This window comes from Pseudomonas sp. S49 (assembly GCF_009866785.1).
Classification (GTDB): Bacteria; Pseudomonadota; Gammaproteobacteria; order Pseudomonadales; family Pseudomonadaceae; genus Aquipseudomonas.
Window position 1 is genome coordinate 6,005,001 of the sequence record NZ_CP019432.1, and the last position, 459,288, is coordinate 6,464,288.

Annotated in this window: 424 protein-coding genes, 1 tRNA gene, 1 other RNA gene, 3 pseudogenes and 1 riboswitch (1 of these 430 cut by a window edge); of the genes and pseudogenes, 205 read left to right on the plus strand and 224 right to left on the minus strand. The window is 59.8% G+C overall.

What is annotated here, in order from left to right; genetic code table 11:
* Positions 1-116 precede the first annotated feature (116 nt).
* Together PspS49_RS26650 and PspS49_RS26655 are read left to right on the plus strand one after the other, a co-directional pair.
* Positions 117-1,535 (plus strand): peptidoglycan DD-metalloendopeptidase family protein, encoded by a 1,419-nt coding sequence (locus PspS49_RS26650; protein ID WP_127929977.1) that lies wholly within the window; start codon positions 117-119, stop codon positions 1,533-1,535.
* Positions 1,536-1,538: 3 nt separating this feature from the next.
* Positions 1,539-2,630 (plus strand): anhydro-N-acetylmuramic acid kinase, encoded by a 1,092-nt coding sequence (locus tag PspS49_RS26655; RefSeq protein WP_127929978.1) that lies wholly within the window; start codon positions 1,539-1,541, stop codon positions 2,628-2,630.
* A gap of 73 nt (positions 2,631-2,703) precedes the next feature.
* Here the strand turns inward: PspS49_RS26655 and erpA are convergent, their stop codons facing one another.
* Both erpA and argC read right to left on the minus strand, forming a co-directional pair.
* Entirely contained in the window at positions 2,704-3,054 is a 351-nt protein-coding gene (gene erpA / locus PspS49_RS26660; protein ID WP_008077999.1) for an iron-sulfur cluster insertion protein ErpA, read from the minus strand.
* Positions 3,055-3,222: 168 nt separating this feature from the next.
* A complete protein-coding gene (gene argC, locus PspS49_RS26665) occupies positions 3,223-4,257 on the minus strand; it encodes an N-acetyl-gamma-glutamyl-phosphate reductase (protein ID WP_034155112.1) in 1,035 nt (344 codons plus the stop codon).
* A 134-nt stretch (positions 4,258-4,391) separates the two neighbouring features.
* Here argC and hemJ point away from each other — a divergent pair, with 134 nt between their 5' ends.
* From hemJ to coq7, 6 genes are all read left to right on the plus strand, one after another.
* On the plus strand, positions 4,392-4,820 hold the full coding sequence (gene hemJ / locus PspS49_RS26670; protein WP_127929979.1) for a protoporphyrinogen oxidase HemJ: 429 nt from the start codon (positions 4,392-4,394) through the stop codon (positions 4,818-4,820).
* A gap of 33 nt (positions 4,821-4,853) precedes the next feature.
* Entirely contained in the window at positions 4,854-5,822 is a 969-nt protein-coding gene (locus PspS49_RS26675) for a nitronate monooxygenase family protein (RefSeq protein ID WP_127929980.1), read from the plus strand.
* 78 nt (positions 5,823-5,900) lie between these two features.
* On the plus strand, positions 5,901-6,851 hold the full coding sequence (locus PspS49_RS26680; RefSeq protein WP_127929981.1) for a DUF805 domain-containing protein: 951 nt from the start codon (positions 5,901-5,903) through the stop codon (positions 6,849-6,851).
* A gap of 61 nt (positions 6,852-6,912) precedes the next feature.
* Positions 6,913-7,701 (plus strand): SDR family oxidoreductase, encoded by a 789-nt coding sequence (locus tag PspS49_RS26685; protein WP_034155108.1) that lies wholly within the window; start codon positions 6,913-6,915, stop codon positions 7,699-7,701.
* A gap of 80 nt (positions 7,702-7,781) precedes the next feature.
* Complete coding sequence (locus PspS49_RS26690; protein WP_003228789.1) at positions 7,782-8,120, plus strand: histidine triad nucleotide-binding protein; 339 nt, start codon at positions 7,782-7,784, stop codon at positions 8,118-8,120.
* Between the two features lie 199 nt (positions 8,121-8,319).
* Positions 8,320-8,967 (plus strand): 2-polyprenyl-3-methyl-6-methoxy-1,4-benzoquinone monooxygenase, encoded by a 648-nt coding sequence (gene coq7, locus PspS49_RS26695; RefSeq protein WP_008077993.1) that lies wholly within the window; start codon positions 8,320-8,322, stop codon positions 8,965-8,967.
* Between the two features lie 113 nt (positions 8,968-9,080).
* Here the strand turns inward: coq7 and speD are convergent, their stop codons facing one another.
* A complete protein-coding gene (gene speD / locus PspS49_RS26700) occupies positions 9,081-9,875 on the minus strand; it encodes an adenosylmethionine decarboxylase (RefSeq protein ID WP_016983471.1) in 795 nt (264 codons plus the stop codon).
* Positions 9,876-10,112: 237 nt separating this feature from the next.
* Positions 10,113-10,535: an OsmC family protein gene (locus tag PspS49_RS26705; protein ID WP_003228794.1), complete on the minus strand. Its 423-nt coding sequence runs from the start codon at positions 10,533-10,535 to the stop codon at positions 10,113-10,115.
* A 237-nt stretch (positions 10,536-10,772) separates the two neighbouring features.
* Here PspS49_RS26705 and crp point away from each other — a divergent pair, with 237 nt between their 5' ends.
* Positions 10,773-11,417: a cAMP-activated global transcriptional regulator CRP gene (gene crp, locus PspS49_RS26710; RefSeq protein WP_008088598.1), complete on the plus strand. Its 645-nt coding sequence runs from the start codon at positions 10,773-10,775 to the stop codon at positions 11,415-11,417.
* A 9-nt stretch (positions 11,418-11,426) separates the two neighbouring features.
* Here the strand turns inward: crp and PspS49_RS26715 are convergent, their stop codons facing one another.
* The 4 genes from PspS49_RS26715 to PspS49_RS26730 all read right to left on the minus strand — a co-directional run bounded on the left by PspS49_RS26715 (position 11,427) and on the right by PspS49_RS26730 (position 14,749).
* Positions 11,427-12,128 (minus strand): lipoate--protein ligase family protein, encoded by a 702-nt coding sequence (locus tag PspS49_RS26715; protein WP_127929982.1) that lies wholly within the window; start codon positions 12,126-12,128, stop codon positions 11,427-11,429.
* 135 nt (positions 12,129-12,263) lie between these two features.
* Entirely contained in the window at positions 12,264-13,100 is an 837-nt protein-coding gene (gene trpC, locus PspS49_RS26720) for an indole-3-glycerol phosphate synthase TrpC (protein WP_160042058.1), read from the minus strand.
* The gene (trpD, locus tag PspS49_RS26725; RefSeq protein WP_127929984.1) at positions 13,097-14,146 is read right to left on the minus strand and encodes an anthranilate phosphoribosyltransferase; all 1,050 of its coding nucleotides are present in this window, start codon (positions 14,144-14,146) and stop codon (positions 13,097-13,099) included. The genes trpC and trpD overlap by 4 nt, the downstream gene beginning before the upstream one ends.
* 9 nt (positions 14,147-14,155) lie before the next feature.
* Positions 14,156-14,749 carry an aminodeoxychorismate/anthranilate synthase component II gene (locus tag PspS49_RS26730; protein ID WP_007918806.1) on the minus strand — a complete coding sequence of 198 codons (594 nt, stop codon included), beginning with the start codon at positions 14,747-14,749 and terminating at the stop codon, positions 14,156-14,158.
* 408 nt (positions 14,750-15,157) lie between these two features.
* Between PspS49_RS26730 and estP the strand changes: the two genes are divergently transcribed.
* A complete protein-coding gene (gene estP, locus PspS49_RS26735; RefSeq protein ID WP_150749659.1) occupies positions 15,158-17,065 on the plus strand; it encodes an esterase EstP in 1,908 nt (635 codons plus the stop codon).
* A 216-nt stretch (positions 17,066-17,281) separates the two neighbouring features.
* On the opposite strand, the gene trpE is transcribed toward estP, so the two are convergent.
* The 10 genes from trpE to PspS49_RS26785 form a co-directional block, all read right to left on the minus strand.
* A complete protein-coding gene (gene trpE, locus PspS49_RS26740; protein WP_127929986.1) occupies positions 17,282-18,760 on the minus strand; it encodes an anthranilate synthase component I in 1,479 nt (492 codons plus the stop codon).
* 71 nt (positions 18,761-18,831) lie between these two features.
* Entirely contained in the window at positions 18,832-19,650 is an 819-nt protein-coding gene (locus PspS49_RS26745; protein ID WP_127929987.1) for a phosphoglycolate phosphatase, read from the minus strand.
* On the minus strand, positions 19,647-20,321 hold the full coding sequence (gene rpe / locus PspS49_RS26750; protein ID WP_007918813.1) for a ribulose-phosphate 3-epimerase: 675 nt from the start codon (positions 20,319-20,321) through the stop codon (positions 19,647-19,649). Before rpe ends, PspS49_RS26745 begins: the two co-directional genes overlap by 4 nt.
* Positions 20,322-20,435: 114 nt before the next feature.
* On the minus strand, positions 20,436-21,584 hold the full coding sequence (locus tag PspS49_RS26755) for an iron-containing alcohol dehydrogenase (protein WP_160042060.1): 1,149 nt from the start codon (positions 21,582-21,584) through the stop codon (positions 20,436-20,438).
* A 391-nt stretch (positions 21,585-21,975) separates the two neighbouring features.
* On the minus strand, positions 21,976-22,800 hold the full coding sequence (locus PspS49_RS26760; RefSeq protein ID WP_008084123.1) for an ABC transporter permease: 825 nt from the start codon (positions 22,798-22,800) through the stop codon (positions 21,976-21,978).
* A gap of 12 nt (positions 22,801-22,812) precedes the next feature.
* Positions 22,813-24,060, minus strand: a complete 1,248-nt coding sequence (locus tag PspS49_RS26765) for an ABC transporter permease (RefSeq protein WP_008084125.1) — start codon at positions 24,058-24,060, stop codon at positions 22,813-22,815.
* Between the two features lie 194 nt (positions 24,061-24,254).
* The gene (locus PspS49_RS26770) at positions 24,255-25,298 is read right to left on the minus strand and encodes an ABC transporter substrate-binding protein (RefSeq protein WP_038363355.1); all 1,044 of its coding nucleotides are present in this window, start codon (positions 25,296-25,298) and stop codon (positions 24,255-24,257) included.
* Between the two features lie 48 nt (positions 25,299-25,346).
* Positions 25,347-26,471 carry an ABC transporter ATP-binding protein gene (locus PspS49_RS26775; RefSeq protein WP_038363353.1) on the minus strand — a complete coding sequence of 375 codons (1,125 nt, stop codon included), beginning with the start codon at positions 26,469-26,471 and terminating at the stop codon, positions 25,347-25,349.
* 348 nt (positions 26,472-26,819) lie between these two features.
* Positions 26,820-27,461, minus strand: a complete 642-nt coding sequence (locus tag PspS49_RS26780; protein WP_174245090.1) for a response regulator transcription factor — start codon at positions 27,459-27,461, stop codon at positions 26,820-26,822.
* A gap of 115 nt (positions 27,462-27,576) precedes the next feature.
* Positions 27,577-29,973 carry a sensor histidine kinase gene (locus PspS49_RS26785; RefSeq protein WP_160042062.1) on the minus strand — a complete coding sequence of 799 codons (2,397 nt, stop codon included), beginning with the start codon at positions 29,971-29,973 and terminating at the stop codon, positions 27,577-27,579.
* A 73-nt stretch (positions 29,974-30,046) separates the two neighbouring features.
* On the opposite strand from PspS49_RS26785, the gene PspS49_RS26790 reads away from it, so the two are divergent.
* The gene (locus PspS49_RS26790) at positions 30,047-31,036 is read left to right on the plus strand and encodes an alpha/beta hydrolase family protein (RefSeq protein WP_160042064.1); all 990 of its coding nucleotides are present in this window, start codon (positions 30,047-30,049) and stop codon (positions 31,034-31,036) included.
* A gap of 123 nt (positions 31,037-31,159) precedes the next feature.
* Here the strand turns inward: PspS49_RS26790 and PspS49_RS26795 are convergent, their stop codons facing one another.
* Genes PspS49_RS26795 through PspS49_RS26805 form a run of 3 tightly spaced genes read right to left on the minus strand, consistent with a single transcriptional unit; the run spans position 31,160 to position 33,616 of the window.
* Positions 31,160-31,927 (minus strand): TerB family tellurite resistance protein, encoded by a 768-nt coding sequence (locus tag PspS49_RS26795; RefSeq protein WP_127929992.1) that lies wholly within the window; start codon positions 31,925-31,927, stop codon positions 31,160-31,162.
* Between the two features lies 1 nt (position 31,928).
* Positions 31,929-32,600 (minus strand): N-acetylmuramate alpha-1-phosphate uridylyltransferase MurU, encoded by a 672-nt coding sequence (murU, locus tag PspS49_RS26800; RefSeq protein ID WP_127929993.1) that lies wholly within the window; start codon positions 32,598-32,600, stop codon positions 31,929-31,931.
* A complete protein-coding gene (locus tag PspS49_RS26805; protein ID WP_160042066.1) occupies positions 32,597-33,616 on the minus strand; it encodes a phosphotransferase in 1,020 nt (339 codons plus the stop codon). Before PspS49_RS26805 ends, murU begins: the two co-directional genes overlap by 4 nt.
* Positions 33,617-33,746: 130 nt before the next feature.
* On the opposite strand from PspS49_RS26805, the gene PspS49_RS26810 reads away from it, so the two are divergent.
* From PspS49_RS26810 to PspS49_RS26860, 11 genes are all read left to right on the plus strand, one after another.
* Positions 33,747-36,548: an LPS-assembly protein LptD gene (locus tag PspS49_RS26810; RefSeq protein WP_127929995.1), complete on the plus strand. Its 2,802-nt coding sequence runs from the start codon at positions 33,747-33,749 to the stop codon at positions 36,546-36,548.
* A complete protein-coding gene (gene surA / locus PspS49_RS26815; protein WP_150749667.1) occupies positions 36,529-37,845 on the plus strand; it encodes a peptidylprolyl isomerase SurA in 1,317 nt (438 codons plus the stop codon). Before PspS49_RS26810 ends, surA begins: the two co-directional genes overlap by 20 nt.
* Entirely contained in the window at positions 37,842-38,831 is a 990-nt protein-coding gene (gene pdxA / locus PspS49_RS26820; protein ID WP_160042068.1) for a 4-hydroxythreonine-4-phosphate dehydrogenase PdxA, read from the plus strand. Before surA ends, pdxA begins: the two co-directional genes overlap by 4 nt.
* Positions 38,828-39,646 (plus strand): 16S rRNA (adenine(1518)-N(6)/adenine(1519)-N(6))-dimethyltransferase RsmA, encoded by an 819-nt coding sequence (gene rsmA, locus PspS49_RS26825; protein ID WP_038363334.1) that lies wholly within the window; start codon positions 38,828-38,830, stop codon positions 39,644-39,646. The genes pdxA and rsmA overlap by 4 nt, the downstream gene beginning before the upstream one ends.
* A gap of 113 nt (positions 39,647-39,759) precedes the next feature.
* Positions 39,760-40,140 carry a Co2+/Mg2+ efflux protein ApaG gene (apaG, locus tag PspS49_RS26830; protein ID WP_160042070.1) on the plus strand — a complete coding sequence of 127 codons (381 nt, stop codon included), beginning with the start codon at positions 39,760-39,762 and terminating at the stop codon, positions 40,138-40,140.
* Entirely contained in the window at positions 40,140-41,021 is an 882-nt protein-coding gene (locus tag PspS49_RS26835) for a symmetrical bis(5'-nucleosyl)-tetraphosphatase (RefSeq protein WP_160042072.1), read from the plus strand. Before apaG ends, PspS49_RS26835 begins: the two co-directional genes overlap by 1 nt.
* A gap of 33 nt (positions 41,022-41,054) precedes the next feature.
* A complete protein-coding gene (gene glpE, locus PspS49_RS26840) occupies positions 41,055-41,384 on the plus strand; it encodes a thiosulfate sulfurtransferase GlpE (protein WP_150749669.1) in 330 nt (109 codons plus the stop codon).
* 297 nt (positions 41,385-41,681) lie between these two features.
* Entirely contained in the window at positions 41,682-43,604 is a 1,923-nt protein-coding gene (locus tag PspS49_RS26845) for a PrkA family serine protein kinase (RefSeq protein ID WP_007910115.1), read from the plus strand.
* A 121-nt stretch (positions 43,605-43,725) separates the two neighbouring features.
* A complete protein-coding gene (locus PspS49_RS26850) occupies positions 43,726-44,997 on the plus strand; it encodes a YeaH/YhbH family protein (RefSeq protein ID WP_007910114.1) in 1,272 nt (423 codons plus the stop codon).
* Positions 44,994-46,556 (plus strand): SpoVR family protein, encoded by a 1,563-nt coding sequence (locus PspS49_RS26855; RefSeq protein ID WP_127930000.1) that lies wholly within the window; start codon positions 44,994-44,996, stop codon positions 46,554-46,556. Before PspS49_RS26850 ends, PspS49_RS26855 begins: the two co-directional genes overlap by 4 nt.
* Positions 46,557-46,619: 63 nt before the next feature.
* Entirely contained in the window at positions 46,620-47,843 is a 1,224-nt protein-coding gene (locus PspS49_RS26860; RefSeq protein WP_160042074.1) for a multifunctional CCA addition/repair protein, read from the plus strand.
* A gap of 90 nt (positions 47,844-47,933) precedes the next feature.
* Here PspS49_RS26860 and folK read toward each other — a convergent pair whose 3' ends face one another.
* Both folK and folB read right to left on the minus strand, forming a co-directional pair.
* Positions 47,934-48,449 carry a 2-amino-4-hydroxy-6-hydroxymethyldihydropteridine diphosphokinase gene (gene folK / locus PspS49_RS26865; RefSeq protein ID WP_160042076.1) on the minus strand — a complete coding sequence of 172 codons (516 nt, stop codon included), beginning with the start codon at positions 48,447-48,449 and terminating at the stop codon, positions 47,934-47,936.
* Entirely contained in the window at positions 48,440-48,796 is a 357-nt protein-coding gene (folB, locus tag PspS49_RS26870; protein ID WP_160042078.1) for a dihydroneopterin aldolase, read from the minus strand. Before folB ends, folK begins: the two co-directional genes overlap by 10 nt.
* Positions 48,797-48,870: 74 nt before the next feature.
* Here folB and plsY point away from each other — a divergent pair, with 74 nt between their 5' ends.
* Positions 48,871-49,440, plus strand: a complete 570-nt coding sequence (gene plsY / locus PspS49_RS26875) for a glycerol-3-phosphate 1-O-acyltransferase PlsY (RefSeq protein ID WP_064390790.1) — start codon at positions 48,871-48,873, stop codon at positions 49,438-49,440.
* Between the two features lie 23 nt (positions 49,441-49,463).
* Here the strand turns inward: plsY and tsaD are convergent, their stop codons facing one another.
* Positions 49,464-50,489, minus strand: a complete 1,026-nt coding sequence (tsaD, locus tag PspS49_RS26880) for a tRNA (adenosine(37)-N6)-threonylcarbamoyltransferase complex transferase subunit TsaD (protein WP_034155077.1) — start codon at positions 50,487-50,489, stop codon at positions 49,464-49,466.
* A 199-nt stretch (positions 50,490-50,688) separates the two neighbouring features.
* Here tsaD and rpsU point away from each other — a divergent pair, with 199 nt between their 5' ends.
* From rpsU to PspS49_RS26960, 16 genes and pseudogenes are all read left to right on the plus strand, one after another.
* Positions 50,689-50,904 (plus strand): 30S ribosomal protein S21, encoded by a 216-nt coding sequence (rpsU, locus tag PspS49_RS26885; protein WP_002551877.1) that lies wholly within the window; start codon positions 50,689-50,691, stop codon positions 50,902-50,904.
* Between the two features lie 486 nt (positions 50,905-51,390).
* Positions 51,391-53,355, plus strand: coding sequence for a DNA primase (gene dnaG / locus PspS49_RS26890; RefSeq protein ID WP_127930004.1), 1,965 nt, complete (start codon positions 51,391-51,393; stop codon positions 53,353-53,355).
* Positions 53,356-53,422: 67 nt separating this feature from the next.
* Positions 53,423-55,267: an RNA polymerase sigma factor RpoD gene (rpoD, locus tag PspS49_RS26895; protein ID WP_127930005.1), complete on the plus strand. Its 1,845-nt coding sequence runs from the start codon at positions 53,423-53,425 to the stop codon at positions 55,265-55,267.
* Between the two features lie 126 nt (positions 55,268-55,393).
* Positions 55,394-59,140 carry an EAL domain-containing protein gene (locus tag PspS49_RS26900; protein ID WP_160042080.1) on the plus strand — a complete coding sequence of 1,249 codons (3,747 nt, stop codon included), beginning with the start codon at positions 55,394-55,396 and terminating at the stop codon, positions 59,138-59,140.
* A gap of 15 nt (positions 59,141-59,155) precedes the next feature.
* Positions 59,156-59,232: transfer RNA gene (locus PspS49_RS26905), tRNA-Ile, on the plus strand.
* Between the two features lie 217 nt (positions 59,233-59,449).
* Positions 59,450-59,947: pseudogene (locus PspS49_RS26910) on the plus strand (PBECR2 nuclease fold domain-containing protein); the annotation flags it as partial.
* Between the two features lie 366 nt (positions 59,948-60,313).
* Positions 60,314-60,775, plus strand: coding sequence for an Lrp/AsnC family transcriptional regulator (locus tag PspS49_RS26915; protein WP_160042596.1), 462 nt, complete (start codon positions 60,314-60,316; stop codon positions 60,773-60,775).
* 222 nt (positions 60,776-60,997) lie between these two features.
* The gene (locus PspS49_RS26920; protein ID WP_127930008.1) at positions 60,998-62,680 is read left to right on the plus strand and encodes an NAD(P)/FAD-dependent oxidoreductase; all 1,683 of its coding nucleotides are present in this window, start codon (positions 60,998-61,000) and stop codon (positions 62,678-62,680) included.
* A gap of 12 nt (positions 62,681-62,692) precedes the next feature.
* Positions 62,693-63,487 (plus strand): carbon-nitrogen hydrolase family protein, encoded by a 795-nt coding sequence (locus tag PspS49_RS26925; protein WP_127930009.1) that lies wholly within the window; start codon positions 62,693-62,695, stop codon positions 63,485-63,487.
* 38 nt (positions 63,488-63,525) lie between these two features.
* Positions 63,526-65,940, plus strand: a complete 2,415-nt coding sequence (gene pqqF / locus PspS49_RS26930; protein ID WP_160042082.1) for a pyrroloquinoline quinone biosynthesis protein PqqF — start codon at positions 63,526-63,528, stop codon at positions 65,938-65,940.
* Between the two features lie 156 nt (positions 65,941-66,096).
* Entirely contained in the window at positions 66,097-66,171 is a 75-nt protein-coding gene (gene pqqA / locus PspS49_RS26935; protein WP_003422658.1) for a pyrroloquinoline quinone precursor peptide PqqA, read from the plus strand.
* An 81-nt stretch (positions 66,172-66,252) separates the two neighbouring features.
* Positions 66,253-67,164: a pyrroloquinoline quinone biosynthesis protein PqqB gene (pqqB, locus tag PspS49_RS26940; RefSeq protein ID WP_093429954.1), complete on the plus strand. Its 912-nt coding sequence runs from the start codon at positions 66,253-66,255 to the stop codon at positions 67,162-67,164.
* 140 nt (positions 67,165-67,304) lie between these two features.
* The gene (gene pqqC, locus PspS49_RS26945) at positions 67,305-68,057 is read left to right on the plus strand and encodes a pyrroloquinoline-quinone synthase PqqC (protein ID WP_150749678.1); all 753 of its coding nucleotides are present in this window, start codon (positions 67,305-67,307) and stop codon (positions 68,055-68,057) included.
* Positions 68,054-68,329: a pyrroloquinoline quinone biosynthesis peptide chaperone PqqD gene (pqqD, locus tag PspS49_RS26950; RefSeq protein WP_160042084.1), complete on the plus strand. Its 276-nt coding sequence runs from the start codon at positions 68,054-68,056 to the stop codon at positions 68,327-68,329. Before pqqC ends, pqqD begins: the two co-directional genes overlap by 4 nt.
* Positions 68,322-69,461 carry a pyrroloquinoline quinone biosynthesis protein PqqE gene (pqqE, locus tag PspS49_RS26955; RefSeq protein ID WP_174245091.1) on the plus strand — a complete coding sequence of 380 codons (1,140 nt, stop codon included), beginning with the start codon at positions 68,322-68,324 and terminating at the stop codon, positions 69,459-69,461. Before pqqD ends, pqqE begins: the two co-directional genes overlap by 8 nt.
* Entirely contained in the window at positions 69,427-71,238 is a 1,812-nt protein-coding gene (locus tag PspS49_RS26960; protein ID WP_160042088.1) for a S9 family peptidase, read from the plus strand. Before pqqE ends, PspS49_RS26960 begins: the two co-directional genes overlap by 35 nt.
* A gap of 133 nt (positions 71,239-71,371) precedes the next feature.
* Here PspS49_RS26960 and PspS49_RS26965 read toward each other — a convergent pair whose 3' ends face one another.
* The 4 genes from PspS49_RS26965 to PspS49_RS26980 all read right to left on the minus strand — a co-directional run bounded on the left by PspS49_RS26965 (position 71,372) and on the right by PspS49_RS26980 (position 73,834).
* Positions 71,372-71,530, minus strand: coding sequence for a YqaE/Pmp3 family membrane protein (locus tag PspS49_RS26965; protein WP_003228885.1), 159 nt, complete (start codon positions 71,528-71,530; stop codon positions 71,372-71,374).
* A 96-nt stretch (positions 71,531-71,626) separates the two neighbouring features.
* Complete coding sequence (locus PspS49_RS26970) at positions 71,627-71,947, minus strand: DNA-binding transcriptional regulator (protein ID WP_127930012.1); 321 nt, start codon at positions 71,945-71,947, stop codon at positions 71,627-71,629.
* Positions 71,940-72,296, minus strand: a complete 357-nt coding sequence (locus PspS49_RS26975) for a type II toxin-antitoxin system RelE/ParE family toxin (RefSeq protein ID WP_127930463.1) — start codon at positions 72,294-72,296, stop codon at positions 71,940-71,942. The genes PspS49_RS26970 and PspS49_RS26975 overlap by 8 nt, the downstream gene beginning before the upstream one ends.
* 254 nt (positions 72,297-72,550) lie before the next feature.
* The gene (locus PspS49_RS26980; RefSeq protein ID WP_160042090.1) at positions 72,551-73,834 is read right to left on the minus strand and encodes an aminotransferase class III-fold pyridoxal phosphate-dependent enzyme; all 1,284 of its coding nucleotides are present in this window, start codon (positions 73,832-73,834) and stop codon (positions 72,551-72,553) included.
* A gap of 169 nt (positions 73,835-74,003) precedes the next feature.
* On the opposite strand from PspS49_RS26980, the gene PspS49_RS26985 reads away from it, so the two are divergent.
* A complete protein-coding gene (locus tag PspS49_RS26985) occupies positions 74,004-74,918 on the plus strand; it encodes a LysR family transcriptional regulator (protein ID WP_127930014.1) in 915 nt (304 codons plus the stop codon).
* A gap of 227 nt (positions 74,919-75,145) precedes the next feature.
* Here PspS49_RS26985 and PspS49_RS26990 read toward each other — a convergent pair whose 3' ends face one another.
* The 10 genes from PspS49_RS26990 to bioB all read right to left on the minus strand — a co-directional run bounded on the left by PspS49_RS26990 (position 75,146) and on the right by bioB (position 87,601).
* Positions 75,146-76,924: an acyl-CoA dehydrogenase C-terminal domain-containing protein gene (locus PspS49_RS26990; protein WP_127930015.1), complete on the minus strand. Its 1,779-nt coding sequence runs from the start codon at positions 76,922-76,924 to the stop codon at positions 75,146-75,148.
* A gap of 226 nt (positions 76,925-77,150) precedes the next feature.
* Complete coding sequence (locus PspS49_RS26995; RefSeq protein ID WP_160042092.1) at positions 77,151-78,947, minus strand: acyl-CoA dehydrogenase C-terminal domain-containing protein; 1,797 nt, start codon at positions 78,945-78,947, stop codon at positions 77,151-77,153.
* Between the two features lie 90 nt (positions 78,948-79,037).
* Positions 79,038-80,327 (minus strand): GGDEF domain-containing protein, encoded by a 1,290-nt coding sequence (locus PspS49_RS27000; protein WP_127930017.1) that lies wholly within the window; start codon positions 80,325-80,327, stop codon positions 79,038-79,040.
* A gap of 192 nt (positions 80,328-80,519) precedes the next feature.
* Complete coding sequence (locus tag PspS49_RS27005) at positions 80,520-82,325, minus strand: phenylacyl-CoA dehydrogenase (protein ID WP_127930018.1); 1,806 nt, start codon at positions 82,323-82,325, stop codon at positions 80,520-80,522.
* A gap of 274 nt (positions 82,326-82,599) precedes the next feature.
* Complete coding sequence (locus tag PspS49_RS27010; protein WP_160042094.1) at positions 82,600-82,896, minus strand: pyrroloquinoline quinone biosynthesis protein PqqE; 297 nt, start codon at positions 82,894-82,896, stop codon at positions 82,600-82,602.
* 108 nt (positions 82,897-83,004) lie between these two features.
* Entirely contained in the window at positions 83,005-83,685 is a 681-nt protein-coding gene (gene bioD / locus PspS49_RS27015) for a dethiobiotin synthase (RefSeq protein WP_150651663.1), read from the minus strand.
* Positions 83,682-84,491, minus strand: a complete 810-nt coding sequence (bioC, locus tag PspS49_RS27020; RefSeq protein ID WP_150749685.1) for a malonyl-ACP O-methyltransferase BioC — start codon at positions 84,489-84,491, stop codon at positions 83,682-83,684. The genes bioD and bioC overlap by 4 nt, the downstream gene beginning before the upstream one ends.
* Positions 84,484-85,215: an alpha/beta fold hydrolase gene (locus PspS49_RS27025; protein WP_127930022.1), complete on the minus strand. Its 732-nt coding sequence runs from the start codon at positions 85,213-85,215 to the stop codon at positions 84,484-84,486. Before PspS49_RS27025 ends, bioC begins: the two co-directional genes overlap by 8 nt.
* Positions 85,208-86,386, minus strand: a complete 1,179-nt coding sequence (bioF, locus tag PspS49_RS27030; RefSeq protein ID WP_127930023.1) for an 8-amino-7-oxononanoate synthase — start codon at positions 86,384-86,386, stop codon at positions 85,208-85,210. The genes PspS49_RS27025 and bioF overlap by 8 nt, the downstream gene beginning before the upstream one ends.
* Before the next feature lie 159 nt (positions 86,387-86,545).
* On the minus strand, positions 86,546-87,601 hold the full coding sequence (gene bioB / locus PspS49_RS27035) for a biotin synthase BioB (RefSeq protein WP_064388191.1): 1,056 nt from the start codon (positions 87,599-87,601) through the stop codon (positions 86,546-86,548).
* Positions 87,602-87,692: 91 nt separating this feature from the next.
* On the opposite strand from bioB, the gene PspS49_RS27040 reads away from it, so the two are divergent.
* From PspS49_RS27040 to rarD, 5 genes are all read left to right on the plus strand, one after another.
* Complete coding sequence (locus tag PspS49_RS27040) at positions 87,693-88,427, plus strand: ComF family protein (protein WP_160042096.1); 735 nt, start codon at positions 87,693-87,695, stop codon at positions 88,425-88,427.
* A gap of 186 nt (positions 88,428-88,613) precedes the next feature.
* Positions 88,614-89,378: a TOBE domain-containing protein gene (locus PspS49_RS27045; RefSeq protein WP_150749687.1), complete on the plus strand. Its 765-nt coding sequence runs from the start codon at positions 88,614-88,616 to the stop codon at positions 89,376-89,378.
* A gap of 70 nt (positions 89,379-89,448) precedes the next feature.
* The gene (locus PspS49_RS27050; RefSeq protein WP_160042098.1) at positions 89,449-91,350 is read left to right on the plus strand and encodes a PhoX family phosphatase; all 1,902 of its coding nucleotides are present in this window, start codon (positions 89,449-89,451) and stop codon (positions 91,348-91,350) included.
* Between the two features lie 170 nt (positions 91,351-91,520).
* A complete protein-coding gene (locus PspS49_RS27055) occupies positions 91,521-92,495 on the plus strand; it encodes a serine/threonine protein kinase (RefSeq protein ID WP_110720743.1) in 975 nt (324 codons plus the stop codon).
* A 206-nt stretch (positions 92,496-92,701) separates the two neighbouring features.
* A complete protein-coding gene (gene rarD / locus PspS49_RS27060; protein WP_093429936.1) occupies positions 92,702-93,589 on the plus strand; it encodes an EamA family transporter RarD in 888 nt (295 codons plus the stop codon).
* A 223-nt stretch (positions 93,590-93,812) separates the two neighbouring features.
* On the opposite strand, the gene PspS49_RS27065 is transcribed toward rarD, so the two are convergent.
* The gene (locus PspS49_RS27065) at positions 93,813-94,331 is read right to left on the minus strand and encodes a glycine cleavage system protein R (protein ID WP_127930028.1); all 519 of its coding nucleotides are present in this window, start codon (positions 94,329-94,331) and stop codon (positions 93,813-93,815) included.
* Positions 94,332-94,786: 455 nt separating this feature from the next.
* Between PspS49_RS27065 and PspS49_RS27070 the strand changes: the two genes are divergently transcribed.
* Complete coding sequence (locus PspS49_RS27070) at positions 94,787-96,964, plus strand: malate synthase G (RefSeq protein WP_127930029.1); 2,178 nt, start codon at positions 94,787-94,789, stop codon at positions 96,962-96,964.
* A gap of 245 nt (positions 96,965-97,209) precedes the next feature.
* Here the strand turns inward: PspS49_RS27070 and PspS49_RS27075 are convergent, their stop codons facing one another.
* Positions 97,210-97,656 (minus strand): response regulator, encoded by a 447-nt coding sequence (locus PspS49_RS27075; RefSeq protein WP_160042100.1) that lies wholly within the window; start codon positions 97,654-97,656, stop codon positions 97,210-97,212.
* A gap of 258 nt (positions 97,657-97,914) precedes the next feature.
* Between PspS49_RS27075 and PspS49_RS27080 the strand changes: the two genes are divergently transcribed.
* From PspS49_RS27080 to PspS49_RS27115, 8 genes are all read left to right on the plus strand, one after another.
* Positions 97,915-99,849 carry a putative nucleotidyltransferase substrate binding domain-containing protein gene (locus PspS49_RS27080; RefSeq protein WP_342799413.1) on the plus strand — a complete coding sequence of 645 codons (1,935 nt, stop codon included), beginning with the start codon at positions 97,915-97,917 and terminating at the stop codon, positions 99,847-99,849.
* Entirely contained in the window at positions 99,846-100,553 is a 708-nt protein-coding gene (locus tag PspS49_RS27085; protein WP_160042104.1) for a 3'-5' exonuclease, read from the plus strand. Before PspS49_RS27080 ends, PspS49_RS27085 begins: the two co-directional genes overlap by 4 nt.
* A 351-nt stretch (positions 100,554-100,904) precedes the next feature.
* Positions 100,905-101,381: an RNA polymerase sigma factor gene (locus PspS49_RS27090; RefSeq protein ID WP_238704364.1), complete on the plus strand. Its 477-nt coding sequence runs from the start codon at positions 100,905-100,907 to the stop codon at positions 101,379-101,381.
* Positions 101,378-102,352 (plus strand): FecR family protein, encoded by a 975-nt coding sequence (locus PspS49_RS27095; RefSeq protein WP_150749692.1) that lies wholly within the window; start codon positions 101,378-101,380, stop codon positions 102,350-102,352. The genes PspS49_RS27090 and PspS49_RS27095 overlap by 4 nt, the downstream gene beginning before the upstream one ends.
* A 235-nt stretch (positions 102,353-102,587) precedes the next feature.
* Positions 102,588-105,023: a TonB-dependent siderophore receptor gene (locus PspS49_RS27100; RefSeq protein ID WP_160042106.1), complete on the plus strand. Its 2,436-nt coding sequence runs from the start codon at positions 102,588-102,590 to the stop codon at positions 105,021-105,023.
* A 74-nt stretch (positions 105,024-105,097) separates the two neighbouring features.
* Entirely contained in the window at positions 105,098-106,228 is a 1,131-nt protein-coding gene (locus PspS49_RS27105) for a PepSY-associated TM helix domain-containing protein (RefSeq protein ID WP_160042108.1), read from the plus strand.
* Complete coding sequence (locus PspS49_RS27110; protein WP_160042110.1) at positions 106,225-106,404, plus strand: hypothetical protein; 180 nt, start codon at positions 106,225-106,227, stop codon at positions 106,402-106,404. The genes PspS49_RS27105 and PspS49_RS27110 overlap by 4 nt, the downstream gene beginning before the upstream one ends.
* Before the next feature lie 175 nt (positions 106,405-106,579).
* Entirely contained in the window at positions 106,580-107,209 is a 630-nt protein-coding gene (locus PspS49_RS27115) for a glutathione S-transferase (protein WP_160042112.1), read from the plus strand.
* A gap of 208 nt (positions 107,210-107,417) precedes the next feature.
* On the opposite strand, the gene creD is transcribed toward PspS49_RS27115, so the two are convergent.
* The 4 genes from creD to PspS49_RS27135 form a co-directional block, all read right to left on the minus strand.
* The gene (gene creD / locus PspS49_RS27120) at positions 107,418-108,788 is read right to left on the minus strand and encodes a cell envelope integrity protein CreD (protein ID WP_160042114.1); all 1,371 of its coding nucleotides are present in this window, start codon (positions 108,786-108,788) and stop codon (positions 107,418-107,420) included.
* Positions 108,789-108,963: 175 nt separating this feature from the next.
* Positions 108,964-110,382 carry a two-component system sensor histidine kinase CreC gene (gene creC / locus PspS49_RS27125; protein WP_160042116.1) on the minus strand — a complete coding sequence of 473 codons (1,419 nt, stop codon included), beginning with the start codon at positions 110,380-110,382 and terminating at the stop codon, positions 108,964-108,966.
* Entirely contained in the window at positions 110,382-111,062 is a 681-nt protein-coding gene (creB, locus tag PspS49_RS27130; RefSeq protein ID WP_150775894.1) for a two-component system response regulator CreB, read from the minus strand. The genes creC and creB overlap by 1 nt, the downstream gene beginning before the upstream one ends.
* A gap of 73 nt (positions 111,063-111,135) precedes the next feature.
* On the minus strand, positions 111,136-111,639 hold the full coding sequence (locus tag PspS49_RS27135; protein WP_095050277.1) for an ATP-dependent zinc protease: 504 nt from the start codon (positions 111,637-111,639) through the stop codon (positions 111,136-111,138).
* A gap of 257 nt (positions 111,640-111,896) precedes the next feature.
* Here PspS49_RS27135 and PspS49_RS27140 point away from each other — a divergent pair, with 257 nt between their 5' ends.
* Positions 111,897-112,784 carry an acyltransferase gene (locus PspS49_RS27140; protein ID WP_150749700.1) on the plus strand — a complete coding sequence of 296 codons (888 nt, stop codon included), beginning with the start codon at positions 111,897-111,899 and terminating at the stop codon, positions 112,782-112,784.
* A 1-nt stretch (position 112,785) separates the two neighbouring features.
* On the opposite strand, the gene PspS49_RS27145 is transcribed toward PspS49_RS27140, so the two are convergent.
* Positions 112,786-113,343 (minus strand): DUF2780 domain-containing protein, encoded by a 558-nt coding sequence (locus PspS49_RS27145; protein WP_095112740.1) that lies wholly within the window; start codon positions 113,341-113,343, stop codon positions 112,786-112,788.
* A gap of 150 nt (positions 113,344-113,493) precedes the next feature.
* Here PspS49_RS27145 and PspS49_RS27150 point away from each other — a divergent pair, with 150 nt between their 5' ends.
* Positions 113,494-114,129, plus strand: a complete 636-nt coding sequence (locus PspS49_RS27150) for a sigma-70 family RNA polymerase sigma factor (RefSeq protein WP_150749701.1) — start codon at positions 113,494-113,496, stop codon at positions 114,127-114,129.
* Entirely contained in the window at positions 114,126-114,800 is a 675-nt protein-coding gene (locus tag PspS49_RS27155) for an anti-sigma factor (RefSeq protein WP_160042118.1), read from the plus strand. The genes PspS49_RS27150 and PspS49_RS27155 overlap by 4 nt, the downstream gene beginning before the upstream one ends.
* 254 nt (positions 114,801-115,054) lie before the next feature.
* Here PspS49_RS27155 and fdhA read toward each other — a convergent pair whose 3' ends face one another.
* The 8 genes from fdhA to PspS49_RS27195 form a co-directional block, all read right to left on the minus strand.
* Positions 115,055-116,254 carry a formaldehyde dehydrogenase, glutathione-independent gene (fdhA, locus tag PspS49_RS27160; RefSeq protein WP_034155015.1) on the minus strand — a complete coding sequence of 400 codons (1,200 nt, stop codon included), beginning with the start codon at positions 116,252-116,254 and terminating at the stop codon, positions 115,055-115,057.
* 204 nt (positions 116,255-116,458) lie between these two features.
* The gene (gene purU, locus PspS49_RS27165) at positions 116,459-117,316 is read right to left on the minus strand and encodes a formyltetrahydrofolate deformylase (RefSeq protein WP_160042120.1); all 858 of its coding nucleotides are present in this window, start codon (positions 117,314-117,316) and stop codon (positions 116,459-116,461) included.
* A 211-nt stretch (positions 117,317-117,527) separates the two neighbouring features.
* Positions 117,528-118,160 (minus strand): sarcosine oxidase subunit gamma family protein, encoded by a 633-nt coding sequence (gene soxG, locus PspS49_RS27170; protein ID WP_160042122.1) that lies wholly within the window; start codon positions 118,158-118,160, stop codon positions 117,528-117,530.
* A gap of 132 nt (positions 118,161-118,292) precedes the next feature.
* A complete protein-coding gene (locus tag PspS49_RS27175) occupies positions 118,293-121,310 on the minus strand; it encodes a sarcosine oxidase subunit alpha (RefSeq protein ID WP_160042124.1) in 3,018 nt (1,005 codons plus the stop codon).
* A complete protein-coding gene (locus PspS49_RS27180) occupies positions 121,307-121,636 on the minus strand; it encodes a sarcosine oxidase subunit delta (protein WP_016986286.1) in 330 nt (109 codons plus the stop codon). Before PspS49_RS27180 ends, PspS49_RS27175 begins: the two co-directional genes overlap by 4 nt.
* A gap of 14 nt (positions 121,637-121,650) precedes the next feature.
* Positions 121,651-122,901 carry a sarcosine oxidase subunit beta gene (locus PspS49_RS27185; protein ID WP_034155011.1) on the minus strand — a complete coding sequence of 417 codons (1,251 nt, stop codon included), beginning with the start codon at positions 122,899-122,901 and terminating at the stop codon, positions 121,651-121,653.
* A 20-nt stretch (positions 122,902-122,921) separates the two neighbouring features.
* Positions 122,922-124,175 (minus strand): serine hydroxymethyltransferase, encoded by a 1,254-nt coding sequence (locus tag PspS49_RS27190; RefSeq protein ID WP_007913117.1) that lies wholly within the window; start codon positions 124,173-124,175, stop codon positions 122,922-122,924.
* Between the two features lie 273 nt (positions 124,176-124,448).
* A complete protein-coding gene (locus PspS49_RS27195) occupies positions 124,449-125,159 on the minus strand; it encodes a TraX family protein (protein ID WP_127930047.1) in 711 nt (236 codons plus the stop codon).
* Positions 125,160-125,285: 126 nt separating this feature from the next.
* Between PspS49_RS27195 and PspS49_RS27200 the strand changes: the two genes are divergently transcribed.
* The 3 genes from PspS49_RS27200 (at position 125,286) to PspS49_RS27210 (ending at position 128,171) form a co-directional block, all read left to right on the plus strand.
* Positions 125,286-126,326 carry a low specificity L-threonine aldolase gene (locus PspS49_RS27200; protein ID WP_038363178.1) on the plus strand — a complete coding sequence of 347 codons (1,041 nt, stop codon included), beginning with the start codon at positions 125,286-125,288 and terminating at the stop codon, positions 126,324-126,326.
* 305 nt (positions 126,327-126,631) lie between these two features.
* On the plus strand, positions 126,632-127,165 hold the full coding sequence (locus tag PspS49_RS27205) for a transposase (protein WP_150749703.1): 534 nt from the start codon (positions 126,632-126,634) through the stop codon (positions 127,163-127,165).
* A gap of 181 nt (positions 127,166-127,346) precedes the next feature.
* A complete protein-coding gene (locus PspS49_RS27210) occupies positions 127,347-128,171 on the plus strand; it encodes an NAD(P)-dependent oxidoreductase (protein ID WP_127930049.1) in 825 nt (274 codons plus the stop codon).
* A 328-nt stretch (positions 128,172-128,499) separates the two neighbouring features.
* Here PspS49_RS27210 and gbcB read toward each other — a convergent pair whose 3' ends face one another.
* On the minus strand, positions 128,500-129,600 hold the full coding sequence (gene gbcB / locus PspS49_RS27215; protein ID WP_007911227.1) for a glycine-betaine demethylase subunit GbcB: 1,101 nt from the start codon (positions 129,598-129,600) through the stop codon (positions 128,500-128,502).
* 297 nt (positions 129,601-129,897) lie between these two features.
* Here gbcB and gbcA point away from each other — a divergent pair, with 297 nt between their 5' ends.
* Both gbcA and PspS49_RS27225 read left to right on the plus strand, forming a co-directional pair.
* Positions 129,898-131,193: a glycine-betaine demethylase subunit GbcA gene (gene gbcA / locus PspS49_RS27220; RefSeq protein WP_127930050.1), complete on the plus strand. Its 1,296-nt coding sequence runs from the start codon at positions 129,898-129,900 to the stop codon at positions 131,191-131,193.
* A 259-nt stretch (positions 131,194-131,452) separates the two neighbouring features.
* The gene (locus tag PspS49_RS27225; RefSeq protein ID WP_127930051.1) at positions 131,453-131,659 is read left to right on the plus strand and encodes a hypothetical protein; all 207 of its coding nucleotides are present in this window, start codon (positions 131,453-131,455) and stop codon (positions 131,657-131,659) included.
* Between the two features lie 285 nt (positions 131,660-131,944).
* On the opposite strand, the gene PspS49_RS27230 is transcribed toward PspS49_RS27225, so the two are convergent.
* The 7 genes from PspS49_RS27230 to PspS49_RS27260 all read right to left on the minus strand — a co-directional run bounded on the left by PspS49_RS27230 (position 131,945) and on the right by PspS49_RS27260 (position 140,358).
* Positions 131,945-132,511: a GNAT family N-acetyltransferase gene (locus PspS49_RS27230; RefSeq protein ID WP_127930052.1), complete on the minus strand. Its 567-nt coding sequence runs from the start codon at positions 132,509-132,511 to the stop codon at positions 131,945-131,947.
* A 53-nt stretch (positions 132,512-132,564) separates the two neighbouring features.
* Positions 132,565-133,335 (minus strand): electron transfer flavoprotein subunit beta, encoded by a 771-nt coding sequence (locus PspS49_RS27235; protein ID WP_127930053.1) that lies wholly within the window; start codon positions 133,333-133,335, stop codon positions 132,565-132,567.
* 9 nt (positions 133,336-133,344) lie between these two features.
* Positions 133,345-134,565, minus strand: a complete 1,221-nt coding sequence (locus PspS49_RS27240; RefSeq protein ID WP_160042126.1) for an electron transfer flavoprotein subunit alpha/FixB family protein — start codon at positions 134,563-134,565, stop codon at positions 133,345-133,347.
* Positions 134,565-136,514: a dimethylglycine demethylation protein DgcB gene (gene dgcB, locus PspS49_RS27245; protein ID WP_160042128.1), complete on the minus strand. Its 1,950-nt coding sequence runs from the start codon at positions 136,512-136,514 to the stop codon at positions 134,565-134,567. The genes PspS49_RS27240 and dgcB overlap by 1 nt, the downstream gene beginning before the upstream one ends.
* 153 nt (positions 136,515-136,667) lie before the next feature.
* Entirely contained in the window at positions 136,668-138,728 is a 2,061-nt protein-coding gene (gene dgcA, locus PspS49_RS27250) for a dimethylglycine demethylation protein DgcA (RefSeq protein ID WP_160042130.1), read from the minus strand.
* Between the two features lie 15 nt (positions 138,729-138,743).
* The gene (locus PspS49_RS27255) at positions 138,744-139,274 is read right to left on the minus strand and encodes a DUF5943 domain-containing protein (RefSeq protein ID WP_005792152.1); all 531 of its coding nucleotides are present in this window, start codon (positions 139,272-139,274) and stop codon (positions 138,744-138,746) included.
* A 106-nt stretch (positions 139,275-139,380) separates the two neighbouring features.
* Positions 139,381-140,358, minus strand: a complete 978-nt coding sequence (locus PspS49_RS27260) for a dipeptidase (protein ID WP_095112751.1) — start codon at positions 140,356-140,358, stop codon at positions 139,381-139,383.
* A 234-nt stretch (positions 140,359-140,592) separates the two neighbouring features.
* On the opposite strand from PspS49_RS27260, the gene PspS49_RS27265 reads away from it, so the two are divergent.
* The 3 genes from PspS49_RS27265 (at position 140,593) to PspS49_RS27275 (ending at position 141,865) form a co-directional block, all read left to right on the plus strand.
* Positions 140,593-140,994, plus strand: a complete 402-nt coding sequence (locus PspS49_RS27265) for a lysozyme inhibitor LprI family protein (RefSeq protein ID WP_160042132.1) — start codon at positions 140,593-140,595, stop codon at positions 140,992-140,994.
* A gap of 101 nt (positions 140,995-141,095) precedes the next feature.
* The gene (locus tag PspS49_RS27270; protein WP_093429897.1) at positions 141,096-141,419 is read left to right on the plus strand and encodes a helix-turn-helix transcriptional regulator; all 324 of its coding nucleotides are present in this window, start codon (positions 141,096-141,098) and stop codon (positions 141,417-141,419) included.
* A 29-nt stretch (positions 141,420-141,448) separates the two neighbouring features.
* Positions 141,449-141,865 (plus strand): DUF3010 family protein, encoded by a 417-nt coding sequence (locus PspS49_RS27275; RefSeq protein ID WP_160042134.1) that lies wholly within the window; start codon positions 141,449-141,451, stop codon positions 141,863-141,865.
* Positions 141,866-141,986: 121 nt separating this feature from the next.
* Here PspS49_RS27275 and PspS49_RS27280 read toward each other — a convergent pair whose 3' ends face one another.
* Positions 141,987-142,931 carry a GlxA family transcriptional regulator gene (locus tag PspS49_RS27280; RefSeq protein ID WP_159814749.1) on the minus strand — a complete coding sequence of 315 codons (945 nt, stop codon included), beginning with the start codon at positions 142,929-142,931 and terminating at the stop codon, positions 141,987-141,989.
* Positions 142,932-143,137: 206 nt separating this feature from the next.
* On the opposite strand from PspS49_RS27280, the gene PspS49_RS27285 reads away from it, so the two are divergent.
* From PspS49_RS27285 to PspS49_RS27310, 6 genes are all read left to right on the plus strand, one after another.
* Positions 143,138-144,082 carry a choline ABC transporter substrate-binding protein gene (locus PspS49_RS27285; RefSeq protein WP_160042136.1) on the plus strand — a complete coding sequence of 315 codons (945 nt, stop codon included), beginning with the start codon at positions 143,138-143,140 and terminating at the stop codon, positions 144,080-144,082.
* A 109-nt stretch (positions 144,083-144,191) separates the two neighbouring features.
* Entirely contained in the window at positions 144,192-145,079 is an 888-nt protein-coding gene (locus PspS49_RS27290) for a 3-keto-5-aminohexanoate cleavage protein (protein WP_016983621.1), read from the plus strand.
* A 141-nt stretch (positions 145,080-145,220) separates the two neighbouring features.
* Positions 145,221-146,186 (plus strand): L-carnitine dehydrogenase, encoded by a 966-nt coding sequence (locus PspS49_RS27295; protein ID WP_160042138.1) that lies wholly within the window; start codon positions 145,221-145,223, stop codon positions 146,184-146,186.
* A 337-nt stretch (positions 146,187-146,523) separates the two neighbouring features.
* Positions 146,524-147,000 (plus strand): thioesterase family protein, encoded by a 477-nt coding sequence (locus tag PspS49_RS27300; protein ID WP_160042140.1) that lies wholly within the window; start codon positions 146,524-146,526, stop codon positions 146,998-147,000.
* Positions 147,001-147,024: 24 nt separating this feature from the next.
* Positions 147,025-148,188 (plus strand): gamma-butyrobetaine dioxygenase, encoded by a 1,164-nt coding sequence (locus PspS49_RS27305; protein ID WP_160042142.1) that lies wholly within the window; start codon positions 147,025-147,027, stop codon positions 148,186-148,188.
* A gap of 385 nt (positions 148,189-148,573) precedes the next feature.
* A complete protein-coding gene (locus PspS49_RS27310; protein WP_016983943.1) occupies positions 148,574-148,837 on the plus strand; it encodes a hypothetical protein in 264 nt (87 codons plus the stop codon).
* Between the two features lie 125 nt (positions 148,838-148,962).
* Here PspS49_RS27310 and PspS49_RS27315 read toward each other — a convergent pair whose 3' ends face one another.
* Both PspS49_RS27315 and PspS49_RS27320 read right to left on the minus strand, forming a co-directional pair.
* A complete protein-coding gene (locus PspS49_RS27315) occupies positions 148,963-150,066 on the minus strand; it encodes a GlxA family transcriptional regulator (protein ID WP_007949927.1) in 1,104 nt (367 codons plus the stop codon).
* 541 nt (positions 150,067-150,607) lie between these two features.
* Positions 150,608-151,984, minus strand: a complete 1,377-nt coding sequence (locus PspS49_RS27320) for an L-serine ammonia-lyase (RefSeq protein WP_160042144.1) — start codon at positions 151,982-151,984, stop codon at positions 150,608-150,610.
* Positions 151,985-152,421: 437 nt separating this feature from the next.
* Between PspS49_RS27320 and PspS49_RS27325 the strand changes: the two genes are divergently transcribed.
* The 3 genes from PspS49_RS27325 to choV all read left to right on the plus strand — a co-directional run bounded on the left by PspS49_RS27325 (position 152,422) and on the right by choV (position 155,456).
* A complete protein-coding gene (locus tag PspS49_RS27325) occupies positions 152,422-153,369 on the plus strand; it encodes a choline ABC transporter substrate-binding protein (RefSeq protein WP_095121425.1) in 948 nt (315 codons plus the stop codon).
* Between the two features lie 66 nt (positions 153,370-153,435).
* Complete coding sequence (choW, locus tag PspS49_RS27330) at positions 153,436-154,281, plus strand: choline ABC transporter permease subunit (RefSeq protein ID WP_095121426.1); 846 nt, start codon at positions 153,436-153,438, stop codon at positions 154,279-154,281.
* A complete protein-coding gene (choV, locus tag PspS49_RS27335) occupies positions 154,278-155,456 on the plus strand; it encodes a choline ABC transporter ATP-binding protein (RefSeq protein ID WP_160042146.1) in 1,179 nt (392 codons plus the stop codon). Before choW ends, choV begins: the two co-directional genes overlap by 4 nt.
* Before the next feature lie 247 nt (positions 155,457-155,703).
* On the opposite strand, the gene betT is transcribed toward choV, so the two are convergent.
* On the minus strand, positions 155,704-157,701 hold the full coding sequence (betT, locus tag PspS49_RS27340; RefSeq protein ID WP_095050249.1) for a choline BCCT transporter BetT: 1,998 nt from the start codon (positions 157,699-157,701) through the stop codon (positions 155,704-155,706).
* A 429-nt stretch (positions 157,702-158,130) separates the two neighbouring features.
* On the opposite strand from betT, the gene betI reads away from it, so the two are divergent.
* From betI to yccS, 10 genes and pseudogenes are all read left to right on the plus strand, one after another.
* Positions 158,131-158,724, plus strand: coding sequence for a transcriptional regulator BetI (gene betI / locus PspS49_RS27345; RefSeq protein WP_034153602.1), 594 nt, complete (start codon positions 158,131-158,133; stop codon positions 158,722-158,724).
* Positions 158,725-158,812: 88 nt separating this feature from the next.
* Positions 158,813-160,285, plus strand: a complete 1,473-nt coding sequence (gene betB / locus PspS49_RS27350; protein WP_077574839.1) for a betaine-aldehyde dehydrogenase — start codon at positions 158,813-158,815, stop codon at positions 160,283-160,285.
* A 153-nt stretch (positions 160,286-160,438) separates the two neighbouring features.
* Positions 160,439-162,142 carry a choline dehydrogenase gene (betA, locus tag PspS49_RS27355; protein WP_127930064.1) on the plus strand — a complete coding sequence of 568 codons (1,704 nt, stop codon included), beginning with the start codon at positions 160,439-160,441 and terminating at the stop codon, positions 162,140-162,142.
* Between the two features lie 256 nt (positions 162,143-162,398).
* The gene (locus PspS49_RS27360) at positions 162,399-163,841 is read left to right on the plus strand and encodes a TldD/PmbA family protein (protein WP_160042148.1); all 1,443 of its coding nucleotides are present in this window, start codon (positions 162,399-162,401) and stop codon (positions 163,839-163,841) included.
* Positions 163,841-165,178 carry a TldD/PmbA family protein gene (locus PspS49_RS27365; protein ID WP_160042150.1) on the plus strand — a complete coding sequence of 446 codons (1,338 nt, stop codon included), beginning with the start codon at positions 163,841-163,843 and terminating at the stop codon, positions 165,176-165,178. Before PspS49_RS27360 ends, PspS49_RS27365 begins: the two co-directional genes overlap by 1 nt.
* Positions 165,179-165,317: 139 nt before the next feature.
* On the plus strand, positions 165,318-166,745 hold the full coding sequence (mdtD, locus tag PspS49_RS27370) for a multidrug transporter subunit MdtD (RefSeq protein ID WP_160042152.1): 1,428 nt from the start codon (positions 165,318-165,320) through the stop codon (positions 166,743-166,745).
* A 128-nt stretch (positions 166,746-166,873) separates the two neighbouring features.
* Positions 166,874-168,211 carry an ATP-dependent RNA helicase DbpA gene (dbpA, locus tag PspS49_RS27375; protein ID WP_230669476.1) on the plus strand — a complete coding sequence of 446 codons (1,338 nt, stop codon included), beginning with the start codon at positions 166,874-166,876 and terminating at the stop codon, positions 168,209-168,211.
* 131 nt (positions 168,212-168,342) lie between these two features.
* A complete protein-coding gene (locus tag PspS49_RS27380) occupies positions 168,343-169,521 on the plus strand; it encodes an NAD(P)/FAD-dependent oxidoreductase (protein WP_127930068.1) in 1,179 nt (392 codons plus the stop codon).
* Positions 169,512-169,625 (plus strand): annotated as a pseudogene (locus PspS49_RS29950) (metal ABC transporter ATP-binding protein); the annotation flags it as partial. The gene PspS49_RS27380 and the pseudogene PspS49_RS29950, both read left to right, overlap by 10 nt.
* 126 nt (positions 169,626-169,751) lie before the next feature.
* Complete coding sequence (gene yccS / locus PspS49_RS27385) at positions 169,752-171,944, plus strand: YccS family putative transporter (protein WP_160042155.1); 2,193 nt, start codon at positions 169,752-169,754, stop codon at positions 171,942-171,944.
* 122 nt (positions 171,945-172,066) lie between these two features.
* Here the strand turns inward: yccS and PspS49_RS27390 are convergent, their stop codons facing one another.
* Entirely contained in the window at positions 172,067-172,804 is a 738-nt protein-coding gene (locus PspS49_RS27390; RefSeq protein WP_160042157.1) for a transporter substrate-binding domain-containing protein, read from the minus strand.
* 255 nt (positions 172,805-173,059) lie between these two features.
* Between PspS49_RS27390 and PspS49_RS27395 the strand changes: the two genes are divergently transcribed.
* A complete protein-coding gene (locus PspS49_RS27395; protein ID WP_127930071.1) occupies positions 173,060-173,512 on the plus strand; it encodes a GNAT family N-acetyltransferase in 453 nt (150 codons plus the stop codon).
* Positions 173,513-173,609: 97 nt separating this feature from the next.
* Here PspS49_RS27395 and PspS49_RS27400 read toward each other — a convergent pair whose 3' ends face one another.
* The 3 genes from PspS49_RS27400 to PspS49_RS27410 are packed head-to-tail and all read right to left on the minus strand — an operon-like array spanning position 173,610 to position 176,593.
* The gene (locus tag PspS49_RS27400; RefSeq protein WP_007913779.1) at positions 173,610-173,906 is read right to left on the minus strand and encodes a winged helix-turn-helix domain-containing protein; all 297 of its coding nucleotides are present in this window, start codon (positions 173,904-173,906) and stop codon (positions 173,610-173,612) included.
* A gap of 24 nt (positions 173,907-173,930) precedes the next feature.
* Positions 173,931-174,425 carry a M48 family metallopeptidase gene (locus tag PspS49_RS27405; protein WP_095121442.1) on the minus strand — a complete coding sequence of 165 codons (495 nt, stop codon included), beginning with the start codon at positions 174,423-174,425 and terminating at the stop codon, positions 173,931-173,933.
* Between the two features lie 44 nt (positions 174,426-174,469).
* Positions 174,470-176,593 carry an EAL domain-containing protein gene (locus PspS49_RS27410; protein ID WP_127930072.1) on the minus strand — a complete coding sequence of 708 codons (2,124 nt, stop codon included), beginning with the start codon at positions 176,591-176,593 and terminating at the stop codon, positions 174,470-174,472.
* A 321-nt stretch (positions 176,594-176,914) separates the two neighbouring features.
* On the opposite strand from PspS49_RS27410, the gene PspS49_RS27415 reads away from it, so the two are divergent.
* Positions 176,915-177,583, plus strand: a complete 669-nt coding sequence (locus tag PspS49_RS27415) for a polysaccharide lyase family 7 protein (RefSeq protein WP_007913770.1) — start codon at positions 176,915-176,917, stop codon at positions 177,581-177,583.
* Between the two features lie 98 nt (positions 177,584-177,681).
* Here PspS49_RS27415 and PspS49_RS27420 read toward each other — a convergent pair whose 3' ends face one another.
* Positions 177,682-178,083 (minus strand): hypothetical protein, encoded by a 402-nt coding sequence (locus PspS49_RS27420; protein WP_160042159.1) that lies wholly within the window; start codon positions 178,081-178,083, stop codon positions 177,682-177,684.
* Positions 178,084-178,432: 349 nt separating this feature from the next.
* Here PspS49_RS27420 and PspS49_RS27425 point away from each other — a divergent pair, with 349 nt between their 5' ends.
* Positions 178,433-178,747, plus strand: coding sequence for a hypothetical protein (locus PspS49_RS27425; RefSeq protein WP_160042161.1), 315 nt, complete (start codon positions 178,433-178,435; stop codon positions 178,745-178,747).
* Between the two features lie 375 nt (positions 178,748-179,122).
* On the plus strand, positions 179,123-179,485 hold the full coding sequence (locus PspS49_RS27430; protein WP_034153614.1) for a DUF6124 family protein: 363 nt from the start codon (positions 179,123-179,125) through the stop codon (positions 179,483-179,485).
* A gap of 61 nt (positions 179,486-179,546) precedes the next feature.
* Here the strand turns inward: PspS49_RS27430 and PspS49_RS27435 are convergent, their stop codons facing one another.
* The 8 genes from PspS49_RS27435 to tkt all read right to left on the minus strand — a co-directional run bounded on the left by PspS49_RS27435 (position 179,547) and on the right by tkt (position 187,562).
* Positions 179,547-180,821 (minus strand): type II toxin-antitoxin system HipA family toxin, encoded by a 1,275-nt coding sequence (locus PspS49_RS27435; RefSeq protein ID WP_160042163.1) that lies wholly within the window; start codon positions 180,819-180,821, stop codon positions 179,547-179,549.
* The gene (locus PspS49_RS27440) at positions 180,814-181,104 is read right to left on the minus strand and encodes a helix-turn-helix domain-containing protein (RefSeq protein WP_224789358.1); all 291 of its coding nucleotides are present in this window, start codon (positions 181,102-181,104) and stop codon (positions 180,814-180,816) included. Before PspS49_RS27440 ends, PspS49_RS27435 begins: the two co-directional genes overlap by 8 nt.
* A gap of 118 nt (positions 181,105-181,222) precedes the next feature.
* Positions 181,223-182,287 (minus strand): class II fructose-bisphosphate aldolase, encoded by a 1,065-nt coding sequence (gene fba, locus PspS49_RS27445; protein WP_160042165.1) that lies wholly within the window; start codon positions 182,285-182,287, stop codon positions 181,223-181,225.
* A 252-nt stretch (positions 182,288-182,539) separates the two neighbouring features.
* A complete protein-coding gene (locus PspS49_RS27450; RefSeq protein ID WP_016987235.1) occupies positions 182,540-182,872 on the minus strand; it encodes an MliC family protein in 333 nt (110 codons plus the stop codon).
* Between the two features lie 57 nt (positions 182,873-182,929).
* Positions 182,930-183,151 (minus strand): hypothetical protein, encoded by a 222-nt coding sequence (locus tag PspS49_RS27455; protein WP_007913756.1) that lies wholly within the window; start codon positions 183,149-183,151, stop codon positions 182,930-182,932.
* Positions 183,152-183,185: 34 nt separating this feature from the next.
* On the minus strand, positions 183,186-184,349 hold the full coding sequence (locus PspS49_RS27460; protein ID WP_007913753.1) for a phosphoglycerate kinase: 1,164 nt from the start codon (positions 184,347-184,349) through the stop codon (positions 183,186-183,188).
* Between the two features lie 12 nt (positions 184,350-184,361).
* Positions 184,362-185,414 carry an erythrose-4-phosphate dehydrogenase gene (epd, locus tag PspS49_RS27465; RefSeq protein ID WP_127930077.1) on the minus strand — a complete coding sequence of 351 codons (1,053 nt, stop codon included), beginning with the start codon at positions 185,412-185,414 and terminating at the stop codon, positions 184,362-184,364.
* Between the two features lie 150 nt (positions 185,415-185,564).
* Positions 185,565-187,562 (minus strand): transketolase, encoded by a 1,998-nt coding sequence (gene tkt, locus PspS49_RS27470; RefSeq protein ID WP_127930078.1) that lies wholly within the window; start codon positions 187,560-187,562, stop codon positions 185,565-185,567.
* A gap of 258 nt (positions 187,563-187,820) precedes the next feature.
* On the opposite strand from tkt, the gene PspS49_RS27475 reads away from it, so the two are divergent.
* The 4 genes from PspS49_RS27475 to PspS49_RS27490 all read left to right on the plus strand — a co-directional run bounded on the left by PspS49_RS27475 (position 187,821) and on the right by PspS49_RS27490 (position 192,411).
* The gene (locus PspS49_RS27475) at positions 187,821-188,816 is read left to right on the plus strand and encodes a metalloregulator ArsR/SmtB family transcription factor (RefSeq protein ID WP_160042167.1); all 996 of its coding nucleotides are present in this window, start codon (positions 187,821-187,823) and stop codon (positions 188,814-188,816) included.
* Positions 188,817-188,834: 18 nt separating this feature from the next.
* Positions 188,835-190,025 (plus strand): methionine adenosyltransferase, encoded by a 1,191-nt coding sequence (gene metK, locus PspS49_RS27480; protein WP_034153622.1) that lies wholly within the window; start codon positions 188,835-188,837, stop codon positions 190,023-190,025.
* Positions 190,026-190,241: 216 nt separating this feature from the next.
* Entirely contained in the window at positions 190,242-191,918 is a 1,677-nt protein-coding gene (gene ligB, locus PspS49_RS27485) for an NAD-dependent DNA ligase LigB (protein ID WP_160042169.1), read from the plus strand.
* Positions 191,919-192,015: 97 nt separating this feature from the next.
* Positions 192,016-192,411 (plus strand): DUF1090 domain-containing protein, encoded by a 396-nt coding sequence (locus PspS49_RS27490; RefSeq protein ID WP_127930080.1) that lies wholly within the window; start codon positions 192,016-192,018, stop codon positions 192,409-192,411.
* A gap of 78 nt (positions 192,412-192,489) precedes the next feature.
* Here the strand turns inward: PspS49_RS27490 and PspS49_RS27495 are convergent, their stop codons facing one another.
* Positions 192,490-192,939, minus strand: coding sequence for a cytochrome c (locus PspS49_RS27495; protein WP_150648869.1), 450 nt, complete (start codon positions 192,937-192,939; stop codon positions 192,490-192,492).
* 128 nt (positions 192,940-193,067) lie between these two features.
* Between PspS49_RS27495 and PspS49_RS27500 the strand changes: the two genes are divergently transcribed.
* Positions 193,068-194,246, plus strand: coding sequence for an MltA domain-containing protein (locus PspS49_RS27500; RefSeq protein ID WP_127930082.1), 1,179 nt, complete (start codon positions 193,068-193,070; stop codon positions 194,244-194,246).
* 121 nt (positions 194,247-194,367) lie between these two features.
* On the opposite strand, the gene PspS49_RS27505 is transcribed toward PspS49_RS27500, so the two are convergent.
* Positions 194,368-194,751: an MAPEG family protein gene (locus tag PspS49_RS27505; RefSeq protein ID WP_077574861.1), complete on the minus strand. Its 384-nt coding sequence runs from the start codon at positions 194,749-194,751 to the stop codon at positions 194,368-194,370.
* A gap of 39 nt (positions 194,752-194,790) precedes the next feature.
* Entirely contained in the window at positions 194,791-195,624 is an 834-nt protein-coding gene (locus tag PspS49_RS27510) for an EamA family transporter (RefSeq protein ID WP_127930083.1), read from the minus strand.
* A 212-nt stretch (positions 195,625-195,836) separates the two neighbouring features.
* On the opposite strand from PspS49_RS27510, the gene PspS49_RS27515 reads away from it, so the two are divergent.
* Both PspS49_RS27515 and PspS49_RS27520 read left to right on the plus strand, forming a co-directional pair.
* Positions 195,837-197,006 carry an MFS transporter gene (locus PspS49_RS27515; protein ID WP_160042171.1) on the plus strand — a complete coding sequence of 390 codons (1,170 nt, stop codon included), beginning with the start codon at positions 195,837-195,839 and terminating at the stop codon, positions 197,004-197,006.
* A gap of 287 nt (positions 197,007-197,293) precedes the next feature.
* The gene (locus PspS49_RS27520; protein WP_034153629.1) at positions 197,294-198,559 is read left to right on the plus strand and encodes a sodium:proton antiporter; all 1,266 of its coding nucleotides are present in this window, start codon (positions 197,294-197,296) and stop codon (positions 198,557-198,559) included.
* On the opposite strand, the gene PspS49_RS27525 is transcribed toward PspS49_RS27520, so the two are convergent.
* Positions 198,560-199,447: a formate/nitrite transporter family protein gene (locus PspS49_RS27525; RefSeq protein WP_127930086.1), complete on the minus strand. Its 888-nt coding sequence runs from the start codon at positions 199,445-199,447 to the stop codon at positions 198,560-198,562.
* Between the two features lie 174 nt (positions 199,448-199,621).
* Positions 199,622-200,029, minus strand: coding sequence for a hotdog domain-containing protein (locus tag PspS49_RS27530; RefSeq protein ID WP_016984776.1), 408 nt, complete (start codon positions 200,027-200,029; stop codon positions 199,622-199,624).
* Positions 200,030-200,227: 198 nt separating this feature from the next.
* Positions 200,228-200,326: riboswitch (S-adenosyl-L-homocysteine riboswitch) on the plus strand.
* 23 nt (positions 200,327-200,349) lie between these two features.
* Between PspS49_RS27530 and ahcY the strand changes: the two genes are divergently transcribed.
* The 4 genes from ahcY to PspS49_RS27550 all read left to right on the plus strand — a co-directional run bounded on the left by ahcY (position 200,350) and on the right by PspS49_RS27550 (position 205,876).
* Entirely contained in the window at positions 200,350-201,759 is a 1,410-nt protein-coding gene (gene ahcY / locus PspS49_RS27535; protein ID WP_007913721.1) for an adenosylhomocysteinase, read from the plus strand.
* Positions 201,760-201,915: 156 nt separating this feature from the next.
* On the plus strand, positions 201,916-202,761 hold the full coding sequence (metF, locus tag PspS49_RS27540; protein ID WP_007913720.1) for a methylenetetrahydrofolate reductase [NAD(P)H]: 846 nt from the start codon (positions 201,916-201,918) through the stop codon (positions 202,759-202,761).
* Between the two features lie 193 nt (positions 202,762-202,954).
* Positions 202,955-203,767, plus strand: a complete 813-nt coding sequence (locus PspS49_RS27545; protein WP_127930087.1) for a transporter substrate-binding domain-containing protein — start codon at positions 202,955-202,957, stop codon at positions 203,765-203,767.
* Positions 203,768-203,989: 222 nt separating this feature from the next.
* Entirely contained in the window at positions 203,990-205,876 is a 1,887-nt protein-coding gene (locus tag PspS49_RS27550; RefSeq protein WP_150749733.1) for a DEAD/DEAH box helicase, read from the plus strand.
* 260 nt (positions 205,877-206,136) lie between these two features.
* On the opposite strand, the gene PspS49_RS27555 is transcribed toward PspS49_RS27550, so the two are convergent.
* Complete coding sequence (locus PspS49_RS27555; RefSeq protein WP_007913714.1) at positions 206,137-206,712, minus strand: YceI family protein; 576 nt, start codon at positions 206,710-206,712, stop codon at positions 206,137-206,139.
* Between the two features lie 31 nt (positions 206,713-206,743).
* Positions 206,744-207,295 carry a cytochrome b gene (locus PspS49_RS27560; protein ID WP_150775747.1) on the minus strand — a complete coding sequence of 184 codons (552 nt, stop codon included), beginning with the start codon at positions 207,293-207,295 and terminating at the stop codon, positions 206,744-206,746.
* Positions 207,296-207,585: 290 nt separating this feature from the next.
* Between PspS49_RS27560 and PspS49_RS27565 the strand changes: the two genes are divergently transcribed.
* Complete coding sequence (locus PspS49_RS27565; RefSeq protein ID WP_224790074.1) at positions 207,586-208,116, plus strand: hypothetical protein; 531 nt, start codon at positions 207,586-207,588, stop codon at positions 208,114-208,116.
* Positions 208,117-208,487: 371 nt separating this feature from the next.
* On the opposite strand, the gene PspS49_RS27570 is transcribed toward PspS49_RS27565, so the two are convergent.
* Complete coding sequence (locus tag PspS49_RS27570) at positions 208,488-210,257, minus strand: flavin monoamine oxidase family protein (RefSeq protein WP_160042173.1); 1,770 nt, start codon at positions 210,255-210,257, stop codon at positions 208,488-208,490.
* A gap of 223 nt (positions 210,258-210,480) precedes the next feature.
* On the opposite strand from PspS49_RS27570, the gene PspS49_RS27575 reads away from it, so the two are divergent.
* Positions 210,481-211,887: an adenosylmethionine--8-amino-7-oxononanoate transaminase gene (locus tag PspS49_RS27575; protein ID WP_160042175.1), complete on the plus strand. Its 1,407-nt coding sequence runs from the start codon at positions 210,481-210,483 to the stop codon at positions 211,885-211,887.
* 143 nt (positions 211,888-212,030) lie between these two features.
* On the plus strand, positions 212,031-212,750 hold the full coding sequence (locus PspS49_RS27580) for a 16S rRNA (uracil(1498)-N(3))-methyltransferase (protein WP_160042177.1): 720 nt from the start codon (positions 212,031-212,033) through the stop codon (positions 212,748-212,750).
* A gap of 136 nt (positions 212,751-212,886) precedes the next feature.
* Here the strand turns inward: PspS49_RS27580 and PspS49_RS27585 are convergent, their stop codons facing one another.
* Positions 212,887-213,504, minus strand: coding sequence for a hemolysin III family protein (locus PspS49_RS27585; protein ID WP_038358773.1), 618 nt, complete (start codon positions 213,502-213,504; stop codon positions 212,887-212,889).
* Between the two features lie 187 nt (positions 213,505-213,691).
* Between PspS49_RS27585 and PspS49_RS27590 the strand changes: the two genes are divergently transcribed.
* Positions 213,692-214,612: a LysR substrate-binding domain-containing protein gene (locus tag PspS49_RS27590; protein ID WP_160042179.1), complete on the plus strand. Its 921-nt coding sequence runs from the start codon at positions 213,692-213,694 to the stop codon at positions 214,610-214,612.
* A gap of 303 nt (positions 214,613-214,915) precedes the next feature.
* Here PspS49_RS27590 and madM read toward each other — a convergent pair whose 3' ends face one another.
* From madM to pilG, 17 genes are all read right to left on the minus strand, one after another.
* The gene (madM, locus tag PspS49_RS27595; protein ID WP_064388097.1) at positions 214,916-215,680 is read right to left on the minus strand and encodes a malonate transporter subunit MadM; all 765 of its coding nucleotides are present in this window, start codon (positions 215,678-215,680) and stop codon (positions 214,916-214,918) included.
* A gap of 1 nt (position 215,681) precedes the next feature.
* A complete protein-coding gene (madL, locus tag PspS49_RS27600) occupies positions 215,682-216,098 on the minus strand; it encodes a malonate transporter subunit MadL (protein WP_160042181.1) in 417 nt (138 codons plus the stop codon).
* Between the two features lie 66 nt (positions 216,099-216,164).
* Entirely contained in the window at positions 216,165-217,085 is a 921-nt protein-coding gene (gene mdcH / locus PspS49_RS27605) for a malonate decarboxylase subunit epsilon (RefSeq protein WP_160042183.1), read from the minus strand.
* Positions 217,082-217,702, minus strand: coding sequence for a malonate decarboxylase holo-ACP synthase (locus PspS49_RS27610; RefSeq protein WP_160042185.1), 621 nt, complete (start codon positions 217,700-217,702; stop codon positions 217,082-217,084). The genes mdcH and PspS49_RS27610 overlap by 4 nt, the downstream gene beginning before the upstream one ends.
* Complete coding sequence (gene mdcE / locus PspS49_RS27615; RefSeq protein WP_160042187.1) at positions 217,696-218,487, minus strand: biotin-independent malonate decarboxylase subunit gamma; 792 nt, start codon at positions 218,485-218,487, stop codon at positions 217,696-217,698. The genes PspS49_RS27610 and mdcE overlap by 7 nt, the downstream gene beginning before the upstream one ends.
* Entirely contained in the window at positions 218,484-219,335 is an 852-nt protein-coding gene (locus PspS49_RS27620) for a biotin-independent malonate decarboxylase subunit beta (protein ID WP_127930097.1), read from the minus strand. Before PspS49_RS27620 ends, mdcE begins: the two co-directional genes overlap by 4 nt.
* Positions 219,328-219,627, minus strand: a complete 300-nt coding sequence (locus tag PspS49_RS27625; RefSeq protein ID WP_160042189.1) for a malonate decarboxylase subunit delta — start codon at positions 219,625-219,627, stop codon at positions 219,328-219,330. The genes PspS49_RS27620 and PspS49_RS27625 overlap by 8 nt, the downstream gene beginning before the upstream one ends.
* Entirely contained in the window at positions 219,627-220,499 is an 873-nt protein-coding gene (locus PspS49_RS27630) for a triphosphoribosyl-dephospho-CoA synthase (protein ID WP_160042191.1), read from the minus strand. Before PspS49_RS27630 ends, PspS49_RS27625 begins: the two co-directional genes overlap by 1 nt.
* Positions 220,499-222,169, minus strand: coding sequence for a malonate decarboxylase subunit alpha (gene mdcA / locus PspS49_RS27635; RefSeq protein WP_160042193.1), 1,671 nt, complete (start codon positions 222,167-222,169; stop codon positions 220,499-220,501). Before mdcA ends, PspS49_RS27630 begins: the two co-directional genes overlap by 1 nt.
* Before the next feature lie 295 nt (positions 222,170-222,464).
* Positions 222,465-222,830 carry a DUF6124 family protein gene (locus tag PspS49_RS27640; protein ID WP_160042195.1) on the minus strand — a complete coding sequence of 122 codons (366 nt, stop codon included), beginning with the start codon at positions 222,828-222,830 and terminating at the stop codon, positions 222,465-222,467.
* 670 nt (positions 222,831-223,500) lie between these two features.
* Positions 223,501-223,866: a DUF6124 family protein gene (locus PspS49_RS27645; protein ID WP_127930101.1), complete on the minus strand. Its 366-nt coding sequence runs from the start codon at positions 223,864-223,866 to the stop codon at positions 223,501-223,503.
* Positions 223,867-224,371: 505 nt separating this feature from the next.
* On the minus strand, positions 224,372-224,842 hold the full coding sequence (locus PspS49_RS27650) for a chemotaxis protein CheW (protein ID WP_150749746.1): 471 nt from the start codon (positions 224,840-224,842) through the stop codon (positions 224,372-224,374).
* Complete coding sequence (locus PspS49_RS27655) at positions 224,835-230,732, minus strand: Hpt domain-containing protein (protein WP_160042197.1); 5,898 nt, start codon at positions 230,730-230,732, stop codon at positions 224,835-224,837. The genes PspS49_RS27650 and PspS49_RS27655 overlap by 8 nt, the downstream gene beginning before the upstream one ends.
* 11 nt (positions 230,733-230,743) lie before the next feature.
* A complete protein-coding gene (locus PspS49_RS27660; protein WP_016985966.1) occupies positions 230,744-232,789 on the minus strand; it encodes a methyl-accepting chemotaxis protein in 2,046 nt (681 codons plus the stop codon).
* 154 nt (positions 232,790-232,943) lie between these two features.
* The gene (locus PspS49_RS27665) at positions 232,944-233,483 is read right to left on the minus strand and encodes a chemotaxis protein CheW (RefSeq protein WP_122604417.1); all 540 of its coding nucleotides are present in this window, start codon (positions 233,481-233,483) and stop codon (positions 232,944-232,946) included.
* A gap of 10 nt (positions 233,484-233,493) precedes the next feature.
* Positions 233,494-233,859, minus strand: coding sequence for a twitching motility response regulator PilH (gene pilH / locus PspS49_RS27670; RefSeq protein WP_127930104.1), 366 nt, complete (start codon positions 233,857-233,859; stop codon positions 233,494-233,496).
* A gap of 60 nt (positions 233,860-233,919) precedes the next feature.
* On the minus strand, positions 233,920-234,324 hold the full coding sequence (pilG, locus tag PspS49_RS27675) for a twitching motility response regulator PilG (protein WP_007913673.1): 405 nt from the start codon (positions 234,322-234,324) through the stop codon (positions 233,920-233,922).
* Between the two features lie 225 nt (positions 234,325-234,549).
* Here pilG and gshB point away from each other — a divergent pair, with 225 nt between their 5' ends.
* The 7 genes from gshB (at position 234,550) to PspS49_RS27710 (ending at position 240,597) form a co-directional block, all read left to right on the plus strand.
* Entirely contained in the window at positions 234,550-235,521 is a 972-nt protein-coding gene (gshB, locus tag PspS49_RS27680; RefSeq protein ID WP_160042199.1) for a glutathione synthase, read from the plus strand.
* A gap of 107 nt (positions 235,522-235,628) precedes the next feature.
* Positions 235,629-236,528 (plus strand): energy transducer TonB, encoded by a 900-nt coding sequence (locus tag PspS49_RS27685; RefSeq protein ID WP_038358807.1) that lies wholly within the window; start codon positions 235,629-235,631, stop codon positions 236,526-236,528.
* 172 nt (positions 236,529-236,700) lie between these two features.
* Positions 236,701-237,273: a YqgE/AlgH family protein gene (locus PspS49_RS27690; RefSeq protein WP_016985971.1), complete on the plus strand. Its 573-nt coding sequence runs from the start codon at positions 236,701-236,703 to the stop codon at positions 237,271-237,273.
* A complete protein-coding gene (gene ruvX / locus PspS49_RS27695; protein WP_008077844.1) occupies positions 237,273-237,710 on the plus strand; it encodes a Holliday junction resolvase RuvX in 438 nt (145 codons plus the stop codon). Before PspS49_RS27690 ends, ruvX begins: the two co-directional genes overlap by 1 nt.
* A gap of 80 nt (positions 237,711-237,790) precedes the next feature.
* Positions 237,791-238,297, plus strand: coding sequence for a bifunctional pyr operon transcriptional regulator/uracil phosphoribosyltransferase PyrR (gene pyrR, locus PspS49_RS27700; RefSeq protein ID WP_034153653.1), 507 nt, complete (start codon positions 237,791-237,793; stop codon positions 238,295-238,297).
* 27 nt (positions 238,298-238,324) lie between these two features.
* On the plus strand, positions 238,325-239,329 hold the full coding sequence (locus tag PspS49_RS27705) for an aspartate carbamoyltransferase catalytic subunit (RefSeq protein ID WP_007913665.1): 1,005 nt from the start codon (positions 238,325-238,327) through the stop codon (positions 239,327-239,329).
* Positions 239,326-240,597, plus strand: a complete 1,272-nt coding sequence (locus PspS49_RS27710; RefSeq protein ID WP_110718025.1) for a dihydroorotase — start codon at positions 239,326-239,328, stop codon at positions 240,595-240,597. The genes PspS49_RS27705 and PspS49_RS27710 overlap by 4 nt, the downstream gene beginning before the upstream one ends.
* A gap of 93 nt (positions 240,598-240,690) precedes the next feature.
* On the opposite strand, the gene PspS49_RS27715 is transcribed toward PspS49_RS27710, so the two are convergent.
* Entirely contained in the window at positions 240,691-241,122 is a 432-nt protein-coding gene (locus PspS49_RS27715; protein ID WP_110718026.1) for a TM2 domain-containing protein, read from the minus strand.
* 248 nt (positions 241,123-241,370) lie between these two features.
* Between PspS49_RS27715 and PspS49_RS27720 the strand changes: the two genes are divergently transcribed.
* A complete protein-coding gene (locus PspS49_RS27720; protein WP_127930107.1) occupies positions 241,371-241,988 on the plus strand; it encodes a C40 family peptidase in 618 nt (205 codons plus the stop codon).
* 125 nt (positions 241,989-242,113) lie between these two features.
* Here PspS49_RS27720 and PspS49_RS27725 read toward each other — a convergent pair whose 3' ends face one another.
* Positions 242,114-243,148 carry a type IV pilus twitching motility protein PilT gene (locus PspS49_RS27725; RefSeq protein ID WP_095049465.1) on the minus strand — a complete coding sequence of 345 codons (1,035 nt, stop codon included), beginning with the start codon at positions 243,146-243,148 and terminating at the stop codon, positions 242,114-242,116.
* A 56-nt stretch (positions 243,149-243,204) separates the two neighbouring features.
* Between PspS49_RS27725 and PspS49_RS27730 the strand changes: the two genes are divergently transcribed.
* From PspS49_RS27730 to PspS49_RS27780, 11 genes are all read left to right on the plus strand, one after another.
* The gene (locus tag PspS49_RS27730) at positions 243,205-243,891 is read left to right on the plus strand and encodes a YggS family pyridoxal phosphate-dependent enzyme (protein ID WP_160042201.1); all 687 of its coding nucleotides are present in this window, start codon (positions 243,205-243,207) and stop codon (positions 243,889-243,891) included.
* Between the two features lie 23 nt (positions 243,892-243,914).
* Positions 243,915-244,733: a pyrroline-5-carboxylate reductase gene (proC, locus tag PspS49_RS27735; protein WP_150693739.1), complete on the plus strand. Its 819-nt coding sequence runs from the start codon at positions 243,915-243,917 to the stop codon at positions 244,731-244,733.
* Between the two features lie 10 nt (positions 244,734-244,743).
* On the plus strand, positions 244,744-245,334 hold the full coding sequence (locus PspS49_RS27740; protein WP_150776071.1) for a YggT family protein: 591 nt from the start codon (positions 244,744-244,746) through the stop codon (positions 245,332-245,334).
* Positions 245,331-245,618 carry a DUF167 domain-containing protein gene (locus PspS49_RS27745; RefSeq protein WP_127930111.1) on the plus strand — a complete coding sequence of 96 codons (288 nt, stop codon included), beginning with the start codon at positions 245,331-245,333 and terminating at the stop codon, positions 245,616-245,618. Before PspS49_RS27740 ends, PspS49_RS27745 begins: the two co-directional genes overlap by 4 nt.
* Positions 245,619-245,797: 179 nt before the next feature.
* Positions 245,798-246,937, plus strand: a complete 1,140-nt coding sequence (locus PspS49_RS27750) for a homoserine O-acetyltransferase (RefSeq protein WP_150749753.1) — start codon at positions 245,798-245,800, stop codon at positions 246,935-246,937.
* A gap of 7 nt (positions 246,938-246,944) precedes the next feature.
* Positions 246,945-247,565 (plus strand): methionine biosynthesis protein MetW, encoded by a 621-nt coding sequence (gene metW / locus PspS49_RS27755; protein WP_127930113.1) that lies wholly within the window; start codon positions 246,945-246,947, stop codon positions 247,563-247,565.
* Between the two features lie 26 nt (positions 247,566-247,591).
* Positions 247,592-248,026, plus strand: a complete 435-nt coding sequence (locus PspS49_RS27760; RefSeq protein ID WP_160042203.1) for a DUF4426 domain-containing protein — start codon at positions 247,592-247,594, stop codon at positions 248,024-248,026.
* The gene (gene rdgB, locus PspS49_RS27765; RefSeq protein ID WP_007913634.1) at positions 248,023-248,619 is read left to right on the plus strand and encodes an RdgB/HAM1 family non-canonical purine NTP pyrophosphatase; all 597 of its coding nucleotides are present in this window, start codon (positions 248,023-248,025) and stop codon (positions 248,617-248,619) included. The genes PspS49_RS27760 and rdgB overlap by 4 nt, the downstream gene beginning before the upstream one ends.
* Positions 248,616-249,821, plus strand: coding sequence for a radical SAM family heme chaperone HemW (hemW, locus tag PspS49_RS27770; RefSeq protein ID WP_160042205.1), 1,206 nt, complete (start codon positions 248,616-248,618; stop codon positions 249,819-249,821). Before rdgB ends, hemW begins: the two co-directional genes overlap by 4 nt.
* A gap of 35 nt (positions 249,822-249,856) precedes the next feature.
* Positions 249,857-250,180, plus strand: coding sequence for a DUF3392 domain-containing protein (locus tag PspS49_RS27775; RefSeq protein WP_034153666.1), 324 nt, complete (start codon positions 249,857-249,859; stop codon positions 250,178-250,180).
* Positions 250,181-250,318: 138 nt separating this feature from the next.
* Positions 250,319-250,867, plus strand: coding sequence for an RNA 2'-phosphotransferase (locus PspS49_RS27780; protein WP_160042207.1), 549 nt, complete (start codon positions 250,319-250,321; stop codon positions 250,865-250,867).
* A 131-nt stretch (positions 250,868-250,998) separates the two neighbouring features.
* On the opposite strand, the gene trmB is transcribed toward PspS49_RS27780, so the two are convergent.
* From trmB to PspS49_RS27800, 4 genes are all read right to left on the minus strand, one after another.
* The gene (trmB, locus tag PspS49_RS27785; RefSeq protein ID WP_122604431.1) at positions 250,999-251,724 is read right to left on the minus strand and encodes a tRNA (guanosine(46)-N7)-methyltransferase TrmB; all 726 of its coding nucleotides are present in this window, start codon (positions 251,722-251,724) and stop codon (positions 250,999-251,001) included.
* 9 nt (positions 251,725-251,733) lie between these two features.
* Complete coding sequence (locus PspS49_RS27790; protein ID WP_007913621.1) at positions 251,734-252,528, minus strand: thiazole synthase; 795 nt, start codon at positions 252,526-252,528, stop codon at positions 251,734-251,736.
* Between the two features lie 60 nt (positions 252,529-252,588).
* On the minus strand, positions 252,589-252,789 hold the full coding sequence (gene thiS / locus PspS49_RS27795) for a sulfur carrier protein ThiS (RefSeq protein WP_122604433.1): 201 nt from the start codon (positions 252,787-252,789) through the stop codon (positions 252,589-252,591).
* 71 nt (positions 252,790-252,860) lie between these two features.
* Entirely contained in the window at positions 252,861-253,241 is a 381-nt protein-coding gene (locus PspS49_RS27800) for a DUF423 domain-containing protein (protein WP_160042209.1), read from the minus strand.
* Positions 253,242-253,315: 74 nt separating this feature from the next.
* Here PspS49_RS27800 and mtgA point away from each other — a divergent pair, with 74 nt between their 5' ends.
* The gene (mtgA, locus tag PspS49_RS27805; RefSeq protein ID WP_007913618.1) at positions 253,316-254,038 is read left to right on the plus strand and encodes a monofunctional biosynthetic peptidoglycan transglycosylase; all 723 of its coding nucleotides are present in this window, start codon (positions 253,316-253,318) and stop codon (positions 254,036-254,038) included.
* Positions 254,039-254,221: 183 nt separating this feature from the next.
* Here the strand turns inward: mtgA and rpoH are convergent, their stop codons facing one another.
* The 4 genes from rpoH to ftsY form a co-directional block, all read right to left on the minus strand.
* Positions 254,222-255,076 carry an RNA polymerase sigma factor RpoH gene (gene rpoH, locus PspS49_RS27810; RefSeq protein WP_007913617.1) on the minus strand — a complete coding sequence of 285 codons (855 nt, stop codon included), beginning with the start codon at positions 255,074-255,076 and terminating at the stop codon, positions 254,222-254,224.
* A 115-nt stretch (positions 255,077-255,191) separates the two neighbouring features.
* Positions 255,192-256,217, minus strand: coding sequence for a permease-like cell division protein FtsX (gene ftsX / locus PspS49_RS27815; RefSeq protein ID WP_099757424.1), 1,026 nt, complete (start codon positions 256,215-256,217; stop codon positions 255,192-255,194).
* Positions 256,214-256,885 carry a cell division ATP-binding protein FtsE gene (ftsE, locus tag PspS49_RS27820; protein WP_008065082.1) on the minus strand — a complete coding sequence of 224 codons (672 nt, stop codon included), beginning with the start codon at positions 256,883-256,885 and terminating at the stop codon, positions 256,214-256,216. Before ftsE ends, ftsX begins: the two co-directional genes overlap by 4 nt.
* Positions 256,882-258,423, minus strand: coding sequence for a signal recognition particle-docking protein FtsY (ftsY, locus tag PspS49_RS27825; RefSeq protein WP_160042211.1), 1,542 nt, complete (start codon positions 258,421-258,423; stop codon positions 256,882-256,884). Before ftsY ends, ftsE begins: the two co-directional genes overlap by 4 nt.
* Positions 258,424-258,768: 345 nt before the next feature.
* Here ftsY and PspS49_RS27830 point away from each other — a divergent pair, with 345 nt between their 5' ends.
* From PspS49_RS27830 to PspS49_RS27850, 5 genes are all read left to right on the plus strand, one after another.
* Positions 258,769-260,124 carry a pitrilysin family protein gene (locus PspS49_RS27830; protein WP_127930122.1) on the plus strand — a complete coding sequence of 452 codons (1,356 nt, stop codon included), beginning with the start codon at positions 258,769-258,771 and terminating at the stop codon, positions 260,122-260,124.
* A complete protein-coding gene (locus PspS49_RS27835) occupies positions 260,117-261,604 on the plus strand; it encodes a pitrilysin family protein (protein WP_160042213.1) in 1,488 nt (495 codons plus the stop codon). Before PspS49_RS27830 ends, PspS49_RS27835 begins: the two co-directional genes overlap by 8 nt.
* Positions 261,604-262,218, plus strand: a complete 615-nt coding sequence (rsmD, locus tag PspS49_RS27840) for a 16S rRNA (guanine(966)-N(2))-methyltransferase RsmD (protein WP_127930124.1) — start codon at positions 261,604-261,606, stop codon at positions 262,216-262,218. Before PspS49_RS27835 ends, rsmD begins: the two co-directional genes overlap by 1 nt.
* Before the next feature lie 62 nt (positions 262,219-262,280).
* The gene (locus PspS49_RS27845) at positions 262,281-263,276 is read left to right on the plus strand and encodes a hydrolase (protein WP_127930125.1); all 996 of its coding nucleotides are present in this window, start codon (positions 262,281-262,283) and stop codon (positions 263,274-263,276) included.
* Positions 263,273-264,115, plus strand: coding sequence for an AraC family transcriptional regulator (locus PspS49_RS27850; protein WP_160042215.1), 843 nt, complete (start codon positions 263,273-263,275; stop codon positions 264,113-264,115). The genes PspS49_RS27845 and PspS49_RS27850 overlap by 4 nt, the downstream gene beginning before the upstream one ends.
* 102 nt (positions 264,116-264,217) lie before the next feature.
* Here the strand turns inward: PspS49_RS27850 and PspS49_RS27855 are convergent, their stop codons facing one another.
* Together PspS49_RS27855 and PspS49_RS27860 are read right to left on the minus strand one after the other, a co-directional pair.
* Positions 264,218-265,072 (minus strand): sulfurtransferase, encoded by an 855-nt coding sequence (locus PspS49_RS27855; protein ID WP_160042217.1) that lies wholly within the window; start codon positions 265,070-265,072, stop codon positions 264,218-264,220.
* A 32-nt stretch (positions 265,073-265,104) separates the two neighbouring features.
* Positions 265,105-265,776 (minus strand): TetR/AcrR family transcriptional regulator, encoded by a 672-nt coding sequence (locus PspS49_RS27860; protein WP_007913599.1) that lies wholly within the window; start codon positions 265,774-265,776, stop codon positions 265,105-265,107.
* A gap of 146 nt (positions 265,777-265,922) precedes the next feature.
* Between PspS49_RS27860 and PspS49_RS27865 the strand changes: the two genes are divergently transcribed.
* The 5 genes from PspS49_RS27865 to PspS49_RS27885 all read left to right on the plus strand — a co-directional run bounded on the left by PspS49_RS27865 (position 265,923) and on the right by PspS49_RS27885 (position 270,663).
* Positions 265,923-267,353: a coniferyl aldehyde dehydrogenase gene (locus PspS49_RS27865; RefSeq protein ID WP_150749762.1), complete on the plus strand. Its 1,431-nt coding sequence runs from the start codon at positions 265,923-265,925 to the stop codon at positions 267,351-267,353.
* A 29-nt stretch (positions 267,354-267,382) separates the two neighbouring features.
* Complete coding sequence (locus tag PspS49_RS27870) at positions 267,383-267,928, plus strand: twin-arginine translocation pathway signal protein (protein ID WP_160042219.1); 546 nt, start codon at positions 267,383-267,385, stop codon at positions 267,926-267,928.
* A 133-nt stretch (positions 267,929-268,061) separates the two neighbouring features.
* On the plus strand, positions 268,062-269,657 hold the full coding sequence (locus tag PspS49_RS27875; RefSeq protein WP_160042221.1) for a GMC family oxidoreductase: 1,596 nt from the start codon (positions 268,062-268,064) through the stop codon (positions 269,655-269,657).
* Positions 269,658-269,772: 115 nt separating this feature from the next.
* On the plus strand, positions 269,773-270,252 hold the full coding sequence (gene coaD / locus PspS49_RS27880; RefSeq protein WP_003229157.1) for a pantetheine-phosphate adenylyltransferase: 480 nt from the start codon (positions 269,773-269,775) through the stop codon (positions 270,250-270,252).
* Between the two features lie 159 nt (positions 270,253-270,411).
* Positions 270,412-270,663: a YfhL family 4Fe-4S dicluster ferredoxin gene (locus tag PspS49_RS27885; protein ID WP_003234652.1), complete on the plus strand. Its 252-nt coding sequence runs from the start codon at positions 270,412-270,414 to the stop codon at positions 270,661-270,663.
* A gap of 124 nt (positions 270,664-270,787) precedes the next feature.
* Here PspS49_RS27885 and PspS49_RS27890 read toward each other — a convergent pair whose 3' ends face one another.
* From PspS49_RS27890 to PspS49_RS27900, 3 genes are all read right to left on the minus strand, one after another.
* Entirely contained in the window at positions 270,788-271,111 is a 324-nt protein-coding gene (locus PspS49_RS27890; RefSeq protein ID WP_110718043.1) for a multidrug transporter, read from the minus strand.
* A gap of 69 nt (positions 271,112-271,180) precedes the next feature.
* The gene (mutM, locus tag PspS49_RS27895; protein WP_007913582.1) at positions 271,181-271,993 is read right to left on the minus strand and encodes a bifunctional DNA-formamidopyrimidine glycosylase/DNA-(apurinic or apyrimidinic site) lyase; all 813 of its coding nucleotides are present in this window, start codon (positions 271,991-271,993) and stop codon (positions 271,181-271,183) included.
* A gap of 12 nt (positions 271,994-272,005) precedes the next feature.
* Entirely contained in the window at positions 272,006-272,818 is an 813-nt protein-coding gene (locus tag PspS49_RS27900) for an HDOD domain-containing protein (protein WP_174245144.1), read from the minus strand.
* A 228-nt stretch (positions 272,819-273,046) separates the two neighbouring features.
* On the opposite strand from PspS49_RS27900, the gene PspS49_RS27905 reads away from it, so the two are divergent.
* From PspS49_RS27905 to ilvD, 6 genes are all read left to right on the plus strand, one after another.
* Positions 273,047-273,586 carry a type 1 glutamine amidotransferase domain-containing protein gene (locus PspS49_RS27905; protein ID WP_160042223.1) on the plus strand — a complete coding sequence of 180 codons (540 nt, stop codon included), beginning with the start codon at positions 273,047-273,049 and terminating at the stop codon, positions 273,584-273,586.
* A gap of 167 nt (positions 273,587-273,753) precedes the next feature.
* Positions 273,754-274,950 (plus strand): class I SAM-dependent rRNA methyltransferase, encoded by a 1,197-nt coding sequence (locus PspS49_RS27910; RefSeq protein ID WP_095121546.1) that lies wholly within the window; start codon positions 273,754-273,756, stop codon positions 274,948-274,950.
* Between the two features lie 436 nt (positions 274,951-275,386).
* The gene (locus tag PspS49_RS27915) at positions 275,387-276,460 is read left to right on the plus strand and encodes a SagB family peptide dehydrogenase (protein WP_160042225.1); all 1,074 of its coding nucleotides are present in this window, start codon (positions 275,387-275,389) and stop codon (positions 276,458-276,460) included.
* Entirely contained in the window at positions 276,457-277,434 is a 978-nt protein-coding gene (locus PspS49_RS27920; protein ID WP_127930135.1) for a diiron oxygenase, read from the plus strand. The genes PspS49_RS27915 and PspS49_RS27920 overlap by 4 nt, the downstream gene beginning before the upstream one ends.
* Entirely contained in the window at positions 277,427-278,659 is a 1,233-nt protein-coding gene (locus PspS49_RS27925) for a multidrug effflux MFS transporter (protein ID WP_127930136.1), read from the plus strand. The genes PspS49_RS27920 and PspS49_RS27925 overlap by 8 nt, the downstream gene beginning before the upstream one ends.
* A gap of 268 nt (positions 278,660-278,927) precedes the next feature.
* Positions 278,928-280,769, plus strand: a complete 1,842-nt coding sequence (gene ilvD / locus PspS49_RS27930) for a dihydroxy-acid dehydratase (RefSeq protein ID WP_077574927.1) — start codon at positions 278,928-278,930, stop codon at positions 280,767-280,769.
* Positions 280,770-280,961: 192 nt separating this feature from the next.
* Here ilvD and PspS49_RS27935 read toward each other — a convergent pair whose 3' ends face one another.
* On the minus strand, positions 280,962-282,023 hold the full coding sequence (locus tag PspS49_RS27935; protein ID WP_160042227.1) for a haloacid dehalogenase-like hydrolase: 1,062 nt from the start codon (positions 282,021-282,023) through the stop codon (positions 280,962-280,964).
* Between the two features lie 240 nt (positions 282,024-282,263).
* On the opposite strand from PspS49_RS27935, the gene PspS49_RS27940 reads away from it, so the two are divergent.
* Positions 282,264-283,655 (plus strand): L-cystine transporter, encoded by a 1,392-nt coding sequence (locus PspS49_RS27940; protein ID WP_150749771.1) that lies wholly within the window; start codon positions 282,264-282,266, stop codon positions 283,653-283,655.
* 91 nt (positions 283,656-283,746) lie between these two features.
* Here PspS49_RS27940 and PspS49_RS27945 read toward each other — a convergent pair whose 3' ends face one another.
* Positions 283,747-284,259: a dihydrofolate reductase gene (locus PspS49_RS27945; protein ID WP_150749772.1), complete on the minus strand. Its 513-nt coding sequence runs from the start codon at positions 284,257-284,259 to the stop codon at positions 283,747-283,749.
* A gap of 85 nt (positions 284,260-284,344) precedes the next feature.
* Between PspS49_RS27945 and PspS49_RS27950 the strand changes: the two genes are divergently transcribed.
* Together PspS49_RS27950 and PspS49_RS27955 are read left to right on the plus strand one after the other, a co-directional pair.
* Positions 284,345-285,724 (plus strand): DUF2868 domain-containing protein, encoded by a 1,380-nt coding sequence (locus PspS49_RS27950; protein WP_160042229.1) that lies wholly within the window; start codon positions 284,345-284,347, stop codon positions 285,722-285,724.
* Entirely contained in the window at positions 285,717-287,102 is a 1,386-nt protein-coding gene (locus PspS49_RS27955) for a GTPase/DUF3482 domain-containing protein (RefSeq protein ID WP_160042231.1), read from the plus strand. Before PspS49_RS27950 ends, PspS49_RS27955 begins: the two co-directional genes overlap by 8 nt.
* A gap of 172 nt (positions 287,103-287,274) precedes the next feature.
* On the opposite strand, the gene PspS49_RS27960 is transcribed toward PspS49_RS27955, so the two are convergent.
* From PspS49_RS27960 to PspS49_RS27990, 7 genes are all read right to left on the minus strand, one after another.
* A complete protein-coding gene (locus tag PspS49_RS27960) occupies positions 287,275-287,835 on the minus strand; it encodes a phosphonate degradation HD-domain oxygenase (RefSeq protein WP_160042233.1) in 561 nt (186 codons plus the stop codon).
* Positions 287,835-288,968: a TIGR03364 family FAD-dependent oxidoreductase gene (locus PspS49_RS27965; protein ID WP_160042235.1), complete on the minus strand. Its 1,134-nt coding sequence runs from the start codon at positions 288,966-288,968 to the stop codon at positions 287,835-287,837. The genes PspS49_RS27960 and PspS49_RS27965 overlap by 1 nt, the downstream gene beginning before the upstream one ends.
* 126 nt (positions 288,969-289,094) lie before the next feature.
* Complete coding sequence (locus tag PspS49_RS27970; RefSeq protein ID WP_007912988.1) at positions 289,095-290,120, minus strand: putative 2-aminoethylphosphonate ABC transporter substrate-binding protein; 1,026 nt, start codon at positions 290,118-290,120, stop codon at positions 289,095-289,097.
* Positions 290,121-290,146: 26 nt separating this feature from the next.
* Positions 290,147-291,871 (minus strand): putative 2-aminoethylphosphonate ABC transporter permease subunit, encoded by a 1,725-nt coding sequence (locus tag PspS49_RS27975; RefSeq protein WP_160042237.1) that lies wholly within the window; start codon positions 291,869-291,871, stop codon positions 290,147-290,149.
* On the minus strand, positions 291,871-292,947 hold the full coding sequence (locus PspS49_RS27980) for a putative 2-aminoethylphosphonate ABC transporter ATP-binding protein (RefSeq protein ID WP_160042239.1): 1,077 nt from the start codon (positions 292,945-292,947) through the stop codon (positions 291,871-291,873). Before PspS49_RS27980 ends, PspS49_RS27975 begins: the two co-directional genes overlap by 1 nt.
* Positions 292,948-293,091: 144 nt before the next feature.
* Entirely contained in the window at positions 293,092-293,955 is an 864-nt protein-coding gene (locus PspS49_RS27985) for a LysR family transcriptional regulator (protein ID WP_064116303.1), read from the minus strand.
* A 16-nt stretch (positions 293,956-293,971) separates the two neighbouring features.
* Complete coding sequence (locus PspS49_RS27990; protein ID WP_160042241.1) at positions 293,972-296,281, minus strand: heavy metal translocating P-type ATPase; 2,310 nt, start codon at positions 296,279-296,281, stop codon at positions 293,972-293,974.
* 84 nt (positions 296,282-296,365) lie between these two features.
* On the opposite strand from PspS49_RS27990, the gene cadR reads away from it, so the two are divergent.
* Positions 296,366-296,815: a Cd(II)/Pb(II)-responsive transcriptional regulator gene (cadR, locus tag PspS49_RS27995; RefSeq protein WP_016983204.1), complete on the plus strand. Its 450-nt coding sequence runs from the start codon at positions 296,366-296,368 to the stop codon at positions 296,813-296,815.
* Between the two features lie 125 nt (positions 296,816-296,940).
* On the opposite strand, the gene PspS49_RS28000 is transcribed toward cadR, so the two are convergent.
* The 3 genes from PspS49_RS28000 to PspS49_RS28010 all read right to left on the minus strand — a co-directional run bounded on the left by PspS49_RS28000 (position 296,941) and on the right by PspS49_RS28010 (position 299,640).
* Complete coding sequence (locus tag PspS49_RS28000; RefSeq protein ID WP_160042243.1) at positions 296,941-297,912, minus strand: thymidylate synthase; 972 nt, start codon at positions 297,910-297,912, stop codon at positions 296,941-296,943.
* 50 nt (positions 297,913-297,962) lie between these two features.
* Positions 297,963-298,778: a prolipoprotein diacylglyceryl transferase gene (lgt, locus tag PspS49_RS28005; RefSeq protein WP_007913003.1), complete on the minus strand. Its 816-nt coding sequence runs from the start codon at positions 298,776-298,778 to the stop codon at positions 297,963-297,965.
* A 79-nt stretch (positions 298,779-298,857) separates the two neighbouring features.
* The gene (locus PspS49_RS28010) at positions 298,858-299,640 is read right to left on the minus strand and encodes a sulfite exporter TauE/SafE family protein (RefSeq protein ID WP_160042245.1); all 783 of its coding nucleotides are present in this window, start codon (positions 299,638-299,640) and stop codon (positions 298,858-298,860) included.
* Positions 299,641-299,772: 132 nt separating this feature from the next.
* On the opposite strand from PspS49_RS28010, the gene PspS49_RS28015 reads away from it, so the two are divergent.
* Positions 299,773-300,519, plus strand: a complete 747-nt coding sequence (locus PspS49_RS28015) for an NRDE family protein (protein WP_160042247.1) — start codon at positions 299,773-299,775, stop codon at positions 300,517-300,519.
* A gap of 194 nt (positions 300,520-300,713) precedes the next feature.
* Here PspS49_RS28015 and ptsP read toward each other — a convergent pair whose 3' ends face one another.
* Together ptsP and PspS49_RS28025 are read right to left on the minus strand one after the other, a co-directional pair.
* Positions 300,714-302,993 (minus strand): phosphoenolpyruvate--protein phosphotransferase, encoded by a 2,280-nt coding sequence (ptsP, locus tag PspS49_RS28020; RefSeq protein WP_150775335.1) that lies wholly within the window; start codon positions 302,991-302,993, stop codon positions 300,714-300,716.
* Positions 302,994-303,015: 22 nt separating this feature from the next.
* On the minus strand, positions 303,016-303,495 hold the full coding sequence (locus tag PspS49_RS28025) for an RNA pyrophosphohydrolase (RefSeq protein ID WP_003229203.1): 480 nt from the start codon (positions 303,493-303,495) through the stop codon (positions 303,016-303,018).
* 143 nt (positions 303,496-303,638) lie between these two features.
* On the opposite strand from PspS49_RS28025, the gene PspS49_RS28030 reads away from it, so the two are divergent.
* Complete coding sequence (locus tag PspS49_RS28030) at positions 303,639-304,295, plus strand: HAD family hydrolase (protein ID WP_160042249.1); 657 nt, start codon at positions 303,639-303,641, stop codon at positions 304,293-304,295.
* A 105-nt stretch (positions 304,296-304,400) separates the two neighbouring features.
* Here PspS49_RS28030 and PspS49_RS28035 read toward each other — a convergent pair whose 3' ends face one another.
* Together PspS49_RS28035 and ilvA are read right to left on the minus strand one after the other, a co-directional pair.
* On the minus strand, positions 304,401-304,814 hold the full coding sequence (locus PspS49_RS28035) for a DUF2269 family protein (protein ID WP_160042251.1): 414 nt from the start codon (positions 304,812-304,814) through the stop codon (positions 304,401-304,403).
* Positions 304,815-304,854: 40 nt separating this feature from the next.
* Positions 304,855-306,369: a threonine ammonia-lyase, biosynthetic gene (gene ilvA / locus PspS49_RS28040; RefSeq protein WP_123593571.1), complete on the minus strand. Its 1,515-nt coding sequence runs from the start codon at positions 306,367-306,369 to the stop codon at positions 304,855-304,857.
* 147 nt (positions 306,370-306,516) lie between these two features.
* On the opposite strand from ilvA, the gene rpiA reads away from it, so the two are divergent.
* Entirely contained in the window at positions 306,517-307,191 is a 675-nt protein-coding gene (gene rpiA / locus PspS49_RS28045) for a ribose-5-phosphate isomerase RpiA (RefSeq protein WP_007913886.1), read from the plus strand.
* Positions 307,192-307,339: 148 nt separating this feature from the next.
* Here the strand turns inward: rpiA and PspS49_RS28050 are convergent, their stop codons facing one another.
* The 5 genes and pseudogenes from PspS49_RS28050 to PspS49_RS28065 form a co-directional block, all read right to left on the minus strand.
* Positions 307,340-308,257 carry an SdiA-regulated domain-containing protein gene (locus tag PspS49_RS28050; RefSeq protein ID WP_160042253.1) on the minus strand — a complete coding sequence of 306 codons (918 nt, stop codon included), beginning with the start codon at positions 308,255-308,257 and terminating at the stop codon, positions 307,340-307,342.
* 120 nt (positions 308,258-308,377) lie between these two features.
* Positions 308,378-309,298, minus strand: a complete 921-nt coding sequence (locus tag PspS49_RS28055) for an SdiA-regulated domain-containing protein (protein WP_160042255.1) — start codon at positions 309,296-309,298, stop codon at positions 308,378-308,380.
* Positions 309,299-309,458: 160 nt separating this feature from the next.
* Positions 309,459-309,545 (minus strand): annotated as a pseudogene (locus PspS49_RS29955) (metal ABC transporter ATP-binding protein); the annotation flags it as partial.
* Between the two features lie 21 nt (positions 309,546-309,566).
* On the minus strand, positions 309,567-310,232 hold the full coding sequence (locus tag PspS49_RS28060; RefSeq protein WP_008085293.1) for a fumarylacetoacetate hydrolase family protein: 666 nt from the start codon (positions 310,230-310,232) through the stop codon (positions 309,567-309,569).
* 41 nt (positions 310,233-310,273) lie between these two features.
* Positions 310,274-311,668 (minus strand): FAD-binding oxidoreductase, encoded by a 1,395-nt coding sequence (locus PspS49_RS28065; protein ID WP_134176039.1) that lies wholly within the window; start codon positions 311,666-311,668, stop codon positions 310,274-310,276.
* 204 nt (positions 311,669-311,872) lie between these two features.
* Between PspS49_RS28065 and serA the strand changes: the two genes are divergently transcribed.
* Positions 311,873-313,102 carry a phosphoglycerate dehydrogenase gene (gene serA, locus PspS49_RS28070; RefSeq protein ID WP_095121592.1) on the plus strand — a complete coding sequence of 410 codons (1,230 nt, stop codon included), beginning with the start codon at positions 311,873-311,875 and terminating at the stop codon, positions 313,100-313,102.
* 119 nt (positions 313,103-313,221) lie between these two features.
* On the opposite strand, the gene PspS49_RS28075 is transcribed toward serA, so the two are convergent.
* Positions 313,222-313,647 carry a DUF4399 domain-containing protein gene (locus PspS49_RS28075; RefSeq protein ID WP_160042257.1) on the minus strand — a complete coding sequence of 142 codons (426 nt, stop codon included), beginning with the start codon at positions 313,645-313,647 and terminating at the stop codon, positions 313,222-313,224.
* 135 nt (positions 313,648-313,782) lie between these two features.
* Here PspS49_RS28075 and PspS49_RS28080 point away from each other — a divergent pair, with 135 nt between their 5' ends.
* On the plus strand, positions 313,783-314,346 hold the full coding sequence (locus PspS49_RS28080) for a transporter substrate-binding domain-containing protein (RefSeq protein ID WP_160042259.1): 564 nt from the start codon (positions 313,783-313,785) through the stop codon (positions 314,344-314,346).
* 298 nt (positions 314,347-314,644) lie between these two features.
* On the opposite strand, the gene PspS49_RS28085 is transcribed toward PspS49_RS28080, so the two are convergent.
* Entirely contained in the window at positions 314,645-315,130 is a 486-nt protein-coding gene (locus PspS49_RS28085; protein WP_034151955.1) for a DUF523 domain-containing protein, read from the minus strand.
* A gap of 1 nt (position 315,131) precedes the next feature.
* A complete protein-coding gene (locus PspS49_RS28090; RefSeq protein WP_150793177.1) occupies positions 315,132-315,764 on the minus strand; it encodes a 2OG-Fe(II) oxygenase in 633 nt (210 codons plus the stop codon).
* A 108-nt stretch (positions 315,765-315,872) separates the two neighbouring features.
* Between PspS49_RS28090 and PspS49_RS28095 the strand changes: the two genes are divergently transcribed.
* Positions 315,873-316,604 carry a DUF2059 domain-containing protein gene (locus PspS49_RS28095; protein WP_122604472.1) on the plus strand — a complete coding sequence of 244 codons (732 nt, stop codon included), beginning with the start codon at positions 315,873-315,875 and terminating at the stop codon, positions 316,602-316,604.
* Positions 316,605-316,736: 132 nt separating this feature from the next.
* Here PspS49_RS28095 and PspS49_RS28100 read toward each other — a convergent pair whose 3' ends face one another.
* Positions 316,737-317,684, minus strand: a complete 948-nt coding sequence (locus PspS49_RS28100) for an alpha/beta hydrolase (RefSeq protein WP_150749789.1) — start codon at positions 317,682-317,684, stop codon at positions 316,737-316,739.
* 99 nt (positions 317,685-317,783) lie between these two features.
* On the opposite strand from PspS49_RS28100, the gene PspS49_RS28105 reads away from it, so the two are divergent.
* On the plus strand, positions 317,784-318,362 hold the full coding sequence (locus PspS49_RS28105) for a DUF6436 domain-containing protein (RefSeq protein ID WP_160042261.1): 579 nt from the start codon (positions 317,784-317,786) through the stop codon (positions 318,360-318,362).
* A 102-nt stretch (positions 318,363-318,464) separates the two neighbouring features.
* On the plus strand, positions 318,465-320,873 hold the full coding sequence (locus tag PspS49_RS28110; protein ID WP_160042263.1) for a penicillin acylase family protein: 2,409 nt from the start codon (positions 318,465-318,467) through the stop codon (positions 320,871-320,873).
* Positions 320,874-321,054: 181 nt separating this feature from the next.
* Here PspS49_RS28110 and PspS49_RS28115 read toward each other — a convergent pair whose 3' ends face one another.
* A complete protein-coding gene (locus PspS49_RS28115; RefSeq protein ID WP_160042265.1) occupies positions 321,055-322,020 on the minus strand; it encodes a DJ-1/PfpI family protein in 966 nt (321 codons plus the stop codon).
* 225 nt (positions 322,021-322,245) lie between these two features.
* Here PspS49_RS28115 and PspS49_RS28120 point away from each other — a divergent pair, with 225 nt between their 5' ends.
* Positions 322,246-322,887, plus strand: a complete 642-nt coding sequence (locus PspS49_RS28120) for an HD domain-containing protein (protein WP_160042267.1) — start codon at positions 322,246-322,248, stop codon at positions 322,885-322,887.
* Between the two features lie 140 nt (positions 322,888-323,027).
* Here the strand turns inward: PspS49_RS28120 and PspS49_RS28125 are convergent, their stop codons facing one another.
* The 8 genes from PspS49_RS28125 to PspS49_RS28160 form a co-directional block, all read right to left on the minus strand.
* Positions 323,028-323,918: an ABC transporter permease subunit gene (locus tag PspS49_RS28125; RefSeq protein WP_007913861.1), complete on the minus strand. Its 891-nt coding sequence runs from the start codon at positions 323,916-323,918 to the stop codon at positions 323,028-323,030.
* Positions 323,915-324,796 (minus strand): ABC transporter permease subunit, encoded by an 882-nt coding sequence (locus PspS49_RS28130; protein ID WP_174245145.1) that lies wholly within the window; start codon positions 324,794-324,796, stop codon positions 323,915-323,917. Before PspS49_RS28130 ends, PspS49_RS28125 begins: the two co-directional genes overlap by 4 nt.
* Positions 324,797-324,831: 35 nt before the next feature.
* Positions 324,832-325,974, minus strand: coding sequence for a polyamine ABC transporter ATP-binding protein (gene potA / locus PspS49_RS28135; RefSeq protein WP_007913856.1), 1,143 nt, complete (start codon positions 325,972-325,974; stop codon positions 324,832-324,834).
* Between the two features lie 66 nt (positions 325,975-326,040).
* Positions 326,041-327,138, minus strand: coding sequence for a polyamine ABC transporter substrate-binding protein (locus PspS49_RS28140; protein WP_160042269.1), 1,098 nt, complete (start codon positions 327,136-327,138; stop codon positions 326,041-326,043).
* A gap of 188 nt (positions 327,139-327,326) precedes the next feature.
* Positions 327,327-328,439, minus strand: coding sequence for a polyamine ABC transporter substrate-binding protein (locus PspS49_RS28145; protein ID WP_007913851.1), 1,113 nt, complete (start codon positions 328,437-328,439; stop codon positions 327,327-327,329).
* A 172-nt stretch (positions 328,440-328,611) separates the two neighbouring features.
* Complete coding sequence (locus PspS49_RS28150) at positions 328,612-329,976, minus strand: aspartate aminotransferase family protein (protein WP_160042271.1); 1,365 nt, start codon at positions 329,974-329,976, stop codon at positions 328,612-328,614.
* A gap of 56 nt (positions 329,977-330,032) precedes the next feature.
* A complete protein-coding gene (locus PspS49_RS28155; RefSeq protein WP_126367462.1) occupies positions 330,033-331,391 on the minus strand; it encodes a glutamine synthetase family protein in 1,359 nt (452 codons plus the stop codon).
* A gap of 95 nt (positions 331,392-331,486) precedes the next feature.
* Positions 331,487-331,843 carry a glutamine amidotransferase gene (locus PspS49_RS28160; protein WP_160042273.1) on the minus strand — a complete coding sequence of 119 codons (357 nt, stop codon included), beginning with the start codon at positions 331,841-331,843 and terminating at the stop codon, positions 331,487-331,489.
* 278 nt (positions 331,844-332,121) lie between these two features.
* On the opposite strand from PspS49_RS28160, the gene PspS49_RS28165 reads away from it, so the two are divergent.
* Complete coding sequence (locus PspS49_RS28165) at positions 332,122-333,498, plus strand: glutamine synthetase family protein (protein WP_007913842.1); 1,377 nt, start codon at positions 332,122-332,124, stop codon at positions 333,496-333,498.
* Positions 333,499-333,725: 227 nt separating this feature from the next.
* Entirely contained in the window at positions 333,726-334,364 is a 639-nt protein-coding gene (locus tag PspS49_RS28170; RefSeq protein WP_102901388.1) for a TetR/AcrR family transcriptional regulator, read from the plus strand.
* Positions 334,365-334,517: 153 nt separating this feature from the next.
* Here the strand turns inward: PspS49_RS28170 and PspS49_RS28175 are convergent, their stop codons facing one another.
* From PspS49_RS28175 to PspS49_RS28210, 8 genes are all read right to left on the minus strand, one after another.
* Positions 334,518-334,733: a TOBE domain-containing protein gene (locus PspS49_RS28175; RefSeq protein ID WP_003229256.1), complete on the minus strand. Its 216-nt coding sequence runs from the start codon at positions 334,731-334,733 to the stop codon at positions 334,518-334,520.
* A 106-nt stretch (positions 334,734-334,839) separates the two neighbouring features.
* Complete coding sequence (gene ssuB, locus PspS49_RS28180; RefSeq protein ID WP_007913838.1) at positions 334,840-335,646, minus strand: aliphatic sulfonates ABC transporter ATP-binding protein; 807 nt, start codon at positions 335,644-335,646, stop codon at positions 334,840-334,842.
* A complete protein-coding gene (gene ssuC, locus PspS49_RS28185; RefSeq protein WP_003229260.1) occupies positions 335,643-336,425 on the minus strand; it encodes an aliphatic sulfonate ABC transporter permease SsuC in 783 nt (260 codons plus the stop codon). Before ssuC ends, ssuB begins: the two co-directional genes overlap by 4 nt.
* An 8-nt stretch (positions 336,426-336,433) precedes the next feature.
* Positions 336,434-337,582: an FMNH2-dependent alkanesulfonate monooxygenase gene (gene ssuD, locus PspS49_RS28190; RefSeq protein WP_018928626.1), complete on the minus strand. Its 1,149-nt coding sequence runs from the start codon at positions 337,580-337,582 to the stop codon at positions 336,434-336,436.
* A gap of 25 nt (positions 337,583-337,607) precedes the next feature.
* The gene (locus tag PspS49_RS28195; RefSeq protein ID WP_007913834.1) at positions 337,608-338,573 is read right to left on the minus strand and encodes a sulfonate ABC transporter substrate-binding protein; all 966 of its coding nucleotides are present in this window, start codon (positions 338,571-338,573) and stop codon (positions 337,608-337,610) included.
* A 90-nt stretch (positions 338,574-338,663) separates the two neighbouring features.
* On the minus strand, positions 338,664-339,257 hold the full coding sequence (gene ssuE / locus PspS49_RS28200; protein WP_160042275.1) for an NADPH-dependent FMN reductase: 594 nt from the start codon (positions 339,255-339,257) through the stop codon (positions 338,664-338,666).
* A 314-nt stretch (positions 339,258-339,571) separates the two neighbouring features.
* Positions 339,572-340,210: a peroxiredoxin gene (locus tag PspS49_RS28205; RefSeq protein WP_034151974.1), complete on the minus strand. Its 639-nt coding sequence runs from the start codon at positions 340,208-340,210 to the stop codon at positions 339,572-339,574.
* A gap of 296 nt (positions 340,211-340,506) precedes the next feature.
* A complete protein-coding gene (locus tag PspS49_RS28210; RefSeq protein WP_127930165.1) occupies positions 340,507-341,862 on the minus strand; it encodes an OprD family porin in 1,356 nt (451 codons plus the stop codon).
* 367 nt (positions 341,863-342,229) lie between these two features.
* Here PspS49_RS28210 and tauA point away from each other — a divergent pair, with 367 nt between their 5' ends.
* Positions 342,230-343,216, plus strand: coding sequence for a taurine ABC transporter substrate-binding protein (tauA, locus tag PspS49_RS28215; RefSeq protein WP_174245146.1), 987 nt, complete (start codon positions 342,230-342,232; stop codon positions 343,214-343,216).
* A gap of 83 nt (positions 343,217-343,299) precedes the next feature.
* Here tauA and argA read toward each other — a convergent pair whose 3' ends face one another.
* Positions 343,300-344,598: an amino-acid N-acetyltransferase gene (gene argA, locus PspS49_RS28220; protein ID WP_064389470.1), complete on the minus strand. Its 1,299-nt coding sequence runs from the start codon at positions 344,596-344,598 to the stop codon at positions 343,300-343,302.
* A 239-nt stretch (positions 344,599-344,837) separates the two neighbouring features.
* On the minus strand, positions 344,838-345,983 hold the full coding sequence (argE, locus tag PspS49_RS28225; RefSeq protein WP_160042277.1) for an acetylornithine deacetylase: 1,146 nt from the start codon (positions 345,981-345,983) through the stop codon (positions 344,838-344,840).
* Positions 345,984-346,138: 155 nt separating this feature from the next.
* Between argE and PspS49_RS28230 the strand changes: the two genes are divergently transcribed.
* The gene (locus PspS49_RS28230; protein ID WP_102901393.1) at positions 346,139-347,509 is read left to right on the plus strand and encodes a CYTH domain-containing protein; all 1,371 of its coding nucleotides are present in this window, start codon (positions 346,139-346,141) and stop codon (positions 347,507-347,509) included.
* Between the two features lie 88 nt (positions 347,510-347,597).
* Here PspS49_RS28230 and PspS49_RS28235 read toward each other — a convergent pair whose 3' ends face one another.
* Positions 347,598-348,068, minus strand: a complete 471-nt coding sequence (locus PspS49_RS28235) for an Lrp/AsnC family transcriptional regulator (protein ID WP_007913818.1) — start codon at positions 348,066-348,068, stop codon at positions 347,598-347,600.
* Between the two features lie 126 nt (positions 348,069-348,194).
* Between PspS49_RS28235 and PspS49_RS28240 the strand changes: the two genes are divergently transcribed.
* From PspS49_RS28240 to PspS49_RS28250, 3 genes are all read left to right on the plus strand, one after another.
* Positions 348,195-348,533: a hypothetical protein gene (locus tag PspS49_RS28240; protein WP_150793162.1), complete on the plus strand. Its 339-nt coding sequence runs from the start codon at positions 348,195-348,197 to the stop codon at positions 348,531-348,533.
* Between the two features lie 92 nt (positions 348,534-348,625).
* A complete protein-coding gene (locus PspS49_RS28245; protein WP_127930170.1) occupies positions 348,626-350,410 on the plus strand; it encodes a GspE/PulE family protein in 1,785 nt (594 codons plus the stop codon).
* Positions 350,411-350,476: 66 nt separating this feature from the next.
* Positions 350,477-350,797, plus strand: a complete 321-nt coding sequence (locus PspS49_RS28250; protein ID WP_174245147.1) for a DUF2388 domain-containing protein — start codon at positions 350,477-350,479, stop codon at positions 350,795-350,797.
* A gap of 188 nt (positions 350,798-350,985) precedes the next feature.
* Here PspS49_RS28250 and gcvP read toward each other — a convergent pair whose 3' ends face one another.
* The 10 genes from gcvP to PspS49_RS28300 all read right to left on the minus strand — a co-directional run bounded on the left by gcvP (position 350,986) and on the right by PspS49_RS28300 (position 363,678).
* Positions 350,986-353,859 (minus strand): aminomethyl-transferring glycine dehydrogenase, encoded by a 2,874-nt coding sequence (gene gcvP, locus PspS49_RS28255; protein WP_160042279.1) that lies wholly within the window; start codon positions 353,857-353,859, stop codon positions 350,986-350,988.
* A gap of 250 nt (positions 353,860-354,109) precedes the next feature.
* Positions 354,110-354,493: a glycine cleavage system protein GcvH gene (gene gcvH / locus PspS49_RS28260; RefSeq protein WP_160042281.1), complete on the minus strand. Its 384-nt coding sequence runs from the start codon at positions 354,491-354,493 to the stop codon at positions 354,110-354,112.
* Between the two features lie 48 nt (positions 354,494-354,541).
* On the minus strand, positions 354,542-355,624 hold the full coding sequence (gene gcvT, locus PspS49_RS28265; RefSeq protein ID WP_038359018.1) for a glycine cleavage system aminomethyltransferase GcvT: 1,083 nt from the start codon (positions 355,622-355,624) through the stop codon (positions 354,542-354,544).
* A 156-nt stretch (positions 355,625-355,780) separates the two neighbouring features.
* Positions 355,781-357,397 carry an iron ABC transporter permease gene (locus tag PspS49_RS28270; RefSeq protein WP_160042283.1) on the minus strand — a complete coding sequence of 539 codons (1,617 nt, stop codon included), beginning with the start codon at positions 357,395-357,397 and terminating at the stop codon, positions 355,781-355,783.
* A gap of 243 nt (positions 357,398-357,640) precedes the next feature.
* Positions 357,641-358,645: an extracellular solute-binding protein gene (locus tag PspS49_RS28275; RefSeq protein WP_077574973.1), complete on the minus strand. Its 1,005-nt coding sequence runs from the start codon at positions 358,643-358,645 to the stop codon at positions 357,641-357,643.
* 221 nt (positions 358,646-358,866) lie between these two features.
* Entirely contained in the window at positions 358,867-360,084 is a 1,218-nt protein-coding gene (locus tag PspS49_RS28280) for a 2-octaprenyl-3-methyl-6-methoxy-1,4-benzoquinol hydroxylase (protein ID WP_174245148.1), read from the minus strand.
* Positions 360,085-360,093: 9 nt separating this feature from the next.
* On the minus strand, positions 360,094-360,579 hold the full coding sequence (locus tag PspS49_RS28285) for a DUF4442 domain-containing protein (protein WP_127930175.1): 486 nt from the start codon (positions 360,577-360,579) through the stop codon (positions 360,094-360,096).
* A complete protein-coding gene (ubiH, locus tag PspS49_RS28290; RefSeq protein WP_110718081.1) occupies positions 360,572-361,759 on the minus strand; it encodes a 2-octaprenyl-6-methoxyphenyl hydroxylase in 1,188 nt (395 codons plus the stop codon). The genes PspS49_RS28285 and ubiH overlap by 8 nt, the downstream gene beginning before the upstream one ends.
* The gene (pepP, locus tag PspS49_RS28295; RefSeq protein WP_160042285.1) at positions 361,756-363,090 is read right to left on the minus strand and encodes a Xaa-Pro aminopeptidase; all 1,335 of its coding nucleotides are present in this window, start codon (positions 363,088-363,090) and stop codon (positions 361,756-361,758) included. Before pepP ends, ubiH begins: the two co-directional genes overlap by 4 nt.
* Positions 363,091-363,117: 27 nt before the next feature.
* Positions 363,118-363,678 carry a YecA family protein gene (locus PspS49_RS28300; RefSeq protein ID WP_007911199.1) on the minus strand — a complete coding sequence of 187 codons (561 nt, stop codon included), beginning with the start codon at positions 363,676-363,678 and terminating at the stop codon, positions 363,118-363,120.
* A gap of 130 nt (positions 363,679-363,808) precedes the next feature.
* Here PspS49_RS28300 and PspS49_RS28305 point away from each other — a divergent pair, with 130 nt between their 5' ends.
* The 4 genes from PspS49_RS28305 to PspS49_RS28320 all read left to right on the plus strand — a co-directional run bounded on the left by PspS49_RS28305 (position 363,809) and on the right by PspS49_RS28320 (position 365,228).
* Positions 363,809-364,018, plus strand: a complete 210-nt coding sequence (locus PspS49_RS28305; protein ID WP_007911197.1) for a TIGR02449 family protein — start codon at positions 363,809-363,811, stop codon at positions 364,016-364,018.
* A complete protein-coding gene (locus tag PspS49_RS28310; RefSeq protein ID WP_034151990.1) occupies positions 364,015-364,332 on the plus strand; it encodes a cell division protein ZapA in 318 nt (105 codons plus the stop codon). Before PspS49_RS28305 ends, PspS49_RS28310 begins: the two co-directional genes overlap by 4 nt.
* 30 nt (positions 364,333-364,362) lie before the next feature.
* A non-coding RNA gene (ssrS, locus tag PspS49_RS28315) (6S RNA) lies at positions 364,363-364,541 on the plus strand.
* Between the two features lie 81 nt (positions 364,542-364,622).
* Positions 364,623-365,228 (plus strand): 5-formyltetrahydrofolate cyclo-ligase, encoded by a 606-nt coding sequence (locus PspS49_RS28320; protein WP_160042287.1) that lies wholly within the window; start codon positions 364,623-364,625, stop codon positions 365,226-365,228.
* A gap of 36 nt (positions 365,229-365,264) precedes the next feature.
* On the opposite strand, the gene PspS49_RS29735 is transcribed toward PspS49_RS28320, so the two are convergent.
* Positions 365,265-365,420 (minus strand): hypothetical protein, encoded by a 156-nt coding sequence (locus PspS49_RS29735; protein WP_016985917.1) that lies wholly within the window; start codon positions 365,418-365,420, stop codon positions 365,265-365,267.
* A gap of 198 nt (positions 365,421-365,618) precedes the next feature.
* Here PspS49_RS29735 and PspS49_RS28325 point away from each other — a divergent pair, with 198 nt between their 5' ends.
* Positions 365,619-366,071 (plus strand): EVE domain-containing protein, encoded by a 453-nt coding sequence (locus PspS49_RS28325; protein WP_160042289.1) that lies wholly within the window; start codon positions 365,619-365,621, stop codon positions 366,069-366,071.
* Between the two features lie 115 nt (positions 366,072-366,186).
* On the opposite strand, the gene PspS49_RS28330 is transcribed toward PspS49_RS28325, so the two are convergent.
* The gene (locus PspS49_RS28330) at positions 366,187-366,594 is read right to left on the minus strand and encodes a flagellar basal body-associated protein FliL (RefSeq protein ID WP_127930178.1); all 408 of its coding nucleotides are present in this window, start codon (positions 366,592-366,594) and stop codon (positions 366,187-366,189) included.
* 150 nt (positions 366,595-366,744) lie between these two features.
* Between PspS49_RS28330 and PspS49_RS28335 the strand changes: the two genes are divergently transcribed.
* On the plus strand, positions 366,745-367,722 hold the full coding sequence (locus tag PspS49_RS28335; protein WP_127930179.1) for an NADPH:quinone oxidoreductase family protein: 978 nt from the start codon (positions 366,745-366,747) through the stop codon (positions 367,720-367,722).
* 17 nt (positions 367,723-367,739) lie between these two features.
* Here PspS49_RS28335 and PspS49_RS28340 read toward each other — a convergent pair whose 3' ends face one another.
* On the minus strand, positions 367,740-368,369 hold the full coding sequence (locus tag PspS49_RS28340) for a flagellar basal body-associated protein FliL (protein WP_160042291.1): 630 nt from the start codon (positions 368,367-368,369) through the stop codon (positions 367,740-367,742).
* Positions 368,370-368,593: 224 nt separating this feature from the next.
* Here PspS49_RS28340 and glpT point away from each other — a divergent pair, with 224 nt between their 5' ends.
* Complete coding sequence (glpT, locus tag PspS49_RS28345; RefSeq protein WP_016985912.1) at positions 368,594-369,943, plus strand: glycerol-3-phosphate transporter; 1,350 nt, start codon at positions 368,594-368,596, stop codon at positions 369,941-369,943.
* Here glpT and PspS49_RS28350 read toward each other — a convergent pair.
* From PspS49_RS28350 to PspS49_RS28380, 7 genes are all read right to left on the minus strand, one after another.
* Entirely contained in the window at positions 369,919-370,587 is a 669-nt protein-coding gene (locus PspS49_RS28350; RefSeq protein ID WP_127930181.1) for a gamma-glutamylcyclotransferase, read from the minus strand. The two genes, glpT and PspS49_RS28350, sit on opposite strands and share 25 nt — an antisense overlap.
* A gap of 197 nt (positions 370,588-370,784) precedes the next feature.
* Positions 370,785-371,753: a CDP-6-deoxy-delta-3,4-glucoseen reductase gene (locus PspS49_RS28355; RefSeq protein WP_034151997.1), complete on the minus strand. Its 969-nt coding sequence runs from the start codon at positions 371,751-371,753 to the stop codon at positions 370,785-370,787.
* Positions 371,753-373,219: a 4-hydroxy-3-polyprenylbenzoate decarboxylase gene (gene ubiD / locus PspS49_RS28360; protein WP_008081413.1), complete on the minus strand. Its 1,467-nt coding sequence runs from the start codon at positions 373,217-373,219 to the stop codon at positions 371,753-371,755. Before ubiD ends, PspS49_RS28355 begins: the two co-directional genes overlap by 1 nt.
* Before the next feature lie 80 nt (positions 373,220-373,299).
* The gene (locus tag PspS49_RS28365) at positions 373,300-375,261 is read right to left on the minus strand and encodes an acyltransferase family protein (RefSeq protein WP_160042293.1); all 1,962 of its coding nucleotides are present in this window, start codon (positions 375,259-375,261) and stop codon (positions 373,300-373,302) included.
* Between the two features lie 126 nt (positions 375,262-375,387).
* Positions 375,388-376,647 (minus strand): transcription termination factor Rho, encoded by a 1,260-nt coding sequence (gene rho / locus PspS49_RS28370; RefSeq protein ID WP_003229334.1) that lies wholly within the window; start codon positions 376,645-376,647, stop codon positions 375,388-375,390.
* Positions 376,648-376,896: 249 nt separating this feature from the next.
* Entirely contained in the window at positions 376,897-377,226 is a 330-nt protein-coding gene (gene trxA, locus PspS49_RS28375) for a thioredoxin TrxA (protein WP_003206727.1), read from the minus strand.
* A gap of 120 nt (positions 377,227-377,346) precedes the next feature.
* Entirely contained in the window at positions 377,347-378,054 is a 708-nt protein-coding gene (locus tag PspS49_RS28380; RefSeq protein WP_102901411.1) for a FadR/GntR family transcriptional regulator, read from the minus strand.
* Positions 378,055-378,309: 255 nt separating this feature from the next.
* Here PspS49_RS28380 and PspS49_RS28385 point away from each other — a divergent pair, with 255 nt between their 5' ends.
* The 5 genes from PspS49_RS28385 to ppx all read left to right on the plus strand — a co-directional run bounded on the left by PspS49_RS28385 (position 378,310) and on the right by ppx (position 382,879).
* Positions 378,310-379,095, plus strand: a complete 786-nt coding sequence (locus PspS49_RS28385; RefSeq protein ID WP_007911166.1) for a transporter substrate-binding domain-containing protein — start codon at positions 378,310-378,312, stop codon at positions 379,093-379,095.
* 21 nt (positions 379,096-379,116) lie between these two features.
* Positions 379,117-379,785, plus strand: coding sequence for an amino acid ABC transporter permease (locus PspS49_RS28390; protein WP_007911165.1), 669 nt, complete (start codon positions 379,117-379,119; stop codon positions 379,783-379,785).
* Positions 379,782-380,432 (plus strand): amino acid ABC transporter permease, encoded by a 651-nt coding sequence (locus PspS49_RS28395; protein WP_110718085.1) that lies wholly within the window; start codon positions 379,782-379,784, stop codon positions 380,430-380,432. Before PspS49_RS28390 ends, PspS49_RS28395 begins: the two co-directional genes overlap by 4 nt.
* On the plus strand, positions 380,419-381,156 hold the full coding sequence (locus tag PspS49_RS28400; protein ID WP_007911148.1) for an amino acid ABC transporter ATP-binding protein: 738 nt from the start codon (positions 380,419-380,421) through the stop codon (positions 381,154-381,156). The genes PspS49_RS28395 and PspS49_RS28400 overlap by 14 nt, the downstream gene beginning before the upstream one ends.
* Positions 381,157-381,376: 220 nt before the next feature.
* Positions 381,377-382,879, plus strand: a complete 1,503-nt coding sequence (gene ppx / locus PspS49_RS28405; RefSeq protein WP_016985904.1) for an exopolyphosphatase — start codon at positions 381,377-381,379, stop codon at positions 382,877-382,879.
* Positions 382,880-383,126: 247 nt separating this feature from the next.
* On the opposite strand, the gene ppk1 is transcribed toward ppx, so the two are convergent.
* Both ppk1 and hemB read right to left on the minus strand, forming a co-directional pair.
* Positions 383,127-385,352 carry a polyphosphate kinase 1 gene (gene ppk1 / locus PspS49_RS28410; RefSeq protein WP_160042295.1) on the minus strand — a complete coding sequence of 742 codons (2,226 nt, stop codon included), beginning with the start codon at positions 385,350-385,352 and terminating at the stop codon, positions 383,127-383,129.
* An 18-nt stretch (positions 385,353-385,370) separates the two neighbouring features.
* Complete coding sequence (gene hemB, locus PspS49_RS28415) at positions 385,371-386,384, minus strand: porphobilinogen synthase (protein ID WP_127930185.1); 1,014 nt, start codon at positions 386,382-386,384, stop codon at positions 385,371-385,373.
* 207 nt (positions 386,385-386,591) lie between these two features.
* Here hemB and PspS49_RS28420 point away from each other — a divergent pair, with 207 nt between their 5' ends.
* Positions 386,592-387,242: a DedA family protein gene (locus tag PspS49_RS28420; protein WP_150749816.1), complete on the plus strand. Its 651-nt coding sequence runs from the start codon at positions 386,592-386,594 to the stop codon at positions 387,240-387,242.
* A gap of 290 nt (positions 387,243-387,532) precedes the next feature.
* Positions 387,533-388,201 carry an isoprenoid biosynthesis glyoxalase ElbB gene (elbB, locus tag PspS49_RS28425; protein WP_038359087.1) on the plus strand — a complete coding sequence of 223 codons (669 nt, stop codon included), beginning with the start codon at positions 387,533-387,535 and terminating at the stop codon, positions 388,199-388,201.
* Positions 388,202-388,355: 154 nt separating this feature from the next.
* Here elbB and PspS49_RS28430 read toward each other — a convergent pair whose 3' ends face one another.
* Positions 388,356-388,811 carry a YaiI/YqxD family protein gene (locus PspS49_RS28430; protein WP_007911138.1) on the minus strand — a complete coding sequence of 152 codons (456 nt, stop codon included), beginning with the start codon at positions 388,809-388,811 and terminating at the stop codon, positions 388,356-388,358.
* A 134-nt stretch (positions 388,812-388,945) separates the two neighbouring features.
* The gene (locus PspS49_RS28435) at positions 388,946-390,844 is read right to left on the minus strand and encodes an FTR1 family protein (RefSeq protein WP_160042297.1); all 1,899 of its coding nucleotides are present in this window, start codon (positions 390,842-390,844) and stop codon (positions 388,946-388,948) included.
* A gap of 208 nt (positions 390,845-391,052) precedes the next feature.
* Between PspS49_RS28435 and PspS49_RS28440 the strand changes: the two genes are divergently transcribed.
* The 5 genes from PspS49_RS28440 (at position 391,053) to PspS49_RS28460 (ending at position 395,817) form a co-directional block, all read left to right on the plus strand.
* Entirely contained in the window at positions 391,053-392,453 is a 1,401-nt protein-coding gene (locus PspS49_RS28440) for a hypothetical protein (protein ID WP_160042299.1), read from the plus strand.
* 208 nt (positions 392,454-392,661) lie between these two features.
* On the plus strand, positions 392,662-394,056 hold the full coding sequence (locus PspS49_RS28445; RefSeq protein WP_150749819.1) for a hypothetical protein: 1,395 nt from the start codon (positions 392,662-392,664) through the stop codon (positions 394,054-394,056).
* 15 nt (positions 394,057-394,071) lie between these two features.
* Positions 394,072-394,446 (plus strand): YcfL family protein, encoded by a 375-nt coding sequence (locus tag PspS49_RS28450; protein ID WP_127930191.1) that lies wholly within the window; start codon positions 394,072-394,074, stop codon positions 394,444-394,446.
* Positions 394,447-394,482: 36 nt separating this feature from the next.
* Positions 394,483-395,070 (plus strand): penicillin-binding protein activator LpoB, encoded by a 588-nt coding sequence (gene lpoB / locus PspS49_RS28455; protein ID WP_016772610.1) that lies wholly within the window; start codon positions 394,483-394,485, stop codon positions 395,068-395,070.
* A gap of 3 nt (positions 395,071-395,073) precedes the next feature.
* Positions 395,074-395,817 (plus strand): hypothetical protein, encoded by a 744-nt coding sequence (locus tag PspS49_RS28460; RefSeq protein ID WP_038359108.1) that lies wholly within the window; start codon positions 395,074-395,076, stop codon positions 395,815-395,817.
* Positions 395,818-395,931: 114 nt separating this feature from the next.
* On the opposite strand, the gene PspS49_RS28465 is transcribed toward PspS49_RS28460, so the two are convergent.
* From PspS49_RS28465 to PspS49_RS28475, 3 genes are all read right to left on the minus strand, one after another.
* On the minus strand, positions 395,932-396,564 hold the full coding sequence (locus PspS49_RS28465; protein WP_095049367.1) for a LysE family transporter: 633 nt from the start codon (positions 396,562-396,564) through the stop codon (positions 395,932-395,934).
* 123 nt (positions 396,565-396,687) lie between these two features.
* On the minus strand, positions 396,688-397,269 hold the full coding sequence (locus tag PspS49_RS28470) for a mechanosensitive ion channel family protein (protein WP_095119850.1): 582 nt from the start codon (positions 397,267-397,269) through the stop codon (positions 396,688-396,690).
* Positions 397,269-399,179 (minus strand): ATP-binding cassette domain-containing protein, encoded by a 1,911-nt coding sequence (locus PspS49_RS28475; RefSeq protein WP_127930193.1) that lies wholly within the window; start codon positions 399,177-399,179, stop codon positions 397,269-397,271. Before PspS49_RS28475 ends, PspS49_RS28470 begins: the two co-directional genes overlap by 1 nt.
* A 50-nt stretch (positions 399,180-399,229) precedes the next feature.
* Here PspS49_RS28475 and PspS49_RS28480 point away from each other — a divergent pair, with 50 nt between their 5' ends.
* The gene (locus PspS49_RS28480) at positions 399,230-399,691 is read left to right on the plus strand and encodes a TIGR02444 family protein (RefSeq protein ID WP_160042301.1); all 462 of its coding nucleotides are present in this window, start codon (positions 399,230-399,232) and stop codon (positions 399,689-399,691) included.
* On the opposite strand, the gene PspS49_RS28485 is transcribed toward PspS49_RS28480, so the two are convergent.
* A complete protein-coding gene (locus tag PspS49_RS28485) occupies positions 399,688-400,917 on the minus strand; it encodes an AlgP family protein (RefSeq protein WP_160042303.1) in 1,230 nt (409 codons plus the stop codon). The genes PspS49_RS28480 and PspS49_RS28485 overlap by 4 nt on opposite strands.
* Before the next feature lie 192 nt (positions 400,918-401,109).
* Here PspS49_RS28485 and PspS49_RS28490 point away from each other — a divergent pair, with 192 nt between their 5' ends.
* Positions 401,110-401,775 carry an FKBP-type peptidyl-prolyl cis-trans isomerase gene (locus PspS49_RS28490; RefSeq protein ID WP_127930196.1) on the plus strand — a complete coding sequence of 222 codons (666 nt, stop codon included), beginning with the start codon at positions 401,110-401,112 and terminating at the stop codon, positions 401,773-401,775.
* Positions 401,776-401,836: 61 nt separating this feature from the next.
* Here PspS49_RS28490 and rsd read toward each other — a convergent pair whose 3' ends face one another.
* From rsd to PspS49_RS28525, 7 genes are all read right to left on the minus strand, one after another.
* The gene (gene rsd / locus PspS49_RS28495) at positions 401,837-402,295 is read right to left on the minus strand and encodes a sigma D regulator (RefSeq protein WP_127930197.1); all 459 of its coding nucleotides are present in this window, start codon (positions 402,293-402,295) and stop codon (positions 401,837-401,839) included.
* A gap of 183 nt (positions 402,296-402,478) precedes the next feature.
* Complete coding sequence (locus PspS49_RS28500) at positions 402,479-403,030, minus strand: disulfide bond formation protein B (RefSeq protein ID WP_127930198.1); 552 nt, start codon at positions 403,028-403,030, stop codon at positions 402,479-402,481.
* Positions 403,031-403,248: 218 nt separating this feature from the next.
* Positions 403,249-404,487, minus strand: a complete 1,239-nt coding sequence (locus PspS49_RS28505; RefSeq protein WP_127930199.1) for a heme biosynthesis protein HemY — start codon at positions 404,485-404,487, stop codon at positions 403,249-403,251.
* Positions 404,484-405,626, minus strand: a complete 1,143-nt coding sequence (locus PspS49_RS28510; protein WP_127930200.1) for a uroporphyrinogen-III C-methyltransferase — start codon at positions 405,624-405,626, stop codon at positions 404,484-404,486. Before PspS49_RS28510 ends, PspS49_RS28505 begins: the two co-directional genes overlap by 4 nt.
* Positions 405,627-405,642: 16 nt before the next feature.
* A complete protein-coding gene (locus PspS49_RS28515) occupies positions 405,643-406,404 on the minus strand; it encodes a uroporphyrinogen-III synthase (protein ID WP_127930201.1) in 762 nt (253 codons plus the stop codon).
* A complete protein-coding gene (gene hemC, locus PspS49_RS28520; protein ID WP_127930202.1) occupies positions 406,401-407,342 on the minus strand; it encodes a hydroxymethylbilane synthase in 942 nt (313 codons plus the stop codon). The genes PspS49_RS28515 and hemC overlap by 4 nt, the downstream gene beginning before the upstream one ends.
* A gap of 137 nt (positions 407,343-407,479) precedes the next feature.
* Positions 407,480-408,226, minus strand: coding sequence for a LytTR family DNA-binding domain-containing protein (locus PspS49_RS28525; RefSeq protein WP_127930203.1), 747 nt, complete (start codon positions 408,224-408,226; stop codon positions 407,480-407,482).
* Between the two features lie 473 nt (positions 408,227-408,699).
* On the opposite strand from PspS49_RS28525, the gene argH reads away from it, so the two are divergent.
* Positions 408,700-410,094, plus strand: coding sequence for an argininosuccinate lyase (gene argH / locus PspS49_RS28530; protein ID WP_007911110.1), 1,395 nt, complete (start codon positions 408,700-408,702; stop codon positions 410,092-410,094).
* A gap of 128 nt (positions 410,095-410,222) precedes the next feature.
* Here argH and PspS49_RS28535 read toward each other — a convergent pair whose 3' ends face one another.
* Complete coding sequence (locus PspS49_RS28535; RefSeq protein WP_150749826.1) at positions 410,223-410,882, minus strand: glutathione S-transferase; 660 nt, start codon at positions 410,880-410,882, stop codon at positions 410,223-410,225.
* Positions 410,883-411,005: 123 nt separating this feature from the next.
* Here PspS49_RS28535 and PspS49_RS28540 point away from each other — a divergent pair, with 123 nt between their 5' ends.
* The 3 genes from PspS49_RS28540 to PspS49_RS28550 all read left to right on the plus strand — a co-directional run bounded on the left by PspS49_RS28540 (position 411,006) and on the right by PspS49_RS28550 (position 414,816).
* Entirely contained in the window at positions 411,006-411,290 is a 285-nt protein-coding gene (locus PspS49_RS28540; protein WP_122596690.1) for a hypothetical protein, read from the plus strand.
* A 253-nt stretch (positions 411,291-411,543) separates the two neighbouring features.
* Positions 411,544-411,789: a TIGR02647 family protein gene (locus PspS49_RS28545; protein WP_008084565.1), complete on the plus strand. Its 246-nt coding sequence runs from the start codon at positions 411,544-411,546 to the stop codon at positions 411,787-411,789.
* Between the two features lie 183 nt (positions 411,790-411,972).
* Positions 411,973-414,816: a class I adenylate cyclase gene (locus PspS49_RS28550; RefSeq protein ID WP_160042305.1), complete on the plus strand. Its 2,844-nt coding sequence runs from the start codon at positions 411,973-411,975 to the stop codon at positions 414,814-414,816.
* A 6-nt stretch (positions 414,817-414,822) separates the two neighbouring features.
* Here the strand turns inward: PspS49_RS28550 and rnk are convergent, their stop codons facing one another.
* The 3 genes from rnk to cyaY form a co-directional block, all read right to left on the minus strand.
* On the minus strand, positions 414,823-415,242 hold the full coding sequence (gene rnk / locus PspS49_RS28555; protein WP_016985881.1) for a nucleoside diphosphate kinase regulator: 420 nt from the start codon (positions 415,240-415,242) through the stop codon (positions 414,823-414,825).
* Positions 415,243-415,388: 146 nt separating this feature from the next.
* Positions 415,389-415,610: a DUF1289 domain-containing protein gene (locus tag PspS49_RS28560; protein ID WP_134175979.1), complete on the minus strand. Its 222-nt coding sequence runs from the start codon at positions 415,608-415,610 to the stop codon at positions 415,389-415,391.
* A 4-nt stretch (positions 415,611-415,614) separates the two neighbouring features.
* Positions 415,615-415,947 carry an iron donor protein CyaY gene (gene cyaY, locus PspS49_RS28565; RefSeq protein ID WP_077575013.1) on the minus strand — a complete coding sequence of 111 codons (333 nt, stop codon included), beginning with the start codon at positions 415,945-415,947 and terminating at the stop codon, positions 415,615-415,617.
* Positions 415,948-416,276: 329 nt separating this feature from the next.
* On the opposite strand from cyaY, the gene PspS49_RS28570 reads away from it, so the two are divergent.
* Genes PspS49_RS28570 through PspS49_RS28595 form a run of 6 tightly spaced genes read left to right on the plus strand, consistent with a single transcriptional unit; the run spans position 416,277 to position 420,886 of the window.
* Positions 416,277-416,450 carry a lipoprotein gene (locus PspS49_RS28570; RefSeq protein ID WP_007911098.1) on the plus strand — a complete coding sequence of 58 codons (174 nt, stop codon included), beginning with the start codon at positions 416,277-416,279 and terminating at the stop codon, positions 416,448-416,450.
* 9 nt (positions 416,451-416,459) lie between these two features.
* The gene (lysA, locus tag PspS49_RS28575) at positions 416,460-417,707 is read left to right on the plus strand and encodes a diaminopimelate decarboxylase (RefSeq protein ID WP_064389521.1); all 1,248 of its coding nucleotides are present in this window, start codon (positions 416,460-416,462) and stop codon (positions 417,705-417,707) included.
* A 3-nt stretch (positions 417,708-417,710) separates the two neighbouring features.
* Positions 417,711-418,541, plus strand: coding sequence for a diaminopimelate epimerase (gene dapF, locus PspS49_RS28580; RefSeq protein ID WP_008084573.1), 831 nt, complete (start codon positions 417,711-417,713; stop codon positions 418,539-418,541).
* A gap of 13 nt (positions 418,542-418,554) precedes the next feature.
* Positions 418,555-419,280 (plus strand): DUF484 family protein, encoded by a 726-nt coding sequence (locus PspS49_RS28585; RefSeq protein ID WP_127930209.1) that lies wholly within the window; start codon positions 418,555-418,557, stop codon positions 419,278-419,280.
* Positions 419,281-419,282: 2 nt separating this feature from the next.
* Positions 419,283-420,182, plus strand: a complete 900-nt coding sequence (gene xerC / locus PspS49_RS28590) for a tyrosine recombinase XerC (RefSeq protein WP_160042307.1) — start codon at positions 419,283-419,285, stop codon at positions 420,180-420,182.
* Entirely contained in the window at positions 420,179-420,886 is a 708-nt protein-coding gene (locus PspS49_RS28595) for an HAD-IA family hydrolase (protein WP_160042309.1), read from the plus strand. Before xerC ends, PspS49_RS28595 begins: the two co-directional genes overlap by 4 nt.
* 192 nt (positions 420,887-421,078) lie before the next feature.
* On the opposite strand, the gene sutA is transcribed toward PspS49_RS28595, so the two are convergent.
* The 4 genes from sutA to glnK form a co-directional block, all read right to left on the minus strand.
* The gene (gene sutA, locus PspS49_RS28600; protein WP_007920420.1) at positions 421,079-421,405 is read right to left on the minus strand and encodes a transcriptional regulator SutA; all 327 of its coding nucleotides are present in this window, start codon (positions 421,403-421,405) and stop codon (positions 421,079-421,081) included.
* 102 nt (positions 421,406-421,507) lie between these two features.
* Complete coding sequence (locus PspS49_RS28605; protein WP_160042311.1) at positions 421,508-421,933, minus strand: secondary thiamine-phosphate synthase enzyme YjbQ; 426 nt, start codon at positions 421,931-421,933, stop codon at positions 421,508-421,510.
* 215 nt (positions 421,934-422,148) lie between these two features.
* The gene (locus tag PspS49_RS28610) at positions 422,149-423,486 is read right to left on the minus strand and encodes an ammonium transporter (protein ID WP_007920417.1); all 1,338 of its coding nucleotides are present in this window, start codon (positions 423,484-423,486) and stop codon (positions 422,149-422,151) included.
* A 38-nt stretch (positions 423,487-423,524) separates the two neighbouring features.
* A complete protein-coding gene (gene glnK, locus PspS49_RS28615; protein ID WP_002555808.1) occupies positions 423,525-423,863 on the minus strand; it encodes a P-II family nitrogen regulator in 339 nt (112 codons plus the stop codon).
* A 414-nt stretch (positions 423,864-424,277) separates the two neighbouring features.
* Here glnK and PspS49_RS28620 point away from each other — a divergent pair, with 414 nt between their 5' ends.
* Positions 424,278-424,538, plus strand: a complete 261-nt coding sequence (locus PspS49_RS28620; RefSeq protein WP_007920416.1) for an accessory factor UbiK family protein — start codon at positions 424,278-424,280, stop codon at positions 424,536-424,538.
* Between the two features lie 364 nt (positions 424,539-424,902).
* The gene (locus tag PspS49_RS28625) at positions 424,903-425,424 is read left to right on the plus strand and encodes a Bro-N domain-containing protein (RefSeq protein WP_150749832.1); all 522 of its coding nucleotides are present in this window, start codon (positions 424,903-424,905) and stop codon (positions 425,422-425,424) included.
* Here the strand turns inward: PspS49_RS28625 and PspS49_RS28630 are convergent.
* A complete protein-coding gene (locus PspS49_RS28630) occupies positions 425,419-425,631 on the minus strand; it encodes a HigA family addiction module antitoxin (RefSeq protein ID WP_224790075.1) in 213 nt (70 codons plus the stop codon). The two genes, PspS49_RS28625 and PspS49_RS28630, sit on opposite strands and share 6 nt — an antisense overlap.
* A gap of 261 nt (positions 425,632-425,892) precedes the next feature.
* Between PspS49_RS28630 and PspS49_RS28635 the strand changes: the two genes are divergently transcribed.
* The 4 genes from PspS49_RS28635 (at position 425,893) to PspS49_RS28650 (ending at position 430,723) form a co-directional block, all read left to right on the plus strand.
* Entirely contained in the window at positions 425,893-426,090 is a 198-nt protein-coding gene (locus PspS49_RS28635) for a hypothetical protein (RefSeq protein ID WP_160042313.1), read from the plus strand.
* Between the two features lie 147 nt (positions 426,091-426,237).
* A complete protein-coding gene (locus PspS49_RS28640) occupies positions 426,238-427,734 on the plus strand; it encodes a YifB family Mg chelatase-like AAA ATPase (RefSeq protein WP_160042315.1) in 1,497 nt (498 codons plus the stop codon).
* Between the two features lie 170 nt (positions 427,735-427,904).
* Complete coding sequence (locus PspS49_RS28645; RefSeq protein ID WP_160042317.1) at positions 427,905-430,061, plus strand: ATP-binding domain-containing protein; 2,157 nt, start codon at positions 427,905-427,907, stop codon at positions 430,059-430,061.
* Positions 430,062-430,063: 2 nt separating this feature from the next.
* The gene (locus PspS49_RS28650) at positions 430,064-430,723 is read left to right on the plus strand and encodes a DUF2290 domain-containing protein (RefSeq protein WP_160042319.1); all 660 of its coding nucleotides are present in this window, start codon (positions 430,064-430,066) and stop codon (positions 430,721-430,723) included.
* A 56-nt stretch (positions 430,724-430,779) separates the two neighbouring features.
* On the opposite strand, the gene PspS49_RS28655 is transcribed toward PspS49_RS28650, so the two are convergent.
* On the minus strand, positions 430,780-432,756 hold the full coding sequence (locus tag PspS49_RS28655) for a methyl-accepting chemotaxis protein (protein ID WP_064389541.1): 1,977 nt from the start codon (positions 432,754-432,756) through the stop codon (positions 430,780-430,782).
* 182 nt (positions 432,757-432,938) lie between these two features.
* Entirely contained in the window at positions 432,939-433,859 is a 921-nt protein-coding gene (locus PspS49_RS28660; protein WP_034152038.1) for a LysR substrate-binding domain-containing protein, read from the minus strand.
* 159 nt (positions 433,860-434,018) lie between these two features.
* Here PspS49_RS28660 and PspS49_RS28665 point away from each other — a divergent pair, with 159 nt between their 5' ends.
* Complete coding sequence (locus PspS49_RS28665; RefSeq protein WP_160042321.1) at positions 434,019-435,416, plus strand: NorM family multidrug efflux MATE transporter; 1,398 nt, start codon at positions 434,019-434,021, stop codon at positions 435,414-435,416.
* 107 nt (positions 435,417-435,523) lie between these two features.
* Here PspS49_RS28665 and PspS49_RS28670 read toward each other — a convergent pair whose 3' ends face one another.
* A complete protein-coding gene (locus PspS49_RS28670) occupies positions 435,524-437,197 on the minus strand; it encodes a bifunctional diguanylate cyclase/phosphodiesterase (RefSeq protein WP_160042323.1) in 1,674 nt (557 codons plus the stop codon).
* Positions 437,198-437,459: 262 nt separating this feature from the next.
* Between PspS49_RS28670 and rep the strand changes: the two genes are divergently transcribed.
* On the plus strand, positions 437,460-439,469 hold the full coding sequence (gene rep / locus PspS49_RS28675; protein WP_127930218.1) for a DNA helicase Rep: 2,010 nt from the start codon (positions 437,460-437,462) through the stop codon (positions 439,467-439,469).
* Positions 439,470-439,526: 57 nt separating this feature from the next.
* Positions 439,527-440,099, plus strand: a complete 573-nt coding sequence (locus PspS49_RS28680; protein WP_007920398.1) for a xanthine phosphoribosyltransferase — start codon at positions 439,527-439,529, stop codon at positions 440,097-440,099.
* Positions 440,100-440,219: 120 nt separating this feature from the next.
* Here PspS49_RS28680 and PspS49_RS28685 read toward each other — a convergent pair whose 3' ends face one another.
* The 7 genes from PspS49_RS28685 to dadA form a co-directional block, all read right to left on the minus strand.
* A complete protein-coding gene (locus PspS49_RS28685) occupies positions 440,220-441,368 on the minus strand; it encodes a hypothetical protein (protein WP_160042325.1) in 1,149 nt (382 codons plus the stop codon).
* Between the two features lie 254 nt (positions 441,369-441,622).
* Positions 441,623-443,551 carry an acetyl-CoA hydrolase/transferase C-terminal domain-containing protein gene (locus PspS49_RS28690; protein WP_160042326.1) on the minus strand — a complete coding sequence of 643 codons (1,929 nt, stop codon included), beginning with the start codon at positions 443,549-443,551 and terminating at the stop codon, positions 441,623-441,625.
* Positions 443,552-443,940: 389 nt separating this feature from the next.
* Positions 443,941-444,354, minus strand: a complete 414-nt coding sequence (locus tag PspS49_RS28695; RefSeq protein WP_102901447.1) for a c-type cytochrome — start codon at positions 444,352-444,354, stop codon at positions 443,941-443,943.
* A 181-nt stretch (positions 444,355-444,535) separates the two neighbouring features.
* Complete coding sequence (locus tag PspS49_RS28700) at positions 444,536-445,084, minus strand: cupin domain-containing protein (protein WP_007920393.1); 549 nt, start codon at positions 445,082-445,084, stop codon at positions 444,536-444,538.
* An 88-nt stretch (positions 445,085-445,172) separates the two neighbouring features.
* Positions 445,173-446,246 (minus strand): alanine racemase, encoded by a 1,074-nt coding sequence (gene alr / locus PspS49_RS28705; RefSeq protein WP_160042328.1) that lies wholly within the window; start codon positions 446,244-446,246, stop codon positions 445,173-445,175.
* A 94-nt stretch (positions 446,247-446,340) separates the two neighbouring features.
* Positions 446,341-446,694 carry a RidA family protein gene (locus tag PspS49_RS28710; RefSeq protein WP_034152045.1) on the minus strand — a complete coding sequence of 118 codons (354 nt, stop codon included), beginning with the start codon at positions 446,692-446,694 and terminating at the stop codon, positions 446,341-446,343.
* Positions 446,666-447,970, minus strand: coding sequence for a D-amino acid dehydrogenase (gene dadA / locus PspS49_RS28715; RefSeq protein ID WP_034152046.1), 1,305 nt, complete (start codon positions 447,968-447,970; stop codon positions 446,666-446,668). The genes PspS49_RS28710 and dadA overlap by 29 nt, the downstream gene beginning before the upstream one ends.
* Before the next feature lie 156 nt (positions 447,971-448,126).
* On the opposite strand from dadA, the gene PspS49_RS28720 reads away from it, so the two are divergent.
* Positions 448,127-448,615, plus strand: a complete 489-nt coding sequence (locus PspS49_RS28720; RefSeq protein ID WP_003177284.1) for an Lrp/AsnC ligand binding domain-containing protein — start codon at positions 448,127-448,129, stop codon at positions 448,613-448,615.
* Between the two features lie 87 nt (positions 448,616-448,702).
* On the opposite strand, the gene PspS49_RS28725 is transcribed toward PspS49_RS28720, so the two are convergent.
* A complete protein-coding gene (locus PspS49_RS28725; protein WP_016985827.1) occupies positions 448,703-449,056 on the minus strand; it encodes a YkgJ family cysteine cluster protein in 354 nt (117 codons plus the stop codon).
* A 147-nt stretch (positions 449,057-449,203) separates the two neighbouring features.
* On the opposite strand from PspS49_RS28725, the gene PspS49_RS28730 reads away from it, so the two are divergent.
* Positions 449,204-450,514, plus strand: coding sequence for an FAD-binding oxidoreductase (locus PspS49_RS28730; RefSeq protein ID WP_160042330.1), 1,311 nt, complete (start codon positions 449,204-449,206; stop codon positions 450,512-450,514).
* Positions 450,515-450,658: 144 nt separating this feature from the next.
* Here PspS49_RS28730 and PspS49_RS28735 read toward each other — a convergent pair whose 3' ends face one another.
* Complete coding sequence (locus PspS49_RS28735) at positions 450,659-450,901, minus strand: DUF1127 domain-containing protein (protein ID WP_127930225.1); 243 nt, start codon at positions 450,899-450,901, stop codon at positions 450,659-450,661.
* 178 nt (positions 450,902-451,079) lie between these two features.
* On the opposite strand from PspS49_RS28735, the gene PspS49_RS28740 reads away from it, so the two are divergent.
* Together PspS49_RS28740 and PspS49_RS28745 are read left to right on the plus strand one after the other, a co-directional pair.
* Positions 451,080-452,501, plus strand: coding sequence for a PLP-dependent aminotransferase family protein (locus PspS49_RS28740; RefSeq protein ID WP_160042332.1), 1,422 nt, complete (start codon positions 451,080-451,082; stop codon positions 452,499-452,501).
* Positions 452,502-452,561: 60 nt separating this feature from the next.
* Positions 452,562-454,130, plus strand: a complete 1,569-nt coding sequence (locus tag PspS49_RS28745) for a phospholipase D family protein (RefSeq protein ID WP_160042334.1) — start codon at positions 452,562-452,564, stop codon at positions 454,128-454,130.
* A gap of 87 nt (positions 454,131-454,217) precedes the next feature.
* Here PspS49_RS28745 and PspS49_RS28750 read toward each other — a convergent pair whose 3' ends face one another.
* Together PspS49_RS28750 and PspS49_RS28755 are read right to left on the minus strand one after the other, a co-directional pair.
* On the minus strand, positions 454,218-455,360 hold the full coding sequence (locus PspS49_RS28750) for an MFS transporter (RefSeq protein WP_127930227.1): 1,143 nt from the start codon (positions 455,358-455,360) through the stop codon (positions 454,218-454,220).
* Positions 455,361-455,551: 191 nt separating this feature from the next.
* Positions 455,552-457,045, minus strand: a complete 1,494-nt coding sequence (locus PspS49_RS28755) for an aldehyde dehydrogenase (RefSeq protein ID WP_127930228.1) — start codon at positions 457,043-457,045, stop codon at positions 455,552-455,554.
* Between the two features lie 240 nt (positions 457,046-457,285).
* On the opposite strand from PspS49_RS28755, the gene PspS49_RS28760 reads away from it, so the two are divergent.
* Positions 457,286-457,648, plus strand: a complete 363-nt coding sequence (locus tag PspS49_RS28760; RefSeq protein WP_064589815.1) for a cupin domain-containing protein — start codon at positions 457,286-457,288, stop codon at positions 457,646-457,648.
* A 180-nt stretch (positions 457,649-457,828) separates the two neighbouring features.
* On the opposite strand, the gene rpmG is transcribed toward PspS49_RS28760, so the two are convergent.
* Both rpmG and rpmB read right to left on the minus strand, forming a co-directional pair.
* Positions 457,829-457,984 carry a 50S ribosomal protein L33 gene (gene rpmG / locus PspS49_RS28765; protein ID WP_003177274.1) on the minus strand — a complete coding sequence of 52 codons (156 nt, stop codon included), beginning with the start codon at positions 457,982-457,984 and terminating at the stop codon, positions 457,829-457,831.
* 11 nt (positions 457,985-457,995) lie between these two features.
* Positions 457,996-458,229, minus strand: a complete 234-nt coding sequence (rpmB, locus tag PspS49_RS28770; protein WP_007920377.1) for a 50S ribosomal protein L28 — start codon at positions 458,227-458,229, stop codon at positions 457,996-457,998.
* 448 nt (positions 458,230-458,677) lie between these two features.
* Here rpmB and PspS49_RS28775 point away from each other — a divergent pair, with 448 nt between their 5' ends.
* Positions 458,678-459,288, plus strand: the 5' portion of a protein-coding gene (locus tag PspS49_RS28775) for an ABC transporter substrate-binding protein (RefSeq protein ID WP_127930229.1). It continues 976 nt past the right edge of the window; only the first 611 of its 1,587 coding nucleotides appear in the window; its start codon is at positions 458,678-458,680; the stop codon falls past the right edge of the window.

The window sequence follows — 459,288 nt, forward strand, 5'->3', positions numbered from 1 at the left end:
CGCGCGGTCTGTAGACTTGCTTCAGAGATGATTTGGTTATATTTTATACAGTTATTTCATCTTCATCATGTCATTCATCTTTTCCAATTCATCATTTTTCAAAGTCAAAATTACCTATGACCACAGAACCGTCTAAAGCGCCGCCGCTTTACCCGAAGACCCACCTGCTCGCCGCAAGTGGAATCGCCGCCCTTCTTAGCCTGGCTCTCCTGGTATTCCCTTCCAGTGATGTTGAAGCCAAAAAGACGACCCTGAGTCTTGAACTGGAAAGTCCTGCTGAACAACTGACACAAGATCAAGACGCTGCTGACGCGGTTCAAGCCACAAATGAGCCAGTAGCTTCTCCGTTTGCTCAAATCGAAAACACTGACGAAAACACCGCACAAACCGCAGAAGCCGCACCTGCGCCAGTCGCCGAAAAACCGAAAGCCCCCGGGCATCGTGAAGTTGTTGTAGCCAAGGGCGATACGCTGTCGACCCTGTTCGAAAAAGTCGGCCTGCCGGCTGCGTCCGTCCATGAGGTCTTGGCCAGCGACAAACAGGCCAAGCAGTTCAGCCAGCTCAGGCACGGCCAGAAACTCGAATTCGAATTGAACCCTGAAGGCCAACTGACCAGCCTGCACAGCAAGGTCAGCGACGTCGAAACCATTACCCTGACCAAGAATGACAAGGGTTATGCCTTCAACCGGGTTACCGCAAAACCAACCGTTCGCACAGCTTACGTCCATGGCGTAATCAACAGTTCGCTTTCACAATCCGCAGCCCGTGCCGGGCTCTCCCATAGTCTGACCATGGATATGGCCAGCGTTTTCGGTTACGACGTCGACTTCGCTCAGGACATCCGTCAGGGTGACGAATTCGATGTGATCTACGAACAGAAAGTGGTCAACGGCAAGTCGGTCGGCAACGGCCCGATACTGTCCGCTCGCTTTACCAACCGCGGCAAGACGTATACCGCTGTGCGTTACACCAACAAGCAAGGCAACAGCAGCTACTACACCGCTGATGGCAACAGCATGCGCAAAGCGTTCATCCGTACTCCGGTGGACTTCGCCCGCATCAGCTCGAAGTTCTCGATGGGCCGCAAGCACCCGATCCTGAACAAGATCCGCGCTCACAAAGGCGTTGATTACGCTGCGCCACGCGGTACGCCAATCAAGGCTGCCGGGGACGGTAAAGTGCTGCTCGCCGGCCGCCGTGGCGGCTACGGCAACACCGTTATCATCCAGCATGGCAACACCTACCGTACGCTGTATGGCCACATGCAAGGCTTCGCCAAGGGTGTGAAGACTGGCGGTACCGTGAAACAGGGCCAAGTGATTGGCTACATCGGCACCACCGGCCTGTCCACCGGCCCGCACTTGCACTATGAGTTCCAGGTCAACGGCGTTCACGTAGATCCGCTGGGCCAGAAGCTGCCAATGGCTGACCCGATTGCCAAAGCCGAACGCGCTCGTTTCCTCGCACAGAGCCAACCGCTGATGGCGCGCATGGATCAAGAGAAGGCCACCATGCTGGCTTCGAGCAAGCGTTAAGCCATGGCCCTTTATATCGGTGTGATGTCCGGAACCAGCCTCGACGGTCTGGACATTGCCCTGATCGAACAGACCTCGGCGATCAAGCTGATCGCCACGCACTACATTCCCATGCCTGAATCACTGCGCGCAGAGCTGCTCGGCTTGTGCGCCAGCGGCCCTGACGAAATCGCCCGCTCGGCAATTGCCCAGCAGAACTGGGTAAAACTTGCTGCGCAGGGCATTAACACCCTCCTCGATCAGCAGAACCTTAAACCACAAGATATTCGAGCGATCGGCAGCCACGGCCAGACCATCCGCCATGAGCCTGCGCGCGGCTTCACCGTGCAGATCGGCAACCCTGCCCTGCTGACTGAATTGACCGGTATTACCGTAGTCAGCGACTTCCGAAGTCGCGATGTCGCCGCCGGTGGTCAAGGCGCCCCGCTGGTTCCTGCGTTCCATGAAGCTTTATTCGAAGAGCGTACCGGTAACCAGGCGGTCTTGAATGTCGGCGGTTTCAGCAATCTCAGTCTGATAGAGCCGACCAAGCCTGTAGCCGGTTTCGACTGCGGCCCTGGGAATGTTCTGATGGACGCCTGGATTCACCAGCAACGCGGCGATAACTACGATCGCAACGGCGACTGGGCGAAGTCAGGCTCTGTTGAGCCAACCCTGTTGAAGGCACTGCTCAGCGATCCGTTCTTCGTCACCAAAGGCCCGAAAAGTACCGGCCGAGAAGTGTTCAACCTGCCATGGCTGGAAAAACATCTCTCACATCTGCCAACCTTTGCTGCGGAGAATGTGCAGGCCACGCTGCTTGAATTGACTGCACAGAGCATCATCGAGTCGCTGCAAAGCGCTCAATCCGATACTCAGGAATTGTTGGTCTGTGGCGGCGGTGCGCATAACGCCACACTGATGAAGCGACTGGCCGACTTGCTGCCCAAGGCAACCGTCGCCAGCACTGCGACTCATGGTGTCGATCCGGACTGGGTGGAAGCGATGGCCTTCGCCTGGCTGGCCCATTGCTGCCTTGAAGGGATCGCCGCCAACCGCCCAAGCGTCACCGGCGCACGCGGTCTGCGGGTACTCGGCGCCATCTACCCGGCCTGATCAATTCGCACACAGCAAAACGCCGCAGAACCGTAAGGCTCTGCGGCGTTTTGTTATCTGAAACGAAAAGCGATCAGATCGAGAACGATGATCCGCAACCACAGGTCGTGGTGGCGTTCGGGTTCTTGATCACGAAGCGCGAACCTTCCAGACCTTCCTGGTAGTCCACTTCAGCACCCGCCAGGTACTGGAAGCTCATCGGATCGACCACCAGACTCACGCCTTCGCGCTCGACGATGGTGTCGTCCTCGGCCACATCCTCATCGAAGGTGAAGCCGTACTGAAACCCTGAACAACCGCCGCCCGTAACGAATACGCGCAGCTTCAAGCGATCATTCCCCTCTTCATCGACCAGGCTCTTCACCTTGTGCGCGGCACCGTGGGTGAATTGCAAAGCCGTGGGGGTGAAGGATTCGACGCTCATGCTGACTATCTCCCGGCGTTACGCCGCCATAATGCGTGATGACGCGCATTATCCGCTTGTCCGAGAAAATCGGTCAACTATTGTTACGGTATATCAATAAAGCCGACGAGCTGTTCACAATGCAAAAAGGCCCGTTAAACGGGCCTTTTGGCTATGCCGCTTAAAGTGTTACGGCAGCATACCGGCGTGGGACAGGCCGAAACGCTCGTCCAGACCGAACAGGATGTTCATGTTCTGCACTGCCTGACCCGACGCACCTTTGACCAGATTGTCGATCACCGACAGCACCACCACCAGATCGCCATCCTGCGGACGGTGAACGGCAATGCGGCAAACGTTGGCGCCGCGCACGCTACGGGTTTCAGGATGGCTACCGGCCGGCATTACGTCGACGAACGGTTCGTTGGCATAACGCTTTTCGAACAGTGCCTGCAGATCCACCGAACGATCTACCACGGTCGCGTAGAGTGTGGAGTGAATACCACGGATCATCGGGGTCAGGTGTGGAACGAAGGTCAGACCGACATCCTTGCCCGCTGCGCGACGCAGCCCCTGGCGGATTTCCGGCAGGTGACGGTGACCTTTCACCGCATAGGCCTTCATGCTTTCCGACGTCTCGGAGTACAGCGAGCCGACAGCCGCACCGCGACCGGCACCGCTGACGCCGGATTTGCAGTCGGCGATCAGACGCGAAGTATCGGCCAGACCCGCCTCCAGCAATGGCAGGAAACCCAGCTGGGTAGCGGTCGGATAGCAACCCGGCACGGCGATCAGGCGGGCCTTCTTGATCTGTTCGCGATTGACTTCCGGCAGACCATAAACCGCCTCGTCCAGCAATTCAGGCGCGCCGTGCGGCTGACCGTACCACTTGGCCCACTCTTCAGCGTCTTGCAGACGGAAGTCGGCGGACAGGTCGATCACTTTGGTGCCCGCTGCCAGCAATTCACCCGCCAGCGCGTGCGCAACACCATGCGGCGTGGCGAAGAACACTACATCGCAAGCACCGAGGGTCTTGATGTCCGGCACGCTGAAGGCGAGGCCATCGTAGTGGCCGCGCAGGTTCGGGTACATGTCAGCCACGGCCAGACCGGCCTCGGATCGGGAAGTGATCACAACCACTTCTGCCTGCGGATGCTGCGCCAACAGACGCAGCAGTTCGACACCGGTGTAACCCGTGCCGCCGACGATACCGACCTTGACCATAACCTGCCCTCAAAGAACCCACTGGAAAGCCGTCGATAATAGGGCGCGCGCGGCCCTGCGACAACCGTCAAGGTGACGTGCGGACGCTCAAGCCTCTACTATCTGGCCTACCGTGATTAAGGAAATAACTAAAAATGCTCTATCTATGGATCAAAGCTTTTCACATTGTCAGCATCGTTTGCTGGTTTGCCGGACTGTTCTACTTGCCGCGACTGTTTGTTTATCACGCGCAAAGCGAAGACACGATCAGCAAGGAACGCTTCAGCGTCATGGAGCGCAAGTTGTATCGCGGCATCATGGGCCCGGCGATGATCGCTACGCTGATCTTCGGTGGCTGGCTGATTTACCTCAATCCGACCATCTTCAGCATGGGCGGCTGGATTCACGCCAAACTGACACTCGTCGTCCTGCTGATCGGCTACCACCACATGTGCGGCGCGCAGGTAAAACGTTTTGCCCGTGGCGAAAACACCCGCAGCCATGTCTTTTATCGCTGGTTCAATGAAGTCCCGGTTCTGATATTGCTGGCTATCGTAATTCTGGTCGTGGTCAAGCCGTTCTAACTTCAACAAGTACAGATCTTTGGGGTGTTCATCATGTCGCTGCCCGCTCTGCTCGAACAACGTCTGCGTCTGCCTGTAGTGGCCGCGCCGATGTTTCTGATTTCCAATCCTGAGTTGGTGCTCGCCTGCTGCCGCAATGGCGTGGTCGGCAGTTTTCCGGCCCTGAACCAACGCGAAAGCAGCGGCTTCAAAGCGTGGCTGGAACAGATCGAAGCGGGCCTGGCGACACTGGAGAACCCGGCGCCGTATGCAGTGAATCTGATCGTGCACAACAGCAACCCGCGTTTACAGGCGGACTTGAACATCTGTGTCGAACACAAAGTGCCGATTGTCATCACCAGTCTCGGCGCGGTGAAGGAACTGGTCGACGCGGTGCATAGCTATGGCGGTCTGGTGTTCCATGACGTGACCACTCGCCGCCACGCCGAGAAAGCGGCTGAGGCCGGCGTCGATGGTTTGATCGCTGTCGCCGCCGGCGCCGGGGGCCATGCCGGTACCTGGAGTCCGTTTGCACTGATCGCCGAGATCCGAGAGTTTTTCGATAAAACCCTGCTGCTTGCAGGATGTCTTAACCACGGCCATGAGATCCTCGCCGCACAGCTGCTCGGTGCGGATTTGGCCTACTTCGGTACGCGATTTATCGGCACGACGGAAAGTCATGCGCCTGACGCGTACAAAGAGATGCTGCTGACAGCCAAGGCTGCGGACATCATTCATACTCCAGCGGTGTCGGGAGTGCCGGCGAGCTTCATGCGCCAGAGCCTGGAGGCCGCCGGTTTCGATATGGCCGCTCTGCAAGGCAAAGGCGAAGTGAATTTCGGCGACAAGCTCAAGCCGATCAGCGATGAAGCCAAAGCCTGGAAAACCGTGTGGTCCGCCGGTCAGGGTGTAGGGCAGATCGATGACTTGCCAAACGTGGATCAATTGATCTCGCGGCTGGACGCTGAATATCGTCAGGCACAGGAAAACGCGACACAGCTTACGAAACACTGGCCACGCTAAGAAAAACCAGGCCAGCCCCGACGGACTGGCCTTACACTGCTGACCTTTCAATCTATTCGCGACAAGGATGCCTCGGCCATGAGCGAACCCCGTTACAAGATCGTATTCGACGGAGCTCTACAGCCCGGTGTCGATATCACCACTGCCAAACTCAATCTGGCGGATCTGTTCAAAAGTGATGTGGCCGCGATCGAGCGCCTGTTCAACGGCCGCACCGTCGCACTCAAACGTGATTTGTCCCACAGCGATGCGCAGACCTATCTGCAAGCGCTGAGCAAAACCGGGATCGATGCGCGCATCGAAGCTGAAACGACGATCGAACTGAATCTCTCCGACGTACACGAGCATTCAGCTGCCATAGCGGAACCTGACTCCCCTTACGCACCACCGCGCGCCACCGTCGGCGAGAGTCTGCCGGCGTTCGCCACGCTCAAGCCGTTCAGCGTCGAAGGGCGAATCGGCCGCCTGCGATTTCTGGCATGGACAATGGTCCTGAGCCTGGTGACCCTGCCCATTGTCGGCGTGTTCGCCCTGCTGGCTCTGGGGCTGGTCAGCGGCGATTCCACCACTGGCCTGATCATCGGTGGCATCTTCGCCTTCTTCCTGTTTGTCGCCTTCCTGATCGTCAGCATTCTGTTCAGCGTTCAACGACTGCACGACATCGGCTGGTCGGGTTGGCTGTGGCTGCTGAACCTGGTGCCGTTCGTGGGCAGCTTCTTCCCGCTGGTCATCATGGTTGTGCCGGGCAACACCGGCGCCAACCGTTACGGGCCTCCGCCGCCGCCCAACAGCACCGCAGTGAAAGTCTTGTGCTCACTGTGGATCGTGTTTTTCGCGCTGGTCTTTGCCGGTGGAATGCTTGGCGGGATTTCGGCCATACAGCAGGAATACGAAAGCAACCTGGAAAGCAGCTACGAAAGTGGCTCAGTAACTACTGATGAAGTCGAAGTAGAGGTCGAATCACCCGTGGATTCCGCCGACGAAGCAGCCGAAGCGGCGCAGGCCCCTGTAGACTCTGCAAAAGAATGAACAGCGCTCCCCGCCGTGACACCCGCGTCGCTGGCGCGGAGCTGTTGCGATGGAGAATTGCATGACCCGTTACGCTCTGATCACTGGCGCCTCCAGCGGCATCGGCCTGGCCATGGCCGAAGCGCTGGCCCGGCGCGGCCGCAGCCTGATTCTGGTGGCCCGACAGCGTGATCAGCTGGAAAGTATTGCGATCGAGTTGACCCAACGCTTCGGTGTTGAAGTGCTGTTCCGCGCCTGCGATCTGGGCGAGCCGCTGCGCCTGTCCGGTTTTTTGCTGGAACTGGAAGAAGGCGACCGGCAGATCGACTTGCTGGTCAATTGCGCCGGCATCGGCACCTGCGGCCCGTTTCTCGCGCAGGACTGGATGACCGAGCAGGATCTGATCGAGGTGAATATCCTCGCCCTCACCCGCTTGTGCCACGCCATCGGTAACAGCATGGCGCTGCAAGGTGGCGGGCAGATTCTCAATGTCGCCTCGGTGGCAGCGTTCAATCCCGGCCCGTGGATGAGCACTTACTACGCCAGCAAGGCGTATGTTCTGCACTTCTCCGAAGCCTTGCGGGTTGAGCTCAAACAAAGCGCGGTCAAGGTTTCGGTGCTCTGCCCCGGCCCGACACGCACGGCATTTTTCCGCACGGCACAGCTCAACAGCGACAAACTCAAAGACAGTAAATTGCTGATGAGCCCCGAGGAGGTCGCGCTGTACACCGTGCGCGCCCTCGACAAGAACCGCGCGATCATCATTCCGGGGCGGCGCAACCGCTGGTTCGCGTTCCTGCCGCGACTGGGTTCGCGCTGGCTCAATCGCACCATTGTCGGCATGGTCAACAAGGCTTACTGCCCGCGCTGAAATGCCCTACAGGTAAAACACTGGGCGGGATAAGCCGCCCTGAGTACACTCAGACCAGCCAAACAACGGAGAAAACAGCAGTGGATACTCTGTTCACCAAGATCATCAACCGGGAAATCCCGGCGAAGATCATTTACGAGGACGACCAGGTTCTGGCGTTCCACGACATCGCCCCTCAGGCACCAGTGCATTTCCTGGTGATCCCGAAGAAACCGGTGCGAACCCTCAATGATCTGACCGAAGACGACAAGGCTTTGGCCGGGCATATCCTGTTCACTGCGCAGCGTCTGGCGCTGGAACTGGGCTGCGAGGAAGGTTTCCGCGTGGTGATGAACTGCAATGAAAAGGGTGGGCAGACCGTCTACCACATTCATATGCACGTACTCGGTCAGCGACAGATGAACTGGCCGCCGGGCTAAGGCACGCCCCTTCCCCCTGTGGGAGCGAGCCTGCTCGGGAAGACTTCGGCACATTCAATGTATCTGTGCCTGACACTCCGCCTTCGCGAGCAGGCTCGCTCCCACAAAAAAGCATGACCGCGCAGCAAATGACCCAGCGCAAACCTTCCCCCGGCCGATTCGGTTAAACTGGCCGCCGAGATTCTTCCCGGAGGTCAGCATGACTACCCAACGTCACTACTCGCCGATTGACCGTCTTCTGCTGCAAGCCGATGCCGCGATGCGTACCCTGTTGCCCTTCAGTGGCCAGCCGTACCGTCCGTCGCCAGCGATTTTGCAGCCGGACACGCAGATGAGCGACGAAGACACCCGCCACGTCGCCGGCCTGATGCGCATCAACCATACCGGTGAAGTCTGCGCCCAGGCGCTGTATCAGGGGCAGGCGTTGACTGCCAAGCTGCCGCAGGTACGCGAGGCCATGGAGCACGCTGCCGAAGAAGAAATTGATCATCTGGTCTGGTGCGAGCAACGCATTCACCAGCTGGGCAGCCATACCAGCGTTTTGAATCCGCTGTTTTACGGGATGTCGTTCGGGATTGGCGCGGTGGCCGGATTGATCAGCGACAAGGTCAGCCTCGGTTTTGTCGCGGCGACCGAGCATCAGGTGTGCAAGCACTTGAACGAACACCTGGAGCAGTTGCCAGCGGAGGACGAGAAATCCCGGGCGATTCTCGAGCAGATGCGCATTGATGAAGAACATCATGCCGAAAGTGCTTTGGAGGCTGGAGGTTTCCGTTTTCCGGCGCCGGTGAAGTTCGGGATGAGTATTCTGGCCAAGGTGATGACCAAGAGTACTTATCGGATCTGAGAATGATATTGCTGCAGAGGGCCCCTTCGCGAGCAGGCTCGCTCCCACAGGGGGGGGGGGTGGCAGAAATGAAAAAGGCGACCGAAAGGTCGCCTTTTTTGTGCCCGGGAATCTTAGGTCGGCATGTTGCGCGCATAGAAGATTTCGAGCATTTCGTGTTTCACCCGGTCTGTCACCTGAGCGCGCTGCTCAGGGGACAGGTTGCTGGTGGCGTCGCCGAACAGGTAGTTATCCAGTTCGAAGTTCTTCAGCAGCATTTTGGTGTGGAACAGGTTTTCCTGGTACACGTTCACGTCGGTCATCTGGTACGCGTCGCGAGTGTCTTCGGAAAGGTAGTTCTGGATCGAATTGATCTCGTGGTCGATGAAGTGCTTGTTGCCTTCAACGTCACGGGTGAAGCCGCGCACACGATAATCCACAGTCACGATGTCCGAATCGAACTGGTGAATGAGGAAATTGAGCGCTTTCAGCGGTGAGATGACACCACAAGTCGACACGTCGATGTCCACACGGAAGGTGGCAATACCGTCGTCCGGATGAATTTCCGGGTAGGTGTGCACCGTGATGTGGCTCTTGTCGAGGTGGGCCAGGATAATTTCGGGCAACGGGCCCGGCGATTCTTCGATCTGGCTTTCAGTCGGGGTTACCGGCTCTTCAGAAATCAGAATCGTGACGCTGGCGCCCTGAGGTTCATAGTCCTGACTGGCAATGTTCAGGATGTTGGCACCAATGATCTCGACAACTTCTGTGAGAATCTGCGTCAGGCGTTTCGCGTTGTACTCTTGATTGATGTACTCGACGTAAGCCTGCTGGTCTTGCGGGGTTTCCGCGTAGCAGATGTCATAGATGTTGAAGCTCAAGGTCTTTGTCAGGTTATTGAACCCGTGGAGCTTGAGTTTGCTTTTCACCGTTAAAAACTCTCTATGTATGCGGCCCGGCCGCGTGATCAAGCATGCCCGTCAAGTGCGAACAACGCACCTGCGTAGGACGGTTAACACCTCTTCGCGATGGCGATTTTGGTTATCTGTTCAGGCGGCTGATCCATCGGCTGACCGATCACTGCCCTGAAAAAAGTGGCGCATTATGCAGACGTCAGCGGGGGATCGCCAGAGTCTGCACTGCTTTTATGATAGTTGAATGTCGGTTCAACCGAGTTCGACGATTTCGTAATCGTGAGTAATCGCCACACCAGCCGCGCCGAGCATGATCGAAGCCGAGCAATACTTCTCGGCGGACAGCTCGATCGCGCGTTTGACCTGGGCTTCTTTCAAGCCACGGCCCTTGACCACGAAATGCATGTGAATCTTGGTGAACACCTTCGGATCTTCGGTCGCGCGCTCGGCTTCCAGGAAGGCTTCGCAGCTTTCCACGGCCTGGCGGGACTTCTTCAGAATGCTGACCACGTCGAAGTTGCTGCAACCGCCAACACCCAGCAGAAGCATTTCCATCGGGCGAACACCCAGGTTACGACCACCGGCGTCCGGCGGACCGTCCATCACTACGACATGACCACTTCCGGATTCGCCGAGGAACATGGCTTCGCCAGCCCATTGGATGCGTGCCTTCATCGCCAAGACTCCACTGTTGAAAAAAGGGTCGCCAGCTTAGCACAGCACTTTGCCCGGACAGCGGGCGGCGTTCCTAGGACGGACGCCTCTGCGGTGTAGGTAATTTCTCGAATTTTCGACGAAGTGTCTGTTAAGCTGGCGCCAATTCGCTGGCGCCCATGCCAGCTGTGCAGCGACCGCCTTCAGCGCCTCATAAAAAAATCAAACATCACCGTGCAGTCTTTTCGGGATACAACCATGGTTGCTATTACCCCCACACCCAAAATCAAGAACCTCGACAAGCTGCTGATGCATTGTCAGCGCCGTCGTCATGCAGCCAAAAGCAACATCATCTGTGCGGGCGATCGTTCGGACACGCTGTACTTCATCATCAAGGGCTCGGTAACGATCCTGATCGAGGACGACGACGGTCGTGAAATGATCATCGCCTACCTCAATGCCGGGGATTTCTTCGGTGAGCTGGGTCTGTTCGAACAAGCCGGCCAGGAACAGGAACGCAGTGCCTGGGTGCGGGCCAAGGTCGAATGCGAAACAGCGGAAATCAGTTACGCCAAGTTCCGCGAATTGTCGCAGCAGGATCCGGACATTCTTTACGTCCTCAGCGGACAAATCGCACAACGCCTGCGCAACACCACACGCAAGGTTGGTGATCTGGCGTTCTTCGACGTCACTGGCCGGGTAGCACGTTGTCTGCTGGAACTGTGCAAGCAGCCAGATGCGATGACCCACCCGGACGGCATGCAGATCAAGGTGACCCGTCAGGAAATCGGGCGGATTGTCGGTTGTTCGCGGGAGATGGTCGGTCGCGTGCTCAAGGATCTTGAGGAACGCAACCTGGTCGATGTGAAAGGCAAGACCATGGTGGTCTTCGGAACGCGCTAAGCCCGAATATCAGGCGCTGTACATCTGCGCCAGCATCAAACGAAACAGCTCATCGAGACGCGCCAAGGCCTGTGGCGCGTTGAATTTCTCATGCAGGGCGATGTGGCTTTCAGCCCGCACGCGTTGCTCCAGGCCGCACGCTTCGTTGAAGCGATTGACCGCGGCGACCATCGATTCGCGCTCGTTATCCATCAGCATCGCCCCGTGCACCAGACCGACCGGGCGCTGTCCACCCTGACTCTGGCGCCAGCGCTGGGCGGTGCCGACCATCTTGCGACCGTCGAGATTGACGTTGAAACGACCGTCACAGAAAGCGCCGTCGATCTCACCCAACGATGATGTGCCACCCAACTCATCCAGTAACTGACAGATCGGATCGCAGAGACGACGGTAGCCGGTTTCGATACGGTTCAGATCGCCTTCGCTGCGCGGTGGTGCGTAGACCAGAGCGATATTGATAGTGGCGGCAGATTGCGGCACGGGTTCGCCGCCGGTTTCGCGCAGCAGGACGGGCCAGCCAGCGGCGGCGGAGACTTCGCAAGCGTGGTCGAAACCGGGGAGACGATTGAGGCGGCGCGGCATGACCAGGGCGCGATCGCTGGGTTGCCAGAACAGCAGGCCGAATTCAGAGTCGCCGGCGCAGACCGAGGCCAGCAAATCCTGTTCGGCTTGCAGGCCGGCTTCGATGGTCAGAGGGGTTGGCAGCGACATGGAAGGCTCCGGCAGATCTGGAATCTTTGGGGATTTCTAGTACCTCATCGCGAGCAGGCTCACTCCTACAATTGGAACGCGTTCCCCTGTAGGAGTGAGCCTGCTCGCGATGGCGTCGACTCGGTCTGGAGCGAATCAGTCGAGGGTCGAACCGCTGATCGACACGCCTCGCTCCGGGAAGAAAAGACGCTGCAGTTCAGTGCCCGGATTTTCCGCACGCATGAACGCTTCACCGACGAGGAACGAGTACACGTCGCTGATTTCCATCAGTTCGACATCAGCACGATTGAGGATACCGCTCTCGGTAATCACCAGACGATCACGCGGAATGCGCGGCAGCAGGTCGAGGGTGGTTTCCAGACTGACATCGAACGTGTGCAGATTACGGTTGTTGACCCCGACCAGCGGCGTGTCGAGGGTTTTCAATGCACGTTCCAGCTCATCGCCGTCGTGCACTTCGACCAACACATCGAGACCGACGCCTTTGGCGACCGAGGCCAGTTCGGCCATTTTCACGTCATCCAGTGCGGAGACGATCAACAGCACACAGTCGGCGCCCAACGCACGGGCCTCGACGATCTGGTACGGATCGATCATGAAATCCTTGCGGATCACCGGCAGGCTGCACGCGGCACGAGCCTGTTGCAGGTACGCATCAGCGCCCTGGAAGTAATCGATGTCGGTCAGTACGGAAAGACAAGTCGCCCCACCCTTCTCATAGCTTTTGGCGATGTCGGCGGGAACGAAGTTCTCGCGGATCACGCCTTTGCTTGGCGAAGCCTTTTTGATTTCGGCAATCACCGCAGGCTGTTTCTTCTTGGCTTGCGCCAGCAATGCCTGGGCAAAACCACGGGGTGCATCGGCCGCCTTGGCCAGACTTTCCAGCTCGCTCAGGCTGACGCGAGCACTACGCTCGGCGACTTCCTGAACTTTGCGCGCCAGAATGTTTTCCAGAACCGTCGGTACACTCATCCCTCATTCTCCACTCTGAATACCGCGGTAAAGGCACCCAGCTCCTCGAGTTTTTCCCGAGCGAGACCGGTGTGCAGCGCGTCGTGCGCAAGCTCGACACCCTGTTTCAAACTGCTGGCCACGTCAGCGGCATACAGCGCTGCACCGGCATTGAGCACAATCATTTCGGCGGCTTTCTGGCCGTTCTCGGTTTTGCGCTTGCCGAGGGCATCGCGGATCAGCGCCAGCGAGGCTTCCGGGCCGTCGACCGACAGACCGTGCAGGCTCTGGCTCTTCATACCCAGATCTTCCGGCTCGACCCAATATTCGCTGATTTCGTTGTTTTTCAGCTCGGCGACAAAGGTCGGTGCGGCGAGACTGAATTCATCCAGACCGTCCTTCGAGTGCACCACCAGCACATGCTTGCTGCCCAGACGCTGCAAGACTTCGGCCAATGGCCGGCACAGCGCCTTGTTGAATACGCCCACTACCTGATGCTTCACACCGGCCGGATTCGTAAGCGGGCCGAGCATGTTGAACAGCGTACGCAGGCCGAGATCGCGGCGCGGGCCGGCGGCGTACTTCATGGCTTTGTGGTGGGTCTGGGCAAACATGAAACCGATGCCGACGTTGTCGATGCAACGGGCGACCTGAACCGGCGTCAGGTTCAGATAAATGCCGGCGGCTTCGAGCAAATCGGCGCTGCCGCTCTTGCCCGATACCGCACGGTTGCCGTGTTTGGCCACGGTGCAACCGGCTGCCGCGACAACAAAGGAAGAAGCCGTCGACACGTTGAAAATATTTGCGCCGTCACCGCCAGTGCCAACCACATCGACGACGCCGTCGAGGGTTTTCAGGTCAACCTGATCGGCCAGCTCACGCATCACCGACACGGCGCCGACGATCTCGTCGATGCTTTCGCTCTTCATGCGCATGGCCATCATGAACGCGCCGATCTGCGCGTCGGTGCATTGGCCGGTCATGATTTCGCGCATCACGTCGCGCATTTCATCGGTGCTGAGGTCGAGGTGTTCGACGATACGGCTCAGGGCTGTCTTGATATTCATGGGAAGTCCTTAGCGCGTGCCGCCGGTTTGTTTGAGGAAGTTGGCAAACAGTTCATGGCCTTGCTCGGTCAGGATCGACTCGGGGTGGAACTGTACGCCCTCAATGTTCAGGGTCTTGTGACGCAGGCCCATGATTTCGTCGACCGAACCGTCGTCGTGTTGCGTCCACGCGGTCAGCTCCAGGCAATCGGGCAAAGTATCGTGCTTGACGATCAGCGAGTGGTAACGGGTAACCGTCAGCGGATGATTCAGACCTGCGAAAACGCCCTTGTCCTCATGGAATACCGGGCTAGTCTTACCGTGCATCACTTGGCGGGCGCGGACTACATCGCCGCCAAACGCCTGGCCAATGGACTGGTGGCCAAGGCAGACACCGAGGATCGGCAGCTTGCCGGCGAAGTGTTTGATGGCTTCGATGGAGATGCCAGCTTCGGTCGGCGTGCAAGGGCCTGGCGATACGACGATGCGCTCAGGTTTCAGCGCTTCGATTTCGGCGACGGTCAATTCGTCGTTGCGCACGACTTTGACGTCGGCACCCAGCTCGCCGAGGTATTGCACAACGTTGTAAGTAAAGGAGTCGTAGTTGTCGATCATCAGCAACATGGCGTGTCGAACCTCTTGAATTCTGATTTGAAAACAGCCTTCAGATCACTTGCCCGCAGGGCGCTGCACGATGTCGGACGCAGGTAGATGCGTCGGCACAGCGGCATTTCAAACAGGCAAGGAAGGCAAAGCGATACAGATCCGGCAGGGCCGGCAGAAAAGATTCAGGCGCGCCAACGCCAGCGGGCGTGTGCCTTGATGACTTGATCCAGAGGTTTGCTGGTGATCAACACGGGGAAGGTCTCGTTCATACGTTCCGGCACAGTAACTTAGCTGGGCGGAGCGTGCAATATGGCCGGGGCTGCGGGAGATAAAAGCTGGGGAGGATTCGCGACCGATGGCAAAACGCCGGGAGTTTTTGGTACTGTCGTTTCGTTCACCTACAACAATAAATAAACGGACTTGCTCATGATCAAACAGACGCTGTTTGTCCCGCTGGCTGGCTGCCTGCTCGCACTGGCTTGTGCTCAGGCCAATGCTGCACCCAATCCCTATTCGAATTTCATAGTTTTCGGCGACAGTCTGAATGACGCCGGAACCTTCGCCGACACTGGCGGACCGGCCGGCTCCACCGAGCGTTACACCAACCGGACCGGGCCGGTGTATCAGAATGGCAGCGGTGAACTGTATTCGTTGAACTCCACGCAGTTGCTCGGCGGACGCCTTGGCTTTTCGCCAGACCAGACAGCCTCTTCCAGCTCCGCCGTGCGCGCCGAAAACGGCCAGCCGGACGGCAACAACTGGGCGGTCGGCGGCTATCGCACCGACCAGATCCTCGACTCGATCACCACGCAATCCGCTACCGGCGAACGCACCCGCGCCGGTTACCTGCCCTCCAACGGCTTCCGCGCCGACCCGAATGCGCTGTATTACATTTCCGGCGGCGGCAACGACTTCCTGCAAGGGCGCATTCTCAGCCTGCCGCAAGCCAACGCCGCGGCGGATCGTCTCGCCGACAGTGTGCAGACGCTGCAAACCGCCGGCGCCAAATACGTGATGGTCTGGCTGTTGCCTGACGTTGGCCTGACCCCAGCCATCAACGGTACGCCATTGCAAGCCTTCAGCAGTCAACTTGCCACCCAGTTCAACAGTCAATTGGTCACACGCCTGCAAGGCATCAATGCCGAAATCATTCCGTTGAACATTCCGGTCTTGCTCTCGGAAGTGTTTGCCGACCCGGGACGCTTTGGCCTGGCGACCGATCAGAACCTCACTGCGACCTGCTTCAGTGGCAGCAGCTGCCCGGAAAACGCCCGTTACGGCATCAACAGCGCGACCCCCGACCCGAGCAAACTGATCTACAACGACGGCGTGCACCCGACCGAAGCCGGGCAAAAACTGATCTCCGACTACGCCTATTCCCTCCTCGCCGCGCCGTGGGAGCTGACGCTGCTGCCGGAAATGGCCCACGCCACCGTGCGCGCGCACCAAGACGAACTGCGCAACCAATGGCAGGCGGATTGGGAGAACTGGCAAGCGGTTGGCCAATGGCGCGCGATTGTTTCGGCGGGCGGCCAGCATCTGGATGTCGACAGCCAAAGCAGCGGCGCCAGCGCCGATGGCAGCGGTTACAACCTCAACGTCGGCGGCAGCTATCGCTTGAATGAAGCCTGGCGCGTGGGTGTGGCAGGCGGCTTCTATCGACAGAATCTGGAGGCCGGCCATAACGACTCGGACTATAAACTCAACAGCTACATGGCCACGGCATTTGCCCAGTACCAGCAAAATCGCTGGTGGGCTGATGCAGCGTTGACCGGTGGCAAACTCGACTACGACAACCTCAAACGCAAGTTCGATCTTGGCGCCAGCGAAGGTGCGGAGAAAGGCGACACTGACGGCAGCCTCTGGGCCTTCAGCGCGCGTGTCGGTTACGACATTGCCCAGCCGGGCAGCGAGTGGCACCTGTCGCCATTCGTCAGCGCCGACTACGCCAGCGTTGATGTCGATGGTTATTCAGAGAAGAGCAATCGCGCCACGGCATTGACCTTCGATGATCAGACCCGTGACTCGAAGCGTCTGGGTCTGGGCTTGCAGGGCAAGTACAACATCACCCCGCAAACCCAGGTGTTTGGCGAATACGCTCACGAGCGTGAGTACGAAGATGATGTGCAGAAGGTCCGCATCGCGCTCAACACCTTGCCGGCGAATGACTTCAAGCTTGAGGGCTATACGCCGCAGAGTCATCTGAACCGCTTGAGTCTGGGCGTGAGCCACAAACTGACGGCTGATCTGGCGCTGCGCGGCGGGTATTCGTTGCGCAAGGATGATGATTTTACCCAGCAGGGTGTGAATGTCGGGGTTGTGTTGGATTTTTAAGCGGTAGATCAAAAGATCGCAGCCTGCGGCAGCTCCTACAGGGCTGTTGCAGGTCATAAAAAAGCGGCGCCCTCACAGGCGCCGCTTTTTTATTGCCAAACATATGCCCCCCTGTGGGAGCGAGCCTGCTCGCGAAAGCGCTAAGTCAGCCAACATCAATGGTGACTGACACGGCCTCTTCGCGAGCAGGCTCGCTCCCACAGGGAAGATCAGTGATCAGTCCGGGGTTTGCTCGGCCAGGGCCACAGCGCGGAACATCGCGCGGCGCTTGTTCAGGGTCTCTTCCCATTCCAGCGCCGGCACCGAGTCGGCGACGATACCGCCACCGGCCTGCACATGCAGTTCGCCGTTCTTGATCACCGCCGTGCGAATCGCAATCGCGGTGTCCATGTTGCCGTTCCAGGCGAAGTAACCGACCGCGCCGCCGTAAACACCACGCTTGACCGGCTCCAGTTCGTCGATGATTTCCATCGCGCGAATCTTCGGCGCACCCGACAAGGTGCCGGCCGGCAGAATCGCTCGCAACGCGTCCATCGCCGTCAGCCCTTCTTTCAACTGGCCGGTGACGTTGGAGACGATGTGCATCACGTTGGAATAACGCTCGATGACCATTTTCTCGGTGAGTTTCACCGAGCCGATTTCCGAAACGCGCCCGGTGTCGTTACGGCCCAGATCGATCAGCATCAAGTGCTCGGCGATCTCTTTATCGTCCGACAGCAGGTCTTCTTCCAGCGCCACATCGGCTTCTTCGGTGGCGCCACGTGGGCGAGTACCGGCGATCGGGCGCACGGTGATCAGGTTGTCTTCAACGCGCACCAGCACTTCCGGCGAACTGCCGACAACGTGGAAGTCGCCGAAGTTGAAGAAGTACATGTACGGCGTCGGGTTGAAGCAACGCAGGGCGCGGTACAGATCGATCGGTGCAGCCTTGAAGTCGATCGACATACGCTGCGACGGCACAACCTGCATGCAGTCGCCAGCAAGGATGTACTCCTTGATGGTGTCGACGGCTTTTTCGTAATCGTCCTGGGTGAAGCTGGAACGGAACACCGGATCAGCCGATTGCTGTTTGCTGAAGTCCAGGCCTCGGCGTGGGGTGATCGGCTGGCGCAGTTTTTCCAGAAGTGCCTGCAATTGCGCCTGACCTTGTTCGAAGGCATCCGCCTGCGCAGGGTCGGCCAGCACGATCGCGTGCATCTTGCCGGCGAGGTTGTCAAAAACGACGACCGCGTCGGAGACCATCAACAAAATGTCAGGCACGCCCAGTGGATCCGGGTTCGGGCACTTGCCCAGACGCTTCTCGACATAACGCACGCAGTCGTAACCGAAATAACCGACCAGGCCACCGTTGAAACGCGGCAGACCGGCAATGGTCGGCACGTTATAGCGAGCCTTGAAGGTTTCGACGAAGGCCAGCGGATCTTCCACGTCGTGGCTTTCGGTCTCGACGCCATCAACGGTGATGCTGACGTGATGATCGTGAACCCGCAGCACGGTGCGGCACGGCAGACCGATGATCGAATAGCGGCCCCACTTCTCGCCGCCCTGCACCGATTCGAGCAGGTAGGAGTTGGGCTGGTCGGCCAGTTTCAGGTAGATCGACAGCGGCGTGTCGAAGTCGGCCAGGGTTTCGCAGGCCAACGGAATGCGGTTGTAACCGTCAGCGGCCAAGCGCAGGAATTCTTCGCGGATCATAAGGTGCCTCGTGGTGTGAGGGGCAAATCAGTCAGGTATGCAAACGCGCCGGCAGGCCGGCCAGGAACAAGTCAGGCGCGCCAACGCCAGCGGGCCAGGGCCTTGATGACTTTCATCCAGAGTTTGCGAGTGACCACCACGATGGCGTTTCCAGAATGGGATTGAGAAGCGTCGGGCAACGTTATCTCAGCGGCCGTACCGAGGCAACCGGGAATTAGCTTGCGCAGATCGTCGATCACCAGCGCCGGGGATTCCTCGGCAATCGGTCGGCCATGGTTGTAGCCGTAACTCAGCGCCACGCATTTGACTCCCGCCGCTTTCGCCGCCAGCACGTCGCTGCGCGAGTCGCCGACGAACAACGATTGCGAGGCCGGGATGTTGGCCATTTTCATCACGAAGAACAGCGCCGCCGGATCAGGCTTTTTCTGCGGCAGGGTATCGCCACCGATGATCCACTTGAAGTAGCGGCCGATCTTCATCTGATCCAGCAACGGCGCGACGAAACGCTCCGGCTTGTTGGTGATCAGCGCCATGGCCACGCCTTGCTTGTGCAGCCACTTGAGGGTGTCGCGCACGCCGGGATAGACCACGGTCAGCTCATGGCTGGCGCCGTAGGCTTGCATGAACACTTCCAGCGCACGCTCGGCTTCGACGTCATCCACGGCTGAATGATCAATGCCACCGGCCAACGCGCGGCGCACCAGCACCGGCGCGCCGTTACCAACCCACTCGCGCACCGAATCGATGCCCGCCGGTTGACGGCCAAGGGTGAGCAGCATGTTGTCCACCGCCGCTGCCAGGTCCGGAACCGAGTCGATCAGCGTGCCATCCAGATCGAACATCACCAGCCGTGGCAGTTTCCCCGGGAACAGCTGCTCGAACCCGCTCATGGGCGCGCCAGCGCCAGTTCGGAGCGCATCTTGTCGATGACTTCCTGATAGTTCGGCGCGTTGAAGATCGCCGAGCCGGCAACAAAGGTGTCAGCGCCAGCGGCGGCGATTTCGCGGATGTTGTTGACGTTGACGCCGCCGTCGATTTCCAGACGAATGTCACGACCCGAAGCATCGATGATCGCCCGCGCTTCGCGCAGTTTGTCGAGGGTGCCGGGAATGAACTTCTGCCCGCCGAAGCCCGGGTTGACGCTCATCAGCAAGACCATGTCGACCTTGTCGATCACGTACTTGAGCACGTCCAGCGGGGTTGCCGGGTTGAACACCAGACCGGATTTGCAGCCGCCTTCACGGATCAGTTGCAGCGAGCGATCAACGTGCAGCGTGGCTTCCGGGTGGAAAGTGATGTAGGTAGCGCCGGCCTCGATGAAGTCGCCGACGATGCGGTCCACCGGGCTGACCATCAGGTGCGCGTCGATCGGCGCGGTGACGCCGTACTTGCGCAATGCCGCACAAACCATCGGACCGATGGTCAGGTTCGGCACGTAGTGGTTGTCCATGACGTCGAAGTGAACGAAGTCGGCACCCGCGGCCAGAACGTTGTCGACTTCCTCGCCGAGGCGGGCGAAGTCGGCGGAGAGAATCGACGGAGCAATTACGAAGGGCTGCATGACGCACCTTTTCTGAGCTAAATCACGATGGCGCGCATTGTATACCTCAAGTTTCCAAGCGCGCACCGTGACCGCGATGATTGGGTTGTGCCATGACGGAGGACGGGCGCTGACTCAATACGCCGTGCGGTAGATCTTCTCGATGTCCCCAGCGCTGAGTTTGCGCGGATTGTTGCGCATCAGGCGCTCGATCCCCGCCGCTTCCACGGCCATCGCCGGGATCGCTTCTTCCGGCACGCCGAAACTACGCAGTCCGGCCGGAATTTCCACGGCTGCGCACAGATCGCTCATTGCCTGCACGGCTTTGTCCGCTGCTTCGGCGGCGCTCAGATGAGCGGTCTTCACCCCCATGGCTTCGGCGATATCCTGCATGCGCTCAACGCAGGCCATCTTGTTCCAGGTCATGACGTACGGCAGCAGCAACGCATTGCTCACGCCATGGGCGATGTTGAAACGCCCGCCCAGCGGATACGCCAGCGCATGCACCGCGCCGACCCCGGCATTGCCGAACGCCATACCGGCCATCAGGCTGGCGGTGGCCATGTCTTCGCGCGCTTGCAGGTTGCCGCCGTTGGCATAGGCCTTGGGCAGGGCTTTGGCGATCAGCTTGATGGCACCGATGGCCAGGGAGTCAGTGATCGGCGAGGCATTCACCGACAGGTAGGATTCGATGGCGTGCACCAGTGCGTCGACGCCACTGGCGGCGGTGACGCTGCGTGGGCAGGTCAGGGTCATTTGCGGGCTGACCAGCGCCACGTCCGGCAAGAGATAGTCGCTGACGATGCCTTTCTTCAATTGCGCGACTTTGTCCGAGAGGATCGCGACGTTGGTCACTTCGGAACCGGTGCCGGCGGTGGTCGGGATGGCGATCAGCGGCGGGCCTTTGCGCGGCACCTGATCGACGCCGAACAGATCTTCAAGTGCGCCGTGGTAACCGGCGTAGGCCGCGACACTTTTGGCGATGTCGATGGCACTGCCGCCACCGAGACCGATCAAGCCGTCGTGCCCGCCTTCGCGGTAGACACGCATGCAGTCTTCGACGATGGCGATTTCCGGGTCTGGCAGTACGCGGTCGAAAATCTCGTAGTCGCGACCACCGAGTTGCACCAGTGCCAGCTCTACCGTGCCGGATTTGACCAGCGCGGCATCGGTGACGATCAATGGGTTGTCGATGTCGAGGCGTGTGAGTTCGGCGGCCAGTTGTTCGATGGCGGCGGCGCCGGTGATCAGTTTGTGAGCGATTTTGAACTGGGACAGACTCATCGTGCGCAGCCTCTTATAGATGTGGGAGCTGGGCACAAGATTAGCTGGGGATTTGGGGTTGTCTGCTATTCAGGTGGTGAATGACCTATCGAGGGCAAGAGCAAGAGCCCCTCACCCTAGCCCTCTCCCAAAGGGAGAGGGGACTGACCGAGTTGTACTCTCGAAGTACACCGACCTGAATTACCGAGTCGAACTCAGGTTTTGAAAAGCACAACGATCTGCTCCCTTCCCCCCGAAGGTAAAAAGACTGACCGAGGTGGATGGGAGAGGTGCACCGACTTGCGATATCGAGTCAAACTCAGGTTTTGAAAATCATGAAGATCTGCTCCCTTTCCCCCTCGCCCCCTTGGGGGAGAGGGCTGGGGTGAGGGGGTGGCTCTTGATCTGGCCCTTAAACCTGAGCCGTACGCAGTTTTTCGCTACGACCCCGTAGCCATTCCAGGGTCAGCAGCAGGATGACCGAGAAGGCGATCAGCAACGTAGCCGCAGCCGCAATCGTCGGGCTAAGGTTCTCGCGAATCCCGCTAAACATCTGCCGAGGCAACGTCGCCTGCTCAGGCCCGGCAAGAAACAACGTCACCACCACCTCATCAAACGAAGTCGCAAACGCGAACAGCGCCCCGGAAATCACCCCCGGCGCAATCAGCGGCAAGGTCACCCGACGAAACGCCGTCAGTGGCGAAGCACCAAGACTCGCAGCAGCCCGCACCAGATTGTGATTAAACCCCTGCAACGTCGCCGATACCGTGATGATCACAAACGGCACGCCCAACACCGCGTGCACCACGATCAACGAGAAGAAGCTGTTGCCCAATCCCAGCGGTGCGAAAAACAGATAGCTCGCTACACCAATGATCACCACCGGCACCACCATCGGCGAAATCACCAGCGCCATTACCAGCGCTTTACCGGGGAAGTCACCGCGAGTCAGGCCAATCGCCGCCAGCGTGCCAAAGATCATCGCCAGCACCGTCGCCGCCGGGGCAACGATGATGCTGTTCTTCAACGCTCGCATCCATTCCGCCGAGGCGAAGAAGTCGTGATACCACTGCAGCGAGAAACCCTGCAGCGGATACACCAGAAAACTGCCCGAGTTGAACGACAGCGGAATAATCACCAGCACCGGCAGAATCAGGAACAACAGAATCAGGCCGCAAAGGATCCGCAGGCTGTAGAACCACACCCGTTCAATGGGCGACATGTAAGGACTCAGCATCTCGAATTCCCCTTAGCTCAGGCGCAGGCGACTGGCGCCGACCAGCCAGCTGTAAATCAGATAAAGCACGACAGTCGCCAGCAACAACAGCCCGCCCAGTGCGGTGGCCATGCCCCAGTTGATGCTGGTGTTGGTGTAGAAGGCGACGAAGTAGCTGACCATTTGATCGTTCGGGCTGCCGAGCAGCGCCGGGGTGATGTAGTAGCCAATGGCGAGGATGAACACCAACAGGCAACCGGCGCCGACACCGGCATAGGTCTGCGGGAAGTACACCCGCCAGAAACTGGCAAACGGATGGCAGCCAAGGGAAATCGCGGCGCGCATGTAAGTCGGCGAGATGCCTTTCATCACGCTGTAGATCGGCAGGATCATGAACGGCAACAGGATGTGCACCATCGAGATGTACACGCCGGTGCGGTTGAACACCAGTTCCAGCGGTTTATCGATGATGCCCATGGCCATCAGGCCACTGTTGATCAGACCGCCCGATTGCAACAGCACGATCCATGCGGCGACACGCACCAGAATCGAGGTCCAGAACGGCAACAGCACCAGAATCATCAGCAGATTGCTTTGCCGCGATGGCAGGTTTGCCAGCAGGTAGGCCAGTGGATAGGCGAGCAGCAGGCAGATCACGGTGATCACCAGGCCCATCCAGAAGGTGCGGGCGAAGATGTCGAGGTAGATCGCCTGATCCGGGGTGGCCGGGGCGATTTCGCCGAGGTCGTCGATGCGGTGGTCGACGGACGCCAGCAGGTAATACGGGGTGATGCTGCTGGTGTTGCGTTTGACCGCCTGCCAGTAGGCGGGGTCGCCCCAACGTTCGTCGAGTGCTTCCAGGGCTTCTTTATAAGAGGCCGGTTCGCTGGCGAACGGCAGCGCCCGGGCGGTTTTGGTCAACAGGCTGCGATAGCCGGCCAACTCCATGTTCAAGCGCTTGGACAAATCGCCCAGCGTCTGGTTTTTGCGTGCTTCGGCGAGGTCTTCGCCGGCGGCTTTATAGACCGGTTCAGCGGGCAGGCCGCGGCCGTCCCAACTGGCGATGGCCGCCACGGTGCGCGGCATGCCGCCGACCACTTCGGGATTGCCGACGCTTTTGTAGAGCAGCGCCACGATCGGCACCAAAAACACCAGCAACAGAAACAGCACCAGCGGCGCAATCAGCGCTTGAGCCTTCCAGCGGTTGACCCGCTCGGCGCGCTTGAGCTTCTGCTTCAAGGTGGGGCTGTTGCCCTCGTTCAGGGGAACGGCGATGGCCATGACGTACTCCGCAAATCTTTGATCGTTACAGAGGTGGCGAACCACCGCTGTTGTGTTGAAACACAGCTACCTGTGGGAGCGAGCCTGCTCGCGAAGAGGCCAGCACATTCAACATCTATGCTGGCTGATCTACCGCTTTCGCGAGCAGGCTCGCTCCCACAGGGGTGGGCAAGCCCACCCTCACCAGGCTCGGCTTATTTCGCAGCCCAGGAGTTGAAGCGCTGCTCCAGTTGCTCGCCGTTGTCAGCCCAGAAGCTGACGTCGATCTGCACCTGGTTGGCGATGTTTTCCGGGGTGGTCGGCATGTCTTTCAGGACATCCTTGGCCAGCAGCGGCACAGCCTGGGTGTTGGCCGGGCCGTAGGCGATGTTTTCCGAGTAGGTCTTCTGTTGCTGCGGCTGTACCGAGAAGGCGATGAATTTCTTCGCCGCTTCCGCGCGCTTGGCGTCCAGACCTTTCGGGATGGCCCAGGCGTCGAAGTCGTAGATACCGCCGTTCCACACCACTTTCAGGTTGGATTCTTTCTGCACGGCAGCGATGCGACCGTTGTAGGCCGAGCTCATCACCACGTCACCGGAAGCGAGGTATTGCGGCGGTTGCGCGCCGGCTTCCCACCATTGGATGCTCGGCTTCAGCTCATCAAGTTTCTTGAAAGCGCGATCCTGGCCACCCTTGCTCGCCAACTCTTTGTAGACGTCTTTCGGCGCCACACCATCGGCCATCAAAGCGAATTCGAGGGTGTACTTGGCGCCTTTACGCAGGCCACGTTTGCCCGGGAATTTCTTGGTGTCCCAGAAATCCGCCCAACTGGTCGGTGCGGTTTTCAGCTTGTCGGCGTTGTAAGCCAGTACGGTCGACCAAACGAAGAAGCCAACACCGCAAGGCTGAATCGCGCCTTTTACGTAGTCTTCAGTCTTGCCGAACAGCGCCGGGTCGAGTTGTTCGAACATGTCCTCGTCGCAGCCACGGGACAGCTCTGGCGATTCGACTTCGACCAGATCCCACGACACGCTCTTGGTGTCGACCATGGCTTTGACCTTGGCCATTTCACCGTTGTATTCGCCGGCGACGATCTTGCCGTTGCCCGCCGCTTCCCACGGTGCATAGAAGGCTTTGACTTGCGCGGCCTTGTTCGCCCCGCCAAACGACACCACGGTCAAATCCGGGCCAGCGGCCATTGCGCTGGCCGCACCCATCAGGCCCAGGGTCAGGGCGGTGAACTTCAGGGATCTCAACATTTATTGTTCTCTCCACGTGCAGGGTTGGTGTTGGTATTGCCGGGGCGATCAGTTCGCCTCTAAAAGCGGGTCAAGCGCGCGAACGTGCTCGACCTGCCAGCCAAGCGGTACCACGTCACCGACTGCGAGCGCGGGATCGAGCTCGGCAATCGGCTGTTTCACGAAGAAGTCGGTCTTGCCGCAGACTTCCAGGCGCACCCGGACGTGGTCGCCCAGATAGATGAATTCCGCCACCCTCCCTGAGAAGCGGTTAACGCATTGATCGCTCGAACCGTTGAGGCTGACACGCTCCGGACGGATCGACAGGGTCACCGGTTCGCCGGTCTGGCCGACATTGACCGCCAGCGCCTCGACCTTTTCGCCACGACCCAACTCGACCACGCAACGCTCGCCGCTCTGGCTGAGCAAGCGGCCGTTGAGGCGGTTGTTTTCGCCGATGAAATTGGCGACGAAGGTATTTTTCGGTTCTTCGTAAAGGGTGCGCGGCGGGGCGATCTGCTGAATTTCACCCTGATGGAATACCGCAACACGATCGGACATGGTCAGCGCTTCACCCTGATCGTGGGTCACGTAGACCACGGTCACGCCGAGGCGCTGGTGCAGGTGTTTGATTTCCATCTGCATGTGTTCACGCAGTTGTTTGTCGAGGGCGCCGAGGGGTTCGTCCATCAGCACCAGTTGCGGTTCGAACACCAGCGCGCGGGCCAATGCCACACGTTGTTGCTGACCACCGGACAACTGCGCCGGATAGCGCGAGGCGAACGCGTCGAGCTGAACCATGCTGAGGACTTTTTTCACACGGTCGCTGACGTCGCTTTTGTTCAGGCCACGGACGGTCAGCGGGAACGCGAGGTTTTCCGCTACGGTCATGTGCGGGAACAACGCGTAGTTCTGGAACACCATGCCGATGTCGCGTTTGTGCGGCGGCACGTTGTTGATCGAGCGCCCGGCCAGCAGAATCTCGCCAGCGGTCGGTGTTTCGAAACCGGCGAGCATCATCAGGCTGGTGGTCTTGCCGGAACCGGACGGCCCGAGCAGGGTGAGAAATTCGCCTTTGCGAATGTCCAGGTTGAGGTCTTTGACGATCAGGTTCTCGCCGTCGTAGCTCTTCTGCACTCCACGAAAGCTGACCAGCACATCACTGGCCCCTGCGTTTGTATCGACCTGGCTCATACCCACACCTTTGTTGTTGATGACTGCTTGTGGGTTAAGCCTAGTGGCTGCTGACAGCCACGCAAATCGGGGCGCAGGAGAGAATCGCCTCAGCCGGGTGGAAGGTTGGGGGTAGGGATTGCCCTACAAGGATGGCGCTAATGGATAAGGCAGTGGCAAGGGGCAAGCTGCGAGCCACATGCAATGGCAAAAACGCGTGTCGCTTAGGGATATGCGCACAATCCGGATCCAAAGCAGATCCCTTGTGGGAGCGAGCCTGCTCGCGAATGCGGTGGGTCATTCAGCTTATTCGGTGACTGTTACACCGCTTTCGCGAGCAGGCTCGCTCCCACAGGGGAACAGTGCTGATCAGAGAAGTTTGTGTTCCATCGCGTATTTGACCAGTTCGGCCAGCGAGGTGATGTTGAGTTTCTGCATCAGCCGCGCTTTGTGGGTGCTGATGGTCTTGCTGCTCAGGGCCAGTTGCTGGGCGATGTCGTTGACGTTGGCGCCTTGGGCCAGGCGTTCGAACACCGAGAACTCGCGTTCGGACAACAACGAATGCAGCGGCCGCGCATCAGTCAGACCGACTTCAAACACCATGCGATCCGCCAGATCCGGATCAATGTATCGCCCGCCGGCCGCGACTTTACGAATGGCGGTGAGCAACAGCGCCGGATCACTGTCCTTGGTCGCATACCCGGCCGCGCCAACCTTCAGCGCCCGCGCGGCCATCTGCGCTTCGTCGTGCATCGACAGCACCAGAATTGCTGGCGGATTGTTCAACGCACGGATGCGCGGGATTGCTTCGAGGCCATTGACGCCGGGCATGGAGATGTCGAGCAAGACCACTTCGCATGGCACGCTACGCAAGGTTTCGAGCAGTTGCTCGCCATTGCTCGCCTCGCCCACCACTTGCAGATCCTTGGCCAGGCCGATCAATTGCTTGATGCCCTCGCGGACGATGGTGTGGTCTTCGGCTACCAGTACACGGATCACGGTTTTCTCCATTGTTCGAATTCAGCACCAGCATCATTCGCGAGCAAGCTCGCTCCCACATTGGAATGCATTTCTCTGTGGGAGCGAGCTTGCTCGCGAAGAGGCCTGCGCCGACACCACAAAACCCTCAGACCTCACTCACCGGCACCCGCACCATCAGACTGGTGCCCTCCCCCGGCTCACTCTCCAGCGTCAACCGCCCGCCCATGATCAGCACCCGCTCGCGCATGCCAACCAGTCCAAACGAAGTCGGCCGACCGGCAGCGGCGACGAATCCTACGCCATCATCACTGACCGTCAGACACAATTCGTCGCCTTCCAGCGCCAGCGTCAGTTCCACAGTATGCGCCTGAGCATGGCGCATCACATTGGTCAGCGCCTCCTGCAGGATCCGGAACAGGCCAATCGCCTTGGCATCACTGAGCGCCGGAAGATTGTCCGGCACCTGTACCAGACACGGAATCTGCGTCCGCGCTTCAAACCGCCGCGCCTGCCATTCGATCGCCGACGCAATCCCGGCATCGAGAATCGGTGGTCGCAGCGCCGTCGCCACATCGCGCACCAATTGGAACAACTGGGCGATCAAGCGTTTCATGCTGTTGAGGCGTTCGTTAAGACCGGGATCAAGTTGTGCGTAGGCCAGTTCGCACATCGATGTTTCCAGTTTCAGCACCGTGAGCATCTGCCCCAATTCATCGTGAACCTCGCGGGCAATTCGCGCCTTCTCTTCCTCTCGCACGCTTTCAAGGTGGGCCGACAGTTCGCGCAATTGCTCACGAGAGGCGGCCAGCTCCAGCTCGATACGCTTGCTCTCGGTGATGTCCCAAACGATGCCGTCCCACACGTAGGCGCCATCCTCCAGTTGCCGGGTGATCGCCTTGATCTCGGCCCAGCGCTGCTCGCCCTGACGCGTGAGGATTCGGCCCTGCCATGACCAGTCGCTGTCGGTGTCCAGCGCCTGATCCTGGGTGCGGTGGTAACTGGCCTTGTCATCCGGATGCACCAGACTGCGCAGACCCATGTCGCGATGAGCGATGACGGCCGGTGCGTAGCCGACCAGACTTTCGCTGCCTTCACTGATGTAGGCAAAGTCGATCTGCCCGGTCACCGGCGCGCGCTCCAGACGGAACACCAGTCCCGGTACGTTGGCGGCGATGCCCTGCAGACGCGCCTCGCTTTCCTGCAACGCCGCCACGGCGCGACGGCGTTCGGTGACGTCGGTGAGATAAACCACCAGATACTCACTGTCACGAAAACGCAAGAAACTCAGCGAGACATCCGCCGGCAAAACACTGCCATCGGCACGCACGCAACTGGTCTCGAAACTCAACGGCCCTTCTTCACTGGCGCGCGCGCGCTTCCACAGGTTGAGCCAGCGATCCATGTGCAGGCCCGGCTCGAAGTCGATCAGCGGTCGCTCGATCAACCCGCCCGAGGGGTAACCGAGCATGACTTCGGCTGCACGATTGGCGTAGCGCACATGGCTGTCCCAGTTGACCCAGAGGATGCCGACGGTGCTTTGATCGATAGAGAACTGCGTCAACCGCAGCGCTTCTTCGCTGGCCGCGCGCAAGGCGATGTCTTCCCGGGCGGCCAGCAGTCGCTGTTCGAGACTGTGCTGTTGGCGGCGCTGCCAGAACACGATCGCGACACAACTCAACAGCATTACCGCGAACAACAGGCTGAGGTTCTGCCAGAACCCCGGCGACTCCGACAGCCGCGGATATTTCGGTTGCAACCATTGGCTGTGCAACTGCTCCAGATCCTTGGCCGGAATCGCGCGCAAGGCACTTTGGACGATGCCCGCCAACTCTGGCCAATCGCGGCGCGAGCCGACGCGCAGCAGTTGCGGCAGGCCGATATCACCAACGACTACCAGTCCGGCGAACTCCGGCTCTACCGACAACCGTCCGAGTTGTGCCTCGTCGACCACGGCGTAGGCAGCCTGCTGACTCAACAGCAACTGCAAGGCCTGACGCTCCAGCGGCACACCTTGCAGGTTCAGATGCGGATAGTTGCCGCGCAGATAGTCGGCGGTGCTGCTGGGCATGCGCACGGCGACGCGGACCTGGCTGTCGAGTTTCTCCAGATCGATCACCGCACTGGCCTTCTGGTCACTGACCACCAGTTGCGGCACGCGCATGTAAGGGTCGGAAAACTGCCACAGACGCAACGCACTCGGGGTCTGGCTCAGGCCCGGAGCAATATCGACCTCGCCCTCGCGCACGGCGGTTTCCAGTTGCCCGAGGTCCTGAAAGTTGCGCCAGCTCAGCTCGACATTGAGCGTCTTGGCCAACAACTTCATCAGCTCGACGTTGGCCCCCGACAGCCGCTGCAAGCGCCGGTCGTATTGCGCATACGGGGCTTGCAACACCAGACCGACGCGCAATTCATTGTGTTGCGCCAGCCATTGCTGCTGGCTCGCCGACAACTGTGCAAGATGTGACGGCGGCGCAGGCGCCGCCCAGCCCATCAAGGGAAACCACAAACAGCCGATAACCCACAGGCAGCAAAATCGCTTCATTGAAGTCTCATACACTGACAAATTCTGACCAACCCATTAGGCTGCCGGGATACTTTCTGGCCTGGAATAACCGATGCCCTCTGTCTACCGCCTGGCAATGCCAGCATTGTGCCTGTCGCTGATTCTGCCTTGTGCGTTTTCCGTCGAAGCCGCCGATCCGGCACCTGCCGCCACCGCAGAAAAGCCGGCCGAAGAAAAACCCGCCGAACGCCAGCCACTGCTTGAGCGTAGTCAGGAAGAAGCCGCCGCACTGCAACGTAAGGTCCCGGCGCAAGAACAGCAACAATTACAGGCCGGCAGCGACACCTTTCTCGCCCTGTGGAAACCGGCCAACACCGCCGAGCCCAAAGGCGCGGTGATCATCATCCCTGGCGCTGGCGAAACCGCTGACTGGCCACAGGCGATCGGCCCATTGCGACAAAAACTGCCTAACGCCGACTGGAGCAGTCTGAGCATCACGCTGCCTGATCTGCAAAGCGATGCCATTGCCCCGCGCGTCGTCGAAGCAGCTGCCGCGCCGAAGGCACCGGAAAGCGGCAGCAAGGACGCCACCACCGCGCAGCCAATCGAACAGGCGGCGGGTGGTGAAGCCGAAGTCGCCGATCAGGTCGTTGCCGAGACCACCGAAGAACAAGCCAAGGCCGATGCCGAGCGTATCTTCGCGCGGATCGACGCGGCGATTGGCTACGCCGAACAGCAAAGTGCACGCAGCATTGTCGTACTCGGCCACGGCACCGGTGCCTATTGGGCCGCGCGCTATTTGACTGAAAAACAAACCGCGCAGATCGAAAAATTTGTCATGGTCGATGCGCAGGCACCGGCCAAAGCCAAACCGGCATTGGCGGAACTGACACCGACATTGAAATTGCCGACCGCGGATATTTTCTACATGGACAAGCCGCTTGATCGCAACGCAGCGCTGGAGCGCATGCAGGCGAGCAAGCGCTTGAAGACATCGGCGTTCAGCCAGGTCGCACTCAAGGCCTTGCCGGATAACAAGGCTGAACAGGAACAGCTGTTCCGCCGGGTGCGTGGCTGGTTGAATCCGCAGAACCCGGACTGATCGGTAAACCGCGTCGCCCCCTTCGCGAGCAGGCTCGCTCCCACATTGGATCTGCGTACACAATCCATTGTGGGAGCGAGCCTGCTCGCGAAGGGGCCATCACCGGCAACACAGCGCTAACGACTAGCGAAAATCCCGCCGCTCACGAATCAACGTGTAGGCATTGTGCAGCTCGCGGGTTTTATCGGTCGCCTCACGCACCTGCGCTGGCGTCGCCCCCGTACCGGCAATCTTGTCCGGGTGATGACGACTGAGCAGGCGCCGATAAGCGCGCTTGATCTGCGCCGGCTCACTGGACGCCGACACGCCGAGCAAGCGCATCGCCTCTTGATAGCTTACCGCCGCGCTGACGATCGGCCGCTTGCCCGGCTCGTAATCGTTGGCCAAGGCCTGCACCTGATGCGCCGTCCAGCCCAGCCACTTGCCCCACTGCGCCAGCAACTCACGTTCACTGACGCCCGCGCGACCATCGGCCCAGACCATTCGCCAGCAGGCGCGCAATACGCCTTCGGCAGCATGCGGTTGCGTACTCAGACGCCGCAGATAACCGCGCAGACTGTCACTGCCGGACTTGCCGCGATTGAACGCGGCAATCGCCCGACGAGTTGCCGGCTCACTCATTTCCAGCGCACGCATCTCGTTGCGCGCCTGCTGGATGTGCCCGTCGGTGACCCGACCGTCGCTCTTGGCCAGACGGCCGAGCAGCACAAACAGCAACTCATCGTTGCGCAGCATCGGCCGGCCGCCGAGTTTTTCCCGCAAATGCCCCCAGCTCTGCAAGTGCAGACGCCGATCCAGCGCTTGCCCCAACAATGCCCCAAGCATGGCCCCCGGAATGCTGGCAATCGCAAAACCCGCTCCGGCTCCAATCAGAGTCCCTGGCCACAACATGTCAGCGACTCGCTTCTATCAAGGTTTCAGCTTCTGCCAGACGCTCGTGCGTACCGACATCGACCCAGTGACCTTTCAGACGCTCGCCCGTGACTTCGCCAGCCGCCATGGCGTTGCGCAACAGCGGTGCCAGTTTGAAAGCACCGTCGGCGCAGCCGTCGAACAACTGAGGATGCAGCACCGCGATGCCGCTGTAGGTCAGGGTTGCAGCGTCCGGCTGACCGTCGTGCACCTTGCCATCGACCAAAGTGAAATCTCCACTCGGGTGATGCGCCGGGTTGTCCGCCAGCACCAGATGCGCCAGACCGGTGATCGGCTGGTGCAGGACGCTGAAGTCGTAATCGGTCCAGATATCACCGTTGACCACCAGAAACGCGTCATCGCCAAGCAACGGCAGCGCCCGGAAAATCCCGCCGCCGGTTTCCAGCGGTTCACCTTCCGGCGAATACTGAATGCTCACGCCAAACTGCGAACCGTCGCCCAGATAATCTTCGATCTGCTGACCGAGCCAGGCATGATTGATCACGATCTCGTTGAAGCCGGCCGCCGCGAGGGCACGCAGGTGGTATTCGATCAGAGGAACGCCGCCGGCACGCACCAGCGGTTTCGGCGTGGTCAGGGTCAGCGGGCGCATGCGCTCGCCTTTGCCTGCAGCCAGAATCATTGCCTTCATGCTGTTGCTCCACCCCGCAGGCTGGTGAGCAGCGTTTGCAGCTCCGCCAGTTCCGGACGACGCGCAATCACCGCTTCTATATAAGAGAAGAAACGCGGCACGTCGGCCAGATAACGCGGCTTGCCATCGCGATGGCAGATGCGCGCAAAGATGCCGATGACTTTCAGGTGGCGCTGCACGCCCATCAGGTCGCTGGCACGCAGGAAGTCTTCGAAGTCCGGCTGCACCGGAATATTCAGCGCCGAGGCTTGTTGCCAATAACTTTCCAGCCAGCCACGTACGCGTTCTTCAGGCCAGCTGAGGAAGGCGTCCTTGAACAGACAAGTCACGTCGTAGGTCACCGGGCCGTAAACCGCATCCTGGAAATCCAGCACGCCGGGATTCGGCTCGCTGAGCATCAGGTTGCGCGGCATGTAGTCGCGGTGAACCAGCACTTTCGGCTGGGCCAGGGCGCTGTCGATCAGCAGATTGCTGACTTGTTGCCATTGTTGTTGCTGAATTGAATCGAACTCGACGCCGAGTTCGCGCTTCACGTACCACTCGGGAAACAGTTCCAGCTCACGGCGCAGCAACGCAACGTCGTAACTCGGCAACGGTGCAACCATCGGCAACTGCTGAAAAGCCAGCAGCGCTTGCAGGGCATCGTTGAACAATTGATCGGCATTTTCGCCATCGATCACGTCGAGATAGGTCTTGCTGCCCAGGTCATTGAGCAAAAGAAATCCGCGATCGAGGTCTTCGGCATAAATTTTCGGCACATTTATTCCGGATTTCGCCAGCAAAAAGGCGATATCCACGAACGGTTTGCAGTTTTCCTGGGGCGGCGGTGCGTCCATTACGACAAAGCTGCGACCCTCCCCTTCCCAGCGGAAGTAACGGCGAAAGCTCGCGTCGCTGCTGGCCGCGGTCAACGTGGCCGGGGGCACGGTGCCCCAGCCCTGATCTGCAAACAGGATTGCCAACTGCTCATCGAGCCAAACTTTCAGGTGTTGCAAGCGTACATCTTGATCAGGCATTGCAAGGGTCTCCGACGGCGCTAGCCGTCAAGCGGGTCATGCTTTATTATCCAGCATCTTTTTCAGACCATCGAGAGGCGTGCGGCCCACACCGCGGGCAGATGGCACGCAGGAAGCCCGGACTAATAAGATGGCATTGAAATCCCCCGCGTTTCGTAAAAAATTTCCGTTGTTGGTAACCGGCAGTCTGCTGGCTATGCAACCTCTGGCCAGTCAATTCGTTGTTGCCGCCGAGCAGTATGACTGCTCCGTCTCGGCTTCGGGTGGTTGGGCCTGTGCGCCCAAATCAACCGCTGCTGCGTTGCCGCCGCGTCCGGTGCATGACGGCAGTGCCGTCAGCGCTACCGGCGAAGCCGCGACCGAGAACGGTTCGGTTGCCGACACAGCCCCTAAAACGGCACTCGTCACCGAAGCCAAAGGCCGCGGTCTGAAATCCCGTAGCGAAGACTTCAGTCACCTCGACTGGGTTCCGCGCGAGAAACTCACCGCCGCCCAACTGGCCGAGACCGGGCCTTACTGCTCTGGTGCCTATATCGAACCGATTCGTCCTGGCATGAATGACAAGACGAACAAAAGCGATGCACCGACCTTTATCGGCGCAAAAGCCTCGCGCTATAACACCGATGATCAAGTCGGTACGCTGGCCGGCGATGTCGTCCTGCGTCAGGGCAGCATGCAGGTCGAATCCGACGAGGCCAGCCTGTATCAGGCCGAGAGCCGCGCCGAACTCAATGGCGATGTGCGCATCCGCGACAACGGCGCGCTGATCGTTGGCGACCATGCCGATGTGCAGCTCGACACCGGTGAAGCCAAAGTCGACAACGCCGAATACGTGATGCACAAATCGCGTATCCGCGGCAACGCGCTGTACGCCAAGCGTGCGGAAAACGCGATCATCCGCTTGAAGGACGGCACGTACACCACGTGCGAACCGAACAGCAATGCCTGGCAGCTCAAGGGCAACAACATCACCTTGAACCCGGCCACCGGTTTCGGTACCGCGACCAACGTGACGTTGCGCGTAAAAGACATTCCGATTCTTTACACGCCGTACATCTATTTCCCGATCGACGACCGTCGCCAGTCGGGCTTCCTGCCGCCGACCATTGGCAGCGGCACCGATACCGGCTTCATGCTGGTTACACCGTACTACTTCAACCTGGCGCCGAACTATGACGCCACGTTGTACCCGCGCTACATGAGCAAGCGCGGCATGCTGGTGGAAGGCGAATTCCGTTACCTGACCAAGTCGAGTGAAGGTCAGTTCGGTGCCGCCTACCTCAATGATGAAGACGATGATCGCAAGCGACAGTCCGACTACAACGAGACTCGCTACATGTACAACTGGCAGCACAAGGGCGGTCTCGACTCCCGTGTGTTCACTCAGGTTGACTACACCAAGATCAGCGATCCGTACTACTTCCAGGACCTGCAAACCGATCAGATTGGCGTGAAGTCCAGCGACTTCGTCAACCAACAGGGTCTGGTTTCCTACCGTGGTGATTCGTACACCGCCACGTTGAATGCCCAGCAATACCAGCTCGCAACCGTTTCGAACCTGACGCCGTACGGCCGTCTGCCGCAGATCACCTTCAACGGTCAGCTGCCGTACCACCCGGAAGGTCTGAATTTCGATTACGAGACCGAGCTTGTCCGTTTCGACCGTGACCTGAGAAGTGGCACCTTTGTACAGGAAGACGGCGTCACTACCGAGTCGCGCCTGGACAACAACATCACGGGTCTGGCACGTGCCAATGGCGACCGCTTGAATCTCAAGCCGGGTGTCAGCCTGCCAATGAACTGGACCTATGGCTTCTTGAAGCCATCGCTGAAATACCAGTACACCCAATATCAGCTGGATCTGGACAACACCGGCAAATCGCAGATTGATGCGATGACAGCTGAACAGAAAAAGCTCAACGGCGAATTCGACAGCAACCAGAACCGTGGTGTACCGATCGCCAGCATCGACGGCGGGCTGTATTTCGACCGCAATACCCAGTACTTTGGCAAAAACTATCGTCAGACTCTGGAACCACGCCTGTTCTACCTTTATGTACCCGAGGTCGACCAGGAAGACATTCCAGTATTCGACACCAGCGAATACACCTTCAACTACGCTTCGCTGTTCCGCGACAACCGTTTCTCTGGCTCCGACCGCGTCGGCGACGAGAACAAACTGTCGCTGGGCGTTACCAGCCGCTGGATCGAAGACAACGGTTTCGAACGTCAACGCATCAGTGTTGGTCAGGCGTTGTACTTCAAGGATCGCAAGGTTCAATTGCCTGGCATCGCATTCAACGATCGTGACGACGCGAAATCCAACGTCTCGCCATACGCTCTGGAATACGAATACCGCTGGAACCGCGATTGGCGCACCACGGCCGATTACAACTGGGATCCGGACAGCCGCAGCCCGCGCTCCGGCAGCGCGATGTTCCACTACCAGCCTGAAGACAACCCGAACAAGGTTATCAACGTCGGTTATCGCTATCGCAACGACCAGATCCGTTACGACCAGAACACCGGTAAATGGACAGTGGGTGGTGGCGACTACGGCACTCCTGGTCAGCCTGGCTACGTGAAGGACTACTACAAGATCCAGCAGCATGACTTCTCGGTCATCTGGCCGATCGTTCCGCAGTGGAACGCCATCAGCCGCTGGCAGTACGACTACAACCGCAACCGTACCCTGGAAGCCTTCGGTGGTTTCGAGTACGACAACTGCTGCTGGAAACTGCGCCTGATCAACCGTTACTGGGTTTCCTATGACGAGTTCAGCCAGGAAGCCCCGCAAAACGAAAAAGGCGACCATGGCATCTTCCTCCAAATTGTTCTGAAGGGACTCGGCGGCCTCACTGGCGCCAAGGTAGAGAGCTTCCTCGACAAAGGCATTCAAGGTTATCGTGAACGTGAAGACCAAGCTTTCTGATTGTCTGCGCCCGCTGATGCTGGGCGCGCTGTTCCTGGGTACTGCGGCTAACGCCGCAGTACAGTCCATCGACAAAGTGGTAGCGATCGTCGACAACGACGTGGTCATGCAGAGTCAACTGGACCAGCGCGTCCACGAAGTGCAGCAGACCATCGCCAAGCGTGGCGGTGGCTTGCCGCCTCCTGGCGTACTGGATCAACAGGTGCTCGAACGCCTGATCGTCGAAAACCTGCAACTGCAGATTGGCGACCGCTCCGGCATCCGCATCACCGATGAAGAACTGAACCAGGCGGTCGGCACCATTGCCCAGCGCAACAACATGTCGATTGAGCAGTTCCGCGCTGCTCTGGCTCGCGACGGCCTGAACTATGACGACGCCCGTGATCAGATCAAGCGCGAGATGATCATCAGCCGTGTGCGTCAGCGCCGCGTGGCAGAACGCATTCAGGTCTCCGAGCAGGAAGTGAAGAACTTCCTCGCTTCTGACCTCGGCAAAATGCAACTGTCCGAAGAACTGCACCTGGCCAACATCCTGATCCCGACGCCGGAAAGCGCCAACTCTGACGCGATTCAGAGTGCTGCCCGTCAGGCCATGGAGGTTTACCAGCAGCTCAAGCAAGGCGCTGACTTCGGCCAAATGGCCGTTGCCAAATCCGGCAGCGACAACGCACTGGAAGGCGGCGATATGGGCTGGCGTAAAGCCGCGCAACTGCCACCTCCGTTCGACCGCGAGTTGAGCAGCATGGCCGTCGGCGACATCACTCAGCCTGCGCGCACACCGGGTGGTTTCATCATCCTCAAGCTGCTGGCCAAACGTGGTGGCGAAGCGCAGATGCGTGACGAAGTGCATGTCCGTCACATCCTGGTCAAGCCGAGCCCGATCCGCGACGAAGCCAAAACCAAAGCCTTGGTGCAATCGCTGTATGAGCGCATCCTGGCCGGTGAAGATTTCGCCACTCTGGCGAAAAGCTACTCCGAAGACCCGGGTTCCGCCCTCAACGGCGGCGACCTGAACTGGATCGACCCGAACGCATTGGTTCCGGAATTCCGCGAGGTGATGGCCAAGACCCCACAAGGTCAGCTGTCCAAGCCGTTCCAGACTCAATATGGCTGGCACGTTCTGGAAGTCCTTGGCCGTCGCGCCACCGACAGCACCGAACAAGCCCGCGAGCAGCAAGCCATGACCGTACTGCGTAACCGCAAATACGACGAAGAGCTGCAAACCTGGCTGCGTCAGATCCGTGACGAAGCGTACGTAGAGATCAAACTCCCTGGTGCAGACCAGGCAGCGCAGTGAAACCCCAGCGTTTCGCGCTGACACCCGGCGAACCAGCCGGCATCGGTCCCGACCTGTGCCTGCTGCTCGCCTCGCAAGCCCAGCCACATCCCCTGATTGCCATCACCAGCCGCGACCTGCTCCTTGAGCGGGCCGCGCAACTGGGGCTGGCTGTCACTTTGCTGGATGTTGCGCCTGGTAGTTGGCCGGATGCCCCGGCGCCCGCCAACAGCCTGTACGTCTGGGATACTCCGCTTAGCGCCCCCGTGGTGGCTGGGCGCCTGGACAAGGCCAATGCGGCTTTCGTCCTCGAAACCCTGACCCGCGCCGGCAACGGCTGCCTGAACGGCGACTTCGCCGGAATGATCACCGCCCCTGTGCACAAGGGCGTGATCAACGAGTCCGGCATCGCCTTTTCCGGGCACACGGAATTCCTCGCTGATCTGACCCACACCGCCCAAGTGGTTATGATGCTCGCCACCCGCGGTTTGCGCGTCGCACTGGTCACCACTCACCTGCCCCTGCGCGAGATTGCCGATGCGATCACGCCAGAACGGCTGGAGCGGGTCACGCGGATTCTGCACCACGACCTGCAAAACAAATTCGGCATCGCCCAGCCACGCATCCTGGTCTGCGGACTCAACCCGCACGCCGGTGAAGGCGGCCACCTGGGCCATGAAGAAATCGACATCATTGAACCGACATTAGAGCGCCTGCGCGGCGAGGGCATGGATCTTCGTGGCCCGCTGCCCGCCGACACTCTGTTTACCCCCAAATATCTGGAGCACTGCGACGCAGTGCTGGCGATGTACCACGACCAAGGCTTGCCTGTGCTCAAGTACAAAGGCTTCGGCGCTGCCGTCAACGTGACCCTTGGTCTGCCGATCATCCGCACGTCGGTCGATCACGGCACTGCCCTGGACCTGGCCGGCAGCGGCAAGATCGACACCGGCAGCCTGCAAGTCGCCCTGGAAACCGCCTACCAGATGGCCGAGACCCGTTTATGACCGAGCAATACCAACACAAGGCGCGCAAACGCTTTGGCCAGAATTTCCTGCACGATGCCGGCGTTATCGACCGCATCCTGCGCTCCATCAGCGCCAAGTCTGAAGACCGCCTGCTGGAAATCGGCCCGGGCCAGGGTGCACTGACCGCCGGCCTGCTGTCCTCCGGCGCACAACTGGACGTGGTGGAGCTGGACAAGGATCTGATCCCGATCCTCAACCAGCAGTTTGCCGGCAAGAGCAACTTCAACCTGCATCAGGGTGATGCACTAAAGTTCGACTTCAACACGCTCAATGCCGCGCCGAACAGCCTGCGTGTGGTCGGCAACCTGCCGTACAACATCTCCACGCCGCTGATTTTTCATCTGCTGAACAACGCCGGCATCATTCGCGACATGCATTTCATGCTGCAGAAAGAAGTGGTCGAGCGTCTGGCCGCTGGCCCGGGCGGCGGTGACTGGGGTCGTCTGTCGATCATGGTTCAGTACCATTGCCGCGTAGAGCACCTGTTCAACGTTGGCCCGGGCGCATTCAACCCGCCACCTAAAGTTGATTCGGCGATCGTTCGTCTGGTGCCGCACGCCGTGCTTCCACACCCGGCCAAGGATCACAAGCTGCTGGAGCGCGTTGTGCGCGAAGCCTTCAACCAGCGTCGCAAAACCTTGCGTAACACCCTCAAGCAATTGCTCAGCAACGCTGAAATCGAAGCCGCCGGCGTCGATGGCAGCCTGCGTCCGGAGCAACTGGATCTGGCCGCATTCGTACGTCTGGCCGACCAGCTCGCGGTACAAGTCCCGGCCTCCCCTGCCGCCGACTGATAAACGATGAACGCTATCGGGCAGGACGCCACTCTGGTTTACTGCCCGATACTTGCCTAGACTGACTCCCCATCAGCTACGCCCCGCGTTCCGCTTCGTTTAAGGCCTCTTGCATGTCCGATTCCCGTTACCAGGTCGATGTCAGCGTCGTTACCCACTATCTGGCAGACCAATCGCAACCCGAGCACGACCGCTTCGCCTTCGCCTACACCATCACCGTGCAGAACAATGGCGAGCAGCCCGCACGCCTGATGTCGCGGCACTGGGTGATCACCGACGGTGATGGCCATGTCGAAGAAGTGCGTGGTGCAGGCGTAGTAGGTCAGCAACCGTTGATCGATGCCGGCCAGAGCCACACCTACAGTAGCGGCACGGTAATGACCACCAAGGTAGGCACCATGCAAGGCACCTATGAAATGGTCGCCACTGACGGCAAACATTTTGACGCGATCATCAAACCCTTCCGCCTCGCCGTGCCCGGATCTTTGCACTGATGGCGACGTATGCCGTCGGCGACCTGCAAGGCTGCCTCGAACCGCTGAAATGCCTGCTCAAGCAAGTCGCGTTCGACCCGGCACTCGATCGGCTCTGGCTGGTCGGCGATCTGGTCAACCGTGGCCCGCAATCACTGGAAACCCTGCGTTTTCTGCATGGCATGCGTGAATCGCTGGTCTGCGTACTCGGCAACCACGACCTGCATCTGCTGGCCGCGGCCAGAAATATCGAGCGCTTGAAGAAGTCCGACACGCTGCGCGAGATTCTCGAAGCGCCGGACTGCGCTGAATTGCTTGAATGGGTGCGACAGCAAAAGCTCATGCACTACGACGAGCAGCGTAATGTCGCCATGGTCCACGCCGGCATTCCGCCGCAATGGTCGCTGAGCCGCGCGCTGAAGTGCGCCGGCGAAGTCGAAACCGCCCTGCGTGACGACAACCTGCTCCCCGCCTACCTCGACGGCATGTACGGTAACGACCCGGCGAAATGGGACAACGACCTCAAAGGCGTCACGCGCCTGCGCGTCATCACCAACTACTTCACGCGCATGCGCTTCTGCACCGCCGAAGGCAAGCTCGACCTCAAGAGCAAGGAAGGCCTCGACACCGCTCCACCCGGTTACAAACCTTGGTTCCAGCACAGAGAGCGCAAGACCAAAGGCCTGCGCATCATCTTCGGCCACTGGGCGGCACTCGAAGGCAATATCCATGAGCCAGGCATCTCGGCGCTGGACACCGGTTGTGTCTGGGGCGGCAGTCTGACCCTGATGAACGTCGACAGCGGCGAACGCCTGTCATGCAAATGCGATGAACACGGCGGCCTCGCCCCGACCGTCGCACCACTTATCCCCGAAACTTCGCCAGTCAGCGCGCCGCGTTAGACTGCGCTTTCAGCCGAGTAACAGGAACCCGCCATGAGCGAATTCAAACGAATCCCCCCGGAACAGGCCCAGGCCCTGCGTGAACAAGGTGCTGTCGTTGTAGACGTGCGCGACCCAGCGACTTTTGCCGCGCTGCACATCAGCGGCTCGAAGCATCTGGACAACCATTCGCTGCACGCCTTCATCCAGGGCGCCGACCTGGATGCGCCGACTGTGGTCGTCTGCTATCACGGTAATTCCAGCCAGGGCGCTGCGGCGTACCTGATCAGCCAAGGCTTTTCTGACGTCTACAGCATGGATGGCGGCTTTGAGCTGTGGCGTACGACTTATCCTGCAGAAACCGCGCAAGGCACCACCGAATAATTTTTTTGTCACGCGCAGGCCCCGGCTCCCGTGGGCCCGCGCGGGCAGACGAACGGTCTTGCCACAACTAATTACGTATCTCGCCTTTACCTCCCGAATTCCCAACTATCCTTAAGCCCAGGCCATCCAAAACAGGGGAGAGCCGGTACACCGGCGCACGGGTCATCGGGAGTGACTTTCACGATTGTCGATCGTGAAAGTGTTCTGGGGGGTAAACAAACAGCTGCCAAAACGGTTGTTTGCCAGCATCGACTGAGTGATCCGGCGTCGGCTCCACGTATCGAGCGAGGTGACGTCATGAGTATCTTTAGCCACTTCCAACAACGCTTCGAGTCCACACGCCAGGAAGAACTCTCGCTGCAAGAGTACCTGGAGCTGTGCAAAAAAGACCGTAGCGCCTACGTTTCCGCCGCCGAGCGTCTATTGCTGGCCATCGGTGAGCCGGAACTGCTCGACACCTCGACCAACTCGAGGCTGTCACGCATCTTCTCCAACAAGGTGATCCGTCGCTATCCGGCCTTTGAAGACTTCCACGGGATGGAAGAATGCATCGACCAGATCGTCTCGTATTTCCGCCACGCCGCCCAAGGCCTGGAAGAGAAGAAACAGATTCTCTATCTGCTCGGCCCCGTCGGCGGCGGTAAATCGTCGCTGGCCGAGAAGCTGAAACAGTTGATCGAAAAAGTGCCCTTCTACGCAATCAAGGGCTCGCCCGTATTCGAATCGCCGCTGGGTCTGTTCAACGCCACCGAAGATGGCGCGATCCTCGAAGAAGACTTCGGTATCCCACGGCGATATCTGAACACCATCATGTCGCCATGGGCGACCAAACGCCTGGCCGAATTTGGCGGCGACATCAGCCAGTTCCGCGTGGTCAAACTGTACCCGTCGATCCTTAATCAGATCGCCGTGGCCAAGACCGAACCGGGCGACGAGAACAACCAGGACATTTCCGCACTGGTTGGTAAGGTCGACATCCGCAAACTCGAGGAATACCCACAGAACGACGCCGACGCCTACAGCTACTCCGGTGCGCTGTGCCGGGCCAACCAGGGCCTGATGGAATTCGTCGAAATGTTCAAGGCACCGATCAAGGTGCTGCACCCATTGCTGACCGCGACTCAGGAAGGCAACTACAACAGTACCGAAGGCCTCGGCGCGATTCCGTTCACCGGGATCCTGCTCGCTCACTCCAACGAATCGGAATGGCACACCTTCCGCAACAACAAGAACAACGAAGCGTTCATCGACCGGATCTACATCGTCAAAGTGCCGTACTGCCTACGCGTCAGTGACGAGGTGAAGATCTACGACAAACTGCTGTTCAACAGCTCCCTGGCCAAAGCGCATTGCGCGCCAGACACCTTGAAGATGCTCGCCCAGTTCACCGTGCTTTCGCGCCTCAAGGAGCCGGAAAACTCCAACATCTATTCGAAGATGCGCGTCTACGACGGCGAAAACCTCAAGGACACCGATCCGAAGGCCAAGTCGATTCAGGAATACCGCGACTCGGCAGGTGTCGATGAAGGCATGAATGGTCTGTCGACCCGCTTCGCCTTCAAGATCCTGTCCAAGGTGTTCAACTTCGATCCGCACGAAATCGCCGCCAACCCGGTGCACTTGCTCTATGTGCTGGAACAGCAGATCGAACAGGAACAGTTCCAGGCCGAAACCCGCGAGCGCTATCTGCGCTATCTCAAGGAATACCTGGCACCGCGTTATATCGAATTCATCGGCAAGGAGATCCAGACCGCCTACCTCGAGTCTTACAGCGAGTACGGCCAGAACATCTTCGACCGCTACGTGCTGTACGCGGACTTCTGGATTCAGGATCAGGAATACCGCGATCCGGAAACCGGCGAGATCCTTAACCGTGTCGCGCTGAACGAAGAACTGGAGAAAATCGAGAAGCCGGCCGGCATCAGCAATCCGAAGGATTTCCGCAACGAGATCGTCAACTTCGTATTGCGCGCCCGCGCCAACAACAACGGCAAGAACCCGACCTGGCTCAGCTACGAAAAACTGCGGGTGGTCATCGAGAAGAAAATGTTCTCCAACACCGAAGACCTGCTGCCCGTCATCAGCTTCAACGCCAAGGCCAGCAAGGAGGATCAGCAAAAGCACAACGACTTCGTGACTCGAATGGTCGAACGCGGCTACACCGACAAACAGGTACGGCTTCTTTCCGAATGGTACCTACGGGTACGGAAGTCGCAGTGAAGCAGCTGCAAGCTTCTAGCTACAAGCTGCAAGAACAAAGCGCGTAACCCAGAGATGCCCGGGAACCTGCTTTTACTTGCAGCTTGAAGCTCACAACTTGAAGCTGCCCGGAGGGCTTCCTATGAGTTATGTGATCGACCGACGTCTCAATGGCAAGAACAAGAGCACGGTAAACCGCCAGCGTTTCCTGCGGCGCTACCGTGACCACATCAAGAAGGCTGTCGAAGAGGCGGTCAGCCGGCGCTCCATTACCGATATGGAGCACGGCGAACAGATCAGTATTCCCGGTCGCGACATCGACGAACCGGTGCTTCACCACGGCCGCGGCGGCAAGCAGACCGTGGTTCATCCCGGCAACAAGGAATTTACTGCCGGCGAACATATCGCACGGCCACCTGGAGGTGGCGGCGGACGCGGTCCGGGCAAGGCTGGCAACTCCGGCGAAGGCATGGACGAGTTCGTCTTCCAGATCACTCAGGAAGAGTTCCTCGAATTCATGTTCGAAGACCTCGAACTGCCGAACCTGGTCAAGCGTAACCTGAGCGGCACCGACACCTTCAAAACCGTACGCGCAGGGATCAGCAACGAAGGCAACCCGTCACGGATCAACATCATCCGCACCCTGCGCTCGGCGCACGCACGGCGTATCGCCCTGTCCGGCAGCAGCCGCGCGAAACTGCGCGAAGTCAAAGAGGAACTTGAGCGACTGAGACGCGAAGAGCCAGACAACTTCGGCGATATTCAGGAACTCGAAGCGGAAATCGAAAAACTCAGTGCGCGCATCCACCGCGTGCCGTTCCTCGATACGTTCGACCTGAAATACAACTTGCTGATCAAACAGCCGAACCCGAGCTCGAAAGCCGTCATGTTCTGCCTGATGGATGTTTCCGGCTCCATGACCCAGGCGACCAAGGACATCGCCAAACGCTTTTTCATCCTGTTGTACCTGTTCCTGAAACGGAACTACGACAAGATCGACGTGGTGTTCATCCGCCACCACACCAGTGCCCGGGAAGTCGACGAAGAAGAGTTTTTCTATTCGCGGGAAACCGGCGGCACCATTGTTTCCAGCGCCCTGAAACTGATGCAGGAGATCATGGCCGAGCGTTACCCGAGCAACGAGTGGAACATCTACGCGGCGCAGGCTTCCGACGGCGACAACTGGAACGATGACTCGCCGATCTGCCGTGACATTCTGATCAACCAGATCATGCCGTTTGTGCAGTACTACACTTACGTGGAGATCACCCCGCGCGAACATCAGGCCCTGTGGTACGAGTATGAACGCATCGCCGAAGCCTTCTCTGACACTTTTGCCCAGCAGCAACTGGTCTCGGCCGGGGATATCTATCCGGTCTTCCGTGAACTCTTCCAGCGCAGGTTAGTGACATGACCGCCAAAGAGCAGAAGCGCCAACCCATTTCCACCGGCTCCGAATGGACGTTCGAGCTGATCCAGACCTACGACCGCGAAATCGCCCGGATCGCGGCCCGCTATGCCCTGGATACCTATCCCAACCAGATCGAAGTGATAACCGCCGAGCAGATGATGGACGCCTATGCCTCGGTCGGCATGCCGCTGGGTTACCACCATTGGTCCTACGGCAAACACTTCCTCAGCACCGAAAAATCCTACAGCCGTGGGCAGATGGGCCTGGCCTACGAAATCGTGATCAACTCCGATCCGTGCATTGCTTACCTGATGGAAGAAAACACCATCTGCATGCAGGCGCTGGTGGTGGCGCACGCGTGCTACGGCCACAACAGCTTCTTCAAGGGCAACTACCTGTTCCGCACCTGGACCGATGCCAGCTCGATCATCGATTACCTGGTGTTTGCCAAGCAGTACATCATGCAGTGCGAGGAGCGCCACGGCATCGATGCCGTGGAAGACTTGCTCGACTCCTGCCATGCCCTGATGAACTACGGCGTCGACCGCTACAAGCGGCCGTATCCGATTTCCGCCGAAGAGGAAAGGCGGCGGCAGAAGGATCGCGAAGAGCACCTGCAGAAGCAGATCAACGATCTGTGGCGCACCATCCCCAAAGGCGCGGACAAGTACAGCGACAGGGACAACGCACGCTTCCCGGCCGAGCCGCAGGAAAACATCCTGTACTTCATCGAGAAACACGCGCCGTTGCTTGAGCCATGGCAGCGCGAGATCGTGCGGATCGTGCGCAAGATCGCCCAATATTTTTATCCACAGCGCCAGACCCAGGTGATGAACGAAGGCTGGGCGACGTTCTGGCACTACACGCTGATGAATGACCTGTACGACGAAGGTCTGGTCACCGACGGTTTCATGATGGAGTTCCTGACGTCGCACACCAGCGTGGTGTTCCAGCCGGGTTTCGACAGCCCTTACTACAGCGGCATCAACCCTTATGCACTAGGCTTCGCCATGTACCGCGACATTCGGCGCATGTGTGAAGAACCTACCGAAGAAGATCGTCACTGGTTCCCGGAAATTGCCGGGAGCGACTGGCTGTCGACCATCAAATTCGCCATGAGCAGCTTCAAGGATGAGAGTTTCATCCTGCAGTATCTGTCGCCGAAGGTGATCCGTGACCTGAAACTGTTCAGCATCATGGATGACGATCAGAAGGACGACTTGCTGGTGCCTGCGATTCATGACGAACCCGGCTACCGGATCATTCGCGAAACCCTGGCCGCGCAGTACAACCTCGGCAATCGTGAACCGAACGTGCAGATCTACAGCATTGATCGGCGCGGGGACCGTTCACTGACCTTGCGTCACCAACAGCACGATCGCAAACCGCTGGGAGACTCCACTGACGAGGTGCTTAAACATCTGCATCGCTTGTGGGGCTTCGATATCCATCTGGAAACCCTGCAAGGCGACCAGATCATGAAAACCCATCACGTTCCGCCACGCAGTGAACACAGCGAAGGGGATTACGGCCGGCTCGACCTCGCCGTCATTCATCTTTGAAACGGTTCTGGCCTCCGAAAGTCCGACACAAGAGTTATCCTGTCGGGCTAACGGAGGTTTTTTATGCAGATTTTCAAGGTTGGCGGTGCCGTACGTGATCGCTTGCTGGGCAAACCGGTTACGGACATCGATTGGGTGGTGGTCGGCGCCACAACAGAAGAAATGCTCGCCAAGGGTTATCGCCCGGTCGGCTCGGATTTCCCGGTATTTCTTCACCCAAAAAGCGGCGAGGAATACGCCCTCGCCCGCACCGAGCGTAAAAGCGGTCGCGGTTATGGCGGCTTCACCTTTCACGCCAGCCCCGAAGTCACGCTTGAAGAAGACCTGATTCGTCGCGACCTGACCATCAACGCCATGGCCGAGGACGATCAGCTGAACCTGACCGATCCGTACCATGGCCAGCGCGATCTTGAAGCTCGAATCCTGCGCCACGTTTCTCCGGCGTTCGCCGAAGATCCTCTCCGCGTTCTGCGTGTTGCCCGCTTTGCCGCGCGTTACGCCGGGCTCGGCTTCACGGTCGCGCCGGAAACCCTGGAACTGATGCGCCAGCTCAGCGAGTCCGGTGAACTGGAGGCGTTGACCGCCGAACGCAGCTGGAAAGAAATCTCCCGTGCACTGCTGGAAGATCGGCCGCAGGTATTTATTGAGGTGCTACGCGACTGCGGCGCGTTAAAGGTACTGATGCCGGAAGTCGACGCGCTTTTTGGTGTGCCACAACCGGAAGCGCATCACCCGGAAATCGATACCGGCCTGCACACACTCAGCGTGCTGGAGCAGTCGGCGCTGCACAAACAACCGCTGACCGTGCGCTGGGCTTGTCTGCTGCATGACCTCGGCAAAGGCCTGACGCCGGAAGAAGAGTGGCCACGGCACATCGCCCATGAGCACACCGGACTCAAGCTGATCAAAGCTGTCAACGAACGCTTCAAGGCGCCGAAGGATTGTCAGGAGTTAGCGCTACTGGTCGGCAAGTACCACACTCATGGACACCGGGCACTGGAGTTAAAGGCTTCGACATTGCTGGAGCTGCTGCAGAGTTTTGACGTGTATCGCCGACCGCAGCGCTTCGAAGAATTTATTGCTGCGTGCGAGATGGATGCGCGGGGACGCAAAGGGATGGAACAGAGAAGTTATCCACAGGCGGATTATTTGCGCGGCGCTGCCAAGGTTGCTCGGGAAGTCGCGGTGCAGCCGTTGCTGGAGAAGGGATTCAAGGGGCCGGAGCTGGGTGAGGCGCTGAAGCGTGAGCGACTGAAGGCGTTGAAGGCTTACAAAGAGAACGCCTGAAGCAAGATCAGAAGATCGCAGCCTGCGGCAGCTCCTACGCGGGAATATGCGTTTCTCTGCAGGAGCTGCCGCAGGCTGCGATCTTTTGCTTTAAAGATTCGGCGGGGTTAACTGCTTACCCCGCCACTCGAACGCCACCGGCGCCAGCACCTGATCAATCTGCGTCTCAGCCCACAACGTCGCGAAGCTTTTTCCCACACCCGGATGCACGCGATCCGGCGCAATCAGCGACAGCGGCCACAGCACAAAGGCATTTTTCAGAATCTCCGCGCGCGGCAGAACCAGTCCGTCGAAATTTCCCGCCAGTTCGCCATACAGCAGCACATCGATATCCAGCGGCAGCCCCTTGCGATCCGGTGCGTAGCGACCGTTGTCCGCCTCAATGAATTTCAAGCGACGATCCAGCTCCATCAGCGGCAGGTCGGTATACGCCGACACCACAAAGTTGAAGAAAGGCCCGCTTTTGATCCCGACCGGCTGGCTTTCGAACACCGCCGAACAGCGGATATCCACCAGAAACGTCGCCAAAGCGTCGAGACCAGCGCACAGATGAGTTTCGCGCTCGATATTGCTACCGAGCCCAAGGTAGATCTGAGTCAGCGACATCCGCGCTCGATCTCCACACCCACGCCGCCCTTGGCCGCGGGCACCGCACCTGGCTTGGTCAGCTTCAAGCGCACCCAAGTGATGTTGAATTCGCTCATCAACACTGCGACCAGACGCTCGGCAAAGGTCTCGACCAATTGAAACTGCGCCTGCTCGGCAAAGGCCTGGATTCGCGTGGATACGCTCGCATAGTCAAGCGCCAGGGTCAGGTCGTCACCGGCGGCGGCCGGGCGATTGTCCCAGGCGAAGCTCAGATCAAGTCGCAGGCACTGTCGGATGCCGCGCTCCCAGTCGTAGGCACCGATCACGGTGTCGACTTCCAGGCCCTCGATAAACACTCTGTCCAAGCACTTCTCTCCACTGCACGACAAGGGCGCAATGCGCCGTTAGAATCAGGGCGTCCTCGCCCGGAATAGTTAGCATGTTTTGGTTACTGGCGACTCTCGCCTACCTGCTCGGCTCGCTGTCCTTCGCCATTTTGCTCAGCCGCCTGACCGGAAACCCGGATCCGCGAATGAGTGGCTCGGGCAATGCCGGCGCCACCAACATGCTGCGCCTGGCCGGTCGCAAACTGGCGATCCTGACCCTGCTCGGTGATCTGTGCAAAGGCCTGGTGCCGGTGCTGATTGCCTCGGCAGTGGGCCTTTCGCTACAGGATCAGGCGTGGATCGGCGTGTGCGCCGTGATCGGTCACCTGTTCCCGCTGTACTTTCGCTTTCGTGGCGGCAAGGGTGTCGCCACCGCTGCCGGCATGCTGCTGGGCCTGTATCCGCCCGCCGCGCTGCTGGCAGTATGCGCCTGGTTGCTGACGTTTTACCTGACCCGCACCAGCTCGCTCGCAGCACTGATCGCCACCCCCTTGACCCTGCCGCTGCTGGCCTGGCAGGAACCGGAGGCGCTGTTGCCGATGAGCGCGCTGACACTGCTGATCGTTTGGCGCCACCGCGGCAATCTACGCGACCTGTTTGCCGGGCGCGAACGGCATTTCTGAATACCGTCCATGAGCGCCACTCATCACAGCGCCGACAACTGCTCCATCGGCCAGCGCGCCTGCACGCTGATTGCCAGACTTTCCTGCTGACCGGCCTGCAAGCGCTGGCAACCGGCAAACGCGATCATCGCGCCATTGTCGGTGCAGAACTCGGGACGGGCGTAGAACACATCACCTTTCATGTCGCCGAGCATCTTTTCCAACGAAACGCGCAAGGCTTTGTTGGCGCTGACGCCACCAGCGATCACCAGACGCTTCATGCCGGCCTGCTTCAGGGCCCGTTTGCACTTGATGGTCAAAGTCTCCACCACGGCCTGTTGGAACGCCAGCGCGATGTCGCAACGGGCTTGCTCGTTGTCGTCCCCGGCGCTGACGCACTGCTGCCAGGCGTTGAGAGCAGAGGTTTTCAGACCACTGAAGCTGAATTGCAGACCCGGGCGATCGCACATCGGACGCGGAAAGGTGAAACGTCCTGCGACGCCCTTCTCGGCCAGTTTGGCGATTTCCGGGCCACCCGGATAATTGAGGCCCATCATCTTCGCGGTTTTGTCGAACGCTTCACCGGCAGCATCGTCGAGGGTCTCGCCGAGCAGACTGTACTGGCCAATGCCATCGACCTGAACCAGCTGCGTATGACCGCCGGAAACCAACAAAGCGACGAACGGAAATTCCGGCGGTTTTGGCTCAAGCATCGGCGCCAGCAAGTGGCCTTCCATGTGGTGCACACCGAGCGCAGGAATACCCCAGGCAAAGGCCAGTGCCTGAGCACAGGAAGCACCGACCAGCAGCGCGCCAACCAGCCCAGGACCCGCGGTATAGGCGATTGCATCGATCTCGGTCGGCACGCAGTCCGCCTCGGCCAACACCTGACGGATCAAGGGCAGCATGCGTTTTACGTGGTCACGCGAGGCGAGCTCCGGCACCACACCGCCATAGGCACGGTGCAGGTCGATCTGGCTGAACAGTGCGTCGGCCAGCAGGCCACGTTCGCTGTCGTATAATGCGACGCCGGTTTCGTCGCAGGAGGTTTCTAATCCCAGTACTAGCATGGGTTTGCGCCTTGTTTAGGCTGAATTCGAAGGCGCGCATAATAGTCGCCGCGTGATGCCCCGACCAGCGGTTTTCGATCAGAGGCTTTGCATTCCGAGCGATGAGGGGTTAACATCCGCAACCCTTAAAAACCGACGTCTTCAAGTGCTCTTTTGCCGCGAGGATGTTGACCCCGGTAATGAATGAAGGTAGCTCTGGATGCCAGCCGTCAAAGTTAAAGAGAACGAACCCTTCGACGTAGCTCTGCGTCGTTTCAAGCGCTCCTGCGAAAAAGCCGGTGTACTGGCTGAAGTTCGTAGCCGCGAATTTTACGAGAAGCCAACTTCTGAGCGTAAGCGCAAAGCAGCAGCCGCTGTTAAGCGTCACGCCAAGAAAGTTCAGCGCGAACAGCGCCGCGCCGTTCGTCTGTACTAATACACAGACGTTCGTTGCAAGCTTCTTTGCCTAAGCCCGGCTCTCAGCCGGGCTAATGGCATTTGCGTAAAACGCTTGATGCTTCAACGTCGAAGCCGCACACGCGACCTAGACGAATCTGCTTCACACGTCAGACCTGGCTCTTTTGCCAGCGGTGCACGTCTTTTCTGACGAGCCTTTCAAGGCTACTGACGAGCACACCCACTGATTCCTCTCACGACGATCAGCCCAAGGCACCTGCATGCGTGCCCGCTTTATTGAGCTATCCGAGGCCCTCAACCAGCCGTCAGCGGATTCAGCGCAACACTTTCAAATAGTCGAAGACTGATGAGTACTAACGTCAGTGGATTTTCGGCAGATACACTTCCCGACAGCGATTACGCAGACGACACCGGTCGAGCCGCATATTTTGCGTGCCTACAGTAACGACCCGCGTCCGACCGCCCTTCGTATCGGACTATTTACAGCGCAGACGACGAGAACGCCATGGCCGGGCTGATTCCCCAGAGCTTCATTGACGACCTGCTGAACCGCACCGACATCGTCGACGTGGTCAGCTCGCGCGTGCAATTGAAGAAGGCCGGCAAGAACTACACCGCCTGTTGCCCGTTTCACAAAGAGAAAACCCCGTCGTTCAGCGTCAGCCCCGACAAGCAGTTCTATTACTGCTTCGGCTGCGGCGCCGGCGGCAATGCCCTCGGCTTTCTCATGGATCACGACAACCTGGATTTTCCTCAGGCTGTCGAAGACCTGGCCAAAGCCGCCGGCATGGAAATCCCTCGCGAAGAAAGCGGCCGCGAGCGCAAGCCACGGCAACCGACCGATTCGCCGCTATACCCGTTGCTCACCGCCGCCGCCGACTTTTACAAGCAGGCGCTCAAGAGCCATCCCGCCCGCAAGGCTGCCGTGGATTACCTCAAGGGCCGCGGCCTGACCGGCGAAATCGCCCGCGACTTCGGCCTCGGTTTCGCGCCGCCGGGCTGGGACAACCTGTTCAAACACTTGAGCAGTGACACACTCCAGCAGAAAGCCATGATCGACGCCGGCCTGCTGATCGAGAACGCCGAAACCGGCAAACGCTATGACCGCTTCCGCGATCGCGTGATGTTCCCGATCCGCGATACCCGTGGGCGGATCATCGCTTTCGGCGGTCGCGTGCTCGGCGACGACAAGCCGAAATACCTGAACTCACCGGAAACCCCGGTATTCCATAAAGGCCAAGAGCTCTACGGCCTTTATGAAGCGCGCAAGAACAACCGCAACCTCGACGAAATCATCGTCGTCGAAGGTTATATGGATGTCATCGCCCTCGCCCAGCAAGGCTTGAAGAATGCCGTCGCAACACTGGGCACTGCGACCAGCGAAGAACATCTGAAGCGCCTGTTCCGTGTCGTACCCAACGTACTGTTCTGCTTCGACGGCGACCAGGCCGGCCGCAACGCCGCGTGGCGCGCACTGGAAGCAACGCTGTCGAGCCTCCAGGATGGACGTCGCGCACGCTTTCTGTTTCTGCCCGAAGGCGAAGATCCGGACACCCTGGTGCGTGCCGAAGGCACTGACGCCTTCAAGGCCCGGATCAATCAGCACGCTCAGCCGCTGGCAGATTATTTCTTCCAGCAACTGACCGAAGAGGCCGATCCGCGCTCGCTCGAGGGCAAGGCCCACATGGCCACCCTCGCCGCACCGCTGATCGACAAAGTGCCTGGGGCGAACCTGCGCATCCTGATGCGTCAGCGCCTGACCGAAATTACCGGCCTGAGCAGCGAGACCGTCAGTCAGCTCGCACAAAGTGCGCCGCAGGAAGCACCGCCCGCCTACGATCCAGGCATCGATTACGACGCAATGCCGGATTACAGCGACTACCATCAGCCGCAGGCACAAGACATGTATGTGCCGCAGCAGGAGTGGACGCCGAAGAAACCCGGTGCTGGCGGTAAAAAATGGGACAAGAAGCCCTGGGACAAGAACGGCAAGCGTGGTGGTGATCGCGATCAGCAACGCCCGCGCACGCCGATTGGCGTCGAATCGCCAACCCTGACCGCCCTGCGTACGTTGCTCCATCACCCGCAACTGGCCGAGCGCGTCGAAGATGCCGGACACATTGCGGACGAGAATCAGACCAACGCCCAGTTACTTGTGGCGCTGCTCGAAGCCGTACAGAAGAATCCCAAGCTAAACTCATTTCAGTTGATCGCGCGATGGCACGGCACTGAACAGGGTCGCCTGCTCAAGGCACTGGCAGAAAAGGAATGGCTGATTGACGGAGATAACCTTGAACAACAGTTTTTCGACACCATTACTAGCTTGTCAGCCCGCCAACGCGAGCGAAATCTGGAACAGTTGCTCAGGAAAGCGCGTCAAAGCGAATTGAGCATCGAAGAGAAAAATCAACTGCGCGACCTACTAAGTCGCAATGTTTCCGCATCAAACCCGACCTCAACTGGCGCGTGAGGTCATAGCTCAGGTATAATCCTCGGCTTGTTTTTTGCCCGCCAAGACCTTCAGTGGATAGGGTGTTATGTCCGGAAAAGCGCAACAGCAGTCTCGTATTATTGAGTTGATCAAACTGGGTCGTGAGCAGAAGTATCTGACTTACGCCGAGGTCAACGACCACCTGCCCGAGGATATTTCAGATCCTGAGCAGGTGGAAGACATCATCCGCATGATTAACGACATGGGGATCCCCGTACACGAGAGTGCTCCGGATGCGGACGCCCTTATGTTGGCCGACGCCGATACCGACGAGGCCGCTGCGGAAGAAGCAGCCGCTGCGTTGGCAGCGGTGGAGACCGATATCGGTCGCACCACTGACCCAGTGCGCATGTACATGCGTGAAATGGGTACGGTCGAGCTTCTGACTCGTGAAGGCGAAATCGAAATCGCCAAACGTATCGAAGAGGGCATCCGTGAAGTGATGAGCGCAATCGCGCACTTCCCTGGCACGGTTGACCACATTCTCTCCGAGTACACCCGCGTCACCACCGAAGGTGGTCGCCTGTCCGACGTTCTGAGCGGTTATATCGACCCGGACGACGGCATTGCGCCGCCTGCCGAAGTGCCGCCGCCGATCGAAGCGAAAGCTGCCAAAGCTGACGACGACACCGACGACGATGAAGCCGAATCTTCCGATGACGAAGAAGAAGCCGAAAGCGGTCCGGATCCGGTTATCGCTGCCCAGCGCTTTGGCGCCGTGGCTGACCAGATGGAAATCACCCGCAAGGCCCTGAAAAAGCACGGTCGCAACAACAAGGCAGCGATTGCCGAGTTGCTCGCACTGGCCGAGCTGTTCATGCCGATCAAACTGGTACCGAAGCAATTCGAAGGCCTGGTCGAGCGTGTTCGCGGTGCCCTGGATCGTCTGCGTCAGCAAGAGCGCGCGATCATGCAACTGTGCGTACGTGATGCACGTATGCCACGCGCCGATTTCCTGCGTCAGTTCCCGAGCAACGAAGTCGACGAAAGCTGGTCCGACGCCCTGGCCAAAGGCAAGAGCAAGTACGCCGAAGCCATCGGTCGTGTGCAGCCGGATATCATTCGTTGCCAGCAGAAACTGATCGCGCTGGAAACCGAAACCGGTCTGACCATCGCAGAAATCAAGGACATCAACCGTCGCATGTCGATCGGTGAGGCCAAGGCCCGCCGCGCGAAGAAAGAAATGGTTGAAGCCAACTTGCGTCTGGTGATCTCGATCGCCAAGAAGTACACCAACCGCGGCCTGCAATTCCTCGATCTGATCCAGGAAGGCAACATCGGTCTGATGAAGGCGGTGGACAAGTTCGAATACCGTCGTGGTTACAAGTTCTCGACTTATGCCACCTGGTGGATCCGTCAGGCGATCACTCGCTCGATCGCCGACCAGGCCCGCACCATCCGTATTCCGGTGCACATGATCGAGACGATCAACAAGCTCAACCGTATTTCCCGGCAGATGCTGCAGGAAATGGGTCGCGAACCGACTCCGGAAGAGCTGGGCGAACGCATGGAAATGCCTGAGGACAAGATCCGCAAGGTATTGAAGATCGCTAAAGAGCCGATCTCCATGGAAACGCCGATCGGTGATGACGAAGACTCCCATCTGGGTGACTTCATCGAAGACTCGACCATGCAGTCGCCAATCGATGTCGCCACTGTTGAGAGCCTCAAAGAAGCGACTCGCGAAGTGCTGTCCGGCCTCACTGCCCGTGAAGCCAAGGTATTGCGCATGCGTTTCGGTATCGACATGAACACCGACCACACACTCGAAGAAGTGGGCAAACAGTTTGACGTAACGCGTGAGCGGATCCGTCAGATCGAAGCCAAGGCGCTGCGCAAGCTGCGCCACCCGACGCGAAGCGAGCATCTGCGCTCCTTCCTCGACGAGTGATACCAGAACCCCCGGCCCAGGCCGGGGGTTTTGTTTATATGGCAGATTAAATCCTTCGCAACGCCCCTCCCCCGCATACCCCGTCTACACTCGAAACAATCATCCCCGAGCCATAACGAGAGCGTTATGCCCAGATTGGCGTCCGTGCTTTTTTTGCTGTCACTGATGATCTGGACCGCAACGGCTGACGCGCTGACTCTGACCGATGAAGAACGTAGCTGGCTGGCGGCTCACCCGGACTTGCGCCTGGGTGTCGATGCGTCGTGGCCGCCCTTTGAATTTCGCGACGATCAGAACCGCTATCAGGGCCTGGCGGCCGACTATATCGACGTGATTCGCCAACGCCTGGCGATCAAATTGACCCCCATCGAACCGGTGAGCTGGACGGTGGTGCTGGAACAAGTGAAGTCGGGCAAGATCGACCTTCTACCCGGCATCATGTCCACCCCTGAACGCCAGACCTACCTGTCGTTCACCCGCCCTTATCTCGACTTCCCGATCGTCATCCTCGCCCACATCGGCGGCGCGCAACCACGCAAGCTCGACGACCTGTACGGCTTGAAGATCGCCGTGGTGGAAAACTATGCACCCCACGAACTGCTGCGCACCCATCACCCTGATCTGAATCTGGTGGCTATGCCGAATGTCAGTTCGGCATTGCAAGCGCTGGCGACCGACGAAGTGGACGCCGTTGTCGGCGACCTCGCTTCCAGTGTCTGGAGCCTGCGTCAGCTCAAGCTCGACGGTTTGTACGTCAGCGGCGAAACCCCTTATCGCTACCAACTGGCGATGGCCGTGCCCCGTGACAACAAGGTACTGGTGGGGATTCTCGACAAAGTGCTGGCCGACATGAGCCCGGATGAAATCAGCAGCATTCAGGAGCATTGGGTCGGCAACGTCCTTGATCACCGGACATTCTGGTCGGACCTGCTGATCTACGGTTTACCGGGGCTGTTGTTGTTGGTGACGATTCTCGCCGTGGTAATCCGCATCAACCGCCGCCTGAGTTCGGAAATCGCCCGACGCATCGACCTCGAACAGGAATTGCGCAGCAGCGAATACCACTATCGCGGCCTGGTCGAGAGTCTGTCGGCGATTGCTTGGGAAGCGCGGATGAGCGACTTCACCTACAGCTATGTGTCGCCCCACGCCGAAGACTTGCTCGGCTACCCGCAATCCCATTGGCTGATCCCCGGTTTCTGGCACAACATCATTCATCCGGCCGATCTGACTCGCACGCAAAGTTACTGCAAAGAAGCCCTGCGCGAGGGTCGCGATCACATCGTCGATTATCGTGTCATCACCGCTGACGGCCGTTGTTTGTGGGTGCGCGACATCGTCAGCCTGATCGAACACGGTCATGAGCCGGTGATGCGCGGCTTGATGATCGACATCAGCGAAATCAAGCGCACTGAAGAGGCGCTGCGGCTTTCGGAACAGAAATTCGCCTCGGTCTTCCAGCAATGCCCGGACATTCTGGTGATTGCACGGCTGTCCGATGGCTGCCTGCTGGAGGTCAACGAAGCGTTTGAAGAACAGATCGGGCTGAAAGCCGAGGAAGTGCTGGGGCAAACGGCGACCGACCTCAATATCTGGGGCATTCCCGGCGTCGGTCCGGGGCTGCTGCAGCGTTTGCAGGCGGGCAGTATTCGCAATCTGGAGATGCCCTTTCGCCGCAACAACGGCCAGTTGTTCACCGGCCTGATTTCCGCCGAGCCGTTTGATCTGGATACCACGCCAGCCTTGGTGGTCGTTGTACGTGACATCACCCAGCTCAAGGAAACCCAGCAGCAACTGCAAACCTCCGAGGAGAAGTTCGCCAAAGCCTTCCATGCCTCACCGGACGGTTTGTTGTTATCGCGCCAGAGCGATGGCTTGCTGCTGGAGGTCAACGAAGGTTTCAGTCGTATCACCGGTTTCAATAGCGCCATGTCGGTGGATCGCTCGGCGCTGGATCTGGGCATCTGGGTCAACCTCAACGAGCGTAAACAGATGCTCGATCTGTTGCATCGCGACGGCTTCGTCCGTGACTTCACCTGCCATATCCGCCGCAGTGACGGGCAGATTCGCCTCTGTGAAGTCTCCAGCCGTCCGCTGCCGATCGGTGAAGAAGACTGCATGCTGACCATCGCCCGGGACATCACCGAGCGCCATCTGATGCAGGAAAAACTGCAACAGGCCGCCACCGTGTTCGAAAGCACCGCTGAGGGCGTGTTGATCACTGACACTCAACAGCACATCAGTGCGGTCAATCGCGCCTTTACCGAGATTACCGGTTACAGCGAAAGCGAAGCGCTCGGCCATACGCCGCGCCTGCTCGCCTCCGGCCTGCACGACAGCGCCTTTTACGCGGCAATGTGGCACCAGTTGACCGACGAAGGTCACTGGCAAGGCGAGATCTCCAACCGGCGCAAGAACGGCGAGTTGTACCCGAGCTGGCTGACCATCAGTGCTGTGCGCAACCGCGACAAGTTCATTACTCACTTTGTCGCGGTATTTGCCGACATCTCCAGTCTCAAGCATGCGCAAGCCAAACTCGACTATCAGGCACACCACGACCCGCTCACCGGCCTGCCGAACCGCACACTGTTCGAAAACCGCCTGTTGATGGCACTGAACAGTCAGCAGGAAAACGGCGGTCAGGGCGCCGTGCTGTTTCTCGATCTCGACCGCTTCAAACACATCAATGACAGCCTCGGCCATCCGGTCGGCGACCTGCTGCTCAAGGGCATCGCCGTGCGCCTGAAAGAGCAACTGCGCGACATCGATACCGTGGCGCGTCTGGGCGGTGACGAATTCATCATTCTGCTGCCCGGCCTGCAACAGGCCAGTGATGCCGACAACATTGCCACCAAACTGCTCAACTGCTTTGGTGCGCCGTTCCAGGCTGGCGAGCATGAGTTCTTCATCAGCGCCAGCATCGGCACCAGCCTCTATCCACGGGACGGTTGCGACGTCGCCACACTGGTGAAAAACGCCGACGCAGCCATGTACCGCTCCAAGGCCAAGGGCCGCAACCGCGTCGAGAGCTACACCCGCGACCTCACGGCCCAGGCCAGCGAGCGCATCGCGCTGGAACACGAACTGCGCCGGGCTATCGAGCGCGATGAACTGTTTCTCTACTACCAGCCGAAAATCAGCCTCGACGATCATCGCCTGGTCGGTGCAGAGGCGCTGATTCGCTGGCGTCACCCGACTTTCGGCGACGTACCGCCAGAGCACTTCATTCCGTTGGCCGAAGAAAACGGCATGATCCTGCAGATCGGTGACTGGGTGCTGGAGACCGCGTGCCGGCAAATGTTCGAGTGGAATCAGATCTACGACAGCCTCGGCCCACTCTCGGTAAACCTCGCCGGCGCGCAACTGCGTCAACCGAATCTGCTTGGGCGCATCGAACAACTGCTCAACGACAACCACCTGCAGCCGGATTTACTGCAACTGGAAATTACCGAGAATTTCATCATGAGTCAGGCCGAAGAGGCGCTGGCCGTGTTGCACCAGCTCAAACACCTCGGCGTACAACTGGCGATCGATGATTTCGGTACCGGATATTCCTCGCTCAGTTACCTCAAGCGCCTGCCGCTGGATATCCTCAAAATCGACCAGTCGTTTGTCCGCGGATTGCCCGACGACCCCCACGACGCGGCCATTGTCCGAGCCATCATCGCGCTGGGACGGAGCATGCAATTCACGGTCATCGCCGAGGGCGTGGAAACCCAGGCGCAACAACAATTCCTCGCCGCTGAAGGTTGCGAGCAGATCCAGGGCTACATTGTCAGCCTGCCGTTACCACCAGAAGAATTCGCAGCAACGTTTCTTCGTGTAACCGTATCGGATTATTCGGATAGCACAGCCGAGAAACCGTCGCTATAATCCGCGACCTACTGAGGGCCTATAGCTCAGTTGGTTAGAGCAGAGGACTCATAATCCTTTGGTCCACGGTTCAAGTCCGTGTGGGCCCACCAAATTGAAAGCCGCGCTAAATGCGCGGCTTTTTCTTGGGCGATGGATTAGGGTTCGACGTCTTGGCGAGCGTAATGTACGGAAGGCCATTGTTAGGAATACAACCGCAAGATCTGTAGGAATGTTCCCAAACTAAGTTTTCTCCCCTCTCCGCGCGTTGTTGACCGTTTCTCCAGACGAGTAATCTCCGGACGCCTCCGCCAGTCCAGGATCGATTTCATGCTCGTGAATGCTGCGCCACTGATAAAGGAAGCAGCCGACCAGCAAACCTGGATCGACCTCGCCTTACCCGATCTCAGAACCTTATCAAGAGAACTTCGGTCGGCCGCGATAGAAGAGGTTAAAAGGGCTGAGAACGCAGAAGGCGCGCTCAAAATCCTCTCGGATCACTTTGGGTTTGTCGACGAGTCATTATTGGCCGTTACCATCCTCACACCCATCGGGAACGTCACGGTCCTGAGAGACAAACTGGCCCACATCGTCGAGAAACGTCCAGATTCCCGAGAACGTTATGTTCGACATGCCATAGATACGCTGACGGGACCTTTTGAAATATGGAAAGTTCTCTACGATAACGGCGGATACCGAATGGCATTCATTAACGCCTACGAGGCAAAAAACGACATGCTTGTCGTGGTCGATGTGCGAAACGGGCATGTCCTCTGGAACTTCATGCACGCTCCCGCCAGAGCGATGAACAAACACCGCCAAGGCGAACTTTTGTACAAGCGGTACATTCTTGAAGACAAAGAAAAGGGCAGCCATTTGGCTGCCCTTGATATTTTGAATCCTGATATTTGCATCCTCAGGAAATGGGATGAAGAGGTCTCACCTTACACCGATGTTGCAGCATCGCTGAGGTACCTACGTCCACTAATGCCCTGCAAGGCAGCGGATTTCGCGCTCTTGCTGGCATTTTTGATAAATAGGCCAACCAAGTCAAATCAAATATCCGATGTATTGTTTCAGCGCAACGATGCCATCGATTCTTGGGTGAACAATTCAAACATCGCCTGCAAGCGTGTTGCTGACAGTGTCTGTAACATGCGTACTCACCGCCCCCACACCCATGGAGCCGCACCCTTGCCAGACACCCGCCCGCCCGTGCTCGATGAAATCGACCGTCAGCTGATCGCCGCCCTGCAAATCAACGCCCGCGAAAGCGTTGCCATGCTCGCCCGGCAATTGGGCATTGCCCGCACCACCGTGACGTCGCGACTGGCGCGCCTGGAAAAAGCCAAAGTGATCACCGGCTATGGCGTGCGTCTGGGTCAACGCGTGGTCGATGGTGGCTTGCAAGCCTACGTCGGGATCAAGGTGCAGCCGCGTTCCGGCAAGGACGTGGTGCGCCGGTTGAGTGCGATGGCGCAGGTGCAGCAACTGTGTGCGGTGAGTGGCGAGTTTGATTATGTGGCGTGGTTGCGTACGGATTCGCCGGAGCAACTGGATCAGTTGCTCGATCAGATTGGCAGCGTGGACGGGGTGGAGAAAACCACGACGTCGATCATTTTGAGTAGCAAGATTGATCGGGGGCAGCCGGTTTAAGATTTTGATCGGGCTTCTCGGGTGAATTTCAGTGCGTCTTCGCGAACAGGCTCGCTCCCACTTTTGGTCGGTCTGCAGCCTCAAATCGTCATATTGATCGTTAATTTGTCAAAACGACGACACTTTGCGTCTTATTAACGTGTTCTACGCTCCCTAGAATGGCTGGCATCTTTTCCTATACTCAGACGCGCATCCTGCGTCGGGTCGCCAGCAAGGTCAGCCATGAACAAGAACAATCGCCATCCTGCAGACGGTAAGAAACCAGTCACCATTTTCGGTCCGGACTTTCCGTTCGCCTTTGACGACTGGATCGAACACCCGGCCGGTCTCGGTACTATTCCTGAGCACAACCACGGCGCCGAAGTGGCGATTGTCGGCGCCGGCATCGCCGGTCTGGTGGCCGCTTACGAGCTGATGAAGCTCGGACTGAAACCGGTGGTTTACGAGGCCTCGAAACTCGGTGGTCGTCTGCGCTCGCAGGCGTTCAACGGCACGGACGGCATCGTCGCGGAACTGGGCGGCATGCGTTTCCCGGTGTCCTCCACCGCGTTCTATCACTACGTCGACAAGCTCGGCCTTGAGACCAAACCGTTCCCGAACCCGCTGACGCCGGCCTCCGGCAGCACCGTGATCGATCTGGAAGGCAAAACCCATTACGCACAGAAACTGGCGGATCTTCCTGCACTGTTCCAGGAAGTGGCTGACGCCTGGGCGGATGCCCTGGAAGCCGGCTCGCAGTTCGCCGATATCCAGCAAGCCATTCGCGACCGCGATGTGCCGCGCCTGAAAGAGTTGTGGAATACCTTGGTGCCGCTGTGGGACGACCGCACGTTCTATGACTTCGTCGCCACCTCCGAGGCCTTCGCCAAGCTGTCGTTCCATCATCGCGAAGTGTTCGGTCAGGTTGGTTTCGGTACCGGCGGCTGGGACTCGGACTTCCCCAATTCGATGCTGGAAATCTTCCGTGTGGTGATGACCAACTGTGACGATCACCAGCACTTGGTGGTCGGCGGCGTCGAACAAGTCCCACAAGGCATCTGGCGCCATGTGCCGGAACGCTGCGTGCACTGGCCTGAAGGCACCAGCCTGAAATCCCTGCACCGTGGCGCACCGCGTTCCGGCGTGAAGAAAATCGCCCACGCGCCAGATGGCCGTTTCGCGGTCACCGACAACAACGGCGACACCCGCGAATACGCCGCCGTGCTGACCACGTGCCAGAGCTGGCTGCTGACCACGCAGATTGAATGCGACGAAACCCTGTTCTCGCAGAAGATGTGGATGGCCCTCGACCGCACGCGCTACATGCAGTCGTCGAAGACATTCGTGATGGTCGACCGGCCGTTCTGGAAGGACAAGGACCCGGAAACCGGCCGCGACCTGATGAGCATGACCCTCACCGATCGCCTGACCCGCGGCACCTATCTGTTCGACAACGGCGACGACAAGCCGGGCGTGATCTGCCTTTCCTATTCGTGGATGAGCGACGCTTTGAAGATGCTTCCGCATCCGGTGGAAAAGCGCGTTGAGCTGGCGTTGAATGCGTTGAAAAAGATCTACCCGAAAGTCGATATCGCTGCGCGGATCATCGGTGATCCGATCACCGTGTCGTGGGAAGCTGACCCGTACTTCCTCGGTGCATTCAAGGGCGCGCTGCCCGGCCACTACCGCTACAACCAGCGCATGTACGCGCACTTCATGCAGGACGACATGCCCGCCGAGCAGCGTGGGATCTTTATCGCCGGCGACGACGTTTCGTGGACGCCGGCATGGGTTGAAGGCGCGGTGCAGACTTCGCTCAACGCGGTTTGGGGGATCATGAAGCATTTTGGCGGCGCGACACATAAAACGAACCCGGGCCCGGGTGATGTGTTCAAAGACATCGGCCCTATCGCCCTGCCCGAGTAAGAGGAATCCCTGATGCGTGTAGCCCTTTACCAATGTCCACCGCTGCCCCTGGACCCCGCCGCCAACCTGCAACGCCTGCATCAACTGGCGATGGAGGCCAAGGGCGCCGACCTGCTGGTGTTGCCGGAGATGTTCATGACCGGCTACAACATTGGCGCCGAAGCGGTGAGTACACTGGCCGAGGTCTACAACGGCGAATGGGCGCAGCAGATCGGCCGGATCGCCAAGGCTGCCGGTTTGGCTATTGCGTATGGTTATCCCGAGCGCACCGCCGATGGGCAGATTTACAACGCCGTGCAGTTGATCGATTCGCACGGTGAGCGCCTGTGCAATTACCGCAAGACGCATCTGTTCGGTGATCTGGATCGCTCGATGTTCAGTCCGGGCGATGATGACTTCCCCATCGTCGAACTCAACGGCTGGAAACTCGGTTTCCTGATCTGCTACGACCTCGAGTTTCCGGAAAACACCCGACGTCTGGCACTCGCTGGCGCCGAACTGATTCTGGTGCCAACGGCGAACATGATTCCGTTCGATTTCGTCGCCGACGTCACCGTGCGTTCGCGCGCCTTCGAAAACCAGTGCTACGTGGCCTACGCCAACTATTGCGGCAGCGAAGGCGACATCCATTATTGCGGGCAAAGCAGCCTCGCCGCACCGGATGGCAGCCGTATCGCCCAGGCCGGACTCGACGAAGCGCTGATCATCGGCGAACTCGATCGGCAGTTGATGCTCGACTCACGCGCCGCCAATCGCTACCTCAGTGATCGCCGCCCGGAGCTTTACGGCGCGCTCAACCAGCGCTAATCCGCTAGCATTGGCACTTCACTGTTCTGGAAGTGCCCATGCCTGCGCCGACCCACCCCTGCCCCCACACTGAAACCCTGGCCAACGGCTTGCGCGTGACCCTGCGTCATGTGCCTGACCTGAAGCGCTGCGCGGCTGCTTTGCGCGTGGCCGCCGGTAGCCATGACGTGCCGCTGGCGTGGCCGGGGCTGGCGCATTTTCTTGAGCATTTGCTGTTTCTCGGCACCGAGCGTTTTCCCACGGGCGAAGGGCTGATGGCTTACGTGCAAGGTCACGGTGGGCAAGTAAATGCCAGCACGCGTGAACGCGCTACAGACTTTTTCTTTGAGTTGCCGAACCGAGTATTCAGCGGTGGCCTGGAGCGTCTGTCAGACATGCTCGCCAGGCCGCGTATGAATCTGGACGATCAGTTGCGCGAACGCGAAGTGTTGCAGGCGGAATTTGTCGCCTGGTCGCAGGATCCTGCGGCGCAGCGGCAGTTTGCGTTGTATGAAGGTTTACCAGCAGACCATCCACTGCGCGGGTTTCACGCGGGTAACCGGGACAGCCTGAAGGTTGAAGATCCGGCATTTCAGCAGGCGTTGAAAGATTTCCACCAACAGTTTTATCAGACCGGGCAGATGACCTTGAGTCTGGTCGGGCCACAGAGCCTTGAAGAATTGAAATTGCTGGCGGAGCAATTCGCGGCGGCGTTACCGGCTGGGGATAAAGTTATGCAGGCTGCGCCCCTGCCGCTGGCGGTGAAAAGTTATCAACAGGTCGATGAGCAGTGCGCCAATCTGATGTTTGCCTTCGATGCCCTGCCTGAATCGTCCACCGAAGCTTTGGCGTTTCTTTGCCATTGGTTGAACAGCGCCAAGCCCGGCGGATTGCTCGCGCATTTGCAGCAGCAAAAACTGGCGAATGGATTAAACGCGGCGCCGGTTTATCACTTTGTCGGACAAGCCTTGCTGCACCTGGAATTCACCGCTCCCACCGAATCGCTAGTAGCCATTCGCGAACAACTGCTCGATTGGTTGAGCTTCTTTGCTCAGCAGGATTGGACGTCACTGCACAAAGAATACGCAGCCCTGCTTCAACGTCGGCAGCAAGTGAGCGGCGCACTGCAACTGGCACGGCTCGACAGTGAGCAGCTGGAAAACGGCCTGTCCGATGCCGGCGTTGAAGCACTTACACAGATACTCCGCGAAATCGGCACTGTGGATAACTTCAGTGCTCACTGGCACCTGCCTGCCGCCAATCCATTCCTGCGCGCCAGTGAAGCTTTGGCCAATGCCGGGCTGATTCGCGGCCAGACCAGCGCCCACCGAGGCCTGCGTACATTTGCTCAGGATCGCTCGCGCGGACGCCGCGAACGCTCGCCGATGCAGTTCAGCCAGGCTTTGCCGGACAGCGGCGATGACGGCGCGATCTACCTGCGTTGGCAGGTGGAAGCGGCAGCCAGCGCTGATCTGCTCTCAAGGTTGCAACGCAGTCTTCGGCTCATTCTGCAAGATGCGCGTGAGGCCGGGGTCGATTTGTCTTTTAGCGCCACTGGCAATCAATGGCTGCTGAAGCTCACCGGTCTGCAAGAGCCGATGCCCAGCGTCCTCGAGCACGCGCTGAAATGTCTGACGCAAGTTGATGCGGATTCCCCGCGCAGCGAGCCGGAAACGCCGCTTGTCGCCATCCGCCAACTGCTTAAAGCACTGCCGGAACACGTTCTGCAACCAGCAAAAACCGGCGATGACGCCAAACACCTGTGGACAACTTCGCGCTGGGACGGCCTCGCACTGGGCCTCAACCAACCAACGCAATCCGCCATGGGCCTGGCCCTGAGCCGCATACCCGGGATCCCGGACAATCAGTTGCCCGGGCCAACAGTGATCTTCGCGCAAAAGCACTGGCGCCACATCGATTCCGCATCCAGCGAACATGCCTTGCTGCTGCATTGCCCAACCGCCAGCCGTGACATCACAGACGAGGCAGCGTGGCGAATGCTCGCGCAACTGTGCCAGACACCGTTCTATCAGCGTTTGCGCATCGAACTGCAATTGGGCTACGCCGTGTTCAGTGCGCTGCGGCAGATCCAGGGTCAAACCAGTCTGCTGTTCGGCGTGCAATCGCCAAGTGCCAAACCTGCGGAGTTGCTTGAACACATTCAACAGTTTCTCAACGGCATTCCCGCGCTGATCGAACAGCTTGATGAAGCCAGCCTCAGCCAACACCGGCAAAACCTCGTCGATCAATTCGACGACGCCACGCTGGCCGGCAAAGATGCAGCCGAATTGCTCTGGCAGGCCAGGCTCACGGGCCACTCGTCGGATTATCTTGAGCAACTGATTGCTGCCATCGGCCAACTGGATCGCCAGGCACTGCTCAGCGCTACACAGCGCCTGATCAACGCCGAAGGCGGCTGGCTCTGCCTCGCCAGCGATCCAGCGCCCGAAACCCCATGGCAAGCGGCAAATTGATCATTACCGAGGCTGAAAGGAGCTTTCTCAAAGATTCACGGGCAATCCCGGTGAAATTTTGAGTAACATAGCAGCCTAACTATTTGGAACATCTCTGCGCTGCCGTGGACTATAACTATGGACAGCGCTATCCCACCCACCCTGAGGAGACACACCATGTCCTGGACAAAACCTGCTTACACCGACCTGCGTATCGGCTTCGAAGTCACCATGTACTTCGCCAGCCGCTGAGTTCTGCTTACGTAGAATTGCAGTGCAACGCCTCGGCTCGCCGAGGCGTTTTATTTTCCGCGTTGAAATGATGGAGTGTTCATGTTCGTCCAGATTCTGGGTTCGGCCGCTGGCGGCGGTTTTCCGCAGTGGAACTGCAACTGCGTCAATTGCGCAGGCTTTCGCGACGGCAGCCTGAATGCCAAGGCCCGCACCCAATCGTCCATCGCGATTTCCGATGACGGCGTGAACTGGGTGTTGTGCAATGCCTCGCCGGACATCCGCGCGCAGCTGCAAAGCTTCGCCCCGATGCAACCGGGCCGCGCCCTGCGTGACACCGGCATCAGCGCGATCATCCTGATGGACAGCCAGATCGACCACACCACCGGCCTGCTCAGTCTGCGCGAAGGTTGCCCGCATCAGGTCTGGTGCACGGACATGGTTCACGAAGACCTCAGTACCGGTTTTCCGCTGTTCAAGATGCTCACCCACTGGAACGGCGGGCTGGACTGGAATCGCATCGAACTCGACCAGAGCTTCACCGTGGCAGCGTGCCCAAACCTGCGTTTCACCCCGCTGCCACTGCGCAGTGCTGCGCCGCCGTACTCGCCGCACCGCTTCGATCCGCACCCAGGCGACAACATCGGTTTGATCGTTGAAGACCTGAACACCGGCGGCAAATTGTTCTATGCGCCGGGTCTGGGCAAGGTCGATGCGCCGTTGCTGGAGATCATGGCGAGCAGCGATTGCCTGCTGGTCGACGGCACGATGTGGGATGACGATGAAATGCAGCGTCGTGGCGTCGGCACTCGCACCGGTCGCGAGATGGGCCATCTGGCACAGAACGGACCTGGCGGCATGCTGGAAGTGCTGGAGCAGTTGCCTGAGCAGCGCAAAGTGCTTATCCACATCAACAACACCAACCCGATTCTCGATGAGGATTCGCCGGAGCGTGCGGAACTGGCGCGGCGTAATGTTGAAGTGGCGTTCGATGGCATGAGTATTGTGCTGTAAGCATTTGAGACCGCTGGGCGGTCTATCGCGAGCAGGCTCACTCCTACATTGGAATGCGATCACCTGTAGGAGTGAGCCTGCTCGCGATAAGGCCGGCACAGACACCAGATATTTCTAGGGTTGTTCCCCGGAGAACCGCAATGACCGACACCCCGCTTTCCCCGGCCGAATTCGAAGCGGCCCTGCGCGCCAAAGGCGCCTTCTACCACATCCACCACCCTTACCACGTGGCGATGTACCAAGGCCGCGCCACTCGCGAGCAGATTCAGGGCTGGGTCGCCAACCGCTTCTACTATCAGGTGAACATCCCCCTGAAAGACGCGGCGATCCTCGCCAATTGCCCGGACCGGGAAATCCGCCGCGAGTGGATTCAGCGCCTGCTCGACCACGACGGCGCCCCCGGCGAAGACGGCGGCATCGAAGCCTGGCTGCGTCTCGGTCAAGCGGTCGGTCTCGACCCGGATCAACTGCGCTCGCAGGAACTGGTGCTGCCCGGCGTGCGTTTCGCCGTCGATGCCTACGTCAACTTCGCCCGTCGCGCCAGTTGGCAGGAAGCCGCCAGCAGCTCGTTGACCGAACTGTTCGCGCCGCAGATTCACCAGTCGCGCCTCGACAGCTGGCCGCAGCATTACCCGTGGATCGACCCGGCCGGTTACGAATACTTCCGCACCCGCCTCGGTCAGGCGCGGCGTGATGTCGAGCATGGTCTGGCGATCACGCTGGAGCACTACAAGACCCGCGAAGGCCAGGAGCGCATGCTGGAAATTCTCCAGTTCAAACTGGACATTCTTTGGAGCATGCTCGATGCCATGAGCATGGCCTACGAACTGAACCGCCCGCCGTATCACAGCGTCACCGAACAACGGGTCTGGCATAAAGGAATCACCTTATGAGTTTCGACCGCAGCAAAGTCCCGACCTGGCGTCCCGGCTACCGCTTCCAGTACGAACCGGCACAAAAAGGTCATGTGCTGCTTTATCCGGAAGGCATGATCAAGCTCAATGAATCTGCCGCGCTGATCGGCGGCTTGATTGACGGTCAAAGCAATGTCGCGGCAATCATTGCCAAACTCGATGAGCAGTTCCCCGGCGTGCCCGAGCTCGGTGACGACATCGAGCAATTCATGGAGGTTGCCCGTGTGCAGCACTGGATCGAACTTGCCTGATCTGCCGGCCAAGCCTGAAGTCGGCCTGCCGCTGTGGCTGCTCGCCGAGCTGACCTACCGCTGCCCGCTGCAATGCCCGTACTGCTCCAATCCACTGGATTTTGCCGAGCAGGGCAAAGAGCTGACCACAGAACAATGGATCAAGGTATTTCGCGAAGCGCGGGAGATGGGCGCGGCGCAATTGGGCTTTTCCGGTGGCGAACCGCTGGTGCGTCAGGATCTCGCCGAGCTGATTCATGAAGCGCGACAGTTGGGTTTCTACACCAACCTGATCACTTCGGGCATCGGCCTGACCGAACAGAAAATCAGCGACTTCAAGAAGGCCGGCCTCGATCACATCCAGATCAGTTTCCAGGCCAGCGACGAGCAAGTGAACAACCTGCTCGCAGGCTCGAAAAAAGCCTTCGCGCAGAAGCTGGAAATGGCCCGCGCGGTGAAGGCCCACGGCTATCCGATGGTGCTGAACTTCGTCACCCATCGGCACAACATCGACAAGATCGACCGCATCATCGAGCTGTGCATTGCCCTCGAAGCCGACTTCGTCGAGCTCGCCACCTGCCAGTTCTACGGTTGGGCGCAGCTCAATCGTGTCGGCCTGTTGCCGACCAAGGAACAACTGGTCCGTGCGGAACGCATCACCAACGAATACCGCGCAAAACTGGAAGCCGAAGGGCATCCGTGCAAGCTGATTTTCGTCACCCCGGATTACTACGAAGAACGCCCGAAAGCCTGCATGAACGGCTGGGGCAGCATCTTTCTGACAGTCACCCCGGACGGCACCGCCCTGCCCTGCCATGGCGCCCGACAGTTGCCGGTGCAATTTCCCAATGTGCGCGATCACAGCATGCAGCACATCTGGTATGACTCGTTCGGCTTCAACCGCTTTCGCGGTTACGACTGGATGCCCGAGCCGTGCCGCTCCTGCGACGAGAAAGAAAAAGACTTCGGCGGCTGCCGCTGCCAGGCGTTCATGCTCACCGGCGATGCGAGCAATGCCGACCCGGTGTGCAGCAAATCCGAACATCACGGCGTGATCCTCAAGGCCCGCGAAGAAGCCGAGACCGCCACTCAAACCATCGAACAACTGGCCTTTCGCAATGAACGAAACTCACGCCTCATCGCCAAGGGCTGAGCCTTTCAGCGCCTCGCAAGCCGTCGCTGCCGGCATGGACTTCGCCGAGTTGCAGCTCGGCGCCAACGGGTTGTTCTGGAATGAATATCGACCGGAAGATGCCGCGTGCCGGATCTGGCATTGGCGCGATGGCGTGGCGAAATGTCTGACGCCGGATGGCTTCAGTGTGCGCAGTCGCGTGTACGAATATGGCGGTGGCGCGTTTTGTCTGACGCCTGACGGGGTGGTTTTCGTTGCTGAGGCGGATCAGCAGTTATACCGCCAGAACCTCGGTAGCAGGCCGGAAGCACTGACCTCGGGTGAGTGTCGTTACGGCGATCTGCATTTTGCTTTCGGCCAAGTGCTGGCGGTCGAAGAACAGCACGATCAGCATCGGCTGGTAGCAATAGATCTGGCTGACGGGAAGCGGCACTTATTGGCTGAAGGCGCGGATTTTTATGCGGCGCCAACCCTCAGTGTGGATGGCCAGCGTTTGGCGTGGATCGAGTGGAGCCGGCCGCATCAGCCGTGGACGTCGACCCGGTTGATGGTGGCTGAGCGTTTGACTGACGGTGCATTTGGTACGCCGCAATGCATGGCTGGCGCCGAGATTGAAGAATCCATTCAACAACCGCGATTCGATGCCGAAAATCGCCTTTATTGCCTGACCGATCGTGGTGGATTCTGGCAGCCGTGGGCTGAGACTTCCGACGGTTTGGAGCCATTACCTGCTGCGCAAGCCGATCACGCGCCAGCACCGTGGCAACTGGGCGGCTGCACCTGGTTGCCTGTTGAAAATTTGGTTTTAGCCAGTTGGAGCGAAGGTGGTTTCGGGCGTCTGACGCTTGGCGATGACGATTTCACTGGCGACTACAGCCGCTTCCGTCATTTGGCTTTGGATGCGCAATTTATCTACTGCATCGCCGCCTCGCCGATCAGTCCTTCGGCGGTCATCGCCATTGATCGATCAACGCGCGAAGTGAACGTGCTGGCCGGCGGCGCGGCGCCCTTGCCCGCCGAACGCATCAGCCGTCCGCAAACCCTGCGCTACCCAAGCGGTTCGGGCGAGGCTCACGGATTCTTTTATCCAGCCATGAGCGGCGAGACAAAACCGCCGCTGGTGGTCTTCATTCACGGCGGCCCTACGTCAGCCTGCTACCCGATGCTTGATCCGCGCATTCAGTACTGGACGCAACGCGGCTTCGCCGTCGCCGATCTCAACTATCGCGGCAGCAGCGGTTATGGCCGCGAATATCGGCAGGCCTTGTACCTGAGCTGGGGTAAAGTGGATGTCGAGGATGCTTGTGCGGTGGTGAACTATCTCGCCGAGCAGGGTTTGATCGACGGTGAACGCGCATTCATTCGTGGCGGCAGCGCAGGCGGCTACACCACATTATGTGCGCTGGCGTTCAAACAGGTTTTCCGCGCCGGAGCGAGCTTGTACGGCGTCAGCGACCCGGTTGCATTGGCTCGGGCAACGCACAAATTTGAAGGTGATTATCTGGACTGGCTGATCGGTGACCCCGAGCAAGACGCCGAACGCTACGCCGCCCGCACGCCGCTATTGCACGCAAACAATATCCGCGTGCCGGTAATCTTTTTTCAGGGTGAACTGGACGCTGTCGTAGTCCCGCAACAAACCCGCGACATGGTCACGGCACTCGAGAACAACGGCATCCCGGTCGAAGCGCATTACTATCCCGACGAACGCCACGGCTTCCGCCGCGCGGCCAATCAGGCGCATGCGCTGGAGCAGGAGTGGAAGTTCTATCGGCGGGTGATGGGATTGGCGGACTGATCGCTGCGCCCCTGTCAAAACCGAGTTGCCGCACTCGCGAGCAGGCTCGCTCCCACATTGGATCTGTGTTGTTCACAAATCCCCTGTGGGAGCGAGCCTGCTCGCGAAAGCTATCTATCAGGCGCTACGTTATTCAGCGCTTGGCGATGATATACACCGCGTGCACGATCCCCGGAATATACCCGCACAACGTCAGCAGAATGTTCAACCAGAACGCCCCGCCAAACCCAACCTGCAGAAACACACCCAGTGGCGGCAACAGAATAGCGATGATGATGCGAATGAAATCCATGGGGCAACTCCTGAATGGGGGTTGGCTCACCTGAGCCATACAAGCTAATCGACCCGCGCCGTTCGTCAGGGTTCAGTGCAATAGCTGCCCACCGCCTTAAGCCAGAATTTTCAGCCCATGCTTCTGCACAATACTCAGCAGCTTGAGGGCCATCCCACTTGGATGTTTTTCTCCCGATTCCCACTGTTTAATCGTCGACGCACTGGTATTCAAATACCGTGCGAACACTGGCTGGCTGACATTATTGCGCTCGCGTAGCGCCTTGATCTGATCGGCCGGGATCGCTTCTGGAACCGTTGCCAGGCAAGACTCATCAAACTCCCGCATGGTTGCCTTGCTGATTGCTCCGACAGCCAGAAGAGCACTGGCTGACTCGTGTATCGATTCAAAAACTTCACTTTTGAATTTCTTACTCATGAAATATCTCCACAAACTCTTTCATCGCCAACAAATCCCGAATCTGCTCTTCAGTCAGTTGCGCGTACACCTTGGCTAACTTTCTTAAATCCTTCAGTTCTGTGTGAGTGATGTTGCTCTGATCTTTCTTTGCAAACAGCACTTGATAGATCCAATAGCGCCCTCCCTTCGCCAAAACAATTGAGCGATGACGGTTGGCGCTCAATCGTTTCTTCCAGACGCCACCACCAAGATCGTCAGCCTGACCTGCAAGCATCTGGCAAAACGCCTCCCGAAGCTCCTCGTCGCTGATCCATGCCTTGCCGGCTCGTATCGCAAAACCTTTGGTTTTGAACAGCCTGAATGACATCGGTATCCCTTCCCAAAAAACATACCACCCAGTGGTATAGATTACAAAGCCATCCGTCTCGAAAATATCGATCGGCCTTAACCCGCATTCCCTGCCGGCGCTTTCTAAAAAACCATTCGTACCACGAACACTCAAGGACTAATCGCCACCTGCAAAACCCGGCCACAAAAAAAACGCCCCACGCCAAAAGAATCAGGCGTGGGGCGTGCGTTATACCGCGAGACGGTTCTTGGAATCGGGTGGGAAACTTCAGTTCAGACGGCAATCCCCTTGCGGCATTGCAGTTGTGCGGTGCGCACTCGCGAGAAGGCGCGGCCCAGGCGCAGGAGCATTTCGTCGATGTTGGTTTTGCTCACGGTGAGCGCTGGGGTGAAGCGCAAGCAGTTGGCTTGCGGGGCGTTGAGCAGCAAGCCTTCGTGAAGGGCGGCGTGGACCACGGCCTCGGCGGAATCGTCTGACAGGGTCAATCCGTAGAACAGGCCTTGGCCACGCAGTTCGCCGTGGTCGTAGCGGTGCGCCAATCGGGCCAGGCCTTCGCGCAGATGTTGGCCGTTGTCGTTGATCTGTTCGAGAAAGCTGCGGTCTTGCACGCTGTCGAGCACCACCAGCCCGGCCGCTGTCATCAGTGCGTTGCCGTGATGGGTGCCGCCGAGTTCGCCTGCTTCGAAACAACACGCCTTGCCCCGCGCCAATAGCGCCGCCAACGGCACACCGCCGCCAAGCCCTTTGCCGAGCACGACGATATCGGCGCGTACGCCGTAGGACTGTTCGGCGAGCAACGTGCCGCAGCGGCCGATACCGGTTTGCACTTCGTCGAGGATCAAGAGAATGCCCAATTCGCGGCACAGTCGTTCGACACCTTTGAGGTAATGCTCGGTGGCTGGAACGACGCCGGCATCACTCTGGATTGGCTCCAGCATGATCGCTACAGTCTGCGCATCGACCGCCGCGTGCAACGCCGGCAAGTCGTTGAACGGCACCAGATCGAAACCCGGCAGCAACGGCGCAAACCGGTTGTGCAGGTTGCAGCTGTCCGAGGCGGAAATTGTCGCCAGACTGCGACCGTGACAACCCTGCTTCGCGACAATGATCCGCGAGGCGCCGCCGCGATGCAGCTGCCCCCATTTGCGCGCGAGTTTGATCGCCGCTTCACAGGCTTCGCTGCCGCTGTTGAGCAAGTAGGCCTGATCGCTGAAAGTGGCGGCGCACAGACGCTCGGCAAGGCTGAGCATACCGCGACTATGCAGATTGAAACCGGGATTGATCAGCGCCTGCGCCTGACTGCTGATGGCTTTGACCAATGCCGAAGGGCTGTGGCCAAGGCTGTTGGCACCGCCGGACTGGGAAAAGTCGAGGTAAGCGCGGTCGTTACTGTCCCACAACCACGAACCCTGCCCCCGGACGAACACCTGTTGCGGCCGTTCGACGCTGGGCATCAGCCTTTCAGCGCTAGGATTTTCGCTGCTTTCAGCCGGATCGGCCTCGAAGGCGAGGTCATCAAGACTCGGCATCTGACGCCGCAAACTGAACAGATTCATTGAAAAACACCTCGTTTCAGGTGTTTTGAACTGCCTATGCAAACACTGTCGAAGCGAACGCTATTCATCGCGCTTTCTGGCCCTGTAAGCCTTGTGAATGCGGTTAGACTAGGCGCACTGACGCCTGCGGGCCATTTCGATTTCCCAGCATTTTCGATAAGCATTACTTATGGATTTCAAACAACTGCGTTATTTCGTCGCGGTCTACGAAGAAGGTCATGTTGGCCGCGCCGCTGAACGCCTGTCGATCTCGCAACCGGCACTGTCGCAGCAGATCCGCCAACTCGAGCAAAACCTCGACGTCACTCTGTTCGAACGCAGCAGCAAACGCCTGCTGCCAACTCTCGCCGCGCACACGCTGTACAACCATGCCTTGCCATTGCTTGATGGCTTGCAACGGGCGCGCGAGGCATTGGGCAACTTCAAGGGCCAGGCCTTGCGCACGCTGGCGATTGGCGTGCTGCAAACGGTTCACACCAGTCTGGTGCCGCAAATGCTCGAACGGGTGCGCAAGGCGCAACCGCATCTGGTGGTGCAAATTTACGAATTGACCGGACTTGAGATCGAGCGGCGACTGCTCAACGGTTCATTGGACATCGGCATCAGTTATCTGCCGCCACGCCAACCTGGGCTGCACGGCGTAATGCTCTACGAAGATGAACTGACGCTGGTGATCCCGGCGGACCACCCATTGCGTGAATTCAAGAAAGTCTCGATGCGCCAAGCGGCAGAACTGCCCATGCTGCTGTTGGGCGAAGAATTCCAGATCCGCCAGATCTGGCAGGCGCAACTGACCGCGCTGGGACGTCGCCCGCAAGTACAGGCCGAACTGAACAATATGGTGGGGATTCTCGACAGTCTGCCGCACACCAGACTGGCGACGGTGCTGCCCGGGCGTTCGCAGAAGGAATACGACGATCAGGATCTGTTGTGGAAACCGCTGAGCGAACCGCGGGTACCGCTGAAAGTGGGCCTGGTCTGTCGCGATGTGCAGCGTCAGCAGGCGCCTTTGGCGCTGTTGCAGACATTGCTGGAGGAAGTGATGGCGCGTGAAGTGCGGCCAGAGAGAGATCCTTTGGTCTGAGCTCTTTTCTTCAGGCAAAAGAAAACCCCGCCGAAGCGGGGCTTTGCAGACTGTTTCCCTGACATCCATTTCACTCCGCCACCCTGGCAGAATCCTACGTGTCCGTGTTGTTGCTTTGCGCTTCCTGCGCGACGTCCATGAAATGTAGATTAGCCGTGGATCCAATCCGCGCCTATGGGAGAACAGCAGCACGTCATGTAAGAGAATGCTTACATGACGCGATCACATCAGAATTGCGCCGCATCCAGCAGGAACAGCGACTCGCTACCAGCCTTGACCGACGCGCTCAGCGAGTGAATACGCGGCAGCAAACGGGCGAAATAGAAGCGCGCAGTGCCGAGCTTGCTGGCATAGAAATCGTCCTGCGCTTCTTTACCCAGTGAGGCTTTGGCCATCAATGCCCACATGTAGGCGTAGGAAACGTATCCAAACGCTTGCAGATATTCGACCGAAGCCGCGCCGATTTCGTTCGGGTTGGTTTTCGCCCGATCCAGCAGCCACGAGGTCAGCTCGTCGAGGGTGCCGACGGCATCGTTCAGCGGTTTGGTGAATTCGCCCAGATCGGCACTGGCGGTAGCGGTGAAATGGCGGATCTCATCGGCGAACAGTTTGTAGAACGCACCGCCGCTGCCGACGATCTTGCGCCCGACCAGGTCCAGTGCCTGAATACCGTTGGTGCCTTCGTAGATCTGGGTGATGCGCACGTCACGCACCAGTTGCTCCTGGCCCCACTCGCGGATGTAGCCGTGGCCGCCGAAAATCTGCTGGCCGTGCACGGTGGTTTCCAGACCCAGATCGGTAAGGAACGCTTTGGCCACCGGCGTCAGCAACGCAACCAGATCTTCCGCACGTTTGCGGGTGGTGGCATCTTCGCTGAACTTGGCAGTGTCGAGTTGCATCGCCACGTAAGTGGAGAACGCGCGTCCACCTTCGTTCGAGGCTTTCATGGTCAGCAGCATGCGCCGCACGTCCGGGTGGACGATGATCGGGTCAGCGACTTTGTCTTTGTTCTGTGCACCGGTCGGCGAACGGCTTTGCAGGCGGTCGCGCGCATATTCAACGGCGTTCTGGTACGAGCGCTCGCCAGTCGCCAAGCCTTGGATGCCGACGCCCAGACGCTCGTAGTTCATCATGGTGAACATCGCGGCCAAACCTTTGTTCGGCTCGCCGACCAGATAACCCACGGCTTCGTCGAAGTTCATCACGCAGGTCGCGGACGCCTGGATGCCCATTTTATGCTCGATCGAACCGCAGTTCGCCGGGTTGCGTGCGCCCAGGCTGCCGTCGGCATTGACCATGAACTTCGGAACCAGGAACAGCGAAATGCCTTTCGGGCCCGCCGGGGCATCTGGCAGTTTGGCCAGCACCAGGTGAATGATGTTTTCGGTAAGGTCGTGTTCGCCACCGGTGATGAAGATCTTGGTGCCGCTGACTTTGTAGGAACCGTCGGCCTGAGGCTCTGCTTTTGTACGAATGATCCCCAGATCGGTACCGGCGTGTGGCTCGGTCAGGCACATCGAACCGGCCCAGACGCCGGCGTACATGTTCGGCAGGTAGGCGGCTTTCAGCTCTTCGCTGGCGTGGGCGTTGATCGACAGGCAGGCGCCGGCGGTCAGCATCGGGTACAGACCGAACGACAGGCTGGCGGAGTTGACCATTTCTTCGACTTGCGCCGACACGGCTTTGGGCATGCCCATGCCGCCGTATTGCGGATCACCGCCAACGCCGACCCAGCCGCCTTCGGCATAAGTCTGATAAGCCTGTGGGAAACCGGCCGGGGTGGTGACGGCACCGTCGGCCCAGTGGCAGCCTTCTTCGTCAGCGGCACGGCTCAGTGGCGCGATGCTTTTGCTGGTGACCTTGCCGGCCTCTTCGAGAATGGCTTCAACGGTTTCGGCGTCGACGGTCTCGGCCAGCGCCGGCAGTTCGGCCCAGAGTTTGGCGACTTCGAACACTTCATTGAGGACGAAGCGCATATCGCGCAGCGGCGCTTTGTAGTCAGCCATGGCAAACCTCGCAAGATCTAAACGGTGATTCGTGGAAGGGTGTTTTCGTTGAGCCGGAGTGTACCTCAACAACTTTTGCGACACATAGGGTCAACCGGTGACTGATTTGTTATTTTTAGTCACCACAAAAAGATCGCAGCCTGCGGCAGCTCCTACAGATAAAACTCGGTCCCATGTAGGAGCTGCCGAAGGCTCGGGCCGCGATCGGACGATCTTTTGATCTTGCTTAAAGCGCAAACATTTCCGCCGGCAACTTCATCAAACACTCACTCCCCGCCTCGATCGCCGCCCTATGCGCCGCCGTACGCGGCAACAAGCGCTTGAAGTAAAACTCGCTCGTCGCCAATTTGCCCCGCAGGTAATCCGCCTCACCCTCGCCCGCTTCCAATTGCGCCTGCGCCACCAACGCCATGCGCAACCACAGATAACCGAGAATGATGTAACCGCTGTACATCAGGTAATCCACCGACGCCGCGCCCACTTCATCCGGGTTCTTCATCGCCTCCATGCCGACCTTCATGGTCAGGTCGCCCCACTGCTGGTTCAACTCATTGAGTTGCGCAACGAAACTGCCCAGTTGCGGATGCTCGGCGTTGGCTGCGCAGAATTTGTGGACGATTTTGGTGAAGCCACGCAGCAACTTACCCTGACTGCCGAGCACCTTACGGCCCAGCAGATCCAGCGCCTGAATACCGTTGGTGCCTTCGTAGATCGGTGCAATCCGACAGTCGCGAACCAACTGCTCCATGCCCCACTCGCGAATAAAACCGTGGCCACCAAACACCTGCATGCCGTGGTTGGTCACTTCCAGCCCGGTGTCGGTCATGAACGCCTTGCAGATCGGCGTGAGGAACGCCAACAGATCTTCCGCCTCCTGCCGTGCCTCGGCGTCGCTGCTCAGGTGCGCGACATCGAGCAACTGCGCGGTGAAGTAGGTCAGCGCGCGGTTGCCTTCGTTGAAAGCTTTCATGGTCAGCAACATGCGCCGCACATCCGGGTGGACGATGATCGGATCCGCCACTTTGTCCGGGGCTTTGGCGCCAGTCAGCGAGCGCATCTGCAAGCGGTCGTTGGCGTATTTGATCGCGCCCTGAAAGCTCGCCTCGCCCAGACACAACCCCTGCATGCCGGTGCCGAGCCGCGCGTGGTTCATCATGGTGAACATGCAGTTCAGGCCCTTGTTCGGTTCGCCGATCAGGTAGCCTTTGGCGCCGTCGAAGTTGAGCACGCAAGTGGCCGACGCCTTGATGCCCATCTTGTGTTCGATCGAACCGCAGGAAACGCCATTGCGCTCGCCTGCTTCGCCCGCCGCATCCGGCAAGAACTTCGGCACGATAAACAGCGAAATCCCTTTGGTCCCTGCCGGTGCGTCCGGCAGTTTCGCCAACACCAGATGGATGATGTTGTCGCTCATGTCGTGCTCGCCAGCAGAGATGAAAATCTTGCTGCCGGTGACCGCATAACTGCCGTCAGCCTGAGGCACGGCGCGGGTCTTGATAATGCCCAGGTCGGTGCCGCAGTGGGCTTCGGTCAGGCACATGGTGCCGGTCCATTGCCCGGCGGTGAGTTTGCTCAGGTAAGTTTCTTTTTGTTCGGCAGTGCCGTGGGCATGGATTGCCGACATCGCGCCATGAGTCAGGCCCGGGTACATGCCCCAGGAGGTGTTGCTGGAGCCGACCATTTCGCTGATCACCAATCCCAGCGAACTCGGCAAGCCCTGGCCGCCGTAAACCGGATCTGCTGCCAGACCGTGCCAGCCGCCCTCGACGTATTGTGCGAAGGCTTGCTTGAAGCCTGTAGGCGTTGTCACCACACCATTGTCGAAATGGCAGCCCTCTTCGTCACCGCTGCGATTGAGCGGCGCCAGAACGTTCTCGCAGAACTTCGCGCCCTCTTCGAGAATCGCGTTGATCATGTCCGGGCTGGCGTCGTGCGCGCCGAGGGTGGCGTAATTGGCGTGGAAGTCGAAGACGTGGTCGATCAGAAAGCGCATGTCGCGCAGGGGAGCTTTGTACTCAGGCATGGTGGCTTCTCCGTCAGCAGATTTCCTCAACCTACTGCCGGCCACCACGCCCCACAATCATTGTGCAGACGCTGAATGCGCCGTCATCACTCAACCTGCGGCCGTGTCCATGCGCACCGCGCCGCGGCGGTTTTGTCCGTATGCCATCACGCAATTACGCCCCGCACCTTTTGCGGCATAGAGCGCCTCGTCGGCAGACTTCAGCACTTGTTCCGGGTTGCGCTGTTCCACTCGTTCGGCGACGCCGATGCTCACCGTCACCGATACGCTGGAGGCACCCGAGCCGGCCCGGCGCTGACGACCTTGCTGATCATCCTGCGGACGGTTTTCCTGATTGCGCAGTTGAATGCTGTAGGACGCAATCGACTCGCGGATCACCTCAAGATGCGGCATGCACTCTTCAAGGGTTTTGCCTGCGAACACCAGAGCAAATTCCTCACCACCGTAGCGATACGCCCTACCGCCACCGCTGATTTTCGACAGCTTGCTGGCGACCAGACGCAGTACCTGGTCACCGACATCGTGACCGTGGGTGTCGTTGAATTTCTTGAAGTGATCGACGTCGCTCATCGCCAGCACGTAGTTGCGGCCAAGGCGCTGCATGCGTTCGTTGAGTGCGCGGCGGCCCGGCAGACCGGTGAGTTCGTCACGGAAGGCCATTTGATAAGCCTCGTGCGCCACCGCAGCGGCAATCATCAACATCACCTGACTGCACATGATGTTGAGGGTAAACGGCAGGATGAAGGTTTTCGGCAGCATCCAGAACACGCCGAGCAAGCCGACCAGTTGCGCCGCATGCAGCGGGCGCGGATTGCGCCAGTATTGCCAGGCGAGCAACAGGAATGCCGAGATAAACACCGGATAGGACAGCTGGATCAGGCTCATCCATGCGCCATGCAGCGCCGGCCAGCGGATCTCCGACAGCCAGATCAGCAAAGCCTGGGGATAACTTTGCTCAAGGCCCAACGCCACACTGCCAAAGGCCAGCAACACGGCGAACCGCGCGACCATGTCCTGGAACAGATGTGTTCGTTCCTGCCAGGCGGCGAACAAGCCGAATAACAACGGCAGCAATAAACAGACGAGGTGGAAGACCACCGCAGCGTCTTCGCGGACCTTGCCGTTGTCGCGGTAATAGTCGGTCTGGGTATCGAGGAGAAAGTAGGCGATGTACACCGTGAGCATCAGAAACAGCTCGCGCTGACGGCGGTAAACCGCGCAATAAGCACCACCCAACAACAGCACCAACGTCGGCAACACATTGAACAGCGAAGTGAAGAACACGTTGAGGTCTTTGACGTACGCAGCCGCCAACCCCGCGAGTAACAACAGCAGTGAAGGTAGGAAATGGCTGAAACGTACAGCGGAAGAACGCGGCAAGGGTAAAGCTCCGACCCGTCATATCAAAGAGATGGCATTGTGCCTGCAAAGTGCAGCCAAGCCCACACAATGTGATCCAGATCACACACTGTCTCTTTAACGGCCGGAAGCCCGACTATCTGAGCGATTCGCCAACAAAAAAACCGCTGCCCCCCAACGGGAGCAGCGGTTTTCATGAAACAGCGCTAGAGCTTAGTAACCCAGCGCGAAGTCTTCTTCTTTCATGTCCATCAGGTTGTTGGCGCCCGACAGCATGGTGGCCACGTGCGTACGGGTACGCGGCAGGATGCGCTGGAAGTAGAAGCGCGCGGTTTGCAGCTTGGCGGTGTAGAACGCCGCGTCGCCGCTGCCTTCTGCCAGCTTTTCAGCGGCCAGACGCGCCATGTCGGCCCAGAAGTAAGCCAGGCAGGCATAACCGGAGTACATCAGGTAGTCCACGGAGGCCGCGCCGACTTCTTCGCGATCTTTCATGGCGGCCATACCGACCTTCATGGTCAGCTCGCCCCATTCCTTGTTGATTGCAGCCAGCGGTGCGACGAATTCTGCAACGGCTTCGTTGCCTTCGTTGTTCTGGCAGAACTTGTGGACGATCTTGGTGAAGCCTTTCAGAGCTTCGCCTTGAGTCATCAGCACTTTACGGCCCAACAGGTCGAGTGCCTGGATGCCAGTGGTGCCTTCGTACAGCATCGAAATGCGGCTGTCACGAACGTTCTGCTCCATGCCCCACTCGGCGATGAAGCCGTGGCCGCCGTAGATCTGTACGCCGTGGTTAGCGGACTCGAAACCGACTTCGGTCATGAACGCCTTGGCGATCGGGGTCATGAAGGCCAGCAGTGCGTCGGCTTTCTTCTTCTCTTCTTCATCGACACCGTATTTGACGATGTCGACCTGTTTGGCGGTGAAGTACACCATCGCGCGATTGCCTTCGGCGAAAGCCTTCATGGTCAACAGCATGCGGCGTACGTCAGGGTGCACGATGATCGGGTCAGCGGCTTTGTCCGGCGCTTTCGGGCCAGTCAGCGAGCGCATTTGCAGACGATCGCGAGCGTATTTCAAGCCGCCCTGGAAACCGATTTCGGCGTGGGCCAGACCTTGCAGTGCGGTACCCAGACGTGCGGTGTTCATAAAGGTGAACATGCAGTTCAGGCCTTTGTTCGCCGGGCCGATCAGGAAACCAGTGGCGCCGTCGAAGTTCATCACGCAAGTGGCGTTGCCGTGGATGCCCATCTTGTGTTCCAGCGAACCGCAGCTCACTGCGTTGCGCTCACCGACAGTGCCATCGGCATTCGGCATGAACTTTGGAACGATGAACAGCGAGATGCCTTTGGTGCCAGCCGGTGCGTCCGGCAGGCGGGCCAGTACGATGTGGACGATGTTGTCGGCCATGTCGTGTTCGCCGGCCGAGATGAAGATCTTGGTGCCGGAGACTTTGTAAGAACCATCAGCCTGAGGTTCGGCCTTGGTGCGCAGCATGCCCAGGTCGGTGCCGCAGTGCGGCTCGGTCAGGCACATGGTGCCGGTCCATTCGCCGGAAACCAGTTTGGTCAGATAGGCTTCTTGCTGCTCTGGGGTGCCGTGCTCGGAGATGGTGTTCATCGCGCCGTGCGACAGGCCTGGGTACATGCCCCACGACCAGTTGGCTTCGCCAACCATTTCACTCACTGCCAGACCCAGCGACTCCGGCAGGCCTTGGCCGCCGTGCTCAACGTCGTGGGCGAGGCTTGGCCAGCCGCCTTCGACGAATTGCTTGTAAGCCTCTTTGAAGCCAGTCGGGGTTTTCACGCCGGACTCGCTCCAGGTGCAACCTTCGAGGTCGCCCACGCGGTTCAGCGGTGCCAGTACCTGCTCACAAAACTTGGCGCCTTCTTCGAGAATGGCGTCAACCATGTCCGGAGTTGCGTCTGCGCAAGCCGGAAGGCTCTGATAGTGCGCTTCGTAGCCGAGCAGTTCGTCACGAACGAAGCGAATATCACGCAAGGGGGCCTTGTAGTCAGGCATAGCGATAAACCTCTGCTGATGTAACCGGGAATGAACGACCGTGTTGATTTGTTGTGACGGTCAAACAGTTGTTTGAAACATACGTTTACGCCGAATTCTTGTCAAGCATCGATCTTTTGCCGTTCGTCATCGCACCTTTCAAACGCCGGGCACAGCAAACCGCCATGCGTTCGAATGAGCCACGGGCGCTGGAAAAAGATTAGTTGAGGGAGAAGGACTTACAACGAAAAACGCCGCGACAAGGCGCGGCGTTCAGGATGCAGATTGCGAAAAATCAGGCGAAGGTGTCGATGATCGTACCGAGCACTTCGTCGGAGGCTTTGGCGACTTTCACACCCAGCTCTGCCTGGATCTTGCCTTGGGACATCTCGACCATATTGCTGGCCAGATCCGATTGCTGGGCACGATCCACGCCGCGCAGACGATCAACCTGCACTTGCGAAGACTGGCTGGTCACCGAACGTTCAATCGTATTATTGGCAATCTGGCTGGCAGCCTGATCGACGCGGTTCTGCCCGCTCTGAATCGAGCTCAGGCCTGCATAAAAAGCTGTGTTACCGGAGATTTCCATAACGGTTCTCATCCTTGGGAAGGATCAATGGCTGCCATTGAAGCAGAGGCGCCAGAAAAACACCCGTCAAAAACACTAATGGCACAGTGCCTGCCCATAGAGAAAAGCTTAGTCGAGCAAATCCAGTTGCAGATGAGCCGCCACCGCTTCCGCACTCAACGCCTTGAGTTTCGGCACTCGACCCAAACAGGGCGCTGGGATCCGCTCAGCCAATGTCGCCAGATTCTCCTCCAGCCGCGACGTCTTCGGATCAATGATATTCGCCACCCACCCTGCCAATTGCAGCCCATCGCGAGCAATCGCCTCGGCCGTCAGCAAAGCATGACTGATGCAACCCAGCCGCACGCCCACCACCAGAATCACCGGCAACTTCAGCGCAATCGCCAGATCCGACAAATTATCCTGATCCGCCAACGGCACCCGCCAACCACCCGCGCCTTCGATCAGAGTGAAATCGGCATTCATCGCCAGAATCTCACGCATCGGCGCCAGCAGCGATTGCACGGTCAACGCGACACCCGCTTCACGCGCCGCCAGATGCGGAGCAATGGCCGGCTCGAACGCCACAGGATTGACCTGTTGATAACTCAGCGGCAACGAACACTCGGCCAACAGCGCCAGCGCGTCGGCATTGCGCAGTCCTTTCGGCGTCACTTCGCACCCGGACGCCACCGGTTTGCCCGCCGCGGTGCTCAACCCTGCAGAACGCGCCGCATGCAGCAACCCGGCGGCAACGGTGGTCTTGCCGACGTCTGTGTCGGTTCCGGTGATGAAATAGGCTGCGCTCATACGGGTTTCTCCAACACGGCGTAGACCACCTGATAAGTCGCCGGCAATCCCGACGCCTCACGGAATTGCTCGTAAGCTTCGACCAGCCCGAGAATCCGCGCGCGGCCGGTCAAACCGCCCGGGCGCCCAGGATTCAGATTGTGCGCACCCAACGCTTTCAGTTCGTGGGTCAGACTGCGCACATCCGGGTAGTGCAACACGTGAGGCTGATTCTCCAGACTCAACGTGCGCAAGCCACTGGCCGCAGACAATTGCTCATACCGGACGAACTCGCGGAAGCGATTGACGTGCACCAGCCCGTCGACCTGCCGCCAACTGTCGCGCAACTCAAACAACGTCCCTGCACAAAGACTAGCAAACGCAAAAATCCCACCCGGTTTCAGCACGCGAAAAGCTTCGCTGAGCACTGCATCGAAGTCCGCGCACCACTGCACGGCGAGGCTGGAGAAAATCAGGTCGCAGGTCGAATCCTGCAGCGGCAGCCGCTCCGCATCGCCGGCGATGAAATGCTCGGCACCGCCCAATGGCCGCGCGTGATTGAGCATGCCCTCGGCGATATCCAGCGCCAGACCGTGGCCCTCGGCAAACCGCGAAGCCAGCGCGCGAGTGAAATAACCCGTGCCACAGCCCAGATCCAGCCAACGCGCAGGCACAAATTCCTCGGGCAATCGCTGCAGCAACTGTGTACCGACATCACGTTGCAACTCGGCGACGCTGTCGTAACTGGCCGCCGCACGAGAGAAAGAGGCCGCGACCTGGCGTTTGTCAGGCAAGCCGCCAGGCAGCACAAGAGACAAATCAGTCATCACCGCACTCGTGTAGAAAAGCCTGGATCGCGCCCGCCAGTCCGTGGGGGTCTTCCAGAAGAAACGCATGACAGGCCTGTTCAATCAGACCTATTTCGATATCCGGCAACAGCGCGAATAACGCCCCCGCCGCTTCGGCAGGCACCAGCTCATCGTGCCCGGCAAAAAGATGAAACTGTGGGCCACGAAACGCTAGCAACGCTTCACGGGTGTCCAGTTGCGCGAGCAGTTCCAGTCCTGCCATCAACGCGCCGGGCGCCGTCTGCGGTGCGCCGCCGAGCATCAGCCGCGACAAGCCGCGCGGATCTTGCGCACCTTGAGCACACAGCAACGAGAAACGCTTGAGAGTCATCCGCGGATCGGCCTGGCAACCGGCAAGGAACGCATCGAAGGTCTCGCCGGGCATCGCATTCGGCCATTGTTCATGAGCAACAAAAGAAGGATTGCTCGCCAGCGTCAGCAAGCCGCAGCAATGTTCACCCCGACGTGCGGCCAATTCGGACGCAAGCATGCCGCCCAGCGACCAGCCACCGAGCCACACGTCGTGGGGAATACGTTCATCGAGTTCGTCGAGCCAGTCTTGCGGATCGCTGGAATCCAACTGCGGCAGCGGCTCGATTTCCACTTTCAGATGTTCGTCGAGCCCCTGCAACGCCGCAGCCAGAGGCTCCATCGGCGACACACCGAGGCCCCAGCCGGGCAGCAGAATCAGGCGATCACGCATGGCTTGGCTCCGACGACAGTTGGGCAAAGCAATCGGCCAGTCCCTGTAACAATAGCTGCACCTGCGCCTCGCTGTGCGCGGCGGTCAGGGTCACGCGCAAGCGAGCGCTGCCGGCGGGCACGGTTGGCGGGCGGATGGCGGTGACCATCAAACCGCGCTCGCGCAACATCTGCGACAACCGCACCGCGCGCCCGGCATCGCCAATCATGATCGGCTGGATCGGCGTGAAGCTGTCCATCAACTCCAGGCCAATCTGCTCGGCGCCATGGCGGAACTGACGGATCAGCGTTTGCAGATGTTCTCGACGCCAATGTTCAGTGCGCAGCAGCTCCAGGCTTTTCAGCGTCGCGCAGGCCAGCGCTGGTGGTTGGCTGGTGGTGTAAATGTACGGGCGGGCAAACTGGATCAGGCTTTCGATCAGCTCTTCACTGCCGGCGACGAAAGCGCCAGCGGTGCCGAAGGCTTTACCGAGGGTGCCGACCAGCACCGGCACATCCTCCTGACTCAAACCGAAGTGCTCGACGATGCCACCACCGTTGGCACCCAACGGCCCGAAACCGTGAGCGTCATCGACCATCAACCACGCGCCTTTGGCCTTGGCTTCGCGGGCGAGTGCCGGCAAGTCGGCAAGGTCGCCGTCCATGCTGAACACACCGTCGGTGACTACCAATGTGTTGCCGGTGGCTTTCTCCAGGCGTTTGGCCAGACTCACCGGGTCGTTGTGCAGATAGCGATTGAAACGCGCGCCGGACAACAGACCCGCATCCAGTAACGACGCGTGATTGAGCCGATCTTCCAGCACCGTATCGCCCTGCCCGACCAGCGCCGTGACGGCGCCGAGATTGGCCATGTAACCGGTGGTGAACAGCAGCGCACGCGGACGCCCGGTGAGGTCAGCCAATGCTTCTTCCAGTGCGTGATGCGGGCCGCTGTGGCCGATCACCAGATGCGAGGCACCGCCTCCAACGCCCCAGCGTTCAGCACCGGCGCGCCAGGCTTCGATCACTTGCGGGTGATTGGCCAGACCGAGGTAATCGTTGTTGCAGAACGCGAGCAGCGGTTTGCCGTCGACCACCACTTCCGGCCCCTGCGGGGACTCGAGCAGCGGTCGCTGGCGATAGAGGTTTTCGGCACGACGGGCAGCAAGGCGTGCGGCGAGATCGAAAGACATGCAGGCCTCGACTTTCAAGTGACACAGATCCCATGTGGGAGCGAGCCTGCTCGCGAATAGGCCTTCACATCCAACATCAATGTCGACTGAGGCACCGCTTTCGCGAGCAGGCTCGCTCCCACAGGGGTTTTGCATTCCTTCAGAGGAATCCGGCCGCTTTCAGACGGCGGCGTTGTAGAACTGCTCGCTGCTCTTCTGCTCCACCAGCGCCTGCTCGATCGCGGCCTGGTGAACCTCGTCGGCATGCTCCTCTCGGGCCTCTGGCTGGATGCCCAGACGCGCAAACAACTGCATATCCTTGTCCGCCTGCGGGTTGGCCGTGGTCAGCAACTTGTCGCCGTAGAAAATCGAGTTGGCGCCGGCAAAGAATGCGAGAGCCTGCATCTGCTCGTTCATCGCTTCGCGGCCAGCGGACAGGCGCACGTGGGACTGCGGCATGAGGATCCGCGCAACGGCGAGCATACGAATGAAGTCGAACGGGTCGATGTCTTCGGCGTTTTCCAGCGGCGTGCCGGCGACTTTCACCAGCATGTTGATCGGCACCGACTCCGGATGCTCCGGCAGGTTGGCCAACTGGATCAGCAGATTGGCGCGGTCGTCCAGCGACTCGCCCATGCCGAGAATGCCGCCGGAACAGATCTTCATCCCGGATTCACGCACGTAAGCCAGCGTTTGCAGGCGCTCGCTGTAAGTGCGGGTGGTGATGATGCTGCCGTAGAACTCTGGCGACGTATCAAGGTTGTGGTTGTAGTAATCGAGGCCGGCCTTGGCCAGCGCTTCGGTCTGATCCTGATCGAGACGCCCCAGGGTCATGCAGGTTTCCAGGCCCATCGCTTTCACGCCTTCGACCATTTTCAGCACGTACGGCATGTCTTTGGCCGACGGGTGCTTCCACGCCGCACCCATGCAGAAACGCGTCGAACCGATGGCCTTGGCGCGTGCCGCCTCTTCGAGGACCTTCTGCACTTCCATCAGCTTTTCTTTTTCAAGGCCGGTGTTGTAGTGACCGGACTGCGGGCAGTACTTGCAGTCTTCCGGGCAGGCGCCAGTCTTGATCGACAGCAGGGTCGAGACCTGCACGCGGTTAGCGTTGAAATGTGCGCGGTGCACCGTTTGCGCCTGGAACAGCAAGTCGTTGAATGGCTGTACGAAGAGTGCTTTGACTTCGGCCAGAGACCAGTCGTGACGCAGGGTGGCGGTAGTGCTCGCGCTCATGGGTAGTTCCTTGGTTATGCTTGGCTGGCGGCTGCGGGAACGGAATACCCACAGGCGCGACACGGATGTTCGGCATATTTAAGGAAGAGTCATGCGCTGTCAACCACGATACGAAGGACAGGTTTACATCTGTTTAAATAATGTACAGACCTGCTTGCTATGCGATGAGCCGGCAGAAGCAGAAATGCCAATCTGCGTGGCTTGCGAAACCGATCTGCCGTGGCTGGGAGATCACTGCATCACCTGTGCGCTGCCGCTGGCGACGGCGGACATGACCTGTGGTGAATGCCTGCTAGAGCCTCCGGCATTCGAACAGGTCGTTGTGCCGTGGACGTATGGCTTCCCGGTGGACAGCTTGATTACGCGCTTTAAACACAACGCGAAATGGCCGTTTGGCCACCTGCTCGCCGATGTTCTCGGGCAATGCCTGCAACATCGCTTCGATGAGGGTTTGCCCAGACCGGATGTGTTGTTGCCGGTGCCGCTGGCGGGTAAACGTCTGCGCCAACGGGGGTTCAACCAAGCGGCGATGCTGGCGCGCTGGTTGAGTCAGACGCTGGATCTGCCGTGCGAAGAACAGGTTCTGCGCCGAATCAAGGAGACCGGTGCCCAGCAGGATCTTGATGCCAAGGCGCGTAAACATAATCTGCGCAATGCCTTCGAGATCATGCCGGATGCGCAGGTACAAGGCCGGCATTTGGCGTTGGTTGATGATGTGCTGACCACTGGCGCGACCGCACAGGCTCTGGCCCGGCTGCTGATGAACGCGGGCGCGGCGCGGGTCGATGTCTACTGTCTGGCGCGCACGCCAAAACCCGGAAGCTGAAGCCAACACCATTCCCTGTGGGAGCGAGCTTGCTCGCGAAGGGGCCAGCACATTCAAAATCAATGTTGACTGAGACGCCGCTTTCGCGAGCAAGCTCGCTCCCACAGGGTTCTGTGTCAGGCTTGACTCTCGCGTCGCTAGCGGCCAACTTCCTCCCCCACCGCCACAGCAAAAAAGCACCTATCCATGTCCATGCCTTCCCTGTTGTCCCAGCACATCGTCCGCCGTCCGCAGCGCATCGCTCTGCTGCAACACATCGCCGAACAGGGCTCGATCACCCGCGCCGCAAAAAGCGCAGGCCTGAGTTACAAAGCGGCGTGGGATGCCATCGATGAGCTGAACAACCTCGCGCAGAAACCGCTGGTCGAGCGTGCCGTCGGCGGCAAGGGTGGCGGCGGCGCGAAACTCTCCAGCGAAGGCGAGCGCGTTTTGCGTCTGTACCAAAAATTGCAGGCCTTGCAGGCGCAGGTGCTGGAGGCAGCGGAAGATGCCAGCGACCTCGACCTGCTCGGTCGCTTGATGCTCAGAACCAGCGCGCGCAATCAGTTGCACGGCAAAGTCGTGGCAATCGCAGCGCAGGGCCGCAATGACCTGATCCGCCTCGAACTGGCCGAAGGGCTGTGCCTCGACGCGCAGATCACCCATGACAGCACCGTGCATCTGGAGCTGCAGGCCGGTACCGAAGTGGTGGCGCTGATCAAGGCCGGCTGGCTGGAATTGCTCGGCAGCGCGCAATCTGCAACGTCTGGTCACAATCTTCTGAAGGGCACCATCGAAGCGATTCTCGACGCCGAGGACGGCCCGAGCGAAGTACGGATTACCCTGCCCAACGGCCATACCCTCTGCGCTCTGGCTGAGCCGCTCGACTTGCGCACGCGCGGATTGAGTGTGGAACAACCGGTGCAGGTGCAGTTTTCGCCGTCCAACGTGCTGATCGGCACGCCGCTGTAATCCGGCGCTGCAACGAAAGCGTCATCGTTGCTCATTAAGGTGGCTGCCAAAACCAAGCAGGGAGCCTGATGTGAGCCTATTAGAAGAAAACCAATCCACTGACCTGGAAAAAATGGTCGGCCTCAGCCGTCGCGGTTTCATCGGCGCCGGCGCACTGTGCGGCGCGGCAATGTTCCTCGGCGGTAGTCTGTTGAGCCGCAGCGCGCTGGCCACCGGCGTCAGCGCCGGCAATAGCCGCTTGCTCGGTTTCGAGAGCATTCCCGCCGCGACCACCGACGTCATCACATTGCCCAAAGGCTACAAGTCTTCGGTGCTGATCAGTTGGGGGCAGCCCCTGCAAAAGAACGGCCCGGCGTTCGACCCGAGCGGCAACGGCACCGCCGCCGCACAGGAAGTGCAGTTCGGCGACAACAACGACGGCATGAGCCTGTTCGCCTTCCCCGACGACCGCAACCGCGCGTTGATGGCGATCAACAACGAATACACCAACTACCGCTACCTCTACCCGCACGGCGGCATGCCGCAATCGGCCGAAGACGTGCGCAAGGCACTGGCCTGCGAAGGCGTGTCGGTGATTGAAGTGCAGCGCAAAAACGGTCAGTGGCAGTTCGTTCAGGGTTCGCGCTACAACCGGCGCATTCACGGCAACTCGCCGCTGCGCATCAGCGGCCCGGCGGCCGGTCACGATCTGATGAAGACCGCTGCCGACAAGCACGGTAAAAAAGTCCTCGGCACGTTCCAGAACTGCGCCAACGGTAAAACGCCGTGGGGCACTTACCTGACCTGTGAAGAAAACTTCACCGACTGCTTCGGCAGCAGCAACGCCCAGCAGCAGTTCGACCCGGCGCAAAAGCGCTACGGCGTCTCGGTCGCCAGCCGCGAGATCAACTGGCACCCGTACGATCCGCGCTTCGACATGGCGAAAAACCCCAACGAACTCAACCGTCACGGCTGGGTGGTCGAGATCGATCCGTTCGACCCGCAATCGACTCCGGTCAAACGCACCGCGCTGGGCCGCTTCAAGCATGAAAACGCCGCACTGGCCGAGACCGATGATGGTCGCGCCGTGGTGTACATGGGCGACGACGAGCGTGGCGAATTCATCTACAAATTCGTCAGCCGCGACCGCATCAACCACCGCAACGCCAAGGCTAACCGCGACATCCTCGACCACGGCACCCTGTACGTGGCGAAATTCGACAACGGCGACAGCAACCCCGATCACCCGAAAGGCCAAGGCCAGTGGATCGAGCTGACTCACGGCAAAAACGGTATCGACACCAGCAGCGGTTTTGCCGATCAGGCCGAAGTGCTGATCCACGCACGCCTTGCCGCCAGTGTCGTAGGCGCGACGCGCATGGACCGCCCGGAATGGATCGTCGTCAGCCCCAAGGACGGCCAGGTCTATTGCACCCTGACCAACAACGCCAAGCGCGGCGAAGACGGCCAGCCGGTGGGCGGGCCGAACCCGCGTGAGAAGAACGTTTACGGGCAGATCCTGCGCTGGCGCACCGACCGTGACGATCACGCGTCGAAGACATTTGCCTGGGACCTGTTTGTGGTCGCTGGCAACCCGGGCGTGCACGCCGGGACGCCGAAGGGTGGCTCGAAGAACATCACCCCGCAGAACATGTTCAACAGCCCGGATGGCCTGGGTTTCGACAAGGCTGGGCGTTTGTGGATTCTCACTGATGGTGATTCGAGCAACGCCGGCGACTTTGCCGGGATGGGCAACAACCAGATGCTGTGTGCCGATCCCAAGACCGGTGAGATTCGCCGCTTCATGGTCGGGCCGATTGGCTGTGAAGTCACCGGGATCAGCTTCTCGCCGGATCAGAAAACCCTGTTTGTCGGGATTCAGCATCCGGGGGAGAACGGGGGTTCGACCTTCCCTGAGCATTTGCCGAATGGCAAACCGCGGTCTTCGGTGATGGCGATTACCCGTGAGGACGGTGGAATCGTCGGCGCCTGACAGACCCTCATCGCGAGCAGGCGAAGGCCTACATTTGGAATGCGTGCGTTCCCCTGTAGGCCTTCGCCTGCTCGCGATGGCTTCAGCGAAGACACCAACCAACTCCCCCGCTGCCATCTGCGCTACCATGCTGGGCCGGACGCGGCAGCCTGCTGCGCGCAGGAGTCAGCATGGCCCACCCGTTTGAAACCCTCACACCCGACCTCGTGCTCGATGCCGTTGAAAGCATTGGCTTTCTCAGTGATGCGCGCATTCTGGCGCTCAACAGCTACGAAAACCGCGTCTATCAGGTCGGCATCGAAGACTCCGAACCGCTGATCGCCAAGTTCTATCGTCCGCAACGCTGGACCAACGAAGCCATCCTCGAAGAGCACCAATTCACCTTCGAACTGGCCGACGTCGAAATCCCGGTGGTGGCACCGCTGATCCACAACGGCGAAACCCTGCACGAGCATGCCGGTTTCCGCTTCACGTTGTTTCCGCGTCGCGGCGGCCGGGCGCCGGAGCCGGGCAATCTTGACCAGCTGTATCGCCTCGGCCAGTTGCTCGGGCGGATTCACGCGGTCGGCGCGACCAAGCCGTTTGAACACCGCGAAGCTCTCGCTGTGCAGAACTTCGGCCACGCGTCGTTGAACACCTTGCTCGAAGGCAATTTCATTCCGAAAAGCCTGCTGCCGGCCTACGAGTCCGTCGCCCGCGACCTGCTCAAGCGCGTGGAAGATGCTTACGCCAACACACCGCACCAGAACATCCGCATGCACGGCGATTGCCACCCCGGCAACATGATGTGCCGCGACGAAATGTTCCACATCGTCGACCTCGACGACTGCCGCATGGGCCCGGCGGTGCAGGACATCTGGATGATGCTCGCCGGTGATCGTCAGGAATGCCTGGGGCAGTTGTCGGAATTGATGGATGGCTACAACGAGTTCCACGATTTCGACCCGCGTGAGCTGGCGCTGATCGAACCGCTGCGCGCCCTGCGCCTGATGCACTACAGCGCCTGGCTCGCGCGGCGCTGGGATGACCCGGCGTTCCCGCACAGCTTTCCGTGGTTCGGCACCGAGCGTTATTGGGGTGATCAGGTGTTGGCGTTGCGTGAGCAACTGTCCGCGCTTAACGAAGAACCACTGAAACTTTTCTGATCCGCCTCCATCCTCTGTAGGAGTGAGCCTGCTCGCGATAGCGTTTTATCAGTCAACGAAAATGTTGAATGTCAGAGTGCTATCGCGAGCAGGCTCACTCCTACATTTGTTCGGTGTTCACAATTTCCCGACCTATCCGCTAAGGCATTCGTAGACAAACCTCCTTACAATCCCTCCTTTGTTAGCTGCCTAAGCAAGGATTCTGCATGCAAGCCGCCAACCCGCGTCGCGGGTACATTCTGGGCCTGAGTGCCTACATTATCTGGGGCCTGTTCCCGATCTACTTCAAAGCCATTGCCGAAGTGCCGGCCGTCGAAATCATCATCCATCGGGTGCTGTGGTCGGCACTGTTCGGCGCGCTGTTGCTGATGGTGTGGAAACACCCGGGCTGGTTGCGCGAGTTGCTCGACAATCCCAAGCGACTGGCGATTCTGGCCTTGAGCGGAACGCTGATCGCGGCCAACTGGCTGACCTACGTGTGGTCGGTAAACAACGGGCGCATGCTCGAAGCGAGCCTCGGTTACTACATCAACCCCTTGGTAAACGTGCTGTTGGGCATGTTGATTCTCGGCGAACGCTTGCGCCGGATGCAGTGGCTCGCGGTCGGTCTGGCGGCGGTCGGTGTCGCGCAACAGGTGTGGCAGGTCGGCAGTCTGCCGTGGGTTTCGCTGGTGCTGGCGTTGACGTTTGGCTTCTACGGCTTGATCCGCAAACAGGCACCGGTCAAGGCGTTGCCGGGGTTGGTGGTGGAAACCTGGATGCTGGTACCGATCGCGATTGCCTGGCTGCTTTTCAACCAGACCGCGACCAGTGCGCAACCTGAGTTCTGGACTACGTCCCAAGCCTGGTGGCTGGTGGCGGCGGGTCCGGTCACATTGGTGCCGCTGGTGTGCTTCAACGCCGCCACCCGCCATTTGCCGTACACCACGATCGGCTTCCTGCAATACCTCGCCCCGACCCTGGTACTGTTGCAAGCGGTGCTGCTGTTCGGTGAGCACTTGTCGTCGAGCACGCTGGTCGCGTTTATCTTCATCTGGGCCGGTCTGGCCGTTTACAGCGTCGATGCCGTGATCAGTTTGCGCCGGCGCAGCTGATCAAAAAACGCACAAACCCTCACAGGCCACGGTTCTCGTGGCCTGCATCGTTCCTTCCCAAGGTTATCCACAGCGTGATCCCCGCCGTTTGTGCGCAAGTCACTGAATGTTGGCGGTTTTTTGATCAACTCCAGCAAAGCCACAGCGGGCGTGGCGTTGACGACAGTCTCTACAGGTTATCCACAGGCAGGTGCACGTTTAAACTGGATAACCCGGTCGGCGCTTAAACGTCTGTGCGTAACACCAGTTCCACCATCAGATCGTCAGCCAGGGTTTCCAGACGCGACTGCAAGACGTCGAGCGACAAGGTCAGCGGCACCGCGAGAATCGCCTCGGCGTGAAACAGCGGCTCACTGCTCATCGGCGCTGGACGCACTTCCGTGACCAGCCTTTCCAGGTTTACACCCTGCTCGCTCAACAACCGGGTGATGTCCCGCACAATCCCCGGCCGATCATTGCCCACCAACTCCATGGCGATCGGTTTCCAGGTACAGGATTGTTCGATACCACTTTCGGCAATCAGCACGCGGATGCCATGCACCGTCAGTGCTTGTAGGGAATCGACTAATTCGTCGTAAGCCTCTGCCGGCACGCCCACCCGAAGAATCCCGGCGAACTGCCCGGCCATCCTCGACATGCGGCTTTCCAGCCAGTTACCGCCATGCTCGGCGATGCATTGGGCGATGCGCTCGACCTGTCCGGGCTTGTCCGGGGCGAAAACAGTGAGTACGAGATGGTCCATGGCGCAGCCCTCTTGTCATGACTTTTGTTATGGAAGAGCAAGTATAGGCAAGGGATGGTCAGCCGCCTCAGACGCGCGAAACAACAAATCGTGTACAACTTTTTATATTTAACTGGAACAATCCAGCTGTTTTTTGAGAACATCCCGTTCCGCGACGTGACTGCAATGCGTCATGAGGTCGCAGAACGACGTTATTAGTCTGATTTTCACAAGCGCAACTCATCATGTAGTATGCCGCAGCGCGCACTACATAACGCTGGATCGATGTCTGCCCAAGGCACGTTCGCAACCCTGAAAGCCCTGTCAGCAAGGCCCCCAAGCCGTTGATTGGTCCCAGCCCAGCCGCCAGCAATGGCATGTACTGGTCGGCAGGTTTGTGGTTTAAATGGCCAGAGGCTTCATTGTCAAAATTGAAGAGCTGAAAAGCGAAATAGCTGAGCAGAGTGAGGCAAGCAATGACTGAACACGTTCAAGTCGGTGGCCTGCAGGTCGCCAAAGTCCTGTTCGACTTCGTGAACAACGAAGCCATTCCCGGTACCGGCCTCACCGCCGAAAAATTCTGGGAAGGTGCCGATAAGGTCATTCATGACCTGGCGCCGAAGAACAAAGCCCTACTCGCCAAACGCGATGACTTCCAGGCCCGCATTGATGCCTGGCACCAGGAACGCAACGGTCAGGCGCACGACGCCGTGGCCTATAAAGCCTTCCTGCAAGAAATCGGTTATCTGCTGCCAGAAGCGGCTGATTTCCAGGCAACGACACAAAACGTCGATGATGAAATCGCCCGTACCGCCGGCCCGCAACTTGTTGTGCCGGTGATGAACGCCCGCTTCGCTCTCAATGCCTCGAACGCCCGCTGGGGTTCGCTGTATGACGCCCTTTACGGCACCGACGCGATCAGCGAAGAAGGTGGCGCGGAAAAAGGCAAAGGCTACAACAAGGTGCGTGGCGACAAAGTCATCGCCTTCGCCCGTGCGTTCCTCGATGAAGCTGCGCCATTGGCGGCTGGCTCTCACGTCGATTCGACCGCCTACAAAATCGCTGACGGCAAACTGCTGGTCACCCTCAAGGGCGGCAGCAACACTGGCCTGCGCGATGACGCACAACTGATCGGTTTCCAGGGCGACGCCAACGCGCCAATCGCCATTCTGCTGAAACACAACGGTCTGCACTTCGAAATCCAGGTTGACGCCACCACTCCGGTTGGCCAGACCGACGCCGCCGGCGTCAAAGACATTCTGATGGAAGCGGCGCTGACCACCATCATGGACTGCGAAGACTCCGTGGCTGCCGTCGATGCCGACGACAAAGTGGTGATCTACCGCAACTGGCTCGGGCTGATGAAGGGCGACCTGGCGGAATCCGTGTCCAAGGGCGGCCAGACCTTCACCCGCACCATGAACCCGGATCGCACCTACACCGCGCCGAACGGCGGTGAAGTGACCCTGCACGGCCGTTCGCTGTTGTTCGTGCGCAACGTGGGTCACCTGATGACCATCGACGCGATCCTCGACAAAGACGGTAACGAAGTGCCGGAAGGCATCCTCGACGGTCTGGTCACTTGCCTCGCGGCGATGCACAACCTCAATGGCAACACTTCGCGCCGCAACACTCGCACCGGTTCCGTGTACATCGTTAAACCGAAGATGCACGGCCCGGAAGAAGCGGCGTTCACCAACGAGCTGTTCGGCCGCATCGAAGACGTGCTGGGCCTTTCGCGCAACACCCTGAAAGTCGGGATCATGGACGAGGAGCGCCGCACCACGGTCAACCTCAAGGCCTGCATCAAGGCTGCCAGTGAGCGCGTGGTGTTCATCAACACCGGTTTCCTCGACCGCACCGGCGACGAAATCCACACCTCCATGGAAGCCGGCCCGGTTGTGCGCAAGGCTGACATGAAGGCTGAGAAGTGGATCGGCGCGTACGAAAACTGGAACGTCGATATCGGTCTGAGCACCGGCCTGCAAGGTCGTGCGCAAATCGGTAAAGGCATGTGGGCGATGCCGGATCTGATGGCGGCGATGCTTGAGCAGAAAATCGCCCACCCATTGGCCGGCGCCAACACCGCTTGGGTACCGTCGCCGACCGCCGCTGCACTGCACGCGCTGCATTATCACAAGGTTGATGTGTTCGCCCGTCAGGCCGAACTGGCCAAACGTGCTCGCGCTTCGGTAGACGACATCCTGACCATCCCGTTGGCGGTCAATCCGAACTGGACGCCAGAGCAGATCAAGAACGAACTGGACAACAATGCCCAGGGCATTCTCGGTTACGTGGTGCGTTGGATCGACCAGGGCGTGGGTTGCTCGAAAGTACCGGACATCAATGACGTCGGCCTGATGGAAGACCGTGCCACGCTGCGCATCTCCAGCCAGCACATCGCCAACTGGCTGCGCCACGGCGTGGTCACTGAGGCGCAAGTGATGGAAAGCCTCAAGCGCATGGCGCCGGTGGTGGATCGTCAGAACGCCAACGACCCGCTGTACCGTCCGCTGGCACCGAACTTCGACAGCAACATCGCCTTCCAGGCAGCAGTCGAACTGGTGATCGAGGGCACCAAACAGCCGAACGGCTACACCGAGCCGGTGCTGCACCGTCGTCGTCGCGAGTTCAAGAAGGCCAACGGCCTGTAACTTGCGCTGAATGCCGGACATGAAAAAGCCCTGATCGAGTGATCAGGGCTTTTTTGTTAGTGTCGTGGATTGGATTTTTGTGGTGGGCTTGAGATCCATCCCCCTCACCCCAGCCCTCTCCCCCAAGGGGGCGAGGGGGAAGGGAGCAGATTGGGGAAGCTTCAAGTTCTGAGTTCGACTCGGTAATTTCAATTCACCGCGGTCAGTCCCCTCTCCCTCTGGGAGAGGGTTAGGGTGAGGGGCTTTTAGGGTTCTATCCCCAATTCATGCTTCACCAACGCCAACAACTTGCCCGTATCAATCGGCTTGAGCAGAAAATCCACCACACTCAAATGCATCGCCGCGATCGCGTCTTTGACATCAGCATCACCCGAAACAATGATGATCGGCATCGCCGCCCGCACCGACTCACGCACTTGCCGAATCAGCTCAAGCCCACCGACATGCCCCATGCGCAGATCGGTGATCACCAGCCCGATCGAAGGTTTCTCCTCCAGCATCTTCAGCGCAGTCTCGCCACTGGCTGCGGTCAGGCAACGAATGCCGTCCAACGCGAGAATCTCCGACAACAGCTCCCGGGCGTCCTTGTCGTCATCAACGATCAATACACGCTGAGGTGGAAGATCAGGTTCGAGCATGACTGCACTGAGCGCTTCTCGCTCGGCATCGCTCAAAATATCGTGGTCGGACATGGCGTTCTCTAAGTATTCAAAACAGTCCCTTGGCAAGTGGTCAGACATCGCGGGGCAGAGCTTCAATGTGCACTTCGTCGGATTTTTTTCCAAGGGGGCAAGCAAGGGAATTTCCGACTGTTTGCGTAGGGCATCTCCGAAACTGCGCCAATGGTGGCAAAACCTAGACTTACGTCCAATGGGCACCCTGTCCGCTGGGGTCGACCATGGCCGTAACGATCCGACAACAACAATTCGAAAAAGACTGCGGTAATGGTTATGAGTAAAGCGGACGCCTTCACCCAGGCAGGGAAAACCGCGGTATTGCAGAATATTCAGGGCACCCTGCAATTCCTCCAGCGCTTCCCGCCCTTCAATCAGATGGAACACGCCCACCTCGCTTATCTGGTGGAGCAATGTCAGCTGCGTTTCTACGGCCAGGGCGAGAGCATCATCAAACCTGCCGACGGCCCGGTCGAACACTTCTATATCGTCAAGCAAGGTCGGGTGGTCGGCGAACGTCAGCACATCACCAAGCCCGGCACCGAGACCACGTTTGAAATCACCACCGGCGAATGCTTTCCGCTGGCCGCGCTGCTCGGTGAACGCGCAACCCGCACCGAGCACTTGGCTGGCGAAGATACGTTCTGCCTGCAACTGAACAAACTGGCGTTCATCAAACTGTTCGCCCTCTCCAACGCCTTTCGCGATTTCGCCTTGCGCGGGGTCAGCAGCCTGCTCGATCAGGTCAACCAGCAAGTGCAGCAGAAAGCCGTGGAAACCCTCGGCACGCAGTACTCGCTGAACACCCGACTTGGCGAATTGGCCATGCGCCACCCGGTCACCTGTAGCCCCGACACACCACTGCGTGAAGCGGTGAAACTGATGCACGAGCAACAGGTCGGCAGCATCGTTGCAGTGGACGAACACAAGGCGCCGCTGGGGATTTTCACCCTGCGCGATTTGCGCCATGTGGTGGCTGAAGGCATCGGCGATTTCAGTGAGGCCATCGAGCGCCACATGACGCCTTCGCCCTTTTATCTTTCGCCGGATCACAGTGCCTTCGATGCAGCGATTGCCATGACCGAACGGCACATCGCCCACGTCTGTCTGGTCAAGGATCAGCGTTTGTGCGGCGTGGTCTCCGAGCGCGATCTGTTTTCCCTGCAACGGGTCGATCTGGTGCATCTGGCGCGGACCATTCGCAGCGCGCAACGCGTCGAACAACTGGTGAGCCTGCGCGGCGAGATCGGCCAACTGGTCGAACGCATGCTCGCCCACGGTGCTTCTTCGACGCAGATCACCCACATCATCACCTTGCTCAACGACCACACCGTGTGCCGGGTGATCGAACTGACTCTCGCGGAAAAAGGTGACCCCGGCGTGCCGTTCAGTTGGTTGTGCTTTGGCAGCGAAGGCCGCCGCGAGCAGACGCTGCACACCGATCAGGACAACGGCATTTTGTTCGACGCGCGAGACGCGGCGCATGCAGCAGAGATTCGCGGCAAGCTGCTGCCGATTGCCCAGCAGATCAACCAGAGTCTGGCGCTGTGCGGCTTCACCCTGTGCAAAGGCAACATCATGGCCGGCAACCCCGAGCTGTGTTTGTCGCGAGCGGAATGGGCACGGCGTTTTGCAACTTTTATTCGTGAGGCGACGCCGGAGAATCTGCTCGGGTCGAGCATTTATTTCGACTTGCGCGTGGTCTGGGGAGATGAACAAGGCTGTGAACAACTGCGCCGAGGCATCCTCGATCAGGTCGGCGACAACCGCTTGTTCCAGCGCATGATGGCCGAGAACGCCCTGCGCAACCGTCCACCGGTGGGGCGTTTCCGCGAGTTTGTGCTGGCGCGCAAGAACGGCGAGAAAGCCACGCTGGATCTCAAGGTGCAGGGGCTGACGCCGTTCGTGGATGGCGCGCGACTGCTCGCGCTGGCCAACGGCATCGACGCCAACAACACCCTTGAGCGCTTCCGGCAGCTGGTCGAGAAAGAAGTCATCGAGCGACTGGATGGCGCGGCGTATGAAGAGGCCTATCACTTCATTCAGCAGACGCGCATGCAACAGCATCAACTGCAGACGCGGGAGAACCTGCCCTACTCCAACCGTGTCGACCCGGACAGCCTCAATCACCTCGACCGGCGCATCCTGCGTGAATCCCTGCGCCAGGCCCAGCGCCTGCAAAGCAGCCTGACCTTGCGGTATCAGCTATGAGCCTGTTCTCGTGGCTGCGCCCGCCGAGTGCGGTGGTGCCGGTGGATTTCCAGCAGCGTCTGGCGCAGCTGCCGGCTATTACCGAACTGCGCGAATGCACGTTGCGCGAACAACGCTGGGTGGTGCTGGATCTGGAAACCACCGGACTGAACCTGAACAAGGATCGTGTGTTGTCGATTGGCGCGGTGGTGATCGAGGATGGCGCAATCGATTTCAGCCAGCAGTTCGAGCGCACGCTGCAATGCCGCGAGCTGAAGCTCAGCCCCAGTGTGTTGATTCACGGCTTGGGGCCGAACGCGATTGCAGCCGGCAGTGAACCGGCCGAGGCGTTGCTGGAGTTATTGGAGTTTATCGGTGAAAGCCCGGTATTGGCGTTTCATGCGCCGTTCGATCAGCACATGCTCGGGCGCGCGTTGAAGGAGCATTTGGGGCACAAGTTGCAGCAGGTCTTTCTGGATGTCGCCGACATTGCACCGCTGGTGTGTCCGCAGGCGAATATTCGTGAGGCCGGGCTGGATGAGTGGATCGACTGGTTCAAGCTTGAGGTGTTCGAGCGGCATAACGCGAGCGCCGATGCGCTGGCGACGGCGGAACTGGCGTTGATTCTGTTCAGCCGGGCGCGGGGACAGCAGATTCATAGTCCGTTGAATTTGCAGCAGCGGTTGAGTCAGTGGAAGCGGCGGCAGCAGGCGCCTTCGTTCTAAATCAGAAGCCCCTCACCCCAGCCCTCTCCCCGAGGGAGAGGGAGCCGACCGAAGTGTCTGACGCTTTATATCGACCTGAAAGATCGAGTCGATTGAGGATTCGCTAAAAATCGTTCAGGTCGGTGTACCTCCAGAATATCCCCCGATCGATCCCCTCTCCCTCTGGGCGGTCCGACGTTTCGGGAGGGCTAGGGTGAGGGTCTGCCTTTAACCGCCCACCTGACCAGTGGCCAATTGCTAACCATTCCCACCTCTGCCACAATCGCGAACAATTCGCGTTAGTTAACATTTCCCAATCGGTGATGTCCGGTGTCGTCAGTCCCAAGCCCTAACAGTGAGCTCGTCGGTGCGATGTATCGTGACCATCGCGGCTGGCTGCTGGCATGGTTGCGGCGCAATGTGGCGTGCCCGCAACGCGCCGAAGACCTGAGCCAGGACACCTTCGTCCGTCTGCTCGGTCGCGATGCCATGCTGACACCCCGCGAGCCGCGCGCCTTTCTGGTGGCGATCGCCAAAGGCTTGTTGTTCGACTACTTCCGCCGCGCTGCGCTGGAACAGGCCTACCTCACCGAACTGATGCTGATCCCCGAAGGCGAACAACCTTCGGTGGAAGAACAGCAAATGATCCTCGAAGACCTCAAAGCCATCGACCGCTTGCTCGGCAAACTGTCGACCAAGGCCCGTGCCGCCTTCCTTTATAACCGCCTCGACGGCCTCAGCCATGCCGAGATCGCCGACAAGCTCGGCGTCTCGGTGCCGCGCGTTCGGCAGTATCTGGCGCAAGGCATTCGGCAGTGCTACATCGCCCTGTACGGTGAGCCGACGTGAGCCCGGCCAGTTCCAGACCGGTGCCGGCGCATGTGCTGGACGCGGCGATTGCCTGGCAACTGACCCTCGACTCGAGCAGTCCGCTGGAGCGTGAGGAGTTCGCAAAATGGCACGCAGCCAATGAAGAACACGCCCGCGCCTGGCAGCAACTGGGCATGCTCGATCAGCGTTTCAACGTGGCCAAGGGCCCGGCCCGCAGTGCCTTGCTGCAATCGCGCGAAGGCATTCGCCGACGGGTACGCAAGCTCGGCAGTGGGCTGGCCAGCGTTGTGGTGCTGGTCGGTGTGGGGCTGTTTGCCAGTGAACGCTTTCTGCCGCTGGATTACTGGCTCGCCGATCAGCGCACCGCGACCGGTGAGCAGCGCACCGTGCGCCTGGCTGACGGCACTGTGCTGAATCTCAACACCCACAGTGCGGTGGACGTGCGTTTCGATGAGAAGCGCCGGCTGATCGTGTTGCAGGAAGGCGAAATTCTCGTCGAGACCGGTCACGGCGATCCGCGCCCCTTTATCGTCGAAACCCGCGAAGGCAGCATGCGTGCCTTGGGTACGCGGTTTCTGGTCAAGCGTGAAGACGAAGGCACGCGCCTGAGCGTGTTGCAGTCGGCCGTGGCCGCACACGGGCAAGCAAATCCAGAAGAGCAGATCCTCCATGAAGGCCAGCAAGTGCTGCTGCGCAGCGACGGGCTGGATTCGATTGTCGCGCTCAACCCAGGCGCCGATGCCTGGACGCGCGGCATGTTGGTGGTGGACAACGCGCGACTCGGCGATCTGGTGCATGAGCTGGGGCGTTATCGTCGCGGGCATCTGGGCGTGGCGCCGGAAGTGGCGGATCTACGGATTACCGGCAGCTTTCCGCTGCATGACACCGATAAGGCCTTGAGCGCATTGCTGCCGACCCTGCCGGTGCAGATCGAGCGGCATACGCCGTATTGGGTCACAGTCGCGAAGGCCGAGCCCTCCTCCCCTTGACCTGATCGTTCCCACGCTCTGCGTGGGAATGCAGCCCGGGACGCTCTGCGTCCCTGCCGAAGCGGACGCAGAGCGTCCATTGAGGCATTCCCACGCGGAGCGTGGGAACGATCAAGCCCGCAGAAATGTGGCTGTTTTCCAGTTAATCGAAATTATTTTCATCCAGCCCTATCACTTTTTGCTTTTCATCCGGCACACAGGCAATTGAGAAATATTTCCATTCAGGAGCCGCCGTATGTCCCGTTCGCTAGACACCTTGTTGCGCCCCAGTCTGCTGGCTGTCGCCATCGCGCTCAGCGCGCCGCTGATCAGCAGTCCGTTGCTTGCCGCTGAACAAGCGTCCAGCGTACGCGCCTACAACTTGCCAGCGGCGCCACTGTCGACGACCCTCAACCAGATCGCCAGCCAGGGCGGGATTGCGCTGTCGCTGAATCCGTCGCTGGCGGCAGGCAAGACCTCGGCGCCGGTCAACGGCCAATACGATGCGGCTGGCGCTCTGCGCGCGGCACTGCGTGGCACCGGTCTGCAACTGGAACAAAGCAGCACCGGCACTTACACCCTGGTTGCCGTGCCTGAAGGCGTGATGGCCCTGCCGGAAACTTCGGTCATCGGTGTAGAAAACTTCGAAAGTGCCTGGGGCCCGGTCGAAGGCTACACCGCCACTCGCACCGCCGCTGGCACCAAGACCGACACCGCACTGGTCGAAGCACCGCGCTCGATCTCGGTGGCGACCCGCCAGCAAATGGACGACCGCAGCGTGCACAGCCTCGACGATGCCGTGCGCTACATGCCGGGCATCACCGCCAGCAGCTACGGCAGCGACACCCGCGCCGACTGGCTGCGTGTGCGCGGTTTCGAACCGACCCAGTTCCTCGACGGTCTGCCGCTGCCAAAAGGCGTGTACGCCAACCCGAAACAGGAAACCTGGAACCTCGACCGCCTCGCCCTGCTGCGCGGCCCAGCCTCCTCGGTTTACGGCCAGACCCCACCGGGCGGCCTGCTGGACATGGTCAGCCGTCGCCCAAGCGCCGAAGCCAGCAACGAAATCCAGTTGCAGTACGGCAGCGACAACCATCGCCAGATCAACTTCGCCAGCACCGGCAAGATCGACGACGCCGGCCAGTTTCTCTATGGCCTCAGCGGTGTGGTGCGCGACAGCGGCACCCAGGTCGATCACGTCGACAACAAGCGCTACAACATCGCGCCGAGCCTGACCTGGAACATCGACGATGACACCAAGCTCACCCTGCTGAGCCAGTTCACCCGCGACGATACCGGCATCACCAGCCAGTTCCTGCCGGTGCAGGGCACCAAGATCAAATCGCCGCTCGGTGATATTTCCCACCACAAGAATCTGGGTGATCCGGACTGGGAATATTACGATCGCACCTACTACGCGCTGGGCTATGCCTTCGAACATCGTCTGAACGATGTCTGGCAGTTCAAGCAGAACCTGCGCTACACCAAGTCGGATCTGTCGTTCCAGTCGCTGACACCGGGGTCGTACCCATTCACCGAAGTGGATGATCAAGGCAATGTCGGACGCACCAGCACCAGCGTCGAAGAAGACATCAGCCAGTTCGCCGTGGACAACAACTTCCAGGCCGACTTCGCTACCGGCGACATCCGCCACACCCTGCTGCTGGGCCTTGATCACCAGCGCAGCAACACCAACTACACCTCGATCTTCGGCTTTTCGGATACCACTCCGGGCACCAACGTGATCACCCCGATCTACGGCCAGCCGATCATTCGTCCAGCGCGTTCCACCGCGTTTTACGATTACGACCAGAAGACCTACCAGACCGGCCTGTACGTGCAGGACCAAATGGCCCTCGACCAGTGGCGCCTGACTCTCGGCGGCCGTGAAGACTGGGTACACACCAGCACCAGATTCATCAACAAGGGTGATGCCACCAACACCCAGCGCGACAAGGCCTTCAGCGGCAACGCCGCGCTCAGCTACGTCTTCGACAACGGTTTCGTGCCGTACCTGTCGTACGCCGAATCCTTCCAGCCGACCACGGGCGCTGATGCCACCTCGACCGGCTCGCTCAAGCCGACCGAAGGCAAGCAGTGGGAACTGGGCATCAAGTACCAGCCGCCGGGCAGCAAAACCCTGCTGACCGCCGCCGTGTATGACCTCACCCAGAAGAACGTCTCGGTCAACACCTTCGTCAACAACGTGTCGATCACCAGCCAGACTGGCGAAGTGAAAGTCAAAGGCCTGGAGCTGGAAGCGGTTTCCGACGTCACCGACAACCTGAAAGTCATTGCCGCCTACACCTTGGCCAAATCCGAAGTGCAGAATGGCGTCGACAAGGGCAATCGCCTGCAACTGATGCCGAACCAGCAAGCGTCGCTGTGGACCGATTACACCTGGCACGCCGGCGTACTCGACGGCTTCGGCATTGGCGGTGGCGTGCGTTACACCGGCAACACCTACGGCGACAAGGCCAACACCTGGCTGGGCAAGGCTGACGCCTACACCGTGTTCGACGCGAGCGTGCATTACGACCTCGGCCGTCTGGACAACAGCCTCAAAGGCGCGTCGCTGGCACTCAACGCGACCAACCTGTTCGACAAGGAATACATTTCCACCTGCGACAGCTTCTACTGCTACTACGGCGACACGCGCAGTGTCGTCGCCAGCGCCACTTACAAGTGGTAAGCGATTGAGCTGAAACAGACCCTGTGACCAGGCCGTCCCTCGTGGACGGCTTTGGTGTTTTTGAAGGTCATGAAATGAAAAGTAAAACAATCCGCCGCTGGTCGTTCGTGCATACCTGGACCAGCCTGGTCTGCACCGTGTTTTTGCTGATGCTGGCACTGACCGGTCTGCCACTGATTTTCCATCACGAGATCGAGCACCTGCTCGGCGATGCGCCCGAAGTGCGCGAGATGCCCGCCGACACGCCACGTCTGAATCTGGCGCAACTGGTCGAGGCCGCCGAGAAACATCGTCCCGATGAAGTCGTGCAGTATTTCGGTTTCGATGACGATGAGCCGAATGCCGTACTGACGATCATGGCGAAAACCGCCGGCACTGAACCGAACTCGTCGCACACCTTCATGCTCGATGCACGTACCGGTGAAGCGCTGGAAACGCCGTCGGCCAACGGCGGTTTGATGCTGTTTATCCTGCGCCTGCACGTCGACATGTTCGCCGGGCTGCCGGGCAAGTTGCTGCTGGCGTTCATGGGGCTGCTGTTTGTCGTGGCGATTGTCTCGGGGACGGTGCTGTACCTGCCGTTCATGCGCCGCTTGAAATTCGGCACCGTGCGTCAGGACAAGTCCACCCGTTTGCGCTGGCTCGACCTGCATAATCTGATCGGCGTGGTCACCCTGACCTGGGCCTTGGTGGTCGGCGTGACAGGCGTGATCAGCGCTTGCGCCGACCTGTTGATCGCGGCGTGGCGCAACGATGCACTGACCGCCCTGATCGAACCTTACCGCGAAGCGCCACCGCTGACTCACCTGGCACCGGCCACGCGGTTGCTCGACATCGCGGCTGAAGTCGCGCCGGGCATGAAACCGGATTTCATCGCTTTCCCCGGCACACGGTTTTCCAGCGAGCACCATTATTCGGTGTTCATGAAGGGCGGCACGCATTTGACCTCACACCTGCTGACACCGGTGCTGATCGATGCCACCACGCTGCAGGTCACCGCCGTGGCCGAACGACCGTGGTACATGGACGCCATGGGCATGTCGCAGCCGCTGCACTTCGGTGATTACGGCGGCATGCCGATGAAAATTCTCTGGGCCACTCTCGATGTGCTGACGATCATCGTGCTCGGCAGCGGCGTGTACCTGTGGGTGGTGCGGCGCAAAGCGGTGAAGCCTGTGCCGGAAACGGCGGAGGTGTCTGCATGAAGCCGCGGCAATCGAATTTCTGGAAAGTGTTCAGCACGCCGATCGTGATTGCATTGCTCAGTGCGGCGGGGTTGTTTGCGGCGTTGTTGGGGGATGGGATTTGGGATGCGTTGAGCTGGGTCGGGCTGGGTGTCCCGGCCTTTCTGGCCATAAGAGGATTGCTGCTGCGAAGCTGAAGAAACCTGTGGGAGCGAGCCTGCTCGCGAAAGCGCTCTGACATTCAACATCAACATTGTCTGTACGGACGCCTTCGCGAGCAGGCTCGCTCCCACATTTGGTTTTGCATCGGGCTTGAGCAGGTCGCGTTACGCGCTATGCTGCTCCCTCATCGTTCTGATCGAGACCCTGCCAATGTCCGCCCCCAGCATGACCCTGTACCACAACACGCTCTCCCCGTTCGTGCGCAAAGTGATGGTGTTGCTGCACGAAACCGGCCAGCAGGATCGCGTCGCGCTGCAAGACTGCGTGCTCAGCCCGGTCAGCCCGAGTGCCGAGCTCAATCTCGACAACCCGCTGGGCAAGATTCCCGCCCTGCGTCTGGCTGACGGCAACGTTATCCATGACAGCCGCGTCATTCTCGAATACCTCGACCAGCAACACGTCGGCAACCCGCTGATCCCGCGCGAAGGCGCGGCCCGCTGGCGGCGTCTGACCCTGGCCTCGATGGCCGACGGGATCATGGATGCGTCGGTGATGGTGCGTTATGAAATGGTCCTGCGTGCTCCGGAAAAACATTGGGACGAATGGCTCGAGGCCCAGCGCGACAAGATCCGCCGCGCTCTCGCTGTGTTGGAAAACGACGCGATTGCCGAGCTGACCAGCCATTTCGACGTGGCCGCCATCAGCGTCGCGTGTGCGCTGGGTTACCTCGACCTGCGCTTCCCGGATCTGGGCTGGCGTGAGGCCAACCCGCAACTGGCCAACTGGTTTTTTGAAGTGAGTCAGCGACCGTCCATGATCGCGACCATGCCCAAGCCTTAAATCGGCGGAGCCTGTTCCGCCCTCTTCGCGAGCAGGCTCGCTCCCACATTGTTTTTGGGTATGGCAGACATCTCTGTTCCAACACCCATCCTGTGGGAGCGAGCCTGCTCGCGAATGCACCACCTCGGTTCCACAGGCAAATATCCTATAATCCGCGTCACCAACTCATCCTTCCAGCACTGATCCTCACGCAATCCCAGCGACCGGCTCATTGCATCGTCCCCACATCAAACTCCAACGGCTTCGCCGGTTTCTGCCCGATCCCGTACCAATCCAGTTTGCGCGTCAGCACCATGAACACACCGAGCAGACCGAACAGCAACAACGAGCCCATCAACAACGCGTAATCCTCGGCGCTCAGCAAGCCATAGAGCAGGCCATACAACGCCGCCAGCCCCGCCGAAAAACTCAAGCCGTGACGCACACTGCGTAGCACGTGACAGACATAAAACCCGATCAACAACACACAACCGCTGGCCGACAACAGATACGCCGGGGCAAAACCAATGTGCTCCGACAGCGAGAGCAACAACAGATAAAAGAACGCCAGCGCCACACCGACCAGCGCGTATTGCACCGGGTGCACGGCCAGACTTTTGAGCACTTCGAACAGGAAGAAACCGGCGAACGTCAGGACGATGAACAGCAACGCGTATTTGATCGCCCGGTCACTCTTCAAATATTGATCTACCGGATCGATGAAGCTCACGCCAAAGCTGCGGCCGTTGAATGCCTCGCAATCATTGCTGCTGACGCAACGGCTCATGGCGTCTTGCAGGTTGGTGGAGAAGAACGTGGTCTGCCAATCGGCGCTGAAACCCTGATCGTTGATCTCACGCTTGGCCGGCAGGAAATTACCGATGAAACTTGGATGCGGCCAATTCGCAGTGAGGCTGACGCTGCTGCTCTTGCCCACTGGCAACACCTGCAATGAACCGGTGCCTTGCAGACGCAGGTCAAAACCGAAGCTCAGTTCCGTGGTTTTGCTGGTGTCGAGCAGCGGCAGCGTCACTCGCACACCCTCGCCGAGCCAGCCGACCTGGGTGCCCGGCACGAAGTCCAGACGCTGGCCGTCGAGTTCCAGTTTCAGCGCATTTTCGATGCCGCGAATGTCGCTGATGCCGACCGCAAGAAACGGTGCATCGAACTGGTAATCGCTGAAGTCTTCTCTAATGCCCAATTGTGCTGGCAACGAGAAATGGCCATTGATGCGGTTATCGGCGTGGAACAGCCGCGCCTCATAAATGCCGCGCGCACGCAGCTCGGTTTGCACCTGGCCGTCGAGTTCGAAACGCTCCGGCAGGAAGTACAAACGCCCGCGCTCTTCGCTCGGTTCGTCGTAGCGTTGGTTGGTTTTGTCGTTGGTTTTCCAGTTGTGAATCACTTTGCGATACGGCACCACCATCACCGGCCCGCTCAGTTGCTGGCTGTAGCTGGAACTGCGGGCGATGTCTTCGAGCACGCCGTCGCGCAACTGTTGGCGGTCGTCGATGACGCCATCGATCATCAATAAAGGTATCAGCAACAGCAGGATCAACACGGCGATGGCGCCGAGCTTGATGGTCAGATTCTTGTTCATGGGACTCTCCCTGTTTGGATGGGGGGAGTCTGGTGATCGGGTGTGGGGGTTTTGTGGGGGGATTGTGGAGATTGTGTGGAGACTTCACCGGCCCTATCGCGAGCAGGCTCACTCCTACATTTGGAATGCGTTCCCCTGTAGGAGTGAGCCTGCTCGCGATGGCCGCAACTCGGTATCAAGACAAACGCAATGTCACCTCAACACCACTTTCGACATTACGAATCTGCATCGACCCACCATGCAACTTGACCACCTCTTCAACGAAATTAAGCCCCAACCCCGTGCTTTTCCGCCCACTGTCCGGTCGCGGTAATGAGTAGAAGCGCTCGGTCAAACGCGGCAAGGCGTAATCGGGAATAGGAGCGGTTTCATTGAACAGACGCAGTTCAATCTGCTCATCCCGACGCTCGGCACTGAAGCGCAGAAGCCCCTCAACCGGGGTGAAATCCAGCGCATTTTCCAGCAGATTACCCAACGCCTGACGCAGCAGAAACGGCTCGCCGATCAACAGAAGATCAGCCGCAATCGCCTGTTCGATGCGCAACTGCTTTCCTTCAATCCGCGCCGCCTGCCCCTGCAGCAATTGATCAACCAGCGCCGCCAACGGCACAGCGACCCGCTCTTCAAGGCCCTGACGTTGTTCCACTTGCGCCAGATTCAACAACCGTTCGATCAACTGCTGCATCCGCGCACTTTCGCTGTCGATGTTGCCGACAAAGCGCAGACGTTGAACCGGCGGCATTTCACCTTGCAGCAACTCCGCCGCGCCACGAATCGCCGCCAGCGGACTTTTCAGTTCATGGGTCAACGTATGCACGTAGCGCTCAACGTACGCCTTACCCTCCAGCTGTGTGCGCATCTGCTCAACCGCTGTGGCCAGTTGCTCCAGCTCACCGCCGCGATAGTGCGGCACTTCCACCCGCCGCCCTTCGCTCACCGCTTGTGCATAACCGGTCAAACGGTGCAGTGCGCGGCTCAGCCACCACGACAGCAAGGCACCAAAGAGCAGACCGAGGCCGATCAAACCCGCGCCGTAAAACAGCAGGCGCCGTTCGGTACGATCCACATAAGGCTGCAATGAGCTGTTGGGTTTGGCCACGGTGACCACGCCGATGATCTGCCCGTTGTCGCGGATCGGCGCGCCGACGTGCATGACTGAAGATGCTGGGTCATCCGGATCGCTGCGACTGGATCGCGCACCGTACTCGCCACGCAAGGTCAGGTAGACATCGTTCCAGCGCGAGTAGTCCTGCCCCACGGCTACGCCACTGGAATCGAGCACAACGATGCCTTTGGCGTCGGTGACGTAAATGCGGTGGTTGACCTGATTTTTCGGTAAGCCCCAAATGCTCGCTTGCGGCTGACGCTCGCCATAGGCGCGCAGCAACTCGGGCCAGCGGTTCTCGCTGAGGGTGCCGGCCTTGAAATCGTCCCGCAGGATTTCCGCCATCAGGTTGGCGGTGTCGACCAGGGTTTCTTCGGTGGACTGGCGCACGCCGGGACGGATTTCTTCCATCACCGTGTTGAGCACGAAATAACCGGTCAGGCCGACAAACAGCACATACACCAGAAAGATCCGCAGCCCCAGTGACATCAGCTGTGCCCCGGGCTGTAGCTGTAACCGAGGCCACGATGGGTCTGGATCGGCTCGGCGTCGGCGCGCACCAGACGCAGTTTGGCGCGCACGCTTTTGATGTGGCTGTCGATGCTGCGCTCGTAGCCGGCGTCGGCCGCAACACCCAGCGCGTCGAGCAATTGCTCGCGACTGAACACCCGCTCGGGTTGTTCGAGCAGGCATTGCAGCAGGCGGAATTCGTGGCGGGTCAGGGTCAACGTCTGGCCGCGATAAATGATTTGAATCCGCTCCGGATCGATTCTAAATAGCGCTGAAGTGGCTTCAATCGCAGGACGCGGCGCCATGCGTTTAAGGATTGCCTTCACTCGCGCCGCGACTTCACGCGGGCTGAACGGCTTGACCACATAATCGTCGGCACCAATTTCCAGACCCACCACGCGATCAATCTCGGCATCGCGGGCGCTGAGGAACAGCACCGGCACCTCGCTGAAGCGCCGCAGTTGCTTGCAGGTCTCGAAACCGCTGATATCCGGCAGGCCGATGTCGAGGATGATCAGATCGGCCGGGGTCTGCCGCTGATACTCCAGCGCCGCCGCGCCGAGGCTCAGCCACGTGGTGGTGAAGCCTTCGCCCTGCAAGGCAAAAATCAGCGTGTCGGCAATCGCCGCTTCGTCTTCGACAATCAGGATATGAGGCATGGCGTCCGAGCCCGTAGGTTAAGTGCGCGAACGGTGCCCCAAGCCCGACGTTACGTCAATGAGACCACTTGGCTCAGCAGTCCGGCTTGTCGGCCGTGAAGCGTCGCGCCGGGTTCACCGCTGCGCCGAATTCGCGCAAGGCTTTGGCACCGATCAGCAACGGGTAATTGAAGTTGCTGCGGTCGGTCAGGTTGACCTCAACGGTACGCTTGACGTTACCCAGGCACAGCTCCAGATCGACCACCGGGCGTTTGGCGACTTCGGTGCTTTCACCCTCGTCTTCTTCGTCCGAGCGGCTCTTGATCTTGCTGATCCGTGCGACCTTGTGTTCGTAGACCTTGTTGCTGGCGTCTTTGGTGGCGAGGCGGAAACGCACCCATTCGTCGCCATCGCGGGTGAAGGTTTCGATGTCCTTGGCCGACAGCGAGGCGGTCAGTGCGCCGGTGTCCATCTTGGCCTTGAGCACTTCACCGCCGATTTCCGGCAGCGCAATGTATTCGTAACGCCCATACAGGGTCGGCTCGGCGGCCATGACCGGCAGGGCGACGAGGGCAAACAGTGCAAGGAGGGATTTCACGTAAGGGGCTTCCTTGAGAGGTTGGGCAACGGGATTTTAGACCGTTGCGCGCTTGATCGTTCCCACGCTCTGCGTGGGTATGCATCCAGTGACGCTCTGCGTCACAGGGACGCGGAGCGTCCCGGGCGGCGTTACCACGCAGAGCGTGGGAACGATCAGGTTAACGCGACGAAAGTGAAACATTCGTCACCACCGATTTGGCCTGCCGCGCGAAGCTGCTTATCATGGCGCGCCCATCCGTTTGCAAAGAGTTGCTTATGCGCCGCCTGCTCACCGGCTGTTTCGTCACCCTGCTGCTGTTGCTCAACACCCTGATCCTGATCGGGCCGTTGCTGGTCTTTGCCCTGCTCAAACTGATCGCACCAGGCCGCTGGCGCGATTACGCGTCGGGGACGGTGATGTGGATCGCCGAGACCTGGGCCGAGATCGACAAACTGATTTTCCGCCTGTGTATCCCCACCCAATGGGACATTCGCGGTGGCGAAGACTTGCGCGGCGACACCTCGTATCTGGTGGTCAGCAACCACCAGTCGTGGGTGGATATTCCGGCGCTGATCCAGACCCTCAACCGGCGCACGCCGTTCTTCAAATTCTTCCTCAAGAAAGAGCTGATCTGGGTACCGTTTCTGGGGCTGGCGTGGTGGGCGCTGGATTACCCGTTCATGAAGCGCTACACCAAGGCCTTTCTGGCGAAGCACCCGGAGCTGGCGGGCAAGGATCTGGAGATCACCAAAGCGGCCTGCGAGCTGTTCAAGCGTCAGCCGGTGACCGTGGTCAATTATCTGGAAGGCACACGCTACACCGCCGCGAAAAGCGCGCAGCAGCAATCACCGTTCAGCCACTTGCTCAAGCCCAAGGCCGGCGGCGTGGCGTTTGTCTTGGCGGCGATGGGTGAACAACTGGATGCGATTCTCGACGTCACCGTGGTTTATCCACAGGCGAACATTCCGGGTTTCTGGGATCTGATCAGCGGCAACGTGCCGCGCGTGATCATCGACATCAAGACCCGCGAACTCGACCCGGCGCTGTGGCAGGGTGATTACGAGAATGATCCGGCGTTTCGCGAGAAGGTCCAGAGCTGGGTCAACCAGCTCTGGAACGAGAAGGATCAGCGCATCGCCGAACTGCGCGGCGAGCGCGGCTGAATCAGCTACCGGTGCCGGCGCCCCAGATGCTGCCCAGGCTGCTCAGCAGCGAACCGCCGACGCCCTGCTGACCGAGGTATTGCAACAGCACAGGGGCAAACTGGCCGATCATGCCGCTGTCCATGCCCAATGCGCTGAAGGCATTGTTCAGGTCATTGGTGTCCTTGACGTTGCCCAGCGCATTCTCAAGCCCGGCGGACTTGCCGGACGAACCGAGCAAAGCCCCCAACGCCGCCAGATTGCCGCTGCCACCGGACAATTTATCGATGCCCGGCACCTCCTTGGCCAACTGCGAATAATCGGTACTGCTCAACTGATTCTTGGCCAGCCCGAGCATCGCGCTAGTACCGCCAACGGCTTGCTCCGGCGTGACATCCAGCGCACTGAGGGCACTGAGCAAACCGGCGGTTTCCGAGGTCGGCGCCGCAGCGGCCGCCTTGTCACCGCCCTGCATCCCCGAAACCGCACCAGCGACATCGTTCAGACTGAAACCGGCAAACACCGGCCCGGCCGCCAGGGTCAGGAGCGATGCCAAGGCAAAACCGCGTGAAATCTTCATTCAGACATCCTCTTGCGCTGTGAAAACCACCCGCTGAACGGGCAGTGAAACTGCCGGTTTGACCGGGTATCCGCCGGCATGTTCCGGCGCGGCGCATCCATTTTCATCCGGCCTGCGTATATAAAACGTGAAATCCCGGACACCCTCGCGATGAATGGCACAACCGCTGTCGCTGAACTAGCCTGTGAACAGTCCGAGCCCAGCCCTCGTCGCCCGACCTTTGCCTGGAGAGTCGTCATTTCCATCGCCGACACCGATCAGCTGCGACAGTTGTTGGCCCAGTGTTCACTGGGTGATCGTCGCGCCTTCGAAACGCTCTATCGCAGCGTCGGCCCGCGCCTGCATGGCGTCGCGCTGCGCTTCATGGGCCGCGCCGATCTGGCCGAAGAAGTGCTGCAGGAAGCCTTCGTGCGCATCTGGAACAACGCCTCGCGCTACGAAGCGCACCTGTCGGCGCCGTTGACGTGGATGATCAACATCACGCGCAATCAGGCTATCGATCAATTGCGCAAACACCGCGACCGACCGCTGACGGATCTCGAACAAGATGCGCTGCTGGACGAAAGCCCTTCGGCACATGATCAGTTGAACAGCGCCCGCGAGGCTCAGATGTTGAACCGCTGCCTTGAAACCCTCGACGGCATGCAGCGCCAGTCGATTACGGTGGCCTACTTTCAGGGATTGTCGTGCACGGAACTCGCCGAACACCTGGCCACGCCGCTGGGAACGGTGAAATCCTGGATCCGTCGTGGCATGGAACGCCTGCGTCGGTGCCTTGAATCATGAACTACCAGACCCCTGCCCTGCGCCGCGCCCTCGCCGCCGATTATGCGATTGGCTTGATGTCATCGGCTACGCGTCGGCGGTTTGAGCAGTTGTTGCTGGATGACGCAGCATTAAGGGCTGAACTGGCGCAATGGCAGGAATCGCTGGTGAGGCTCACCGAATCTCTGCCGGAGCATCCGGTGCCCGATCGCGTCTGGCATGGCATTACCGCGCGGATCGAACCGCAAGTGCTGCATGTGCCCGAGAAGCGGCCGTTCTGGAACTGGCTACGGGTTAGCGCTGTGCTGTGTTCGATCGTGGTGCTGGTCTTCCTCGGCTCGCTGTACAACCGCGACGACGCCCGCTACCGCGCCACCCTGCTGACCGCCGATGCGCAACCGGCGCTGAAGGTCGAAGCGCATGCGGATTATCTGCAAGTCGAGCCGCTGACGCTGGCGGCGGTTGATGCGGATCGCAGCCTGGAACTGTGGGCGATTCCGGCTGACGGAAAACCGATTTCTCTCGGCGTTATTCCGGCGGGGGGCAAAGGCAAGGTTGAGTTGAACGAGGCGCAGAAAGTCTTGATCGGTAAGCCGATTGCGCTGGCGGTAAGTCTTGAGCCGAAAGGTGGTTCGCCGACCGGGCAGCCGACTGGGCCGGTGTTGTACCAAGGGGCGTTGGCGGGCCTGTAAAGCAAAGCCCCTCACCCTAACCCTCTCCCAGAGGGAGAGGGGACTGACCGAGGTGTCTGGCACCATACATCGACCTGCCACACCGAGTCGATTATGGATTCACAGCGGTATTTTCAGGTCGGCGTAAATTGTGAGCATCCCTCGGTCGGCCCCCTCTCCCTCCGGGAGAGGGCTGGGGTGAGGGTCGCTTTTGACCTGGGCTTGCAACAAAAAACGGCGACCCTCAGGTCGCCGTTTTGTATTGCGCTTGAACCTTACGCCGCACTAAACAACTTATGCGGATCAATCACAAACTTCTTCGGCACGCCCGCATCGAACTCGCCATAGCCTTCCGGTGCCTGATCGAGGCTGATCACTTGCACGCCCACCACTTCGGCGATGTTGATGCGATCCCACATGATCGCCTGCATCAGCTGGCGGTTGTACTTCATCACTGGCGTCTGGCCGGTGTGGAAGCTGTGGGACTTGGCCCAGCCCAGACCGAAGCGAATGCTCAGGCTGCCCATTTTCGCAGCGGCGTCGACGGCGCCCGGATCTTCGGTGACGTACAGGCCCGGGATACCGATCTTGCCGGCCACACGCACCACGCCCATCAGTGAGTTGAGCACGGTGGCCGGCGCTTCGGCTTTCACGCCGTCGTGGCCGTGGCCGCGTGCTTCGAAGCCGACGCAGTCCACTGCGCAATCCACTTCCGGCTCGCCGAGCAGTGCGGCGATCTGTTCGTGCAGCGGGGTGTCCTTGGACAGGTCGACGATTTCAAAACCCTGGGATTTGGCGTGAGCCAAGCGGATGGTGTTGACGTCGCCGACGATCACCACCGCCGCACCGAGCAAACGCGCAGAGGCAGCGGCGGCCAGACCGACCGGGCCGGCGCCCGCAATGTAAACGGTGCTGCCCGGACCAACGCCGGCAGTGACGGCGCCGTGGTAGCCGGTCGGGAGGATGTCGGAGAGGCAGGTCAGGTCGCGGATTTTCTCCATGGCCTTGTCGCGGTCCGGCAGTTTCAGCAGGTTGAAGTCGGCGTACGGCACCAGCACGTATTCCGCCTGGCCGCCGGTCCAGTCGCCCATGTCGACGTAGCCGTAAGCGCCACCGGCACGGGCCGGGTTGACGGTCAGGCAGACGCCGGTGTGTTGTTCTTTGCAGGAACGGCAGCGCCCGCAAGCCACGTTGAACGGTACGGAGACCAGGTCACCGATTTTCAGGTTTTCGACGTCGGAGCCTTTTTCGATCACCTCGCCGGTGATCTCGTGACCCAGCACCAGACCGGTCTGCGCCGTGGTACGGCCGCGCACCATGTGCTGGTCGGAGCCGCAGATGTTGGTGGAAACCACTTTGAGAATGACCCCGTGCTCGATCTTGCGACCGCGCGGGTCCTGCATTTTCGGATAGTCGATTTTCTGTACTTCGACCTTGCCCGCGCCGAGATACACCACACCACGATTGCCAGACATGCTTTCACCTCGCTGTTGTTTTTATGGAACCGCGTTGCCCAGGCAGGCAGCGCGTTGAATGCTCGGGTTATTGCTTGTTGGTTTTGCGTTGTTTGTTATGGCCCCTTCGCGAGCAGGCTCGCTCCCACAGTTGATCTTTGGTGTGACAGAGACCTGTGTTTCAACACAAATCCCTGTGGGAGCGAGCCTGCTCGCGAAAGCGATCTAAAGAACGACGGTTCTATTGGCGTTCAAAAACACCCTTCTTTCGATGTGATACCCAACCGCCCGCGCCAGCGTCAGGCCTTCGATATCACGCCCCTTGGCAATCAGATCCTCAGGGTAATGACTGTGATCCACCGCCTCGACGCCTTGGGCAATGATCGGCCCTTCGTCGAGGTCGTTATTGATGTAATGCGCCGTCGCGCCCACCAGTTTCACGCCTTTGTTGTAAGCCTGGTGATACGGCTTGGCCCCCTTGAAGCCCGGCAGCAACGAGTGATGAATGTTGATCGCCTTGCCATCGAGCTTGCGGCACAGCTCCGGCGACAGCACCTGCATGTAGCGGGCGAGGATCACCAGTTCGGCGCCGGACTCTTCGATCACCTGCCACACCTGACGCTCCTGCGACGGCTTGTCGTTGGGGTCGAGGGGGAAATGGTAGTAGGGAATCTGGTGCCAGTCGGCCAGCGGTTTCAGATCCGGGTGATTGGAGACCACCGCCGCGACGTCCATCGACAACTGGCCGATGCGCTGGCGATAGAGCAAGTCGTTAAGGCAGTGATCGGCCTTGGAGACCATGATCACCACTTTTGACCGGTAGTTCGGCGCGGTCAGCTCGAAGATCATGCCGAAGGCCTGGCCGCGTTCGGCTAAGCCGTCGCGGAAGGATTGCTCGTCGAAACCGTCGGGCTGGCGGAATTCCACGCGAATGAAGAAGCGCCCGGAGAGGCGGTCATCAAACGAATGGTGCTCGGTGACGTAGCAGCCCTGCTCGAACAGAAAACGCGTGACCGCGTCCACGGTGCCGAGGACGCTGGGGCAGTCGGCGGTCAGAATCCATGTGTCTGGGGCGCGGCTCATGGTGCGGTGACTCCTGTTCTTTGTGCGGGGTGTCAGGTTTTTCCCTCACCCTAGCCCTCTCCCAGAGGGAGAGGGGACTGACCGAGGTGTTCTCTCGAGCTACGCCGACCTGAAATTCCGAATGTGAATGCAGATCGCAAAAACACCCGAGATCGGCTCCCTTTCCCCCTCTCCCCCTTGGGGGAGAGGGCTGGGGTGAGGGGGTAAGCTTTTAGGCTTGTACGCTCAACCCGTACTCAGCCGAAGCATCCTGCAACCACAACCACCAGTAATCCGAAAAGCTGCGACGAATCAGCAGTTCCCAAGTGTCTTCAGCGGTATGGCGAATCATCAGCTGCGACTTGGCGAACACCGTGCCCACCGCTTTACCGACCGGGAAATTATTCGGATGCACGTCGTAGCTGGTGGATTTCATCAGCACCTGACGCACGTTCGGTCCGCTCAGCTCGAGCACTTGCTGGCCGCCGCTGACGTTGACGATCGCGATGTGCAGATCACCCAGCGCTTCGCGCAGTTTCTGTTCGGCGGCGAATTCTTCACCGCTTGGCACGATCAGCAGCCACTCATCCGGGCCCATCCATTGCAGGCTGGTCTCGCCTTTGACGATGACGGTCAGAGCGCCGGGCAATTCGATGCCCAGGGCTTTGTTCACACCGGCAGCGAACACGGCATCGTGGCCATCACCACGGATGGTCAGGTGGCCAAGGAGTTTTTTCTCACGCACGATCACGCCGGCGTTCTTGCGGCCCTTGCCGACCAGGCTGGCGAGGTCGGCATGGTGCAGCGACGACTCGGCCTTGGCGCCGGTGGTCGGGCGTTGTTGGTAAACATTGGCTGTGGTCATAAAGCACCTTCCTGAATTCTTGATCGTTCCCACGCTCTGCGTGGGAATGCCGCCATGGACGCTCTGCGTCCGCTCTTGGGACGCAGAGCGTCCCGGGATGCATTCCCACGCAGAGCGTGGGAACGATCAGTGTCAGATGTTCTGGCGATCCCCCTTCGGATCGAAGAACACCGAAGACACGATTTCCGCCTCGATCACGCTGCCGTCGGCCAGCGGTGCAAACACCCGCTCACCGAGGCGCTTCAGACCGCCCTTGACCACACCCATGGCGAACGAATAACCGAGGGAGTTGTGCGCGTAGCTGGAAGTCACGTGGCCAACCATGGTCATCGGGATCGCCTGCTTGGTGTTGAACACCAGTTGTGCGCCCTCCGGCAGCCAGACGTTCGGATCGATCGGCTTCAGACCGACCAGCTGTTTACGCTGATCCTTCACGCAGTCTTCACGGTTCATGCCGCGTTGGCCGATCCACGAGAACGGTTTGGTGCGACCCACACACCAGCCCATGTTCAAGTCGTCCGGGGTCATCGAGCCGTCAGTGTCCTGACCGACAATGATGAAACCCTTCTCCGCGCGCAGTACGTGCATGGTTTCGGTGCCGTACGGGGTCAGGTTGTACTGCTTGCCGGCCTCGACGATTTTCTCCAGCACGCCCATCGCGTAGTCGGCCTGCACGTTGACTTCGTACGACAGCTCACCGGTGAACGAGATGCGGAACACCCGCGCCGGCACGTCGCCGACCAGACCTTCTTTCCAGGTCATGAATGGGAACGCTTCGTTGCTCAGATCAATGTCGGTCACGGCGCTGAGCAGCTTGCGGCTGTTCGGCCCGGACAGGGTCATGGTCGCCCAGTGGTCAGTCACGGAAGTGAAGTAGACCTTCATGTCCGGCCATTCGGTCTGGTGGTACAGCTCCAGCCATTGCAGCACGCGAGCCGCGCCGCCGGTGGTGGTGGTCATGACGAAATGGTTGTCGGCCAGGCACGCCGTGACACCGTCGTCGAAGACCATGCCGTCTTCTTTGCACATCAGACCGTAGCGCGCCTTGCCCACGTCGAGTTTGGTCCAGGCGTTGGTGTACACGCGGTTGAGGAACTCGCGGGCATCCGGGCCTTGAATGTCGATCTTGCCGAGGGTCGAGGCGTCGAGCAGGCCGACACTGTCGCGCACGGCTTTGCATTCACGCTTCACGGCGGCGTGCAGGTCTTCACCGTTTTTCGGGAAGTACCATGGACGCTTCCACTGACCGACGTCTTCAAACTCGGCGCCATTCTTCACATGCCATGCATGCAGCGCGGTGTGGCGAACCGGCTCGAAGATGTGCCCACAGTGACGACCGGCCACGGCGCCGAAAGTCACCGGCGTGTAGTTCGGGCGGAACATCGTGGTGCCCATCTGCGGGATGGTCACGTTCAGCGAGCGCGCGGCGATGGCCAGACCGTTGACGTTGCCGAGCTTGCCCTGATCGGTGCCGAAGCCCAGCGCGGTGTAGCGTTTGACGTGCTCGACCGACTCGAAACCTTCGCGAGTTGCCAGTTCGATCGCCGCAGCGGTCACGTCGTTTTGCAGATCGACGAATTGCTTCGGCGCCCGTGCGGTGTTCTTTTCATGCGGCACCTGGAACAGCGCCAGCGTCGGTTCTTCGTGACGGCTCAGGGCTTTCGGCAGCACGCCTTCGACAGTCTGGAAACCGGCTTCAGCGGCAGCGCGCACGCCACCTTCAAAACCGTCAGCCAGCGAATCGCCGAGACCGTAGACGCCATTGATGCCGCCGACGCACACGCGTTTCTGCGGTGCTTCGCCCGGTACAAAACCGAGGATGTCTTCACGCCAGGTCGGTTTGCCACCGAGGTGCGAAGCCAGGTGAACGACCGGGCTGTACCCGCCGGAACTGGCAACCACATCGCAGTCGAGCCACTCGCCAGGACTGGTCACGGCGTGCGCTTTAACATCAATCGCCGCCACGCGGGCAGCAGTCACGCGCTTGCTGCCACGGGCTTCGATCACGGCGCTGCCAGTGAGGATGCGGATGCCTTTGGCGCGGGCTTCTTCTACCAACGCACCACGCGGATTGCTGCGCGCATCGGCGATGGCGACCACTTGCAGACTGGCATCGAGCCAATCCAGAGCGACGCGATAAGCATGATCGTTGTTGGTCGACAGCACCAGTTTCTTGCCCGGCGCGACGCCGTAGCGACGCACGTAAGTCGACACCGCACCGGCAAGCATGTTGCCCGGCACGTCGTTGTTGCCGTAAACCAGCGGACGCTCGCAAGCACCGGTCGCCAGCACGACACGCTTGGCGCGAACACGGTGAATGCGCTGGCGCACCTGGCCAATTGGCGCGCGGTCACCGAGGTGATCGGTGAGGCGTTCGTGAATGGTCAGGAAGTTGTGGTCGTGGTAACCGTTGACCGTGGCGCGCGGCAACAGCAGCACGTCCGGGGTGTTCTTCAGTTCAGTGATGACGCTGGCGACCCAGTCCATCGCCGGTTTGCCGTCGAGGCTTTCACGAGAATCGAGCAGGCTGCCGCCGAACTCTTCCTGCTCGTCCGCCAGAATCACTCGGGCACCGCTGCGCGCAGCGGCCAGGGCAGCGGCGAGACCGGCCGGGCCAGCGCCGACGATCAGCACGTCGCAGTGCTGGTTCATGTAGTCGTAAGTATCCGGATCGACTTCGGTCGGCGAACGACCCAGACCGGCAGCCTTGCGAATGTACTTCTCGTACGTCATCCAGAACGATTGCGGGTACATGAAGGTTTTGTAGTAGAAACCCGGCGGCATCAGCTTGCCGCCGACCTTGCCGAGAATGCCCATCATGTCGTTGTTGACGCTCGGCCAGCCATTGGTGCTGGTCGCGACCAGACCTTGATACAACGCCTGTTGCGTGGCGCGCACGTTGGGAATCTGTGTGGCTTCGGTGGCACCGATCTGCAATACCGCATTCGGCTCTTCGGCACCGGCGGCGAAGATCCCGCGAGGACGCGAATACTTGAAGCTGCGGCCGATGATGTCGACGCCGTTGGCGATCAGCGCGGCGGCCAGCGAGTCACCCTCGAAGCCTTTGTAGCTCTGACCGTTGAAGGTGAAGCTCAGCACTTTGTTGCGGTCGATCCGTCCACCGTTGGACAGGCGATTGGTCTGGCTCATACCTTCTCTCCCAGCGCCGTCGTGGCTGTTTTCGCCGTATCAGCCTTGTCGGTGAATTGCGGCTTGGTGCCGATCTTGTAGGTTTCGAGAATCTCGTAGGTCACGGTGTCGCGGGTGACGTTGAAGTACTGACGGCAACCGGCAACGTGATCCCACAGTTCATGGTGCAGACCGCGCGGGTTGTCGCGGAAGAACATGTAGTCACCCCACTCCTCGTCGGTGCAGGCGCCTGGATCCAGTGGACGCGGAATGTGCGCCTGGCCGGATGCGTGGAATTCCTCTTCGGAGCGCAGTTCGCCGCAGTGAGGACAGAAGATATGCAACATGGGGATTTCTCCTGTTAGTGGGCAACCGCAGCAGCGCCGTGTTCATCGATCAACGCACCGTTGTGGAAACGGTCGATGGAGAAAGGTGCGGCCAACGGGTGCATTTCACCCTTGGCCAGACTCGCGGCAAACACGTTGCCCGAGCCAGGCGTTGCCTTGAAGCCACCGGTGCCCCAACCGCAGTTGAAGAACATGTTCGGTACCGGGGTTTTCGAAATGATCGGGCAAGCGTCCGGGGTAGTGTCGACGATGCCGCCCCACTGACGGTTCATGCGTACGCGGGACAACACCGGGAACATCTCGACGATCGCTTGAATGGTGTGCTCGATCACCGGGTACGAACCGCGCTGGCCGTAGCCGTTGTAACCGTCGATACCGGCGCCGATCACCAGGTCGCCCTTGTCGGACTGGCTGATGTAACCGTGCACGGCGTTGGACATGATCACGCTGTCGATAATCGGCTTGATCGGCTCGGACACCAGCGCTTGCAGCGGGTGGGATTCGATCGGCAGACGGAAACCGGCGAGTTTGGCCATGTGCCCGGAGTTACCGGCCGTGACCACACCGACGCGCTTGGCGCCGATGAAACCCTTGTTGGTTTCAACACCGATGCACACGCCGTTTTCCTTGCGGAAACCGATCACTTCGGTCTGCTGGATCAAGTCCACGCCGAGGGCGTCGGCGGCACGGGCAAAGCCCCAGGCCACGGCATCGTGACGGGCGACGCCGCCGCGACGCTGGACGGTCGCGCCCAACACCGGGTAGCGAGTGTTTTTCGAGCAGTCGAGGTACGGAATCTCGTCAGCGACTTGCTTGGCGTTGAGCAGTTCGCCATCGACGCCATTGAGGCGGTTGGCGCTGACCCGACGCTCGGAATCACGGATGTCCTGCAGGGTGTGGCACAGGTTGTAGACGCCACGCTGGGAGAACATCACGTTGTAGTTGAGGTCCTGCGACAGGCCTTCCCACAGTTTCATTGCGTGTTCGTAGAGGTGCGCCGACTCGTCCCACAGGTAGTTGGAGCGCACGATGGTGGTGTTGCGCGCGGTGTTACCGCCGCCCAGCCATCCCTTCTCGACCACGGCGACGTTGGTGATGCCGTGTTCTTTGGCCAAGTAGTAAGCCGTCGCCAGACCGTGCCCGCCGCCGCCGACGATGACCACGTCGTAGACCTTCTTCGGCGTTGGCGTGCGCCACATGCGCTGCCAGTTTTCGTGGTGGCTGAGGGAGTGTTTGAAGAGGCCGAAGCCCGAATAGCGTTGCATAGTCAGTTACTCCAGAACACTCAGCGATAAACCGGGAAGTCTGCGCACAGGGCCGACACTTGCTGGGCAACATTGGCCTCGACATCGGCATCGCCAAGGTTGTCGAGGATGTCGCAGATCCAGCCGGCCAACACTTCGCACTGGGTCACTTTGAAGCCGCGAGTAGTGACCGCCGGGGTGCCGATGCGCAGGCCCGAGGTCACGAACGGCGATTGCGGGTCGTTCGGCACGGCGTTCTTGTTGACGGTGATGTGCGCACGGCCAAGGGCGGCGTCGGCGTCTTTGCCGGTCAGGCCCTGACGGATCAGGCTGACCAGGAACAAATGGTTGTCGGTGCCGCCGGACACTACATCGTAGCCACGTTTGATAAACACGCTGGCCATCGCCTGAGCGTTGTCGATCACTTGTTGCTGATAAGCCTTGAAGCCTGGCTCCAGCGCTTCCTTGAAGCACACGGCTTTACCGGCGATGACGTGCATCAACGGGCCGCCCTGAGCGCCGGGGAATACGGCAGCGTTGAGCTTTTTCTCGATCTCTTCGTTGGACTTGGCCAGGATCAGCCCACCACGTGGACCGCGCAGGGTTTTGTGGGTGGTGGTGGTGACCACGTCGGCGTACGGCAGCGGGTTCGGGTACAGACCGGCGGCGACCAGACCGGCGACGTGGGCCATGTCAACAAACAGCAGCGCGCCGACTTTGTCAGCGATCTGACGGAAGCGCGGGAAGTCCAGCGTCTTCGAGTAAGCGGAGAAACCGGCGACGATCATTTTCGGCTTGGATTCGACGGCGAGACGTTCGACTTCGTCGTAATCGATCAGCCCGGTGTCGGTGTTGATGCCGTACTGCACAGCGTTGTAGAGCTTGCCCGAGGACGACACTTTGGCGCCGTGGGTCAGGTGACCGCCGTGAGCCAGGCTCATGCCGAGGATGGTGTCGCCCGGCTGGATCAACGCCAGGTACACGGCGCTGTTGGCCGAAGAACCGGAGTGCGGCTGGACGTTGGCGTAATCGGCGCCGAACAGCTGCTTGGCGCGTTCGATGGCCAGCGCTTCGACTTTATCGACGTGCTCGCAGCCACCGTAGTAGCGCTTGCCCGGATAGCCTTCGGCGTACTTGTTGGTCAGGCCGCTGCCTTGCGCTTGCATCACGCGTTTGCTGGTGTAGTTCTCCGACGCGATCAGCTCGATGTGATCTTCCTGACGTTGCTCCTCGGCATTCATCGCCGCCAGCAGTGCATCGTCGTAACCCTGGATCTGGTCTTGCTTGCTGAACATCGCGTCTCTCCCAGCGGCATCTGTGCGCCATTCGTCTCGGTAAGGCACTGGCAATGAAGGCAGTGCCCTTTGATGCCGATGGTATGACCGGCGCAGACAGCTCAAATGCCTGCGCGCGCCACGCAAAGGTGCGTTTACGACATGGCCTGAAATGCCTTGTTGAATCTGCGCAGATCCCTTGTAGGAGTGAGCCTGCTCGCGATGGCGGTGGGTCAGATGAGCAAATGTTGGCTGATACGCCGCCATCGCGAGCAGGCTCACTCCTACAGGGGGTTATGCGGCGAGCTGGCGGATAAGTAGCAGCAGGAGGAAATGCGTGGGATAGAGGGCGTAGGCCCAGCGGCGCATCGCCGGTGGCTGGAGATGTCGCGCATGTCGCAACAGGAACATCCCCAGCATTGGCGCAAACAGACAGGTGGCAATACCAAGAATGGCGACGCTGCTACCGAACCTTGCCGAGTCGTAAAGCACTTGCCACTGATTCGCTGCGAGGCATATCAAACCCGGCAACAAGCTGAAATACCACGGGCGGCGAAACACCAGCAGCATCGCCAACGGCAGCAACACCCCGAAGAAACCAAACATCAGTCGTTCCGGAAACATGGCGGCCAGCATCAGCGCAGCAACGCCCAGCAATCGCGACATGATCGTTGGATCCTGCCACCCCCGCGCCACCAACAAGCCCAGCGCCAGCGTCGGCATCACGTTCAGCGTATCGGGGTCGGGAATGTACAGCCGATAGGGAATCTCGCTCACGGCACTGAACAATAACAACCAGCCCAAGTAGCGCCATTCCATCCTCCGCAATCCATCGCGCGCCAGATTCGCCGCCATCGCCAGACAAAACCACGGAAACGCCAACCGCCCCGGCACGTACAGCCAATCGGCGGAGAACCCGACATATCGCAGGTGATCGAACAACATGCTCAACAGCGCCAGCCACTTGAGCAGATCCAGCGCGCCGTCGCGTTTAGTCAGGTGCATAATCGGCCTGCGTCCATGTAATGTTCTGACAGCGACATCCCGTGTGCTCCCCGGAAGATCTTCGGTAAAGTGCGCACCATCATTGACCACGAGCCTTCACAAGAGTCTCGACCACGGAAGCCGGCCATGACCGACAAGAGCCAACAATTCGCCAGCGACAACTACTCCGGTATCTGCCCTGAAGCCTGGGCTGCAATGGAACAGGCCAACCACGGCCACCAACGCGCGTATGGCGACGATGAATGGACCGCACGCGCGTCCGACCATTTCCGCCAGTTGTTCGAAACCGACTGCGAAGTGTTCTTCGCCTTCAACGGCACCGCCGCCAACTCGCTGGCCCTGTCGTCGCTGTGCCAGAGTTACCACAGCGTGATCTGCTCGGAAACCGCCCACGTCGAAACCGACGAATGCGGCGCCCCGGAATTCTTCTCCAACGGCTCGAAACTGCTGATCGCCGGCACTGAAAACGGCAAGATCACCCCGCAATCGATCCGCGAAGTCGCGCTCAAGCGCCAGGACATTCACTACCCGAAACCGCGTGTGGTCACCCTGACCCAAGCCACTGAAGTCGGCAGCGTCTACACCCCGGAAGAAGTCCGCGCCATCAGCGCGACTTGCAAAGAGCTGGGCCTGCACCTGCACATGGACGGCGCGCGCTTCTCCAACGCCTGCGCCTTCCTCGGCTGCTCGCCAGCCGATCTGACCTGGAAGGCCGGTGTTGACGTACTGTGCTTCGGCGGCACGAAAAACGGCATGGCCGTCGGTGAAGCGATCCTGTTCTTCAACCACAAACTGGCCGAAGACTTCGACTACCGCTGCAAACAGGCCGGGCAACTGGCGTCGAAAATGCGTTTCCTCTCGGCACCGTGGGTCGGCATCCTCGAAAACGACGCCTGGCTCAAATACGCCCGTCACGCCAACCACTGCGCACAACTGCTCGCTGAACTGGTCAGCGACATTCCCGGCGTCGAACTGATGTTCCCGGTACAGGCCAACGGCGTGTTCCTGCAATTATCCGAACCGGCCATCGCCGCGTTGACTGCGAAGAACTGGCGCTTCTACACCTTCATCGGCAAGGGCGGCGCACGCTTCATGTGCTCGTGGGACACCGAAGAAGAACGCGTCCGCGAACTGGCCCGCGACATCCGCGAAGTCATGTCCGCCTGACCTGAGGCCAGTGCACTGATCGTTCCCACGCTCCGCGTGGGAATGCCTCCCGGGACGCTCCGCGTTCCATCCCCCAGACGCTAAACACCGCTATGACGCAGAGCGTCAATGGCTGCATTCCCACGCAGAGCGTGGGAACGATCTTCGGCCGAAGATGACTTTTCCCACCGTAATACCAGACTTCTCTTCTAGCGCGAACATCCCGTCCGCCTCACCCTGATCGTTCCCACGCTCCGCGTGGTAACGCATCCCGGGACGCTCCGCGTTCCATCTCCAATGCACCGCAAGATTCAAGGAAGAATCCCATGGGCCGCAGCCGCTACACCTTTACCGAAACCGACAAACCGCATTTCCTGACTTGCACGATCATGGAATGGTTACCGCTGTTCATCCGTCCCTACATCGTCGACCACCTGCTCAACTGCTGGCGTTATCAACAGACCCACCATGACTTGAAGCTGTACGGCTACGTGATTCTGGAAAACCATCTTCACTTCGTCGCTCAGGCGCCCGACCTGAGTAAATGCCTCAGCCAGTTCAAATCATTCACTGCTCGACAGATTATTGATGACTTGCAAAGCAAAGGCGCTGACAAAACCCTGCAACGGCTGCGCTTTAGCAAACGTGCGCACAAGCAGGATCGGGTTTACCAGTTATGGCAGGAAGGCTCTCACGCAGAAATGGTTTATAGCGAATCGGTGATGCGCCAGAAGCTTGAATACATTCACAACAACCCGGTGAAACGCGGATATGTGGATTTGCCGGAGCATTGGCGTTATTCGAGCGCCAGGGATTACGCGGGAATGCCGGGGCTGATCGAGGTTCAGTGCTGGTATTGAAATGGGACGCAGAGCGTCCCGGGCTGCATTCCCACGCAGAGCGTAGGAACGATCAGATCTGACTCCACCGCACTGATCGTTCCCACGCGGAGCGTGGGAACGATCAACTTCGCCCGCGAAGACTTGGTCTACATTGTCTGTCGAGCCCTCCGCTCAGATAACAATAAGCAGGAGCATCGGCATGTCGTTACAAGGCAAAACCCTGTTCATCACCGGCGCCAGCCGTGGCATTGGCCGTGAGATCGCGCTGCGTGCTGCGAGGGACGGCGCCAATATCGTCATTGCGGCGAAGAGCGCCGAACCCCACGCCAAATTGCCCGGGACCATCCACAGCGTCGCCGCCGAAGTCGAAGCGGCGGGCGGCAAGGCTCTGGCAATGCAGTTGGATGTGCGTGATGAAGACGCGGTGCGCCGGGCACTGGCCCAGGCCAACGAGCACTTCGGCGGCATCGATGCACTGGTGAACAACGCCGGGGCGATCAAGCTCACGGGCGTGCAACACATCGAACTCAAGCGTTTCGACCTGATGCACCAGATCAACACCCGCGCGGTGCTGCTGTGCAGCCAGGCCGCCCTGCCCTATCTGAAGAAATCCGCCGGGCACATTCTCAACCTGTCGCCGCCGCTGAATCTGGCGAACAAGTGGTTTGCGCAGTTCAGTCCGTACACCGTGACCAAGTACGGCATGAGCATGCTGACGCTGGGGATGAGCGAGGAATTTGCCAGTTATGGGATCAGCGTCAACTCGCTGTGGCCGCAGACGATGATTGCCACGGCGGCGATCGAGTTTCAGCTAGGGAATCGGGAGTCGTTCAAGCAGGCGCGAACGCCAGCGATCATGGCGGATGCGGCGCATGTGATTCTGGATAGTAGTGGACGGCAGATTACCGGGCGGTTGTTGATTGATGAGGAGATTTTGCGGGAGAGCGGCGTGACTGAGTTCGATCAATATCGCTTTGATCGAGAAAGCGACGCGGCGTTGATGCCGGATTTGTTTGTTGACTGAAAAGCCCCTCTCCCAGAGGGAGAGGGGACTGATTGGGGGATATTTGAGAATCACGCCGACCTGAAACTGCTTTGCCGAATCCATAGTCGACTCGATATATCAAGTCGGTGTACCTCGTGAAAACAACTCGGTCAGTCCCTCTCCAAAAGAGAGAAGGGACTGATTGGGGGATGCTCAAGGAGTACGCCGACCTGAAACTGCTTTGCCGAATCCATAATCGATAAGGTCGTTCAGGTCGATGTACAACCCTGGACAACTCGGTCGGCCCCCTCTCCCTCTGGGAGAGGGCTGGGGTGAGGGGCAAGCCGTACGCAAAAACCCGCCCCACTCAGAAATCGATTCGCACATCCCCCTTCGGCACGCTGCAGCACGACAAGATAAACCCTTCCGCCTCGTCATCCTCGGTAATCCCGCCGTTGTGTTCCATCTCCACCTCGCCGCCCAGCTTCAACACCTTGCACGTCCCGCAAATCCCCATCCCGCACGCCTTCGGAATCATCAAGCCCAGCTTGGCCGCCGCCGCATGCACCGTCTCACCCGGTGCCACACGAATGCTCTTGCCGGACGAAGTGAATTCGACCTGATGCAGATCCGCCGCATCGATTTCCGGCGCATCCGCAGCCTGCTCGGCCTGTTCCACCGCATCGGCACGGGCTTCCGGTGGCGTGGCGCCGAAAGATTCCTCGTGATAACGCGACATGTCGTAACCGGCCACTTCCAGCAAACGCTTGACCGCATTCATGTACGGCGTCGGGCCGCAGCAGAACACTTCGCGCTCAAGGAAGTCGGGCACCATCAATTCGAGCATCTTGTGGTTCAGGTAACCGCGATAACCGGCCCATGGTTCGCCCAAGCCATGCTTCTCACAAATCAGGTGCAGGCTGAAGTTGTCGATCCGCGACGCCATGTGTTCCAGCTCGCGGTGATAGATGATGTCTTTCGGCGAGCGCGCGCTGTGGATAAAGGTCATGTCGACGTTGGCGTTGGTGTCGTAGAACCAGCGCGCCATCGACATGCACGGCGTGATGCCGACGCCACCGCTCAGGTACAGCACTTTCGGGCTGGGGAAGTCGATGGCATTGAACAGCCCGACCGGCCCGTGCACCGCCAGCTCCTGCCCTTCATGCAAGGTATCGTGCAACCAGTTGGAAACCTTGCCACCCGGCACGCGTTTGATCGTCACCGAAAAGCTGTACGGCACCGATGGCGAGCTGGAGATCGTGTACGAGCGCATGATCGGCTGGCCTTCGATTTCCAGCTCCAGGGTCACGAATTGCCCGGGCTTGAAGAAGAACAGGATCGGCTGATCAGCCATAAAGCAGAAGGTGCGCACGTCCCAGGTTTCCTGGATGACTTTGACGCAACGGACGATGTGTCGGCCATTGGCCCAGGTCTGGGTGGTGACCGGATTCAGGAAGCTGTTGGACATGCTGTTCTCCACGGCCGACTGTCGGCCTCATGTCGGCGATTCTGCGTATAGCGCGAACCGCCCGTTTACCTATCCGCGACATCGGCATACTTATCGCGACCAGCCCCCAACCACCGGGGGTTGCGCGTCGGGAACAGATTGCACCATGTCGCCCATGGATAAGGTTGCGCCCTGCGCCGGGCCCACACTCGCCCCAACACCAAGACAGCTTCTTTACACCTTGCGTAGCAACCGTTAGCAGCACACCTGATCAGCCACTTTTCGCCGGCCACGCAGATGGCCATGAGGATCACATCGATGGACGTCACCGCAAAAATCAGCCTGGGCGATCCGCTGGAACCCGCACGCAAGGCCACCGCACAAATGCTGCAAGAGCGCGAGCGCACCTTTTCGCTGCCGCAACCGTTCTATAGCGATGAGCGGCTCTTCGATATCGACATGCAGGAGATCTTCCAGAAAGAGTGGTTGATCGCCGGCATGACCTGCGAGATCCCGGCCAAGGGCAACTACCTGACGCTGCAGATCGGCAAGAATCCGATCATCGTCATCCGTGGCGCCGAAGGCGTGGTGCATGCGTTCCACAACGTCTGCCGCCACCGTGGCTCGCGTCTGTGCACCAGTGAAAAAGGCAAGGTCGCCAAATTGGTCTGCCACTACCACCAGTGGACGTACGAGCTGGACGGGCGCCTGCTGTTCGCCGGCACCGAAATGGGCGCCGACTTCGACATGAAGCAGTACGGCCTCAAACCGGTGAACGTGAAGACTGCCGGCGGCTACATCTTCATCAGTCTGGCGGAGAACCCGCCGGCCATTGATGACTTCCTGTCGACACTGAACCATTACATGGAACCGTACGACATGGAGAACACCAAGGTGGCGATTCAAACCACCTTGTTCGAAAAGGCCAACTGGAAACTGGTGCTGGAAAACAACCGCGAGTGCTACCACTGCAACGCGTCGCACCCGGAACTGCTGAAAACCCTGCTGGAATGGGACGACGTCACCGACCCGCGCGCCGATCAAGCGTTCAAGGATCACGTTGCTGCGTCCGCCGCTGCCTGGGAAGCCGAGAAGATTCCTTACGCCCACGCCAGTTTCGGCCTGCGTAACCGCATCGTGCGCATGCCGCTGCTCAAAGGCACCGTGTCGATGACCCTCGACGGCAAACAGGGCTGCGCGAAACTGATGGGGCGGATCAAGAACCCGGACCTCGGCTCGATGCGCATCCTGCACCTGCCGCACTCGTGGAACCACTGCATGGGCGACCACATCATCGTCTTCACCGTGTGGCCGATCAGCGCCCAGGAAACCATGGTCACCACCAAGTGGATCGTGCACAAGGATGCGGTTGAGGGCGTCGATTACGATGTTGATCGCATGCGTCAGGTGTGGGATGCGACCAACGATCAGGATCGCCGACTGGCGGAAGAGAACCAGCGCGGGATCAACTCGACGGCGTATCAGCCTGGGCCTTACTCGAAGACCTACGAGTTCGGCGTGGTCAACTTCGTTGATTGGTACAGCGAGCGTCTGCTGAACAACCTTGGCGCCGAGCCTGCGCCTTACCTCAAAGGCGTCCCGGTTCAGGGCTAAAAGCAAAAGCTTCGCGAGCAGGCTCGCTCCCACAGGTGGAATGCATTCCAAATGTGGGAGCGAGCCTGCTCGCGAAGGCGTCATGAAAGTCATTACATCTCTGAAACGGATTGCACAATTTCTGATCAACCACCCCACACACCATACCCACCAAGCCCCCCAGCCTTCCGCAAACAAGTTATCCACATAGCCACCCACAGCAAATGGGGACAACTGTGGATGACTCAAAAAATATCTCACTGATTTGCAAAGAAAAACCGTGACTTATCCAGAAGCACGGTTTTCGAAAGGCAATGATCGTTTTTTGATCAACAGGCTGAAAGGTACACAGATCGTGGCCTTCAGCGGATGGCAAACACCTTATCCACAGAAGCGCCAACAGAGATCGGGGGTAACTTTGCATCTGCTGTGGAAAAGTGCTGAAGAATGCGAAAAATCGGGGGTTTCGGAAGATTCATCCGATTAAAAGTGCAAATTGATCAGTTATTGATCAAACCTTTGAAAGCCACGTTTTGCATGGCTGTCAGCGGACAGCGAACATCTTATCCACAGAAGCGCCAACAGAGATCGGGGGTAACTCAGGAAGTTATCCCGCGGGAAAATTCCGTAAAAACCGCAACTTAGGCTGGTTGTTTTTTGATCTGCGGCCTGCAAGCCACGGCTGACGTGACTTGCAGTGAAGGGCAAACACGTTATCCACAGATTGACCAACAGGGATTGTGTGTAACCCCTCGTCAGTGGATAACCGGCTTCATGCTCGGTGCATCAGATAGGCCTCACCCGTCACCCGAATCATCGGATGCGGTACCACCTGACAGGTTTTGACGATGCCAAAGCCATGTCGCTCATAAAACCGCCGAGCGCCAGTATTGGCGGCGTAGTCGATCAGGCTCAGGCCTTTGAGCGTGAGTTGATCGGCGCGCGCCTGGGCATGTTGGAGGAACTGCACGCCCAATCCTTGATTACGCCAGCCTTCGTGCAGCGCCAGGCTGGAGATGTACAGCGTATCCGCCACCTCCATATCGGCGTAAGGCGCCAGCACTGGATCGGTGGGCGGTGTCGGGTCTGGGTCTTCGCGCATGACGTAGCTGTGCATCATCCCGACCACACAGCCTTCGGCCTCAGCGATCAGGCAGTTCTGCCAGGAAAAATCCACATCGTCGCGGGCATAGCGCCGCTCACCGACATCAAGCAACGTCTCGCCCGGCTCCGCCAACTGGCTCCAGATGTAATCCGAGGCGCCCTCCGAGGAGATCTGAAACAAACGCGCAATGTCGCGCGCATCCGTGCGCCGGGCAGGTCGAAACTCAACTGTCATTCACATTATTCCTGTGGGTAAGCCGCTGACCTGAAGGAAAGGGATTTGGGATGTCAGCGGACGACACCTTCTTCGATCAGCAGTTTGAGGATGGCTTCGGCGCCAGCCTGCGGGGTGACGCCTTTGAGCACTTGTCCACCGCCACCACTGGCTTTGGCGGTAGCCGCTTTCATCCGGTCGGCACCGCTTTTGGCTTTGATCACTTTCAGGCGTTTGGGCCTTGGTTTGGCCGGCTGCAGGGTGGCGACAGCCAAGAGCTCGTCGTCTACGACCTCGACGTCGTCAGCCTCCAGCACCCCGCGTCGCGCCGGGCCATAGGCACTCTGCCGAGGCTTCGGCGCAGCGTTATCCACAGTCGCGAGAAACGGCAGCTTCACCTTCAACCGCCGCCGCTGCCCACGCGGCAAGGCTTGCAGCACCAGCGCCGAACCGTCATTGATCGACTCGACCTGCGCCAGCCCCACCACCAACGGCCAGCCCAGTCCTTCGGCGAGCAAAAACGGCAACATCCCCGAACCTTCGCCGGTTTCCGCCTGGCTGCCGGTCAGCACCACTTGCGCACCGGCATCGCGCAAATACGCGGTCAACGCCGGCAGCGCATCGGCGCCAGCTGGTTGCTCCAGCACGTGCATCAGCTCAAGACCCATACCCAGATAGGCGCGCAACGCCGGCTCCGCAACGTCGCCGGCATGCAGCACTTGCAGGTTATCCCCAGCCAGTTGCAGGCCGAGTTCCACGGCTCGCGCGTCCTGGTCGGCGCGACGTGGCCTGCCGGAAGTCGGGTGGGCGCCGATTGAAACCAGACTGATAACTTTCGTGTTCATAGCGTTTCCTTAAGCCGCATCGCGCTTGGCTTCGTTGCGGTAAGCCGCCACCGCCTCGATCAACGCTTGAAGAATCTCTGCGCTCTCGCCGATCACTGAGAGGTCGGCGCGCTTGATCATGTCGCAACCCGGGTCGAGGTTGATCGCCACCACCTTGTCGCAGGCGCCGATACCTTGCAGGTGCTGGATCGCGCCGGAGATACCCACAGCCACATAAACCCGTGCGGTGACCCAAGTGCCGGACGCGCCGACCTGGCGATCACGGGCCATGAAGCCATCATCCACTGCAACGCGGGAAGCGCCTTCGGTAGCGCCGAGTGCCGCCGCCGTTTCGTGGAACAGTGCCCAGTCCTTGACGCCGTTGCCGCCGGAGAAAATGAACTCCGCTTCGGCCATCGGAATCGCTGCCGGGTCGACCGCCACAGCGCCGAGATCTTCGATCCGCGACAGGCTGCGCGCGACACTTGTGGATAACTCCACCGGCAACGCTTCGTGACGGGTTTCACTGACCGGTTCAGCGCATTCGGCCGCCGCCAGAATCAACCGTGCGACGGGACGGGCAAGGTCTTGCAGCCCCGCGCCAGCGCGGCCGATGCATTCCTGATCCTTGACCTGCCAGACCCGTGTCGCCGGGCGCTCGCCCAATGCCGCCGCAAAGCGTCGACCGAGTTCACCGCCACCGCTGCGGCTGTCCGGCAGCAACCAATGGCGCGGGTTGAACTGGTTATCCACAGCGCGCAAACCTTGCACCCGTTGCTCCGGTGCATAACCGCTGAATTCCTCGCCTTCGAGTACCAGCAAGCGATCGACGCCAGCGGTCGCGAAAGCGTTTTCCTTATGCTCGCCAAAGACCACCGCCAACACTGCGCCGTCATTACCGGCGAGCTGATGGGCGAGGCCAAACAAATCACGGTCGTGACTGCTCAAGCGGCCACCGACCATGTCCGGTACCACGCTGATGTAGAACGCCGGCGCGGGCACCTGATGCAGCGGCAATTGCACTTCCACAGCAGCGGATCGTTTGACCACCCCGCCCTGTTGCGCGCCGCTGCGGTCGATACGCTTGATGCCGTTGGGGCCGATAAAACCGATGCCGTGCAGGTTCTTGCGGATGACGCCATTCGGCCCCATCCAGCTGTGTTGCGCCGGTTGCATGGCCGCGTGCAGCGGGTGCAGGCGGTTACGCGCAATCCATTCGGCGCGCGGGTCGCGGCGGATAATGTCGCTCATCAGTGGGCCTCCGCAGGTTCACGTTTGGCCGGAGTGGCAGGCTTGCTCGGCGCGGCGTCTTCGAGCAGCGCGTCGGCCACCAGTTCGGCGATGTCCTTGATCAGCGGCCGCGGTTCGACCACGCCTTCGAGCATCGCCGTGCACTGTGGACAACCCACCGCCACCAGTTCAGCGCCGGTCTCGCGGATGTCTTCCATGCGCATGTCGGGAATCCGCTGCTTGCCCGGAATGTCGGTAATTGGCGCGCCACCGCCACCGCCGCAGCAGCGCGAACGGAAGCCGGAACGCTGCATCTCTTTCACTTCGATACCGAGCGCACGCAGCACTTCGCGCGGCGCTTCGTACTCGCCGTTGTAGCGGCCGAGGTAGCACGGATCGTGATAGGTCACGCTGTTGCCTTTGTGCTGACCGAGATTGAGCGCGCCGGCCTGAATGATTTCCGCCATGTAGGTGCTGTGATGTTGCACCAGGTAATTGCCGTCGAACGCGCCGTACTCGTTTTTCAGCACGTGGAAGCTGTGCGGATCGCAGGTGACGATGCGGTTGAAGCTGTATTTGGCCAGGGTCTGGATGTTGCGTTTGGCGAGCAACTGGAAGGTTGCTTCATCGCCGAGACGGCGGGCCACGTCGCCACTGTCACGCTCTTCGAGACCGAGTACGGCAAAGTCGATTTTCGCCGCTTTCAGCACTTTGACGAACGCGCGCAGGGTGCGCTGGTTACGCATGTCAAAAGCACCGTCGCCAACCCAGAACAGCACGTCGGTGGATTTCTTTTCGCTGAGCAGATTGAGGTTCAAGTCCGCCGCCCAGTTCATCCGTCCGCCCGGGGCGAAACCACCGGGGTTGTCGGTGGCGATCAGATTTTCGAGGACTTCGGCGCCCTTGTTCGGCGTCGCGCCTTTTTCCAGGGTCAGGTGACGGCGCATGTCGACGATGGCGTCGACGTGCTCGATCATCATCGGACATTCCTCGACGCAGGCACGGCAGGTAGTGCACGACCACAGGGTTTCGGCGTCGACCAAGCCGTTGACGATCGGTTGATGTGGATTGCCTGAGTGTTCGCCGATGGGTTTGCCAGGATAAGGGCTGCCGGCGAACTTGGCATCGGTACCACCAGCGAGGCCGACGACCATGTCCTGAATCAGCTTTTTCGGGTTCAGCGGCTGGCCGGCGGCAAAGGCCGGGCACGCCGCTTCGCATTTGCCGCACTGCACGCAGGCGTCAAAACCGAGCAGTTGGTTCCAGGTGAAATCCTTGGGTTTCTCAACACCCAGCGGAGCACTCGGATCGTTCAGATCCAAAGGTTTCAAACCCGTGGAACGACCACCACCAAAACGTTCGGCGCGACGGTGCCAAGCCAAATGCAAGGCACCGGCAAAGGCGTGTTTCATCGGCCCGCCCCAGGTCATGCCGAAAAACAGTTCCGACACGCCCCACAGCACGCCAATCCCGAGAATGACTGCGAGCACCCAGCCGCCGAAGTTCTCCGGAAGGATTCCGGCCACCGGCAAGGTCAGCAGGAAGAACGACGCCGAGAACGCCAGCAGGCTTTTCGGCAGGCGCATCCACGGGCCTTTCGACAGCCGCGCCGGCGGGTTGCGCCGACGCAGGTAAACGAAGATCGCGCCGACGAACATCACCGCCGTCATCAGCAGCAACGCGTAGCCAAGAATGCGGTTATGCAGGCCGAAACCGTGCACCAGCAGCGCCAGCACAATCGACGCCACCGCACCGCCCGCTGTAGCGACGTGGGTGTTGGCGATGTATTTGTCTCGCGCCACGACATGGTGCAAGTCGACCATGTAGCGCTTGGGCATGGCTAGCAGGCCGCCGATCAGATCGACCTTCGAGGCCCGGCCCCGACGCCACATCGCTACCCGCCGCAACGCGCCAAGGACACCAAGGCCGATAGCTGCGAACAACAGGATTGGAAGAAGGGTGTTCAACATGGTGAAGCTCCCACCAGTACAACCTGGAGAAACACGATCCGCTTTACTGTGGGAGCGAGCCTGCTCGCGAAAGCGGTGAATCAGTCAGCTCATCTTTCACTGACAGATTGCATTCGCGAGCAGGCTCGCTCCCACAGGGTTTGGTGCAAGTCCTTAGAAATCCTTGCAGAGCCGCAGGGCGTCATAGATCGCGGCGTGGGTGTTGCGCTGCGCCACGCAGTCGCCGATGCGGAACAGCAAGTAGCCGTCGCCCGCCTCGCTCAGCGAAGGTTGCGGCTGGATCGCGAACAACGCTTCGACGTCGATCTGGCCCTTGTTGCGCGAACCCTCTTTGAGCGCGTAGTAGATTTCCTCATCCGGACGCACGCCGTTTTCCACCACCACCTGATCGACCACCCGCTCCTCTTTGGCGCCGGTGTATTCGTTCTCCAGCACCGCGACCAGTTTGTCGCCTTCGCGGTAGACCTTCTCGAGCATCATGTCGCCGGTCATGATCACTTCTTTCGGGTACATGCTGCGGTAGTAGGTCGGGAACGACGTTCCGCCGATGGCCACGCCCGGTTTGATGTCGTCGGTGACGATCTCGACCTGGCTGCCTTTGTCGGCGAGGAAGTCGGCAACCGACATCCCGGTGAACTCGCAAATGGTGTCGTAGACCAGCACGTTCTTGCCCGGCGCCACCTTGCCGTCGAGCACGTCCCAGCTGCTGACCACCAGCCCTTCGGCGGCACCCCAGTGTTCGTTCTGCTCCAGGTACGGATGCCCGCCGACCGCCAGCACCACCACGTCCGGACGCAAGTCCATGATGGTGTCGGCATCAGCTGCCGTGCCCAGGCGCAAATCGACTTTCAGCCGCGCCAGTTCCAGCTGGAACCAGCGAGTAATACCGGCGATCTGGTCACGCTGCGGCGCTTTCGAGGCAGTCGTGATCTGCCCGCCGATGAATTCCTTCTTCTCGAACAGGGTCACTTCGTGGCCACGCTCGGCCGCCACGCGGGCCGCTTCCATCCCGGCCGGGCCGGCACCGACGATGACCACTTTGCGTTTCGGCCCGGTGGATTTCTCGATGATGTGCGGCACGCCCATGTATTCACGGGACGTTGCAGCATTCTGGATGCACAACACGTCGAGGCCTTGATACTGGCGGTCGATGCAATAGTTGGCGCCGACGCACTGTTTGATCTGGTCGATCTGGCCCATCTTGATCTTGGCGATCAGGTGCGGGTCAGCGATGTGCGCGCGGGTCATGCCGACCATGTCGACGTAACCGCCTTCAAGGATGCGCGTGGCCTGGTTCGGGTCCTTGATGTTCTGTGCGTGCAGCACCGGCACCTTGACCACTTCCTTGATCCCGGCGGCCAGATGCAGGAACGGCTCCGGTGGATAACTCATGTTCGGAATCACGTTGGCCAAGGTGTTGTGGGTGTCACAACCCGAGCCGACGACGCCGATGAAGTCGAGCATGCCGGTGTCGTCGTAATACTTGGCGATCTGCTTCATGTCCTCGTGGGACAAACCGTCCGGGTGGAACTCGTCACCGCAGATACGCATGCCCACGCAGAAGTCGTCACCGACCTCGGCGCGCACGGCTTTCAGCACTTCCAGACCGAACTTCATCCGGCCTTCGAAGGTGCCGCCCCATTCGTCGGTACGCTTGTTGACGCGCGGGCTCCAGAACTGGTCGATCATGTGCTGGTGCACCGCCGACAGTTCAACGCCGTCAAGACCACCGGCCTTGGCCCGGCGCGCGGCCTGGGCGTAGTTGCCGATCACCCGCCAGATTTCTTCCGGCTCGATGGTTTTGCAGGTCGCGCGGTGCACCGGTTCACGTATGCCCGACGGCGACATCAGGGTCGGCCAGTGGAAACCGTCCCAACGCGAGCGCCGGCCCATGTGGGTAATCTGAATCATGATCTTGGCGCCGTGCTTGTGCATGGCGTCAGCCAGATTCTGGAAGTGCGGAATGATCCGGTCGGTCGACAGGTTGACCGAGCTCCACCACTGCTGCGGGCTGTCGATGGCGACCACGGAGGAGCCGCCACAGATCGCCAGGCCGATGCCGCCCTTGGCTTTCTCTTCGTAATACTTGACGTAGCGGTCGGTGGTCATGCCTCCGTCCGTCGCGTAGACCTCAGCGTGCGCGGTGCTGAGCACGCGGTTGCGGATGGTCAGTTTGCCGATCTGGATCGGCTGGAACATTGCTTCGAAAGCCATGGCGGGTTCCTCGACTTACAACGGCTTGACAGTGAACAGGCCGTCGTCGTGGCCTTCTTCGGAGCCACCGTAAACTTGCTCGGCAACCGTGCGGATCTTGCTGCCGCGCGCCTCAAGAATCTGATCCATGGCCCCGGCAAACCAACCGGTGAACATGTAATCGACCTTGCGCCCGACCTTGCCGTAGACGTAGACGAACGCCGAGTGTTCGAGCTTGACGCTGGCGGTACCTTTGTCGAGGTCGATGTCCTGGATCTTGAACAGGCCCCAGCCACGTTGCGACAGGCGTTTCATGTAGTGTTCGAACACCGCGACGCCTTCCAGGCCGTGGCATTCAGCTTCTTTTTCACACCAGTGCCAGGCGGACTTGTAGCCGGCCTTGTAGAGGATTTCGGCGTAGGCGTCAGCACCCAGAACTTCTTCGATGCCCATGTGGTTGTTGACGAAGAAATGGCGCGGTACGTAGAGCATTGGCAGGGCGTCGGAGGTCCAGACACCGGTCTCGCTGTCGACTTCGATTGGCAATTGCGGGGCGATCTTGGCCATGGAAACTTAACTCCAGAAAAATAGTGGATTCAGTGGTGACCGCTGCCCTCACCCCAGCCCTCTCCCACAGGAGAGGGGGCAGATCGGCGGCGGTCTTGAGTCAGCGTTACTCGCCCCAGACGTCCTTGAGGACGTTGACCCAATTCTCGCCCATGATCTTGCGCACCACGCGCTCGGAATGGCCGCGCTTGAGCAGGGTTTCGGTCAGGTTCGGGAACTCGCCGACGGTGCGGATGCCCAGCGGATTGATGATCTTGCCGAAGCTGGTCAGACGGCGGGCGTAGCCCTTGTCGTGGGTCAGGTATTCGAAGAAGTCCTGACCGTGACCCTGGGTGAAGTCGGTGCCAATGCCGATGGCGTCTTCGCCGACGATGTTCATCACGTATTCGATCGCTTCGGCGTAATCGTCGATGGTCGAATCGATGCCTTTGGCGAGGAACGGCGCGAACATGGTCACGCCGACAAAACCGCCGTGGTCGGCGATGAACTTCAGCTCTTCATCGGACTTGTTGCGCGGGTGCTCTTTGAGACCCGACGGCAGGCAGTGGGAATAGCAGACCGGTTTTTTCGACTCGAGGATGACTTCTTCGGACGTCTTGGAACCGACGTGGGACAGGTCGCACATCACGCCGACGCGGTTCATCTCAGCCACAATCTCGCGACCGAAGCCCGACAGGCCACCGTCACGCTCGTAGCAACCGGTGCCGACCAGGTTCTGGGTGTTGTAGCACATCTGCACGATGCCGACGCCGAGTTGCTTGAACACCTCGACATAGCCGATCTGGTCTTCAAACGCGTGGGCATTCTGGAAGCCGAAGAGGATGCCGGTCTTGCCCTGCTCTTTGGCGCGACGGATGTCGGCGGTGGTACGCACCGGCATCACCAGGTCGCTGTTGTCGCGGATCAGCTTCTGGCTCGCAGCAATATTGTTCACGGTCGCCTGAAAGCCTTCCCACACCGACACAGTGCAGTTGGCTGCCGTCAGACCGCCCTTGCGCATGTCTTCAAACAGCTCGCGGTTCCATTTGGCAATGATCAGACCGTCGATAACGATGCTGTCGGCGTGTAATTCGGCTGGGCTCATCAGGCGTCCCCTTATTGGCGATTCATGCGCCGAATCGTCTGCCGGCGCTTTGGGGCCAGCATATGCCTCGGTGCAGGGGCGACCGGGTGCAAAAACGACAGGGGAATTGCCGAAAGCGTCAATCCGCGACAAAGGGTCGCCAGCCGCGCCGATCAGCTACCTGTTCAAGCCCGCAAGCTTGAGCCAGAATCTCCCGCATCTTGGAAACACCACTGGATTAGAGCGGCGACAACAATGAAATCGATCTTCCTGGCTTTGGCACTGATGGCGACCGGCGTACACGCCGCTGAAGAGTCCGACAACAACCCCTGCGACGCGGTGGAAAACGACGTCCAGACCCTGGAATGCTCGACCTACAGCCGCACCACCGCCGAAGACCTGCTCAAGGACAACTACGCCAGCCTCAACGAACGCATGCAGACGGCGTATGGCAAGAACCCTACGCAATTGGCTGATATCACCGCCAAACTCAAAACCGCACAGCAACAGTGGCTGAAGACGCGGGATGCGGATTGCGCGGTGGAAGCGTTCCCGGCGACGGCGGGGAGCAAGGCGTTCACAATTGCGCAGAATGACTGCGTGGCGCGGATGAGTGATGAGCGGTCGGAGTTTTTGGAGTCGATTGGGCAGGAGTGATCCTGACCACTCGTAACATGCCGTCAATTCTTGTTGATTGGCCTTGGGAGAAATATAAGCAAAGATTCTGAAATCTTATAAAAGACTTATATTTTTCCAATATGAAGTTACCCACAGATATCCAAATCATCAACGACGCCGAGGGCAACCCCGCCTTCGTCGTCATTCCCTACGCGCAGTACGTTGCGCAAAAAATGCAGCCCGATCTGATTCCCCATGAGGTGGTCAGCCGGATGGTCGATGGGGCAACACCAATCCGTGCCTGGCGCGAACACCTCAACCTGACTCAGGAAGAAGTCGCCAAACGCATGGGTATTTCGCAACCGGCGTTTGCCCAGCAGGAAACAGTCGCCAAGCCTCGCAAGGTTACGCGTGAGAAAATTGCGTCGGCGTTCGGCATCACCGCCAATCAGCTAGAGCTGTAAGCTGCCCTCTTCACTTCAAGGAGTTCCCCATGAACATCTGCGGCATCGAAATCAAAGGCAGCGAAGCGATCATCGCCGTGGCCGCTCTCGACGGTTCGACCCTGAGCCACGTCCCCCTCGCCACCAAGAAAATCGCTCTCGAAGAGGATGACGAAGCGGCGAACGTGAAGTTGTTCGCGGCGCAGGTGGCGTCGTTTGTGCGTGAGAATTCGGTTGACCGGATTGCGATCAAGAAGCGCAGCAAGAAGGGTGAGTTCGCCGGCGGGCCGACGACGTTCAAGATTGAGGGGATTTTGCAGCTGCTGGATGGCTGTGAAGTGACGTTGTTGTCGCCGCAGACGATCAATGCGCAGGCGAAGAAGCATAATTTCGAACTGCCGGGGACGTTGAACAAGTATCAGCATGAGGCTTATAAGGCTGCGTGTTCGGCGTTGGTGAAGAAGTAACGCGATCAAACTGTAGGAGTGAGCCTGCTCGCGATGACGAAGTGTCAGTCGACATCAGTGTTGTCTGACTTACCGCTATCGCGAGCAGGCTCACTCCTACAGGGGTTTTGTGTGCATCCATTCAGGCCTGGGCGGTACGCCGGTCTTCGCGCGGGCAGCGGGCGAATTTTGCTCGATAGCTGCGGGTGAAGTAGGACGGTGATTCGAAGCCGCAGGCGATGCTGACTTCGAGCACGCTCATGTCGGTCTGACGCAGTAGCTGCCGGGCCTTTTCCAAGCGCAATCGCAGGTAAAAGTTACTCGGCGTATCGTTCAGATGCAGCCGAAACAACCGTTCCAGTTGCCGCCGCGTGACTTTGATCGATTCCGCCAATTGCAGCGTGGTCAGCGGCGGTTCGCTGTGCTGCTCCATCTCGCCAATCACCTGCACCAGTTTCTTGTTATTGATGCCATAACGCGTAGCGACTTCCATGCGCTGGTGGTCTTTGCGCGGGCGAATCCGCCCCAGCACAAACTGCTCACTGACCTCAATCGCCAGCTGCGGCCCATGGGCCTGGGCGATCAGATCGAGCATCAGATCGATGGACGCGGTGCCGCCCGCCGAGGTAATGCGCCGACGGTCGATCTCGAACAGCTCCTGAGTGACGCTGAGCTGTGGATAAGATTCCTTGAACGCATCGATCGCTTCCCAGTGCAGGGTCAGGCGATGGCCCTCAAGCAACCCGGCTTCGGCAAGGACAAAGCTGCCCGTGTCGATGGCGCCCAGCGTCACGCCATCGTTATCCAGCCGCCGTAACCAATGTTCAAGGTTTGGCGTGGCGAACTTCAGCGGCTCAAACCCGGCCACCACCAATAACGTCGCGCCTTTCTTCAGCGGTTCCAGCGCGGCATCGGCGTTAACCGACATGCCATTGCTCGCCAACACCGCCCCGCCATCGGCGCTAAGTACGTGCCAGCGGTACAGCTCGCCGCGAAAGCGGTTGGCCACGCGCAGCGGTTCGATGGCGGAAATAAAGCCGATGGCGGAGAAGCCCGGCATCAGCAAGAAATAGAAATCCTGAGACATGTGCGCACTCGATTCGCGGGTAACGAGAGGGAGGGGAGCGTGGATCGTTGATACGCCGATTGTCGTCAGCGTTCAAGGGTGCAGGTCGCTACAGTGCAAATGCCCGTCGCCGTAGTGCGCTTTCACGGGTGCATTGCTGCGTAACTTTGCATCACCGGCGCATCAGATGCCGGGAACCACAATAACGACCTGCCGAGGAACCCGACATGAAACGACTGATCAGCAGCTGTGTTCTTGCACTCAGCGGTACCGCTTTCTTCAGCGCCAGCGTCATGGCGGCCGACCCGGCATCGTGCCAGAACGTGCGCATGGGCGTGGTCAACTGGACCGACGTGATCGCCACCAGTGCCATGACCCAGGTCCTGCTCGACGGCCTCGGCTACAACACCAAACAAACCAGCGCCTCCCAGCAAATCATCTTCGCCGGGATCCGCGATCAGCGCCTGGACCTGTTCCTCGGTTACTGGAACCCGCTGATGACCCAGACCATCACCCCGTTCGTCGACGCCAACCAAGTCAAAGTCCTCGAAGCGCCAAGCCTGAAAGACGCCCGCGCGACCCTCGCCGTGCCGACTTATCTGGCGGACAAGGGCCTGAAAACCTTCGCTGACATCGCCAAGTTTGAAAAAGAACTGGGCGGCAAGATTTACGGCATCGAGCCAGGCTCGGGCGCCAACACGCAGATCAAGGCGATGATCGCCAAGAACCAGTTCGGCCTCGGCAAGTTCCAGTTGGTCGAATCCAGTGAGGCCGGCATGCTCGCCGCCGTCGACCGCGCCGTGCGCCGCAAAGAGGCTGTGGTGTTCTTCGGCTGGGCGCCGCATCCGATGAACGTCAACGTGCAGATGACGTATCTGACCGGCAGCGACGACGCCCTCGGCCCGAACGAAGGCATGGCCACCGTGTGGACCGTCACCGCGCCGAAATACGCCGAGCAGTGTCCGAACATCGGTCGCCTGCTGACCAACCTGACGTTCACCGCCGAGGACGAGAGCCGGATGATGCAGCCGCTGCTCGATCACAAGGACGCCTTTGAATCCGCCAGGCAATGGCTCAAGGATCACCCTGAAGACAAGCAGCGCTGGCTGGAAGGTGTGACCACGTTCGATGGCAAACCGGCCGCTGAAAACCTGCAGTTGACCAGCAAATAACCCTCTCTTGAAAAGCCCCTCTCCCAGATTGGGAGAGAGGACTGACCGACGCTTCGCAGCCCCGAAAAGGGCTGCGGACAGACCCATCACGCCTGAAGGAAACCGCACCATGAACCACGACGTCATCATCACCTGCGCACTCACCGGTGCTGGCGACACGACCGCCAAGAGCCCGCACGTGCCGGTCACCCCGAAACAGATCGCCGCTGCCGCCGTAGAAGCGGCCAAGGCTGGAGCCACCGTCGTGCACTGCCATGTGCGCGATCCGCAGACCGGCAAGTTCAGCCGTGACGTGGCGCTGTACCGCGAAGTGATGGAGCGCATCCGCGAGGCCGACGTCGACATCATCGTCAACCTCACCGCCGGTATGGGCGGCGACCTGGAGATCGGCGCCGGCGAGAACCCGATGGAGTTCGGTCCGAACACCGATCTGGTCGGCCCGCTGACCCGTCTGGCGCACGTTGAAGAACTGCTGCCGGAAATCTGCACTCTCGATTGCGGCACGCTGAACTTCGGTGATGGCGACACCATTTATGTGTCCACCCCGGCGCAACTGCGTGCCGGCGCCAAGCGCATCACCGAGCTGGGCGTGAAGGCCGAGCTGGAGATTTTCGACACCGGTCACCTGTGGTTCGCCAAGCAGATGATCAAGGAGGGTTTGCTGGATAACCCGTTGTTCCAGCTGTGCCTGGGCATCCCGTGGGGCGCACCGGCCGATACCACCACCATGAAAGCCATGGTCGATAACTTGCCCGCTGACGCGGTGTGGGCCGGGTTCGGCATTGGCCGGATGCAGATGCCGATGGCGGCGCAAGCGGTGTTGCTCGGCGGCAACGTGCGGGTCGGGCTGGAAGACAACCTGTGGCTGGACAAGGGTGTGCTGGCGACCAACGGCCAATTGGTCGAGCGCGCCACCGAGATCCTCAGCCGCCTCGGCGCCCGGGTGCTGACCCCGGCCGAGGGCCGCAAGAAAATGGGCCTGACCCAGCGCGGTTAAACCATCACTCATTTCCCCTGTGGGAGCGAGCCTGCTCGCGAAGAGGCCCGTACATCCGAAGCATCTTCATCAGCAGAGGCACCGCTTTCGCGAGCAGGCTCGCTCCCACAGTTGATCCCCGAACTATTCAGGAATGTCGCCATGAGCTTTATCACCGATATCAAAACCTTCGCTGCGCTGGGCAGCGGTGTCATTGGCAGCGGTTGGGTCGCTCGCGCCCTCGCCCATGGCCTCGATGTGGTGGCGTGGGACCCGGCCCCCGGTGCCGAAGCAGCGCTGCGCAAACGCGTGGCCAATGCCTGGGGCGCGCTGGAGAAAAATGGTCTGGCACCCGGCGCTTCGCAGGATCGTCTGCGCTTTGTTGCGACCATCGAAGAGTGCGTGCGCGATGCCGATTTCATTCAGGAAAGCGCCCCGGAACGTCTCGAACTGAAACTCGATCTGCACAGCAAAATCAGCGCCGCGGCCAAGCCCGATGCGTTGATCGGTTCGAGTACGTCGGGCCTGCTGCCGAGCGAGTTCTACGAGAGTTCGACGCACCCGGAGCGCTGCGTGGTAGGCCACCCGTTCAATCCGGTTTATCTGCTGCCGTTGGTCGAAGTCGTGGGCGGCAAAAACACCGCGCCGGAAGCCGTACAAGCGGCGATGAAAGTTTACGAATCCCTCGGCATGCGTCCGTTGCATGTGCGCAAGGAAGTACCCGGATTCATCGCTGACCGCTTGCTCGAAGCGCTGTGGCGTGAGGCGCTGCACCTGGTCAATGACGGTGTCGCGACCACTGGCGAGATCGATGATGCGATCCGTTTTGGCGCCGGGTTGCGCTGGTCGTTTATGGGTACGTTCCTGACTTACACCCTGGCCGGCGGTGATGCAGGCATGCGCCACTTCATGTCGCAATTCGGCCCGGCGTTGCAGTTGCCGTGGACGTATCTGCCGGCACCGGAACTGACTGACAAGTTGATTGATGATGTGGTGGAAGGCACCAGTGATCAGCTTGGTCGTCACAGTATTTCGGCGCTGGAGCGTTATCGTGATGATTGCCTGCTGGCTGTGCTTGAGGCGGTGAAGAGCACCAAGGAAAAACATGGGATGGCGTTCAGCGAGTGATGGGGTTGGCATGACATCGCTGCCCTCACCCTAGCCCTCTCCCAGAGGTAGAGGGGACTGACCGAGTTGAATGTTCGAGTTACGCCGACTTGCACCATCGAGCCGAACTCAAGTTTTGAAAGGCCCCCGATCTGCTCCCTTTCCCCCTCGCCCCCCTGAGGGAGAGGGGACTGATCGCGTTGATTGTTCGAGTTACGCCGACTTGCACCACCGAGCCGAACTCAGGTTTTGAAAGGCCCCCGATCTACTCCCTTCCCCCTCTCCCCTTGGGGGAGAGGGCTGGGGTGAGGGGGTAGCTTTTGATCTTGAAGACTACCTAACTGCCGGAACCCAAATCATGCCGCACCTCACCACCTACCAAACCACAATCATCCCCGACTGGGTCGACTACAACGGCCACCTGCGCGACGCCTTTTACCTGCTGATTTTCAGCTACGCCACCGACGCCCTGATGGACCGTCTCGGCATGGACAGCAACAACCGCGAAGCCAGCGGCAACTCGCTGTTCACCCTCGAACTGCACCTTAATTACCTGCACGAAGTGAAGCTCGATACCGAGGTCGAAGTACGCACGCAAATCATCGGCCACGACAGCAAACGCCTGCACCTCTATCACAGCCTGCACAAGGTCGGTGAGGATCAGGAGCTGGCCGGCAATGAACAAATGCTCTTGCACGTCGACCTCGCCGGCCCGCGCTCGGCGCCGTTCAGTCCGGACACGTTGAGCAGCCTGCAAAGTATCGTCGCCGAGCAGAAAGACTTGCCTGCCCCCGCTTACATCGGCCGCGTTATCGCGCTGCCACCTGCAAGGTAAATCCATCGATCACAAGGAACCGCCATGAACACCGCTGCCGCTGTTGCCGACTTCCGTACTTATCCGTTGATCAGCGCGCTCGGTGGCGTGCAGACCTTGGCGGATCGCGTTGCCATTGAGTGGGCTGACGGGCGCGTCAGCCCGTTCCACCATATCTGGTTGCGGGACAACTGCCCGTGTCCACAGTGCGTCTACAACATCACCCGCGAACAGGTCTTCGAGATTGTCGATGCCGCTGAAGACCTCAAACCTGCTGCCGCGCATATCGATACCCACGGCTGTCTGCGCATTGACTGGCAGGACGGCCACCTCAGCCGATTCGATCCAGGCTGGTTGCGCGCCCATGCCTACGATGAGCAATCCCGCGCCGAACGCTTGGCCGCCAAACCCAAGCCTTATCTGTGGCGCAGCGATATGCAGTTGCCGGTGTTCGAATACGCGGCACTGATGAACGACAACGCCGCGCTGCTGCAATGGCTGATTGCGGTACGCGACATCGGCCTGACCCAAGTGCGCGGCGTACCCACCGAACCCGGCTCGCTGAAGCTCATCGCCCAGCGCATTTCCTTTATTCGCGAGAGCAACTTCGGCGTGCTGTTCAACGTGCAATCCAAAGCCGATGCCGACAGCAATGCCTACACCGCTTTCAACCTGCCGTTGCACACCGACCTGCCCACTCGCGAGCTGCAACCTGGATTGCAATTTCTGCATTGCCTGGTGAATGACGCCGAGGGTGGCGAGAGTATTTTTGTCGATGGTTTTGCGATTGCCGATGCGTTGCGCAGCGAAGACCCGGCAGCGTTTCAGGCGCTGTGTGAAATACCCGTGGAGTTTCGCAACAAGGATCGTCATAGCGACTATCGCTGCCTGGCGCCGATCATTGCTCTGGATGCCTTGGGACGCGTGGCGGAAATTCGCATGGCGAACTTTCTGCGCGGCGCGTTCGATACGTCAGTGGAGCAAATGCCACGGTTGTATCGGGCTTATCGACGCTTCATTGCGATGACTCGCGAGCCACGGTTTCGGCTGATGCAACGGCTCAACCCCGGTGAGTTGTGGTGTTTTGATAACCGCCGCACATTGCATGCGCGCAATGCGTTTGACCCGGCCACCGGGGCGCGGCATTTTCAGGGCTGCTATGTCGACCGGGATGAATTGTTGTCGCGGATTCTGGTGCTGCAACGCTAGACCGCGTCATCGTTCTTCGCGAGCAGGCTCGCTCCCACATTCAACCTCATTCCCATGAAGGAACGCGGTCACCTGTGGGAGCGAGCCTGCTCGCGAAGGCGTCAGCAGCAACACACCGTTCTCTGATTCACAGGCAAAAAAACTCCGATCAAGCCGTGACAGGATCGGAGCTGAGGAGGGTACTGTTGAGGAGCTGCCAAGCGAGGGTGACCAAACCTTCGTGTTGCAAGCTGAGTTCAGTGTGCCCACTCCCTTGAGCGGCGAGTTAGCCGAAAACGACCTGTTCATAGCCGTCGCGGCCACTGCGACAAATCGCCCTTGCCGTGCCTCGGCATGCCTACCAGAATCGAGCCACGACCTCCGTTACCGAAGAAGGATGCGCGTCATGATGTATGCCGATTTGATCGATCAGGAAGATTTGTTGGGCCAGCTCAAGGCGTTGGGTATTCAAGTGCCCAGTGGCACGACCGCCGATCAGGCTTGCGAGTGCGCGGTGCGCGGTCTGGATAACGTTCGCGCGTTTGAACTGCGCAAGATGGTCAAGGACATGTACACCAGCGGCGCCAGTATTCAGCCGGCGGTGCGTCAGGCGATCGACAAACAGTTGTTGCCGGCCTTGGCGGACTACCAGCAAAGCCATAGCGCCTGACGTTGCTCACCTGATCGTTCCCACGCTCTGCGTGGGAATGCCTCAACGGACGCTCCGCGTTCGGCCTTTTGGGACGCAGAGCGTCCCGGGTTGCGTTCCCACGCAGAGCGTGGGAACGATCCTCATCAGAGCCTTACGCTGGCAAACGTCGATTCATTGCGCGCCTGACTCAACGCCGACATCGGCCCCGACAGCGGCGACATCACGATCGCCTGCGGCAGCGGCAGCATCGCCACTTGCTGGGTGGTGTTGGAGCCTACGCGCTCGTCACGCGGCGGAATGCCGAAGTACTCGCGGTAGCACTTGGAGAAGTGCGGCGTCGAGACGAAACCACACACCGACGCCACTTCGATGATCGACATCGGCGTCTGCTTGAGCAACTGCCGGGCGCGAATCAAACGCAGCTTCAAGTAGTAACGCGACGGCGAGCAGTGCAGGTATTTCTGGAACAGGCGCTCCAGCTGTCGACGCGACACGGCGACGTACACTGCCAATTCATCCAGGTCGATCGGCTCTTCCAGATTGGCTTCCATCAGCGCGACGATTTCCTGCAGCTTCGGCTGGTTGGTGCCGAGCATGTGCTTGAGCGGCACGCGCTGGTGATCCTGTTCGTTGCGGATACGTTCGTAGACGAACATCTCCGAGATCGCGGCGGACAGTTCACGGCCGTGATCGCGGCTGATCAGGTGCAGCATCATGTCCAGCGGTGCGGTGCCGCCGGAACTGGTGAAACGGTTACGGTCGAGGGTGAACAAGCGCGTGCTCATGGCCACGCGCGGGAAAGCTTCCTGCATCGCCGCCAGACATTCCCAGTGCACGCTGCAATCGAAACCGTCGAGCAACCCGGCGCAAGCCAGCGCCCAACTGCCGGTGCACACGGCGCCGAGGCGCTTGGACTGTCGCGCCTGGCTTTGCAGCCAGGAAACGTGTTCGCGGGTGACAGTGCGTTGGATACCGATGCCGCCGCAGACAATCACGGTGTCCAGCGGTGGCGCTTTGTGCATGGAAGCGTCGGGAGTGATTTGCAGACCGTCACTGGCCCACACCTGGCCGCCATCGACGGTGAGGGTGCTCCAGCGATACAGCTCGCGACCGGACAATTGGTTGGCCATGCGTAGAGGTTCTACTGCGGAGGCCAGAGAAATCAGCGTGAAATTGTCCAGCAGCAGAAAGCCGATGGATTGAGGCGCACGGTTCTGGGGTTGGGCCCCGGAGTTGAACGACGTCATCGCGGTATCTCCTCACACAAAGCGGGTGATGGCCTCAGGCGGAGGCTCTTGTTATTGCCAGCGTTCTCGCGTGGGAGACGGGCTTTGTTATGACAGAGCAATTGCCATGCCTAAAATTGAATGGCTGTTCAATAACTCCTGAAAACGACGTCGCGACGTGTCTATACGAGCCGTCCGACGAAAGGTGTTTCGAAGTGCCATTAGTGTTGTTGAGCGCCTTGCCCCGAGGGGTGTGAGCAAATAGGTAGCACTTGTGGGAACTGGCCTGCGCGCGATTGTCGGACAGTGTCACCGCAAGCACGGGTGACGGACGGTAGGAGAGCTGAGCGCGTGTAACAGGTGGGAAAGACTCTTATCTGATTACGACGCGCTAAAAGGTGGCGTGATTTATTGTCTGTGTTCACTTGGTGAGCAGTTTTGACTGGTCTGGCCCCTTCGCGAGCAGGCTCGCTCCCACAGTAGATCTCCAGTGAACACAAAATGTGTGAACGCCAGGGTCCAATGTGGGAGCGAGCCTGCTCGCGATTGGGGCAACGCGGTCTCAGCACTCAACCGCACTGACCGCCAACCCACCCCGCGATGTCTCTTTATATTTGTCATGCATATCCGCACCGGTATCACGCATGGTGCGGATCACCCGATCCAGCGAAATAAAATGCTGACCATCACCACGCAACGCCATCTGCGCCGCGTTGATCGCTTTCACCGCCGCAATCGCATTGCGCTCGATGCACGGCACTTGCACCAGGCCACCGACCGGATCGCAGGTCAGCCCAAGGTTATGTTCCAGGCCGATCTCCGCCGCGTTGCACAACTGCTCCGGCGTAGCGCCAAGAATCTCCGCCAGCCCCGCCGCCGCCATCGCGCACGCTGAACCGACCTCGCCCTGACAGCCAACTTCGGCGCCCGAGATCGACGCATTCTTCTTGCACAGAATCCCCACTGCCGCCGCACCGAGGAAGTAGTCGACCACGTTGGCGTCCGTCACCGCTTCGCTGAACTTCATAAAGTAGTGCAACACCGCCGGAATGATCCCCGCCGCGCCATTGGTCGGCGCCGTGACCATGCGCCCACCCGCCGCGTTTTCTTCATTAACAGCCAGCGCAAACAGATTGACCCACTCCATCGCGCTGAGCGTCGAGCCGATCACATTGGGCTTGCCCAACTCCTGAAGACTGCGGTGCAACTTCGCCGCGCGCCGCCGTACATTCAATCCGCCAGGCAGGATGCCTTCGTGTTTCAGCCCCTGCTCGACGCAGTCCTGCATCGCCCGCCACAGCTTCATCAGACCGGCGCGGATTTCTTCTTCACTGCGCCAGACCTTTTCGTTAGCCATCATCAGTTCGGCAACGCGCAGGTTGTTGTTCTTGCACAGCTCCAGCAGCTCGACCGCGCTGGAAAAGTCATAAGGCAATTCAGTGCGATCCAGATCGACCACGCCACTGGACGCCTGCGCTTGATCGACGACAAAACCGCCACCCACCGAATAGTAGGTGTCGCGATGCAGTTCGCCGTGATCGCCCTCGGCCACAATCGTCATGGCATTGGGGTGGAATGGCAGGTTCTCGTCGATCAGGCGCATGTCCCGTGCCCAGACAAACGGCACCGCCAAACGACCATCCAATAACAGTGTGTGAGTTTCACGCAGGGCCTGGATGCGCGGGCCGATTTGCGCCGGGTCGATTGCGTCCGGCCACTCGCCCATCAGTCCCATGATCACCGCATTGTCGCTGCCGTGACCAATACCCGTGGCCGACAGCGAACCGAACAACTGCACTTCTATACGGCGCACCTGTTCCAACTGGTGCTTGTCCCGTAGCGACTCGACGAACAACGCCGCCGCGCGCATCGGCCCGACGGTGTGGGAACTGGAAGGGCCGATGCCGATTTTGAACAGGTCGAAAACACTGATAGCCATTGCTGCAGAGCTCCTGAGGATACCGGTCCGGGACGCAAAAGCGCCCGCTGGCGGAGCTGCTACGCTCAAGCTGCGATCCGCCGGAATGCCCGCATCATCAGGCTTTTGTCGGAGCGCACGGCGTCTGACACCGACGCACTCATGTCCACCAGCGCCGCGCCGTTTTCGTCCCGGTTTTTCGCCGTTTTTATACGGTTCAGAGGGCCATTCGGGGCTGAAAAAAGCTGTAAACGACGTCACTGACACTGGATGCGACCATCCCTGTACTGGATACGACCCCCCCTGTAGGCGTCAGATTTTCACTGGTACATGATCGTTATGACTCGATTGCAAGGCGCCGTGGTAGAGCTGTCTCCAGAACGCCATCCAACCGCAACCTATAAGTGCGGTGGTCCACAGTCGGAACACTGCCAAAAAAAACACCAAGGAGTCCATCCATGAAAGGTTCCCCGTCGTTGTTGTTGGCCGCCATGCTGAGTCTGCCGTTACTGGCGCAAGCTGCAGAACCGGCGCAGTGCAGTACCGTGAATTTCTCCGATGTCGGCTGGACCGACATCACCGCCACCACCGCTACCACCTCTGTTGTGCTCAACGCCCTCGGCTACAAGACCAAGACCACCATGATTTCCGTGCCCGTCACCTACAAGTCGCTGGCCGACGGCAAGAACATGGACGTATTCCTCGGTAACTGGATGCCGACCATGGAAAACGACATCAAGGCCTATCGCGACGCCGGCACCGTGGAAACCGTGCGCACCAACCTCAAGGGCGCCAAGTACACCCTCGCCGTGCCGCAAGCCCTGTATGACAAAGGTCTGCATGACTTCGCCGACATCGCCAAATTCAAGAAAGAGCTCGACGGCAAGATCTACGGCATCGAGCCTGGCAACGACGGCAACCGTCTGATCCAGAGCATGATCGACAAGGACGCCTTCGGCCTGAAGACCGCCGGCTTCAAAGTGGTTGAGTCTTCGGAAGCGGGCATGCTCTCGCAAGTTGATCGCGCGCAAAAACGCGACACAGCGGTGGTCTTCCTCGGCTGGGCGCCGCACCCGATGAACAAGCGCTTCAAGATTCAATACCTGACCGGTGGCGATGATTTCTTCGGCCCCGATTTCGGTGCGGCGACCGTGGCGACCAACACCCGCAAGGGTTACGCCACGGAATGCAGCAACGTTGGTCAGTTGCTGAAGAACCTGGAGTTCACCGTCGACATGGAAAGCGAACTGATGGGCAACATCCTCGACGACAAGATGAAGCCTGACGCGGCCGCCAAGGCCTGGCTGAAAAAGAATCCACAAGTGCTCGATACCTGGCTCGCTGGCGTGACCACCATTGACGGTAAACCTGGCCTGGAGGCCGTGAAAGCCAAGATTGCTCAGTAATCGCTTATGCCGGACGGCTGCGGCCGTCCGGGCTGTTTATTTCCTTGCATGCGGACGTTCACTACCATGCTGATTGATCAGAAAATACCTTTAGGCCAGTACATCGCGGGCTTCGTTGAATGGTTGACGCAACACGGCGCCAACACCTTCGACGCAATCGCCGTGACCCTGGAAACGATGATCCACGGCGTGACGTTTGCGCTGACCTGGTTCAACCCACTGGTCTTGATTGGCCTGATTGCAATCATCGCCCATCTGATTCAACGCAAGTGGGGCCTGACCGCGTTTGTGGTCGCCTCCTTCCTGCTGATCCTCAATCTGGGGTACTGGCAGGAAACCATGGAAACCCTCGCCCAGGTCATGTTCGCGACCCTGGTCTGCGTGGTCATCGGCGTGCCGCTGGGCATCGTCGCCGCACACAAACCGATGTTCTACACGGTCATGCGTCCGGTACTCGATCTGATGCAGACCGTACCGACCTTCGTTTACCTCATTCCTACCCTGACCCTCTTCGGGCTGGGTGTGGTCCCGGGCCTGATCTCCACGGTGGTGTTCGCCATCGCTGCGCCGATCCGCCTGACCTACCTGGGCATCCGCGATGTCCCGCAAGAACTGATGGACGCCGGCAAGGCCTTCGGCTGCTCGCGTCGCCAATTGCTCTCACGGATCGAACTGCCTCACGCCATGCCGAGCATCGCGGCCGGCATCACCCAGTGCATCATGCTGTCGCTGTCGATGGTGGTGATCGCCGCACTGGTCGGCGCCGACGGACTCGGCAAACCGGTGGTCAACGCACTGAACACTGCTGATATCGCCTTGGGCTTCGAAGCGGGCCTGGCGATCGTACTGCTGGCGATCATGCTCGACCGTATCTGCAAACAACCCGACGCTAAAGTAGGGGGTGACGCATGAGCATAATTCGCTTCGAAGACGTCGACGTAATCTTCTCCAAGGATCCACGCGAGGCGCTCAAGCTGCTGGATCAGGGCATGACCCGCAACGAGATACTGAAGAAGACCGGACAGATTGTCGGCGTGGAAAAAGCCACGCTGGATATCAACAAAGGCGAGATCTGCGTGCTGATGGGCCTGTCCGGTTCCGGCAAGTCGAGCCTGCTGCGCTGCATCAACGGCCTCAACACCGTGAGCCGCGGCAAGCTGTTCGTCGAGCATGAAAACCGCCAGATCGATATCGCGTCGTGCACCCCGGCCGAGCTGAAAATGATGCGTACCAAACGCATCGCCATGGTGTTCCAGAAGTTCGCCCTGATGCCGTGGCTGACGGTGCGCGAGAACATCAGTTTCGGTCTGGAAATGCAGGGCCGTCCGGAGAAAGAACGCAAGAAACTGGTCGATGAAAAACTCGAACTGGTCGGCCTCACCCAATGGCGCAACAAGAAGCCTGACGAACTCTCCGGCGGCATGCAGCAGCGTGTCGGTCTGGCGCGGGCACTGGCGATGGACGCCGATATTCTGCTGATGGACGAACCGTTCTCGGCGCTCGACCCGCTGATCCGTCAGGGTCTGCAGGATGAACTGCTGGAACTGCAACGCAAGCTGAGCAAGACCATCGTCTTCGTGAGTCACGACCTCGACGAGGCGCTCAAATTGGGTAGCCGCATCGCGATCATGAAAGACGGCCGGATCATCCAGTACAGCGTGCCGGAAGAGATCGTGTTGAACCCGGCGGACGACTATGTGCGCACGTTCGTGGCGCACACCAATCCGCTCAACGTGCTTTGCGGGCGCAGCCTGATGCGCACACTGGACAAGTGCAAACGCATCAACGGTTCGGTGTGTCTCGATCCGGGCGGCGATTCGTGGCTGGACCTGGCCGAAGGCAACACCATCAAAGGCGCACGGCAGAATGGTTCGGTGCTGAACCTGCAGAACTGGGCACCGGGGCAAGCGGTCGAGGGCCTGGAGCGCAAGCCGACGCTGGTGGACTCGAACATCGGTATGCGCGATGCGCTGCAGATTCGTTATCAGACCGGCAACAAGCTGGTGCTGCACGATAACCATCATGTGGTGGGGATCTTGGGCGACAGCGAGTTGTATCACGCGTTGCTGGGCAAGAATCTCGGTTAAGGCGGGATAAAAAAAGGGATCGCGGTGAGCGATCCCTTTTTTATTGGGTCAGGGAAAAGCCCCTCACCCTAGCCCTCTCCCGGAGGGAGAGGGGACCGACCGGGGGATGCTGCAGATCTACACCGACCTGATCTTGCTTCACCGAATCCATAATCGACTCGATCTTTCAGGTCGATGTACAACGCCAGACACCTCGGTCAGCTCCCTCTCCCTTGGGGAGAGGGTTGGGGTGAGGGGGCTTTTGACTTTAGCTGTACACCCGGCCAAGGAGCTGCCGATGGCTTTCAAACTGATCGAGCACATCCCGCGTGATCTGATCCTGCGTGAAGCCCATCAGGTCGTAATCCTGGCTGCCGTTGTGCAAATACACTTCAGCGCGGTAGTAACGCTGACGCGCTTCATCGGATTGCGCCGATTCAGTCGGGGTCGCCAGATAGCCGTCAAGGCTCACTTCGTAAACGAAAGGGTTGCCCTCTTCCATCTCAACGCGCACACCCATGCAACGCTTGGATTTACCCAACAGCGTCTGCACTTCCAGACCCTGCGCACGCATCTGCGCGGTGGCATCTTCCAGCGCCGGGCTGACCTGCTTGTCCATGAAACGCTGCACCACCGATTGGCTCGGTTGCAGGTCCAGTTGCGTCAGACGCTCGCTGAAACCACGACGACCGCGCTCCGCCAGTTGCGCCTGCTCCTGTTCGATCTGCACGTCCTGGCGCATCGCCTTGTGCAGGCCGAACATGAAGAACACCAGCACCACCGAGAACGGCAGACCGGCCAGCACCACCATGGTTTGCATGGCTTCGAAGTTACCGGCAAACAGCAGACCGATGGTCACCAGGGTGATCACCACCGACCAGAAGATCCGCAGCCAGTGCGGCGCATCTTCATCGACGTTGCCGCCCTTGCAGGACAGATTCGCCATCATCACCGCGCCGGAGTCGGCCGGGGTCAGGAACAGCACGAAGCCAACAAAGATCGACACACCGATGACGACTTTCGACGCCGGGTAGTGCTCAAGCAATTGATAGATCGCCATCGACGGCTGTTCCAGCGCCGTCTTGCCCAACTCAACCGCCCCCTGGTTCATCACCAGATCCAGCGCCGAGTTACCGAAGATCGACAGCCAGGCCAAGGTGAAGCCCAGCGGAATCAGCAGCACGCCAGCCACCAGTTCACGCACGGTACGACCACGGGAGATACGCGCGATGAACATGCCGACGAATGGCGCCCAGGAAATCCACCACGCCCAGTAGAACAGGGTCCACAGGCCCATCCAGCGCTCGGACTTGGCGTTGTCGCCCTCGTACACATAAAGGTCGAAGGTTTTCAGCACGATGCCATTGAGGTAGTCACCGATGTTCTGCACGAAGCCGTTGAGCAGGTGCAGGGTCGGCCCGAACAGCAGCACGAAAATCAGCAGACCGCTGAACAGCACGATGTTCAGGTTGGACAGACGACGGATGCCGTTTTCCACGCCGGACACGGCAGCGATGGTCGCCACGGTGCTCATCACGATGATCACGATCAACAGGTTAGTGTTGCTGTGTTCCATGCCGAACAGGTTTTCAAGGCCCGAGGACACTTGCAGCGAACCAATCCCCAGGTTGGTCACCAGACCCAGCAGGGTCACGAACATGCCGAAGCCGTCCACCGCGTGACCGGCCGCGCCCTTGACCCAACGCTCGCCGACCAGCGGATACAGCGCCGAACGCAGGGCCAGCGGCTGGTTATGACGGTAAGCAAAGTACGCCACGGCCAGACCGACCAGTGCGTAGATCGCCCAGCCGTGCAGGCCCCAGTGCAGGAACGTCAGCTGTACAGCCTGACGCGCGGCCATGTTGGTGGCCGATGCGCCTTCCGGCGGATTGAAGTAGTGATCCAGCGGCTCGGATGCGCCGAAGTACAGCAGCGAAATACCGATACCCGACGAGAACAGCATCCCCGCCCAGGCGCCGTAACTGAAATCCGGGGTGTCGTCCTTGCTGCCCAGTTTGAGTTTGCCGTACGAGGAAAACGCCAGGCCCACCACAAACACCAGGTAGGCGGCGATGACCACCATGTAGTACCAGCCGAAGCTGCGCGACAACCAGGCCTGAGCGATACCCAACAGTCTGCCGGCCTCTTGCGGGGCGATAATCAGAATGGCGGTCAACAACAGAATCAGCGCGGTAGAGGTGTAAAACACCCAACCGTTGACCGTCACCTTCTCGGGCGGGGTCTTTATAAGCGAGGCAGAACTCATGGCACAAATGCTCCAGGCAGTGCGAGAGAAGAACACAAGGCAACACGGAACCCGACCAATCGGTTAGTTGGCAGCCGACCGGCGGGTGATATAAAGACACCCCGAAAAATGCCCGAACCTGCCGAAATGGCGCTGCGAATCGCTTTCGTGGCCGAAGGTGGACGGACGTTCATCCGAAACCTGGCCGTGAGCGTCTTGCCCTTTCAACACGTCCATCGAATCGCGAACCGCGCCATGCCCCACGCAGGTTTCGAGCTTTTTCGGATGTCGGTTTTATCGCCACTTACACGTAGGAAAAATCTGTAGGCAGCGACGATTTGTCGCAGATCTTATTCTTTGTTGATTGAACGTTCAATCAAAACAAAATAGACTGGCCGTCAATCCGATAGGCGTGATTCGCCGCTCGGAAGGCCTAAGGAGATGTGCTAGATGCCCAAGGTCGGTATGCAACCCATCCGCCGCCAACAACTGATCGAAGCCACTTTGCAGGCGGTCGATCAGGTCGGAATGGGGGACGCCAGCATTGCGCTGATCGCCCGTTTGGCCGGTGTCTCGAATGGCATCATCAGTCATTACTTTCAGGACAAGAACGGCCTGATTGCCGCCACGATGCGGTATCTGATGACAGCCCTCAGCGAGAGCGTCACCGCGCGCCGTCAGGCGCTGGCAGATGACAGCCCACGGGCGCATCTGCAGGTGATCATCGAAGGCAACTTCGACGCCAGCCAGGTCAATGGCCCGGCAATGAAAACCTGGCTGGCCTTCTGGGCCACCAGCATGCACCAGCCGTCTTTGCACAGGTTGCAGCGGATCAACGATCACCGTCTGTATTCCAACCTGTGCTGCGAGTTCCGCCGTGTGTTGCCGCTCGAAGATGCGCGCACCGCAGCGCGTGGCCTGGCAGCGTTGATTGACGGCTTGTGGTTGCGCGGCGCTTTGTCGGGAGATGCTTTCGACACGGCGCAGGCGCAACAGATCGCTTACGAATACATGGATTTCCAATTGGCCAAGAAGGTGAGCTAGAGCACACAGAAAACGCTCGGCCCCTGAACGCCACCGCAGCCTCACCGCGGTGGTCAACGCCAACCACCAATGCACTTGCGAGGACACTATGGCCCGTTTCGAACTGCAAAAACTTTACATCGATGGCGCGTACTCCGACGCCGGCAGCGATGCCACCTTCGAAGCCATCAACCCGGCTAACGGTGAAGTCCTCGCACTGGTGCAACGTGCGACCAAGGAAGACGTCGAGCGCGCCGTGGTCAGCGCTGAAAAGGGCCAGAAAATCTGGGCTGCGATGACCGCCATGGAGCGTTCGCGCATCCTGCGTCGTGCCGTCGACATCCTGCGCGAGCGCAACGATGAACTGGCCGCACTGGAAACTCTGGACACCGGTAAATCCTTCTCCGAAACCAAGTACGTCGACATCGTCACCGGCGCTGACGTGCTGGAATACTACGCAGGCCTGGTGCCGGCCATCGAAGGCGAGCAGATCCCGCTGCGTGACACTTCGTTCGTCTACACCCGTCGCGAGCCACTGGGCGTGGTTGCCGGTATCGGCGCGTGGAACTACCCGATCCAGATCGCGCTGTGGAAATCCGCTCCAGCCCTGGCGGCCGGTAACGCGATGATCTTCAAGCCAAGCGAAGTCACCTCGCTGACCACCCTGAAACTGGCCGAGATCTACACCGAAGCCGGCGTTCCAAACGGTGTGTTCAACGTACTGACCGGCAGCGGCCGTGAAGTCGGCACTTGGCTGACCGAGCACCCGCGCATCGAAAAAATCTCCTTCACCGGCGGCACCGACACCGGCAAGAAGGTCATGGCCAGCGCTTCGGCTTCGTCGCTGAAAGACGTGACCATGGAACTGGGCGGCAAGTCCCCGCTGATCATCTGCGACGACGCCGACCTCGATCGCGCTGCCGACACCGCGATGATGGCCAACTTCTACAGCTCCGGTCAGGTCTGCACCAACGGCACTCGCGTGTTCGTACCGGCGCACCTGAAAGCCGCTTTCGAAGCCAAGATCGTTGAACGCGTTGCACGCATCCGCGTTGGCAACCCGGAAGACGAAAACACCAACTTCGGCCCGCTGGTCAGCTTCGCGCACATGGAAAGCGTGCTGGGCTACATCGCCAAAGGTAAAGAACAAGGCGCTCGCGTGCTGTGCGGCGGCGATCGTCTGACCGACGGCGAATTCGCCAAAGGCGCGTTCGTGGCTCCAACCGTGTTCACCGATTGCACCGACGACATGACCATCGTCCGCGAAGAAATCTTTGGCCCAGTGATGGCGATCCTCTCCTACGAAACCGAAGAAGAAGTGATCCGCCGCGCCAACGACACCGACTTCGGCCTGGCCGCCGGTATCGTCACCAAAGACCTGAACCGCGCCCACCGCGTGATTCATCAACTGGAAGCCGGTATCTGCTGGATCAACGCCTGGGGCGAGTCCGACGCAAAAATGCCGGTCGGCGGTTACAAGCAGTCGGGTGTTGGCCGTGAGAACGGCATCAGCTCGCTGAACAACTTCACCCGCATCAAATCGGTACAGGTCGAGCTGGGCGATTACGTCTCGGTGTTCTAAGACCCGAGTCTTGTATTGCTCGTGAGGCCGTCTTCGCGAGCAGGCTCGCTCCCACAGGAGATCCCATTCCAATGTGGGAGCGAGCCTGCTTGCGAATCGAGTGCAAAGCACTCGTCAGGCCCGACCTGACCACATCTAAAGAGGGTGCATTCAATGTCCCAAGAATTCGATTACATCATCATCGGTGCCGGCTCGGCCGGTAACACCCTGGCGACCCGTCTGACTGAAGACGCTGGCGTCACCGTTCTGCTGCTCGAAGCAGGCGGCCCGGACTACCGCTTCGACTTCCGCACGCAAATGCCGGCTGCCCTGGCATTCCCGCTGCAAGGTCGTCGCTACAACTGGGCGTACGAAACCGATCCAGAGCCACACATGGACGGTCGTCGGATGGAATGCGGTCGCGGCAAAGGCCTTGGCGGTTCTTCGCTGATCAACGGCATGTGCTACATCCGTGGTAACGCGATGGACTACGACGGCTGGGCAAAATTGCCAGGTCTGGAAAACTGGTCGTACCTCGACTGCCTGCCGTACTTCCGCAAAGCGGAAACCCGCGACATCGGCCCGAACGATTACCACGGTGGCGAAGGCCCGGTCAGCGTGACCACGCCGAAGGCTGGCAACAACCCGCTGTTCCACGCCATGGTTGAAGCCGGCGTACAGGCCGGTTATCCGCGCACCGAAGACTTGAACGGTTACCAGCAGGAAGGCTTCGGCCCGATGGACCGCACCGTGACGCCGAACGGCCGTCGTGCTTCCACCGCCCGTGGCTACCTCGACACCGCTAAAAAGCGTTCGACCCTGACCATCGTCACCCACGCCCTGACCGACAAGATTCTGTTCGAAGGCAAGCGTGCGGTTGGCGTGCGTTACCTGGTCGGCGACGCCGAAGAGCGCGTTGAAGTCAAAGCGCGCAAAGAAGTCCTGCTGTGCTCCGGCGCCATCGCTTCGCCGCAGATTCTGCAGCGCTCCGGTGTCGGCCCTGCCGAACTGCTGAAGTCGCTCGACATCCCGGTCGTTCACGACCTGCCGGGCGTCGGTGAAAACCTGCAGGATCACCTTGAGCTGTACCTGCAATACGCGTGCACTCAGCCGGTTTCGCTGTACCCGTCGCTGCTCTGGTACAACCAGCCAGCCATCGGTGCCGAGTGGCTGTTCAACGGCACCGGCATCGGCGCCAGCAACCAGTTCGAAGCCGGCGGTTTCATCCGTTCGCGTCCGGAATTCGAATGGCCGAACATTCAGTACCACTTCCTGCCGGTAGCGATTAACTACAACGGCAGCAACGGTGTGAAAGAGCACGGTTTCCAGGCGCACATGGGTTCCATGCGTTCGCCAAGCCGTGGTCGCATCCAGGCCAAGTCGAAAGACCCGCGCCAGCACCCGAGCATCCTGTTCAACTACATGGCCACTGAGCAAGACTGGCAGGAATTCCGCGACGGCATCCGCCTGACCCGTGAAATCATGCAGCAGCCGGCACTCGACGCCTTCCGTGGCCGCGAAATCAGCCCGGGCATCGAAGTGCAAACCGATGAGCAGCTGGACAAGTTCATCCGCGAGCACGCCGAAACTGCGTTCCACCCGTCCTGCTCGTGCAAGATGGGCACCGACGAGATGGCTGTGGTGGATGGCGAAGGTCGCGTGCACGGCATGCAGAGCCTGCGTGTGGTCGATGCCTCGATCATGCCGATCATCACCACCGGCAACCTGAACGCGCCGACGATCATGATCGCCGAGAAAATCGCCGACAAGATCCGTGGCCGCCAGCCACTGCCGCGCAGCACGGCTGCTTACTATGTAGCGGGCGATGCGCCGGTGAAGGGCAAGCCGATGCGTGATATCACCCCGGCTGCTCAGTAGCCTGAAGTGATCGTTCCCACGCTCTGCGTGGGAATGCATCCCGTGACGCTCTGCGTCACACAGCGGACGCAGAGCGTCCATGGCGGCGTTCCCACGCAGAGCGTGGGAACGATCTCCTGCCTCGCACAGTAAATCCCCCTACACCCCCTCTTCACTTGATCCTACCCCCACGCAGGCCTACTCTAGACCTCGCGCAACCGTTTCACCCCCTCCCCGCCGCTGCTCTACCGCTTCCCCCTGACAAGGAGGTTCCCGAATGTTCGATTTCCACCCCCAGCTCAAGCAGCGCTTCGCTGCCTTGCGCACGGGCGCTGAGTTTTTTTCCCTGCGATACGTACGCGAATCCGGGCAGTACCTGTCGGTGCGTAAAAACGTCGCCGAACCGCCGAGCCTGAGCCGCGACGAAGGGGCGATGCTCACCGTGCGCGTCAACGGCGTTGAGGCCTACGCGGCAACCAACGACCTCTCGCAACAAGGTCTGCAGGCCGCCCTCGAACGCGCCGAGCTGCAAGCGCGCCGGCTCAAGCCGCACGCCTTGCTCGACCTGCGCGATCAGCCAGTGTCCAGCGATCGCGCTGATTACTTTTCGCCCAATCTCGAACAACCCTTCCCGTCCCTGAGCGAATGCTTTGAGTTGCTCGGTGCGGAATCCGCCTCGGTGCCAAAGGATGAGCGCCTGGTGAACTGGGAAGTGAGCATCGGCATCACCCACGTCGAACAGATCTATCTGAGCAGCGCCGGGGCTGAATTGCGCCAGGCCCAGCGCTTCGTCTATCCAGGTCTCGACGTCACCGCTTACGACGGCAAAGACAGCCAGACCCGCAGCCTCGGCCGCGAGAACTTCGGCCAACAGGGCGGCGCTGACGTGATCAGTCGTTGCGGCTTGATCGGCGCCGGTCCGCAGGTCGCCGATCAGGCCTTGCAACTGCTGCTCGCGCCGAACACTCCGCAAGGCCCGCGCGACCTGCTGTTGATGCCGGACCAGATGATGCTGCAGATCCACGAATCCATCGGCCACCCGCTGGAACTCGACCGCATCCTCGGCGACGAACGCAACTACGCCGGCACCAGTTTCGTCAAAGCCAGCGACTTCGGCAGCCTGCAATACGGCTCCAAACTGCTCAACGTGACCTTCGATCCGGGTATTCCCGAAGAACTGGCCAGCTACGGTCATGACGACGACGGCAGCAAAGCGAGCAAACAATTCCTGATCCGCGATGGCCTGTTGCTGCGTCCGCTGGGCGGTGCGCTGTCGCAATACCGTGCCGGGATGGATGGCGTCGCCAACAGCCGCGCCTGCGGCTGGAACCGCGCGCCGATCGACCGCATGGCCAACCTCAATATCGAACCGGGCGACCAGCCGCTTGAGCAGTTGATCAAAGGCATCGAGCACGGCATTTTGATGAGCACCAACCGCTCGTGGTCGATTGACGATGCGCGCAACAAATTCCAGTTCGGCTGCGAATGGGGTCAGTTGATCGAAAACGGTGAACTCAAAGGCGTGGTGAAAAATCCGAACTACCGGGCGATTTCCGCGCACTTCTGGAAAAGCCTGCGCGCCGTCGGCGACGCCAACACCGTCAAGGTGCTGGGCACGCCGAACTGCGGCAAGGGCGAACCGAACCAGGTGATCCGCGTTGGCCACGCTTCGCCGGCCTGCGTATTCAGCAATATTGATGTGTTTGGGGGAGACGCCTGATGAGCATTTCGAAGAGTCAGTCCGACGCCTTCAAGGTCATGGTCAATTGGCTGCGCGACAGCGTGCGCGAGCCGGAACAGTTCACCCTCAGCTTCGCCGCCGAATCGTCGGCGTTCGTGCGTTTCAATCACGCCAAGGTGCGGCAGGCCGGGCAAGTGCAGCAGACCAACATCGTTCTGAAACTGATCAACGACGGGCGTCATGCCGACCTGCAAGTCACCCTGTCCGGTGATCAGGAAGGCGATCTGCAACGCCTCGCCGAAGGCCTGCAACAACTGCGCGAAACCCTGCCGTTGCTGCCGCAGGATCCGTACCTGCTGCTCAATCACAACGGCTGGCAGAGTCAGAACGTGCAGGAGCATCCGCTGCCGGATACCGAACAGGTTGTCGATGAAATCTGTGCCGCTGCCGAAGGTCTGGATCTGGTCGGCTTTTATGCTGCCGGCCCGATCAGCCGTGGTTTCGCCAGTTCTTCAGGCGCATTTGGCTGGCATCAGGCCAACAGCTTCAACTTCGACTTCAGCCTGTTCCACGACAATGGCGAAGCGGTGAAAGCCAGCTACGCCGGGCATGACTGGAGCAGCGAAGGCTTCGCCAAGCGCTTCGGCCAGGCACGCGAGCAACTGGAGTTTCTCGGCCGCCCGCTGCGCACCTTGGCGCCGGGGCAGTACCGCGCCTATCTGGCACCGGCGGCGCTGGAAGAAATCATGGGCATGCTGAGCTGGGGCGGTTTCTCGGCGCAGTCGATTGCCAGCAAAAGCAGCCCGTTGCAGAAGTTGTATGTCGGTGATCAGGCGTTCAGCCCGCTGGTGTCGCTGGATGAGAAAGTCAGTGAATCGTTGAGCCCGGCGTTTTCCGGCGAAGGTTACCCGCGCAGCGATCTGCGGCTGATCGTCGAAGGCAAGGCCGGCGATCAACTGGTCGGCTCGCGCAGTGCGGCCGAATACGGTCTGGCCGCCAACGGCGCCGGCGGTGGTGAAATGCCGAGTGCGTTGAACATGGCGGCGGGCGATCTGTCGCAAGCAGAGATCCTCAAGCAGTTGGGCACCGGGTTGTACATCAGCAACCTGTGGTACCTGAACTACTCGGATCAACCGGCGGCACGCATGACCGGCATGACCCGTTTCGCGACCTTCTGGGTCGAGAACGGCGAGATCCAGGCGCCGGTGAGCACCATGCGCTTTGATGACAGTGCTTACAGCCTGCTCGGTTCGCAGCTGGAAGCGTTGACCGCCGAGCGCGAGTTGCTGCTGTCGGCGAGTACGTATAGCCAGCGCAATACCTCCTCGGCGTTGCTGCCGGGGGCACTGGTGAGCCGACTCACGCTCACCCTCTGACAGCGATCGTTCCCACGCTCTGCGTGGGAATGCAGCCCGGGACGCTCTGCGTCCCAGCCAAAAGCGGACGCGGAGCGTCCGTTGAGGCATTCCCACGCAGAGCGTGGGAACGATCATCAAACAGACAACAAGAGGTTCCATGCCCAACCGCCCGCCTCTCGACGCCATCACCGCCCGCTGGTTGCCGTGGGTCGTCGCTATCGCTTTCTTCATGCAGTCCCTCGACGGGACCATCCTCAACACCGCGCTGCCAGCCATGGCTCGCGATCTGGCCGAAGACCCCTTGCGCATGCAGGGCGTGATCATCGCCTACATGCTCACCGTGGCCCTGCTGATCCCCGCCTCAGGCTGGATCGCCGACCGCTTCGGTACCAAGAAAATCTTCTTCGGCGCGATTCTGCTGTTCAGCTTCGGTTCGCTGCTCTGCGCCTTGTCGAGCAGCCTGAGCATGCTGGTCGGCGCGCGGGTGATTCAGGGCCTTGGCGGTGCGCTGATGCTGCCGGTCGGTCGCCTCGTCGTATTACGCGCCTATCCGCGATCCGAACTGGTACGGATCATGGGCTTCATCACCATCCCCGGCCTGCTCGGCCCGCTGATCGGCCCGACCATGGGTGGCTGGATGGTCGAATACCTGACGTGGCACTGGATCTTCCTGATCAACCTGCCGGTCGGGGTGATCGGTTGCTACGCGGTGTGGAAATTCATTCCCGACCTGCGCGGCACCGAGCGCACGCGCTTCGATAGTCTGGGTTTCCTGCTGTTTGGCGCGGCGATGATCCTGATCACCATCGCCATGGAAGGTCTCGGCGAATTGCACTTGCCGCACCTGCGCGTGATGTTGCTGCTGTTCGGCGGCATGGCCTGTCTGGCGGCGTACTGGTTGCGCGCCGGGCACATCGAAAACCCGCTGTTCGCACCGTCGTTGTTCAAGACCCGCACCTTTGCCGTCGGCATTCTCGGCAACCTCTTTGCCCGCTTGGGCAGCGGTGCTCTGCCATTTCTGGTGCCGCTGCTGCTGCAAGTGGCGCTGGGCTATTCACCGTCGCAAGCGGGGATGAGCATGCTGCCGCTGGCCGCAGCGGCGATGATCGCCAAGTGGGTCGCGCGGCCGCTGATTGAGCGGCTCGGCTATCGCATCGTCCTCACCGGCAACACGCTGGCGCTGGGGATCATGCTGGCAAGCATGGGGCTGGTCAGCGAGCAGACGCCGTACTGGTTGCTGCTGTGCCTGCTGGCAGTGCTAGGCGCGATCAACTCGCTGCAATTCACCGCGATGAACACGGTGACGCTGATCGACCTCGACGACGCCAGCGCCAGCAGCGGCAACAGCTTGCTCTCGGTGGTGGCGCAGTTGTCGCTGAGTCTCGGGGTGGCGTGCGCCGGTGCGTTGCTCGGCGGGTTTACAGCAGAGGTCGGTAACGATGGCGTCGAGACCGTGCTCGGTGCGTTCCAGCTGACCTTCGTCACCGTCGGCATCATGGCAATGCTCGCCGCGACAATCTTCTCGCAACTGTCGAAAGAAGACGGTCGGCGCGCCAAACGCCCGGAAGAACACATCGAACATTAACCACTGTTCGTCCAGAACTTTCGAAGAAAGTGGCACGGGGCTGCTACACTGCGCGACATTTTGTTTTGCAGGCCAGTCCCGTGACCACCATCGCCACCGCTTTTAATACTCTGCCGCTGTCCGCCGCCATGCTGGCTAACCTCGAATCCCTCGGTTATGCCCAGATGACGCCGATCCAGGCGCAGAGCTTGCCGGTGATCCTCAAGGGGATGGACCTGATCGCCCAGGCCAAGACCGGCAGCGGCAAGACCGCCGCGTTCGGCATCGGCCTGCTCAACCCGATCAACCCGCGCTACTTCGGTTGCCAGGCACTGGTGATCTGCCCGACGCGTGAGCTGGCCGACCAGGTCGCCAAGGAAATCCGTCGTCTGGCCCGTGCCGAAGACAACATCAAGGTCCTGACCCTGTGCGGCGGCGTGTCGTTCGGTCCGCAGATTGCTTCGCTGGAACACGGCGCGCACATCATCGTTGGCACCCCGGGCCGCATCCAGCAGCACCTGCGCAAGGGTTCGCTGGTCCTCGATGGCCTGAACACTTTGATCCTCGACGAAGCCGACCGCATGCTCGACATGGGTTTCTACGACGCCATCGAAGACATCATCGTCAAGACCCCGGAACGTCGTCAGACCCTGCTGTTCTCCGCGACTTACCCGGTGGGCATCAAACAACTGGCGTCGAAATTCATGCGTGATCCGCAAACGGTGAAAGCCGAAGCGTTCCACGATGACACGCAGATCGAGCAGCGTTTCTACGAGATTTCCCCGGAAGATCGCATGAGCGCAGTGACCAAAGTCCTGCACCACTTCCGCCCGGCTTCGTGCGTGGCGTTCTGCTTCACCAAGCAGCAGGTTCAGGAAACCGTCGATCACCTGACCGCCAAAGGCATTTCCGCCGTCGGCCTGCACGGCGATCTGGAACAGCGTGATCGCGATCAGGTGCTGGCGATGTTCGCCAACCGCAGTACCTCGGTACTGGTCGCCACCGACGTGGCCGCCCGTGGTCTGGACATCGATGCGCTGGACATGGTGATCAACGTCGAACTGGCCCGCGATTCGGAAATCCACATTCACCGCGTTGGCCGTACCGGTCGCGCTGGCGAGAAAGGCATCGCGATCAGTCTGGTTGCGCCGGGTGAAGCGCACCGCGCGCAAGCCATCGAACAACTGCAGAAATCGCCGTTGAACTGGGATCAGGTCGATAACCTCAAGTCCCAGGGCCTCGCCCCGCTGCAGCCGCCAATGACCACGCTGTGTATCGGCGCAGGCCGTAAAGACAAGGTTCGCCCAGGTGACATTCTGGGTGCATTGACTGGCGATGCCGGCATTCCCGGTGCACAGGTGGGCAAGATCGCGATCTTCGATTTCCAGGCTTACGTGGCGGTTGACCGCACCGTGGCCATGCAGGCCTTGCAGCGTCTGAACGACGGCAAGATCAAGGGCCGTTCGCTGCGCGTCCGCATCCTCTGACCTGATCGTTCCCACGCTCTGCGTGGGAACGCATCCCGTGACGCTCCGCGTCACATAACAACGGACGCAGAGCGTCCATGGCGGCATTCCCACGCAGAGCGTGGGAACGATCATTGTGTGAGGACACCGTTTTGCGCTCTACCGAAGTCGTGATCATTGGCGCTGGCGCCGCTGGGTTGATGTGTGCACTGACCGCCGCCGGGCGTGGGCGTCAGGTATTGCTGCTTGACCACGCGAACAAGGCCGGCAAGAAAATCCTGATGTCGGGCGGTGGCCGCTGCAATTTCACCAACATGTACACCGAGCCGAGCAATTTCCTCTCGCAGAACCCGCACTTCTGCAAATCCGCACTGGCGCGCTACACCCAGTGGGATTTCATCGGCATGGTCGGCAAACACGCCGTGCCGTACCACGAGAAAAAACTCGGCCAGTTGTTCTGCGATAACAAATCCAGCGACATCCTTGGCATGCTGCTGGACGAATGCGATCAGGCCGGTGTCGAGTTGCATCTGGACACGTCGATCCAGACCATCGAGAAAGTCGAGAACGGTTACCTGCTCGACACCACCCTAGGCCAGGTTCAATGCCAGTCGCTGGTGATCGCCACGGGCGGCTTGTCGATCCCGACGCTGGGTGCCACCGGGTTCGGCTATCAGGTCGCCAAACAGTTCGGCCACGAGCTGCTGCCGACCCGCGCCGGGCTGGTGCCGTTCACCATCACCGATCAGCTCAAGGAGCTCTGCACCGAGTTGTCCGGGACGTCAGTGGATTGTCTGGTCAGCTGCAACGATCAGAGCTTTCGCGAGAACATCCTCTTCACTCACCGTGGCCTCAGTGGCCCGGCGATTTTGCAGATTTCCTCGTTCTGGGAATCCGGCGACACCGTGGAGATCAACCTGCTGCCGGATCACGACGCGGCGAGCTGGCTGCAACAGCAAGTGGCCGAGCGCCCGAACAGCGAATTGAAAACTCTGCTCGGTGAGATTTTCACCAAGAAAATGGCCAATCTGCTGGCGGACAACTGGTTTGCGTCCAAGCCGATGAAGCAGTACACCCACGCCGAACTGGCGGAAATCGCCGAGAAGCTCGGCAGCTGGAAAGTCGTGCCAGCGGGGACTGAGGGTTATCGCACCGCCGAAGTGACCCTCGGCGGCGTTGATACCCGTGAAGTGTCGTCCAAGACCATGGAATCACTGAAAAGCCCTGGCCTGTATTTCATCGGTGAAGTGCTCGACGTCACCGGGCATCTGGGCGGCTTCAACTTCCAGTGGGCCTGGGCCTCCGGCTACGCCGCCGCGCAATACGCCTGATCCAAACTCAAACACAAAACCCAGTGGGAGCGAGCCTGCTCGCGAATGCGGTGTACCAGTCGACATCAATGTTAAATGACACTCCGCTTTCGCGAGCAGGCTCGCCCCCACAGTGGTTTGTGGTGTAAGTAAAAGGAACACTTTTTGCTGTCAGATGTGATCGGCGCCATTGCGTCGGCGTCATTACTGGCTCAATTTAGCGGCATCGCCTCGGAAGGCCTTCGCACTTCATGTCCTCGACCTCGTTTCGTCAGTCTTTGCGGCGCCTGTGGGCGCTGGATAAATTCAGCTACAGCGTGCGGGTGTTCATCGCCCTGACCGGCAGCATGGCGCTGTGCTGGTATCAGGATGAAATGGGCCTGCTGATCCCGTTGTTCCTGGGGATTATCGCCAGCGCCCTGGCCGAGACCGACGACAGTTGGCAGGGCCGCCTCAATGCCCTCGCGGTGACGCTGGTGTGTTTCAGTATCGCCGCGCTGTCGGTGGAATTGCTCTTCCCCTACCCCATCGTGTTTGCCATTGCTTTGGCGCTGGCCAGTTTCGGCCTGACCATGCTCGGTGCGCTCGGCGAGCGTTATGGCGCGATTGCCTCGGCGACGCTGATTCTGTCGGTGTACACGATGATCGGTGTTGACCAGCGCGGTGGCGCGGTCACCGACTTCTGGCACGAGCCGATGCTGCTGGTCGCCGGTGCGGCGTGGTACGGCTTGCTCTCGGTGGTGTGGCAGGCGCTGTTTTCCAACCAGCCGGTGCAGCAAAGTCTGGCGCGATTATTCCGTGAGCTGGGCTTTTACCTGAAATTGAAATCCTCGCTGTTCGAGCCGATCCGGCAAATGGATGTGGAGGCGCGGCGGCTGGAACTGGCCCAGCAAAACGGTCGCGTGGTGGCGGCGCTGAACAGTGCCAAGGAAATCATCCTGCACCGCGTCGGCAACGGCCGCCCCGGTTCGAAAGTCAGCCGTTACCTGAAGCTGTACTTCCTCGCTCAGGACATCCACGAACGCGCCAGCTCCTCACACTATCCGTACAACGCGCTGGCCGAAGCGTTCTTCCACAGTGACGTGCTGTTCCGCTGCCAGCGCCTGTTGCGCCAGCAAGGCAAAGCCTGCCGCGCACTGGCCGAATCGATCCAGATGCGCCAGCCGTTCATTTACGACGCGAGTTTCGCCGAAGCCCTGAGCGATCTCGATGCGTCCCTCGAACACTTGCGTATTCAGAGCAATCCGGCGTGGCGCGGATTGCTGCGTTCGCTGCGCGCACTGGCCGCCAACCTCGGCACCCTCGACCGTTTGCTCAGCGACGCGAGCAACCCCGATGCCTTGGCCGATGCGACCGACAGCAGCCTGCTCGACCGCTCGCCGCGCAATCTCAAGGATGTGTGGATTCGCCTGCGCACGCAGCTGACGCCGACTTCTCTGTTGTTCCGTCATGCCCTGCGCCTGCCCTTGGCGCTGAGTATCGGCTACGGCATGGTGCACCTGATTCACCCGTCGCAAGGCTACTGGATCATCCTCACCACGCTGTTCGTCTGCCAGCCGAACTACGGCGCGACCCGGCGCAAGCTCGGTCAACGGATCCTCGGCACCGCCATCGGCCTGACCGTGGCGTGGGCGCTGTTCGATCTGTTCCCGAGTCCGTTGGTGCAGTCCTGTTTCGCCATCGCTGCCGGCGTGGTGTTCTTTACCAACCGCACCACCCGCTACACCTTGGCGACGGCGGCGATCACCATCATGGTGCTGTTCTGCTTCAACCAGGTCGGCGACGGTTACGGACTGTTCCTGCCACGGTTGTTCGATACCTTGCTCGGCAGTTTGATTGCCGGGCTGACAGTGTTCCTGTTCCTGCCGGACTGGCAGGGCCGACGCCTGAACAAAGTGCTGGCCAACACCCTGACCTGCAACAGCATCTACCTGCGCCAGATCATGCAGCAATACGCCGCCGGCAAAAGCGACGACCTCGCCTATCGGCTGGCCCGACGCAATGCACACAACGCTGATGCGGCGCTGTCGACGACACTGGCGAACATGCTCATGGAACCGGGACATTTCCGTAAGGAAGCGGATGTCGGTTTTCGCTTTCTGGTGTTGTCGCATACCTTGTTGAGTTATCTGTCAGGGCTGGGTGCGCATCGGGAAACTCAGTTACCCGCCGATGTGCGTGAGCAGTTGATTGATGGCGCCGGGGTCAAGCTGGCGACGAGCATCGATGAAATCGCCCAAGGTTTGGCGAACAAGCAGCCGGTGGCGATTCAGAGTGATGAAGAAGAAGCGCTGGCCAATGAGCTGGAGCAAATGGCCGACGAGATCGATGAGGGGCAGCGGTTGGTGCAGACGCAACTGGCGTTGATCTGCCGGCAGTTGGGGCCGTTGCGGACGTTGGCGGCGCATCTGATCAAGGACACCAGTGAGGTCAGCGCTGGCTGACAGGGCGCCTTCGCGAGCAAGCTCGCTCCCACAGTGAATGTGTGCAAGACACAGACCCCATGTGGGAGCGAGCCTGCTCGCGAAGAGGCCATCAGACACCCAGCAAATTCAGGATCAGAAACTCACATCCCATGCTGCCTCAACAACTTGTCATAACTCCCATCCGCCTTCATCGCCGCAATCGCCTTATCAAACCCCGCGACAATCTGCTCATGCTGCGGATTCTTCAGGCTCACCAGAATGTGCAGGCTGTTCTCACTCAACGGCTTGGGCAAAAACTCCACTGAATTGCGCACCTTGGCGGATTCCCGCGCCAGGTAATACTTCGCCACATACTCATCCTCCAGCGTCAGCTTGACCCGATCCGCCGCGAGCATGCGCACGGCCATGGCAAAGTTATGCACAGGGACTTTCTGCAACGCCGTGTCGGCATCGAACGGCGCCGAATAGGCGTAACCGCGCACCACAGCGATCGGATAGGTGTGCAGTTGCTGCAGATTGGAATACTCGAGTGGCGTGTCTTTGCGCTTGAGAAAGCGAATGCGGTTGAGCAGGTATTCCCCGGAAAACTGGCCGAACTTGGTCCGTTCGTCGTTGTACCAAGCGTTGACCAATACATCGTAGCGGCCCTCGCCAACGCCAAGCAGCGCCCGCGCCCAAGGCACCTGCTCGTAGCCGCTGGCATAACCGGCCCGGGCCAGTGCGGTGCTGACAATGTCGGTGGCCAGGCCGCCGTTGACCAGGGTGTCGTCGGTAAAGGGTGGCCAGATATCAAACACCAGCCGCAGCTTGTCCGCTGCAGCGGTCTGAGGCAGCAAGAGCAATCCGGTCAAAGCAAAGGCTCGATGCAAACGCGGCATGCTTGAAAATCCTTAGCGGGCAGGTTGCCCGGCATGTTTTCAGCCAAAACCCCAAGGCCCCTTACCGGCAAAACCCAGGCCCTAACATTAGCTCATTGCAGCCAGTGCACAGCGCTCTCCAGCAGATTACACAAAGTCGCCGAGGCTGCGAGAAAGGAATGATGGCATTTTGACCTTTGTCACAGACTCTTACGCCATAAAGACATCTTTGCCGCAGGCGCTTAGTATCCGGTGACACGTTCAAGGAATCGGCACATGACAATCGAGTGGGTCTGCAAACATCACAGTGATCTGGGCAAGGAGCAGCTGTACGCGCTGTTGAAACTGCGCTCGGACGTGTTCGTCGTCGAACAGAAATGCGCCTATCCAGACCTCGACGGTCAGGATCTGGAAGGCGATACCTATCACCTGATGGGTTGGGAAGATGATCAGTTGATGGCCTATCTGCGTCTGCTGGATCCGGAATCCCAGGGCGGCGACGTGGTGATTGGCCGCGTGATTACCGCACCGCAAGGGCGCGGTAAAGGGCTGGGGCACGAAATGATGGAACAGGCGTTGAAACAGGCCGAAAAGCATTGGCCGCAAGTGCCGATCTATCTGTCGGCGCAGGCGCATTTGCAGGGGTATTACGGCAAGTACGGGTTTGTCGTGGCGGGTGAGGAGTATCTGGAGGATGACATTCCGCACATTGGGATGCGTCGCCCTTAAGTGCCCCTTCGCGAGCAGGCTCGCTCCCACAGGGAAACGCATTCCAACTGTGGGAGCGAGCCTGCTCGCGAAGGCGTCAGCTCAGGCGCCGCAGGACTCAGGGATACTCCAGAACAGCCTTGATCTGCCGCAAATTACGCTCGATCCACCCGCGATCAATCGCCCCCCACTCACGAATCCGATAGCGCCCTGCATGGTTGCGCGCGCCCTCTTCCTGCTCGAACTCACAAACGATATCCAGATCCGCCAACGCGGCAATCGTGTCCTGCGCCGTGCGCCGCGGCATGCCGGTCACTTCGGTCAGCGTCGGCACACTCGGCGCCAGACCGCTGTCGATCAGGTACGCCACATACAAGCGGCGGTAGAAACTGCTTTTGGTCTTGCTGACGTCCATCCACACCTTCCTGGTTGCGTACTGTTAAGCCTGCAGATCCCGCCACGTCAGGTACACGCGCAGATCAAACTCGACCTGGTGATACCCCGGCAGCATGTGCTCGCACAATTTATAGAACGCCTTGTTGTGATCCGATTCCTTGAAGTGCGCCAGTTCATGCACGACGATCATTTTCAGAAAGTCCGGCGCGGCGTCCTTGAACAACGAGGCGATACGAATCTCTTTCTTGGCCTTGAGCTTGCCGCCCTGCACCCGCGACACAGTGGTGTGCAGACCGAGGGCGCGGTGGGTCAGGTCGAGGCGGTTGTCGAACAGCACCTTGTCGATGGCCGGCGCGTTGCGCAGGTATTCCTGCTTCAAGTCCAGCGCGTAGCTGTACAAGGCCTTGTCGCTCTGCACATCGTGCCGCCCTGAATAGCGTTGATTCAGGTATTCACCCAGCCGCCCTTCGGCGATCAGTTGGCGTACCTGGTCCTGCAATTGCGCGGGATAGGCCTGGAGGTACTTCAACACAGTCATGGACAAGCGACACGGTTCGAAAAAGGTGCGCCAGTGTAGCGAATTCAAACGGGCAGCGCGCTCCAGTCAAACGGCTCGGCGAAGCTGACCGCGTCCTCGGCGATCAATGGACGCGCGACAAGGAAGCCCTGCACATATTCACAGCCGTGAGCTTGCAGCCACTGGTATTGCTCGATGGTTTCCACCCCTTCGGCAATCACCAGCAAACCGTATTGCTTGCACAGACTGATGACCGTGCTGACCAGCGAGGCGTCCCGCTGGGAGTCCGGCAATCGGGCGATTAGATGGCGATCAATTTTCAGCGTATCGAGCTCCAGATCGCGCAGATGTGCCAGCGAACACGGCCCGGAACCGAAGTCATCCAGCGCCACGCGCACACCGAGATTGCGCAGCAAGCGCAGCTGCTTGCGGGTTTCGTCGGGATTCTGCATCAGCGCTTCTTCGGTGACCTCGACCTCCAGCTGCCGGGGCTGCAAGGCATGTCGCTCCATGACTTGCCGCAACTCGGTGACCAGATTCGGCAGACTGAACTGGGTGTTGCTCAAACTCACGCCCAGCACCAGATCTTCGGCAAACAGGGTTTCCCAGGCTTTGCGCTGGCCGGCGCCACGATGATAGATCCAGCTGCCGAGGCGACTGATCAACCGCGCCTCTTCCAGCAACGGCAGAAACAGCCCCGGCGGCACATCGCCCACGCTCGGGTGCTGCCAGCGCAATAACGCTTCGAAGCCACGAATCTGGCCAGTGTCGATGGCCACTTGCGGCTGATACACCAAGTTGAAATCGCGGTTTTCGATGGCTGCACGCACGCTCTCCTCGAGCATCAGCCGCGAACGCGCCCGACCGTTCATTTCATGATCATAGAAACGATATTGCTGACGCCCGGCGCGCTTGGCTTCGTACATGGCGATGTCCGATGCGCGCAGCAATCCGTCGAGGTTGGAGCCGCAGTCCGGGTAAGTGGCGATGCCGATGCTGGCGCCGAGAGCGATGTCCAGCCCTTCGATCTGCTGACAGATCGACACCCGTTCAATGAGCTTTTCGGCAATCTTCGCCGCTTGCTCGGGGAATTCCAGATCGAGCAGCGCGGTAAATTCATCACCACCCATGCGCGCCAGAATGTCGAACGGTCGCAGGCAGGCTTTTAACTGCTCGGAGACCCAGCGCAGCACACGATCGCCGGCATCGTGACCGAGCGAATCGTTGACCCGCTTGAAGCCGTCGAGGTCCAGATACAGCAACACCCAACTGCTGTCGCTGCGCTCGCCACGCAGCAGCAGATTCTCAACCGTCTGGTAAAACCCGCGCCGGTTGAGCAACCCGGTCAGTGGATCGGTGACCGCTTGAAATTCGAGCTGTTGGTGCAAGTGACGCACCACCGACATGTCCAGCACGGTCACCACCATCGCGTGTTGCTCGGAAGGCAGCGCGGCGCACGACAGCGCCACCGGCACTTGCTGGCCGGGCGCCGTGCGCAGCAAGGCATCGTGCAGTCTTAATGTTTCGCCACGCTTGTAGCTGGCATAAAACTCGGAATCAGCCCACAGCGGAATGTGCGGCTTCTGAAGAAAATCGAGAAACTCCTTACCTTCCAGCTCCTTCACCGGCGCATTCAACAACCGCGAAATCGCCGGATTGGCAAAGCGGATCAAACCGTCCTCGCCCACCACCAGAATGCCCTCGGCGGCGTTATCCAGCACCGAGGCATTGAAGGCGCGCGCCACTTCCAGGTCATGACTCAGGCGCTGCAACGCGCGGCGATTGCGCTGGTGTTCCAGCAACGCCTGCACCTTAGGCTTGAGGATCTGCGGGTCGAACGGCTTGAACAGGTAATCCACCGCGCCACTGGCGTAGCCCTTGATCACGGCGTCCTGGGATTGCTCGTTGGCGGTCAGAAAGATAATCGGCGTCAGGCGCGTGCGCTGGCTGCCACGCATCAGCCGCGCCACTTCAAAGCCGTCCATGCCCGGCATCTGCACGTCCAGCAGCACCAGGTCGACGTCATGCGAGAGCAGAATATTGAGCGCTTCGAAACCGGAGGCTGCGGTGAGGACGTGCCAATCCTGACGTTGCAGCAACGCGCGCATGCTGATCAGATTTTCAGGGTAATCATCAACGATCAAAAGGACAGAGCTGCCTTCACCTGGCGGGGGTTGCGCGCATTCCATGCTGCTTCTCTTGTCGGGACTTTTGGTCGGTTGCCGGTAAAAACCGCACACACACTGAGCCTTCACTCTAGTACTGGATCCAAGAAAGCAGAAGCTGTCATCAGGCCATCATTTAACCAAAGCGTGAGTTTGCCGACTAACGGTCACCGCTGAAGCCCCCGGAAACCGGCAGAGATGGCATTTCGACAGGATGTTGACGTCAATCATCTGCCAAACGGGCGTTAACAAATTTTCCCTCTACGCTTATAAAGGCCGCCCCAAAACGTGCGGGCTAGAGCTTCTGGCACGTACGTGCAGTGAAACTTGAGTGGAAGAACCGACATGATCGATCTCGCAACCTGGAACCTCAGCGTTCCCGTTGGCAGCCCGCCATACACCGTCGAAACCTCCAAACTGGTGAACGGCTTCAAAGATCAGTACTTCCATTCCGACACCGGCACCTTGTTCTTCTGGTCACCGGTTACCGGGTCAAAAACCGAAAACGCCATCTACCCGCGCACCGAACTGCGCGAAACCTACAGCAACGGCACGCTGCGCAACTGGTATTACCCGGACGCGGACAACCTGCTGCGGGCGACCCTCACGGTTAATAAGGTGCCCAGCTCCGGCAAGATCGTCATCGGCCAGATTCACGCTTATGAAAGCCAGAAGCCGATGGTCAAACTCGAATATCAGTACAAGACCAAAACTGAAACCGGCAACCTGGTGATCAAGGTGCGCATGCATCCGGATGACGACGAAAGCCGCGTCATCACCCTCGCCACCGGGGTCAAACTGGATCGCGAATTCAACTACCTTATTCACCTGAGTCCTGGCGGTGCGTTGGGTGTCAGTGCGGCGGGTTATCAGTGGGATTCACAGATCAGTGCGACGTGGCGGAATAAGCCGCTGTATTTCAAGGCTGGGGTTTATGTGCAGGACAACACCGGGTATACGAGTGAGGGTGGGCAAGTGACCTTCTCCAAACTTGATATCGATCATGATAAGTAAGGTGTTTGCTACTTGAACGCACGGGGTCGATGATGAAATAAAACGGCAGACTAAAGAAGTCTGCCGCTTGGTTTTAATGCCGCATAAGCCATGCAATATCAAGTTTCAGAAAAATCAAAAACCGCTGATACAGAAAACGCACCATCTTCATACCAACTGAGTACTCCCTGCGGATAAGGTCCGTTTTTTGTCAGATAAATAATACCCTCGGCTTGTTTATCGTTGTCATTACGATCCAATTCCAGGTGAGCAAATGCTACCGTTCCAAGTTCGCCAAGCTTGTGAGCCACATTGGTCGCGGCATTCATTTTTATTTGGGAACCAATATAGAAATTGTGCCCTCCCAAATCAAAATATGCTTTAAAGTGGAAATGATCTCCATCTCGGAAAAAAAACTCTCTACCCACAACTGCGTATGTAAACTCTTCACCCTCGAAAGTCTTCAACGACAGGTAAACTTTACCTACAGCGTCCGCATTGGTTCGCTCATCCCTTGGCATTTTGTGCATCCTGAAAAAGAAGTGAGCCGTTACTTTAAGCCTTCAACAAAATATAGACACCTGTCATATCTGACAGGTCTTTATACCTATTGGATATAATCCACAAGCCATAACAACCAAACTCAACTAACTAAAAAAATAACCTCGTCACAAAAACGACTTAAAGTCATCAAAAGCATTCCAAATCAATATAAGAACCTGTCAGGTTTTACAGTCGTCGACAACTCTCCACGCAGGTTACGTTGGCTGGTACATCAACCATCCAATGCCTGGCCCAATCGGAAAATTCTGTAACGACGACAACAGCTTTTGCATAGATATCACCCGCGTAAATGCCAACGACGGCCAGATGTGGGTACCGCTGAAAGAACACACTCAGATTTATTCTTTTGCAGGGTCTTATTACCACCGAGACAGTACCTACACCGACGTTTGGCTTATGACCGACAACGCCGATGCAAAAGATAGCTGGCAAGGAGAAATAGACTGCTTGAGAGGTTATCCGACACTCAGTGCCATTCGCGCTCATGCGACGGGAGGCGGGCGCCACGCCCTGACCGGTTATCACTTGAAAGAGAAGCTTTCTCCCCTGTCAATTCACTGCACTCATTCAAGTGCGGAGGCACCGCTTTACGGTGGGTTATTCGTTCAGTTGAAGCTTTGAATGCTCGGTTGAGTCGTTTTTACATCCAGCCTTTAAACAGCGCTGTTTAGATCTGTCAGCAGTTACTTCCGGATGCCTACAACAGCTTGCGTCGTTGCCTACCACTACGCCAGAATCCGCCGGCTTGTGCGCCTGGCGGGCCATCGGTAACTTGATTCGCGTCACTGATTTCCAGTGATCGGGTTTAGTAGCCCGTGGTTACGCGATGCGCATTGGCACCATTCAGTCGGGCATAACCCGCGCTTGATGGCAGCTGTACGCAGGGCGCCTTCGGGTGCGCCGGTCGCGTCTCCCCGGTCTACTAACCTGCGTTCAGCTGCCACCCTCTTCGTTTAGTAGCGATCCGGTGTCGGCTCCATTTACCGGAGACGAAACATGATCAAATCAACGCCGCACCCGCCAGAAACAGATCCCGCATCCCCCTACGAATCCCTCGATTCCAAAAAACTCAACGACGCCGCCGAGCGCGCCCTCGACCATTACCTCAAACCGTCAGCCTTCATCATGGCCAGCACACATAAACCCGAACCCATGTACCTCGCCAACCCGAAGTACAACACCGAATCCCTGCTGGCCAACGCCAGCGAGACCCTGGGTTCAGCCAGCGAAATGCTCAACAACTTCGCCGCCATGCTCGACACCTCACACCGCAAGACTGCGCTGGGCATTGCGCAAGTGGTCATGCTCGGTGAACTGGCGGTGAATCAGGCGCTGGATCATGTCGAACTGAAGGAATAACCGCCCACAAAAAACCCGCCTCACGGCGGGTTCCTGAATAGCAATAAGCGTTAAAGCGTAGCTAACCGTTGCTATCTCCCAATACAGGCTTACGCTTCAACCCCGACCCAACCGAGTCGTTCAAGGCGACTGTACGTCCGACATCCCATTCGCGTTGCATCCCCGCAAACAATTCAGCATCCACCCGGGACCGATGAGCAGTCAGTGCCTGACTCATTGCCTCAGCTATCCGGTCGACGATCAATGCCGGCCTATCCACCGCGCAGTGTTTGCGGCCGAACTCGATCAGTTGCTGGCGATCCGGGTAGTCTTTGGTTTTATTCATTTTGATTGCCAGGGTACGGTCAACCAGTGAACGCCCGGACTTCGGGTTGTAGTTTTCATAGACCGTGGTGGTCGTAACATCGTATATCGGGGCCAACTGCACGGTTTCTGGAGCCGCCGGTTGCGTGTATATCACGCCGAAGTTCTTCAAATGTGCATCGCCATTACGCACCATCACCGAAAGGCAGACTGACGAAAAGTATCGCTCCAGCTCTCGTATCGGTTCGGCATGGCGACATACCTGGCGGATGACAGCCGCGAGGGTTTCATAGCTCTGCGAATACTTGTAATTGTCGTGAGGATCTTTGTTCAGACCCAACAGCACCGCCATGTCTTCGAAACCGAGTCGGCCGGACGCCGTCAGGTCAAACCGCTCCATGACAAACAGCTCACCGCTCTCGGAAAGCCAGAACGGTGGCGTTTCCAATCCTGCCAGCCTCGCCGCCTCCAGACACAGAAACTCGTTCTGGGCCAAGTGCTCATACTCCTCGGCTCCTGATTTGACGATGAGGTCAGAACTGAGCATGGTTTTTCGGCTACCGGTGAGTTTGTCCAGGTCAGGCACCAGTACCTTGGGCTGCACTCCGGAAATACCCGACTCAAAGTAGGTTTCAACCAGAAAGTTGAAAACACCCTGAGAGGCGTCGGCAGACAGAATGTCTTGTAAACCGACCTGGGCACGCACGGCGCTAGGTGGCTCAGTCGGATTTTCATAGATGAGGCGACCAATCTGATTGCCGCCAATGACCGAGAGCAAACGCATTTCATCGACCTGCATATGCTTGGCCATCCGGCGCTTGATTTGATCGGCCAGAAAACCCTCCGGCACATTCATATCGAAGATCGGGTGCAGCACATTGCTCACCGAAGGTGTCGGGTCATAAGGCATGACCAACGAGACTTCCCGAGACGCTTCTGCCGTCTGGTAGGCAAACGAGAACTGCGAACCTTTTGATAGCTCGCCCGCGCAGCCTTGCGGCGTAACGACGTTGAGTCGTTTGACCTTATTCATCATGCTCTACCAGATCGGCAAGCGACTTGAGATCGATTCGGTTGTCGACGATTTCAAGCGCCATGCCCAACGCGGCAATCACCCGGAACACGGTATAAAAAGCGACGTTTTCACCGGCCTCAAGATCGATAATGGTCTTGCGACTGCATTTGGCCTTGTGCGCTAGCATTAGCTGGCTGTAGCCCTTGGCTTTCCGCAGCTGACGAATGCGTTCGGCGAAAATCGCAGGATTGCTCAGGATCAAAATGTCACCCATACCGTACTTTAAGCTGATAAAAATCATTAAAGTTCACTATAGGTGACATTTCAAGTATGGATTCCCAAGTATCACCACCAAACATTTCACCCACAAAAAACCCGCCTCACGGCGGGTTTCTTTTAAAGCAGTTCAACGCTCAGGCTCAGTTAACCTTGGCGTTCAACTCACCTTTCAGATAACGCTGGTACATGGCTTCCAGCGAGATCGGTTTGATCTTCGAAGCATTACCGGCAGTGCCGAACGCTTCATAACGAGCGATACACACATCACGCATCGCCGTCACAGTCGCGCCGAAGAATTTACGCGGGTCGAATTCGCTCGGGTTGGTGGCCATCAGGCGACGCATCGCACCGGTGGAGGCCAGGCGCAGGTCGGTGTCGATGTTGACCTTGCGCACGCCGTGCTTGATGCCTTCGACGATTTCTTCAACCGGGACGCCGTAGGTTTCTTTGATGTCGCCGCCGTACTGGTTGATGATCGCCAGCCACTCTTGTGGCACCGACGAGGAACCGTGCATCACCAGGTGGGTGTTCGGGATGCGTTTGTGGATTTCCTTGATGCGGTCGATTGCCAGCACGTCACCGGTAGGTGGCTTGGTGAACTTGTAGGCGCCGTGGCTGGTGCCGATGGCGATGGCCAGGGCATCGACCTGGGTGCGTTTGACGAAGTCAGCGGCTTCTTCCGGGTCGGTCAGCATTTGGCTGTGATCCAGAACGCCTTCGGCGCCGATGCCGTCTTCTTCACCGGCCATGCCGGTTTCCAGCGAACCCAGGCAGCCCAACTCGCCTTCTACCGAAACGCCGCAGGCGTGCGCCATGGCCACGGTTTGTTGGGTAACACGGACGTTGTAGTCGTAGTCGGTCGGGGTCTTGCCGTCTTCGCCCAGCGAGCCGTCCATCATTACCGAGCTGAAGCCCAGCTGGATCGAGCGCTGGCAGACGTCAGGGCTGGTGCCGTGGTCCTGGTGCATGCACACCGGGATGTGCGGGAATTCTTCGATCGCGGCGAGGATCAGGTGACGCAGGAAAGGCGCGCCGGCGTATTTGCGAGCGCCGGCCGAAGCCTGGACGATCACCGGGGAGTCAGTCTTGTCAGCGGCTTCCATGATGGCGCGCATCTGCTCAAGGTTGTTGACGTTGAAGGCTGGAACGCCGTAGCCGTATTCGGCTGCGTGGTCCAACATCTGGCGCATGCTGATAAGTGCCATTGTGTGTGTCTCTCCCGGTTGAGGGTCGTTAATCGTGCCAGCCTGCCGGAGCGGCGGCGGCTATTCAAGTGATTGCAGATCGGGGGTTGAGGCCCGGTCTGGTGATTCGATAAAGCAAAATCCTGAGAGCTACACAGAACCCCTGTGGGAGCGAGCCTGCTCGCGAAAGCAATCTTGCAGTCGCTGATGCAGTGCCTGTCAGACCGCTTTCGCGAGCAGGCTCGCTCCCACATTAGAACTGTGGTGTGTCAATTACTGCGCTTTGCAGCCGCGGCCGATCAGGTCATTGGTGGCGACCCAGTACACCAGGCCTTCCTCTCCCTTGACGTGAAACGCCAACATGCCGTCGCTGTACAGCGTGCCCGAAGCGCCTGGCTCTTCTTTCAGGCGATAGACCTGATCACCGCCACCCAGTCGTACGTCGACTTCTTTCTGGCCAGCATCGGCGTAGCGCCACAGCACTTTGGCCTGGCTGTCGCAGGTCCAGGTCGTCCAGTTATCCGCCGGAGCAGACGACTGAAACAGGTTCAACTGCGCGCAACCGCCCAACAATGCCAACGCCGCAATGGCGATCAAGCCTTTCATCCGTGTTCCTCGACTGACAGCACACGCCGCCAGCCCTGAGTTAAAGAGTCAGACCCGTCAAGGACAACCATGTTCCTTGGCCGGGGTTTGCGTCTCGTATTTGTCCAGGCCGTCCGGCCCCGAGCGCTTGTTCAGCACCGGGTTGGTTTCGGCCTGCCAGTCGGCCTGATAACAGCCCTTCTGCGACTCGCTCGGTGCCGGCGTGGCTTCGGCCTTCGGGTTACTCCCGCAGGCCGCCAGCGTACCGGTCAGCAACAACAGCGCTAACGACTTGACCATGAAAACACTCCTTTGCCTGGCCAAACGGGCGGCCTCAGGCCTTGGCCCGGCTTTCCAGGACTTCAACGGCTGGCAGCACTTTGCCCTCGACGAATTCGAGGAACGCGCCACCGCCGGTGGAAATGTAGGAGATTTGCTCAGCCACGCCATATTTATCGATCGCGGCCAGAGTGTCGCCACCGCCAGCAATCGAGAATGCCGAGCTTTCAGCGATGGCTTGCGCCAGTACTTTGGTGCCGTTACCGAACTGGTCGAACTCGAACACGCCGACCGGACCGTTCCACAGAATGGTTTTCGACGATTTCAGCAGTTCGGCGAAATTGGCTGCGGTTTGCGGGCCGATGTCCAGAATCATGTCGTCAGCCGCGACGTCAGCGATCAGTTTGACGGTGGCTTCGGCGGTTTCGGCGAATTCTTTGGCAACCACGACGTCAACCGGCAGCGGCACACTGACTTTGGCAGCGATGGCGCGTGCGGTGTCGAGCAGGTCCGGTTCGTACAGCGACTTGCCAACCGGGTGACCGGCCGCCGCGAGGAAGGTGTTGGCGATGCCGCCGCCGACGATCAGTTGATCGCAGATCTGGCTCAGGCTGTTCAGCACGTCGAGTTTGGTCGACACCTTGGAGCCGGCAACAATGGCCGCCATTGGCTGAGCCGGTGCGCCAAGGGCTTTGCCCAGTGCGTCCAGTTCAGCGGCCAGCAGTGGGCCAGCAGCGGCGACTTTGGCGAACTTGGCCACGCCGTGGGTCGACCCTTCGGCGCGGTGAGCGGTGCCGAACGCGTCCATCACGAATACGTCGCACAGGGCGGCGTATTGCTGGGCCAGTTCGTCAGCGTTCTTTTTCTCGCCTTTGTTGAAGCGCACGTTTTCGAACAGCACGATGTCGCCGGCCTTGACGTCAACACCGCCCAGGTAATCAGCCACCAGCGGCACTTCGCGGCCCAAGGCCTTGCTCAGATAGTCAGCGACAGGCTTGAGGCTGTTCTCGGCGGAGAACTCGCCTTCGGTCGGACGGCCAAGGTGCGAGCAGACCATCACGGCCGCGCCTTTTTCCAGGGCCAGCTTGATGGTCGGCAGCGAAGCCAGGATACGCGCATCGCTGGTGACAACACCGTCCTTGACTGGGACGTTGAGGTCTTCGCGGATCAATACGCGCTTACCTTGCAGATCGAGGTCGGACATCTTCAACACGGTCATGGGTCGCACTTCCTACGGTTTTTTTGAAGTTGCTGTTTGCAGATAGTGTTCTGCAACGTCCAGCATTCGGTTGGCAAAACCCCACTCGTTGTCGAACCAGGCCAGGATGTTCACCAGCTTGGGGCCGGAAACACGGGTCTGACTGGCATCGACGATGGCCGAATGTGGGTCATGGTTGAAATCACAGCTGGCGTGCGGCAACTCGGTGTAAGCCAGCAAGCCTTTGAGCGGTCCGCTGGTGGCGGCTTCGCGCAGAATCCGGTTGACCTCGTTGGCGTCAGTCGCCGTGGCGGTCTGCATCGTGATGTCGAGGCAGGACACGTTGACCGTCGGCACGCGTACGGCTTTGGCCTGAATTCGCCCGGCAAGTTCCGGCAGCAGGCGCTCGATACCCCGCGCCAGACCAGTGGACACCGGGATCACCGACTGGAACGCCGAACGGGTGCGGCGCAGGTCTTCGTGGTGATAAGCGTCGATCACTGGCTGATCGTTCATCGCCGAGTGAATCGTGGTGATCGACACGTAATCGAGGCCGATGGCCTTGTCGAGCAAGCGCAACAGCGGCACGCCGCAGTTGGTGGTGCAGGAGGCGTTGGACACCAGCAGTTCGTCACCGGTCAGGCAATCCTGATTGACGCCGTAAACGATGGTGGCGTCGACATCCGCGTCGCTGGCCATTGGCTGCGAGAACAACACGCGTGGCGCGCCGGCGTCGAGAAAGCGCTGGCCGTCGGCACGGGTGTTATAGGCACCGGAGCATTCGAGCACCAGATCGACGCCGAGTGACGCCCAATCGATGCCTTCGGGAGTGGCACTGCGCAGAACCTTCACGCAATCGCCATTAATATGCAGACAGTCGCCTTCTACTCGCACCTCGCCGGGAAAACGGCCGTGGGTGGAGTCGAAGCGTGTCAGGTATTCAATACTGGCCATGTCCGCCAGATCGTTGATCGCGACAATTTCAAACCCGGCTTTCTCGCCTCGCTCAAACAACGCACGCAAGACGCAACGACCAATGCGGCCGTAGCCGTTGAGTGCAACTTTGAAGGGACGCGGTTGAGGCATGGGGTTCTCGATTACCGTGGTGAATCAGGCAGTGCGATGTTGCCTGAACCAACACTTTCGCGAGCAGGCTCGCTCCCACATTGGAATGCATTTCCCTGTGGGAGCGAGCCTGCTCGCGAAGGCGTCAGCTCAGACGACATCTTTTCTGGATCAGTCTTCCAGCAGCTCTTCAGCCTGACCCAGGATGTTTTCCAGGGTGAAGCCGAACTCTTCGAACAGTGCCGAAGCCGGAGCCGATTCGCCGTAAGTGGTCATGCCGATCACGCGACCTTCCAGACCCACGTACTTGAACCAGAAGTCGGCGTGAGCCGCTTCGATCGCGATACGTGCGCTGACCTGCAACGGCAGCACGGCTTGCTTGTAGCCGGCGTCCTGAGCATCGAACACGCTGGTGCACGGCATGGAAACCACGCGCACTTTGCGGCCCTGCTCGGTCAGCTTGTCGAAAGCCTGAACAGCCAGACCGACTTCCGAACCGGTCGAAATCAGGATCAGCTCAGGCTCGCCTGCGCAGTCCTTCAGCACGTAACCGCCACGGCTGATGTCGGCAATCTGGCCGGCATCGCGTTCCTGGTGCTGCAGGTTCTGACGCGAGAAGATCAGCGCCGATGGGCCGTCCTTGCGCTCCAGAGCGTTTTTCCAGGCCACGGCCGATTCAACGGCATCGGCTGGACGCCAGGTGTCGAGGTTCGGTGTGGTACGCAGGCTCGTCAGCTGCTCGATCGGCTGGTGCGTCGGGCCGTCTTCGCCCAGACCGATGGAGTCGTGGGTGTAGACGTGGATGACCTGCTTCTTCATCAGCGCGGACATGCGCACGGCGTTGCGCGCGTATTCCATGAACATCAGGAAGGTCGCGCCGTAAGGCACCAGGCCGCCGTGCAGGGTGACGCCGTTCATGATTGCGGTCATGCCGAATTCGCGCACGCCGTAGTACATGTAGTTGCCGCTGGCATCTTCAGCGCTGACGCCCTTGCAACCTTTCCACAGGGTCAGGTTGGAACCGGCCAGGTCAGCCGAACCGCCGAGCAGTTCCGGCAGCAATGGGCCGAACGCGTTCAGGGTGTTCTGGCTGGCTTTACGGCTGGCGATGGTTTCGCCTTTGGCCGCAACTTCAGCGATGTAAGCAGAAGCTTTTTCCGAGAAGTCAGCTGGCAGCTCACCGCTCAGGCGACGCACCAGTTCGTTGGCTTCGGTCGGGAACGCAGCGGAGTAGGCAGCGAAACGCTGATCCCACTCGGCTTCGGTTGCGCGACCTTTTTCCTTGGCATCCCACTCGGCATAGATGTCGGCCGGGATTTCGAACGGACCGTGGCTCCAGTTCAGCGCCTGACGGGTCAGGGCGATTTCTGCGTCACCCAGTGGAGCGCCGTGGCAGTCTTCTTTGCCCTGCTTGTTCGGCGAACCGAAACCGATGGTGGTCTTGCAGCAGATCAGGGTCGGCAGCGGGCTCTTGCGCGCGGTTTCGATGGCGGTCTTGATCTCTTCCGGGTCGTGACCGTCAACGTTGCGGATCACTTGCCAGTTGTAGGCTTCGAAACGCTTCGGGGTGTCATCGGTGAACCAGCCTTCGACTTCGCCGTCGATGGAGATGCCGTTGTCATCGTAGAACGCGATCAGCTTGCCCAGACCCAGCGTACCGGCCAGGGAAGCGACTTCGTGGGAAATGCCTTCCATCATGCAGCCATCACCCAGGAATACGTAGGTGTGGTGGTCGACGATGTCGTGGCCAGGACGGTTGAACTGCGCGCCCAGAACCTTTTCAGCCAGAGCGAAGCCTACAGCGTTGGCCAGGCCCTGACCCAACGGGCCGGTGGTGGTTTCAACGCCCGGGGTGTAACCGAATTCCGGGTGGCCCGGGGTGCGGCTGTGCAGTTGACGGAACTGCTTGAGGTCTTCGATCGACAGGTCGTAACCGGTCAGGTGCAGCAGCGAGTAGATCAACATCGAGCCATGGCCGTTGGACAGCACGAAGCGGTCACGGTCGGCGAACGATGGATTGCTCGGGTTGTGCTTGAGGTAGTCGCGCCAAAGCACTTCGGCAATATCTGCCATACCCATTGGGGCACCGGGATGGCCGCTGTTGGCTTTTTGCACGGCATCCATGCTGAGGGCACGAATGGCGTTGGCACGCTCACGACGGCTAGGCATCGCTGATCTCCTGGGTTCTGGTAAGTCGAAACGGAAAAAAGGAGGGCATTTTCCCTCACCGGAGCGCCTCGGGGCAATGACAGATAGTCATCGGGGGGCGTTTTTCCAATGGATAGCGGCGCTTTCTGTTGGTGAAACCTTTCCGCTACTCGTTTGTAGAGTTAACCGCTTGGTGAGAAGTGCCATTTATCGAGCAATATCAAAACTTTTTGATATTGGCCTTGCGATGAATTCCCCCCGTCTCTAGACTGCGGCCCTATGAATTTACGCGTGCCTTCCATTCGCCATGACGATTGCGACGAGCTGGCGGCCCTGTGCAAGGCCGGCGGCGATCCGTTGCGGCTGAATGTACTGCGCGCATTGGCCAACGATTCGTTCGGTGTTCTGGAGTTGGCGCAGATCTTCGGCATCGGCCAGTCCGGCATGAGTCATCACCTCAAGGTACTGGCACAAGCCGACCTGGTGGCGACACGCCGCGAAGGCAACGCGATTTTCTATCGCCGCGCCCTGCCCCACACCGAACTGCTCGGCGGCAAGTTGCACGCTGCATTGTTAGAAGAAGTCGACAATCTGGATCTGCCTGACGACGTGCAAGCGCGCATCGAGCAGGTTCACGGCCAGCGTGCCGCAGCCAGTCAGGACTTTTTCGCCCGGGTGGCGGAGAAATTCCGTGCCCAGCAAGACTTGATCGCAGGCCTGCCGCAATACCGTGACAGCGTGCTGGCCCTGCTCGACAAACTGAACTTCAATGGTGCAGCCACGGCCATTGAAGTCGGCCCCGGCGATGGTGCTTTTCTGCCGGAACTGGCCCGCCGCTTCGGCACCGTAACCGCGCTGGACAACAGCCCGGCGATGCTCGAACTGGCGCGTCAGGTGTGTGAACGTGAACAGCTGGCTAACGTCAGCCTGCAATTGGCCGATGCATTGAATGGCACAAGCCTTCAGGCCGATTGCGTAGTGTTGAACATGGTGTTGCACCATTTCGCCGCGCCGGCCGATGCGCTCAGGCACATGGCCGACCTGCTGCAACCGGGCGGTAGCCTGCTCGTGACAGAGTTATGTAGCCACAACCAGAGTTGGGCCAGGGAGGCCTGCGGTGATCTGTGGTTGGGGTTTGAACAGGACGATTTGGCCCGTTGGGCCACCGCTGCGGGACTCGTTCCCGGGGAAAGCCTCTATGTAGGCTTACGTAATGGTTTCCAGATCCAGGTCCGCCATTTTCAGCGACCGGCTGGCGACACTCACCATCGGTAAATTCAGGAAAACATCGAGATGAGCGAATACTCCCTCTTCACCTCCGAGTCCGTGTCCGAAGGACATCCGGACAAAATCGCCGACCAGATTTCCGATGCGGTGCTGGACGCCATTATTGCCCAGGACAAACACGCACGCGTTGCTGTGGAAACTCTGGTCAAGACCGGTGTGGCCATCGTTGCCGGTGAAGTGACCACCAGCGCCTGGGTCGACCTGGAGCAGATCGTTCGTGACGTGATTTGCGACATCGGCTACACCAGCTCCGAAGTCGGCTTCGACGGCGCGACTTGCGGCGTGATGAACATCATCGGCAAGCAGTCCCCAGACATCAACCAGGGTGTTGACCGTGCCAAGCCTGAAGATCAGGGCGCCGGCGACCAGGGCCTGATGTTCGGCTACGCCAGCAACGAAACCGACGTTTTGATGCCAGCCCCGATCACCTTCTCGCACCAGCTGGTGCAGCGCCAGGCCGAAGCCCGTAAATCGGGTCTGCTGCCTTGGCTGCGTCCAGACGCCAAGTCGCAAGTGACGTGCCGTTACGAAGGCGGCAAGGTTGTCGGTATCGACGCGGTTGTTCTGTCGACCCAGCACAACCCGGAAGTGTCGTACAAAGACCTGCGCGAAGGCGTGATGGAGCTGATCGTCAAGCACGTACTGCCTGCCGAACTGCTGAGCAAAGACACCCAGTTCCACATCAACCCGACCGGCCAGTTCATCATTGGCGGCCCGGTAGGTGACTGCGGTCTGACCGGTCGCAAGATCATCGTCGACAGCTACGGCGGCATGGCCCGTCACGGCGGCGGCGCGTTCTCCGGTAAAGATCCATCGAAGGTTGACCGTTCGGCTGCCTACGCTGGCCGTTACGTTGCCAAGAACATCGTCGCTGCCGGCCTGGCCGAGCGTTGCGAGATCCAGGTTTCCTACGCGATCGGTGTGGCTCAGCCTACCTCGATCTCGCTGAACACCTTCGGCACCGGCAAGATCAGCGATGACAAGATCATCAAACTGGTGCGTGAAGTGTTCGACCTGCGTCCATACGCAATCACCACCATGCTCGACCTGCTGCACCCGATGTACCAGGAAACTGCAGCGTACGGCCACTTCGGTCGCGCGCCAGAGACCAAGACCGTTGGCGAAGACACCTTCACCACGTTCACCTGGGAAAAAACCGACCGCGCCGACGCTCTGCGTTCTGCTGCTGGTCTGTAAGCCTTTCCCGGCTGCACAAAAAGCCCCGCACGGTTCGCGCCGTGCGGGGCTTTTTCATGCCTGAAATACCTCCCTGTGGGAGCGAGCCTGCTCGCGAAGAGGCCAGCCGGACCAACATCACTTCCCGACCAGACACACCCCGCAAAACACCCCACCTGCCAAGCCCCCAATCGTCTTCTAACCTTCAAGCATTCCCCCTGAGCAAGGACGCTCACAATGCTTGTCACACTGCGCCTGCTGTTGATTTTTCTCACCGCCTGTACGGCCCTCAACACCCACGCCGATTGCCCGAAATGGCCGGCCACTCAAGCAAAAAGCGAAATCGCCGCCCTGCAAAAACAGATCAACCAATGGGACGACGCCTATCACCGCGAAGGCCGCTCACTGATCGCCGACGAACTCTACGACCAGTCACTCCAACGCCTGAGCGCATGGCGTGAATGCTTCAGGCTACCCTCGCCCGTCGAACCTTTGCGCACGGCTTCAGGCACAGTCACCCACCCCATCGCCCATACCGGTCTGGATAAAATCCATAAAGCCGAGGCCGTGCAAGCATGGCTACGAGATCGTCAGGACGTCTGGGTTCAACCCAAAGTCGATGGCGTGGCAGTGACGCTGGTTTATCGCCAAGGGATGTTGCAACAAGCCATCAGTCGCGGTGACGGGATCAGCGGACAGGACTGGACGACTTCAGCGCAAAGAATCAACGCCATACCTCAACGCCTGACGCAGCCGCTGGATCTGCTGGTTCAAGGGGAGCTCTATTGGCGCTTGAATGAACACGTGCAAGCCCGATCCGGCAGCGTCAACGCCCGTGCCGCCGTTGCCGGACTGATGAACCGCAAATCCTTCACGGCAGAACAGGCTGCCGGGATCGGACTGTTCGTTTGGGACTGGCCGCAAGGGCCTTTGGATTTGCCCGAACGGATTTCACGATTGGCAGCGCTGGGCTTTGCCAAGACTGAACCGTACAGCCAGCCCGCCAGCGACTTCGCAGAGGCACAAAAATGGCGCGACCATTGGTATCGCTCGCCTTTACCCTTTGCTACCGACGGCGTGGTGTTGCGCCAGAGTCAGCGCCCGCCCGCCGAACGCTGGCAGGCTCGCGCACCGTACTGGGCGATCGCCTGGAAATACCCGTTTGCGCAAGCGTTGGCCGAAGTTCGCAAGGTCAACTTCAAGATTGGTCGCACTGGCCGCATCACACCGGTGATCGAGTTGACCCCGGTCATGCTCGATGACCGGGAGATCAAACGGGTCAGCGCCAGTTCGCTGAAACGCTGGCAAGAGCTGGACATTCGCCCGGGAGATCAAGTGGCAATCAGCCTCGCCGGTCTGACCATTCCTCGGCTCGACAGTGTTGTACTGCGCACCAGCGAACGCACAGATATCGATATCCCCGACGCAGAGGACTTCCACACCTTGAGCTGCTGGCAACCGACCCCCGGTTGTGAAAGCCAGTTTCTCGCCCGCTTGAGCTGGCTCAGCGGTAAGCAAGGGCTGGCGATGCAGCATGTCGGTCGTGGTACCTGGGAGAAACTTCTCGAAACACGCCGTGTGAACAACCTGCTGGATTGGTTGACCCTCGACGCGTCAGAGCTTGCTAACATTGCCGGCTTCGGCGAGCGCAGCAGCGAACGCCTGATGCACAGTTTTCACAGCGCCCGCCAACGGCCCTTCGCCCAGTGGCTCAAAGCCTTGGGCTTACCGCCAAGCGGTCAGGCACACCTGCCTGACTCGTGGCAGGCGCTGGCACAACGCGACACCGAACAATGGCAGGCCGAAGCCGGTAACGGCCCGGGACGCGCAGCGCAATTGAGCGCATTCTTTCGCGACCCGCAGGTACTGGCCTTGAGCGAAACCTTACGTGCCGCCGGAATCGACGGTTTCTGACTACGCAATCCCGGTGCGCCGGGAACCCATCGGTAGCCCAAGCGCTCCAACAGCGCAGTGCCTGACCGACCCGATTGCCTTTGCACATGGAGCTTTTATGAAATTTCTTGCACCGCTCGCCATGCTGACCCTTTGCGGCGTGATGGCCGCCCCCGTAATGGCCGATGAAGATGCCCCCGGCCTGACCGGCTGCGCTGCGAAAAAGCAGGGCATCATGAACCAGATCGAACAGGCGAAATCGCGCGGCAATGCCGATCAGCAGGCGGGTCTGGAAAAAGCCCTGAGCGAAGTGACCGAACACTGCACCGACGCCGGTCTGAAGAAAGAACGCGAAAACAAAGTGCTTGAGGCCAAACACGAAGTCAGTCAGCGTCAGGCCGATCTCGATAAAGCCATGAAGAAAGGCGATCCGGAGAGGATCAACAAGCGCAAAGAAAAACTCGCCGAATCGCGCAAAGAACTGCAGGACGCGCTGGAAGAAATCGACAAGTAAAAATCAAAAGATCGCAGCCTGCGGCAGCTCCTGCCCTGATCAACACAGGAGCTGACGCAGGCTGCGATCTTTTAAATATCAATGATCGCGAAACTGTTTATGGCAAGCGCTGCAGGCATCCTCAACTTTCTGCACCGCCGGCGCGAGGTTGCTGGCCTTGTACGGCTGAACCTGACTGGCAATCACCAGCTCGCCGGTGGCGGCTTCGAGCGTGCGAGCCATTTCCTGAAACTGCGCCTGTTTTTGCCAGACATCGTCCTTGGCGCTGGTGTGATCTTCCTCGCGAACTTGCGGAAAATGCTTCCACGGTTCATGGGACAACGTATCGAGCTTGACCGCGCCCTCGGCGAATTTCGGCCCGTCGAACGGAATGCGCCCACGCAACATGCCACCCAGATCTTCACCGGTCTTGAGCATCTGTTTGAAAATGGCCTTGCGCTGGCCCAGAGGAGAATTCGGATCGACACCGCCACAGGCGGACAAGGTCAGACAGGCCAGCAATACAACAGCAATTCTTTTAACAGTCATGGTGGCTTCAGGTCACGGAATTCGGCGGCCAGTATCCTCGCGTCACCGCCAAACACCAATAGCCCTATTAAAAATACGGGTTGTTCGAGCGCATGGAGCACGCGGGCAACCGACACAGGAATCACTCCATGAACAGCCGTTTCAAGGCCTGGCGTCACCCGCTGATTGCAACCCTGCCGCTGCTGGCGATACTCGCCGGCTGCACCGGTGGCGAGAACGCCAAGCCGAAAACCCACGCGCTGGCCACTTATTCCAGCGCCACCTGGGAGGCATTGCCGGCGGTATCCGATAGCGATCTGGTCGCCGGTTTCGGTTCGTGGCGCAGCGCCTGCACCCGACTCAAGGCAGATGCGGTCTGGGGCACAACCTGCGCAGCAGCGGCCAATGTTCCACAGAGCGCCACAGAAATTCGTGCGTTTCTCAAACAGAACCTCGATGTCTACGGCCTGCGCGCTGAAAACGACAACCCCAACGGCTTGATCACCGGCTACTACGAGCCGGTCTACCCCGGCAGCCTGACGCCCACCGAGGCGGCCAACGTGCCGGTGTATGGCGTGCCGGAGGACATGATCATTGTCTCGCTCGACAGCATTTATCCCGAACTCAAAGGCAAACGCCTGCGTGGTCGCCTTGAAGGTCGAGTACTCAAACCTTACGACGATGCTGCGACCATCGAATCCAAAGGTGTGAAAGCCCCAGTGGTTGCCTACCTGACCGACCCGATGAATCTGCAATTCCTGCAGATCCAGGGTTCGGGGCGGATTCAGACCGCAGACGGCAAACAGCTGCGCATTGCCTACGCCGATCAGAACGGCCATCCATATCGGCCGATCGGCCGCTGGCTGGTCGAGCAAGGCGAGTTGAAGAAAGAAGACGTGACAATGAGCGCAATCAGCAACTGGGCCAAAGCCAATCCGTCGCGGATTCCTGAACTGCTGGGCAGCAACCCGAGCTATGTGTTCTTCACCCGCAATCCGGACAGCAATGAAGGCCCGCGCGGATCACTGAACGTGCCGTTGACTGCGGGCTACAGTGCGGCAGTGGATCGCAAGGTAATTCCGCTGGGCAGCCTGTTGTGGCTGTCGACCACGCGCCCGGATGGTACGGCACTGGTCCGCCCGGTGGCGGCGCAGGATACCGGCGGCGCGATTGCCGGCGAGGTTCGTGCGGATCTGTTCTGGGGCACCGGTGATGCAGCCGGGCAACTGGCCGGGGACATGAAACAGCAGGGGCAGATCTGGATGCTCTGGCCAAAAGGTGCGGCGCTGCCACAAGTGCCGCGGGTGGCTGATACAGAGAAGAAGTAACCCTTAGGATCTTTGTCGTCTGAACAATGGCTTTCGCGAGCAGGCTCGCTCCCACAGTTGGAATGCATATCCATGTGGGAGCGAGCCTGCTCGCGAAGAGGCCATCAGCAACACCCGAGCATCAGACCGACACGAAGAAGAACGAAGCAATCAGCCCCATCCCCACAAACCACACCAGCGACCGCAAGATCGCCCAGTCCGCCAGGTAGCAAATGATGTAAAGCAGGCGACTGGTAATAAACATCACCGCCAGCACATTGACCGTCACCAACTGCGCGGTTCCCACCAGGTGCGCGACGATCACCGCCGCTGCAAACGCCGGCATCACCTCAAAGCTGTTCAGCTGCGCCGCGTGCGCCCGACGGGCCACACCGTTGAGACTTTCAAGAAAGTCGCGCGGATCGTGGTTGTCACTCAACCGGTAGCCGCCCACGGCTTTCGCCACGCCAGTGCAGACATATGGCAGAAAAATCGCAATCAACACACACCACAGAGCCACCGTCATAACGCCGTCCTTTTTTCGAGTTATAGAATTCGCGAGCGGTCAGAACTTCATCACCAGCATGCCGATCAGCACCAGCCCACAGGCTAAGAGCCGCGGACGGCCGAAAGGTTCTTTCAAGTAGCGCATGCCGAACAACACCACCAGAATCACGCTGATTTCGCGCAATGCCGCCGCCTCCGCAATCGAGCCCAATTGCATCGCCCACAGCACCAGAGCGTAGCTGGCCAATACGCAGAAGCCCACCGCCAACCCCAGCTTCCATTGCTCACGCCAGAACAACATGAACGCCGGACGCTTGGCGCCCCATGCCAACAGCGGAAACGGCCACGCGCTGAGCAGCGTGACCCAGACCAGGTAATCGAGCGGATGCGACCAGCGCCGCAACGCCTGGCCATCAATGTAGGTGTAGCAGCCGATGCACAGGCCGATCAGCGCCACCACCGGCAGCATCGACCACGGCAAGTGCTTGCCACCACCGCCCTGCCACAGCAGGCAAACCATGCCCAACGGAATCAGCATGATGCCGAAGATCTGCTGGGTGGTGAGCACTTCGCCGGCGAAGATCAGCGTCAGCGCCAGCACTACCAGCGGCGACAAACCGCGCATCAGTGGATAGACCAACCCGAGATCGCCGACCCGATACGCCTGAATCAGCAGGTAGCGATACAGCAATTCAAACGCTGCCGACGCCAGAATCCACGGCCAGATATCCATGGGCGGCAAGCTCACGAATGGCAACGCGATGGCGACGACCAGCAGCGCCACGGTGTCCATGCACGCCACCACCAGCAGCCGCTCGGCGCTGAACTTGATCAATGTATTCCACGTCGCATGCAGCAGCGCCGCCATCAATACCAATCCCGTCGCCAGCACGTTCCACTCCTTATTGTTGTTAGCGAGCCAATTAGTCAGATTATTGATTCGCGATGTGTCAGCAGCTGTTTATACTGCAAGCGACCACGCCGCACTCAGTTGCGCACAGAAAAATACCAATAATTCCTGCCTGCACCGCGCTCCTTCGAGATCGGTCGTCGGCCTGCGTATGCCTGATCAAAGCGTCAAGACTACCGACAGAGACCTTGCGCATGCCACTCGCCTTGCTTGCCCTCGCTGTTGCCGCATTCGGCATCGGCACAACCGAATTCGTCATCATGGGCTTGTTGCCCGATGTCGCCCGCGACCTTGCCGTGAGCATTCCTCACGCGGGCCTGTTGATCACTGGTTATGCGTTGGGCGTGGTGTTCGGCGCGCCAATCCTGGCGATCGGCACCGCGAACATGCCGCGCAAAGCGACGCTGCTCGGCATGACGCTGATGTTCATCCTCGGCAACGTGCTCTGCGCCCTGGCGCCGAACTACGCGACGCTGATGGCCGCTCGCGTGGTCACCGCACTGTGCCACGGCGCGTTTTTCGGCATTGGCTCGGTGGTCGCCGCCGGGCTGGTCGCGCCGAACAAACGCGCACAGGCGATTGCGATGATGTTCACCGGCCTGACCTTGGCCAACGTTCTCGGCGTGCCGCTGGGCACGGCGCTCGGGCAATACGCCGGCTGGCGTTCGACCTTCTGGGCGGTTTCGGTGATCGGTGTGATCACAGCCCTCGCGCAGTGGTTTTGGCTGCCGAAACACATCCCGATGGACAAGGCCAACCTCGCCAGCGAATTCAAGGTATTGGGCAAGGTCAATGTGCTGCTGGCGCTAGGCATGAGTGTGCTGGCATCGACCAGCCTGTTCAGCGTGTTCACCTACATTGCGCCGATCCTGCAGGACATCACCGGCGTCAGTCCGCACGGTGTGACTGTGATGCTGCTGTTGTTCGGCGTCGGCCTGACCGGTGGCAGCATGCTCGGCGGGCGTCTGGCTGATAGCCGTTTGTTGCCGTCACTGGTCGGAGTGGCCCTGGCGGTAGTGGTGATTCTGGCGGCGTTCAGCCAGACCAGCCGTTCGGTGGTGCCGGCGGCGATCACGCTGGTGCTGTGGGGGATTTTTGCTTTTGCGCTGTGCCCGATTCTGCAATTGCTGATCATCGATCAGGCCCATGAAGCGCCGAACCTCGGCTCGACATTGAACCAGAGCGCTTTCAACCTCGGTAACGCGGCGGGTGCGTGGATCGGCGGGCTGGTGGTTGCCAGTGGTGCAGATCTGGCGGATTTGCCGTGGACCGGGGCACTGGTCGGCGTGCTGACGGTGCTGACGGCGCTGTTTTTCATCTATCTGCAACGTCGCGAAACGGCTGGGGTCAATGTGTCTGGCTAATCGTGTCGTGCCAGACAGAGCCCTCACCCTAGCCCTCTCCCAGAGGGAGAGGGGACTGAACGGGGGATGCTTCAGAAGTACGCCGACCTGAACGCGCATTGCCGAATCCATAATCGACTCGGTTATTCAGGTCGATGCATGCCACAAGACAATAAGGTCGGCTCCCTCTCCCTCCGGGAGAGGGCTGGGGTGAGGGAAGCTTGTGCCCTCAGTCGTTCTCGGCCCATCAAACCCCTGCGCCCAAGTATCGGACGCGCTCCATTCACCCCTCATCCAAAGGACCCCGGATGCTTGAACTTGTCGCCGCTTTCATCTGCCTCACCACCCTCCTCACCTTCGTCAACTTCCGCTTCATTGGCCTGCCGCCGACCATCGGCGTGATGGTGACTGCGCTGCTGTTCTCCCTGATCCTGCAAGGCCTGAGCGTACTCGGCTACCCCGGTCTCGAAGAACGCGTGCAGCAACTGATCGGCCAGATCGACTTTGGCGATCTGCTGATGAACTGGATGCTCTCATTCCTGCTGTTCGCCGGCGCCTTGCACGTCAACCTGAATGATCTGCGCAGCTACCGCTGGCCCATCGGCCTGTTGGCAACCTTCGGCGTGTTGATTGCCACCACGGTAATCGGCAGCCTCGCCTATTACATTTTTGCCCTGTTCGGCTGGCACGTGAGTTTCTTGTATTGCCTGCTGTTCGGCGCGCTGATTTCGCCGACCGACCCGATTGCCGTGCTCGGTGTGCTGCGTACCGCCAACGCCTCGAAGCCGCTGAAAACCACCATCGTTGGCGAATCGCTGTTCAACGACGGCACAGCTGTTGTGGTGTTCACCGTATTGCTGGGCATCGCCCAACTCGGCGAAACCCCGACCGTCAGCGCCACCGCCATGTTGTTCGTTCATGAAGCCATCGGCGGTGTGTTGTTCGGCGGGCTGATCGGTTATCTGGTCTATCGAATGATCAAGAGCGTCGAACAGCATCAGATCACCGTGATGCTGACCTTGGCGCTGGTCATTGGCGGTTCGGCGATGGCCACGGAGATCCACGTTTCCGCGCCGATCGCGATGGTGGTGGCCGGTCTGATCATCGGCAACCTCGGGCGCAATCTGGCAATGAACGACATGACCCGCCGTTATCTGGACGGTTTCTGGGAATTGCTCGATGACATGCTTAACGCGCTGCTGTTTGCGCTGATCGGCATGGAGCTGTTGCTGCTGCCGTTCAACTGGCTGCACGTGGCGGCGGCGAGTGTATTGGCGGTGGCCATTCTGCTGTCGCGCCTGCTCACTGTGGCCCCGGCGATTCTGCTGCTGCGCCGCTGGCGGACAGTGCCGGCCGGCACCATCCGGATTTTGACTTGGGGCGGTTTGCGCGGCGGTGTTTCAGTGGCACTGGCCCTGGCCCTGCCGCTGGGCCCGGAGCGCGATCTGCTGCTGAGCATCACTTACATCGTGGTGCTGTCGTCGATCCTGTTGCAGGGTCTGACCATCGGCAAACTGGTCAAGCACGCGACTCGCAACGAGCCCGCGACCACCAGCGAACCTGCTCACCACTGATCATTTTTTGATCGCCTGCGGATCAGGTTTCTCGGCCTGATCCGCAGATTCCTTCGGTGCACCGCTCTCGCTGCGAATCTGCGCATGGCTGATCAGCGCAAAGATAAAGCTGCCGCCAATGATGTTCCCCGCCAGCGTCGGCCCGGCGAAGACCATCCAGAAATCACTCCACGGCAGCTCGCCGGCAAACACCAGATATGACACCTCGGCCGAACCCACCACGATGTGAGTGAAGTCGCCGAGCGCCATCAGGTAGGTGATGAGGATGATGATCCACATCTTCGCGCTCTCCATGGACGGAATCATCCAGACCATGGTGGCGATCATCCAGCCAGACACGATGCCTTTGGCGAACATCTGGCTGGCATGGTTTTCCATGACTTTGCGGCCGATTTCGAGGAAGGCAACGTCGGTCTTGCTGTCGAAGATCGGCAGTTCGAGCATCACGTACGCCACCAGAATCGTGCCGCAGAGGTTGCCGACGAGCACCACCGTCCACAGACGGATCAGCCGGCCGAAGTTCTGAAGGGTCGGCTTGGTCATGACCGGCAGCACGGCGGTCAGGGTGTTTTCGGTGAACAGTTGCTGACGGGCGAGGATCACCGCGAGAAAACCTGCGCAGTAGCCGAAGCTGGCGATCACTTTGAATTCATCACCGTCGGGCAGGCGCGAATTGAGCAGGCCCATGCCCATCAGCGACAGGCCCATGGTCAACCCTGCCGCCAATGCCGACCACCAGAGTGCGGCGATGCTGCGCTCCAGTTCCTGATCGCCTTGAGAGCGGATGATTTCATGCAGGACGGCCGCGCGGGGCGGCTGGTTTTTCTCGACTTCATGCTGTTCTTTGGCCGAGAGATCGGGGGTCTTGCCGTCGGTGGGAGTGGTCATGGCGTGGGAACCGTGGGGGTGGTGTTTACCTACGACCCCGGCGGTTCATGGCTGTTCAGTGGGCAGATGATTCTTCGCTGACTGAACAACCGCTTTCGCGAGCAGGCTCGCTCCCACAGGTACAGCGTGATCCTTGTGGGAGCGAGCTTGCTCGCGAAGAAAGCGCCGCCGATGTTATTTGGTGACTAACTCATCTTCCTGGAACTGATCTTTCACATATTTGATTTCAGTGCGCCCGTGCGGTGCCGGCAAGCCGTCTTCGCCCAGATTGACGAAAACCATCTTCTCGACGGTGAGAATGCTCTTGCGAGTGATCTTGTTGCGCACTTCGCAGGTCAGGGTGATCGAGGTGCGGCCGAACTCGGTGGCGGTGATGCCCAGTTCGATGATGTCGCCCTGGCGCGAGGCGCTGACGAAGTTGATTTCGGAAATGTACTTGGTCACCACGCGCTGATTGCCCAACTGCACGATGGCGTAGATCGCCGCTTCTTCGTCGATCCAGCGCAACAGACTGCCGCCGAACAGGGTGCCGTTGGGGTTGAGGTCTTCGGGTTTTACCCATTTGCGGGTGTGGAAATTCATCTTCACTCCTGAGTGTCTTGCCGAACGATGGACGGTATCTTGGCAGACTGAGCGGTCAGGCTCCATGCGGCTTCGACTATGGTCGTCATTAACGATCTTCATCTGGCCGACAGAAACCCTTTGGAAGATCAGTCTAGACGGCTATAATCGCCACCGTTTCAAAACGGTAACGTTCACTTGCTACCGTTTTCCCGCCACCTGTCCGAGGGGCGCTGCAGCAGGTTCAACCTGTCAGGCTCGGATGGGGCGTTGACTGGCTCAGGCCAGACACTAAACGCACAACGGCGCCCATTCGCATACATTACGAATGGAGGCTCTTCATGAGCGCTGTTATCACGCCTGCAGATTTTAACGATTACAAAGTTGCCGACATGTCCCTGGCTGCCTGGGGCCGTCGCGAAACCATCATCGCCGAATCGGAAATGCCGGCTCTGATGGGTCTGCGTCGCAAGTACTCCGGCGAACAGCCGTTGAAAGGCGCCAAGATCCTCGGCTGCATCCACATGACCATTCAGACTGCCGTGCTGATCGAAACCCTGGTTGCCCTGGGTGCCGAAGTACGCTGGTCGTCGTGCAACATTTTCTCGACTCAGGATCAGGCTGCTGCCGCTATCGCTGCTGCCGGTATCCCGGTTTTCGCCTGGAAAGGCGAAACTGAAGAAGAGTACGAGTGGTGCCTGGAGCAGACCATCCTGAAGGATGGCCAGCCATGGGACGCCAACATGATCCTCGACGACGGCGGCGACCTGACTCAGCTGCTGCACGACAAGTACCCACAAGTACTGGATCGCGTTCACGGCGTGACTGAAGAAACCACCACCGGTGTACACCGTCTGCTGGACATGCTGGCCAAGGGCGAGCTGAAAATCCCGGCCATCAACGTCAACGACTCGGTGACCAAGTCCAAGAACGACAACAAGTACGGCTGCCGTCACAGCCTGAACGACGCGATCAAGCGCGGTACCGACCACCTGCTGTCCGGCAAGCAAGCGCTGGTCATCGGTTACGGTGACGTGGGCAAGGGTTCGGCCCAGTCCCTGCGTCAGGAAGGCATGATCGTTAAAGTCTCCGAAGTTGACCCGATCTGCGCCATGCAAGCGTGCATGGACGGTTTCGAACTGGTTTCGCCGTTCATCGACGGTATCAACAACGGCACCGAAGCAAGCATCGACAAAGCGCTGCTGGGCAAGATCGACCTGATCGTGACCACCACCGGTAACGTCAATGTTTGCGACGCGAACATGCTCAAAGCCCTGAAGAAGCGCGCCGTGGTCTGCAACATCGGTCACTTCGACAACGAAATCGACACCGCTTTCATGCGCAAGAACTGGGCATGGGAAGAAGTGAAGCCACAGGTACACAAGATCCACCGTACCGGCCCGGGCGCTTTCGACGCGCAGAACGACGACTACCTGATCCTGCTGGCCGAAGGCCGTCTGGTAAACCTGGGTAACGCCACTGGCCACCCAAGCCGCATCATGGACGGTTCGTTCGCCAACCAGGTGCTGGCACAGATCTTCCTGTTCGGCCAGAAGTACGCCGACCTGTCGCCAGCCCAGAAAGCCGAGCGTCTGACCGTTGAAGTACTGCCGAAGAAACTCGACGAAGAAGTGGCTCTGGAAATGGTTCGCGGCTTCGGCGGCGTGGTCACTCAACTGACCAAGCAACAGGCTGACTACATCGGCGTGACCGTCGAAGGCCCGTTCAAGCCGCACGCTTACCGCTACTAACAGGCGCTTGCTCGCTCTCCCTGTGGGAGCGAGCCTGCTCGCGAAGGCGTCTCAACATTCAACATCCGTGTTGTCTGACCCGGCGCTTTCGCGAGCAGGCTCGCTCCCACATGGGATTGCAGCGCCTCGAAGGTTCTTGTTTCCAAGGGTATGACCATGTCCCAAGACCGTCGCTACAGCTTCGAGTTCTTCCCGACCAAGACCGATGCTGGGCATGAAAAACTGCTCGCCACTGCCCGTCAGCTGGCCACCTACAACCCCGACTTCTTTTCCTGCACCTATGGCGCTGGTGGTTCGACCCGTGATCGCACCCTCAACACCGTTCTGCAACTGGAAAGCGAAGTCAAAATTCCGGCCGCACCGCACCTGTCGTGCGTCGGCGACAGCAAGGACGACCTGCGCGGCCTGCTGAACGAGTACAAGGCGGCCGGCATCAAGCGCATCGTTGCCCTGCGTGGTGACCTGCCGTCCGGCATGGGCATGACCAGCGGTGAGCTGCGTCACGCCAATGAGCTGGTTGAATTCATTCGTGAAGAAACCGGTGACCATTTCCACATCGAAGTTGCCGCTTACCCGGAGATGCATCCGCAAGCACGCAACTACGAAGACGATCTGGCCAACTTCGTGCGCAAGGCTCGCGCCGGTGCCGACAGCGCGATCACCCAGTACTTCTTCAACGCCGACAGCTACTTCTACTTTGTCGACCGTTTGCAGGCGCAGGGTGTTGATCTGCCGATCGTGCCGGGGATCATGCCGATCACCAACTACAGCAAACTCGCGCGCTTCTCCGACGCCTGCGGTGCGGAAATCCCGCGCTGGATCCGCAAGCAACTGGAAGCCTACGGCGATGACACACAAAGCATTCAGCGCTTTGGTGAGCAAGTCGTCAGCGAGATGTGCGAACGCTTGTTGCAGGGCGGCGCGCCGGGGCTGCACTTCTATTCCATGAACCAGGCTGAGCCTAGTCTGGCGATCTGGAATAACCTGAAGTTGCCGCGTTGAAGCAGCTTCAAGCTTCAAGCTGAAAGCGACAAGCAAGATCAAAAGATCGCAGCCTTCGGCAGCTCCTACATTGAGATTTCGTATCCCGTGTAGGAGCTGCCGAAGGCTGCGATCTTTTGCTTTTAAATGCCCGAAACAGAGCTTGTGCCGGCACTTTCTGGCTCTTTCGCGTTTCTCGTCGTAATCTCAAGCCATGCCTTTGATCACGCAGTTATTCGCCGTGCTGGTTTTTGCTTGCCTGAGCTTCGCCGCTCGAGGCGAGAAGCTGCGTATTGTCACCGAGCCATGGGCGCCGTACGTGTATGAAGAAGGCGGCAAGAACCTCGGGCTCGACTACGAAACCACGGCCATCGTCTTCAAACGTCTGGGCATTGAAGTCGAATGGCAATTCCTGCCATGGAAGCGCTGCCTGTCGATGCTTGAAACCGGTCAGGCCGACGGTGCACTGGACATTTTTCACAGCGAAGAGCGCGACGCCACCCTGCTTTACCCAAGTGAACCGCTGTCGGACGTCGAGTTCGTGATGTTCTACGCCAATGACCGGCCGCACCCGTTCAGCAAACTCGAAGAACTCAAAGGCCTGACCATCGGCACTTCGCCGGGTTATCTGTACAGCCCCGATTTCAGCGAATCAACGTTGTTTAGCCGTGAACCGGCACCGACCCACGAAGCCAACTTTGGAAAACTGGTGCGAGGTCGCATCGACTTGCTGATCACTGATCGCCGTGTCGGTCAGCATTTGCTCGATGAGCTGAATATCCGCGATCAGATCACTGAAAACCCCACCGTCATTAGCCGCCAAAGCCAGTTTCTCGCGGTTCGGCGCAATGCCGGCATGGATTTATTGGTGCAACGTTTTGGTGCCGAACTCAAACGTTTCAAGCGCGAACCGGCGTATGCCGAGCTCAGCGCACGCTACGGCGCCGCACCCGCCAGCAGCCCTTCAATGAATTCAGCCACGGCCAACCGCAAAACCGTTGAGCAGCAGGAAAGCAGCGCGCAGTGATTGCTCTGTTATACTCCGGCGTTCCCGCCAGGCTCACGCCCGGACGCCCGGAACCGTAACAGGCCTCTCGACCCGCTACAGCGCAGCTTTGCAGCCCGCGCGAGCGCTCCAGACGTGCCTTCGGAACCGCAGCAGGACCGGACGGGATTGCGTCCTCTTAAACGCCATTCGCGCCAGGCAAGACTCCCATTGGGCCAAGCCCTAACTAAAACAGGATTACTCATGTCCTTTGCTTCCCTCGGTCTCTCCGAGGCTTTAGTCCGCGCCATCGAAGATGCGGGCTATACCGAGCCTACTCCGGTGCAACAGCGGGCCATTCCCGCCGTGTTGCAAGGTCGCGACCTGATGGTTGCGGCACAGACAGGTACCGGTAAAACCGGCGGTTTCGCCCTTCCGATCCTGGAGCGGTTGTTCCCCAACGGTCACCCGGACAAATCCCAGCGTCATGGCCCGCGTCAACCGCGCGTACTGGTCCTGACCCCGACCCGCGAACTCGCGGCCCAGGTTCACGAGAGCTTCAAGATCTACGCCCGTGACCTGAAATTCGTCAGCGCCTGCATCTTCGGCGGCGTCGGCATGAACCCGCAGGTTCAGGCCATGTCCCGTGGCGTCGACGTGCTCGTCGCCTGCCCGGGTCGTTTGCTCGATCTGTGCGGCCAAGGCAGCGTTGACCTGTCCCACGTGGAAATTCTCGTCCTCGACGAAGCCGACCGCATGCTCGACATGGGTTTTGTGCACGACGTGAAGAAAGTCCTCGCGCGCCTGCCGTCCAAGCGTCAGAACCTGCTGTTCTCGGCGACCTTCTCCAAAGACATCACCGACCTCGCCGGCAAGCTGCTGCACAACCCGGAACGCATCGAAGTGACGCCGCCGAACACCACGGTCGAGCGCATCGAACAACGCGTATTCCGTCTGCCTGCCAGCCACAAACGTGCGCTGCTGGCCCACCTGATCACCGCCGGCGCGTGGGAACAGGTATTGGTGTTCACTCGCACCAAGCACGGCGCCAACCGTCTGGCCGAGTACCTGGACAAGCACGGCCTGCCGGCTGTGGCGATCCACGGTAACAAGAGCCAGAACGCGCGCACCAAAGCGCTGGCCGACTTCAAGGCCAACCAGGTGCGTATCCTGGTTGCCACCGACATCGCCGCACGCGGTCTGGACATCGATCAGTTGCCACACGTGGTCAACTTCGAACTGCCGAACGTCGATGAAGATTACGTTCACCGTATCGGCCGTACCGGCCGTGCCGGTCGTTCGGGCGAGGCGATCTCGCTGGTCGCGCCGGACGAAGAAAAACTGCTGAAAAGCATCGAACGCATGACCAAGCAGAAAATCGCCGACGGCGACCTGATGGGCTTCGATTCGAGCACCATTGAAGCCGAGAAGCCGGAAGTGCGTGAGCGTCCGGACGTGCGTAACCCGCGCAATCCACGTGGCCCACGCGGTGACGGGCCGAATGGCGGCGGCGGTGGCGGCGGTCGTAAAGACAAAGGCAAAGACAAGGGCAAGGAAAAACCGGCCGGTGAACGTGGCGAGCGCCCTGCCCGTCAGCAGAAACCGCGCGAAGGCACCCCAGCCCGAGAACAGCGTCCGAGCCAACCGCCACGTGCGGCGGCTGATCGTGCACCGGACGAGTTCCTCGACGACGATGTGGATAACTTCGGTAATCGCGTTGACTACGTGCCCAAGCCTGCCCCGGCTGGCGGTCGCGGCCGTCGTCCAGGCGCACCGGCTCAAGGTGCTGGCGCAGGTTCGGGCGCACCACGCGGCGGTCAGTCGCAAGGTCGTCAGAACGGTCCACGCAACAGCAACGGCTCGAGTACCGGCACCCCGCCCGCCAAACGCAGTGGCGGCCCGCGCAACGGCGCACCGCGTGATGGTCAGTCGGGTCGTCGCGACGAGTCCTCCTCGTCCTCGCGCAACCGTCGTCCAGCCCGTGACGATCAGCCACGCAGCGAACCGGCCGTACAAAACCCGCGCAGCACCGGGCCGAAGATCATGCACAAGGAATCGAAAGCCGACCGCTTCCCGACGCCTGAGCAGCTCGATCAACTGCCAAGCCGCCCGCGTGGCGAGAAACCAGCGCTGCTGACCCGCAATCGCTGAGTTGACGCTGCCATGAAAAATGCCCCGCCTCGCAAGAGCCGGGGCATTTTTTTAGGCGCCACAAACACCCCTGAATCACCGCATATCCCCTGTGGGAGCGAGCCTGCTCGCGAAAGCGGTCATTCAGCCAACATCAATGCTGACTGACCCGTCACCTTCGCGAGCAGGCTCGCTCCCACAGGGAAGTGTGTGTGTGTCGTAGACAATAAAAAACGCCCCCGGCCTTTCGACCGGGGGCGTTTTTGTGTGGCGAGCGAAAGTTACTTAACTTTCACGCCTTCCAGCGAGATGTCCAGATCCGCAGTCTGCGAGGTAGGACCTGGGCCCTTGATCCCGAAATCGTTCAGGTTGAGGGTGGTCTTGGCGTTGAAGCCAGCACGCTCGCCGCCCCATGGATCCTTGCCTTCGCCGTTGAATGTGGCTTTGAAGGTTACAGGTTTGGTCACGCCGTGCAGGGTCAGGTCGCCAGTCACGTCAGCAGTCTTTTCACCGGTCGATTTAACGGCGGTGGAGACGAACTTGGCATCAGCAAACTTGCCCACGTCGAGGAAGTCTTTGCTGGCGATGTGCTTGTCACGTTCAGCGTGGTTCGACCACAGGCTGGCGGTTTTCACATCAACCGAGATCTTGCTGGCTTCAGGCTTGGCCGAATCCCACGAGAAAGTACCGTCGAAATCCTTGAAGGTACCGTGGATGAAGCTGTAACCCAGGTGGCTGATTTTCCAGTCAACGAAGGCGTGCTGACCTTCCTTGTCGATTTTGTAGTCCGCTGCCATGGCCTGGGCCGAGAGCAGTGCAGAACCGATTGCCAGAGCGGCCAGAGTCTTTTTCAACATGCTTTCTTTTCCTTTGAGTCGAGGTTGAATTTCAGGCTTTGCGACCGAGCATTCGCGTCAGGGTCGCATCACGATCGATAAAGTGGTGCTTCAATGCTGCCAACGCATGGAGACCGGAAAAAATTACCAGCGCCCACGCCAGCCAGAGATGAATCACCCCAGCGGTATCTGCCTGATCCGGTAGCCCGGAGAGCAGTGCAGGAACTTCAAAAAGGCCAAACACCGGGATCCCGACACCGTCTGCGGTGGAAATCAGGTAACCGGCAATCATCACAGCGAACAGCGCGAGATACAGAAACCCGTGGCCGAATTTGGCGCCGATACGGGTCATGCGGCTGTAGCTTTGCAGCGTCGGTGGCGGTGGGCTGATAAAGCGCCACAGCACCCGCAACACCATCAGACCCAACAGCACCAGACCGATGCTCTTGTGCAGATCCGGCGCGTCTTTGCGCCAGCTGCTGTAGTAATCCAGCCCGACCATCCACAAGCCCAGCGCGAACAGCCCGAAGACCACCAGCGCCACACCCCAGTGCATGAAGATGCTGACCCAACCATAGCGCGAAGAAGAGTTACGTAGCTGCATTGCCCAAATCCTGTGAGAACTGCGAACCAAGACTAGCGAGTTATCTATCGAATTAAAGCGGAAAATTTCGCTTTGAAATATCGAGAAATACGATCAAGAGTCTGGAAGTGACGTGTTAAGGAAAGATTAAAGGCGATTTGTCCGCACAGCGCTCGGGCCATACTGCTCGATTCTCGCGGGCTGATCCGACACTCCCCGGAGCAGGTGGCGATCACGGGAAGGTCGTCGCCAGAGAAATTCCCAATCGATAACTATGTATCGCTGGTTGTACCTCTGCACCTGATCAAATGATGACTCAATCATTCTTTGAAAAGGTCAACAACATGGCGCTTCGTTACAGCCCCTTTCAAGCAAGTGGTACTTCCGAGTTACCGCCGAACCAAACCTTGACCCCAGACCAATATCTGCAATCCGAGAACGGTCGATTCCGACTTATATTGCAGGCCGATGGAAATCTTGTGATCAAAGACGGTGAAACGGTAGTGTGGATTGCCGATAGCAATCAGCCTTACAGTTTAACTTTGCATCCAAAAAAGATGCGTGAGCCACTGCAGTTTGTCATCAGCAACAACGGTTTTCTCTACGACCCTTCCCGACGGCGCCTGTGGATTGCTGAAAGCACGCACAGCCTCGACAAATCGCTCTGGCACAACACCTACATGACGATGCAGGACGACGGAAACCTGGTCATCTACGATCAGCGCAACGGGAATCTGCGCTGGGCCCGCTCCGGATTTGTACCCGGGCGCATTCGAAAACCCAAGCAGCGATGGCTCAGAAAGTTGCCGAACGGCACGGAGTTCTTCAAATGGGACTTTTAATACGCCTGAGTTATTTTGATTGATTAGTTGGTGAAAACCGCCGGTGGCTGCAAGCAATCCGCACTGTACGGATCTATCTTGCATTGATGGGCAAGTTCAGCACCATAACCTCCAGGAAAGAAACGTCCATTGGCACAACCGGAAAGTGTCATCAACAGAACTATTGCCATTAGCCTTTTCATCGAGCGCCTCCAATTTTTTCAAGCATAAAGTTGGAGATCCGGCACCCGCTATCGTTTCGTTCTGATTGTTTTGTGGGAAGTGTCCTGCGCAAAGGTAAGCCTTGAGACTGCACCGGGAAGGATTGACGTGCGCGCTTCTGGCAAAAAAAAACGCGGCCCTCATGGCCGCGTTTTTATTGAAGCAAAGGCTTACTGCGCCTTGGTCTCAGTAGTGGCTGCCGGCTTGGCCGCTGGCTTCTTCGCCGGTTCGGCCTTTTTCGCTGCCGGTTTGGCCGGGGCCTTCTTCGCCTCGGTTTTAGCTGCAGGCTTCTTCGCCGCTGGCTTGGCCGCTGCTTTCTTCGCCGGTTCAGCTTTCACCGGGGTCGCTGGTTTCGGTGCTTCCACCGGAGCTGGCGCAGGTGCCGGGGTCGGCGCAGGCGCTGGAGCGACCGGTGCAGGAGCCGGCTCTGGCGCCTTCACAGGCTCAGGCTTCTTCTCGTCATCCGAACCGCCGAACAGATTAGTGAAGAAGTTGCCCTTCTTCGCCGCCACGGCACCCGCCGCGCCTGCCGCTGCTGCGGCCGGAACCACTTTGGCTGGCTCGAACGATTTGCCTGCCGCCAGATCTTCAACCTGACTGGCCGCACGCTGACCGGTGCGCAATGCGCCTTCCAGCGTGCCCGGGTACAAGGTGTCAGTGTGTTCGCCGGCGAACGTCACGCGTTGCAGCGGACGTTCCCACAGGCGCCAGAACTTGCTGATCTGCCCCGGGCCGTAAGCCAGGTAAGCGCCGCCCATCGACGGGTCGGTGCTGTAACGACGGATTTCATAACCGGTGAACGAGCCACGGGCCTGTGGATAAAACGCGTGCAGACGAATCAGCACCTGATCGACCATCTGCTTGTCGCCGAACGCCTGCATCACGCGAGCGTTGTCGCCGGACAGGTTGATCACCACGTTGGCGCCGCCCTTCAGGGCAGGTTCGATCCAGAGCATGCCGAGACCGGTGTTGCTATAGATCTCGCCGGACATGCGCGCCTTGCTTTCCCACACCGGCGTCTTGAACTTCAACATGATCTGGTCGCGCCAGCCGTAGTTGGTGCCCTTGATCGCGGCCATGTGCTGAGCATCCAGCGCCGGGGTCAGGGCAATCTTGTTCAGTGCACGCAGCGGCACGGCCAACACCACGTAGTCAGCCTGATAGCCAACAGCGCCGACCTTGACAGTCACGCCGTCCTTGTCCTGAGTGATCGCCGACACCGGCGAATTGGTCTTGATCGTTTTGATCTGTTTGACGAACGCCTGTGCCAGCACCTGGCTGCCGCCGACCAGACGCGAAGCACGCAGGTCACGGTCGGAGACGCCGCGATAGACGCGGTTCTGCTGAGCAAAGTACAGCAGCGACAGACGCGAAGGTTCGTCGTAGTGGGTGCGGATATCCTGGTTGATCAGCTGACGCGCGGTGGCCGGCAGGTTTTGCTTATCGAGCCAGCTCGATACGGTGATCTGGTCCAGCGCGTGCAGGGTGCTGGTCGCCGCCGGGTTCTGCGGGTCGTCAATCGAACGCGCCAGATCGTCGAGGGTTTTCTGATAGCGCTTCAAGGCATCGGCGGTAGCCGGTTGCTTGGTCGCCAGATCGGCGGCAGAGAAATACTCGCCGTCGATCAGGTAGCCGGGGGTACGCACGAATTCCGGGGCCGGCGTGGTGCCCAGCTTGAATGTCGAGACGTACTTGTTCAGCACCGGCTGGGTCTTGTCGTTGCCGATCCACTCGCTGGTGGCCATGCCCGAGCGTCCGCCCAGGCTCGGTTTGGCTTCCAGCAGGGTGACCTGCCAGCCTTTGTTTTGCAGTTCATAAGCGGCAGTCAAGCCCGAGAGGCCGCCGCCGATCACGATTGCGGTTTTATCCTTGGCCAGCGCTGTAACGCTGAACAGCCCCAACATCACCAGCGCACAGGCGCGCAGCCAACCGACAGACATTCAGCGAACTCCGGAAATACACGTAGGAAAAAGCAGTTTTGCGGGTCAGACGACCCAAAGAACCGCGAAGAATACGTTAGCCATCAAAACGCCGCCAGCGACGTCTATCGGCTCATACAAAGTAGCTCAATCGACACAATGGGTTGTCCCCGCGCGACGCATTGCATAGGCTTGCGCGATTGTTTGCCCGCGCCTGACGCGAGCCGCCTCGAGGAGACTGTAAATGGGCCTGAATAACCAGTGGATGCAACGCGACCTCGCGGTGTTGTGGCATCCCTGCACCCAGATGAAAGACCACGAACAGCTGCCGCTGATCCCGATCAAGCGCGGCGAAGGCGTCTGGCTCGAAGACTTCGAAGGCAAGCGCTACCTCGACGCCGTCAGCTCGTGGTGGGTCAACGTGTTTGGCCACGCCAACCCGCGCATCAACCAACGCATCAAGGATCAGGTCGATCAACTCGAGCACGTAATTCTGGCCGGTTTCAGCCATCAGCCAGTGATCGAGCTGTCCGAGCGTCTGGTGAAGATGACCCCGGAAGGCCTGAACCGGGTGTTCTATGCCGATAACGGTTCGTCCTGCATCGAAGTCGCGCTGAAAATGAGCTTTCACTATTGGCTCAACCGCGGCCAACCGAACAAGAAGCGCTTCGTCACCCTGACCAACAGCTACCACGGTGAAACCATGGCGGCGATGGCGGTCGGCGACGTGCCGCTGTTCACCGAAACCTACAAAGCGCTGCTGATGGACACCCTCAAAGTGCCGAGCCCGGATTGCTACGGGCGCCCGGAAGGCATGAGCTGGGAAGAACACTCGCGCAACATGTTCGCGGCCATGGAACAGACCTTGGCCGAGAACCATGACAGCGTCGCGGCAGTGATCGTCGAGCCGCTGATTCAGGGCGCTGGCGGCATGCGCATGTACCACCCGGTGTATCTGAAATTGCTGCGCGAAGCCTGCGACCGTTACGGCGTGCACCTGATCCTCGATGAAATCGCCGTCGGTTTCGGTCGCACCGGAACCATGTTTGCCTGTGAACAGGCTGGCATTCGTCCGGACTTCCTCTGCCTGTCGAAAGCCCTCACTGGCGGCTACCTGCCGCTGGCCGCGTGCCTGACCACCGACGAGGTCTACAGCGCGTTCTACGATGACTATCCGACCCTGCGCGCGTTCCTCCATTCGCACAGCTACACCGGCAACCCGCTGGCGTGCGCGGCGGCATTGGCGACGCTGGATATCTTCGAGCAGGACAACGTCATCGAGAACAACAAGGCGCTGGCTCAGCGCATGGCTTCGGCGACGGCGCATCTGGTCGATCACCCGAATGTGTCCGAAGTACGTCAGACCGGCATGGTCCTGGCCATCGAGATGGTCAAGGATAAAGCCACCAAAGAGGCCTACCCTTGGCAAGAGCGTCGCGGCTTGAAGGTGTTCCAGCATGCGCTGGAGCGCGGCGCGTTGCTGCGCCCGCTGGGCAGCGTGGTGTATTTCCTGCCGCCGTACGTGATCACCCCGGAGCAGATCGACTTCCTCGCCGAAGTCGCCAGCGAAGGCATCGACATTGCTACGCGTGACAGCGTCAGCGTCGCCGTGCCAAAAGACTTCCACCCCGGTTTCCGCGATCCGGGTTGATTCAAAATTTGTGGCGCCTGAACTACCGCTTTCGCGAGCAGGCTCGCTCCCACAGGGGAATGCATTTCAACTGTGGAAGCGAGCCTGCTCGCGAATGAAGTCGACACCGATCCACCTGATTCACATCTTTCCAGAGACCCGAAATGAGACTGTCCCGCTTCTTTATCGACGCCCCCCTGAGCACCGGCCAACACGAATTGCCGGAGGCCCAGGCGCATTACATCAGCCGCGTGCTGCGCATGGCCGAGGGCGATGCGGTGCAGTTGTTCGACGGTTCCGGGCATGAGTTTCGCGGCGCTCTGCTGGAAGTCGGCAAGAAGCGCGTGACCGTGCAGATCGACGAGCAATTCGCCGGCCAGGTCGAGTCGCCGCTGCACATCCACCTCGGCCAGGGCTTGTCCCGTGGCGAGCGGATGGATTGGGCGATTCAGAAAGCCACCGAACTGGGCGTGAATGAAATTACGCCGATCTTCAGTGACCGCTGCGAAGTCCGCCTCAAGGACGAACGCGCCGACAAACGCCTGCTGCACTGGCGTCAGGTGGCGATCAGCGCTTGCGAGCAATGTGGGCGTTCGCTGGTGCCGGTGATTCATCCGCCGGTGTTGCTGGCAGACTGGATCAAGCAAACCGAAGCCGAGTTGAAACTGGTGCTGCACCCGGTAGCGGAGCCGTTGGTGAGTCATGCCAAACCGGCGACGCTGGCGTTCTTGATCGGGCCTGAAGGCGGTTTGACGGATGCCGAAGTCGAGCAAGCCAAAGGCAACGGCTTCCACGCCGCCCGCCTCGGCCCGCGCGTATTGCGTACCGAGACAGCGCCAGTGGTGGCACTGGCGGTGGCCCAGCAGCTTTGGGGTGATTTCTAAACCTTTTTGCCGGACTGATCGTTCCCACGCTCTGCGTGGGAATGCAGCCCGGGACGCTCCGCGTCCCAAACAGCGTGACGCAGAGCGTCACAGGAGGCGTTACCACGCAGAGCGTGGGAACGATCAGTCAGCCGGGCTACAGGACATAAAACAGAATCGCCACAAAGTGCAGCAAACTCCCCGCGATCACAAACAAATGCCAGATCCCATGCGCATGCCGCAACCGGTGATCCAAGGCAAAAAAGATAATCCCCACCGTATACAAAACCCCGCCCGACGCCAGCCAGGCAAACCCGGTAGTGCCCAGCGCCGCGATCAGCGGCTTGACCGCCACCAACACAATCCAGCCCATCACCGCGTAAATCACGATCGACAGAATCCGCGCTTCGGAACGCGGTTTGATCTCTTGCAGGATGCCGATCAACGCCAGCCCCCAGACAATCCCGAACAGCGTCCAGCCCCACGGCCCGCGCAGGGTGACCAGGCAGAACGGCGTATAACTGCCGGCAATCAACAGGTAGATTGAAAAGTGATCGACCTTCTTCATGATCGCTTTCTTGCGCCCGCGCACGCTGTGGTACACGGTCGAGGCGCTGTAGAGCACCAGCAAGGTAAACGCGTAAATCGCCACACTGACAATCTTCCACGGGCTGCCGTCCAGGCAGGCGATCACCAACATCCACACGCCACCAATAAATGCCGCCACCGCCCCGACCAGATGAGTCCAGGCGTTCAATCGTTCTCCGTGATACATGTATCGCTTACCTCATATTCATTACCGCAGCGCGCAAGGCTCGGGCCTTGAGCGTAAAAGCGCAATCAAAAGATCGCAGCCTTCGGCAGCTCCTACCTTCGAACGCATTCCAATGTAGGAGCTGCCGAAGGCTGCGATCTTTTGATCTTCAAGGCACAATCGACGCATTCCAAAAAGAGTCCGCGCCATGCTGATCGACGAAGAATTGACCCTGAAAAAACTCGAGGTGTTCCTCGCCTTCATGCGCACCGGCAACCTCGCCCGCGCTGCTGTCGAGCTGCAGACCAGCAACGTCAGCGTGCACCGCGCCATTCATTCGCTGGAAAGCGCCCTGCGCTGCCCGCTGTTCAAACACGAAGGCCGCAACCTGACGCCGCTGGAAAGTGCTTATGTCCTCGAAGAGCGCGCGCAGAAGCTGATCAGCGACGTCGTCGAAAGCGTACGCCTGACCCGCGAGGCGGCCGGGTTCTCCGCCGAACGTTTCAAACTCGGTTCGCTGTATTCACTGACAGTGAAGACCGTACCGCAACTGATCATGGGCCTGAAAATCCGCCGCAGCGAACTTAACATCGACCTGATCCTCGGCTCGAACATTGACCTGCTGTACAAGCTGAAAAACATGGAAGTCGACGCGATCCTGGTGTCGCTTGACGACAGCATCAACGACCCGGATTGCGAACAGATCCCCCTGTTCTCCGATGACATTTTCCTCGCCACGCCGGCAGATTCAAAGTTTGCCCAGCGCAGTGAAGTGGATCTGGCCGAAGTGCGCGATGAAACCTTCATCACCTTGACCCAAGGCTTCGCGACGCATCAGGACGGCAACCGGGTGTTCAAGCAGGCGGGGTTCGAGCCGAAGGTGGCGATGCAGGTGAATGACATCTTCACGCTGTTGAGCATGGTCAGCTCGGGGGTGGGTTATGCGTTGCTCCCGGGAAGGATTGCGGCGGTGTATGAGAACCGGGTGAAGCTGATTCCGTTGCAGGAGAAGTACCGGTTGCAGCAGCACATTGGCGTGGTGTTTTTGAAGGCCAAGGAGAGGGATCCGAATTTGCTGGCGTTGCTGGCGGAGTGTCGGATGTATGCGAATCGGCAGGCTGGGGTTTAGATCAAGATCAAGAGCTACCCCCTCACCCCAGCCCTCTCCCCCAAGGGGTAGAGGGGGAAAGGGAGCAGATCTGCGTGGGTTTCAAGACCTGAGTTCGACTCAGGAATTTCAGCTCGGCGTACCTCCAACATCCAACTCGGTCAGTCCCCTCTCCCTCAAAGGGTAGAGGGGAAAGGGAGCAGATCGGGGGCTTTTCAGAACCTGAGTTCGACTCAGGAATTTCAGGTCGATGTATAACGCCAAAACAACGCGGTCAGTTCCCTCTCCCTCCGGGAGAGGGCTAGGGTGAGGGGCTTTTGATCTTCAGCCCACAATCCCGCGAACGATGAAGAACAGCAGCGATGGCCCAAGCAAACACCCAAGCCCGGTATGAAACGTAGCCGTCAACGCCCCATAAGGCACCAACCGCCGATCCGTCGCCGCCAGCCCCGCCGTCACCCCACTCACCGTCCCGGCCAAGCCACCAAACACCATCGCCGAACGCGGGTTATCCAGGCCCATCCAGCGCGCCGCGACCGGCGTGCCGACCATCACCAGAATCGCCTTGATCAACCCGGTGGCAATCGACAGCGCCATCACATCCGAGGTCGCGCCAATCGCCGCACCGGTCACCGGCCCGACGATATAAGTCACCGCACCCGCGCCAATGGTGGTCATGCTCACCGCATCGCGATAACCAAACGCCCAGGCCATGCACGCGCCAACAATAAACGGCAGAATCGTGCCCAGCAGCAGCGCAATCACACCAATCATCCCGGCCTTCTTCGCCTCGGTCGCCTGCACTTCAAACGCCGTGGCCACAATCGCAAAGTCACGCAGCATCGCCCCGCCCATCAGGCCGATACCGGAGAACAACGTCAGATCCGCCAAGCCTTTCTGGCCACCGGTCATGGTGCCGCCGACCCACGCCAAAACCAGACCAATAACGATGGCAATCGCCGAGCCGTGAATGCGTCCGAACGTCAGGCGTTTGGACAGAACCACCGACACCCACATGATCACGCCGACAAAAGCGAATGCAGTGACCAGCCCGTTGTGTTCCAGACCTTTCTCGATGAGATCCCACATATCAGCGACCTCCTACTGGCGTGCCGACCGGGGAGATTTCCGCCGGTTCATCAGGCAATGGCTCGCCTTTATGCGTGCGGCTGATCAAGGCAATCGTGCAGCCACAAACCACCACCGAACCGATCGCCGCCAGCACCGCCACCGGACCACCGTGCAGCGCCGTGACGACGTTCTGTTGCGCCGCCATCGCGACCACCACCGGAATGTACATCGCGCCCCAGAAGCCGACGCCCATCTCGCATTCCTTGGTCATGCCGCCGCGTGTCTGCATCCACAACCGCGCGCAGATCAACAGGATCATGGCGATGCCGACCCCGCCGACATTGGATTTGACGCCCAACAACACGCCGAGCATGTCACCCATGATCACCCCTGCCAGCGTACAGATCGCGAGCAGCGCCACACCGTAAATAATCATTGTTGTAGTCCTCAAAGTGCATCGTCGAATGTTGTTTTTGTTGTTCGAAGCTTGAGTCGCGGCGGTTTAGAGTTGGCGGCTACCCTCCTCACGCAACAGCGCTTGCAGGGTGTCGAGACGCGCACTGTCGAAGGCAGTGACGGTGCCTTGTTCGAACACCCGGCGCGCCAGGCCGGTCAGTACCGCACCGGGCGGCAGTTCGATCTGTAAACGCACGCCGCGCTCATAAGCGCTTTGCACGGTGCCGCGCCAATCCACTACGCGACACATGTTGAAGGCGAGGTCGTCGCGCAGCGCTTCGACTTTGGTCACAGGCCGTGCGCGACTGCCGCTCAGGTAGGCGACCCGAGGGGTTTTCAGTTCAATTTTGGCGAAAGCTTCGGCGAGGGTTTGCGCCGGTTTTTCCAGCAATGGGCAGTGCGACGGCACGCTCACTGCCAAACGTTTTGCCAGACCAGCGCCGCGACTGCGCGCCAGTTCGGCCACGGCTTGCATCGCCTTGTCGGAGCCAGCAATCACTACTTGGTTATCGGCGTTGATGTTGGCCAGATACACTGGCAAATCCTCGCTGTGCACCTGCGCCAGCAACGTTTCGACTGTGGATAATTGCAGGCCGATGATCGCGGTCATGCCGTAGCCCTGTGGATAAGCTTGTTGCATCAACTCACCGCGCAGGCTGACCAGATGCAACGCGTCGCTGAAGCTCAGCGCACCAGCGACAACCGCTGCCGGATATGCGCCGATGGACAGGCCGGCGACGTAATCCGCCGTGAGTCCGTCCTGCAATAATTGCCGAGAAGCAGCGACTCCGGCGATCAGCAAACAGAGTTGAACCGCCCTTGTCGTGCGCAACGCATCACTGGAATCCAGCAACAAAACATCTTCGCCAAGCACATCACTGGCTTCGACCAAGGTTTCGCGAGGCAAGCGCTGCAGCATGCCCGCTTGCTGCGCGCCCTGGCCGGGAAACACCAGCAGACTGCTCACGCTGCCTGCTCCTGCGGGTTCCACGGATCAATCACCAGGCAAGCCTGATGAGCATTTTTCAGCAGCACGCGTGCCGATCCGCTGGCCCACTCGCGCAATGCGACCGCACCGAACGGCGTCTGCAACTGCATGTCGACCCGGCACACGGCCTGATCGAAAACCGCGACCAGTTTGCGTGCCTGATTACGGGTGATCAGTTGCGGCGTACGCAGAATCAGATCGAGATCACTGGCCGCGTGCATCGCGGTAAAACCACTGGCCAGTTCAAACCCGACACTGCCGCTGACACCCCAGACCCAACCGCAATCGTCGAGCATCGGCCGCAGTTGTTTGAGCGCCTGCATGACCGGCAGATCGCGCTCGCTGTCGACGTGACACAGCGCCTCCGGACTGACCCGACAGGCAATCGAATCGACCGCCATAAACGCCGCCAACCGCTGCTCGCGCAACACACCGCGCACGCCGACCGCGACAAAACCTTCTGCACTCAACGCCCGCCGCACCACCACCGGTTGCCCGGCGGCCAGCGACTCGACAGCCCACAGCGGCGCATCCGCCGGCAACTGCACCGGGGTCATGCCCCAGAGCAGGTCGTGGGCCAGAGGCGTATTCACCACTGCGCCCTCAGCAGTTCGCGAACCTTGCTGGAAGCCGCACGATTCTTCGCGCCGAGGCGATTGCTCAAGTCAGTACTGACGACATCGCCGATGGCTTGCTTCAGGCACTCGTTGACTCTCGAAAGATCCTCCACCGTCGGCTGTTCAATCTGCTGCACTGACAAGGTTTCCCAGAGCAATCCGAGGCTGGCATAACTGTCGATGTCATAAGCCATCGGCGGCACACTGGCGGCCAGCGCTTCCAGTTCTTCAACGCTGCGCAACGTCACCCGCGCCGCCGAAGCCTTGCCCATGGCATGGACCATCACGCCCGGATCACGCAGCGCGATCAAACGATTGGCCTGATAACCGTGAGCCAGAAACGCCCCGGACATCGCCTTACCGACCAACAACGCAATCACCGGATGCCCGGCCAGACGCGCACGGACATAACTGTCCGCCGCACCGGCCAGCGCCTGATGAATGCCGAGGGCCTCTTCGCGCCGACCGTAAGCCTGGCTCGGCACATCGACGATGGCGATGATCGGGCGTTTTTGCGCTTTATCACGATCAGCAGTGATCGCGTCATCCACAGCCTTGGCCAAACCCCAACCTTCGAGCAAGCCGACTTCGCCATTACGAGCACGCGGAAAACGATTGTCCGGATCAGCGACCACAGCGATAAAACGCCCCAGCTCACTGTCAGCAACCTTCAACGATGGCGGCAGCCCTTCGACCGCGACAGCGCCCGCGCCCGCGCTCAAGGCGTTGAACCAGTTCAAACCACGCAGCGAATAACCGCTCATGAGCGCTCTCCTTGATACAGATCGCGAACCACCGACGGTTCGATTTGCGGGTCAGTGTTCAGATTGCTGAGGCGTTGCAGAAACCATTCGGCGCGCTGGCTGCGCGGTTGCTTCGGCAAACCTTGCTGGAGCAATTCACCTACCTGCTGACGAATCTTCGCCACGTCATCGGCGACATACCGATCCACCAGACCACTGGCAAAACGCTGCTCGCCGCCAGTCAGGCTCCAGATGAATGGCCGGTCGCGAGAGTCGTATTCTTCGATTCCGGCTTCCTGCTCAATCACCTGCGGGCCGTTCAAACCGAGGCGTGCTTCCTGAGTCACCAGCAAATAACTGCACAGCGCCGCCGCAATCGACATACCGCCGAAACACCCAACGCTACCCGCGACCACGCCGACCACCGGTTGGTACTGCTGCAAATCGACAATCGCCGCATGAATATCAGCAATCGCCGCCAGCCCGAGATTGGCTTCCTGCAAGCGCACACCACCGGTTTCCAGCAGCAACACCGCGCGGGTCGGAATGCCTTTGCGGTTGTCTTCAGCCGCCAGTTCCAGCGCGCCGGCAATCTTCGCCCCGCCGACTTCGCCAAGGCTGCCACCCTGAAACGCGCCTTCAATCGCGGCGATGACCACCGGCAAACCGTCGAGGCTGCCCTTGGCGATCACCACGCCGTCATCGGCCTGCGGCACCACGCCCTGGCGTTCAAGCCACGGCGACATCACCCGTTGAAACGGGTCGAGCAATTCACGAAAGCTGCCGGCATCGAGCAAGGCCTTCGCCCGTTGCCGCGCACCGAGTTCGACGAAGCTGTGTTTGTTGAGCAACGCGGCGCTGTCAGTCATGGCCGATCTCCTCGAAACCTTGTTCCAGACGCAAGCGCACCACCCCCGGCGTCGCACCGAAATCGTGGATATCGATGGCCATCGCCGGCGGCGTGGTGCCGTCGAACATCCGCGCAAACAGATGCTGCCAGCGCAGCTGCGCACCGTTGACCGAGGTTTGCACATTGATGGTCAGCTTGCCGGCCAGGCCCGGTTCGATCAGCACTTCCAGATCACCCGAACCGACACAACCGACCAGCGCACGACCGCGTGGCGGCTGCCCGGCGGAGAATTCAAACGATAGGGTTTCCATCAAAACGCTCCCTGAAGGATGCCGTCGCGCTCGATGCGATCGAGCAGCAGCGTGGCGGCGAGCAAGTCGGCGGCGCCACCGGGCGAGGCATTCAATGCGATGAGTTGTTGATCGAGTTCGTGCAAGCGGCGTCGACCGCTGAGGCTGGCGCTGCCACCGGCGTCGAGCACCGCTTGCGCGCCGTGTTGCATGGCCTGCAAACCCTCTTCGCCGGCGCGGTAGAGCACGCAGGTGTCGGCCAGATTCGTCATGATTGCGAGCAAGGCGTCGAGCCGGGCGTTCTGTTCGCCGCTTGCTTGGGCACGGCTGCGTTTGAGTTGTGGCAGGCCGCGTTGCAGCACCGAAGGGAAGCCGAGCTGCGCTTCTTCACGAGCACCGCGTGCGCCGAAACGCAGGGCGACTTGGGCGCCGTGGCTCAAGGGTTTCGGCGCGTGGCGATCGTCCAGCAAGGCCAGACGTGCAGCACGCAGGGTCACGGCGTTAGCGCTGGAGGATTGCGGTTCGAGCGCAGCGGCCGTCACCAACAATCCCAACGCCCAAATTGCACCACGATGGGTGTTCACGCCGTTGGTGGTCGTGAGCATGGCTTGCTCGCCTTCACGGCCGATGCGGCCAATCGCTTCGCGCAACGTTGAATCGACTTCGCCGATTGCAACTGCCGCTTCGGCCATCTCTTTGAACGCCGGCCACAACGACAGCGCCGAAGCGTGCATCAGACCCAGGTGCAAATCGGTGTGCGCGCCGTTGCCGCGACGGTCGACCAGTGCCGGTTTCGGCGACAGATCGGCTTCGTCGATCAGCGCGTCCACCGCCAGATCGGCCAATCGATCAGCCAGAGAAAGCGGTTTCGCTTGCAGGTTAAATGCGTGCATTACCAGCTCCTGAATTTGGCGGGCGGGTTGTACAGGCCGCCGGACCACTCGACCAGATCGGCCACGCTCTTCGCCGCGAGCAGTTCGCGAGTGGCGTCGGTGCGGCGGATGCCGAGGTCTTCGGGCAAGGCGATCAGGCCTTCGCGGCGCATGCGCTCGGTATCTTTCGGGTTGTGGCGCAGGCCGATGGCGGTGACGCCCGCGACGGCGGCGATCATCGCTTGGCGCTCTTCCAGCGAGCGTGCCTTGTACAGGTAGGCGATGCCTTCTTCGGTGAGCAGGTGGGTGACGTCGTCGCCGTAGATCATGATCGGCGCCAGCGGCATGCCACTTTTCTTCGCCACTTCCACGGCGTCGAGGGTTTCGACGAAGGTCGGTTTGCCGCCCTCCTGGAAGGTCTCGACCATTTGCACCACAAGCTTTTTGCCGCGTTCGAGCATCGGTTGCTGCGAATCGTCATGACGCATATCCAGCCACGCCGGGGTGCCGTGACGCCGACCGCGCGGGTCGTGGCCCATGTTCGGCGCACCGCCGAAACCGGCGAGGCGACCACGGGTTACGGTCGAGGAATGCCCGTCGCCGTCGACCTGCAACGTCGCGCCGATGAACAGATCCACCGCGTACTGCCCGGCGAGTTGGCAGAACATCCGGTTGGAACGCAGCGAACCGTCGCGGCCGGTGAAGAACACGTCCGAGCGCGCGGCGATGTAGTTTTCCATGCCCAGTTCGGTGCCGAAGCAATGCACGCTTTCGACCCAACCGCTCTCGATCGCCGGGATCAGTGTTGGGTGCGGGTTGAGCGTCCAGTTGCGGCAGATCTTGCCTTTGAGGCCGAGGGATTCGCCGTAGGTCGGCAGGATCAATTCGATAGCGGCGGTGTTGAAACCGATGCCGTGGTTGAGCGATTGCACGTTGTGTTTTTCGTAGATGCCACGGATCGCCATCATCGCCATCAGCACGTGCACGGGCTTGATGTGCCGTGGGTCGCGGGTGAACAGCGGTTCGATGTAGAACGGCTTGTCGGCGACCACGACGAAATCGACCCATGAGGCGGGGATGTCTACGCGAGGCAGTTCGCTGACGTCGTCGACCAACTGGTTGACCTGGACGATAACAATGCCGTCGCTGAACGCGGCCGGTTCGATCAGTGCAGGGGTGTCTTCGGTGCTCGGGCCGGTGTAGATGTTGCCGGCGCGGTCGGCCATGAACCCGGCCGAGAGCACGACGTTGGGGATCAGGTCCACCACCAGTCGGGCGTAGAGTTCGATGTAGGTGTGAATCGCGCCGACTTCCAGCAGGCCGTCTTCCAGCAACTGGCTGATGCGCAGGCTCTGGGTGCCGGCGAAGGAGAAATCGAGCTTGCGGGCGATGCCGCGTTCGAACAGGTCGAGGTGCTCGGAGCGGCCGACGCTGGGCATGATCATGTGCAGGTCGTGGAGCTTTTCCGGGTCGGCTTTGGCCAGCGAGCGCGAGAGGAAGTCCGCCTGCTTCTGGTTGTTGCCCTCCAGCACTACACGGTCGCCGGGGTGGATCAACGCTTCGAGCGCGGCGACGATTTTGTCGGTGGGCAACACCACACCGTCGGCCAGCCCGCGCACCTTGTCGAGCCGGCGCTGCTTCTCATCGCGCCGCCGCGTCCAGCGCGAGTCGGGGGAAATTGTTGTTGTCATGCTCACTCCACGGGGTTCGCTGTCGTGGAGCTAAGGTAGGCGTCTGGGGTGGGGGCATCAATCAAGCATGGTGGCGAATCATTACGCTCAGAGTAATGGTCAAAAGCCCCTCACCCTAGCCCTCTCCCGGAGGGAGAGGGGACCGACCGAGGTGTCTGGCGCTATACATCGACCTGCCCCACCGAGTCGATTATGGATTCACAGCAGTATTTTCAGGTCGGCGTAACTTGTGAGCATCCCACGGTAGGCCCCCTCTCCCTCTGGGAGAGGGCTGGGGTGAGGGTCGGCTTTTAAATCACTCCGTCGGCACCAACCTATCCAACAAACGATTGACGGCCATCTCCGCCACCATCACCACCTGCGCAATTCCTTGCACAGTCTTGCGGTGCGTACCTTCCACCATTGCCGCATGGTTGTTGAGCATCACCGTGGCCGAGCCGAGGGTTTCACTGGCGTCAGCCAGCAGGGATTCGGTGTCGGCATTGGGGTTGGCCATGTACAGCGTGTTGGGGGTGTAAGGCGTGGCCATCAGATCGGCGTTGGTCGGGCCGAGGTAATGGTCGAGGGTGCGTTCGGCGGCTTCGTGGAATTTCTTCGAATCGGGGGATTCGTAGGGGGATGCCGGGTCGGTGACCGGCGGGTTTGGCGTTACTTTGAACATTTACCAGATCCTCATTTGAGCTAGCCACCGCTTCCCTACTAAAAGAAGTGGAGGCAGCTGTGCGCAGGTTAGTAGACCGGGGATCTGGGAAACCGGCGCGCCGAAGCGCCCTGTGCACAACCACCATAAAGTGCAGGTATGGAGTACCTGACTGTCTGATGAGCTATACGCCCCAAATATGACGGGCTACTAAACCCGATCACTGGAAATCAGTGACGGAATCAAGTTACGCAGCATGCCAAAGGCGCACAAGCCGGCGGATTCTGGTGCATGCGTAGGCAGCGGCGCAAGGATTTGTAGGCTAGGGAGCCGTAACACAGAGTGTCTTTAAACAGCTTGGCTAAATAGTGTTTATTACTCACAGAGATTGAGGATTTGTCTGTCGGAATTCAGCGCTGCAACCGGCGCTTTCGCGAGCAGGCTCGCTCCCACAGGGGGGCTGTGTCGTCCGCAAAATCCGGGATCACTGGAGATCCATTGTGGGAGCGAGACTGCTCGCGAAGAGGCAAGCCGAAGCACCGCAAGTTCTGGATCAGCCCGCCGATGATCGTTCCCACGCTCTGCGTGGGAACGCCTCAACGGACGCTCTGCGTTCGGCTTTTTGGGACGCGGAGCGTCCCTGGCTGCATTCCTTTGCTGCGCGTGGGAACGATCAACCGTGACCAATGGATCAGTCAGTGGGCACCAACCTATCCAACAATCGATTGACCGCCATCTCCGCCACCATCACCACCTGCGCAATTCCTTGCACAGTCTTGCGGTGCGTACCTTCCACCATTGCCGCATGGTTGTTAAGCATCACCGTGGCCGACCCGAGGGTTTCGCTAGCATCAGCCAGCAGGGATTCGGTGTCGGCATGGGGGTTGGCCATGTACAGCGTGTTGGGGGTGTAAGGCGTGGCCATCAGATCGGCGTTGGTCGGGCCGAGGTAATGGTCGAGGGCGCGTTCGGCGGCTTCGTGGAATTTCTTGGAGTCGGGGGATTCGTAGGGGGATGCGGGATCTGCAAGCGGGGGGTTAGGCGTAGGTTTAATCATCTTCAGGTTCCGAAATTAAGCTGGAACCGCTTCTCTGCTAAAAGAAGGGGTGGCAGCTGAACGCAGGTTAGCAGACCGGGGAACCTAAGGAAGCCGGCGCGCCGAAGCGCCCTGCGCACAGCCGCCATCGAATGCAGGCGTTGAGCCTGACGATGATGTATGTGCACCCTTAGATTAACCACGGGCTGCTAAACCCGATCACTGGAAATCAGTGACGGAATCAAGTTACGCAGCATGCCCAAGGCGCACAAGCCGGCGGATTCTGGTGCATGCGTAGGCAGCGGCGCAAGGATTTGTAGGCTAGGGAGCCGTAACACCGGGTGTCTTTAAACAGATGTGCCTGGATGCGTTTATTGCGCTGCGGGGATTGAGGATTTGTCTGTCGGATTTTGGTGGATGCCGCAGGCGCTATCGCGAGCAGGCTCACTCCTACAGGGGAATGCATTCCAAATGTAGGAGTGAGCCTGCTCGCGATGAGGCCAGTCAGGCCAATGAAAATTCTGAATCAGTGGATCAGCCCAGCATCCACCAACAACTTCTCCAACCCCAACAAATCCGGCACCTTCGCCACCTGCTCCCCGACCTGCACCGCCGCCTGCTCCAGCGCACACAACGGCACATCGACATAACTCAACTGGCTATCAAGCTTGTACGACCGCGGAATCCCCTGCACCAGCAGGGCAATGAACTTCAACTCCGGCAACCCGCCCAGCGCATTCAAAATCACGATCCGCGCGCGCTCGCCAATGACGATTTTCTGCCCGCACGCCGACTCGAAACTCAGCAGCGGAATCTGCCGCTCGCGCCACTTCACGCGCCCCAGGTACCACGGCGGCGTGTCCAGATCGAAGGCGCTGGCCTGGTAATCAATCAACTCAGCGACAGCGACGTTAGGCAGGATCAAATTACGATCCGCCAATGGCAGCAGCAACCCGGTCAGTTGGCTGCTGCGCTGATTGTGCCGGCGCTCATGCATGTTTCTTGCTCCACTGGGCAATGCTTTCAAGCAGCACCGACTCTTGATACGGCTTGCCGAGGTAGTCGTTAACGCCGATGGCCATCGCGCGGTCGCGGTGTTTCTGCCCGGTGCGCGAGGTGATCATGATGATCGGCAGGTGTTGCAGGCGTTCGTCATTGCGCACCTGGGTGGCGACTTCGAAGCCGTCCATGCGCGGCATTTCGATGTCGAGCAGCATCAGGTCAGGCATGTGTTCTTCCAGGAGCAGCATGGCGTCGACACCGTCCTTGGCGGTCAGCACGTTCATGCCGTGGCGTTCGAGCAAACGGCTGGTGACCTTGCGCACGGTGACCGAGTCGTCGACCACCATCACCAGCAGCGGTTTGTGCGGTTCGCTGTCGATCTCCGGCAGCGTCGGCGCCTGCACAACCCGCGCCTGCATCGCCCGAATCGGCGCGAGCAGATCGAGAATCAGCACCACCCGGCCATCGCCAAGAATCGTCGCCCCGGACACGCCCTGCACCGCCGCGAATTGCGCGCCAAGGCTTTTGACCACGATCTCGCGGGTGCCGGCCATGGTATCCACCAGCACCGCGATGCGCCGGTCGTTGTAGTGCACCAGCAGCACCGGCAACGGCAGGTTCTGCCCCAGCAGTTTCGGTCGTGGCGCGGTTTTCAGCAGTTCGCCGAGGTAGCACAGTTCATAGGTCTGGCCGCCGTACTGGTAACGCGGCGGATCAACCCGGAAGTGCCCTTCCAGGTCATTCGGCAACACGCGAACGATGCCTTCGATGGTGTTCAGCGGGATCGCATATTGATCCTCACCGCACTGCACCATCAGCGCACGGTTGACCGACACGGTGAACGGCAGCCGAATGCGGAAATGCACGCCCTGCCCCGGCACCGAGTCGATGCTCATGCTGCCGCCGAGTTGCCGCACTTCTTCGTGCACCACGTCCATGCCGACGCCACGTCCGGAAATCTGCGTGATTTTTTCGGCGGTCGAGAATCCCGGCTGCAGGATGAACTGCAACACGTCGCGGTCGCTGATCTCGGCATTCGGTGCGAGCAATCCACGCTTGATTGCTTTGCGCCGCACGGCTTCCAGCGGCACCCCGGCACCGTCATCGCGAATGTCGAAAACGATGTCACCGCCCTCGCGCGACAGATCGAGGCTGATCTGACCTTGCGCCGGTTTACCCGCCGCCAGCCGCACTTCGGCGGACTCCAGACCGTGGTCGACGGCGTTGCGCAGCATGTGTTCCAGCGGCGCGGCCATACGTTCGAGGACGTTGCGATCCATCTCGCCTTCAGCGTTGCCAATGACGAAGGCGACGTCTTTGTTCAGCTCTTCAGCGACCTGACGGACGATGCGTTTGAGGCGCGGCAACATGCGCTCGAACGGCACCATGCGCGTGCGCATCAGGCCTTCCTGCAATTCGGTGTTGATGCGGCCCTGTTGCTGCAACAGGTTCTCGGCGTCGTGATTGCGGCGGTCGAGGGTTTCCTTGAGATCGAGCAAGTCGGAGGCGGATTCGAACAGCGCCCGCGACAGTTGCTGCAACTGCGAATGGCGATCCATTTCCAGCGGATCGAATTCTTCGTAGCCGAGACGTTCGGCATCGACTTGCTGACGGCTGAGAATCCGCCCTTGGGTTTCAGTATCGAGGCGGCGCAACTGATCACGCATGCGTTCGATGGTGGTTTCCATCTCGTTCAGCGCGATCTGCGCGTCGTTGACTTGCTGTTCGATACGACCACGGAAGATCGAGGTTTCGCCGGCCAGATTGACCAGTTCATCAAGCAGTTCGGCGGAGACCTTGACCATGTCCGCGCCCGCTTCGGCGGTCGGTGGCGCCGCGTCAGTCTTGACCGGCACAGGTAGCACTGGCGGCGTTTCTACCGTCACCGGATGGCTGAAATTCTGGATCGCGTTGATCAGCCGATCGGCCGGTGGACACGGTTGCCCGGCGCGCACGCCATCGAGCATTTGCGCCAAGCGATCATGCCCGCGCTGCACCAGCGCAAACAGCTCCGCCGACGGCTGCAAAGCGCCGCTGGAAAGACTTTCGTAAAGGTATTCCAGCTCATGGGCGAGGTCTCCGATCGGGCCGATCTCGACCATCCGCGCGCCACCCTTGAGGGTGTGCAGATCGCGCAGCAGGGTTTCCACTTCCTGACGATTGCCCGGCTCCGCCTGCCAGCGCAGCAGCGCGGAGCCAGAGTTTTCGATGATGTCGAAACCTTCTTCGAGGAAGATCTCCATCAGCTCCGGGTCGTGGCCAGCGCTGTCGTGCTCGGCTATTGCTGGCGGCGCTTCGGCGACACTGTGGCCCTGACGTAGCTGACGAATCGTGTCGATCAGATCCTGCGCCGGGGTCAGCGGCTGATGGTTTTGCAACTGATCAAGCATCAACGCCAAGCGGTCATGGCTCTTGAGCAGCAAACGCCCCAGGCTTTCGCTGTAGTGGTAGCGACGATCGACCAAGCCTTCGTAAAGGCTTTCCAGCTCCTGGGCCAGATCGCCAATGGCCTCGACTTCAGCCATCCGCGCGCCGCCCTTGAGCGTATGCAAATCCCGTTGCAACGAGGACAGTGGCGCTGTGTTGTCCGGGTCGCTGAGCCAGCGCTGCAAGGCTTGGCCTGAGCTGTCGAGAATGTCCACGGCCTCTTCAAGGAAGATCTCGACGATCTCGTCATCGGGCTCAAGCGCGGTTGCCTTTTGCTGCAACTCGGCGGTGGCGCTGCCCAGTTCACGGATGCTCAAGGTGCGGCTGCCATCGCTTCGAATCAGGCCCATGGAAGAAGGATCGAGGCTCTGATCGAGCAGATCATGCAACGCCCGAATCCGCTCTGGCTGCGGCGTGACTTCCTGACCGGCAGCCAGTTCATCGAGCATGTTGATCAGCGCTTCATGGGCGTTCTGCGCTTCGCGGAAAAACTGTTCGCTGACCGCCAGACTGCTTTCTTCCACCGCGCCATACAGGTCGAGCAAGGCTTCGCACAACACATCGACTGGCAGCAGATCGGCCAGATGCGCGCCTTCGCCAAGGGTGGTCAGTTCATCCAGCAGCGCGCTGAGTTCCTGACGCTCGCCGGGGTGTTGCTGCCAGCGCTGCAACAGGCTCTCCGCATCGAGCAGGATGTCCATGCCCTGGGCGAGGAAGTTATTGATCAGTTGCGGATCGCGCTTGATCCGCAGGCCGGTATTGGGCGCATCGAGGATCGACGCCAGACGCTCGGCGAGCAGGGTTTCCGAGCGTTTGATCAGCGACTGTGCACCGACAATCGGCGCCAGCGGATCATGCTTGAGCTGACGCAGGCCGACGCGGAACAGGCCCTCGGCTTCGAGCAGCAATTCCACTTCGTCGAGGTCCAGCGGCAACTGATGCGCCTTGAACTCGCGGGCCAGTTGATCGAGCGGTGCAGCGAGTTCGGCAATCGGCAATACGCCGGCCATCGAGGCGCTGCCCTTGAGCGTATGCAAGGCGCGCTGCAACTCGTCGCTGCCTTGCAACGGTACGTGTTCGGCGGCCTGATCGAGAAAACGGTTGAGGCTGGCGAGGTGCGTTTCGGCTTCGTTGCGGAAGATCTCCAGCAACAACGGATCGAGCGCCGCCACATCGTCGACGTCTTCGGCCGCCAGTGGTTCGTCACCCTTGGCCAAGGCATGTGCGCGGGCAGCAAGTTGGTCGACATCGCTGCGTTGACGTTGGCTGTTGGTGGCAAATTCGTTGATCAGTTCCGGCAGCAACAGCACCGTGTCGGTAAGCAGTTGCTGCACCACCGAACCGGGTTCGACGCTTTGTTCGAGCACGCGGTTGAGCAGGTTTTCCACCGCCCAGGCCAGCTCGCCGAGGATCAGCGCACGGACCATGCGCCCGCTGCCCTTCAAGGTGTGGAAGGCGCGGCGCAGTTCAGTCAGCGCGTCGCGATCCTGCGGGTTGGTGGTCCAGCGCGGCAGGTATTCGTGGAGGACTTCGAGGACTTCGTCGGTCTCTTCGAGGAACACTTCGCGCAATTCGTCGTCGACCGGTTCTTCATCGGCCGGTGGCGGCATCAGGCTGCCGGGGGTGATCAGCGCTGGCGGGTTAACCGCAGAAACCGGGCTGGCCAGAACGTCGGCCAGCGACTGTACGGTTTCCGGATCATCGAGCGCCTGCATGTCCTGCATCACCAGCGCTTCGCTGGGGCTAAGCACGTCTTCGAGCACGGGCACATGCGGCTCATTTGGAAAGAAACCCAGACTCGCAAGAGACTTCTGCGCGACATCCAGCAACTGCTCGCTCGGCGCCTGCGGATCGTCGCTCAGACGTTCGAGGTAATACTCGAGGCTGCTGATGACATCGGCCAGATGATCAAGTTGTTCCCAGCCCGGCTCATGCGGATCAAGCAGCAAATGCTCGCGGATAAAACCGTTGCAGGCTTCGACCAGACTCGCCGCGCGGTTCAACGGAATCATCGCCAGCGCACCGCGCACCTGAGTCAGCAGCGCCGGCAACGGTTGCAGGTGCTGGCGATCCCAATCGGCGTCGATGTAGTCGACGATCATGTCCTTGGCCTGTTGCAGGCAGATGCGTGCTTCCTTGATGACGATCTGATGGATCTGCGTCAGGTCGGTGGTCGGCAGGCGCGAATCTTCCGGGCTTTCCGGCTCGACGGTGCCGACCATTCCGGCCAGTGTCGCTTCGACGTAAAGCAGCGCACCGGCAACGTCCATCAGGATCGCGTCATTCGGTTCGCGCTGGCCTTGGGCAAGGCTGAGCACCACGGCCAATTGATCGATGATGACTTTGCGCGGTTGGCCAAAACCGAGCACGGCCAACGTGTCGGCGATTTGCCGCAGCGGTGCCAGCAAGCTCTCCAGATCCGAGGTGTGCTGGCGGTCGCTGCGCACGAACAGGTCGAGGCGTTCCTTGACCCGCACCAGCTCTTCGCACAGCGCCGACAGCACCGAGCGCATCGCATCGCGGTCGGGGCCGGCCAGGCGCGCGCGTTCTTCGTCGACCATCGCGCTGTCGGGCAACGCGTCGTCCAGCGAGTAGCGATCTTTCATGGTCAGCATCTGCCCGGTGGGATGTTCGGCTTTGGCAATATAGAACAACAGGCTTTTCAGCAGCTCCGCCGGGGGCGCTTGGTTGAGGCCGGTCATGCCTTGCTCGAGCAAGCGCTTGAGCTCTTTGTCGGCGTCCTTGAACAGGCTACGCAGCGCCGGGCTGTTGGCAATCACGCCCTCGCGCATGCCTTCGACCAGCGCTGAGGCGACTTGCCACAACGGGCTCAGGGGCGCATCGCCGCTCAGCGCTTCGAGGCGGGTGAAGACTTTCGCCAGATAATCAAGGTGCGTCTGGTCATCCTGCTCGCGCAGCAAACCGACCAGGGCCATTTGCAGCATCTGCCGTAATTTGCGCAGCACGTTCGGCAGTTCTGCCGGTTCCAGCAGTGCCAGCGCTTGCGCGTTCAATGGCGCCAGCTCGGGCAGTTGCGGGCTGAACAGACTGGTTTCCGAGAGCAGGCTTTCGCCCCGAGCGCTGCGCAAATCGTTGATCAGCGGCAGCACCACCAATGGCAAATCACGCCGGGCGCTCTGCACGCGGTCGAGGTAGATCGGCAATTGCCCGAGGGCTTGCAGTAACAGGTGCAGCGCTTCGTCGCGATGGCTGACGCGCTCGTGCTGCAAGGCTTCGACCAGATGTTCCATTTCTTCGGCGAGCAACGCTGCGCCGTAGAACTCGACCATCTGCAGGCTGCCGTGGACCTGATGGATGTATGCCAGGCACTCGTCCAGCCCCGGGAAGGCCTGCGGATCGTCGAGCACGGCTTCAATCGCCTGATGCGCCTGTCTCAGCGTTTCGGCAATTTCGCCTTTGACCCATTCGAGGGCCACGTAGTCATGCCGGTCACCCATAACCGCTCCGATCACACTTTTTCCGCCGCCGGCAAGGTGAAGCCGGACACCGAACGGCGTAACTGACTGGCCATTTTCGCCAGGTTACCGATGCTTTCCGCAGTGGCCGTGGAGCCGGACGAGGTCTGCGAGGTGATCTGCTGGATCACGTTCATCGTCAGGGAAATCTGCCCGGCCGAGGACGTCTGCTGCTGCGCGGCGTTGGAGATGCTCTGAATCAGCGCCGCGAGGGTCTTCGATACGCCTTCGATTTCTTCCAGGGCCACACCGGCATCCTGCGCCAGTCGCGCGCCGCGCACCACTTCGGTGGTGGTTTGCTCCATGGAAATCACGGCTTCATTGGTGTCGGTCTGAATCGCCCGCACCAGCGTTTCGATCTGCCGGGTAGCAGCGGACGAGCGTTCGGCCAGTCGCTGCACTTCGTCGGCGACCACGGCAAAACCGCGCCCGGCATCACCGGCCATCGACGCCTGAATTGCCGCATTGAGGGCGAGGATGTTGGTCTGGTCGGCAATGTCGTCGATCAGGCTGACGATGTCGCCGATTTCCTGCGACGACTCGCCGAGACGCTTGATGCGTTTGGCGGTGTCCTGGATCTGTTCGCGAATGTTGTCCATGCCGTGGATGGTGTTGTGCACCACCTCGTTGCCCTTGTTGGCGATTTCCACGGAGCGCTCGGCTACCGCTGAAGACTCGGCGGCGTTGGCCGAGACCTGATCGATGGATTCGGCCATGTCACTGATCGCCGTCGACGCTTCGGAAATCTGCTGGGCCTGATGCTCCGAGGCCTGGGCCAGATGCATGGCGGTGGCCTGGGTTTCCTGCACCGCTGCGGCGACCTGGCCGGCGGTGAGGTTGATGGTCGCAACCAGATCGCGCAGTTGGTCGACGGAGTAGTTGATCGAGTCGGCGATGGTACCGGTGAAGTCTTCGGTCACCGAGGCGGTCACGGTAAGGTCACCATCGGCGAGGTCTTCGATTTCATCGAGCAGGCGCATGATCGCGTTCTGATTGCGCTCGTTCTTCTCGGCGGTTTCACGCAACTGACGATTGGTTTCCCGGACCATCACCAGACCGATAAGGATGATCGAGGCCAGCGCCAGCAAACCGAGGACGTAGCCACCGATGGTGTCGGTATTGCGTCCGCCGGCAAGGTTTTCGAAGCGAGTCGCCAGGTGCGAGGCTTCGTCGAGCAGGGTTTGCGAGAGGCTGAAGATGTTGCTCGCCGATTCACGGACCTTGAACAGCTCCGGCGAGGTTTCGAGGATTTCATCGACGGAGCCGGAGACAAACTGGAACAGCTCGGAGATTTCGCTCAAACGCGCACGAGCGTCGCGGTCTTCGACCTGGCTGATTTTCAGCGCCGGGTTACCTTGCAGCATGCCGTTGAGCACTTGGCCGAAACGGGTGGCGTCGCGGCCGAAGGCATCGGCGGCTTGCTGGGAGTTTTCGTCGCCGGCGAGCACGGTGTTGACCGCGCCGAGAATGCGTTCGGCCAGCAGCGACTGACGCTGGGCCATCGCTACTTGCGCGGCCGGGGCACCACGCTGGAGGAGGATTTCGACGACTTTTTCGTATTCGATCTGCAACTGCGGCACGGTTTCGGCCAGGGTCGCGGCGACCTGATGCAACGACAGCACGGTCTGTTCGCTGGAGAGGATGGCGTCGGTGTTTTTCAGCAGGCGCTCCCAATCCAGCTGCACGGCACGCATTTCCGGGCGCACGGTGGCGGGTGCCGGCGGCAGGCCGGTGGCCGGGTCGCCTTTTTTCAGGTAACCCCAGCGCTGGGCGAAATCGTTGCGCGCATCGCTGAGCAACTTGAACGCGGCCGCCTTGCCGGCGGCGGCTTCGGTAGCGTTTTTGGCAATGCGTTGCGAGAGCACACGCAGCTCACCGGCGTGGCCGATGTACTGTTTGTCGTAGTTCGCCTGGGTGTTGAGGTAAGCGAAGTTGGCGAACAGCAGCATGATGAACACGATCAGTGCGATGAACAGCACGATGATCTGCGAGCGACTGCGCGATCCTTCCGCTGGCTTGCCTGTTTTTGCTTTTGTCATCGGTCCTCGCCCTTAACCCACACCTTTGAGGCCTGCTGCAATCCCTGTGGGAGCGAGCCTGCTCGCGAAAGCGCTGGGTCAGCCAATATTTATCTTGCCTGACACGCCCTCTTCGCGAGCAGGCTCGCTCCCACAGGGGACGGTGTTGAATCTGTTATATCGCGACGCTCATGAACACCGGGGATTTGGCCAGGGCAAACAGGCTGAACACCCGCCAGTTCTGCTCGCGCCGAAAATAGCCTTTGACGAACTCGGCCTTGGAGCCCTGGCGCTTGCTGATCGAGATCGGTTCGAAGCTGTCCTGTTCAAAGTGCTGCAAGCCAATGACCTCATCGACCATCAACCCGGCAAACACATCGCCATGCTCGACCACCAACACCCGCCGCTGTTTACGCAACGGCGACAGCTCATGGCCGAAGAAACCGCACAGATCCATGATCGGCAACAGCCGCCCGCGCAGGTTAGCCACGCCTTTGACCCACGGCTTGACCCCGGGCAACTGGGTGAAGCGCGGTTCGTGCAGCACTTCGCTGACTTCGCCCATCGGCGCCACATACCAATGCTCGCCGAGGCGAAAGCCGATACCGCTCCAGCGATCCTGGCGCGCCGCTTGCGACGGCAGGTCCGCCGCCAGCAAGCGGCAGCGCTGGTCGATTTGCCAGAGCAGTTCGAACGCGGTCAGCGACTCGCTCATGGTCGCGCGATCAACCGTTCAGCACGTTGTTCAGGGTCTTGATCAGGGTGTCTTCGTCGACCGGTTTGGTCAGGTAATCCTTGGCGCCCTGGCGGGTGCCCCAGACCTTGTCGGTTTCCTGATCCTTGGTGGTGATGATGATCACCGGGATGTGTCCGGTTTCCGGGTCTTTGGTCAGTTGACGAGTCGCCTGAAAACCATTGAGGCCGGGCATGACGATGTCCATCAATACCGCGTCGGGTTTTTCCTGACGGGCCAGGGCCACGCCGTCGGCGCCGTTTTCGGCCTTCAGCACTTCATGGCCGTGCTTTTCGAGCATGCCGGTGAGTTTGTACATTTCAGTCGGCGAATCATCGACGATCAGGATACGTGCCATGGTTTTCCCCATTTTTCTTGTCGACGCGCGGCCCGCTGGCCGAGCGTCACTGTACGTGTCTTACTGCGGCAAAACGGCGGCGAAGCCCGGTACGTGGGCCTGGATCGCGTTGAGCAGTTCTTCCTTGCTGAAAGGCTTGGTCAAAAATTGATCAGAGCCGACAATCCGCCCCTTGGCCTTGTCGAACAGCCCGTCACGCGATGACAGCATGATCACCGGCGTGGCCTTGAACGCACTGTTGTTCTTGATTAAAGCGCAGGTCTGATAACCATCCAGACGCGGCATCATGATGTCGACAAAAATGATCCCGGGATGGTTGTCGGCGATCTTCGCCAAAGCGTCGAAACCGTCGATCGCCGTGATTACTTCGCACCCGACATTCTTCAACAAGGTTTCGGCGGTGCGACGAATCGTTTTCGAGTCGTCGATCACCATGACCTTCAAGGCGCTGGACTGCTGTTCCATAAGAGGGCTCTACCGTCGCCTTTGCGAATCAAATTGTCCGTTTTGCGATGACTGATGGCTGGAAACCCTTGATGCTCAAGGGCCAGCACGGCATGGCAGCCTTTTTAGCACAGTCTCCAGATGCAATCTATCGACGGGTTTTTCCTTGACCGAAAACCCGCCCGGCGCCACTCTGGCGGCACTTTTTCAATACCGATCCGGTAGCCAATTTTCGAGGAAAACCCAATGAGCGTTCGCGTCGGGATTGTCATGGACCCTATCGCCAGCATCTCCTATAAAAAGGATAGCTCGCTGGCCATGCTGCTGGCCGCGCAGAAGCGCGGCTGGGAACTGTTCTATATGGAACAACGCGACCTGTATCAGGGTGAAGGTCAGGCCCGGGCGCGGATGAAGCCGCTGAAAGTCTTCGCCAACCCGGAAAAATGGTTCGAACTGGACGCCGAGCAGGACAACCTGCTGAGCGATCTCGACGTGATCCTGATGCGCAAGGATCCGCCGTTCGACATGGAGTTCGTCTACTCCACCTACCTGCTCGAACAGGCCGAAACCGCTGGCGTGCTAGTGGTGAACAAGCCGCAGAGCCTGCGCGACTGCAATGAAAAGCTGTTCGCCACGCTGTTCCCGCAGTGCACACCGCCAACCATTGTCAGCCGTCGCGCCGATGTGCTGCGTGAATTCGCCGCGAAACACGGCGACGTGATCCTCAAGCCGCTGGACGGCATGGGCGGCACTTCGATCTTCCGTCACCGCCCGGGCGACCCGAACCTCTCGGTGATTCTGGAAACCCTGACCGCCCTCGGTGGCCAGCAGATCATGGGCCAGGCTTACCTGCCGGCAATCAAGGACGGCGACAAACGCATTCTGATGATCGACGGCGAGCCGGTGGATTACTGCCTGGCGCGGATTCCGGCGCAGGGCGAAACCCGTGGCAACCTCGCTGCCGGTGGACGTGGCGAAGCGCGCCCGCTGACTGACAAGGATCGCTGGATTGCTGCACAGGTCGGCCCGACCTTGCGTGAGAAAGGCCTGCTGTTCGTCGGTCTCGACGTGATCGGTGAAAGCCTCACCGAAATCAACGTCACCAGCCCGACCTGCATCCGTGAAATCGACAACGCCTTCGGCACCGACATCGGCGGCATGTTGATGGATGCAATCGCCAAGAAGCTGCAGGCCGCCGGCAAAATGCCACAAGCTTGATGCACGTCACATGCAGTCTGTCGCTTGAAGCGTGAAGCCCAAGGCGTGAAACCAACATTGCGTTATCATGCGCAGCCTCTGAAAAACGCGATGTTGGTTTTCTTGTCATGACCCTCCCGTCCGATCTGCCCGCAGAACTCGCCCACCGTGGCGTGCGCCCGGCCGATCGCCTCGGTTTTACCCTGTTTCTCGCAGCGCTGATCCACTTGGCGCTGCTGCTCGGCGTCGGCTTCACGATGGTCGAGCCCAAGCAGATCAGCAAAACCCTGGAAATCACCCTCGCCACCTTCAAAAGCGAAAAGAAGCCAGAGAAGGCTGACTTTCTCGCCCAAGAGCATCAGGAAGGCAGCGGCACGCTGGACAAGAAGGCGATCCCCAAGACCACTGAGGTCGCGCCGTTCCAGGACAATCAGGTCAAGAAAGTCACGCCGCCACCGGCCGCCAAACCGGAAGTGCAGGAAGCTGCGCCGAAGGCTGCAGTGACTACGGTTGCACCAAAGCCGAAAAAGGCGCCGACCAAAAAAGAAGAAAGCAAGACCGAGGTCAAGCCGACGGTTGATGCGCCGGAATTCGACAGCTCGCAGCTGTCCAGTGACATCGCCAGCCTTGAAGCCGAACTGGCCAAGGAACAACAGCTGTACGCCAAGCGTCCGCGTATTCACCGCTTGAGCGCGGCATCGACCATGCGCGACAAGGGTGCCTGGTACAAGGACGACTGGCGCAAGAAGGTCGAGCGGATCGGCAACCTCAATTACCCCGAGGAAGCACGGCGCAAGCAGATCTACGGCAATTTGCGCCTGATGGTTTCGATCAATCGCGACGGTTCGCTGTATGAAGTGCTGGTGCTGGAATCGTCCGGGCAGCCGCTGCTGGATCAGGCGGCGCAGCGTATCGTCCGACTGGCGGCACCGTTTGCCCCGTTTACCGGGGACTTGTCGGATATCGACCGTCTGGAAATCATTCGTACCTGGAAATTCGCCCGGGGCGACAAGCTCTCGAGCAATTGAATACACCGCAAATCCCCTGTGGGAGCGAGCCTGCTCGCGAATGCGGTGTGTCATTCAACATTGATGTGACTGATCCACCGCTTTCGCGAGCAGGCTCGCTCCCACATTGGATCGGTGTGTCACCTGCATCTCCAGCTTGTCAGTTTGCCCCCCGAACGCCACACTAGCGCACATGAAAAACGTCAGCCCCAGCTACCTCAAGCATCAATTCCTGATCGCCATGCCACACATGGCCGACCCGAACTTTGCCCACACCTTGACCTACATCGTCGAGCACACGGCCAATGGCGCTATGGGGATTGTGGTCAACCGGCCGCAAGAGCTGAATCTGGCCGACATCCTTGAGCAGCTGCGCCCGGACATCGACCCGCCAGCACTCTGCCAACACGTACCGATCTTTATCGGCGGGCCGGTGCAGACCGATCGCGGTTTTGTCCTGCATCCAGCGGGGAAAACCTTCCAGGCCACCGCGCAGCTGGACGGCGATCTGGCCCTGTCGACTTCGCAGGATGTGCTGTTCGCCATCGCGGACGGCGTCGGCCCGGCGAAAAGCCTGATTGCCCTCGGTTACGCCGGATGGGAAGCCGGGCAGCTGGAAGCGGAACTCGCCGACAACGCCTGGCTGAACTGCCCGTACGACGCCGATATCCTGTTCAACACCAGCAGCGAACTGCGTCTTGAAGCGGCGGCCAGGCATTTGGGGATCAACCTCAGCCTGCTGACCAGCCAGGCAGGTCACGCCTGATGGCCCTGCGCCTGATTCTCGGCTTCGACTACGGCACCAAACAGATCGGCGTCGCGGTCGGCCAGGTGATTACTGGCCAGGCCCGTGAGCTGTGCACCTTGAAGGCACAAAACGGTGTGCCGGACTGGAACCAGGTCGAAGCCCTTATAAAAGAATGGAAGCCCGACGCCGTGGTCGTCGGCCTGCCGCTGAACATGGACGGCACGCCGAGCGAAATGTGCCTGCGCGCGGAAAAATTCGCCCGCCGCCTCAATGGCCGCTTCAACGTGCCCTTCTATACCCACGACGAACGCCTGACCACCTTCGAGGCCAAGGGCGAGCGTCTGGTCCGTGGCGGCCAAAAGGGCAGTTACCGCGACAACCCGGTGGACGCCATCGCCGCCGCTCTGCTGTTGCAGGGCTGGCTCGATGAAAACACTGCATTGTTTGAATCCTGACAAGCGCTTCGGCGCTTTTCTTTTGAGTGAAAAACCGAGTCGTGTCCAAGGACCCGACTCGCCCCCAACAAGGAGCAACCATGAGCCTGCCAAATCCCGCCGATCTGATCAGCCAGATGGCGACCCGCCTCAAGGCGCACCTTGCCCAGCGTGAAATCACTGAACCGCGTTACATCGGCATTCGCACCGGCGGCATCTGGGTCGCGCAGGCCTTGCTCAAGGAACTGGGCAGCGACGCGCCACTGGGCACGCTGGATGTTTCTTTCTACCGCGACGACTTCAGCCAGAACGGCCTGCACCCGCAAGTGCGCCCGTCCGCCCTGCCCTTCGAGATCGAAGGCCAGCATCTGGTGCTGATCGACGACGTATTGATGAGCGGCCGTACCATCCGCGCCGCCATGAACGAATTGTTCGACTACGGCCGCCCGGCCAGCGTGACCCTGGTCTGCCTGCTCGACCTCGACGCCGGCGAGCTGCCGATCCGCCCGAACGTGGTCGGCGCGACGCTGTCGCTGGCCGCACATGAACGGGTGAAGCTGTCGGGCCCCGAGCCGCTGACGCTCGAACTGCAAGACTTCAACCTTTAATCCGCCCTATTGAGAGTCCCCTTCGCGATGACGCCTCTAGATACCAAGCGCCCGCTGCAGCTCAATGATCAGGGCCAGCTGCGCCACTTCCTCTCGCTCGACGGCCTGCGCCGCGAGTTGCTGACGGAAATCCTCGACACTGCCGACTCGTTTCTAGAAGTCGGTGCCCGGGCGGTGAAGAAAGTCCCGTTGCTGCGCGGCAAGACCGTGTGCAACGTGTTCTTCGAAAACTCCACGCGCACCCGCACCACCTTCGAACTGGCGGCCCAGCGGCTGTCGGCGGACGTGATCACCCTGAACGTGTCGACCTCGTCGGCGAGCAAGGGTGAAACCCTGCTCGATACCCTGCGCAACCTCGAAGCCATGGCCGCCGACATGTTCGTCGTGCGCCACGGTGATTCCGGTGCCGCGCACTTCATCGCCGAGCATGTTTGCCCGCAAGTGGCGATCATCAACGGCGGCGACGGCCGTCACGCCCACCCGACGCAGGGCATGCTCGACATGCTCACCATCCGTCGGCACAAGGGCGGCTTTGAAAACCTCTCGGTGGCCATCGTTGGCGACATCCTGCACTCGCGGGTTGCGCGCTCGAACATGCTCGCGCTGAAGACCCTCGGTTGCCCGGACATCCGCGTAATCGCGCCGAAAACCCTGCTGCCGATCGGCATCGAGCAATACGGCGTGAAGGTCTACACCGACATGACCGAAGGCCTGAAAGACGTCGACGTGGTGATCATGCTGCGCCTGCAGCGGGAACGCATGACCGGCGGCCTGCTGCCGAGCGAAGGCGAGTTCTACCGCCTGTTCGGCCTGACCACCGCGCGTCTGGCCGGGGCCAAACCCGATTGCATCGTCATGCACCCGGGGCCGATCAACCGCGGGGTGGAGATCGAGTCCGCAGTGGCCGATGGCCCGCACTCGGTGATCCTCAATCAGGTGACCTACGGCATCGCGATTCGTATGGCCGTGTTGTCCATGGCCATGAGCGGGCAAACCGCCCAGCGCCAATTCGAGCAGGAGAACGCCCAGTGAAGCTCAGCATTCTCGGCGCACGCGTCATCGATCCAAGCAGCGGCCTGGATCAAATCACCGACATTCACGTTGAAGCCTGCAAGATCGTCGCCCTCGGCGCGGCCCCGGCGGGTTTCACGGCAGTAGAAACCATTGATGCCCAAGGCCTTGTCGCCGCTCCGGGCCTCGTTGATCTGAACGTAGCCCTGCGCGAGCCGGGCTATAGCCGCAAAGGCTCGATCATCAGCGAAACCCGCGCAGCGGCCGCCGGTGGCGTGACCAGCCTGTGCTGCCCGCCGAAAACCAAACCGGTGCTAGACACCTCCGCTGTCGCCGAACTGATCCTCGACCGCGCACGCGAAGCCGGCAACACCAAAGTGTTTCCGATTGGGGCACTGAGCAAAGGTCTGGACGGCGAGCAACTGGCTGAGCTGGTTGCGTTGCGCGATGCCGGTTGCGTGGCCTTCGGCAACGGTCTGGAGAGTTTCCGCAACACCCGCACCCTGTGCCGGGCGCTGGAATATGCGGCGACGTTCGACCTGACGGTGATTTTCAACTCGCAGGATCATGATCTGGCCGAAGGTGGTTTGGCTCACGAAGGCGCGGTTGCCAGTTTCCTCGGTCTGCCGGGGATCCCGGAAACCGCTGAAACCGTGGCCCTGGCCCGGGATCTGTTGCTGGTCGAGCAGACTGGCGTGCGTGCGCATTTCAGTCAGTTGACCAGTGCTCGCGGTGTTGCCCTGATCGCTCAGGCGCAGGCGCGTGGTTTGAAGGTGACGGCGGACGTGGCGCTGTATCAGCTGATTCTGACCGACGAAGCGCTGATCGACTTCAGCAGCCTGTATCACGTGCAACCGCCGCTGCGTACGCGTGCTGACCGTGATGGTCTGCGTGAAGCGGTGAAGTCCGGCGTGGTTTCGGCGATTTCCAGCCATCACCAACCGCACGAACGTGACGCCAAACTGGCACCGTTCGGCGCGACCGAACCGGGCATCAGCAGTGTTGAGTTGTTGCTGCCATTGGCGATGACGCTGGTGGAGGATGGCTTGCTCGATCTACCGACCTTGCTGGCGCGCCTGAGCGCTGGCCCGGCTGAAGCGCTGCGTCTGCCGGCTGGCAAACTGGCGGTGGGTGGGGCGGCGGATATCGTGCTGTTCGATCCGCAGGCTTCGACGGTGGCCGGTGAAAACTGGTTGTCGAAGGGTGAGAACTGCCCGTTCATTGGGCACACTTTGCCGGGTGTGGTTCGCTATACGCTGGTGGATGGGCGGATCAGTCACCAGGCTTGATACCGCGTCACCCCTTTCGCGAGCAGGCTCGCTCCCACACTGGATCTGTGAACGACACAAATCCCCTGTGGGAGCGAGCTTGCTCGCGAAGCTTTACTGGAAGGCGCCTCTGCCTTCGGCGTTACGCACCGAGACCTGATCATTCAGCGTCCAGAAGTCATACAGCACACCCAGAAAGAACAACCCGCCCGTCAGCAGATAGATCAGGCCACTGATCCATTTCCCCTGATACATCCGGTGCACACCCAATGCTCCGAGAAACGTCAGCAGAATCCACGCCACGTTGTACTCGATCGGCCCGGCGGTAAAACGCAGATCCGCCTCGCGATCCATCGCCGGGATCAAGAACAGGTCGATCAGCCAGCCAATGCCCAGCAAACCCAAGGTGAAGAACCAGATCGTCCCGGTCACCGGCTTGCCGTAATAGAAGCGGTGAGCGCCGGTAAAACCGAAAATCCACAGCAGATAACCGATGATTTTGCTGTGCGTATCTTGCTGCTGAACAAATTGTTGATAGGGGTTCATGAAGACCTCGATTCACACGATAGATAAATATTCTTGAATTCTTTGTGACTTTTTTACAGGTAGCCGACGTACGGCAAATGTTACCGTTGCTACCGTCAAAGCCTTATAGCACCTGACTTCTGTCCGACAATTGCGTCCATTTGCCGCTTATTTGGTTCCGTTGGCTGCCAACTGAATCGACCAACGGACTCGGAATGAAAAAAAACTCTGTTATAAAGTTGCGCGCTATCACTGAAGAGCCACGCCTAATGCGACCATTTTTCAAGACATGGCTAACCATCTGCCTATTAATGCCACTGGCCGCCCACGCCACCAATCGTGAGCAACGTCTTCCCAACGTTAACGGCTTCACCCCTAAATCCCATGCTTCGGCTCCATCGAGCAAAAGCAGCAAAGGCAAAACCACCACGCTGAGCAGCAAGAGCCACAGCAAGCTGGTGCCACCGATGGCGAGCAAGGAAAGCAGCAATGTGCTGAGCCGTGCGGTAAACGTCCTCGGTACACCTTATCGTTGGGGCGGCAGCAGCCCAAGTAAAGGTTTCGATTGCAGCGGTCTGGTGAAATACGCGTTCAACGACGCTACGTTCGACCTGCCACGCACCTCGAACGCCATGGCCAGCGGTCACGGCGAGAAAGTCGAGCGCAAGGATCTGAAGCCGGGCGACCTGATTTTCTTCAACATCAAGAGCCGTCGGGTCAACCATGTTGCCATCTACCTGGGCAACGACCGCTTCATCCACGCACCGCGCCGTGGCAAAGCGGTGAGCATCGATACGTTGAACAAGCCGTACTGGCAGCAGCACTACGTGGTGGCCAAGCGCGTGTTGCCGAAAGAACAAAGCCAGATGCGCGTGGTTCAGCGCTAACACCATACCGATCGTTCCCACGCTCCGCGTGGGGATGCCTCAATGGACGCTCCGCGTCCGCTTCGGCAGGGACGCAGAGCGTCCCGGGCTGCATTCCCACGCAGAGCGTGGGAACGATCACTTCCTCAGAAATTATCCGGCGTACGCGCCTTCTCCCGCGCATGCTCGCGACTGATCAAGCCCTTGGTCAGCAGATCCTTCAGGCACATATCCAGTGTCTGCATGCCCAACGACCCACCGGTCTGAATCGCCGAATACATCTGCGCGACCTTGTCCTCGCGGATCAGGTTACGGATCGCCGACGTGCCCAGCATGATCTCGTGCGCCGCCACCCGCCCGCCGCCGATCTTCTTGATCAACGTCTGCGAGACCACCGCCAGCAACGACTCCGACAGCATCGAGCGCACCATCGACTTCTCGTCACCGGGGAATACGTCGACCACGCGGTCGATGGTTTTCGCCGCTGAGGTGGTGTGCAGCGTGCCGAACACCAGATGCCCGGTTTCGGCTGCGGTCAGTGCCAGGCGAATGGTTTCCAGGTCACGCATCTCGCCGACCAGAATCACGTCCGGGTCTTCGCGCAACGCCGAGCGCAGAGCGGTGGCGAAACTGCGGGTATCACGATGGACTTCGCGCTGATTGATCAGGCATTTGCGCGATTCGTGAACAAACTCGATCGGGTCTTCAATAGTCAGGATATGGTGATGACGGTGAGTGTTGAGGTAATCGATCATCGCCGCCAGCGTGGTCGACTTGCCCGAACCGGTCGGCCCGGTGACCAGCACCAGCCCACGCGGGGCGTCGGTGATCTTACGGAAGACGTCGCCCATGGCGAGGTCTTCCATGCTCAGCACTTTCGACGGAATGGTACGGAATACGGCGCCAGCGCCACGGTTCTGGTTGAAGGCGTTAACCCGGAACCGCGCGACACCCGGCACTTCAAAGGAAAAGTCGGTTTCCAGATGTTTCTCGAAGTCGACCCGCTGGGTGTCGTTCATGATGTCGTAGATCAGTTCGTGCACTTGCTTGTGATCCAGCGCCGGCAGATTGATCCGCCGCACATCGCCATCGACGCGGATCATCGGCGGCAGACCGGCCGACAGGTGCAGGTCGGAAGCTCCCTGTTTGGCGCTGAAGGCCAGCAGTTCAGTGATATCCATAGCGCTCCTCAATTCCAGTAGAATGCCGCGAACCTTCAGACCGCCGGCGCCTCTTGATGTCCACGATAGCAGACAACATTCTCCAGGTTGGTTCGCGCATCCAGGCAGCGGCCAAAGCTGCGAACCGCGACGAAAACAGCATTCAGTTGCTCGCCGTGAGCAAGACCAAACCCGCCCAGGCCCTGCGCGAGGCGTATGCCGCCGGCCTGCGTGACTTTGGCGAGAACTACCTGCAGGAAGCCCTGGGCAAACAGCTCGAACTGGCTGACCTGCCCTTGATCTGGCACTTCATCGGCCCCATTCAATCGAACAAGACTCGTGCCATCGCCGAGCATTTCGACTGGGTGCATTCCGTGGATCGCCTGAAAATCGCTCAACGCTTGTCCGAACAGCGCCCGGGTGAACTGCCGCCGCTGAACATCTGCATTCAGGTCAATGTCAGCGGCGAAGCCAGTAAATCCGGGTGCACTCCGGCTGATCTGCCGGCGCTGGCCGAAGCCATCAGCGCCCTGCCCCGGCTGAAGCTGCGCGGGCTGATGGCGATTCCCGAGCCGACCGACGACCGCGCCGAGCAAGACGCGGCATTCGCCGCTGTGCAGAAATTGCAGGCCAGCCTCGAACTACCGCTCGACACGCTTTCCATGGGCATGAGCCACGACCTAGAGTCGGCCATCGCCCAAGGCGCCACCTGGGTTCGTATCGGTACGGCCCTGTTTGGCGCCCGTGACTATTCCCAATCTTGAACGTTTCCAGATAAGGACCACACATGAGCAACACACGTATTGCGTTTATCGGTGCGGGCAACATGGCGGCCAGTTTGATCGGTGGCCTGCGCGCCAAGGGCTTGGAAGCCGCACAGATCCGTGCCAGCGACCCGGGTGAGGAAACCCGCGCCAAAGTCAGTGCCGAACACGGCATCGAAACCTTCGCTGACAACGCCCAGGCCATCGACGGCGTCGATGTCATCGTGCTGGCGGTCAAGCCGCAGGCCATGAAAACCGTGTGCGAGGCGATTCGCCCGAGCCTGAAACCGAATCAACTGGTGGTGTCGATTGCTGCCGGCATCACCTGCGCGAGCATGACCGCATGGCTCGGCGAGCAGCCGATCGTGCGCTGCATGCCGAATACCCCGGCGCTGCTGCGCCAGGGTGTCAGCGGTTTGTACGCAACCAGCGAAGTCACTGCTGAGCAACGTCAGCAAGCCGAAGAGCTGCTGTCCGCCGTCGGCATCGCCCTGTGGCTGAAAGAAGAACAACAACTGGATGCCGTGACCGCTGTGTCCGGCTCCGGCCCGGCGTACTTCTTCCTGCTGATCGAAGCCATGACCGCCGCCGGCGTCAAACTCGGCCTGCCGAAAGACATCGCCGAACAATTGACCCTGCAGACCGCACTGGGCGCCGCACACATGGCTGTTTCCAGCGACGTTGACGCCGCCGAACTGCGTCGTCGCGTGACTTCGCCAAACGGCACAACCGAAGCCGCGATCAAATCATTCCAGGCCAATGGCTTTGAAGCCCTGGTCGAAACCGCACTCGGCGCCGCCGCGCACCGCTCGGCCGAAATGGCCGAACAACTGGGCAAATAAGGAGCCTTACATGATTGGATTGAACACCGCAGCGGTTTACGTGCTGCAAACCCTCGGCAGTCTGTACCTGCTGATCGTGCTGCTGCGCTTCGTGCTGCAACTGGTACGGGCGAACTTCTACAACCCGCTGTGCCAGTTCATCGTCAAAGCGACCCAGCCACTGCTCAAACCACTGCGCCGGATCATTCCGAGCATGTTCGGTCTGGACATGTCGTCGCTGGTGCTGGCGATTCTGGTGCAACTGGCGCTGATGGCGCTGACCCTGCTGCTGACTTACGGCACCACCGGCAATCCGCTGCAACTGTTTATCTGGTCGCTGATCGGCGTGACCGCGCTGTTCCTGAAGATCTTCTTCTTCGCCCTGATCATCAGCGTGATTCTCTCGTGGGTCGCGCCGGGCAGCCACAATCCGGGGGCTGAACTGGTCAACCAGATCTGCGAGCCGGCGCTGGCGCCGTTCCGCCGCTTTCTGCCGAATCTCGGCGGTCTGGATCTGTCGCCGATCTTCGCCTTCCTCGCGCTGAAGCTGATCGACATGCTGGTGATCAACAATCTGGCGGCGATGACGATGATGCCGGAAATCCTCCGTCTGCTGATGTGAGCTGGTTTCGATGGGACGGTGACGACTTGATCCTCGAGTGTCACCTGCAACCGGCAGCCCGCAGCGATGACTTCGCCGGGCTGCACGGTGATCGTTTGAAGATCCGCCTGACCGCGCCGCCGGTCGAGGGCAAGGCCAATGCTTTTCTGATGGGCTTTCTGGCCAAGGCGTTTGGGGTTTCCAAGAGCCAGGTCAGTTTGCTCAGCGGCGAGTTGAACCGGCAGAAACGGGTGAAGATCTGCTCGCCGAAGAAGTTGCCGGACTTGCCCGGACTAGTGCGCTGATCGTTCCCACGCTCCGCGTGGGAATGCATCCCGGGACGCTCCGCGTCCCCCGCCGAAGCGGACGCGGAGCGTCCAATGAGGCGTTCCCACGCAGAGCGTGGGAACGAGCGCAGGTAGTTGCTTGCCGCTAACCCCCCCGGTCTTTAGACTTACGCCTCATTTCAACGAGAGCAGGGTCGATGCCAACTGCCTTTCCCCCCGATTCTGTTGGTCTGGTGACGCCGCAAACCGCGCACTTCAGCGAACCGCTGGCGCTGGCCTGTGGCCGTTCGCTGACCGCCTATGACCTGATCTACGAAACCTACGGCACGCTGAACGCGCAGGCGAGCAACGCCGTGCTGATTTGCCACGCCTTGTCCGGCCACCATCATGCTGCTGGCTATCACAGCGTCGACGACCGCAAACCCGGTTGGTGGGACAGCTGCATCGGCCCCGGCAAACCGATCGACACCCATAAATTCTTCGTGGTCAGCCTGAACAACCTCGGCGGATGCAACGGTTCCACCGGCCCGAGCAGCGTCAACCCGGAGACCGGCAAACCGTTCGGCGCCGACTTCCCGGTGCTCACCGTGGAAGACTGGGTGCACAGCCAGGCGCGTCTCGCTGACCTGCTCGGCATCGGCCAGTGGGCGGCGGTGATTGGCGGCAGCCTCGGCGGCATGCAAGCGCTGCAATGGACCATCACTTACCCGGATCGCGTGCGCCACTGCCTGGCCATCGCCTCGGCACCGAAGCTGTCGGCGCAGAACATTGCCTTCAACGAAGTCGCGCGTCAGGCGATTCTGACCGACCCGGAATTCCACGGCGGTTCGTTCCAGGAAGCGGGCGTGATCCCCAAGCGCGGGCTGATGCTGGCGCGCATGGTCGGGCACATCACCTACCTGTCCGACGATTCCATGGGCGAAAAATTCGGCCGTGGGTTGAAGAGCGAGAAGCTCAACTACGACTTCCACAGTGTCGAGTTCCAGGTCGAAAGCTACCTGCGTTATCAGGGCGAAGAGTTCTCCGGGCGCTTCGACGCCAACACCTATCTGTTGATGACCAAGGCACTGGATTACTTCGATCCGGCGGCGAACTTCGACGATAACCTGGCGAAAACCTTCGAGAACGCCACGGCCAAGTTCTGCGTGATGTCGTTCACCACTGACTGGCGCTTCTCCCCGGCCCGTTCGCGCGAACTGGTGGATGCGCTGATGGCGGCACGCAAAGATGTCAGCTATCTGGAAATCGATGCACCGCAGGGCCACGACGCCTTCCTGATTCCGATCCCGCGCTATTTGCAGGCGTTCGGCAATTACATGAACCGCATCACGCTGTGAGAAAGCCATGAGAGCTGATCTGGAAATCATCCAGGAATGGATCCCCGCCGGCAGCCGCGTCCTCGACCTTGGTTGCGGTGACGGCGAACTGCTGACCTGGCTGCGCGACAACAAGAATGTCACCGGTTATGGCCTGGAAAACGACGCCGACAACATCGCCGAATGCGTAGCCAAGGGCATCAACGTCATCGAGCAGGATCTGGACAAGGGGCTGGGCAACTTCGCCAGCAACAGTTTCGACGTCGTCGTCATGACCCAGGCCCTGCAAGCCGTGCACTACCCGGACAAGATCCTCGACGAAATGCTCCGGGTCGGCCGTCAGTGCATCATCACCTTCCCCAATTTCGGGCACTGGCGCTGCCGCTGGTATCTGGCGAGCAAGGGCCGCATGCCGGTGTCCGAGTTTCTGCCGTACACCTGGTACAACACGCCGAACATCCACTTCTGCACCTTCGAAGACTTTGAAGAACTTTGCCGCGAACGTGATGCGAAGGTCATTGATCGGCTTGCCGTGGATCAACAGCACCGTCACGGGTGGGCCAGTAAGCTATGGCCTAATCTGTTAGGTGAGATCGGTATCTACCGCGTCAGCAGCCCGCAGCTTGCAGACCACAAAGTCGCGGTCTGAATCCCGTCATTTCGAGGAGCACGATCATGGGTCGTTTAGCGTTGTTGTTATTGACTGCCTGCCTGAGCACCAGCGCTCTGGCGGCCGACGTCATCAAGGGTGAGCGCAAGGAAACCTTTGGCGACGTTACGGTGCACTACAACACTTTCAACTCGACGTACCTGCAACCGGACATCGCTAAGGCCGCGGAGCTGATCCGCAGCAAGAACCAAGGCGTGATCAATGTCTCGGTGATCAAGGACGGCAAACCACTGATCGCCAATGTCACCGGCACGGTCAAAGACCTGACCAGCCAGAGCGTGCCGCTGAATTTCAAGCAAGTCACCGAGCAGGGTGCGATCTACTACATCGCCCAGTACCCGGTGCCTCAGCAGGAAACCCGCACCTTTGAAATCAAGGTGCAGAACGGCGACAAGATCAACACCATCAATTTCAACCAAGAACTCTTTCCCGGCGAATGATGAACATCAAGCAGCTCGTACTGGCCAGCCATAACGCCGGCAAACTCAAAGAACTCCAGGCCATGCTCGGCGAATCGGTGCAACTGCGCTCGATTGGCGAGTGGAGCAAGGTCGAGCCGGAAGAAACCGGCCTGTCGTTCGTCGAGAACGCCATTCTCAAGGCGCGTAACGCCGCACGTATTTCCGGTTTGCCGGCGCTGGCCGACGACTCTGGTCTGGCGGTGGATTTCCTTGGCGGTGCGCCAGGCATCTATTCGGCGCGCTATGCCGACGGCAAGGGCGATGCGGCGAACAACGCCAAACTGCTCGATGCGCTGAAGGATGTGCCGCAAGCCGAGCGCGGGGCGCAGTTTGTTTGCGTATTGGCGCTGGTTCGTCACGCCGATGATCCGTTGCCGATCCTCTGCGAAGGCTTGTGGCATGGGCGCATCCTCACCGCCGCCAGCGGCGAGCACGGTTTCGGTTATGACCCGCTGTTCTGGGTGCCGGAACGCGACGTGTCCAGCGCCGAATTGAGCCCGGCCGACAAGAACCAGATCAGCCACCGCGCCCGTGCAATGGATCTGCTGCGCCAGCGTCTGGGCTTGAAATGACCGTTGATTCTTCTGCGTCGTCGCTGATCGTCGGCGGCGCCACGTCTTCGCCTCGGGCACCGCTGCCAACGCTGCCGCCCCTGGCGCTGTACATCCACATCCCGTGGTGTGTGCGCAAATGCCCGTATTGCGATTTCAACTCGCACACCGCCAGCCCGGTGTTGCCGGAGCAGGAATACGTCGACGCGCTGCTGGCCGATCTCGATCAGGACCTGCACGCAGTTTACGGCCGCGAAATCAGCTCGATCTTTTTTGGTGGCGGCACACCGAGCCTGTTCAGCGCCGAAGCGCTTGGGCGTTTGCTGGAAGGCGTCGAACAACGCATTCCGTTTGCTGAAGACATTGAAATCACTCTGGAAGCCAACCCCGGTACGTTCGAACAAGAGAAGTTCGTCGCCTACCGCAAGTTGGGGATCAATCGCCTGTCGATCGGGATCCAGAGCTTTCAGCAGGAAAAACTCAAGGCGCTGGGGCGGATTCACAACGGTGACGAAGCAGTGCGCGCGGCCGGGATGGCGCGGCAGGCCGGGTTCGATAACTTCAACCTCGACTTGATGCACGGTTTGCCCGATCAGTCGCTGGACGATGCCTTGAGCGATCTGCGCCAGGCCATCGCATTGAATCCGACGCACATCTCCTGGTATCAGCTGACGCTGGAGCCGAACACGGTGTTCTGGAACCAACCGCCAGTTCTGCCGGAAGACGACACATTGTGGGACATTCAAGAGGCCGGGCAGGCGCTGCTGGCCGAGCACGGTTACGCGCAATACGAAGTCTCGGCTTATGCACAGGCTGGGCGCCCGGCGCGGCATAACCTCAATTACTGGAGTTTCGGCGACTTCATCGGCATCGGCGCAGGCGCGCACGGTAAGCTCAGCCATCCGGACGGACGCATCGTGCGTACATGGAAGACCCGTTTGCCGAAGGACTATCTCAACCCGGCAAAAAGCTTTCAGGCCGGCGAGAAAGCGCTGACCAATGACGAGATGCCGTTCGAGTTTCTGATGAACGCTTTGCGCCTGACTGCCGGCGTCGAATCGCGCCTGTATCCGGAGCGCACTGGCCTGTCGCTGGAAAGCCTCGCCGAAGGCCGGGCCGCGGCAGAACAAAGCGGTCTGTTGCAGGTCGAACCGTCACGTCTGGCGGCCACCGAGCGCGGACAGTTGTTCCTCAACGACTTGCTGCAACAATTTCTGAACTGAGCCCAACCCTCAACTTCAGCCCCAAGGAAAAACGCATGGATTTGATACTCGACCTGCTCGCCACCGTCTCCCGCTGGAGCCGCAGCAACCTCTCGGAAATCGCCCTGGCGCTGGTCGGCTGCCTGCTGGTGCTGTTCGGCGCCGACTTCAAAGGCTGGGTCGAGCAACGCCTGGGCAGCATCGCCGGCGCCCTGCGCATACCGCTGATGTCGCTGCTGTGCGTGATCGGCAGTGGCGCGGCGCTGATCTACGCCACGCCATGGGTGATCAAGGGTTTGAGCCAGTTCAACAACTACAGCCTGGCGCCGGTGTTGTTGGTGGTACTGGTGCTGATCGGCGTCGTCGCCGACCGTCGCTGACTCCGCAAACGCCCCAAAACAACTGTGGGAGCGAGCCTGCTCGCGAAGGCGTCATGTCAGCCGACATCACTGCTGAATGACCGATCGCTTTCGCGAGCAGGCTCGCTCCCACAGTTGATCGCAATGACAGGGAAGCTCATGAGTAAAAAACTGCTGGATGAGACGAGCAAATTTCTTAGCTACGTACTGCGCCACGAGCCTCAGGCGATTGGGCTGACGCTGGATTCGGAGGGTTGGGCAGATATCGAAGCACTGATCAGCGGCGCTGCGCGTGATGGTCGAAGCCTGGATCGCTCACTGATTGAAAACGTCGTAGCGAACAGCGACAAAAAGCGCTTTTCGATCTCGGAAGACGGCCAGTCCATTCGCGCCGTTCAGGGCCATTCGACGAAAAGCGTAGCGCTTCAACTTGAGGAAAAGCAGCCGCCAGAGACGCTATATCACGGTACGGCGACGCGCTTCATGGACTCTATCAACCAGCAAGGCTTGATCCCGGGATCGCGTCACCACGTGCATCTATCGGAAGAATCCGCCACTGCCTCAGCCGTAGGGCAACGCTACGGAACCGTGGCAATCCTGAAAATCGCCGCGCAGCAAATGCATGAGCAAAGCTTCAAGTTTTATCAGGCCGAAAATGGCGTCTGGCTGACAGAGCAAGTGCCAGTGCGCTTCATTTCCACCCTGTAGCTTCTGACGAAACCGAAAACAACTGTAGGAGTGAGCCTGCTCGCGATGGCGGTCTGACATTCAACCTCTTCGGTGACTGTCAGTCCGCCATCGCGAGCAGGCTCACTCCTACATTGGGTATTGCGTGATGCTTAAGCGAGTTTTTCGAACTTCAGGTCCCACACGCCATGGCCAAGACGTTCGCCGCGGCGTTCAAACTTGGTGATCGGGCGTTCAGTCGGGCGTGGCACGCACTTGCCGTCTTCGGCGAGGTTGCGGTAGCCCGGGGCGACGTTCATCACTTCCAGCATGTATTCGGCGTACGGCTCCCAGTCGGTGGCCATGTGCAGAATGCCGCCGACCTTCAACTTGCTGCGCACCAGCTCAGCGAACGAGGCCTGAACGATGCGACGCTTGTGGTGACGGCTCTTGTGCCACGGGTCCGGGAAAAACAGCATCAGGCGATCGAGGCTGTTGTCGGCGATGCAGCGATTGAGCACTTCGATCGCGTCGCAATCGTAGACCCGCAGGTTGGTCAGGCCCTGAGTCAGCACGCCATTGAGCAGCGCGCCAACACCCGGACGGTGAACTTCAACACCGATGAAATCCTGATCCGGCGCCGCCGCGGCCATTTCCAGCAGCGAGTGGCCCATGCCGAAACCGATCTCCAGCGAGCGCGGTGCCGAACGGCCGAACACTTGATCGTAATCCACGGGCGCATCGGCCAGCGGCAGCACGTACAGCGGCGCGCCCTGATCCAGACCGCGTTGCTGGCCTTCGGTCATGCGCCCGGCGCGCATCACGAAACTCTTGATGCGGCGGTGTTGGCGCTCGTCGCCTTCTTCCGTCTGGATAGGCGTGTCGTTCGATTCAGTCATCAATGGCTCTTACTTGATCAGACCATCCAGCGGCGAAGAGGCGCTGGCATAGAGTTTTTTCGGCATACGGCCAGCGAGGTAGGCCAGACGGCCTGCAACGATGGCGTGTTTCATGGCTTCAGCCATCATCACCGGCTGCTGGGCGTGGGCGATGGCCGAGTTCATCAGCACCGCATCACAACCCAGTTCCATGGCGATAGTCGCGTCGGAAGCAGTACCGACACCGGCATCGACCAACACGGGAATCTTGGCTTCTTCGAGGATGATCTGCAGGTTGTACGGGTTGCAGATCCCCAGACCGGAACCGATCAGACCGGCCAGCGGCATCACCGCGATGCAGCCGATTTCCGCCAGTTGACGGGCGATGATCGGGTCATCGCTGGTGTAAACCATCACGTCGAAACCTTCCTTGACCAGCGTTTCGGCGGCCTTGAGGGTTTCGATCACATTGGGAAACAGGGTTTTCTGGTCAGCCAGTACTTCCAGCTTCACCAGGTTGTGGCCATCGAGCAGCTCACGGGCCAGGCGGCAGGTGCGCACAGCTTCGATGGCGTCGTAGCAACCGGCGGTGTTCGGCAGGAAGGTATAGCGCTCCGGCGACAGCACGTCGAGCAGGTTCGGCTCGCCTTCGATCTGGCCCAGGTTGGTGCGGCGCACGGCGAAGGTGACGATCTCGGCACCCGAGGCTTCGATGGCCTGACGGGTTTCTTCCATGTCACGGTACTTGCCGGTACCAACCAGCAAACGCGACTGGTAAGTACGACCGGCCAGAACAAAAGGCTTGTCGCTACGAACGATGCTCATGGGGAATCCTCTTTAAGGGTGAGGGTCTTGCAGAATTCTGTGCCCTCGCGGGGCGGGCGATCAGCCGCCGCCGATGGCGTGCACCACTTCGACGTTGTCACCGTCATTGAGCGTGGTGTCGGCATGCTGGCTGCGCGGGACGATATCCAGATTGAGTTCGACTGCCACCCGGCGTCCGGTCAGTTCCAGACGGGTGATCAGGGCCGCAACGGTCTCGCCGTCGGGCAGTTCAAGGGATTCACCGTTCAACTGAATGCGCATGCGTAACGCCGCCATCATTTTTAGGGGCTGGCATTCTAGCCCGATCATGACCTAAAGGTCAGCACCAAGCGTCAAGCGGTTGGTTGCAGGCGCCAGGCGGCGAGCCCCAGGCAAACCCATCCGACCAGAAATGCCAGGCCACCGAACGGGGTGATGATGCCGAGCTTGCTGATGCCGGTGGTGGTCAGCACGTACAGACTGCCCGAGAACAGCAGAATTCCGATGGTGAACGACACGCCGGCCCAAGCAACCAGCCGCCCCTGAATCTGCGTGGCCAACAGCGCCACACCGAACAGCGCCAAGGTGTGCACCAGTTGATAGGTCACGCCCGTGTGGAAAATCGTCAGGTACTCGGGTGTCAGGCGGTTTTTCAGGCCATGGGCGGCGAACGCACCCAAAGCGACCCCGGTGAAACCGAAAAAAGCAGCCAGCATCAAAAAGCCACGCAGCATTGGGAACTCCAGTCAGACGCGATCGGCAGGGTCTGTATAATGGCCCGCTCCACCGGTTCGGCCAAGCCATCTCTATGCTGCGTACTATTTTCCGTCGTCTCACGAAGGCCCTGCTCTGGTTCGCCGGTGGCAGCGTCTTGCTGGTGCTGGTGTTTCGCTTCGTGCCGCCGCCGGGCACGGCGTTGATGGTCGAGCGCAAGGTCGAATCCTGGGTCGATGGCGAGCCGATTGACCTGCAACGCACGTGGAAGCCCTGGGACGAGATCTCCGATGACCTCAAAGTTGCAGTCATGGCCGGCGAGGATCAGAAGTTTCCTGAGCATTGGGGTTTTGACTTCAGTGCGATCCAGGCCGCACTGGCGCACAACGAGCTCGGCGGCTCGATTCGCGGCGCCAGCACCTTGAGCCAGCAAGTGTCGAAGAACCTGTTTCTGTGGGCGGGTCGCAGCTATCTGCGTAAAGGCCTGGAAGCCTGGTTTACCGCGCTGATCGAAGTATTCTGGCCCAAGCAGCGGATTCTTGAGGTGTACCTGAACAGCGTCGAGTGGGATGACGGGGTGTTTGGCGCCGAAGCGGCTGCCCGCCATCACTTTGGCGTGAGCGCGAAATCGTTGTCACGTCAGCAGGCCAGTTATCTGGCGGCTGTTCTGCCGAACCCGCGGGTATGGAGTGCGAGCCATCCGACCGCTTATGTGTCGCGCCGGGCCGGGTGGATTCGGCAGCAGATGAGTCAGTTGGGTGGGGATAGTTATCTGTTGGGGCTGAATGATTCGCGTCGGGCACCGTGGTCTCGATAACACCGAGGATCTAAATGTAGGAGTGAGCCTGCTCGCGATAGCGGTACATCAGTGACGGCAATGCTGACTGTCACACCGCTATCGCGAGCAGGCTCACTCCTACAATGGTTTTGTGTTGAAGCACAAATGAAAACGCCCCGATCATCGCTGATCGGGGCGTTTTTTTTATTGCCTGCTCGCCGGTTATGCGGCAATCGACAACTTGAGCTTGTTCATCGCGCTCTTCTCGAGCTGACGGATCCGCTCGGCCGACACGTTGTACTTCTGCGCCAGGTCGTGCAGCGTGGCTTTCTCTTCTGCCAGCCAGCGCTGGTAGAGGATGTCACGGCTGCGCTCGTCCAGCACTTCCAGGGCTTCGTGCAGGTTGCTGTTGGAGTTGTCGCTCCAGTCGGCATCTTCCAGTTGACGCGCCGGGTCGTACCGGTGGTCTTCCAGATAGTTGGCCGGCGACTGGAAAGCGCTGTCGTCGTCGGCTTCAGCAGCCGGGTCGAAGGCCATGTCATGGCCGGTCAGGCGACTTTCCATCTCGCGCACTTCCCGCGGTTCAACGCCGAGGCTTTCCGCCACACGGTGGACTTCCTCGTTGTTCAGCCACGCCAGACGTTTCTTCTGGCTGCGCAGGTTGAAGAACAGCTTGCGCTGGGCCTTGGTGGTCGCGACTTTCACAATGCGCCAGTTGCGCAGAATGAACTCGTGAATTTCCGCCTTGATCCAGTGCACGGCGAACGACACCAGACGCACACCCATTTCCGGGTTGAAGCGCTTTACGGCCTTCATCAGGCCGACGTTACCTTCCTGGATCAGGTCAGCCTGAGCCAGACCGTAGCCGGAATAGCTACGGGCGATATGTACGACAAAACGCAGGTGGGCGAGCACCATCTGCCGAGCCGCCCCCAAATCCTGCTCATAGTAGAGACTCTCGGCCAGTTCACGCTCCTGCTCCGGCGTCAGCAATGGAATGCTGTTGACGGTGTGCACGTAAGCTTCCAGGTTCGCACCCGGAACCAACGCATACGCAGGCTGCAAAGAATTGGTCATACGAAAAAACCTCCCACTTACATACTCGTGCCTCTCGGCACTGCGAAAAATTGACCGGGAATTCAAGTGCAAGTTCCCAAAAAAACCGCGAGGTCAATCACGCGCAAAAAAGATTCTACTTCGGCGCCAGCTCCCTGAGATGGCGTGCGACTGCAATCCATGCACCGATATAACCCAACAGCACCGCGCCAAGCAAGAGCGACAGACCGTCGGCAACTGGCACTCCGGCCAGCGCGAAATCACTGCCGTACAAGCCGGCCAGTCCAACCACCGCATCGTTCAGCCAGTTCAGGCCGAACGCCAATACACCCCAGGACAACAGTCCCGCACCGAAGCCATACAACGCGCCCATATAAAGGAAGGGACGACGCACATAGCTGTCAGTGCCGCCGACGAGTTTAATCACTTCTATCTCTGTGCGGCGGTTTTCAATATGAAGACGAATGGTATTGCCTATCACCAAAAGTAATGCAGAAACCAAAAGCACCGTCAGACCGAAGACAAAACGATCGCCAAGCTTGAGGATGGCGGCCAGACGCTCGACCCAGACTAGATCAAGTTGCGCCTGTTGTACCTTGGGCAGCTCGGAAAGTTTTTGTCTTAATGCTTCCAGCGTCGGCTTGTCGACTTCGTTCGGCGTCACCAGCACGACCCCCGGCAACGGGTTCTCCGGCAGCTCGCGCAGGGCTTCGCCCAGCCCGGACTGCTGCTGGAACTCTTCCAGCGCCTGATCGCGGCCGACATATTCAGCATCAGCTACGCCGGGCATGCCTTTGATCTGTTCGCGCAGCGACTCACCCTGTTCCGGGCTGGCGTCGAGTTGCAGATACAGCGAAATCTGCGCCGCTCGCTGCCACGAACCGCCAAGACGCTCGACGTTGTTAAGCAACAGCGAAAGCCCCATCGGCAGGCTCAGCGCGACCGCCATCACCATGCAGGTGAAGAAGCTGCCGATCGGTTGCTTGCCGAGACGGCGCAGGCTGTCGAGCAGGCTGGCGCGATGGCTTTCGATCCACGCACGGAACAGCGTGGCGAAGTCCGGACCATCGTCTTCGTCGTGTTTTTTCTTCTTCGGCGGCTGCGGATCGGCGGCTTTCGGGGCCACGCGTTCGGAAACCTTCGGACTGCGTGTCGCACTCATTCTCCGGCCTCCCCGTCGCCAATCAATCGGCCGCGTTGCAGGGTCAGCATGCGGTGACGCATACGCGCGATCAGTGCCAGGTCGTGACTGGCAATCAGCACGCTGGTGCCCAGACGGTTGATGTCTTCGAAGACGCCCATGATCTCGGCCGCCAGACGCGGGTCGAGGTTACCGGTCGGTTCGTCCGCCAGCAGCAGGGCCGGGCGGTGAACGATGGCGCGAGCAATGCCGACGCGCTGTTGCTGACCGGTGGACAGGTCGCCCGGGTACAGATCGGTTTTATCCGACAGCGCCACGCGCTCCAGTGCCGAATCGACACGCTTGGCGATTTCGGCCTTGGACAGCCCGAGAATCTGCAGCGGCAAGGCGACGTTGTTGAACACCGTACGATCGAACAGCAACTGGTGGTTCTGGAACACCACGCCGATCTGCCGGCGCAGGAACGGAATCTGCGCGTTGCTGATGGTGCTCAGGTCTTGCCCGGCCAGCAGCAGTTTGCCGCTGGTTGGACGTTCCATCGCCAGCAACAGGCGCAACAACGTGGATTTACCGGCACCGGAGTGGCCGGTGACAAACAAGAACTCGCCACGACGGACTCGAAAGCTCAGCTCATGCAAGCCGACGTGACCGTTCGGGTAGCGTTTACCGACCTGTTCGAAACGAATCATGAACGCTCCCGCTCGGCAAACAGTGCCTGGACAAAGGGTTCGGCTTCAAAGGTACGCAAATCGTCGATGCCTTCACCGACGCCGATGTAGCGAATCGGCAGGCCGAACTGCTTGGCCAGGGCGAAAATCACCCCGCCCTTGGCGGTACCGTCAAGCTTGGTCAGCGCCAGACCGGTCAGTTCGACGGTCTGGTTGAATTGCTTGGCCTGGTTGATGGCGTTCTGGCCAGTACCGGCGTCGAGCACCAGCAACACTTCGTGCGGCGCGTCGGCGTCGAGCTTGCCGATTACGCGGCGAACCTTTTTCAGTTCTTCCATCAGGTTGTCTTTGGTGTGCAGACGACCGGCGGTGTCGGCGATCAGCACGTCGATGCCACGCGCCTTGGCGGCCTGCACGGCGTCGAAAATCACCGAAGCCGAGTCGGCGCCGGTGTGCTGGGCGATGACCGGAATCTTGTTGCGCTCGCCCCAGACTTGAAGTTGCTCCACGGCAGCGGCGCGGAAGGTGTCACCAGCGGCAAGCATGACTTTCTTGCCTTCCAGCTGCAGCTTCTTCGCCAGTTTGCCGATGGTGGTGGTCTTGCCGGCGCCGTTGACGCCAACCACCAGAATCACGAACGGCTTGTTCTGCGAGACGATCTTCAGCGGTTGTTCGACCGGTTTGAGCATCGCGGCCAACTCGGCCTGCAGGGATTTGTACAGCGCGTCGGCGTCGGCCAGCTCTTTGCGGGCGACCTTCTGGGTCAGGCGCTGGATGATCTGCGTGGTGGCTTCGACGCCGACGTCGGCGGTCAGCAGACGGGTTTCGAGGTCATCGAGCAGGTCGTCATCGATGGTTTTGCGGCCGAGGAACAGACTGGCCATGCCCTCGCCGATGCTGGCGCTGGTTTTCGACAGGCCTTGCTTGAGGCGGGCGAAGAAGCCGGCCTTGGTTTCTTCGGTGCGCGGGGCTTCGACCGGGGCCTCGGCAATCACTTCAACTGGAGTAACAGGAGCAGCGACAACCGGTGCAGGTGCAGGTGCAGGTGCAGGTGCAGGTGCAGGTGCAGGTGCAGGTGCAGGCTCGGGCTGTTGAACAACTGGCGCAACAAACACGGGCGCAACAGGCTCAACAACAACCGGCGCAGGCTCGACAACCGGCTCAACCACCGGTGCCGGAGCAACCTCTGGAACGAATGCAGCAGGCGCAGGAATCTCTGGGGTGACGTGCGGCGCAGCCTCTTCAACCAATGCCACTGGCTCTTCCGCCACAGGCAAAGTCAGCCATGCCTCAGCCGCCGGGGTCAGCGGCAATTCCGCCGCCACAGGCGCTTCTGGCTCAGACTCTGGCTCAACCGGTTGCAACACCGGTTCGGCAATCGGCAGAACGATCGGTGCCGGCTCTTCTTCTATTACCGGTGCAGGCGCCGGTGCAGGCTCAGGAATCGCGGGCGGCTGTTCGACGACGGGTTCCTGCGGTTTCTTACGCAGCCATCCGAACAGGCTTTTCTTCTCGCCAGCCGCAGCTGGGGTCTTCTTGTCGTCGTTGGAACCAAACATGGAGGACGGCTATCTCACGGTAGCGACGCGCCATAAGGGCGCCCCGGCAAATAAATATTCGATGCAGAACAGACTGTGTTTCATCCAGCTTGTTCACGCGCAACATTTTGTCGAGGCGCCACAGGCACCTCAAAGGTCGATTAATACGAAGGACTGGAATGGCATCTTCGGCGAAAACGCAGAGTTTAGCTGACAAACTCAAAGCTTCTGCCGGGAACCCATACAACCTATCGACCGATCAGTGGCTTGATAGGCGTGGCCGCCAGTAAAACGGATCAGTATCCTAGCACCCTCTCGCCCGCCGACGCTAAGACCAAGCGGGCAGCCCAACAGGTTAAAAAACGAATGAATGCTCTAGCCCGCCGCGCTGCAGGCCTGCTGCTCAGCACAGTCTGCCTGCCCCTTTCGGCCCTGGCGGCCGACCCGCAACCGACCCACGAATTCACCCTCGACAACGGCCTCAAGGTCGTCGTGCGCGAAGACCATCGCGCGCCCGTGGTGGTCTCGCAGGTCTGGTACAAGGTCGGCTCCAGCTACGAAACCCCGGGCCAGACCGGTCTGTCCCACGCGCTTGAGCACATGATGTTCAAGGGCAGCGAGAAAGTCGGTCCCGGCGAAGCGTCGCTGATCCTGCGTGATCTGGGCGCCGAAGAGAACGCTTTCACCAGCGACGACTTCACCGCTTATTACCAGGTGCTGGCTCGCGACCGCTTGGGCGTAGCTTTCGAACTGGAAGCCGACCGCATGGCCAATCTGCGCCTGCCGGCCGACGAGTTCGCCAAGGAAATCGAAGTCATCAAGGAAGAGCGCCGCTTGCGCACCGATGACAAGCCGATGTCCAAGGCTTACGAGCGTTACAAAGCCATGGCCTACCCGGCCAGCGGTTACCACACACCGACCATTGGCTGGATGGCTGACCTCGACCGCATGACGGTCGAAGAGCTGCGCCACTGGTACCAATCCTGGTACGTGCCGAACAACGCCACGCTGGTGGTGGTCGGCGACGTGACCCCGGACGAGGTAAAAACCCTCGCCCAACGCTATTTCGGCCCGATCGCCAAGCGCGAGGTACCACCGGCGAAAAAACCGCTGGAACTGGCCGAACCCGGCGAACGCCAGATCACCCTGCACGTGCAGACGCAATTGCCGAGCTTGATGCTTGGTTTCAACGTGCCGAGCATCGCCACGGCTGAAGACAAGCGCTCGGTCAACGCTCTGCGACTGATCTCGGCGCTGCTCGACGGCGGCTACAGCGGTCGCATCCCGACGCAACTGGAGCGCGGTGAAGAGCTGGTTTCCGGCGGTTCGTCGAGCTACGACGCCTACACCCGTGGCGACAGCCTGTTCACCCTGTCGGCAACCCCGAACACGCAGAAGAAAAAGACCATGGCGCAAGCCGAAGCCGGTCTGTGGAAACTGCTGGAACAGTTGAAAACCACCGCACCGTCCGCCGAAGAGCTGGAGCGCGTGCGTGCACAAGTGATCGCCGGTCTGGTCTTCGAGCGTGATTCGATCACCAGTCAGGCCACGGCCATCGGGCAGCTGGAAACCGTCGGCCTGTCGTGGAAACTGATGGACACCGAACTCGCCGATCTGGAAAGCGTCACCCCGCAAGACATCCAGAACGCCGCCAAGCTGTATTTCACCCGCGAACGTCTCAGCGTCGCCCACGTCCTGCCACTGGAGACGACTCATGAGTGAGCGCAAAACCCCACGCCTGCTGCTCGGCCTGATCGCCGTTGCAGTGATCGGCTCTGCCGCGTTGTACCTGTCGCCAGGCGCTGACAGCAATGCCAGCGAAGCCTTGGACAACGCCAAGACCAGCCAAAAGCTGCAATCACTGGCCGAGCTCGACGGCAAGGCCCCGGCCAGCCGCAAGCTCGACGTGCAAACCTGGAACACCGCCGAAGGCGCCAAAGTGCTGTTCGTCGAAGCCCATGAGCTGCCAATGTTCGACATGCGCCTGATCTTCGCCGCCGGCAGCAGCCAGGACGGCAGCGCATCGGGTCTGGCGGTACTGACCAACGCCATGCTCAACGAAGGTGTCGCTGGCAAAGACGTCGGCGCCATCGCTCAGGGCTTTGAAGGTTTGGGTGCGGATTTCGGCAACGGTGCTTTCAAGGACATGGCGCTGGCTTCGCTGCGCAGCCTGAGTGCTGCCGACAAGCGTGAGCCTGCTTTGAAGCTGTTCTCGGAAGTCATCGGCAAACCGACCTTCCCGGCCGACTCGTTCGCGCGCATCAAGAACCAGATGCTCGCCGGATTCGAATATCAGAAACAGAACCCCGGCAAACTCGCCAGCCTTGAGCTGATGAAGCGTCTGTATGGCGATCACCCGTACGCGCATTCGAGCGACGGCAATCCACAGAGCGTGCCGAAGATCACTCTCGCGCAATTGCGTGAGTTCCACGCCAAGGCTTACGCCGCTGGCAATGTGGTGATTGCGCTGGTCGGTGACTTGTCTCGCACGGAAGCCGAGACGATTGCCAATCAGGTCTCCTCGGCCCTGCCGAAAGGCCCGGCGCTGGCGAAGATCGCTCAGCCGCAGGAACCGAAAGCCAGCACTGGCCATATCGAATTCCCGTCGAAGCAGACCAACCTGATGCTCGCGCAACTGGGCATCGACCGTGATGACCCGGATTACGCGGCGCTGTCGATGGGCAACCAGATCCTCGGTGGCGGCGGTTTCGGCACACGCCTGATGAGCGAAGTGCGTGAAAAACGTGGCCTGACTTACGGCGTATATTCGGGTTTCAGCCCGATGCAGGCTCGTGGCCCGTTCATGATCAATCTGCAGACTCGTGCGGAAATGAGCGAAGGCACCCTGAAACTGGTGCAAGACGTGCTCGCCGACTACCTGAAAACCGGGCCGACGCAGAAAGAACTCGATGACGCCAAACGCGAGCTGGCTGGCAGCTTCCCGCTATCGACCGCGAGCAATGCCGATATCGTTGGCCAACTCGGCGCCATGGGCTTCTATAATCTGCCGTTGAGCTATCTGGACGACTTCATGCGCCAATCGCAGAGCCTGACCGTGGAACAAGTCCGCGACGCCCTGAACAAACACCTGAGCACGGACAAAATGGTCATCGTCACCGCTGGCCCGACCGTGCCGCAAAAGCCGTTACCGGCCCCATCTGATAAACCTGCCGAGCAACCGCTCGGGGTTCCGGAGCACTAATGGCTACCCGATCGCCTAAAAAACCTGCGCAAAACGTCCACAACGGTGTGAACCAGTTGCGCATCATTGGCGGCCAATGGCGCAGCCGCAAGCTGAGCTTCCCCGACGCGCCGGGCCTGCGCCCGACGCCGGATCGCGTGCGTGAAACCCTGTTCAACTGGCTCGCGCCGTACGTTGAAGGGGCCAAGGTACTCGACCCGTTCGCCGGCAGCGGCGCGCTGTTTCTCGAAGCACTGTCCCGCGGCGCTGCCATGGGCCAGGCGCTGGATGCCAGCAACATTGCCGTCTCCAGCCTGAAGGAACACCTCGGCACCCTGCGCTGCACCAACGGCCAGGTGCAGACCGCCGACGCCCTGCGTTATCTGGAAACCCAGACCGCCAGTGCGTTCGACCTGGTGTTCCTCGACCCGCCGTTCAATCAGAACCTGCTGCCGACCGTTTGCGCCTTGCTCGAAGAACGTCAGTGGCTGGCGCCCGACTCGTGGATCTACACTGAAAGCGAAACAGCGCCATCGACGCTGGGTCTGCCGGGCAACTGGCGCCTGCACCGCGAGCAGAAATCCGGCCGGGTTTACTACGCGCTGTGGCAACGTACGGCAGAGATCGCCGGTTAACCGACCGGCCTGAACAAGCGGCGCGCCTCGAACAAGGCCGCCGCGCTGCATCGAGAACCATCGTGCCCCCTTCGTCAGAACGCTTCACCCCCGCCTTCGGCCTCGGCAATCCGCACCTGCAAACCTTGTGGGGACCGCTGTGGCGCAAAACCGTACATATCGAGCGTGAACGCGAACGCCTGTGGCTTGAGGACGGCGACTTCCTCGATCTCGACTGGCACGGTCCGCACACCGCCGATGCGCCCCTGGTGTTGGTACTGCACGGCCTGACCGGTTCCTCCAATTCGCCTTACGTCGCCGGCATCCAGAAGGCGCTGGCCGATCAAGGCTGGGCCAGTGTTGCGCTGAACTGGCGCGGTTGTTCGGGCGAGCCGAATCTGCTGCCGCGCAGTTATCATTCCGGCGCCAGCGAAGACCTCGCCGAAACCATCAGACACCTGCGCGCCAAGCGACCGTTGGCACCGCTGTATGCCGTTGGCTATTCGTTGGGCGGCAATGTGTTGCTCAAACATCTTGGGGAAACCGGCAGCGCCAGCGGTGTGCTAGGTGCCGTGGCGGTGTCAGTGCCGTTTCGCCTCGATCAATGCGCCGACCGCATCGGCCAGGGATTTTCCAAGGTCTATCAAGCGCACTTCATGCGCGAGATGGTCGCCTACATCAAGAACAAGCAGCGACAGTTTCAGCATGACGGCCGCGAAGACGGACTCGCCGCACTGGCGGCTCTCGGTTCGCTGGAGAACATGCGCACCTTCTGGGATTTCGATGGCCGGGTGACCGCGCCGTTGCACGGTTTCAATGATGCCGAGGATTACTATCGTCGCGCCTCAAGCCGCTATTTCCTCGGTGAGATCCGCACGCCGACGCTGATCATTCAGGCGGCGGACGATCCGTTCGTGTTCCCGCACAGTTTGCCGCAGGCCAGTGAGCTGTCGCCGTCGACCGCCTTCGAATTGCAGGCACGCGGCGGGCACGTCGGCTTCGTCGATGGCTCGCTGCGCCAGCCCGGTTATTACCTGGAACGACGCATCCCACAGTGGCTGGCGCGCGCGTCCACATGAGCGATCAGGGCGAGTCGATCCGTTTCTGGCAAACCGCGCCACTGGCCGGGGTCGAGTTGTTGTCGGCGCGCTACATCGAGCATCGTTTCGCCCCGCATGTGCACGACGGATTCGTGATCGGCATGATCATGGCCGGCGCCCAGCGTTATCGCTATCGCGGCGCCGAACATTTGGCCGGCAGCGGCACGCTGGTGTTGATCAATCCGGACGAATTGCACACCGGGCACAAAGGCACCGAGGACGGCTGGCTGTATCGGGCGTTTTATCCCGATACGGCGCAAATCGTTTCGCTGCTGGATGAGCTGGAACTGTCCACCACGAGCCTGCCGGCGTTTGGCGCCACGCTGTATCGCGATGCGGATCTGGTCAACGGCTTTGCGCAATTGCATCGTTTGCTCGAAAGTCCGGCCACCGCACTGCAACAGCAAACGCTGTGGCGCGAGATGATGTTGCTGCTGTTGCAGCGCCATGCGGCAGTGCCGGTGCCCGGTCGAGCCGGCAAGGAACACCGTGCGGTGCTGCTGGGCAAGGAATTGTTGCACGCACAATTGGCGGCGCCACCGTCACTGGAAGAGCTGGCGGCGGCGGTCAATCTGTCGCCCTTCCATTTCGCCCGGGTGTTCCGCCGCGCCACCGGCATGCCGCCGCACACCTGGCTGATGCAGCAACGCATCGCCCAGGCTCGCGCACTTCTGCAACACGGCTGCCTGCCGGTGGAGGTCGCCACACAATTGGGATTTGCCGACCAGAGCCATTTGAGCCGGCAGTTCAAGCAGGCTTATGGCGTCGGACCCGCCGCGTACCGCAGCGCCCGACAATTTCCTTCAGACAACGAATAACCAATGTGGGAGCGAGCCTGCTCGCGAAAGCGGTTGTTCATTCAACATTAATGTCGACTGATCCGACGCCTTCGCGAGCAGGCTCGCTCCCACGGGTATTGATTATTCGCCGGTGGCGATACCGCGCGAAGGCTCGTTGATCCACTCGCTCCACGATCCGGCATACAACGACGCCAACGGATAACCCGCCAGGCACAACGCAAACAGGTTGTGACACGCCGTCACGCCGGAACCGCAATAGGCAACCAGATCCGCTGGCGAACGCTCACCGATCTTGGCGGCAAAACGATGTTTGAGCTGATCCGCCGGCAGGAATCGCCCATCGCTGCCGAGGTTGTCGGTGAACGCCGCGCATTGCGCGCCGGGAATGTGCCCGGCAATCGGATCAATCGGCTCAACTTCACCCTTGAACCGCGGCAAAGCCCGAGCATCAATCAAGGTCAACGCAGGTTGGCCAAGACGCTTTTGCAATTTTTCGGCGCTGATCAGAATGCTCATATCCGGCTGGCCACTGAAAGTGCCGCGACTGACCGTCGGCGCATCCAGGCTCAGCGGCAGCCCCGCCGCATGCCACGCCTTGAGCCCGCCATCGAGAATGAACACGCCATCGCGCTTGCCCAGCCACGCCAGCAACCACCACGCCCGCGCCGCGTAGGCACCGGGGCCGTCGTCGTACAAAACCACGTCGCTGTCATTGTTGATGCCCCACGCCTGTAGCCGCTCGATCAGCTCTGCCGACTCGGGCAACGGATGACGGCCAGTCACGCCTTTGACCACTGTGCCGCTGAGGTCACGCTCAAGATCGGCGAAGCTCGCCCCGGCTATGTGCCCTTCGGCATAGCTGCGTTGCCCGTAGTCCGGGTCTTCGAGAGCAAAACGACAATCGAGAATCACCAGCCCCGGCTGCGCCTTGCGGGCATCCAGTGCTTCGGGGCTGATCAGTTGCGCAATCGGCATAACGGGCTCCTGGGGGATTTCAACAGAACGGTTTATTTCACGTCTTCGAGGGCCTGGGCCAGCGGCACGTAGAACTCCTCGAACAACGCATTGACCTCGTCACGCGCCTGCTCGGTGACAAACCCGGCCTCCAGCACCAGCACCTGATACACGCCACGTTTAATGGCCTGCTCACTGAGGTGGTTGGAGTTTTCGCGGGTGGTGCACAGGAAGCGCACCCAGGACGTCAGGATGATCCAGGCATTGAGGGTCAGGGATTCGATCTGCACGCGATCCATGTCGAGAATCCCGGCGGCGACAAAACCTTCGTAGATCGCCGCGCCCTGGATCACGCAGCGCTGGGAAAAGCGCCGATAGCGCGCGGCCAGTTCCGGATCGCTGTCGAGCAGATGCTCCAGATCACGATGCAGAAAACGGTAGCGCCACATCGCCGAAAGCAATTCCTTGAGATAGAAACGCTTGTCCTCGACGGTCGCCGCACGCCCCTGCGGCGGGCGCAGAAAACTGTCGACGAGGCTTTCGTACTCACTGAACAACACGGCGATGATCGCCTGCTTGTTGGGGAAGTGGTAGTACAGGTTGCCCGGAGAAATCTCCATGTGGGCAGCAATGTGATTGGTGCTGATGCTGCGCTCGCCCTGCTGATTGAACAGCTCAAGGCTGTTCAGCACGATACGCTCGCTGGTTTTTATTCGTGGGGCCATGGCTTGAGCTTTAATTCAGAGTGCGTTGGGGGGCATCTTACGACCTAACCGGAAATGGATAAAACACTGCTGTGCAAGGAAGTCATTTGACTTTATAGAGCATAGACTCTAAAAAGTTCATCACTACAATAAATCCGGAGCAGACCATGACTGCCGACATTGCCTACCTGCAAACGCTGCAACAACCGCTGGCCGAGCTGGAGCGGTTGTTCAAGGCGCAGCGGGCTGCGTATGCCGCCAATCCGATGCCGCCCGCCGCCCAGCGCCAGCAATGGCTCAAGGCACTGAGTGATTTGCTCAGCAACGAGCGTCAGGCATTGATCGAGGCGATCAGCTCCGATTTCAGCCATCGCAGCGCCGATGAAACCCTGCTCGCCGAGCTGATGCCAAGCCTGCACGGCATTCATTACGCCAGCCGGAATCTCAAAGGCTGGATGAAAGCCTCGCGACGCAAGGTTGGCATGGCGTTCCAGCCGGCCTCGGCGAAAGTGGTGTATCAGCCATTGGGCGTGGTTGGCGTCATCGTGCCGTGGAATTACCCGTTGTACCTGGCCGTCGGCCCGCTGGTCGGCGCCTTGGCGGCGGGCAACCGGGTGATGCTCAAACTCAGCGAATCGACCCCGGCTACCGGCTTGTTGCTCAAAGAATTGCTGGCGCGAATCTTCCCCGAAGACCTGGTCTGCGTGGTGCTCGGTGAGGCCGACATCGGCGTGGCGTTCTCCCGTTTGCGCTTCGATCACTTGCTGTTCACCGGGGCCACCAGCATCGGCAAACACGTGATGCGCGCCGCCGCCGAAAACCTCACCCCGGTGACGCTGGAGCTGGGCGGCAAGTCGCCGGCCATCGTCTCCCGCGATGTGCCGCTCAAGGATGCTGCCGAGCGCATCGCCTTCGGTAAAACCCTCAACGCCGGCCAGACCTGCGTTGCCCCGGATTACGTGCTGGTGCCGGAAGATCGGGTCGGCGCTTTCGTCGAAGCCTATCGCCAGGCTGTGCAGGGTTTTTATCCGACACTCATCGACAATCCGGACTACACGGCGATCATCAACGAACGCCAATTGGCGCGACTCAACGGCTACGTCAGCGACGCGACCAGCAAGGGTGCGCTGTTGATTCCGTTGTTCGAACAGGCTCAGGGCCGGCGCATGCCGCACAGCGTGCTGCTGAATGTCAGCGACGAGATGACCGTGATGCAGGACGAAATCTTCGGCCCGTTGCTGCCGATCGTGCCGTATCAGGATCTGGAGCAGGCATTTGCTTACATCAATCAGCGGCCACGTCCTCTGGCTCTTTACTACTTTGGCTACGACAAACGCGAACAGAACCGGGTGCTACACGAAACTCATTCCGGCGGTGTGTGCCTGAACGACACCTTGCTGCATGTGGCTCAGGACGATATGCCGTTCGGTGGCATCGGCGCTTCGGGCATGGGCCACTACCACGGTCACGAAGGCTTCCTGACCTTCAGCAAAGCCAAGGGCGTGTTGATCAAACAACGCTTCAACGCGGCCAGACTGATTTACCCGCCCTACGGCACATCGATTCAGAAACTGATCCAGAAGCTGTTCATTCGCTAAACCTTTGTCATCGCCGGGTAATAAAAACAATGCACCCAAGCCTGACCGAAACACCTGCACTGTCGCGCCGTAGCCTGCTGAAATTCAGCCTCGGCGCCACGGCGTTTCTCGCCACCGCCGGACTCGGCGCCAGCCTCAGCGGCTGTTCGTCGAGCGTCGCGGCCAACGGTTTTGTCTCGTTGCGCGACGGCGACCTGCTGTTTCTGCGCGCACTGATTCCGGTGATGCTCCATGGCGCTGTGGCGGCTGAAAAAATGCCGGGCGCTGTTGATGGCACGCTCAAATCGCTGGACTACAGCCTCGATCACCTGTCGCCGGAAATGCTCAAACTCAGCCGGCAACTGTTCGATGTCCTCGGCATGGCCGTGACACGCGGGCCACTCACGGGAATCTGGGGCAGTTGGGAAAATGCCAGCCCCGAGGCGATGCGGCATTTTCTTGATCGCTGGGAGAACAGCTCGTTGAGCCTGCTGCGCATGGGGCATAGCTCGTTGCAGCAGATGGTGATGATGGCCTGGTATACCCGCGCAGAATCGTGGGCGCATTGCGGTTATCCCGGCCCGCCTACTGTTTGAGATTAGCGGCGCGGCCTTCGCGAGCAGGCTCGCTCCCACAGGGGAATGCATTTCAAATGTGGGAGCGAGCCTGCTCGCGAAGTGGTCGGCCGCCACACCGCCGCATCCAAAAATAATAAAGAGAACCTGATCGATGCCCGTACCCGACCCGTTCCGCGAAGGCCTCGCCCGAGGCTGGAAAACCTACAACGGCGCACAACTGAGCGACGACCTGACCCTGGAGGCCGACGTGGCCATCATCGGCAGCGGCGCCGGGGGCGGCACCACCGCGGAAATCCTCAGCGCCGCCGGCTACAAAGTCCTGCTGATCGAAGAAGGCCCGCTGAAAACCAGTTCCGATTTCAAAATGCTTGAAGACCAGGCCTACAGCAGCCTCTATCAGGAAGGCATCGGCCGCATGAGCAAGGACGGCGCAATCACCATCCTGCAAGGACGCGCGGTCGGCGGCACCACGCTGATCAACTGGACCTCGAGCTTTCGCACCCCGGAGCCGACACTCGAACACTGGGCCAAGGAACACAACGTCAAAGGTCACAGCCCCGCCGAGATGGCGCCGTGGTTCGAGAAAATGGAACAACGCCTCGGCGTCGCCCCGTGGATGGTCCCGCCCAACGCCAACAACGATGTGATCCGCAAAGGCTGCGAGCACCTCGGTTACAGCTGGCACGTGATCCCGCGCAATGTGCGCGGCTGCTGGAATCTCGGTTACTGCGGAATGGGCTGCCCGAGCAACGCCAAGCAATCAATGATGGTCACGACCATTCCGGCGACGCTGGAAAAGGGCGGCGAGCTGCTTTATCTGGCCCGCGCGGAGAAGCTGCTGATCAGCGGCGACAAGGTCACCGGCCTGCAATGCGTGGCGATGGATGAGCGCTGCGTCGAGCAGACCGGGCGTAGTATCACGGTCAAGGCGCGGCATTACGTATTAGCTGGCGGCGGTATCAACAGCCCGGCACTGCTGCTGCGTTCGGATGCACCGGACCCGCACAAATGCTTAGGCAAACGGACTTTCCTGCACCCGGTGAACATGTCCGCTGCGCGCTTCGATGAAGTCATCAACCCGTTTTACGGGGCGCCGCAGTCGATCTATTCCGACCATTTCCAATGGAAGGACGGCACCACCGGGCCGATGGCCTTCAAACTTGAAGTACCGCCGCTGCACCCGGCACTGGCGGCCACCCTGCTCGGCGGCTTTGGCGAGGAAAGCGCGCAACACATGGCGGACCTGCCGCACACCCACGCCATGTTGGCCTTGCTGCGTGACGGTTTTCACCCGGACAGCACCGGTGGCGCAGTCGAGTTGCGTGGCGATGGTTCGCCGGTGCTCGACTATCAGGTTTCACCCTACGCCTGGGAAGGCCTGCGCCGGGCCTTTCAGGTCATGGCCGAAATCCAGTTCGCCGGCGGCGCAAAATCGGTGATGCCGATGCACGCCGACGCCCGTTACGTGAAAACCCTGGCTGAGGCACGCACGCTGATCGATGGTTTGAGCCTGGAGTTGTATCGCACACGACTCGGCAGCGCTCACGTCATGGGCGGTTGCGCGATGGGCGAAGACCCTAAAAGCGCGGTCACCGACAGTCTCGGCCGGCATCATCAACTGACTAATCTGTCGATTCACGACGGCTCACTGTTCCCCACCAGTATCGGCGCCAACCCGCAGCTGTCGGTGTATGGCCTGACCGCACAACTGGCGACGTCCCTCGCCGATCGGCTGAGAAACCCGTGAAAAAACCGATTATTCGCATCGTCTATAGTGCTTTCTTACCCAACAGGCGACTTGGCCGACCGGGACGGCTGCGATACCATCCGACTCCCCAACGGACTCCCGCCAGGACGACGCGATGAACCGAGTGTTGTACCCAGGTACCTTCGACCCTATTACCAAGGGCCATGGCGATCTGGTCGAACGCGCCTCGCGCCTGTTCGATCACGTGATTATCGCGGTCGCTGCCAGCCCGAAGAAAAACCCGCTGTTCCCGCTGGAACAACGGGTCGAACTGGCTCGCGAGGTCACCAAACACCTGCCTAACGTGGAAGTGGTCGGTTTCTCGACGCTGCTCGCGCATTTCGCCAAAGAGCAGAACGCCAATGTGTTCCTGCGTGGTCTGCGCGCGGTGTCGGACTTCGAATACGAATTCCAGCTGGCCAACATGAACCGCCAGTTGGCCCCGGATGTGGAGAGCCTGTTTCTCACACCGTCCGAGCGTTATTCGTTCATTTCCTCGACGCTGGTGCGGGAAATTGCCGCGCTGGGCGGCGATATCAGCAAGTTCGTCCACCCGGCCGTGGCTGACGCGCTGACCCTGCGCTTTAAAAAGTAGGAGCAGCCGAAGGCTCGGGCTGCGATCAGACGATCTTTGTTTTTTGATCGCAGCTATCAGTGCCCTTGATCGCAGCCGCGTGCACTGCGCTCGCCAATGCGGCACAATTGCGCGCATTGATTTATTGCGCCCGGGCCCGCCGCCCCGGCTGGAGTTAGCATGTCCCTGATCATCACCGACGATTGCATCAACTGCGACGTCTGCGAACCCGAGTGCCCGAACGCCGCCATTTCCCAGGGCGAAGAGATCTATGTGATCGACCCCAACCTGTGCACCCAGTGCGTCGGCCACTACGACGAACCACAGTGCCAGCAGGTTTGCCCGGTGGATTGCATTCCGCTGGACGAGGCTCATCCGGAGACTGAAGAACAGTTGATGGACAAGTACCGCCTGATCACTGGCAAGGCCTGATTTTTCAGCGCCTGTACCGACGCCATCGCGAGCAGGCTCACTCCTACATTGGAACGCATTTCAATTGTAGGAGTGAGCCTGCTCGCGATGAGGCCGCCAGCCTCACAGTTAAACCCTGATCAGCTTACTCACGCTGCTCAAACCCCTCCCCGATACACCCCAGACACCGAACAAAAGCGGCTTTCGCCGGATCCACCACCAACGCCTGCCCCGCATCGCCAATCCCGCCGCCCAGCGCGGTAAACGGCAACGACACGACAAACGCCCCCGCACCGATCACCGTCGCCACCACCAATAAAGGTCGGGCAATCAGCAAATCGCCAAGCATGGCGTAGGCCGGGGGATTCTGGATGGTGTAACGCGGGTCACCGCTGCCATTTTCCGCGGCCTGAACAGCCAGACTGGAACACAGCAGCAGCGCAACAAAGAGGACTTGCAAGGACTTCATGGCACGATCCTTCGGGCTTAACAGTGAGACAACTCACTATAGACCGTAGGACCTTTTCAGCTTTTTGCCTCAGCTCTGGCAGCGCGGGCAGAACACACTGGCACGCTGGCCCAGCTTCACTTCACGCAGCCCGGTGCCACAGACCTTGCAGTGTTCACCACCGCGGCCATAGACAAACAGCTCCTGCTGGAAATAGCCCGGCTGACCGTCACCACCAATAAAATCACGCAACGTTGTACCGCCACGCTCGATGGCGGCGGCAAGAATGCGTTTGATCTCGATCGCCAGCTTCAGGTATCGCCCCCGGGAAATCCCCCCCGCCTCGCGGCGCGGATCAATCCCGGCAGCAAACAGCGCTTCGGTCGCATAGATATTGCCGACCCCGACCACCACTGCGTTGTCCATGATGAACGGTTTGACCGCCATGGATCGCCCGCGCGACAGCTGAAACAAGCGCTCGCCATCGAACAGATCAGTCAGCGGCTCCGGGCCGAGGCGAATCAGCAGCTCATGATTGAGTGGATCATTGCTCCACAACATCGCGCCGAAACGCCGCGGGTCGGTGTAGCGCAGCGCCAGTCCCGACTCCAGCTCGATATCGACGTGTTCGTGTTTGAGCGCCGGCAACCCGACCTCGACCAGACGCAAATTGCCCGACATGCCCAAATGGCTGATCAGCGTGCCAACCTCGGCGTTGATCAACAGATACTTGGCACGACGTTCGACCAGCACAATGCGCTGCCCCGAGAGGCGCACATCGAGATCCTCGGGAATCGGCCAGCGCAACCGCCGGTCACGCACGATCACCCGACTGACACGCTGGCCTTCCAGATGCGGAGCGATGCCGCGGCGGGTGGTTTCGACTTCTGGCAGTTCAGGCATGGCGTCCTCGAATCAATGCGCGCCGAGGTCGCGGATCGTTTGTTTGAGGGTTTCGAAGTCGTAATCCGACAGTCCTACATAGTCGAGTACCAGCGGGCCGACGGCGCTCCATTCGAAATCTTCGGTCTGGTTGCCCAGTACCCGATACGAAGCGCAAATGTGTTCGGCCATTTTCAGGATCGCCAGCAGGTTTTTCAGCTGACTGTTGCGCGACGATTCATCGCTGAAGATCGCCAGGGCGTTGTGGTGATTGGCGATGGCCGCACTGACGTGTTCCGGCAGGCGCCACGACTTGGCGGTGTAGTAACCGACCACCGCGTGGTTGGTGTTGAACTCGCTGTTCTCGGTGTCGACCACCCGACATTCGGCGCTGGCATTGGCGTAGGCGGTTTCCAGCACCGACATGTAGTTAGGGAAGCGCTGCAGCATCAACGGCACGCCGCAATCGTGGAACAGGCCCAAGGCATACGCCTCGTCGCCGGCCTGAGTGCCGACGCGTTTGGCCAGCGTCAGGCACGTCATCGCCACGTCCTGGGCGGTATCCCAGAAGCGGTTGAGCGTGACGATGGTGTCATCGTTCATCTCGCCCTTGATCGACTGCGCGTTGATCAGGTTGATGATCGAACGACTGCCCAGCAGGTTCACCGCGCGTTGAATCGAGGTGATCTTGTTGCTCAGGCCGTAATACGGCGAGTTGACGATTTTCAGCAGCGAGCCGGACAGGCCGGGATCCTGGGCGATCAGCTTGGCGATCACCTCCAGGTCCGGGTCGGGCATGTACTGCTCCATTTGCAGATCCACCATGATCTGCGGTTGCGCCGGCACACTGATGCCTTGCAGCGATTGTTGAATCTGTTCGGTGGTCAGCTCTTGGGACATAAGTACACACTCTGGGACAGGCGGCGATTCTAACCTCTAAAAACCGCGAGACGACACACCAGTGGGCAATTGTCAGGAACTTTCATTCAGGCCACGGCTTCGGAATCTGTAATGCCCAACGGATCACTCCGATCCTTTGCGGCGGCAAACTCCCACAGACTCAGGAGCTTATCGATGGCCACTTCCCTCAACGGCAAGCGCGTCGCTTTTTTGGTAACCGATGGTTTCGAACAGGTTGAATTGACAGGTCCCAAGCAAGCGTTGGAGCAAGCTGGCGCGCAGGTCGACATCCTTTCGGCAGAGGCCGGCAAGGTCAAAGGCTGGAATCACGACAAGCCGGCGGATGATTTCAAGGTCGATCAGACCTTCCAGAGCGCCAGCAGCGAACAGTACGACGCGATCGTCCTGCCGGGCGGCGTGCAGAACTCCGACACCATTCGCATCGACCAGGACGCCCAGCATCTGGTCAAGACTGGCGCGTCTGCCGGCAAACCGATTGCGGTGATCTGCCATGGCGGCTGGCTGCTGATCTCGGCGGGGCTGGTCAACGGCAAAACCATGACCAGTTACAAGACGCTCAAGGACGACCTGGTCAATGCCGGGGCCAATTGGGTCGATAAAGAAGTGGTCAAGGATGGTCACCTGATCAGTAGCCGTCAGCCGGATGATATTCCGGCGTTCAACAAAGAGCTGATCGACGCACTGTCTGCGTAGCATTGGGGACCGCATTCGCGAGCAGGCTCGCTCACATTGGTCTTGTGTCGGTCACAAGCCCTTTGTGCGAGCCTGCTCGCGAAGGGGCCATCAGCGTTTCATCGCTCATCAAACCCGACACAAGTCGCAACACGCTATACTCCCGCTCTTTTTTCCGGAGCGACGTCATGTCCCTGCCTAGCTTGCGCCTCAAAGCCAACGCCGACCGTCGCCTGCGCGCCGGTCACCTGTGGGTCTACAGCAACGAAATCGATGTAGCCGCCACCCCTTTGCACGGCTTCCAGGCCGGCGATCAAGCCATCCTCGAAGCCGCTGGCGGCAAGCCGTTGGGCATCGTGGCGATGAGCCCGAACAACCTGATCTGCGCCCGCCTGCTGTCGCGCGACATTAAAGTTGCGCTGGACAAATCGCTGCTGGTGCACCGCCTGAACGTGGCCCTGTCGCTGCGCGAGCGCCTGTTCGACAAGCCGTTCTATCGTCTGGTCTACGGTGACTCCGACTTGCTGCCAGGTCTGGTGGTCGACCGTTTCGGCGACATCCTTGTGGTCCAGATCGCCTCGGCGACCATGGAAGCGCATAAAGATGACGTGATCGCGGCGCTGACCCAAGTGCTCAAGCCAAGCGGCATTCTGTTCAAGAACGACTCCGCCGCGCGTGACGCCGAAGGCCTCAACCGCTACGTCGAAACCGTGTTCGGCCTGGTGCCGGAGTGGGTGGCGCTGGAAGAGAACGGCGTGAAGTTCGAAGCGCCAGTCATTCAGGGCCAGAAAACCGGCTGGTTCTACGATCACCGCATGAACCGTGCTCGCCTGGCCCCTTATGCCAAAGGCAAACGCGTTCTCGACCTCTATAGCTACATCGGTGGCTGGGGCGTGCAGGCTGCCGCTTTCGGCGCCAGCGAAGTGTTCTGCGTCGATGCCTCGGCGTTCGCCCTCGACGGTGTTGAGCGCAACGCTGCGCTGAACGGTTTCGCCGACAAGATGACCTGCATCGAAGGCGATGTCTTTGAAGCGCTGAAAGAACTGAAAGCCAGCGAAGAGCGCTTCGACGTGATCGTTGCCGACCCGCCAGCGTTCATCAAGCGCAAGAAAGACATGAAAAACGGCGAAGGCGCCTACCGTCGCCTGAACGAGCAAGCCATGCGCCTGCTCAACAAGGACGGCATCCTGGTTAGCGCATCATGCTCGATGCACCTGCCGGAAGATGACCTGCAGAACATCCTGCTGACCAGCGCCCGTCACCTGGATCGCAACATCCAGTTGCTCGAGCGTGGCGGTCAGGGCCCGGATCACCCGGTGCACCCGGCCATCGCCGAAACGCGCTACATCAAGAGCATCACCTGCCGCCTGCTGCCCAACAGCTGATACACGCGGATAAGAGGGGAGCCAGCAGGCTCCCTTTTTTTGCACGCGGCCCTGCCTCTTCGTTATTCCCCAACACTTCCTACAATTATTTTCGCGTTAACGTGCAGGATATTTCCTTACGTCTTTTAATTGCTGAAACTTTCCCTACAAGTTTATTTCCGACTAAAGACTGCTCCGACAAAATTACTGGAAATTTCCTACCTAATATCCTCTTGCCAATAATCCATTACAAACTATTATGAAGTTGTCGCCACGAGGTGACTTCAACTATCAACGAACAAGGAGTTCACATCATGAAAAGTATTTCTCTGGAAAGTAAAAAAATCGCAAACCTGGCTTTTCTGGTTGCGTCCAAAGCCCGTTAAGTGAGTCAGGACGCCGGGGAGTGCCGGCAACCCGGCGTCCTTTTGACTTTATCCAGAGTGAATCGACCCACATGCACATCAATCCTTATCTATTTATATTGCCGCGTTCGCCCGGACAAATTGTGTGGAACTATAAAAACTATACTCAACACGAGCTCGACCTGAACTACGTCTCTCGCCTCGCCCAACTAATAAACAAGCCAGACCTCTTCGACACCGACAACATAATAGACATACAACTATTAAACGCGGACATACTAACCGTTTCAAAAATAGACACTCCAGAATGGGGCTGGGACGAACTGTCAAAGATTTATCATATCGGCACGCAAAATATTCCCTGTGAACATATTCCTCAGAACATCCATGAGTGGGCCAGACAATATCTGGCGCACTGCAACGAGGTATTGGCCACTCCACCTCCCGCAAACAACTGCCCGCAGCTTGAACCTGAGCAACGCATTGCCCTGCCTGCTCCGTGCGCGTTGGGTAATGACAGCCTGAAAAGTGCACTGCTAAAGCGAAAAACCTGTCGCAGCTACACCGGTGCAGCGATGACCCTCAATGACGTCGGCACTCTGCTCTATCTTTCTCTCGGCTATCTGCACGAACGCGAACAGGATTGCGACGACAGCATCGCCACAGGCCTTGGTGCTCGTCGAAGCAGCCCTTCCGGTGGAGGCCTGAACGCCTGCGAAGGCTTCTTGCTGGCCCGGAATGTTGTTGACCTAGAGCGCGGCATTTATGCCTACCATCCGGTCGATCATTCCCTGAGCCGGGTCAATTCGTTGCCTGAACCCGCCCTGGGCCAATTGCTCGGCGGTCAACACTTCATCAACAACCTGCCACTGGGGTTGTTCATCACCGCCCGTTTTGACCGGCTCTGGTGGAAGTATGAACACTCGCGGGCCTACCGCATGGCCTTCGTTGAAGCCGGCCACCTGTCGCAAACCTTTCAACTGGTCGCCACGGCACTGGGCCTCAACACCTGGCTGACCGGGGCATTTGCCGACCGTCAGGTCGAAGCACTCCTCAATCTCGAGGGTAGCGCTGAACAACCACTGTTTTTTGTTGGCTGCGGAGAAAGCGATGGACAGGTGATGTGCAGTGAGATGCGCGAACTGTTGCGCGAGGGGCAGGCATGAGCCAGTCAATTGCGGACCCGGATGAAGCGCCAGTGTCATGGGCACTCAAATTCACCTTGGGCGATTGGGCGAGCCGTGCTTCCGTGCGCAGCAGTACCCATGATTATCAATTGCCCGACGATGTGCCGCAGCAGCTGCAAACCCGCCACTGGTTTCCACCTGCGTTTCTGCCCTACCTGGCACATCCGGTCATTCAAGCCGCCGGGCGTGATGTGCTGCACCGGCTATCAGCCAACCATCTGGTGCACTTTCTCGATTACACCACGCTGCTCGAACACCGCATCGTCAATCGTGCCGTGGAAGTCATCGTGCACCGTGAGCTGCCCATCTACGTGCCTCTGGCAATGAAACACGCGGCGCTGCAGCTCTACACCGACGAGGGTTACCACGCACTGTTCTCCAATCGACTCGCTGAGCAGATCGCCAGCTTTTACGGGATCACCGGACGTCCGGCGATTCCAAAGCGCATCACCCGCCTTAACGCATTGATCGCTCGCACACCGGAGAAGAATCGACCACTGGCATGGTTTCTGCTCGGTTTCGTCTCGGAGACCATCATCGCCCGGGAGCTGCTGGACGTCTGTCGCGACAGCCTGGTGTCCAGCGTAAGCGACATGCTGCGCGACCACCTGACTGATGAAGCCCGCCACAGTCGTTACTTCGCCGAGGTGTTCCATTACTTCTGGCTGTCCATGAACAGCCGCCAGCGCCTGTTTGTCAGCAAAACACTGCTGGAGATCATCGGGATTTTTTTCGAGGTCGACGAACACTGGCTGCAACAGAGTTTGCGAGGAGCAGGCATTGCCGACAGCGATGTGAGGGACATCATCGGCGGCATGGCAACGGCGCACGCCAATCGTGCACGCGCACGATCAGGCTCCATTGCAACGCTGGACGCACTGCGCAAGGCCGGTTTTTTCGCACTTCCTCATAACCAGAAACTTTTTGCCAAGGCAGGACTGATCGATGGATAAAGGAAAATCCGTGGTAACCACAACGCAGCGCCGCGCTGCTGTCAGCCTGTTGCTGGCCATGGTGCTGCTAGGCGTGTTTCCACTGGATGTCCTGCTGCCGTCTTTTCCAGCATTGGCGGCACACTTTCGCAGCTCACCGGCGGATATCGCACTGTCCATCAGCCTGTTCGCCGTGGGGATCGCATTTGCCCAGCTCCTGATCGGCCCGCTCTCGGACGTGATCGGGCGCAAAGGCTTGTTACTCGCCGGCATGAGCGTGTCGATGCTGGGAGCGCTCGGTTGCGTCATGACCTCCGATTACACGCTATTCCTTGTATTCCGGGTGATGCAGGCCTTGGGCTGTGGCTGCTTCGTGCTGTCCCAGGCGCTGGTACAGGATCTGTTCGAAGGCGAGGAGCGCGACCGTTTGCGTATCCTGATGGTCACGGCTACCGGGATTTTCATCTCGGTGTCGCCGCTGGCCGGGACCTTTCTGCAAGCCACACTCGGCTGGCGCGGCAGCTTCTGGGTGTTTACCGCGTTGTCCGCCATGGTGCTGATCAAGGCCTGGCTGTTTTTGCACAACAGCCGTCCAACCTACAGTGCTGCGCGACTCGGTTTCATCCAGTCGTACCGACGGGTACTGGGGGATTTCGAATTTGTCGGCTACTGGCTGATCTCGGCGTTTGCATTTGCCTGCCACTTCTCGTTCATCGTTATTTCGCCGCTGATCTTCATGGATCAACTGCAACTCGCGCCTTATGACTTTTCATTGATTCTGCTGGTTTACGGTGCTGCCTATGTTGTCGGCGGCATCCTCGCGGCCGTATTGAATCGACGCATTACACCGGTTCAGCAAATCTTCGCCGGACTGAGCCTGATACTGCTGTCGGGAATGGCGATGCTATACCTGTCGGCCAACCATGCATTGGCCCCGGCCACCGTGCTGATCCCGATGCTGATCTGCACCGCGGGCACCACCATTGCTCGACCTGCCGCCACCTCGCGGGCCATGGGCCTGTTTCCTGAAAACGCCGGGACTTCGGCCTCGGCGGGCAGCACGATCATCTTTATTTGTGGCGGACTTATCAGCGCGTTGATCAGCCTCAGCCCGGTCAATCTGCAATCAACGCTGGGCTACAGTTTTGTGCTGCTGAGCACGATAGCGCTGGTACTCAACAACAAGCTCAGCCGTCGCGCCAGAGAGCATGAAGCCAATGCCGCAGTGCAGTCCGGTGGTGATTAAACCTGCCGGCCGTCATTCCATATACACCGTCTGCGCTGGAACAACGCTTTGCGCCATTCCCTCCAGACGCCAGCGGTGTAGAATCGGCTGATTCATCGCCATTCATCCCCCGGCGGGTTTATGAGCTCAGGCTGAGACCAGCGGCGATCCCGCAACGTCATCGGCAACATCACGGACACACGGCCATTTCTGAGTGTTCCAGACGTCAATAGAAGCTCACTCCCCTTTTGCACCTGATTAGTAAGTGATTAGCCGCCCGGAGTGCTCCATGCCAGATTACCGCTCGAAAACATCCACCCACGGCCGCAACATGGCCGGTGCCCGCGCACTGTGGCGCGCCACGGGGATGAAAGATGACGACTTCAAAAAGCCGATCATCGCCATTGCCAACTCCTTCACCCAGTTCGTACCGGGCCACGTGCACCTGAAGGATCTGGGCCAACTGGTCGCCCGCGAAATCGAACGCGCCGGCGGTGTAGCGAAAGAATTCAACACCATCGCCGTGGATGACGGCATCGCCATGGGCCACGACGGCATGCTGTACTCGCTGCCGAGCCGCGAGATCATCGCCGACTCCGTCGAGTACATGGTCAACGCCCACTGTGCTGACGCCATTGTCTGCATTTCCAACTGCGACAAGATCACCCCGGGCATGTTGATGGCTGCCTTGCGCCTGAACATTCCGGTGATCTTCGTTTCCGGCGGCCCGATGGAAGCCGGCAAGACCAAACTCGCGTCCCACGGCCTCGACCTTGTCGACGCCATGGTGATCGCCGCCGACGAAAGCGCTTCTGACGAGAAAGTCGCTGAGTACGAGCGCAGCGCCTGCCCGACCTGCGGTTCGTGCTCCGGCATGTTCACCGCCAACTCAATGAACTGCCTGACAGAAGCACTGGGTCTGGCACTGCCGGGCAACGGTTCGACCCTCGCCACCCACAGCGATCGCGAACAACTGTTCCTGCAGGCCGGCCGTACCATCGTCGAACTGTGCAAACGCTACTACGGCGAGAACGACGAATCGGTGCTGCCGCGCAACATCGCCAACTTCAAAGCGTTCGAGAACGCGATGATGCTCGACATCGCCATGGGCGGTTCGACCAACACCATCCTGCACTTGCTCGCTGCTGCCCAAGAGGCGGAAATCGATTTCGACCTGCGCGACATCGATCGTCTTTCGCGCACTGTTCCGCAACTGTGCAAAGTTGCGCCGAACATCCAGAAGTACCACATGGAAGACGTACACCGCGCCGGCGGCATCTTCAGCATCCTCGGTTCGCTGGCCCGTGGCGGCTTGCTGCACACCGACCTGCCGACCGTGCACAGCCGCAGCATGGAAGAAGCCATCGCCAAGTGGGACATCACCCAGACCACCGATGAAGCGGTGCATCACTTCTTCAAGGCCGGCCCTGCCGGTATCCCGACGCAGACGGCGTTCAGCCAGTCGACCCGTTGGGAAACCCTCGATGACGACCGTGAAAACGGCTGTATCCGCAGTTTCGAACACGCCTATTCGCAAGAAGGTGGCCTGGCCGTGCTGTACGGCAACATCGCGCTCGATGGCTGCGTGGTGAAAACCGCCGGTGTCGACGAATCGATCCACGTCTTCGAAGGCAACGCGAAGATCTTTGAAAGCCAGGACAGCGCCGTACGCGGCATCCTCGCTGACGAAGTGAAGGCTGGCGACATCGTCATCATTCGCTACGAAGGCCCGAAAGGCGGCCCGGGCATGCAGGAAATGCTCTACCCGACTTCGTACCTGAAATCCAAAGGCCTGGGCAAAGCCTGCGCCCTGCTCACCGACGGTCGTTTCTCCGGCGGTACTTCGGGTCTGTCCATCGGCCACGCTTCGCCAGAAGCCGCCGCCGGTGGCGCGATCGGTCTGGTGCAGGACGGCGACAAAGTGCTGATCGACATTCCGAACCGCTCGATCAACCTGTTGGTCAGCGACGAAGAACTGGCCGCACGCCGTGCTGAGCAGGACAAAAAGGGCTGGAAACCTGTGGAAGTGCGTCCACGTAAAGTGACCACTGCCCTCAAGGCCTACGCCCTGCTGGCGACCAGTGCCGACAAAGGTGCTGTGCGTAACAAAGCGATGCTCGACGGGCTGTAAGCCTTAAGCGTCGAATAAAAGAATGCCCCGCCTGAGTGCGGGGCATTTTTGTGTCTGAGCGAAATCCCAAAGTCACAGCAGATCAAACTGTGGGAGCGAGCCTGCTCGCGAATACGGTATATCAGAAACAGAGATGGTGACTGACACTACGCTTTCGCGAGCAGGCTCGCTCCCACATTGGATCGGTGTGGCTTACTGAATTTCCTCAGGTTTGACGATCACCCAGTTCTTGTCCGCCGTCACCGGCAACCCTTCTTTCGCCTGCGCCGCCGCGTGCTTGGCCATCATGCCGTTGATCTGCGCCATGTACTTGTCCTTGCGGTTGATCCACAAGTGAATGCCGCCCTTGGCCACGTCGACATCGTGGAACAGCATGTAACCATCGCTGGTCGGGGTATCGCCGCCAACCAGTACCGGTTTTTTCCATTCGTCGATGTAGGTGAGAATCGCCGCGTGCTTGCCGGCCATCCACGTCGCCGGCGTCCACAGGTACGGCGTCAGCTCAAGGCCGAGGTTGGCCTTCTCGTCATATTTGCCGGCGGTGATCTGTTTGCGTGCGGTGGTCAGTTCGTTGGTTTCGCGGTTCTTCAGCAGCGTGGTCACGCCAATGACGTTCTGCGGTTTGACGTTGTAGCCGTACTTCGGATCCGCCGCGACCATGCGCACCAGCTCTTCAGAGGCGGCGGTCATCACGTAGACCTCGATGCCGTTCTCCATCAGCTTGTTGTACAGCTCCTGCTGGCCGGTGAAGATCTTCGGCGGATTGACGTCGAGTTTCTTCACCACATCGCCTTCGTAATAAGTCGCCGGCACCGGTTTGCCTGAAGCCATCAGCTCATCGACGTAGCCTTTGAGTTCCTTGAGGGTGAAACCGGAGAACACCTGCGCCACCCACGGGTAGCAGACCATGTCGTCGACTTCGCAGAGGCGATAGTAGTAACTGAACAGGCTTTCCTTGTGGTCGGCGGTGTCCTTGAACGGCATCAGTTTCAGGGAAGGATCGAGTTTGTCGCGGGTGATCAGGCCCTTGTTTTCCATGAACGGCAACAACGACTCTTCGAGGTCGTAGCGGTAACTGGTGTTGTCCATGTCGAACACCGCGTAGTTACCCTTGTTGGCATTGGCGGCGATCATCGCATCCAGCGCCTTGGCCTGATCGGCCGGCCAGTGTTTCAGGTCAGTAGCGAACGCCTGAGTGGCCAGGCCCATGCCCACCGTCAGTGCGACAGCCAGAAATTTCGGTGCGAACTTCATAAGCCTCTTCTCCCTGATTCAAAGAGATCGACGCTAACAAATATGTGTGACAGTCCTCGCCTGTCAGCGACCGCCCACGTCCCTATCGCGCCAGATGCATTGCCGAGAGCGACACGGGCTTATTCCAAAAACGACGGACGCCCTAAGATTTCGGTATTAAATCATTGCAAATCAAGCTGTTAGGCTTGCCGGTTCGCAGCAGCCCCGGAAGGCTGTTGGCAAAGTCTTTCTGGAGTTCTCATGAATCTACCGTTGATTCTCAACCTGCTGGTGTTCCTCGCCCTGCTCTTCGGTCTGGCGCAAACCCGCCACACCACGTGGAGTCTGGCGAAAAAAGTCCTGCTCGCACTGGCGATGGGCGTCGCGTTCGGCGTGGCCCTGCACACCCTTTACGGTGCCGGCAACCCGGTGCTGAAAGCCTCGATCGGCTGGTTCGATCTGGTCGGCAACGGCTACGTACAGTTGCTGCAAATGATCGTTATCCCGCTGGTGTTCGCCTCGATCCTCAGCGCCGTAGCACGCCTGCACAACGCCTCGTCGCTGGGCAAGATCAGCTTCCTGACCATCGGCACCCTGCTGTTCACCACCGCGATTGCGGCGCTGATCGGCATCGGCCTGACCAACCTGTTCGGCCTCACTGCCGAAGGTCTGGTCGCTGGCACTCAGGAAATGGCCCGTCTGCAAACCATTCAGACTGACTACGCCGGCAAAGTTGCCGACCTGAATGTGCCGCAACTGCTGCTGTCGTTCATCCCGCAAAACCCGTTTGCCGATCTGGCGCGGGCCAAGCCGACCTCGATCATCAGCGTGGTGATTTTCGCTGCGTTCCTGGGGGTTGCGGCGCTGCAACTGCTCAAGGATGACGTCGAGAAAGGTCAGAAAGTGATCAACGCCATCGACACCCTGCAAGCCTGGGTGATGCGTCTGGTACGTCTGGTGATGAAACTGACCCCGTACGGCGTGCTGGCGCTGATGACCAAAGTGGTCGCCGGCTCCAACCTGCAAGACATCATCAAGCTCGGCAGTTTTGTCGTGGTGTCGTACCTCGGTCTGGGCCTGATGTTCGTCGTGCACGGCGTACTGGTGTCGGCCGCCGGGATCAACCCGCTGCGTTTCTTCCGCAAGATCTGGCCGGTGCTGACGTTCGCGTTCACCAGCCGCTCCAGCGCCGCGAGCATTCCGCTGAGCATTGAAGCGCAAACCCGTCGTCTGGGGATTCCGCAGTCGGTGGCGAGTTTTGCCGCGTCGTTCGGTGCGACCATCGGCCAGAACGGTTGTGCCGGTCTGTACCCGGCGATGTTGGCAGTGATGGTTGCGCCGACCGTGGGCATCAACCCGCTGGATCCACTGTGGATCGCGACGCTGGTGGCGATTGTGACCTTGAGTTCGGCGGGTGTGGCCGGTGTGGGTGGCGGCGCGACGTTCGCGGCGCTGATCGTGCTGCCGGCGATGGGTTTGCCGGTGTCACTGGTGGCGTTGCTGATTTCGGTTGAGCCGCTGATTGATATGGGCCGCACGGCGTTGAACGTGAGTGGTTCGATTACGGCCGGTGCGATTACCAGTCAGGTGATGCAGCAGACGGATAAAGAGCTGCTGGATGCCGATGAGCATGCGGAGTTGGCTCAGGCTTAAGTAGCGCCTGACAGACCGCTATCGCGAGCAGGCTCACTCCTACAATTGGAATGCGTTCCCCCCTGTAAGAGTGAGCCTGCTCGCGATGCTTTTAGGCTTTTTCCCAAACCTCAAAGCTGTACGCGGGTTTGTCGCCCTCAGCCGGATTCGGCACATTCGACACCAGCTTCCACTGGTGCAAATCAAACTCAGGAAACCACGCATCCCCCTCCGGGCTCAACGCCACGCGAGTCAGATACAGACGATCCGCCTGCTCCAGCCCTTGCGCATACAGCTGCGCGCCGCCAATCAGCATCAGCTCATCGACGCCCTGGGCTTTCGCCCACTCTTCGGCGCGAACCACGGCAGCTTCCAGCGACGGATAAACCTCGGCACCTTCGAGCACCAGATCGGCCTGACGGCTGACCACGATGTTCAAGCGCCCCGGCAACGGTCGACCGAGCGAATCCCAGGTCTTGCGACCCATGATGATCGGCTTGCCCAAGGTGGTGGCCTTGAAGTATTTGAAGTCCCCCGGCAGGTGCCAGGGCATGCTGTTGTCGACGCCGATCACGCGGTTTTCACCGAGGGCTGCGATCAGGCTGAGGGGGAGTGATTTAGTCATGCCGGCGAGGATACCAGAGCCGCGCTTACCCCGATAAGCGCCACAGCGGTTATGCTCAGCGCTCAATTAAGCGACGGGACGCTGCGTGACTGAACTGACTCCACTGCAAAACCTCTGGCTCACCGAAACCGTGCGCCTGCGCGAAGAACACGCAGGCCCATTGGATGATCTGGAAGCCAATCGTCTGGCCCGCACCGCCGGCGGTGATCTGCCGAGCCGCATTCAGCGCCGGGCGCTCTGGCTGGCCGAGCGCGACGGGCTGACCAATGCTCTGAAACACTGGCTGCAAGGCGCGCGTCTGGCGTTGCTGCTGATGGCGCTGCTGGCCTGCGTCACCGGGGCGGGCATGGCATTTTCTGCGCTCGGCGACGGTACGCGAGCGGTAAACATTTTCTGGGCGCTGGGCACGTTGCTCGGGGTCAATCTGATCCTGCTGCTGAGCTGGGCATTCGGCCTGCTATTCGCTGGCGAACACGCGGCAGCGCTTGGCAGATTGTGGCTGTGGCTCAGCGAGAAATTTGCCCGGGACGCCAAAGCCGCGCAATTACCCCCCGCATTACTGGTCCTGCTGCAACGCCACAAACTCAATCGCTGGGCGATTGGCTCGCTGGTCAATGGCCTGTGGTTGCTGATCATGTTCAGCGCGCTGAGCATGCTGATATTGATGATGGCCACCCGGCAATATGACTTCATCTGGGAAAGCACGCTGCTTGGCGCTGACTTCTTCGCGGCACTGACTGATGCGTTGACGGTTATTCCCCATGCGCTGGGCTGGAGTGCGCCGAGCGTGGACATGATTCGCGTAACGCTGGACACCGATTACAACCGCGTCCTGGTTCGCCAGATGTGGGCGATATGGCTGGTCGGCGCGGTGCTGATCTATGGCGTGCTCCCCCGCCTGCTGCTGATGCTGTTCTGCCGTTGGCGCTGGAAACGTGGGCGTGATCGCTTGCGTCTGGAGCTGAACCTGCCCGGCTACGCGCATCTGCGCGAACGTCTGATGCCGACCAGCGAACGCCTTGGCGTCAACGACCCGGAGCCTGCGCAGTTGCATCGCGTCGAAAGCAGCGTCGGCGAACTCGCCAGCGAAGGCGCGTTGCTGGTCGCCATCGAACTCGACGAACAACGTCCATGGCCACCCGCGCTGCCGAAAAACGTCAGTAACGCCGGCATCCTCGACAGCCGCGAATCGCGGCACAAACTCCTCGAACAACTCAGCCGTTTTCCACCGGCACGTCTGGCGATTGCCTGCGACCCACGGCGCTCGCCGGATCGCGGCAGCCTCGCCTTGATCGCCGAACTGGCGCGCAGCGCCGGCGAAACCCGTGTCTGGCTGCTGCAAGCGCCGCCGGGCGACGCACTGGATGCCGAACGCCTCGGCGACTGGCACGTTGCGCTGCAACAACTGGAGTTGCCGTTCGCCGATTGCGCGCCGTTGAACTGGTTGGAGACGGGTCATGACTGATGCCTGGAAAGCGCCGCTGAAACTCGCGGTGGTCGGCCACACTAACGTCGGCAAGACCTCGCTGCTGCGCACGCTGACCCGCGACGTGGGTTTTGGCGAAGTGTCCCATCGCCCGAGCACTACCCGGCATGTCGAGGGCGCGCGGTTGTCGGTGGACGGCGAACCGTTGCTCGACCTCTACGACACGCCGGGACTGGAAGATGCCATCGCCCTGCTGGATTTTCTCGAACGCCTGGAACGCCCCGGCGAACGCCTCGATGGCCCGGCGCGGCTGGCGCGGTTCCTCGACGGCAGCGAGGCTCGCCAGCGCTTTGAGCAGGAGGCCAAAGTGCTGCGGCAATTGCTCGCCTCCGACGCCGGTTTATACGTGATCGATGCGCGCGAACCGGTGCTGGCCAAGTACCGCGATGAACTGGAAGTGCTGGCCAGTTGCGGCAAACCGTTGCTGCCGGTGCTGAATTTTGTCAGCAGTGCCAACCATCGCGAGCCGGATTGGCGTGAAGCGTTGGCACGGCTTGGGCTGCATGCACTGGTGCGTTTCGACAGTGTGGCGCCGCCCGAGGATGGCGAGCGGCGGCTGTATGAAAGTCTGGCGCTGCTGCTGGAAAATGCCCGTCCGCAATTGGAACGGTTGATTGCTGATCAACAGGCTCAGCGCCTGGCGCGGCAGCAAAGTGCGGCGCGCTTGATTGCTGAATTGTTGATCGACTGCGCCGCGTGCCGACGCAGTGTGGTCAGCGAGGCGGAGCAGGAGCAGCAAGCCATCAGCGAACTGCGCAAGGCTGTGCGCCAGCGCGAGCAGAAGTGTGTTGAGGCGTTGCTCAAGCTTTACGCGTTCCGACCACAGGATGCCGCGGCGAGTGATTTGCCGTTGCTCGATGGACGCTGGGGTGATGACTTGTTCAACCCGGAAACCCTCAAGCAACTCGGTGTGCGCGTGGGCGGCGGTATTGCTGCCGGTGCAGCGGCGGGGGCTGGTGTGGACTTGCTGGTTGGCGGGATCACCCTCGGCGCGGCGGCGTTGGCGGGGGCGATTGCCGGGGGTGCGCTGCAGACGGCGCGCAGTTATGGCAGTCGCTTGCTCGGCAAGATCAAAGGGCAGCGTGAGCTGACGGTGGATGACGGGGTGTTGCGACTGTTGGCGCTGCGCCAGCGGCAGTTGGTGTTGGCGCTGGATCAGCGTGGGCATGCGGCGATGGACGCGGTTCAGGTGGCGACCCCGCAGGATAAAACCTGGCGTGAGGGCAAGTTGCCGGAAGCGCTGAACAAGGCGCGGGCGCATCCGCAGTGGTCGTCGTTGAATCCGCAGGCGAAGTTGAATCAGGCTGAGCGGCAAGAGCAGATTGAGGGGTTGGTTGATCGGGTGCTTGAGCTTTAGATCGCTACCCCCTCACCCCAGCCCTCTCCCCCAAGGGGTAGAGGGGGAAGGGAGCAGATCTCCAGGCTTTTCAAACCTGAGTTCGGCTGGATATTTCAGGTCGATGTATCACCTGAGAACAACTCCGTAGGCCCCCTCTCCCTCCGGGAGAGGGCTGGGGTGAGGGCGACAATCACACAGTAGACAACAATCTCGCAGCCTTACGCTTCAAAACCCCAAGATCCATCACCGGCACCGCGCGCTCCTTGGCCAACTCATCCCACTGCCGCATCCGCAGGCTGACCGCACACAACGGATCCCGCTCAAACACATCCGCCTCCACCTCGGTCATCACCCCACCCTGATACGCCAGCGTTCGCCGGCTCGCCTCACTCAGCCGATCAAAATACCCCGGCTCACGCAACGTCAGATACCGCTTGGCCTGCACGTGATATTCCACCAGCCGTGCCAAGCGCTCGCTGAAACCGGCCTCACGCAAATAATCCGCACCCAACCGTTCATGACTGACCACGCCAAAGCCGTCCATGTTCTCCGCGCCCTCGGCACACAGGTGGCCGATGTCATGAAAGAACGCTGCCAACACCACTTCGTCATCAAAGCCCTCGGCCATCGCCAGTTCGGCCGCCTGAGACATATGCTCGATCTGCGACACCGGTTCGCCGATGTAATCGCGGGTGCCGAAGCGTTCGTACAGTCCGAATACCCGCGCGACGACTTGCTCGTGACCTGTCATCAATCTTCCTCCAGCAACTGTGCAACGTTGCGCTCGGCCAGCGCCGGGCCGACGCTCATGCCGACACCGGTGTGCATCAGCGCCACACTCAACCCCGCTGCCGGGCGCAGCAACGAAAACGGCCCCGGCCCCCGAGAACCATAGACGCCCTGCCAGCGCTCGACCACTTGCACCTTGCAGCCCAGCGTCTGCTCGGCCAGTTCAAGCATCCAGTTATCCACTTGCTCGGCGTTGAACGGTGAAGGGTCGCTGCCGTAATGGTGCGAGTCGCCGATGATCAGTTCGCCGTACGGCGTCGGGCTGATCAGCAGGTGGATGCCGTTGTCGTGCAGGTGCGGTTGCTCACGGATGATTTGCGCCTGCACCGCCGCCGCTTCTGGCAGATCGGCGAAGGCGCCGTAGTGCACGCAGCTCAGACCGGTGAGCAAGGCGTGTTGCAGATTCAGCTCGGTCGCAGGTTTGGCGCGGAGCATTTGCAGACGGCAGATTTGCGGATCGAGGGCGGCGATCGGCTCGGCGAGCAAGGTCTGATAATCGTGGCCGGAGCAGACGATGATCTGCTTGGCGGTAAAACTGCCGGCGGTGCTGTGCAGGTGCCCCGGCTCGACGTCGCGTACGAGCGTGGAGAAGTGGAACTCGACGCCGAGGTCGCGGCGCAGGTAATCGATCAGCGCCGGGATTGCTTCGCGAGAGTACAGCTGTTGATCGTCGATGCCGTGCAACGCGGCGCGGTGGTGGCTGAACTGGCCGTGATACAGATCGCGCAAGGCCGCGCCGCGCAGCAACTGGATGTTGTAACCGTGCTCCACGGCGCGACCGTTGCAGAAGGCTTCGAGCAGATGTTCTTCGGCTTCAGTACGGGCGAACAGGTAGGAACCGTTGCGCTTGATTTGCAGACCGGCGAGTTGCGCCCAGTCGCCCCAGATCTCGCGGCTGGCCTTGGCTAGCTCGAGCATTTGGCCAGGTGGTTGGCCAGTGACCAGCGCCTGGCCGAAGTTGCGCACCGAGGCGCCGAGAGGGGTGGCGGTGCGTTCGAAAACGGCGACCTTGAGACCGCGTTTGGCGGCGGCGTAGGCGTGGGACAGGCCGAGGATGCCGGCGCCTACGATGAGCAGGTCTTGGTGTTGTGTCATGAGGCTACCTCAATGATCGTTCCCACGCTCCGCGTGGGAATGCAGCCAAGGACGCTCTGCGTCGATAGTGACGCGGAGCGTCACGGGATTCGTTCCCACGCGGAGCGTGGGAACGATCGGCAACGGTTACTTGGCGGCGACTTTCTCGGACTTGCCGTCATAACGCTTGCGCCACTCGGTCAGAATCTCGTCGCGATTCTTCGAGGCCCAGGCAAAGTCGTTCTTGATCAGACGCTGCTCATAATCCGCCGGCAACTCGGTTTGCGGCTTGGCGATGCCCGGTTGCGCGAGGACAGCGAAGTTCTCCTTGTACAGATCCATCGCCTCGGCACTCGCCGAGAAGTCAGCCAGTTTCTTCGCGGCCTCTTCATGCGGCGTACCTTTGATCACCGCAGTCGCCTCGATCTCCCAGCCCAGACCTTCCTTCGGCAGGATGATGTCCAGTGGCGCGCCCTGACGCTTCAGCTGTACCGCCGGGTATTCAAAGGAAATCCCGATCGGGAACTCGCCCGCCGCGGCTAACTTGCAAGGCTTGGAACCGGAGTGAACGTACTGGCCGATGTTCTGGTGCAGACCGTCCATGTACGCCCAGCCCTGCTTCTCGCCAAAGGTTTGCAGCCAGGCGCTGACGTCGAGGAAACCGGTGCCGGACGACGCCGGGTTGGGCATGACGATCTTGCCTTTGTACTCAGGCTTGGTCAGATCCTGCCAGCTCACGGGTTTGGTCAGGCCCTGCTTCTCAGCCTCAACGGTGTTGAAGCAAATCGTCGCGGCCCAGACGTCCATGCCAACCCACGCTGGCGGGTTCGCGGCGTCGCGGTAGTTCGCGCCGATCTTGCCGAGATCCTTCGGCGCATAGCTTTGCAGCATGCCTTGCTGGTCGAGAATCGCCAGGCTCGAAGCCGCCAGGCCCCACACCGCGTCAGCCTGCGGACGGGCCTTTTCGGCGAGCAGTTTGGCGGTAATGATCCCGGTGGAATCGCGCACCCACTTGATCTCGACGTCCGGGTTGGCCTTCTCGAACGCTTCTTTATAGGACTTCAGTTGCTCGGCTTCGAGGGCGGTGTACACCGTCAACTCGGTTTTTGCCGCGAAGGCATTCAGGCTGAAAGTAGCGAGCACAGCAGCGGCCAGGGCCATAGGCTTGAACATGATCGTTTTCCTGTAAGTGAGTTGAATCAGTGACCGGGCGCGGTTTGCCGCCAGGCTTGAGAACGGCGCAGCAAGCCGCGCGAAGCCCACGCCAGCAGCAAGGACACGCCCGCCGAGGTGAACAGAATCAGGGTCGACATCGCCGCCGCGCCGCCGACGTTGCCGGCGTCATCCATGTTCAGCACCGCCACCGCCGCGAGGATGGTGTCGGGGCTGTAGAGGAAGATCGCCGCCGACACCGTGGTCATCGCCGAGACGAACAGGTAGCGCACGATATCGAGCAGCGCCGGCAGGCAGATCGGCACGGTGACGCGCAGGTAGTGGCGGTACAGCGGCGCTTTGAGCGACAGCGCGGCGGCTTCGAACTCGGCGTCGAGTTGGCGCAATGCGGTGGTCGCGGTCATTTGTGCGGTGGTCAGGTAGTGCGCGATGGTGCAGACGATCAGCAGCGTCATCGTCCCGTAGAGCACATGCAGCGGGTTACCCGTGAGGTTGAAGAAGAAAACATAACCGAGACCAAGCACCAGTCCTGGCACCGCCATCGGCACGAAACTGAGCATGCGCAACGCGAGGTTGAGGCCGCGCTGAGTGCGGGTTTTCTCCATCAGATAAGCGCCGGTGAAGATCAACACACTGCCGATCAACGCCGTGCCCAAGGCCATTTTCAAACTGTTGCTGTAAGCCAGCCAGCCACCGCCAGCGGTTTCGTTGAACTGATAGTGGTTGAGCGACAGCGACAGGTTGTACGGCCAGAACTTCACCAGCGACGAGAACACCGCCATGCCGAACACCAGAATCAACGCGGCGCTGATCAGCAAGACAATCGTCAGGTAACAGCCGTCGCGCAGTTTCGACGGCGCCGGTTTGAACACCTGCGCACGCCCGCTCATGGAGTCGCCGTGACGCCGACGCAGCCAGGCATCAACGCCGAAGCTGAACAGCGCCGGCAGCAACAGCACCATGCCGATCAATGCGCCGCGACCGAATTGTTGTTGGCCGACCACGGCTTTGTAGGCCTCCAGCGCCAGCACTTGATAGTCGCCACCGACCACCACCGGCACACCGAAATCGGTGATGGTCAGGGTGAACACCAGACAGAATGCAGCGAATGCGGCCTGCCGAGTCGCCGGCCAGGTGATGCTGCGAAACGCCTTGGCCGGGCTGGCGCCCATACTCGACGCGGCATCGAACAATCGCGCATCGGCCAGCGACAATGCCGAGAGCAAAATCATCAGCGCATGGGGAAAGGTGTAAATCACCTCACCCAGCACAATCCCCCAGAACCCATAAATGTTGTCCGAGAGCAGCCCGCGCAACATGCCCTGGTTGCCGAACAGATAGACCAGCGCAATCCCCGGCAACATCGACGGTGCCATCAGCGGCAACAACGAAATGCCGCGCCAGATGCCTTTCGCCGGAATCAACGTGCGTTGCAGCGCGTAGGCAAACAGGTAAGCCAGCGGTACGACGATGGCCGCCACGCTGAGGGATACTTTCAGACTGTTGCCAAGCAGCCAGTGGAAATTCTCGCTGCTCACCAGTTCCTTCGCCGCGAGCCAGCCACCGCCCTGCCCGGCTTCACTGCTGAAGCCGCGCCAAAAGATCGCCAGCAACGGCAGCAATACCGCGACGCCGAGTAACAGCAGCAGAAGGACTTTGCCGCCGACGACAAAAATACGGTCGCCGATCTCGGCTTTCGAAGACTGTCGCACCTGCTTGTGCGGTAGCGGCAGCGCGAGGTTGCTGTTCATCAGGCAAACACCTGCAGACTGCGCGGCGGCAAGGCGACCATGATCTGCTGGGCGCCGAGGCGCGGCATGGCTTCCGGGGCGAGTTCGGCGAGCAGTGCGTGGCCCGGCAGTTGATCGAGTTCGAAGCTCATGCGGCAGCGGTTGCCGAGGAAGGTGATCTCGCGCACCTTGGCCGGGAACAGGTTTTCCTCATGCACCAGCGGATTGACGTTGATCGCTTCGGGGCGACAGAACAGCCGACCCGAGGCTCCGCTGACGCTGCCGTCGGCCAGACGCACATTCATTCCGCCAACCCGGGCGTGGCTGTCGCTGCTGCGCTGGAACGGCAACCAGTTGCCCTGGCCGACAAACTCGGCCACGAACGGCGTGGCCGGGCGGTTGTAGATTTCCTGCGGGGTGGCGTACTGCTCGACGCGGCCGTTGTTCATAACGGCGATGCGGTCGGCCATCAGCATGGCTTCGTCCTGATTGTGCGTGACCATCAGGGTGGTGATGCCGAGGTTGCGTTGCAGTTGGCGCAGCTCGGTGCACAGATGCTCGCGGACCCGGGCGTCGAGGGCCGACATCGGTTCATCAAGCAACAACAGCGACGGTGCCGGCGCCAGCGCGCGGGCCAGCGCTACACGTTGCTGTTGGCCGCCGGACAATTGGCCGGGGTACTTTTTCTCGCTGCCGGTGAGGCCGACCAGTTCCAGCATCTGTCCGACGCGCTGGCGCACTTCATCGCGACCGCAGCCAGCAAGGCCGTAGGCAATGTTCGCTTCGACCGTCAGATTGGGGAACAGCGCGTAAGACTGGAACAGAATCCCGTAATCACGGGCTTGCGGGGCGAGGTGCGAGACGTCGCGCTCGCCGAGGTACAGCTCGCCGCTGTCCTGCTTCTCCAGACCGGCGATGCAGCGCAGCAACGTGGTTTTGCCGCAGCCCGACGGGCCAAGCAGGCACACCAGTTCACCGGCGGCGACGTCGAGTGAGACGTTATCCAGCGCGGTGAAAGCGCCGAAGCGTTTCTGCACGCCGCGCACTTTCATGGGTGCGCCGGGGTTGGTCAGGGCAGTTGCGATGGCAGGATTCATGGACAGACCTCATCAAGCAGATGGGGCCAATCCTAGAGTTGTAATGCGTCCGTCATGTGGCAACGAGGCAAAAACGGCCGATAGTGGTATTCGGGGATTTTGGTTCACCAGAGATCGTTCCCACGCTCTGCGTGGGAACGATCATTACGCGGGGGACATTTCCTGGGCCAAACCGAGAAACGCCGCCGGCAACCGCGCGCCCTTGCGCTCTTTCAGGCAATAGAGGTACTCAGGAATCTGCGGCGCATTCTCGATCGTCAGCACGCGCAACTGCGGATCATGCGGCACTTCCTGCCGGGCAATGATGCTGATGCCGATATTGCGCAACACCGCCTCACGAATCGACTCACGGCTGCCAATCTCCAGCAACGGCCCGAAGCTCACCCCGGCACTCGCGAGCAACTCTTCCGTCAGCCGCCGCGTGGTTGAACCGGATTCACGCATCAACAAGGTATGCCCGGCCAGCGCACTCAACGCCACATGCTCCTGCGCCGCCAGCGGATGGTTGCGATGCACCGCCAGCACCAGCGGATCCGTGCCCAACACCCGACGAATCAACCGCGCGTCATCGAGCAATTGCGACGACGCGGCGATGTCCACGCGGTAATCCTCTAGCGCTTCCAGCACTTGCTGCGAGTTGCCGATTTCCACCGACACTTCCACTTGCGGCAGACGCTCGCGAAAGGTCTTCACCAGATCGAGGATGTAATACGGCGCCGTCGCCGCGATGCGCAACGTGCCCTGCACCTGACCGCTGTTGCGCAGGAAAAACTCGATGTCGGCCTCCTGCTGCAGCAGCGTCTTGACCATCGGCAGCAACCGCGCGCCTTCGTCGCTGACGCTCAGACGCCGGCCGCCACGGTAGAACAACTCCACCGAGTACTGACTTTCCAGATTGCGGATCTGCGTGGTCACGGTCGGTTGGCTGAGGCCGAGTTTTTTCGCCGCCAGCGTAATGCTGCCCAGACGGGCGACCATGTAAAACGCTTTCAGCTCGGCACTCAGCACAACCATCCCTCATCGTTTATTTGCGCAGCAGGCGCAAACCGTTGAACACCACCAACAGGCTCACGCCCATGTCAGCGAACACCGCCATCCACATGGTGGCGAGCCCGGCGAAGGTTACCGCAAGAAAGATAGCCTTGATCACCAGCGCCAGGGCGATGTTCTGTTTCAGAATGCTCGCCGTATTGCGCGACAGGCTGATGAACGCCGGGATCTTGCGCAGATCATCGTCCATCAGGGCGACATCGGCGGTTTCGATCGCCGTATCGGTACCGGCAGCGGCCATGGCGAAACCGATCTCGGCGCGGGCCAGTGCTGGCGCGTCGTTGATACCGTCGCCGACCATGCCGACCCGATGACCTTTACCGTAAAGCTCCTCGATGGCTTGCAGTTTGTCGGTCGGCAGCAAGTCGCCACGGGCCTCGTCGATGCCAACCTGCGCGGCAATCGCTTGGGCGGTGTGAACGTTGTCGCCGGTGAGCATCAGGGTTTTCACCCCGAGTTCGTGGAGCTGACGGATTGCTTCGCGACTGGTTTCCTTGACGGTATCCGCCACCGCGAACAGTGCCAGCGGGCCGGAATTGTCGAGCAGCAGCACCACGGATTTGCCCTGTTTCTCCAGCGCGAAGAGTTTCTCTTCCAGTGCCGGCGAGCACAGGCCCAACTCTTCGACCAAGCGATGGTTGCCCAAGTGGTAGGTCTGGCCGTTGATCTCGCCTTTGACGCCACGCCCGCCCAACGCTTCGAAGTTATCCACAATCAGCGCTGCGAAGTTTTTATCCACAGCGGCGTTGGCGATGGCCAGCGACACCGGGTGATCGGAGCGTCCGGCCAACGCAGCAGCGATAGCCGGCGCGGAGGCATCGGCGGTTGGGTCCAGCGACAGGTAATCGGTCTGCACCGGTTTGCCGTGAGTGATCGTGCCGGTTTTATCCAGCGCCAGATAATCGAGCTTGAAACCGCCCTCGAGGTACACGCCGCCCTTGACCAGAATGCCTTTGCGCGCCGCTGCCGCGAGGCCGCTGACGATGGTCACCGGGGTGGAAATCACCAGTGCACATGGGCACGCGACCACCAGCAACACCAGCGCGCGGTAGATCCAGTCGAACCACACGGCGCCCATGAACAGCGGCGGAATGATCGCCACGGCCAAGGCAAAGACGAACACCATGGGCGTGTAGATTTTCGAAAACTGATCGACGAAACGCTGAGTCGGTGCCCGCGCACCTTGGGCCTGTTCGACGGCGTGGATGATGCGCGCCAGAGTCGAATTGTTCGCCGCTGCGGTCACCGTGTATTCCAGCGAACCGGCCTGATTGATGGTGCCAGCAAAGACTTTGTCACCGACGGTTTTCTCTACCGGCAGGCTTTCCCCAGTGATCGGCGCCTGGTCGATGGTCGAACTGCCGCTGACCACTTCGCCGTCCAGCGCAATGCGCTCGCCCGGCTTCACCCGTACGCGGGCGCCGAGTTCGACGCTTTTCACATCCAGCTCAATCCAGCTGCCGTCAGCCTGCAACACCGTGGCTTGCTCCGGCGTCATCTGCATCAAACCGCTGATCGCATTGCGCGCACGGTCCAGCGAGCGCGCTTCGATCAGCTCGGCGACGGTGAACAGGAACATCACCATCGCCGCTTCCGGCCACTGGCCGATGAGGATGGCACCGGTGACGGCGATGCTCATCAGCGCGTTGATGTTGAGGTTGCGGTTCTTCAGGGCGATCCAGCCCTTTTTATAGGTGGTCAGGCCACCGCTGAGGATCGACACCAGCGCGATGATCGCCACCACCCAGGTCGGAGCGGCATTGGTGAAGTGGATGACTTCAGCGGCGAGCGCGCCGACACCGGACAATGCCAGCGGCCACCAGTGTTTTTTCACCGCTGCCGGGGCCGGCGCTTCGACGCCCGCCTCCAGCGGCTCGGCGTGCATGCCGAGGGATTTGATCGCTTCGGTGATCGGCGCAGTGCCCGGCAGATTGTGAGTCACGCCGAGTACGCGGTTGATCAGATTGAATTCGAGCTGCTGCACGCCGGCGAGTTTGCCGAGCTTGTTCTGGATCAGCGTCTGCTCGGTCGGGCAGTCCATCGCTTCGATGCGGAAACTGCTCAGCCGCGCGTCGGCGCTGGTTTTTTCGCTCAATTGCACCAGCGCAGGCGCGGCGGCTTTCGATGAGCAGCAGGAATCTTCGTGCGCATGAACCGGTGCCGGCGCTGCAACTTTCGGTCCGCAGCAAGAGTCGCCGCCGTGGGCATGTTTATGCACAGGCTGCAATTTATGACTGTGATCGTGGCCGTCGCCGGGCTTGTGGGTGTGCTGGGAATCGCTCATTGGTCGCGTCCATGAAGGTGCCTGTTGCCAAGTAAAGACCCTGTAGCCACTATAGGGTCAAGCACCCTTTTGGAGATTGCCGTCATGAAGATCGGAGAACTGGCCAAGTTGACCGACTGCGCCGTGGAAACCATCCGCTACTACGAGCGCGAAAACCTCCTGCCGGAACCGGCCCGCAGCGACGGCAACTACCGCGTCTACACCCAGGCGCACGCCGAACGCCTGACCTTCATCCGCAACTGCCGCACCCTCGACATGACCCTTGAAGAGATTCGCAGCCTGCTGGCCATGCGTGATAGCCCGCAGGATCAGTGTGAAAGCGTGAATACGCTGATCGACGAGCACATCCAGCATGTGAAGGCGCGGATCGATGGGTTGCTGGCGTTGCAGACACAACTGCTCGACCTGCGCCAACGTTGTGGCGAAGGGCCGATGGCCGATCAATGCGGGATTTTGCAGCGGCTGGAGGTGAGTGGCGGGGTTGTCGCGACGGAAGTAGAACACTCCCATGTAGGCCGCAGCCACGGCCATTAAGACTCACGCAAAACCAAATGTGGGAGCGAGCCTGCTCGCGAAAGCGGTGTATCAGTCGACATCTCTATGACTGACACGCCCTCTTCGCGAGCAGGCTCGCTCCCACAGGGGTTTTATGCAACGGCTTAGACCGCCATTGGCGCGGTCATTGGCGCGTGATGCTCATAGCCTTCCAGCGAGAAATCGCTCGGCTCGACCAGTTCCAGCCATTCCGGCTGGTACACGCCAGTCTTGGCAAACTCCGGCACGCGGTCGGAGATTTTGAGTTTCGGCATGGCGAACGGCTCGCGCTTCAGCTGTTCGTTGAGCATGTCCAGATGGTTCTCGTAGACGTGCGCATCACCGATGAAATAGGTGAACCAACGCGGCGTGTAGCCGGTCAGGCGACCGATCAGGCTCAGCAGTGCGGCGCCTTCGGTGAGGTTGAACGGTGTGCCCAGACCCAGATCGTTGGAGCGGATGTAGAGGGTCAGGGAGATTTCCTTGGTCTCGACATTCGGGTGGAACTGGTACAGCAGATGGCATGGCGGCAGGGCCATTTCATCCAGCTGAGCAACGTTCCAGCCGTGGAACAGAATACGGCGGCTACCCGGATCGTTGATGATCGTGTCGACGCACTGGCGCACCTGGTCGATGGCTTTGTACAGCACCACGTAAGCCTGGCCGTCTTCTTCGCCCTGAGCGATCTGCTTGTAGCCGTTGCTCAAGGTTTGTTCGATGGCGGCGGTGTTGCTCAGCGGGATCTGCTTGTACGCCGGCCATTTGCGCCATTGCACGCCGTAGATTTCGCCGAGGTCGTCGTCGGCCTGACGGAACGGGTTGGCCAGCCACTGCGCGTTTTCGTTGGCGTTCTGGTCCCAGACCTTGCAGCCCAGCGCACGGAATTCAGCGGCGTTGTTCACGCCACGGAGAAAACCGCACATCTCGCCGATGGCCGATTTGAAGGCCATTTTGCGCGTGGTGATCGCCGGAAAACCTTCCTGCAGATCGAAACGCAGCATCGCGCCCGGGAAACTGATGGTGTTGATGCCGGTGCGGTTGGCCTGTTTGCTGCCGTTCTGAATGACGTGCGAGACCAGTTCGAGATATTGCTTCATGAGTTACCTGTGTCCTTTGAGCCCCGGCGTCGCGCGCCGGGGTTCGTAGTTTAAGCCGTCGGCGCGAGCGGTGCTGCCGGTGCGCGACGATAGGCCAGCCAGATCAGGAACAGCCCGCCGACGATCATCGGCACGCAGAGTACCTGGCCCATGGTCAGCCAGTTCCAGGCCAGATAGCCCAGCTGCGCATCCGGTACGCGGACGAATTCGACGATGAAACGGAAGATGCCGTAAAACAGCGCGAACATGCCCGATACGGCCATGGTCGGACGCGGTTTGCGCGAGAAAATCCACAGAATCAGGAACAGCGCCACGCCTTCGAGCGCGAACTGATAGAGCTGCGACGGGTGACGCGGCAGTTGCGCCGGATCGCTGAATGGCGGGAAGACCATGGCCCATGGCACGTCGGTGGCTTTGCCCCACAATTCGGCGTTGATGAAGTTACCGATGCGCCCGGCGCCCAGACCGATCGGCACCATTGGTGCGACGAAGTCCATCAACTGGAAGAACGACTTGCCGTTGCGCTTGCCAAACCACAACGCGGCCAGCATTACGCCGATGAAACCGCCGTGGAACGACATGCCGCCCTTCCACACTTCGAAAATCAGCGTCGGGTTGGCCAGGTAAGCGCTCAGATCGTAGAACAGCACATAGCCCAGGCGCCCGCCGACGATCACGCCCATCGACATCCAGAAGACCATGTCGGAGAGTTTCTCCTTGGTCCAGGTCGGGTCGAAACGGTTGAGCCGGCGCGACGCCAGCAGCCACGCACCGCCGATGCCGATCAGGTACATCAGACCGTACCAGTGGATTTTCAGCGGACCGATGGCCAGGGCCACCGGGTCGATCTGCGGGTAAGGCAGCATTGCGACTCCTCGTTAGAGTTGAAACCAAAATTCCCGGGCGACGCTGCCACCTCAGGATTAAGCCAGGATTGCGACGCGGTTAAAGCAAAAAGCTTAACCCGACGCTGAACAGCAAAGCGGCGAATAGCCGTTTCAGCAAGCGCGGCGACAACCGATGCGCCAAACGCGCGCCGATGCGGGCGAAAACCATACTGGTCAGGGCAATGCCCAACAACGCCGGCAAATACACAAAACCGAGACTATGCGGCGGCAACAACGGATCGTGCCAGCCCAGAATCATGAAACTTAATGCACTGACCAAGGCAATCGGCAGACCGCAGGCCGATGACGTTGCCACCGCTTGCTGCATCGGCACGCTGCGCCAGGTCAGGAACGGCACGGTCAACGAGCCGCCACCGACACCAAAAATCGCCGAGGCCCAACCGATGATGCTGCCGGCCACGGTCAGACCGAGTTTACCCGGCACCGTTCGGCTGGCCTTGGGTTTGATGTCCAGCGCCAGTTGCACCGAGATGATCAAGGCAAACACGCCGATGATCTTTTGCAAGTGCGGGCCGGAAATCGCTTCAGCGGTCAGCGCACCGAAACCTGCACCGAGCAGAATGCCGACGGCCATCCACATGAAGATCGGCCAGCGCACCGCGCCTCGTCGATGATGCTCACGCACGGCGTTGACCGAGGTGAAGATGATCGTCGCCAGCGACGTGCCGACCGCCAGATGGGTGAGAATCGACTGATCAAAGCCCTGCAAGGTGAAACTGAACACGAGCACCGGGACGATGATGATCCCGCCGCCGACGCCAAACAGTCCGGCCAGCACGCCCGCACAGGCGCCCAGCGCCAGATAGAGCAGAAATTCCATGACCGTCTCCCCAGACCGCATCCCCAAAACCGGAGCGGCATGGTAACGGATGCACACCCTTTGGCTCCACTGGCGATGGATGCACGGACGCCGGATGCGTACAGTGGACAAAAAACACACAAGGACCACCTTATGTGCCTGATTGTTTTCGCCTGGCGCCCGGGCGATGCCCAGCCGCTGATCGTCGCGGCCAACCGTGACGAGTTCTACGCCCGGCCGAGCCTGCCGCTGGCGCAATGGCCGGAAGCGCCGCACGTACATGCCGGGCGTGATCTTGAGGCCGGCGGCACCTGGCTGGGGATTGGCGCCAACGGCCGCTTTGCTGCGTTGACCAATATTCGCGATCCGCAGCAGGCGCCAGCGCGCAAGTCACGAGGGGAACTGGTGGCGCGGTTTCTGACCGGCGATGCGTCGATTGATGATTATTTGAGCGATGTGGTCGGGCGTTCGGCGGAATATGCCGGGTTTAATCTGTTGCTCGGCAACAGTCATGAGCTTTGGCACTTCAATGCGCGGTTGTCGGAACCGGTGATGCTGGAATCGGGCGTCTATGGGTTATCCAATGCCGGGCTGGATACGCCGTGGCCGAAGTTGCTCAAGGCCAAGGCTGGGTTGAGTGCGGTGCTGGATGATCCGCAACCGCAGCACTTGCTCGATTTGCTAAGCGATGCCCAGACCGCGCCGGAAGCTGAATTGCCGGATACCGGGGTGGGTCTGGCCACTGAAACATTGCTGTCGAGTGTGTTTATTGCCAGTCAGAGTTACGGGACGCGGGCGAGTACGGCGCTGGTGGTGCAGGCGGATGGGTCGCGGCGGATGGTCGAGCGGAGTTTTGGGCCGTATGGCGGGCATTTGGGCGAGGTGGAGATAAAAGCTTAAAAGCCGACCCTCACCCCAGCCCTCTCCCAAAGGGAGAGGGGGCCGACCGAGGTGTCTTGAGCCATACATCGACCTGAAAGACCGAGTCGATTATGGATTCAGCACAGCACTTTCAGGTCGGCGGAGTTTTGCAGCATCCCCCAATCAGTCCCCTCTCCCTTTGGGAGAGGGTTAGGGTGAGGGGCTTTTGATCTTTAGACGGCCTTGATAACCGCCGGCGGATGCATCTTCGACAACCCAAGGTTCTTCAGCGCCAATTGCAGCGAGCTGTGGATCACTTGCGGGTTATCAATGGTCATCAACTCGGCCAACAACTCCTGGGCCTTGCTCAGATTGACCTGACGCAACATCCACTTCACCTTCGGCAAGTTGGTGGCGTTCATCGACAAACTGTCGAAACCCATCGCCATCAACAGCACCGCCGCCGCCGGATCACCGGCCATCTCGCCGCAGATACTTACCGGTTTGCCTTCCGCATGGGCATCGCGCACCACGGTCTGCAGGGCTTGCAGCACCGCTGGATGCAGGTAGTCGTAAAGATCGGCCACACGCGGGTTGTTACGGTCGACCGCCAGCAAATACTGGGTCAGGTCGTTGGAGCCGACGGACAGAAAATCGACCATCCGCGCCAGTTCCTTGGTCTGATAAACCGCCGCCGGAATCTCGATCATCACGCCAATCGGCGGCATCGGCACGTCGGTGCCTTCGTCGCGCACTTCGCCCCAGGCCCGGTGGATCAGGTGCAGAGCTTCTTCGAGTTCGTGGGTGCCGGAGATCATCGGCAGCAGAATCCGCAGGTTGTTCAGGCCTTCGCTGGCCTTGAGCATTGCGCGGGTCTGCACCAGGAAGATTTCCGGGTGATCGAGGGTGACGCGAATGCCGCGCCAGCCGAGGAACGGGTTGTCTTCCTTGATCGGGAAGTACGACAGCGACTTGTCACCGCCGATGTCGAGGCTGCGCATGGTCACCGGTTGCGGGTGGAACGCGGCGAGCTGCTCGCGGTAGATCGCCAGTTGTTCTTTCTCGCTCGGGAAGCGCTGGTTGATCATGAACGGCACTTCGGTGCGGTACAGGCCGACACCTTCGGCGCCACGCTTCTGCGCCCGCGCCACATCGGCGAGCAAACCGGTGTTGACCCACAGCGGCATGCGGTGGCCGTCAAGGGTCACGCATGGCAGGTCGCGCAGGGTGTCGAGGCCCAGCGCCAGTTGTTTCTCTTCTTCGACGACTTCGGCGAACTGCTTGCGCAGCACTTCGCTCGGGTTGGTGTAGACCTCGCCGCGTGTGCCGTCGACGATCATTTCGATGCCGTCGACCTTGGCGTACGGCAGGTCGACCAGACCCATCACCGTCGGAATGCCCATGGCCCGGGCAAGAATCGCGACGTGGGAGTTACCCGAGCCGAGTACCGAAACCAGACCGACCAGCGTGCCTTCCGGCACCTCGCCGAGCATCGCCGGCGTCAGCTCTTCGCTGACCAGAATGGTCTTTTCCGGGTAGACCAGGTTCTGCTGGCGCTCTTCCTGCAAATAGGCGAGCAGGCGGCGACCGAGGTCTTTGACGTCCGAGGCACGCTCACGCAGGTAGGCGTCGTCCATCAGTTCGAAACGGTTGACGTGTTCCGTGACCACCTGACGCAGCGCGCCCTGGGCCCACTGGCCGGTCTTGATCACGGTGGTGATTTCGCTGCCCAGCGAGGCATCGTCGAGCATCATCAGGTAAACGTCGAACAGCGCGCGCTCTTCCGGGCGCAGTTGGGTCGCGAGCTTGGCGGACAGCGCGCGCATGTCGGCGCGCACGCCTTCGATGGCGGTTTTGAACAGTGCCAGCTCGGCGTTGATGTCGGTGATGGTCTTGTCCGGCACCACGTCCAGATCCGCCGGCGGCAGCATGACCACCGCGGTACCGACCGCCGCACCCGGCGAGCCCGGCACGCCGACGAACTTGGCTTCCTGAATGCCTTTGCCCTGACGGCCCAGACCGCGGATGGAACCTGTGGCCTCGGCGTGGGCGATAACGCCGGCAAGCTGCGCGCTCATGGTCACAAGGAAAGCTTCTTCACCTTCGTCGAACTGGCGGCGCTCTTTTTGCTGGATGACCAACACGCCGACGACGCGGCGGTGGTGAATGATCGGTGCGCCGAGGAACGAGGCATAACGCTCTTCACCGGTTTCGGCGAAGTAGCGGTAGCGCGGGTGAACCGAAGCGTTTTCGAGGTTCAGGGGTTCTTCACGCGTGCCGACCAGACCGACCAGACCTTCGTTGGGTGCCATGCTGACCTTGCCGATCGAGCGCTTGTTCAAGCCCTCGGTGGCCATCAGGACGAAGCGGTTGGTCTCGGGATCAAGCAGGTAGACCGAGCAGACCTGGCTGCCCATGGCCTCTTTGACGCGCAACACAATAATCCCCAACGCCGCCTTGAGATCCTTGGCGGAGTTAACTTCCTGGACGATCTTGCGCAGCGTATTGAGCATGGCTCGGGGTCGAACTCCGTCGTCAGTCGCGCGCTAAAAGGCGCGGGGCAAGCTCTTTGAGGGCGCGGCGATACACCTCGCGCTTGAATGTCACCACCTGGCCCAACGGATACCAATAGCTGACCCAGCGCCAGCCATCGAACTCCGGTTTACCGGTCAAATCCATCCGCACCCGCTGCTCGTTGGAGATCAGGCGCAGGAGAAACCATTTCTGTTTCTGGCCGATGCACAGCGGTTGGCTGTGCGTACGCACCAGACGTTGCGGCAAACGATAGCGCAACCAGCCCCGAGTACAGGCCAGTATTTCAACATCTTCACGTTCCAGGCCAACTTCTTCGTTCAGCTCGCGGTACAAGGCGTCTTCCGGCGTCTCTTCAGGGTTGATTCCCCCTTGCGGAAACTGCCAGGCATCTTGATTGATACGGCGAGCCCATAGCACCTGGCCGGCGTCATTCGTCAGAATGATCCCGACATTGGGGCGGAAACCATCGGGGTCGATCACGGCAACAACCTCGCAAACGCATGTCGCCGCATTGTTCCACAAAGGTTGATAAGGCGGCAACGAAGCTTCCTACCTTATGTGCACTCTTGTGAAAAGACCGTATTCTTGTCGCCTTTTTACAGACTTATCAGCGGGTAACTGCAATGCGCCTGGCACTCTTCGATTTGGACAACACCCTTCTGGGCGGCGACAGCGATCACGCCTGGGGCGACTATCTGTGTGAACGCGGCTTCCTCGACCCGATTGCGTACAAAGCGCGCAACGACGAGTTCTATCAGGATTACCTGGCCGGCAAACTGGATAACGCCGCGTACCTGAACTTCTGCCTGGAGATCCTCGGCCGCACCGACATGGCCGTGCTCGAGCAATGGCACAGCGATTACATGCGCGACTGCATCGAACCGATCGTGTTGCCGCAGGCGCTGGAACTGCTGAAAAAGCACCGCGACGCCGGCGACAAACTGGTGATCATCACCGCGACCAACCGCTTCGTCACCGCGCCGATTGCTGTGCGTCTGGGCGTTGAAACCCTGATTGCCACTGAATGTGAAATGGTCGATGGCCGTTACAGCGGGCGCAGCACTGATATTCCTTGCTTCCGCGAAGGCAAGGTGACGCGCCTGAACCGTTGGCTGGAAGAGACCGGGCATTCGCTGGAAGACAGCTATTTCTACAGCGACTCAATGAATGACTTGCCGTTGCTGGAGCAGGTGGCGAATCCCGTCGCTGTGGATCCGGATCCGAATCTGCGTGCCGAGGCCGAGAAGCGTGGCTGGCCGGTGATTTCGCTGCGCGGCTGATTACGCCTTCGCGAGCAGGCTCGCTCCCACATTGGATCTGTGTCGTGCACAAATCCCCTGTGGGAGCGAGCCTGCTCGCGAATGGAGGCGATAAGGTCTCAAGCCTTAAACAGGCTTGGCACCCATCAACGCCGCAATGGCGAGAAATCCGATGCCGCTGACAATCGCCAGCGCCAACGTGAATTTCCGGTTACCCACCCCGCTAGTCCACAGCCGATTAAGCCGCACCAGCAACCACACTGCACTCAACGTGGCCACGGCATAGATCACGCTGGACCCCAAAATCCACAACTGCCCCAGTGGCCAGCCGATCAGGTGTACCAACCACCAACCGGTGAAAGGCATGCTCAGCATACCAATCAGCATCAAACACCAGATAAACAGCCAAGGGCGCTGCATCGTGCTGGCCGGCCCTTCGCTGCGATTACGCCAAGTCAAAGCAGCGAGCCCCAACCCGCTGGCGAGGATCACCACGGTCGCCGCGACGTGAAGAACTTTCAGGGTGGTCAGGGTTTCCATGAATTTCTCTTCCTTGGGCCATGCCCATCAGCGTAGCCGCTCAGCCAAGAAACAGCTGATAGGCCGGGTTCTCGCTTTCATCCCAGTACGGGTAACCGATTTCCTCAAGGGCCGCCGGCACCAGATGACGCTCGTCGTGCGGCACTTGCAGGCCCGCGACCACACGGCCATCGGCAGCGCCGTGGTTGCGGTAATGGAACATCGAAATGTTCCAGCGCCCACCGAGCTTATTAAGGAAGTTGAACAGCGCCCCCGGACGTTCCGGGAACTCGAAGCGGAACACCACTTCATCAATCACGTGCGCCGCGTGCCCGCCGACCATGTGGCGGATGTGCAGTTTGGCCAGTTCGTTGTCGGTCAGGTCGACGACCGGGAAACCCTGCTCGGTCAGGCTGGCCAGCAGTGCGCTGCGCGGGTCGTTGTCCGGGTGGGTCTGCACGCCGACGAAAATGTGCGCTTCGCTGCCGGTGTTGTATCGGTAATTGAATTCAGTGATCTGGCGCTTGCCGACGGCCTCGCAGAACGCCTTGAAGCTGCCGGCCTTCTCCGGGATGGTCACGGCGATGATCGCTTCACGACCCTCACCCAGTTCGGCGCGCTCGGCAACATGACGCAGGCGGTCGAAGTTGACGTTGGCACCGGAGTCGATGGCCACGAAAGTCTGGCCACTGACGCCGCGCAACTCGACGTATTTCTTGATCCCGGCCACGCCTAAAGCACCGGCAGGTTCGGTGATCGAGCGGGTATCGTCGTAGATATCTTTAATTGCTGCACAGATCTCGTCGGTGCTGACAGTGATCACTTCATCGACATAGTCTTTGCAGATGTCGAAGGTGTGCTGACCGATCTGTGCCACCGCCACGCCGTCGGCGAAGATGCCCACGGTCGGCAGCACCACGCGTTCACCGGCGGCCATCGCCGCTTGCAAGCAGTTGGAATCGTCCGGCTCAACGCCGATGACTTTGATGTCCGGGCGCAGGTATTTCACGTACGCGGCGATGCCAGCGATCAGACCGCCGCCGCCGACCGGAACAAAAATCGCGTCCAGCGGCTGCGGGTGCTGGCGCAGAATTTCCATCGCCACGGTGCCTTGCCCGGCAATGGTGTGCGGATCATCGTACGGGTGGATGTAGACGTAGCCTTTCTCATCAACCAGTTTCAGCGAATAGGCCAGGGCTTCCGGGAACGAATCACCGTGCAGCACCACTTTGCCGCCGCGCGAACGCACGCCTTCGACTTTGATTTCGGGGGTGGTCTTGGGCATGACGATGGTGGCTTTGACGCCCAGCACTTTCGCCGCCAGGGCCAAGCCCTGCGCGTGGTTGCCCGCCGACGCGGTGACTACGCCACGGGCGCGCTCTTCATCGCTCAGTTGCGTCAGCTTGTTGTAGGCGCCACGAATCTTGAACGAGAACACCGGCTGCAAGTCTTCACGCTTGAGCCAAATGTCATTGCCCAGCCGCTCGGAGAGCTGGCGAGCGTTCTGCAGCGGGGTTTCTACGGCAACGTCATAAACGCGCGAGGTGAGGATCTTTTTGACGTACTGTTCGAGCATCGGAAAGCATCACTGAGCGGTTGAGCGGGACCGAGGAGTCTAACCCGGCTTTTGCCCGCACGACCACACGAATCCAGAGGTTTTAGCCGCGCTTGCGGCTATAATGCCGGCCTTTCCGTTCTCTCCTTGCCCGCTTCCGGAGCCCGCATGACCCAGGATCAACTCAAACAGGCAGTGGCTCAGGCCGCCGTCGACTTCATCCTTCCGAAACTCGACGACAAGAGCATCGTCGGGGTCGGCACTGGCTCCACCGCCAACTGCTTCATCGACGCCCTGGCCCAGCACAAGGGCGCATTCGATGGCGCGGTGGCCAGTTCCGAAGCCACCGCCGCGCGCCTCAAGGGCCACGGGATTCCGGTGTATGAGCTGAACACCGTCAGCGACCTGGAGTTCTACGTCGACGGCGCCGACGAAAGCGACGCGCACCTGAACCTGATCAAGGGCGGCGGCGCTGCCCTGACCCGCGAGAAGATCGTTGCGGCCGTGGCCAAGACCTTCATCTGCATCGCCGACGCCAGCAAACTGGTGCCGGTGCTGGGCGAGTTCCCGCTGCCGGTCGAAGTGATCCCGATGGCCCGCAGCCACGTTGCGCGTCAGTTGGTGAAATTGGGCGGCGACCCGGTGTACCGCGAAGGCGTGCTGACCGACAACGGCAACATCATTCTCGATGTGTTCAACCTGCAGATCACCAACCCGGTGGAGCTGGAAGCGCAAATCAATGCGATTGTCGGCGTGGTCACCAACGGCTTGTTCGCGGCGCGTCCGGCGGACTTGCTGTTGCTGGGTACTAGCGAAGGTGTGAAAACCCTCAAGGCTGAGTAATCCCGGTCACCCACATATTTGTGGACAAACGAAATCCCCTTGTAGGAGTGAGCCTGCTCGCGATAGCGGTCTATCAGTTGATATTGTTGTCGACTGACACACCGCTATCGCGAGCAGGCTCACTCCTACAATGGTTTTGTGGTGTTGGTTAGTTCGGCGTTGGTTTTTTGAAGACGTAAAACAGGTTCGGCTCACTCACCAGATACAACGTCCCGTCATCATCCATCGCGATGCCTTCCGCCTGCGGCACGGTCTTCTTCAAACCCTGACGCCCGCCACTGATGGACATCGTACTCAACGGACGCCCGCCCACATCCAGCTCGAGAATCAATCTCGACTCATCCGACAGCGCCAGTAAATGCCCGCTGCGCTCGTCGTATTGCAAGCTCGACAGATCGCGCACAAACATCCCGGCATCGCGCTTCGGGTCGTTGATCACATGCACCGCGTAGGATTTCTCCGGATTGAAGTGCGGAAAGCCGTGCACTTCGTAGATCAGCATCGGGTTGCGTTCTTTCGCGACAAACAGGCGCTTGCCCACCGAGTCATACGCCAGGCCTTCAAAACCCTTGTTGCTGGCCATATGCACGCCAAGGGTCATCTGCTCGGCATCAGCAGCGTCGAGGAAGGTGGTGTCTGCCTCCAGGTGAATCTTGATCAACCGCTGCTGACGCTCATCAGTGATCACGTAGGTGTCGGCGCTGATGAACTCGACGGCTTCCGGATCGCCGAAACCAATCAGGGCGATGCGCCGCAGGATCTGGCCTTCGAGCGACAGTTCGACCAGTTCGGAGTTCTTGTTGGTCACGGTGAACAGGCTTTTGCGCACCGGATCGAAGGTCAGCGCCGAGACATCGTCGTCCAGCCCGTCAATCACCCGCGCTTCAATCTCGACGCGATACTGATCCAGCGCAATCGACTCGCTACTCTGCGGTTGCCACAGGGTGTGCAAGTTAAACCAGGCGCGCTCGAACAGGCGCATGTATTGGCCGATCGCGATCAACGCGATCAGGGCAATCACCGACAGCATGATAATCAGGGGTTTGGGACGGGCAAGTCGACGCATTCGGATGAGCTCGGGATCAAAACAGGCGGATGAAATATCACGCCCGTCTGAACTGAAGCTTAATGGCCACTTGCCTGTCAGGACAATCAGACTTGTCTGAAATTGCCGCGAGGACAGTTATTACTGTTTTTCGAAGCGATAGAACAGGTTCGGCTCGCTGACCATGTACAGCGTACCCGCTTCGTCCATGGTCACGCCTTCGGCGCGGGGAATGGTGTTTTTCAGGCCATTGAAACCGCCGAGCAGGGTCATGAAGCTGACCTGCTCGCCCTTCTCGTCCAGCTCCAGCAGCAGATGTGAGTCGGCGGACAGCACCAGTGTGTGCTGGGTGCGCGGGTCAATCGCCAAGGCCGAGAGGTTGCGAATATCCAGTTCATCACTGGCGAGTTTTTGCTTGTCGCCCTTGAGGGTCTGGCTGCCATCGCTTTTCCAGGTGAACAGCGCCGGTGGCCGCTCCTCACCGAGCAGCAATTGCTGATTATGGGAATCCCAGGTAATGGCTTCGAAGGCTTTGTTCTGGTCTTTCGACGGGCCGAGATCGTATTTCGGGAAGTCAGCGATGTGCAATTCGCGGGTGTCGGCGTCGACCTTGACGATCGACAGCATGTGCTGACGCTCATCGACGATGGCCATCAGGCCGTTTTCCATGACGGTCAGGCCTTCCGGATTGCTCCAGCCCACCAGCGGCATCTTGCGCAGCACCTCACCCTGTAAAGTCAGCTCGGCGAGAAACGGGTTTTTCCCCATCACCGAAAACAGCGTTTTGGTCTGCGGGTTGTACGACAGATCCGAGGCCTCGTCCTTCTCCATACCGGTCAACGGCTTGGCATCGATCACCACCCGGTAGTCCGGCAGCCAGATACTTTCCTTCTGCTCGGTCTGGCTTTCGAAGCGTTCCTGCAGCCAAAGCACACCGCGATCATCCCAATGCATGGCAAACGCCACGGCATAAGCGGCGGCAATCACCAGCAAGAGCCAGACATACCAACGCAGGGCGAAACGTGAACGGCGGGTGGGTTTGAGCTGAGTTTGAGATGACATCGAGGGACGCGTTCCGAAAATTCAGGCTATGGGTAATAGCACAAAGAGGCCGGCTCAGACGCCAGAATGAGAGGAATTATCCGTACAGGATGTGAAAAAAACGGCAAATGGCGGGATTGCCCTGTGCTGCCAGCGATCTGCAGGGCACCCCAAAACAATGTGGGAGCGAGCCTGCTCGCGAAGACGGAGTGTCAGGCAACGATGATGTCGACTGACCTGGCGCCTTCGCGAGCAGGCTCGCTCCCACAGGGGATTTGCAGTGTGGCGGTTAGCGCACGCTGCTGGTGAAGCTGCTCGCGCCAACCAGTTCGAGGACGATGTCATCGCCCACGTTCAGCGGGCCGACGCCGACTGGCGTACCGGTAAGGATCACGTCACCGGCCTGCAGCGAGAAGCAGCCGGCCATGTGCTGGATCATCGGCACGATCGGGTTGAGCATCGCGCTGCTGTTGCCGTCCTGACGCACTTCGCCGTTGATGGTCAGGCGAATGCCGATGTCAGTCAGGTCAGCAAAGGTGCTGCCAACAACGAACGGGGCGATCACCGCCGCGCCGTCGAACGACTTGGCGATTTCCCACGGCAGGCCCTTGGCTTTCAGCTCCGCCTGCTTGTCGCGCAGGGTCAGGTCCAGCGCCGGGGCGAACCCGGAGATCGCGTCGAGCACTTCTTCACGGCTCGGTTTGGTCGACAACGGCTTGCCGATCAACACGGCGATTTCCGCTTCGTAGTGTACCGAACCGCGCTCGGTCGGAATGGCGAAACCGCCTTCCAGCTCGACCACGCAACTGCCCGGCTTGATGAACAGCAACGGCTCGGTAGGCACCGGGTTGTCCAGTTCCTTGGCGTGTTCGGCGTAATTACGGCCAATGCACACGACTTTCCCGATCGGGAAGTGGATGCGCGTGCCGTCGACGTACTGGTGCTGATAGCTCATTTACCGACTCCTGCCTTCATTGATTCATCAAAGATTGTCGATCAAACCGCGAAAATCTTGCCCGGGTTCATGATGCCGTTCGGGTCGAACACCGCTTTCACCGCTTTCATGTACTCGATCTCGACCGGGGAGCGGCTGTAGGTCAAGTAATCGCGTTTGGTCATGCCCACGCCGTGCTCGGCGGAGATCGAACCGTTGTACTTCTCGACGGTTTCAAACACCCACTTGTTGACGGTCGCGCACTTGGCGAAGAACTCGTCCTTGCTCAGGTTATCCGGCTTGAGGATGTTCAAGTGCAGGTTGCCGTCGCCGATGTGGCCGAACCAGACGATTTCGAAATCCGGGTAGTGTTCACCGACGATCGCGTCGATTTCCTTTAGAAATGCCGGCACTTTCGACACGGTGACCGAGATGTCGTTCTTGTACGGTGTCCAGTGCGAGATGGTTTCGGAGATGTATTCGCGCAGCTTCCACAGATTCTGCAGCTGGGTTTCGCTCTGGCTCATCACGCCGTCCAGCACCCAGCCCTGTTCGACGCAATGCTCGAAGGTTTCCAGGGCGCTGTTGGCCACTTCCTCAGTGGTCGCTTCGAATTCCAGCAATGCGTAGAACGGGCAGTCGGTTTCGAATGGCGCCGGAACGTCGCCACGACCCATGACTTTGGCCAAGGCTTTGTCGGAGAAGAATTCGAACGCAGTCAGATCGAGTTTGCCCTGGAAGGCGTGCAGCACCGGCATGATCGAGTCGAAATCGGCGGTGCCAAGCACCATCGCGGTGAGGTTTTTCGGCGCGCGATCAAGGCGCATCGTCGCTTCGACGACGAAACCGAGGGTGCCTTCAGCGCCGATGAACAACTGGCGCAAGTCGTAACCGGTGGCGTTCTTGATCAGGTCTTTGTTCAGTTCGAGCACGTCGCCCTTGCCGGTGACGACTTTCATGCCTGCGACCCAGTTGCGGGTCATGCCGTAGCGAATCACTTTGATCCCGCCGGCATTGGTGCCGATATTCCCGCCAATCTGACTGGAACCTGCCGAAGCGAAGTCGACCGGGTAGTACAGGCCCTTTTCTTCAGCGACGTTCTGCAAATGCTCGGTGACCACGCCCGGCTGACAAACGGCGGTGCGGTCGGTGAGGTTCACGTCGAGAATCTGATTCATGTAGTCGAACGAGACGACCACTTCGCCATTCGCGGCCACCGCGGCGGCGGAAAGCCCGGTGCGTCCGCCCGATGGCACCAGCGCGACCTTGTGCGCGTTGGCCCAACGAACCACGGCCTGCACCTGCTCGATGGTCTTGGGAAACACGATAGCGCTTGGCGCCGGGGCGAAGTGCTTGGTCCAATCCTTACCATACGCATTCAGGGAGTCGGCGTCGGTCAGGACCTTGCCAGGCTCGACCAGGGTCTTCAGTTCTTCAATCAGGGCAGGATTGGTCATCGACAGAACTCTCGAACAATTCATGGTCATCCTGAGAACGCTTCACGTCGCAGGAATGAGTGTTTAGCGGGGAGGCTATGCTAGCATATCGACCCCGCAGGACAGTGCCCAAGGCCAGATCCGCGGAGACGACTTTCTTGTCGTCCGGGTCAGCGTCTGTTGACCATTTCCTGCCATTTTTCTCCGGGATACAGGTTTACGCAGATGAGCAAGACTTCTCTCGATAAGAGCAAGATCAAGTTCCTTCTTCTCGAAGGCGTCCACCAATCGGCTGTCGACGTCCTCAAGGCGGCGGGCTACACCAGCATCGAATACCTGACAGGTTCCTTGCCGGAAGCCCAGCTCAAGGAAAAGATCGCTGACGCTCACTTCATCGGCATTCGTTCGCGCACCCAACTGACCGAAGAGATCTTCGATCACGCGAAGAAGCTGGTTGCGGTCGGCTGTTTCTGCATCGGCACCAACCAGGTTGACCTGAGTGCTGCCCGTGAGCGCGGTATTGCCGTGTTCAACGCGCCGTACTCCAACACCCGCTCCGTTGCCGAGCTGGTGCTGGCCGAAGCGATCCTGCTGCTGCGCGGCATCCCGGAGAAAAACGCTTCCTGCCACCGTGGCGGCTGGATCAAGTCCGCAGCCAACTCCTTCGAGATCCGTGGCAAGAAACTCGGCATCGTCGGCTACGGCTCGATCGGTACGCAGCTGTCGGTTCTGGCTGAAGGCCTGGGCATGCAGGTGTACTTCTACGACACCGTAACCAAACTGCCGCTGGGCAACGCGACTCAGATCGGTAGCCTGACCGAGCTGCTGGGCATGTCCGACATCGTCACCCTGCACGTACCGGAAACCGCTGCGACCCAGTGGATGATCGGCGAGAAGGAAATCCGCGCCATCAAGAAGGGCGGCATCCTGATCAACGCTGCTCGTGGCACCGTGGTTGAACTGGACGCTCTGGCGGACGCGATCAAGGACAAGCACCTGATCGGCGCGGCCATCGATGTATTCCCGGTGGAGCCACGCTCCAACGACGAAGAGTTCGAAAGCCCGCTGCGTGGCCTCGACAACGTCATCCTGACCCCGCACATCGGTGGTTCGACCGCCGAAGCGCAAGCCAACATCGGTCTGGAAGTGGCAGAGAAACTGGTCAAGTACAGCGACAACGGTACGTCCGTTTCGTCGGTGAACTTCCCGGAAGTGGCCCTGCCGGCTCACCCTGGCAAGCACCGTCTGCTGCACATCCACGAGAACATCCCGGGTGTGATGAGCGAGATCAACAAGGTCTTCGCCGAAAACGGCATCAACATCTCCGGTCAGTTCCTGCAGACCAACGAGAAGGTTGGCTACGTGGTGATCGACGTCGACGCCGAGTACTCGGAGCTGGCGCAAGAGAAGCTGCAGCACGTCAACGGCACTATCCGTAGCCGGGTTCTTTTCTAAGAACAGCTACAAGCCGCGAGCTACAAGCGGCAAGTGATGTTCGCTTGTGCTTTTGCTTGAAGCTCGTAGCTTGCAACTCGCCGCTGATAAAAAAGGGAGCCCCGAAAGGGCTCCCTTTTTTATTCCACGTTGATGGTGATTTTCTTCGAGACGATTGGCGGGTCGAATGCCATGTGACCGCTGTCGCCAAGTTCCAGCTGCAAGGTGTGCTTGCCCGGGGCGAGCTTGATGTCAGCCTGGGTCTGCGCCTTGCCGAAGTGCATATGGTTGGCATCGGTAGGGACGACCGAACCGGCAGGAACAATTTCCTTGGCGTCGATCAGCAGGTGATGGTGACCGGTGTTCTTGGTGACGTCACCGGCCGGCGCCAGTGCGACGTCCTTGGTCCCGAATTTGACGGTGAAGGTCTGCGAAACCGTGGCTCCGTCTTCGGGAGAAACGATGAACACTTCAGCGCCTTTGGGGGCTGGTGTCGCCGCACTGGCCAGCACCGAAACGCCCATCAGCAAACCCGCGAACGCTGCACGTGACATAAAGCTTTTCATTTTCTTCTCCAGTTTTTCCGTAAAATCCGCACGGTCATGACAACTTCATGACCATTCGTTGTCGAAGGCACTCGACAACCATAGCAAAGCGAGCCTGAATCAGAGCGTCGCGATAATGATTTCAAAGGAGTGACCATGCGTTTTCTGCCTGGCCTGATCTGCCTGCTACCCCTTTTGAGCCCTTTGGCTCATGCCGAACTGATTGATGACGTCAACGACCGTGGCGAGCTGCGCATTGCCCTTGAGGCTAATACACCGCCCTTCAATTTCAAGGAAGGCGACACACTCACGGGGTTCGAGGTCGAGCTTGGGCAACTGCTCGCCCGGGAGCTGGATGTACGCGCCGATTTCATCGTCACCGACGAGGCCGACCTGCTCCAGGGCGTTGAAAGCGGCAAGTACGACGTTGCGCTCAACCACATAGCACTGACACCCGAACTCAAGGATCGTTTCGACTTCAGCGAGCCTTACGGCAAGGTCGATTCGCAGTTGCTGGCGAAGAAGGATGAGCAGCCACGGCCGATGGTGCTGGTGCAGGCATTGACTGAAGAGAAGCCGAAAGCGGCGGAGCCAGTGGATCTGGCGATTCCATTTCAGAAGGGTAATCCGGCGTTTCAGGCCAGTCTTGCGAGCGCGATGCAGCGGATCAAGGCGGATGGGCGTTTGGCGGCGCTGACCGAGAAGTGGTTGAAGCCTTAAAAGCCCCTCACCCTAGCCCTCTCCCCGAGGGAGAGGGGACTGATTGGGGGATGCTGAAGGAATACGCCGACCTGAAATGGGTATACCGAATCCGAAATCGACTGAAAATGGCTTTGTCGAATCCATAGTCGATCGTTCATGGCTTTGTCGACGTAATCGATCAGTCATGGCTGTCTCGAATCCATAGTCAACAAGGTCTTTCAGGTCGATGAATAGCGCCAGACACTTCGGTCGGCCCCCTCTCCCTACGGGCGGTCCGACGTTTCGGGAGGGCTGGGGTGAGGGTAACGATTCAGGATCAGTCCAAAGCAGCCAGTGCCAGCGCGGCCTGCGGCAATTCCAGTTCACTGAAAACCTGCACACCATGGCGCTTGAGTAACGCGGCCGTCACCCCTTCGCCACTCACCTTCACGCCACTGAATGTCCCGTCGTAAGTCAGCAGATTCCCGCAAGAAGGACTGTTGGCCTTAAGCACCGCCACGCGGATGCCATATTTCTGCACCAGTTCCAGCGCCTGCCGCGCGCCATCCAGAAACTGCGCACTGACATCCTCACCCTCAGTGGTGATCACCGCCGCAACACCATCGAGCACCTCACCACCCTGCCCGCCCGGAATCTCCGCCGCGGCCCGCGGCGTCGGCAATCCTCCCGCGACCTCCGGACACAACGGCACCACCCGCCCTTCGGCAATCCACTGCTCCAGCAGATCAAACGGCCCGCTCGCACCGCCGTCATAACGTACGCGATGCCCCAGCAGGCAGCGACTGACCAGAATCCTGTCCATCTCAGAACGGCTCGTTGCCACGGCGACGGAACCAACCGGTCAGCGACAAGCGCTCGCGGTGCGCCGGCAGCACTTCATGAGGCACTTCGCCGGAGAGAAACACCACCAGACACCCGCCAGTAGGCTGCACGTCATGCACGCGTTCATCGTTCAGGTACATGCGCAACTGACCGCCATCCTCCGGCAGCCACGCGTCATTGAGATAGACCACCACCGACACCATGCGCTTGTCGTCGTCGCGAAAACGGTCGACGTGCTTGCGATAAAACGCACCCGGCGGATACAGCGCGAAATGACATTCAAAGTCCTCAAGACCGAGAAACAAGCCACGGTTGAGCGCTTCACGCAGGCTCTCCATCAGGTTCAGATAACGGTCGCTGGCCTCGGCCTGACCGGGATCGATCCACTGGATGTGGTCGCCACGAATCCCCTCGCGTATCTCTGAAAACGGCCCACGCCCCACCGCCGCTGGCGCCAGCTCACCCTCAGCCTCACGTTTGCGGCACTCGGCCGCCAGCTCGCGGGTCAAACCGGCGGGCAGGAATATGTTCTGCTGCGACCAGCCGTGTTCGGCCAGGTCATCGACAATGCGTAACAGCAGTGGGTGTTCAGAGGATATTTGCATGGCGCGCATAGTATGTCGGCGGCAAGAAATCCGACAGAGCCACGCGGCGGCTTGCTACGAATTCTCGACAAGTACCGGCACCGCACGGAGAATAGTCGGCTGCTGACAGGAGTCCCTATGCGCCGTTTGCTTTTTTCACTGTTGATGTTCTGCGTGTTGCCCGCCTGGGCGGACGGCCACGATCAGTTGTACAAGGTCGCCGGCTGGCCAGATCAACGTGCGCATTTCAACGATGCCCTGACGGCCGCACAGCAGCGCTATCAGAACAGCCTGCCGCCCGCCGTATTTCAGGCGCTGGTGAACAACAGCAATCAGCGCTTTGCCCCGCAGGCTGTGGATCAACGTGCCGAAGCGCAACTGCGGCAGAAGCTCGCTGATCCAAAACCGGCGCTGACCTTCTTTCAATCGCCGCTGGGCAAGAAAATCGTCGCCGCCGAATTGCTCGCGACGCGCCGCGATCAATTGGCGAAAAATGCCAAGGGTTTGCCAAAGATGCAGGCCAGCGACAGCCGTCTGCTGATCATTGGCCACCTCGCTCAGGCGCTGCCAGCGCGTGAGGCCGGCGCCGAAGTGAGTCTGGCGATTGCCGGCGTCGCGGCGGACAGCCTGAGTTCGATGATACCGGGGCTGCTCGGTGGCGGTCAGGCGCAAGGCATGCTCAATGGTCAGCGCCAGCGCTTGATGGATCAGATTGGTGCGGACATGAACAACACGCTGCTCTATGTCTATCGCGATCTGTCGGATGAAGAGCTGGAAGAGTTCGCGACGTTTGCCGAGTCGGCTGAGGGCAAGGCGTATTACCAGGCGGCGTTGGCGGCGATTCGCGCAGGGTTGGCTGTCGGGCAATGATCTTTAGCGCCTGACCGGCCGCCTTCGCGAGCAGGCTCGCTCCCACATGGGATTCGGGATGTTCGGAAGTTTTGTGTCCACTGAAGATCCAATGTGGGAGCGAGCCTGCTCGCGAAGAGGCCCTCCCAGACGCTACAGATTCCGGCCCCTGATCCGCTTGCTCAAGAATTCGAAATACTCCTCACGCATCTCCACCGTCTCATTCGCCAGATGATGCCGCGCCTCGGCCAGCAGCAAGATCTGCGGCCGGTCGAACTTCCACTTCATCACCTGCAGATTGTGCTGCCAGTCGACCGTCATGTCCGCCTGCCCCTGAATGATCAGCGGCCGCCGCGGACTTTTTTTCGCGTGCTCGACGCGAATGATCCAGCGTGACAACGCCCCGACCCACTTCGTCGGCAAACGTCGCGGCTGCAACGGATCAGCCTGCAGAAACGGCAGGAAATCCGGATCGTTGGAATTCTCGCTGAAGCGCCGCGTGACCCCTCTGACAAAAGGCCTGAGCAAGTAATAGCTCAGCTGCGACCAGCCCCACGCCCGCGGCCGCACCAGCGGCGCCATCAAAATCACCTGGCCCTGCGCCGGGCTGTTTTCGCCGTGATTGAGCAGGTGATCGACCACAATCGCCCCGCCGGTGCTCTGCCCGCACAAATGCCACGGCTGCGGCAACGCGATCGACTGCGCCTCGGCGAACAACGCTTGCAGGACATCCTGGTACTCGGAGAAATCGCGAATGCTCGCGCGCGGCCCGCTCGACAAGCCATGGCCCGGCAAGTCGCAGGCGATCACCGCAAAATCCTGATCCAGCGCCCACTCGATCACATGCCGATACAGCCCGGTGTGATCGTAGTAGCCGTGCAGCAGAAACAGCGTCGCCTTGACCTTCTCCGGCCACCAGCAATGGCTGACCACTTCATAGCCATCGACCTCGAAACGGCCCATGCCACGCCAGACATCCCGCTCGGGAAAGTCGGTTTGGTAGAAACGCTGATAGGCCTTGGCCTCGTCCGACAACGGCTGCCACTCGGCCAAAGGCTTGAGGCTGGCGCGGATTTGATCGGGGTCGAAAGTGGCAGGCATGCGGGAATTCCAAAGCGGTAAACAGACTTTATCGGCCTGCGATATTCATCTGTAGTGACAGACATGGCAAGCTAGCCGACCTTTCGAGGATCGAAAACCATGCGTTCGCCCTACCGCACCGCACTGTTTGCCAGCCTGCTCGCGCTGATTTGCGCCGGGGTGCTGTGGGCGGCGTACGACTGGTTTCAGGGGCGTTATCTGCGTGCTTTCAGCGAACACACGGCGGTGTTTTCCGGTGATCCGCTGCGTCTGCCGGACAATCTCGCCGGCCCCGGCAAGATCCGCTTGGTGCATTTCTGGGACCCGGCCTGTCCGTGCAACGTCGGCAACCAGCAACACCTGACCGAGATGGTCGAACAGTTCGGCGCCAAAGGCGTGGAGTTCTTCGCCGTGCAAAAAACCGGCAGCCACGGTCAACTGCCCGCGACCCTCAGCAGCCTGAAAACCATCACGATATTGCCCGGTTCCGAACAGGTGCCCGCCAGCCCGGCCGTGGCGATCTGGGACCGCAGCGGCAAACTGGCGTATTTCGGACCGTACAGCGAAGGCCTGACCTGCAACTCCAGCAACAGTTTTATCGAACCGATTTTGAATGCCCTGACAGAAGATCGCCCGGTCAATGCCACGCACACGCTGGCGGTCGGTTGTTACTGCCCGTGGTCTGTGGAGAAGCAGTAAGGCATTCCGGACTTTTCAAGGACAGCGCTGCACGGCACAGAAGGTCTGTGCTAATTGTTTGCAGCCCGACGGGCGGCAATCCCGTATGCACAAGGAGTCACCATGAAGCGCGTGTTCACCGTACTTGGCTTGCTCATCGTTGTTCTGCTCGCCGGCGTCGGCGGGTATGTCTACAGCAAACAACCGACGCGCCAGGGCCAGGTCGAACTGCGCAACCTGCAAGGTTCGGTGACCGTGCGCTACGACGAACGCGGTGTACCGCACATTCGCGCCGAGAACGAAACCGACCTCTACCGTGCCCTTGGCTATGTGCATGCCCAGGATCGCCTGTTCCAGATGGAAGCCATGCGCCGCCTCGCCCGTGGCGAACTGGCCGAAGTGCTCGGGCCGAAACTGCTCGACACCGACAAACTGTTTCGCAGCCTGCGCATCCGTGAGCGCGCCGCCAGTTACGTCGCCAGTCTCGATAAACAGTCGCCGGCGTGGAAAGGCCTGCAAGCCTACCTGGATGGCATCAACCAATATCAGGACAGCCACGCTGCACCGATCGAGTTTGACGTGCTGGGCATCCCCAAACGGCCGTTCACAGCAGAAGACAGCATCAGCGTCGCCGGCTACATGGCCTATAGCTTTGCGGCGGCGTTTCGCACCGAACCGCTGCTGACCTACGTGCGCGATCAGCTCGGCGCCGATTATCTCAAGGTTTTCGACCTCGACTGGCAGCCCAAAGGGGTGCTGGTCAACGGTCACGCCAAGCAAGCGCCGGCACTTGCCGCTGGCGACTGGAAAGACCTCAACGCCCTCGCCCGCCTCAGCGAACAGGCGCTGATCGATAATGGCCTGCCGCAGTTCGAAGGCAGCAACGCCTGGGTGATTGCCGGCAGCCGCAGCCAGAGCGGCAAACCGCTGCTGGCCGGTGACCCGCATATTCGCTTCTCGGTGCCGTCGGTGTGGTACGAAGCGCAATTGTCGGCGCCGGGCTTCGAGTTGTACGGCCATCATCAGGCGCTAGTGCCTTTCGCCTTCCTCGGCCACAACCTCGATTTCGGCTGGAGCCTGACCATGTTCCAGAACGACGATCTGGACCTGATCGCCGAGAAGGTCAACCCGGATAACCCCAATCAGGTCTGGTATCGCGGCCAGTGGACCGACATGGTTGTCACCCAACAGCAGATCAACGTGAAGGGCCAGTCGCCCGTCACCCTGACCCTGCGCCAATCGCCCCACGGCCCGATCGTCAACGATGCGCTCGGCACCGCTGCCGGCAAGACGCCGATCGCCATGTGGTGGGCGTTCCTTGAAACGCCGAACCCGATCCTCGAAGGCTTTTACCAGCTCAACCGCGCCGACACGTTGGCCAAGGCCCGCGCCGCTGCCGCGAAAGTGCAGGCGCCGGGGCTGAACCTGGTTTACGCCAACGCCAAGGGTGATATCGCCTGGTGGGCCTCGGCATTGCTGCCCAAGCGCCCGGCCGGGGTGCGGCCGGAATTCATTCTCGACGGCAGCAGCAATCAGGCCGACAAGGAGGGTTTCTACCCGTTCAGCGCCAACCCGCAGGAAGAGAACCCGGCGCGCGGCTACATTGTCTCGGCCAACTTCCAGCCGCTGTCGCCGACCGGCATGGAGATTCCCGGTTACTACAACCTTGCCGACCGTGGGCAGCAGCTCAATCGCCAGCTCAGCGACAAGAGCGTGAAGTGGACCAACGAGGCCAATCAGAAACTGCAATTGGGCACAGCGACCGGTTATGGCCCGCGCTTGCTCGCGCCGTTGCTGCCGGTGCTGCGTGAGGTAGTGAGCGATCCGGCACAGCTGAAACTGGTCGAGCAACTGGCGCAATGGCCGGGCGACTATCCGCTGGATTCAGTCAGTGCAACGGTGTTCAACCAGTTCTTGTATGACTTGGCCGATGCGGCGATGCGTGATGAGTTGGGCAATGATTTCTTCGAGACATTGCTGTCGACGCGAGTGATCGATGCGGCGTTGCCGAAACTGGCGGCGAATGCCGATTCGCCGTGGTGGGACAACCGCAGCACGCCGAACAAGGAGACCCGCGCCGATGTCGTGCGCGCGGCGTGGCAGGCGAGCATGCAGCACTTGAAGCTGACCCTGGGCGATAACTCTGCCGAGTGGAAATGGGGCGGGGCGCACACGCTGACTCACGGCCATCCGTTGGGACAGCAGAAGCCGCTGGATCGGATTTTCAATGTCGGGCCGTTTGCGGCGCCGGGCAGTCATGAAGTGCCGAACAATCTGTCGGCGAAGATCGGCCCGGCGCCATGGCCGGTAACTTACGGGCCGTCGACGCGTCGGCTGGTGGATTTTTCCGATCCGGCGCATGGCTTGACGATCAACCCGGTCGGGCAGAGTGGTGTGCCGTTTGACAGTCACTATGACGATCAGGCTGAGGCGTATGTCGACGGGATGTATGTGCAGGCGCATTTCAACGACGAAGAGGTGACGGCGAATACGCGCAGTACCTTGAAGTTGTTGCCAGCGCGGGCACCTTAAAAAGCCCCTCACCCTAGCCCTCTCCCGGGGGGAGAGGGGACTGACCGAGGTGTCTTTCGCTATCCACCGACCAGAGAGATCGAGTCGATTATGGATTCGGTACAGCAACATCACGTCGGCGTATCTCGCTAATATCCCCCAATCGGCCCCCTCTCCCTCTGGGAGAGGGCTGGGGTGAGGGTTAAAGCAACACCGCAAAATTCAGCCGAAACTGCTGCGGTGTCACCCCCAACCGCCGGTTAAACACCCCGCGCATATGTTGCGCGTCACGAAACCCGCACTGATACGCCACCGTCTTCAACGGCGCCGCCGTGCTCTCCAGCATCACCCGCGCCGCATCCACCCGAGCCCGCTCGACGAACTCCGCTGGCGTGACCTTGGCTTCCCGGGCAAACACCCGAGAGAAATTGCGCGCACTCATGTTCGCCGCATTGGCCAGATCGGCAATCGTCAGATCACCAGTCAGATTGGCCAGCACATACAACTGCACCATCGCCACCGCCGACGTAGGTTCCGCATGCGGCGTGAGGAACGGACTGAACTGTGACTGCCCACCGGAACGCTGGGTGAACACCACCAGACGCTTGGCCACGCTCAGCGCCACTTCTGCACCGTGATCACGCGCCAGCAGGTACAACGACAGATCAATCCCCGCCGTCACCCCAGCCGAGGTGTAGAGCGTGCCGTCCTCGGCGTACAGACGATCCGCCTCGACCTGTGTGGTCGGGCACAACCGGGCCAACGCCTCGGCATCGTTCCAGTGCGTGGTGACGGTGCGCCCTTCCAGAAGTCCGGCCCGCGCCAGCATGAACGCGCCATTGCAGATCGAACCGAAGCGCTGCGCCCGAGCACACGCCTCGCGCAGCCACTCGTCGAACGTCGCGCCAAAATCCATGAACGGCAGTTGCGGCCCACCGGCGACCAGCAGCAGATCGTAGGCATCCAGCGCTTCGCTGAAATACCGATGGGCATTCAGGTTCAAACCATTGGAACAGGCCATCGGGCCGTGTTCGACGCCGATCACTTCGAGCCGATAGTGATCCTCGGGCGGCAGGAAGCGATTGGCCTCGGCGAACACATCCATCGGGCCGCTGACGTCCAGCGATTGCACGCCGGGAAACACGACGATGGCGACGGTTTTGTTCATGGCTGTGGATTCCCCCTTTAAGAGCAAAAGATCGCAGCCTGCGGCAGCTCCTACAGGGGAATGCGGGCTTCTGTAGGAGCTGCCGCAGGCGGCGATCTTTTAGCTTGGCACGATTTGCAGGTGGATTGGCAAGGATCGCAGCCATGGATCGATTGTCCGTTTTCTGCCTCGGGCACAGACTTTTCCCATCAGCGCCACGACGGCGTTTTCGACGAGGAAATCGTTATGAGCACCACCATTGCCGGCATCAAAATCCCCGACAGCACCCTCGCCCGAGCCACCACCGAGTACATCCGCGACATCGAGTCCGATCTGCTCTACCACCACTCGCGCCGGGTCTTTTTGTTCGGCGCCTTGAGCGGTGAGCGTCAGCAACTGGCCTACGATCCGGAGTTGCTCTACGTCGGCGCGATGTTCCATGACCTCGGCCTGGTCGAAGGTCATCGCAGCGCAGATGAACGTTTCGAAGTGGATGGCGCGAATGCGGCGGCAGCGTTTCTCAAACCATACGGGTTGAGCGATGACGATATCGAACAGGTGTGGCTGTCGATTGCCTTGCACACCACACCGGGCGTGCCCAAGCATCTGCGCCCAACGGTGGCGCTGGTAACGGCTGGTGTGGAAATGGATGTGCTGGGCATGGATTACGCGACGTTCAGCACGGTGCAGCGCGAGGCAGTGGTGCATGCGCACCCGCGTGGAGAGGGTTTCAAGGAATGCATCATCTGCGCGTTCGCCGATGGCTTGCGGCATCGTCCGCAGACCACGTTCGGCAATGTGAAGACCGATGTGCTGAAGGATCAGGAGCCGGGGTTCAAGCCGATGAACTTTGTTGAAGTCATCCGCCAATCACCCTGGACTGCATAAAACCCATGTAGGAGTGAGCCTGCTCGCGATGGCGTCCTGTCAGTTGGAAATTTCCTGACTGACACTCCGCTATCGCGAGCAGGCTCACTCCTACAGTTTGAATTGGGTTGGCCTCGAGAATGAGGCCAACCCATTAGCGCTTACGCGGCTTCCGGGCTTGGCGCCCGGCGCACGTCCGGCTGCTTCCACGAATCGGCTGCGCTTTCTTCGATGGCTTGCTGGATGGCTTTCTTGCGCGCTTCTTCGGCACGGCGGCTGAAGAACCAGACCATGAAGGTCACGATCGACACGGCCAGCAGAATCAGGCTCGCCACGGCGTTGATCTCAGGCTTCACACCCAGACGCACTGCCGAGAACACTTCCATCGGCAAGGTCGTCGAACCAGGACCCGAGACAAAGCTCGCCAGTACCAGGTCATCCAGCGACAGCGCGAACGACATCATGCCGCCCGCCGCCAGCGATGGCGCGATCATCGGAATGGTGATCAGGAAGAACACCTTCCACGGCCGTGCACCGAGGTCCATCGCCGCTTCTTCGATCGACAGGTCCAGCTCACGCAGGCGCGCCGACACCACCACCGCCACATACGCCGCACAGAACGTGGTGTGAGCGATCCAGATGGTGACGATGCCACGTTCCTGCGGCCAGCCGATCATCTGCGCCATGGCCACGAACAGCAGCAACAGCGACAGACCGGTGATCACTTCCGGCATCACCAACGGCGCCGTCACCAGACCGCCGAACAGCGTACGGCCCTTGAAGCGGGTGATGCGGGTCAGCACGAACGCCGCCAGCGTCCCCAGCGCCACCGCGGCAACTGCGGTGTAGCAGGCGATTTCCAGCGAGCGCAGCACCGAGCCCATCAATTGGGTGTTGTCGAGCAGGCCGACGTACCACTTGATCGACCAGCCGCCCCACACCGTCACCAGTTTCGAGGCGTTGAACGAGTAGATCACCAGGATCAGCATCGGCAGGTAGATGAACAACAGACCGATGACCAGCATCAGGCTGGAGAAACGGATGCGCTTCATTCTTTGCCCTCCATTTCTTTGGCCTGACTGCGGTTGAACAGAATGATCGGCACAATCAGGATCGCCAGCATCACCACTGCCAGCGCGGATGCCACCGGCCAGTCACGGTTGTTGAAGAACTCTTGCCAGAGCACTTTACCGATCATCAGGGTTTCCGGACCGCCAAGCAGTTCCGGGATCACGAACTCGCCGACCACCGGGATGAATACCAGCATGCAGCCGGCAATGATGCCGTTCTTGGACAGCGGAATGGTGATTTTCCAGAAGCTGTTGAAGGTGCTCGAACCGAGGTCGGATGCTGCCTCCAGCAGACTGTGATCGTGCTTCACCAGATTGGCGTACAACGGCAGGATCATGAACGGCAGATACGAGTAAACGACGCCGATGTACACCGCCAGGTTGGTGTTGAGGATCTGCAAAGGCTCGTCGATAAAGCCCATGCTCATCAGGAACCCGTTGAGCAAACCGTTGTTGCTGAGAATGCCCATCCACGCGTAAACGCGGATCAGGATCGCCGTCCAGGTCGGCATCATGATCAGCAGCACCAGCACCGTTTGCAGCTCTTTACGGGCGGTGGCGATGGCGTAGGCCATCGGGTAGCCGATCACCAGACAGAGGATGGTGCTGATCAGCGCCATCTTCAGCGAGCCGAGGTAAGCGGCGATGTACAACTCGTCGCCCGCCAGCATCGCGTAGTTGCCCAAGTTCAGCAGCAGTTGCAGCTTCTGCTCGGCGTACGTGTAGATCTCGGTATACGGCGGGATCGCCACGTCGGCTTCGGCGAAGCTGATCTTCAGGACGATGAAGAACGGCAACATGAAAAACAGAAACAGCCAGATGAACGGGACCCCGATGACCAACTGCCGGCCATTGGGGATTATTCGGTTGATGCGGCGTTTGAATTTGCGCATGTTCATGAGCGGAGTACCACGCCGCTGTCATCTTCCCACCACACGTAAACCTGATCGCCCCAGGTCGGACGCGCGCCGCGACGTTCGGCGTTGGCGACGAACGACTGCACCAGTTTCCCGCTCGGCAACTCAACGTAGAACACCGAGTGCCCGCCGAGGTAGGCGATGTCGTGGACCTTGCCGCTCGACCAGTTGTATTCGCAGGTCGGTTGGTCGGCGGTGACCAGCAGCTTCTCCGGACGGATTGCGTAGGTTACGGACTTGTCCTGCACCGAAGTGCTGATGCCGTGGCCGACATAGATCTGCCGGTCGAGGTCCTTGCAGGTGATGGTCGCGTGGCCTTCAGCGTCATCGATCACTTCGCCTTCGAAGATGTTGACGTTGCCGATGAATTCGCAGACCAGACGGCTGGTCGGGGTTTCGTAGATGTCGATCGGGCTGCCGATCTGGGCGATCCAGCCCAGGTGCATGATCGCGATGCGCTCGGCCATGGTCATGGCCTCTTCCTGGTCGTGGGTCACCATTACGCAGGTCACGCCGACGCGCTCGATGATTTCCACCAGTTCCAGCTGCATCTGCGAACGCAGTTTCTTGTCCAGTGCGCCCATCGGCTCATCGAGCAGCAGCAGCTTCGGCCGCTTGGCCAGCGAACGAGCCAGCGCCACGCGCTGACGCTGACCGCCCGACAGTTGATGCGGCTTGCGTTTGGCGTACTGGCTCATCTGCACCAGCTTGAGCATCTCGGCTACGCGGGCATCGACTTCAGCCGCCGGGATCTTGTCCTGCTTGAGGCCGAAGGCGATGTTCTGCGCCACGGTCATGTGCGGGAACAAGGCGTACGACTGGAACATCATGTTGATCGGACGTTCGTACGGCGGCATGTCGGTGATGTCGACGCCGTCGAGGAAAATGCGCCCCTCCGTGGGCCGTTCGAACCCTGCCAGCATCCGCAGCAGAGTGGATTTGCCCGATCCCGAACCGCCGAGCAAGGCGAAGATCTCGCCCTTCTTGATTTCCAGGGACACATCGTCCACGGCAATCGTCTCGTCGAACTTCTTCGTGACCCGGTCGATTTTGACCAGCACCTGTTTCGGTGTCTGGTCGCCCTCGAGGGCTTTCTTATAGGCGCCGGAGGCAACTGCCATTTACGAAACTCCCAGAAAAAAACAATGCAGTTCGCCCCGCAAGGCGAACCCAGGATAGTGTGTGCCTTACATCCCCGACTTGACCTTGGTCCAGCTGCGGGTCATCAGGCGCTGAATGTTCGGTGGCAACTCGGTCGATACGTAGGCCTTGTCGATAACGGCCTGCGGTGGATACACCGACGCATCGGTGCGGATGGACTGCTCCATCAGCTTGTCCGAACCCGGGTTCGGGTTGGCGTAACCGACGTAATCACTGACCTGAGCGATCACCTCAGGTTTCAGCAGATAGTTGATGAAGGCATGGGCCTCCTTCACGTTCGACGAATCCTTGGGGATTGCCAGCATGTCGAACCACAATGCGCCACCCTCTTTCGGCACCGTGTAGGCGATGTTCACGCCCTTCTTGGCTTCGGCTGCACGGTTCTTCGCCTGGAAGATATCGCCGGAGAAACCGATGGCCACACAGATGTCGCCGTTGGCCAGATCACCGATGTATTTCGAGGAGTGGAAGTAGGTCACGTAAGGACGCACCGCGAGCAATTTGTCGGTGGCTTTTTCGTAGTCCTTCGGATTGGTGCTGTTGGCATTCAGGCCCAGATAGTTGAGCACGGTCGGCATCATTTCATCCGCCGAATCGAGGAATGCCACGCCGCAGCTTTGCAGCTTCTTGATGTTCTCAGGCTCGAACAAAACGCCCCACGAATCGATCTTGTCGACACCCAGCACGGCCTTCACTTTATCGACGTTGTAACCGATGCCGTTGGTGCCCCACAGGTACGGCACGGCGTACAGGTTGCCCGGATCGTTCTGCTCCAGACGCTTGAGCAGCGCCGGGTCGAGATTGGAATAATTCGGCAGCTGCGAGCGGTCGAGCTTCTGGAACGCGCCCGCCTTGATCTGCTTGCCAAGGAAGTGGTTCGACGGCACGACCACGTCGTAACCGGTACGCCCGGCCAGCAACTTGCCTTCCAGGGTTTCGTTGGAGTCGAACACGTCGTAGACCGGTTTGATCCCGGTTGCCTTTTGGAAGTCGGCCAGCGTCGACTCACCGATGTAATCCGACCAGTTATAAATATGCACCGTACCGGCGGCCTGGGCTCCGACAGCAATCGTCAGGCCGGCAGCGGCCAGCAGGGCTTTGCGCAAAGAAGAAAAAATAGGCAAGTGGAGGTCCTCTAAATTAGTTGGGCCCAAGTTGCCCCGCGCTGCATGACAGCCGTGGCTGCCCGGCAACAAAACCGGCGCGCAACTTACCCTCGAAAAACCGTTCCTGCAAAACTTCCTGTCATTTAATTGATCCGCTGGCCGCCCGCGCGGGGCATGACGGCCAGCGGTTGTTGCGTCAAACCGGCTTATTTACCGGATTTGATCTTGGTCCAGCTGCGAGTGATCAGGCGCAGGGTCGCTGCGTCCAGATCGCTGATCGCGTAGAGCTGCTTCTTCACTTCAGCCGACGGGTAGATGCTCGGATCGCTGGTGATGTCCTTGTCCACCAGTGGCGTGGCAGCCTTGTTGCCGTTCGGGAAACGCACGGCGTTGGTGATGCCGGCCATCACTTGCGGCTCAAGCAGGTAGTTCATGAACTTGTAGGCGGCTTCGACGTTTTCGGCATCCTTGGGAATGGCGACCATGTCGTAGAACGTGCCAGCACCTTCTTTTGGAATGGTGTAGGCCAGCTTGACCTTGTCACCGGCTTCCTGGGCGCGGGTCTTGGATTGTTCCAGGTCACCCGAGTAACCGACGGCGACGCAGATGTTGCCGTTGGCCAGGTCGGAGATGTACTTGGAGGAATGGAAGTAGGCAACCGAAGGACGAATTTTCAGGAACAGGTCTTCGGCGGCTTTCAGGTCAGCCTTGTCCTTGCTGTTGGTCGGCTTGCCCAGATAGTGCAACGCCGCCGGAATCATTTCGGTCGGTGCGTCGAGGAAGCTTACGCCGCAGCTTTTGAGCTTCTCGATGTTTTCAGGCTTGAACACCACGTCCCAGGAATCGATCTTGTCGATGCCCAGCGCAGCCTTGACCTTGGCCGGGTTGTAGCCGATGCCGATCGAGCCCCACATGTACGGGAACGCGTGCTTGTTGCCTTGGTCGCTGGCATCGCCAACCGCCTTGAGCAGGTCTTCGTCGAGGTTCTTCCAGTTTGGCAGCTTGGACTTGTCCAGCTCCTGGTAAACACCGGCCTTGATCTGCTTGGCGAGGAAGTTATTGGAAGGCACCACAATGTCGTAACCGGACTTGCCGGCCAGCAGCTTGGCTTCCAGGGTTTCGTTGCTGTCGAAGACGTCATAGACGACTTTGATCCCGGTGGCTTTTTCGAAGTTGGCCACGGTGTCCGGGGCGATGTAGTCGGACCAGTTGTAGACGTGCAACACCTTGTCGTCCGCCTGAGCCGCAGCCGCCATGACTCCCATCAGGGACATGGCGAGCAGAGTCTTGCCAGCGAGCTTTTTGCCTAATGCCTTCATGCGTTAATGCTCCAAATTTTTCTTTTTTGAACCACTTTGTTCAGCGGCCGAACCCGGACAACTGGAACCGCGGCTAGTCTGGCAAGATCCGAGGCGGTCTTTCAAGAAAAGACCAGCCTTTCTGACAGCTTTGAGCGCGAGCGCCACGGCTCCCCCGCTCAAAGCCTAGCACTTAGCCCTGCAACGCACTGAGGGTCAGGTCCAGACACTTGCGTGCCTTGGTCACCAGCTCATCGATCTCGGCTTTGCTGATCACCAGCGGCGGCGCGATGATCATGGTGTCGCCCACAGCGCGCATGATCAGGCCGTTGTCGAAGCAGAACTGGCGGCAGATCATGCCGACGCCCTTGCCTTCGTAACGCTTGCGCGTGGCCTTGTCCTGCACCAGCTCGATCGCGCCCAACAGACCGACTCCGCGAACTTCACCCACCAACGGGTGATCGTTCAGTTCCCGCAGACGTTTCTGCAAATACGGTGCCGTTTCGTTGTGCGCGTTCTCGATAATTTTTTCGTCGCGCAGGATGCGGATGTTTTCCAGGCCCACTGCTGCTGCCACCGGGTGACCGGAGTAGGTGAAGCCGTGGTTGAAATCGCCACCTTCGTTGAGCACCGCAACAACGGAGTCACGGACGATCAGGCCGCCCATCGGGATGTAGCCGGACGTCAGGCCTTTGGCGATGGTCATCATGTCCGGCTTGAGATCGTAGAAATCACTGCCGAACCACTCACCGGTACGGCCGAAACCGCAAATCACTTCGTCCGCCACGAACAGGATGTCGTACTTGGCGAGGATTTCCTTGATGCGCGGCCAGTAGCTGTCTGGCGGAATGATCACGCCACCGGCACCCTGAATCGGCTCGGCAATAAAGGCACCGACATTGTCGACGCCAACTTCGAGAATCTTTTCTTCCAACTGATTGGCCGCCCAGATGCCGAACTCTACCGGGGACATATCGCCGCCTTCGGCGAACCAGTAGGGTTGCGCGATGTGGACGATGCCCGGGATCGGCAAGTCGCCTTGTTCGTGCATGTAAGTCATACCACCGAGGCTCGCGCCGGCCACGGTCGAACCGTGATAACCGTTCTTGCGGCTGATGATGACTTTCTTGTTTGGCTGGCCTTTGATCGCCCAGTAGTGGCGGACCATGCGCAGCATGGTGTCGTTGCCTTCGGAGCCGGAACCGGTGAAGAACACGTGGTTCATACCTTCCGGCGCCACGTCGGCAATCGACTTGGCCAGTTCCAGCGCCGGCGGGTGCGCGGTCTGGAAGAACAGGTTGTAGTACGGCAGTTCGCGCATCTGTTTGGCGGCTGCGTCGGCCAGCTCATCGCGACCATAACCGATGGCCACGCACCACAGACCGGCCATGCCGTCGAGGATCTTGTTGCCTTCGCTGTCCCACAGGTAAACGCCCTTGGCGTTGGTGATGATCCGCGGGCCTTTCTCTTTCAGCTGCTTGAAGTCGCTGAACGGGGCCAGGTGGTGATCATTGCTGAGTGCTTGCCACTCGCGGGTTTGCGGGTTGTTGCTGGTCATGCCAATTCTCCTTGTTATCGGTGAAGACGCGGCCGGTGAGGGCCGCGCCCGGCGTATCAGACGGCGAAGAGCAGGTACTCACGCTCCCAGGAACTGATCACGCGCTTGAAGTTTTCATGCTCGGCCCGTTTTACCGCGACGTAGCCAGTGATGAAGGTTTTGCCCAGGTACTTCTCGATGGTCGCGCTGTTTTCCATACGTTCCAGCGCGTCTTCGATGGTCAGCGGCAGGCGCAGGTTGCGGCGCTCATAACCACGGCCCACCACCGGCGCGCTCGGGTTGAGGCCTTCGACCATGCCGATGTAACCGCAGAGCAGGCTCGCGGCGATCGCCAGATACGGGTTGGCGTCGGCGCCCGGCAGGCGGTTCTCGACGCGACGGTTCTGCGGGCCGGCATCCGGTACGCGCAGGCCGACGGTGCGGTTTTCTTCGCCCCACTCGACGTTGACCGGTGCCGAGGTGTCCGGCAGGAAGCGGCGGAACGAGTTGACGTTCGGCGCGAACAACGGCAACAGCTCAGGAATCAGCTTCTGCAAACCACCGATGTGGTGCAGGAACAACTGGCTCATGGTCCCGTCTTCATTAGAGAAGACGTTTTTGCCGGTCTCGATGTCGATGATGCTCTGGTGCAAGTGCATCGCACTGCCCGGCTCACCGGTCATCGGCTTGGCCATAAAGGTCGCGGCCACGTCGTGCTTGAGTGCGGCTTCGCGCATGGTGCGCTTGAACACCAGAATCTGGTCGGCCAGCGACAGTGCGTCGCCGTGACGGAAGTTGATTTCCATCTGCGCCGTGCCGTCTTCGTGGATCAGCGTGTCGAGGTCCAGTTCCTGCAGTTCGCACCAGTCGTAGACGTCTTCGAACAGCGGGTCGAATTCGTTCGCCGCTTCAATGGAGAACGACTGACGACCGATTTCCGGACGGCCCGAGCGACCAATCGGCGGCTGCAACGGATAGTCCGGGTCGTCGCTGCGCTTGGTCAGGTAGAACTCCATTTCCGGCGCCACGATCGGCTGCCAGCCTTTGTCGGCATAGAGTTTGAGGACCTTTTTGAGGACGTTGCGCGGCGACAGCTCGATCGGGTTGCCTTGCTTGTCGTAGGTGTCGTGGATCACCTGTGCGGTCGGCTCGATGGCCCACGGCACCATGTACACGGCGTTCTGGTCAGGGCGGCAGATCATGTCGATGTCGGCCGGGTCGAGCAGTTCGTAATAGATGTCGTCTTCGACGTAGTCGCCGGTCACGGTCTGCAACAGCACGCTTTCTGGCAGACGCATGCCTTTTTCGGCAATGAACTTGTTGGTCGGCGAAATCTTGCCCCGGGTGATACCGGTCAAGTCGGCGATCATACATTCGACTTCTGTGATCTTGTGGTCTTTCAACCAATCGGTGAGCTGGTCGAGGTTGGTACTCATAAATGCCTCTGGGCTGAGTCTCCTGACATGATGTCAGGCAAAGTTTGACGCTATGGGCGTCGCGTTAAAGGGGGGCTTGCTCGCGCAGTGCCGGCTTACGCTTGGCACCGCGCATAGACAATGAAAGAAGAGCTTACCTGCCCTTTACGCTGGCGTTGCATTTCCTGTGCACACTCAAGGCGTGCAGAATCATGAGCACGGCTGGGGTAGCGGCACAGGCTTTGGAAATGAAAGCGATCTATAGTGGAAGGAGACGCCATAAACAGGATGCTTTCCCGTACGTCCAGAATATCGGACGCTGGCGCTTGAACGGCCATGGACGGGAACATCGTCGCTAACGGGCGAGCCATGCTGGCTGCGCTACGGACGGATTGGTCGCCACTGATGTGATGAGCATGCAGACCGGACTGTTGCGAGCAGTCGGTGATGCCGATTAACGGCAGGCGAGACATGAAGCACCCCGGTATTATTGCTGTTATGGGTTTGATCGGAGCTTAGCCTTGTTCATTTTTTTACACAACACCCCCGTAAAAAATACAACACGGCCTGCTCAAGCCTGCGGGTGCACAGTCTCCCAAGGGCAAAAAAACGCCCGAAAGTGCCCCATAAATGCCCTCACAGCGCTTTTTTAGGGCAAAAAAGGCCTCGCTTGACTTCGGCAGGCCGTTCGGGTTGACTGAAACCAGAAAAGATCAATGATTGATATTTTTAACAACAAAGGTGTTGCATCATGTCGGTACCCCCGCGTGCCGTTCAGCTTAACGAAGCGAACGCGTTCCTTAAGGAACATCCTGAGGTTCTGTACGTTGACCTTCTGATTGCGGATATGAATGGTGTGGTGCGCGGCAAGCGCATTGAACGCACCAGCCTCCACAAGGTTTACGAGAAAGGCATCAACCTGCCGGCCTCTCTATTTGCTCTGGATATCAATGGTTCGACGGTGGAAAGCACCGGCCTGGGCCTGGACATCGGCGACGCCGATCGTATCTGCTATCCAATCCCCGACACCCTGTGCAACGAGCCATGGCAGAAGCGCCCGACCGCGCAACTGTTGATGACCATGCACGAACTCGAAGGCGACCCTTTCTTCGCCGATCCGCGCGAAGTGCTCCGTCAAGTTGTTGCAAAGTTTGACGAGCTGGGCCTGACCATCTGCGCCGCATTCGAACTCGAGTTCTACCTGATCGACCAGGAAAACGTGAACGGCCGTCCACAGCCGCCACGCTCGCCGATCTCCGGCAAACGTCCGCACTCGACGCAGGTCTACCTGATCGACGACCTCGACGAATACGTCGACTGCCTCCAGGACATTCTGGAAGGTGCCAAAGAGCAAGGCATCCCGGCCGACGCCATCGTCAAGGAGAGTGCCCCGGCGCAGTTCGAAGTGAACCTGCACCACGTCGCCGACCCGATCAAGGCCTGCGACTACGCGGTACTGCTCAAGCGTCTGATCAAGAACATCGCCTACGACCATGAGATGGACACCACCTTCATGGCCAAGCCGTACCCGGGCCAGGCAGGTAATGGTCTGCACGTACACATCTCGATTCTGGATAAAGAAGGCAAAAACATTTTTGCCAGCGAGGATCCCGAGCAGAACGCCGCGCTGCGTCACGCGATCGGCGGTGTGCTCGAGACCCTGCCCGCGCAGATGGCTTTCCTCTGCCCGAACGTCAACTCCTACCGTCGTTTCGGCGCACAGTTCTACGTGCCGAACTCGCCGTGCTGGGGCCTGGACAACCGCACCGTAGCGATTCGCGTACCGACCGGCTCGTCCGATGCCGTGCGTATCGAACACCGCGTCGCCGGTGCCGACGCCAACCCGTACCTGCTGATGGCTTCGGTACTGGCCGGCGTGCACCACGGTCTGACCAACAAGATCGAGCCGGGCGCGCCAGTCGAAGGCAACAGCTACGAGCAGAACGAGCAAAGCCTGCCGAACAACTTGCGCGATGCCCTGCGTGAGCTGGACGACAGCGAGGTGATGGCCAAGTACATCGATCCGAAGTACATCGATATCTTCGTCGCCTGCAAGGAAAGCGAGCTGGAGGAGTTCGAGCACTCCATCTCCGACCTTGAGTACAACTGGTATCTGCATACCGTTTAAGCGGATTGCAGCTTCAGGAAAAACGCCGTTGGCTGATTCAGCCAACGGCGTTTTTTTATGGCCGCCTGCGGCGGTTCGCGAGCAGGCTCGCTCCTACAGGGGGCTGTGTGTACAAATGCTCAAGTTCACTGGAGATCAAATGTGGGAGCGAGCCTGCTCGCGAAGCGGTCGACAAGACAACACACAAGCCGGCTCGTACAATGCCCGCTGCCCCGCAGGAGACTTCCATGACGCGACCCGCCCCCGTCCGCAAACCCCGTGCCCGCAGTCAGGCGCGCATCGATTCGATACTCGACGCCGCGCGCACATTGCTGGCGGCCGAGGGTGTGGCGAGTCTGTCGATTTATAGCGTCGCCGAACGCGCGCAGATCCCGCCCTCTTCCGTGTACCACTTTTTCGCCAGCGTCCCGGCATTGCTCGAAGCGCTGACGGCGGATGTCCACGCCGCGTTTCGCGCTTGCCTGCAAGCGCCGATCGATCACGAAGCTTTGCGTGACTGGCGTGATCTGTCGCGACTGGTCGAACAACGGATGCTGGAGATCTACGACGAAGACGCGGCGGCGCGGCAGTTGATCCTCGCGCAACACGGTTTGACCGAAGTGACTCAGGCTGACCGTCAGCACGACATAGAACTGGGCGATCTGATGCACAAGCTGTTCGATCATCACTTCGAATTGCCGAGGCTGCCGGAAGATGTCGATGTATTTGCCTTGGCGATGGAGTTGGGTGACCGTGTTTATGCGCGTTCGGTGCAGCAGCACGGGCAGATCACGCCGCGCATGGCCGAGGAAGGGATGCGCGTGTTTGATGCCTACATTGGGTTGTATCTGCCGCCGTATCTACCCAAAAGATCTCTGGTGATCTGACTGACCTATTCGCGAGCAGGCTCGCTCCCACATCTGGAATGCGATCCCCTGTGGGAGCGAGCCTGCTCGCGAAGGCCGCACCGCAGTTTTCAGATCAGGCACAAAAAACCCCGCAGGGCTCACGCCCTCCGGGGTTGTTTTTTGCTCACCGGCTTACAACTTGGCGATCGACACCTCGGTGGATTTCACAAAGGCGATCACTTCGCTACCGACCACCAGTTCCAGCTCTTTGACCGAGCGGGTGGTGATCACCGAAGTAACGATGCCGGAAGCGGTCTGCACGTCGATTTCCGACAGCACGTCACCGAGGACGATTTCCTTGATCGAGCCTTTGAACTGGTTACGGACGTTGATGGCTTTGATAGTCATGATATTTCTCCTGAGGTCGAAATAAGCGGCAAGTGGCAAGCTTCAAGCGGCAAGCAAAAGCACAGCGCTTCTACTTGTAGCTTGCAGCTTGAAGCTCGCAGCTGCTTCATTGCGCCCAACGCAGTTGCGTAGGCAGTGGTGAAACAGGTTCCGGCGCCGGCGGTTCGCCGGGCAGGGAGAGAACACGGTTAAGCACTTCGGTTTCCAGCGCCGCCAGTCGGTGCGAACCACGCACTCGCGGCCGCGGCAGTTCGACATGCAGGTCGAGGCCGACTTCGCCGTCCTCGATAAGAATCACCCGGTCGGCAATCGCCACCGCTTCACTGACGTCGTGGGTCACCAGCAGCACAGTGAAACCGTGTTGCTGCCAGAGACGTTCGATCAGTTGCTGCATTTCAATGCGGGTCAGCGCGTCCAGCGCACCGAGTGGTTCGTCGAGCAACAGCAGGCGCGGTTGATGGATCAGCGCACGGGCCAGCGCAACGCGCTGCTTTTGTCCGCCCGACAACGCTGCCGGCCATTCATTGGCACGATCCGCCAGACCCACCGCGTCCAGTGCTTCGAGAGCCTTCGGGCGCCAGTTGCCTTTAAGGCCGAGGCCGACGTTGTCGATGATCTTTTTCCACGGCAGCAGACGTGCTTCCTGGAACATCAGTCGGGTGTCTTCCCGCGCATCGCTGAGCGGCGCAGAACCGGCCAGCAAGTCGCCGCCAGTCGGTTGATCGAGGCCGGCGAGCAAACGCAGCAAGGTACTTTTGCCGCAACCACTGCGCCCGACCACGGCGACAAACTGCCCCGCCGGAATGTGCAGATCGATGTCACGCAGCACCTGCCGCGCGCCGAAGGTTTTCTGCAGGTTGCGCACCGCCAGCGGAATCCCGCGCAGCAGGCGTGGAGGTTGTTGAGCGGTCATGCCGCACCTCCTTTGGCAACCTGATACGCCGGATGCCAGCGCAGCCACACACGTTCAAGTCCACGGGCGGCGAGGTCGGCGAGTTTGCCGAGCACCGCGTAAAGCAGGATCGCCAGCACCACCACGTCGGTCTGCAAAAACTCCCGGGCGTTCATCGCCAGATAGCCGATGCCTGAGCTGGCGGAAATGGTTTCGGCGACGATCAGCGTCAGCCACATAAAGCCCAGGGCGAAGCGCACACCGACCAGAATCGAAGGCAGTGCACCCGGCAGAATCACCTGCCAGAACAAGCTGAAACCGGAGAGGCCATAACTGCGCGCCATCTCCACCAGCGCCGGGTCGACGTTGCGGATGCCGTGATAGGTATTGAGGTAGATCGGGAACAACGTACCCAGCGCCACCAGAAAGATCTTCGCCGATTCGTCGATGCCGAACCACAGGATCACCAGCGGAATCAGCGCCAGATGCGGCACGTTGCGGATCATCTGCACCGAGCTGTCGAGCAGGCGTTCGCCCCACTTCGACAGGCCGGTGATGAAACCCAAGACCAGCCCGATGCTGCCGCCGATGGTGAAACCGAGCGCCGCGCGCCAGCCGCTGATGGCCAGGTGCGTCCAGATTTCGCCGCTGCGCACCAGGCTCACGCCGGCTTCGATCACCGCCACCGGTGCCGGCAGAATCCGTGTCGACAACCAACCGGCCGACACCGACAGCTGCCACACCGCCAGCAACAACACCGGCAACGCCCAGGGCGCGAGGCTGTGGATGATTTTCTTCATGGCGCGCCTCAGCTCTGCGACGCGGCTTTGGGAAGAATGTCGTTGGCGACCATCTCGCCGAACGGGCTGACGTAACCGGCGCTTTTCGGCAGTTCCGGGCGCTCGATATCGAGGTGCGGGAACAGCAATTCGGCGACGCGATACGACTCTTCGAGGTGTGGATAACCGGAGAAGATAAAGGTGTCGATGCCCAGATCCGCGTATTCCTTCACCCGTGCCGCGACGGTCGGCCCATCACCGACCAGCGCCGTACCGGCACCGCCGCGCACCAGACCGACACCGGCCCAGAGGTTCGGGCTGACTTCGAGGTTGTCGCGGCTACCGCCATGCAGCGCAGCCATGCGTTGTTGACCGACCGAATCGAAACGCGCCAGCGAAGCCTGGGCGCGAGCGATGGTGTCGTCGTCCAGGTGCGAGATCAAACGATCCGCCGCTTGCCACGCTTCAGCGTTGGTTTCGCGGACGATCACGTGCAGACGAATGCCGAAGCGCACGGTGCGGCCGAGCTTGGCGGCTTTGGCGCGGACTTGTGCAATCTTCTCGGCGACTGCTGCGGGCGGCTCGCCCCAGGTCAGGACCATTTCCACTTGTTCGGCAGCCAGATCTTGCGCCGCTTCCGAGGAACCACCGAAGTACAGCGGCGGACGCGGTTGCTGGATCGGCGGATAGAGCAACTTCGCGCCCTTCACGCTGATGTGCTGACCGTCGTAATCAACGGTTTCGCCTTCCAGCACACGACGCCAGATGCGGGTGAACTCCACCGAGGCTTGATAGCGTTCTTCGTGGCTGAGGAACAGACCGTCGCCAGCCAATTCTTCCGGGTCGCCACCGGTCACCAGATTGAACAACGCACGGCCGCCGGACAGACGATCAAGCGTGGCCGCCTGCCGCGCCGCCACCGTCGGGGAAATGATCCCGGGGCGCAGGGCGACGAGGAATTTCAGCCGCTGGGTCACCGGGATCAGCGACGCCGCCACCAGCCACGAGTCTTCGCAAGAGCGGCCGGTAGGAATCAACACGCCGCCGAAACCCAGACGATCCGCCGCTTGCGCGACCTGTTGCAGATAACCGTGGTCAACGGCGCGAGCGCCTTCGGCGGTGCCAAGGTAATGGCCGTCGCCGTGGGTAGGCAGGAACCAGAAGATATTGAGGCTCATGGAGTGGTCTCCTTGGGGATTCGAATTACTGCGCTTTAGCCACAGCGGCCGGAGGTGTCCAGATCACATCCTTGATGCTCAGCGGCTTGGGAATCAGCTTGAGCTGGAAGAACGTGTCCGCGATTTTCTGCTGCGCGGCGACCACTTCCGGGGTCAGGAACAGCGCGCCGTAGCCCTGGCGCTTGACCGAGGTCAGGGTGATGTCCGCCGGCAGGCCGAGCAGTGGTGCAACCTGTTGGGTCACGTCTTCAGGGTTGGCTTTCGACCACTCGCCAACGGCGCGCACTTCTTCCACGAGCGTCTTGATCACCTCGGGATTTTTCTGTGCGTAAGGCTTGGTCGCGAGATAGAACTGGTGGTTGTCGACGATGCCTTTGCCGTCGCGCAGGGTGTGCGCTTGCAGCTGTTTCTCGGCGGCAGCCTGGTACGGATCCCAGATGACCCAGGCGTCGACGCTGCCACGTTCGAACGCAGCGCGAGCATCGGCCGGCGGCAGGAATACGGTTTGAATGTCGCTGTATTTGAGGCCGGCGTCTTCCAGCGCACGCACCAGCAGGTAGTGAACGTTGGAGCCTTTGTTCAGGGCGACTTTCTTGCCCTTCAGATCGGCCACCGATTTGATCGGCGAGTCTTTCGGCACGAGGATCGCTTCGCTGTTCGGCGCTGGCGGTTCATAAGCGACATAAAGCAAATCGGCGCCGGCAGCCTGAGCAAAAACTGGCGGAGTTTCGCCGGTGACACCGAAGTCGATCGAGCCGACGTTCAGGCCTTCCAACAGTTGCGGGCCACCGGGGAACTCAGTCCATTGCACGTCGACGCCTTGAGCGGCCAGACGTTTTTCCAAAGTGCCCTTGGCTTTGAGCAGCACCAGCGTGCCGTATTTCTGATAACCGATCCGAAGGGTCTCGGCTTGAGCTTGAGTGATGGCGCCGAAGGTGACAGCCGCAGCAAACAGAGCGACCAGACCACGACGCAAAAATACAGTGCGCATAGCGCTCTCCTTTTTGCTGTTGGGTTTTGGCTGCACCTGCTTGGCCGTTAGCGGCGAAGTAAGGTGAGTTACATCAAATGCGGGTGTGGCTTAAATGCTCCAGCGAGCACTCAACAAACGTTCGTTCAACAGGCCCGGTTCCAGCGGTTTCGGCCGACGGGCCATGGCGCCGACAAACTGATCCAGCGCTTCGTGCAGTCGCTGCTCCAGCGCCGGTGCCAGTTGCGCGGCGGCACTGCCTTCGCCGTAAGCGATCTGGCTGTCCTCGGCGAAAATCCCCTGGAGCATTTCCTGGGCTTTCAATGCTGACAACACGGGCTTGAGGGCGTAATCGACCACCAGCATGTGGGCGATGCTGCCGCCAGTGGCCATCGGCAAGACAATCTTGTGATTCAGGGCGCGCTCGGGCAGCAGATCCAGCAGGGTTTTCAGGGCGCCGGAGAATGAGGCCTTGTACACCGGCGTGGCGATCAGCAGGCCGTCGGCGTTTTCGATCTGTTGCAGCAGGTCGAGCACCTTCGGGCTGTCGAAGCGGGCGTGAAGCAAATCCTCGGCCAGGAAGTCCCGCACCTGATAACTCACCACTTCCACCCCTTGCGCCTGCAACCAGCGTTGCGAGCGTTCCAGCAGCACCCCGGAACGGGAGCGCAGGCTGGGACTGCCACCGAGTGAGACGACCAGCATCGAGACAATTCCTTAAGCGTTACAGGCGATTCGCGGGTTGCGATCTCGCTTCGATGAGGAGACCTTAACAGCTGATTTATATATCCATAAATCATATTTATTCATTTGGTTATGCATTTTGGAGATATACATTTCAACAAACTGCGGGCGAAAAAAAAGGCCGTCGAAACGGCCTGAAATCCCCTGCTTAGTGGTTCTGAATTCTGTGCTGCCCGGACTGACGCCTTCGCGAGCAGGCTCGCTCCCACAGGGAATCGCGTTTCAAATGTGGGAGCGAGCCTGCTCGCGAAAGGGTGGTGACTACACCGCAAATCTCACTTATTCGGCTGTGGCGTCAGGCGCAGGTACGGTTTCACCGCGCGATAGCCCTTCGGAAAGCGCTTTTTGATTTCGTCTTCATCCTTGAGCGACGGTACGATCACCACCTCTTCACCGTCCTGCCAGTTGGCCGGTGTAGCCACCTTGTAGTTGTCGGTGAGCTGCAGCGAATCGATCACACGCAGAATCTCGTGGAAATTACGCCCGGTGCTCGCCGGATACGTGATGGTCAGACGAATCTTCTTGTTCGGATCGATCACGAACAGCGAACGCACGGTCAGCGTGTCGTTGGCGTTCGGGTGGATCAGATCATAGAGATCGGAGACCTTGCGATCAGCATCAGCCAGGATCGGGAAGTTGACGACAGTGTTCTGGGTCTCGTTGATGTCTTCGATCCACTTGTGGTGCGAGTCCACCGGGTCGACCGACAGCGCGATGGCTTTGACCCCGCGTTTGCTGAACTCATCCTTGAGTTTGGCGGTGAAGCCCAGCTCAGTGGTGCACACCGGAGTAAAGTCCGCCGGGTGGGAGAACAGCACGCCCCAGCTATCGCCCAGCCATTCGTGGAAACGAATCTTGCCGGCGCTGGAATCCTGTTCGAAATCGGGGGCGATGTCGCCGAGTCTGAGGCTCATGGTGCTGCTCCTGATGAGTTGTTCGAGACCTCAACTGTAGCCCGGGTTTTGCCATCGTGAAAAAGAATAAATAATGAGATATCTAGATCATTAGTGAATATTAAACATCTGTTCACTGGACGCTCGACGGCATCCCGACGAATATCGGTCGCAAGGTTCGAGAAGGCCTTGAGTTGCTGTAAAGAGGGAAATTCGGGGAGGGCTTACGGGGGTGGGCCTGACTCGAAAACGCAAAAGCCCCGTCCGGCGCGATGCCGGACGGGGCTTTTTTTACATCAACGAATCGAAACGCGCTATTACAGCAGCGGGATCGAGTAGCTGAGGATCAGGCGGTTTTCGTCCTGGTCGCGAACGCCAGCGATGTTGGTACGCCAGGTAGCGTTTTTCCACATGAAGCCAACGTTTTTCAGCGGGCCTTCCGGTACCACGTAACCGATAGTCAGGTCACGTTCCCACTCGGAGTCGCCATTACCGTTTTCACGACCGCCGGAAGTAACGGTGTCGATGTTGTCGCCACGCAGGTAAACCATACCAGCGGTCAGGCCTGGTACGCCGACTTTGGCGAAGTCATACGAGTAGCGAGCTTGCCAGGTACGTTCGCCGGCACGGCCGAACTTCTGAATCTGCATGTCGGTGATGGTGTAGTTCGACGAGCCGTCACCCTGGTTCAGCCAAGGGAAGTCGCTGCTGCCGTTGGAAACCTGGTAGCCGCCACCGAAGGTGTGACCAGCAACGGTGTACAGGAACAGGCCACTGTACAGGTTGTTGTCGACTTTACCGCGACCGCTGGCAACACCGGAATAGTTACCGCTGCTGAAGTAAGCAGGGGTGTTGCCGTTGGCACCGTCGTCGGAGCTGTTGAAGTAACGGAAGTCAGACTTCAGCACGCCCGGGCCAATTGCCCAGTTGTGAACCAGACCCAGGAAGTGTTGCTTGTAGAAATCTTCCAGGTTGCCGTAGTAGTACTGCGCAGTCAGGTCTTTGGTGATTTTGTAGTCACCACCAGCGTAGATGAACTTGTTGCTGTTAACGGTACGCGGTGCCGCGCCGTTGATAGACAGCTGTTCATTGTTGCTGGAGTTACGGCCTTTGGCGTGCTCGATCTGACCACCGACCAGGGTCAGGTCCTTGATCTCGCCGGAAGTGATCTGGCCACCCTGCCAGGTCTGTGGCAGCAGACGACCGTCGTTGGTCACGATAACCGGGTTCTTCGGCTGCAGAGTACCCAGCTTCAGCTCAGTCTGGGAGATCTTGGCTTTGGCAGTCAGGCCCAGGCTTGAGAAGTTATCGACCGCTTGGCCATTGGATTCGCTTGGGAAAACAGTGCCGCCGTAAGCAGGACCAGGTTTGCCAGCAGCGGTAACGTTACCGTTGGTGCCGCCGCCCGAATCCAGACGTACGCCCAGCAGGCCGATGGCGTCGATACCAAAACCAACGGTGCCTTGGGTATAGCCGGAAATGAAACGCAGATCGAAGCCTTGGCCCCACTCTTCGTTGCGGCTTGGTTCGTTTGTGCCGCTACGGTTGTCAGTGTTGATGTAGAAGTTACGCAGCCCCAAAGTAGCTTTGCTGTCTTCGATGAAACCGGCGGCGCCTGCCTGCTGCGCCATAACCCCTACGGCCACAGCCAGGGCCAAGGTGGACTTGTTCATGTAAAGCTCCTCTCGTTTCTAATTCTTGTGTTCCTGGCCCTGGGTCTGATGCCCCGGGTCCTAAGATGCGCGATTAGCGCCAGACCGTGACTGACAAGTCAATCGTAACCTTGTATGTCTACGACCAAGGTCTAATCGCAGTGATTTGGTCCGTGCAGAGTAAAGATTTCCTGATAAACCCAAAAAGAATTTATTCATTCTTTTTCATATCATTTCGGAATATGGCCAGTATCTTGCCACCTCCGCCGGGAAACAGCGTATCGGCGACTAAGCTCATTCCTAAATGGTATTTGTTAGCCTTTTTTTATATCGATTAGCTTTGGCGTAACCCCAAATCGTCAAACCCTATCGAAAAGGCGACGCCATGATGGCCAAACGCGCACTATCTAGTCAATTTGTTACAGTTTGTGTGTCAGCACTGATTTCTTTTTCGGCCCATGCCGCCAACCTCACCGTGGGTTATCAAACCGGTATCGACCCGAGCAAAGTCCCCCAGGCTGACGGCGTCTACGAGAAGACCATCGGCGAAAAAATCGACTGGCGCCGTTTCAACAGCGGCCCGGAAGTTGTGACAGCCATTGCTTCGGGCGACGTGCAGATCGGCAACCTCGGTTCCAGCCCGTTGGCCGCCGCCGCTTCACGCAATCTGCCGATTGTGGCGTTCATCGTTTCAGCGCAGATCAATGCCGCCGAAGCACTGGTGGTGCGTAATGGCAGCGGAATCAATACTCCGCAGGATCTGGTCGGCAAAACCATCGCCACTCCTTTTGTGTCCACCTCTCACTACAGCCTGCTCGGCGCACTCAAGCACTGGGGGCTGGATAGCTCGAAAGTCAAAGTGGTGAACCTGCAACCGGCAGAGATCGCAGCGGCGTGGAAGCGTGGCGATATCGATGGCGCGTTTGTCTGGTCGCCGGCGCTGGGGGAAATCCGCAAGACCGGCAAGACCCTGACCGATGCAGCACAGGTCGGTCAGTGGGGCGCGCCGACCTTTGAAGTCTGGGTGGCGCGCAAAGATTTTGCCGAGAAGCATCCAGAGGTTGTCGCGAAGTTCGCCAAGGTTACGCTGGACTCATTCGCCGATTACGCGGCGCATAAAGACAGCTGGACGGCCGACTCGGTGCCGGTACAGAAAATCGCCAAACTGACCGGTGCCAACGCCGTCGACGTGCCGGAATTGCTCGCGGGTTCAGCGTTCCCGGATGCCAAGGCGCAGCAAACCACGGCGCTGCTGGAGGGCGGCACGGCGAAGGCGATTGGCGAGACGGCGAAGTTTTTGAAGGAGCAAGGCAAGGTTGAAACGGTGCTGCCGGATTATTCGCCGTATGTCAGCGCGAAATTCATCACCCAGTAAAAAGCTTCGCGAGCAGGCTCGCTCCCACATGGGTTCATTGAACAAATGTGGGAGCGAGCCTGCTCGCGAATGGAACGCCTCGGTTACAGAGTCTTTTCGAAGATCTTCGAATTACGCTGATAGTTGTACAGCGACGCCCGCGCCGCCGGCAGACGCTCGACGCTGCTCGGCTCGAACCCACGCTCGCGGAACCAGTGCGCGGTGCGCGTGGTGAGGACGAACAAGGTCTTCAAACCCTGCGCCCGCGCTCGGGTCTCGATGCGCTCCAACAGTTCATCACCGCGACCGCCATGGCGGTACTCCGGGTTCACCGCCAGGCACGCCAGCTCACCGGCATCGGAATCGGCAATCTGATACAGCGCCGCACAGGCGATGATCATGCCTTCACGCTCAACCACGCTGAACTGTTCGATCTCGCGTTCCAGCACTTCGCGCGAACGACGCACCAGAATCCCCTGCTCTTCCAGCGGACTGATCAGGTCGAGCAAACCGCCGACGTCTTCAATCGCCGCCTCGCGCACCAGTTCGAATTGCTCCTGCGCCACCAGCGTACCGCCACCGTCACGGGTAAACAGCTCGGTCAGCAGCGCGCCGTCTTCGGCGTAACTGACGATATGGCTGCGCGCCACACCGCCACGGCAAGCTTCGGCGGCGGCATCGAGCAGTTCCGCCTGATAGTTGCTGCCCAGACGCTGCAAATGTGCCGGCACTTGTTGCGGACGCAGTTCGCGAACCAGTTTGCCGTTCTCGTCGATCAGGCCGAGGTCGGCGCCGAACAGCAAAAGCTTGTCGGCACCCAGGTCGATGGCGGCGCGGGTGGCAACGTCTTCGCACGCCAGGTTGAAGATTTCACCGGTTGGCGAGTAGCCCAGCGGCGACAGCAGAACGATCGAGCGCTCATCGAGCAGACGGTTGATGCCCTTGCGGTCGACACGGCGCACTTCGCCGGTGTGGTGATAGTCGACGCCCTCGAGCACGCCGATCGGCCGCGCCGTGACGAGGTTGCCGCTGGCCACGCGCAAACGCGAACCCTGCATCGGCGACGAAGCCATGTCCATCGACAAACGCGCTTCGATGGCGATGCGCAATTGGCCGACCGCATCGATTACACATTCCAGGGTCGCGGCATCGGTGATGCGCATGCCGTGGTGGTAATGCGGGGTCAGGCCGCGGGCAGCGAGGCGGGTTTCGATTTGCGGGCGCGAGCCGTGCACCAGCACCAGGCGCACGCCGAGGCTGTGCAGCAGGACGATGTCGTGAACGATGTTGCCGAAATTCGGATGCTCAACGCCGTCGCCGGGCAGCATGACGACGAAGGTGCAGTCGCGGTGGGCATTGATGTAAGGAGACGCGTGGCGAAGCCAATTGACGTATTCGGGCATGAACCTGGGCCTGTAATAAATAGCAGCCGAAAAAGGGGCGAAACGGAAAACGCACAGCGGGCTGATGGTTATCGTCGGAACAGGCTTGGCGACACGCGCGCTCTCCTCATGAATACGGGTTGGATTCCCACTAATTTAACGACTTGCCCCTGTAGGAGCTGCCGCAGGCTGCGATCTTTTGATCTTCTGAAACAAAAGCAAAAGATCGCAGCCTTCGGCAGCTCCTACAAGGGATGCGTTCAATTCTTCAGGCAGTAATGTTCAATCAGTTGCCGTAATAGATGCACGGTAGGCTGCAGACGTGACATTTCAAGGTACTCGCCGGGCTGATGCGCACAGGCAATGTCGCCGGGGCCGAGCACGATGGTTTCGCAGCCAAGGCGCTGAAGATAAGGCGCTTCGGTGCCAAACGCTACTGCTTCGGCGCTATGACCGGTGAGCTTTTCGGCGATGCGCACCAGTTCGGCGTCTTCGGCCTGCTCGAACGACGGCACTTCCGGGAACAATGGCTTGTAGTCGATCTTCACCTGATGCCGCTCAGCCACCGGATTGAGCTTGCGCAGAATCTCCGCGCGCAGGACTTTCGGGTCCATGCCGGGCAGCGGTCGCAGATCAAACTCCAGCGAGCACTGGCCGCAGATGCGGTTGGGGTTGTCGCCGCCATGAATGCAACCGAAGTTCATCGTCGGCTGCGGCACGCTGAATTGCGGATTGTTGAATTCACGTTGCCACAACAGGCGCAGACCGCGCAGTTCGCCGATCGCATCGTGCATCGCTTCGAGGGCGCTGTGGCCCAGGCGCGGATCCGACGAATGGCCGCTCTGCCCGAGGATATCGATGCGCTCCATCATGATGCCTTTGTGCATGCGGATCGGCTTGAGCCCGGTCGGCTCGCCGATCACCGCTGCGCGGCCCAGCGGACGCCCGGCCTCGGCCAGCGCGCGGGCGCCGGACATCGAGCTTTCTTCATCGCAGGTGGCGAGGATCAGCAGCGGTTGCTTGAACGGCTGATCGAGCAGCGGCCGCACGGCTTCGATGATCAGCGCGAAGAAGCCTTTCATATCGCAACTGCCCAGCCCGACCCAACGGCCATCGACCTCGGTGAGCTTCAGCGGATCGGTCTGCCACAACGCATCGTCGTACGGCACCGTGTCGCTGTGTCCGGCCAGCACCAGCCCGCCAGGGCCGCTGCCGAAACTGGCGAGCAGGTTGAATTTGCCGGGGCTGACTTGCTGGATGTCGCAGCTGAAACCGAGGTCACCCAGCCAGCCGGCGAGCAAATCGATCACCGCGCGGTTGGATTGATCGAGGTTCGGTTGGGTACAGCTGACCGATGGCGCGGCGATCAGCGCAGCGAACTGGTCTTGCATGGACGGCAAAGGCATCGCTGACTCCAACTCCCGAATTGAAGTCCATCATAGAACCATCCGGCGTCAGGAATAAACCGCCGCAGGGCGTAGGACGAATCAGTCCTGTACACTGCACGGCCTTGGCAGCCACATATTCCCCGGCTGCGCTCCCGATCCTGGATTTTCCGGCCATGCAGAAAGAAACCGAAATCAAACTCCGCGTCAGCCGCGAAACCCTCGCCGCTCTGCGCGAGCACCCGTTACTGAAAAAACGCAACAAAAGTGGCTGGGAACGCCGTGAGTTGATGAACCAGTACTTCGACACCCCCGAGCGCGATCTGGCTCAGGCCAAAGTCGCCCTGCGCCTGCGCAAGGACGGTGACGAAGTGATTCAGACCCTCAAGACCCGTGGCCAGAGCGTCGCCGGTCTGTCCGAGCGTAATGAATACGACTGGAAATTGCCGAAAGCCAAGCTCGACGTGAAGAAACTCGACGGCGAATGCTGGCCCGAGTCGCTGGCCGAACTGGACAAGAAAACCCTCAAGCCAATCTTCACCACCGATTTCGTCCGTGAGCGCGCCGAAATCGCCTGGGGCCGTGGCAAGAGCAAAGTGGTCATCGAAGCCGCGCTGGATCTTGGTCACGTTGTCGTCGGCAAGCAGAAAGAAGAAATCTGCGAACTGGAACTGGAATTGCGCGAAGGCGAGCCTGCCGCGCTGCTGGAACTGGCCGCTGAACTGGCGGAAACCCTGGCGCTGATGCCGTGCGACATCAGCAAGGCTGAACGTGGCTATCGTCTGTACGACGCCAACAGTTACTCGCTGAGCCTGCCGGCGCCGGAGCTGACTGCGGAAACCCAACTCGACGACGCCTTCGCTGCGTTGAGCTGGCACTTGCTCGGCAGCAGCCAGCGTCTGGCCGAACAGTACCGTTTCAACGGTCACTGGCGCCTGTTGCTCGACTGGGTCGAGAACCTCGCGGAAATGCGCGCCCTGCTCAGCAGCCTCGGCCAGGCCGCGCCGCGTCAGTCGACCCACGACTTGCGCGTTGCTCTGGATGCGTTGCTGGAAGACTGGCGCCCGCTGGTGCAGGCCGGTATCGAAGACGAAGACGTGCGCAAAGCCGCGCCAGAGCAGTTCATCGAAGAACTCGAAGACCCGCGCTGGGGCTTGTTCTCGCTGAACACTTCGCGTTGGTTGCTGGCCCGCACCTGGACCGCCGAGCGCAACGTGCGTGGCAACCGTCAGGGTGGCGCGCAGTTGCACAGCTGGTTGCCGCGCACATTGGGCGAAGAAGCCACGGCCCTGCAGTTGCAGCGTTATCAGCAGCAGCCGGAAGATCTGGCTGAACAACTGCCGCGTATCGAGCGCATTCAGGTCTGGCTGCACCACGCACGCAATGTGCTGGAAATCCCGGAAATGGATCGCTTGTACGGCGAGCTGAACAAACTGGCGCAACTGGCCAACGAACCGACGATCACTGACGAACTGCTCGACGCACGCAAGCAGCAGGCGATTGCGGTTTACCAGAATCGCGCCTGGAAAATGCTGCTGCGCATGTAATACCGCTAAAAGATCGCAGCCTTCGGCAGCTCCTACAGGGTGTACACCCGCCCCATGTAAGAGCTGCCGCAGGCTGCGATCTTTTGCTTTATCGCAAGACAGGCAAACTGGTGGTGGACTTGATCTCCGACAGCGCCACAATCGAATTCACCTCCTGAATCCCCGGCACCAGCGACAGCTTCTCGAAGAAGAACCGCTCATACGCCTCAATGTCCGCCGCAACAATGCGCAGTAAAAAATCCACCGCGCCCATCAGCACATAACACTCCAGCACTTCCGGAAAGCCGCGAATCGCTTCGGTGAACTCGGTGAAGTTCGAACGCCCGTGCGCGTTGAGTTTGATCTCGGCAAAGATCTGCGTATTCAGGCCAATCTTCTTGCGATCGAGCAAAGTCACCTGGCCACGAATGATCCCCTCCTCCTTCATCCGCTGAATCCGCCGCCAGCACGGCGATTGCGACAGGCCGACCTGCTCGGCGATCTGCGCACTCGAGAGCGATGCGTCCTCTTGCAGCAGGGCGAGAATCTTGCGGTCGTAGCTGTCCAGTTCGCTGTGCATAAAAAAACCTCAAATAACGCACTCTACGAATTGATCCAATCGATCAATCATCAATAACGCCGATCATAGCCAAGAAATACCCCGCACCGAATGTAAAAATTCCTCCAGAGATTTTGGAGACTCGTCATGCCGCACCTCGAAGCCGTAACCACCGCGCCAACCCGCGCCGATGTCTGGAACGTCAGTAACGCCCATTGCCTGGCGCAGTATCAGATTCTCGCCGAGGCTGAGCCGGACTTGCTGGTGCGGGTGCTCAACCTGTTCGCACTGCAATTCCTCACACCGGAACAAGTCAACGTGCAGCGCATGGATGACTTGATGTCGATCGACATTGTCATGGGCGGTTTCAGTTGGCATCGCGCGCAAGTGATCGCGGAAAAACTTCGTAACTTGATCAGCGTTTGCTCGGTGAACCTGCAAAACGCCGACAGCTTCTGGGATGCACCCGCGCAAGCCGCTGGCTGACAAATCCGGCAACGGCTTCGTCGGGTAGTGGCCCAACGGTCTGCGGGGCCACGACTATCCTTTTGCGCACTGTCGCTCAAAAGGAAGCCCGCATGTCCGTTCAACTCGCCACTCAGGACCGCTGGCTGGAACTCAACGAGGTGTTGCGTGAGCTGGTCGCACAGGGCTTCATCTGCCAGGACTCGGCGGAACAAGCGCTGAATGCGCGCCGTCGCCACGCCGCCCATGGCCAGATGCACCCGCTGGAATTCATCGCCACTCAGCAACTGGATGACCTCAGTCGTCCGGGCAAACACCTCGACCTGGAAAGCCTCACCCTGTGGCTGGCGCAGCAAGCCGGCCAGCCGTATTTGCGCATTGACCCGCTGAAGATCAATGTCGCCGCCATCACACCGTTGATGTCCTACGCCTTCGCGCAACGGCACAGGATTCTAGCGGTGGCGGTCGACCGTGATTCGGTGACCGTGGCCAGCGCTCAACCCTACGTTACCGGCTGGGAAGCCGATCTGACCCATGTGCTGAAGCTGCCGATCAAACGGGTGGTGGCCAACCCGGTGGACATCCAGCGCTTCAGCGTCGAGTTCTTTCGTCTGGCCAAATCGGTGAGCGGCGCAAGCAATGCCGACGCCCAGAGCGGCAACCTCGGCAATTTCGAGCAACTGCTCAATCTTGGCGCCAGCGATCAGGAGCCGGACGCCAATGACGCGCACATCGTCAACATCGTCGACTGGTTGTTCCAGTACGCTTTCCAGCAGCGCGCCAGTGATATCCACATCGAACCCCGGCGCGAGCAAGGCACCGTGCGCTTCCGCATCGATGGCGTGCTGCATAACGTCTATCAATTTCCCCCGCAGGTGACCATGGCGATTGTCAGTCGCCTGAAAAGCCTCGGGCGGATGAACGTCGCTGAAAAGCGCAAACCCCAGGACGGCCGGGTCAAGACCAAGACCCCGGACGGCGGCGAAGTCGAGCTGAGGCTTTCAACGCTACCCACAGCGTTCGGCGAAAAAATGGTCATGCGGATTTTCGACCCGGAAGTGCTGCTCAAGGACTTCGATCAACTGGGTTTCAGCGCCGACGACTTGCGCCGCTGGCAAGACATGACCCGCCAGCCCAACGGCATCATTCTGGTCACCGGGCCGACCGGTTCGGGCAAGACCACCACGCTGTACACCACGCTGAAAAAACTGGCGACGCCGGAGGTCAACCTCTGCACCATCGAAGACCCGATCGAAATGGTCGAGCCGGCGTTCAACCAGATGCAGGTGCAGCACAACATCGACCTGAGCTTCGCCGCCGGCGTGCGCGCACTGATGCGGCAAGACCCGGACATCATCATGATCGGCGAGATCCGTGATCTGGAAACCGCTGAAATGGCGATTCAGGCGGCGCTCACCGGACACTTGGTGCTGTCGACATTGCACACCAACGACGCCCCCAGCGCGATCAGTCGTCTGCTCGAACTCGGCGTGCCGCACTACCTGATCAAAGCCACCGTGCTCGGGGTCATGGCGCAACGACTGGTGCGCACCTTGTGCCCGCATTGCAAGGCACCGCTGACGCTGGCAGAGGAAGACTGGCAAACCCTGACCCGTCCGTGGCAGGCGCCGCTGCCGGGCAATGCACAACGGGCCATCGGCTGCATCGAATGCCGCGACACCGGTTATCACGGCCGCGCCGGGGTCTACGAAATCATGCAACTGAGCGACAACCTCAAAGCGTTCATCACCCCGGATACCGATCTGACGGCGATACGCCGCCAGGCATTCAAGGAAGGCATGCGCAGCTTGCGTTTGTCCGGCGCGCAGAAAGTCGCGGCGGGGCTGACCACGGTTGAGGAAGTGCTGCGGGTGACGCCGCAGAGTGAGCAGAAATAACCCGGCACGGAACTGGATCGGGGGATTGGCAATCCAACGCCACAGTTAACCCCCAGGAGTCATCTCATCATGCGTCTCAAACTTGCTGTCGCCACACTGGCCTTGCTGTCCCTTCCCGTTGGTTCGGCCATGGCGGACAGCTTTTGGCGTAACGTCATTTCGTCCGGTGCCACCACCGGTTCGACCTACCTGACCTTCAAGGATCACAAGCTGATCATCGCCGCACAGGACGATGCCGGCAGTTTCGTTGCCAGTGACGGCGGCATTCGTGGGCCGTATCTGGAAGCAGCGATGCAGAAAGTCCGCGCCGACAATCCGGGCCTGCAGGCTTCGGACATGGAACTGGCGAATGCGATTCTGGCGAAGAATGCCGTGGCTTCCGAGTAAGTCTTTCGCCAACAGAAATGCCGCTCGATCGAGCGGCATTTTTTTGCCCGGACTTCAGATTCACCCCATAACCCTGTGGGAGCGAGCCTGCTCGCGAAAGCAATCTTTCACTCAACATTTTCGGTGACTGAATCACCGCTTTCGCGAGCAGGCTCGCTCCCACAGGGGAAGGTGTGCTTGCCGGGAAATCAGCGGTAATCGTCCACCGGGACGCACGCGCAGAACAGGTTGCGGTCGCCGTAAACGTTATCCACCCGATTTACCGCTGGCCAATACTTGTGCGCCTTGGTGTGCGCATCCGGGGTAACGCCTTGTTCGATGCTGTACGGCCGCTCCCACACCCCGGTGACATCCGCCAGGGTATGCGGCGCTCGTTTCAGTGGGTTGTCCTCGGCCGGCCAGTTGCCGTTCTGCACTTCAGTGATTTCTGCGCGAATACTCAGCATGGCGCCGATAAACCGATCCAGCTCCGCTTTGGATTCACTCTCGGTCGGCTCGACCATCAAGGTCCCCGGCACCGGGAAGGACATGGTCGGCGCATGGAAGCCGTAATCCATCAGGCGCTTGGCGACGTCTTCTTCACTGATTCCGGTCTGCGCCTTCAATGGCCGCAAATCCAGAATGCATTCATGTGCCACGCGCCCGTTGCGCCCGGTGTACAAAACCGGAAACGCACCGGATAAATGTTGCGCCAGGTAATTCGCTGCCAGAATCGCCACCTCGCTGGCATCCGCCAGTTGCGGGCCCATCATGGCGATGTACATCCAGCTGATCGGCAGAATGCTCGCACTGCCCCACGGTGCCGCACTGACCGCTGTGTTCTGCGGTTGCGGCCCGTCAATCGGCACCACCGGGTGATTGGCCACGAACGGCGCCAGATGCGCGCGCACGCCAATCGGTCCCATACCCGGTCCACCGCCGCCATGGGGAATGCAAAAAGTCTTGTGCAGATTCATGTGCGAAACATCGGCGCCGATATCTGCCGGGCGTGCCAAACCGACCTGCGCATTGAGGTTGGCGCCATCCATGTACACCTGGCCGCCGTGCTGGTGGATAACTTCGCAGATTTCACTGATGCCCTCTTCGTACACGCCGTGGGTCGACGGATAGGTCGCCATCAGACAGGACAGTTTCGCCCCGGCCTCGGCGGCCTTGGCTTTCAAGTCATCGAGATCAACGTTACCGGCCTCGTCGCACTCAACGATCACCACCCGTAACCCGACCATCTGCGCCGAGGCCGGGTTGGTGCCGTGAGCCGAGGACGGAATCAGGCACACATCACGCCCGCCCTGCTGGCGGCTCTCATGATATTTGCGAATCGCCAGCAGCCCGGCGTATTCACCCTGCGCGCCCGAGTTGGGCTGCATGCAGATCGCATCGAACCCGGTGATTGCGCACAGCCAGCGCTCCAGCTCTTCGATCATCAGCGTGTAACCGACCGCCTGCTCTCTCGGCACAAACGGATGCAAGTTGGCGAATTGCGGCCAGGTGATCGGGATCATTTCGCTGGTGGCGTTGAGTTTCATGGTGCAGGAACCCAGCGGGATCATCGACTGGTTGAGCGCCAGATCCTTGCTCTCCAGTTGTTTGAGGTAGCGCAGCATCTCGGTTTCGCTGTGATGGGCGTTGAACACCGGGTGGCGCAGGTACGGGGATTTGCGCTGAAGGTTGTCGGGGATGCCAGAGCTCAGGGCTTCAGCGTCAAGTTCATCGACGTTCAACCCATGATCGGCACCCAGCAATACATCGAACAGCTTGGCCACCGTGCTTTCATCGGTTGTCTCATCAAGACTCAGCCCCACACGGCCGCGGCCAAGAATTCGCAGGTTGATCTGCGCAGCTTGAGCGCTTTCGATGATCGCCGTTTGCGCACCGCCGACGTCCAGCGTCAGCGTGTCGAAAAACTGCGCATTGACCCGGTTGATGCCTTTTCGCTCAAGTCCCACCGCCAGAATGCAGGTCAGCCGATGCACGCGCTGGGCGATCCGTTTCAACCCTTCAGGCCCGTGATAGACCGCGTAGAAACTGGCAATGTTGGCCAGCAGTACCTGCGCCGTGCAGATGTTCGAATTGGCCTTCTCGCGGCGGATATGTTGCTCGCGGGTTTGCAGGGCCATGCGCAGCGCCACATTGCCCCGGGCGTCCTTCGACACACCGATGATCCGCCCCGGAATCGCCCGTTTGTATTCCTCACGGCTGGCAAAGAACGCCGCATGCGGGCCGCCGTAACCCATGGGCACGCCGAATCGTTGAGACGAACCGAACACCACATCCGCGCCCAATTCGCCCGGCGGCGTCAGCAACAACAGACTCAACAAATCCGTCGCGACGCAGGCCAGCGCCTGCTGCGCATGCAGATGATCGATCAAGGGCCGCAGATCGTGAATCTCGCCGTGGGTGTCGGGATACTGCAACAACGCACCGAACACCTGATGCTGTTTCAAGTTATCCACAGCGTCGATGATCAGCTCGAAGCCGAAACCTTCCGCGCGGGTCTGCACCACGGAAATGGTCTGGGGATGACAGTTCTCATCGACAAAAAACAGATTGCTCTTGGACTTCGCGACGCGCTTGGCCAGCGCCATGGCTTCCGCCGCTGCCGTGGCTTCATCGAGCAGCGAGGCGTTGGCCAACTCCAGACCGGTGAGGTCGATGGTCAGTTGCTGAAAACTCAGCAGCGCTTCGAGTCGGCCCTGCGCGATCTCGGGTTGATACGGCGTGTACGCGGTGTACCAGCCGGGATTTTCCAGCACATTGCGCAGGATGACGGTTGGCGTCAGGGTGCCGTGGTAGCCCATACCGATCAGGCTGGTCCAGACCTGATTCTGCTCGGCGTAACTGCGCAGTCTGGCCAGCGCGGCTTGTTCATCCAGCGCGGGTGGCAGGTCGAGCGCGCGATTGAAGCGAATGCCCGGCGGCACCGTTTGCTCAATCAGTTCGACCCGGCTGCCGAGGCCAAGGCTGTCGAGCATCGCCTGCTGTTCGGCGATGTCGGGACCGAGGTGGCGGCGCAGAAAAGCGTCGGGATCGCGTAACTGGCTCAGGGACGGCAACTGGGACATGACGGGCTCTCTCTTGGCTGGCGCTCGGCGTCAATGCAACACGGTCAAACCAGCATAGCAGCCGATGTGGCAACCCATTTTCAGTGCACCGCATACCCCTGTAGGAGTGAGCCTGCTCGCGATAGCGTTCCTTCAGACGCCTTAAGGCTGACTGACCCACCGCTATCGCGAGCAGGCTCACTCCTACAGGGGATTGCATCGTGCATGAAAAAGCCCCGACGAGTCGGGGCTTTGGGGTGTTGCTTAACGCTTACTCGCCAATGGCAGCCTTGTACGCCGCAGCATCCAGCAGCTTGTCCAGCTCAGCCTTGTCGCTTGGCTTGAGCTTGAAGATCCACGCGCCATACGGGTCGGAGTTCAGTAGCTCAGGCGAGCCGCCCAGCTCTTCGTTGATCGCGATGACTTCACCGCTGACCGGCGAATAGATGTCGGAAGCAGCTTTCACCGACTCGACCACACCGGATTGATCACCGGCAGCGAACACCTTGCCCACTTCGGTCAGCTCGACGAACACCACATCGCCCAGCGCTTCCTGCGCGTGATCGCTGATGCCCACGGTGACGGTGCCATCGGCTTCCAGACGTGCCCATTCGTGACTTTCGGCAAAACGCAGTTCGGCAGGGATATCGCTCATCTTCGGTGTCCTCAAGAAATTGTCAGCGGTCTGCCCGCCGGAAAAAGGTTAGATCAAGGTTTTGCCATGGCGTACGAACGTCGGTTTGACCACCCGTACCGGGTACCACTTGCCACGGATTTCCACTTCGGCGCGGTCGGCGGTTGCCATCGGAACACGCGCCAGGGCAATCGATTTGCTTAGCGTAGGAGAGAAACTACCACTGGTGATCTCCCCTTCGCCAACATCGGCGATACGAACCACTTGATGAGCGCGCAAAACACCGCGCTCTTCCAGCACCAGACCGACCAGTTTGTGCGCAACACCAGCGGCTTTTTCCGCCTCCAAAGCAGCGCGACCGATGAACTGGCGCGTGGCCGGCTCCCAGGCGATGCTCCAGGCCATGTTCGAAGCCAATGGCGAAACGTCCTGATGAATGTCCTGGCCGTACAGGTTCATACCGGCTTCGACACGCAGGGTGTCACGGGCACCGAGGCCGATCGGGGAAATGCCGGCACCCACCAGATCGTTGAAAAAACCCGGCGCCTGACTGGCCGGCAGGCAGATTTCCAGGCCATCCTCACCGGTATAACCGGTACGGGCGATGAACCAGTCACCGTCGGTGTAGCCTTCAAAGGGTTTGAGGTGCTGGATCAGCGTGGCGCGGGACTGGGTGACCAGTTCGGCAATCTTGTGCCGGGCCTGCGGGCCTTGAATGGCGAGCATCGCCAGTTCGGAGCGCTCGTGCAGTTGCACGTCGTACTTGCCGAGCTGCGCGTTCATCCAGGCCAGATCCTGATCGCGGGTAGAGGCGTTGAACACCAGGCGATAACAGTCATCGAGACGATAGACAATCATGTCGTCGACGATGCCGCCGCGCTCATTAAGCATGGTGCTGTACAACGCACGGCCGGGGCGGTGCAGGCGGTCGACATCATTGGCCAGCAAATGCTGCAGCCAGGCCTTGGCCTGGGGGCCGGTGACATCGATCACGGTCATGTGGGATACATCGAACACCCCGCAATCGCGGCGCACTTCGTGGTGCTCCTCGACCTGCGAGCCGTAATGCAGAGGCATGTCCCAACCGCCAAAATCGACCATCTTCGCGCCGAGGGCGAGATGCAGGTCATACAGAGGCGTACGCTGTCCCATGGGTTTCTCCTTCCGGGCGTGGCGAAGGTGCGGACAGTCGCTGCACAGCGTGAAAGCCTTGTAATAGAAGGCTTTCAGCCAATTTCAGCGAAAAGATCTGTCAGACGAACCGCACCGAATGCCGCGCATTGTAGCCGCATGATTCATGACTCACTACTAAGTGTTTCGATGGGCGGAGCGGCGAATCAGGCCGATGACCGGTAACAATCCAACCAGAACCAGGGTCAGCGCTGGCAATGATGCACGCGCCCATTCGCCTTCGCTGGTCATTTCAAAGATGCGTACGGCCAGCGTGTCCCAGCCAAACGGGCGCATCAGCAGGGTCGCGGGCATTTCCTTGAGCACATCGACGAACACCAGCAACGCCGCGCTCAATGTGCCGGGCAGTAACAGCGGCAGATACACTTTGAAAAACAGTCGCGGCCCACTGACACCCAGGCTACGTGCCGCTTCAGGCAAAGATGGCCGTATACGCGCCAGACTGCTTTCCAAGGGTCCGTAAGCAACTGCGATGAAGCGCACCAGATAGGCCATCAACAACGCTGCCAGACTGCCGAGCAGCAACGGTTTGCCCGCACCGCCGAGCCAGCCTGAAAGCGGGATCACCAGTTCGCGATCCAGATAACTGAACGCCAGCATGATCGACACCGCCAGCACCGAACCCGGCAAGGCGTAGCCAAGATTGGCCAGACCAACGCCGGAGTTGATCGCCTGCGTGGGTGCCAAGCGCCGGGCAAACGCCAGCAACAAAGCAACGCTGACAGTAATCAACGCGGCCATGCCGCCCAGATACAGGGTGTGCAGGATCAGCCCGGCGTAGCGCTCATCGAGATCGAAACGCCCGCGCTGCCAGAACCAGACAACCAGTTGCAGCACCGGAATGACGAAGGCGCAGGCGAACACCAGGCCGCACCAGCTCATCGCCGCGAAAGCCTTGAGTCCACGCAAGTGATACAGAGCTTTCACCCGAGGTCGCTCGTTACTTGCCCGGTTGGCGCCACGCGCGCGACGTTCGCCGTACAGCACCAGCATCACCACCAGCAGCAACAGGCTGGCCAGTTGCGCCGCGCTCGACAGGCTGAAGAAGCCGTACCAGGTTTTGTAGATCGCCGTGGTGAAGGTGTCGAAGTTGAACACCGACACGGCACCGAAATCTGCCAGGGTTTCCATCAGCGCCAGCGCCACGCCCGCACCGATGGCCGGACGCGCCATGGGCAACGCCACGCGCCAGAAGGCTTGCCACGGCGATTGCCCGAGCACCCGCGCCGCTTCCATCAGGCCTTTGCCTTGGGCGAGGAACGCCGTGCGCGCCAGCAGGTAAACGTAGGGATAGAAGACCAGCACCAGCACGATAATCACCCCGCCGGTGGAGCGCACCCGTGGCAGGCGCAGACCGGTGCCGAACCATTCCCTGAGCAGTGTCTGCACCGGGCCGGCGAAGTCGAGCAGGCCGACGAAAACGAAGGCCAGCACATACGCGGGGATGGCGAACGGCAGCATCAGCGCCCAGTCGAGCCAGCGCCGCCCGGGGAATTCGCAGAGGCTGGTGAGCCAGGCGAGGCTGACACCGAGCAGCGTCACACCGACACCCACGCCAACGACCAGCGTCAGGGTGTTGCCCAGCAGGCGTGGCATCTGGGTTTCCCACAGGTGCGACCAGATTTGCTGATCGATGGTTTGCCAAGAGAGCAGTAGAACGCTCAGGGGCAACAGCACCAGCGCGGCGATGGCGAAGACGATGGGGTACCAGCGGCGTTGGGCGGGGTGGGCCACTTTTGGGTCTCTGGGGGATTGGGTGTTCTTGGATTGAGTATTTCAGGTTGGGATTGCTGCCCTCACCCTAGCCCTCTCCCGGAGGGAGAGGGGACTGACCGCGTAGTTTATGAGAATTACGCCGACCTGAGATATCGAGTCGAACTCAAGTTTCGAAAACAACACAGATCGGCTCCCTCTCCCTCCGGGAGAGGGCTGGGGTGAGGGCAGCGATCTAAAGTGAACAGTGTTATCGGAAAAGCCTCAATTCCAACCCGCCCGATCCATCATCCGGATCGCCTCGGCCTGACGCTTGCCCGCCACTTCCACCGGCAAGGTATCAGCAATGAATTTGCCCCACGCCGCCACTTCTTCCGAAGGTGCCACCGCCGGGTTGGCCGGGAATTCCTGGTTCACGTCAGCGAAAATCTTCTGCGCCTCAGGCGTGGTCATCCACTCAACCAAAGCCTTGGCCGCTTCCGGGTGCGGCGCATGTTTGGTCAGGCCAATGCCCGACAGGTTCACGTGCACACCGCGATCGGCCTGATTCGGCCAGAACAGTTTTACCGGCAACTCCGGCTTCTGCTTGTGCAGGCGACCGTAGTAGTACGTGTTGACGATGCCAACGTCGCACTGCCCGGCATTGATCGCTTCGAGCACCGCAACGTCATCGGAGAACACGTCGGTGGACAGGTTGTTGACCCAGCCCTTGAGGATTTTTTCGGTTTTCTCGGCGCCATGGACTTCGATCATGGTCGCGGTCAGCGACTGGTTGTAGACCTTCTTCGCCGTGCGCAGGCACAAACGCCCTTCCCAATTCTTGTCAGCCAGTGCTTCGTAGGTGGTCAGTTCGCCCGGTTTCACCCGTTCGGTGGAGTAGGCGATGGTCCGCGCGCGTAGGCTCAGACCGGTCCAGGCATGGCTGGACGAGCGATACTGCAGCGGAATGTTGGCGTCGATGGTCTTCGAAGTGAACGGCTGCAGGATGCCCATCTGCTCGGCCTGCCAGAGGTTGCCGGCGTCAACGGTGAGCAGCAGGTCGGCGGTAGCATTTTCACCCTCGGCCTTGATGCGCTGCATCAGCGGCGCTTCCTTGTCGGTGATGAACTTGATCTTCACCCCGGTCTTGGCGGTGTAGGCATCGAAGACCGGTTTGATCAGTTCATCGATGCGCGACGAGTAAACCACCACCTCATCAGCGGCCTGGGCCGTGGTGCTACCGATCAGGGTCAGGGCCAGTGCGGTCAGAAGACGCTTGGGTGCCAACATGGGAGTGGTCTCTCGGTCGGGAAATGTGGGCCAAATGATAAGGACTCACATTTACCACCTCAATCGAACTCTTTTTGAAGGAGTTACCAGATGTTGCACAGTTTGAAAATTGTGGCGCCTGGACGGGCGCCATCGCGAGCAGGCTCACTCCTACATTTGAAATGCGATCCCCTGTAGGAGTGAGCCTGCTCGCGATGAGGCCATTAGCAGCAACGAAAAGATCAGGGCTTGGCCAGCGCCGGAAGATCCCCGGTCAACCCAAGGGCTTCACGCACAAACAGCGCCTTCGCTTCCGGCATCTGCTCCACCAGCTTCAACCCGGCATTCCTTAACCAACGCACCGGCAACGGATCGGCCTGAAACAACCGCTCAAACCCTTCCATCGCCGCCATCAGCGCGAGGTTGTGTGGCATGCGCCGACGCTCGTAACGGCTCAGCACTTTCACATCCGCCAAACGCTCACCGCGCTCGGTCGCCTGCAACAGCACTTCGGCCAGCACCGCCGCATCGAGGAAACCCAGGTTCACCCCCTGCCCCGCCAACGGGTGAATGGTGTGCGCCGCATCGCCGATCAGCGCCAGGCCTTCAGCCACGTAACGCTTGGCATGACGCTGACGCAGTGGCACGCACAGGCGCGGGTCGGCACTGATGACTTCGCCCAGACGACCTTCAAAAGCGCGTTCCAGCTCCCGGCAGAAATCCGCTTCGTCCAGCGCCATCAAGCGCTCGGCCTCACTCGGCGTGGTCGACCAGACGATCGAACACCAATCCTGCTGCCCGTCACGCTCCAGCGGCAAAAACGCCAACGGCCCGTGATCGGTAAAACGCTGCCACGCAGTCATCTGATGCGGCTTGCTGCTGCGCACGCTGGTAACGATGGCGTGATGCAAGTAATCCCACTCACGCGTCGCCACACCGGTCAGACGTCGCACTGCCGAGTTGGCACCGTCAGCGGCAATCACCAACGGCGCACGTAACTGACGACCGTCAGCCAGCGTCAGCAGCCAGTCATCGCCCGAGCGGCGCATCTGTTCCAGCCGCGCGTTGGCCAGCATGCCCAGATCACAATCGTGCAAGCGATCGAGCAAGGCATCCTGCACCACACGGTTTTCGACGATATGGCCAAGCACCTCGGCGTGCACACTGCTCGCCGAGAAATGGATCTGCCCGGTGCCGCTGCCGTCCCAGACATGCATGTCGGTGTACGGGCTGCTGCGGCGCTTGGCGATGCCTTCCCAGACGCCGAGACGTTCAAGAATGCGCTGGCTGGCTGCCGACAAGGCACTCACTCGCGGTTCAAACGCGGCTTCGGCGTCGAAGGGTTTGACGCTCAGCGGGCTGCCGTCGAGCAGCAGGACTTCCAGCCCGCTGTCCTGCAACGCCAACGCCAGGGCGCTGCCGACCATTCCGGCTCCGACAATCAGCAGATCTGCGCGCATTTCCATGCTTTAAGCCTGTCTCGCTTGCGGCTTGAGCCGCACGTAAAGGGTTTTACCGACCCGCGCCACCAGATTGCCGGCGCCGTCATGAATGTCGACCTGCAACTGCGGCAGGTATTTCTCGCCATTGGCGGTCTGCCGGCGAATCTCGGCGAGCAAGGTCTCGTCGATATTGAAACGGGCGAACACCGGGCCTTTGCCCGGCGCGATGAAATCGATGTCGGCAGCCTTGTCCCAGACGATGTAACGCGAGCCGAGGTTTTCCATAAGCATCAGCATGAAGAACGGATCGACCATCGAATACAGGCTGCCGCCAAACTGGGTGCCGACGTAGTTGCGGTTGTACCAGCCGAGGCCCATCGACACCTGCACATCGCGAAAGTCATCGCTGATGTGCCTAACTCGTACACCGGCGCCAAGATAAGGCGGGTAGAACGTCATCACCCAGCGCATCAACCGCGCCTTGCCGAATTTAGCGGTCAGCCACTTAAGCATCCGGACGCGTTCCCAAGCCCATGGCCTGACGCGCAAACCAGCGCTTGGCCGGCGGCAGCAGATCGAGGCCGAGCAGGCCGATATTACGGCCCAGCGAAACCAGCGGCTGCGTGCTGCCGAACAGGCGCGTGACCTGATCGGAGAAACCGACGGTGAGATCCTGATCGAGACGCTGACGCTCGCGATACGCCTGCAACGTGGCGAAATCGCCCAGTGGCTTATCGCTGCCGAGCAAGGCAGCGGCCAGTGCATCGGCATCACGCAGTGACAAGTTGAAACCCTGACCGGCAATCGGGTGCAGGCTGTGCGCCGCGTTGCCGAGCACGGCCAGATGCGAGCGCACCTGCTCTTCGGCCTCGACCAGCGTCAGCGGATAAAGATGCCGCGCGCCAACCTGTTTCAACGTGCCGAGGCGATATCCAAACACGCCCTGCAATTCGCTGAGGAAATCGCGCTCGCTCAAATCGGCCAGACGCTGCGCGTCCATGCCCAGACGGGTCCAGACCAAAGCGCAGCGGTTTTCCGGCAGCGGCAGCAAGGCCATCGGCCCTTCGTCGGTGAAGCGTTCGAAGGCCATGCCATTGTGCGCTTCGCTCGGGGTGATGTTGGCGATCAGCGCGCTCTGGTTGTACGGACGCTTGCGCACGTTGATGCCCAACTGTTCGCGCAGCCCGGAGCGACCGCCATCGGCGAGCACTGCGAGGTCGCATTCCAGCGTGGTTTCATCGTTGAGGGTCAGGCGATAACCGTCGGGCAACGGTTCCATGCGCGTGACTTCTGCCGGGCAGCGCCAACTGATCACGTCTTTGTCGATGTGTTGCCACAGGCACTGGCCGAGCCAGGCGTTTTCCACCACGTAACCGAGTGCCGGCACGCCCTCTTCCATCGCCGACAAACGCGCGGTGGAGAAGCGGCCACGGTCGGAAACGTGAATCTGTTTGATCGGCTCGGCGCGGCGGGAGATTTCCTGCCACACGCCCAAGCGTTGATAAATCTGTCGCGAACCGAAGGACAGCGCCGAGGAACGTGCGTCGTAGCTCGGCTGCCAGCTGTCGCCGGGGGCGAACGGCTCGATCAGCACGATCTTCCAGCCACGGGCCTTGGCCCCGGCCTGCAAGGCCAACGCCAGACTGGCGCCGACCAGACCGCCACCGATGATTGCCAGATTGACTCGACTCATGCCGCGTGTGTCCTTGCTTGTGCCATCAGCGCTTCGATTTCAGCGACGGTTTTCGGCACGCCGCTGGTGAGGATTTCACAACCCGTTTTGGTCACCACCACGTCGTCCTCGATGCGCACGCCGATGCCGCGCCATTTCTTCGCGACGGTCTGATTGTCCGGGGCGATGTAGATGCCCGGCTCCACGGTCAGCGCCATGCCGACTTCCAGCACGCGCCATTCGCCGCCGACCTTGTACTCGCCAACGTCATGCACATCCATGCCCAGCCAGTGACCGGCGCGGTGCATGTAAAAGGCTTTATAGGCTTCGCTGGCGATCAATTCGTCGACCTCACCCTGCAGCAAACCGAGTTTCACCAACCCCGTGGTGATAACGCGAACCGTGGCTTCGTGCGCCTGATTCCAGTGTTTGTTCGGGGCGATTTCGGCGAATGCGGCTTCCTGCGAGGCCAGCACCAACTCGTAGATCGCTTTCTGCTCGGGTGAAAACGTGCCGTTGACCGGCCAGGTGCGGGTGATGTCGCTGGCGTAGCAGTCGATCTCGCAACCGGCGTCTATCAATACCAGGTCACCGTCCTTGAGCACCGCGTCATTCTGCTGGTAATGCAGAATGCAGCTGTTGCGCCCGGCGGCAACGATCGACCCGTAGGCCGGCATCTTCGCCCCGCCCTTGCGGAATTCGTAATCGAGCTCGGCTTCGAGGCTGTACTCGTGGAGCCCGGCCCGACTGGCCTGCATCGCGCGGATGTGGGCTTGCGCCGAGATCCGTGCGGCTTCGCGCATCACCTTCAGTTCTGCCGCCGATTTATACAGGCGCATGTCGTGCAGCAGATGATCCAGGGCAACGAATTCGTTCGGCGGCTGGGCGCCAAGGTGCGCTTTAGAGCGGATCACGTTGATCCAGTCCATCAGGTGACGATCAAATTCGGGGTTGCTGCCCATCGCCGAATACACCCGGTCACGGCCTTCGATCAGGCCCGGGAGGATGTCGTCGATGTCGGTGATCGGGAAGGCGTCGTCGGCGCCGAAGTCGCGGATCGCGCCTTCCTGGCCTGCACGCAAACCGTCCCACAATTCGCGTTCGGCATTGCGCTCACGGCAGAAGAGCACGTACTCGCCATGTTCGCGGCCGGGCATCAGGACGATGACGGCTTGCGGCTCGGGAAAGCCGCTGAGGTACTGGAAATCACTGTCCTGACGGTAGACGTGCTCGACGTCGCGGTTGCGAATAGCGACTGCGGCGGCGGGCAGGATCGCGATGCTGTTGGGTTCCATCTGCGCCATCAGGGCCTTGCGGCGACGGCTGTATTCCGCTTTCGGGATATGGGTCATGGGCAGATGGCTTTCCCTGGCACGCGATTAATGCAGCGACGGCTTGGCGGCTGGCGGCACGTCGGCTTTCTTGGTTTCCGAGAACAGCAGCAGCGGCGCAACGCGCAGGTACTCCATGACTTCCATGTAGTCGGTCTCGCCGTCTTCGGATTCTTCGAGGGCGTCCTGCACTTGGGAAATGGCAGCCAGATCCTGCAGCACTTCGGTGGCTTCAGTGCTGAGCATGCTGCTGTCGCGGCAGTTCAGGCCGAAACCGCTGAGGAAGCCCTGGCACCACTCGCCCAGTGCAGCGGCGCGGTCGGCCAGCGGTGCGTCATCGGTCGGCAGCAGCAGAACGACGGTGACGTCGTCGCCGGTCAGCTCGCCTTTGACCATCTCTTGCAGACCGATCAGGGCGTTGCGGACGTTGTCCTGGATGTCGCCTTCGAGCAGTTCGGCGGCGTCGATCAACCAGCCTTCGTTATCGAAGCCGGCACCGGCGCAGCTGCGCCCGAGCAGCACGCCGTGCAGTTCGGCAGGCGAGACGTTGTGGCCGCTGGAGGTCAGCAGGGTGGCAAAGGCTTGGTACGGGGAATTCGCAATGGTCATGGGCAGCTAGGCGCCAGACGGCGCTATGTCTAGAATGAAGGCCTTGTATCCTACATCGACAGACTCGCCAAGACTATTAAAGGCTGTCCGCCAGCTATCCCATCAGACAGACTCCGACCCAGTGGACACAATGGAAGACACCGACCTGCAAGCGCTGATGGCCAGACTCGAACTGCTGATTGGCCGAGTCGAGCAACTAAAGAGTCAAAACGCACTCTTACTAGCTCAGGAAAAAACCTGGCGCGAGGAACGCGCTCACCTCATTGAAAAAAACGAAATCGCCCGGCGTAAGGTCGAATCGATGATTTCGCGCCTCAAGGCCCTGGAGCAAGACTCATGAGTTCAAGCAATAGCGTCACCGTGCAGATCCTCGACAAAGAATATTCGATCATCTGCCCGCAGGAAGAACGCAGCAATCTGGTCAGTGCCGCCCGCTACCTCGATGGCAAAATGCGCGAAATTCGCAGCAGCGGTAAAGTCATCGGCGCCGATCGCATTGCTGTGATGGCCGCGCTGAACATCACCCATGACCTCTTGCACAAAGAAGAGCGCCCGGATATCCAGGCCAGCGGTTCGACCCGTGAACAGGTGCGCGACTTGCTCGATCGTGTCGATCTGGTCCTCGCCGACGATCAGAACACCACCAAGGGCTGATTCAACTGGCCGCTTGCGGTATACTCGCGGCACTCCCTGGGGTGCTTGCCAGTTGACGATGTCCCTGAGCCGATTCGCACTACCCTGGAAGTTGCACGTTGGGCTGGTGTGCATGTCCGCTAGACGGAAAGCCTTAAAGTCTACTGCATCTTCCACCTTGAACTTTCGGGTTCAAGGGCTAAGTTGACAGCGGTTCTTCCGGGGAGCCTGATTCGAATCCGATGTCGGTGAAAACCGCCATCGGATTTTTTATGCGTACGTTTTTGCATCCATCCTGCCGAAGCCGAACCATGACCGAAGCCACGCTGCTGCCCCGCCCGCAACTCCGCCGCCTGCTGCGCAAGGCACGCCGCTCACTGAGCAAAAGCGAGCAACGCCAGGCCGCCAAAGGCCTGTACCGGCAATTGGCGCAAGACCCGCATTTTCGCCGGGCCAAACATATCTCTCTGTACCTGCCCACCGACGGTGAAATCGATCCGCGCCTGCTGCTGCGTGAAGCACAGCGTCGGGGCAAGGCAACGTACCTGCCGGTGCTGAGTGCCTGGCCACGAACCAAAATGGTCTTTCAGCGAATTCGTCCCGGCGAGAAACTCAAACCCAATCGCTTCCGCATTCTCGAGCCGCGCGCCAATCTGGCGCAGCAGCGCAAGGTCTGGGCGCTGGATCTGGTGTTGTTGCCACTGGTGGGTTTTGACGATGTCGGTGGGCGACTGGGGATGGGCGGCGGCTTCTACGATCGCAGCCTGGCGTATCTGGCGCGGCGTAAAAGCTGGCGCAAGCCGACGCTGTTGGGACTGGCTCATGAGTGTCAGAAGGTCGAACGCTTGGCGCAGGCGAGTTGGGATGTACCGTTACAAGGCACGGTCAGCGACAAGGCGTGGTATTTCGCAGGATAGGACGCCGCGCAGATCAGCGGCGTCGAAAAACCAGTGTCAGCGCTTGAAGGCTGTCGACTGTTGTACTTGTTGCGCGACTTCAATCGGCGCGTCTGCCTTGTTCGACCAAAGGCTCTGCGCGTAACCGGTGGTTACAACGCCCAGACCAAACAAAATGACCAAAGTCCATAGCAAATCCGGTTTGCGTTTCATCGATTGCCCCCCTCAAGGCACATCATCACGATGACAGCAGCGGTTTCCGTTCGTAGGCCGTGCAGCAGCGTCAAGCTTTAAAGGCCGGCATTTTGCGACAACGTGAACCTGCGCGCAAACGCTGACGTCAACCGACTGTCGGTTTGTCATAAAATTGCCCGACAACCTGCCCAATGACCGTTTCAGGAGCAAAAAACCATGGCCTATTGGCTGATGAAGTCCGAGCCCGACGAACTCTCGATCAAAGGTCTGGAAAAACTCGGCAAAGCGCGCTGGGACGGGGTTCGCAATTATCAGGCGCGCAATTTTCTGCGCTCGATGGCAGTGGGCGATGAGTTCTTTTTCTATCACTCCAGCTGCCCGGAGCCGGGAATTGCCGGAATTGGCAAAATAATCGAAGCGGCGTACCCGGATCCCACCGCACTGGAGCCGGAAAGTCATTACTTCGACCCGAAGGCGACGCCGGAGAAAAATGCCTGGAGTGCGATCGATGTCGAGCACGTCGAGACGTTTACCCGGGTGTTGAAGCTGGATTATCTGAAGCAGCAGACGGCGCTGGCGGAGATGCCGTTGGTGCAGAAGGGGTCGCGGTTGTCGGTGATGCCGGTGACGCCAGAGCAGTGGGCTGCGGTGATTGCGCTCAAGCCTTGAAGAATATGTTGCCTGAAACATCGCCATCGCGAGCAGGCTCACTCCTACAGGGGAACGCATTCCAACTGTAGGAGTGAGCCTGCTCGCGATGGGGCCAGCCCGGACAACGAATGGCTTATTGAATGATCAGGTTGTTGAACAACAGATCTTCAACCACCGGCTTGCCGGTCTCGTCATTCATCACTTGCTGGGTCTGCTTCAACGCTTCCTGACGCAGCTTCTCTTTACCTTCGATGCTGCCCATCGCCTCGGTGGTCTGCTGAGTGAACAGCGCTACCAGCTGATTGCGGATCAACGGTTCGTTGGCCTTGACCAGTTTGCTCGCCTCTTCGCCACTCACACGCAGCGCCACATCGGCCTTGTAGACCTTGAGCTTCGGTGTGCCGTCCAGCCCGTAGTTACCCACAAACGGCGGGCTCAGGGTGATGTAGCTTACCTTCGGCGCCTCGCCTTCTTTGGCTTCTTCGGCCAGCGCTGCCACAGGCAGAGACAGGGCCAGCAACAACATGATCCACGCTTTCACAATTCGCTCCTTATCCGGTTTGCGGCCTAGCATAACGACCCGCCGCGCAAGCACAAGCTTATGGCTGACTATCAGGGCCGGGCATGCTCGTTGACCCGTTGACTGACACACCTACACTTATCGGCCATCACTCCCAAAGGAATAGCCCTGATGAAAGCCGTGCTGTGCAAAGCCTTCGGCCCTGCCGAATCGCTGGTGCTGGAAGACGTCGCCAGTCCTGTCGCAAAGAAGAATGAAATCCTGCTGGACGTGCACGCCGCCGGGGTCAACTTCCCGGACACGCTGATCATCGAGGGCAAGTATCAATTCAAGCCGCCCTTCCCGTTCTCGCCCGGAGGTGAAGCGGCCGGTGTGGTGCGTGAAGTCGGGGAAAAGGTCAGCCACCTCAAGGTTGGTGACCGCGTCATGGCCCTGACCGGTTGGGGCAGTTTCGCCGAACAGGTAGCGGTGCCAGGCTATAACGTGCTGCCGATTCCGCCGTCGATGGACTTCAACACCGCCGCCGCCTTCAGCATGACCTACGGCACCTCGATGCACGCGCTCAAACAACGCGCCAATCTGCAAGCAGGCGAAACCCTGCTGGTGCTTGGCGCATCCGGTGGCGTCGGCCTGGCGGCGGTGGAAATCGGCAAAGCCATGGGCGCCCGCGTCATCGCTGCCGCCAGCAGCGCGGAGAAACTGGCGGTGGCCAAAGCTGCCGGCGCCGATGAGTTGATCAATTACAGCGAAACCAGCCTCAAGGACGAAATCAAACGCCTCACCGACGGCCAGGGTGCCGATGTGATTTACGACCCGGTCGGCGGCGATCTCTTCGACCAAGCCATCCGCGCCATCGCCTGGAATGGTCGCCTGCTGGTGGTCGGCTTCGCCAGCGGACGCATCCCCGAACTGCCGGTCAACCTCGCTCTACTCAAAGGCGCGGCTGTACTTGGCGTGTTCTGGGGCTCCTTCGCCCAGCGCCAGCCGCAAGACAATGCGGCGAACTTCCAGCAATTGTTCGGCTGGTTCGCCGAGGGCAAGTTGAAACCGCTGGTATCGCAGGTGTATCCACTGAGCAATGCGGCGCAGGCGATCAATGATCTTGGCCAGCGCAAGGCTGTGGGCAAGGTGGTGGTGCAAGTGCGCTAATTAACAATGAAAGCGCTTCAACCACCGGGCGACGCCGCAATGTCGCCCGGCATCAGATGCTCCTGAACCTTTTCGCTACGCGACTCAACCAACTGCCCCTTGTCATCGAAGCGCAAAACAATCAGCCAGTCATAAACATTCACCGGCCATTTCGGCTGTCCGATCAGCGCCGGGCCATCGCCGCCGAAAGCGGCAATCAGTTTATTGATGTGGCCGTGATGCCAAGCGATCAGCACGGTTTTCGCCTGATTCTTCTTGCGCAGCGAGCTGACCAGTTTGTCGACGTCGTTATTGGCGTAGGGCTGCTCGATCGGTAGTTGCAGGCGCTGGGACAGTGGAATCAGCGTCTGACGCGGGCGGATGCTTTCCGGGCTGTCGGCGGTAGCGATCAGACGTTGGGGCGTGAGTGTCTGGTCGTCCAGCTGCAAAGAGGTGAAATAGTCCGCATAAGCTGCCGCGCGCTGTTCGCCCTGGGCATTGAGTTCTCGGCCGACATCAGGCTTTTCCGCATGGCGGACGATCAATACGGTGACATTGCGCAGGCCTGGCGCTGAAGAACCCTGTGCGAAGTTCAACACCAGCACTGCAGCAGCCACCGCAACAACCATCAACAGTCTGGGCAATAGCCTGCGAACTTTCGGCGTCATCGTTTATCTCGAGAAATCAGGCGATCTGTAGATCGCGAGTCTAAGACACAACGTCCCGAGCGCGACAAAAACGCCCTGTTCTTACAGCTGAGCGACAGGTTCGTAAAGGAACACGCGACTTCCAACATTTTCCGCTATTTGCTCGATGCGAACCGGTGCTATTTTCGGTAACGAAACTGTAACATTCGCATCCGCAGTCAAAACAAGAAATCTGGAGCTCTTGAATGTTTGCTTTCTTTCGTCCTGCCGCACATCAGGCTCCATTGCCTGAAGAAAAAATAGACAGCACTTACCGACGCCTGCGCTGGCAGATTTTCGCCGGTATTTTCTTTGGCTACGCGGGTTATTACCTGCTGCGCAAAAACTTCTCCCTGGCCATGCCGTACCTGATCGACGAAGGCTACAGCCGCGGTGATCTGGGTCTGGCGATGTCCGCGATCGCCATCGCCTATGGCTTATCGAAATTCCTCATGGGCCTGGTGTCCGACCGTTCCAACCCGCGCTACTTCCTGCCGTTCGGCCTGCTGGTCTCGGCCGGGGTGATGTTCATTTTCGGTTTCGCGCCGTGGGCAACGTCCAGCGTGACCATGATGTTCATCCTGCTGTTCATAAACGGCTGGGCCCAGGGCATGGGTTGGCCGCCAAGTGGCCGGACCATGGTGCACTGGTGGTCGCAAAAGGAACGCGGCGGCGTGGTGTCCGTGTGGAACGTGGCGCATAACGTCGGTGGCGGCCTGATCGGCCCGCTGTTCCTGCTCGGCATGGGCCTGTTCAACGACTGGCACGCAGCGTTCTACGTACCGGCAGCCGTGGCGCTGGGCGTGGCCGTGTTCGCGTTCATCACCATGCGCGACACCCCGCAATCGGTTGGCCTGCCGCCGATCGAGAAGTACAAGAACGATTACCCGGAAGGCTACGACGCCAGCCACGAAGACGAATTCAGCGCGAAAGAGATCTTCGTCAAATACGTGCTGCGCAACAAAATGCTCTGGTACATCGCCATGGCCAACGTCTTCGTCTATCTGCTGCGTTACGGCGTGCTGGACTGGGCACCGACCTACCTGAAAGAAGCCAAGGGTTTCACCGTCGACAAGACCTCGTGGGCCTATTTCTTCTATGAGTGGGCGGGGATTCCGGGCACGCTGCTGTGCGGCTGGATGTCGGACAAGATCTTCCGTGGCAACCGTGGCCTGACCGGCATGGTGTTCATGGCACTGGTGACCGTGGCAACGCTGGTTTACTGGCTGAATCCGGCCGGCAACCCGACCGTCGACATGATCGCGCTGTTCTCGATCGGCTTCCTGATCTACGGCCCGGTGATGCTGATCGGCCTGCAAGCGCTAGAGCTGGCACCGAAGAAAGCCGCCGGCACTGCCGCAGGCTTCACCGGTCTGTTCGGTTATCTCGGTGGTTCGGTCGCGGCCAGTGCCGCGATGGGCTACACCGTGGACCATTTCGGCTGGGATGGCGGTTTCGTGCTACTGGTGGGCGCTTGCCTGCTGGCGATGGCCTTCCTGGCCCCGACGCTGTGGCACAAGCAAGTCGCCAGTCAGAGCCGTGAAGCAGTCGCTTGATCCGACTGTGATTTACAGCGCTTGAGCCGCGCCTCCAGATTGCGGTCTGGCATGGCGTGGCTGCGCAGGGCGTGCGCGGTCTGCTCGACATAATCGCGAGTAGTGCCGTAACGCCCGCTGGCGCTCTCGAACACCTGGCTCAGCACATGATCCGGCAAGTTGCCGGCATAGCTGGGCAGGTGTCGCTCCAGAACGAATCCCAACGCTTGCACCTGAGTGCCGTCTTCGAGCCGGCAGTTGAGCCAGTGTGGCCGATAGGATGGCACCGGCATCTCGCGTTTCCACAAGGCGTACAGCGCCGCATCGAGATTGTCTTCCGGCAAGCGATAGGCGAAGCCGCTGCACGAACCGCCGCGATCCAGACCAAATACCAGACCGGGCATTTCCGGCGTCCCGCGGTGCTCGTGCGACCACAGGTACAAGCCGCGATGGTAGCCATGCACGCGTCCGCGCACCCGCTCCACTGCCGAACACTCCGGCCGCCAGATCAGCGAACCATACGCGAACAGCCACACCGGCCCGCCCTTGTGGCGCGCCATGGTCGATTGCATGGAAGCGAGAAGTTGTTCGTGCGTCAGCTGCGGCCCAAGATCGAGCCGCGGAGGGTAATTCAAATTCAGAAAAGCGTTTTCAATGGCGCTCATGGCGAATAGCGTTCAGCTCCCCGCGGGTGAAGAATTACATAATAGAACGCACCGCTGTAACAATAAGGCACATATGTTTTAAGGCAATTTGAGTGCCATGGCACAGTTCTTAATTGATTGCCTGATTGATATATAACCTAGCGGTATTTATGCAATTACATAAATACCGATCGGCTATATAGAGAGTTATAACGGATTCAGGAGCGGGGAGCGTAAGCGAACACGTCCGCACGCATTTGATGGGCGTCCATCCCGGCTTCGACCAATGCGTCCAGCGTGCCGTAGACCATGGCCGGCGAGCCGCTGGCATAGACGTGCAGCGGTTTCAGGTCAGGGAAGTCTTCACAGACTGCCTCGTGCAGCATGCCGCAGCGCCCTTCCCAACCGCATTGATCACTGACGACTTTGTGCAGGAACAGATTGGGTAATTTCAGCCACTCGTCCCAGTGTTCGATCTCATAGAAGTCTTCCGGACGGCGCACGCCCCAGTACAGATGCACGGGATGTTTGAAGCCGTTGGCGCGGCAGTGCTCGATCAAGGCGTGAATCTGGCCCATGCCGGTACCAGCGGCAACCAACACCAGCGGCCCGTCGGGCAGCTCGGCCAGATGCGTATCACCGAATGGCAGCTCGACCCGCACCATCGCGTTGCGTTGCAGCTGTTCGATCAGGCTCAGTGCACTGGCTTCGCGCGCCAGCACATGGATTTCCAGATCACGCCCGCCGTGCGGCGCAGAGGCCATGGAAAACGCTGACTTCTCACCGTTCTCGCGCTCGATCATCAAGTACTGCCCGGCGTGATAGCGCGGTGGCTTGCCGGCCGGAGCGCGCAGGCGCACGCGCCAGGTGTCGCCACCCACATCGCGGCATTCGATGACCTGACACGACAGGCTGCGCACCGGCAGTTCTCCCAGCGCGAGCACGCCATCCCACAGCAGGATGCAGTCTTCCAGCGGCTCGGCTATGCAAGTGTAGAACTCGCCGTGGTCGTGCACCTTGCCGTCCTGCGCGACACTACCTTCAACCAGCAGCGCCGCACACACATGACAATTGCCGTTGCGGCAGCTTTGCGGGCATTCGTAGCCCAAGCGCCGCGCGCCGTCGAGAATCCGCTCACCGGGCTGTATCTCAAGCACTGCTCCGGAGGGCTGCAGGGTTACACGCATCAATCTATTCCTAACTGATTCCAGATGGCATCGATCCGTTGGGTGACGGCGTCGTCCTTGACGATCACGCGGCCCCACTCGCGAGTGGTTTCGCCCGGCCACTTGTGGGTGGCATCGAGGCCCATTTTCGAGCCCAGGCCAGAGATCGGCGAGGCGAAGTCGAGGTAGTCGATCGGCGTGTTATCGATCATCACCGTGTCGCGCTTGGGGTCCATGCGCGTGGTGATGGCCCAGATCACGTCGTTCCAGTCGCGGGCGTTGATATCGTCGTCGGTGACGATAACGAACTTGGTGTACATGAACTGTCGCAAAAACGACCAGACACCGAGCATCACGCGCTTGGCATGCCCTGGATACGACTTCTTCATGGTCACGATGGCCATGCGGTACGAACAGCCTTCAGGCGGCAGGTAGAAGTCGGTGATTTCCGGGAACTGCTTCTGCAGGATCGGCACGAACACTTCGTTCAGCGCCACGCCGAGAATCGCCGGCTCATCCGGCGGACGGCCAGTGTAGGTGCTGTGATAGATCGGTTTGATCCGGTGGGTTATGCGCTCTACGGTGAACACCGGGAAGCTGTCGACTTCATTGTAGTAACCGGTGTGATCGCCGTACGGGCCTTCATCGGCCATTTCGCCGGGGTGGATCACGCCTTCAAGGATGATTTCGGCGGTGGCCGGCACTTGCAGGTCATTGCCGCGGCACTTGACCAGTTCGGTGCGGTTGCCGCGCAAGAGGCCCGCGAAAGCGTATTCGGAGAGACTGTCCGGCACTGGCGTCACAGCGCCGAGGATGGTCGCCGGATCCGCGCCAAGGGCCACCGACACCGGGAACGGCTGGCCCGGATGCTTCTCGCACCACTCGCGGAAGTCGAGGGCACCGCCACGGTGACTGAGCCAACGCATGATCACCTTGTTGCGGCCGATGACTTGCTGACGGTAGATGCCGAGGTTCTGGCGTTCCTTGTTCGGGCCTTTGGTGACGGTCAGGCCCCAGGTGATCAGCGGGCCGACGTCGCCGGGCCAGCAGGTCTGCACGGGCAGCATCGCGAGGTCGACGTCGTCGCCCTCGATGACCACTTCCTGGCACACCGCGTCTTTGACGACTTTCGGCGCCATCGAAATGATCTTGCGGAAGATCGGCAGCTTCGACCACGCGTCTTTCAAGCCCTTCGGCGGCTCGGGTTCCTTGAGGAACGCCAACAGCTTGCCGATTTCGCGCAGCTCGCTGACCGACTCGGCGCCCATGCCCATGGCCACCCGCTCGGGGGTTCCGAACAGGTTGCCGAGCACCGGGATGTCGTAGCCCGTCGGCTTTTCGAACAGCAGCGCCGGGCCCTTGGCCCGCAGCGTGCGGTCGCACACCTCGGTCATTTCCAGCACCGGCGAGACGGGAATCTGGATGCGTTTCAACTCTCCGCGCTGCTCAAGCTGCTGCACGAAATCCCGAAGATCCTTGAATTTCATTGACGATGGCACCCTCAAAATAGGCGTACATCCTACCTGCTCTGACGGGCAAACAGCAGCCCGTCAGAGCCTGGCATCAATCAATTGTCGCTGGTGCCCAGCATCAATGGCGCAAACAACGGGCTCAGTCTGGCGCTGCCAACGTCCGAAAGATGATCGGCATCCTTGTACTGCGAGTGGCCGTCGACATCGATGGCGCACAAGCCGTCCTTGCACATCAGCGGCGTCGGATCGATGACATGAATGCCGGAATCAGCGGCGCTCATCGAACCGAACAACGAAGTGAAAAACTGCTGGCGAGCCAAGTGCTCGTTGAGCGGGCGACCGAGACCGTCTGCCGAACGGCCGATGCGCGCCAGACTGGTCAGACGGTCGATGAAGCTCTTGTGTTGCAGTGGCACTTCCTTGAACAGCCAGACTTGCACGCCCGCTTCACGCAGCTCGGCCACTTGCGCCTTGAGGGCGACGGCCATGCGCTGCTCTGCCTGACGTGGGTTGTCCTTGCGATCAAGCAGGAACTGTAGATCGCCATCGCCGTCTTCACGACCATAAACGTACAGGCTCCAGTTTGCCGCCAACACCACGTCCTTGATCCCCAGACTCGTGACGCGGTCCATGTTGCGCTGGTTGAAGTCTTTGCACTGAAGGCGCAAGTGGTCATCGATGATCGGCGGGCACCCGGTCAAGCTGTACAACCACACCGGCTGCACGTTGCGCCCGGCATTGCCTTCGATGGCCGGCAACAATGCAGCGGCGTGACTGTCGCCCCAGAACATTTTTGTCGCCGTAATATGTTGATCACCGCCCACAAGGCAGGATTTGGTCAACGCCTTATCGGTGCTCAAGTGCATGCAATTCGACTGCCCGGCGTTCCACTCACGCGATTGCGCATATTCCAGCGCCTTGCCGGTCAGACGCTGCGGAACACCGTCTGCCGAGCGAATCGCCGAGCCGGTGATCGCCAGAACCGTGATCGACACCAGACCGCCGACCAATACCGAATTACGGCTGGCAAACACACGCTTCTCACGAAACGGCAGCTCGATGTATCGCAGGCTCAGCCAGGCCAGCGCCAACGCCAGGGCCATCCAGCCAATTGCCTCCAACGGCTGGATGCCATCGATGGAAATCGCGTTGGCATACACGTAAACCGGCCAATGCCACAGGTACAGCGAATAGGACAGCAGGCCGATCCACACCAGAACCGGGATACTCAACAACCGGCCGGCCCACGTTGGGCCCTGTGCGCCTGACCAGATCAACGCCGTCGTACCCAATACCGGCAACAGCGCCGCCCAGCCCGGGAACACGGTGGTTTTGTCGTAGGTAAACACGGCAAACAGCACCGCCGCCAACCCTGCCAGGCCAACGGACTCACGCAGCCACGGCCGCGCGACATGTTTGGGCACGGGTATGACCGCCAGCATGGCCCCGCAGAGCAGTTCCCACGCGCGGGTCGGCAACGCAAAAAAGGCAAATTCCGGCCGGCGTTCGATGTAGACAATGTTCAAACCGAACGACACCAGCAGCACAGCGAACAACATCCAGCGCCAATGACGGACGTAGCGCATCATCAGCACCATCATCAGCGGGAAGAAGATGTAGTACTGCTCCTCCACCGCCAGCGACCAGGTATGCAGCAACGGCTTGAGCTCCGAGGCGGGCTCGAAGTAACCGTCTTCGCGCATGAACAGGATGTTGGAAATGAACAGCGACTGGTAACGAATCGTCCGTCCCAGCTCAGCCAGATCTTTGGCCGTCAGCAACAGCCAGCCCAATGCCAGCGTCACTACCACAACCACGGTCAATGCCGGCAGGATGCGCCGGGCGCGACGCCCCCAAAAGTCGAGGAAACTGAAGCGCTGGGCGCTGATTTCACGGAACAGGATTGAGGTGATCAGAAAGCCGGAAATGACGAAGAACACATCAACGCCGACAAAACCGCCGCTGAATGTATTGAATCCGAAATGAAACAGTACGACGGGAATAACCGCCAGTGCCCGTAATCCGTCGATATCACGGCGATTGCCAAACGTGTGCATAACCTTTCTTATCCTTGTAGGTACAAACCGCTCCAGACAAGGACAGTAGCGCGTTACGAAAGTTATTTGTTACGGACACAAAAAAAACGCCCCCTTTCGGGAGCGTTCTTTTTTACAGCGCGTGTATTACTTGCGCTTCATCGACAAGAAGAACTCGTCGTTGGTCTTGGTCGTCTTCAGCTTGTCGACCAGGAACTCGATGGCAGCCACTTCATCCATCGGGTGCAGCAGCTTGCGCAGGATCCACATACGCTGCAGTTCGTCGTCGGCAGTCAGCAACTCTTCGCGGCGGGTGCCGGAGCGGTTGATGTTGATCGCCGGGAACACACGCTTCTCGGCGATCTTGCGATCCAGAGGCAGTTCCATGTTGCCGGTACCCTTGAACTCTTCGTAGATCACTTCGTCCATCTTCGAGCCGGTTTCAACCAGCGCGGTGGCGATAATGGTCAGCGAGCCGCCTTCTTCGATGTTACGCGCAGCACCGAAGAAACGCTTTGGCTTCTCGAGGGCGTGGGCATCGACACCACCGGTCAATACCTTGCCGGAGCTCGGGATCACGGTGTTGTAGGCACGGGCCAGACGGGTGATGGAGTCAAGCAGGATCACCACGTCTTTCTTGTGTTCAACAAGGCGCTTGGCCTTCTCGATCACCATTTCGGCAACCTGTACGTGACGGGTCGGCGGCTCGTCGAAGGTCGAGGCAACCACTTCACCGCGCACGGTGCGCTGCATTTCGGTCACTTCTTCCGGACGTTCGTCGATCAGCAGCACGATCAGGTGAACTTCAGGGTTGTTACGGGCGATGTTCGCTGCGATGTTCTGCAGCATGATCGTTTTACCGGCTTTCGGCGGTGCAACGATCAGACCGCGCTGGCCTTTGCCGATCGGGGCGCACAGGTCGATTACACGACCGGTCAAGTCTTCGGTGGAACCGTTACCGGCTTCCATCTTCATGCGCACGGTCGGGAACAGCGGGGTCAGGTTCTCGAAGAGAATCTTGTTTTTCGCGTTCTCGGGACGATCGAAGTTGATCGTGTCGACCTTGAGCAGGGCGAAATACCGCTCGCCTTCCTTCGGAGGGCGGATCTTGCCAACGATGGTGTCACCGGTGCGCAAGTTGAAGCGGCGGATCTGGCTTGGCGAGACGTAGATATCGTCCGGGCCGGCCAGGTAGGAAGCGTCAGCGGAGCGCAGGAAGCCGAAGCCGTCCTGGAGAATCTCCAGCACGCCATCACCGGAGATTTCCTCGCCGCTTTTCGCGTGCTTTTTCAGCAGGGAGAAAATCACGTCCTGCTTGCGCGAACGGGCCATATTTTCTATGCCCATCTGTTCGGCCAATTCGAGCAGTTCGGTAATCGGCTTTTGCTTGAGTTCAGTCAGATTCATATAGGAATGACGTAATCATTTATGGAGGGGGGGAAATTAAGCTTTTGGCTTAATGAGGCCGCGCCGCGGAGAAGGCGACAGGATCGCGAACTAATTCGAAAAGGAGTGCGTCGGCGACGGCTAGCAGGGGGCAATGGAGAAACCAGTGCGGGGCCGAATGTACCACCTGAGTTTCGGAGCGTCTAGCCCTGAATATGCAAAAAGCCCCGCTAATTGCGGGGCTTTTTTTCAGGCACTTTACTGCGACGCTTAGATGTTGGCGTCGAGGAAAGCCGCCAGTTGCGACTTCGACAGCGCGCCGACTTTGGTCGCTTCAACGTTGCCGTTCTTGAACAGCATCAGCGTCGGGATACCACGCACGCCGTGCTTGGCCGGGGTTTCCTGGTTCTCGTCGATGTTCAGTTTGGCAACGGTCAGCTTGCCTTTGTAAGTCTCGGCAATCTCGTCCAGAACCGGAGCGATCATTTTGCAAGGACCGCACCATTCAGCCCAGTAATCGACCAGGACAGCGCCTTCGGCCTTGAGTACGTCGGCTTCGAAGCTAGCGTCGCTAACGTGTTTGATAAGATCGCTGCTCATGGAATTCTCCAGGTTGTAAGCAAAAAAACGTGGCCCATCATAGCCGCCCTTCCCCTGTTCAGGAAGCCGCAGTTGATTGAGTCTTGCTATGGCACTCGATGAGTTTGGGTATAGCTCAAGTCACGCCGTGGCGGGGGCAATGAAGGAAATTCCGGTACGCAGGGCGGCGTTGCGCACGTGTTCCTGCATGGCTTTTTGCGCCGCACCCGACGCCCGGCGCGCGAGGGCGCGGAGGATCTTGCGGTGTTCCTGCCAGGTTTCCATGGCGCGCTCGGCACGGATGAACGGTAGTTTCTGGCTTTCCAGGAACATTTCAGCGCTGGCCGTAAGGATGCTCAGCATCGCCTGATTGCCGCTGGCCAGGAGGATCCGTCGGTGAAATTCGAAGTCCAGTTTCGCGGCGGCGTCAAAGTCGCCGGCCTTCAACTGATCGCGCATGGCCGCGACATTGTCTTCCAGAGCATCCAGATCGAACGTGCTCAAGGTCACCGCCGCCAGCCCCGCCGCAAAACCTTCCAGTGCATAGCGCAACTGAAAGATATCCAATGGCGACGCCTGCGCCGCGAACGACCAGCCCGGTGCGTTTTCGCCGCGCGACAACTCCACTGGCGACTGCACGAACACGCCTTTGCCCGGCTGAATACTGACCACGCCCAACGCACTCAACGATGACAGCGCCTCACGCAACGACGCCCGACTGACACCCAGTTGCAGCGCCAGATCCCGCTGCGACGGCAAAGCATCGCCCGCACCGAAACCCTGCTCGGTGATCAGTTTGCGGATCGCTTGCAGCGCCACTTCGGGTACCGCACGGGAAATCGAGTTCATGGTTTTCAGACGCGCCAGGCCAATGTGCGGCTAGTTGTAAAGCTATTCGGCGAGTCCGGCAAGTCGTGCCCCAGCAGGGTTCGGCGAACCTGGCAGATGCGCCATGGCAGTGCGAAAAACAACCTGACTGTTCAGACCAGTAAGACCGAACAAAGCCGCTGAAACTGCGGCCTGCCGGGATAAAAGGCACGTCTTGGCACGGCCCATGCTCTGTCCGATCGCAGAAATCACTTCCCGCCGATCCGGAGATTGTTCATGACCAAGCGTTACAGCGCCCTCCTCGCCGCCCTGTTTTCCAGTCTGCTGCTCAGCCAGGCCCCTGCTCACGCCGACGGTCTCGACGACGTGGTCAAACGCGGCACGCTGAAAGTCGCCGTGCCCCAGGATTTCCCGCCGTTCGGCTCGGTCGGCCCGGACATGAAGCCGCGCGGCCTGGACATCGACACGGCAAAACTGCTGGCCGACCAGCTCAAGGTCAAACTCGAACTGACCCCGGTCAACAGCACCAACCGCATCCCTTTCCTGACCACCGGCAAGGTCGATCTGGTGATTTCCAGCCTCGGCAAAAATCCTGAGCGCGAGAAAGTCATCGACTTCTCCCGCGCCTACGCACCGTTCTACCTCGCCGTGTTCGGCCCGCCAGACGCCGCCATCGCCAGCCTCGACGACCTCAAGGGCAAGACCATCAGCGTCACCCGTGGCGCCATCGAAGACATCGAATTAACCAAAGTCGCCCCCGAAGGCGTGACCATCAAGCGCTTCGAAGACAACAACTCGACCATCGCCGCTTACCTCGCCGGCCAGGTCGACCTGATCGCCAGCGGCAACGTAGTGATGGTCGCGATCAGCGAAAAGAACCCGAAGCGCGTGCCGGCGCTGAAAGTGAAGCTCAAGGACTCGCCGGTTTACGTCGGCGTGAACAAGAACGAAGCGGCGCTGCTGGCCAAGGTCAACGACATCCTGACCACCGCCAAGGCTGACGGCGCACTGGAAAAGAATTCGCAGACCTGGCTGAAAGAGCCGCTGCCGGCCGATCTCTGATCGACTGCGCGGGAGACCTTCATGGCTTATCAGTTCGATTTCATGCCGGTGGTGGAAAACACCGACCTGCTGCTGCGCGGGGCGCTGTTCACCCTTGAGCTGACAGCCATCGGTGCGTTGCTCGGGGTCGGCGTCGGGATTGTCGGGGCGTTGGTGCGGGCGTGGAACATCCGCCCGTTCTCGGCGATCTTCGGCGTCTACGTCGAGTTGATCCGCAATACGCCGTTTCTGGTGCAGTTGTTCTTCATCTTCTTCGGCCTGCCGTCGCTGGGCGTGCAGATTTCCGAGTGGCAGGCGGCGGTGCTGGCGATGGTGATCAACCTCGGTGCCTATTCGACCGAGATCATCCGCGCCGGCATTCAGGCGATTCCGCGCGGGCAACTGGAAGCCGCAGCGGCATTGGCGATGACGCGCTTCGAGGCGTTCCGCCATGTGGTGCTGCTGCCGGCACTGGGCAAGGTCTGGCCGGCGCTGAGCAGCCAGATCATCATTGTCATGCTCGGCTCGGCGGTGTGTTCGCAGATCGCTACCGAAGAATTGAGCTTCGCTGCCAACTTCATTCAGTCGCGCAACTTCCGCGCTTTTGAAACCTACGCGCTGACCACGCTGATCTACCTTTGCATGGCGTTGCTGATTCGCCAGCTACTCAATTGGATCGGTCGGCGCTACATCAGCAGGAGCCGCGCATGAGCGATTTCACCTTCTGGGACATCCTGCGCAACCTGCTCGTCGGCCTGCAATGGACGCTGGCGTTGTCGCTGGTGGCGTTTATTGGCGGCGGCCTCGTCGGGTTGCTGATCCTGATCATGCGCATCTCGAAAAATCCTCTGTCGAGCAACATCGCCCGTACCTGGATCGAACTGTTCCAGGGCACGCCGCTGCTGATGCAGCTGTTTCTGGTGTTCTTCGGCGTGGCCCTGGCCGGGATCGAAATCTCGCCGTGGATGGCCGCGGCGATTGCCCTGACCTTGTTTACCAGCGCCTATCTGGCGGAGATCTGGCGCGGTTGCGTCGAATCGATTTCCAACGGCCAGTGGGAAGCCTCGGCAAGTCTGGCGCTCAATCCGCTGGAGCAACTGCGCTACGTGATCCTGCCGCAAGCGCTGCGCATCGCCGTGGCGCCGACCGTGGGTTTCTCGGTGCAAGTGGTCAAAGGCACCGCCGTCACCTCGATCATCGGTTTCACCGAGCTGACCAAGACCGGCGGCATGCTCGCCAACGCCACGTTTGAACCGTTCATGGTCTACGGCCTCGTCGCCCTCGGCTACTTCCTGCTCTGCTACCCCTTGTCCCTCAGTGCGCGCTACCTGGAAAGGAGACTGCATGCCTCTGCTTAGAATTTCCGCCCTGCATAAATACTACGGCGATCACCACGTGCTCAAAGGCATCGACCTCAGCGTCGAGGAAGGCCAGGTCGTGGCAATCATCGGCCGCAGCGGCTCGGGCAAATCCACCCTGCTGCGCACGCTTAATGGTCTGGAATCGATCAACGACGGCGTGATCGAAGTCGACGGCGAGTATCTCGACGCCGCGCGCGCCGACCTGCGCAGCCTGCGACAGAAGGTCGGCATGGTGTTTCAGCAGTTCAACCTGTTCCCGCACCTGACCGTGGGCGAAAACGTCATGCTCGCGCCGCAGGTGGTGCAGAAAGTGCCGAAAGCCAAGGCAGCGGAACTGGCGCGAGAGATGCTGGAACGGGTTGGCCTCGGGGAAAAATTCGATGCCTTCCCGGATCGACTTTCCGGCGGCCAGCAGCAGCGCGTAGCGATTGCCCGGGCACTGGCGATGTCGCCGAAAGTGCTGCTCTGCGACGAGATCACCTCGGCGCTCGACCCGGAACTGGTCAATGAAGTGCTCAGCGTCGTGCGGCAACTGGCCAAGGAAGGCATGACACTGATCATGGTCACCCACGAAATGCGTTTTGCCCGCGAGGTCGGCGACAAACTGGTGTTCATGCACCACGGCAAGGTGCATGAGGTGGGGGATCCGAAGGTGTTGTTTGCCAATCCGCAGACGGCGGAGCTGGCGAACTTTATTGGCACAGTTGAAGCAACAGCCTGAATCTGCCTTATCCTGATCGTTCCCACGCTCCGCGTGGGAATACAGCCAGGGACGCTCCGCGTCCCAAAAGCGGACGCAGAGCGTCCGGTGAGGCATTCCCACGCAGAGCGTGGGAACGATCAGGTTCGGGGTGCGCACTCCGGCGGTTTGAACCGTGCGCGTTGGCGCCAGCGTTTGATCGTGGCACGATGTCGAGGTTATCGACCGAGACCCCCTGACCATGCCGCAATCCCAAGCCAAGAATCTGTCCCTGATCGCCGCAATCGACCTGGGCTCGAACAGCTTTCACATGGTCGTGGCCAAGGCCCAGAACGGCGAAATCCGCATTCTCGAGCGCCTTGGCGAGAAGGTTCAGCTGGCTGCCGGCATCGACGATGAGCGCAAGCTCAACGAAGAATCGATGCAACGCGGCCTCGATTGTCTCAAGCGTTTTGCCCAACTGATCAACGGTATGCCGCTCGGCGCTGTGCGTATCGTTGGCACCAACGCTTTGCGTGAAGCGCGCAACCGCCTCGAATTCATCCACCGCGCCGAAGAAATCCTCGGCCACCCGGTGGAAGTCATCTCCGGTCGTGAAGAAGCGCGCCTGATATATCTGGGCGTGTCGCACACCCTCGCCGACACCCCGGGCAAACGCCTGGTTGCCGACATCGGCGGCGGCAGCACCGAGTTCATCATCGGCCAGCGCTTCGAGCCGCTGCTGCGCGAAAGCCTGCAGATGGGCTGCGTCAGCTTTACCCAGCGCTACTTCAAGGACGGCAAGATCACCCCGGCCCGCTACGCCCAGGCTTACACCGCGGCGCGGCTGGAGATCATGAGCATCGAACACGCCCTGCACCGCCTGACCTGGGATGAAGCCATCGGCTCCTCAGGCACCATCCGCGCCATCGGCCTGGCGCTGAAGGCCGGCGGCCATGGCACTGGCGAAGTGAATGCCGAAGGTCTGGCCTGGTTGAAGCGTCGGCTGTTCAAGCTCGGCGACGTCGACAAGATCGATTTCGAAGGCATCAAGCCTGATCGCCGGACCATTTTCCCGGCGGGTCTGGCGATTCTCGAAGCGATTTTCGACGCCCTCGAACTGCAACGCATGGATCACTGCGACGGCGCGCTGCGTGAAGGCGTGCTCTACGACCTGCTCGGCCGCCATCATCACGAAGACGTGCGCGAACGTACGTTAACTTCGCTGATGGAGCGCTATCACGTCGATCTGGAGCAGGCGGCGCGTGTGGAACGCAAAGCTTTGCACGCGTTTGATCAGGTGGCGGTGGACTGGGAACTGGATGACGGCATCTGGCGCGAACTCCTCGGTTGGGCAGCGAAAGTGCACGAAGTCGGCCTCGATATCGCGCACTATCACTACCACAAGCACGGCGCCTACCTGATCGAGCACTCGGACCTTGCCGGGTTCTCCCGCGAAGACCAACAGATGCTCGCGCTATTGGTGCGCGGCCACCGCCGCAACATTCCCAAGGACAAGTTTGCCGATTTCGGCGACGACGGCGACAAGCTGATTCGCCTGTGCGTATTGCTGCGCTTTGCGATCCTGTTCCACCATATTCGTGGAACCCAAGCGATGCCGCAGGTGGTGCTGCACGCCAAGGGCAACACCCTGGATGTGGAATTCCCGGAGAACTGGCTGGATGAGAATCAGCTGACTCAGGCAGATTTCGGGCTTGAGGCGGATTGGCTGACGCGGGTGGGCATCGTCCTCACCGTTCACTGAGTTGAATCTCCGGTGCAAAAAAGGCGATCCTTCTGGATCGCCTTTTTTATAGGGTTCGACTTGAGAGCGGAGGTGAACCTTCCCCTCACCCCAGCCCTCTCCCGAGGGAGAGGGAGCCGATTTGGGGGCTTTTCAAATCCTGAGTTCGACTCGATTTCTCAGGTCGGAGCATAGCGTAAGACACCTCGGTCAGTCCCCTCTCCCTCCGGGAGAGGGCTAGGGTGAGGGGCTTTTGACCTTCAAGGCTTTAGCTGCTCACCGGCAAGATCGGGCTGCCCAACCGCTCCAGCAACGTCGCCTGCGCACTGCGCGGGTTCTGGTTGCCGGTCGGCGTGTTGCGGATGTAACGACCATCCGACTGCAAGCTCCAGCTGTGGGTATTGTCGGTCAGGTACAGCTCCAGCTCTTTCTTCACGCGGGTCAGCAGTTTTTTGCCTTCGACCGGGAAGCAGGTCTCGACGCGCTTGTCGAGGTTGCGCTCCATCCAGTCGGCGCTGGAGAGGAACATCTGCTCGTCGCCGCCATTGAGGAAGTAGAACACGCGGGTGTGCTCAAGGAAGCGGCCAATGATCGAGCGCACATGGATGTTGTGCGAAACCCCGGTGATGCCCGGACGCAGACAGCACATGCCGCGCACCACCAGGTCGATACGTACACCGGACTGGCTGGCCTTGTACAGCGCGCGAATGATCTTCGGATCGGTCAGCGAGTTGAACTTGGCGATGATGTGCGCCGGCTTGCCTTCGACGGCGAACTGGGTTTCGCGGGCAATCATGTCGAGCATGCCCTTTTTCAGGGTGAACGGCGCATGCAGCAGCTTCTTCATGCGCAGGGTTTTACCCATGCCGATCAGCTGGCTGAACAGTTTGCCGACGTCTTCGCACAAGGCGTCGTCGGAGGTCAGCAGGCTGTAGTCGGTGTACAGCTTGGCGTTGCCGGCGTGGTAGTTACCGGTGCCGAGGTGCGCGTAACGGACGATTTCGCCGGCCTCGCGACGCAGGATCAGCATCATCTTGGCGTGGGTCTTGAAGCCAACCACACCGTAGATCACCACCGCACCGGCCGCTTGCAGACGGCTGGCCAGTTGCAGGTTGGATTCTTCGTCGAACCGCGCACGCAGCTCGATGACCGCCGTCACTTCCTTGCCGTTACGCGCGGCATCCACCAGCGCATCGACGATTTCGGAGTTGGCGCCGGAACGGTACAGGGTCTGGCGCACAGCGAGAACGTGCGGGTCTTTCGCCGCCTGACGCAGCAGGTCGACCACCGGGGTGAACGACTCGAATGGGTGCAGCAAGAGGATGTCCTGCTTGCTGACCACGCTGAAGATGTTTTCACTGTTCTGCAGCAGTTTCGGGATCTGCGGGGTGAACGGCGTGTATTGCAGCTCCGGATGGCTGTCGAGCCCGGTGATGCTGAACAGCCGCGTCAGGTTGACCGGGCCGTTGACCTGATACAGCTCGCTCTCGCTCAGGTTGAACTGCTTGAGCAGGTAATCCGAGAGGTGTTTCGGGCAAGTGTCAGCGACTTCCAGACGCACCGCATCACCGTAACGACGCGAGAACAACTCGCCACGCAGGGCGCGGGCCAGGTCTTCTACATCTTCGGAGTCGAGCGCCAGGTCGGCGTTTCGGGTCAGACGGAACTGGTAGCAGCCTTTTACCTTCATGCCCTGGAACAGGTCATCGGCGTGGGCGTGGATCATCGACGAGAGGAATACATAGTTGTCGCCGGGGCCGCCGACTTCTTCCGGCACCTTGATGATCCGTGGCAGCAAGCGCGGCGCCGGGATGATCGCCAGACCGGAGTCGCGACCGAAGGCGTCGATACCTTCGAGCTCGACGATGAAGTTCAGGCTCTTGTTCACCAGCAACGGGAACGGGTGCGTCGGGTCGAGGCCGATCGGAGTGATGATCGGTGCGATCTCGTCGCGGAAATAGCGGCGCACCCAGGTTTTGAGTTTGACCGTCCAGTTGCGGCGACGGATGAAGCGCACCTGATGCTTTTCCAGCTCCGGCAACAGAATGTCATTGAGGATCGCGTACTGACGGTCAACATGACCGTGGACCAGCTCGCTGATCCGTGCCAGCGCTTGATGCGGCTGCAGACCATCGGCACCGGCCTGTTCACGGGCGAAGGTGATCTGTTTCTTCAGGCCGGCGACGCGGATTTCAAAGAATTCATCGAGGTTGCTGGAGAAGATCAGCAGGAACTTCAAGCGTTCCAGCAACGGATAGGACTCGTCCAGCGCCTGTTCCAGCACGCGGATATTGAATTGCAGTTGCGAGAGCTCGCGGTGGATGTACAGGCTGCTGTCATCCAGGCCCGGAATGGTAATCGCCGGCACCGCCGCCGCAGGCTCGGCCACCGGCGCGGGTGGCGCAGGCTCCAGTTCCGGCGGGGTCTCGGTGATTTGCTCGACCACCGGTTGAGCTTCTTTTACTGCAACTTCCGTGAGTCCTTCGGTATTCATTGAATGTTCCTGGGAGGGCTATTTCTGCTCTCGTAACAATTGAGCGGCGCGGACAGCAAAGTAAGTCAGGATGCCATCAGCGCCGGCACGTTTAAAGGCGGTCAGTGATTCGAGAATCACCGCCTCGCTCAACCAGCCATTCTGGATCGCCGCCATGTGCATGGCGTATTCGCCGCTAACCTGGTAGACGAAGGTCGGCACTTTGAAGGCATCTTTTACCCGGAAAAGAATGTCCAGGTAGGGCATGCCCGGTTTGACCATGACCATGTCCGCGCCTTCAGACAAGTCCGCACCCACTTCGTGCAGCGCTTCGTCGCTGTTGGCCGGATCCATCTGATAAGAGGCTTTGTTGGCCTTGCCGAGGTTCGACGCCGAACCGACCGCATCACGGAACGGGCCGTAATAGGCGCTGGCGTACTTGGCCGAGTAGGCCATGATCCGCACGTTGACGTGACCGGCGATTTCCAGCGCTTCGCGAATCGCCTGAATGCGACCGTCCATCATGTCCGACGGCGCGACAACCTGAGCGCCAGCTTCGGCATGGGACAAGGCCTGACGGACCAGTGCGTCGACAGTGATGTCGTTCTGCACGTAGCCCGCTTCATCGAGTATGCCGTCCTGGCCGTGGGTGGTGAACGGGTCAAGCGCGACGTCGGTAATGACACCCAGTTCCGGGAAACGCTCACGCAGCGCGCGGGTGGCGCGCTGGGCGATGCCTTCGGGGTTCCAGGCTTCAGCGGCGTCGAGGGATTTCAGTTCAGGAGGTGTAACCGGGAACAGCGCCAGCGCCGGAATCCCCAGCTCGACCCATTTGCCCGCTTCTTCGAGCAGCAGATCGATCGTCAGCCGCTCTACCCCGGGCATCGAGGCCACGGCTTCGCGGCGATTTTCACCGTCGAGAACGAACACCGGCAGGATCAGGTCATCGACCGTCAGCACATTTTCCCGCACCAGCCGACGCGAAAAATCATCACGACGATTGCGGCGCAGGCGCGTGGCAGGGAACAGACGGTTGGCTGGGGTAAAGCTCACGGCGGACTCCTGAGCCCGCGCAAACGGGCGAGCGTGACAGTTATAGACGGCCATTATGACGAACAGATGACAGTTGTGTGAGGCCCGTGACATGTAGCCGCATTCCATTCTCAGTGTAGGAATTGTTCACGTCGAGACACATTTGGACACTTTCATGAATGTGTCCGAAGGGTTAGGCTGCGCGTTCATTTCGCCAGCACCCAGACAATGCTCCAACAATTTCTGCATGACTTTGGCTACTTTGCCTTGTTCCTCGGCACGTTTTTCGAAGGCGAAACCATTCTGGTGCTCGCGGGCTTCCTCGCGTTCCGTGGATACATGGACATCAATATGGTGGTGGTCGTGGCGTTCTTCGGCAGCTATGCCGGCGATCAGCTGTGGTACTTCCTCGGCCGCAAGCACGGGCGCAAGTTACTCGCGCGCAAACCGCGCTGGCAGATGATGGGAGATCGCGCGCTGGAGCATATTCGCAAGCATCCGGACATCTGGGTGCTGAGCTTCCGTTTCGTTTATGGCTTGCGCACGGTGATGCCGGTGGCGATCGGCCTGTCGGGTTATCCGCCGGGACGTTATCTGCTGCTTAACGGCATTGGCGCTGCGATCTGGGCGACGGCGCTGGCCGCTGCGGCTTACCACTTCGGTGCGGTGCTGGAAGGCATGCTCGGCAGCATCAAGAAGTACGAGCTATGGGTATTGGGCGCGTTGCTGGTGCTCGGCGTTGGTCTGTGGCTGCGCCGCCGCTTCAAGAATGCGCGATTGGCCAAGCAGGTTTACGCCGACGAGCAAGCCGCGAAAGCGGCACTGCTGAATCAAGCCGAAGCGTCCAAACCTGCCGAACCGAAGACGCCAGCCGAGTAACTCGCTGGCGACTGGCTACAGCCCGCCGGCACTGAGCGGGCTGGCCGACGCTTTCAGTCAGATACGTCACTTTTATCCTCGCTGCTCTGGCGCATTCAAGTTCGCCAGCGGCGTTCTCACGCCGGAAATCTCCCGCTTGTTACGCAGCAGGCAACCGCAATTAATGAACACCCCGCCGTTGTTGCGATCCATGTAGAAAGCGTTCCATGCAGGTGCAGCCACCACTTCAGCCTATGGCAACGCGCGACAATTTAGTGGACATTTAGCGCCATGAATCTGGAGAGAAACCCATGAGCAAAAAAGTTGCAGTGATCCTGTCCGGCAGTGGCGTGTACGACGGCGCCGAGATCCATGAAAGTGTCATCACCCTGCTGCGCCTCGACCAACGCGGCGCCCAGGTCCAGTGCTTCGCCCCGAACATCGCGCAATTGCATGTGATCAATCACCTGACCGGCGAAGAAATGCCCGAGTCGCGCAATGTGCTGGTGGAATCGGCGCGCATTGCACGTGGCAACATCAAGGACATCCGCGAGGCCGACGTCGACGACTTCGATGCGCTGATCGTGCCGGGTGGGTTTGGTGCGGCGAAGAACCTTTCGAACTTTGCCGTTGAAGGCGCAGGCTGCAGCGTGCAGCCGGAAGTGCTGGCGCTGGCCGAGGCGTTTGCCGAAGCAGGCAAACCGGTGGGCCTGATGTGCATTTCCCCGGCATTGGCGGCGAAGATCTATGGCCCGGGCGTGACCTGCACCATCGGCAATGACGCCGACACGGCCACGGCGATGAACAAGATGGGCGCCACCCACGAAGACTGTGCGGTGACGGAAATCATCGAAGACAAGGCGCGCAAACTGGTGACGACCCCTGCTTACATGCTGGCGCAGAACATCAGTGAAGCGGCGTCGGGGATCAACAAACTGGTCGATCGCGTGCTCGAACTGACCCACGAAAACGATGCCTGATCCCCCCGTATGATCGTTCCCACGCTCTGCGTGGGAATGCCGCCATTGGCGCTCCGCGCCTGCTCACTTTGGCGTTACATTTGCGGTAAGACCGGAACGCAGAGCGTCCCAAGACGCATTCCCACGCGGAGCGTTGGAACGATCATCATAAGACTCAGGGTTTGCGGGTCAGGCGTGTGAGGATCCGGTCCAGCGCATTGGCAAACGCCTGTTTCTCGCGATCGCCGAACGGTGCGGGCCCGCCGCTCATCTGGCCTTGCTCGCGCAGATCGGTGAACAGGTTGCGCACGGCCAGCCGCTCGCCCATGTTCTGCGCATCGAACTCCTTGCCGCGCGGATCCAGCGCCGCGACGCCCTTCTTCACCAAACGATCGGCCAATGGAATATCGCTGCAAATCACCAGCTCACCCGGTACCGCGTGCTCGACCAGATAATCGTCCGCCGCATCCGGGCCGCTCGGCACCACGATCAGTTTGACGATGGCCAGCCCCGGCTTGATCTGCGGCTGCCCGGCCACCAGCACCACTTCAAACTGACGCTTGAGGGCGAACTTCACCACCAGATCCTTCGCCGCCCGTGGGCAGGCATCGGCATCGATCCACACACGCATTTTCTTTACCTCTAAAAGCAAAAGATCGTAGCCTTCGGCAACTCCTACAGAGTGCGCGTCGCGCCGCAATATTGCGACATGCTACGCCCCTGTAGGAGCTGCCGAAGGCTGCGATCTTTTAAGGGAGCACTCAATCAAGCAGCCGAAACCCGCCGCTTCTCCGCCATCCAACTGCGCCCGTACAACACCACAATCGCCAGAATCGCCACCGCCTGCGCCGTCAACGAATAGGCATCGGCATGAATCCCCAGCCAATCGAATTCAAAGAACGCCACCGGCCGCGTGCCGAAGATCCCGGCTTCCTGCAACGCCTTCACGCCATGCCCGGCAAACACCACCGACAGCGCACACAGCAGCGCCGCGTTGATGCTGAAGAACAGCGTCAGCGGCAGTTTCGCCGAACCGCGCAGGATCACCCACGCCAGACCCACCAACAGCACCAGTGCGGTTGCACCACCCGCGAGCACCGCGTCATGCCCGGCCGGGCCGGCCTGCAGCCACAGGGTTTCGTAGAACAGGATCACTTCGAACAACTCGCGGTACACCGAGAAGAACGCGAGGATCGCGAAACCGAAACGTCCGCCGCCACCGACCAGACTGCTCTTGATGTAATCCTGCCAGGCCGCTGCGTGGCGACGGTCATGCATCCACACGCCGAGCCACAAGACCATGACACTGGCGAACAGCGCCGTCGCGCCCTCAAGCAACTCACGCTGAGAACCGCTGACATCGATCACATACGCCGCCAGCGCCCAGGTGCCGAGGCCGGCCAGCAGCGCCAGGCCCCAACCGACGTTGACGCTGCGCACCGCCGATTGCTGGCCGGTGTTGCGCAGGAACGCGAGGATCGCCGCCAGCACCAGAATCGCTTCCAGACCTTCGCGCAGCAGAATCAGTAAACCGGAGATGTAGCTCAGGGACCAGCTCAGGCCATCGCTGCCAAGCAGGCCGGCAGACTCTTTCAACTTGGCCTTGGCCGCCTCCAGACGCTGCTCGGCCTGCTCGACCGGCAAGCCGTCCTGCAACGATTGCCGATACGCCATCAGCGATTTTTCAGTGTCCTTGCGCACGTTGGCGTCGACGTTATCCAGCGAACTCTCGACCAGTTCGAAGCCTTCCAGATAGGCCGCGACCGACAGGTCGTAAGCCTGATCGTGTTCACCGGCGCGGTACGCGGCAAGACTCTTGTCCAGCGTTGCGGCGGTGTAGTCGAGCAACTGCGCCGGGCCACGCTTGACCTGCGGCGGCTGCGCGCGTTGTGCACGGAACGTCGTCGCCGCTTGGGAGCCTTCGGCAGCCTGTACTTCGGCCGGGGTCTGGCGAGCCAGATCGGCGATGTTGTAGGTCTTCTCAGACTTGGCCGCCGCCGGATCGGCGCTGAAGCCAGCGATGTAAGTCGCCAGATCCCAGCGCTGACGATCGTCAAGCTGATCGGCAAACGCCGGCATGTCGGTGCCTTCGACGCCTTGGCCGAGGGTGTTGTAGATCGCATACAGACTCAGGTGATCCATCCGCGCCGCATCACGCAGATTGGCTGGCGCCGGGCTCATGCCGAGCCCCGCCGGGCCGTCGCCGGCGCCGCTGTCACCGTGGCACACCGAGCAATTCTGCGCATAGAGCGGCGCACCACGGCTTGGGTCCGGGGTGATGATCGGTGCCTGACTGACTTCATACGCCACCGCCAGTTGCGCGCCCAACTGCCGCGCCTGACGGGCCACTTCGGCGCCGTCCTGCTTCGCGGTGATCGCTGCCTTCAATGCGCTGACACCTTGCTCCAACGCAGCTTTTTCAGGCTTGGCCGGCATACCGGCGATCAAGCCTTGCAGCGCCCGCGTGAACTCCAGTTGCTCGCGGTATTCGGCGTCATCGACAACCTTGCCCGCCGCTACCGTCGGCGGGTAATCCGCGCTGATGTAATCGAGCAGGTGCAGCGCTTGCGGCGCGCCTTCCACGGTATCGGCCAGCAGATTGAAGCTGCTCAGGGCAAACAACGGGAACACCAGCCAGGCCAGGAAACGGGACGAGGCAGTCATGAAGAATTCTCAAATGGAAATGCGAAGTTACATATTGTTCACTTCGAACGCATTTCCCTCAAGCTTTGTCGGCATTCAGCGCAACGCCGCTGCGTGCAGCGAGCTGATTGATCGGCTTTGAAGCGTCATCCATGGCACCCCGGCAGCTGCAAAGCGCCCGTATAATGCGCCATCATTTCGCCCTCTCCGTTCAAGGAAGAACCCGCTAATGCGCCACTGTTTGTTGCCGTCCCTGCTGATCGCCACCCTTGTGCAACTCAGTGGTTGCGCCGCTTACCGTGATTACGACATGGAACTGCAACAAACCACGCAACAGCTCAAGGCCGGCAATATCGACGCCTCACTGGCCTTGATCGAGGCGCACAACCCGGATGAAGAGAAGGATTTGCTCTATTACTTCGAGAAGGGTGCGGTGCTGAGCGCTGGCGGTGAGTTCCCGCAGAGCCAGGTTGCCTGGCGCAGCGCCGAGCAAATGGTCATACAGCGCCAGGACACCATTGAAACCACGGGCGACAAATTGCTCGCCGCCATGGGCAATCACTGGGGCAGCATCATCAATGACAAGCTGCGCCGCTACGATGGTTACGACTACGAAAAAGTCATGCTGACCACACAAATGGCCCTCAACCAACTGGCCATGAATGATTTTGACGGTGCTCGCGCCGACATCAGGAAAACCCACGAGCGCGAAGCGCTGATCGCCCGGCAACGGGAAATGGAATACGAGCGTGTCGAAGAAGCGGCCAAGGCCAGCGGCGCCCGCGTCCATTACAAGGATCTGCAAGGCTACCCGGTGGTCATGCTGGAATCACCCGCCGTCATTGCCTTGAAAAACGGCTACCAAAGCGCGTTCAGCCACTATCTCGCCGGGTTCACCTACGAAGCACTCGGCGAGAAAGACCTGGCAGCGCCCGGCTATCGTCAGGCGATCGAGCTGCGCCCGGACATGGCGTTTTTCCAACAGGCCTTGCGCGACCTCGACAGCCCTGGACTGAAGGCAGACGAAAGCGATGTGCTGATCATCGTGCAGAGCGGCCTGGCGCCGGCCCGCAGTTCCGTGCGCGTGCCCTACCCGGTGAAGCTCGCGGACGGGCAAGTCATCGTTGCCAATGTTTCGTTTCCCGTGATGATCCCTGACACCTCAACCCCGGCGTTCAATCAAGTGGGTATTGATGGTCGACAGAAAAAGCTGATCGCGGTCAACAGCATTACCGACATGTCTTTGCGCACCCTGCGTGACGACATGCCGGGCATTATCCAGCGCACAACCTATCGGGCATTTCTGGCGGCCGATGTTCAGGCCACGGACAATCGACGCGATCCGAGCAAAGCCTCCTACGTCACTCACTGGGACGGTTTCGAGCAGGCCGACACCCGCACCTGGCGCACCCTGCCTAACCTCACTCAGGTTGTGCGCCTGCGTTTGAAAAAAGGTGACCACCTGATCAGCCTGCCCAACACGCCCGGGGTTGCGCCACTGAAGATCCGCATCGACCAGAAACGCCAGGTCATCGGCCTGCGTGCCTTGGGTGATCGGGTGTTTGCCAATGGCAGCGCATTCCAGTCGGATGTGGCGCCGGCAAAGAGCGTGGTATCCAACCTGAAATAAGTAATGGCACCAAACTAACAAGTGCGATTAAAAAGCTATTACATAGCCATCACCACCCGCTTATAATGCCGCGCCCTCGCTATCGCGAAACGGCATTAAAGCTCCTCTGGTTATGAGGAATTGGCAGGAGGCCAACGCCACTGTCGATGGGTCACACCAGCCCGACCAGCATTCGCGGCTGTATTTACTCCAGGGAAGAAGTACCCCCATGGCATTCCGCGCCCCCACTCTGATCGCGCTCAGCGCCGTCACTCTGCTGTCCGGCTGTTCGGCGTTTCGCAACTACGACTCCGAACTGGCCCAGACCAATCAGCAACTGGCCTCCGGCAACGTCGACGCCGCGCTGACCCTGCTGGAAAAGAACAACACCGGCCCGGACAAAGACCTGCTTTATTACTTCGAGAAAGGTGAGTTGCTGCGCGCCAAGGGCGACCTGTCCGGCAGCCAGAATGCCTGGACCAGCGCCGATCAAGTGGTGGGCAAGTGGGAAGACTCGGTCAAACTCGACACCGACAAGTACCTGGCTCAATTCGGCAGTTTCCTGGTCAACGACAAAGTGCGTCGCTACGAAGGCTACGACTACGAAAAAGTCATGCTGACCACGCAGATGGCCCTGAACCTGCTGGCGATCAACGATTTCGACGGCGCGCGCACCGCGATCAAAAAGACTCACGAACGTGAGGCAGTGATCGCCGAACTGCGCGACAAGGAATACCTCAAGAGCGAGGAAGAGGCCGAGAAAGAAGGCATCAAGACTCAGTACAAAGACTTGCAGGGTTATCCGGTCGCCAGCCTCGACGCGCCGGAAGTGGTTGGTCTGAAGAACAGCTACCAGAGTGCGTTCAGCCATTACCTGTCCGGTTTCGTCTACGAAGCTTTGGGCGAAAAAGGCCTGGCTGCACCGGGCTATCGCAAGGCCGCCGAGCTGCGCCCGAACACGCCGCTGCTGGAGCAGGCGCTGGTTAATCTCGACAAGCCGAGCAAGTCCGACGACAGCGACATCCTGATCGTGGTGCAAAGCGGTCTGGCGCCGGCCCGCGATTCGATCCGCGTACCGTTGCCATTGCCGATCTCCAACAACGTGGTGATCACGCCGCTGTCGTTCCCGATCATCAAGCCTGACACTTCCACCGCGACGTTCGCGCAGATCGGCGTTGATGGTCAGCAAGTCGATCTGACCGCGCTCAACAGCACCACTGCCATGTCCCGCCGCGCCCTGCGTGACGACATGCCGGGGATCATTCTGCGCACCACCGTGCGGGCGATCACCAAAGGCGTGGCGCAAAAGCAGATCAATGAAACCAACCCGCTGGCCGGTCTCGCCGTGGGTATCTCTTCAGCTGTGCTCGAAGGTGCCGATACCCGTACATGGCGCACCCTGCCGGACAACACCCAAGTGGTACGTCTGCGTCTGAAAAAGGGTGAGCACCAGGTCAGTCTGCCGAGCGCCGTCGGCGGTTCGCTGGTCAAGGTCACCGTCGATCAGCGTTATCAGGTGATCACCCTGCGCGCCGTGGGCAACCAGGTGTTCGCCGGTGGCCTCGCCGCACACGTCATCCCGAGCGCCAGCGCGACCAACGTCGCCAGCCTCAAACAACCTTAAGAACGGAGTCTTTGCATGCGCTTCAAACTCATCGCCGTCGCCGCCCTCGCCTTGCTGGCGAGCGGCTGCGCCACCCCGCCACCGCCAGAGCCGGGCAGCGCCGCGAGCAAAGTCGTGGCCATGGGTCCGCAGAAACACATCGTCGTCGGCGCCATGCGCGTCGCCCGCGAAAACGGGTTCATGACGGTCAATGTGCAGTTGAGCAACACCCTCAACAGCAACAAGATTTTCTACTACCGCTTCGCCTGGCTCGGCGCGGAAGGTTTCCCGATTGCCGAAGAAGAAGTGTGGAAAAGCCAAATGATGTACGGCGCCCAGACCAGCTTCATTCAGGGAATTGCCCCGACCCCGAAAGCCATGGACTTCCGTCTGGAAATCAAGACGCCGTAAGCCTGTCACCCAATTCCTGTTTTAGAGAGCACTCCCATGTTTGCACGCTTTTCCTGCATCGCCGTTATCGCCCTGCTGGCCTCCGGTTGCGCCAACACTTCGCCGACCCTGGGCAGCAAGAACATCAGCTACGGCGACACCAAAGCGGTTGAAACCGTAACCAACGAATTCGGTTCGACCGACCTGCAAATGATCGCCGAATCGATGACCCGCTCGCTGGCCCAGTCCGGCATTCTGCAGGGTCGTCCGGTGGTTCAGGTCTACGACGTGAAGAACAAGACCAGCGAGTACATCGACACCCGCGAAATCACCACCAGCATCAAGACTCAGCTGATGAAGACCGGTGTTGCGCGTTTCGCCAGCGACAATAACGCCATGCAAAGCCAGGTTGATCAGCTCAAGCTGCAAAACCAGAGCGGCCTGTACAAGAAGAGCACCGTGGCCAAGACCGGCAACATGGTTGCCGCCAAGTACCGCATCGAAGGCTCGATCAGCTCGATCGTCAAGCGCAGCAGCGACTACAAGGACGTCTTCTACAAATTCAGCCTGCAACTGATCGACGTTGAAAGCGGTCTGGCCGAGTGGATGGACGAAAAAGAGATCCGCAAAACCACGGAGCGTTAATTGATGCGCGCATGGATTGGCATGATGGCCCTGGCTTGCGCGTTCAGCGTGCAAGCGGCCCCGAAAGTCGCGGTGACGGATCTGGCCTATCAGGAACGTGTGGAGCAATACATCCACATCGTTTCGGCCCAGAGCAATCACCGCGAGGGTTACTACAGCTCCAGCGGCTCCTCGAGCTACAATGAGATCGAAGCGAGCACCAGCTACATCGAGCAAGGCGAGTTGCGCAAATTCACCGGCGACATCAAGGGTGAAATCCTGCGCACCGGCATGTTCCAGCTGGTGCAGGGCACGCCGTACACCGCGTCGTCCAAGGGTGACGTCTATGACGTGATCAAACGCATCAAGGCCGGCAACTTCAAAGGCGCCGACTATGTGCTGTTTGGTACGGTGTCGGACATCGACTTCACTCAGGACGTCAACGAGCTGGCGAACACCGACAGCTATTCGGCGGTGCTGGGCCTGACGTTGGTGGCGGACTTCAGCCTGATCAACACCAAGACCTTCGAAATCACCTCGGCCTTCACGGCGATGGGTGAAGCGCAGGACACCAAACTGGTGAACCATCGCGACATCAAGATCTCGCTGAACCGCCCACGGGTGGTGCGTGACGTGTCGAAGGCGCTGGGTGAGGACGTAGCCGGGCAACTGAGCATGCAGCTCGGTGGCGGCGGTTACGAGCAGCCGCGCGAAGCACCGCAGCGCAACAATCTGCCGCGTGATACCGCGCCGGTGATCTTGCGCTGATGACTGGCTCCTGATCATTCCCATGCTCCGCGTGGGAATGCATCCCGGGACGCTCTGCGTCCCAGCCACAAAAAAGGCGACCGGCAAAGGTCGCCTTTTTTGTGCCCGCGATGTTTATGCCGCCGCTTTGCGCAACGTTGCCATAAACGCCGCCGCGCCGATGAACAACCCGGCAAACGTGCGGTTCATGCGCTTTTGCTGCTGCGGTGTGCGCAACAGACGCAGGACCTTCGACGCCAGACCGGTGTAGCCCGCCATTACGATCAGGTCGACGAAGATCATCGTCACACCGATCACCACGTACTGAATCAGCAGCGGCGCGTGCGGATTGATGAACTGCGGCAGCACCGCCAGCATGAAGACCAGAGCCTTGGGGTTGCTGATGTTCACCAGAAAGCCGCGGAACACCAGCGCCAGCGGCTTGCCGATCGGCCGCACCGCCGCGTCATCGCTCATGTCCATGGGCAGCGCGCGCCATTGCTTGATGGCCAGATAAACAAGATAAGCCACACCGAACCACTTGATCGCGTGGAAGGCCGTGGCCGAAGCGGTCAGGATCGCGCCGACACCGGCGCCGACAATCGCGATTTGTACCGCCAGGCCAATCTGCAGGCCGAGGGCGTTCCAGTAACCGCGCCAGAAACCGTATTGCAGACCGCTGGACATCGACGCAATGGCGCCAGCACCCGGGGACAGACTGATCACCCAGCAGGCGGCAAAAAACGCCAGCCATGTTTGAAGCTCCATCGCACACCTCGACTCATGCTCGTGACAAATGCCTAAGCTAATGCGGGTTTGAATGGATGACTACCGATTTTTTGCTGAATGTTGCAGGTGCTCGCGAAGGCGTCAGAACAGACGCCGCAGAATCTACTTCTCGAAACCGCTCGACGGAAACACATCCGTCCCGCGCCAACGCCGCACCGAGCGCTGGAAAAACAAGCTGTTCGGCACCTGCACCATCGCGCTGCCAGTGCCCAATTCCTCAGCCTCGATCAACGTGGTGTAGAGCAGATTGATCGCCACCACCCGGCCTTTGACGCCTGGCTTGTCGGTGGTATCGACCAGCTCGACGATATCCCCCAACCGAAACGGCCCGACCGTGAAGATCAGAATCGCGCAGAGCAGGTTCGACAGCACGCTCCACATCGCGAAGAACGCCACCGCCGCCACCGCGACGAACCCCGACAGCGCCGTCCACAACACCGTGGCCGAAACACCGAGGCGTTCCAATACGAAGATCAGCGCACTGCCCATGATCAGCCAGCGCAACACGCCCCGCAGCGGCATAAGCAATTGCGGCGGAAACGGATAGCGCTCACCCAACCGCGTCAGGCCTTTGGCAACGAAGCGCTGGGTGAGGTAACCGGCCAGCAGGATCAGCAGAATCTGCACCGTGAACCAGACCGGCTCGACCCACACCGCCGGTAGCGGCAGCTTGAACGCTTCCATCAGGACAGCGCCTCCAGCTCCGCCTGCATGCTTTCCAGCACCTCGAGGGCTTCCATCCACGCCTCTTCCAGCTCGCCTTCACGAACCTTCAGCTTGGCCTGCTCGGCGAGCAGATCACGCAATTCGTTCTTGCGCGCCGGCTCGTAGATGTCGCTGTCACCAAGGCTGGCGTCGACCTTGGCGAGCTTCTCGTGAAGCTTGCCCAGTTCGGCTTCGAGCTTGTCGGCTTCACGCTTGTGCGGGGCCAGTTGCTGACGCAACGCAGCCGCCGCCTGACGCTGGGCCTTCTTGTCGGTCTTGTCCGGGTTCACCGGGGTGTTGCTGACCGGGGCATTGCGCTGACGGTATTCCACCAGCCAGCGCGCGTAGTCTTCGAGGTCGCCATCGAACTCTTCGACCTTGCCGTCAGCGACCAGGTAGAAGTTGTCGGTGGTGCTCTTGAGCAAGTGTCGATCGTGAGACACCACCAGCACCGCGCCGCTGAATTCCTGCAGCGCCATGGTCAGCGCCAGGCGCATTTCCAGATCGAGGTGGTTGGTCGGTTCGTCGAGCAGCAACAGGTTTGGGCGCTCCCAGGCGATCAGCGCCAAGGCCAGACGCGCCTTTTCACCACCGGAGAAATTCAGCACCGGCTCATCGATGCGCGCACCACGGAAGTCGAAACCGCCGAGGAAATCGCGCAGGGTCTGCTCACGCTCGGTCGGCGCCAGACGCTGCAAGTGCAGCAATGGGCTGGCCTTGGAATCCAGCGAATCGAGCTGATGCTGAGCGAAGTAGCCGACCACGGTGTTCTCGCCACGGGTCAGGCGCCCGCCGAGCGGTGACAGCTCGCCGGCGAGGTTCTTGATCAGCGTCGACTTACCCGCGCCGTTCGGACCCAGCAGGCCGATCCGCGCACCCGGGGTCAGTTGCAGCTTGACCTTCTCCAGGATGGTTTTGTCGCCGTAGCCCAAACGCGCATCGGACAGGTCGATCAGCGGGCTGGAAATCTTGGTCGACTCGCGGAAGACGAAATCGAACGGCGAATCAACGTGGGCCGCCGACAGCTCTTCCATCCGCTCCAGTGCCTTGATCCGGCTCTGCGCCTGACGGGCCTTGGTCGCTTGCGCCTTGAAGCGGGCGATGTAGCTTTCCATGTGCGCACGTTGCGCCTGCTGCTTCTCGTAGGCCTGTTGCTGCTGGGCCAGACGCTCGGCACGGGCGCGTTCGAATGCGGTGTAGCCGCCGCGATACAAAGTGATCTTGCGCTGATCGACATGCGCGACGTGATCGACCACTTCATCGAGGAAATCGCGGTCGTGAGAAATCAGCAGCAAGGTGCCCGGGTAGCTTTTCAGCCACTCTTCGAGCCAGATGATGGCGTCGAGGTCCAAGTGGTTGGTCGGCTCGTCGAGCAGCAACAAGTCCGATGGGCACATCAATGCCTGCGCCAGATTCAGACGCATCCGCCAGCCACCGGAGAAATCGCCTACCTGACGATCCATCTGCTCGTTGGTGAAACCCAGACCGGCCAGCAGCTTGCGCGCTCGCGCATCGGCGGTGTAGCCGTCGGCGCTGTCGAGTTCGGCGTGCAGACGAGCCTGAGCGGCACCGTCATGCGCCGCTTCGGCGGCGGCGAGGTCACGTTGCACCTCGCGTAGACGCAGGTCGCCATCGAGCACATAGTCGACGGCAAGCCGCTCGAGCGTCTCGATCTCCTGGCGCATGTGAGCGATGCGCCAGTCGGCTGGCAAGTAGCAGTCACCCGAATCCGGGTGCAGCTCACCCCGAATCAAGGCGAACAGGCTGGATTTGCCGGCGCCGTTGGCACCGATGAGGCCGGCTTTGTGGCCGGCGTGCAGGGTCAGCTCGGCGTCTTCTAGCAGACGTTGCGGGCCACGCTGTAAAGTCAGGTTCTGAAGTCGGATCATAATGGCGGCGGAGTCTACCAGCTTCGCTCACAACTGGCGCGAGTAGCACGATGTCCTCTGACCTGTGGAGCTTTTCCCTTGCCACCTACGCCCGAGCGGGTGTGGAAGATGCCTGCCTGCAACTGCAAACGGCGGGCGCCAACGTGTGCCTGCTGCTCTGCGGTTTATGGCTGGAACAACGCGGGGTGACCTGCGATGAACAACGCATTGGCGTGCTTCAGGCATTGACCGAGCCGTGGGATATCGAAGTGGTGCAGCCCCTGCGAACACTGCGCATGCAATGGAAAGCGCGTGCGCTGGATGATGCGGTGTTGAACGGCATGCGCGAGCAGATCAAATCACTCGAGCTGGAAGCTGAGCGAGCGCTGCTGTCACGGCTTGAAGGTGTGGCACAGGAGTGGGCGCGAAACGACGCAGGTTCAATGACCTGGCTTGAAGGTTTGGCCGGCACAGCGGCCAACCCGAACCGCGACGCGCTGCAAGTGCTGCGCGTCGCGGCTACCGGCACTTAGGAAGCGCTGGTTGGGTTGTTGCTGACGCTCGACACAGCGGCTGGCGTTGGCGCAGTCGAAGGGGTCGAGGTAGTAGCGGCAGGTGCCGGTGCAGCTGGCGCAGCCGAAGTTGTCGGTGCGGCAGGTTTTGCGGCGGGTGCGGTGGCCGGTTTGGCAGCGGCTGGTTTGGCAGCGGCTGGCTTTTTAACGGCTGGTTTTGCAGCTGGCTTGGCGGCGGGTTTTGCAGCAACAGGCTTAGCAGCAGTCGCTGGTTTGGCAGCAGCGGCCGGTTTAGCGGCTGGTTTTGCGGCAGGCTTGGCTGCTGGCTTGGCAGCGGCATTCACGGCTGGTTTGGCAGCAGCTTTAGCTGGTGCTTTTGCAGCAGGTTTGGCGGCAGCTGGTTTAGCGGCAGTCTTGGCAGCTGGTTTTGCAGCAGCAGTTTTAGCAACAGGTTTTGCGGCAGCTTTGGCAGCAGGTTTAGCGGCCGGTTTGGCAGCGGCGGTTTTCGCTGGAGCAGCTTTTGCTGCAGCTGGTTTGGCGGCTGGTTTAGCAGCGGCGGCACGGGTAGCCGGCTTGGCAGCGGCAGTACGCGCAGCAGGTTTTGCCGCCGTGGTTTTAGCCGCTGGTTTTGCAGCGCTCGCCGCAGCAGGTTTCTTCGCTGCAGGTTTTGCGGCCGCTTTGGCAGCTGGTTTTGCAGCGGCTTTCACCGGTGTTTTTGCAGCTGGCTTGGCAGCGGTTTTAGCAGCAGCTTTTGCAGCAGGCTTGGCCGCTGCGGTTTTCGCTGGAGCTTTTGCAGCAGCAGGTTTGGCAGCTGCTTTCTTCGCCGGTGCCGCTGCCGGTTTGGCGGCGCGGGTGGACAACACTTTACCCACGGCTTCTTGAACGCGGCCCACGCCCTGGGCCAGCTTCAGGCTTTCCTGAGCATCGCGCTTGAGTTGCAGAATGTAGCTGCGAGTGTCCGACTGACGATCCTTCAAGGCATCGAGCAGGTCTTCCAGTTCTTTCACGGCGCCTTTGGCTTTGGTCTGTGCCTTGGCTTTGCCGGCGGCAGCTGCGTCCTGCAATTTGGTGCGGGACTTGTGCAGTTTTTCTTGCGCCTTGCCGCGTTGCTTTTCCAGTTTGGCGAGCAGTTTTTCAGCATCAGCCAAGGCTTGCGAGCAAGCGTTTTCCAGATGCTCGAGCAAGCTGCCCGAGAGTTGTTGGAGTAAGTGCAACGGAGTATTTACAGGCTTCTTGGTGGCCGACATGGTTTACCTCCTGGCTGACGTGAGTGCGGCTCATACTAGACCTCTGCAGTTACCGCCGCTAGGGCATCTTGACAGTATCGATTGCGTTGCGTTGCACCGAATCGAAAATGTTCTGCGTGAAGGCAAAAGCAGTTCACCGTTGCAGACGTTCGCGCTGGCATAATCCACCGCATCTCAGGACGGAGTGTGCCCATGTCGCGCTACTTTTTTTTATCCCTCTGCATGCTTGTTTCGGCCGCTCACGCTGACGAAAAAACCACCGCGAACGATGCTCACGATCTGGCCTACAGCCTCGGTGCCAGCCTCGGTGAACGGCTGCGTCAGGAAGTCCCGCAACTGCAGATTCAGGCACTGGTCGATGGTTTGCAACAAGCCTATCAAGGCAAGCCGCTGGCGCTGAGCGAAGCACGTATCGAACAGATTCTGGCCGATCATGAAGCGCAAAATGCCGAACACTCTGCACAGCCATCCAGCGATGCGGCGATGGAAAACGAGCAACGTTTTCTCACCGCTGAAAAAGCCAAACCGGGCGTGAAGGAACTGGCCGATGGCATCCTGCTCACCGAGCTGACACCTGGCACGGGGACCAAGGCCGGTCCCGATGGAAAAGTGCAGGTGCTGTATGTCGGGCGACTACCCGACGGCACAGTGTTCGACCAGAACACTCAGCCGCAATGGTTCAATCTCGACAGCGTGATTGCCGGTTGGCGCACCGCGTTACAGAACATGCCAGTGGGTGCGAAATGGCGACTGGTGATTCCCTCCGATCAGGCCTATGGCGCCGACGGTGCCGGCGACTTGATCGCACCGTTCACACCGCTGGTGTTTGAAGTGGAATTACGTGGCGCGACGAGTTGAGCAGGCAATAAAAAACGGTGCGCTTTCGGGCGCACCGTTTTTTTTCGATCAGGGAAAAAGATCAGGCCTGAACCGGATCTTCTTCCTTGTGTGCTGTATGCAGTACTTCAATCAGGCAGTCTTCAAGTTCGAAGCGCTCGTGCAGCAGGCCTCCGAGCTCTTTGAACTTCTCCGCTACGCATTTGCCTTCATCGCACAGGTCGTTGAACGCGAGCAGCTTCTCGGTGATGACATCGATGCGCGGATAGATCGTCTCGGCGAGTTCGAGGCCGCGCTTGTCGTTGAACGCCTTGGCTTCGCCAGTCAGCTGTTCGTAGATTTCGAAGTGCCCGGCCGACACATAATCGACCAGTACACCGCAGAACTCCTGCAAGGGCTTGCGGCTCTCGGACAGCGAATCAGGCTCTGCGCCGAGCTTGTCGTAGGCACCGATCAGATCTTCACGCTCCTGCAACCAGCGGTCGATCAGCAGATGAACTCCACCCCAGCGTTCCTGAGCATTCTGACAACTTTCGAGCATGGCGATCTCTCTTCCCTTGTGGGTCATGCTGCTCTACACCCGCGCCCCTCTTTTGATTTTGGCTAGGGGGTCGGCCGGGCAGAGCGTCATCGAGCAACATAAATCCAATGACACGTGCGGGCCAGATTATGCCCGCACGCCTATGGCTTCAAGGTACGCAGGAGATAAAGTTCATACAAGTGTTTAATCCCGCAGCAGCACCGGGTGCGACGCTTCGCCGCTGAGCGGTCGTTGCAGAGCACTCCAGACCAGCCGCAACAATTGATAAACCGCCAGAATCGATACCGCGACAAAGAACAGCAGGCTCCATTCCGGGATGCTCAGATCGAACAACGTCCAGGAAATTTCCGCACAATCGGCACCGCCGCTAAACATCCGCTGCAACGCACAGATCCAGGGCAGACCAGTGAACAACAGCTCCGGGGCAGGCGCGCAATTGAGCAGTTGCAGCAGCGGATCGCTCTGGATCAGCACCTGCCGCCAGGCAGCCGTGGTACCTCCCAGACTCGCGCCCAGCGTCAACAGCCAGTAGAGCCACAAACCGACACGCTTGGGGCCGTGCACCGCCGCCAGGCCACTGGATACACACAGCAACGTGAGGAACAGGCGCTGCACCAGGCACAGGCTGCACGGCGTCAGACCAACAGCATATTCAAGATAATAGGAAGCTCCCAGAGCAAAGGCCCCCGCAGTGAAAGCCATGAAGAACAAGGAGCGTGAGCAGGCCAACGACATGGCTTTTCCGTAACAGTAGAGACAGACGGTTACGGTAGAGGAAAGCGTGTCAGCCTTTCAAGGCGAGGCCCTGCCGACAGTTCACCAGAGGTGTAGGGAAAACCCGACAGGTTCGAGAGGAATCGGTGTAGTCAGTTGTAGGAATTCGCCTCGGGCGCTCGCTGAAGTTGAAATTTCAACCACAAAAGGTAAGCGAGGGAGCTGCCTCCCCCGCCACTTCAGACGTGCGCCGGAACCGGCAATGGCGCGGCCAGCAGGCGCTCATCCAGCAGCCCCAGACCCTCCTGGAACAACTGATTGCTGCGCTCGGTATCGCCCAGCTGTGCGAGCAGCCGTGCCAGTTCCGCACAGGCTTCAGGATTGCGCTGCACACGCAGGCTGCTTTCCAGATAGTCCCGCGCCTTGCCCCACAGGCTGGTTTGCAGACACAGGCGGCCAAGGGTCAGCAGCAAGCTCGGATCGTTCGGGTGATCCTTCAGCCAGCCTTCGGCAGTTTGCAACTGACGGGCCGGATCGCTACCGCGCACCAGACCGTAGAGACGGGCCAGATGGCTGTCGTACTTGCGCTTGAGGGCCGTGCGCAGCACTTCTTCCGCTTCGACCTGAGCACCCAGCTGACGCAGCTGTTCGGCGTATGCCAGCACCAGCGGCGGCTCCTGACGCTGCGCCGAAGTGAGCTGCTGCCAGGCACGTGTAAGCGACTGCAAGCCAACACTCCCGTCCTCTTCGCGCTGCGCTGCCAGCGACAGGTTTTCCCCCCAGGCGCGGCGCTCAAGCTCTGCCAGTTCGGCGGGCGGCAGGACTTTGTCCTTGCGCAATTCCGGCAACAAACGAATCACCGCCGACCATTCGCCGCGCTGCTGATACAAGCGCTGCAACTGACGCAGCGTCTGCGCATTGTGCGGATGACGATCATGCATCGCTTGCAGAGTCACCAAGGCACCGTCGGTATCGCCACGGTCGGTCTGCAACTGCGCATGACTCAGAGCGATCGCCAGTTCCGCCTGCGGCTGACGCTCCAGTGCACGCTCCAGCAATCGATCGCACTCTTCGTAATTGCCTTGCTCATTGGCTGCGCGGGCAGCACCGAGGTAGTACAGCAATGGCTGACGCTCGGCTTCAGCCGCTCGATAAAGATGACGCTGAGCACTGGCCCAGCGACCTTCGGCCAGATCCAGTTGGCCATGCTCGATGGCCACCTGCACACGCCGGCTGCGGTTGCGTCGCGACCATGGATTGACCACACCGCTCGACGTCATGACCAGCTCGACCAGCGCCTTGATGCCCCAGATCAGCAACCACAGCACAGCGATTACCGCCAGTGTCGCCCACAGGCTCGACTCGTAGCGGAAGCTTTTGTAGGCCACCAGCACGTAACCGGAATGCTCGGCAATCGCCAGACCCAGCGCCGCCGTCGCCGCGATCACCAGAAACACGATCACATACAAGCGCTTCATGGCGTGGCCTCCTGCGCGGTGTTGACGGCAGGTTTGGCGAAAGGTTTCACCGACTCTTCAGCGTTAACGTTGCGCCGCTCAAGGTAGGCTTGCACCGCACTCAGCGTGCCAGCCAGGTCCGGCGTCGTGACCGTAACCGGTTCCTTGCTCAGCTCGGCGACCTGTTCGAGCATCACTTTGCTTTGCGGATTGTCCGGGTTGAAATTGCCCTTGAGCACATCACGCGCCTCAGCCAGCGCCTGGGTATAGACCGGCGCCTGCCCGTTGAGCGCAGCCCACTGCGCCTGCTCCAGTGCTAGGCTGAGGGCCAGACGCACTTGACTCAGGCTCTGCCCGGCCAGCAGCGGCCGCACGTTTTTGTCAGCGTTGAAATCGATGCGGATGTAGCGCGAGACCTGATCCCACCACTGCGCCCAACGACTGGCGCCGTCACCGTCGGCGGTCAGGCCCAGCAGCGACTCGCCGCGATCCTTGTACTCCGGCGCCAGCTCGGTGAGGTCGATGACCTGATCACGCAATGCGCCGAGACGCAGGAACAGACCGGTGCGATCCGGTTGTGCAGTGCTGCGCAGCGCTACGAGGGTTTTCGCCACTTGCTCGCGAGCGGCGAAGGAACCGGGATCGTTTTGCTCACGGAGGATTTCGTCAGCGCCCTGCACCAGCGCCTGAGCGCTGCTGATGTCCTGCAACGCCGACAGCCGCAGGCTGGCCAGGCGCAGCAGGTGCTCGGCCTCGGCCAGACGCCAGTCCTTGCGGCTGGCACCGAGAACCGTCTCCAGGCGTTGATTAAGGCGCTGTTGATCGCCCTGAAGTTGCGTCACCAGACGCTGGCGCTCGGCAAGTTCGTCGGCCCCCGGCAGTTGCGCGAGGCGCTCGGTCAGGCGCTGCTCATTGAGCTTCAGGCTCTGCGCCTGATCGTTCAATGCCTGCACTTCACCGGACTGCTGCTGAGTATTGGTCTGCAGGTGACGGACCTGCCAGACACCCCAGCCACCGATCGCGACGCCGGCGGCGCCGAGCAACAAGGCGACGATGGCCAATCCATTGCCTCGGCGCGGCTCTGTGGCCGGCGGTGGAGTTTCAACCTGGGTTTCAATCACAGGTTGCACATCATCTTTAGGCAAGGCTGTTTCGCTCACGTATCCATCCTTTGCATTAGTAAACGGGTTCGGGATGCTCCCGCAACGCCGTCAGCAAAGCCGCGGCACTCGCGCCGCGGCAATCCACAACTGTTTGAGCCCCGGCGGCACCTGCCAGCTCGACGACCCTAGGGCTTGGAACAAACAACGGCAACTGCGCGATTGTCGGCCAGGCATCACCGGCCATCTGGCGCAGGTGCTCGAAACCCTGTCCACTGCTGACCACCAGCCCGTTCAAGCGTTCCGCTTCGATCCGCCGCGACAGTTCGTTCGGGGGATAGGCCGGCAAGTCACGTCGATACAATTCCAGATACTCGACACTAGCACCAAGCTCACGCAGGCGCTCGGCGAGTAGCTCACGGCCGCCCTCTCCGCGCAGGATCAAGACCTGCGCCCCGGGCTGGCTCACCGCTGCACGCAGACGCGGCAATTGCAGCAAGGCTTCGCTGTCATCGCCGTCCGCCGGGAAGCTGACGTCCAGACCATAATCGCGAAGAATCTGTGCAGTCGCCGCGCCGACGCTGAACCAAGGCATCGTCAACGAGGGCGAGCCATCGAGCAGATCCAGCGCAATGCGTGCCGCCGGTTTGCTGACCACGATTACCGCGTTGCAACTCGGCAACTGCGCAATCGCCTGACGGATTTTGGCAGAGACCGGCAGCGGAACAATGTCCAGAAGCGGCAAACAGCTACTGAAAATCCCCTGCCCGGCCAACGTCTCGGCCAGCGCCACACAGTCTTCCGCAGGGCGCGTCAGCAGCAGGCGCCAGCCAGTCACTCGTTACCTGCCTCGCCGTAAACCGCTTTGAGAATATCGTCGGCGCCCTGGCTGAGCAGGTCTTCGGCGACCTTCACGCCCAACGCTTCGGCATCGGCACGCGGCGCCCGGGCTTCGGCGCTGAGCAGCTTGCCGCCACTCGGCTCACCGACCAGACCACGCAACCACAACTGCTCGCCTTCAAGTACGGCGTAGCAGGCGATCGGCACTTGGCAGCCGCCATTCAGATGTTTGTTGAGGGCACGTTCGGCGGTCACCCGCGACGTGGTATCGGCATGATGCAACGGTGCGAGCAAGGCGTGGATTTCAGTGTCGGCACTGCGGCATTCGATGCCGACTGCGCCTTGGCCACCGGCTGGCAGACTGTCATCGACGCTGATCGCCGAAGTGATGCGATCTTCGAAACCGAGGCGGATCAGACCGGCCGCAGCGAGGATGATCGCGTCGTACTCGCCAGCATCGAGCTTGGCCAGACGTGTATTGACGTTGCCGCGCAGGAAGCGGATTTGCAGGTCCGGACGACGGGTCAGCAACTGTGCCTGACGACGCAGGCTCGACGTGCCGACAATGCTGCCGGCAGGCAACGCCTCCAGGCTGGCATAGGTATTGGAAACGAAGGCATCGCGCGGATCTTCACGCTCGCAAATGCAGAACAGGCCGAGGCCTTCCGGGAAGTCCATCGGCACGTCTTTCATCGAGTGGACGGCAATGTCGGCTTCGTTTTCCAGCAGCGCAGTTTCCAGTTCCTTGACGAACAGGCCCTTGCCACCGATTTTCGACAGTGGCGAATCGAGCAGCTTGTCGCCGCGACTGACCATGGGCACCAGCGTCACCAGCAGGCCCGGGTGGGCCGCTTCCAGACGGGCTTTGACGTATTCGGCCTGCCAGAGGGCCAGCGCACTTTTACGGGTGGCGATGCGGATTTCGCGAGAGGACATGGATCAATCCGTACTGAATAGATACGGCGGATAATAACAGCTCAGCCAAATCCACTTTGACTTGAATCAGAAACGGCGCGGCCTCCCTGGCCGGCAATGCCTGGTAAAGGAAAGAGAGGCCGCCCGAAATGACCGGGCTACAGCCCCTGCATCATCTTGCGCACACCGGCCACATGCCGACGGCTGACAATCAGCGCATCACCATTGAGACCTTTGAGGAACAGCTGAAAATGTCCCAGTGGTGTGCGTTGCAGTCGTTCGATGCGGTCACGGGCGACCAGCGCGTTGCGGTGGATACGCACGAAGCGCTCGCCGAATTCGTCTTCAAGGGCTTTGAGCGGTTCGTCCAGCAGCACCTCGCCGGCTTCGTGACGCAGGGTCACGTATTTGTGGTCAGCGATGAAGTAGACCACCTGATCCAGCGGGATCAGTTCGATGCCTTTGCGGGTGCGGGCGCTGATGTGGCTGCGCGGGCCGGTGCCGCTTTCGGCAGCAGGACGGGTCAGGGCCGAGAGTTGCGCCCGATTGGGACGTTCAGCCCGTTTCAGGGCGTCATGCAGATGTTCGGTTCGCACGGGTTTCACCACATAGCCCACGGCGCTGGCCTGCAGGGCTTCCACGGCAAATTCATCGGGGCTGGTGCAAAACACCACGGCCGGCGGCGTTTCGCGTTCGCACAGACGGGCAGCGACTTGCAGGCCATCGAGGCCCGGCATGCGGATATCGAGCAGTACGATATCCGGCTTGTGGCTGTCGATCAGTACCAACGCCTCTTCGCCATTGGTGGCGCTGGGCTCCAGAACTGTATAACCCTCGAGCTCGCTCACCATTCGGCTGAGGCGCTCGCGAGCCAGTGGTTCGTCATCAACGATCAGGACATTCATATTGCGCTGGATTCCTGCGTGAGTCTCGCACAAGGATAGCGTAGACAGGTGAAGTGACGTCCGTCACCGCGATCCACGCTAAGACTAGCCCGAGCGCCAAAAAGTGCCGTACGTCGGCCAGCAATATTTGCCAGTGTCCGGGTCGTACTGCTCGAAGCCCGCTGTTTCCTGCGTTTCTCACGGGGATTGCCGAAGGACAATTACACCCACCCCCCTCTTCTTATAGTCGGCGGTCAGACCTTTGTGCGATCCGCAGCCGCGCCGACCCTTATGTCCTACTGTAGACGCTCGTCGGGCCGATATTGCTCAATCGAAAAATATCCTTGCGCAAATCCGCCAGGGCCAGCGCCGACTATGACTGAGCCGATGAGAAAAAAACGTATCGACCGGTGTCAGCGACAGTCTGGGCAACCCTGTTATTATCCGCGCCAGCGTTTCACGCCTTTTTTCTTCAAGCCGATACGAGCGAATTCATGAGCACTGACAAGACCAATCAGTCCTGGGGCGGCCGCTTCAGTGAACCCGTCGACGCCTTCGTCGCCCGCTTCACCGCCTCCGTCACTTTCGACCAGCGCCTGTATCGCCACGACATCATGGGCTCGATCGCCCACGCCACCATGCTGGCCAAGGTCGGCGTGCTGACCGATGCCGAGCGCGACAGCATCATCGATGGCCTGAAGACCATTCAGGGCGAAATCGAGGCCGGCCAGTTCGACTGGCGCATCGACCTCGAAGACGTGCACATGAACATCGAAGCACGCCTGACCGATCGCATTGGCGTCACCGGCAAAAAGCTGCACACCGGGCGCAGCCGCAACGACCAGGTCGCCACCGACATCCGCCTGTGGCTGCGTGACGAGATCGACCTGATCCTCGCTGAAATCACCCGCCTGCAAAAAGGCCTGCTGGAACAAGCCGAGCGCGAAGCCGCGAGCATCATGCCGGGCTTCACCCACCTGCAAACCGCGCAGCCAGTGACTTTCGGTCATCACATGCTGGCCTGGTTCGAAATGCTCAGCCGCGACTACGAGCGTCTGGTCGACTGCCGCAAGCGCACCAACCGCATGCCACTGGGCAGCGCCGCGCTGGCCGGCACCACCTACCCGATCGACCGTGAATACACCGCGCAACTGCTGGGTTTCGACGCCGTCGGCGGCAACTCGCTGGATAACGTGTCCGATCGTGACTTCGCCATCGAATTCTGCTCGGCCGCGAGCATCGCGATGATGCACTTGTCGCGCTTCTCCGAAGAGCTGGTGCTGTGGACCAGCGCGCAATTCCAGTTCATCGATCTGCCGGATCGTTTCTGCACCGGCAGCTCGATCATGCCGCAAAAGAAAAACCCTGACGTGCCAGAGCTGGTGCGTGGCAAGACCGGCCGTGTATTCGGCGCACTGATGGGCCTGCTGACCTTGATGAAAGGCCAACCGCTGGCCTACAACAAGGACAACCAGGAAGACAAAGAGCCGCTGTTCGACGCCGCCGACACCCTGCGCGACTCGCTGCGCGCCTTTGCCGACATGATCCCGGCGATCAAACCGAAGCACGCGATCATGCGTGAAGCGGCGCTGCGCGGTTTCTCCACCGCGACCGACCTGGCGGATTATCTGGTGCGCCGTGGTCTGCCGTTCCGTGATTGCCACGAAATCGTTGGCCACGCGGTGAAATACGGTGTGGACACTGGCAAGGATCTGGCCGAGATGAGCCTGGAAGAACTGCGCCAGTTCAGCGATCAGATCGAGCAGGATGTGTTTGCCGTGCTGACCCTGGAAGGCTCGGTGAATGCCCGTGACCATATCGGCGGGACTGCGCCGGCACAGGTCAAGGCAGCTGTGGTGCGCGGTCAGGCCCTGATCGCCAGCCGCTAAAGCAAAAGCTTCGCGAGCAGGCTCGCTCCCACAGTTGGATTTTTGTTGAACACAGAATTTGTGGCCGACAAAAATCCCCTGTGGGAGCGAGCCTGCTCGCGAATGCGATCTTCAGAACAGCAGAAAAATCACTTCTTCGCAGCAATCATCGCTAAAAACGCCGGCATCGCCGCTTCTTTGTCCGCCGCTATCCTCTGCACATGCGGATTCTGCTCAAGCCGCTCCAGCAACGCCTTCGCCTGCGGCATCTCCGCCAGTAAATCGATCCCGAACAGCTTCTGCCCGACCGCACAGGCCAGCGGCACGCTGTAAAGGAAGTACAAATCGGCAATACTCAAACTGTCGCCCGCCACGTACGGGGCGAATTTGCCATGCCGGCCCAGCGCCGCAAAACCCAGCAGCAATTCGGTTTTGGTTTTTTCCTTGATTGCCTCCGGCAGGGTCATGCCGAAGAACGCTTCGCCATAGCAGGCGCGTCCCGGCAGTTCGATGTACAGCTCGATTTCCTTGGCAATCGCCAACACCTGCGCGCGCTCGAACGGATCGCTCGGCAGCAGCGGCGTGCCTTTCTGGGTTTGCTCGAGGTATTCGAGGATGATCGCGGTTTCGTTGATGAAACCGGCGTCTACGCCGAGCACCGGGACCTTGCCGCGCGGGCTGATGGCCAGAGATTCCGGTGTCTGCGCCGGATAGAACGTGACCTCTTCGAACGGCAGGCCTTTTTCCAGCAGCGCCAGTTTGACCATGTTGTAGTAGTTGCTGACTGAGAATCCGTAGAGCTTGAACATCACATAGCCTCCAGGCCGTGCGGGGTGGGCAGGGCCTGTTTATAGATCGTGCAGGCGAATCGCGCCAGCAGCATCACCCCGCTGAATGCGGGTAAACTGGCGCCTTTCCATGAGGAGCCTGCCATGAGCGAGCCGACAGACATCGACAACGACGAAGAAGAGTTCACCGAGGCTACGTTGATCGAAGCCATCGAGAACCAGATCGAAAGCGACAACCCGCCAGCGGCCAAGGCAACCTTCAACAAGCTGACACTGGTCGGAACTGAGCGTGAAGAGATCCTCAACCTGATGGCGCACGTACTGGCCTACGAGATTGACGCGATGCTCGATGAAGACCGCGCATTTGATACCGAATGGTACGAAGCGGCGCTGCGTGCATTGCCAGAGCTGCCACCGGAAAAGCAGTAACCCCGATCCTGTAGGAGTGAGCCTGCTCGCGATAGCGTTCTGTCAGTGAAGAATATGCTGACAGGCACTCCGCTATCGCGAGCAGGCTCACTCCTACAATGTTTGTAACGTATCCATCCAGCCAACTCCCCGGCCCCGACTACACTGGAATTCGCCTCAAGACAAAATCCCTGATCTGAGCACTGGACATGCCGCAAAAGCGGGTTCACCTTAGGGACGCTGTCGTCCAATTCCTAGAAAGTCTGGAGTCCTTATGTCGCTTACCCCTGAGTTGGTTGCCGAACTGGAAGTCCTCGCACTCTTTCCCCTGGACAGTTCCCAGGAAGGTTTGAAAATTCATCAGACCGCTGCCCCGAAACATATTTCTGCCGCCAAACGCCTCTTTGAAAAAGACCTGACGGATCAGCCTGATGGCGGTTATCTGACCAGCCTCGGTCGCGATGCCGCACAAAATGTGCAAACCGTGCTGACCATTCTGAGAGAGCAAGAAACCGCCTGATTCTCCCCGACTTCGCCCACGGGAACTCCTGCCACGGGATTTCCGCGGGCCTGCCCGGTCGTCCGCGATAGAAATCTGACGTCAAAAAACAAATTCAGCTTAAAAGTCCCGCTGCGCAAAGGCTAAACTGCCTCCCATTCCGAGACCCTCTTCGTCCGAGCTTGCGAGCCGGTTTGAGCTGACATGACGCGCACCCACGAAATCCGCCCCGACCTGGACGAAGGCATCGACCGCAAGGTACTCAGCCAGCTGCGTGCGCGCTTTCTCAAACTCAATGAAGGGCGCTTAGGTCGCGCACTGGAAGGCTTGTCGACACGCCAACAAGGCGTACTGACACTGCTTCCGCTGTTTTTCCACGTCAATCACCCGCTGCTGCCGGGTTATGTCTCGAGCAGTACGCCGGCCGGGGTAGCCAATTACGAACCGGACGCCGATACACTCGCTGAAGCCCAACGCCTGACCCGCTCGTTCTCCTACAAACCGCGCCACGGCAGCAATCCACCGCGACCGATTCATGGCCTGTTTCTGATGGGCAGTCTCGGCACGCTGGCCCAGGCCGATCAGAGCGACATGGACGTGTGGGTCTGCCACGCGCCGGATCTGAGCGAAAGTGAGCTCGCCGAACTGAGCAAGAAATGTCAGCTGCTGGAAGCCTGGGCGGCGAGTCAGGGCGCCGAAGCGCATTTTTTCCTGATCGACCCGGAGCGTTTCGTCAAAGGCGAACGCGACACTCAACTCAGCTCGGAAAACTGCGGCAGCACTCAGCACTATCTGCTGCTCGACGAGTTTTATCGCACCGCGATCTGGCTGGCCGGACGTACACCGATCTGGTGGCTGGTGCCGGTTTACGAAGAAACCGCCTACGACCTTTACACCCATACCCTGCTGTCGAAGCGCTTTATCCGCGCTGACGAAACCCTGGATCTCGGCCATCTGGCGACGATTCCACCGGGAGAGTTCATCGGCGCCGGATTGTGGCAACTGTTCAAGGGCATCGAGTCACCGTACAAATCGGTACTCAAACTGCTGCTGACCGAGGTTTACGCCAGCGAACACCCACAGGTGCAGTGCTTGAGCCTGCGTTTCAAGAAAGCCGTGTTCGCCAATCAGCTCGATCTCGATGAGCTGGATCCGTACATGGTCGTGTACCGGCGCATCGAGGAGTACCTCACTGCGCGCAACGAACCGGAACGTCTGGAACTGGTGCGCCGCGCGCTGTACCTGAAGGTCAACCGCAAGCTCACCGGCAACAGCCGCACCCAGAGCTGGCAGCGCTCGCTGCTGGAACGGCTGGCCAGCGAATGGCATTGGGATCAGCGGCAACTGACACTGCTCGACAGCCGCAGCCAGTGGAAAGTCCGCCAGGTCAGCGCCGAACGCCGCGCGCTGGTCAATGAGCTGAACTACAGCTATCGCTTCCTGACCCAGTTCGCCCGCACCGAGCAGACCGTCAGCCTGATCAACAAGCGTGATCTCAATGTGCTCGGCCGCCGGCTCTACGCAGCCTTCGAGCGCAAGGCCGACAAGGTCGAGTTCATCAACCCCGGCATCGCCCCGGATCTGGCCGAAGACACCCTGACGCTGGTGCAGTCGCGCAATAAAAAGGAGCCCGGGCAAACCCAGTGGGGCCTGTATAACGGCAGCCTCACGGCGCTGGAGTGGGAACACTTCGCGCCGATCAAGCGCAGCCGCGAATTGCTTGAATTGCTGACATGGTGCCACCGCAACGGCGTGATCGACAGCAGCACCCGCCTGGCTTTGCATCCAGGCACCAGCGACCTGAGCGAGTTCGAGTTGTTCAACCTGCTCGGCAGCCTGCAACAGTGCATCGCCCTGCCCTTGCCTACAGTCGCCGAGGAGCCGCTGCTACGTGCCGCTGTGCCAAGCGAAGTGCTGATTCTGGTCAACGTCGGTATTGATCCGCTCAAACATCACCGCGACCTGAACATCCTGATGACCACCGAACGCACCGACTCGCTGAGTTACGCCGGCGTGCGCGAGAACCTCGTGCTGACGCTGGATCAGGTCACGCTCAACAGTTGGAACGAAGTGCTGGTCAACCGCTTTGACGGGCCGCATGCCTTGCTCGATTGCCTGCGCGATTACCTTAATAATCTGCCGCGCGGACCATTGCAGCCGACGCTAAAGGTGCGCTGTTTCTGCCACAACCGCGCGCAATTCATCGCCCGCCGCGTCGAGGAAATCATCGACACTGCGCAGAATCTGCTGCTCAGCGATTTGAATCACCGCTACCTGATCCAGGTGCAGCAGCACTATCACGTGCTGGAATTGGTGCCGGGCCAGGTCAACCACGTCGCCCTCGCCACCCTTCCGGCCCTGCTCGACTACCTCGGTGAAGAGCAGCCGCGCTACAGCCCGCTGCATCTGGATCCGATGGCGCTGGAGGATCACGACCTCGCACTGATCCTGCCGATGGGCCAGCCGGAATGTATTCAGGTGTTCTATCGGATCACCGAGCAACAGGCCGAGCTGTACGTGCTGGATGAGTTCAATGCGCTGTGGCAACAACATTTGCCTTACCACGACGAGCAGAGCCTGCTGGTGCCGTTGCAGCGCTTCCTGCAATCGATCCTGTTCCGCCGTGAAGCCGTGCTACCGATGGACGCCGGCCCGGATGTCCGCCTCGAAACTTTGTATTACCAGTTATTGCCATCGGGCCCGCAACGCGCGCGCCGGGTCGAAGCGCGGCCGGCACCGCAGACACCCGTGAACAAGCCGTTCTACGACGTGCAGGCGATCGTCGGCAAAGCCGCACCGGGCGAAGTGCAGGTCACCCTGTATTGCAATCAACGGGAATTCAGCGAGCTGGAACATGGCGACCAGCTATTCAGCGTGGTCGCCCGGGAGATCGTCGAGCAGCGCCGCGACAGCGAACGCTATCGCTGCTACATCACCGACCTCGACCTTTCAGGCCTGCTCGGTGACGGGCAAAGTTCAAGCAATCTGTATCTGCGCTACAAGGCTGACCTGGAGCGCGCCCTGAACGAGGCGCTCGAACAGGTCTGAGGCGGATTACTCGGGAAACGCGCCACCGTTGGCTGGTTGCGATTCGACTTCCAGCAAAGTCAGTTTGAGGGTCTTGCCACCGGGTGCCGGCCAGTCGATGTGCTGACCGACTTTCAGGCCCAGCAACGCGCTGCCGACCGGAGCCAGGATCGAGATCTTGCCTTCATCGGCGTTGGCATCCTTCGGATAGACCAGCGTCAGGTGATAGTCCTTGCCACTGCCTTCTTCGCGGCAATGCACACGGGAATTCATCGTCACGACATCGGCGGGCACTTCATCGTGGCCGACCACGGTATCGGCGCGGTCCAGCTCGGTTTGCAGCGCAATCACGCCCGGCGCAGCCTGGTCTTTATCGTTCAGGCTATCGATCAGGCGCTCCAGACGTTGCACGTCCAGACGGGTAAGGGTGATGGAAGGTGCGGTCATGATCCGGGCAGACTCCTTTCTTCTGCACACAAAAAAAGCAAAACCCCGCCAAAAAAGACGGGGTTTTCACCAAGCCTCGATGGGTTGAGGCGTGTTCGGACACTATCACAGCTCAAAAAATATACAAGTCACCCACCCGGCAGCTCCTACATTGAGGAGTTGCGGCGGTCTGCGGCTTGGGCGCAGATGACCCGACGGCGTTGATCGTCCGCCGAACGCCACTCGCGAATGTCTTCGACATGGCGGAAGCAGCCGAGGCAGACCTTTTGCTCATCCAGCCGGCATACACCGCTGCACGGCGAAGGCACTGCCGGGCTGATGTTGCTGTAAAGCGGCTTCGGCGGACGAACAGGAGCGGTGTCAGTCACGGAATCACAGACCTTCGAAGTCGAATTCAGCGCCAGCCTGTTGCTTGACGATGCGCTCGAGCATTTCGCCCAGTTGCTCTTCGCTCTTGTCGCACATCCAGCGCTCGCTTTCTTCGTCGTAGTCGAAGTGGAAACCACCGGACACCGCCGCCAGCCACAGCTGACGCAGCGGCTCCTGACGGCTGAAGATCAGCTGCGAGCCGTTTTCGAACTTGACGGTCAGCACACCGGCCGAACTTTCCAGATCGATATCCAGGTCGCTCTCGTCAAAGATGTCTTCCAGTTTTTCCTGGGTTTCATCGACCAGATCGTGGAAACGGGCTTCGGACAAACTCATTGCGGCAACCTCAAAAAATGTTCTGATCAGGCTCAAGCGCCGAAAGATACGGACGCTGCCGGCCGATTGCAAAGATTAACGACCAAGCACCCTGCCCCACTCCTGACACCAAACCCTTGTAGGAGTGAGCCTGCTCGCGATAGCGGTGTGTCAGTCAGCATATAGGCATCTGACACTCCGCTATCACGAGCAGGCTCACTCCTACAGGAGATTGCGGCGGTTCGGGCAGCTTTAGGCAAGCCCCGCCGGACGGGAACCCCCTCGCATAGGCAAGCCGCCGGGTGGCCGGTATACTCCGGCGCAATTAACGCATTTTCAAGGATTTCGCCATGAAGCGCCTGATCTCTTCCCTTGCTGCGCTCGTCGCGGTCGCCTGCCTCGTTTCGGCCTGTGGTCAAAAAGGCCCGCTGTACCTGCCGGATGACGATCAGGACCCGGCCGAACAAGCCCAGTCTTCGCAGAAGCAGCCGTCCAAAGCACACAAGCACGACGTTTACCAATAAGGGATCGCCATGGACGCTTTTAACTACCGTGGCGGGGAGTTGTTCGCGGAAGGTGTGGCGCTGTCCGCCATCGCCGACCGCTTCGGCACGCCCACCTATGTCTACTCGCGCGCGCACATCGAAGCCCAGTATCTGGCTTACGCCGATGCACTGGCCGGCATGCCGCATCTGGTCTGCTTTGCGGTCAAAGCCAACTCCAACCTCGGCGTGCTGAATGTCCTGGCACGTCTGGGCGCCGGATTCGACATCGTTTCCCGTGGCGAGCTGGAACGCGTACTGGCCGCTGGCGGCAGCGCTGACAAGATCGTCTTCTCCGGTGTCGGCAAGACCCGTGACGACATGCGTCGCGCGCTGGAAGTCGGCGTGCACTGCTTCAACGTCGAGTCCACCGACGAGCTCGAGCGCCTGCAAGTGGTTGCCGCCGAACTGGGTGTTCGCGCACCGGTGTCGCTGCGTGTGAACCCGGACGTCGATGCTGGCACCCACCCGTACATTTCCACCGGTCTCAAAGAGAACAAGTTCGGCATCGCCATTGCCGACGCCGAAGACGTGTACGTGCGTGCCGCGCATCTGCCAAACCTGGAAGTAGTGGGCGTTGACTGCCACATCGGTTCGCAACTGACCACGCTGCCGCCATTCCTCGACGCACTTGATCGCCTGCTGGATCTGGTCGATCGCCTCGGCGACTGCGGCATTCACCTGCGCCACATCGATCTCGGTGGTGGTTTGGGCGTGCGTTATCGCGATGAAGAGCCGCCATTGGCTGCCGACTACATCAAAGCCGTGCGCGAGCGTCTGAACGGTCGTGATCTGGCGCTGGTGTTCGAGCCAGGCCGTTTCATCGTTGCCAACGCCGGCGTGCTGCTGACTCAGGTCGAGTACCTCAAGCACACCGAGCACAAAGACTTCGCCATCGTCGACGCGGCGATGAACGACCTGATCCGCCCGGCGCTGTATCAGGCGTGGATGGACGTTACGGCGGTCAAACCGCGTGACACCGCTGCGCGCAAATACGACATCGTTGGCCCGATCTGCGAAACCGGTGACTTCCTCGCCAAGGACCGCGAATTGGCCCTGGCCGAAGGCGATCTGCTGGCCGTGCATTCGGCCGGTGCCTACGGCTTTGTGATGAGCTCCAACTACAACACCCGTGGCCGTGCCGCTGAAGTGTTGGTAGACGGTGATCAGGTTTTTGAAGTGCGCCGCCGCGAAACCGTGGCCGAGCTGTTTGCCGGCGAAAGCCTGCTGCCGGAGTAACCCATGCTGCTGCGTTTTACTAAAATGCACGGCTTGGGCAATGACTTCATGGTTCTCGACCTGGTCAGCCAGCACGCGCACATTCAGCCAAAACACGCCAAGCAATGGGGCGATCGGCACACCGGTATCGGTTTCGACCAGTTGCTGATCGTCGAGGCGCCGAGCAACCCGGACGTGGATTTCCGTTACCGGATCTTCAATTCCGATGGCTCGGAAGTCGAGCAATGCGGCAACGGCGCGCGCTGCTTTGCGCGCTTCGTGCTCGACAAGCGTCTGACCGCCAAGCGGCAGATCCGCGTCGAGACCAAGGGCGGCATCATCGAACTGGACGTGCGTAACGACGGCCAGATCGGTGTGAACATGGGCGCTCCGCGTCTGGTGCCGGCGGACATTCCGTTCGAAGCGCCGGCGCAGGCCATCAGCTATCAGCTGGAAGTCGACGGCACCACCGTCGAACTGGCCGCCGTGTCGATGGGCAACCCGCACGCGGTATTACGCGTGCAAGACATCAACAGCGCACCGGTGCATGAACTGGGGCCGAAAATCGAACATCACCCGCGCTTCCCCGCGCGAGTGAACGTCGGTTTTCTCCAGGTCATCGACCGTAACCGCGCGCAATTGCGCGTGTGGGAACGCGGTGCCGGGGAAACCCAGGCCTGCGGTACCGGCGCGTGTGCAGCGGCTGTCGCTGCGATCAGCCAGGGGTGGATGGATTCGCCGCTATTGATCGACCTGCCCGGCGGGCGTCTGTCCATTGAATGGGCAGGCCCTGGCCAACCGGTACTGATGACCGGTCCGGCAGTGCGTGTATACGAAGGACAAGTACGTCTTTGAGTGAGCAGAAATCATGACCGATAAGCCTCAGGTACCCGCCCGACAGTCCGACGAATCAGCGTCCGAGAGCCTGGAGGCGGCAGCGGTTGCCGCATACCTCGAGGCGCATCCGGATTTCTTCGTCGAACACGAAGAACTGCTGCCCGCGATGCGCATTCCTCACCAGCGTGGTGATACCGTTTCGCTGGTCGAGCGGCAGATGACCATTCTGCGCGACCGCAACATCGAGATGCGCCACCGCCTCTCGCAGTTGATGGACGTCGCCCGCGACAACGATCGCCTGTTCGACAAGACTCGTCGCCTGATCCTCGCCCTGATGGACGCCTCCAGTCTTGAAGACGTGGTGATCAGCGTCGAAGACAGTCTGCGCCAGGACTTTCAGGTGCCTTTTGTCAGTCTGATCCTGCTCGGTGACAACCCGGCGCCGGTCGGCCGTTGGGTCAGCCACGCTGACGCCCAAGTCGCCATCGGCGGCCTGCTCACCGAAGGCAAAAGCGTCAGCGGTAGCCTGCGCGAGCATGAACTGGACTTCCTCTTCGGCGAAGAACAGCGCAAGCAGATCGGCTCCACCGCTGTGGTCGCGGTCAGCCATCAAGGCATCCATGGGATTCTGGCGATCGCCAGCCGTGATCCGCAGCACTACAAGAGTTCGGTCGGTACGCTGTTCCTCAGCTACATCGCCGAAGTCATGGGCCGCGTGCTGCCACGGGTCAACAGCTCCCTGCGCTCGGTACGCTGAGCATGGAACGGCAACTGGACGCTTACTGCGAACACCTGCGCAGTGAGCGACAGGTGTCGCCGCACACGCTGTCGGCCTACCGCCGCGACCTCGACAAAGTCCTTGGCTGGTGCGTCAAACAGAACATCGGCAGCTGGGCGGCACTGGATATTCAGCGCCTGCGCAGCCTGATCGCCCGCCTGCATGCGCAGGGCCAATCCTCGCGCAGCCTCGCTCGATTGCTCTCGGCAGTACGCGGGCTCTATCACTATCTGAATCGCGAAGGTCTTTGCAACCATGATCCGGCCACGGGTCTGGCACCGCCGAAAGGCGAGCGCCGACTGCCGAAAACCCTCGATACCGACCGTGCACTGCAACTGCTTGAAGGTGCGGTCGAGGACGATTTTCTCGCACGTCGGGATCAGGCGATTCTTGAATTGTTCTACTCCTCCGGCCTGCGCTTGTCAGAGCTGACCGGGCTTAATCTTGATCAGCTGGATCTGGCCGATGGCATGGTTCAGGTGCTCGGCAAGGGCAGCAAAACCCGTCTGTTGCCGGTGGGCAAAAAGGCCCGTGAAGCGATCGAACAATGGCTGCCGTTGCGGGCCATGACCAACCCGGCGGACGATGCCGTGTTCGTCAGCCAGCAAGGCCGGCGCCTCGGCCCGCGCGCAATTCAGGTGCGGGTCAAACTGGCCGGCGAACGCGAGCTGGGGCAAAACCTGCACCCGCACATGCTGCGCCACTCATTCGCCAGCCACCTGCTCGAATCCTCGCAGGACCTGCGCGCGGTGCAGGAACTGCTCGGCCACTCAGATATCAAGACCACGCAGATCTACACCCACCTGGACTTCCAGCACCTGGCGGCGGTCTACGACAGCGCCCACCCACGGGCCAAACGCATGAAAGGCGATGATTCATGAGCATCCAGTTGATCACCTTCGACCTCGACGACACCCTGTGGGACACCGCCCCGGTGATTGTCAGTGCCGAAGCGGTATTGCGCGAATGGCTGAGCGAACATGCGCCGAATCTGGGCGCCGTGCCGGTCGAACATTTGTGGGCGATTCGTGAGCGGGTGTTGACCAATGAGCCGGGGTTGAAACATCGCATCAGTGCGCTTCGGCGGCGGGTGTTGTTTCATGCGATGGAAGACGCCGGGTACGCCCATGGCGAGGCATCCGATCTGGCAGACAAGGGCTTTGAAGTGTTTCTGCATGCTCGGCATCAGATCGAAGTGTTCCCTGAAGTCGAGCCAGTGCTGGAGGTTCTCGCCAATCACTATGCGCTTGGCGTGGTCACCAATGGCAATGCCGATGTGCGGCGGTTGGGGTTGGCGGATTACTTCAAGTTTGCGTTGTGCGCGGAAGATATCGGCATCGCCAAACCGGATGCGCGGTTGTTCCACGAAGCGTTGCAGCGCGGTGGCGCCACGGCCGAAACCGCCGTGCACATAGGTGATCATCCGGGCGATGACATTGCCGGGGCACAGCAGGCCGGATTGCGGGCGATCTGGTTTAACCCGGCGGGTAAGGTCTGGGAGGCGGATCGCCTACCGGATGCCGAAATCCGTAGCTTGAGCGACCTGCCAGCAGTACTCGCACGCTGGAATGCCCCCTCGAACTGATCTACTACCCCCCTGTGGGAGCGAGCCTGCTCGCGAAGGCATTCTGTCATTCAATACTGATGTTGACTGACCCACCGCTTTCGCGAGCAGGCTCGCTCCCACAGGGGAATTGCGTTCACTTCGATTGCTTTATTTCACCCATGAAAAAGCCCGCAGCGACGGCGGGCTTTTTCAGCAAGCCAGCGGCACGCCTCAGATAGGGCGGCTACCGTACTTGTTGTCTGGCTTCTTCGGTGGATCGGCGACCACGTTGGCCTCCACTTCCTGAACCTTTCCGCCGCGCGACAGAAACTCTTCCATGGCCTTGGCCAGGGCGTCGCGTTCCTTGTTCTTGGCTTCAATGCTCGGCAACTCGTCTACCGACACCGCAGCCTTGGCTTTGCCTTTGGCAGCCGGGGCCGGCGTATCGTCGCCACCATCGTCGTCAGCAACGTCTTCCGCTGCTGCTTCCAGACCTTCCTCGGCCTCGTCTTCGTCGCCTACTTCGAGGTCGTCGTTTTCCAGATCATCGTCGCTCATGTTCTACCTCATGACTTGCGAAAAGCAGATTAGTTATAGACCAGCTTTGGCAACTGTCGAAAGTCGCCGTTAAAAAATCAGTAACCATTGGTGACCAACGGTTTATGCCCCTTCACCGTGCAAGGTGGCGAGGACTTTTCGGGCACCGCCATGATCACGGTGCTCGCCCAGATAAACGCCTTGCCAGGCCCCCAGTGCCAGGCGACCTGCCGAAACCGGCAGACTGATCTGGCAGCCAAGCACGCTGGCCTTGAAGTGCGCCGGGAGGTCGTCCAGGCCTTCGTCGTTATGCTCATAGCCGTCTGTTCCTTGTGGGATCAGACGATTGAAAAATCGTTCGAAGTCGCGACGTACCGCCGGATCGGCGTTCTCGTTGATGGTCAACGACGCCGAGGTATGCTGCAGCCACAAATGCAACAGACCGACCCGGCACTCCCTGAGTTCAGGCAGCCCCGCGAGTAACTCGTCCGTTACCAGATGAAAGCCCCGGGGCCGTGCCCGCAGGGTTATCAGAGTCTGTTGCCACATACAGTTCTCCGCACGTTCGGGGCGCATTCTAGCGCGCTCTGGGAAAAAACAAAGGCCCTAATATTCCTGCAATCATGTAAGCCATTGGCCGCAGAAAAACGCCCGTCGTAAACACGACCAAAGCAGTACGAAAAATCCTTTCAGCTGCTCTCTGAATGACAAATTCCGGACAAAAAAATGCCCGGCGAACCGGGCAAATTTTTTAATGCGCGTACTTACAGGTTGTAGCCGCGTTCGTTGTGTTGTGCCAGATCGAGGCCGACCGACTCTTCTTCTTCGGTCACACGCAGACCCATCACAGCGTCGAGTACCTTGAGGATGATGAAGGTGACGATCGCGGTGTAGATCACCGTGAAGCCCACGCCTTTGACCTGAATCCACACTTGCGCACCGATATCGGTCACGGTGCCGAAGCCACCCAGCGCCGGCGCAGCGAAGACGCCGGTGAGGATCGCGCCGAGGATACCGCCGATACCGTGCACGCCGAACGCGTCCAGGGAATCGTCATAACCGAGTTTGCGTTTCAGGGTGGTGGCGCAGAAGAAGCACACCACGCCCGCCGCCAGACCAATCACCAGTGCGCCCATCGGGCCCACGGTGCCGGCTGCCGGAGTGATCGCTACCAGACCGGCAACCACACCCGAAGCGATGCCCAGCGCGCTTGGCTTGCCGTGGGTGACCCACTCGGCAAACATCCAGCCCAGTGCGGCGGCAGCGGTAGCGATCTGAGTGACCAGCATCGCCATGCCGGCGGTGCCGTTGGCCGCTGCAGCGGAGCCGGCGTTGAAGCCGAACCAGCCGACCCACAGCATCGCCGCACCCATCAGGGTATAACCGAGGTTGTGCGGGGCCATCGGGGTGGTCGGGAAGCCTTTGCGCTTGCCCAATACCAGGCAGGCAATCAGACCGGCGACACCGGCGTTGATGTGCACCACGGTGCCGCCCGCGAAGTCGAGTACGCCCCAGTCCCACATCAGGCCGCCGTTGCCGGACCAGACCATGTGCGCGATCGGTGCGTAAACCAGGGTGAACCAGATGCCCATGAAGATCAGCATCGCGGAGAACTTCATCCGCTCGGCGAACGCACCGACGATCAGCGCCGGAGTGATGATCGCGAAGGTCATCTGGAAGGTGATGAACACCGCCTCAGGGAACAGAGCCGCTGGGCCGGTCAGGCTCGAAGGCGTGACACCGGCGAGGAACGCCTTGCCCATGCCGCCGAAGAACGAGTTGAAGTTGACGACGCCCTGCTCCATGCCGGTGGTGTCGAACGCAATGCTGTAGCCATAAATGACCCACAGGATGCTGATCAGACCGGTAATGGCGAAGCACTGCATCATCACGGAAAGAATGTTTTTCGAGCGAACCATGCCGCCGTAGAACAGCGCCAGGCCCGGGATGGTCATGAACAGCACGAGAGCTGTCGAGGTCAGCATCCAGGCAGTGTCGCCGGAATTGAGGACTGGGGCCGCCACTTCGTCTGCCGCCATTGCAAGGCTTGGCATTACGATGGACAACAGGGCTCCTAGCCCTGCGAATTTACGCAGAGTCATATTGTTTTCTCCTGGGGCGTTGGGGTTTGTGGCGGCGTTTAAATCGCGTCGGTATCGGTTTCGCCGGTACGGATGCGGATCGCCTGTTCCAGATTGACCACGAAGATCTTGCCGTCACCGATCTTGCCGGTGTTGGCCGCCTTGGTTATCGCCTCGATAACCCGATCCAGATCCTTGTCGTCGATGGCCACGTCGATTTTCACCTTGGGCAGAAAATCGACCACATATTCCGCGCCGCGATACAGCTCGGTGTGACCCTTCTGCCGGCCGAAGCCTTTGACTTCAGTAACGGTAATGCCCTGCACGCCGATTTCGGACAGCGACTCGCGCACGTCGTCCAACTTGAACGGCTTGATGATGGCAGTGACTAGCTTCATGAAAACTCTCTCCCGAATTGGTGGACTTGCCCCAGGAAAACAAACCCGACTCAAGTCTAAGCGCAGTGCCTGGCTTTGTAACGCATCGTCGGCCTTACCTGCCCGACTGACGCCAGCTAACCGCTGCTGACGAAACTCCCCGCTCCGTCTGCCGCACTGCATTCGTCACAGCGACTGCATCAGTGCATGGGTCGAAGGTGACTAAGCAGAAACCTTGCCATCTCGCCAAAATCCCCTGATTTCAATCCCTTGGCCGCTGCTGCAAGCCATTGCACCCAAAACGCCATCCGGATACGCACAACAAAGGTGCGTCGCCGTCCATCCGCCTGCGCGAAAAGCGTGCATCCCTGACCACAAGATTGACTATAGACACTGCGTGATACACTGCCGGCCATTGTTTCCAGGACATCCACCATGCTCGCGCCCAAAGACTTCCTCGACGCCCTGAGCGGCACCGCCTCCCGCCTGTTCAGCGGCGACACCCCGCTGCCGAAAGCCGAAATCGAAAGCCAGTTCAAGATGCTGCTGCAGAGTGCCTTCAGCAAACTCGACCTGGTCAGCCGTGAAGAGTTTGATAGCCAGATGGTTGTGTTGGCGCGTACTCGTGCTCGACTTGAGAGTCTCGAAGCCAAAGTCGCCGAGATGGAAGCCAAGCTGACACCGCCCGCTGAATAATCCGCGCCCCCTGTAGGAGCTGCCGAAGGCTGCGATCTTTTGATCTCCAGCCCTTCAACCATCCCGGCAACGTCCTACAACCTGCACCACCGCCGTCCGATTGCGCCGAAAAGCCCAGGTTTCTAAGCTCACCCGATGCTGAATGTTCAGCACCGGGTTTGGCGACCTGGATAGAGTTCGACGCATTGCGACCATGTTCGACCCTGGGACTTTTCCCATCTCGAATTATGGCGGCTGTGCGTGGGAGACCTTAGGGTCTGCCGGTTCCGGATTCACCGGTTCGCCAACCTGCGCATAGCTGCCACCCCTATCGTTTGGCGACGATCAGAGGCAGTTTTCTTCATTCGAATTCGAGAACTGCACCATGGAAGAAACCTATTTAAAGCCCTACATCTTCACCCGCCACAAACTCCCCCTCCACGCCCTCCTCATCCAGAACCAACCCTGGTTCTGCGCCCGAGACCTGAGTCGCCTGCTGCACATCTACCTCAACGAACGCATGCTGCGAAAACTCGACCCCGACCAATACCAAACCCGCAAAACCCTGATCCACAAGCAGATCGAAAACACCCTGCTGATCAGCGAATCCGGCATCTACGCCCTCCTCGTCTACCACTACTGCCCCGAATACCGGGCACTGCGCGAATGGATCACCCACCAGGTCATCCCTACCCTGCGCGACGCCCAACATCCCAGCACAAGCGAACGCCCACACCTGAGCCTGCTCAGTTGGCCGGATATGTCGTTGAGTTTGTTGCACTGGAATAACCAGCCGTGGATACGGTTGCAGGATGTGCCGCTGATGGTGGTGGAACGGGAACAGACCAAGCGCCCAATAACGGGGCCATGGTGGAAAAGGGCTTCGCGGATGCTGCAATCGCTATAAACCCGCATGCCGGAGCTGGGCCCTGCGCAAATCGTAAGTCGACTGAAGATTCATCCAGAACTCAGGCGTAGTGTTGAGATGAGTGGCAAGGCTGATTGCCAGATCGGCGCAGATCCTGAGGTGGCATTTCACAAGCTTTTCGATCTCATTTTCGGGCCAGTTCGTGGGCATGGCCAGATCCATGACAGTCATGCCCAACGGCTCCATGAATTACTTACTCAGAACCTCGCCCGGATGAATCGGGCGCATACCATTGCGGTCCATTTTTCGCCTCCAGAGGCTGCGTTGAGTGGCCAAACTGGAGCATCCGACTCCCGGATACAAGACCTTCACCCCCCTTTCGCCGGCGTCCTACACCTATTAGGGCATGGCCCTACAAACATCAGCGTCTGCGCCTGATTACGCGACTTTTCCTCCTTGTACTACGGTGGCCAACAAAGCATCTGTCACCCAAAAAACGAGGCCTCAATGAAAGACAAAAAGAGAAGGGCAAAGCTAGAAGAGATTGTTGGATATCACGCTGAAGCACTTCGGTTAGCCGGAGGTATTTCAGCCAATCAGCGTCATTTTATTGAGGTAGCGGCCAAGTACGGTAAAGAACTCGAACCGGATGGTTGGCTGGCCGGGGGAGGAAGCCAAGTAAGAAATCTCGAAGAAGAAAACTAATGTGGCGCCTCTACTGAACGTGGAAGGGCACCTTGGCAACATCCAGTGAAGGTTTGCCCTCGGATCCGTGTCGCCTGGATTCGCTCTCCCAACTACCCTTCAAAAACCCGCAGGAAGCGGCTCCCCGATTCAGCTCAAGGAACGACCATGTCCCTCTCCATCGTCCACAGCCGCGCCCAGATAGGCGTGGAAGCCCCCGCTGTCACCGTCGAAGTCCATCTGGCCAACGGCCTGCCGTCGCTGACCATGGTCGGCCTGCCCGAGGCGGCGGTGAAGGAGAGCAAGGATCGGGTGCGCAGCGCCATCATCAATTCCGGGCTGCAGTTTCCGGCGCGGCGGATCACCTTGAATCTGGCGCCGGCGGATCTGCCCAAGGATGGCGGGCGGTTTGATCTGGCGATTGCCTTGGGGATTCTGTCGGCGAGTGTGCAGGTGCCGTGTCTGACGCTGGACGATGTGGAATGTCTGGGTGAGTTGGCGTTGTCCGGCGCAGTAAGGGCGGTGCGCGGGGTGTTGCCGGCAGCGTTGGCCGCGCGCAAGGCGGGTCGTGCGCTGGTGGTGCCGCGGGCGAATGCCGAGGAGGCGTGCCTGGCTTCGGGGTTGAAGGTGTTTGCGGTGGATCATTTGCTGGAGGCGGTGGCGCATTTCAATGGGCATACACCGGTGGAGCCCTACGTATCGGACGGTTTGATCCATGCCGCCAGACCCTATCCCGACCTCAATGAAGTACAAGGGCAGATGGCCGCCAAACGAGCGTTGCTGATTGCCGCAGCGGGTGCGCATAACCTGCTGTTCAGCGGGCCGCCGGGGACAGGCAAGACGCTGCTGGCCAGTCGACTGCCGGGGCTACTGCCACCTTTGTCCGAATGCGAAGCGCTGGAGGTGGCGGCGATTCAATCCGTCGCCAGTGGCGTGCCACTGACCCATTGGCCCCAGCGCCCCTTTCGCCAGCCGCATCACTCGGCGTCAGGCCCTGCACTGGTCGGCGGCAGTTCGAAACCACAACCCGGCGAGATCACCCTCGCCCACCACGGCGTGCTTTTTCTAGACGAGTTGCCGGAGTTTGATCGCAAGGTGCTGGAGGTGCTGCGCGAGCCGCTGGAGTCCGGGCATATCGTGATTGCCCGGGCGAAGGATCGCGTGCGTTTCCCGGCGCGGTTTCAGTTGGTGGCGGCGATGAACCCGTGTCCCTGTGGATATCTTGGTGAGCCGAGTGGCAAATGCTCGTGCACGCCTGACATGGTGCAGCGCTATCGCAACAAGCTCTCGGGGCCGTTACTGGACCGGATCGATTTGCACCTTACGGTGGCGCGGGAAGCGACGGCGTTGAACCCGCAAGTGAAACCGGGAGAGGACAGCGCCAGCGCCGCGGCGTTGGTGGCCGAGGCGCGTGAGCGGCAGCTGAAGCGTCAAGGCTGCGCCAATGCATTTCTCGATCTGCCGGGTTTGAAGCGGCACTGCAAGTTATCCACAACCGATGAGAAATGGCTGGAGTCAGCCTGTGAACGGCTGACGTTGTCGCTGCGCTCGGCGCATCGGTTATTGAAGGTGGCAAGGACGTTGGCGGATCTTGAACAGTGCAAAGACATCAGCCGTGAGCATTTGGCTGAGGCGTTGCAGTATCGGCCCTCGAGCAACAGTTGAAAATCATTCCCACAAAAATCAGTAGGAGACGTTTTGAATGAGTGACGAAAGCTTCCTTGTCCGCCTAGAAGAATCTGGAGCCATTGGAGTAGCCCCTTGTCTCAGCCTGTAGTAGCCTTGAAATATCGATTTATAGTCAAACACTTTTTTGAATTTATAGCAGGTAAATTATGGTAAACATAATTTGGGGTTCTACAAAAAAACCGGTTTCAAGCCAACAGCTTGCAGAATTCTTTCAGAGTAACCCTCAGTATGACGGCCATCTGTTCATTGGATACCCAATTATAGGCACACCCGAAGGCCCTTATCCTGTAGATGCAATTTGGTTAAGCAAAGAACATGGATTGCTTTTATTCAATCTTATTGAAGGAAGAAATTCAGCCGGTTACGAACAGGCACAAGATGATAGTTTTAATACCCTTGAAGCCAAACTGAGAAATCATAAAGGATTAATGCGTGGCCGAAAACTCCAGATACCTCCAAATGTAATAACCTTTGCGCCAGCGATCCCAATTCGCCCTGCCACATTAGAAGAAGAATACCCAATTTGTAACGCAACAAGCCTGCATGCTTTCATTGATGAACTCCCAGACTTTGACAACCCAGAGATTTTTGAATCGGTTCTCGCTGTCATTCAATCCATCTCAACAATTCGAAAAGGTAAGCGTAAACGCGATACTTCCTCAACAACATCCAGAGGGGCTATTCTAAAAAACCTTGAAGACTCGGTTGCGAATCTCGACAACCTTCAAGGCAGCGCGGTTATCGAAACAGTACAAGGAGTACAACGAATTCGCGGCTTGGCTGGGTCAGGGAAAACCATAGTTTTAGCCCTGAAAGCAGCTTACCTTCATGCCCAACATCCAGAGTGGAAAATCGCTGTAACTTTTAACACCAGATCACTGAAAGGCCAATTCAAAAGACTAATTAATACCTTTGTAATCGAACACACAAACGAAGAGCCAGACTGGGACAATCTTCAAATCATAAATGCTTGGGGGGGGCCTGGTGGAGCTCAAAGAAACGGTATGTATTATAGTTTTTGCCAAACACACGGCATTGAATTCTTAGACTACCAGACTGCAAAAAATAAATACGGTAGAAACAGAGACTTTGAAGGGGCATGCGAGAAAGCCCTAAAAGACGTATCTGATATCAAACCGCTTTACGATGTAATTTTGATTGACGAAGCCCAAGATTTTTCTCCTGCTTTTCTAAGACTATGCTATGAATACTTAACCCCTGACAAGCGCTTAGTGTACGCATACGATGAACTCCAAAGCCTTAGTGAAAAATCGCTTCCTGCGCCGGAAGAAATTTTTGGAAAGAATCCTGATGGCTCGTCTAGAGTCAGATTTGAAGACCCAGTCCCTGGTAAGCCTAAGCAAGATATAATTCTAGAGAAATGTTATCGAAACTCACGCCCTGTCCTGACCACTGCGCACGCACTTGGCTTCGGTATATATAGAAAGGCAGATAGTAAGACTGGAACTGGACTGATACAAATGTTCGATCAAAGCCAATTATGGAAAGATGTTGGCTATGAAGTAAAGGACGGTGCATTAGAAGATGGCGCTCATGTCAGACTTGCTCGAACCGAATTCAGCAGCCCTGCCTTCCTTGAGGATCACTCTGATATCGATGACATAGTTCAGTTCGTAAAGTTTAACTCAGCGGAAGAGCAAGCCATTTGGCTCGCAGACTCTATTCAGTCGAACCTTACAAAAGACGAACTTAACTTCGACGATGTAATTGTAATAAACCCCGACCCGATCAAGACCAGAGACGCTGTTGGACCCGCGAGAAAGTTATTATTTGAAAGAGGTATTAACTCCCACCTCGCAGGCGTCGATACGTCTCAAGATGTATTTTTCGAAAGCGATGAAGATTCAGTTGTTTTCACCGGAATATACCGGGCAAAAGGTAATGAGGCTGGAATGGTCTACATTATAAATGCGCAAGATTGCTATTATTCATTTGGCAGCCTCGCCAGAATGAGAAACATGCTATTCACGGCAATGACGAGAAGTAAAGCCTGGGTTAGGGTTTTGGGCATCGGACCGCAAATGCAAAACCTTATCGAAGAGTTTGAGCAGGTAAAAAACAATAAATTTGAGTTGGCATTTAAGTACCCTACTGATGCAGAAAGGGCCAACTTAAATATCGTCAACAGAGACATGTCGTCTGAAATAAAAGGGAAAATCAAACAAGTCCAAGGCAACGTAGCGACACTGCTGAGCGAAATTGAGCAGGGAAAGGTATTTCTTGATGACCTTCCAGAGGATCAACTTGAGCGTCTACGCGCATTGTTAAACAAAGGAAGCTAACAATGCCAACACCAGAAAAAATAAGAAATCAGGTAGAGCGCTTAACGGCTGATTTCATAGGCTTGGGCCTGTGCAATAGTCAGAACTTCCCGTCCCTTGTTACTAATGGAGGTTTGCAAGAAATAAGCTACAGCGGCAGTGGTGACTTGAGCATCGTACTAAAGAACCAACCCTACCAAGAAATTTATGATGAGTTGCTTCGAACCAATGCTTATAACCTTAGGATGCTCGACGGAGCCTTAGTGCAACTCATGTACAAATTTGAGAACGGAACGCTTACGCGTCATAGGCTCGCATTCTTCCCGTCCCCGGACTTAACCGAATATCAAAACAATCCTGAAATTTATGACGATGATGAAATCTACGCAGATATAGTGATGAGGAATATCGTAGTTTTCCCGATAAGGTTCGACTTCGACTCAACTGAGGGAACTTATAGAGAGATTGAACACCCGAAATCTCACTTAACCTTAGGGCAGTACAAGAATTGCCGAATCCCTGTGAATGCCCCCGTTACGCCATACGCGTTTCTAGCATTCTTACTACGGAACTTCTATCACACTGCATTCAAAAAACATACAGATGCAATTACTCAGTTTAACGAGTATTTTGAGAGCTCAATTTTTGAATCTGAAAGAGCGATCGGCCATATCACGCTATAACCGTTACAGGCCAAATTTAACTCTGTTAATTTTGGCCTGTAACTCTAATAGACAGCTCAACGAAAGCGATCAACCTCGGAACGCAAATCCGCCGCCAGCTTCTCCAGCTCTTTAGCCGTAACAGCCAGGTTCGACACAACCTCACGCTGCTCACTGTTGGCCAACGCAATGCTCTGCAAATTGCTGCTCAACAACGTCGCGGTGCTGCTCTGCTCCTGAGTCGCCGTGGTGATCGCGGCAAACTGCTGCCCCGCCGAACGGCTCTGCTCGTCAATACGCGCCAGCGCCGAAGCGACGTTGGCGTTGCGCGACAAGCCTTCCTGCATCAGCACATTGCCCTGCTCCATGGTGCTGATCGCGTTGCCGGTTTCCTGCTGGATGCTGTGGATCATGCTGGAAATTTCATCGGTGGCCTGGCGGGTACGCGAGGCCAGGCTGCGCACTTCATCGGCTACCACGGCAAAGCCGCGACCTTGTTCGCCGGCGCGGGCCGCTTCGATCGCTGCGTTCAGCGCCAGCAAGTTGGTCTGCTCGGCGATCGAGGTGATCACACCGACGATGCCGCCAATTTCCTGCGAACGCTGACCGAGGGTGTTGATCACGGTGGCGGTGCTGTTCAGGGCGCCAGCGATTTGCTCCAGCGAGGACGACGCTTCTTCCATCGAGCTGCGGCCAATCTGGGTTTGCTGGGCGTTTTCCTGCGCCAGACGCTGGGTCGCGCCCATGTTGTCGGCAATGTTCAGCGAGGTTGCGCTGAACTCTTCCACTGCGCCGGCCATACTGGTGATTTCGCCGGACTGTTGCTCCATGCCTTCATAGGCACCGCCGGACAAACCGGACAGGGCCTGGGCACGGCTGTTGACCTCTTCCGAAGAGCGACGGATGTGCTCGACCATGGTCGACAGCGCCTGGCTCATCTGGTTGAACGCGCGGGACAACTGACCGATTTCGTCGTTGCTCGACACGTTCAGGCGCACGCTCAGATCGCCGGCGCCCAAGGCTTCCGCCTGACGGACGAGATCGCTCAGTGGCGCCAGTTTGCTACGCAGCAACCAGACCACGGAACCGACCGCCAGCAGCATCGCCAACAGACTGCCGATCGCCAGTTGCGTACCGACGCTCCACGTCACTGCGCGGATTTCGGCTTTCGGCATGCTTGCTACCACCGACCACGGGCCACCATCAAACGGCACCGCGACGCTGTAGAAATCTTCGGACTTGTCGCCCCAGAACTGACCTTTGCCCGGCGATTTCGCCAGATCCTTGATCACTGGAATCGCTTGATCCAACGCCTGCACACCTGCCGGTGCAACCAGCCATTTGCTCTGCTCATCGAGCAGCGCCAGCGAGCCGGTCTGGCCAATGCGGAAGCGCTTGAGGTTGTCGAACTGGGCGTTTTGAGCATCGGTGTAATCGAAGCCGACGAACAGCACCGCAATCACCTTGCCGCTGCCATCGCGCACCGGGGTGTATTGGGTCATGTAGGAACGATCGAACAGCAACGCGCGGCCGACATAGCTCTGCCCCGCCATCAACTTCGCGTACGCCGGGTGGGCGTGGTCAAGCAAGGTGCCAATGGCGCGAGTGCCGTCCTGCTTGGTCAGCGAGGTGCTGACCCGTACGAAGTCTTCGCCGCTGCGCACGAACAGTGTGGCGACGCCGGCGGTCATCTGCTTGAACTCGTCGACTTCCTTGAAGTTGTTGTTCAACACTTCGCTGCCCAGGTGCAGGCCCGGGGTCTGGGTGCCGGCCACCGTCACCGGTTCACTCGGGTGAATGCTCAGACCCGCGCTGAAGCGCTTTTCGAACAACCCGCTGAGCCGCTGGGTGCTTTCACGCAGCGTGCCGTGAAAGGTGCTCAGTTGGTCGGCCAGCAGCCGCGCCTCACTGGCCAGATGCTCTTCACGGGTAGCGAGGTTGGCGGAATCCAGCGAACGCAGGGCGAACACCGTACTGCCACTGATGACTATCGCCAGTATCACGGCGAGGGCGAGGCCTAACTGTGAGGCGATCCGAGCGCGAGGTTGAGACATGACAGCTCCTGGCCGAACTTTCCGATCCTCCTTGATCGCAGCTCGGATAATTTTTAATAGTGGGGGTGAATCGTGGATACCGGCACGACGGTTCCACATGCACGTATTCGGCGGTAAAGCCGAATACTTGAGCGAGCAGCAGGGTTATGGCACAAGGCCGCCATTGTGGCGGCTCGAACGTTTCAGCTCAAGCGCGCAACCGCCGGCAGTTCCATGGCGCGGACTTCGCCTTGCAGGAAGTCGCTGAGGCGGCGCAAACGTTCACCTCCCGGACGGGTCTTTGGCCACACCAGGTAATAATTCAGTCCGCTGGCGACGGCCGTCGGCCACGGCAGACTCAGTCGTCCCTGCGCCACATCTTCGGCGACCATCAACAGGTCGCCCATCGACACACCATAACCGCGCGCCGCGGCGATCATCCCTAACTCGAGCGTATCGAACACCTGTCCGCCCTTGAGCGACACCTGATCGGACAGCCCCATGTGCTCCAGCCAACTGCGCCAGTCACGACGATCCGGGGTTGGATGGAGCAATTCGGTGGACGCCAGCCGGGCCAAATCCCATGGCTGATCATTCAGCAGGTTTGGCGCACCCACCGGAATCAGTTCTTCGGGAAATAACAGGCTCGCCTCCCAGTCCGGTGGAAAATGCCCGTCACTCAGCAACACCGCGCAATCAAACGGCTCATCGTTGAAGTCCACCGAATCCACATCCATCCAGGCGCTGGTCAGTTGCACTTCGTTGCCCGGCTGCAAGTGGCGGAAGCGACTGAGCCGTGCCAGCAGCCAGCGCATGGTCAGGGTCGACGGCGCCTTCATACGCAGAATGTCGTCTTCGGCGCGCAAGGTATTGCAGGCCCGCTCCAGCGCCGTGAAGCCTTCGCGGATGCCGGGCAACAGCAGGCGAGCGGCCTCGGTCAGTTGCAGGTTGCGACCACTGCGATGGAATAGCCGGCAAGCGAAATGATCTTCCAGCGTTCGAATATGCCGACTGACTGCGCTCTGGGTGATCGACAACTCTTCCGCCGCACGGGTGAACGAACTGTGCCGTGCCGCTGCTTCAAATGCGCGCAGGGCATACAAGGGAGGAAGACGACGAGACATGCAGAAAGCTCCTATAGCGGGATGCAGCCAGTCTGACGAAAACTGCTCAAGATGAGTTTTAATCATGCCACCCATCCTTTTTATCCCTTTGTGCAAAACCTGCCAAGCGCCGAGAATCGACGGTCTTCTGTTCCCTCTGAAAATCGAGTGGTGATGACCATGCAGCATCCTGTGCGTACCGAACTCTGGGCCATTCTGCGGCTGGCAGGGCCGTTGATTGCTTCACAGTTGGCGCACATGTTGATGGTGCTGACTGACACTTTAATGATGGCCCGCCTGAGTCCCGAAGCGCTCGCGGGCGGCGGTCTCGGTGCAGCGACTTACTCGTTCGTATCGATTTTCTGCATCGGCGTGATTGCGGCAGTCGGCACGCTGGTGGCGATTCGCAAAGGCGCCGGCGACATCATTGGCGCCGCACGGCTGACTCAGGCCGGGCTGTGGCTGGCGTGGCTGATGGCGTTGGGCGCCGGGTTGTTGCTGTGGAATCTGAAACCGGTGTTGCTGTTGTTCGGCCAGACCGAAACCAACGTCAACGCCGCCGGGCAATTCCTCATCGCCCTGCCCTTCGCCCTGCCCGGCTACTTGAGCTTCATGGCCCTGCGCGGTTTTACCAGCGCGATTGGCCGGGCGACGCCGGTGATGATTATCAGCCTGGCCGGCACGGTGGCCAACTTCCTGCTCAATTACGCGCTGATCACCGGCATGTTCGGCCTGCCGAAAATGGGTCTGACCGGGATCGGCCTGGTCACGGCGATTGTCGCCAACTGCATGGCGTTGGCATTGGCCTGGCACATCCGTCGGCATCCGGCTTATGACGCTTACCCTTTGCGTGCGGGCCTGTCGCGACCGAACCGGCAATACCTGAAAGAACTGTGGCGCCTCGGTCTGCCGATTGGCGGCACCTACGCTGTGGAAGTGGGCTTGTTCGCCTTCGCGGCGCTGTGCATGGGCACCATGGGCAGCACGCAGTTGGGCGCACACCAGATCGCCCTGCAGATTGTTTCGGTGGCATTCATGGTGCCGGCGGGGATGTCGTACGCAATCACCATGCGCGTCGGCCAGCATTACGGCGCCGGTCAATTGAGCGATGCACGGATGTCCGGCCGGGTAGGGATCGTCTTTGGCGCCGTGGTCATGCTGGGTTTCGCCATGGTGTTCTGGCTGCTGCCAAATGAGTTGGTCGGGTTGTTCCTCGATCACAACGATCCAGCGTTTGCCGAGGTGATTCGCCTCGCGGTGAGCCTGCTGGCGGTGGCGGCGTGGTTTGAGTTGTTCGACGGTACGCAGACGATTGCCATGGGCTGCATACGTGGGCTCAAGGATGCGAAGACCACGTTTCTGGTCGGGCTCGGCTGCTATTGGCTGATCGGCGCGCCGGCGGCCTGGTGGATGGCGTTCCACCTCAATTGGGGGCCGACGGGGGTCTGGTGGGGATTGGCGTTGGGGTTGGCGTGTGCAGCGGTGAGTTTGACCCTGGCGTTCGAATGGAAGATGAAGCGGATGATTCGGCTGGAGCCTGCGTCATCAAGTCAGTTCACTGTCCCGCAGACCGACTGAGATCCCTTGTAGGAGTGAGCCTGCTCGCGATAGCGGTGTGTCAGACAACTCATCATTTTTGACACACCGCTATCGCGAGCAGGCTCACTCCTACATTGGTTATGTGCTCAGTTCACGATTTCGAGGGCTGGCTGCTGACTCGATCCAAACGTCAGATATTCCACCAACTCCGCCAACGGCAACGGCCGGCTGATCAGATAGCCCTGCACCTGATCGCAACCAAATCCGCGCAGCAGCTCCAGTTGTTCCGGCGTCTCGACCCCTTCGGCGACCACTTCCAGATGCAGGTTGTGCGCAAGATTGATCATCGCGTGCACCAGTTTGCGGTTCTCTTCGCGCTGCTCCATGCCGCCGACGAAGCTCTTGTCGATCTTCAGCAAAGTGATCGGCAGGCTGTTGAGGTGCACGAACGACGAGAACCCGGTGCCGAAGTCATCCAGCGAGAAACGCACGCCGAGGCGGCCGAGGGCGTCCATGGTCTGCTTGACCAGATCGCTGCGGCGCATCACTGCGGTTTCGGTCAGTTCAAACTCCAGCCACTGCGCTTCAACACCGCGCTCAGCAATCAAGCGACTAAGCGTCGGCAACAACTGACTGTCCTGAAACTGGCGGAACGACAAGTTGATCGCCATGTGCAGCGCCGGCAACCCGCGCTCGCGCAACGCCTGCATGTCACGCAGGGCTCGGGAAATCACCCAGTAACCCAGCGGCACGATCAAACCGCTCTGCTCGGCCAAAGGGACAAATTCACTGGGCGGCAGCAAACCGCGTTCGCCATGGCGCCACCGCACCAAGGCCTCGAGGCCAACAATCTGGCCATCCTGAAGATTCAAGCGTGGCTGGTAATGCAGCTCCAGCTCATCGCGACGCAACGCCCGGCGCAGTTCGCTTTCCAGATCAGCCATGCTCCGCGCGTTGCGGTTGATACGTTCGTTGAAGATATGAAAAGTGCAGCCTTGGGTGCTTTTGGCCTGCTGCATAGCGATATGTGCGTGCCACATCAGCGGGTCGGCGCCGCCCTGCGCACGGGCGTGGGCGATGCCGAGGCTGGAGCCGATCAGCAGGCTTTCGCCATCAACCCAATACGGTTCGGCGAGCGCTTCGGTGATGCGTTCGGCCATCCATTCGGCGCGCTGCGGCGCCCGGCGGGTGTCGATCAGCAAAGCGAATTCGTCGCTGCCCAGCCGCGCCAGTTGATCACCGGCCTCCAGCTGACTTTTCAGCCGCGCGACAACCTGCAGGATCAAGCGATCGCCAGCCTGATGGCCAAGCGCATCGTTGGCATGGCGGAAGTTGTCGAGATCTAGATGCCCGAGGGCCAGGCCACGACCGTCGTTTTCCGCGAGGCGCGCGGCGAGCAAGGTCTGGAAACCCTGGCGATTGGCGATGCCGGTCAGCGGGTCCTGTTCAGCGAGGCGTTGCAGGGTGTTTTCGAGAACGCCGCGTTCGCGCACATGGCGCAGGCAACGGCGCAGCATATCGGCGTCGAGGGCATCGAACACCAGCCAGTCACTGACGCCAACCGGCGCGGTGTCCGGTTCGTGCTCCAGCAGCAATACCGTCGGCAGGCTGCAACGGCCGGGTGCCGGTTGCAATGCAGGTATGGTCAACAACACCGCATGGCGGTTGTCTTCGAACAAACTGCTGACCGACTCCCAGCTCGGCGCGCTGATCAGCACCGCCGCGCTCCCCATCGGAGCCAGACACTCACGCAATAACGCTGTCCACGCTGGCTCTTCGGCCAGTAGCAGCAAACGCAAGGGTTCGACAGGCGTAGACAAGCTAGCTCCCTAGACTCTGCAAAGATGTGGGCGGGGCATTATGCCGTTGCGATGTTCAATGACCAAATGACAACGGTTATCAAAACGTTATTTTGTGTCACGAATGAGTACATTAGCCGCAAAATCACCGCGCATCCTCCGCGAAAGTAACAAAACCGGCAAATTTGAATCGCGTGATACGTCACAAGTCGGAGAGAGCAGCACAATTCTCTGAGCCTGTTAAAATGCCGGCCCATTTCGTCAACGACTCCCGAATTTTCGTATGTCCCGACTCAATCCCCGGCAGCAAGAAGCCGTGAACTACGTCGGCGGCCCTCTATTGGTGCTCGCCGGTGCTGGCTCCGGCAAGACCAGCGTGATCACGCGCAAAATCGCGCACCTGATCCAGAACTGCGGCATCCGCGCCCAGTACATCGTCGCCATGACCTTTACCAACAAGGCCGCGCGCGAGATGAAAGAGCGGGTCGGCACCCTGCTGCGGGCCGGCGAAGGGCGCGGCCTGACCGTCTGCACCTTCCACAACCTCGGTCTGAACATCATCCGCAAGGAACACGTGCGGTTGGGCTACAAACCCGGTTTTTCGATCTTCGACGAGACCGATGTAAAAGCGCTGATGACCGACATCATGCAGAAGGAATACGCGGGCGACGACGGCGTCGACGAGATCAAGAACATGATCGGCGCCTGGAAAAACGACCTGATCCTGCCGCCTCAGGCGCTGGAGAACGCGCGCAATCCCAAGGAACAGACCGCCGCTATCGTCTACACCCACTATCAGCGCACGCTGAAAGCGTTCAACGCGGTGGACTTCGATGACCTGATCCTGCTGCCGGTAAAACTCTTCGAAGAACACGCCGACATTCTCGAAAAGTGGCAGAACAAGGTCCGTTACCTGCTGGTCGACGAATACCAGGACACCAACGCGAGCCAGTACCTGCTGGTGAAAATGCTCATCGGCACGCGCAACCAGTTCACCGTGGTAGGCGACGACGACCAGTCGATCTATGCCTGGCGCGGCGCGCGGCCGGAAAACCTGATGCTGCTCAAGGACGACTATCCATCGCTGAAAGTGGTGATGCTCGAGCAGAACTACCGCTCGACGAGTCGCATCCTGCGCTGCGCCAACGTGCTGATTTCGAACAACCCGCACGAATTCGAAAAGCAGCTGTGGAGTGAGATGGGCCACGGCGACGAGATCCGCGTGATCCGCTGCCGCAACGAAGACGCCGAAGCCGAGCGCGTGGCGATGGAAATCCTCAGCCTGCACTTGCGCACCGACCGCCCGTACAGCGATTTCGCCATCCTTTATCGCGGTAACTATCAGGCCAAGCTGATCGAACTGAAGCTGCAGCACCATCAGGTGCCGTACCGCCTGAGCGGCGGCAACAGCTTCTTCGGCCGTCAGGAAGTGAAAGACCTGATGGCCTACTTCCGCCTGATCGTGAACCCGGATGATGACAACGCCTTCCTGCGCGTGATCAACGTGCCGCGCCGTGAAATCGGCTCGACCACCCTGGAAAAACTCGGCAACTACGCCACCGAGCGCAAGATCTCGATGTACGCCGCCACCGACGAAATCGGTCTGGGCGAACATCTGGACAGCCGCTTCACCGATCGCCTGTCGCGCTTCAAGCGCTTCATGGACAAGGTCCGCGAGCAGTGCGCCGGCGAAGACCCGATCTCGGCGCTACGCAGCATGGTCATGGACATCGACTACGAGAACTGGCTGCGCACCAACAGCTCCAGCGACAAAGCTGCCGACTACCGGATGAGCAACGTCTGGTTCCTGATCGAGGCGTTGAAAAACACCCTCGAGAAGGACGAAGAAGGCGAAATGACCGTCGAGGACGCCATCGGCAAACTGGTCCTGCGCGACATGCTCGAGCGTCAGCAGGAAGAGGAAGACGGCGCCGAAGGCGTGCAGATGATGACCTTGCACGCCTCCAAAGGTCTGGAATTCCCCTACGTGTTCATCATGGGCATGGAAGAGGAAATCCTCCCGCACCGTTCCAGCATCGAAGCCGACACCATCGAAGAAGAACGCCGCCTGGCCTACGTGGGCATCACCCGCGCGCGCCAGACCCTGGCCTTCACCTTCGCCGCCAAGCGCAAGCAGTACGGCGAGATCATCGACTGCGCGCCGAGTCGCTTCCTCGATGAGCTGCCGCCGGACGATCTGGCCTGGGAAGGAAACGACGACACACCGACCGAAGTCAAAGTCGTGCGTGGCAATAGCGCATTGGCTGATATACGCGCGATGTTAAAGCGCTAGAATTGACCACTTTTTACTAGACCTTCGGCGCACAAAGCGCCAAATGAGGACAGCTTCATGGAAGCATTGCACCAGAAAATCCGCGAACAAGGCATTGTGCTTTCCGACCAGGTCCTGAAGGTCGACGCCTTCCTGAACCACCAGATCGACCCGGCCCTGATGAAGCTGATCGGCGACGAATTCGCCTCGCTGTTCAAGGACTCGGGCATCACCAAGATCGTCACCATCGAAGCCTCGGGCATCGCCCCGGCGATCATGACCGGTCTGAACCTCGGCGTGCCGGTGATCTTCGCCCGCAAGCAACAGTCCCTGACCCTGACGGAAAACCTGCTGTCGGCGACCGTTTACTCGTTCACCAAAAAGACCGAAAGCACCGTGGCCATCTCCCCGCGTCACCTGACCAGCAGCGACCGCGTGCTGATCATCGACGACTTTCTGGCCAACGGTAAGGCGTCGCAAGCGCTGATCTCGATCATCAAACAGGCCGGCGCGACCGTTGCCGGTCTGGGTATCGTCATCGAGAAGTCGTTCCAGGGCGGCCGCGCCGAACTGGATTCGCAGGGCTACCGCGTTGAATCGCTGGCTCGCGTGAAATCGCTGAAGGATGGCGTCGTCACCTTCATCGAATAAGCCAGCAGCACCGCAGTCCCCCTGTAGGAGTGAGCCTGCTCGCGATAGCGGAGTGTCAGTCGACACCTTGGTTGACTGACACTACGCGCTCGCGAGCAAGCTCGCTCCCACAGGTAAGTCTCAAGCCTTCGACAAATCCATTCTGTACCCCGCCCCCGGCACTCCCTCATGCATCGCAGCTTGAATATCCGCATACAAGGCATTCGCCTCGCCGGTAGTAATCGAGCGCGAACAATCCCGTAGCACGACATGCAAAAGCACGTTCTCCTGACCCGGCAGCATTCCGAGTCGCTCAATGGCTTGCGCCGGTAAATCCGTACGCTGCCAACGCCCCTTGATTCGCATCTCCTCGATCCACCCAGAACAATCACCCGCCGCTTGCAACATCCTCTCGGTCAATACCTCTTCACTCAATCCCGGCGTTACCGCCAACGAGATATCGCGGGCAATCGACGGCAAACGAGATACCGCAGTCCAAGAATCCAGATCATGCATCTGCGCCTGCACGCGCACATTCTGATCACGCAACAAACGAATATCAGGAATGCCTTTGCGCAACATCGTCAGGCGATCCAGCCCCATCCCAAGAGCGAGCCCGCCATGGCGCAGAGGATCAATCTGCAAACGCTGCAATAGCGACTTCGCGATACGCCCGCACTCTAGAACCTCAACCGGCACGCCATCATTCAACACATTCACTTCAATCCCGCCCTCGGTGTAGTGATGTGGACTATCGCTATAAACCCAGGATTTTTCAGGAACGGCCAACTGCAAAATATCGCCAACAAGCCGCAGCAAATGCTCATGGGATGCCAACTCCGGGTCGCCCAACACCCAAATATCCATTTGATGCGGCTCGGCGCAATGCCAACGATCTCGGCTATCACGCCTGAAGGTAATGCCTGGCGCTGCCAGCAAAATGGTTTGTCCCGGCTGACGAACCTCGGCGGCCTGCTGAAGCGCCGCAGGGATCTGGCTCGTGGTCTGTGTTCGCAAAAGCGAATGCTCATCGACCCAACGTGTGTGCTCACTGCCGAGGGTAATTTCTGTCGGGTCGTAACCCAGCAAACCGTAGTTTTCTTCGACGGACACAATCCTTGGCCCAACCTGCAACTGCGCTCGGGGCCAGCCCTTTTCTTCGAGACCCTGAAGGACTTCATTCAGTAATAGTCGAACAGCGTGATCAGGGTGGCTCTTTTCGGTTAAGTCAGTTAGGAGTAAGGCTTGGTGGACAGATACATCTGTCAGGTATTTCTTTGATGTGTGCACTGTATGCCCTCTGGATTTCGGCTGGCTAGAAGTCCTCTTAAAAAACGCCCACAAACAAACCTATCGATAGGCGAACGCCGACGACAATCCAAATACTCATTGATTGATGATTTTCAGAACGGGACTACAGAAGTCATTCCGTATCCATTCAGATCTCGGGCATACCCCGTGTAGGAGCTATCGAGTGCAACGAGGTTGCGATCTTTTGATCTGCTCAAAGATCAGGATCAAAAGATCGCAGCGTGCCGCAGCTTCTACGGGGTTTGGATGGTGGCTTTCAGGCCGGTGAGGAGCAGGCGTTGGAAGAGGTCTTCTTTCAGGCCTTCCGGGTGGGTGAGTTGCATGCGTTCAAGGTGTTCGGGGTGGAGCGATGCTTCGGGGGCGTCGAGGGCTGCTTTGCCGAGTTCGAGGATTTCGGTGAGTTTGAATTTGCTCTTCAGCCAGTTCAGCGCGCGCAGCAGATCGCGTTCGATCGCAGTGAAATCACAGCCCAGCGGGTACTCCGGAAACAGGTTTTTGTGCCGTGCGGCAATCGCTTGCAAACGCTGCGGCGTGTTCTCGGTGAAGCGTGGATCGAGACGGAAATCCTTTGGCAGCTTGCCGACTTTTTGCGCTTGCTCGATCAAACCCTGCTGGAAGCGAGAGTCACTGATATTCAGCAATGACTCAATCACCACCGCGTCGGATTTGCCACGCAAATCAGCGATGCCGTATTCGGTCACGACGATGTCGCGCAGGTGCCGTGGGATCGTGCAGTGGCCGTATTCCCAGACGATGTTGGAGCTGACGTCGCCACCGGATTCGCGCCAGCTACGCAGGATCAGAATCGAACGGGCATCGTGCAACGCGTGACCCTGCGCGACGAAGTTGTACTGCCCGCCGACACCGCTGAGTACCCGTCCGTCTTCGAGTTGATCCGCCACGCCAGCGCCAAGCAGGGTCATGGTGAACACGGTGTTGATGAACCGCGCATCAAGGCGCTGCAGGCGCTTGAGTTCTTCCTGTCCGTAGAGCTCGTTGATGTAGCTGATGCGGGTCATGTTGAATTCGAGGCGTTTGCTCTGCGGTAACTCACGCAGGCGCTCGTAGAAACTGCGCGGGCCAAGGAAGAAACCGCCGTGCACCGAGATGCCGTCAGTCTGCGCCGCCTCGTTGAGGGTGCCGGCGTTGGCCTGTTCCTGCGTTGGCACATCGGGGTAGACCTTGCGGCGGATGATCCCGGCATCCGCCAGCACCAGCAGACCGTTGACGAACATTTCGCTGCAACCGTACAGGCCTTTGGCGAACGGCCCCGTGCCGCCCTCGCGCTCGATCAATTGCGCCCACTGGCTGAGGTTGATGTCGTCGAGCAACGCCCTATAACCGGTGTTATCCGCCTGACGCGCCAGCAATGCGGCGGTCAACGCGTCGCCCATCGAACCGATGCCGATCTGCAACGTACCGCCGTCGCGCACCAGCGTACTCGCGTGCAGGCCAATGAAATGATCCTGAAATCCCACCGGCATGTTCGGCGTGGAGAACAGCGTGCTGCTGTCCTTCGCGTCGATGAGCAGGTCGAAGGTGTCGATATCGACTTCTGCATCGCCGGGCATATATGGCAAATCGGTGTGCACCTGACCGACCAGCAAAATAGTCTCCCCGGCTTCGCGACGTTTGGCGATCATCGGCAACAGGTCGAGGGTGATGTCGGGATTGCAACTCAGGCTCAGTCGATCGGGATGCTCGCTGCTGCTGGCCAGTAATTGCGCCACCAGATTGAGCCCGGCGGCGTTGATGTCACGGGCGGCGTGGCTGTAATTGCTGCTGACGTAATCCTGCTGGGCCGGCGCGCTGTTGAGCAGGCTGCCGGGCTGCATGAAGAACTGTTCGATGCGGATGTTGGCGGGCAGGCTGTCGCGGTGCAGGTCGGCGAGGAAATCGAATTCCGGATAGTCACCGAAGACGCGCTCGACGAAGGGTTCGATGAAGCGTTTTTGCAAGCCGTCGCCCAACGCCGGGCGGCCCAGGCACAGCGCGGTGTAGATCGTCAGCTGCCGCTCGGGCAGACCTTTGATCCGCCGGTACAGCGCGTTGACGAAGTGATTGGGTTTGCCCAGGCCCAGCGGCATGCCCATGTGGATATGCGCCGGCAAGCGCGCCAGCACGTCGTCCACTGCCTGTTCGATCGAACACAACTGCACCATCTGAAGCCTCCTGCCCGTTCCGTGAATAGGGGTAGACCGAGCTTGCCTTGAGTTTGCTGCAATGAACAGCTTCAGAGTAAGTGTGCGCTGTTCTTGAAATGTTTTTCCGACTCGAAATTGTTGCCCTCACCCTAGCCCTCTCCCAGAGGTAGAGGGGACTGATTGGGGGTTGCTGTGAAGATACGCCGACGTGAAAGTGATGTGCTGAATCCATAATCGCTAAGGTCTTTCAGGTCGATGCATAGCAAAAGACACCTCGGTCGGCCCCTCTCCCTACGGGCGGTCCGACGTTTCGGGAGGGCTGGGGTGAGGTGAGGTGAGGTGAGGGCTACTAAATCGCAGGCACAAAAAAACCGTCCGAAGACGGTTTTTTTCGTCAGAAGCGCGGCTTATTTCAGGCCGGACATCTTCTCGATTGCGCCTTTCAGGTCGGCGTCGGAGCAGTCAGCGCAGGTGCCTTTAGGCGGCATGGCATTGATGCCGGTGATGGCCTTGGCCAGGATGCCGTCGAGGCCGCCCTGGTGATCGGCTCGTTCTTTCCAGGCTGCGGTGTCACCGATTTTCGGCGCGCCTAAAAGGCCGGAGCCATGGCAAGCGTTGCAATGTTTGGCAATGATTGAGTCTGGAGTCTTGGCATCACCGCCGCCGGCAGTTGCAGCCACTTCCATCCCCTTGCATTCCTGCCCTTGGACACACACCTGGCCGACCGGCTCGAGGCGTTTGGCAATGTCGTCATTCGTCGCAGCTTGAGCGCTGACAGCCCAGAGGGCCAGTACGGTTGCTGGTGCGGCCAGCATTTTCATAATTAGGTTCACGCGTTCACCCTCAATGGTGGCTATTCACGCCTGCGGCCACGGTTCGCAGGCGGGCGGAAGTATAGCGGGTAGCCCGTCACACTGAAACAACCCCATAGTCGAAGGGGTTATACCGCACGGTAGAAAAACGGTCCGGATGCCTTTGCCATCATGGCTTGGCACCTCTTTGTTAAAAATTCGCCGGCGTGGCTGCGCTGATTAGTCGCGCAGGTGCGTCGAACGGATTACGGAAACGATGCGGCTTGGTACTTTCAAAGTAGTAGCTGTCGCCGGCTTCGAGAATAAAAGTTTCCAGACCCACCACCAGTTCCAGACGACCTTCCACCAGAATCCCGGTTTCCTCGCCTTCATGGGTGAGCATTTCTTCGCCGGTATCGGCGCCCGGCGGGTAGATTTCATTGAGGAAGGCGATGGCGCGGCTGGGATGCGCGCGACCGACCAGTTTCATGGTCACGGCGCCGTCGGAAATGTCGATCAGCTCGTTGGCCTTGTAGACGATCTGGGTCGGGACTTCCTGCAGGATTTCTTCGGAAAAGAACTCGACCATGGACATGGGGATGCCGCCCAGTACCTTCCTCAGCGAACTGATCGAAGGACTGACGCTGTTCTTTTCGATCATCGAAATGGTGCTGTTGGTGACGCCCGCGCGTTTGGCGAGTTCACGCTGGGAAAGCCCTTTGAGCTTGCGGATCGATTGCAGTCGTTCACCGACGTCCAAGGCGGGAGCCTCCTGATGTTGTAAGAATATTGAGCGTTATCATGGCGACAGCGTTCAGTATTTACAACACTTGGCCCCCGCAGCGGCGTCAACCCTCGGAATAGAGCCTTGGCACCCGACGCAGGTTGCAGAAGATCTGGTACGGAATGGTGTCGGCCCACTGCGCCACTTCGCTGGCGAGGATGTTTTTGCCCCACAATTCGACGGTCGAACCGAGGTCGGCTTCCGGCACATCGGTCAGATCGATGCAGAGCATGTCCATCGACACGCGACCGAGAATGCGGCTGCGCTTGCCAGCCACCAAAACCGGCGTGCCGGTCGGCGCCTGACGCGGGTAGCCATCGGCGTAACCCATGGCGACCACGCCGATGCGCATCGGCTTGTCGGTGATGAATTTGGCGCCGTAGCCTACGGGCTCGCCAGCCGGCAGTTCACGCACGCTGATGACTTTCGACTCCAGGGTCATTACCGGTTGCAGGCGATCAGCCACGGCGTTGGCCTCTTCGAACGGGGTCGCGCCGTAAAGCATGATGCCCGGGCGCACCCAGTCACTGTGAATCCTGGGCCAACCGAGCACGGCCGGCGAGTTGCGCAGGCTGACTTCAGCGGCCAGCCCCTGACGCGCTGCTTCAAACACCGCGACTTGCTCGGTGCTGCTCTGCGCGTGCAATTCATCGGCGCGAGCGAAGTGGCTCATCAGGACGATTTTTCCCACTTTACCGCTGGCCAGCAGCCGCTGATAGGCCGCTGGGTAGTCCTTTGGATGCAGACCGACGCGGTGCATGCCCGAATCGAGCTTCAGCCAAACAGTGATCGGTTTGCTCAGGGCTGCCTGTTCGATCGCTTCGAGCTGCCACAGCGAATGCACGACGGTCCAGAAATCATGCTCGACGATCAACGCCAGCTCATCGGCCTCAAAAATCCCTTCCAGCAACAACACCGGCGCACGGATACCCGCAGCGCGCAGCTCCAATGCCTCCTCGATGCAGGCAACGGCAAACCCGTCGGCCTCGGCTTCCAGCGCCTGCGCGCAACGCACCGCGCCATGGCCGTAGGCATCGGCCTTGATCACCGCAAGCGCCTTGGCGCTGGTGACTTCGCGGGCAATTCGGTAGTTGTGGCGCAGGGCTTCTAGGTCGATCAGGGCACGGGCAGGACGCATGGCGGCAGACTTCTAGGCGGTCATGGGAAGAAAAACCGGCGCCGACTGACGACGTGAACCGCCAACAGCGCCGGGAGAGGGATCTTTAAAACAGTTACGGCAGCGCGGCGACGATGGAGATCTCCACCAGAATGCTCGGCTTGGCCATCTTCGCCTCGACGGTGGCGCGGGCCGGAGCAGCACCTTTTGGCAGCCACTGATCCCACACCGAGTTCATCCCGGCAAAATGCGCCTCGATGTCGTTCAGATAGATCGTCGCCGAGAGCAGGTGTTGTTTGTCAGTGCCGGCCAGATCAAGCAAACGCTCGATATTGGCCAGTACGTCGCGGGTCTGCTGTTCAATTCCGGCGTCGAAGTCGTCGCCGACCTGCCCGGCCAGATACACGGTGCCGTTGTGGCTGACGATCTGACTCATGCGCTCATTGGTGAGCTGGCGCTGGATTGACATGTTTTGCGGACTCCTGGGTTTTGTTGCCGTAACGGGAAATATCGAGGCCTTCGGCGCTGATCTGTGGCTTTTTCTTCGCCATCAGGTCGGCCAGCAAACGACCGGAACCGCACGCCATGGTCCAGCCGAGCGTGCCGTGACCGGTGTTGAGGAACAGGTTCTTGAACGGCGTGGCGCCAACGATCGGCGTGCCGTCCGGGGTAGTCGGCCGCAGGCCGGTCCAGAAACTCGCCTCGGCCAGATTGCCGCCCTGAGGATAAAGGTCGTTTACGATCATCTCCAGGGTTTCGCGGCGACGCGGGTTCAGCGACAGGTCAAAACCGGCGATCTCGGCCATGCCACCGACGCGGATGCGGTTGTCGAAACGGGTGATCGCGACCTTGTACGTCTCGTCGAGAATAGTCGAGGTTGGGGCCATGGCCGGATTGGTGATCGGCACAGTCAGCGAGTAACCCTTGAGCGGATACACCGGGGCTTTAATGCCCAGTGGCTTGAGCAGTTGCGGCGAATAACTGCCGAGGGCCAGCACGTAACGGTCGGCGGTTTCCAGCTTGCCATCGATCCATACGCCGTTGATGCGATCACCGGCGTAGTCGAGTTTCTGGATGTCCTGGCCGAAGCGGAATTCGACACCGAGCTTCACGGCCATTTCGGCGAGGCGCGTGGTGAACATCTGACAGTCGCCAGTCTGGTCGTTCGGCAGGCGCAGGGCACCGGCGAGGATGTCAGTCACGCCCGCCAGCGCCGGTTCAACCCGGGCAATGCCGGCGCGGTCGAGGACTTCAAACGGCACACCAGACTCTTTCAGCACGGCGATGTCTTTGGCGGCGCCATCAAGCTGCGCCTGAGTGCGGAACAGCTGAGTCGTGCCGAGGCTGCGGCCTTCGTAGGCAATGCCGGTTTCAGCGCGCAGTTCGTCGAGGCAGTCGCGGCTGTACTCGGACAGGCGCACCATGCGCTCCTTGTTCACCGCGTAACGGCTGGCGGTGCAGTTGCGCAGCATCTGCGCCATCCACAGGTACTGGTCGATGTCGGCGGTGGCCTTGATCGCGAGAGGGGCGTGGCGTTGCAGCAACCACTTGATCGCCTTCAGCGGCACGCCCGGCGCGGCCCACGGCGAGGCATAGCCCGGCGACACCTGGCCGGCGTTGGCGAAACTGGTCTCCATGGCCGCAGCGGGCTGCCGGTCGACCACCACCACTTCAAACCCGGCACGGGCCAGATAGTAAGCACTGGCGGTACCGATGACGCCGCTACCCAAGACCATTACGCGCATTTTTGTATCCCTCATCGCGGCAGGGCCGCGTACGTCTGTTGTTAGAGCAATGATGCGCGCAGTGTAAAAAAGAAATGCCAGTGCTTTTCACTATATAAGCGCCTATATTTGGCGACAATTCTCGGCAAAAACCCTTTTCACGGAGGCGCATCCCCTATGCGTACCAACACTCAGACCAAACGTGAGCTGGACAAGATCGACCGCAACATCTTGCGGATCCTGCAGGCGGACGGGCGGATTTCCTTTACCGAACTCGGGGAAAAGGTCGGCCTCTCCACCACGCCATGCACCGAGCGGGTGCGGCGTCTGGAGCGCGAAGGGATCATCATGGGCTACAACGCCCGGCTGAATCCGCAGCACTTGAAGGGTAGCTTGCTGGTGTTCGTCGAGATCAGCCTCGACTACAAATCCGGCGACACGTTCGAGGAGTTCCGCCGCGCGGTGCTGAAGTTGCCGCACGTGCTGGAGTGTCACTTGGTGTCGGGGGATTTCGACTATCTGGTGAAGGCGCGGATTTCCGAGATGGCCTCGTACCGCAAGCTGCTGGGCGACATCCTGCTGAAGCTGCCGCATGTGCGCGAGTCGAAGAGCTATATCGTGATGGAAGAGGTTAAGGAGAGCCTGAGCCTGCCGATTCCGGATTGAGTTTTTGAAGATCAAAAGATCGCAGCCTTCGGCAGCTCCTACATGGGAATGCATATCTCTGTAGGAGCTGCCGAAGGCTGCGATCTTTTAAACCAACACCTGCCGATTCGCCGCCATGTACTCGAAAATCTGCTTTTCAACTCGCGGATGAATCAGCTCCACCGGCCGCCGCTCATTCGGGCACGGCAAGGTTTTGGTCGTGCCGAACAAGCGGCAAATCAGCGGCCGCTCCTCATATACCGTGCAGCCATTCGGCCCCAGATGCACACAGTTCAACTCTTCCATCGCCGCATCTTGTTCGGCGCGGGTCTTGCGCGGCAGGCGGGACATTTCTTCCGGCGAAGTGGTCACCGGCCCGCAGCAGTCGTGGCAGCCGGGCACGCACTCGAACGAGGGGATCTGCTGACGCAAGGTGCGGACTGTCTGGCTGTTGCAGCTCATCGAAACGGTAACCAAGGTGGAATAGACGGCAATTGTGCCGCAAAAGCCGTGATCCAGACACCGCAGGCCGACCAGTGTTGCCCACGTTCAGGCGTGCGGCTTATGCTCCGTCAAATTTTCTCGACACTTAGCCGTTGGATGACGCCCATGACTGCCCGCGCCTTCACCTCCGCGAGCCAACCCCACGTTGCCTCTTACTACGCCGCCAGCAGCCTGCCGCAGCCGGATCATCCTGCGCTGCAAGGTGAAATGGTGGCTGATGTCTGCGTGGTTGGTGGCGGTTTTTCCGGGTTGAACACGGCACTGGAACTGGCTGAACGCGGCCTCAGCGTGGTGTTGCTCGAGGCGCACAAGATCGGCTGGGGCGCCAGCGGCCGCAACGGCGGGCAGTTGATTCGCGGCGTCGGTCACGGTCTCGATCAGTTCGCCAATGTCATCGGCAGCGACGGCGTGCGCGAGATGAAACTCATGGGCCTGGAAGCGGTGGAAATCGTTCGCCAACGGGTCGAGCGCTTTCAGATTGCCTGCGATCTGACCTGGGGCTACTGCGATCTCGCCAACAAGCCCGCCGACCTCGAAGGTTTTGCCGAAGACGCCGAAGAACTGCGCAGCCTAGGCTATCGCTACGAAACCCGTCTGCTGCAAGCCAACGAAATGCACACGGTGGTCGGCTCCAAGCGCTATGTCGGCGGTTTGATCGACATGGGGTCAGGACATCTGCATCCGCTGAATCTCGCGCTGGGTGAAGCCGAAGCGGCGCAGCAATTGGGCGTCAAACTGTTTGAACACTCCGCAGTGACGCGTATCGATTACGGCCCTGAAGTCAAAGTCCATACAGCCCAAGGTTTGGTACGCGCGAACACGCTGGTCCTCGGCTGCAATGCCTATCTCAATGATCTGAATCCGCAACTCAGCGGCAAGGTCCTGCCCGCAGGCAGCTACATCATCGCGACCGAACCGTTGAGCGAAGAACAGGCGCACAGCCTGCTGCCGCAGAACATGGCAGTCTGCGACCAGCGTGTCGCGCTGGATTACTACCGGCTCTCGGCGGATCGTCGTTTGCTGTTCGGCGGCGCCTGCCATTATTCCGGGCGCGATCCGAAGGATATCGGCGCCTACATGCAGCCGAAGATGCTCGAGGTATTTGCGCAACTGGCTGGGGTGAAGATCGATTATCAGTGGGGCGGCATGATCGGCATCGGCGCTAATCGTTTGCCGCAGATTGGCCGGCTCGCGGACCAGCCGAACGTGTATTACGCACAGGCCTATTCCGGACACGGGGTGAATGCCACGCACCTGGCGGGCAAGTTGCTGGCCGAGGCGATCAGCGGGCAACAGGGTGGCGGGTTTGATCTGTTTGCCAAGGTGCCGCACATCACCTTCCCGGGCGGCAAGCATTTGCGTTCGCCGTTGTTGGCGCTGGGGATGTTGTGGCATCGCCTCAAAGAGCTGGTCTGACAGCTTTTCAGCGACCCTACGAACGCCTTCGCGAGCAAGCTCGCTCCCACATTAATCTTCAGTGGATACAAGTTTTCCATCCACCATAGATCCCCTGTGGGAGCGAGCTTGCTCGCGAAAGGGCCGGCAAGAACAATACAGATCTCAGATCCGCCAGAACGGCTTCAACCCCTCCTCCAGCGCCTGCTCACGGGTCAGCCCGATATCCTTGAGCTGGTCCGCCGTCAGCGCCAGCAACGCCTTGCGCGTGTGCAGACGATGCCAGAACAGGTTCCAGCGGCTAAGACCGGATGGCGCGTTACGCATGAGATTGCGTGCGTTGTCCTTCTGCCCTGCCGCCAGTTCCTGACTGTGTAACGTCAGCCGCACATCGCTCAAGCCGTTCATTTTCAATGCTCCTGTTTACTTGGGTAGCCAGAGATTCCATGATGCGCGGGCGAGCAAAACCGTTACAGATTCAAAGCGACTGTATTAACTCCATACAGATTTGCCGCTTTGCCGACTGAATTGTCGTTTTTTGCCACATCTGTACTGGTATATCGAATCACCGCACCGAGGCAGAACCATGACCCTTTACGTAAACCTCGCCGAATTGCTCGGCACGCGCATCGAAAACGGTTTCTATCGACCCGGCGATCGGTTGCCGTCGGTGCGCGCCTTGAGCGTCGAACACGGGGTCAGCCTGAGCACGGTGCAACAGGCCTATCGCATGCTCGAGGACAGTGGCCTGGCCACACCAAAACCCAAGTCCGGCTACTTTGTACCGGTCGGTCGCGAGCTGCCGGAGCTGCCCGCCGTCGGTCGTCCGGCGCAACGGCCGGTGGAGATTTCGCAATGGGATCAAGTGCTGGAATTGATTCGCGCGGTGCCGCGCAAGGACGTCGTGCAACTGGGTCGCGGCATGCCCGACATCAGCTCGCCAACCATGAAACCGTTGCTGCGCGGTCTGGCGCGGATCAGCCGCCGCCAGGACATGCCCGGTCTGTATTACGACAACATTCACGGCACTCTCGAACTGCGCGAACAGATCGCTCGGCTGATGCTCGATTCCGGTTGCCAGTTGAGCGCCAGCGACCTGGTCGTCACCACCGGGTGCCACGAAGCGCTGTCCACCAGCATCCACGCGATCTGCGAGCCGGGCGACATCGTCGCGGTCGATTCGCCGAGCTTCCACGGCGCCATGCAAACGCTCAAAGGCCTGGGCATGAAAGCCCTGGAAATTCCCACCGACCCGCTTACCGGCATCAGCCTCGAAGCGCTGGAACTGGCGCTTGAACAATGGCCGATCAAAGTCATCCAGCTCACCCCGAACTGCAATAACCCGCTCGGCTACATCATGCCGGAGTCGCGCAAACGCGCCCTGCTCAACCTCGCGCAACGCTTTGATGTGGCGATCATCGAGGACGATGTGTATGGCGAACTGGCCTACACCTACCCGCGTCCGCGCACGATCAAATCCTTCGACGAAGACGGCCGTGTGCTGCTGTGCAGTTCGTTTTCCAAGACCTTGGCGCCGGGGCTGCGCATTGGTTGGGTCGCACCGGGCCGATACCTCGAGCGCGTGCTGCACATGAAATACATCAGCACCGGATCGACCGCACCGCAGCCACAGATCGCCATCGCCGAATTCCTCAAGGCCGGCCACTTCGAACCGCACTTGCGGCGCATGCGCACGCAATATCAGCGCAGCCGCGACCTGATGATCGATTGGGTGACCCGCTATTTCCCGGCAGGTACCCGCGCCAGTCGGCCCCAAGGCAGCTTCATGTTGTGGGTCGAATTGCCGGAAGGTTTCGACACCCTGAAACTGAATCGTGAGTTGCACGACCAAAGCGTACAGATTGCCGTCGGCAGCATCTTTTCCGCTTCGGGCAAGTACCGCAATTGCCTGCGCATGAACTACGCTGCCAAACCGACAGCGCAGATCGAAGAGGCGGTGCGCAAAGTCGGCGAGACCGCTGTCAGATTGCTGGCCGAAGCCGACTGACCTTTTTCCAGAGAACCGCGTCCATATGCCGACCCTAGCCGCCATTCGGAATGACCCTACGTGAGCTTCAGACAGCCCCTGTTCGCTTTGCTGTTACTCGCCTCGTTCCTGAGTGGCTGTGCCAGTCTCGATGTTCCGCGCGAGCCGAGTCAGGCATTGCCGGCATCCGATTCCAGCTTCGGCCGTTCGATCCAGGCGCAAGCGGCGCCCTATCAGGGCCGCTCGGGTTTTCGCCTGCTGTCCAACAGCAGCGAGGCGTTCACCGCCCGCGCCGAACTGATCCGCAACGCCCAGACCAGCCTCGATCTGCAGTACTACATCGTCCACGACGGCATCAGCACGCGAATGCTGGTGGAGGAACTGCTCAAGGCTGCCGACCGTGGCGTGCGCGTGCGCATCCTGCTCGATGACACCACCAGCGATGGCCTCGACCAGATCATCGCCACACTCGCGGCGCATCCGCAGATTCAGATTCGTCTGTTCAATCCACTCCACCTTGGCCGCAGTACCGGCGTCACGCGGGCAGCAGGCCGCTTGTTCAATCTATCGCTGCAACATCGGCGTATGCACAACAAGCTGTGGCTGGCGGACAACAGCGCGGCCATCGTCGGCGGACGCAATCTGGGTGACGAGTATTTCGACGCCGAGCCGAATCTGAATTTCACTGATATCGACATGCTCAGTGTCGGGCCTGTCGCCGAGCAGCTCGGCCACAGTTTCGACCAGTACTGGAACAGCGCCCTGAGCAAACCGATCGACGAATTCCTCTCCAGCCAGCCGACCGCCAAAGACCTGAAAAACACCCGCACGCGCCTGGAAGAGTCGCTGGAAGAAACCCGCAAACAGAATCACGCGCTGTATCAGCAATTGATGACCTTCAAGACTGCGCCGCGCATGGACATCTGGCGCAAAGAGCTGATCTGGGCGTGGAATCAGGCATTGTGGGACGCGCCGAGCAAGGTCTTGGCCAAGGGTGAGCCGGATCCGCAATTGCTGCTGACCACGCAACTGGCACCCGAGCTCAGAGGCGTGAGCAAAGAGCTGATCATGATTTCGGCGTACTTCGTGCCGGGCCAGCCAGGTCTGGTTTACCTGACCGGTCGCGCCGATGCCGGCGTCTCGGTGAGCCTGCTGACCAACGCGCTGGAGGCCACCGATGTACCGGCGGTGCATGGCGGCTATGCACCGTATCGCAAGGCGTTGCTGGAGCATGGCGTGAAGTTGTATGAACTGCGGCGCCAGCCTGGGGATAACTATGGCAGCGGCCCGCATGTGTTTTACAGCAAGTCGTTTCGTGGTTCGGACTCAAGCCTGCACAGCAAAGCAATGATCTTTGATCGGCAGAAATCGTTTATCGGCTCATTCAACTTCGACCCGCGCTCGGTGCTGTGGAATACCGAGGTCGGGGTGTTGGTCGACAGCCCGGAACTGGCCGGGCATGTGCGCGAACTGGCCTTGCAGGGCATGGCGCCAGCGTTGAGCTATGAGGCGAAGCTTGAGAACGGGCAGATCGTCTGGGTGACTGAGGACAACGGCCAGATGCACACCCTGACCAAGGAGCCGGGGAGTTGGTGGCGACGATTCAACGCGTGGTTCAGCACCACTGTCGGCCTTGAGCGAATGCTTTAAAAAGCAAAAGATCGCAGCCTTCGGCAGCTCCTGCAGTTGAAATGCATTCCTCCTGCAGGAGCTGCCGAAGGCTGCGATCTTTTGACTTCAAGCCGTCTGAGCTGTGCCAAACGCCCCTTGGCGCAAGAGCAGAATCACCAACCCGAACGCCCCGATCGCCATCAGCAACGGCAACGCATGCCCGCTGATCCACTGGCTGCCCGCCCCCGCCGCGAGCGGCCCGACCAGACAACCGACACCCCACAATTGCGCGATGTGCGCATTGGCGCGCACCAGCGCATCGTCGCGATAACGCTCGCCAATCAGAATCAGCGACAGGGTGAACAAACCACCGGCACTCGCCCCGAACAATACCCACAATGGCCAGATCAGCAGCGTGTCGAGCAACATTGGAATCGCCAGACTCGACAGCATCAACACCACCGCACAACCCGCGAACAACGTACGTCGCGACAGGTAATCGGCCAACGCGCCAATCGGCAATTGCAGCAACGCATCCCCCACCACCACGGTGCTGACCATCGCCAGCGCGATCTCGGCCGTGAAACCCTGCTGCAGGCAATACACCGGCAGCAACGTCAGGATCATCGCTTCGAACGCGGCAAACAACGACACCGCCCAGGCAATTGCTGGCAGCTCGCGCGCAAATCCCCAGAGGTCGCGGAACGTCACGCTGCTCGCTTCACTGCTTGGCGCACCGCTGCGACCGAGTAACAGCAACGGCGAAACCACCAGCAAACCCACACCGACCCAGAAACCGTAATCATGTTCAGTGCCCAACGCGCCCAGCAACAACGGCCCCGACAGTTGGCTCAACGCATAGCTGCTGCCATACAGCGCCACCAACCGGCCACGCCAGTGCTCGACCACCAACTGATTGATCCAGCTCTCGCCGAGGATGAACACGATAGTCAGGATCACGCCGATCATCAGGCGCAGCACCAGCCAGATCGGATAGCTCGGCAACAGCGCCAGCAAACCGATCGACAATGCCCCAGCCCACAGGCACAGGCGCATCAGGTTCGCCGTGCCAAAGCGCGCCGCCAAATGGCTGGAAATCTTCGCGCCCAACAACACGCCAATCGCCGGCATCGCTGCCATTACACCGATGGCGAAGGAACCGTAACCCCAGCCTTCCAAGCGCAACGACACCAACGGCATGCTGACCCCCAGGGCCAGACCGACACTCAAGACAGACGCCAACACGGCGAAATACGTCGCCCAACGCATGTTCCACGCTCCTGTGGATAATTATTTTTAGAGACCACATCAAGCAAATGTGGGAGCGAGCCTGCTCGCGAAAGCGGTTTCACATTCAGCACATGGGCTGACTGATACACCGCTTTCGCGAGCAGGCTCGCTCCCACAGGGATCTGCCTCGTCTGGAGGATCTGCTCTTGCGAACAGACCCTCCTAACGGCTTACAGCTTGATCCACGTCGCCTTCAGCTCGGTGTACTTGTCGAACGCGTGCAGCGACTTGTCGCGGCCGTTGCCCGACTGTTTGAAGCCGCCGAACGGCGCAGTCATGTCGCCGCCGTCGTACTGATTGACCCACACGCTGCCGGCACGCAGCGCCTTGGCGGTCAGATGAGCCTTGGAGATGTCCTGGGTCCAGACTGCAGCGGCCAAACCGTAAGGCGTGTCGTTGGCGATCTGGATGGCTTCTTCAGCGGTATCGAAAGCGATGACCGACAGCACTGGGCCGAAGATCTCTTCCTGAGCGATCTTCATCGCGTTGCTCACACCGTCGAAAATAGTCGGCTCAACGTAAGTGCCGCCGGTTTCCTGAAGGATGCGCTTACCGCCAGCCACCAGTTTGGCGCCATCGCTGTGGCCGGACTCGATGTACGACAGCACGGTGTTCATCTGTTGGGTATCCACCAGCGCACCAACGTTGGTCGCCGGATCCAGCGGATTGCCCGGCTTCCAGGCTTTCAACGCCTCGATCACCATCGGCAAGAACTTGTCTTTGATGGAACGCTCGACCAGCAGACGCGAACCGGCGGTGCAGACTTCGCCCTGGTTGAAGGCGATGGCGCTGGCAGCGGATTCGGCAGCGGCTTGCAGATCCGGGGCATCGGCAAAGACGATGTTCGGACTCTTGCCGCCGGCTTCCAGCCAGACACGCTTCATGTTCGATTCGCCGGAGTAGATCATCAGTTGCTTGGCGATCTTGGTCGAACCGGTGAACACCAGTGTGTCGACGTCGTTGTGCAGGGCCAGCGCCTTGCCAACGGTATGACCATAACCCGGCAGCACGTTGAGCACGCCTTTCGGAATACCCGCTTCAACCGCCAGTGCGGCGATGCGGATGGCGGTCAGCGGGGATTTTTCCGACGGCTTGAGGATCACCGAGTTACCGGTCGACAGCGCCGGGCCGAGTTTCCAGCAGGCCATCATCAACGGGAAGTTCCACGGCACGATGGCACCGACAACGCCCACCGGCTCGCGGGTCACCAGACCCAGTTGATCGTGCGGCGTGGCCGCGACTTCGTCGTAAATCTTGTCGATCGCTTCACCGCTCCAGCTCAGCGCTTGCGCCGCGCCCGGAACGTCGATGTACAGCGAATCGCTGATCGGCTTGCCCATGTCGAGAGTTTCAAGCAGGGCCAGTTCTTCGGCGTGCTGCTTGAGCAGGCCGGCAAAACGGATCATGGTGGCTTTGCGTTTGGTCGGCGCCAGGCGCGACCAGACGCCGGAATTGAACGTGGCGCGGGCGTTCTCAACAGCGCGTTGGGCGTCGGCGGCGTCACAGCTGGCAATCTTGCCGAGCAGACGGCCATCGACCGGGCTGATGCACTCGAAGGTCTCGCCGGAGACGGCGTCGGTGTATTCGCCATTGAGGTAGGCGCGGCCTTCGATTTTCAGGTCGCGGGCGCGTTGTTCCCAGTCGGCACGAGTCAGGGTGGTCATTTCGAGTGTCCTCCGCTTGTTGAATACGAGCGCCGCGCGATCTTCGCCAGCGTCCTCAGGAATTCTGCCCGGCCAGCCGGTTTTTTCGGCCAGAGGCACCCGCCACCCTAAACCAGCGGCCGGGGTTGTTTCAATATATTTGACATAAGGTGGTCATACGGCCTTGCGGTGTTGATTTTAATCAACATAGACTTTGGGCCTTTCCAGCCAATCGCGCCGTATTCACGGGGGATAACAACAATGAACATCCAGAACGTCGTCGACATCAGCCTCACCAGCAGCGAAGCCGAACGCTATCGTCCGGACCCGGCGAAAGTGCTCAAGGGTGATCCTGAGCAAGCGGTGTTCCATCAGTACGAAAGCCCTTGCGGGCAGATGGGCGTCGGCGTGTGGGAAGGTGCGGTCGGGCAGTGGACGGTGAATTACACCGAGCATGAGTATTGCGAAATCCTGCAGGGGGTTTCGGTGCTGCGTGACAGCGATGGCAATGCCAAGACCTTGCGTGTGGGCGACCGGTTTGTGATTCCGGCGGGGTTTCGTGGCACCTGGGAAGTGCTGGAGGCTTGCCGCAAGATTTATGTGATTTTCGAACAGAAGGCTTGAGGATTTTCGCTGGCTGATCCGGACCTATCGCGAGCAGGCTCACTCCTACAGGTGACCGCATTCAAATGTAGGAGTGAGCCTGCTCGCGAAGGGGCCAGAACAGGAAACACAAAATCCGAGGCAACAAAAAAGGCCCGTATCGTGAGATACGGGCCTTTTTCGTAAGTCGGGGAAAATCAATTACTTGATTTTGCCTTCCTTGTAGATCACGTGCTTGCGAACAACCGGATCATATTTCTTGATCTCGATTTTGTCCGGGGTAGTACGCTTGTTCTTGTCGGTAGTGTAGAAGTGACCAGTACCGGCGCTCGAGATCAAACGAATCAATTCACGCATGATTAGCTCCCTTAAATCTTGCCATCGCGGCGAAGTTCGGCGAGCACGACAGTGATGCCACGCTTGTCGATGATACGCATGCCTTTGGCAGATACGCGCAGACGCACAAAACGTTTCTCTTCTTCAACCCAGAAGCGGTGATGCTGCAGGTTCGGCAGGAAACGACGACGGGTTTTGTTGTTTGCGTGGGAAATGTTATTCCCAGTCACCGGACCCTTACCGGTAACTTGACATACTCTCGACATGCCTCAGCCCTCTAAAACCACATGCCCAACCCGGCATGGGTTGGCCGCTTAATCTCTCAGTCATTTGGCGCCAGGCGCCGCGTTTCTTTAGAGGTCTTACCGGCTACACCTACAGTGAAGGAACCGGGCCCCTAGAAAAGAGCGCTGCTTTATACCAGAAAGACTTCGGAGCAACAACATTCGGTGTGCAAACAATCCACAAAAAGGCGCTTTTTCAGCCTGCGAACGCCTTGGATAAAGGCTGGCATCGATTTTTACCACTCGTCGCAGAAAACCACCCTTGCGGGTGTTTCAGACTTTTGGCCGCGCCCTGCAGCCTGAAAAACGGCCATCACTGTGCCCCGAAAATGCAAAAAGGGGATAGTCATTTGTAATCCAGACCTCTAGGGTAGGCCTTTTCCAGACTGCACTTGCAGATGGGCCTTCGATCTGTAAAAGGAAACCGACCATGCGCCTCGCTGCCCTACCCCTGTTGCTTGCCCCGCTCCTGCTGAGCCCCCTGGCCCAGGCCGCCGCGCTGAGCGTCTGCACCGAGGCCAGCCCGGAAGGGTTCGACGTGGTGCAATACAACTCGCTGACCACCACCAACGCCTCGGCGGACGTACTGATGAACCGTCTGGTGGACTTCGATACCGCCAGCGGCAAAGTCGTGCCGAGCCTGGCCGACAGCTGGGAAGTCAGCACCGATGGCCTGACTTACGTGTTCAAGCTGCACCCGCAGGTGAAGTTTCACACGACCGAATACTTCAAGCCGAGCCGCGAGCTGACCGCCGAAGACGTCAAGTTCAGCTTCGACCGCATGCTCGACCCGGCCAACCCGTGGCACAAGGTTGCTCAAAGCGGCTTCCCGCACGCACAGTCGATGCAACTGCCTGCGCTGATCAAGAAAATCGACGCACTCGATCCGCTGACCGTACGCTTCACTCTTGATCATCCGGATTCAACATTCCTGGCGACCCTGAGCATGGGCTTCGCCTCGATCTACTCCGCCGAATACGCCGACAAACTGATGAAAGCCGGCGCGACCGACAAGCTCAACAGCCAGCCGATCGGCACTGG

Excerpts from the sequence above, each read along its gene's own strand:
- PspS49_RS26650 (WP_127929977.1), top strand. The coding sequence starts at position 117 with ATGACCACAGAACCGTCTAAAGCGCCGCCGCTTTACCCGAAGACCCAC.
- PspS49_RS26655 (WP_127929978.1), top strand. The coding sequence starts at position 1,539 with ATGGCCCTTTATATCGGTGTGATGTCCGGAACCAGCCTCGACGGTCTG.
- erpA (WP_008077999.1), bottom strand. The coding sequence starts at position 3,054 with ATGAGCGTCGAATCCTTCACCCCCACGGCTTTGCAATTCACCCACGGT.
- argC (WP_034155112.1), bottom strand. The coding sequence starts at position 4,257 with ATGGTCAAGGTCGGTATCGTCGGCGGCACGGGTTACACCGGTGTCGAA.
- hemJ (WP_127929979.1), top strand. The coding sequence starts at position 4,392 with ATGCTCTATCTATGGATCAAAGCTTTTCACATTGTCAGCATCGTTTGC.
- PspS49_RS26675 (WP_127929980.1), top strand. The coding sequence starts at position 4,854 with ATGTCGCTGCCCGCTCTGCTCGAACAACGTCTGCGTCTGCCTGTAGTG.
- PspS49_RS26680 (WP_127929981.1), top strand. The coding sequence starts at position 5,901 with ATGAGCGAACCCCGTTACAAGATCGTATTCGACGGAGCTCTACAGCCC.
- PspS49_RS26685 (WP_034155108.1), top strand. The coding sequence starts at position 6,913 with ATGACCCGTTACGCTCTGATCACTGGCGCCTCCAGCGGCATCGGCCTG.
- coq7 (WP_008077993.1), top strand. The coding sequence starts at position 8,320 with ATGACTACCCAACGTCACTACTCGCCGATTGACCGTCTTCTGCTGCAA.
- PspS49_RS26705 (WP_003228794.1), bottom strand. The coding sequence starts at position 10,535 with ATGAAGGCACGCATCCAATGGGCTGGCGAAGCCATGTTCCTCGGCGAA.
- crp (WP_008088598.1), top strand. The coding sequence starts at position 10,773 with ATGGTTGCTATTACCCCCACACCCAAAATCAAGAACCTCGACAAGCTG.
- PspS49_RS26715 (WP_127929982.1), bottom strand. The coding sequence starts at position 12,128 with ATGTCGCTGCCAACCCCTCTGACCATCGAAGCCGGCCTGCAAGCCGAA.
- trpC (WP_160042058.1), bottom strand. The coding sequence starts at position 13,100 with ATGAGTGTACCGACGGTTCTGGAAAACATTCTGGCGCGCAAAGTTCAG.
- trpD (WP_127929984.1), bottom strand. The coding sequence starts at position 14,146 with ATGAATATCAAGACAGCCCTGAGCCGTATCGTCGAACACCTCGACCTC.
- PspS49_RS26730 (WP_007918806.1), bottom strand. The coding sequence starts at position 14,749 with ATGTTGCTGATGATCGACAACTACGACTCCTTTACTTACAACGTTGTG.
- estP (WP_150749659.1), top strand. The coding sequence starts at position 15,158 with ATGATCAAACAGACGCTGTTTGTCCCGCTGGCTGGCTGCCTGCTCGCA.
- trpE (WP_127929986.1), bottom strand. The coding sequence starts at position 18,760 with ATGATCCGCGAAGAATTCCTGCGCTTGGCCGCTGACGGTTACAACCGC.
- PspS49_RS26745 (WP_127929987.1), bottom strand. The coding sequence starts at position 19,650 with ATGAGCGGGTTCGAGCAGCTGTTCCCGGGGAAACTGCCACGGCTGGTG.
- rpe (WP_007918813.1), bottom strand. The coding sequence starts at position 20,321 with ATGCAGCCCTTCGTAATTGCTCCGTCGATTCTCTCCGCCGACTTCGCC.
- PspS49_RS26755 (WP_160042060.1), bottom strand. The coding sequence starts at position 21,584 with ATGAGTCTGTCCCAGTTCAAAATCGCTCACAAACTGATCACCGGCGCC.
- PspS49_RS26760 (WP_008084123.1), bottom strand. The coding sequence starts at position 22,800 with ATGCTGAGTCCTTACATGTCGCCCATTGAACGGGTGTGGTTCTACAGC.
- PspS49_RS26765 (WP_008084125.1), bottom strand. The coding sequence starts at position 24,060 with ATGGCCATCGCCGTTCCCCTGAACGAGGGCAACAGCCCCACCTTGAAG.
- PspS49_RS26770 (WP_038363355.1), bottom strand. The coding sequence starts at position 25,298 with ATGTTGAGATCCCTGAAGTTCACCGCCCTGACCCTGGGCCTGATGGGT.
- PspS49_RS26775 (WP_038363353.1), bottom strand. The coding sequence starts at position 26,471 with ATGAGCCAGGTCGATACAAACGCAGGGGCCAGTGATGTGCTGGTCAGC.
- PspS49_RS26780 (WP_174245090.1), bottom strand. The coding sequence starts at position 27,461 with ATGGAGAAAACCGTGATCCGTGTACTGGTAGCCGAAGACCACACCATC.
- PspS49_RS26785 (WP_160042062.1), bottom strand. The coding sequence starts at position 29,973 with ATGAAGCGATTTTGCTGCCTGTGGGTTATCGGCTGTTTGTGGTTTCCC.
- PspS49_RS26790 (WP_160042064.1), top strand. The coding sequence starts at position 30,047 with ATGCCCTCTGTCTACCGCCTGGCAATGCCAGCATTGTGCCTGTCGCTG.
- PspS49_RS26795 (WP_127929992.1), bottom strand. The coding sequence starts at position 31,927 with ATGTTGTGGCCAGGGACTCTGATTGGAGCCGGAGCGGGTTTTGCGATT.
- murU (WP_127929993.1), bottom strand. The coding sequence starts at position 32,600 with ATGAAGGCAATGATTCTGGCTGCAGGCAAAGGCGAGCGCATGCGCCCG.
- PspS49_RS26805 (WP_160042066.1), bottom strand. The coding sequence starts at position 33,616 with ATGCCTGATCAAGATGTACGCTTGCAACACCTGAAAGTTTGGCTCGAT.
- PspS49_RS26810 (WP_127929995.1), top strand. The coding sequence starts at position 33,747 with ATGGCATTGAAATCCCCCGCGTTTCGTAAAAAATTTCCGTTGTTGGTA.
- rsmA (WP_038363334.1), top strand. The coding sequence starts at position 38,828 with ATGACCGAGCAATACCAACACAAGGCGCGCAAACGCTTTGGCCAGAAT.
- apaG (WP_160042070.1), top strand. The coding sequence starts at position 39,760 with ATGTCCGATTCCCGTTACCAGGTCGATGTCAGCGTCGTTACCCACTAT.
- PspS49_RS26835 (WP_160042072.1), top strand. The coding sequence starts at position 40,140 with ATGGCGACGTATGCCGTCGGCGACCTGCAAGGCTGCCTCGAACCGCTG.
- glpE (WP_150749669.1), top strand. The coding sequence starts at position 41,055 with ATGAGCGAATTCAAACGAATCCCCCCGGAACAGGCCCAGGCCCTGCGT.
- PspS49_RS26845 (WP_007910115.1), top strand. The coding sequence starts at position 41,682 with ATGAGTATCTTTAGCCACTTCCAACAACGCTTCGAGTCCACACGCCAG.
- PspS49_RS26850 (WP_007910114.1), top strand. The coding sequence starts at position 43,726 with ATGAGTTATGTGATCGACCGACGTCTCAATGGCAAGAACAAGAGCACG.
- PspS49_RS26855 (WP_127930000.1), top strand. The coding sequence starts at position 44,994 with ATGACCGCCAAAGAGCAGAAGCGCCAACCCATTTCCACCGGCTCCGAA.
- PspS49_RS26860 (WP_160042074.1), top strand. The coding sequence starts at position 46,620 with ATGCAGATTTTCAAGGTTGGCGGTGCCGTACGTGATCGCTTGCTGGGC.
- folK (WP_160042076.1), bottom strand. The coding sequence starts at position 48,449 with ATGTCGCTGACTCAGATCTACCTTGGGCTCGGTAGCAATATCGAGCGC.
- plsY (WP_064390790.1), top strand. The coding sequence starts at position 48,871 with ATGTTTTGGTTACTGGCGACTCTCGCCTACCTGCTCGGCTCGCTGTCC.
- tsaD (WP_034155077.1), bottom strand. The coding sequence starts at position 50,489 with ATGCTAGTACTGGGATTAGAAACCTCCTGCGACGAAACCGGCGTCGCA.
- rpsU (WP_002551877.1), top strand. The coding sequence starts at position 50,689 with ATGCCAGCCGTCAAAGTTAAAGAGAACGAACCCTTCGACGTAGCTCTG.
- dnaG (WP_127930004.1), top strand. The coding sequence starts at position 51,391 with ATGGCCGGGCTGATTCCCCAGAGCTTCATTGACGACCTGCTGAACCGC.
- rpoD (WP_127930005.1), top strand. The coding sequence starts at position 53,423 with ATGTCCGGAAAAGCGCAACAGCAGTCTCGTATTATTGAGTTGATCAAA.
- PspS49_RS26900 (WP_160042080.1), top strand. The coding sequence starts at position 55,394 with ATGCCCAGATTGGCGTCCGTGCTTTTTTTGCTGTCACTGATGATCTGG.
- PspS49_RS26920 (WP_127930008.1), top strand. The coding sequence starts at position 60,998 with ATGAACAAGAACAATCGCCATCCTGCAGACGGTAAGAAACCAGTCACC.
- PspS49_RS26925 (WP_127930009.1), top strand. The coding sequence starts at position 62,693 with ATGCGTGTAGCCCTTTACCAATGTCCACCGCTGCCCCTGGACCCCGCC.
- pqqF (WP_160042082.1), top strand. The coding sequence starts at position 63,526 with ATGCCTGCGCCGACCCACCCCTGCCCCCACACTGAAACCCTGGCCAAC.
- pqqB (WP_093429954.1), top strand. The coding sequence starts at position 66,253 with ATGTTCGTCCAGATTCTGGGTTCGGCCGCTGGCGGCGGTTTTCCGCAG.
- pqqC (WP_150749678.1), top strand. The coding sequence starts at position 67,305 with ATGACCGACACCCCGCTTTCCCCGGCCGAATTCGAAGCGGCCCTGCGC.
- pqqD (WP_160042084.1), top strand. The coding sequence starts at position 68,054 with ATGAGTTTCGACCGCAGCAAAGTCCCGACCTGGCGTCCCGGCTACCGC.
- PspS49_RS26960 (WP_160042088.1), top strand. The coding sequence starts at position 69,427 with ATGAACGAAACTCACGCCTCATCGCCAAGGGCTGAGCCTTTCAGCGCC.
- PspS49_RS26965 (WP_003228885.1), bottom strand. The coding sequence starts at position 71,530 with ATGGATTTCATTCGCATCATCATCGCTATTCTGTTGCCGCCACTGGGT.
- PspS49_RS26970 (WP_127930012.1), bottom strand. The coding sequence starts at position 71,947 with ATGAGTAAGAAATTCAAAAGTGAAGTTTTTGAATCGATACACGAGTCA.
- PspS49_RS26975 (WP_127930463.1), bottom strand. The coding sequence starts at position 72,296 with ATGTCATTCAGGCTGTTCAAAACCAAAGGTTTTGCGATACGAGCCGGC.
- PspS49_RS26980 (WP_160042090.1), bottom strand. The coding sequence starts at position 73,834 with ATGAATCTGTTCAGTTTGCGGCGTCAGATGCCGAGTCTTGATGACCTC.
- PspS49_RS26985 (WP_127930014.1), top strand. The coding sequence starts at position 74,004 with ATGGATTTCAAACAACTGCGTTATTTCGTCGCGGTCTACGAAGAAGGT.
- PspS49_RS26990 (WP_127930015.1), bottom strand. The coding sequence starts at position 76,924 with ATGGCTGACTACAAAGCGCCGCTGCGCGATATGCGCTTCGTCCTCAAT.
- PspS49_RS26995 (WP_160042092.1), bottom strand. The coding sequence starts at position 78,947 with ATGCCTGAGTACAAAGCTCCCCTGCGCGACATGCGCTTTCTGATCGAC.
- PspS49_RS27005 (WP_127930018.1), bottom strand. The coding sequence starts at position 82,325 with ATGCCTGACTACAAGGCCCCCTTGCGTGATATTCGCTTCGTTCGTGAC.
- PspS49_RS27010 (WP_160042094.1), bottom strand. The coding sequence starts at position 82,896 with ATGGAAATCTCCGGTAACACAGCTTTTTATGCAGGCCTGAGCTCGATT.
- bioD (WP_150651663.1), bottom strand. The coding sequence starts at position 83,685 with ATGAGCGCAGCCTATTTCATCACCGGAACCGACACAGACGTCGGCAAG.
- bioC (WP_150749685.1), bottom strand. The coding sequence starts at position 84,491 with ATGACTGATTTGTCTCTTGTGCTGCCTGGCGGCTTGCCTGACAAACGC.
- PspS49_RS27025 (WP_127930022.1), bottom strand. The coding sequence starts at position 85,215 with ATGCGTGATCGCCTGATTCTGCTGCCCGGCTGGGGCCTCGGTGTGTCG.
- bioF (WP_127930023.1), bottom strand. The coding sequence starts at position 86,386 with ATGTCTTTCGATCTCGCCGCACGCCTTGCTGCCCGTCGTGCCGAAAAC.
- bioB (WP_064388191.1), bottom strand. The coding sequence starts at position 87,601 with ATGAGCGCGAGCACTACCGCCACCCTGCGTCACGACTGGTCTCTGGCC.
- PspS49_RS27040 (WP_160042096.1), top strand. The coding sequence starts at position 87,693 with ATGCGCTGTCAACCACGATACGAAGGACAGGTTTACATCTGTTTAAAT.
- PspS49_RS27045 (WP_150749687.1), top strand. The coding sequence starts at position 88,614 with ATGTCCATGCCTTCCCTGTTGTCCCAGCACATCGTCCGCCGTCCGCAG.
- PspS49_RS27055 (WP_110720743.1), top strand. The coding sequence starts at position 91,521 with ATGGCCCACCCGTTTGAAACCCTCACACCCGACCTCGTGCTCGATGCC.
- rarD (WP_093429936.1), top strand. The coding sequence starts at position 92,702 with ATGCAAGCCGCCAACCCGCGTCGCGGGTACATTCTGGGCCTGAGTGCC.
- PspS49_RS27065 (WP_127930028.1), bottom strand. The coding sequence starts at position 94,331 with ATGGACCATCTCGTACTCACTGTTTTCGCCCCGGACAAGCCCGGACAG.
- PspS49_RS27070 (WP_127930029.1), top strand. The coding sequence starts at position 94,787 with ATGACTGAACACGTTCAAGTCGGTGGCCTGCAGGTCGCCAAAGTCCTG.
- PspS49_RS27075 (WP_160042100.1), bottom strand. The coding sequence starts at position 97,656 with ATGTCCGACCACGATATTTTGAGCGATGCCGAGCGAGAAGCGCTCAGT.
- PspS49_RS27080 (WP_342799413.1), top strand. The coding sequence starts at position 97,915 with ATGAGTAAAGCGGACGCCTTCACCCAGGCAGGGAAAACCGCGGTATTG.
- PspS49_RS27085 (WP_160042104.1), top strand. The coding sequence starts at position 99,846 with ATGAGCCTGTTCTCGTGGCTGCGCCCGCCGAGTGCGGTGGTGCCGGTG.
- PspS49_RS27090 (WP_238704364.1), top strand. The coding sequence starts at position 100,905 with ATGTATCGTGACCATCGCGGCTGGCTGCTGGCATGGTTGCGGCGCAAT.
- PspS49_RS27100 (WP_160042106.1), top strand. The coding sequence starts at position 102,588 with ATGTCCCGTTCGCTAGACACCTTGTTGCGCCCCAGTCTGCTGGCTGTC.
- PspS49_RS27105 (WP_160042108.1), top strand. The coding sequence starts at position 105,098 with ATGAAAAGTAAAACAATCCGCCGCTGGTCGTTCGTGCATACCTGGACC.
- PspS49_RS27110 (WP_160042110.1), top strand. The coding sequence starts at position 106,225 with ATGAAGCCGCGGCAATCGAATTTCTGGAAAGTGTTCAGCACGCCGATC.
- PspS49_RS27115 (WP_160042112.1), top strand. The coding sequence starts at position 106,580 with ATGTCCGCCCCCAGCATGACCCTGTACCACAACACGCTCTCCCCGTTC.
- creD (WP_160042114.1), bottom strand. The coding sequence starts at position 108,788 with ATGAACAAGAATCTGACCATCAAGCTCGGCGCCATCGCCGTGTTGATC.
- creC (WP_160042116.1), bottom strand. The coding sequence starts at position 110,382 with ATGTCACTGGGGCTGCGGATCTTTCTGGTGTATGTGCTGTTTGTCGGC.
- creB (WP_150775894.1), bottom strand. The coding sequence starts at position 111,062 with ATGCCTCATATCCTGATTGTCGAAGACGAAGCGGCGATTGCCGACACG.
- PspS49_RS27140 (WP_150749700.1), top strand. The coding sequence starts at position 111,897 with ATGCGCCGCCTGCTCACCGGCTGTTTCGTCACCCTGCTGCTGTTGCTC.
- PspS49_RS27145 (WP_095112740.1), bottom strand. The coding sequence starts at position 113,343 with ATGAAGATTTCACGCGGTTTTGCCTTGGCATCGCTCCTGACCCTGGCG.
- PspS49_RS27150 (WP_150749701.1), top strand. The coding sequence starts at position 113,494 with ATGAATGGCACAACCGCTGTCGCTGAACTAGCCTGTGAACAGTCCGAG.
- PspS49_RS27155 (WP_160042118.1), top strand. The coding sequence starts at position 114,126 with ATGAACTACCAGACCCCTGCCCTGCGCCGCGCCCTCGCCGCCGATTAT.
- fdhA (WP_034155015.1), bottom strand. The coding sequence starts at position 116,254 with ATGTCTGGCAATCGTGGTGTGGTGTATCTCGGCGCGGGCAAGGTCGAA.
- purU (WP_160042120.1), bottom strand. The coding sequence starts at position 117,316 with ATGAGCCGCGCCCCAGACACATGGATTCTGACCGCCGACTGCCCCAGC.
- soxG (WP_160042122.1), bottom strand. The coding sequence starts at position 118,160 with ATGACCACAGCCAATGTTTACCAACAACGCCCGACCACCGGCGCCAAG.
- PspS49_RS27175 (WP_160042124.1), bottom strand. The coding sequence starts at position 121,310 with ATGAGCCAGACCAATCGCCTGTCCAACGGTGGACGGATCGACCGCAAC.
- PspS49_RS27180 (WP_016986286.1), bottom strand. The coding sequence starts at position 121,636 with ATGTTGCATATCTTCTGTCCTCACTGCGGCGAACTGCGCTCCGAAGAG.
- PspS49_RS27185 (WP_034155011.1), bottom strand. The coding sequence starts at position 122,901 with ATGCAACGCTATTCGGGCTTCGGCCTCTTCAAACACTCCCTCAGCCAC.
- PspS49_RS27190 (WP_007913117.1), bottom strand. The coding sequence starts at position 124,175 with ATGTTCAGCAAGCAAGACCAGATCCAGGGTTACGACGATGCACTGCTG.
- PspS49_RS27195 (WP_127930047.1), bottom strand. The coding sequence starts at position 125,159 with ATGCACCTGACTAAACGCGACGGCGCGCTGGATCTGCTCAAGTGGCTG.
- PspS49_RS27200 (WP_038363178.1), top strand. The coding sequence starts at position 125,286 with ATGACCGACAAGAGCCAACAATTCGCCAGCGACAACTACTCCGGTATC.
- PspS49_RS27205 (WP_150749703.1), top strand. The coding sequence starts at position 126,632 with ATGGGCCGCAGCCGCTACACCTTTACCGAAACCGACAAACCGCATTTC.
- PspS49_RS27210 (WP_127930049.1), top strand. The coding sequence starts at position 127,347 with ATGTCGTTACAAGGCAAAACCCTGTTCATCACCGGCGCCAGCCGTGGC.
- gbcB (WP_007911227.1), bottom strand. The coding sequence starts at position 129,600 with ATGTCCAACAGCTTCCTGAATCCGGTCACCACCCAGACCTGGGCCAAT.
- gbcA (WP_127930050.1), top strand. The coding sequence starts at position 129,898 with ATGGACGTCACCGCAAAAATCAGCCTGGGCGATCCGCTGGAACCCGCA.
- PspS49_RS27230 (WP_127930052.1), bottom strand. The coding sequence starts at position 132,511 with ATGACAGTTGAGTTTCGACCTGCCCGGCGCACGGATGCGCGCGACATT.
- PspS49_RS27235 (WP_127930053.1), bottom strand. The coding sequence starts at position 133,335 with ATGAACACGAAAGTTATCAGTCTGGTTTCAATCGGCGCCCACCCGACT.
- PspS49_RS27240 (WP_160042126.1), bottom strand. The coding sequence starts at position 134,565 with ATGAGCGACATTATCCGCCGCGACCCGCGCGCCGAATGGATTGCGCGT.
- dgcB (WP_160042128.1), bottom strand. The coding sequence starts at position 136,514 with ATGTTGAACACCCTTCTTCCAATCCTGTTGTTCGCAGCTATCGGCCTT.
- dgcA (WP_160042130.1), bottom strand. The coding sequence starts at position 138,728 with ATGGCTTTCGAAGCAATGTTCCAGCCGATCCAGATCGGCAAACTGACC.
- PspS49_RS27255 (WP_005792152.1), bottom strand. The coding sequence starts at position 139,274 with ATGGCCAAGATCGCCCCGCAATTGCCAATCGAAGTCGACAGCGAGACC.
- PspS49_RS27260 (WP_095112751.1), bottom strand. The coding sequence starts at position 140,358 with ATGAGCCCAGCCGAATTACACGCCGACAGCATCGTTATCGACGGTCTG.
- PspS49_RS27265 (WP_160042132.1), top strand. The coding sequence starts at position 140,593 with ATGAAATCGATCTTCCTGGCTTTGGCACTGATGGCGACCGGCGTACAC.
- PspS49_RS27270 (WP_093429897.1), top strand. The coding sequence starts at position 141,096 with ATGAAGTTACCCACAGATATCCAAATCATCAACGACGCCGAGGGCAAC.
- PspS49_RS27275 (WP_160042134.1), top strand. The coding sequence starts at position 141,449 with ATGAACATCTGCGGCATCGAAATCAAAGGCAGCGAAGCGATCATCGCC.
- PspS49_RS27280 (WP_159814749.1), bottom strand. The coding sequence starts at position 142,931 with ATGTCTCAGGATTTCTATTTCTTGCTGATGCCGGGCTTCTCCGCCATC.
- PspS49_RS27285 (WP_160042136.1), top strand. The coding sequence starts at position 143,138 with ATGAAACGACTGATCAGCAGCTGTGTTCTTGCACTCAGCGGTACCGCT.
- PspS49_RS27290 (WP_016983621.1), top strand. The coding sequence starts at position 144,192 with ATGAACCACGACGTCATCATCACCTGCGCACTCACCGGTGCTGGCGAC.
- PspS49_RS27295 (WP_160042138.1), top strand. The coding sequence starts at position 145,221 with ATGAGCTTTATCACCGATATCAAAACCTTCGCTGCGCTGGGCAGCGGT.
- PspS49_RS27300 (WP_160042140.1), top strand. The coding sequence starts at position 146,524 with ATGCCGCACCTCACCACCTACCAAACCACAATCATCCCCGACTGGGTC.
- PspS49_RS27305 (WP_160042142.1), top strand. The coding sequence starts at position 147,025 with ATGAACACCGCTGCCGCTGTTGCCGACTTCCGTACTTATCCGTTGATC.
- PspS49_RS27310 (WP_016983943.1), top strand. The coding sequence starts at position 148,574 with ATGATGTATGCCGATTTGATCGATCAGGAAGATTTGTTGGGCCAGCTC.
- PspS49_RS27315 (WP_007949927.1), bottom strand. The coding sequence starts at position 150,066 with ATGACGTCGTTCAACTCCGGGGCCCAACCCCAGAACCGTGCGCCTCAA.
- PspS49_RS27320 (WP_160042144.1), bottom strand. The coding sequence starts at position 151,984 with ATGGCTATCAGTGTTTTCGACCTGTTCAAAATCGGCATCGGCCCTTCC.
- PspS49_RS27325 (WP_095121425.1), top strand. The coding sequence starts at position 152,422 with ATGAAAGGTTCCCCGTCGTTGTTGTTGGCCGCCATGCTGAGTCTGCCG.
- choW (WP_095121426.1), top strand. The coding sequence starts at position 153,436 with ATGCTGATTGATCAGAAAATACCTTTAGGCCAGTACATCGCGGGCTTC.
- choV (WP_160042146.1), top strand. The coding sequence starts at position 154,278 with ATGAGCATAATTCGCTTCGAAGACGTCGACGTAATCTTCTCCAAGGAT.
- betT (WP_095050249.1), bottom strand. The coding sequence starts at position 157,701 with ATGAGTTCTGCCTCGCTTATAAAGACCCCGCCCGAGAAGGTGACGGTC.
- betI (WP_034153602.1), top strand. The coding sequence starts at position 158,131 with ATGCCCAAGGTCGGTATGCAACCCATCCGCCGCCAACAACTGATCGAA.
- betB (WP_077574839.1), top strand. The coding sequence starts at position 158,813 with ATGGCCCGTTTCGAACTGCAAAAACTTTACATCGATGGCGCGTACTCC.
- betA (WP_127930064.1), top strand. The coding sequence starts at position 160,439 with ATGTCCCAAGAATTCGATTACATCATCATCGGTGCCGGCTCGGCCGGT.
- PspS49_RS27360 (WP_160042148.1), top strand. The coding sequence starts at position 162,399 with ATGTTCGATTTCCACCCCCAGCTCAAGCAGCGCTTCGCTGCCTTGCGC.
- PspS49_RS27365 (WP_160042150.1), top strand. The coding sequence starts at position 163,841 with ATGAGCATTTCGAAGAGTCAGTCCGACGCCTTCAAGGTCATGGTCAAT.
- mdtD (WP_160042152.1), top strand. The coding sequence starts at position 165,318 with ATGCCCAACCGCCCGCCTCTCGACGCCATCACCGCCCGCTGGTTGCCG.
- dbpA (WP_230669476.1), top strand. The coding sequence starts at position 166,874 with ATGCTGGCTAACCTCGAATCCCTCGGTTATGCCCAGATGACGCCGATC.
- yccS (WP_160042155.1), top strand. The coding sequence starts at position 169,752 with ATGTCCTCGACCTCGTTTCGTCAGTCTTTGCGGCGCCTGTGGGCGCTG.
- PspS49_RS27390 (WP_160042157.1), bottom strand. The coding sequence starts at position 172,804 with ATGCCGCGTTTGCATCGAGCCTTTGCTTTGACCGGATTGCTCTTGCTG.
- PspS49_RS27395 (WP_127930071.1), top strand. The coding sequence starts at position 173,060 with ATGACAATCGAGTGGGTCTGCAAACATCACAGTGATCTGGGCAAGGAG.
- PspS49_RS27400 (WP_007913779.1), bottom strand. The coding sequence starts at position 173,906 with ATGGACGTCAGCAAGACCAAAAGCAGTTTCTACCGCCGCTTGTATGTG.
- PspS49_RS27405 (WP_095121442.1), bottom strand. The coding sequence starts at position 174,425 with ATGACTGTGTTGAAGTACCTCCAGGCCTATCCCGCGCAATTGCAGGAC.
- PspS49_RS27410 (WP_127930072.1), bottom strand. The coding sequence starts at position 176,593 with ATGGAATGCGCGCAACCCCCGCCAGGTGAAGGCAGCTCTGTCCTTTTG.
- PspS49_RS27415 (WP_007913770.1), top strand. The coding sequence starts at position 176,915 with ATGATCGATCTCGCAACCTGGAACCTCAGCGTTCCCGTTGGCAGCCCG.
- PspS49_RS27420 (WP_160042159.1), bottom strand. The coding sequence starts at position 178,083 with ATGCCAAGGGATGAGCGAACCAATGCGGACGCTGTAGGTAAAGTTTAC.
- PspS49_RS27425 (WP_160042161.1), top strand. The coding sequence starts at position 178,433 with ATGTGGGTACCGCTGAAAGAACACACTCAGATTTATTCTTTTGCAGGG.
- PspS49_RS27430 (WP_034153614.1), top strand. The coding sequence starts at position 179,123 with ATGATCAAATCAACGCCGCACCCGCCAGAAACAGATCCCGCATCCCCC.
- PspS49_RS27435 (WP_160042163.1), bottom strand. The coding sequence starts at position 180,821 with ATGAATAAGGTCAAACGACTCAACGTCGTTACGCCGCAAGGCTGCGCG.
- PspS49_RS27440 (WP_224789358.1), bottom strand. The coding sequence starts at position 181,104 with ATGATTTTTATCAGCTTAAAGTACGGTATGGGTGACATTTTGATCCTG.
- fba (WP_160042165.1), bottom strand. The coding sequence starts at position 182,287 with ATGGCACTTATCAGCATGCGCCAGATGTTGGACCACGCAGCCGAATAC.
- PspS49_RS27450 (WP_016987235.1), bottom strand. The coding sequence starts at position 182,872 with ATGAAAGGCTTGATCGCCATTGCGGCGTTGGCATTGTTGGGCGGTTGC.
- PspS49_RS27455 (WP_007913756.1), bottom strand. The coding sequence starts at position 183,151 with ATGGTCAAGTCGTTAGCGCTGTTGTTGCTGACCGGTACGCTGGCGGCC.
- PspS49_RS27460 (WP_007913753.1), bottom strand. The coding sequence starts at position 184,349 with ATGACCGTGTTGAAGATGTCCGACCTCGATCTGCAAGGTAAGCGCGTA.
- epd (WP_127930077.1), bottom strand. The coding sequence starts at position 185,414 with ATGCCTCAACCGCGTCCCTTCAAAGTTGCACTCAACGGCTACGGCCGC.
- tkt (WP_127930078.1), bottom strand. The coding sequence starts at position 187,562 with ATGCCTAGCCGTCGTGAGCGTGCCAACGCCATTCGTGCCCTCAGCATG.
- PspS49_RS27475 (WP_160042167.1), top strand. The coding sequence starts at position 187,821 with ATGAATTTACGCGTGCCTTCCATTCGCCATGACGATTGCGACGAGCTG.
- metK (WP_034153622.1), top strand. The coding sequence starts at position 188,835 with ATGAGCGAATACTCCCTCTTCACCTCCGAGTCCGTGTCCGAAGGACAT.
- ligB (WP_160042169.1), top strand. The coding sequence starts at position 190,242 with ATGCTTGTCACACTGCGCCTGCTGTTGATTTTTCTCACCGCCTGTACG.
- PspS49_RS27490 (WP_127930080.1), top strand. The coding sequence starts at position 192,016 with ATGAAATTTCTTGCACCGCTCGCCATGCTGACCCTTTGCGGCGTGATG.
- PspS49_RS27495 (WP_150648869.1), bottom strand. The coding sequence starts at position 192,939 with ATGACTGTTAAAAGAATTGCTGTTGTATTGCTGGCCTGTCTGACCTTG.
- PspS49_RS27500 (WP_127930082.1), top strand. The coding sequence starts at position 193,068 with ATGAACAGCCGTTTCAAGGCCTGGCGTCACCCGCTGATTGCAACCCTG.
- PspS49_RS27505 (WP_077574861.1), bottom strand. The coding sequence starts at position 194,751 with ATGACGGTGGCTCTGTGGTGTGTGTTGATTGCGATTTTTCTGCCATAT.
- PspS49_RS27515 (WP_160042171.1), top strand. The coding sequence starts at position 195,837 with ATGCCACTCGCCTTGCTTGCCCTCGCTGTTGCCGCATTCGGCATCGGC.
- PspS49_RS27520 (WP_034153629.1), top strand. The coding sequence starts at position 197,294 with ATGCTTGAACTTGTCGCCGCTTTCATCTGCCTCACCACCCTCCTCACC.
- PspS49_RS27525 (WP_127930086.1), bottom strand. The coding sequence starts at position 199,447 with ATGACCACTCCCACCGACGGCAAGACCCCCGATCTCTCGGCCAAAGAA.
- PspS49_RS27530 (WP_016984776.1), bottom strand. The coding sequence starts at position 200,029 with ATGAATTTCCACACCCGCAAATGGGTAAAACCCGAAGACCTCAACCCC.
- ahcY (WP_007913721.1), top strand. The coding sequence starts at position 200,350 with ATGAGCGCTGTTATCACGCCTGCAGATTTTAACGATTACAAAGTTGCC.
- metF (WP_007913720.1), top strand. The coding sequence starts at position 201,916 with ATGTCCCAAGACCGTCGCTACAGCTTCGAGTTCTTCCCGACCAAGACC.
- PspS49_RS27545 (WP_127930087.1), top strand. The coding sequence starts at position 202,955 with ATGCCTTTGATCACGCAGTTATTCGCCGTGCTGGTTTTTGCTTGCCTG.
- PspS49_RS27550 (WP_150749733.1), top strand. The coding sequence starts at position 203,990 with ATGTCCTTTGCTTCCCTCGGTCTCTCCGAGGCTTTAGTCCGCGCCATC.
- PspS49_RS27555 (WP_007913714.1), bottom strand. The coding sequence starts at position 206,712 with ATGTTGAAAAAGACTCTGGCCGCTCTGGCAATCGGTTCTGCACTGCTC.
- PspS49_RS27560 (WP_150775747.1), bottom strand. The coding sequence starts at position 207,295 with ATGCAGCTACGTAACTCTTCTTCGCGCTATGGTTGGGTCAGCATCTTC.
- PspS49_RS27565 (WP_224790074.1), top strand. The coding sequence starts at position 207,586 with ATGACTCAATCATTCTTTGAAAAGGTCAACAACATGGCGCTTCGTTAC.
- PspS49_RS27570 (WP_160042173.1), bottom strand. The coding sequence starts at position 210,257 with ATGTCTGTCGGTTGGCTGCGCGCCTGTGCGCTGGTGATGTTGGGGCTG.
- PspS49_RS27575 (WP_160042175.1), top strand. The coding sequence starts at position 210,481 with ATGGGCCTGAATAACCAGTGGATGCAACGCGACCTCGCGGTGTTGTGG.
- PspS49_RS27580 (WP_160042177.1), top strand. The coding sequence starts at position 212,031 with ATGAGACTGTCCCGCTTCTTTATCGACGCCCCCCTGAGCACCGGCCAA.
- PspS49_RS27585 (WP_038358773.1), bottom strand. The coding sequence starts at position 213,504 with ATGTATCACGGAGAACGATTGAACGCCTGGACTCATCTGGTCGGGGCG.
- PspS49_RS27590 (WP_160042179.1), top strand. The coding sequence starts at position 213,692 with ATGCTGATCGACGAAGAATTGACCCTGAAAAAACTCGAGGTGTTCCTC.
- madM (WP_064388097.1), bottom strand. The coding sequence starts at position 215,680 with ATGTGGGATCTCATCGAGAAAGGTCTGGAACACAACGGGCTGGTCACT.
- madL (WP_160042181.1), bottom strand. The coding sequence starts at position 216,098 with ATGATTATTTACGGTGTGGCGCTGCTCGCGATCTGTACGCTGGCAGGG.
- mdcE (WP_160042187.1), bottom strand. The coding sequence starts at position 218,487 with ATGAGCGGTTATTCGCTGCGTGGTTTGAACTGGTTCAACGCCTTGAGC.
- PspS49_RS27620 (WP_127930097.1), bottom strand. The coding sequence starts at position 219,335 with ATGACTGACAGCGCCGCGTTGCTCAACAAACACAGCTTCGTCGAACTC.
- PspS49_RS27625 (WP_160042189.1), bottom strand. The coding sequence starts at position 219,627 with ATGGAAACCCTATCGTTTGAATTCTCCGCCGGGCAGCCGCCACGCGGT.
- PspS49_RS27630 (WP_160042191.1), bottom strand. The coding sequence starts at position 220,499 with ATGCACGCATTTAACCTGCAAGCGAAACCGCTTTCTCTGGCTGATCGA.
- mdcA (WP_160042193.1), bottom strand. The coding sequence starts at position 222,169 with ATGACAACAACAATTTCCCCCGACTCGCGCTGGACGCGGCGGCGCGAT.
- PspS49_RS27640 (WP_160042195.1), bottom strand. The coding sequence starts at position 222,830 with ATGTTCAAAGTAACGCCAAACCCGCCGGTCACCGACCCGGCATCCCCC.
- PspS49_RS27645 (WP_127930101.1), bottom strand. The coding sequence starts at position 223,866 with ATGATTAAACCTACGCCTAACCCCCCGCTTGCAGATCCCGCATCCCCC.
- PspS49_RS27650 (WP_150749746.1), bottom strand. The coding sequence starts at position 224,842 with ATGCATGAGCGCCGGCACAATCAGCGCAGCAGCCAACTGACCGGGTTG.
- PspS49_RS27655 (WP_160042197.1), bottom strand. The coding sequence starts at position 230,732 with ATGGGTGACCGGCATGACTACGTGGCCCTCGAATGGGTCAAAGGCGAA.
- PspS49_RS27660 (WP_016985966.1), bottom strand. The coding sequence starts at position 232,789 with ATGACAAAAGCAAAAACAGGCAAGCCAGCGGAAGGATCGCGCAGTCGC.
- PspS49_RS27665 (WP_122604417.1), bottom strand. The coding sequence starts at position 233,483 with ATGAGCGAGTCGCTGACCGCGTTCGAACTGCTCTGGCAAATCGACCAG.
- pilH (WP_127930104.1), bottom strand. The coding sequence starts at position 233,859 with ATGGCACGTATCCTGATCGTCGATGATTCGCCGACTGAAATGTACAAA.
- pilG (WP_007913673.1), bottom strand. The coding sequence starts at position 234,324 with ATGGAACAGCAGTCCAGCGCCTTGAAGGTCATGGTGATCGACGACTCG.
- gshB (WP_160042199.1), top strand. The coding sequence starts at position 234,550 with ATGAGCGTTCGCGTCGGGATTGTCATGGACCCTATCGCCAGCATCTCC.
- PspS49_RS27685 (WP_038358807.1), top strand. The coding sequence starts at position 235,629 with ATGACCCTCCCGTCCGATCTGCCCGCAGAACTCGCCCACCGTGGCGTG.
- PspS49_RS27690 (WP_016985971.1), top strand. The coding sequence starts at position 236,701 with ATGAAAAACGTCAGCCCCAGCTACCTCAAGCATCAATTCCTGATCGCC.
- ruvX (WP_008077844.1), top strand. The coding sequence starts at position 237,273 with ATGGCCCTGCGCCTGATTCTCGGCTTCGACTACGGCACCAAACAGATC.
- pyrR (WP_034153653.1), top strand. The coding sequence starts at position 237,791 with ATGAGCCTGCCAAATCCCGCCGATCTGATCAGCCAGATGGCGACCCGC.
- PspS49_RS27705 (WP_007913665.1), top strand. The coding sequence starts at position 238,325 with ATGACGCCTCTAGATACCAAGCGCCCGCTGCAGCTCAATGATCAGGGC.
- PspS49_RS27715 (WP_110718026.1), bottom strand. The coding sequence starts at position 241,122 with ATGAACCCCTATCAACAATTTGTTCAGCAGCAAGATACGCACAGCAAA.
- PspS49_RS27720 (WP_127930107.1), top strand. The coding sequence starts at position 241,371 with ATGCGACCATTTTTCAAGACATGGCTAACCATCTGCCTATTAATGCCA.
- PspS49_RS27725 (WP_095049465.1), bottom strand. The coding sequence starts at position 243,148 with ATGGATATCACTGAACTGCTGGCCTTCAGCGCCAAACAGGGAGCTTCC.
- PspS49_RS27730 (WP_160042201.1), top strand. The coding sequence starts at position 243,205 with ATGTCCACGATAGCAGACAACATTCTCCAGGTTGGTTCGCGCATCCAG.
- proC (WP_150693739.1), top strand. The coding sequence starts at position 243,915 with ATGAGCAACACACGTATTGCGTTTATCGGTGCGGGCAACATGGCGGCC.
- PspS49_RS27740 (WP_150776071.1), top strand. The coding sequence starts at position 244,744 with ATGATTGGATTGAACACCGCAGCGGTTTACGTGCTGCAAACCCTCGGC.
- PspS49_RS27750 (WP_150749753.1), top strand. The coding sequence starts at position 245,798 with ATGCCAACTGCCTTTCCCCCCGATTCTGTTGGTCTGGTGACGCCGCAA.
- metW (WP_127930113.1), top strand. The coding sequence starts at position 246,945 with ATGAGAGCTGATCTGGAAATCATCCAGGAATGGATCCCCGCCGGCAGC.
- PspS49_RS27760 (WP_160042203.1), top strand. The coding sequence starts at position 247,592 with ATGGGTCGTTTAGCGTTGTTGTTATTGACTGCCTGCCTGAGCACCAGC.
- rdgB (WP_007913634.1), top strand. The coding sequence starts at position 248,023 with ATGATGAACATCAAGCAGCTCGTACTGGCCAGCCATAACGCCGGCAAA.
- hemW (WP_160042205.1), top strand. The coding sequence starts at position 248,616 with ATGACCGTTGATTCTTCTGCGTCGTCGCTGATCGTCGGCGGCGCCACG.
- PspS49_RS27775 (WP_034153666.1), top strand. The coding sequence starts at position 249,857 with ATGGATTTGATACTCGACCTGCTCGCCACCGTCTCCCGCTGGAGCCGC.
- PspS49_RS27780 (WP_160042207.1), top strand. The coding sequence starts at position 250,319 with ATGAGTAAAAAACTGCTGGATGAGACGAGCAAATTTCTTAGCTACGTA.
- trmB (WP_122604431.1), bottom strand. The coding sequence starts at position 251,724 with ATGACTGAATCGAACGACACGCCTATCCAGACGGAAGAAGGCGACGAG.
- PspS49_RS27790 (WP_007913621.1), bottom strand. The coding sequence starts at position 252,528 with ATGAGCATCGTTCGTAGCGACAAGCCTTTTGTTCTGGCCGGTCGTACT.
- thiS (WP_122604433.1), bottom strand. The coding sequence starts at position 252,789 with ATGCGCATTCAGTTGAACGGTGAATCCCTTGAACTGCCCGACGGCGAG.
- PspS49_RS27800 (WP_160042209.1), bottom strand. The coding sequence starts at position 253,241 with ATGCTGCGTGGCTTTTTGATGCTGGCTGCTTTTTTCGGTTTCACCGGG.
- mtgA (WP_007913618.1), top strand. The coding sequence starts at position 253,316 with ATGCTGCGTACTATTTTCCGTCGTCTCACGAAGGCCCTGCTCTGGTTC.
- rpoH (WP_007913617.1), bottom strand. The coding sequence starts at position 255,076 with ATGACCAATTCTTTGCAGCCTGCGTATGCGTTGGTTCCGGGTGCGAAC.
- ftsX (WP_099757424.1), bottom strand. The coding sequence starts at position 256,217 with ATGAGTGCGACACGCAGTCCGAAGGTTTCCGAACGCGTGGCCCCGAAA.
- ftsE (WP_008065082.1), bottom strand. The coding sequence starts at position 256,885 with ATGATTCGTTTCGAACAGGTCGGTAAACGCTACCCGAACGGTCACGTC.
- ftsY (WP_160042211.1), bottom strand. The coding sequence starts at position 258,423 with ATGTTTGGTTCCAACGACGACAAGAAGACCCCAGCTGCGGCTGGCGAG.
- PspS49_RS27830 (WP_127930122.1), top strand. The coding sequence starts at position 258,769 with ATGAATGCTCTAGCCCGCCGCGCTGCAGGCCTGCTGCTCAGCACAGTC.
- PspS49_RS27835 (WP_160042213.1), top strand. The coding sequence starts at position 260,117 with ATGAGTGAGCGCAAAACCCCACGCCTGCTGCTCGGCCTGATCGCCGTT.
- rsmD (WP_127930124.1), top strand. The coding sequence starts at position 261,604 with ATGGCTACCCGATCGCCTAAAAAACCTGCGCAAAACGTCCACAACGGT.
- PspS49_RS27850 (WP_160042215.1), top strand. The coding sequence starts at position 263,273 with ATGAGCGATCAGGGCGAGTCGATCCGTTTCTGGCAAACCGCGCCACTG.
- PspS49_RS27855 (WP_160042217.1), bottom strand. The coding sequence starts at position 265,072 with ATGCCGATTGCGCAACTGATCAGCCCCGAAGCACTGGATGCCCGCAAG.
- PspS49_RS27860 (WP_007913599.1), bottom strand. The coding sequence starts at position 265,776 with ATGGCCCCACGAATAAAAACCAGCGAGCGTATCGTGCTGAACAGCCTT.
- PspS49_RS27865 (WP_150749762.1), top strand. The coding sequence starts at position 265,923 with ATGACTGCCGACATTGCCTACCTGCAAACGCTGCAACAACCGCTGGCC.
- PspS49_RS27870 (WP_160042219.1), top strand. The coding sequence starts at position 267,383 with ATGCACCCAAGCCTGACCGAAACACCTGCACTGTCGCGCCGTAGCCTG.
- PspS49_RS27875 (WP_160042221.1), top strand. The coding sequence starts at position 268,062 with ATGCCCGTACCCGACCCGTTCCGCGAAGGCCTCGCCCGAGGCTGGAAA.
- coaD (WP_003229157.1), top strand. The coding sequence starts at position 269,773 with ATGAACCGAGTGTTGTACCCAGGTACCTTCGACCCTATTACCAAGGGC.
- PspS49_RS27885 (WP_003234652.1), top strand. The coding sequence starts at position 270,412 with ATGTCCCTGATCATCACCGACGATTGCATCAACTGCGACGTCTGCGAA.
- PspS49_RS27890 (WP_110718043.1), bottom strand. The coding sequence starts at position 271,111 with ATGAAGTCCTTGCAAGTCCTCTTTGTTGCGCTGCTGCTGTGTTCCAGT.
- mutM (WP_007913582.1), bottom strand. The coding sequence starts at position 271,993 with ATGCCTGAACTGCCAGAAGTCGAAACCACCCGCCGCGGCATCGCTCCG.
- PspS49_RS27905 (WP_160042223.1), top strand. The coding sequence starts at position 273,047 with ATGGCCACTTCCCTCAACGGCAAGCGCGTCGCTTTTTTGGTAACCGAT.
- PspS49_RS27910 (WP_095121546.1), top strand. The coding sequence starts at position 273,754 with ATGTCCCTGCCTAGCTTGCGCCTCAAAGCCAACGCCGACCGTCGCCTG.
- PspS49_RS27915 (WP_160042225.1), top strand. The coding sequence starts at position 275,387 with ATGCACATCAATCCTTATCTATTTATATTGCCGCGTTCGCCCGGACAA.
- PspS49_RS27920 (WP_127930135.1), top strand. The coding sequence starts at position 276,457 with ATGAGCCAGTCAATTGCGGACCCGGATGAAGCGCCAGTGTCATGGGCA.
- PspS49_RS27925 (WP_127930136.1), top strand. The coding sequence starts at position 277,427 with ATGGATAAAGGAAAATCCGTGGTAACCACAACGCAGCGCCGCGCTGCT.
- ilvD (WP_077574927.1), top strand. The coding sequence starts at position 278,928 with ATGCCAGATTACCGCTCGAAAACATCCACCCACGGCCGCAACATGGCC.
- PspS49_RS27935 (WP_160042227.1), bottom strand. The coding sequence starts at position 282,023 with ATGAAGTTCGCACCGAAATTTCTGGCTGTCGCACTGACGGTGGGCATG.
- PspS49_RS27940 (WP_150749771.1), top strand. The coding sequence starts at position 282,264 with ATGAATCTACCGTTGATTCTCAACCTGCTGGTGTTCCTCGCCCTGCTC.
- PspS49_RS27945 (WP_150749772.1), bottom strand. The coding sequence starts at position 284,259 with ATGACTAAATCACTCCCCCTCAGCCTGATCGCAGCCCTCGGTGAAAAC.
- PspS49_RS27955 (WP_160042231.1), top strand. The coding sequence starts at position 285,717 with ATGACTGATGCCTGGAAAGCGCCGCTGAAACTCGCGGTGGTCGGCCAC.
- PspS49_RS27960 (WP_160042233.1), bottom strand. The coding sequence starts at position 287,835 with ATGACAGGTCACGAGCAAGTCGTCGCGCGGGTATTCGGACTGTACGAA.
- PspS49_RS27965 (WP_160042235.1), bottom strand. The coding sequence starts at position 288,968 with ATGACACAACACCAAGACCTGCTCATCGTAGGCGCCGGCATCCTCGGC.
- PspS49_RS27970 (WP_007912988.1), bottom strand. The coding sequence starts at position 290,120 with ATGTTCAAGCCTATGGCCCTGGCCGCTGCTGTGCTCGCTACTTTCAGC.
- PspS49_RS27975 (WP_160042237.1), bottom strand. The coding sequence starts at position 291,871 with ATGAACAGCAACCTCGCGCTGCCGCTACCGCACAAGCAGGTGCGACAG.
- PspS49_RS27980 (WP_160042239.1), bottom strand. The coding sequence starts at position 292,947 with ATGAATCCTGCCATCGCAACTGCCCTGACCAACCCCGGCGCACCCATG.
- PspS49_RS27990 (WP_160042241.1), bottom strand. The coding sequence starts at position 296,281 with ATGAGCGATTCCCAGCACACCCACAAGCCCGGCGACGGCCACGATCAC.
- cadR (WP_016983204.1), top strand. The coding sequence starts at position 296,366 with ATGAAGATCGGAGAACTGGCCAAGTTGACCGACTGCGCCGTGGAAACC.
- PspS49_RS28000 (WP_160042243.1), bottom strand. The coding sequence starts at position 297,912 with ATGAAGCAATATCTCGAACTGGTCTCGCACGTCATTCAGAACGGCAGC.
- lgt (WP_007913003.1), bottom strand. The coding sequence starts at position 298,778 with ATGCTGCCTTACCCGCAGATCGACCCGGTGGCCCTGGCCATCGGTCCG.
- PspS49_RS28010 (WP_160042245.1), bottom strand. The coding sequence starts at position 299,640 with ATGGAATTTCTGCTCTATCTGGCGCTGGGCGCCTGTGCGGGCGTGCTG.
- PspS49_RS28015 (WP_160042247.1), top strand. The coding sequence starts at position 299,773 with ATGTGCCTGATTGTTTTCGCCTGGCGCCCGGGCGATGCCCAGCCGCTG.
- ptsP (WP_150775335.1), bottom strand. The coding sequence starts at position 302,993 with ATGCTCAATACGCTGCGCAAGATCGTCCAGGAAGTTAACTCCGCCAAG.
- PspS49_RS28030 (WP_160042249.1), top strand. The coding sequence starts at position 303,639 with ATGCGCCTGGCACTCTTCGATTTGGACAACACCCTTCTGGGCGGCGAC.
- PspS49_RS28035 (WP_160042251.1), bottom strand. The coding sequence starts at position 304,814 with ATGGAAACCCTGACCACCCTGAAAGTTCTTCACGTCGCGGCGACCGTG.
- ilvA (WP_123593571.1), bottom strand. The coding sequence starts at position 306,369 with ATGCTCGAACAGTACGTCAAAAAGATCCTCACCTCGCGCGTTTATGAC.
- rpiA (WP_007913886.1), top strand. The coding sequence starts at position 306,517 with ATGACCCAGGATCAACTCAAACAGGCAGTGGCTCAGGCCGCCGTCGAC.
- PspS49_RS28050 (WP_160042253.1), bottom strand. The coding sequence starts at position 308,257 with ATGCGTCGACTTGCCCGTCCCAAACCCCTGATTATCATGCTGTCGGTG.
- PspS49_RS28055 (WP_160042255.1), bottom strand. The coding sequence starts at position 309,298 with ATGTCATCTCAAACTCAGCTCAAACCCACCCGCCGTTCACGTTTCGCC.
- PspS49_RS28060 (WP_008085293.1), bottom strand. The coding sequence starts at position 310,232 with ATGAGCTATCAGCACCAGTACGTCGACGGCACGCGCATCCACTTCCCG.
- PspS49_RS28065 (WP_134176039.1), bottom strand. The coding sequence starts at position 311,668 with ATGACCAATCCTGCCCTGATTGAAGAACTGAAGACCCTGGTCGAGCCT.
- serA (WP_095121592.1), top strand. The coding sequence starts at position 311,873 with ATGAGCAAGACTTCTCTCGATAAGAGCAAGATCAAGTTCCTTCTTCTC.
- PspS49_RS28075 (WP_160042257.1), bottom strand. The coding sequence starts at position 313,647 with ATGAAAAGCTTTATGTCACGTGCAGCGTTCGCGGGTTTGCTGATGGGC.
- PspS49_RS28080 (WP_160042259.1), top strand. The coding sequence starts at position 313,783 with ATGCGTTTTCTGCCTGGCCTGATCTGCCTGCTACCCCTTTTGAGCCCT.
- PspS49_RS28085 (WP_034151955.1), bottom strand. The coding sequence starts at position 315,130 with ATGGACAGGATTCTGGTCAGTCGCTGCCTGCTGGGGCATCGCGTACGT.
- PspS49_RS28090 (WP_150793177.1), bottom strand. The coding sequence starts at position 315,764 with ATGCGCGCCATGCAAATATCCTCTGAACACCCACTGCTGTTACGCATT.
- PspS49_RS28095 (WP_122604472.1), top strand. The coding sequence starts at position 315,873 with ATGCGCCGTTTGCTTTTTTCACTGTTGATGTTCTGCGTGTTGCCCGCC.
- PspS49_RS28100 (WP_150749789.1), bottom strand. The coding sequence starts at position 317,684 with ATGCCTGCCACTTTCGACCCCGATCAAATCCGCGCCAGCCTCAAGCCT.
- PspS49_RS28105 (WP_160042261.1), top strand. The coding sequence starts at position 317,784 with ATGCGTTCGCCCTACCGCACCGCACTGTTTGCCAGCCTGCTCGCGCTG.
- PspS49_RS28110 (WP_160042263.1), top strand. The coding sequence starts at position 318,465 with ATGAAGCGCGTGTTCACCGTACTTGGCTTGCTCATCGTTGTTCTGCTC.
- PspS49_RS28115 (WP_160042265.1), bottom strand. The coding sequence starts at position 322,020 with ATGAACAAAACCGTCGCCATCGTCGTGTTTCCCGGCGTGCAATCGCTG.
- PspS49_RS28120 (WP_160042267.1), top strand. The coding sequence starts at position 322,246 with ATGAGCACCACCATTGCCGGCATCAAAATCCCCGACAGCACCCTCGCC.
- PspS49_RS28125 (WP_007913861.1), bottom strand. The coding sequence starts at position 323,918 with ATGAAGCGCATCCGTTTCTCCAGCCTGATGCTGGTCATCGGTCTGTTG.
- potA (WP_007913856.1), bottom strand. The coding sequence starts at position 325,974 with ATGGCAGTTGCCTCCGGCGCCTATAAGAAAGCCCTCGAGGGCGACCAG.
- PspS49_RS28145 (WP_007913851.1), bottom strand. The coding sequence starts at position 328,439 with ATGAAGGCATTAGGCAAAAAGCTCGCTGGCAAGACTCTGCTCGCCATG.
- PspS49_RS28150 (WP_160042271.1), bottom strand. The coding sequence starts at position 329,976 with ATGACCAGCAACAACCCGCAAACCCGCGAGTGGCAAGCACTCAGCAAT.
- PspS49_RS28155 (WP_126367462.1), bottom strand. The coding sequence starts at position 331,391 with ATGAGTACCAACCTCGACCAGCTCACCGATTGGTTGAAAGACCACAAG.
- PspS49_RS28160 (WP_160042273.1), bottom strand. The coding sequence starts at position 331,843 with ATGTCTCGCCTGCCGTTAATCGGCATCACCGACTGCTCGCAACAGTCC.
- PspS49_RS28165 (WP_007913842.1), top strand. The coding sequence starts at position 332,122 with ATGTCGGTACCCCCGCGTGCCGTTCAGCTTAACGAAGCGAACGCGTTC.
- PspS49_RS28170 (WP_102901388.1), top strand. The coding sequence starts at position 333,726 with ATGACGCGACCCGCCCCCGTCCGCAAACCCCGTGCCCGCAGTCAGGCG.
- PspS49_RS28175 (WP_003229256.1), bottom strand. The coding sequence starts at position 334,733 with ATGACTATCAAAGCCATCAACGTCCGTAACCAGTTCAAAGGCTCGATC.
- ssuB (WP_007913838.1), bottom strand. The coding sequence starts at position 335,646 with ATGACCGCTCAACAACCTCCACGCCTGCTGCGCGGGATTCCGCTGGCG.
- ssuC (WP_003229260.1), bottom strand. The coding sequence starts at position 336,425 with ATGAAGAAAATCATCCACAGCCTCGCGCCCTGGGCGTTGCCGGTGTTG.
- ssuD (WP_018928626.1), bottom strand. The coding sequence starts at position 337,582 with ATGAGCCTCAATATCTTCTGGTTCCTGCCTACCCACGGCGACGGCCAT.
- PspS49_RS28195 (WP_007913834.1), bottom strand. The coding sequence starts at position 338,573 with ATGCGCACTGTATTTTTGCGTCGTGGTCTGGTCGCTCTGTTTGCTGCG.
- ssuE (WP_160042275.1), bottom strand. The coding sequence starts at position 339,257 with ATGCTGGTCGTCTCACTCGGTGGCAGTCCCAGCCTGCGCTCCCGTTCC.
- PspS49_RS28205 (WP_034151974.1), bottom strand. The coding sequence starts at position 340,210 with ATGAGCCTCAGACTCGGCGACATCGCCCCCGATTTCGAACAGGATTCC.
- PspS49_RS28210 (WP_127930165.1), bottom strand. The coding sequence starts at position 341,862 with ATGAACAAGTCCACCTTGGCCCTGGCTGTGGCCGTAGGGGTTATGGCG.
- tauA (WP_174245146.1), top strand. The coding sequence starts at position 342,230 with ATGGCCAAACGCGCACTATCTAGTCAATTTGTTACAGTTTGTGTGTCA.
- argA (WP_064389470.1), bottom strand. The coding sequence starts at position 344,598 with ATGCCCGAATACGTCAATTGGCTTCGCCACGCGTCTCCTTACATCAAT.
- argE (WP_160042277.1), bottom strand. The coding sequence starts at position 345,983 with ATGCCTTTGCCGTCCATGCAAGACCAGTTCGCTGCGCTGATCGCCGCG.
- PspS49_RS28230 (WP_102901393.1), top strand. The coding sequence starts at position 346,139 with ATGCAGAAAGAAACCGAAATCAAACTCCGCGTCAGCCGCGAAACCCTC.
- PspS49_RS28235 (WP_007913818.1), bottom strand. The coding sequence starts at position 348,068 with ATGCACAGCGAACTGGACAGCTACGACCGCAAGATTCTCGCCCTGCTG.
- PspS49_RS28240 (WP_150793162.1), top strand. The coding sequence starts at position 348,195 with ATGCCGCACCTCGAAGCCGTAACCACCGCGCCAACCCGCGCCGATGTC.
- PspS49_RS28245 (WP_127930170.1), top strand. The coding sequence starts at position 348,626 with ATGTCCGTTCAACTCGCCACTCAGGACCGCTGGCTGGAACTCAACGAG.
- gcvP (WP_160042279.1), bottom strand. The coding sequence starts at position 353,859 with ATGTCCCAGTTGCCGTCCCTGAGCCAGTTACGCGATCCCGACGCTTTT.
- gcvH (WP_160042281.1), bottom strand. The coding sequence starts at position 354,493 with ATGAGCGATATCCCTGCCGAACTGCGTTTTGCCGAAAGTCACGAATGG.
- gcvT (WP_038359018.1), bottom strand. The coding sequence starts at position 355,624 with ATGGGACAGCGTACGCCTCTGTATGACCTGCATCTCGCCCTCGGCGCG.
- PspS49_RS28275 (WP_077574973.1), bottom strand. The coding sequence starts at position 358,645 with ATGTTGGCACCCAAGCGTCTTCTGACCGCACTGGCCCTGACCCTGATC.
- PspS49_RS28280 (WP_174245148.1), bottom strand. The coding sequence starts at position 360,084 with ATGCGCGCAGATCTGCTGATTGTCGGAGCCGGAATGGTCGGCAGCGCC.
- PspS49_RS28285 (WP_127930175.1), bottom strand. The coding sequence starts at position 360,579 with ATGCTTAAGTGGCTGACCGCTAAATTCGGCAAGGCGCGGTTGATGCGC.
- ubiH (WP_110718081.1), bottom strand. The coding sequence starts at position 361,759 with ATGAGTCGAGTCAATCTGGCAATCATCGGTGGCGGTCTGGTCGGCGCC.
- pepP (WP_160042285.1), bottom strand. The coding sequence starts at position 363,090 with ATGACCCATATCCCGAAAGCGGAATACAGCCGTCGCCGCAAGGCCCTG.
- PspS49_RS28300 (WP_007911199.1), bottom strand. The coding sequence starts at position 363,678 with ATGACCATTGCGAATTCCCCGTACCAAGCCTTTGCCACCCTGCTGACC.
- PspS49_RS28305 (WP_007911197.1), top strand. The coding sequence starts at position 363,809 with ATGGAAGACACCGACCTGCAAGCGCTGATGGCCAGACTCGAACTGCTG.
- PspS49_RS28310 (WP_034151990.1), top strand. The coding sequence starts at position 364,015 with ATGAGTTCAAGCAATAGCGTCACCGTGCAGATCCTCGACAAAGAATAT.
- PspS49_RS28320 (WP_160042287.1), top strand. The coding sequence starts at position 364,623 with ATGACCGAAGCCACGCTGCTGCCCCGCCCGCAACTCCGCCGCCTGCTG.
- PspS49_RS29735 (WP_016985917.1), bottom strand. The coding sequence starts at position 365,420 with ATGAAACGCAAACCGGATTTGCTATGGACTTTGGTCATTTTGTTTGGT.
- PspS49_RS28325 (WP_160042289.1), top strand. The coding sequence starts at position 365,619 with ATGGCCTATTGGCTGATGAAGTCCGAGCCCGACGAACTCTCGATCAAA.
- PspS49_RS28335 (WP_127930179.1), top strand. The coding sequence starts at position 366,745 with ATGAAAGCCGTGCTGTGCAAAGCCTTCGGCCCTGCCGAATCGCTGGTG.
- PspS49_RS28340 (WP_160042291.1), bottom strand. The coding sequence starts at position 368,369 with ATGACGCCGAAAGTTCGCAGGCTATTGCCCAGACTGTTGATGGTTGTT.
- glpT (WP_016985912.1), top strand. The coding sequence starts at position 368,594 with ATGTTTGCTTTCTTTCGTCCTGCCGCACATCAGGCTCCATTGCCTGAA.
- PspS49_RS28350 (WP_127930181.1), bottom strand. The coding sequence starts at position 370,587 with ATGAGCGCCATTGAAAACGCTTTTCTGAATTTGAATTACCCTCCGCGG.
- PspS49_RS28355 (WP_034151997.1), bottom strand. The coding sequence starts at position 371,753 with ATGCGTGTAACCCTGCAGCCCTCCGGAGCAGTGCTTGAGATACAGCCC.
- ubiD (WP_008081413.1), bottom strand. The coding sequence starts at position 373,219 with ATGAAATTCAAGGATCTTCGGGATTTCGTGCAGCAGCTTGAGCAGCGC.
- PspS49_RS28365 (WP_160042293.1), bottom strand. The coding sequence starts at position 375,261 with ATGCACACGTTTGGCAATCGCCGTGATATCGACGGATTACGGGCACTG.
- rho (WP_003229334.1), bottom strand. The coding sequence starts at position 376,647 with ATGAATCTGACTGAACTCAAGCAAAAGCCGATTACCGAACTGCTCGAA.
- trxA (WP_003206727.1), bottom strand. The coding sequence starts at position 377,226 with ATGAGCAGCGATCTTATCAAACACGTTAGCGACGCTAGCTTCGAAGCC.
- PspS49_RS28380 (WP_102901411.1), bottom strand. The coding sequence starts at position 378,054 with ATGAACTCGATTTCCCGTGCGGTACCCGAAGTGGCGCTGCAAGCGATC.
- PspS49_RS28385 (WP_007911166.1), top strand. The coding sequence starts at position 378,310 with ATGACCAAGCGTTACAGCGCCCTCCTCGCCGCCCTGTTTTCCAGTCTG.
- PspS49_RS28390 (WP_007911165.1), top strand. The coding sequence starts at position 379,117 with ATGGCTTATCAGTTCGATTTCATGCCGGTGGTGGAAAACACCGACCTG.
- PspS49_RS28395 (WP_110718085.1), top strand. The coding sequence starts at position 379,782 with ATGAGCGATTTCACCTTCTGGGACATCCTGCGCAACCTGCTCGTCGGC.
- PspS49_RS28400 (WP_007911148.1), top strand. The coding sequence starts at position 380,419 with ATGCCTCTGCTTAGAATTTCCGCCCTGCATAAATACTACGGCGATCAC.
- ppx (WP_016985904.1), top strand. The coding sequence starts at position 381,377 with ATGCCGCAATCCCAAGCCAAGAATCTGTCCCTGATCGCCGCAATCGAC.
- ppk1 (WP_160042295.1), bottom strand. The coding sequence starts at position 385,352 with ATGAATACCGAAGGACTCACGGAAGTTGCAGTAAAAGAAGCTCAACCG.
- PspS49_RS28420 (WP_150749816.1), top strand. The coding sequence starts at position 386,592 with ATGCTCCAACAATTTCTGCATGACTTTGGCTACTTTGCCTTGTTCCTC.
- elbB (WP_038359087.1), top strand. The coding sequence starts at position 387,533 with ATGAGCAAAAAAGTTGCAGTGATCCTGTCCGGCAGTGGCGTGTACGAC.
- PspS49_RS28430 (WP_007911138.1), bottom strand. The coding sequence starts at position 388,811 with ATGCGTGTGTGGATCGATGCCGATGCCTGCCCACGGGCGGCGAAGGAT.
- PspS49_RS28435 (WP_160042297.1), bottom strand. The coding sequence starts at position 390,844 with ATGACTGCCTCGTCCCGTTTCCTGGCCTGGCTGGTGTTCCCGTTGTTT.
- PspS49_RS28440 (WP_160042299.1), top strand. The coding sequence starts at position 391,053 with ATGCGCCACTGTTTGTTGCCGTCCCTGCTGATCGCCACCCTTGTGCAA.
- PspS49_RS28445 (WP_150749819.1), top strand. The coding sequence starts at position 392,662 with ATGGCATTCCGCGCCCCCACTCTGATCGCGCTCAGCGCCGTCACTCTG.
- PspS49_RS28450 (WP_127930191.1), top strand. The coding sequence starts at position 394,072 with ATGCGCTTCAAACTCATCGCCGTCGCCGCCCTCGCCTTGCTGGCGAGC.
- lpoB (WP_016772610.1), top strand. The coding sequence starts at position 394,483 with ATGTTTGCACGCTTTTCCTGCATCGCCGTTATCGCCCTGCTGGCCTCC.
- PspS49_RS28460 (WP_038359108.1), top strand. The coding sequence starts at position 395,074 with ATGCGCGCATGGATTGGCATGATGGCCCTGGCTTGCGCGTTCAGCGTG.
- PspS49_RS28465 (WP_095049367.1), bottom strand. The coding sequence starts at position 396,564 with ATGGAGCTTCAAACATGGCTGGCGTTTTTTGCCGCCTGCTGGGTGATC.
- PspS49_RS28470 (WP_095119850.1), bottom strand. The coding sequence starts at position 397,269 with ATGGAAGCGTTCAAGCTGCCGCTACCGGCGGTGTGGGTCGAGCCGGTC.
- PspS49_RS28475 (WP_127930193.1), bottom strand. The coding sequence starts at position 399,179 with ATGATCCGACTTCAGAACCTGACTTTACAGCGTGGCCCGCAACGTCTG.
- PspS49_RS28480 (WP_160042301.1), top strand. The coding sequence starts at position 399,230 with ATGTCCTCTGACCTGTGGAGCTTTTCCCTTGCCACCTACGCCCGAGCG.
- PspS49_RS28485 (WP_160042303.1), bottom strand. The coding sequence starts at position 400,917 with ATGTCGGCCACCAAGAAGCCTGTAAATACTCCGTTGCACTTACTCCAA.
- PspS49_RS28490 (WP_127930196.1), top strand. The coding sequence starts at position 401,110 with ATGTCGCGCTACTTTTTTTTATCCCTCTGCATGCTTGTTTCGGCCGCT.
- rsd (WP_127930197.1), bottom strand. The coding sequence starts at position 402,295 with ATGCTCGAAAGTTGTCAGAATGCTCAGGAACGCTGGGGTGGAGTTCAT.
- PspS49_RS28500 (WP_127930198.1), bottom strand. The coding sequence starts at position 403,030 with ATGTCGTTGGCCTGCTCACGCTCCTTGTTCTTCATGGCTTTCACTGCG.
- PspS49_RS28505 (WP_127930199.1), bottom strand. The coding sequence starts at position 404,487 with ATGAAGCGCTTGTATGTGATCGTGTTTCTGGTGATCGCGGCGACGGCG.
- hemC (WP_127930202.1), bottom strand. The coding sequence starts at position 407,342 with ATGTCCTCTCGCGAAATCCGCATCGCCACCCGTAAAAGTGCGCTGGCC.
- PspS49_RS28525 (WP_127930203.1), bottom strand. The coding sequence starts at position 408,226 with ATGAATGTCCTGATCGTTGATGACGAACCACTGGCTCGCGAGCGCCTC.
- argH (WP_007911110.1), top strand. The coding sequence starts at position 408,700 with ATGAGCACTGACAAGACCAATCAGTCCTGGGGCGGCCGCTTCAGTGAA.
- PspS49_RS28535 (WP_150749826.1), bottom strand. The coding sequence starts at position 410,882 with ATGTTCAAGCTCTACGGATTCTCAGTCAGCAACTACTACAACATGGTC.
- PspS49_RS28540 (WP_122596690.1), top strand. The coding sequence starts at position 411,006 with ATGAGCGAGCCGACAGACATCGACAACGACGAAGAAGAGTTCACCGAG.
- PspS49_RS28545 (WP_008084565.1), top strand. The coding sequence starts at position 411,544 with ATGTCGCTTACCCCTGAGTTGGTTGCCGAACTGGAAGTCCTCGCACTC.
- PspS49_RS28550 (WP_160042305.1), top strand. The coding sequence starts at position 411,973 with ATGACGCGCACCCACGAAATCCGCCCCGACCTGGACGAAGGCATCGAC.
- rnk (WP_016985881.1), bottom strand. The coding sequence starts at position 415,242 with ATGACCGCACCTTCCATCACCCTTACCCGTCTGGACGTGCAACGTCTG.
- cyaY (WP_077575013.1), bottom strand. The coding sequence starts at position 415,947 with ATGAGTTTGTCCGAAGCCCGTTTCCACGATCTGGTCGATGAAACCCAG.
- PspS49_RS28570 (WP_007911098.1), top strand. The coding sequence starts at position 416,277 with ATGAAGCGCCTGATCTCTTCCCTTGCTGCGCTCGTCGCGGTCGCCTGC.
- lysA (WP_064389521.1), top strand. The coding sequence starts at position 416,460 with ATGGACGCTTTTAACTACCGTGGCGGGGAGTTGTTCGCGGAAGGTGTG.
- dapF (WP_008084573.1), top strand. The coding sequence starts at position 417,711 with ATGCTGCTGCGTTTTACTAAAATGCACGGCTTGGGCAATGACTTCATG.
- PspS49_RS28585 (WP_127930209.1), top strand. The coding sequence starts at position 418,555 with ATGACCGATAAGCCTCAGGTACCCGCCCGACAGTCCGACGAATCAGCG.
- xerC (WP_160042307.1), top strand. The coding sequence starts at position 419,283 with ATGGAACGGCAACTGGACGCTTACTGCGAACACCTGCGCAGTGAGCGA.
- PspS49_RS28595 (WP_160042309.1), top strand. The coding sequence starts at position 420,179 with ATGAGCATCCAGTTGATCACCTTCGACCTCGACGACACCCTGTGGGAC.
- sutA (WP_007920420.1), bottom strand. The coding sequence starts at position 421,405 with ATGAGCGACGATGATCTGGAAAACGACGACCTCGAAGTAGGCGACGAA.
- PspS49_RS28605 (WP_160042311.1), bottom strand. The coding sequence starts at position 421,933 with ATGTGGCAACAGACTCTGATAACCCTGCGGGCACGGCCCCGGGGCTTT.
- PspS49_RS28610 (WP_007920417.1), bottom strand. The coding sequence starts at position 423,486 with ATGACTCTGCGTAAATTCGCAGGGCTAGGAGCCCTGTTGTCCATCGTA.
- glnK (WP_002555808.1), bottom strand. The coding sequence starts at position 423,863 with ATGAAGCTAGTCACTGCCATCATCAAGCCGTTCAAGTTGGACGACGTG.
- PspS49_RS28620 (WP_007920416.1), top strand. The coding sequence starts at position 424,278 with ATGCTCGCGCCCAAAGACTTCCTCGACGCCCTGAGCGGCACCGCCTCC.
- PspS49_RS28625 (WP_150749832.1), top strand. The coding sequence starts at position 424,903 with ATGGAAGAAACCTATTTAAAGCCCTACATCTTCACCCGCCACAAACTC.
- PspS49_RS28630 (WP_224790075.1), bottom strand. The coding sequence starts at position 425,631 with ATGGAGCCGTTGGGCATGACTGTCATGGATCTGGCCATGCCCACGAAC.
- PspS49_RS28635 (WP_160042313.1), top strand. The coding sequence starts at position 425,893 with ATGAAAGACAAAAAGAGAAGGGCAAAGCTAGAAGAGATTGTTGGATAT.
- PspS49_RS28640 (WP_160042315.1), top strand. The coding sequence starts at position 426,238 with ATGTCCCTCTCCATCGTCCACAGCCGCGCCCAGATAGGCGTGGAAGCC.
- PspS49_RS28645 (WP_160042317.1), top strand. The coding sequence starts at position 427,905 with ATGGTAAACATAATTTGGGGTTCTACAAAAAAACCGGTTTCAAGCCAA.
- PspS49_RS28650 (WP_160042319.1), top strand. The coding sequence starts at position 430,064 with ATGCCAACACCAGAAAAAATAAGAAATCAGGTAGAGCGCTTAACGGCT.
- PspS49_RS28655 (WP_064389541.1), bottom strand. The coding sequence starts at position 432,756 with ATGTCTCAACCTCGCGCTCGGATCGCCTCACAGTTAGGCCTCGCCCTC.
- PspS49_RS28660 (WP_034152038.1), bottom strand. The coding sequence starts at position 433,859 with ATGTCTCGTCGTCTTCCTCCCTTGTATGCCCTGCGCGCATTTGAAGCA.
- PspS49_RS28665 (WP_160042321.1), top strand. The coding sequence starts at position 434,019 with ATGCAGCATCCTGTGCGTACCGAACTCTGGGCCATTCTGCGGCTGGCA.
- rep (WP_127930218.1), top strand. The coding sequence starts at position 437,460 with ATGTCCCGACTCAATCCCCGGCAGCAAGAAGCCGTGAACTACGTCGGC.
- PspS49_RS28680 (WP_007920398.1), top strand. The coding sequence starts at position 439,527 with ATGGAAGCATTGCACCAGAAAATCCGCGAACAAGGCATTGTGCTTTCC.
- PspS49_RS28690 (WP_160042326.1), bottom strand. The coding sequence starts at position 443,551 with ATGGTGCAGTTGTGTTCGATCGAACAGGCAGTGGACGACGTGCTGGCG.
- PspS49_RS28695 (WP_102901447.1), bottom strand. The coding sequence starts at position 444,354 with ATGAAAATGCTGGCCGCACCAGCAACCGTACTGGCCCTCTGGGCTGTC.
- alr (WP_160042328.1), bottom strand. The coding sequence starts at position 446,246 with ATGCGTCCTGCCCGTGCCCTGATCGACCTAGAAGCCCTGCGCCACAAC.
- PspS49_RS28710 (WP_034152045.1), bottom strand. The coding sequence starts at position 446,694 with ATGTCAATCCAGCGCCAGCTCACCAATGAGCGCATGAGTCAGATCGTC.
- dadA (WP_034152046.1), bottom strand. The coding sequence starts at position 447,970 with ATGCGCGTAATGGTCTTGGGTAGCGGCGTCATCGGTACCGCCAGTGCT.
- PspS49_RS28720 (WP_003177284.1), top strand. The coding sequence starts at position 448,127 with ATGCGTACCAACACTCAGACCAAACGTGAGCTGGACAAGATCGACCGC.
- PspS49_RS28725 (WP_016985827.1), bottom strand. The coding sequence starts at position 449,056 with ATGAGCTGCAACAGCCAGACAGTCCGCACCTTGCGTCAGCAGATCCCC.
- PspS49_RS28730 (WP_160042330.1), top strand. The coding sequence starts at position 449,204 with ATGACTGCCCGCGCCTTCACCTCCGCGAGCCAACCCCACGTTGCCTCT.
- PspS49_RS28735 (WP_127930225.1), bottom strand. The coding sequence starts at position 450,901 with ATGAACGGCTTGAGCGATGTGCGGCTGACGTTACACAGTCAGGAACTG.
- PspS49_RS28740 (WP_160042332.1), top strand. The coding sequence starts at position 451,080 with ATGACCCTTTACGTAAACCTCGCCGAATTGCTCGGCACGCGCATCGAA.
- PspS49_RS28750 (WP_127930227.1), bottom strand. The coding sequence starts at position 455,360 with ATGCGTTGGGCGACGTATTTCGCCGTGTTGGCGTCTGTCTTGAGTGTC.
- PspS49_RS28755 (WP_127930228.1), bottom strand. The coding sequence starts at position 457,045 with ATGACCACCCTGACTCGTGCCGACTGGGAACAACGCGCCCGCGACCTG.
- PspS49_RS28760 (WP_064589815.1), top strand. The coding sequence starts at position 457,286 with ATGAACATCCAGAACGTCGTCGACATCAGCCTCACCAGCAGCGAAGCC.
- rpmG (WP_003177274.1), bottom strand. The coding sequence starts at position 457,984 with ATGCGTGAATTGATTCGTTTGATCTCGAGCGCCGGTACTGGTCACTTC.
- rpmB (WP_007920377.1), bottom strand. The coding sequence starts at position 458,229 with ATGTCGAGAGTATGTCAAGTTACCGGTAAGGGTCCGGTGACTGGGAAT.